This is a genomic window from Flavobacterium petrolei (assembly GCF_003314435.2).
Taxonomy (GTDB): Bacteria; Bacteroidota; Bacteroidia; order Flavobacteriales; family Flavobacteriaceae; genus Flavobacterium; species Flavobacterium petrolei.
In genome coordinates, this window is record NZ_QNVY02000003.1 from 57,672 (window position 1) to 519,044 (window position 461,373).

Sequence of the window (461,373 nt, forward strand, 5' to 3'; positions counted from 1 at the left end):
CAAATTTTGTTAGCCAAACGCTTGGGCAAAAAACGAATCATTGCTGAGACCGGAGCTGGTCAACATGGAGTTGCAACAGCTACAGTTTGTGCCTTAATGGGACTGGAATGCATCGTGTACATGGGTGAAGTCGACATCAAGCGTCAAGCGCCAAATGTGGCTCGTATGAAAATGTTGGGTGCCGAAGTTCGTCCGGCAATGTCAGGTTCAAAAACCTTAAAAGATGCCACTAACGAAGCCATTCGCGACTGGATTAACAATCCTGTTGACACCTATTATATCATTGGATCTGTGGTAGGACCGCATCCTTATCCGGATATGGTGGCGCGTTTTCAAAGTGTTATTTCTAAGGAAATCAAAGAACAATTACTGGAAAAAGAAGGTCGTGAAAACCCTGATTATGTGATTGCCTGCGTAGGTGGCGGAAGCAATGCTGCCGGGACCTACTATCATTTTCTGGACAATGAGGACGTAAATATTATTGCGGTCGAAGCAGCAGGTTTGGGAGTTGATTCCGGCGAAAGTGCCGCAACTTCTGCCTTAGGAAAAGTGGGCGTTATTCACGGAAGTAAAACCTTATTGATGCAAACAACGGATGGCCAAATCACCGAACCATATTCTATTTCAGCAGGACTGGATTATCCGGGAGTTGGTCCTATGCATGCCAATTTATTCACAACGGGAAGAGCGCAATTCATCTCCATTACAGATGAGCAAGCGATGCAATGGGGAATAAAATTATCTCAAATGGAAGGACTTATTCCTGCCATTGAAAGTGCGCATGCCTTTGCCGTTCTGGACGAAATGAAATTCAAACCTGAAGATGTGGTAGTCATCAATCTTTCCGGTCGCGGTGACAAAGATTTGAATACCTATATCGATTATTTTAAATTATAAAAAAAGCACAATTTGGGCGTTCCCAAAGGGTCGGGCTGTCCGCTATATCTTTTTCATGGCAGAAAAGCCATAAAAAGGATGCCGCTTCCATCCCTAACGCAGACAAATAACTAGAAAACATTATTTATGGAACAGCTATTCTCTTACGGTACATTGCAGTCAAAAGAAATTCAGATGCAGGTTTTTAATAAACTATTAAGTGGAACTGAGGACATGCTTTTAGGATACAAACTAAAAGATTTTCAAATAGAAGAAGAATTTGGAATGGAAGATTATTTTGTAGCTATTCCAAGTGAAAATCCTTCGGATGCAATAAATGGTATCGCTTTTACTGTAACCAACGAAGATCTCATAAAAGCAGATCAATTCGAATCTAATGCTTATAAAAGAATTCAAATAACATTGCAATCTGGACTTTCGGCCTGGATTTATATTGAAAGTTAATAATCCAGAAAAATAGTTCCGATTTAAACAACCTACTAGGTTTCTAAAACCAAATTTTGAATACAAAATAATACCCACAAGGTTTTGGAACCCTAGCGGGAATAAATAAAATTATATTAAAATGAACAGAATAAATCAAAAATTACAAGAGACTAAAAAGATACTTTCCATTTATTTTTCGGCGGGATATCCTAACCTCAACGATACCGTACAAATCATTCAGGATTTAGAAAAAAATGGTGTGGACATGATTGAAATCGGATTGCCGTTCAGTGATCCATTGGCCGATGGACCAACAATTCAAGCCAGTTCCACACAAGCATTGCATAACGGAATGACAACACAGGTGTTGTTTGACCAACTAAAAGACATTCGTAAAACGGTTGCTATTCCATTAGTGATTATGGGTTATTTCAACCCAATGTTACAATACGGAATAGAGAATTTCTGCCAGAAATGTGCGGAGATTGGCATCGATGGATTAATCATTCCTGATCTTCCCGTTGATGTGTATGCCGATGAATACAAAGCCACTTTCGAGAAATATGGTTTGAAAAATATATTTTTGATTACGCCACAAACATCCGTTGAACGCATCCATTTTATTGACAGCGTTTCTGATGGATTTATCTATATGGTAAGTTCAGCGAGCGTTACCGGTTCCCAAACTGGTTTTGGAAGCGCTCAGGAAGAATATTTCAAACGCATTGCCGACATGAATCTAAAGAATCCTCAGGTAATTGGTTTTGGAATCAACAACAAGGAAACCTTCAACCAAGCTACACAATTTGCCAAAGGAGCAATTATAGGAAGCGCTTTCATCCAGCACCTAACCGAAAACAGTACCGGAAAAATTGAAGAGTTTGTAAAAGCGATTCGATAAAATTTCCTTTATATACTATCAAACGGCGTTTAAAATTGATTTAAACGCCGTTTTTTTTATAAGATTATTTTTATATATTTGACTTAACTATAAAACGAAACAAACATTCACCAAACTACCCAATTTTGGGTGTATATACGAAGGTTTGTTTCGCCTATATAAAAGTTGTGCGTCAGCTTGGAGAACCGAAGGAGAACGAATAGAATTTTTCATATTAAACTTTATAAAATGATTAAAAAAACAACGTTATTAATTACATTACTTATCTCTGCTTATTCTTGTGGTAAAAAAGAAGAAAATACAATAACTCCAGAACCTAAATATGAATACGATACAAATTCAGAACAATATTCTGGACCACCTTCTGAAAATGTAACACCACAATATGAAAATACAGTTTCAGAACAAACGGAACCTACCAACATCGAAAAGTATTCACAACTAAAAAATAATGACGTAACAATTGAGTGTGAAACTACTGTTGAATTTGTAGATGGCAAATCAGACAACATTACCATTAAAATGCAAATACCACACGAAGAGCCTACTACAATCAATTTAAGAAACCCAGTGAAAGTAAAAAGCGAAAATTCTGAAATAATATCTAAAATGTACACAGATAATAATGACGAAAAAGTGATTTTTATTTGGCGAAAAGATATGAGCAAAATAAGCATAATGAATGGAGATAACGCTGTTATGTTTTTACGATGAAATTTTCAATATAATTAAATTAAAAAAAAATGGAAATAAAATCTGGAATGATTGTTTAGCTAAAAACGGGCAGTCCTGCAATGACCGTACATTCTTTAGCACGACCAGAAACTTGGATTTGCAGTTGGTTTGTAGGCACTAAAGTGAATCATAGTCAATTTAGAACAGACCAATTAACAGACAAAGACCCTAATCAGAAATAAACGTTAGATCTTTTAGTTCGTGAATTTCTGTATGTAATTCTGTATCTATAAAATACATACATATTGCTTTACCCTCTGAATTTAGCTCGCTAAAAGTCATTTTGTGAGAATGTTTAGTAGTTGAAATTATATTTCCTGTTTTTATATTTGAGTTCATAATAAATAATTTAAAAAAGGCTTCTCACTTAAAAGGAGGAGAAACGAAACCTAAATAAAGCCGCACGCACAACAGCTGTTTCAATATACTTGCGAATTTAGTGGAATTACGTGCTATCATCATAAACCCCGCTACGCAAAGTGTTCCCAGCTCCGCAAAGTGTTCTTCTAAAAAATAAATTTCTCGCGAATGCTGCGAATTCTATAATACAGATTGTCCAAAATATAAAGTTTGTTTTGTACTTTTAAAGCACACGCATTAACTGAAAAACTCAAATTACAATAATGAATTATCACTTTAGAAAAGCGGAACTATCTGAAATAGCTTCATTATAAGCCATTTTGCAATAAGTTATTAATTTAGAAAAGAAGACGATAGAATAAAGGGCAAAAAAGACGATAACGAAATATTTTTAATTAATTTTCACAAAATTAATCACAATAATTTTTGAATTTAATTTTACGAAAGCCAAAATGAGAGTTAAATTTTGAGTATGTATTGTATCAAATGAACTCTTTACTTAAGAAATGTATTTAATATTAAGAAAATAAATAATGAAGATTGAAAATAAAATATTTATAAGAACATTTTTGTTTACTGGATTTGGTTACGCAGTATTGATGGCAGGATTTGATTATTTAGACGGGGAATCATTTATACAATTTAAACACTTATTTCACTTTTTATTTTTTGGAATGTGTATGGGTCTATTGGCTCGATATAACTACAAAAAACAATTTAAAAAGGAAATAAACGAAAACGAAAATACAAAAACGGATCCTAAATTATAAAAAGTAAACTCCACTGGTACGCAAAGTGTTCATCTAAAAAAATAGGTAGTGTAAATCCATTTGGCAAATATGAAAAACGTCAGTATCATACTATTTAGGATTATATGTAATGTACTGTTTTAAAAGCTATCGATTGTTCCTTCAAAGCGTTGTATATTAAACTTAAATGCGTATTTTTAATAATCTGCTTTATTTAATTCTATTAGACAAAAACCTATGACTCTATTTACTCAGATTATTTGGCTTTTTATATTGGCTATACCGGTTGCTTGTGTTTCATGGACAGTTACCCACGAGAAATTGTTTCGAGAGCCGAGGGAATACTGTCTTAACAGAAGCCTTCATGATGACACTTTGTTAAAAAGAAAGTTTTTTTACCTTTTTACCTGCGAATACTGTTTTAGTCATTACATAACAATCCTATTTCTTTTTTTAACTAATTATAAACTTTTGCTGACTGACTGGAGAGGATATATCATAGCAGGCTTCTCTTTAGTATGGATAGCCAACAGTTACATGAGTATATATGCGCTTATTCGACAAAGTATTAAAAAGGAAATAACTGAAATTAAAGTGTTGGAAAAAGAGAAAAAAATTTAATCCCGTATCGTTAGTGCGAGTTCTCGCCCGTTGAGCTCGAGATAGCAATCGCAGCAAAGAAAATATTCCTTATTCTCCGCAAGTTATTCTTCTAAAAGTAAATATATCCTATAATGAGGAATGTCCAAAATTCAAAGTTTGTTTTGTACTTTTAAAGCACACTCATTAACTAAAAAACTTAAATTACAATAATGCATTATCACTTTAGAAAAGCGGAACTATCTGAAATAGCTCCGATATGGGAAATTTTACAACAAGCGATACAACGCAGAAAAGAAGATGGCAGTACCCAATGGCAGGACGGTTATCCAAATCCGGAAGTAATACAAAAAGATATTGAAAAAGGCAAAGGATTTGTTTTGGCAGACGGAGAAACTATCATCGGTTACAGTGCGGTACTCATCAATGACGAACCTGCTTACGCTACAATTGAAGGCAACTGGTTAACGAATGATGATTTTGTTGTCATGCACCGCGTAGCTATTTCTGAGAAACATTTGGGTAAAGGACTGGCTAAACTGATGCTAAAAAACATAGAAGATTTTGCATTAAGCAACAATATTTACAGTGTAAAAGCTGACACAAATTTTGATAATATTGCTATGATGAAAATTTTTGAAAACTTAGGTTATACCTATTGTGGCGAAGTTTATTTTAGAGGAAGCCCCAGGAAAGCATTCGAGAAAGTATTACACAAACAAGACTGATTGAAATTAAAAAACCGCAAATTCGCAAATAAAAACAGTTAGTAACTGTTTCAATAATTTGCGAATTTGCGGTGAGTTTTTTTTAAAAATCTTAAACTACAGCTTCTTCTTCAGGAGCAGTTTCAAATTCCATGTGGTCCTCGATTTCCATTGCTACTTCCGGCTTAGATGCTTTCAGCGCATTGAATCTTTCTAATTGTTCCAGTTCACCTTCTTCCCCACTGAAATAAGGAAAAACATCCATAATAGGAGATTCTGAAATTGCAGGAACGGTGTAGTCGCCCATCGTACCTTTCATCACGCTAATGGTGTTATCATAAGCCTCTTTTACATCATTGGCTTGCACTAATAAATACATATTAGTTTTGCGTTCTTTACCGCTTTCTTCATCATAGGCCAATAAAGATACTTTAGATCTGAACCAACGATCCGCATTTTCAAAAGGATGAATCTCAGCATAATTAGCGACTTTTATATTCGTGATTTTAAATTCTTCACTGATATACGCTGACATTTCTTCATTAATTCTGCTTTCAGCTTCCGTGTAAGATAACGCGTCTACCAAGTACGGTTCCGTTGTAATCTTCTGTCCGCCAGTTTCGTCTGTTTTTCTATATTTTACTTTGCATTCGTACCAAGTTGTGCTCATTTCTTTTTTTTTTTAAGGATGTCAAAGATAGATTTAAAAGAAAAAAAACAACAGTATTACTAAAATAGATATTCACAATTTTAGATGGAAGTCGGTATTGATTTTTATTTCAATTAAAAGAATTAATTCCTCAAATAAAAAAACAGCCTTTACAATAAGCAAAGGCTGTTTTTAAAAAATATTTCTTCAAAACTGAGTATTAGTCAATAAGTGTAACCAAATCCTCTTTGTTTTTTCTGACTTTTGCTAAGTTTGCTAACCAGTCATTTTCGGTATCTCTGTAGCCTAAAGGAAGAATTACACAACTTCTAAGACCTTTTGCTCTTAGATTCAAAATTTCGTCTAATGCATCTGGCTCAAAACCTTCAATTGGTGTGCTGTCTACTCCTTCGAAAGCGGCAGCTGCGATAGCCATTGAAAAAGCAATATAAGCCTGTCTTGCTGCGTGCTGAAAGTTAACTTCAGCATCTTTTTGAGGATACGTACTCAACAGCATCTGACGGTAATTTTCAAAACCTTCATTTTTAAAACCTCTGATATCATTGGTATGATCAAATACTTTATTGATACGATCCGCTGTGTACGTATCCCAAGCGGCAAATACTAATAAATGGGAACAGTCTGTAATCACGGATTGATTCCACCCTATTGCTCTGATTTTTTCTTTAATTTCTTGATTGGTTACCACCATTATTTCAAAAGGTTGCAAACCACTTGATGTAGGTGCTAGAATTGCTGCTTCGAGAATAATATCAATTTTTTCTTGAGCTACTTTTTCTCCATTCATCGCTTTAGCTGCATAACGCCATTTCAATTTATCTAATAATTCCATTGTACTATATTTATTAATTACTGTTTTTTTTTATATTAAAAATTTTTACACTTTTATACTATCCCATGCCGCTTGAAAACTTTCTTGCAATGTTTTTTCATCCAAAGGACACAATCCCCTATTTTTCATGTTCATCAAAAAAGCCATAGGATATATCGAATAAGCATACATCAGATAAGGTGAAATATCCTTCAGAATACCCTCTTCTTTTCCTTTCATCCATAAATCAAAAAGCGGCGTCAGGAATTGTAATCCTTCTTGTCTTGTTATTTCATCAATCATGGGCGTATTATCACATTGCGATAAAAAAGAGGCTTCTTCTTGATGGGTCAATTTATAATGCGCCATATTGAACCAAATTTTTTTAAAACTAAGTTCCACTGATTCCTGAAGATTGTAATCTAAAAAGGCCGCTTCAGCAAAAGATGATTTTACTGTTAGATACAATTTACTGACTAAATCTTGTTTACTTTGAAAAAACAGATAAATCGTGGCGGGAGAAACAGCTGCAATTTTTGCAATTTTTGCCATTGAAGCTCCTTGAATCCCTCCATTATTTACTAAAGTCAAAGTAGCTTTCAAGAGAGCAATCCGTTTATCAATACTTTTTTGAAGTTGCGCCATTTTTGATATTATTCTTAAATTCCTAATAAATAACAACTCTATTAAAAAATGCTTAAAAAAACATTTGTATTAAAGTCATATTGAAATACAAAGATACTATAAAAAAGAATGAACATTCATAAATCACAATTAATTATGTTTTGTTTACTCTTAAAAGTATGTTAGGAAAAGGAAAGCATTTCGACAAATAGCGTCTTCTTTCGTTATTTTTTTTTAAAATCGAGCCGAGGAAACCAATAAGGAGGACTATATTGAATAAATTATTTTCCTTACCAGTTTATAAAAAATTTATAACTTTGGTTAACAGCAAAAATTAAACTTTCATGAAAGCCTCAATTTTTATTAAAATTATGTTAAAAAAAAATTAAACACTTGTTTAAATTAAACACTTGTTTAGTTTTGTTTAACAAAAATTCAATTCCATTGAAAAGTAATTTTAACGATAAACAAATTCTAATCCTCGAAGTTGCAGAAACACTTTTTGCAGAGAAGGGATTTGACGGTACTTCCATCCGAAACATAGCAAAAGTGGCAAAAATTAATATTGCCATGGTTTCGTACTACTTTGGTTCCAAGGAACGATTACTGGAATCGCTTATTGTTTACAGAACTTCGGATCTTAAAAATCAATTGGATAATCTGCTAAATGAAGAACTGGAACCTATAGATAAAATCAACAAACTAATTGAACTGTACATCAACAGAATTAATAGTAACAGAGGAATCTATCGAATTTTACACTTTGAATTTACTTCTAAAAAGAGAGAACAAAATCTTCAGGCTTTTTCTGAATTAAAAAAAGGAAATCTAAAATCCCTTGAAGCTATTATCGAGGAAGGTCAGAAAAAAGGCATTTTCAGAAAAGATGTTATAATTCCGCTTATCACACCCACCATTCTGGGGACTTTCTTTCATTTTCACATGAATAAACCTTTCTTCGAGAATTTATTAAACCTGAAAACCGAAGATTTATACAACAATTATATCAAAACCAATTTGACAAAGCACATTCAACAAACTATAAAAGCACTTCTTATATATGAAAGTTAGTCAATTTATGCTCTTTGGGATTTTCTTTATTGGAATTTCAGCAGTAGAAGCACAAGAAAAAACAAGTTTAACATTGAACGAAGCCATTAATTTGGCTTGGACCAAAAGCAATGAAGTTACGCTGGCCAATACAAAAGTAAAGACCAAAAAATACGAATTGCAGGCTACAAAAAACAATCAATATCCAGATTTGAAACTTTCAGGTCAGTACCAAAGATTGGCAAATGCATCAATAGATTTTAAACTGGATCAAAACAATTCTGGTACTCCACAAGCGATTCCTATTGTCAATCAGTTAATGATTGGTCAGTTGAATGCCAGTGTTCCGGTATTTTCTGGTTTTAAAATTCAAAACAGCATCAAAGCGAATGAAAATTTGTATCAGGCTGAAATGGCTACATCATCCCAAACTAAAGAAGAAATTGCGTTGCGGGTGATTGATTATTATGCCAGTTTGTACAAAGCACAAAAAACAATTGAACTGTTGAAAGAAAATCAAAAAAGTGCCAAACAGCGCGTTAAAGATTTTATAGAGCTTGAAAAAAACGGAATTATTCCTAGAAATGATCTGTTGAAATCTAAATTACAAGCTTCGAAAATACAATTGTCACTGGATGAAACGAATAATAATTTAAAAATAATCAACTTTTATTTGGTTACACTTTTAAAATTAAATCCAGACACCAAACTGGAAATTCGGGAGGATGATTTTGCTGATTTCCAAATGACAAATATTCCAACCAATGAATTACCAGCTTTAGAAAATCGTAAGGATTTAGAAGCGATTCGGTTTCAGGGAAAAGCCAGCGAAGCAAATATCAAAATAGCAAAATCTTCCTATTATCCAGCCATTGCGATTATTGGTGGATATACCGCTTTAGACCTGAGCAATGTAATTACCGTACAAAATGCGATGAATATTGGAGTTGGAATTTCGTATGATTTGAGTGCTATTCTAAAAAACGGAACTTTGGTTAGACTTGCTGAAAATAAGTATTTTGAAGTTCAGAATTCTGAAGCAATATTAACGGATTACATTAAAATCCAAGTCCATAAAGCGATTGAAGATTACGATTTAGCATTGAAACAAAACACGGTTTATGAAGAAGCACAGGAACAGGCTACTGAAAATTTCCGAATTGTAAAAGATAAATATGACAATGGACTTTCAGACACAAATGACCTGCTTGAAGCTGATGTCGAACAGTTAAATTCAAAAATCAATAAAGCTTTGGCGAAAGCCAATACAATCCAAAAATACTACGAGTTACTCTCCGTAACTGGTCAATTATCTCAATCCTTCAATCTTGCTCATAAATAATCAACTACCATGGAAAAGAAAAAAACAAATAAAAAATTTATTATTATCCTAGTAGCTTTGGTTGTTTTAGGAGGAACTTATGGAACTTTTAAATACATCCATTCACAATCCCACGAGGAAACTGATGATGCGCAAATTGAAAAAAACATGAATCCAATTATTCCGAGAGTTTCTGGATATGTAGATAAAGTATACATCAAAGATAATGATTTTGTAAAAAAAGGCGATACGCTTTTTACTATTGACCGAAGAGACTACCAATTGAAAATTGAGGAAGCCAATGCAGCAATGATTGGCGCTGAAGGTAATTTTGAAGTGACTAAAGCTGATATTGGAAGTGCTTTAGCCAGCATTTCTGTTTCGGATGCAAATGTGTTGTCAGCGGGTGGAAATATAGAATCCGCAAAAATAAGATTGGGACGTATCACAAGTGATTACAATCGATATGAGAATTTATACAAAAGCCATTCTATCACAAAACAGCAGTACGAACAAGCTCTAGCGGCTAAACTGGAAGCTGAAAGTCAAGTTCGTGTTCTGCAACAACAAGAAAGAGCCAGTGCCTTTCAAAAATCAGTTATTGTGGCCAAATCTAAAGTTTCAGATAAACAAACCGAAGTGGCTGCTGCCAATATTAAAAGAGCCAAAGCATTGCTGGATGCCGCAAAATTGAATCTAACCTATACCGCGGTAACTGCTGCGATTGATGGTCAGGTATCCAAAATTGATATTCAGCCAGGACAATTGGTTCAGCCAGGACAATCTTTGTTTTACATTATCAACAATAAGGAAGCTTGGGTAATTGCTAATTTCAAAGAAACGCAATTGAACAAAATGGTAATTGGACAAAAAGTAACTGTAAAAGTAGATGCATATCCTAATTATGATTTTCAAGGTTCTGTCACTTCATTTTCACCTGCAACAGGATCTCGATTCTCATTGCTACCGCCAGATAACGCGACAGGAAACTTTGTAAAAACGATTCAAAGATTACCGGTAAAAATAAGTTTGAACGCAACAAACGATCCTGAAAAAATAAAATTATTGCGCCCGGGAATGAATGTAGATGTAGATGTACATTTAAAATAAATCTATTTTTCTAGATTTAAAAAATAAAAAAAAGCGACACTTTTAAGACAATTATAGTTTACACTTTAGCATAAATGGTACAAGCGGGAGAAGACGATTTAGTAGAATATGGCTACAGACGAGTTCTGATTACGATTACAGCAATACTTTGTACCCTGCTCGAAATCGTAGATACCACAATTGTCAATGTAGCACTGACAAACATGAGGGGAAGTCTGGGTGCTACGCTAAACGATGTTGCATGGGTAATTACAGCTTATGCTATTGCCAATGTGATTGTCATTCCTATGACCAGTTGGTTGTCACAACAATTTGGAAGACGTAATTATTTTGTTACTTCCATTATTATTTTTACGGTAGCTTCTTTTTTATGCGGAAATGCAGATAATATCTGGGAACTTGTAACTTTTAGATTTATTCAAGGATTGGGTGGTGGTGCTTTATTAGTGACAGCTCAAACCATTATAACCGAGAGTTATCCTATTGCAAAACGAGGTATGGCCCAAGCGATTTACGGAATGGGTGTCATTGTTGGACCTACTTTAGGTCCGCCCTTAGGAGGCTACCTTGTTGACAATTTTTCGTGGCCATATATTTTTTACATCAATATTCCACTTGGAATTATAGCCACTATTTTAGCATTGACTTTTGTAAGAAGTCCTAAATATGGCGAAAAGTTGAAATCTAATCAAGTCGATTGGTTGGGGATTTTTCTATTAACGGCATTTATTGGTTCTTTGCAATATGTATTAGAACACGGTCAACAAGACGATTGGTTCAATAATAAAACAATTATACTTTTAACAACCATTACCGTTTTTGGTTTAGTACTTTTTATTTGGAGAGAATTAACATATAAATACCCTATCGTCAACTTAGGTGTTTTAAAAGATGGGAATCTAAGAATTGGAACAGTTATGTGTTTTATTTTAGGATTTGGACTCTATGGTTCCACTTTAATCATCCCAATTTATACACAAACAATTTTAGGTTGGACTGCAACTGATGCGGGGCTGTTACTGATTCCAGGATCAATAACCACAGCTTTAATGATGCCAATTGTTGGAAATTTACTTCAAAAAGGTGTTCCCCAAAGTTACATGGTAGGTCTTGGTTTTTTAATTTTCTTTTTCTTTACTTATATGATGCACAACAGTATGACACCAAATACTGGTGTTGAACATTTGTATTGGGCGTTAATTTTAAGAGGAATTGGATTAGGACTCCTTTTTGTACCGATAACTACATTGTCCCTTTCTACATTAAAAGGAAAAGATATTGGCGAAGGCGCAGCTTTTACAGGTATGATGCGCCAATTAGGAGGTTCTTTTGGTATTGCAATCATTACAACATTTATCACCCGATTTAGCCAGGAACACAGAGTCAATTTAGTTTCACATTTAGGCACAACCAGATTAGAGGTTCAAGAGCGAGTTTTAATGCTTCAAAAAGGATTTATGTCGAAAGGATTTACTGCTAATGAATCGTTGAAAAAAGCGTATCAGGTCATTGACTATTCTGTCATGAAACAAAGTGCTGTTCTATCGTATATGGATATCTTCATGTATCTCGGAATTATGTTTCTGTGTTGTATTCCAATTATCTTTTTTATTAAAAAAGGGAAAAACAAAATCAACCCGGCTGATGCTATGCATTAGCAAAAAAGCGATTAATTCCGTCTATACCTACCTCGTAAAAACCAAACGATTGCCTTCTGATAAATTTGCATCAAATTGATAGCCATCATAATTAAATCCTTTTAAATCGTCTATCGTTTGAGCATCAGTATCAATAATATAACGAACCATCATTCCTCTGGCTTTTTTGGCAAAAAAACTAATTATTTTTAATTTCCCATTTTTATAATCTTTGAATTCCGGAGTAATTACAGGAACATTCAAAGCTTTAACATCAATTGCCGAAAAATATTCAGTACTCGCTAAATTGACAAATAACTCTCCATCTTCAAGTTCTTTATTTAAAGCCTTTGTAATTATTGGCTTCCAAAATTCATACAGATTTTTGCTGTCGCCAATGGGTAATTTTGTTCCCATTTCCAATCGGTATGCCTGAATCAAATCTAATGGTTTTAACAATCCGTACAAACCGGAAAGGATTCTTAAACGATCTTGTAAATCCGCTATTTTTTTTTCAGAAATCGAATAAGCGTCTAATCCAATGTAAACATCTCCGTCAAAAGTATAAATAGCAGGACGCGAATTTGAAGTCGTAAAAGGGGTTTTCCAATCTTGATTTCGCTTCCAGTTCAAATCAGCCAATTTATCGGAAATACTCATTAAATCAGATAAGTCCGCAGGTTTTTTTTCTTTCAAAACTTTATGAACTTGCTGCGATTCTTTTAAAAATAAAGGCTCCGAATGCAACGCAGTGGGCAAATTTTTATCAAAATCTAAAGACTTCGCTGGCGATATTACAATTTTCATACACAGTACTCTTTTGAGCGTTTTTTATTAATTTTCTCAAAAGTACTAATTGCAATTAAGAAATCACGAATCATTAAATTGATTTGTTTAATAGTTCAATAGATAATGAAAATTGTTTCCTAATTTAATTATTTTTGAAAAATAAAATACCAACGAAATAATTATGAATACAATTGAGATTAGAAAAGCAACAGGATCTGATTTGGAAACAATCCAAAAGATAAGCATCCAAACTTTCACTGAAACTTTTGCCGGTGTAAATACGACAGAAAATATTGCCGATTACATAAAAAACAGCTTGAATACGGAGCAACTAACGGCTGAATTAAACAATGTAAATTCTCAGTTTTATATCGCGTACTCAAATGATGAAGTTGTTGGCTATTTAAAAATAAACTTTGGTGACGCGCAAACAGAATCTATAAATGAAAATGCTTTAGAAGTGCAACGAATTTATGTTTTACAAAATTTTCATGGAAAAAATATCGGGCAGCTTTTACTAGACGAAGTAAAAAAAATTGCGAAAAATACTGATGTTGATTCTGTGTGGCTTGGTGTCTGGGAAGAAAATCACAGAGCACTTCGATTTTATACAAAAAATGGATTTGTTGTTTTTGACAAACATGTTTTTATAATGGGTAATGACGAGCAAACTGATTTATTGATGCGATTTGAAATTCATGAATAAAAATTAAATTATAACTTGTTTAGGCACTTCTAAAACGGCAATTGACTTATTTTTGTGCCAAACATTATCAAAATACTATGAAACAGGATGTAATTATTGTGGGAGCAGGACTGGCGGGATTAGCTGCTGCTGTTCATTTGCATCGTCAAGGGCGAAAAGTACTGCTGTTGGAAGCCAGTGAACGCGCGGGCGGGAGAATTAAAACCGATTCACATGAAGGTTTTCTTTTAGACAGAGGTTTTCAAGTGCTGTTGACGGCTTATCCTGAAACGCAAACATTACTGAATTATACGGATTTAAAACTAAAGAAAATGTTACCCGGAGCAACCGTTCTTTATGACGGAGGCAATTTTGAAATAGCAGATCCATTCCGAAGACCTTCGGCAGCATTTGCTACACTTTTTGCTCCCGTTGGTACTTTAAAAGATAAAATTAATACGCTCTGGTTAAAGAATAGATTACAAAAACTAACCATTGACGAAATTTTCGAACAACCAGAACAAACGACCAGCAAACAGTTGGCTGAGTATGGTTTTAGTACAAAAATGATTCAACGTTTTTATGCGCCTTTCCTCTCGGGAATCTTTTTGGAGAATGAATTGAAAACTTCGCGTCGAATGTTTGATTTTGTGATGAAAATGTTTTCAGATGGAGATGTGGCGGTTCCTGAACTAGGAATGGAAGAAATACCTAAACAGTTAGTTGCCATGCTTCCCGAAGGCAGTATTCAATGCAATACAAGAGTCACTGCTATTGAAGGCAAAACCGTAGTTACTGAAGATGGAACCGTTATGGAAGCCAACCAAATCCTTTTGGCTACGACTGCAAACAACCTTACCCAAAAATTCTTTCCGAAACAAAAAATGACCTCTCATCAGGTTACAAATATCTATTTTGAAGCCAATGAAGCGCCAACTGATAAAGCAGTTGTGATTTTAAATGCTTCAACTAAGAAAAAATGGGTGAATAATTTGACAGTGATTTCTAATGTTTCCGAAGCGTATGCGCCAAAAGGAAAAGCACTTATATCCGTTTCTTTCAATGGAATCCCAACGATTGATGACGCAACTTTGGCAGAAAACATGAAACAAGAATTAAAACAATGGTATGGCGAAAAAGTAAATTCATGGAAAATGCTGAAAGCCTATCGCATTGAATATGCTTTGCCAACTCAAGAAAGTGTGCGAAATACGATTGATGCTTCTGAAATAAAAATTTCAGATACACTATTTATTTGTGGAGACAACTTACTGAATGGATCTATCAATGCCGCTCTAAAAACGGGACGATTAGCTGCTGAAGCGATGAAAATATAGTTTGCTCTACATTATAAATCGATTATTGCCACAATTTCATAGATTTTAATTTGTCAAAAAAATTATAATCGGTGAATCTGTGGCTATTTTTTTTGCCTTTCTATAAATTAAATCGCTAATCTATCACCACTTTATAGCTAGGATCTTCAAGAATATTTACGTCAATTACGGTGTCAGCATTTTTTAATAAGGTCCTGCAATCTGCGCTTAAATGGCGCAAATGAACCGTTTTATTAACTTTCGCATACCGCTCAGTAATTTTATTTACAGCATCAATCGCACTCATATCGGTGATTTTACTTTCTTTAAAATCAATAACGACTTCGTTTGGATCATTAGAGACATCAAATTTTTCTGAGAAAGCCGTAGTGGAAGCAAAAAATAAAGGTCCGTAGATTTCATAATGCTTCACCCCTTTTTCATCGATATATTTCTTAGCCCGAATCCTTTTGGCACTTTCCCAAGCAAAAACTAAAGCAGAAATAATCACTCCAATTAAAACAGCTAAAGCCAAATTATGCAATACAATAGTTATCAACGCGACTAATACTCCAACAAAAATATCGTGTTTCGGCATTTTATTAATGATTCTAAAACTTGCCCATTCAAAAGTTCCGATTGCCACCATAATCATGACACCAACTAAAGCCGCCATAGGCAATTGTTCAATTATTGGGGCACCAAATAAAATAATAATAAGTATAGTCAGCGCAGCAACAATTCCGGACAGTCGTGCTCTGGAACCCGCCGAAAGATTAACTAATGTTTGTGCAATCATAGGGCAACCACCCATCCCGAAGAAAAAGCCATTCAAAATATTCGAACTCCCTTGCGCAATACATTCGCGATTTCCATTTCCTTTGGTTGAGGTGATTTCATCGACTAAATTTAAGGTCAACAATCCTTCTGTTAACCCAACGGAAGCCATGATTAAAGCATACGGAAATATAATTTGCAACGTTTCCAGATTTATCGGAATATTCGGAATGTGGAATGGTGGAAAACCACCACTTACTGAAGCAATATCGCGTACTGTTTTGGTTTCGATTCCAAAGAAAAATACCAATGCAAATACCACAATGATTGCCACTAATGAAGCCGGAATTGCTTTTGTTACTTTAGGAAGCAATACCACAATTCCTATTGTCAGTGCAACTAATCCCACCATAATGAACAATGGAGTTTCCGAAAGCCAAGTACTTTGACCGTTGACTACTGCTTTAAATTGATCCAACTGCGACATGAAAATAATAACCGCTAAACCATTTACAAAACCAAACATAACGGGTTGCGGCACCAATCTTATAAATTTTCCAAGTTTAAAAATACCTACTAAAATTTGTAAAACACCAGCCAAGGCAACGGCTGCAAGCACATATTCTAGTCCATTAGAATTCATTAATGCGATTAAAACAATCACAGTTGCTCCTGCTCCACCAGAAATCATTCCGGGTCTTCCACCGAAAACTGCCGTCATTAAACCAGCGATAAATGCAGCGTATAAACCCATCAGCGGAGGAAAACCCGCCACTATAGCAAAAGATAGGGATTCTGGAATCATGGTCATAGCAACCGTTAATCCCGCTAAAATTTCTATTCTGTAATTGACTTTTTGTGAGAAATCAAATAAATTAAATACTTTTTTCATGAATAATTATAATAAGAAACTTCCGATACAATTTTATTATTCAAAATTGCATCGAAAAAAAATTTCGATAAACTTTTTTGGGGAAAGTCCCTTGATTTAAAGACTCTAGATCAAGTCGGAGTACATTATAAAATTACTAGGATAACGTTTTTCACTAGAGCTGCAAAAATAAAACTTTTAACTCGTTTCCCCAAACAGAAAGTGAAATTGCGTAAATTTGGCAAAAATTATCGTTTTTTTTCATAAAACAAGCATTTTTAACTCCACATCATTCGATTCAAATTTAAAAAAGCTTTCAATCAATATCTTTAAAATGGAATACCGTTTTATGAAAATGACAAGCAGAACACTATCGACACAATTAAAAAAACCTATGAAATTACTACATACTTTATTCTTCGCACTTCTTTTAAATGTCAGTTACTCGCAATCGACGAATGACTATTTTGAAAAGATTAGAAATAATGAAGCTGATTTAACTGCTTTCTTTTCACAAATGCCAAAAGGCGGTGATTTACACCACCACTTTTCCGGTTCGATTTACGCGGAGCCATTATTACAACGTGCCATTGCTGATGATTTTTATCTCAATACCGAAACGATGGATGTTTTAAAAGAAAAACCATCAAACGGAAACTGGGAATTATTTTCGACCTTGAAAAACAACGGATCATTAGACGTTTACAAACAAAAAATAATGCAAAAATGGTCCGTAAAAGACTATAATCATGTGGATTATCCATCGGATAAATTGTTTTTTGAATCTTTTATGAAGTTTGAACCGGCCATAAAAGGGAATTTTGGACAGGGATTATTGGAATTAAAAAACAGAGCCATTTCAGAAAATGTCAGTTACATCGAAACCCAACTATCTACGATTCCAACTGCAATGAACACGGATGATTTGACGAAATTTAATTCCAGATTGCGAAAATTAGCTTTGGCAAAAGATGAAAAAGCAATTTTGAAAACATTGGATTCAGTGTACAATTCCTTACTAAAAAAAGATGCTGAATCCTACGCCAAAACATTCAATACTAGTTTTGTAGCAAAAATGCACAACGATTTAAAAATTGATGATAAGCAATTTACGATGCGCTATCAAAATTTTGTTTTGCGTTTCATGGAACCTGTTGATTTATTCAAAAATCTGGTAATTGCATTCATTTCGGCAGATCAAAGTCCGCTAATGGCTGGAGTTAATATAGTTTCACCAGAAGATGGCGAAACTTCGATGAAAGATTACTGGTTACACATGCTAATGTTTAAATATTGTAATTCCCGTTATCCAAATGTAAAATATACGATGCATGCCGGCGAGCTGACGCTTGGTTTAGTGCAACCCGAAGATTTGACTTGGCACATTGGCGCAGCCGTTTATACTGCAGGAGCTCATCGTATTGGTCACGGAGTTGATATGGCGTACGAGAAAGATTCGTATGATTTATTGCGTTATATGGCCAAGAAAACTATTCCTATCGAAATTAACTTAGTGAGTAACGAGTTTATTTTGAAAGTGAAAGAAAACCGTCATCCGCTGACTTTGTATAAACAATTTGGTGTTCCCATCGTAATCAGTACTGACGACGCAGGGATATTACGCACGAATATGACCGAACAATATGTTTTGTTAGCCAAAAGATACAAAGATGTTTCCTATACCGATATCAAGCAATATGTGTACAACAGTATCAATTACAGTTTTATAAAAGAAGCTTCCATTAAAAAGCAATTGCTAAAGGATTTAGATGCCAGATTCAAAACTTTCGAAGCTAATTTCCCTTTAAAATAAATGGTTCACTTCAATCTAGATTTATTTTTATAACACAAAAAATCCGCTACAAAAGCGGATTTTTTGGTGAAACAGAATTTACATTCTGATTATTTTGGATTTAAAATCAATTCAATTCTTTTGATGGCATCCTCATAATGGTACTTGGTTTCTGCATTTATAGCTCTAGTTTTAGCAACTGCCAAAGTCGTTCTTAAAGCATTTAATTCGCCTCTTACCAATCCTCTTAAATCAGATTGAGCCACATTGTAAAAATCAGATGGACGACCGGATTTAATTTCTTCTTTCATCAAAAATGCCATTCTTTCGATATATGCTCTTTGCAAATTTCTTCTGTAAATCGTCACATTTGTTGGTAAATTAGCCTCTTTCCAAATTCCTTTGCGCATATCTGCTAATAAATCCAAGGCTTTGTAATTTGCCGTTCCCATTATCTCTGCTTCCATTAGACGACCCAGGCGTTCAAAACTCAATACACTATTCAAATGTCTCGATTGTAGATTACGGAAGCGTTCGGTATACCCTGCATAATTTATGTTTTTTAATGTACTGACATTCACCAACCACGTTGGAGAAGCAAAAGCATTTTCTTGTAGCCACTGCATCGCTTCTTGTTGTTTTGCTTTAGGTACTATATCATAAATACTTCCTTTTTGATTTGGTTTTTTGATCGCTTCATAAACGCCGCCAACATTAGTGACTACATGACCTACATACCTACTCCAAACGCCCAACATTTCTTCGTACAACTCTTCTAAATCCTCATAATTATTAGTGACATCACTCGTCCATTCCGGTAAATGAGCCGCTACGTATTGCAAGTTTTTAAGTCCATACGAACCGGCTTTCATTGAATTATTTCCGATATCTTCTGTTTGTGAAGTCGGATCAAAACTGCTACTTTGCGATCCAAATTTATAAATAGGATTTCCAGCTTTTTCCATAATCCATTGGTCTAATGTGGGTACTTCTGCTTCTGGCGAAGTCATATTTGGAATGAATCTGTAACCCCAATTAGTGGCGTAATGATCGTAAAGTCCCATTTGGCGGATGAAACGCACATTTTTATCTCCAGGTTGCGCGATATAATTAAAACGGGCATAATCCATCAAACTCGCTGCTATACCGTTCTTTTGAGTAAAAGCACCGTCTCTGTAATTTTCAGTGTCATAGGCACAACTCGCACCCATATTATGAGGAAAACCAAGGGCATGTCCTACTTCATGCGCAATAACCATACGCATCATTTCTCCCATTTCTTCATCACTGGTGTTTAATGTTCTTGCCGAAGGATTTGCTGCTCCGGTTTCTAACAAATACCGATTTCTATAAGAACGCAAATGGTTGTGGTACCAAATCACATCACTTTCAATAATTTCTCCCGTTCTAGGATCAGAAACACTTGGTCCAACCGCATTACGCGTTGTACTCGCCACGTAACGAATCACCGAATACCGGATGTCTTCCGGACTAAAATCAGGATCTTGTTCCTTAGTTGGAGCATCCTTGGCGATAATCGCATTTTTAAAACCTGCAGTTTCAAAAGGCTTTTGCCAATCTTCAATTCCTTGCTTGATGTACTTGCGTAATTTTTCAGGCGTGGCAGGATCTAAATAATAAACAATCGGTTTTATCGGTTCTACCAGTTCACCTTTTGCGTAAGCGACAGGATCTTTGGGTTCTAATTTCCAACGGCGTATGTACGTTTTACTGTCGGATTTTAATTCGTTGCTTCCATAATCAATTTGATTCATCGTAAACCATCCCACTCGCGGATCAGCCAATCGGGGTTGCATGGGTTTTTCAGGTAATAAAATCATCGATTGATTCATCTGGATACTGATTGTTTCTGAATCTGCCTGAACCGGCGGTTTTGAAGCGTTATAGGTAAAATCCTGAATTACTTCAATATTCATGGGAAAACTTTTCATTGTATTGATAAAACTGCGGGATTCATCCAGTCCTTTTACTTTATACGTTTCTCTCATATCAGCCGATAAACCGCTAATTGATTTCACGTCGGTGGCATAAAATTTAGTCACATCGATTACTGTATTTGCCGAATCTTTGCTGAACGCTACAATATCAAAAGCAAATAAAGTAGGCTCATAATTATTGGATTTTACCGAAATACTGATCGGCAAACTGTCATTAGCAACTGCACTGAATGATTTTAATTTAATCAGGATTTTATCTTGAAAACGCTCCCAAATAATCAATTGTTCGTTGGTTTCGGAACCGGCATTTACATATCCGCCGCCTAAATTAGCTGGAAGTTTAGCCAATCGACTTACCAAAAGCATGTCTTTATTCAAGTATTTATTGGGGATTTCGAAGAAATATTTCTTATCCACTTTATGAACGATAAACAATCCATCGTCAGAAACGGCATCTTTAGTAATTATCTTGCTGTATTCCTTAATCGTGGCTTCCGGTTTCTTTTCCGGTGGCGGGACTACAGTGGCATTTTTATCTTTTTTTCTTTTGGATTGGGCAAATTGGGCGGTAGGTACAAGCATTGTCGCAGCAATTGCTGTTAAAATGAAAAATTTCTTCATTTAGTGGTTATTTAGTGGTTAATCAATACCAAAAATAATTTTTAGAGCCTACAAATTGAATAGTATTCATTGGTTTAACTTTTAATTAACAACCATTCAATCTAGTATTTTTCTTTTTATTATCGGTAATTTTGCACCATAAAATACAACCTGCCAGATTTGGTTTTAGTCTAAAACTATCAGCTTTACGTTAAACAAATCCTGAATCTCGAGCAAAATTTATTTACAAAACACGTATTGCTTTTACGAATCTACGAGTATAACCTGGCTTTTTTAGACTGGTAGTCACCACTTGCATTTCACGACCTGAGGTAGCATGAATAAAATCACTTTCCATTCCTTTTGGATTTGTTACGATGCCCAAATGGCCGATAACATTTCTGGTCGGACTCAAAAACAACAAAATATCTCCTTTTTTCACGTCGGCAATCGGGATTTCTTTACCGAAATTCTCAAATTGCGACGAGCTGCGAGGAACCTTAATTTTAAAATTATTATAGACATAGTACACAAATCCGGAGCAATCGAAACCATTTTTGCTACAGCCCGCTGTAACATAAGGTGTTCCTAGTAATTTCATTCCAAAATTGACAATCTTAGTTCCCAAGGAATCATCATTTTCAATCGGATCTACAAATGTATTAGTGACAGTATTTTCATTTCTTTGAGGAGACGATTTAACTGACCTAAATGCACCATAAGAAACGTTACCTACATCAAGTAGCGATAAACCTATGAATAATGTCAATTTCACGGTATTTATACTTTTAAATTTCATAGTAAAAATCAAATTAGCATCCTTTAAATTTTTATAATTGGAATCCCTGCCTTGTGTATTTCATAATTGAAACAGAACTTTATGGAATCCCATAAAGTTCACTTTTACAAATCTCAATGAATTATATCAATTGTAGTGAAATCGCATAAAAAAGTCCAAGTGCTACAAGACAAACAATAAACATACCAAGAAACATACAGTATAACAATCTTTGCGTGTCTTTTAGAACAAGCAATGCAAATTACTTTCCACAAAAAAGCCCCAATCCGGGGCTTTTCATATTTTTATTCTTCTTCGTCCGTACCATGGGATTTTGAATATCCTCTCCATTTCTCGATGCAATCCTTTAAATCCTGCGGAAGTTCCGTATCAAAACGCATCATCTCCCCGGTTGTAGGATGCACAAAGCCTAACGTTTTAGCGTGTAAAGCCTGTCTTGGCAATGCTTTGAAACAGTTGTCTATAAACTGCTTGTATTTAGTAAACGTAGTTCCTTTCAGAATCAAATGACCACCATAACGCTCGTCATTAAATAATGGATGTCCTATGTGTTTTAAATGCGCACGAATCTGATGTGTTCTTCCGGTTTCCAGTTGGCACGAAATCAATGTCACGTATCCAAAACGTTCCAACACTTTGTAATGCGTTACAGCAGGTTTTCCTATTTCGGGATCAGCAAAAACCGCCATTTGCATGCGATCTTTCAAGTGTCTTGCTAAGTTTCCTTCAATCGTTCCTTTATCAGCCACGACATTTCCCCAAACCAAAGCGACATACTCTCTTTCAGAAGTTTTCGCTTCAAATTGCTTGGCAAGATGCGTCATCGCCGCTTCCGTTTTGGCAATCACCAATAAACCCGAAGTGTCTTTATCAATTCTATGCACTAATCCGGGACGTTCGCTGCTGTTCATTGGCAAATTATCAAAATGATACGCCAAAGCATGCACTAAAGTTCCCGTGTAATTCCCGTGACCGGGATGCACCACCATTCCTGGCAATTTGTTTATCAACAATAAAGTATCGTCTTCATACACAATATCAAGCGGAATATTCTCCGGAATAATATGGTTTTCGTAAGGAGGGTGCGTAAGCATAACGCGCACCACATCATTGGCTTTTACCTTGTAATTGGACTTTACCGTGGCGTCGTTTACAAAAATATTTCCTTCGGTAGCTGCAGTTTGTATTTTGTTGCGAGTCGCATTTTGAATAAGGCTCATCAAGTATTTATCAATTCGCAAGGACGTTTGGCCTTTAGGAACTTCAAACCTGAAATGTTCAAATAACTCGTCTTCTAAATCTATTGTATCTATATTATTGTTCATCAACTGGTATTTCTTCTTCTATTGGTGCTGCAAGCGTATCTGCAGCCTTTTCCTCTTCTTCGTAACTCATTTTTCCGTCTCCTAAAACCAAATCAATTTTGGATGATTTCAAGACTCTGTCCCCTGCTTTCAGGTTTCTTCCTTTGAAACGCATTTCCAATACCATATCTTTTCCAAGATTTGGAACATATGTAACCGATCCTTCTTCAAGTCCTAAAGCTTTCAAAGTAGGCACCGCTTCACGATATGTTTTATTCACTAAATCAGGAATTCGAACAGATGAAAATCCTGAAGTATTTATTTTTATGTATATTTTTCTACCTACTTTTACCTTTGTACCCGGTGTTGGATCTTGCTCAACCACACTGTATTGCGGAAAATCACTTCTGTAATCTACGCTATCCAAAAGCACATAATCTAAATCCAACTCGTCCAGCTTTTCCTCCACTTGCTCTTCAGTCAATTTACTCAAATTTGGAACCGCAATTTCATTGCCATGATCAGTTGTAAAAGTCAACCAATGCATAAACAAATAGCCCAAAGCAGCAATAATGGCAATTGCAATTAATACTTGTACAAAAAATACACGGCTGGTAAGATACTTACGTAAACTCATAAATTTATTTTTATATGCGGCAAAGATAAAGCTATTTCGTTCCAAAAAAAATGATAATTTTGTTTAATGCTTTTTGGAGCTATTTCCCGCTATTCGTTGCAATCTTTTTATCCGCCGAAAAGGCTGTTAAAAAGGATTTTCACTACTATCGGGGCTAGAATCTAGTGATAAAAACACCTTATTATTTATTCGAACAACTAAGAACAAAACGATACAAAATGAAAAACATTGCCATCATCATGGGCGGATATTCCAGCGAGTATAAAATCTCACTCATCAGCGGAAACGTCGTATATCAATTTTTGGACAAAACGAAATACAACGGATTCCGAATCCATATTTTCAAAGAAAAATGGGTCTATGTTGATGCTAACGACTCCGAATTCCCTATTGATAAAAATGATTTTTCAGTAATTGTTGATGGCAAGAAAATCACTTTCGACTGCGTTTTCAATGCCATTCACGGAACTCCCGGAGAAGATGGATTGATGCAGGCGTATTTCGAATTATTGCATATTCCGCAAACTTCCTGCGATTATTATCAAGCGGCTTTAACATTCAACAAACGTGATTTATTATCGGTTTTAAAACCATACGGCATAAAAACCGCCACTTCCTATTACTTAAACAAAGGCGATGCTATCAATACTGAAGAAATTGTCGCTAAAGTTGGTTTGCCTTGTTTTGTAAAACCAAATAAAGCAGGTTCTAGTTTTGGAATTTCGAAAGTAAAAACTGCTGCCGAATTACCAATCGCAATTGAAGTTGCTTACAAAGAAGACAACGAAATCATCATCGAAAGTTTCCTTGACGGAACCGAAGTTTCTGTGGGAGTCATCAATTACAGAGGAACCGTAACCGTTTTACCAATCACTGAAATCGTTTCTGACAATGATTTCTTCGATTATGAAGCCAAATATTTGGGTAAATCACAAGAAATCACACCGGCAAGAATCTCAGATGAAATGACACAAAAAGTAAGCGAAATAGCCAAACGCGCTTACGAAGTCCTCAAAATGAAAGGTTTCTCCCGAAGCGAATTTATATTGGTAAACGGAGAACCACACATGTTGGAAATGAACACCATTCCAGGATTAACAACGGAAAGTTTGATTCCGCAACAAGCCAAAGCCGCTGGGATTTCATTGGAGGATTTGTTTACTAATGCGATAGAATTGGCATTAAATAACTAACTTTCAATTATGACAGAAATCTTTGAATGGAACCGATTATTATACAATGATTTACCAGAATCCTTTCTTTTAGAAGTTATTTTCCGTTCCACCATAATGTTCACCGTTTTACTATTGACATTAAAAGTCGCAGGAAAACGTGGCGTGAAACAATTATCGGTATTTGAAACGGTCATCATAATTGCTTTGGGATCAGCAGCAGGAGATCCTATGTTTTATGAAGAAGTTGGAATAATTCCACCCATAACCGTATTTCTGGTCATTATCCTTTTGTACCGACTAGTAACTTGGCTCACCGGAAAAAGTAAAAGATTTGAAGAGTTTATAGAAGGAAAAACCGAATGTATCATCAGCGAAGGGAAATTTTCAATTGCTACATTTAAAAAAGAAAGTCTGGCTCAAGATGAATTTTTTTCAGAACTTCGATTGAAATCGGTGGAACATTTAGGACAAGTCAAGAATGCATTTATGGAAACTAGCGGTGAAATCAGTATTTTCTATTACGAAGACCATGAGGTCCAACCAGGATTGCCAATTTTACCTTTTTTATTTAAACTAAAAAGTAAAACGATACCAACGGAAGGCATTTATTCCTGTACCTTTTGCGGCAATACGGAAAGCCACAAACAAGGAAATGCGCTGTGCAGCGTTTGTACAAAATCTGAATGGGTCGAAGCAATAGATACACTCCGAAAAACCTAATTCAACCCAAAGAAAATCAGTGCGATTTAATTATATCTTATAAAATGAGAAAAGCCATATTCCCGGGTTCATTTGACCCAATCACTTTAGGACATGAAGACATCATCAAGAGAAGTATTTCTTTATTTGATGAAATCGTAATTGCCATTGGAATCAATGCCGAAAAAAAATACATGTTTTCATTGGAAGACAGAAAACGTTTTATTGAAGAAACATTCAAAAACGAGCCTAAAGTTTCAGTAATAACCTATGAAGGTTTAACAATTGATTTGTGTCATAAAATAAAAGCAGATTTTATCCTTCGTGGTTTGCGCAATCCTGCCGATTTCGAATTTGAAAAAGCAATCGCCCACACCAATCGTCGATTATCAAAAATAGAAACCGTGTTTTTATTGACCGCAGCAAAAACATCTTATATAAGTTCCAGTATCGTTAGAGATGTAATCCGTAACGGAGGACAATATGAAATGCTGGTTCCTGATGCAGTTCGTGTGAAATAGTGGACAGTATTCAATGGTCAGTCGCAGCTTCTGGTTAACTCAACACTTAAACTACAATACAATAACTTGTGAAACGAGGTAATAAGTCGTAATTTCACCAAAAATAAAAGCCATTAAACATGAGTATAGAAAGAGAATTAAGTAAACGCAGCGGATCAAAATGTGAGCTTTGTGGTGCAACAGAAAACCTAAAAGTATACCAAGTTTTACCAACTAAAAAAGGTGGACTTGATGAAAGTATTATGGCTTGCAGCACTTGTATCGACCAAATCGAAAATCCGGATAACGTAGATTTAAATCATTGGAGATGTTTGAATGACAGCATGTGGAGCGAACATACTGCCGTACAAGTTGTGGCGTGGAGAATGTTAAGCCGTTTGCGTGGTTCTGGTTGGCCTCAAGAATTACTGGACCAAATGTATTTGGACGAAGATACTCTAGCTTGGGCACAAGCAACAGGAGAAGGCGAAGAAGATGAAACCAAAGTAATTCACCGTGATAGCAACGGCGTGATTCTTGAAATTGGAGATTCAGTCGTATTAATCAAAGATTTGAAAGTAAAAGGTTCAAGCATGGTAGCCAAACAAGGAACTGCAGTGCGTAACATCAGATTAGACCATGAAAACGCCGAATATATTGAAGGAAAAGTTGACGGTCAAACTATTGTAATTATTACACAATACGTTAAGAAAATATAATTCTTTTTTTAGTGAAAAGTGAGTGGTGAATCGTGAATTGTGAATAACTCAGATGTACACTGACTTCCAAAAGAATCATTTTTAATATAAAAAATCGTTAGCAGTAAAACTTTACTACTAACGATTTTTTTTTTTTAAACATTAGAAAAGGAATCAGTATTTTTATCACTTCTAACCACCTACTACTCTTCCTCTTTCTTAATAACTTTTCGGGCAACCTCGATTTTAAATTTCTTGCCTTTCATTTTTTCGTCTTTAATGGCGTGCAATAAATCTTTTATTTTATTGAATTTCACAGCAGCAAAAGAGATAAAATCTTTCACTTCGATTAATCCCAAATCGCCTTTTTCTAATTTCCCTTTTTGAGAAAAGAAACCAACGATATCTATTTTATTTAGTTTATTTTTCTTTCCGCCACTGATGTAAATCGTTTGAAATTCGGGTGGTTTTGGTAATGAAGTGGAGTTTTCTACTTTCAAAGCTTCCATGCCGTAATCAATGTAATCCATTTTTTTCTCACTTTCATGAGCAATAATATATGCCGTACCAGAAGCCAGCATACGCGCTGTACGTCCGTTTCTATGCGTAAATTCGTCTTCTTTGGATGGTAAATGATAATGAATTACGTGATTCATTTCGGGAATATCAAGTCCACGAGCGGCCAAATCAGTAGTGATTAGATAACTCACACTTCCGTTTCTAAACTGGATTAGCGCACGTTCTCTTTCGTCCTGATCCATTCCGCCATGATAATATGTGGCATAAATTCCTTTTTCGTTCAACGTATCGCTGATACGTTCTGCAGCATCGCGATGGTTGCAAAAAACAATAGCCGACTGTGATTTCAAAGAACAAATCAAGTTGAATAAACTCCCAATTTTGTCTTTTTCTTTCGAAACCACCATTTTCATCGAAAGATTCGTTTCTGCTACGTTTTCTGGAATAAAATCCAAAATCGTTGGGTTCACCACTCTTGTGTATCTTGGAATCTCAATATCGGAAGTGGCCGAAACCAAAACGCGTTTATTCAGTTTCGTTAATTTTCCAATGATAAATGACATTTGCTCATGGAAACCCAATTGTAAGGATTTATCAAATTCATCCAAAATCAGCGTTTGGATTTTATCCACACGGAAAGTTCCTCTGTCGATATGATCAGCAATTCTTCCCGGAGTTCCTATTAAAACCGCTGGAGGATTACTTAAATTCTTGATTTCAGTATCAATGGAATGTCCGCCGTAACATACATTTACTTTATAATCGGTTCCCATTTTTTTCCAAACTTGCTCAATCTGCAATCCTAATTCGCGTGATGGAACCAGAATTAAACATTGAACCGATTGAATTTCGGGTTGTAACATTTCCAAAATAGGCAATAAAAAAGCTAAAGTTTTCCCGGAACCTGTTGGCGAAAGCAATAAAACATTATTGTCATTCAGAATAGCATCTTGTGCTACTTCCTGCATTTCATTCAGGCTTTCAATGCCTAAATTCAAAAGTATATTGTTGGAATGGTGTTTCTTATTCATTTTTTCAATTTGGTGCAAAGGTAATTTTTAATTGTGAGTTATGAATTTTGAATTATCAAATTTCATTCTTTTTCAATCGGAAAATTCCTTTTATTACATTCATTTCTACAGTTATCTAAAAAAAGCTACATTTGAAATTCCATTTAAAAACCGAAATATGAGACTTTTCACATTCCTTTTTTTACTATTCTCCATCAGTACTTTTGCACAAAAAACGAATAAATACGATACTTTTTTCGAAAAAGGCAATGGAAACCAATCTGCTAGTTATCAAGAAACAATTGCTTATTACAAACTTTTGGCAGATGATTTTCCTACTATCGAAATGCAAAAAATGGGATTGACAGACAGTGGCGAACCCTTGCACATGGTTATTTTTAACCCTGAAAAACAATTTGACTTTGGAAACATCCAAAAAAACAAAGCAGTAATCCTACTCAATAATGGTATTCACGCAGGAGAACCGGATGGAATTGACGCTTCAATGCAATTGTTTAGAGATTTAGCTTTAGGCAAAATAAAAGCCCCTAAAAACACGGTTATTGTTTGTATTCCGGTATATAATATAGGCGGAGCTTTAAACAGAAATTCTACTTCAAGAGCCAATCAGGACGGACCAGAAATCTATGGCTTTCGTGGCAATGCGAGAAACTATGATCTGAATCGCGATTTCATCAAGTCCGATACCCGAAACACTAAAAGTTTTGTGGAAATTTTCCATAAAATAAATGCTGATGTTTTTATTGACAATCACGTTAGCAATGGTTCAGATTACCAATACAAACTCACGTACATTATGACGCAACATAACAAATTGGGAACCGTTTTAGGTGATTTTTTAAATACTGAAATGATGCCCGCTTTGGTCCAAGATTTACAAAAAAAGAATATCGAAAGTACACCTTATGTCAATGCTTTTCAGGACACACCGGATAAAGGTTTTGGGCAATTTTTTGAAAGCCCACGATTCGCTACGGGTTATACTTCATTGTTCAACACTATTGGATTTGTCGTGGAAACGCACATGCTTAAAAAATATGCTGATCGCGTAAAAGTGACCTACGAATACATGCGTTCTGCAATCGATTTTACAGATGCTAATTACAAAAAAATAAAACAACTGCGTTTGAAAAATGAAGAGCAGTACCAACCAAAGAAATCGTACACAATTAAGTGGGAAATTGACAGTACAAAAACGGTTCCTTTTTCGTTTTTAGGCTTTGAAGCCAGTTATAAGAAAAGTGACGTCACATCAGGAAATCGCTTGTTTTATGACCGTACAAAACCATTCAAAAAAGACATTCCGTACAGCAAGGAATTTAAATCCGTAAAAGAGATAATCATTCCGGAAGCGTATATCATTCCAAGGGGATTTTGGCCAATAATTGATTTATTAAAAAGTAATACGATTATCTATACCCAACTAAAAAAAGACACCATAATTGAAGTAGAAAGCTACAGAATTGCAGATTTCAAAACCACAAATTCTGCTTACGAAGGACATTATTTGCATCGAAACACTTCGGTAACTTCAAAAATGGAGAAAGTGGCTTTCGCCAAAGGAGATTACATAATTCCTACGCAACAAAAGGGAATCAAATTTTTATTGGAAACATTAGAACCAGAAGCAATCGATTCTTTCTTCAACTGGAACTTTTTCGATACGATGTTGCAACAAAAAGAAGGTTATTCCGATTATGTTTTTGAAGATTCAGCAACACAAATTTTGAAAGATAATCCAAAATTAAAAGCCGAATTTGATTTAAAAAAACAAAGCGATGTGAATTTCATCAATAATCCCGAAGCCCAACTCGACTGGATTTACAAACATTCGGTTTACTATGAAAAAGCACATTTACAATATCCCGTCTATCGCATTTTGAATTAAAAAATATTTTTACAAAGAATTGCCCCCAAATAGTTTTCATTTTTTGAGGGCATTTCATTTAGATAATCTTCTCTTCTTCGAACAATAATTTTATGTTTTCGTAGGAGTTTTTCAAAGCTTCCTTGATTTGTTCCGGATTCATCCACGCCACTTTATCGATTCCTTCATCTAATTGCCCTTGAGGCGTTCCTTCAAAATTAGATTGCATTTCGAACCAGTGCGTAATTTTTAGTTTATACTTACCATTTCGTCTAAAAACATGATACGTTTTTTGAAGTTTATGTGAAATTGACAAGCCATTTACACCAGTTTCCTCCTCAACCTCACGCATGGCAGTATTCTCAATTTCCTCTCCTTTTTCGATTCCACCCTTGGGTAAATCCCATTTTCCATTTCTAAAAATGAATAAAACCTCCCCTTTTTTATTGTAAACTAAGCCGCCTCCCGCTTTGCAAACGGGGATTTTAGCTTTTAAAGTCTTCATAATCAAGCTTTCGTCAGGATGATACAGATAGGCTTTATTAATTTTATTTTGAAAGATTTTAACTATAAGTTGTTCTATATCAATACTTTCTAATAGAAATAATTGAAAATCTGTCTCCTTAGAGATGTGATTTGTTAAAAAAAGTGGTTTGTCGTTAACAAAAACTTTATACATTTGTACTATGATTTTTAATAAAGATACAGCCGAAAAAACAGCCGAATTTCTTTTGCAAATAAATGCAATTAAATTGAATCCAAGAAATCCTTTTACATGGGCTTCTGGATGGAAATCGCCTATTTATTGTGACAACCGATTAATCCTCTCATTTCCAGCCGTAAGAAATTATGTCCGGGATGAATTTTCCAAGAATATTGAGAAACAATTTGGTAAACCAGATGTTATTGCCGGTGTTGCCACCGGAGCAATAGGAATTGGTATGCTGGTAGCGGAAAGTATGGGATTACCCTTTGTATATGTTCGCCCTGAACCAAAGAAACACGGGAGACAAAATCAAGTGGAAGGTTTTTTACAAAAAGGACAAAATGTAGTTGTTGTAGAAGATTTAATCAGCACAGGAAATAGCAGTTTACTTGCTGTAGAAGCCTTGCGCGAAGCTGGAGCCAATGTTAAAGGCATGGCCGCTATCTTTACGTATGGTTTTGATGTAGCGGAACAAAATTTTAAAAGCGCACATTTGGATTTATTTACGCTGAGTAATTATCAAAATTTATTGAATTTGGCTGTTGCCAAAAGATATATCACCGAGGACGAAGAACAGACTTTACGAGAATGGAACGTGAGTCCGTCCACGTGGACAATTGAAGTTTAAACAATTAATAAAAAATAAAAACAATGAACTTAGAAAGTCCTAAAGTTACAGTTCAAAAATCAGCTCAAGAATTATTTGATTTATTGAGTGATGTGAAAAATTTTGAAAAATTAATGCCAGAAAACATCGCTAAATTTGAAGTTATTGGTGACGATGCTTTCATTTTTGGACTAAAAGGGATGCCGGAAATAAAGTTAAAAATGAAAGAAAAAGTAGCTCCCTCTAAAATAGTTTTGGGTGCAGCAAGCGACAAACTTCCATTTACATTGGTAGCAAATATAGATGCTGTTTCTGAAACTTCAAGTGATGTAAAACTTGATTTTGAAGGTGATTTCAATCCTATGATGGCCATGATGATAAAAGGTCCAATTGGAAAATTTATCGAAACTTTAGCGAGTAACATGAACAAATTGTAAAAACTATTTTAAATAGTAACAAATAGATAATATTGCGAAGTCTTTTGGTGAAAACCAAGAGACTTTTTTTATACATAAAAGGCAACAAATGTCATTTTATCGTCTTTTTAGGTTCGTTATGGAAAAAAATTATATTACTCATTTAATGTTAGTAAATTACTGATTATTAAATAGTTAATTATAATTTAAAATCTAGTTGGCCCCATAACCAGAGATAAAAATCAAATGATCCATGCCAATTACTGATCCCCAATTAAAGAGCAACGATTGCGGAATTAGCGCAATTAAAACAATTTTCAACATTTATCAAAGGAAAATTTCTCGAAAATATATCGAGCAAAATGTTCCATTGGAAGAAAAAGGATCGCGGATTTCGGATATTAAAAATTTTTTGAATTCAAATGGCTTTAAAGCAAAGTTCAAATTATTTGACATTAATTACATTGCAGGAAATGAAGCTAACCTACAAGAGTTATTCCCATTTATTCTTCCTATAGAAAATAAAAATGGTTTGCATTATGTAGTTGTTAACGAGTTGAAAAATAAGCAACTCAAAATATACGATCCTAGCAAGGGCAGTCAATACTTTTTGTCCTTGCAAGAAATAAAACGAAAAGCACATTTCAACAAAAATCATTGGGATTTAACAGATACCGAAGAAAAAATAGTAACAATTTGCACCCAAGATTTAGCGGAATACCATATTAATTATAAAAATGCTTTACAAGAAAACGGTTACGCTTTACTGTTTAACAAACTTACCTATTTCAAATACCTAAAAGAAAATTTTGGCTTTAAAGACTCCGAAGCCGAAAGAAATTTTATAAAAGATTTATTGAAAAATCAGGAAATTTCTGCTATCCCCAATAGCTTCAAAATACTGGAATTTGAAAAGGGAAAAATAAAAAACAATTCACCACTTATCCTTGTTGTCAAAGAAGAAACACAGGAAATAGAACCACAACAGTCCATTCCAGAGGAAGACAGCCGCAGTTTATATTGGCAATTATTCAATCAATTAGGCGAATATAAAAATCTTTGGTACATCTATATTTTTGCTGCTTTATTTTCAGCTGCAACAGCACAAATTGCTGTTTTCACCAATCAGATTATGATTGACAATGTGTTGCCAACCTATAATTTGAACACGCTGGTTTTGTTTGCAATCGGGCTTGGGATCTATAAAATTTTTGACATTTTCACCACGGTTTATAAAAACTTTGTTGGAATTCATTTAGGCAATGCCTTGGATAAATATTTCTTATTCTCTTTCGATACTAAAATAAATCATTCGTCACTTTCCTACATTCATTCTTATAAAAAAGGGGATTTAATGGAGCGAGTCAGTGATTCATTGAAACTAAAAAGCTTTTTCATGAAGTTTTTTACTAACATCTTAGTGGATGTCAGCGTGTCAATTTATTCATTATGTATCCTATTTTTTATAGACAAAACACTGACTTTAATCGTTTTGGGTGTAATGATTTTGTTTTTTCTCTGGTTCAAATTCATAACTCCGTATTTGAAGCAAAATGAAAGATTGCGTTACATGCGGAAAGCCGATTTTCTTTCTAAAATGATGGAAAAAGTAGATGGAATACAAGTTATCAAAAGTTTCAGAATAGAGCGATTTCATTCAACTAAAATCTTTGTAAGTATCAATGAATACTTAAAAATCCAACTTAGAAACGGTTATATTGATTTACTGAATAAAATTGTTGTTGCCCTGATAGTCATTGTTTCCACGATTTTTATCATTTTATTTCTGACCAAATCCGCTATTGAAACTCAAATCATTACCCTTGGACAAATCGTGACTTTTATAGCACTTTCTTCGAAGATATTTTCGTCTTTGAAAGGCATTTTGGATGATAACTTGACGCTTCAGGAAAATGAAGTAATCCTGAAAAGGTATTTGGATTTTGATGAACAAACAAAAAAAGTCTGTAAAAAAGGAATTCAGGATTTCAGTATTGAAAAAATTGAATTTCAGAATTTGAATTACGGCTATCTACCCGATGAATTTGTACTGAAAGACATTAATTTAAAAATTCGAAAAGGTGAAAAAATTAAGATTGAAGGACAAAACGGTTCTGGAAAATCAACTTTCAGCAAAGTTTTAACGACACTTTATCATCCCAATTCCGGTTCTATTTTGATTAACGAAAGAGAGAAGAAATTTTATAATGATGATAAAATGCGGGACAAAATACTATTGGTAACCAATGAAGACACGTTGTTCAACGATACAATTCAAAACAATATCATTCTGGGAAAAGAAATTTCTGTCGAGGCAATTTTGGACATAGCTAAACAAATCAACTTTTATGATTTTATAGCTTCAAAAGACGACGGATTGGATTTTATCATCAACGAAAACGGGAAAAATCTTTCTACCGGACAACGAAAAAAAATCCTTTTGCTTCGCGCTTTATTTTCTCAAGCTGAACTCATTATATTGGACGAAGTGCTATCTGGAATGGATATAGAATCTAGGAATAAAATAGAAACAATGATTGATGAAGATCACACAAAAACTTACATCATCATCTCGCATGAACCTATAACCAATATCAATTTTTCTAAAAAATATAAAATAGCAAATGGAGAACTCTTTATATTACAACACGAAGTCAATCCGATTTATTAAAATTCTAAATCGGATTTTGGTGGCGTTTCTTGTCATTATAATCATTTTGATTTTTACTATAAAGATGAATGATACCGTAAGTTTTAAAGAAGGACAAATTTTTTCTGATACGCCACAACTAAAAATAAATGCTCCAAATGAAGCCAAAGTAATAAAAGTTTTGGTGAAAGAAGGTCAGGAAATAAAAAAAGGAGACACTATTTTCTTACTGGAAAATAAAAAAACCAAATCAGATTTTGAGATTTTAAATACTGGTGTCGCTGGAATGAAACACAAAATAAACATCATTTATAAATTGATTCAGAATACGAGGAATCGCAAAAATTCTTTGAAACAACTCCTAAATATACAAACTAATATTTACAAAACAGATCGCAGAAAAGCAGAACAAGAAATTAGTTCCCTCAATAATAAAATCAATTTATCCTCACAACAAAGTTCAATTTTAACGGATAAGTTTCAAACTGACTCAGTGCTTTATGCTAAAGGCGCCATTTCGAAATATGAATTGACCGAAACGAAAAACAGGAATCTGGATAACAAAAAAGGACAAATTGATATTACATCGACTTATGAAGTGAAAAATTATGATTTTGAGAATTTATCTAATAATTACCAGAAAACCAATAATGATTTGCTTCGGAATATAATTGATGTGGAAAATCAAATCCATAATTACCAGCAAGATATTGTGGAACTTGAAACGCTCATTAAAGATGGAAAATCAAACCTAATTTACATTACGGACGAGTTGGGAAAATTACATGTTGTATCTCCAATTGATGGCACTATTTCGAATCTTTTCAACTCCAGACAAAATCTTGAAATTGTAAATAAAGGTGAAATACTGACCATTATTGCACCTAAAAAAGAAGCGTTTTATGCCAAAGTAATTTTAGATGAAAAGGACCTTGCATACATCAAAAAAGGTCAGGAAATAAACCTAAAACTGGATGCTTACAACTATTACCGTTTTGGTGCGGTCAAAGGAAAAATTACTTACGTTTCCCCATCCGATGTGGATAAAACCTTTTATTGTTTGGCCACAATCAAAAAATACAACTCCAATATTAATCTCAAAGCAGGCTACAAACTCAAAGGAGAAGTAATTATTGAAAAAATGAAACTGTACCAATATATCATGAAAAAATTATTCAATAAAATTGATAATAATTTGAATTAACAGTTATGAAAATTAGCCTTTTCCCCATAGTGCTGATCTTGTTTTCCAATGCAATCTTTGGACAGGAACTGTTGTCTTTTAATTCTTGTCTCGCATTAGCCTTAGAAAACAATTTAGCTCTGAAAAATGCGCTTTTATCTAAAGAAATAAGCAACTACAAATATATATCCAGCTATGGAAAACTATTGCCATCTGTAAACGGAGCAGTTGAAAAGAAACAATCTTGGGGCAGGGAAATTGATCCGGACACTAATTTATTTGTCAATAAAAAAATCGAAAATTATTCAGGGGATATTGACGCTGAATATAATTTGTTCTCTGGTTTTTCCACAATCAATACTATAAAATCAGCGAAAAAGGATGTTCAAATCAATGAAGTAAATATTCAAAAAATTGAGAATGAAATCACGATTGATTTGGCACAAAAATTCATTACCATTTTATATTTACAAGAAATTATTTTGTCCAATCAACAACAAATAAAGGCGAGCGACAAACAACTGGAATTAGCAATTTTAAAGTTTGAATCGGGCGTTATAAGTGAAAGTGAGGTTTTCAAAATAAAATCTCAAAAAGCTACAGAAGAATTAAATCTGTTAACAAATCAGAATCATTTAACGGATAATTTTATCAGTTTAAAGCAATTGATGAACATCTCTTTGGGGAGCGAAATTATCTTAATAAAGCCCAATTTAGAATTCTATAAAAACCCTGAAATAAATGAAAATCAATATTTTTTGACTAATAATGCGGTAGCAATTCATCCATCCTATTTGATGCGTGTGCTAAATGAACAAAAGATGCGAACTGAAATTTCAATATCTAAATCAGCCTTATATCCTTCATTGAATATGCGTTTTTCAATAGGTTCAAATTACATTATCAAAGATCCTCAAGTTACATTTGATGAGCAATTTAACGCTAATTTATCCAAAGGACTTCGATTCAACTTAACTATTCCAATTTTCAATCAGCTTGAAAATTTTTCAAGAATTAAAACCAGTAAACTCAATTACAGCCAATCCAAAATAGAAACACAAATTGAACAGAATCGACTTTCGAAAGAAATTTTAAAAGCAATAACAGATACCAAAACATCCATTAAAAAAAATGAATCAGCAGCAATAGCATTTGAATTTTCAAAAAAAAGCTACGAAGCCGATATTTTAAAATTTGGATTAGGTAAAATAAATATCAACGAGTTAAACCTGACAAAGATGAATTTTAATAATTCTCAAGCCGAATTAATTCAATCCAAGTATGAATTGCTATTCAATAATGCGCTAATAAAATTTTATTTAGGCGAAAAATTTGTTTTATAAATGTTGGATTCTAGTACAACATCTGTATTTCCTTAATATCAAATTCTGAAATACTATCATCTTCCAAAAGAACCTGAAGTTTACCAATAGCCGAAACGCCTTGGATAATCCCCATAAAATTAGTCATGTGTTGATTTGAAAAAGGCATCGGTAAGCCCTTCTTATATAAATTATCAATGTATTTAGTCCATAAGATAGTCGGATGCTGTTTCCAGAACGAAGTATTTTTTTCAATTGCGCTGCCGATTGAAAAAAGAAGTGCTTCTTTATCGAATTCTTGGCCAATAATAACAGCTAGAGAAGATGCTTTTGGCAAATTTTCAAAATTAGTTTGATTCACATTGAGCCCTAAACCGACAATAGAAAGGATTGTTCCGTCACTTTTAATAGTATTTTCTATCAGAATGCCACCTATTTTTTTATTGTATGACATTATGTCGTTAGGCCATTTTATACTAAGATCTGGAATATTAATTGATTCTAAAACCTCAATTACAGCAAGCGAAACAACAATATTAAGATTGAATATCTGACAAATATCCGGTAGAAAATCCTTTACCAAAATACTCATTATTAAGTTTTTACTTGCCTCAGAGGCCCAAATGGCACCCATTTGCCCCTTACCTTTCGTTTGAGTCTCCGCAGTAACAACCGTAAAGTTTTCAAGCTCTTGTTTGTTCGATAGCCCTTTAAGGAACTCGTTTGTTGAATCTATGGCATCGAGTTTGATTACTTTCATATACGTTTATTTGTGAAACAGAATTTAATATTGTGTTAAGGTTCAAAAATAATCACAAAAAATGGTAACTTTACAAACTTATATAAAAATAATTCATGGCGAAAAAGACTATAAATAATGATGACCTATTGGCGAACATCATTAAGGGAATAGAAGAAGTAAAAGGAAATGACATTACCATCCTTGATTTAAGAGAAATAGACACGGCAGTATGCGACTATTTTGTCATTTGTAACGGTAATTCAAATACACAAGTTAACGCCATAGTAAACTCGATCCAAAAAACAGTTTCTAAAGAATTGAAAGACAAGCCTTGGCATGTTGAAGGTACTGACAACGCAGAATGGGTTTTGATGGACTATGTTAACATAGTAGTTCATGTATTTCAAAAACACATCCGCGAATACTACAACATCGAAAGTTTATGGGGCGATGCTAAAATAACAACCATAGAAAACAAATACTAAAGACATATATCCGTAGTAATGGCTAAAGAAAATAATCCAAATCCGAATAAGTTTAAAGTAAGCCCTTGGCTAATTTATGCTGCAATATTATTAATTTTCTTATTTATAAGTTTTATAACCAATGGTTCAAGTTTAAACGAACCGGGACAATTGACTTCTTCTAAGTTTAACGATTATTTAGAAAAAGGCCAAATTGAAAAAGTAATTGTTTACAATAAAACGGAAGCAGAAGTTTTTCTGAACGCTGCAGCAATGAAAGATGCTGTTCACAAGAAAGTTTCTAAAGATGTTTTTGACCGACCAAATAAAGGGCCACATTATACCTTTGACATTGGTAACGATCAAATATTTCAAAATAAACTGGAAAAGGCAGTTGCAGAAGGTAAATTGAAAGATTTCAATTTCTTACCAAAAAACAATTGGTCGGATATTTTAATTAGTTTATTACCTATCATTATCATTATTGCCGTTTGGATCTTTATCATGAGAAAAATGTCAGGTGGTGGCGCAGGTGGTGGCGGTCAGATTTTCAATATTGGAAAATCAAAAGCAAAACTATTTGACGAAAAAACGGATATCAAAACTACTTTTAAAGACGTAGCTGGTTTAGAAGGTGCGAAAGAAGAAATTCAAGAAATTGTTGAATTCCTTAAAAACCCTGAAAAATACACCAATCTTGGTGGTAAAATTCCAAAAGGAGCTTTACTGGTTGGTCCTCCTGGAACAGGTAAAACATTATTAGCAAAAGCCGTAGCCGGCGAAGCTCAAGTACCATTTTTCTCTTTATCAGGTTCTGATTTTGTGGAAATGTTTGTAGGTGTTGGAGCGTCACGTGTGCGTGATTTGTTCAAACAAGCAAAAGAAAAATCTCCTGCTATCATCTTTATTGATGAAATAGATGCAGTTGGTAGAGCAAGAGGAAAAAGTAATATGTCAGGCGGAAATGACGAGCGTGAAAATACATTGAACCAATTACTGACAGAAATGGACGGTTTTGGAACAAATTCTAACGTAATCGTTTTGGCTGCGACAAACAGAGCTGATGTATTGGATAAAGCATTAATGCGAGCTGGTCGTTTTGACAGACAAATTTTTGTAGACTTGCCGGACATTCGCGAAAGAGCTGAAATCTTTAAAGTTCACCTAGCTCCTTTGAAAAAAATTGAAGGATTAGATACCGAATTTTTAGCCAAACAAACTCCTGGTTTTTCAGGTGCTGATATTGCAAATGTATGTAATGAAGCTGCTTTGATTGCTGCGAGAAATAACAAAACTGCTGTTGACAAACAAGATTTCCTTGACGCTGTTGACAGAATTGTTGGTGGTCTTGAAAAGAAAAACAAAATTGTTACGCCTGATGAAAAGAAAGCAATTGCAATCCATGAAGCAGGTCACGCAACGGTAAGTTGGATGTTAGAACATGCTGCTCCGTTAATCAAAGTAACTATTGTTCCTAGAGGTCAAAGTTTAGGTGCTGCTTGGTATTTACCGGAAGAACGACTAATTGTTCGTCCAGACCAAATGCTTGATGAAATGTGTGCAACAATGGGTGGAAGAGCTGCTGAAAAAGTAACTTTCAACAGAATTTCAACTGGTGCGTTAAGTGATTTAGAAAAAGTGACCAAACAAGCTCGTGCTATGGTAACGATTTATGGACTGAATGATAAAATAGGAAATGTCACTTATTATGATTCAACAGGACAAAGTGAATACAACTTTTCTAAACCATATTCTGAAGAAACAGCTAGAGTTATTGATGAAGAAATTTCATTATTAATTGAAAGTCAGTATCAAAGAGCCATTCAAATATTAGAAGAAAACAAAGACAAACTGAATCAATTGGCAAATATTTTAATCGAAAAAGAGGTAATCTTCAAAGATGATTTAGAAGCTATTTTTGGAAAAAGAACTTTTGATAAAAATTTAGAAGAAGTAGTATCTTAGAAAAACACATCAATATTTAATTATTTTTAAAATCTTAATTCAAAAACTACTTTTGAATTAAGATTTTTTTATCTTTGGACGTTTTCAATTAACAAATTATAGCAGTTTACAGAAATATGAGTCTTTTTAGAAAAATTTTTGGTTCTAGTAATTCTACTTCTGAGGAAGATAAAGAAAGTGAATTTAGTAAATCCCATACTGAAAACGCTATCTCTATTGATGAACAATTTATCTTTAATTTTAAAAAAAATGGAGGCAAATTTTTATATTGTGAAAATGCTGATGAAGTAAAAGAGCAGTTTGAAAATATATTAGAAGAAAACGACTGGTTTGAAAGTGAAGTTTTATGTTACGACCCAACACTTTTTAGCATGCTTGAGGATAATAAACTTACGTATGACAAACCTGTAAATCCTAAATTCCTTCTCGCTAGTTGTGAAAATTTAATTGCAGATGAAGGTTCTATTTTATTTTCATCCAAACAAATCAAACAGCATAAACCAAACGAATTACCAGCAAACATTATTGTTTTAGCTAAAACAAGCCAAATCCTTGGTGCTAAAAGTGATGGATTAAGCGCCATTAAAAAGAAGTACGAAAGAGATTATCCTACCAACATTACTACAATAAAATATTTCGAGAAAGCCAAAGAAGAAGACTTTACACAATACGGAAGTTCAGCTAAAAATCTTTATTTATTGCTTTTAGAAGATCTTTAAAATGAACGAAACTCTAAAACGAGGTATATCTGGAGCGGTTTATATTATTCTATTACTTGCTTCTATTCTATATTCAACAGAAAGCTTTTTTATCCTTTTTGGTATATTCCTTATCATTACAGTTTATGAATTTTGTAATTTAGTTTCAATACACAAAGTTTTTCCAATTATTTTAGCCATAGTTATATATGCTCTTGTAACTTTAGTGAGTCACTACAATACACTTACTGCAAATACTTTAAATCAGATTTTAAACACTGATTATTTAATTGATATAAATATACAACAGTTGGATATCGTTTTATTAGTGATAGCTTTAGTTGTTTCTATAAAATGTATTCTTTTTTTGTTTTATGACAACATTCAAAAAATAAGCACTTCTTCCAAATATTTGTATTTATTAGGCTATATAATTTTGCCTTTTGTGTTTATTACTAAAATTTCATTTGGTATCAATGACTATAATCCTAAAATCATAATTGGATTATTTATCTTGATCTGGACAAATGATACTTTTGCTTACATTGTTGGTAAATCTATAGGAAGAACAAAATTATTCGAAAAAATTTCTCCTAAAAAAACAGTAGAAGGATTCTTAGGCGGAATACTTTTTGCCATTTTAGCGGGATATTTAATCTCAAAATATTACATCAAGGCCAATCCTGAATTTAGTGAGAGATCTATATTAATCTGGACTTCTATAGCTGTTATTGTAGGAATTGCAGGGACTATTGGAGACTTAATCGAATCCAAATTCAAGCGTATTGCAGGAGTAAAAGACAGCGGAAGCATAATGCCTGGCCATGGAGGTATACTAGATCGTTTAGATAGTGTTATATTTGTAGCACCAATTATATTTTTATTTTATCAAATTTTAAACTATGTTTCATAAAGAAGGAACCCAATCTATTTTATTAGGCACCATTTTCACAGCTGTTGTCCTTTTATTGTCTGACAATTTTATAGACACCAATTGGCTTAAAATGGCCATTCAAATAGCAGCGTTATTGCTTTTGATCATCATATTACAATTTTTCAGAAACCCAAAAAGAACTGTCGTACTTAATGACAATCAGATTCTGGCTCCTGTTGACGGTAAAGTTGTGGTTATAGAAGAAGTTTATGAAGGCGAATATTTCAAAGAAAAACGTTTGCAAATATCAATTTTCATGTCGCCAATAAACGTGCACGTTACGCGATATGGTTTAAGTGGACTAGTAAAATTCAGCAAATACCATCCTGGAAAATTCTTAGTGGCTTGGCACCCAAAAGCAAGTGAGGAAAACGAAAGAACAACTATTGTTATCGAAAACAAAACCTTTGGTGAAGTGTTATACCGACAAATTGCCGGTGCACTAGCCCGACGAATTGTAAATTATGCAGTAGAAGGAACTCAAGTAGTTCAGGGAACTGATGCTGGTTTCATAAAATTTGGTTCTAGAGTTGATATTTTTTTACCTCTTGGAACACCTATAAATGTCGTATTAAACCAAAAAGCAATTGGAGGAAAGACAGTAATTGCGACCAAAGCATAATGATTGAAAAAGATTTAAATACCCGATTTCTGGAAGCTGTAGAAATAGCCTCCGAAATGACACAAGCATCTTTACCACAAGATGTTCAATTGCGACTGTATGCGTTTTACAAACAAGCTACCTTGGGAACTTTAGATCTAAAACAAAATTCTTCTTACCATTTAAGAGATGCTTTTAAAACCAATGCTTGGATGCAAATCAGTCATCTGAGTCCGGATGAATCTAAAGAACAGTATATCGAATTAATTCATTCTCTGTTAAAAAAATAATCTAATCATGAAAAATTTATTTTTTTTAGGTCCTATTGTAATTCTCTTAATGACATTACAATCCTGCAATGACAAAAAATTAATTGAAGTAGTTGAAGTCCCTTTACCAACTGATATTCAAGAAAAAATAGCCATTGGCTCTCCTGATGACGTGAAAGCTGATGAAGGATCATTTCAAATGGACAAGTTGCCTTATGCTTATGATGCATTATCGCCTAGCATATCAGCCACAACTTTAGAAATGCATTATTCCAAGCACTATCTAACATACACAAATAATTTGAATAGAGCCATAGTAGGAACTCCTTTAGAGAATTTGACAATAGAAGAAGTATTAGCCAAATTAGATCCTAACGATGCTGTAATTCGTAATAATGCCGGTGGATTTTACAATCATTCCTTATATTGGAAATGCATGGCACCAAAATCTGGTGGTGAACCAAGTAATGCATTAGCCGAAGCTATTACAAGAGATTTTGGATCTTTCGATAACTTTACGTCACTATTTAAAGATGAAGCAACAAAACAATTTGGTTCCGGTTGGGCTTGGCTTATAGTTGATAGAACTGGAAAACTTCAAATAACAAGTACCGCAAATCAAGACAATCCTTTGATGCGTAATGCACTTATTCCCGGAACACCAGTATTAGCATTAGATGTTTGGGAACATGCTTATTATCTAGATTACCAATACCGAAGAAAAAATTATATTGATGCATTTTTCAATGTAATTAATTGGAGAAAAGTGGAAGAAAATTACGATGCTGCTGCAAAAAAATAGCGTTCGTTTCTAATCATAAAAAATGCTGATATAAATTTATATCAGCATTTTTTTTATCTTTTTATTAGTATAAAAAACTCTTTTTACAATTGATAAATGAATGATTCTGAAGGTGCGATTGTAATTTGAGCTTTGCCTTCACCATTCAAAACCTGAAGCTGAACAGCACTTTTATGATACAACTGATCCGTTGTAGTATAATTTCCATCTTTCAATTTCCATTTTTGAATGATATCTGAAGGAATTTTTAATTCGAAATTACTGGTCGTAAGCCAAGAAAAATTAGTGACAATTATTAGTTTTTGGGTATCAGACCAGCGTGTGAAAGCATAAATTCCAGGATCGTAACCTTGAGTTGTTTGGCGATTAAGTGTTTGAATTTCTTGGTATTTACCCATTAAAGCCGAACTATTTAACGAGAAATTCAATATTTTTTTATAAAAATCACGCAACTCCTTTTCATCCTTTGTCAACTGACCTCCATCAAATTTCCCGCCGTTCATCCAGCGTTGATGACTCGGAACTCCAATATAATCAAAAATTGATGTTCTGGAATGAGTACCAAATCCTGCATTTTCATTCCCAGCCTCACCTACTTCCTGACCAAAATAAACCATCGTAGGCGAAGTGCTTATGGTAGTCGAAACCACCATCAAAGGCTTTCCTTTTTGTGGCGTTCCAGCAAATTCTGGGCTTGCCAATCGCTGTTCGTCGTGATTGTCCAGAAAATGCAACATGTGATGCTCAATATCTCCCATTCCGTTTTGTATATCTGATAGTCCATCAGGCAGGGATCTTCCTTGAATGATATCTTTTAATTTATCATAGGTTTCTACTTTATCATACAAATAATCCATTTTACCAAGATGAATATAATTTCTGTATTCTTTAGGATTATACACTTCGGCTAATAAAAAAGCATTAGGATTATTTATCTTAATTGCCGAATTCATGTAGCTCCAAAATTCATACGGAACCATTTCGGCCATATCAAATCGAAAACCATCTACTCCTTTTGCAGTCCAATACAACGCAATGTCTTTGAATTTATCCCAAGAATCCGGAACATCTTTTCCTTTCCAAAATTTGAAATGTTCCTGATACGATTTTGAATCAAAACCAGCAGGAAGCTCCGGAAAATCTTTGGAGCCATCCGGACGAATACCATAATTTACTTTTATCGTTTCATACCAGTCATTACGGTCGGGTTTTGCCAAACGAGAACCATTACCAGTCCATTTTGCAGGGCTTTCTGCGAATTTACCATCAATTAATGGATTCTTTTCTCCATTTAATGGTTTGTCCGTGTCCGGGATTTCAAAATGTGTATTTGGAATATAATAGAAGTTATTATCTCTTTTGTATTCAACAGTTGTATCATCATCAGCACCAAAATCTCTAACACCTACCGGATTGCTCTTTCCTTCATATTTGCGCGCAATGTGATTGGGAACAATATCGATAATCACTTTTAATCCCGTTTTGTGAGTTCGCGCAATTAAGGCTTCAAATTCCTGCAAACGATTTTCAGGATTGACTGCCAAATCTGGATTTACATTGTAATAATCTTTTACGGCATATGGAGAACCAGCACGTCCTTTGACCACTTCCGGATCATCATTGGAAATACCAATAGCGGAATAATCCCGTATCACGGCATGATGCGGAACTCCGGTGTACCATATATAAGTAACTCCCAAATCCTTGATTTCCTGCAATGCTGTTTCCGTAAAATCATTGAACTTCCCTACTCCATTTTCCTCAATGGTTCCCCAAGGTTTATTGGTGGTATTTTTATTTCCAAACAATCGGGTAAAAACCTGATATACAACTTCTTTTTTATTATTGACTAACTGTTTCTGTTCTACGTTCATTTTTAAATCTTTCGTTTTACAAGCCGTTGCAAAAAACATCGCGCTTATCCCTGCAACAATAGTTATTTTTTTCATCATAAAAAATTATTTATACTGATTTCAATTCTTTTAATAGCAAAATGAATATCAATTTTTAAATTTAATATTTTTTAAATAAAAGAAGTCTATATCGTTTGAAATTAAATAATTCTGTTTTCAAAAAAGAACACTACAACGAAGGAGTTACGGCATTTGTTGATAACTTTAATAAGGAAAAGTCATAGCTTTGACTCCCCATTGACTAATTATAAATAAATCCTAATATGGATTAGGATTGTTTCCTTTTTCATAAATTTGACAAAAATTAAATCCATTGAAGAAATCACTGTTTTTCCTTTGTTATTGTTTGCTACTGTTTGTCACTAATTTGGTTTTGGCGCAAGCCCCCAAAAAAATTATTGTAGAAAACTCTGATTTTGCCGATGTAAATCAAGTAGAAGTTCCTGATGCTTTATTGCTTATGGGAAACGTACGTGTCAATCATGATGGCGTTGTAATGACATGTAACAAAGCCTATTATTTCCAAAAAGAAAACTACATAAAGGCTTTTGGAAATGTGCAAATGGTTCAAGGTGACACTTTATTTTTGAACAGTAAATATGCGGAATACAACGGAAATGTAAAAAAAGCGTATGCTTCCGGAGATGCCGTAATGAGTTCACCAGATGCAACTTTGACCACAGAAATAATTAATTTTGATCGAAACATTCAAGAAGTATTCTACGACACTCCGGGCACAATTACGAACAAAGACAATACGCTTAAAAGTAATTCAGGAAGATATTACGTTAAACAAAAAAAATTCCAGTTCCTGACTGCGGTTACCATCACAAATCCAACGTATGTAATTAAATCAAATCACTTGGATTATTTCAGTAATTCCGGGCATTCGTATCTTTTTGGGCCTTCAACAATTACCAGTAAAGCCAATTACATTTATACCGAAAAAGGTTTTTATGATACCAAAAAAAATCTGGCGCATTTCCTAAATAAATCCTACATCAGATACGATGATCGGGTCATTAAGGGCGACAGTTTGTATTATGATCGAAACCGTGAATTTGCATCGGCAACACGAAATGTAAAAATAACGGATTCCATCAATCGCGGAATCGTAAAGGGGCATTATGCCGAAGTGTATAAAAAACTGGATTCCATGTATGTGACTAAAAGAGCCGTTGCCGTGAATTTTGTCGAAAATGACTCAGTTTACATCCACGGAAAAAAATTAATGGTTACTGGAAAAGAAGGAAACCGAATTATAAGAGCGTTCAATAATGTTCGATTCTTCAAAACGGACATGAGTGGTAAATGTGATTCGATTCATTCGAGTTCTAAAACAGCTTTGACAAAAATGATTGGCAATCCGATACTTTGGAACGCAGAAAATCAAATTACTGGTGATGTTATGCATCTTATAGGAAATAATACAACAAAAAAACTAGATTCACTCAAAGTGCTCAATAATACATTCATCGTCTCCAAAGACACCATAGGAACTGGCTATAATCAAGTTAAGGGACAAGATCTCTATGGCAAGTTTGAGGAGGGAAAACTTCATTACGTTGATGTCGTAAAAAATGCCGAAGTAATTTATTACATGCGAAACGAAGCGCAAGAGCTCATAGGTATCAACAAAAACAAAAGCAGTAAAATCAACCTTATTATTGAAGATAATGAGGTCGAAACCATTACCTTTTTTCAACAAATAGATGGCGATATTTTTCCGGAAAAGGATTTACCAGAAAATGCCAGAAAACTGCGAGGACTAGTCTGGCGTGGCGATGAACGAATAAAATCGAAGGATGATATTTTTCCTCCCGAAGAAAATGAAGACAACGACAAAATAGCAAAAGCTACCAAGGTGTCTGAAGCCAAAGAGGATATTCCTATGAAAATCCGTAAAGAAACACTGAATTATGATAAGAAGAAAGTGAAAAAATAGTATTAGTGTTCATCCCGAAGTTTCGGGAACAGTTTTCATTCTCAAGCTACAGACAACAGCTTTCAGGATATCCGATTAAAAAATACTTTTAAAAAACTTCGTGAACTTTACGAAAAAAACTTCGTGAACTTTGCGGTTAAATTTCTAAAAAATTGAATACTGATTTCTTAAAATACCAAGCGCAAACCTCACCCTATCCATTGGGTATGGAAGTGTCACATGCTGTAGGTTCTTATATTTACGATACTAATTCTAAGAAATACTTGGATTTTGTAGCTGGAGTTTCGGCTTGCGCTTTGGGACACCAACACCCGAGAGTCAATCAAGCCATCAAAGATCAGTTAGACAAATACTCTCACGTCATGGTGTATGGCGAATATTCACAAAGTCCTGCAGTTCAATATTGCAAATTGTTAGCGTCACACCTGCCCGCTCCTTTAGACAAAACCTACCTGGTCAATTCAGGAACAGAAGCTATTGAAGGTGCCTTAAAACTCGCAAGAAGAACCACCGGAAGAAGTCAGTTGATTTCGTGTCATAATGCGTATCATGGCAATACTATGGGCTCTATGAGTGTCATGGGATTTGAAGAACGTAAACAAATTTTTCGTCCGTTGATTCCTGATGTTGATTTCATCACCTTTAACAACGAAGAAGATTTACAAAAAATAACGATTAAAACAGCAGGAATTATTCTGGAAACCATTCAGGGTGGCGCCGGATTTATTCAGCCACACAATGATTTCCTTAAAAAAGTGCGCGAGCGTTGCACCGAAGTTGGTGCGATGATGATACTGGATGAAATCCAACCGGGCTTCGGGAGAACTGGAAAACTTTTTGGATTTCAGAATTATGATGTAGTTCCTGATATCGTGGTTATGGGAAAAGGAATGGGCGGCGGCATGCCAGTGGGCGCTTTTACGGCTTCCTCTGCTATGATGAATTTGTTAAGCGATAATCCAAAATTAGGACATATCACCACTTTTGGAGGTCACCCTGTCATTGCGTCAGCCTGCTTAGCGACTTTGCAGGAAATAACTGAGACCAATCTCATGGCCGATGCTATGGATAAAGAAAAGCTATTCCGATCACTTTTGGTACATCCTTTGATAGAAGAAATAAGAGGAAAAGGATTGATGCTAGCCGCAATGACCAAAAGTGCCGATATAACAAACGAAGTGATTCTTAAATGTCAAGACAAAGGACTCATTTTATTCTGGTTACTGTTTGAAGGTTGCGCCATTAGAATAACACCTCCTCTAACCATTTCTGAAGAAGAAATACGAGAAGGTTGTAGTATCATACTTGAAGTAATGGATGAAATGATGAGTGAAGAATGATGATTAACGATTTTTGATTGCAGAAGTTGAACGATTGAATATATATTGAAATACCTATTCAAAACAATTAGAAAAATTGGGAGCTATTCCTGCTATCCATTATAATCTTTTACTTTTTAAAGAAAAAAGTAAAAGGATTTCCACTCTTATCACGGCTATGGCATCCGTTTAAACCAACGCTTTTTTTGTTAATTAAATTGTTCACAACAATTCTAACTTTCCCTCACAGTACACGCACGATTCCCTAAATTTATTTAGGCCAAATTAAAAACACACAGTATGCAATTAAGCAACGAAGAAGAAGACTATAACTTATCCCTGTCGAAATTTGAGTCCATGTTGAAAACCAACAAAGTACTCTTTTTCGACTCCGAAGAATTTGAAGAAATTATTCTTCATTATCTCGATATGGGTAAGGCCGCTTTGGCAAAAAAAGCACTAAAACTGGCATTGGAACAACACCCAAAATCTACCGGACTAAAACTAGTTCAGGTGGAAATGCTGGTTTATGATGACAAACTCGAATTAGCCGAAAAGCTCTTGAATGAGTTGTATGCCATTGAACCAACAAATGAAGAAATTTACATTCAAAAAGCCAATATCTGCTCTAAAAGAGACCAACACGAAAAGGCCGTTGAATTATTAAAAATAGCGTTAAAATACACCGATGATTTTGCTGATGTCTATAATTTAATAGGCATGGAATACCTCTTTATGGACAATCTTGAAATGGCAAAAGAAAGCTTTATCAAATGTTTAGAAGAAGATCTGGAAGACCAATCCGCATTGTACAACGTGGTGTATTGTTTTGAATTTTTAGACCAAAACCAAGAAGCAATCAGCTATTTAAAAAAATACATTGACAAAAACCCGTACAGTGAAATTGCCTGGCATCAACTGGGACGTTTGCATTATGGCGTTAAAGAATATGAAAATGCGATTCGCGCCTTTGATTATGCCACATTAATCGATGATGAATTCCTTGGTGCTTTCATGGAAAAAGCAAAAGCGTATGAGCGATTAAAAAAATATGATGAAGCCATTGAAAGCTACAGCAGAACCATCGAATTAGATGATGCAACTTCCTATGCGCTACTTCGAATGGGAAAATGTTATGAAAGACTAGGTAACAAAGCGCTGGCATTAAAATATTTCAATCAAACCGTTCATGAAGATCCACTTTTAGATAAAGGTTGGATTGCCATCACTGACTTTTACGTCCGTCAGAAAAATTACCAAAAAGCGCTATTTTTTGTCAATAAAGCATTAGCCATTGACAACCAAAACCGTTTGTACTGGAAACGTTTTGCTACTATCAACAAGCAAATGAATTTCTTTGAAGAAGCTGAATTTGGATATAGAAAAGCAGTCGAATTTGGTGATTACAGTTTAGATACTTGGTTATTTTGGGTAGATATTTTGCAATTTTTAGGTGAATTCGAAAGTGCTATTCAAACCTTGTTACAAGCCTCAGAATATTTTCCGGAAGAGAACGAAGTGGAATACCGTTTGGCAGGATTGTATTTTATGTTAACTGATAATACTAAAGCAAAATTCCATTTAAGTAATGCTTTACGATTGAATTTTGACAATTACATCCTTTTAGAAGATTTATTCCCGGTAGTTTGGACAAAAAAAATGGTGCAGAATTATATTGCAAAACATAAAAAACAATAATGGTTGATACGGTTATAAAACGCTTTGGATTATTGGGACGTAACATTAGTTATTCCTTTTCGAAAGGATATTTCACTGACAAATTTAGTAACGAAAATTTTGTAGGTTGCAGCTATGAAAATTTTGATATTCCAGAAATAACAGGCTTTCCAGAGGTAATTAAAAACACTGCGGATTTAAAAGGATTGAATGTTACTATTCCGTACAAGGAAACGATAATTCCATTTTTGGATAAATTATCAAAAAAAGCGGAAATAATTGGCGCTGTAAACACCATTAGAATTACCAAAAAAGGAAAATTAAAAGGCTACAATACCGATTACTATGGTTTCAAAAAATCATTAGAACCACTATTGCAACCACACCACAAAAAAGCTTTGATTTTAGGAACTGGAGGCGCTTCAAAAGGAGTCGCTTTTGCTCTGGACGAACTTAATATCCCCTATACTTTTGTTTCGAGAGAAGCCAAAGAAAATGGAATTGATTATGACCGAATCAATGCAACCACATTTGACAATTACCAAATCATTATTAATGCTACTCCGGTAGGAACAAGTCCTAATGTCGATGCGTTTCCATTAATTCCATACGAATTTTTCACAGACAAGCATATTGCTTATGATTTGATTTATAACCCTGCAGAAACCCAATTCCTAAAAAAAGCCAAACAACAGGGCGCACAAATCAAAAATGGTCTGGATATGCTTATTTTTCAAGCAGAGAAAGCCTGGAAGATTTGGAATAAATAATCTAAAAACGGAAATAACTTCATAGACCTATTTGTATGCTTCAGAAAACATTCTTTATTGAATGTTTTTTTTTGTTTGTAATACCATTATGATCTAGAGAAACATAAATTTGAAATCGCAAAACCCTAGCCCTGATGGAAGCGGCATCCTTTTTTGAGAGCCTTTTGGGCGAACAAAAAAGATACAGCGAACAGCAGGAAAACGCTCCAAAAAGAAATATTTTGTAACCTAAAATGACAATAAATAAGGGGTTTTATTTTGTATTTTCATACTGCTTTACTATCTTTCGTGTTGAATCTAATTAGAAACCTTACACATTGAAAAAATGTTAGAAGAAAAGAACGATAACCTGCTTGAGGCAGATGGAAATTTAGAGCACAAAGCTGTTGAATCTAATCAATCAGTACCTGAAAGTTTAGAAAGTGCGTCAATTGAGGAGCCTAGCGATTTTCCGGCAGAGGACAATGTTGTTATTCCAGCTGAAGATGAAGTTGCAAAAACAGAGCCAACTGCTGAGACAGAAAATCAATCGGCCACTGATGCAATAGCAGAATCAAACGCAGAAGAAAGTGAAGATGAAACGCTGAAAGAGCGCCATGAGATCCCGATGCAGGATTACGATACTTTGTCACTTGAATCACTGGTTGACGAGCTTAAAAGTTTGGTTTCTAATGAAAAAGCAATGTCGTTTAAGGATCATATTGAAGAAATTAAAAAAGCATTCTTAGCCAAATACAACCATCTTGTTGAGGAGAAAAAAGAGGAATTCCTTGCAGAAAATCAAGATCCAAATGAAGATTTTCAATACCATTCTCCATTAAAGACTCAATTTGACAAATATTACACTCAATTTAGAGATACTAAAAATACCCATTTCAAAAGTTTACAAACGAATCTGAAAACTAATTTAGAAAACCGTTTGGCAATTGTTGAGGAATTGAAGGAGTTGATTAATCCGCAGGCAAACATCAAAGACACTTTAAAGCATTTTAATGATTTAAGAGAACGATGGAAAAATGCAGGACCGATTCCGAAGGATAAATACAACCACGTTTGGAACAACTTCCATTTTCATGTGGAAAATTTCTACGACTATTTACACTTGGACCGAGAAGCGAGAGACTTGGATTTCAAACATAACTTAGAGCAAAAGCAAAAAATTGTGGCGCGTGTTGAAGAATTGGTGAAAGAAGCCGATATCAATAAAGCGTTTAGAGAATTACAGGATTTACACCGAATCTGGAAAGAAGATATTGGTCCCGTTTCCAGAGAACACCGCGATGAAATTTGGAATAAATTTAGCGATTTGACCAAACAAATGCACGATAAACGTGAGGTTTTATTCGAAAATCAAAGAGGAACAGAACTTGAGAATTTAGAAAAGAAAAAAGAAATAATTGCCAAAATTGAGGTTTTAGCTACGGAGAAAGTCAATGCTCATGCGCAATGGCTAGCTCAAATAGAAAAAGTTGAAGCCTTAAGAACATCTTTTTTCTCTGCAGGTAAAGTACCATCAGAAGTAAATGAGGAAACTTGGGCCGGTTTTAAAACTGCTGTTAGAAATTTTAATTCTTTCAAAAACTCTTTTTATAAAGACATTAAGAAAGATCAAAATGACAATTTAAATAAGAAAACAGCGCTTGTTGCCAAAGCTAGAGAATTACAAGAAAGCACTGATTTTGCCGCTACAACACCTATCATGAAACAAATTCAAGATGAGTGGAAACAGATAGGTCATGTGCCAAGAAAATATTCCGATAAGATCTGGAAAGAGTTTAAAGATGCCTGCAACCATTATTTTGACAAGTTAAAAGAGCAGAAAAACGAAGAAAACAGTGAAGAAGTAGAAGCTTTTGATAATAAAAAAGCCTACTTAGAAACGTTGAGAGAATTTCAGTTGACTGGAGACCATAAAACGGATTTAGACGCAATTAAATTACATATCGAAACTTGGAAAAGCTTTGGAAAAGTACCTTTCCCAAGAAGACATATTGAAGGGAAATTCAATAAAATCCTGGATGCACTTTTTGAAAAATTGAGTTTGAGTAAAAAAGATACTGATATGATGCGTTTCGCTAATAGAATGGATCATTTATCAGAAAGTCATGATACTCGCAAACTTGACAATGAAAAGATTTTTATCATGCGTAAAATTGACGAAGTACAGAACGAAATTTTCCAATTGGAAAATAACATTCAGTTCTTCACCAATACGAGAAATGCAAAAAAAGAAAATTCAATTGTATTAGAGGTCCGCAAAAACATCGCTATTCATAAAGAAAGTCTTGATGTTTGGAAAGAAAAACTAAAACAATTGAGAAATTTGAAAATAGAGTAATTTTTGATATTATTTTATAACTATAAGCCTCGGACAATATTAGTTCGGGGCTTTTTTATAAAAACGATTTTCTGCATTCAAATTTTATCTTTCATTTATTAGAAATAATTATAGTAATCAACAGCAAAATTTTATTTTTACAAAATGAATTGGTTTCGAAAAACACTTATTTTTATTGGACTTTTAATAGTTTTTTTATTTGCTTTTAGTGCAAATGAAGTTCCTGTTCAAACCATTAAAATAGAAAAGTCAAATTCTTCATTGTCTGCGAACAGCATTCATTCTTCAGATTTCATACAACCTCAAGTAAGTAACACATTTACTTCCTATCATAAAACTCCTGATTATACGATTGCAAAATATCTGGAAAATTTTCTGAATGTAATTCCGGATTTTAAAAGTAGTATATTCTTTATTCGTTTTGCGAAACAAGACATCAATCGATGTGAGATGGTTTCGCTGTTACTCTTTCCTTTCCATTTTTTTTGGTGATTTGAAACACTGATTTCGTAAATTGAAGATATAGTATCTTCCCTTTTGAATTGATTTCCTTTAGATTTCAGTTCAACTTATCATGTTTTACAAATAACTAAAAAATAAAAATGGATACTTCCGTAACTATAATTGGATTAATATTAACTTTAATAATTGCCATTCCTCTACTCTATTCCGTGAGGTCATCTTCAATTAACAAAGCAAAAATCAAAGCCATAAAAAATAAGTTCAGTCAAAACAATCACTTTACTTTTGAAATAACCGAAACACAAAACAAAAAAGTCTTGGCTTTAGACGAAAAAAACAAAGGGTTTCTTTTAATGGATTTTAGTGCTAAGGAAGAAGTTGTTTCTTTTGTAGATTTAAATACAATTCAATCCTGCAAACTGATTCCAACAACGGAGAATAACACTGCTACGATTTTAAAAATTGAATTTGAATTTCAATACAAAGATGGCAAAAAAACAGAGTTTATACCATTTTACAAAATTGAGAATGATCAAATTGGTCAAGTTTGTTTATACGAAGATCATCAATTAGCCAAAAAATGGACTAAAATAATTCAGGATTGCATTACTATTTAAACAACAAATTTCTTTAATAAGAGGCTTTTAAGCCTCTTATTTTTTTTCCAAAAGGTTTCTTCAATATGATAATTATCATTTTAATAGTTGAGTAGTCGTTCTACTTTTGAATAACAATAAATGATTTTGCCATGAAAAATTCCTTAATACAAAAATACAATGTTCTGGGGCCAAGATACACCAGTTATCCTACAGTTCCGTATTGGGATGAAACGGATTTTACGGATGAAATCTGGGCTAAAACATTAAAAAAATCCTTTCAAGCGAGTAATTCTTCAGAAGGTATTAGTTTGTATATCCATTTGCCTTTTTGCGAAAGCTTATGTACTTTTTGTGGCTGTAACAAGCGTATTACAAAAAATCACAGCGTAGAAAATCCGTATATAGTAGCAGTTTTAAAAGAATGGACCTTATATTGTAAAATTCTTGGCGAAAAGCCAACTATAAAAGAGATTCATTTGGGTGGTGGAACTCCCACATTTTTTTCTACCAAAAATTTAGAGGATTTAATAAATGGTATTTTTGTTCATGCCAAAAAAGCAAAAGATCATGAATTTAGTTTTGAAGGCCATCCGAATAACACTTCCCATGAGCATTTGCTAAAACTCTACGATTTAGGTTTTAGAAGAGTAAGTTTTGGCGTTCAGGATTATTCCGAGAAAGTACAAAAAGCAATTCACCGTTTACAGCCTTTTCATAATGTAGCAAAAGTTACTTTTTGGGCCAGAGAAATTGGATATACTTCCATAGGTCACGATATTATTTTTGGACTGCCTTTTCAGGAAATAGAGGATGTAATTGATACGATTGAGAAAACAAAATCATTACAACCCGACCGATTGGCATTTTACAGTTACGCGCACGTTCCTTGGATTAAGGGAAATGGACAACGCGGTTTTAACGACGAAGACATTCCAAAAGATGATAAAAAGAGAATACTTTATGAAACCGGTAAAAAATTATTGTATGAAAACGGGTATCATGAAATAGGAATGGATCATTTTGCGTTAGAGACTGACAGTTTATACGATGCTTTCCAAAACGGAACATTACACCGCAATTTCATGGGGTACAGTTCATCCAAAACACAATTAATGATTGGATTGGGCGTTTCTTCCATTAGTGACAGTTGGTACAGTTTTGCACAGAATGTAAAAAACTTGGAGGACTATTATCAAATTTTAGAATGGAACAAATTACCGGTTTTTAGAGGGCATTTATTGACCGATGAAGACCTCATCATCCGAAAACACATTCTGAATTTAATGTGCCAATTTGAAACTTCCTGGGAAAATAAAGAGGGTTATTTCAATGAAATTCCAGAGGTTATAATTAAGTTGAAAGAAATGGAAAATGACGGATTACTTATAATTAAAGACAATGGAATTGCCGTTACTGAAAAAGGAAAACCTTATGTTCGTAATATTTGTATGGCATTCGATCTACGCTTGAAAAGAAAAGCACCGGAAACCGAATTGTTTTCGATGACAATTTAATGTTTCTCAATCTTACAAAATAAAAAAGCACGCCTAGCAGCGTGCTTTTTCTATGCTAAACTATTAGAAAATTAGTGACAATTTGGATCGGCTTGAATAAATAAACTCATATTGGATGGCGAAATATAAGGAATTCCTAATCCCAATCCTCTCAAAATAAATAAGCAGCCAATACATACCGCTACATATGGAATCGCTTTTTGGATTCGGTTCCGAATAGGAATTGTGAGAAATGAATTGATATACACAACGCTGCTCATCATAGGAACGGTTCCTAATCCGAATAGAATCATATACAGAACACCCAAACTTTCACTTTGCATGGCGATAGCACCAAACAAAGCTACATAAACCATTCCGCAGGGTAAAAAACCATTCAGCAAACCAATCGTGAACAGGGATTTGTAACTTTTGTTTCTAAACTGACTTCCTAAAGCTGTTTTTATTTTTGAAATTAATTTAAAAACCGGTTTTGAAAAATTGTATTTTGCAAAAATTTTATCAGGCGTTAAAACTATAAGAATCATGGCTACACCAATAAATATGGATAAATTCTGTTGTAAACCGGCCAAGAAGAAACCTTTTCCAAGCAGTCCAAAAACAAAGCCTATTGTCGCATACGCCGTTAATCTTCCTAAATGATAAGTAATGATTTGAGTTGCTTTTTTAGTCTGATTCGTTCTGTCTACAGGCAACATCATAGCAATAGGGCCGCACATACCAATGCAGTGAAAACTACTTATTAAACCGAAAATAAAGGCAGTGTAAAGCATTTTTTTATTCTAATGTTAAAGTTAAAAGGGCTTAAAGCCAATTGATGTACTTTAAAACTTTTTACTGTAAGACTAATTAATATATATCGTTTCTTTAGTCAAATACGATTTTCCATCGTATTGCCATTCCATATTAATGTCCCATCGACCGCCTGCCAAACTTTTTTTAGGTATGAGCAAAGTAGTAGCATCAGATAGTGAAATTGGAATTTCAAAATCTAATTTTTTATTAGACGGCCTGTAAAGGGACACTTTACCTTTGATATTTTTTGGATCAAAAACTTTTGGAAATACTATTTCAATTCCATTCGAAACACTACTAATTGTTGGCTTTTGAGCCAAATCAGCTGCATTTTGTACACGAGCCATTTCATCTCCAAAATGCGCATCATGTTTATAATATTCTTCTACAACTAACTCATTATCGTATTTTGAATCGGATTGAACCGTAAAAACAAAATACAAAATGAAGGTTATAAACAAACCAAAAGCGATTACGATTCCTGTTCCCCAGCTTATTTTCATGATATTATATTTAATTTTTTGAACCTCAAATTGGATACAATTTAATCAAAACTACGTGGACTTAAAAAATTAGTGGTCGCCGTTTCAATTTTTTTGTTTCCATTATACACCTCAATCTTCAATTTTGTTTTATCACTATCCAATAAATTTTGGTTGATTTCAACAAATAAGGTTCCACCATTCATCCCTTGTTTGGGCACCTTTAATTCTTGTTTTCCAACCACTTTTAAAGTCCCATTTATTCCAACAAGTTTAAAATGAATATCGTCAAAGTCATTATTTGTTTTATTGATAATTTTAAAAGTATATATGTTACTGATATTTTCGCCTTTGTGCTGAAACAATTGTCCTGGCAATCTTAAAATACTAGCTTCAACATCCGAACGCAAGAACAATAATCCAATCAAAATTCCTGTTAGAATGAATAATACAGCTGAATACCCTTTCATTCTAGGCGTGAACTTGAACTTTATTTTTTTCTCAATTTCATCTTCAGAAGCGTATCTGATGAGTCCTTTGGGCAAACCAACGCTATCCATAATTGTATCGCATTCATCAATACAAGCGGTGCAATTAATGCATTCCATTTGTGTCCCGTTACGGATGTCAATTCCGGTTGGACAAACATTTACACATTGTTTACAATCGATGCAATCGCCTTTTCCAGTAGTCGCTCTGTCTTCTTGCTTGTTGAATTTAGCACGGCCTACTTCTTTTTCTCCACGAACAAAATCGTACGCAACATTTATAGATTTATCATCTAATAAAACGCCTTGCAATCTTCCGTAAGGACAAGCTATGATACAAACCTGTTCTCTAAACCAAGCAAAAATAAAATAGAAAACTCCTGTAAAGATGAATAAAGAAACCAAAGTACTAACATGGTTTTCAGGCCCTTCTTCAATCATTAAAAGTAACTTGTCGCTACTGATAAGATATGCCAGAAACACATTGGCAATGAAAAAAGAAATGATTAGGAAAATAGTCCATTTTATGCCTTTCTTTCTGATCTTCTCTGCATTCCATTCTTGTTTTTCCAAACGAATTTGGGCACCACGATCTCCTTCAATCCAATATTCTATTCTGCGGAAAACCATTTCTAAAAAGATGGTCTGCGGACAAATCCATCCGCAAAATATCCGTCCAAAAATCACCGTAAAAAGGATGACGAAAACTACCCCGATAATCATGAAGAGCACAAAAAGATAAAAATCCTGCGGCCAAAAAGGAAATCCGAAAATATTAAATCGGCGTTCCAATATATTGAACATCATAAATTGATTCCCATTTATCTTTATAAAAGGATTCGCAACAAGTACAATCAGTAAAAAATAACTCACCCATTTCCTGTAATCATAGAACTTTCCAGAAGGCTTTTTGGGGAAAATAAATTTTCTGTTTCCTTCTTCATCAATCGTTCCAATGGTATCTCTAAACGCTTCGTCTGGTAATTTTGACATTTTTTTTTATTTAAAACACAAGTTCAAAATAATTATTAAGCTAAATAAAAACGTGTGTTTCTAATAGTTATTTAACTGCAACAGTAACATTTTCTTCTACCCAAACCTCACCTTCCGGAGCTTTAGGATCTGGTGGGTTACTTCCTTTTAAGGATAAGATATAACTGGCAACTTTCTGCATTTCTTTAGGTTTCAATGTGCCTTTCCAAGAAATCATTCCTTTTCCGTCACGTCCTCCATTTACAAGTGTATGAAATACATTTTTTATTCCTCCCCCTAAAATCCATTTATCATCCGTAAGATTTGGACCAATTTGTCCTCCGGCATCGGCTCTGTGACAGGCCGCACAATTGGTTGTGAAAATTTCTTTTCCAGCTGCTAAATCTGCAGGATCTGTCAGTAAGGTCACTGTTTTTTCATCCATCATGTCCGGTGCAGTTTTCATGTATTCTGCAATGTCAATTTTGGCTTGTGCCACTTCTTTCTTAAGCTCCATTTCCTGATTATCAGCACCTAACACTTCAAATCGCACCATATAAACAACTCCAAAGATGATACAAGCATAAAATAGGTACACCCACCATGGCGGCAAATTGTTGTCTAATTCTTTGATACCGTCGTAATCGTGGTCCAATAACAACTGATCTTCATTATCCAACGACTCTGTTTTAGTCAATTTCGTCATCAATTTCTTATACCATTCACTATCCTTGAAACTTAAATTATTTGCTTCATTTAATTGGATTTTTTGTTCCTCGGTCAACAAGTGATACGTAATATTATCTACTGCACTAACGGTAATTTCTATTGCTATCAAAAGGAACAGAAACACGAATAAGAATACGGAAACCATTGGGAATTTTATAAAAGCAGGTCTGTCTCCTGAGTCAATAAAATATTCCATTGCCATAAATACAGCGAAGAAAATAACAGGTACCCTAACGTATGCTGGAATTAATTTTTTCATTTTCTAAATTTTAAAAAATTATACTATTTAGTTGTCTCTCAGTGGAATTTGACTTAATTCACTAATCGTTTCTTTTTTATAGGAGAACACCCATAAACCAAGGCCTACGAAAAAGACGAAAAAAATCAATAGGGATAAGATGGGATAAATCGCCACACCTTCAATCGTTTCCATATTATGTTTTATTTGTTCGAACATGACTTTTATTTTTTAGCAATATCTTTTACTTTAATATCGGTTCCCAGTCTTTGCATGTAAGCAATTAAGGCAACGATTTCTCTTTCGTTCATTGGAACAAATTTTTCTCCTCTGGCTTCGGCTTTTTTCTTGCTTTCGTCATAGCTTTTCACAAAGTCAGGATCATTTTTCAAGCTTTCTTCAATTGCAACAGCTTGTTTTCTTAAATCATCTAAACCGCTTGCAATTTGAGCTTCAGTATAAGGAACTCCAAGCGTTACCATAGCTTGCATTTTCTTTTGAGTCAAAGAAACATCCATCGGTTTATTATCAAAAAGCCATTTGTAACCTGGCATAATAGATCCTGCAGATATACTTTGTGGATTCCAGAAGTGGTTAAAATGCCAATTGTCATTGTATTTTGCTCCAACTCTTAATAAATCCGGGCCTGTACGTTTTGATCCCCAAAGGAATGGATGATCGTAAACGAATTCACCAGCTTTAGATTGTGGTCCATAACGTTCTACTTCACTACGGAACGGACGAACTGACTGAGAGTGACACCCTACACAACCTTCACGGATGTATAAATCACGTCCTTCTAATTCTAGTGGAGAATACGGTTTAACACTGGCAATGGTCGGAATATTAGATTTAACCATAATTGTAGGAACAATTTGGATAACACCTCCAATTAAAATAGCGACAGTTGCCAAAATAGTTAACTGGATAGGTTTTCTTTCTAACCAAGGGTGAAATTTTTCTCCTTTTACTCTACCCGCACTAATTTTTACTAACTCAGGAGCTTCCGCTAATTCGTCTTCAATTTTAGAACCTAATCGAACCGTTTGAATAATGTTATACACCAAAGTAAACATTCCGATTAAATAAAGGGTTCCACCAATAGCTCTCATCCAATACATTGGCATAATTTGAGTTACTGTTTCCAGAAAGTTACCATACGTTAAAGTTCCGTCCGGGTTAAATTGTTTCCACATAGATGCTTGTAAAAAGCCGGCAACATACATTGGAATAGTATATAATATGATTCCCAAAGTACCAATCCAAAAGTGAAAATTAGCTAATTTAAGAGAGTACAAACTACTTTTAGTCATTCTAGGAACCAACCAATAAATCATACCAAAGGCCATGAATCCGTTCCAAGCCAATGCACCTACGTGAACGTGAGCAATAATCCAATCCGTGTAATGCGCAATAGCATTTACGTTTTTCAAGGATAACATTGGGCCTTCAAAAGTTGCCATTCCGTAACCGGTAATTGCTACTACGAAGAATTTTAAAACAGGTTCCACACGTACTTTATCCCAAACCCCTCTCAAGGTTAATAATCCGTTTATCATTCCACCCCAAGATGGAGCAATCAACATAATAGAGAAAGCAACTCCTAAATTTTGCGCCCAGTTAGGCAAAGCAGAATATAATAAATGGTGCGGTCCTGCCCAGATGTAAATGAAAATCAACGACCAAAAGTGAACTATTGACAATCTATAAGAATATACCGGACGATTTGCCGCTTTTGGAACAAAATAATACATCAATCCTAAGAAAGGTGTAGTCAAGAAAAACGCAACCGCATTATGACCGTACCACCATTGCACCAAAGCATCTTGCACCCCTGCGTAAACAGAATAACTTTTCATTCCAGAAACCGGTAATGCCAAACTATTGAAAATATGCAAAACCGCAACCGTTACGAATGTCGCCAAGTAAAACCAGATGGCAACATATAAATGGCGCTCTCTACGTTTTAAAATTGTTCCAATCATATTGATACCAAAAACAACCCAGATCAATGCAATTGCGATATCTATTGGCCACTCCAGTTCGGCATATTCTTTAGAGGTACTGTATCCAAGTGGCAACGAAATAGCTGCCGCTACGATTATTAATTGCCATCCCCAGAAATTAAGATTACTCAAAAAATCGCTGAACATTCTGGCTTTCAACAAGCGCTGCAAGGAATAATAAATACCCGCAAACATTGCGTTCCCTACAAAGGCAAAAATAACCGCATTGGTGTGTAAAGGTCTTAATCGACCGTAACTCAACCACGAAATCCCATCGGTAATATTTGGAAAAAGAAACATAAAGGCCAATGTAAGTCCTACTAACATTCCTACTACTCCAAAAACAATGGTCGCGTAAATGAAGTTTTTTACAATTTTGTTATCATAATAAAACTGCTGCATTTCCATAAATAAAAAAATTAAATGATTGAAAAATTTAAAAAATTACTGGTGAATATCACAAAGTCTCCTGGCTTTCGATGTTTGACTTCTCAACTTTGGGCTGTATTAGCTCGTCGTCAAATAGCATTCTGACTGAGGGTGTATAATCATCGTCATATTGCCCAGTTTTTACTGCCCTTATAAAAGCAATAAAAAAACCAATGGCGACTATTATACTGATGGAGATTAATAAATAAATGACACTCATACCTTAATTTGTGTTAACAAAGTTACTTTTACGTTTCCAAGTAAAATATGACATTTATCATACTTATTACTTTTGTTAAATAAATGTGAAGAAAAAACTAAATCGTACTCCATTCTATTTGTTCCGAGCATAATAACTACTCATCACTGTTACAAAACTCACAATAGTTATTGTACTCAACGGCATGATAATAGCTGCAACCAAAGGCAATAAATTCCCGGTTATAGCAAATGATAATCCAACCACATTGTACAATAAGGAAAGTCCAAAACTCATTTTGATGGTCGTAATCGCATTCTTCGATAATTTCAAGAAATAATTCAATTTTTGAAATTCGCTGGCATCCAAAATAGCGTCACAAGCCGGTGAAAAAACATTGACATTTTCAGAAATCGAAATCCCAACATTGCTTTGGGCCAAAGCTCCGGCATCATTTAATCCATCGCCTACCATCATCACATTTTTGCCTTGTTCCTGTAAGTTTTTAATAAATTCTAATTTCTGTTCCGGTTTCTGATTGAAAATCAATTCCGTGCCTTTCGGCAAAAGTTGTTCAAGAATAGTGCGTTCGCCTTCGTTGTCCCCTGACAAAACTTTGATCTGATAGTTGCTTTTCAAATTTTCAAAAAGTTCTTCCAAACCTTCCCTGTATTGATTATTAAAAATGAATTTTCCGTAATAAACAGTATTGATCTTAATATGAACCGATGTTTGCTGAACGTTCTTTTCTTCGATTTTTTCTACAAAATCGGCAGAACCAATCTGGACTTGGTGACCAAAAATCTGTGCTTGAATTCCTTTTCCGGTGATTTCTTCAAAATGATCCACTTTTAATTTTTTGGCTTCATTTCCTGATTTACTTTGCAAAATTGGAATAGGCAAATAATCATATAGCATGCGGCTTAACGGATGATTCGAGGCGCGAAGTACATTCTTTACCAGCAATAAATTCTCATCGGAAAGAACGGTTCCTTCATAAGAAATATTCGATTTTTTATTGGTGGTAATCGTTCCTGTTTTATCAAAAACAATGGTATCTACCTTCGCCAATTGTTCAATAACCAAAGCATTTTTGAGATAGAATTTCTGTTTTCCTAATATTCGCAATACATTCCCAAAAGTGAATGGCGCCGTCAATGCCAAAGCACAAGGACAAGCAACGATAAGCACTGCCGTAAACACATTGAAGGCAGTATTGGCATCTATAAAGATCCAATAGCCAAATCCTGCAAAAGCAATCAGTAATAAAATAGGTGTAAAATAACGGCTAATGCTATCGGTAATCGTTTTGTGTTTTTGCTCTACATTTTTTTGGAACACATCATTGCTCCATAATTGCGTCAGATAACTTTGGGAAACAGAATGTAAAACTTCCATTTCAATTACTTTTCCTATTTGTTTTCCTCCTGCAAAAACTTTGTCTCCAGATTGTTTCGTAATAGGAATTGCTTCTCCGGTAACAAAACTATAATCGATTTCTGCCTTTTCAGAAATTAGAATCCCATCAACAGGAATCAGTTCTTGGTTTCTAATGAGTAATCGATCGCCTTTTTCAACTTCGTAAATTGCCACACTTTCCTCTGATAAATCCGAATTGATTTTGGTAATCGCTATTGGAAAATAGGACTTAAAATCCCTTTCGAAACTCAAAAAACTATAGGTTTTGATTTGGAACATTTTCCCTAAAAGCATAAAGAAAATCAATCCTGTTAAGCTGTCAAAAAAACCGGAACCGTAATCCATAACAATATCAAACGTACTTCGCACAAACATCACCACAATTCCTAAAGCAATAGGAATATCGATGTTAAGCATTTTAGTTTTGATACTTTTATACGCAGAAACATAATAACCACTTGCCGAGTAAAAGAAACTCGGTATCGCTAAAGCAAAAATCAACCAACGGAAGAAGCCACGGTATTGGTCTAACCAAAATTCTTTTACTTCAAAATATTCCGGAAACGAAAGCAACATAATGTTCCCAAAACAGAAGAAAGCAACGCCAAGTTTATAAGTCAAACTTCTATCTACATCATTACTTCCCGTTTCATAGTTTTCTAAACTAATATAGGGTTCATAACCAATGGAACTCAATAAATAAACAATCGTTTTGATAGAAACAACTTCTGGATTGAAGGTGATTCGGACTCTTTTTTCAGGAAAATTAACCTGCGAAGTGCTTATTCCTTTTTGAAGACGCTGTAGATTTTCCAGAATCCAAATACACGAGCTACAATGAATATGTGGAATACTAAGTGAAATAATTGCGGTTGAATTTTCTTGAAATTCCAATAATTTGGATACAATACTCTCATTGTCTAAAAAATCATATTTACCATTAATATCTTGCGGGGTTGCTCCAGGGGATTTTTCAAAATCATAATAACACGTCAAATCATTTATACTGAAAATTTCGTAAACCGTTTTACAACCGTTACAACAGAAATTTTTAGCATCAAAAATAATTTCGTCTTCTTTAATAATGTCTAAACCACAATGGAAACAGTTTTGTGTGTCCATAACTTTGCTCATTTTACCTGGAACAAAGGTCATTTATCGAATGAGTTAAAAATATGATATTTGTCATATTAAAGAGTTAGTTTTGTAATACAAATAAATCACATATACTATGAGCAAATGCGAACAATGTATCGTCAGAGAATTTAGCTCTTTAAAAGCCTTAACTAAAGACGAATTGATCAAACTTTCTGACTGCAAAACATCCCATATTATCAAAAAGGGAGAAGTTATTTTTGAGGAAGGTGAGAATGTAAATGGAATTTATTGTATCAAAGATGGTGTGTGCAAACTGACCAAATTGAGTGCAAACGGCAAAGACCATATTGTTAAATTAGTCACTAAAGGAGAATTACTGGGGCAACGCTCAATGATTAGTGATGAACCGGTCAACTTGAGCGCCGTAGCTCTTGAAGATATGCAGGTTTGTTTTATTCCAAAATCAGAAGTGATGGGATATTTCGATAAGAACAACCAGTTTTCAATGAATGTGATGAAAAGTATTTGTGGCGACCTAAAAGAAGCCGATGATCACATGGTGAATTTGGCGCAAAAAACAGTCAAAGAAAGATTAGCCGAAACGCTCCTTTATCTAAATGACACTTTTGGGAAAAACGAGGATAGCTCTTTAAAAGTACAACTTTCAAGAGACGAATTAGCCAGTATAATTGGCACTGCCACTGAAAGCTGCATTCGTTTGCTATCGGATTTTAAAAAATTAGGTTTGATTGAATTAACAGGTAAAAAAATTGTTTTAAAAGATATCAATGCGCTAAAAAAATTAGCAGAATAGGAACATTAATTTTGCTCTTTCTTATTCATTACAAAATAATACACCGGAATTCCAAGCGCCACAATACACAATCCTAATCCCGTATTGAATGTATCATAAACCAATAAAGTGAAGCAAATTGCCGATGTCACTATAATATAAATGGCTGGCACAACTGGATATCCAAAGGCTTTATAAGGCCTATCCGCATTGGGTTCTTTTTTTCTAAGAATGAAAACACCTAAAATAGTCAGGATATAAAACAACAACGATGCAAAAGTTGCGTACGTTAATAAATCACCGAATTTTCCCGAAATACAAAGCACACAAGCCCAAATACATTGCACCCATAGCGCTTTGGCTGGAACCTGATTTTTATTGAGTTCTGTAGCTTGTTTAAAAAACAAGCCGTCTTTTGCCATGGCAAAAAATAATCTTCCTCCCGAAAGAATCAAACCACTATTGCATCCAAAAGTGGAAACCATGATTAATGCAGCCATCACAAATACACCTACATTTCCCATAATCATACTTGCGGCCGCCGCTCCTACTCTATCATTACTGGCAAACATGATTCCGTTATTCGCAATATCAGTACCGTTTGGAGTTCCTTGCATTGGCAACAAAGCCAAATAAGCCAGATTTGCCAAAACATATATAACAGTCACAATCAAGGTTCCAAGAAACAAACTTCGAGGAATATTCTTCTTCGGTTCTTTAATTTCACCTGCAATAAAAGTCACGTTATTCCATGCATCACTAGAAAATAATGAGTTGATAATCGTTGCTCCTGCTGCACCCAAAATTGCCATTCCAACTAATTTTGTTACTGTAATTGTTCCGTCAGGATTTACAACCGTTTTACTGGCTTCCCACATATTTGCAAAATTATTAGACAAAACATCCGTTTGTAAACCAACATACAATCCTAAAATAATCAATGCAAAAAGTGCAATTAATTTAGCCGAAGTGAAAATCAATTGAACTGTTTTCCCGCTTTCAACTCCCTTGGTATTGATATAAGTTAGCAGAATTATACTAAAAATAGCCAATACTTTTTGGTAGGAAAAAACAAAACCAGTCCCAACCGTAAAAAGACTTTGATCTAAAACAGGAAAGAAAATAGCGGCATAATTTGCAAATGTAACCGCAATAGCCGCAATAACTCCGGTTTGAATTACTGTAAAAACAGTCCAGCCGTACAAGAAAGAAACTAATCTTCCGTAAGCGCGTTGTATATAAACGAATTGACCGCCTGCATTAGGCATCATTCCTGCCAATTCTCCATAACTCAACGCAGCAGCAACAGTGATTAACCCCGTTACCAACCAAATGACTAATAACCAGGCAGCAGAACCAATATCCCTTGCCATGGCAGATGTTACAATAAAAATCCCGGATCCTATCATGGAACCGGCAACTAAACTCGTGGCATCTATTAATCCTAAAGAACGTTTTAACTCGGTTTTATTTTCTGACATTTGATAATTTAATTATTTAAAACTGAACACTGAATACTGAACACTATAGTTTTTTTGCTTATTCCCAAAATTGAGTTTTTTGGAAATCATAGATTTCCAATTCCTATTTATTAGCAAGACGCTTCGCTTCTTCCCAAAATTGAGTCATTTGGAAATCATAGATTTCCAATTCCTATTTATTAGGAAGACGCTTCGCTTCTTCCCAAAAAACATCCATTTCAGCAAGTGTCATGTCCATTAGGGGTTTTCCTAATTCTCCCGCTTTGCTTTCTAAATATTGGAAGCGCTTGATGAATTTTTTGTTGGTTCGTTCCAAAGCATCTTCAGGATTTACATTCAGAAATCGAGCGTAGTTAATCATAGAAAATAAAACATCCCCAAATTCGGCTTCAATTTTATCTTGATCACCTGCTTCAACCTCAACTTGTAGTTCATCTAATTCTTCTTGTACTTTATCCCAAACCTGATGTGATTCTTCCCAATCGAATCCAACACCTTTTACTTTATCCTGAATTCGGCTTGCTTTTACTAATGCGGGCAAACTTCTTGGAACACCTTCGAGAACAGATTTTTTGCCTTCTTTCAGCTTTAGTTTTTCCCAATTTTGTTTCACTTCTTCCTCGTCTTTTACCACAACATCACTATAAATATGTGGATGACGGTGAATTAACTTTTCACAAATTTCATTACATACATCAGCCATGTCAAAATCGTTAGTTTCGCTCCCTATTTTGGCATAAAAAACAATATGTAATAACAAATCCCCTAATTCTTTTTTAACTTCGATCAAATCATTGTCTAAAATTGCATCCCCTAATTCATAAGTTTCTTCGATGGTAAGATGACGCAACGTTTGCATGGTTTGCTTTTTGTCCCAAGGGCATTTTTCTCGCAAATCATCCATAATATCTAATAATCTTTCGAAAGCTTGCAGTTGGTTTTGTCTTGAATCCATCAGAAATTGTTTTTGGTAAAAATAAAAAAATCCTGTTCAGAAAATAGCTGAACAGGATTAAATATTATTGTAGTGTAAAATTACTCTTTTTTAGCTTTTACTTTTTTAACAGGAGCTTTCACTTCAGCTTCTGGAGTTTCTTCTGCAACGGCAGCAACTTCTTCAGTAACAGCAGCAGCTTGAACTTCATCAGTAACTAATCCTTTTGCCTGAAGCATATTGTACCAGTTTAAAACTTTTTTGATATCAGAAGGATATACTCTTTCTTCATCATAATCTGGTAAAATTTCTTTGAAATAAGCCGTTAGTTTAGCATTGTCTTCTTTATGAGAAAGTGCTGGACCTTTACTTTCTTTATCAGCAATTTTTTGCATAATCTCAGCTAAAGGTTTTTCGCCTTCATACGTATAAATTGAAATTTCAGACAATAGACTCACATTACTTTTCAAGTTCACTGTGATTTTTTTTCCGTCTGCTAATGATTCTGCTACAAAGCCAGTTCTTGTTTGCACTTTCAATACATATAAACCTGGTTTCCCAGAAATGGCTAATATTTTTTCTAAATTCATGTTTTGTGTAATTATTATTAAGAATTTGACTTATTATTTTTTCATTTAAAACCAAAAATCGTACCAAGCGAAGCCTTAGATTTACTTTATCTTCCTTTTTTGGCAAAAAATTTCATGCGGTAGTCTTGGAATGTTTTTCCTTCTAAGATGTTTTTCAGTTTCTTTTGAATCAATCGTTTCTTTAATGATGAAATTTTATCGGTAAATAAAATTCCTTCAATATGATCGTATTCATGTTGGATTACTCTGGCGATTAATCCGTCAAAAACTTCTGTTTTCATAACAAAATCCTCTTCACAATATTCGATTGTTATGGTTGGATTTCTGTAAACATCCTCTCTAACGTCTGGAATACTTAGGCATCCTTCATTAAAATTCCACTCTTCTCCTTCTTCTTTTATCATTTTTGCATTGATAAAAGTTTTTTTGAATCCTTTTAATTCTTTTTGTTCCGCATCTTCTAATTCTTCATCATCGCTAAAAGGAGTGGTGTCGATTACAAATAAACGAAGTGCTAATCCTACTTGTGGCGCAGCAAGACCCACACCATAGGCATTATACATGGTCTCGTACATGTTGGCTATCGTTTCTTTCAAGTTTGGATGTTCTGGTGTAAGAACTTCTCCTGTTTTTCTTAAAACTGGATCGCCATATCCTATAATTGGTAAAATCATCGTGTAGTATTAAAATTTATCTTCTGAAATTGAAATAAGTTTCCTTTTCATTCAGTTTGCAAAAATAGTAAAAAAATAGACAATGAATAATCCTCCGTTAATTATTAGCTAAAATTTACAATTTAAAGCAAAAGAGATTCTAATATTGTTTGTATCATTCCTACAAATAGTACCTTTGTATCAATACAATTATATGATATACAAGATCCGAAAGTTTACCGACAGTACTTATTTTACCAATGCTATAAAAGTCACTATTGCAGCAGTCATTCCAGTGGTGATATTTTCGTTTTTGGGTAAATTTCAAATGGGTTTCGCTATGGCTCTTGGAGCTTTTTTCACCTATCCAAGTGATATTCCTAGCAGTCTCAAACATAAAATAAATGGTGTTCTGGTAACTGCTTTTCTGGTTGCGGGCATTAATTTGCTTGTTAATATTGTATTTCCATATTCTTGGATTTTCTATCCGTTTTTGGCAGTTTTAATTTTCCTCATATCAATGCTTTCTGTTTATGGGCAACGCGCTACCATGGTTTCTTTCTCTGGCCTTATCGCGGTTTCATTAGCATTTGCAAGCATCAATACCGGTTGGACAATGCTCCTTCATGCCGGATTAATTCTTGCCGGCGGTTTATTTTATTTGCTGGTTTCTCTCATTTTTCATTATATCAGACCGAATCGTTATGTCGAGTTACAAATTGCGGAATGCATCAAGCTTACCGCCAAATATTTGAAACTTCGAGGCGATTTGTGGACCTTGAATGCTGATAGAAAATCAATCATTGAAAAGCAATTGCATCTTCAAGTTGAGCTGAATACCATCCATCAAAATATTAGAGAAGTATTGATCAGCAGTCATACCACCTCCGGTTCTTCCAATCAAAATCGTAAAATGCTATTGGTTTTTATTTCCTTAGTAGAAATTCTGGAACTCGCGTTATCCACGGCTTTTGACCATGATAAATTGCATCAAAAATTCGATGATCATCCAAAGGTTTTACATACGTATCAAAATTTAGCTTACAATCTGGCGGCTAGCTTGAAGCAATTATCTAAAAGTGTCAAAAAAAGTACGAAATACATTTCTAAACATACTTTACTGGGCGATTTGAATGCCTTACAGCTTGCCATTGCAGATTATGAAAATGATTTAGGGAAAACTACTGCTTCCGAAGGTGTTTTTATGTTGACAACGATGTTGCAATACGCTGAAAAACAAGTCGAAAAAATAAAAATTGTTGAGCGTGCTTTTACAGTTACTTTTAATTCGCACGATTTTAAAGGAATCGATACTGATTTAGAAAAATTCCTCACTCCACAATATTATCCGTTGAGTACTTTGACCCAAAACCTGAGTTTCTCCTCTACTATTTTCAGGCATTCCTTGCGATTAACCATAACCTTAATGCTTGGTTTTATTATTGGAAAATTTCTACCGTTCCATAATGTTTATTGGATATTGCTGACCATAATTGTAATTATGAGACCGGGTTACGGCTTGACAAAAGAACGTTCTTTTCACCGAATAATTGGCACAGTGATTGGTGGATTAGTTGCTTTCGGGATTCTTTTCATCGTAAAAGACAACATCATAATCAGTGTTCTTTCTATTGTTTGTATGCTGTTGGGATTCTCTTTTACACAAATTAATTATAAGGTGAGCGCCATTTTTGTCACCATGTATGTTGTATTTATCTATGGAATAATTACACCTAATATTGGTGATTTAGTTCAATATCGAATCCTGGATACTGTTGTGGGTGCTGCTTTAGCCTTTTTGGCAAACCACTTTTTATGGCCTTCTTGGGAGTTTTTGAACATTCCCCTCTATTTAGAAAAAGCAATTAAGGCAAACCAAGATTATTTAAAAGAAATTTCTATTTTTTACAATAAAAAAGGGAATATTGCTACTTCCTATCGTCTCGCACGAAAAAATGCTTTTATCGAAATTGGGAATCTGATGGCTTCGTTTCAAAGAATGGTTCAAGAACCTAAATCAAAGCAAAAGCAAATGCCACAAGTATACAAACTGACTGTTTTAAATCATTCTTTACTGTCTTCTTTAGCTTCATTAGGGACTTATATTCAGTCCCACAAAACCACAACTGCTTCTGAGGCGTTTAATGTAGTCGTTGATACTGCCATTAAAAACTTAGACAATGCCATTGCAATCCTGAAAGAAAATAATGTAGCACTCAAAGAAAACCTTCCGCAAGAAGATTTAGCGTTGCGCTTTACAGAGCTGAAAAACATTCGGGAAAAGGAGTTAAAAGAAGGAATTCCTATCGATGAAGAGGCGTTTCAATTGAAAATGCAGGAAGCGCAATTGGTAATTGAACAATTAATCTGGTTAACTAATTTATCCGAAAATATTTTGAAAACTACAAAAACACTAAAAGATTCGTAATGAAAAAGGCGCTGAAATTAGATACAATCTAAAATTCAGCGCCTTTATTATTTTTATAAAATTCTAATTATTTAGCTTTAAAACCGTAGCTGTTTCTTTTCTGATTTCCTTTAATAAATCAGGATTATCGTTTAATTTCTGACCAAAAGAAGGAATCATCGTTTTTAATTTCTCTTGCCATTCCGGCGTTTCAAATTGATCTTTAAAACATCTTCCAATCAAATCAACCATAATAGAAACAGCGGTTGAAGCGCCCGGCGAAGCACCCAGTAAAACAGATAAAGTTCCATCGGCAGTGGTAATAACTTCGGTACCAAACTCCAGAATCCCGCCTTCTTTCTCATCTTTCTTAATCACTTGCACACGTTGCCCTGCTCGTTCAAGAACCCAATCTTTAGACCGTGCACCTGGGACATATTCTCTTAAAGCATTTATTCGGTCTTTAGGCGACTGACGTACTTGCTGAATTAAATATTTAGTAAGTGGTATATTCTTGATACCCGCGGCAACCATAGGAATGATATTATCCGTTTTTATAGATAAAGGCAAATCCGAATACGAACCATTTTTTAAAAACCGAGTTGAAAAACCTGCAAAAGGACCAAAAAGTAATGCTTTCTCTCCATTTATCATTCGGGAATCAATATGCGGAACAGACATTGGCGGAGCACCAACACTAGCTTTACCATATACTTTGGCTTGATGTTTTGCAATCACTTCCGGATTGGTACATTTTAGCCATTGCCCGCTCACCGGAAAACCTCCGTATCCCTTTCCTTCTGGAACATCTGCTTTTTCTAATAATGGCAAGGATCCACCACCAGCGCCTATAAAAACAAACTTAGTATATGCTTTTCTTTTTTGGCCTGTAGCCAAATCTGTTATTTTTATTCTCCAGGATTTATCTTCCCTTTGTTTTAATTTTTGAACTTCATGGTTGAAATGAATAGTAACGCCTTCTAATTTTGTCAAATAACCAAAAATACTTCGGGTTAATTCTCCAAAATTCACATCGGTTCCAATTGCCATTGAAGTAGCGGCAACTGTATCAGATTCCTTTCTACCTTCCATAACGAGAGGCATCCATTTTTTTAACTCAGAAAAATCCGTGCTGAAGACCATTTCTTCAAAAAGAGGGTTCGCCTGTAAAGCCTCAAATCTCTTTTTTAGGTACTCCACATTTTTTTCACCCCAAACAAAACTAAGGTGTGGAATGCTTTTTATAAAATTTTGTGGGGATGGAACTTTGTTTTCTTGAACGAGATACGCCCAAAATTGTCTCGAAACCTCAAACGATTCCGCAATACCGATTGCTTTTTTAGGATTGATGCTTCCATCTTCACTTTCAGGAGTATAATTAAGCTCGCAAAAGGCAGAATGTCCCGTTCCTGCATTATTCCATGCATCAGAACTTTCGGCGGCTGCAATATCTAAGCGTTCGTAAATTTCAATTTTGATATCCGGCTGCAACTCTTTTAGGATTAGACCAAGAGTGGCGCTCATAATTCCAGCTCCTATAAGAACTACTTCACTATTTGTACGTATGGTTGTATCAGGCATAACTAGATTTTAAAGTGCAAAGATAATTTATATAATTGCAAAAAAAAAGCATAAATTTTGACTCAAAAGTTACATTTATCAAACCTTTTCAGCCTAAACACTGGTTTTTTGTCTTGATTTTAAAATCTTTTTCGGGTCAAGTAGTCCTGAAGCATTATCGTAGCCGAAATTTCATCAATCAAAGCTTTATTTTGGCGTTGTTTCTTACTCATTCCGCTATCAATCATGGATTGAAAAGCCATTTTTGAAGTAAAGCGTTCGTCTACCCGAATGACTGTCATATCAGGAAAATGATTGGTGAAATGGGTTACAAAACCTTTTATTATGGAAGCACTTTCTGAAGGTTCACCATTCATTTGCTTGGGTTCACCTATAAGAACGGCTTCTACTTTCTCTTTGGAAAAATAGTCTTTCAAAAAAGCAATTGCGGTTGTAGATGGAATGGTTGTAAGTCCTGAAGCTATGATTTGCATTTCATCGGTAACGGCTATTCCAGTTCGTTTTTGACCGTAATCTATGGAGAGTATTCTTGGCATTTATATATTTTTTTCAAAGGTAACTATTTTAATTTTCCGATTCTCAGCAACAACAGAAAAGTCACTTTCTTATCATTTTTTTTTCAAATTTATTGGTTTAACAATTCAAAACTAAAGAATATTATCATTTCAAATTAAGGAATCAAACAAGAAGTTAAATCTGTAACATTTTCAACCCATTTTGCTTTTTTGCTTTTGGTTAAAAATCATATCTTTGTCAAAAATTATCAAAAAATGAATCCATTACAGCCCATTATAGAGCAAGCTTGGGAAAACCGTGCTTTGTTACAAGAAACTACAACTACTGATGCAATCAGAGCAGTTATTGAATTATTAGACACCGGGAAATTACGTGTTGCCGAACCAGTTGGTGAAGGTTGGCAAGTAAACGAATGGGTTAAGAAAGCGGTGGTTATGTACTTCCCTATTCAAAAAATGGAAACATGGGAATCTGGAATTTTTGAATACCATGACAAAATGTTATTGAAAAGAGGTTATGCCGAAAAAGGAATCCGTGTGGTTCCTAATGCTGTGGCCCGTTATGGCGCATACATTTCAAGCGGTGTTATTTTGATGCCAAGTTATGTTAATATTGGTGCTTATGTTGATGAAGGAACTATGGTAGACACATGGGCAACTGTAGGAAGCTGTGCTCAAATTGGTAAAAACGTACACTTAAGCGGTGGTGTTGGAATCGGTGGAGTTTTGGAACCTTTGCAAGCGGCTCCGGTAATTATTGAAGACGGTGCCTTCATAGGTTCACGTTGTATCGTAGTTGAAGGCGTTCATGTTGGTAAAGAAGCCGTTCTTGGCGCTAATGTTTGTTTGACTGCCTCTACAAAAATTATTGATGTTACAGGCGAAACTCCTATCGAAATAAAGGGATTTGTTCCTGCTCGTTCGGTAGTGATTCCTGGAAGTTATACAAAAACATTTCCTGCAGGTGATTTCCAAGTTCCTTGTGCATTAATTATCGGACAAAGAAAAGCCTCTACTGACTTAAAAACATCTTTAAATGATGCTTTACGCGAATATAACGTAGCGGTATAATTCCGTTTTGTTTTAAAATTTATATACAAAAAACCTATTGGATATTTCAATAATCATAGTCAATTACCGAGGTTGGAAAGCCTTAGACGAGTGTTTAGAATCTATTGATTCCATTAGTTCTAGAACATTTTCATTTGAGGTTATCATAGTGGATAATTTTTCTAATGACGGACAATTTCCTGTTTTTAAACAAAAATATTCCAAGTTTACTTTTATAGAAAATACTGGTAATAATGGTTTCTCAAATGGTTGCAACTTTGGTGCAGCCATTGCGACGGGAAACCATTTCCTTTTTTTAAATCCAGATACAAAACTTACCCTTGAAGCTTTAGAAACGCTTTTGCAAACTGCTGTTTCACACCCTGAAATTGGAATTTTGTCCTGTCTTCAAATAAATGAAAACAGCGTTTTTTACAAGCAGAACAATTTATTCCCCGCTTTAGGACGCTTTTTTGGAATCTCAAGAGCAATTTTTAGAAAACTAAATAAAGCCAAACTAGAAAAACGTTTCAACACTACAACAGATTTATTTTATCCGGATTGGGTTACAGGTGCAGTTATTTTCATAAGTAGAAACTGGTTTGACAAAATTAAAGGTTGGAACGAAGATTACTGGCTGTATTTTGAAGATGTTGACCTTTGCAAAAAAGTTTCTGACCTTGGAGGAAAAGTTGCCGTAACCAGAAAAGCTACAGTTTTCCATCAGCACGGCGGTGCATCCAGATTAAACGTCAAGACAAAAGCATTGACCAAAACCGAAGTGATTATTTCTAAACACGTTTATATCAGCAATCAATTCTCAACAGGAATTCAAATCTATTTACAAAGTTTATTAATTATAGGAGTACTTCTGGAGAAAACACTATTATCTGTTTTAAGTTTATTTTTGTTTTTTATTCCAAAATTAAAGGTGAATCGATTAATGCTTAAAAACTTATCCGTTTACTATTTTAATGCGCTTCAAAAACAAACTTGGATTAGTCCTCGTGCAATGAATTACTTGAAAACAAAAGCTTAATTCCCCTAATTTTCTCCAAATGAAAATACTTGTAATTCAACAAAAAATGATTGGTGATGTTTTAGTAAGCTCCATTTTATGCGACAATCTGCGAAAAGCATATCCAAAAGCGCAAATTGATTATATGGTTTACGAATCGACAATTGCTGTTTTACAAGGAAATACAAGTTTTGATAATCTTATACTTTTTCAGGAAAAACATCAAAAAAACAAATGGGAATATTATAAGTTACTGAAATCCATTCGAGCAGAAAAATATGACATCGTCATTGATGCCTATTCTAAATTAGAAAGTTGGCTTGTCGTTTTATTTTCTGGTGCCAAACAAAAAATATCGTATTGGAAAAAGGGCAGAGAATTTCTTTATACAGATACCGTGAAACGGAAAAAAACATCTAAAACAAATTTGGGTTTAATAATCGAACAACGATTAGCACTCTTAAATCCATTACATCTGCCTATAGAATTAGAAACTTTCCCACGTATTTATGTTAGGCAAGAAGAAAATGATTTTGCTACTGCACTTTTTGAATCGCACGGAATAGACCAATACAAAAAAACGATAATGGTGAGCATCATTGGAAGCAGTGCAGACAAAACTTATCCTCTGGAATACATGTCGCAATTAGTTGATTTTATCGCAGACAAAGGTGATGTAAATATCCTTTTTAATTATTTTCCAAAGCAGATTGAAGAAGCGAAAACTATCTATGATAAATGTAAAGAAACTACAAAACAGAAAATTTATTTTTCCGTTCTAGGTAAAAGTATCCGAGAGTTTATTGCTATTATGGACCAATGTGATATGATAATTGGTAATGATGGTGGCGCAATAAATATGGCAAAAGCTTTAGAGAAACCGTCTTTTATTATTTTTTCGCCTTGGATTGATAAAAAAGGCTGGGCCACATTTGAAGATGGAATTAACCATGTTTCACTTCATTTAAATGAATTCAAACCCGATTTATTTGAAAACAAAACCGCTAAAATCGTAAAGAAAGAAACCGTTACATTTTACAATCAATTTACTCCTGAATTAATTTATCCTTCCTTAAATACTTTTTTAGAAACGCATCTAAAATAAACTTTCAAAGTAAAAAATTGAATTTAATCCGAAAACTATATTTTTGTAGAAGATCCAAAAATTAATGATAAACAATCACAACACAAAAATTTCAATTTTAATAATCACATTAAACGAGGAAAATCAAATGAAGTCGCTTTTGGCTGATTTCGATTTTGCTGATGAAATTATTGTTGTGGATTCATTCAGTACGGATAAAACAGAAAGTATTTGCAAATCATTTGACAAAGTCACTTTCGTTCAAAATACATTCGAAAATTATTCATCGCAACGGAATTTTGCGATTTCTCAAGCAAAAAATGATTGGATTTTATTTCTGGACGCTGATGAAAGACTGACTCCTGCATTAAAAAATGAAATCATATCCACAGTAAATACTAATCAAACATATTCGGCTTTTCTTTTTTACAGAACTTTTATGTTCAAAGACAAAGTACTGCATTTCAGTGGAAACCAAAATGATAAGATATTTAGACTTTTCAATAAAAATCATGCAGCTTACACTAAAGAAAGGCTCGTACATGAAAAATTAAAAGTCAATGGAAAAATAGGTTTGCTAAAAAACAAACTCATTCATTACTCCTATTCCAATTTTCAAGCTTATAAATCAAAAACCATTCGCTACGGAAAATTTAAGGCCCAGGAGAAATTTTTAAAGAGACAAAAACCTTCTATTATATTGCATTTTTTTCATCCTGCCTATAATTTTTTATTCAATTATATTGTGCGATTAGGGTTTCTTGACGGAAAAAAAGGCTTGATTATTTGCTATTTAAACGCAAACTCCGTTTATACTCGATATCGAGAATTAGAACAACTTTGGAATACCGAAGAATCGCTATCGCCAAAACAATAATTTCTTTTTTCGAGCAATCTTTCTGTGAAATTTTGTCTGAAAATCATTGGTATAAAAACACATTTTGGCAAAAACTTCATCGTATTTTTTACCGTAAAGTTTAGCATATTCATCACTCATGATAGCCAGCATTTCTGTTTTTGGCGTAAGCCTGTTGAAATTTTTCATACGAGAATCAAAATCCATAACATCATGAAAATTCATTCGGTTTAAATCCACCAAAAAGAAGCAATAGTTTCCTTCGCTTCCTTTTTTTATCAAAGTATTTCCTGGAGAATGATCTAAAAACTCAATTCTTTTTTGATGCAAATCAAATGTAAATCGGGTAAACTGTCGCAAGATATTCTCGTGATCTGGATAATCCGGTTGCAGCACTAATTCTCTAAAAGTCAGTTCTGCCTGAAGGTGTTCACTGATGTAAAAACTTTTTTCTAACCCTGATAATTTGAAATTTTCAACATAAGCTAAAGGTTGTGGAGTTCCTATACCGTTTTCAAGCAATCTATTCGCATATTCATAAGAACGCCTTGCTTTAGATTTTCTGAAATATTTGTAAGCCACTTGATTGATAATATTAGGAATTTTAAACGATTTGATATTAATCGTCTTGTCTTCTAATTCAAATAGTTTAATCTTATTTCTTTGACCGTCACCAAATAGTATTCCTATTGTATCAAAATTATTTACAAAGTTCCTAATTTGTTTCTCTAAAGATTTAAAAGAAGGGTTAAAGATATATTTCATAAAAAGCAGAATTGAAAGACAAAAGTAAGTATTGAATTCAACACTTAAAATATTTAATGTAATTTTACCCGAATTTTTATCTCTATTTCTGATTAATCGTCATCATTAATTGAAAGAAAACAGGAGAGTTATACCAACTATTCCTCAAAAAAAGAGTGCTATTTTTTTAATAAATACGCGATACCAAATCGAAAAACCAACATTAAAATGAAAAAAAAATAATGACAGTTCTACACATATCTGCAGTAAAAAGTTGGGGTGGCGGCGAAAATCATATTGAAAACTTGTGTTTTGAATTGGCGCAATCAAATCCTGAAGTCACCAACATAGTTTTGTGTGTAAAAGATGAACTTTTTCATCAACGTTTATCAAAGACTAATATCATCACGGAAACTGCACCTTTGTCTATTAATATGGATCTTCGTTTTGTATTAAAAATAATTAAGCTGAATAGGAAATACAAACCTGATATTATTCACCTGCATGACCCATCCGCAATTGTTCTAGCAATTGTAGCTGATAAATTTGCCGGTTTACCACCTTTCGTATTCAGCAAAAAAACATCGTTTCCCATTAAAAATAAAAAGCTGACACTTTATAAATACAATTATTCTAAAATTAAGAAGTATTTATGTGTTTCGGAGGAAACAAAAAGAATCACGGAAGAATCCATCATTGATAAAGATAAATTAATTACGATTTATCACGGAACTAATATTGGAACTAAAAATTCTCAAACGCCATTTCTACTGAGAGAAAAATTTGCAGTCGATCCTTCTAAAAAAATAATCGGAATTATAGGCAATCACATCAGGGCCAAAAATTTTGAAACTCTGATTGAGACCGTAAATATAATTGTGAATGTGCAAAAAAGGACTGATTTTATTTTCATTCAAATAGGAAGTCATACAGATCGTACTGAGGATTTATTGCAAAGTGTAAAAAGCTTCAATTTAGAAAAAAACCTATTATTTCTTGGCTACATGCCAAGTGCTTCTAATTTCATTCCACAATTCGATGCGTTGTTGCTAACCTCACAAAGTGAAGGAATTCCGCAAGTGATTTATGAAAGTTTCTATCATGAAGTCCCTGTTATCAGTACAAACGTTGGTGGAATACCTGAAATTATCCAAGATGGAATTAATGGACTTTTAGCTCCAAAGCAAAGTCCTGAAATACTAGCCGAAAAAATTGAATACTTATTTAATAATGAGAATATGATAGCTAATTTTGTTGCTATTTCTAAAGAAAATCTGTTGAAGTATTATACGACATCGATTATGGCACAAAAAACGCTACAAGAATATAAAACTATTTTAAATGGAAAATATTAACGACGAAATTCACAGAGCCTACGAAGTCATAAAAGAAGGCGGAATCATCCTTTATCCTACGGACACCGTTTGGGGAATAGGTTGTGATGCCACAAATCCTGAGGCTGTCGCCAAAATATACAAACTCAAAAAAAGAGCCGAAACTCAAAGCATGATTGTTTTGATGAATGGCGAAAAAATGATGTACAATGTTTTTAAAGACATTCCTGAAGTAGCCTGGCAAATCATTGATTTATCCGAAAAACCTACAACCATAATCTTGGACAAACCAAGAAATGTAGCTCCAAATTTAGTTTCAGGAGACAACTCACTAGGAATTCGTATTGTAAAAGAGCCTTTTTGTTTTAAGTTGATGGAAAAAATGAAAAAACCATTGGTTTCAACATCTGCAAATATCTCCGGACAGCCTACTCCTATTGCCTTTAAAGATATTAGTCCAGAAATTATAAAAGGTGTAGACTATGTTGTAAATTTGCATCGCGAAAAAATAGCCGGAAAACCTTCGACAATCATAAAATTGACGAACGATTCTCAGGTGAAAGTGATTCGGAAATAGTTATTATTTACCGCTAATTCACTAATTCAATTTGAAAAATGGATGATTTAATTTACAAAGAAAAATGTTATAAAATTGTTGGACTTTTATATGAAGTCCACAAAAATCTTGGCAGAGGTTTCTCTGAAATTGTTTATAAAGATGCATTGGAATTTGAATTAAACGAAAGTAATATTCATTACGAAAGAGAGAAGGAATATACCGTTAAATATAAAAATTCAATTTTAAAACATAAATTTTACGCAGATTTTATTATTCATGACAAAATAATTCTTGAGATAAAAACTGTTGAATGTTTTAACAATAGCCATTACAATCAATGTTTAAATTATTTGAAAATTTCTGGAAACAAACTTGCAATTTTAGTTAATTTCAACCTTAACTCTTTAGAATACAAACGTATCGTTGATACCAAAAAATAATTAGCGAATTTGCTGTAATAAAAAATGAATTACAAAACAGCCTTACATAATAAAATTTTCGAAGTCATTTCTCAAGCTTCCCAAGAACTTAACGTTGACAGTTATGTGATTGGTGGCTTTGTCAGAGATTTACTTTTGAAAAGAGACTTTAAAAAAGACATAGATATAGTTGCCGTTGGCAGCGGAATCGAATTGGCTTTAAAAGTTTCTCAATTACTTCCTACTAAACCAAAAGTTCAAGTTTTCAAAACTTACGGAACAGCGATGTTGCGCTTTGAAGACACCGAAATTGAGTTTGTAGGCGCCAGAAAAGAATCCTATCATTTTGAAAGTAGGAATCCTGTCGTAGAAAACGGAACGTTAGAAGACGACCAAAACCGTCGTGATTTCACCATAAACGCCTTGGCTTTATCTTTAAATGTTGAAAATTTTGGAGAATTATCTGATCCTTTTAATGGTCTGGAAGATTTAAAAAACAAAATAATCAGAACACCCTTGGATCCAGATATTACTTTTTCTGATGATCCGTTGCGTATGTTGCGAGGCATTCGTTTTGCGAACCAGTTAGGCTTTGATATAGAAGAAAATTCGTTTCGATCCATCGCAAAGAACGCGGAACGCATCAAAATCATTTCCGGAGAACGCATTGTTGATGAATTAAATAAAATACTTTCGACAGATAAACCTTCAATCGGATTTTTACATTTGTTCAAAACAGGACTTTTAGATATTATTCTTCCCGAGTTAACAGCTTTGAATCAAGTTGAAGAAATAGAAGGTCACACCCACAAAAACAATTTCTACCATACACTGGAAGTTGTAGATAATATTTGTCCAAACACAGATGACGTTTGGCTGCGCTGGTCAGCATTGTTGCACGATATTGGAAAAGCGCCAACGAAACGTTTTAATAAAAAACAAGGTTGGACTTTTCACGGACATGAATTTCTAGGTGGAAAAATGGCCAAAAAGATATTTGAACGTTTGCACATGCCATTGAATCACAAAATGAAATTTGTCCAAAAAATGGTGATGATGAGTTCCCGTCCGATTGTATTATCACAAGATACAGTAACGGATTCTGCGGTGCGCCGTTTGGTTTTTGACGCAGGCGAAGATGTCGAGAATTTAATGACGTTGTGCGAAGCCGATATTACGACCAAGAACCCTAATAAATTTAAAAAATACCATAATAATTTCGAAATCGTCCGCAAGAAAATTGTTGAAGTAGAAGAGCGCGATCAGGTTCGTAATTTCCAACCTCCAATTTCTGGAGAGGAAATCATGAAGATTTTTGACCTAAAACCTTCTAAAGAAATCGGAATGCTGAAGGAAGCCATAAAAGAAGCCATTTTAGAAGGAGAAATTCCCAATGAATATCAGGCGGCATATGATTTCATGTTAAAAAGAGCCACAAAAATCGGATTAAAGATTAACGCTTGTTGAATTAACATTTAATTGCATTTCAAATACCTTTGTAAAAATTAATTTTGAACAATGAAAAAAGAGAATAATTACGTTATCATTTGGTTGTTATCAGGATGCTTATTATTGTTTATGATGGTTATAGTGGGAGGAATTACCCGATTAACAAATTCTGGTTTATCAATGACCGATTGGCATTTAGTAACCGATACTTTCCCTCCTTTAACAGAAGAAAAATGGTCACACGCTTTTGAAGAATATAAAAAATTTCCAGAATATCAAAAAATCAATATCCACAATGATTTTACGCTAAGTGATTACAAATTCATCTATTTCTGGGAGTGGTTTCACCGTTTTATTGGTAGAATAATTGGTCTGGCATTTATAGTCCCATTTGTTTATTTCTTGTTCAAGAAACGTCTTTCGACCGCAACCATCAAAAAATGTGTTGTTTTGCTTTTTATGGGCGGTTTTCAAGGATTTTTGGGCTGGTTCATGGTTCGTAGTGGTTTAATTGACAATCCCGATGTAAGTCATTTCAGATTGGCCTTGCACCTCACATTTGCTTTCATTACGTTTGCCTATACGCTTTGGGTTGCTTTGGATTTAATTTACCCAAACAGATCCAAAGTAATAGTTCCTTTGCGTAATCTTGCACGCGTTGCATTAGTATTTCTGGTTATCCAAATCATTTATGGTGGTTTTGTTGCAGGTTTAAATGCAGGTCTAATTCATAATCACTGGCCTTTAATGAGCGACGGACAATTCATTCACGATAGTGTTTTTATAGAGAAAAACACCTTATTTTTAAATCTAATTGAAGGAAAAAGTGGCGTTCAATTTGTTCATCGTACCATGGCTTATGTTGTAGTCGGGCTTATTTTGGCGTTGTATTTTACAAGTCGTAAACACTTGCTTACCGTGCTACAGAAAAGAGGAATCAAGACTTTGGTGATTATTGTATTTTTACAATTTACACTAGGTGTGTTTACTTTGCTATACGGTGTTCCGCTTTGGTTGGGATTGATACACCAAGTAATGGCTTTCATTTTACTGACAGCAATGACATTTTCTTTACACAGATTATCAAAATAAAATCATAATTCAAAACCAATATTGCCTGACTATATTGTCACATTTCTTTGCTTATTAACGTAAATGTCTAAACTTGCCGCTCAAGATAAATTTTTAGATTTATCAGATTATGGAAGAACTTTTGGAAAATTTCTCGCCAATCAATTAAAAAATACCCGTTTTACACCCATACATGTCACGCTACTTTTTGGTGTTTCCGGTCTGATAGCCATTTATTATATTCTTGAAGGATCGTACTTTTTAGCTGGTTTTTTCATCTTGCTGAAATCTGTAATCGACGCTGCCGATGGCGAACTGGCTCGTATAAAAAACACGCCTTCCTACACCGGAAGATACTTGGACAGCGTATTCGATATCATCCTGAATTTTCTATTTTTAATGACCATTTGTTATGTCTCAAAAACATCATTTTGGCTTACTGTTTTGGCCTTTATTGGTATTCAATTACAAGGTACTTTATACAATTATTACTATGTGATTTTAAGAAATAAGTCCGTTGGCGGAGATACCACAAGTAAAATTTTTGAATACAAATCACCAAGAGCTTTACCTGGAGAAACGCAAAAATCCGTCGACATTTTGTTTCGCATTTACACCGTCGTTTATGGCACGTTTGATAAGATAATTCACCTTCTGGATAAAGATGCTTACAAAGTAAAAACCTTTCCAAACTGGTTTATGACTTTGGTTTCTATTTACGGTTTAGGCTTTCAATTACTAATTATTGCAATCATGTTACCATCAGGTCTAATCGATTATATCATCCCTTTTTTCATTCTCTTCACAGTATTGATTTTTGTACTAATTTGCATTCGAAAGACGTTTTTTAAGGTGTAAATTAATCATAGAGAATATCTATATCGAAAACACAGATTTCACATTACCATTGCGTTATAATTATATACTTGTAGTTATAATTTAACATCTATTTCAATTTAATAAATTTCCTCAAAACGCATTAAACAACACTTTTTATAGGAATTATACAAGAGATTCACAGAATTATATAACAATCAAACAGCTAAAAATTATCAAATTTGTAAAGAACAAATAGTAATTTAAAACTTAGATATTATGCCAAATTCAAAAGAGATTGAAGGAAACTGGAATGAGTTGAAAGGAAAACTTAAACAGAAATTTGCCGATTTGACGGATGATGATTTGCTATACGAAGAAGGAAAAGAAGATGAAATGTGGGGTAAATTACAACAAAAATTAGGCAAGACAGAAAAAGAAATTAAATCATTATTTGATTAATTTCTAAATCTTAAAGGTATTTAAACTGTTTCAATTGTTAGAGTCAAAAATTTCCTTTTAGGATTTTTTGAGTCACATTTGAAACAGTTTTTTTTGTTTTAAAACTACCCAATCCACGTCTTAAAATCGGATACTTTTTCTCTGCTTACAATCACATCTTCTTCTTTAAAAGAGGGCAAAATAACTTTCAAACGAGAGTTGCTGTACAACACGATTTCCTTAATTGCTTTCAGCGGAATTATAAATTTTCTACTAATTCGAAAGAAATCTACAGGATCTAGTTCCTGTTCCAAAAGTTCCAAAGTACATTCGATTAAATAATTTCTATTGTCAAAAGTATGCAAATAGGTTCCTTTATTTTCGCTAAAAAAACATTCGATTTCATCTATTGAAATCACTTTCAAATGTTGGCCTATTTTTACCGTAAATCGTTTTTTATAATTTTTCTCAAACGGATTGGTCAACATCTTTTTAATCTGCTCAAAATCCATCCCGAAGTCTCGGGAGTTGGTTTCTTGTTTTGGTAAACGCGCCTTAAATTTAGAGACGGCAACCTCTAAATCATCCTCATCAATAGGTTTTAAAAGATAATCGATGCTGTTCAATTTGAAAGCACGAAGCGCATATTCATCATAAGCAGTCGTGAAAATTACAGCGCTCTTAATTTCAACTTTTTCAAAAATTTCAAATGACAACCCATCCGACAACTGAATGTCCAGAAAAATCAAATCCGGATGTTCATTTTTTGAAAACCAATCTAATGCTTCTTCCACGGAATGCAACATCACTCCTACTTCAATATCTAGTTTTTCCAGTTTTCTTTGCAGTAATCTGGCAGCTGGTTTTTCATCTTCTATAATTATTGTTTTCATTTTTTAAGTTAGAGGTTAGAAAATAGAGAATGGAAGTTAAAAGTTTTACTGAATACTAAAAAAACTGATTTCGAAGCTTCGGGATGAACATTTATCCTTATTCCCATTTTTCACTTTTTTCTTTCTCCATCAACTCCTTGATTTTTTTCTCTTCCCAGTTTCTTCCAAAAATCCAATTAGGCAAGAAAACAGAAAATCCGTGCGCAACAATTCCTATTCCCCAAAAGAATGCCGTAAAGAAATTCTCAATTTTGAAATAGCTTTCTCCCAGATCCAAATCTCTAATATTGATAAACACAATCAATATATTTACAGCTACATACACTATTAAATGCGTATAAAAACCTTTCAATCGCTTTACTTCCTGTTGAGCGGCAGCGTACTTATCTTCCGGCTGAAATTCTCCAAACCCAGAATTATAATTTCTTTTCATTTCGATGTTATTATGTGACATTTATTTTTTAAAAAAGTACTTCAATTGTAATAGAAAAATTGTGATTTTATGTCCAAGTATCTTTTCTCTTATTTTCTTTTTCCATAAACTCCTTAATTTTTTGTTCTTCCCAATCTTTACCAAAAAAAGGCATATAGTTAAAGACTTTCATACCATGAAAAATCACTCCAATTCCCCATCCTAACATTGGCCAAAAAAACCATAAATGCTCCGGAGATGTTACTAAATTTATGATTAGCAAAGCAATATTAAAGACAATATAGGCTGTCAAGTTCCCGTAGAAGCCTTTAATTTCTTCCACTTGTTTTTTCGCTTGAAAATAGCGATCTTCATTTTGATAAGTATTTTCCATGATTTTGTATTTAAATTTTTCTTACGTTTAAAATGTTTTAATTCCTATTTCCAAGTTTGTTTCTGCTGATCTTTACGCAAAATTTCTTGAATTTTTCTCTCTTCCCAATTGGAACTGTAACCAAAAACTTTGAAAGCATGCATCGTTAATCCAAATCCCCATCCGGCTGCAGAAAACCAAAACCATTGAAAATGTGGTGAAAAAGTTAAATTGATATAAATCAAAAACGGAATAACACAACAGTAAGAAATCAAGTTTGCGTAAAAACCTTTCAGCTCATCCACTCTTTTTTTGGCCCTGTAATATGCGGTATTTTCATTGGTGTTTAAGGTTGTTTCCATAACAGTTATTTGTTTTGTTAGAATAGGTATTTTAACCGTAAATGTTTGTTCATTTTGAGCAATCAGGACTTTTCTATTCGTGATGATTCCATATCTGTTGATTATGTTTTGCAAACCAACACCTTGACGCTCCTGCAAAACTTCTTTCTTTTGATAATCGTTTTGAACGGCCAGATAATCGCCTTCCACGTAAATCCGGATATGCAATGGTCTTTGCTCACTAACCACATTATGCTTCACCGTATTTTCCAATAAAAGCTGTAAAGAAAGCGGTACGACTTTGGCTTCAGCCGAAATTGTAGTTGTTGGTAATTCATAAAATAAGCTGTTTTCAAAACGCATTTTCAATAAATTCATATACGTTTTGGCGAAAGCCAGTTCTTCATCTACCGAAACCAATTCTTTATCTTTTTGTTCCAAAACATATCGGTAAATCTTGGATAATGAAGTCGTAAATCGTTGTGCATTTTCCGGATTTTCTTCAATCAGGGAACTCAGAACATTTAAACTATTAAAAAGGAAATGAGGATCAATTTGATTTTTTAAACTCTCGAATTTCGCGTTAGCTGTTCCTGCAATAATTTTCTGTTCTTTTACTTTGTTCTCATTATAAGCTTTGTAAAATGAAATAGTGTAAATGGATAATGTGACAAAAAAAGTGATGATTATTGACCCTAAATAACTTGAAGGTTTTTCGTTGGCCAAGAAATAATCAAAAGAATTTTTATTATACACCACTACTTCAAATACGTGCATTAAAAAAATCACTAATAATGAAACTAAAAACGAACCTATAAATCCCAGCGTTAGTCTTTTTACCGAAAATTTATCTTCAAAATAAGAGTCTAATTTCCAAAAAAGAAACATGTTTGCAGCGTATAAAGAAAAAGTATACATCATTGTGAATAAAAAATTTACTAACAATCTTTTACCAAAATAAATTTCACTTCCCATTATCACATTGACTAATTGAATCACAGCAAAAATAATAAGTGTCAATTTTATCGCTCTTTGAAGTTCTTTGTATATTCTGCTCATTTTATTTTGATATTTATTCTGATGCAATTCAGAAAAAGTTTCTGTCTTTTTTCTTCCAATTCTCCTATTTACAATTTTTCTGTGCTGCTAAAGCTCTATCTAATCCCCACTTTGGAGAAAAAGGTGTTTCCGGTTTAAAAGTAGCAAAAAGTCCAATAGCTTTTTCAATTTGGGCACACATCGGTTTAGTATCAGTTCCCCAAAATTGCGCACCACCAATTTCAAATTCGGCTTTACCAAAAACAACTCTTGGATTTTCTGGAGCAATTGCCTGTGCTTTTCCGTATAATTCCATCACCGTTCCGGATAATTTTTGTCCGTTTGTCATTGGGTCAAAAGCAATCCAAGCGGTATGAATCATCGCTTGCATCACCAATAATTCGGCATTATTTGGATTTTTATCCATTTCTATATCCAATGATTTTTGTGCTTTCGAAAGTAATAAATTCATTTGATCTTTGTCCTTTGTTCTGAAAGCAGTTGTCGTATTTACTAATGCCACGTAATAATTAGGCAACCAACTTGTTTTTTCTGCAGCAGCAATTCTTTCAAATAAATCCGAAGCTTCGGTGTTCTTTCCTTCGCCCCATAACTGGAACGCTTTTCCCATTCCTTGCTCAAATTGCCCTTGAGCAGATACTAAACTACAGATAAAAAATACGATTGTGGTGATAACTTTTGTCATGATTTCTTGGTTTTAAATGGTTATTTTTTTGATGATTGAAACGTTGTGTTATTTATACTTCAAAAGTATCTCGGTTTCTATTGGTTTAAAATTTAAAAATACTGAACTGTCAATTTTGATGGATGAATTGTGATTGGACTTGAATTTCAAATATTTTCATTGCTATTGAAATTGAAATTGTCATTTACAAATTCCTCAACTGATTGTCTTTTTTATCATTGCTGATGGTCCAAAAGAACCCTACGAAGAAAAAACGATCGGCTGTAGGAATAATTTCTTTTCTGTTGTAAAAGCCTGTATTGTCTGGATTGTTAGCATATTCGTATCCAAAGACATTCTGAGAACCTAAAACATTAGAAACTGAGAAGTATAAAATCTTTTGTTGACTCAATAAATACGCCCAATTAAAACTCAAACTGTTGTACGATTTAGTTTTTCCATTCATGAATTTTGTTTCATTTGGATTGTTGTAAGGACGCCCAGAACTGTATGAATTCGTGAAGCCTATCTGTGATTTCCAGTCATTTATCCAGTATTTAGTAACGATTGACAAACTGTGATCCGCAACAAAACTTGGCGTCACTTGAGAACTGAAATTTTTATAATCTCTCTCCGTATCGATGTACGAATAGGAAACCCAATATTCTAAGTTTTTGATTGATTTTCCGTCTCTCCAAAACAAATCCAAACCTTTCGCATAACCCGAACCGGAATTATCATAAACCGAATTATAAACTGCCATTTGAGTGTCGAATTTCACTAAATCGCGATAGTCTTTGTAATAGGTTTCTGCACGAAACGTTTTTCCGTTTTTATTATATTGAAAATTCAAAATGTAATGTGATGCCTTTTCACTTTCAAACTGATTGTTGCTAGAATACTTGATATATTCGGCATTTGGAGTTTGAGTAAAATCGCCATAAGCGAATGAAAACTGACTGTTTTTAGCCATTTTATACGCAAATGAAATTCGGGGTGAAATAGCAGTTTCGTCAAGCAAATCATTATTTGAAGCCCTTATTCCAACTTTTGCAGCCCATTTTTTAGAGAAGAAAATATCAGCTTCGGTATAAATAGCTGCTATGTTCGAATCATACCCATTGGTGAAAACCGAACCTGAATTTTCGTTGAAATCTTCATTGAATTGGGTCACAAAATAATCCGCTCCAAAGGATATTTTCACTCTTTCTGAAAAGCTTTTTCTTAATTTTAATTTTAAATGAGCAGCATTTTCATCATTCGCCACTTTATCTGAATCTAAATTTATTTTGTTGTTGCTGTAACCATAACTCAATCCAGAAGTAATTTGCCAATTGTTCCCAAAAACGCCTTTGTAAGACGAATTAAAATAGAAATTATTGTTATTCAAATTAACTCTGATTTTCTCCGCTGAATTGATACTTTCCTGATTAATATCAAATTTTGAAGAGTCAAAAGCAGCGTAAACTTTCAAAATCCCATTATTGAAGTTATAGCGATACACCGTTTCTCCTGACAACGATTGGAAAGGACTATTCCAATCCACGTTTTGAGGAATTGCTGCTTGATACGGTGCTAAATTCAAGTAATTCGCATTGACGCTCAACGAACTTTTTTTCCATTTTTGAGTATTTCCAATTCCTAAACCAACGGTCATTAATGATATTTCGGTTTTATTTTGGTCTGGCTCATCTTGGGTGTTCAATAACAACACACTAGATAATGCTTCGCCATATTCCGCGGAATAACCACCTGTAGAAAAAGACATTCCACTAAACAAAAAAGGAGAAAATCGGCCTCTTGTAGGTACGTTATTTGTACTTGCTCCATACGGTTGCGCTACCCGAATCCCATCTACAAAGGTTTGCGTTTCATTGGCCTCGCCACCACGAACAAATAATCTTCCGTCCTCGCCTACCGTTTGTGTTCCCGGCAACGTTTGCAAAGCCGCAATAATATTCCCCGCAGAACCAGCTGTAGTTACAATATCTAATGGTTTCAAAACAGAAACTCTGGCTTTGTCACCGGCTTCTAATGTTCCGGCCGTAATAACGACTGCATCAAGCGATGTCACACTTTCTCGTAATTTGATGGTTTTATTTTGGAAATTAGCCACATCAATCACTGTTTTAGAAGTTTCATAAATCAGGAAACTCACCACCAAAGTTTGATTTCCTTTTACAGTAGTCGTAAAACTAAAATTCCCTGTTTCATTACTGGAAGCGCCATCATAAGTTCCTTCTATAAAAACATTAGCGCCAGCGACAGGTTTTCCTTTTTCATCTACCACTTTCCCTGAAATTGTATTTTGTGAAAAAATAGTCAGGCTGAATAATAAAATAGCAAAAGTGAAAATCGATTTAAGGCTTCTTTTCGAATGATTTGATAGTTGAATAAATGTTGGTTTCATGTTGTTTAATTTTGATGAAGCAAATATCTACCGCAAAAATGACAACCAGAAAAAGTTTGTACTGAACTGTTGAAATTATAGGATGAGTTGCTTTAATCAATACATTTTGATTTTGAAATCATGCATTTTTTATTTTATTATGAAAACCTTAAATTTGTGTATATTCAAATTCTGAAAAAATGAAAAAATCAATCTTATTTCTTCTATTATTCTCTTTTAATTCAGTTATATTTTCTCAAGAAACGGAATCAGCATTTGATGAAAAACTGGCAAAATCGCTGAATGCAGATGATTACGGAATGAAGCAATATGTTTTTTGTTTATTAAAAACAGGAAGCAATACAACCGCAACTAAAGAAGAAACCAAAAAATTATTTGAGGGACACATGGCTAATATTAATCTATTAGCAAAAGAAGGGAAACTGGTTGTGGCAGGTCCTTTCATAAAAAACGAAAGAAATTACAGAGGTATTTATATTTTTAACGCCAGCAGTATTGAAGAAGCTAAATCATTTGTGGCGACAGATCCTGCGGTACAATCGAAACTTCTGGAAGCAGAATTAACGCTTTGGTATGGAAGTGCCGCTTTACAAGAAACACTGAAAATTCATGATAAAATAGCCAAAACTAAAATCTGAAAGCACAAATAAATAATTGAATTGCATAAATTAAAAAAACTATGATAACCGAAAAAGAAAAAATGATTGCTGGAGAATATTATTTGGCAGGCGATCCTGTTTTAGTAAAAGACAGACGAAAATCTAAAAATTTACTCCATCGATTAAATGTTACCGAGTATCGAGTAACCAAAAAAGCACGTGAAATTCTAAAAGAACTGATTCCTAATGCAGGAGTAAATCTTTATATTGAACCGCCATTTTTTTGCGATTACGGCTACAATATCAGTTGTGGCGAAAATGTTTATTTCAATGTAAACTGTGTCGTTTTGGATTGTGCCAAAGTAACTATAGGTTCCAATGTCTTTTTTGCTCCGGGCGTTCAATTGTACACCGCCACACATCCGCTGGATGCTGAACTGAGGAAAACGTTGGAGAATGCATTGCCAATAACCATTGGCGATGATTGCTGGATTGGCGGAAATTCCGTTATTTGTCCAGGAATCACTATTGGAAATGGTTGTGTTATTGGCGCAGGATCTGTAGTTACAAAAGACATTCCTGACAATTCATTGGCAGTAGGAAATCCTGCAAAAGTGATTCGGAAATTGAATGAATAATGAATATTGGAATTACAATTTCTCAAAAATAAATTTTCCTATCTTTGTTATAACAACTTAAACAAATCATAATGAAACATCTTAAAACATTTCTAGTCTTGGCACTTATCGTTGTCGCAAACTCAGTTTCGGCACAATCCACTTTTGAGAAGTGGCCTGCCATAAAAGAATTTCACGAAGTAATGTCGCAAACTTTCCATCCGGCAGAAGAAGGAAATTTGGCTCCAATAAAAGCACGTTCGGAAGAAATGATGAACAAAGCAGCGATGTTATTAAAATCAGATATTCCAACAGAATTTAGAACTGATGCTATTTTAGCTTCAGCGGAACGATTACAAATTAAAAGCAAAGCGCTTCACAAATTAGTAAAGTCTAATGGATCTGATGCCGCAATTGTAAAATCAATTACTGACTTACACGACACTTTCCATGAAATTGTGGGACTTTGTTCCGATGCAAAAAAATAAAAACCCAAAGCCTAATCATCCGATTAGGCTTTCTTCATTATAGTACAAATGCTACAACTTAATAAAATTCACCACATTGCCATTATTTGTTCTGATTATCAAAAATCAAAAACGTTCTACACGAGCGTTTTAGGATTAACAATAATACAGGAAATTTACCGTGAGGAAAGACAATCGTACAAACTTGATTTGGCACTTAACGGAGAATATGTGATTGAATTATTCTCATTTCCAAACCCGCCAAAACGTCCTTCCACACCTGAAGCGGCTGGAATGCGCCATTTAGCTTTTGAAGTCAATGACATTCAAAAAACGCGAGATTATTTAGTGAATAAAAATATAACTGCAGAAGCAATTCGTATAGATGAATTTACTCAAAAAAGCTTCTTCTTTATCGCAGATCCAGATAACCTACCGGTTGAATTTTATGAAAAATAAAATCTCTTCCAAAACGATAAAATGAATATAATTATCACTCTCTTTTTTTCATAATGAATACTAAATATAAAATAAAAAGGAGTTACCGCAAAACCAAGTACATACTATACAAAGAAACTTTGGTTGATTTCAAAGAACATTTCTGGGCTTTTCTCGGTTCCTTTATAGGCATAGGATTAATCGCTTTTTTACAATCTCACACATTACCACAATCTGATGTGATTTATTTAATAGGTTCCTTTGGAGCATCGAGCGTATTGGTTTATGGTGTCATCCAAAGTCCATTGGCACAGCCTAGAAATCTTATTGGAGGGCACTTAATTTCTGCAATCATAGGCGTTACAGTATATAAATTCGTCCCGGATATCGTTTGGTTAACCGCTCCACTTGCTGTTTCCCTCTCCATTGTTTTTATGCAAATGACTAAAACATTGCACCCGCCAGGAGGTGCAACCGCACTGATAGCGGTAACTGGCTCAAACGAAATAAAAAATCTAGGCTACTGGTATGTATTTTCTCCTGTTTTAACCGGTGTTCTTATTTTGCTAGCCGTAGCTTTGGTTTTTAATAACATGACATCAAACAGACAATATCCAACTCATAAAAAATACCATCAGTTCCGAAAAAGAGTCGCAAGTGTTTTTAAAATTAAACCAAACGACTAAAAACTTTAATTTCGGAGGTAAATATTTAGTTCTAAAACAAGATTTACTTTTTTCCTTTTCTTCGAAAATATTTCGATATTGATGTATTCCTTGTTTACGCATACGCAAAAATATTATCAACAAATCGAAAATGTGAAATCTAAATCTAAAATTATATTTTACCTTTGACCTTTCATAAAAACAAAGATTATGGTTTATAAATTTAGAGTGATTCTAGACGCGGAAGAAGATGTTTTTAGAGACATTGCAATACTTGAAGACGATACCTTAGAAGATTTGCACAATGCAATTTTCAATTCCTTCGGCTTTGACGGAATGGAAGTGGCCTCTTTTTATACTTGTGATGAAACTTGGAATCAAGAAGATGAGATTTCACTTTTTGATACCGGTGATGTTCCAGGCGAGCAAAAAATCATGAGCGATTACCAATTATCCGATATTTTAGACAAGCAAAACACCAAAATTTTATATGTCTATGATTTCATAAATATGTGGACATTCCTTGTAGAGCTTGCTGCTGTAGAAGATCAAGTTGTTGGGAATTTATATCCTGAAACTATTTTTTCTCATGGAGAAATGCCGGATGAAGCAATGGAAAAAAACTTTGAATCTGACAATGCCGATGACTACAACGCCGAATTTGAAGATGGCTTAGACGAAGATGATCTGGACATGTTTGAGGGCGATGACAGTTTTGAAGATTATGGGTTTGAGGAGAATTGGAATTAGTCCTCTCCCCAACCCTCTCCAAAGGAGAGGGAGACTAACCACATAAAAATAAAATGAATTTCCGTATCGATACCCAAGGACATTTTTTTTAATGGCTTTCTTTGTTAGGCATTACTCCAGACAATTATAAAAAAATTTAATAAATACAAAATCACGCCTCATCTCCCCTTCCTTCGGAGGGGGGGGCTGGGGGGAGGAAACCATAAAAAAATATGATCAACTTATATAACACGCACATCGAAAACTTATCCATTCATAGAGTGGGTAATAAAAGTAGAAACGAAGCCATTTTTTTATCGGAGCAACCGTTTAATCTGAATGATGAGATTGTGCCTTTGATGAAAGAATTTTTCTTTAAACCTTTTAGAGAGAAAGAAGAAAACTATTTTCAGTTTGCCCATGAAATTGATTTGGACTATAATGATATGTTCAAATTTGCAACGGAAGTTTTTGATAATCCAAGTACGATTCATGACGTTTCTAAAAAAATCACCTCACACTTATTTGAGCAGTCCAACCATCCGCACATCAAGAATGGTGAAGTTTACGTAACATATTTAACGAACGTGAGCATTGATAATAATGTGGTGGATGCTATAGGAATTTTCAAAAGTGAAATACAAGCGGATTTTTTGCAGTTTGAAGAAAAAGCAACGCACTTAGAAATGATTTTACAACAAGGTGTCAGTTTGAATAAGCTGGACAAAGGATGTATTATCTTTAATTATAAAAAAGAAGAAGGATACAAAATCCTAACTGTTGACAGTAACCGCTATGATGCCAGATATTGGTTGGAACATTTCTTATCTGTAGATGCTTTTGAGGATGAAAACTTTATCACTAAAAAGTATTTAAAATTCTGTCAGAACTTTGCTAAAGATGTTGTTTTTCCAGCCGAAGACAAGAAAGAAGAAGTGATGTTTATGAACCGTTCGGTAAATTATTTTGCCAAAAACGATCAGTTTGAAGAAACTAACTTTCTAAATGAAGTTTTAGACAATCCAGACTTAATTCCTGAGTTTAAAAACTACAAAGTTGACAAAGGTGAAAAATACAGCATTGAGGATGTAACATCTTTTCCTATTGCGAATGCAGCAGTTTCTGACGCTAGAAAATCAATCAAAAACGTTATTAACTTAGACACACACATCCAAATTAAAATGGATTTCATCAACCCTGAAAGTGCTGAAAAATATGTGGAAAAAGGATGGGATGAAGAGAAACAAATGTATTATTACTTAGTTTATTTCAATAAAGAAGAGAAAAGTTAGTTTGCAGTAATTAGTGTTCAATGATCAGTCACTGTTCAAAGAGCGATAATTAAAAATATATCAATCTCCAATTGCGAAAGTAGTTGGAGATTTTTTTTTAGAAATAAACGTAAAAACCAACCATTGAAATTTGGTTTATTTGTAAATTTACGACACCAAAAGCCAACAGAAAATGACGCCTAATTTTTTCAAAGAAAGCCCGTTCAAAACGTTGATTTCGTTTCATAAGCTCATAGAATCCTTGGAGGAAATTGCGATTACCAATGTAGATTATCGGGCGAATTATGCCAAAGCATTACTTAAAGAAATTGAGCCTTTTCCTGAATTTATAACAGGGATAGAAAATTTGGATTTGATTCACGAAAACGAAACTTTAATCCAATATTTACTGGCTGATTTATTCCCAACGGCTTTAACAAACAATGAAATTAAGGCAGTTACGATTCCATTTCAGAATTTTACTTTTAATTATACAGAACGCTTCAAAAAAATTGTAAATGAAGCAGGTGTATTATTTGACATGGCGATTCGGGACTTTGATGAACATCAATTTTACGTGATGAGCTGCACGCTGATTTTGAATGAATTTTATGGTCAGAAAATTGATTTCAACAAACCTTTATTTTACGATATTCCAAACAAAAAAGGAATTATGAATCAGTACCGTATTTTATACAATGCTGATTTTTTAGAAATAATTGCCACTGATAAAGCACCAAAATTATCGCAAGACGACATCGATATGTTAATGGATAATTATGACGACCTTGCTTTATGGAAAGAGAAATTTCCGGTTGAGAGCTGGATTCTAAAAGGTTTTGGAATCGCAATTCTCTTTGATGCAACCACCGAAAGCTCAATTTCCAAGTTAAAAAGTAATCTACTGAAACCGGAAAGAGAACAAATAGCATTACAGGAAAATTTCGAATCTATTTTTCGTTCCATTTTTAAAATAGCCGATTTAAGAGTTGGCGTAATTGTATACAATGCAGAGGAAGATAAATTTGTAAAACCAACGTTGAATGACACTAGTCTGACTAGTTTTATCCTGTCTACCGAAGAAGAAGTACCCTGCAAAAATGCATTGTTGGGTTGTTCATTTGAAAATTTATTGGAAAACAACAAAGCCATATCCATTTCTAATGTTGAAAAATTTGCTCACGAACCCGGAAACCAAATATTTGGTAGTCATTTATTAAACCAGAACATTCACAGTTGTATTTTTGCGCCCATTATAAAAAACGGAATGCTTCTAGGAGTAGTTGAGCTTGTTTCAGCCAGTCCGAGAGAGCTGAACAGCATTAATGCCAGCAAATTGGACTTGATTTTACCTTATTTGATTGATACGGTGGAACGATACAACAGGGATATGCAAAACCAAATTGAGGCAATAATCCAAAGAGAATATACGGCAATTCACCCGAGTGTTTATTGGAAATTCCGAAAAGAAGCACAGAAATATTTTCAAACGCAGACCAGAGATTACATTTTTAAAGAAATTGTTTTCAAAGAAGTTTATCCTTTGTATGGACAAATTGATATTAAAGGTTCTTCAAATCACCGAAATGAAACTGTGAAAGAGGATTTAAAAAACCAGTTGAATGCGCTTATCCAAATCTTTGACAATCAAAAAACAAAGACGAATTTAGTTTTATTGGAACAACGAAAGTTCGAACTCCAATCGCTACTAAAACAACTAGATTCGCCTTTGAAAGCAGATACGGAGCAACAAATTCAGCTTTATATTGAAAATGAAATCCATCCCATTTTAAGAAATACTAAAACGGATTCTGCCGGAGAAATTTTGGAAAAAAATTATTTTGAAAGTCTGGATGAAAAATCAGGAATGTTTTACCATTCCAGAAAGAAATTCGACAATGCCATGTCGATTATCAATAAAAAATTAGCGTCTATTCTTGATAAAAAACAAGCCGAAGCACAAAATATTTATCCTCATTATTACGAACGTTTCAAAACGGATGGCGTAGAACACAATCTTTATATTGGATCTTCGATTGCTCCATCAAAAGCTTTTGACACCATGTATCTTCATAATTTAAGGTTGTGGCAGTTGCAAACCTTATGTGAAATGGAATTGGAACACCACCAATTGAAATATTCCTTACCGTATGAACTCGATGTAACTTCTTTGATTTTAGTTTTTAGTTCGCCAATTTCCATCCGATTCAGAATGGACGAAAAACGTTTTGATGTGGATGGGACGTATAATGCCCGCTATGAAGTGGTAAAAAAACGCATTGACAAAGCCAATATCAAAGGAACCAAAGAACGAATTACCGAAAAAGAAAAAATCACGATTGTTTATTCGCACAACAACGAAGAAACCGAATATTTGAATTACATCAAGTTTTTACAATTCAAAAATGTTTTGGAACCTAATGTAGAACAATTTGAAGTGGAGGAATTACAAGGAGTTTCAGGACTTAGAGCCATTCGTGTAAAAGTCAGCAATAAAAATTCCGATGAAACTCAAAAAAACTTTTCATACCAAGATTTGTTGGATGAATTAAATTAAGCTTACACCATTTTGAAAGCAATTACAAAAGCAATTACGGATAAAACAATTCCGATCATAAAAAAATTATAAGCAATTCGTAACAAACGGTATTTTTTTTCGAGAACCACTCCTAAAAAATACAAATCTTTGATCATTGAATTATACAAGTATTCCTTGTCTTTCATCATCTCATTCATAGCCCATTGGTATTCTGCCAAATCCATTTTATAAAAATTTCCAAAAAAAAGTAAATTCACTTTTTTGTCTTCGATATCTTGACGCGTAAAAATCCCCTTAGTCACTTTTGGTCGTGTTGAAAGTATTGCAAAAACAATAGTAATCACACTGGACATCAGCATGATAAAAGTAGGAATCATAAGATGCGCATTCCTTGGGCTGTCTAATTTTGGGATCAAAGTGGAAAGCGCAATAGAAATTATAATAGCATTTACAGAAAGTAAAATGTTAGCTTTACTATCAGCAATACCGCTTAAACTGGTATGATTGTTCAACGTTACCCGAAACAAAGTATCAATAGCACGATCAGGCTTTTCCTCCTTTTCGCGTTTTTTTAATTCCTTGTCTAATTCTTTATTGGTATTCAATTCCATTTTGTTTCTTTTTTTCTGCAATCTTTTTATATTTTTATCCTTTAATGCTTGCCAATTTTCCAGAGCAAAATTAGTATAATATTGATGTTTATTCGATAAAAAATCTATGTTTTCAGCGACCCAATCGGCATCAGAATATGTTTTTTGGTTTAAATTCTCCCATTCAATTCGCAACGCATTACAGCTTGTTGCATATTCCTTAGTGGAAAGATGATAGTAATCCGCATCTTTAATTATTTTTTCAGAAGGCGTTTTTGGTAGATATCCATACGTTGTAGAACGAATTAAATCAGACACTTTCGCTATATAATCAGCTGATTGTTTGTATTCCGTTAAGAAGTTTGTCGCTATTGCAGCGCTACTTTCTTCATGATTGCAGCAACCGTTGATGTATCCTGTATCATGAAACCATGCAGCAACGAGCAAAATTTCTTTATCAGATGACACTATATTTTGAGAATCAGAGAGCTTATTAACAGCGGAAACTACATCAGTTGTATGCTTTAGATTATGATACGTATATAAGGAAGAAAGTTTATCTTTGAACAATTTTTCAACAAAGTCTTTGGCCTGTTCTACTAGATTCATGGACATATTTTTATACTACTAAATTATGAAATTATTTTCTGATAATTGTTTTATTACTTTTAATAAAGCAGGTTTTATATTATTCTTATCGGGATTAATGATACAATCATGTGCAACGCATCACGCACAATTTGGACAAAACATCAAAAAGCCAGTTACTCTGAACGCAACAGACAGTTCAAAAATTGCGCATACATTTTATTTAATTGGCGATGCCGGAAATACCAATGAAACAACCGCAAAACAAACACTGGCAGATCTGGAAAATAGATTAAAAAAAGCAACAGAAAACACGACTCTTTTATTTCTTGGAGACAATATTTATCCAAAAGGATTGCCTAATACTGAACTTACGAACGAACGCATTATTGCCGAAAGTAAACTGACAAATCAACTAAAATTATCTAAAAATTTCAAAGGCCAAACTATTTTCATTCCCGGAAATCATGATTGGTATAGCGGCATAAAAGGATTAGAACGTCAGGCTAAATTTGTAACCGAATACCTCAACGATAAAAAGTCATTCCTTCCCAGAAAAAGCTGTGGTATTGATGATTTAGAAATAAGTAAAAATCTAGTTTTAATTACTATTGACAGCCAATGGTTTCTGGAAGATTGGGATAATAGTCCCACTATAAACGATGATTGCACAATAAAAACCCGGGAAGCTTTTTTTGTCGAGTTTGAAAATCTTCTAATTAAAAACCAAGAAAAGACAGTCGTTTTAGCTTTGCATCATCCATTAATGAGTAATGGATCTCATGGAGGACAATTTTCAGTAGAGAAGCAACTTTTCCCATTGGAACAAAAAATTCCACTTCCGGTTTTAGGTTCTGTTGCTAATTTTTTACGAAAAACCTCCGGTGTAAGTCCGCAAGACATTCAAAACAAACAATACACCCTTTTTATTAAAAGAGTAAAAACACTATTGCAAAATCAAGACAATGTTATTGTGGTTTCAGGTCATGACCACAATTTGCAATACATTGAAAAAGACAATATCAAACAAATTATCAGTGGCGCAGGTTCTAAATCAGAAGCTGCAAGAGCAATTTTCCCCAATGATTTTTCGTATGGTCGAAATGGATACGCAACGTTAGCCGTTTTTGAAAATGGAGCTGCAAAAGTTTCTTTTTTTGGTAAGGAAGATAACAAAGAAAAACTTATTTACGAACAATTGGTCTTGGATGAAAAAGATGATTATAACACCCAAATTTTTCCCGCTACATTTCCAAAAACGACTACTTCAAGCATTTATACGAACAAACAAACTAAGAAATCAGGATTTTACAGATTCTTCTTTGGGAACCATTACCGAAAATATTACAGCCTGCCAATAGCAGCAACGACAACTACTATTGACACCCTTTTTGGCGGTCTGCAACCCAAACGTTCCGGTGGTGGACATCAGTCAAATTCATTACAACTCACAGATAAAAACGGCAAAGAATATGTGATGCGTGCCATGAAAAAAAGTACCACGCGTTTCCTGCAAGCAGTGGCATTCAAAAACCAATTTATTCAAGAAGAATTTGAGAACACGTATGCTGACGATTTGTTATCTGATTTTTATACAACCGCGCATCCTTACACTCCTTTTGCTGTGGGGAATTTAGCTGCAAAAATTGGTGTGGCGCATACTAACCCGAAACTGTATTATATTCCAAAACACAAAGCGTTGAAAAATTTCAATGCTAATTTTGGTGACGAATTGTACCTTGTTGAAGAACGACCAACGGACAGCCAGATAAACGTAAAAAGTTTTGGCGATCCTCTAGCCATTATCAGTACAGAAGATGTAATGAAGAACCTTCACAAAGACGAAAAATATTCTGTTGATGAAAGTGCCTACATCAGAGCAAGATTGTTTGACATGCTCATAGGAGATTGGGATAGACATGAAGATCAATGGCGCTGGGGCGAATATCAGGAAGGAAATAAAATTATTTACAAGCCAATTCCGCGTGACCGAGATCAAGCATTTACAAAGTATGATGGTGCTTTGCTGTTTGTTTTAATGAAAAACGTAGCATTGCGTCACATGAAACCTTTTAAGGAGAAAATGTCAAATGTCAAATTGATGAACCGTGAACCATACCCGTTAGATCTTGCCTTTATAAAAAGTGCCGATGAAAATGAATGGATCAAACAAGCAAAATACATTCAGGAAAACCTTTCAGATGCGGATATTGATGGTGCTTTTACAAATTTACCAAATGAAGTTCAAGACGAGACAATCAAAGACATAAAGCATAAACTCAAACTGAGAAGAAATGAATTGCATCAATCTGCTTCAATATATTATTCAGTATTACAACACACCGTTTTAATTGTTGGAACAGATAAAAAAGATAAATTCATCATTCAGAACAAAGAAAAAAATAAGCTTGAAATACAAGTGTATCGTGTGAAAAATGGGACAGACGAATTACAGTACACTAAAAATTTCACCGCTAAAAAAACAAAGAAAATATGGATTTATGGGTTAGATGATGATGATATTTTTGAAGTAAATGGTGCATCAAACTCGGGAATAAAAATTCGATTAATTGGAGGACAAAACGAAGATTCTTATACCGTAGAAAACGGAAAAAAAATAAAAATTCATGATTTTAAATCAAAAGACAATACGTATAATCTCGATTCTAAAAGTACAATTTTGTTATCTGATGACTATGAAACGAGTTTGTACGATTATAAAAAACCAAAATATAATTTCTTTTCAGCACTTCCAAATATTGGCTTTAATCCTGATGACGGTATCAAATTAGGAATTGTCAGTGGTTACCTTGTCAACGATTTTAAACAAAATCCATACACTCAGAAACACAGCTTGAAAGCCAATTATTTCTTTGCCACAAAAGGGTATGAACTGATTTACAATGCTAATTTTCCAAAATTATTTGGTAAGTGGGATTTAAATTTTGAAAGTCGATTTACCAGTCCAAATTTCACCATCAATTATTTTGGTTACGGAAATGAGACGGTGAATGAGGATGATACTTTTGGAATGGATTTCAATCGCGTTCGAATCAAAATGTTGAAAGTGATGCCTTCCATAAAAAGAGTAGGCAAATACGGCAGTTCCATCCAGTTTCAAACCAGTTTTGAAAGAATCACTGTAGAAGAAACCATGAACCGATTTGTTGACATTTCGGGAGATATAAGTCCCGCTGTTTTTGATGACCAACAATTTGCCGGAGCAACCTTAAAATACAGTTATGAAAATTATGATGTTCCCTCCTTTCCAACCATGGGAATGGGATTTTCTATTGCTGGGACATGGAAAATGAATTTGGACGACACCAAACGAAATTTCCCTGCCATAGAAAGTAAACTTAATTTTAACCATAAAATTGATGCTAACGGAAAATTAGTTTTGGCCACCATCCTGAGGGGAAAAATGGTATTGAATGATAATTTTGATTTTTTCCAAGGTGCGAATTTAGGTGGTGACTACGATTTGAGAGGATTTAGAAACGAACGTTTTTTAGGAAACCAATCTTTTTATCAAAGTAGTGATATACGCTGGAATTTAGGCAAAATAAAAAGAAGTATTATCCCGATGTCTTTCGGAGTTTTAGGAGGTTTTGATTACGGGAGAGTTTGGTTAAAAGGCGAAAATTCAGAGAAATGGCACCAATCTTTTGGCGGTGGATTGTGGCTTAACGGTCTGAATGCATTGACGGCACGTCTAACTTATTTTAAAAGTGCAGGTGAAGAAGCGCGAATAGCTTTTGGGTTAGGATTTGGATTTTAACATTTTTATGGAAACATCATAAACATTTCCTCCCAGACTTTTAGTTCTCTCATCGGCAATGAACAAGCGATCATTATCGGCGAAGCAGGCCGCTTCTTTTTGGGAAAAATGATTTAATTCTAATATTGTTTTTGTGCCCTTTAGAAAATTATCCCCTTGAAAATTTTCAAATAAAAAGAGTTTATCATGAGTTAGAACTGCAACTTTAGTCTCGTCAGGGCTAATCGTTGCACTTGTAATAGCACAAGAATTATACGCGTCACATGTTTTGAATTCCCCCACTAAAACCGCTTGCTGAAAACCGGGTGTATTTGGAATTTTATACAAAAAGGCGGTTCCATCAAATCCTTTGCTTCGGTTTTTAGTAAAGAGATAGAAATTATTTTTAAACTCAAAAAAACCTTCTACATCATAAAACATTTCAGATTTTTTAGGAGGAAAATCTTTTTGTTCCGGATAGGCAAAAGAGACTTTGTAAACCGGATTTGTACCTTTAGAAGTTAAAGCATTTTTATCGATTTTATAAATGCTTAAATCCTGTCTTTCATTATCATTATTACCAAAATCACCAATATATAAGTTTCCTTCAGCGTCTTTTGTAATATCCTCCCAATCGATATTCTCTGTATTTTCGATGGTAATAGTTCTCTCCATTTTGCCATTGGAATCTAATCCATAAATGGCATTGGCATTCCCGCGGTCTTCCAAAGTCCAAAGTAAATCCGTTTCAGGACTGTATATTATTCCTGAAACTTCTTTTAATTTATTTGGCAACGCATAGAGAGTTGTCAAGGATTTCGATTCTTGCTGACAAGCAAACAGAGTAAAAACAACGACAAAAGAGCAATATTTTTTCATGGTGTGAAAACGATAATTAATAGTAAATTTTGATACTGAAATGATTACTAAATACAATAACGAATTAAATTATATTCTTGAACACCTTATTTCCTTTGAAATTTCGAGTGATAAATTCGAATGCTGCAGCCATGATATTTCCCATCGATTTTGCCTTTTTAAAATTCAAATCATTGGTATAACGATACAACTCCATTTGCAATTGTTTCAAATGAGATTCAGGCGCAAGTTCATCCTCACCCATAATTTCTAACAACCTGTTTATTCTATTTTCGGCAGAAAGTATTCTTTTGGCTAGGACAGATCTTTCTTCATCTTTATATTGTTCGATAGAACTGTTTTGAAGTTTGTCTTTGACCAATTTTACCATTGGGTAATTTTCTTTAAAAAACTGCGGGCGGTAGACTTTAAAATTCCCCTCGTAACACTGCTGGTCAAAATCGATTGCACGAATTTTATAAACGACGTGATCAAAATCATGCGTGGGAACAATCACATAATTATAAGAACGCATATCTCCTAATAATCGAATCATGCAGCGTTCATTGAACTTTACAAATTCTTTGGCTATTTGTGATTTCTCGGTTTCTGTACAATCAGCTAGTAAGGTTTTGATAAACACATCGCCGGGAATTCCCATAATATGTTCTTCAATCAAAGTGTCTTTGTAAACTAAAAAGTTGATTTTATCAGGCGAAAGAATATGTTCCAGTTCTAAGCCATACACTCGGGAAGCATCGGCTTTCTTGATGTAAAAATGAGTGTAATTGTCATTAAGAATATTTCTTACTTTTATTCGGAATGGTTTCGAATTTCCAAAAGTGCAATAATCAATAGAATCCACATTTAAGAATTTGATAATCCCCAAATTTCCATCCGAGTGCAATAGCGAATAGATTTTTTTTAGATTCAAATCAATTTCTTCTCTTTCAAATTCATTGTAATACACTCTAATCCATAAGGTATCCTGTTCGTTTTTATCGTAAACCGTTACAGATCCTGAAAAGCGTAATAAATCATCGTAAAAAATAGAAACTTTAGATATCCGATCAAAACGCTCTAAATACTCCAGAAGGGAATTATTTATAGGATAAGATGGTTTTTTAAAAAGCATTATTGGCTCACTCATTGGAAAAAATTTAATACAAAATTACAATAAATAAACCTGCTGAATGGGAATAGTTTCTAATTATATACCCGTTTTAAATTGAATGATTTTGAAGAGAAAACAGGTCAAAAATTTAAAAAAAGAAGGTACATTACTCATAGAAATTAGTTTAGAATCCGAAAAAACTTACATGAAGAGTATCCTTTCAAATTTTCATCATTTAAAAGCTAGAAATAACATTAAATCTTATAGAAAAATATGCTGAACAATTTATTTCAAAATTGTAAAAAAAATACGAACATATTTTTTTTTAAATCTATAATACGTTATCTATAAATTATAGTTCCGACTTGGTAAAAAAAGTCTTTTTATGTTAAAAAAAACCGACACCGAAGATATTAGTTTTATATTTGAAAGCCCCCAATGCCTTAAAATATTTAAAACCTACTAATGACTGATAAACTTGAACTCTATTTCAAGGCTGCGCAATCAGCTAAGATTGGTATTTGGAAAATGAATTTAGAAACCAATCACATTTTCTGGGATATGGTTACCAAGTGTATTCTGGAAGTTTCTGATGATTTTGAGCCTGTTTACGGTAGCGGAATACATTTTTATACTCCTGGTCCAAATAGAGAGCGAATTACAATGCTTATTGAAAAAGCGATAAACGAAGGCATTTCATTTGAAGAAAAATTTGAAATAACGACAGCAAAAAATAATATTAAATATGTAGAATGCATTTGTCAAGTAGAATTTGTTGATGGAAAACCTTTCAATTTATTGGGTACTTTTCAAGACATCACAAATGAGCAAAATTTAATTAATGAGCTTCAATTAAATGTAGAAAAATTTTCATCTATATTCTCCAGTGCTAATGACGCTATTTTTATCATTGACACTTCTAACGGGGTTATTACCGATTGCAATCCAAGATCCGAAGAACTCACTGGATATCAAATTTCTGAATTAAAAGGCTTGCATAATTCCAGACTTTTTCCAGAGGAACACCGAAAGGAAGCACGGTATTTTCTTAGATATAATTTATACCGGAATCAATATAACGTAGATGAAACGTTCATCAAAACTAAATATGGAAAAGTAATTCCTGTCGAAATAGCCTCCGGAAAGAAATTTCAGATGGGTGACATCACGTATTTAGTATGTTATATCAGAGATACCAGCGAAAGAAAAAATGTTGAAAATAAATTGAATATGCTTTCGCTCGCTGCCTCCGAAACTACAGATACAATTGTTATTGCTAATGCAAAAGGAGTTGCTGTGTGGGCAAACCAAGCTTATCTGGATCTCACGGGTTTAGAAATAGAAGAAGTTATAGGACAAAAACCAGGCTATTTATCCAAAGGTCCTGAAACGGATGAACAAACTACTTTATTGATGAAAAAAGCAATCGAAAATAAAGAAAGTATAAAAATCACGATACTCAATTATACTAAAAAGAAAGAAAAATACTGGTTTGAGTTGAATATCACAACAGTGTTTGACAGTGAGAATAACTTCATCAATTTCATAGGTGTAGGCCGAAATGTTACTTCAAGAATTGAAAAAGAGTTAGAACTAAAAAAACTCCTAGAAGTAACAAGCAGTCAAAATAATAAATTATACAATTTCACACACATTGTTTCGCATAATATCCGTTCACATACCAGCAACCTTTCTATGGTTGTTGATGTGATTGAAAATACAGATGATGTTCACGAGAAACTTTCGTATTTTGACCTGTTCAAAGAAGGAACCGAAAAACTAGCGGAAAGTATTGAATATTTAAACGAAATTATAACCATTCAACAAAAAACAAATATTGAAAAGAAAGGAATTCGTTTAAAGCAAGAAATCGAAAAAACAAAAAAGTCATTACGTTTAGCGATAAAAGAAAGCAAAATACAAATCACTGACACCATTCCTGATGATTTGATTGTAACTGCAATTCCCGCTTACTTAGACAGTATTTTACTAAATTTGTTTACGAATGCCATAAAATACAAATCACCAAGACGAAATGCTACCTTAACAATAGGATTTGAAATTATTGAAAATTATATCGTAATAAATTTTAGAGACAATGGTCTAGGATTAAATTTAGAAAAAAACGGTCATAAACTTTTTGGAATGTATAAAACGTTCCATGGTAATGAAGACGCAAAAGGGATTGGTTTATTTATAACCAAAAACCAACTGGAAGCAATGGATGGCAAAATTGAAGTAGAAAGTGAAGAAGGTCAGGGTTCAAATTTTAAAATTTATCTAAATGAAAAATAAATTGACATATATCATTGATGATGATAAATTAACCGTAAAACTAATGAGTATTCTTATTTCTAAAAATGATTTTTGTGAGGAAATACAATCCTTTTATAATGCACAACATGCGATTGATAAATTAAAACAAAATGCGCTTGAAGACGGATTTTTACCCGATGCTATTCTGCTGGATCTGAATATGCCATTCATGGACGGATGGCAGTTTTTAGATGAATTTATTTTATTATCCCTAAAAAAAGAAATCTCTATTTTCATCATGACTTCTTCTATAGATCCTGCAGATATTGAGATGGCAAAAAAATATAGCGTGGTTAAACATTATATTATGAAACCCATAACAGCCGAAAAATTACATAAGCTCTGCCTCTTAATTGGAGAAATAAACTAATTCCGATTAAATAGTAACAAATTCCTTTCTTGTTCGTCCTATATAAAAATGTAAAAGATGAACCCATTGGAAACGATACTTTCTATCAAAAATCTCAGCAAACGTTATGGCGCACTTCAAGCACTAAAAAACGTTTCTTTCGATATTCATAAAGGCAACGTGTATGGAATTTTAGGGCCCAATGGGAGCGGAAAGTCAACAACTTTAGGTATTGCTCTGAATGTGGTCAATAAAACTTCTGGAGAATACAGCTGGTTTGGCGGTACAATGGAAACCCATGAAGCCTTAAAAAAAGTGGGGGCAATCATAGAAAGACCTAACTTTTATCCCTACATGACCGCTCAGGAAAACTTGGAACTGGTTTGCAAAATCAAAGGAATAAACTATGCTAAAGTCAACGAAAAATTGGAATTAGTAGGTTTAACAGATCGTCAGAACAGCAAATTCAGCACTTTTTCTCTGGGGATGAAACAACGCTTAGCCATAGCCTCTGCCCTATTGAATGATCCTGAAATTTTAATTCTCGACGAACCCACAAATGGTTTAGATCCTCAGGGAATTCATCAAATAAGAGATATTATCAAACAAATTGCAGCCAAAGGAACTACAATTTTACTGGCTTCTCATTTATTGGACGAAGTAGAAAAAGTGTGTACCCATGTTTTGGTTTTAAGAAAAGGCGAGATTTTATACACCGGATTAGTAGACGGAATGTCTGCAAACGAAGGTTTCTTTGAAATACATGCTGATGACATTGACAATTTAATAGTAGTGGTACAAACACATCCTGCCGTAAAAAAGGTTGTGAATGAAGAAGGAAAGGTTTTAGTTTATTTAAAAGATGATTTAGACGCAAAAGAATTAAACCGATTTCTTTTTGAAAAAAATATTGTATTAAATCACTTGGTTAAGCGAAAAAATAGCTTGGAAGAACAATTTTTGGAATTGACAAAAAATCAATAACAACGGTCTTACTAATCACAACCATTTAAAACTTAAATCACAATTTCATAATGAAACGACTTCTCTCAATAGAACTTCAAAAAATTTGGAAAAACAAAGCAAGCCGGGTTTTGACTTTGACCTATTTTATCCTTTTAACCTTCATTGCATTAATAGCCTCGATAAAATTTGACTTAGGTATTTTCAAATTTCATCTGGCAGAAATGGGAATATTCAATTTCCCTTTTATTTGGCATTTCAATACTTATATTGCGGCCGTTTTAAAATTGTTTTTAGCAATTGTAATCGTTTCCATGATGGCAAACGAATACAGTTATGGAACGCTGAAACAAAATTTAATTGATGGGATGAGCAAGAAGGAATTTATTCAATCTAAGTTTTTAACCGTCGTTTTATTTGCAACAGTATCTACCGTTTTTATTTTTATAATGTCACTTCTTCTAGGATTAAGCTTTTCTTCGTACACGGAAATTAGCATTGTATTCTCGGATTTAGAATACCTATTGGCCTATTTCATAAAATTAGTTGGATTTTTCTCTTTCTGTTTATTTTTAGGAATATTAGTCAAACGATCAGCATTTGCGCTGGGATTTCTATTGGTTTGGAATATTATCGAAGGGATTATCAAGGGAGTTTTGACTTTCAAAATTTTTCCTGAAAGTAAAACAGCAGCCTCAATTATGCAGTTTTTCCCTTTAGAATCAATGTCGAATTTAATTGTCGAACCCTTTTCCCGATTATCCGTGGTAAAAAACTTGGGAACACAAATTGGCTTAGATAATATTAAAAAATATGATGTAGAATTATCATCCATTATTATTGTTTTGTGCTGGACCGTGATTTTCATTTTCCTTTCCTACCGGTTATTAAAGAACAGAGATTTGTAGTATCTTTATGTTTCTATGACTGGTGTAAAAACAATATTATTTTATTTTTTCATTTGTTGCATTTCTATTAATGCAAAGGCGCAATCTATTTTAGTAAACGACACGTATACGGCTAGCCAACTTGTAGAAAATATTTTAGTAAATAGTTCCTGTGCTACCATTATAAACCCAGTAGCAACTGGGGATAATTATTCTGGAAGTCAAAAAAGTTATGCTTATTTTAATGCTGCCACGACTAATTTTCCGTTCAAAGAAGGAGTAGTTTTAAGCACATGGACCAGTCAAAATTCTGTAGGTCCATTTGTAACAAACAGAGGTGGCGGCGACTCGCGTTGGGTAGGTGATTCTGATTTAGAACAAGCATTAAATTTAAATCAAACATTTAATGCGACAGTTCTTGAATTTGATTTTGTGCCGTTGACTAATTTTATCAGCTTCAATTATATCTTTGCATCCAATGAATATCAATTGTATTTCCCTTGTGCTTTTTCAGACGGATTTGCTTTTTTAATTAAAGAAAAAGGAAGTAGTGCACCCTTTCAGAACATAGCGGTTTTGCCTAACAGTTCGATTCCGGTCTCCTCAACAAAAGTGCATCCCTTAATTTCTCCATACAATACTGGGAACGGATTAATATCAGGTTGCCCCCCTGAAAATGAAAACTATTTTGGCGGATATAATGGTAGTACCAGCCCCATTAATTATAGCGCCCAAACCGTGGTTTTAAATGCTCAAAGTACTGTTATTGCAGGCAAAACATATCATATAAAATTAGTCATTGCAGATGATGAAAATAGAGAATTTGACTCAGCTGTATTTCTTGAAGCAGGAAGTTTTTTACCAAAAATTAACTTAGGACCAGATCGACTACTGACAACGAATACTGCTATTTGCTTTGGCGAAAGCTTTACGATTGATCCTAAATTGCTATCAAATTACACGTACCGATGGTACAAAAACAATGTGCTTTTACCCGAAAATACACCAACTTATAACGCTACCAGCTCCGGTATTTATAAAGTAGAAGTTTTGCTTACCTCCAGTTGTATCGCTACTGAAGAAATAAAAATCGAATATATTCCGGAAATCGATTTAATGGACACTACTCTTTCACAATGTGACGATGATGCGGATGGGATTACCATTTTTGATTTGACTAAAGTAGATGCCATTGTAAAAAATAATATTCCAAATCTAAGTGCGGTGGTTTATTATAATTCTTTGGCTGATGCCAAAGCAAAATTGAATCCAATTACTAATGCCACTTCTTTCACAAATACTGGCACAAATCAATCCGTATTTGCAAGAGTGACCAATACATTGGGATGCGAAAGTTTTGCAACAGTACAACTAATTGTTTCTACTATTGTAATAGCTCCACAAAATCCTATTGCAACTTGTGATGCCGATGGTTCCGAAGATGGATTGGCTCAATTTGACTTAAATTCCCAAGTCACGCCTCAAGTTTTAGCAGGATTACCGCCAGGATTAGTAGTTAAATATTATTTGAATACCAATGATGCTGTTGTCGAACAAAATGTGTTACCGACTCTTTTTAAAAATACGATTCCAAATCAACAAACGATTTTTGCTAAAATTTTAAACGGTCCTGATTGCTATTCAATTACAGTCATTACTCTTGAAGTAAACTCTTTTGACCCGCCTAATTTTCAAGATGAATCTTTAATACTATGTGAAGGTACCCCAATCAACTTAACTGTTAATACTGGTTTCTCGAGCTATTTATGGAGTACACAAGCTACAACAAACAGCATAACAATTGATTCTCCTGGAACATATTTTGTTACCGTAACGAATAAAAATGGCTGTCAAAAAACAAAAAAATTCATTGTTTCTCTTTCTGGAATTGCAACAATTACCGGAGTAAAAGTAAATGATTTTGCCAGAAATGAAAATTCAATTACAATTGAATATACCGGAATTGGTGCCTATGAATTTTCAATTGACGGTGATTTTTTTCAGGATAATTCAACTTTTGAAGGCGTTGCTCCCGGCGAATATTTACTCTTCGCCAAAGATAAAAATGGTTGTGGTTTATCGCTCCCTTTTACAACTTATATTTTAGATTATCCACGTTATTTTACACCTAATAATGATGGATATAACGATGCTTGGAAAATTAAAAATTTGGAGACACTCCCAAAATCAACATTGTACATATTTGACCGTTATGGAAAGCTGCTGAAACAATTAACTGTTTCATCGAATGGTTGGAACGGAACTTTCAATGGTTCGGCGTTACCTGCTGATGATTATTGGTTTCATTTAAATTTGGAAAATGGCAGAACAATAAAAGGTCATTTTTCATTAAAAAGATAATATAAAATTTGCTATTTTTAGCAAATGAAAAAAACTTTACTATTCCTTTTTATTCTTTTTTCTATAAGTTGTTTCTCGCAGTTTAGCAAAACACATTATATCCCGCCATTGACCTGTTCTAACAATTTAGCAGGTGATCAGTATTTATATATTTCTACACCCAGCACCAACAATGTAAATTTCAAAATTATAGCAAGTGCAGGCAACATCATAACAGGTGTAGTCACAAATACTAGTCCATATATTTACTATATAGGACAAGGAGAAAATACGCAACTATTCACTCCAAAAACAAATATTGGCATTGTAACAAATAAAGGATTTATAGTAGAAGCTGAAGATTTAATTTATGTAAGTATTCGTGTTAATGCCGGATTTTCAGCTCAGAATAACTCATACAATCATGCGGGAGGATTGGTATCAAAAGGGAACAGTGCTTTAGGGAAAGAATTTAGATTAGGAGCAATGTTAAATCCTCTGTACGATCCGAGTCTGTTGAATTTTGCTTCAATACTATCAACAGAAAACAATACAAAAGTCACTATTTCAAACATTCCTATTGGATCTGTTCTATCTGACGGAACTATTGTCAATGGCCCTCTAATTGTTACATTAGGTAAAAATGAAAGTTATGTTTTAGCTTTGGAAAATTACAACACAACTGTTTCTAATAGTTCTAAAATGATTGGCGCTTTAGTCGAATCTGATAAACCCGTGGTTGTCAATTCAGGTTCTTTTGGAGGAAGCAACAGTTCGTTTCTTAACGCGCAAGGAAATATACCCGGTAGAGATGTAGGTTTTGACCAAATTGTTCCGACAGAAAAAACGGGAAAAGAATATATTTTTGTCAAAGGATTAGGAAGTGATGATTTAGAACAGGTTTTATTGATTGCAAATGTTGATAATACTAAAATTTTCATCAACGGATCAACAACTCCTCTTGCTCCTATTAATAGCGGACAATATACTGTAATCGATGGAAGCCAATTTATTGATGGAAACTTATATGTTTCTACCACCGAAAACGTATCTGCTTACCAAAGTATTGGAGGTGATTTTTCTCCTGCTAACCAAAATTTATTTTTTGTACCGCCATTAAATTGTGCAACACCCAATATTGTAGACAACATACCAGCCATTCAATCAATAGGAAGTACCTTTTATAATGGAGGATTGAACATTGTAACTGAGACAGGCGCTACGGTAACAATAAATAATAATCCTATCAATACAACTGCTGTTCCTGTAATAGGGAATGCCAATTATGTAAGATATTCCCTTTTTAATTTGACTGGAAATATTGCTGTAAAATCCACGAGACAAGTGTACGTATCTTACTTTGGAACAAATGGAGCTGCAACTTATGGTGGCTATTATTCCGGATTTGATACTAAACCAGAAATTGTTACTGATAAAATTACTGTATCTAATTTAGCTTGTATCCCAAATATTGTCCTAAAAATAAGCACGTTATCCTCTTACGATACGTTTCAGTGGTACTTTAACGACCAAATAATTGTTGGTGCAAATTCAAATTCATACACGCCCTTAATACCTGGATATTACCAAGTGAAAGGAAGTATTGTGGGTTGTCCAACTACAGTTCCTATTTTCTCAGATAAGATTCCGGTAAGCGACTGTCCATTAGATTCAGATAATGACGGAACAAATAACAACATTGATATTGATTTGGATAATGATGGAATAATTAATAATCGTGAAGCCAATATATCGCTGTTCAATCAGTCAAATCCTATTGCAAGTACACATTACAATGCAACAACATCAGGAAGCGGAACGGTTACCGGTAAACCATTGTACGGATTTGTATAACAAGTACCTGCTGGAATTACAAATTTCGCAACTTACACGTTAAATTTTACCAAAACAGAAAGTATCAGCATTAATTATAAAGCACAGGATAATCCAAACCAAATTACTGATATTTCTGAATATTTAAATGCAGAAGGCGATTTTATAATAAAAGTGCCGACAGATAAAACCATTACTTTGACAGATCCGCAAAATCAATTACTAGTGGATACTAACTATGATGGAATTTACGAAAGTGGTGTAACTGAATTTTCTTCCTTTGAAATCCGATTCCGATTAAAAAGTACTACTCCACTACTACCTGGTTTAGGAAGTTTTCAATTTTCATCTTATCTTACTAATTCAATATCATTCAGTCATATTAATCTTTCTGAAACCACCGCAAACAAAGCTATATTCATGATTAGCCATACAGAAACATTTGACTCGGATTCTGATGGATTTCCCGATTTATTAGATATTGATAGTGACAATGATGGTATTCCAGATACCATTGAGGCGCAAGGAAAAGGATTTAAAGTTTTTTCAGGAATAGACGGAAACAAAAATGGTTTGGACAATGCTTTCGAACCGGGGATAATTCCTATTGATACCGATGGTGATTTAATTGCAGATCATCTCGATTTAGACAGTGACAATGATGGTATTTATGATTTAGTTGAATCAGGTCATAATGCTGTCGATTCCAATCAAGATGGAATAATTGACGGCGGTTCTATTCTTTTTGGAGCGAACGGACTTTTAGACGTCCTTGAAACAGCTGCGGATAATGGCAAAATCAATTATACTATTTCTGATACTGATTCAGATGAAACGTCTAATTATATCGATTTGGATAGCGATAATGATGTTTGTTTTGATGTAATAGAAGCCGGTTTTACAGATGGTGATACTAATGGAATATTAGGCAACAACCCGACAACCGTGAATCAAAAAGGCAAAGTTACCAGCGGCATAGGCTACTCGACCCCAAATAACAATTATATAATTGCCGCACCAATAGTAATCACCTCTCAACCGGTTACAAATCCTACCTGTGAGTTAGAAAACACAACAATTACTGTTGCTGACAATGGCGGAAATACCTATCAATGGCAGTTATCAACTGATGGAACAATCTGGAATGACATCTTGAATACTGTAAACTATCAAAATACCACTACTAATACATTAGGATTGATAAATATTACTAATGCAATGAACGGTTACAAATACAGAGTAAAATTAGAAAAAACAGGAAATTCATGTGGCTTGATTTCTAATGAAACTGCTTTGAAAATTTATACTTTACCAGTCGTAAATAGGGTCACAATTGTACAATGTGATGATGATACAGATGGATTTTCAGCTTTTAATCTAACGGTAAAAAATAATGCGATTTCTACTAATTCAGCGTCAGAAACATTCACGTATTACACATCACTTGCTGCTGCTGAAAATGAAGATTCCACGGATTTAATTTCCAATCCTTCAGCATTTAGAAATACCACTGCCGGAAGTATGACTGTTTGGACGCGGGTTACAAATTCAAATGGCTGCTATAGCATCGCTGCAATTGATTTGACTGTATCTACTACACAAATTCCAGCTTCATTCAGCAGAACTTTCAGTAATTGCGATGATTTAGGTTTGAGTAATGATGATACAGATGGTATTGCTACTTTTGATTTTAGTAGCGTGACTTCAGAAATCATAGCCATTCTTCCACCCTCCGCAACACCTTATTCCATTCGATATTACAAAAATGAGCAAGATGCTTTATCTGAAAATGATGCAATAACAAATACTTCAAACTATAGAAATGAAGGATATTCAAATCAGCAAAAAATATGGGTTCGCGTCGAAAGTACGGCTGACAATGCCTGTTATGGTTTGAGTCCAAGAGTTACATTAACAGTAAATCCAAAACCAAATATTAATACGAATGAAGATTTAGAAGAAAATCAGTTGGTGTGTTCAAACCTTCCCACTTTTTTTGTAACATTAGACGCAGGTATTAAAGACGGTTCACCAACTTCTGATTATACTTATATCTGGACCAAAGAGAATGCTGTTTTAGAGACTGAAATTGGACCAACATTGGAGGTAAATCAAGAAGGTAATTATACTGTAGAAGTAATTTCGCTTGACGGCTGTAGCAGAATTAGAACCATAAAAGTAACAGCTTCCGATATTGCAAAAATTACGAATATTGCGATCACCGATTTATCGGATATAAACTCCATAACTATAAATGTTAGTGGACAAGGACAATACGAATACAGTCTTGATGCTCCTTCCGGACCTTTTCAAGATTCTAATTTCTTTGACAATATAGCCGCTGGAATTCATGAAATATACATTAATGACAAAAATGGTTGTGGAACGGTGAGCCAAACTATAGCCGTCATTGGAATCCCTAAATTTTTTACTCCAAATGGAGACGGCCAAAATGATTATTGGAATGTAAAAGGAGTAAACGCAAATTTTAATGCTAATTCTACCATCTATATTTATGACCGTTACGGCAAGTTGCTAAAACAAATTACGGCCTTCAGTCAAGGTTGGGACGGGACTTTTACAGGACAGCCTTTACCGTCTGATGATTATTGGTTCGCTATAAAATTAGAGGACGGAAGAGAGGCTAAAGGCCATTTTAGTTTGAAAAGATAGTGAAGTTTTAGGGCATTCCACCATAAAAGGAAAGGGCTACTCATTGCAACAATGAGTAACCCTTTCCTTTTATGGTGTCGGGCTATCCACGCTACTTCGGTAGCTAGTTCCTATCCCTCATGCAAATCTATGGTAATAAAGAAATCTAATATTAATAATTACAATTATCCTGTCAAAAAAAAAGCCATTCGAATCAACGAATGGCTTACAATTTTATAAAAAATAGAATTAGATTTTAAATCTTTTTCTATCAGTTTCTGTCAAATAGATTTTTCTCAAACGAATAGATTTTGGAGTTACCTCAACATATTCATCTTTTTGAATGTACTCTAAAGCTTCTTCTAATGAGAAAATAACTGGAGGAATAATTCTAGCTTTATCATCATTTCCAGAAGAACGAACGTTAGACTGTTTTTTCTCTTTGGTAACGTTAACACACATATCATCGCTACGAGAATTTTCTCCAATTACCTGACCTTCGTAAATTTCATCATTAGGATTAACGAAAAACCTACCACGATCTTGCAATTTATCGATAGAATAAGGAATAGCTTTTCCTTTTTCCATAGAAATTAAAGAACCTTTGTTACGTCCGGCTATTTCTCCTTTGTACGGTTCGTATCCTATAAAACGGTGTGCCATAATAGCTTCACCAGCTGTTGCAGTAAGCAATTGATTACGCAATCCAATAATTCCACGTGATGGGATATTAAATTTTACAATCATACGTTCCCCTTTAGTTTCCATGCTTAGCATTTCACCTTTACGCAAAGTAACGAACTCAACCGCTCTACCCGAAAGTGATTCTGGTAAATCGATTGTCAATTCTTCAATTGGCTCACATTTTTTACCATCAATTTCTTTGATGATAACTTGTGGTTGACCGATTTGCAATTCATAACCTTCTCTTCTCATTGTTTCAATAAGAACTGATAAGTGAAGTACACCACGACCAAAAACCATAAACTTATCAGCTGAATCAGTTTCACCCAATTTCATTGCTAAGTTTTTTTCTAACTCTTTTGTCAAACGGTCTCTAATATGACGAGAAGTTACAAATTTACCCTCTTTACCAAAGAAAGGAGAGTCATTAATTGTAAACAACATACTCATAGTAGGCTCGTCAATATCGATTGTTTTCAATGCTTCTGGGTTTTCAAAATCAGCGATAGTATCTCCAATTTCAAATCCTTCAACACCAATAATTGCACAAATATCTCCTGCAATAACTTGTTGTACTTTTTTACGACCAAGTCCTTCAAAAGTATGAAGTTCTTTAATTCTAGATTTCATTACTGTACCGTCTCTTTTTACTAATGAGATTGGCATACCTTCATTCAAAATACCTCTTTCAAGACGACCGATAGCGATACGACCTGTAAATGCTGAGAAATCTAATGATGTAATCAACATTTGTGGTGTTCCTTCAGAAACTTTAGGAGCTGGTACATTTTCAATAACCATATCCAATAATGCTTCCACATTATCCGTTACGTTTTCCCAATGGTCAGACATCCAGTTATTTTTAGCAGAACCGTAAACCGTTGGAAAATCCAATTGCCACTCTTCAGCACCTAATTCAAACATTAGGTCAAAAACTTTTTCATGCACTTCTTCAGGAGTACAGTTTTCTTTATCAACTTTATTGATTACAACGCAAGGTTTAAGACCTAAGTCAATAGCTTTTTGAAGAACAAAACGAGTTTGAGGCATTGGTCCTTCAAAAGCATCTACTAGTAGACAAACTCCATCAGCCATGTTCAATACACGCTCTACTTCACCACCAAAATCAGCGTGACCAGGAGTATCAATAATGTTGATTTTTGTTCCTTTGTATACTACAGAAACATTCTTTGAAGTAATAGTAATACCTCTTTCACGCTCTAAGTCGTTGTTATCAAGGATTAAGTCACCGGTATTTTCGTTATCACGAAATAACTGACAGTGATACATAATTTTATCAACCAAAGTTGTTTTACCGTGATCGACGTGGGCAATAATTGCAATGTTTCTAATAGATTCCATCTGTGATTTTTAATGGGTGCAAAAGTACACTTTTTTTTCGGTATAAAAATATATTTATTCAATACTTTACATATTCTTAATAGTTTATATCTTTTGGCAAATTAAAAATAATTAAAACTTTACAGTAACCAAAAAAATTAACCCGCATCAAAACATAGAAAAAAAAAGAGTGTGATATTCAAATTCTTACATTTAAATAACTGTGGTTATTTCTAAAAAAGAAAAACCTCTTATACTTTTAACATGTCAATTTACAATAAAAAAAATTAATTAAACAAACTCACAACCAATTTGTTAGACAAATATTAAAATAAACCCAAAAAATAAGTTTAAAATCTTATTTAATAATATCGCATTAATTATTTATATTTGATTAATGAAAAATCAATCCAATCAAATCGCCTTAATTTACATTATCCTTTTAATGTTCATTTCGATTATTTATTATAAATCTCTCCAAGATTACACTTATAATAGCAGTTATCAATCTTTATATTTTATTAAAGACATCTTGTTTGTTCTTTTTTCAGGAATGCTTCTGAAATTTATTTTAGCTCATAATAACTCAAAGAGCTATGCCATTTATCAAAAATTAAAAGATACAAATCAAAAAATCAAAGAATCAAATGACAAATATGATATTGTAGCAAAAGCCACAAGCGATACTATTTGGGATTGGAAAATTCAGGAAGACAACTTTAGTTGGAACCAGGGAATTAATAATATTTTTGGCTATACAGAAAACCAAATTGGAGACACTTCTAATTGGTGGTTTGACAAAATCCATCCAGAAGACAGCATAAAAATGTCAATTAAATTATATTCTTTTCTCGAACAAAAAACTGAAAAATGGCAGGATGAATATCGTTTTAAATGCGCTGACAATACCTATAAATATATATTGGATAAAGGTTTTCTTTTGAAGGATGAAAATGGAAAGCCAACAAGAATGATTGGCGCCATCCAAGATATAACCAAACAAAAAGAAGAAGAACAACGCCTTAAATTATTAGAAACCGTAATTACACAGTCAAAAGACTCTATAATCATCACAGAAGCATTTTCTACTGACAGAACCATTCCCAAAATCATTTACTCGAATCCTGCATTTTCTGTTATGTCCGGATATCTTTTTAATGAAATTATTGGCAAATCTCCTACTATTTTTATAGGCCCAAATTCTGATATGGAGGAATATCAGAAACTTCTTAAAGCTATAAATAATAAAGAAGAATGCCAGATAGAAACGATAAGCTACACTAAGAAAAACGAGCAATATCTCGTTCGATTCTCAATGATCCCTGTTTACAACTCTGAAAACGAACTTTCGCATTGGATTTCAATTCAAAGAGACATATCAAAAGAAAAGAAACAAGAAAAAGAAAAAGAAAAATTAATTATAGAATTAATTCAGAAAAATAAAGATCTAAAGCAATTTTCCTATATAACATCACACAACCTTAGAGCTCCATTATCTAATTTGACAGGCTTACTTAATTTAATAGAAGATATTCCGATTGAAAATTTAGAATTAAAAGAGATACTAAATGGTTTCAATAAATCAACTCACCTATTAAATGAAACCATAAATGATTTAGTCAAAGTTATCGTAATAAAAGAAAACTCTTCTTTACAAAAAGAAGCTATTCAACTGGAACATATTTTTGATAAAATCATCAATCAACTTAGTTTTCAAATTGAATTCTCGAAGCCTACTATAAACATCAATTTAAAAAAAGTTTCTATTTTAAATACAAACAAAGCTTATCTGGAAAGTATAATCCTAAATTTGATATCTAATTCTTTAAAATTCAAATCAGAAAATCGAAAACTTGAAATAAACATTACAGCAAGTAAAACTGGAAATACAGTAATCATAATCTTTTCAGATAATGGTATAGGAATCGATTTAAAAAGAAATCGCGATAAAGTTTTTGGCCTTTACCAACGTTTTCATAATTACCCAGATAGCAAAGGATTGGGCTTATATTTAGTAAAATCACAGGTAGAAACTATGGGAGGAACTATCGATATAGAAAGCGAAGTTAACAAAGGGACAACATTTACATTAACTTTTAGAAACTAATAAAATGCTTAATCAAATTTTATTCATCGACGACGACCCTATAACACTAATGTTATGCAAAAAAGTTATTACTAAGTCAAACTTTTGCAATGAAATTATCACTTCTCAAAATGGAGAAGAAGCACTTCTTTATTTCAACACTATCAAAACTTTAAACATAAAGAATCACCCTCAGTTAATTTTTTTAGATTTAAACATGCCTGTAATGGGAGGCTGGGAATTCTTAGATCATTTTAACAGTACTAAATATTCCGATTTCAATTCAATAAAGGTTGTTATTCTATCTTCAACAATAGACCCTGAGGACTTAGAAAAGGCAAAAAATTACCCTATGGTAATTGAATTTATATCAAAACCTATTACAAAAACAATGCTTGAATACTTAAAAAATAAATTAGAATTAAAATAAAAAAAATTAGACACAAAAAAAGCTCTCATAAATGAGAGCTTTTTTTGTGTCTAAAAAATTGTTTTTAATTACAATTTAGAAACAAGTTTCGTTAATTTAGATTTTAAATTAGAAGCTTTATTATCATGAATGATATTTTTCTTAGCTAATTTATCAATCATAGAAATTACACTTGATAATTTAGATGTAGCATCAGTTTTATCAGTTGCTATTCTTAATGCTTTAATGGCATTACGAGTAGTTTTGTGTTGGTATCTGTTTAATACTCTTCTCTTTTCGTTACTTCTAATTCTCTTTAGAGCTGATTTATGATTTGCCATTTTATTGCTTTTTTATCTTTTACTATTTTTTTGTAGTCCGTAAGGGAATCGAACCCCTGTTACCAAGACGAAATCTTGGCGTCCTAACCCCTAGACGAACGGACCATTATCCCCTAAGTTTTTATCAATCTAAAATATTGAAATTGTAGCCCGTAGCGGAATCGAACCGCTCTTACATGGATGAAAACCATGCGTCCTAACCGATAGACGAACGGGCCATTATCCCTTCTAAGTTCAGGAAAACTTTAACATGCAATAAAAATAGTAGCCCGTAGCGGAATCGAACCGCTCTTACATGGATGAAAACCATGCGTCCTAACCGATAGACGAACGGGCCCTGCTTCTCTAATGCGGATGCAAAAATACAACTATTTTTGAAACGTACAATAGTACATGCAAAAAAAATTATTTTTTTTTAATACGCCTTTGCAAATAGCACTCTACCAATAGAGCTTTCCCCAGTGAAAACACAGCTTCCCGCCTCTTCTACTCTATCCAAAGGAATACATCTTATGGTGGCTTTAGTCAACTCTTTGATCTTCTCTTCAGTGGCTGCTGTTCCATCCCAATGTGCTGATACAAAACCTCCTTTAGAATCAATAACCTCTTTAAACTCTTCAAAACTGTTTACTTCGGTAATATGCGTATTTCTATAATTTAATGCTTTTTCGAATAATTCTTTTTGAATTTTCTCTAGCAAATCGCTAATATAAGTTTCGATTCCATCTTTAGAAACAACTTCTTTAGTCAAGGTATCTCTTCTTGCCACCTCAAAAGTTCCATTTTCTAAATCTTTAGGACCAACAGCAATTCGTACCGGCACTCCTTTTAATTCCCATTCTGCAAATTTAAAACCTGGTTTTTGAGTAGTTCTGTTATCAAATTTCACAGAGACATTCATTTTTCGCAAAGCAGCAGTCAAAATATTTACCTCAGTGCTTATAGCTTCTAATTGCTCATCTGATTTATAAATAGGCACAATCACGACTTGAATAGGTGCTAAACTAGGAGGCAGCACTAATCCCTGGTCATCTGAATGCGTCATTACAAGCGCTCCCATCAAACGAGTTGAAACTCCCCAAGAAGTCCCCCAAACATATTCTTGCTTTCCTTCGGCATTTGCAAATTTCACATCAAAAGCCTTAGCGAAATTCTGTCCTAAGAAATGCGAGGTTCCCGCTTGCAATGCTTTTCCGTCTTGCATCAAAGCTTCGATACAATAGGTTTCTTCTGCTCCGGCAAAACGTTCCGTTTCAGTTTTTATTCCTTTTATCACCGGAATTGCCATAAAATTTTGGGCAAAATCAGCATATACATTCATCATTTTTTCTGATTCCTCCACAGCCTCCGCTTTAGTAGCGTGTGCAGTATGTCCTTCTTGCCATAAAAATTCTGCGGTACGCAAAAATAATCTGGTTCTCATTTCCCAACGTACCACATTAGCCCATTGATTAATCAACAAAGGTAAATCTCTGTATGATTGAACCCATCCTTTGTATGTAGACCAAATAATAGCTTCACTAGTAGGACGAACAATTAATTCTTCTTCTAATTTTGCATTAGGATCAACCATAAGCTTCCCAGGTCTATCAGGATCATTTTTTAAACGATAATGAGTGACAACGGCACATTCTTTTGCAAATCCTTCAGCATTTTTCTCCTCTGCCTCAAACATGCTTTTTGGAACAAATAAAGGAAAATAAGCATTTTGATGCCCTGTTTCTTTAAACATTCGATCCAATTCAGCTTGCATTTTTTCCCATATTGCATATCCGTAAGGTTTGATAACCATACATCCTCTAACTGCTGAATTTTCGGCTAAATCGGCTTTGACCACCAACTCATTATACCATTTTGAATAATCTTCTGCTCTTGTAGTTAAGTTCTTACTCATATTGAATAGTTTGGCACAAATTTTGCATTAATATTTTTAAATAAATAGTTCAGCAAAACTAACTATTTTTGTAATGTGCAACAATAAAAACTCCATATATATGAAAACTAGTACTCTTTCCTTCCCAAACCCAACAATATATTACTTCGTTGGATTTTTGAGCATCTTGTTGACATCTTGTGGCTCCTACCAAAACAGCTCTTACTATGATTCCGATGGAATTTATGGTAACGCCCCAAGAAGAGCTGTAGAAGTAGAGACGCAAAATGATCCAAATAATCAATATAAAGATTACTTTGGGTCTTTGCAAAACAACAATCAACCGGTAGAAATTTTTACAGATGTAGACAACTACAATGATTATAATATAGAAAACGACAGTCTAGACTACAACAACTATCCCGGATGGGGAAGTAATCCTCAAACCGTAAGCATAAACGTTTATGATAATGGATGGGGAATGAACAATTGGTACGGCAACAACTGGGGATGGAATGGCGGTTTCGGTTGGGGAATGAACAACTGGTACGGAAACAATTGGGGTTGGAACGGCGGTTTTGGCTGGGGGAATAACATTGGTTTCGGATGGAATAACTGGGGATGGAATAATTATTATGGTAACAATTGGGGATGGAATAACTGGGGATATTCCAATTATTACAACAATAGAGTATACACAAATAATGCAGGCAGAAGAGGATCGTATAACGCAAATACTGTAAATTCTAATCGCAATGCCTCCAATTACAACCGTAACATTAATTCATCAGTCAACAGGAGAGCTGTAAATTCCGATTATAGAAACAATAATACTAATTTTGGAAGAGGAACTTCTAATCGCATGAATCAGACCAGTCCAACTTTTTCACGAAATCAAGGACAATCACAAAATAATTCTTACAATAATCCAAGTAGAAGAGACAACACAAATGGTGTTCGCAATCAAAACAATACTCCTACAAGGTCTTACACTCCTGCTACCAGAAATGATAGCAATTCCAGATCATACAGTCCAAGCTCAAACAGCAGTTCAAGATCCAGTAATTCTGGTGGCGGTGGAGGCGGAAGATCGACTGGCGGTGGCGGAAGAGGCGGGAGAGGATAATCCGATTCGTTTTACTTACATAACACATTAAAACCTTCGAAATACATGAAAAAATATATTTTTTTATTAGCATTAGGCTTGACAGCAAGTGTTGCGCAATCACAAGAAATCTCTGATGCGATGCGTTATTCACAAGATAATTTGAACGGAACTGCCCGCTTTAGAGCAATGAGTGGTGCATTTGGTGCACTTGGTGGTGATTTGTCTTCTATTAATGTAAATCCTGCCGGTTCAGCTATTTTTAGTAATAACCAAATGGCGATTACTCTAAGTAATAACGACATTAAAAATAATTCGAATTACTTTGGGACTAACTCATCCGAGAAAACCAATTCTTTCGATTTGAACCAAGCCGGAGCTATTTTTGTGTTCAACAACAGAAATACGAATAGCAATTGGACAAAAGTTTCAATGGGTATAAATTATGAAAATACCAACAATTTTGATAATGGATTATTTTCAGCAGGAACCAATCCAAACAATTCTATAGATCAATATTTTTTGAGTTATGCTAATACTGGAAATAATGGAGCTCCCGTTCCGCAACAGTTTGTGAATAGAGAACAAGGAGAAAGCATTTCCACATTGTATTCCTTTCTAGGGCGTAATCTCCCAAACAGACAGTTTCCTAATTTAAACGGTTTTGCTGCACAGCAAGCAATGATAGCATTTTATAATCAAGGTTTTATAATCGATGCCGCTGATATAAATGACCCAAACAGTCTATACATAACAAATGTTCCTTCTGGTGGAAACTATTATCAGGAAAACTCTGTTTACAGCACAGGATACAACGGAAAACTTTCTTTTAATGCAGCAACCTCTTACAAAGACAAACTATACGTTGGATTAAACTTAAATTCGCATTTTACTGATTATCAAAAATCGTCCAGTTTTTACGAAGATAATAATGCGCCATTAACTAATAATTACACCGTTTCAAGATTGCAATTCAATAATGACTTAAACACATACGGAACTGGATTCTCGTTCCAAGTAGGAGCTATTGCAAAATTGACGAATGAAGTTCGTTTGGGATTAGCCTATGAATCTTCAACTTGGTATAAACTAACTGACGAGTTATCACAAAGTCTTATTGCCGTAAGTGCTAATACTGGCGGAGAATTAGCCCCTGACGAGGTAGACCCACAGTTTATAAATGTTTACGAAGCTTACACATTACAAACTCCAAGTAAGTTAACCGGAAGTTTCGCTTACGTTTTTGGAAAATCTGGATTAATAAGTGTTGATTATGCTCTTAAAGACTATAGCAACACTAAATTCAAACCTGAAAATGATTCGTATTTTAATGATTTAAATAGAGACATCAATTCAATATTAGATACAACTGGAGAATTAAGAATAGGCGCTGAATATAAAATAGAGGCTTTGAGCTTAAGAGCAGGATATCGTTATGAACAAAGTCCTTATAAAAATAGCGTAACAATAGGCGATTTGACTGGATATTCAGCTGGTTTAGGATATAGTTTTGGTTCAACCAAAGTAGATTTAGCATATTCTTATGCTAAAAGAAATTCTCAACAAGGATTTTTTAACCGAGGATTTACGGACGGAGCGAGTATCGATGCTATTAATAATACAGTGTCTTTATCCCTTTTATTTGAATTGTAATTTTACCAAAAAATAAAATTTAGAGTCCGTTTCGTGATTATGAAACGGATTTTTTTTAGCCCTGATAACAGTGAAAATCCTCCTGATTTTTTTCGGGAGATTACTTCACCGAGCAGTAATTTTTGTGGGAGTTCAGTGAACTTTGTTTGTAGCGTATAGCAGGAGCAGCTCCAAAAGAACATCGGCAGGAAGCCCAAACAATACCGAAAAGTATCGGGAAAGTTTGAATAAAAAATTGTAATTTTGCAAAATTCCCAAAATATCGGGATTATACTGTTATGAGAACTAAGTCTTTAAAGAAAAATAAAATTAACGTAATCACTCTTGGGTGTTCGAAAAATGTGTATGATAGTGAAGTGCTTATGGGCCAGCTTCGCGCCAGTGGCAAAGACGTACAACATGAAGCTCCAGAAGCCGAAGAAGGCAATATTATTGTTATAAACACCTGCGGATTCATTGACAATGCTAAAGCAGAATCAGTGAATATGATATTGGAATATGCTGACAAGAAAGAAAGAGGATTGGTCGACAAAGTGTTTGTTACCGGATGTCTTTCAGAACGTTACCGTCCAGATTTAGAAAAGGAAATTCCTAATGTAGACCAGTTTTTTGGAACTACTGAGTTACCACAATTATTAAAAGCATTAGGTGCAGATTATAAACATGAATTATTGGGAGAACGTTTGACTACTACCCCAAAAAATTATGCGTATTTAAAAATTTCTGAAGGTTGTGACAGACCGTGCAGCTTTTGCGCGATTCCATTGATGCGCGGAAAAAACGTTTCGCAAACCATTGAAAAATTGGTGAAAGAATCGGAAGGTTTAGCCAAAAATGGGGTGAAAGAATTAATTTTAATTGCTCAGGATTTGACCTATTATGGTTTAGATATTTACAAGAAAAGAGCTCTCGGAGAATTACTGGAAGCTTTGGTAAAAGTAGAAGGAATCGAATGGATTCGTTTACATTATGCCTTTCCTACCGGTTTCCCAATGGAAGTATTAGAAATAATGAAACGCGAGCCTAAAATTTGTAATTATATTGATATTCCGTTGCAACACATTTCAGATTCTATTTTGAAATCAATGCGTCGTGGAACCACTCAAGAAAAAACAACAAAATTATTAAAAGACTTCCGTGCGGCAGTTCCAGGAATGGCTATTCGTACTACGTTAATCGTAGGATATCCTGGAGAAACTCAAGAGGATTTCAACATATTAAAAGACTTTGTTCAGGAAATGAAGTTTGACAGAATGGGTTGTTTTGCTTATTCACATGAAGAAAATACGCATGCTTACTTACTTGAAGATGACGTTCCAGACACTGTAAAACAAGAGCGCGCTAATGAAATCATGGAATTACAATCCCAAATTTCTTGGGATTTGAACCAAGAAAAAGTTGGACAAACATTTAGATGCATCATCGACAGAAAAGAAGGTGGCCATTTTGTAGGAAGAACTGAATTTGACAGTCCTGATGTTGACAATGAAGTCCTTATTGACGCGACCAAACATTACGTAAAAACGGGTGAGTTTGTAATGATAAAAATCATTGAAGCAACAGAATTCGACTTGTACGGAGAACCAGCATAATTTTTGGGAACGATTTTTTATTCATTTTAAAACGCTATTTATGAGACTAATTCAATCTTTACTAATTTTCGCATTTGTACTATTATCGACGAATATTATTTCCGCACAATACGGGAATGGTGGATATGGAAATGGTTACGGAAATAATTACGGGAGTAATCGCCGAATGAATAGCGGAATGGATCAGTCCAGAGCTCAGGACAAACCAAAAGAAATTCCCGTTGAAGTTACCGTTGGAAAAATTATAGAAAAAATAAAACCGGAACTCACCCTAGATGCACTTCAGGAAATTGCGATCTCGAATATTCTGATGGAGAGCATAAAAACACAAGGCATGCTCATAAAAGCGGAAGTTAGCCAAGAAGATAAAATAAAAAACATTCAAGCGCTATCAGAAGTTACAGACAGAAAAATAATGGAATTGCTTAATAAAGACCAGAAGGAAAAATATACTGCAATGAATGAAGAAGCAAAAAATCCAAAAAAATCGAAAGCTAAAAAGAAAGCTAAACAATAATTTTTTTGTTAAACACAAAAATTAATTCCCAACATGAGAAAAATTTTTTACTATTTAATTTTTGCTGTTGTAATCACTTCATGCGCCACGAATCCTCACAAAAAGAGTGAGAAAATCTACGACTCTAAACTAAAAACGCTTAAAGAAACTATTTCTAAAAAGGAATCACAACCACTACCGATTATCCCTCGAGTAATAATAAATGTTGACACTTTATACACCAAACAATTGCACACGTATAAAGACACAATATTCAAAATGGGTTCAACACCACTAGAAAATGGAATTAATACGGAATGGATTGGAACTGTAAATTTTAATTTGAGAAAACCCAATTTCATTATTATCCACCATACCGCACAAGATTCATTACAACAAACTATAAAAACGTTTACAAAGATAGAGGCTCAAGTTAGTTCTCATTATGTCATTTCGGACGATGGTAAAGTGGTTCAAATGTTGAATGATTATCTTAGAGCTTGGCACGCAGGAAATGGTTCTTGGGGAAAAAATACTGATATTAATTCCACATCAATAGGAATCGAACTGGATAACAACGGAACTGAGCTGTTTTCTGAAGCGCAAATTAATAGTTTATTGGCGCTTTTGACTAAACTGAAAAAGGATTATAATATACCAGCACAAAATATCATTGGTCACGCGGATATTGCTCCAACCAGAAAAAAAGACCCTAGCGCATTATTTCCATGGAAAATTCTTGCGGAGAAAGGATTTGGAATTTGGCCTGATGAATATTTAGAAACAGCTCCTGCTGATTTTAATGTAGAACAAGGATTGCGAATCATAGGATATGACACAAAAAATTTACCAGCGGCAATTATGGCTTTCAAACTCCATTTTATTCAAACTGAAGTCAACGATCTTTTAGATGAAAAAACAATAAACACTATTTATTCTATTTATAAAAAACAATAATTATTAGTACAATCAAACTATAAAAACGGTTTTTTGAATCATTCAAAAAACCGTTTTCTTTTGCAATAATGTCACATCAAACGTAGTCAATACCCTATTGCAAATGGTTTCCGCAGCGAAAACTTAATAAAAAAAACTGCCAAAATACTTTAGAGTATCTTGGCAGCAAAAAAAAAAAAATATTATTGAGGAATTAGAAAGAATAGGTTGTTGCCAATAAAGCATAAGCGGTAACACCTTTTGGAGCAGCATCACTATTCGAAAAGATATCTTGAGATGCTGTGTCTACACGAAATTCAGGAATAATAGTTAGGTTTCCTACTTTATAATTTAATGATAAAGTATTCCCTACCACACTTGTTCCTGCTAGTACACCAAGACCCGCTGTAGCTTCTTTAGCATCCAAATATTCTAATCTGTAAGCCAAACTCAATGATTCTTTCAATGCTAAATTTGCGTATCCAACTAAAGAGAACCATTCACCATCTAAGGCACTATCAAAATCATTGTTAGTCATTGCGTACGTTCCATTAAATCCTAATGAAAAGGCATCACTCAGTTTTTTTGTTCCAACGAAGTCAAACTGCGTTTTATTTTCATCAGAAGATGGGTTGCTGCTACCTGAAGTCACATTAAAATAAGCACTTCCTGTATCTCCTAAAAAGGCAATTTGTCCAATGAAAGTTTTCTGAGAAGAACCAGCCTCTATAGCAGTTTTGAAATCAGTTGGGTTTGAAACTCCAGCCATAAAACTGACCTTTCCCGCTGTATACTGTGCTTTTACACCCGTATTAAAAAATGGTCCGTAAGTAAACGCATAGGACATACTGTAGTTTTTATTATCAACTGCGTCCAACAATTCATATCCAATGTGTGTTCCAAAACTTCCTGCAGTTACTTTGAATTTGTCTGAGAACTCATAGGTAAAATTCAATTGCTTAATCATAAAAGTAGTCGAATCGTCATTATACGTAAATTGAGCGGCTCTGCTACCAAAACCCAAATCAACAAAAACAGAAGCTTTCCCCATTTTATGAGAAGCTTCAATGGAAGCCATTCCCAATTCAAATGAATTATGAGAATTTGTAAAACTGGTTAAGCTATTATCTATTCCGGAAAAATCATATTTGTAATAAGCATCTGCTGATCCCGCAAAAGTAGTAGCAGGTGCCGGTGTTGTTTCTTGTGCAAATGTTAAAGTTGTAGTTAGCAATAATGCTATGGCTGCTAATTGGTTTTTCATCTTTAGTTGGATTTAGTTAGTAATCTAGTTGGTAATTTTTTGGCTTTGGTTAATACTATTTTGAAATTCAGGAACTCGGTATTTTAAGAAAAAAATGTTTTTTAACACCTTTTTAGACCTGAAATTTCCTTTTATCTGAGGCGAATTTATTAACTTTTATTTCACTAAAATTACTATTTACAACTTTTTTACCTTGATTTGAGAAGAATTATCAATAACGAAAAATGAACAAAAAAAAATGGATATTCCATATTTATAAAGAACTATTTTAAAAATTCAATAATCACAATTTTAGATAAACACCCTAATTTTTTATAAATAATTATTAAGCTTAATTAAAATACACATGTAAATATCAAATATTTAAATAAAATAAAACAACATACCCCTTAAAAATAGGGGTGTATTTTTTTTACTAATCAAAAACACGAAAACGATATTTATATAAAAACATTAGATTAAGATTTCATAAATTGATTCAATTGTACTAAAATTTAAACTCATTAAACCAATAATTAAACTGTGATTCCATCAGGTTAGATCCCGCTTATTTCTCTGTTTTTTTATGAAAATTTTAATAGCATAAAAAATCCTTTTTCATTAAATTTATGAGATGATTCGATTACTAATTAAGTTTTCCGTTTTGCTATTATTTGTCGCTTTTTCCTGCCTTTGGTTAAGCGATAAATTATCCATGCTTTCAAATGAAAATAATCAGGATTTATACGAACAAACCGAAAAAAATGCAGAAGAGAATACCTTAGAGAGTAAATCTAAAACCCTCTTTCTTGCTTCAATTGAAAGTATAAATTGTTTTGAATACGATTCTTTTGAGAGTAGAAAAATCAATTCTCTCGATTCGTTTCAAATCAAAGAGTTTGTTTTACAGAATCTGACTCCACCACCAGAACAAGCTTAAACCCATTTTTTTATTAAAACATTATTAATCTATGTTCCAATCCAAAAATAGAGGCATAGAAACTCCTAATTATACACACATGAAAAATTTATTTATAGCGTTCACATTTTTATTTACTACGTCTTTACTTGCTCAAACACATCAAATAGTCAAACATAATGGCGAAACGATGGATGTAAACTTTATTAAAAAAGAAAATAATATAGTGTATTACACTTTACCGCAAAGTGCTGAAGAAAAAACAATCAGTCAATATGCCGTGTCACAGCTGAATGAAAAATCAAAAAGTGCTTCTGCAATCCTATCTGAAAAAATTCAACTGAATGGAAAATCTGACTATAAAAAGGTTGTTGTGCTAGAGAAACATCAAACTGAAGGATTGACAGAATCTGGAATAATCACGAGCTTTTACGGTGGATTAAAAGGAGAATCACCTTTATCATTTTCAGATAGCGGTGAAAAACGATTGAAGGAGAATGCTGCACTAAAAGAATCTCCATTTATCGTAATTATTTCCAATAATCCGAAAGATTTAAAAGCTATATTATATACCTATTAGTAGAACAAAATAATAGCTACCTATTGGCAACTGCCATTAATATGTAGTTATTCAATAAAAAAATCGAGAACAGATTTGTTACAATTACAAATCCTGTTCTCGATTCTTTATTTATAAGACATCCTAAACACTTGTATTCTAGACCAAATCTGTATTGAAATAGTCTTGTTCCTGTTACCGATAATCGTTTATTCGATAACTAAGGATTTCATATTCATAAATTCTTTGATTCCTATTGCACCTAGTTCTCTTCCATAACCTGATTTTTTTATTCCTCCAAAAGGAACTCTGGAATCTGAACGTACCAAAGAATTTACGAATACATTTCCCGCTTCAATTTCCCGCGACAGTTGATACGCATTTTCACGGTCTTCGGTCCAGATTGCCGCGGCCAAACCATACCTGTGATTATTAGCAATAGCGACTGCGTCATTTGCATCTTTCGCTCTAATAATAGTAGCTAATGGTCCAAAAGTTTCTTCCTGGAACGCAACATTATTTGAATCCACAAAATCAATTAATGTGGGTTGGAAATTACAATTCTCCCGCTCTCCGCCTACAAGTAGTTTCGCTCCTTGTTGCAGTGATTTTGCCAATTGAGCTTCCAATTTTTCTGCTAAGTCCAATCGTGCTAATGGTCCCATTTGAATTCCTTGCTGTAAGGGATTTCCTTGTTGCAGCAATTGTACTTTTTGCATAAAAAGAGCAGCGAATTCATCCGCAACTTTTTCAGTAACGATAAAACGTTTGGCACAAATACAAGCTTGACCTGCGTTCAACATCCTGGATTGTGTAGCTACAGTTGCGGCTTTTTCAAGATCAGCATCATTCAAAACTATAAAAGCATCTGAACCGCCTAATTCCATAACCGATTTCTTGATATGCTTTCCTGCTAATGCAGCCACAGATGACCCTGCCAATTCACTTCCTGTCAAAGTGATACCACAAACACTATTCAAAGCGATGACACTTTCTACTTGAGGAATATCAATAGTAATTTCTTGGAAAACACCTTCGGGAAAACCAGCTTCTAAAAAAGCACTTTCTATTGCTTTGGCACAGCCTATAACATTTGGCGCATGCTTTAAAAGCGTCACATTGCCCGCCATAATTGCCGGAGCGGCATATCGTAACACTTGCCAGAAAGGATAATTCCAAGGCATAATGGCAAAAACAGCTCCCATCGGATCATAAACCGACATGCTTTTGAAAGAAGTATCGTAATATTCGTCTTTCAACATTTCCGCTGCATGCTCAGCATAAAAATCACAATTTCCTGCTGATTTTTCGACTTCTGCTATACTTTCAGAGATAATCTTACCCATTTCATTTGTAATCAGCAATCCAAATTTCTCCTTGTTTACACGGAGAATATTAGCTAGTTTAAGCATCTTGTCTGCTCTTTCTTGGAAAGAAGTTTTGCTCCAGTTTTTAAAAGCATTTTCTGATAATTGCAATTTTTGATTCAATTGCGCATTCGTTAATACTTCATGCTCTGCAATCACTTCTTGTGAAAATGGATTTATCGATTTAAATATCATGGTATTTATATTTTAAATTCTTTACGACTTAGGTATTAGAAATCCAGTAATCAATGAGGTAACAGTTAACTTTTTTAATTTAAAAGAAGAAACTAAAAAGATAAGCAAAAGTACGTAAATCAAGAATCTTAAGTACTTATTGTTTTAAATTTGATGAATTGATTTCCATAAAGATAATGTCCAACAATTCGAATATTTTTTCTTTATCCAATGGTTTCGTAATGTAGTCCATAAAACCAAATTGCATGATTCGCTCTCTGTCTTCAAAGGATGAATAAGCCGTTTGAGCAATAACGGGAAGTTCTGGTTTAAATACTTTTATCTGTGCAAATGCTTCAAAACCGTTTAAGACCGGCATTTTTATATCCATAAAAACTAAACTAATATCCGGATTTTCAGCACATATAGTAACAGCTTCCTGACCGTTAAATGCTCGTAAAACAGTGTGGTTTTTTGATTCAATAATTTTCTTTAACAACAAGAAATTGATATTATCATCTTCTGCTATCAAAATAATTTTATTCTCATAATTCCCAGAAAAAGATATTTTTTTTCTTGGCGTACTTTTTACTACAGTTTGATCATACTTTAAGGGTATAGTAAATGTAAAAATAGATCCAATCCCCATAGTCGATTTTACACTTATTTCTCCGCCCAACATTTCAACATATGCCTTAGTAATGGACAAACCAAGTCCTAATCCTTTCATTTCGGTACTCGCGTTATCTTCAATTCTTCTGAATCTGTCAAAGATAACTTTTGAGTAATCCTGGCTAATTCCTAAACCAGAATCTTGAATCGTAAAGACTACAACTTCTTTTTCTTTATTTATTTCATATCCAAAAGACACGAAACCTTTTTCGGTAAATTTTACTGCGTTTGTTACTAAATTTACAATAATCTGTTTCAGTTTTGTTTCATCAGTTAAGATGTTTTTTGGGTTTTTATCTGCACTTTCTACTACAAAAAACTCAATTTCTTTTTCTTTTGGAATCGTTATTTTAATAGACTTATGCAAATCGGCCATACATTTTTCTAATTCTAAGCCTTTGTAATTTGGCGTGATTTGCTTAGCATCAATTCTGGACATTTCAATTAAATCCTCAATTATTGAAACCAAACTACTTCCGCTATTTCTGATGATTTTCAAATATTCGGCTTTCTCATTTTCTGTCAGATTAGCATCCGTCAATAAATCACTAAAACCCATAATGGCATTCATAGGAGTTCTGATTTCATGCGATAAATTAGCTAAGAATGATGATTTTAACGTATCACTTTCCTCTGCTTTTTGCTTGGCGATTTCTAATTGCTGCCTTTGGTTATTATTTTCTTCAAAAAGATTTCCAATATAACCAAACTCCCCTTTGGATTTTCTTAAACTATTTATCGACTCAACATTTCCAGTTTCCAAGATATTCTTGATTAACTTTAAAGGATTGTAAACCCATTTTTTAGTGTAATAAATAAAAATAAGCATGTTTATTATCGAGGCCACAACAACTATAAAAAGAATTTCTTTTGTTTTGTTATAATTTAAATTAAAGGGTCTTTTAAAAAGGAATTTACTTACCACTTTATTTTTCCAATCTTTTAAATCCAAAAGTACAACAACAAAATCAACCTCGGGATTCACCACATAATCAGCAGCAATCAATTTAACTTTAGAGCTGCTGATATTACCTAATGAAGACGAAAAAGTTTCATCTAAAAGTCTGGCCATAAAGAAATAGCCTGATGGTTTTGTTTTACGTTTTTTTGGATCTCCCGAAGGATGAATTGTTGCGGCAAAAACCTCAACGATACCTTCAGGAATTTTCAAATAAAATTTTTTAAGTTTAGATTTATAAAGTACGGCCATCATCTCTTTTGGAATAAAATCAAAACTTTTAATCCTGCTTGATGTGGTCTTATTTATTAAATTCCGGTCCAAATCATAAATTCCTATATAATCCATTTCATAGGATTCAAATTCACTTGCTATAAAATGATTGTACCAGTTTTCATCCTTAGATTTTGTAAAATTGACTAGTGCATCCCAAAACGTAACATCGATAATTGTTGCTGTAGGTGTTTTAGAGTTAAGCCTAAATAACGATCTTATTTCTCTATCATATTGCTCATAGGTAGTTTTATAAAAGCGCTCTTCTTCCTTAAGGGTATAAATATAGAGTGACGTGTATAGTAAAAAAAAGAAAACAGTCGTTGAAGCAATCAACAACAATAATTTAAAATAAGTATTTAGGCTACACAATCTGTTCATAAAAATTAGTACAAGTCAAAAATAGATTCTAAAAACCTTACACATAATTTTGTAGGATATGTCACTTTTTTTTGCAGGCGCAAGATAAACTTTTTTATCATAAAAAAAGCCAACCGTTCAAACAAATGTAGTTTATCACCAGCACGATTAATTATTCAGATAAAATATTCCATAACGTAATTTGGCTATACTTTACTTCAAGATTTACTTAGTAGCGGGCATTGAAGTTTTTATCGCATTGTTTGTTTTTTAAACTTTGTTTCCTTTCAACCTCAATTCCAATTGATAATTATTCCAAAATCAAGAAAAAGCATTTCTCTTACCAACACTAAACTGAAGATTTAAAAGCACATGCAAACAAAATCATTAAATCGTTTCCTGCTTTTGGAAGTTCGTTTTAGCATCTCCGATTTAATTTAAAATTAGTAATTATTCGAAATTTAATTTATAAATTTAATCGTCCAAAAAAAACACATTTACCTTTAAATCAAATTGTTATATGTTTAATTATTGGTATTAATTCTATTTAATTTAAAAACAAAAATCATGAAAATACTTATTCTTTATGGTACTACAGAAGGGCAAACCCGCAAAATTGCACATTTCATGGAAGCTATATTACATAATGCGGGACATCAGATAACAATAGCTGATACAACCGCCGAAACACCGTCAACAAATGGATACGATGCAGTTTTAATTGGTTCTTCCATACACATGCACAAATACCAATCATCCGTCAAGCATTATATTAAAAAACATGTTGCTCATTTAAATCAAATGCCAAGTGCTTTTTTCTCAGTATCCCTTGCTGCGGCATCTGGTCTTGAGGATGAACAACGAGAAGTTCAAAAAATAACAACTCATTTTCTGGAACAAACCGGCTGGAAGCCTTTGATGACTTCCCAAGTTGCAGGCGCCTTGAAATACACTGAATATGATTATTTCAAACGTCTTATCATGAAATTGATTTCTAAAAAAGAAGGCGGCGCAACGGATACCTCACAGGATTATGAATATACTGATTGGGATGAAGTGACAAAATTTGTAAATGAATTTTCAAATAAAATATCTAACAAGTCATAATTTATATATTTTAGCTATTAAATAAACTTTTATTCAGTGTTAACAATAACATTATGAGAAAAAATCGCTACTCCCTTTTTTTAGTCCTAATATTGACAATTACTTATTCAGTATGTTTCGCTCAAGCAAAAGCTTCAAAAGAACCGGAATACAAATACGTTCCAGACAATCAGGAATTATACAACACTATAGTTGCCATGGACAGTACTTTTTTCTACGCATACAATACTTGTGATTTAAACAAACAAGCAGCCATTTATTCAGATAATATTGAATTTTACCATGATAAAGGAGGCTTAATGACTGTTAAGCAAGACTTAATCGAGGGTACTAGAAACAACATCTGTGGTAAAGTAACCCGGGAATTAGTAAAAGGAAGTATTGAGGTTTATCCCGTTAAAGATTTTGGTGCAATAGAAATGGGGCTTCATAAATTTCATAATAATACTGAGAAAGAAAACACACCATCTCATCCCAGTAAATTTATCATTTTTTGGAAAAACAATAATAATATCTGGACTATCACAAAAGTGGTTAGTTTGCATTAATAGGCATTGCAATACACAAAAAAACCACCTGCAGCAGGTGGTTTTTCAATTCTTATAAAATGCTACAAAGGAATATTTCCGTGTTTTCTATTAGGAGTAATGCTCTCTTTATTTTCGAGCATACTAAACGCTTTTATCAATTTGCGTCGGGTGTCTTGCGGTAAGATTACCTCATCTACAAAACCACGTTGTGCTGCAGTGTACGGATTCGCAAACAAATCAGCATATTCCGCTTCCTTTTCTAAGAGTTTTGCTTCATGATCTTCGGCTTCGCTAATTTCTTTTTTAAAGATAATTTCTGAGGCACCTTTGGCTCCCATCACTGCAATTTCGGCAGTTGGCCACGCAAAATTCATGTCGGCACCAATGTGTTTCGAGTTCATTACATCATACGCACCACCATAAGCTTTACGCGTAATTACAGTTACTCTCGGAACTGTTGCTTCGCTTAAAGCATATAACAATTTTGCACCGTGAACGATAATCCCATTCCACTCTTGATCGGTTCCCGGCAAAAATCCCGGTACATCCACCAAAACTAATAACGGAATATTAAAACAATCGCAAAAACGGGTAAATCTTGCCGCTTTTTTCGAACTGTTCACATCCAGACATCCAGCTAAAATCATCGGTTGGTTGGCTATAATTCCAATGCTTTTTCCTCCCAATCGAGCAAAACCCACAAGGATATTTTCGGCATAATTTTTATGAATTTCATAAAAGGAATCCTCGTCAATAATTCCACCAATCACCTCATGCATATCATAAGGTTTGTTGGGATTATCAGGAATAATAGTCGCTAATTTGGTACGAACTTCGTCATTCAGTTCATAAGGTAAATTATGTGCTTTTTCTTTGTTACTCTGTGGCAAATAGCTCAACAAGCGTTTCAAATCTTCCAGACACTCCACATCATTGGTAGAAGTAATATGCGCCACACCCGATTTAGTGGAATGCGAACTTGCACCACCCAATTCCTCCGAAGTCACGGTTTCATTGGTTACGGTTTTCACCACATTCGGACCCGTAACGAACATATAACTGGTATCTTCAACCATCATGGTAAAATCAGTCATGGCTGGAGAATACACGGCACCACCGGCACAGGGTCCCATAACAGCAGAGATTTGCGGAATCACACCGCTGGCTTGTACGTTTCTGTAAAAAATATCAGCATAACCACCCAAAGAACGAACACCTTCCTGAATACGTGCTCCACCAGAATCATTCAGTCCAATCATGGGCGCTCCCATTTTGACCGCCATATCCATAACTTTACAGATTTTCTCAGCATGAGTTTCGGATAACGAACCACCAAAAACCGTAAAATCCTGAGCGAAAATATAAACCAATCTACCATTTATGGTTCCGTATCCGGTAATGACTCCATCCCCGTAATACAGTTCTTTTTCCATTCCAAAATCAGATGTTCGGTGCGTCACCAACATCCCTATTTCTTCAAAAGAACCTTCGTCCATCAAATAATTGACACGTTCTCTTGCCGTCAGTTTTTTATTCGAATGTTGTTTTGCTATTCTGTTTTTACCTCCACCTAAATGAGCTTCGGCAATTTTATGATTTAATGTATCAATTTTGTCTTTCATACTATTCTTTTTTTAACCGCTAATCCGCTAATTTTTTTTTTAAAATCATTGTTTAATTTAGTAAGCGTACGATTTTTTGATCTTCAAAATATTGTTTCAAAGCGACCTTCGCAGCGATTTCGGCTTCTTGCGCTATTTGATTTTTTAACATTGCGGCACTGTAGTAATTCTTTACAAAATGCGTGTCAAATTTTCCGGAACGAAACGCCTCATGTTCAAAAACAAATTTCCCAAAAGGCAATGTTGTCTGCACGCCTTCCACATGATAATCTTCAATGGCCTTAATCATAATTTGAATCGCTTCCTCGCGAGTTTCTCCATATGTGATTAATTTGGCCAACATTGGATCATAATAAATAGGAATATCCATACCTTGCTCAAAACCGTTATCCACACGAATTCCTTCGCCAACAGGCAATTGATAGACATCCAAATGACCCACACTAGGCAAGAAATCATTCATAGGATCTTCGGCATACACACGCAATTCCATCGCGTGTCCTTTTATTTTCAAGTCTTCTTGTTTAATTGCTAATTCTTCACCTCTGGCCACTCTGATTTGGAGTTCGACCAAATCGGTACCGGTAATCCATTCCGTAACTGGATGTTCCACCTGCAAACGCGTATTCATTTCTAAGAAGTAGAAATTGTTATTTTCGTCCAATAAAAACTCTACAGTTCCAGCTCCTAAATAATCACAGGATTTAGCTACTAAAACGGCTGCTTCACCCATTTTTTTGCGTAATTCTGGTGTTAAAACCGAAGAAGGTGCTTCTTCTATTACTTTTTGATGACGACGCTGGATGCTGCATTCTCTTTCGAATAAATACAGTACATTACCGTGACTGTCTGCCATAACTTGGATTTCGATATGTCTTGGTGAACCCACATATTTTTCGATAAAAACGGAACCATCTCCGAAAGCAGCAATCGCTTCACTAATAGCGCGATCCATTTGAGATTCAAAATCAGCTTCGCTTTCTACCACACGCATTCCTTTTCCTCCACCACCTGCTGAAGCTTTAATCAGTATTGGAAAACCAACTTCCTTGGCAATGACTTTTGCTTTTTCAACATCCGTAATGGCTTCATCAAAACCGGGAACCATTGGAATATTGTATTGCTTAACGGCATCTTTCGCCGCTAATTTACTTCCCATGATTTTTATCGCTTTTGACTTTGGACCAATAAAAATGATGTTGTTTTTTTCGGCTTCTTCAGCAAAATCTGCATTTTCACTCAGGAAACCATAACCGGGATGAATAGCATCCACGTTTAAAGATTTAGCAACCTCTATGATTTTACTTCCTAACAAATACGATTGACTCGAAGGGGCGCCTCCAATCCAAACGGCTTCATCTGCAAATTTTACGTGCGGTGCATTTCTGTCGGCAGTTGAATACACTGCTACGGTTTTTATGCCCATTTTTTGTGCGGTTTTCATCACCCTGATAGCGATTTCCCCTCTATTGGCAACTAGTATTTTTTTCATATTTTAAATAGATAAAAGAAGTGAGACCGCTTCGCTAATAGAATCAAGATAAATTATATCTAACTATTTTCTTGGTTCTTTCTTCTTACTTCTTACTTTTTCTCGTTACTCGAATTCAATTAACAACTGTCCTTTATCAACAGCATCTCCCATCGCAACCGAAATCGATTTGATAATACCATCGCGCGGAGAAAGGAAACTATTTTCCATTTTCATCGCTCCCAGAATAATTAAATTATCGTTTTCTTTTACCTCCTGCCCCACCACAACACTGATTTCCAGAATCAATCCGGGCATAGGTGCTTTGATAAAATTGACTTGTTTGGCAAGTCCTGTTTCGAATCCCATTTCTTTGATTAAAATATCCAAAGGATTTGAAATAGCAACGGTATACGTGTTGTTGTTTACCTTGACGGTGTAGTTTTTTTGAAGAAAATCAGAAGCGATGATTTCCGCTTGAAAAGGAGTGTTTTCGTGTAAAACATGGAATTTATTCGTTTCCACACGCACTGCATCCAGTTGTGAAACACTTTCCTTTTCCAAATCAAAATGAAAAGTGTCGTTTACATTAACTTTATAACCAATACTCATTTGTTTCTATTTTAGAATCGTAAAAATAAGTAAAAGAAAACGTTTTCGTAAACCTAAAATTAAATTTTATGCTAAATAGATATAGTTATATGAAATAAATTTATAAGACTAATAATCCAAACTCTCTAAGACTTTTAATAGGTTTTGAGTACCAAAATAATTCAAAGTCTTCTAAATGCGATTCAAAATCAGCTTTAACTTCCTGAAAAGTGGAGATTTTAGCGTTAGAAACGGAGATTTTCAAAAGCATTTCTACCAACCATTCTCCTTCATTTTTATTAGTTTGAATATTGAAACTTTCTCTTTTATCATGAAAAGTCAAAGTCATCATCTCCCAGGAATTTCCTTTTTTGGATTTCGTGAAATGTTCCACAAATGGTTTTCCACCTAACCAAACGATTTTGGCTGTAGGCTTGATGTTGAAATCCTCGTCTTCTTGTAAAGCGTCAAAAATAAAATCAGGTGAAATTTTAGTCTTTGGAATTTTAAATTCGAACCAATCCTGCAGTTCATAATCAAAACATATTCCGTGCATGAAATTGAACAAGGATTTCTTGAGTCCAAAACTGAATTTATCATGATCGATTCCTGTTGAGTCGGTATAATTAATATCGTTATTAGCAAAAGTTCCAATTGCTTCGGTTTCTTTTATCACACCAAATCTCTCTGGATACAAGCCTACTGGACTGTGCGCAGTCATCGCAAACTGATGCCAAAATCCGGATTGCAAAACGCCTACCTCAAATAATTGACGCACCATTTCGAGACTGTCTATCGTTTCCTGAATGGTTTGTGTAGGATAACCGTACATCAAATACGCATGAATCATTACGCCTGCTTCGGTAAAATTTCGAGTAACTTTTGCAACTTGTTCCACTGTTACGCCTTTGTCAATTAGTTTCAATAAGCGATCCGAAGCCACTTCCAGTCCACCAGAAACGGCGATACAACCGGAAGCTTTTAGAAGCAAACACAAATCTTTTGTAAAACTTTTTTCGAATCGAATGTTCGTCCACCAAGTAACCGCTAATTTCCTTCGAAGGATTTCGAGAGCTAGAGCGCGCATCAAAGCCGGAGGTGCCGCTTCATCTACAAAATGAAATCCATTCTCGCCTGTTTTGGCAATCATTTCTTCCATTCGATCACACAATAAATTGGCAGCAACGGGTTCATACAATTTAATATAATCTAATGAAATATCACAAAATGTACATTTACCCCAATAGCAACCGTGCGCCATGGTGAGTTTGTTCCAGCGGCCATCACTCCACATTCGGTGCATAGGATTCACAATTTCGATAACCGAAATGTATTTATCCAAAAGCAAATCCGAATAATCGGGAGTTCCCACTTGCGATTGTTTATAATCGTGTTTTACGGAATTATTTTTATAAACTACTTCCGTGCCTTCCAGCAGAAAAGTTCGTTTATAGGAATTATAATCTTTATTTTCAATATTGGAAATTAATTCTTCAATTGGCATTTCGCCATCATCCAACGTAATAAAATCGAAAAACTCAAAAACGCGAGCATCCGAAAGCGAACGCAATTCGGTATTTGGAAAACCACCTCCCATTGAAATCTTAATGCTCGGATAATACTTTTTGACCCATTGCGCAGAACGAAAAGCAGAATATAAATTCCCCGGAAACGGAACTGAAATCAAAAATAATGTAGGTTGAATGGTTTCGATTCGTTCTTTTAAAATAGAAAGAAGAATGGTATCAATATACGTTGGCTCTTGTTGTAAGGCTTCGTACAATTCGTCAAAAGAATTAGCACTTCGTCCCAAACGTTCTGCATAGCGGCTAAAACCAAAATTAGAATCGACACATTCCACAATAAAATCAGAAATATCTTCGAGATACAAAGTCGCTAAATGCTTCGCTTTATCCTGTGTTCCCATAGTTCCAAAAGCCCAATCCAATTCTTCCAATTGTGCAAACCGAGACGCTTCCGGCAAGAAATATTCCTGACAAATTTGAAGCGCTAATGTTGGGTTTTTCCCTTGAAGGAAAGCAATAACAGGATCTATAGTTTTAAGGTATTCATCTTGCAAGGCGAGAATCCTCTTGGAATTATCTGAAATGGTATGATTTGGAACTTTAAACTTTAAACCTCCAACTTCAAACAAATTTTGCAAACCTTCTTTCGAAAACAATTTCAAAATCACTTCGATTCCCAAATCTGCTTGAACAGACTCAATGTTTTTGGTATTCAGAAACCCTTTGATATATGCAGTTGCAGGATACGGTGTATTCAGTTGGGTAAAAGGCGGCGTGATTACAAATAATTTGGTTTTCAAAAGAAATAAGTTTGATGCAAAAATAAGGGATAATTCTGTTCTTTTTAGGAAAAGATTTTTGAGATGCCATTTCTATTTTTAATGTTTGATCGTTGGATGGATTGTGTAGATATTTAATTAGATTTGTCAGGCTATAAATCTTACTTATGAAGCGAATTTTACTTTTTTTATTTTTCATATTTTCTTCCGCGATTTACTCTCAATACACTTTAATTCCTGATCAAAATTTCGAATGGTTTTTGATTCGTCAAGGTTATGACAGTGGTCCTTTTGATGGGAAAGTATTAACTTCAAATATAAATACAGTTACTAAATTGGACTTTTACACTGGAGGGCAAAATTTTATTGTTAGCCTTAAAGGAATAGAAGATTTCACGGAATTAACGGAATTATCTATTACTGATGGCAGCTTGTTTACGAGTTTAGATGTTTCAAAAAATTTAGCTTTAACAAAATTAATTTGTTCCTCCAATAGATTATCAAGTTTAGATATTTCCAAAAATATTGCTTTAATAGAATTAAACTGTAGCTTCAACAGCATAACTAGTTTAGATATTACAAAAAATACGAAACTAAAATACTTATCGGCTTCGAATAACCAATTAAATAGTTTAAACCTAACAAACTGCCCCTTATTAGAAACCATACAATTATACAAGAATTCATTAACAGAAATTAATGTCACTAATGCAATTAATTTAAATTTTCTCAGCTGTGGTGAGAATCAATTGACAAATTTAGACGTTACAAAAAACACTATGCTTTCTATTTTTTCCTGCGGGACAAATAAACTTTCAACCTTGGATATTTCGAATAACATACAACTAAAGTCATTTTCGTGCGAATACAATGATTTGATGAATTTAGATTTCACCACTAATACTAAACTAGAGTATTTTAGATGTATAAACAACAAATTACTTAATTTAGATTTCTCTCACAACCCTTTACTGTACGAAATACATTGCTCAAATAATCAATTAACTAACATCAATATTTTTCAAAACACCAACTTATATACATTAATTTGCAACTTTAATAATTTAACTAATTTAGATACTTCAAAAAATACTGCTTTAAACTTTTTAAATTGTGAATACAACCAAATAACAAGTTTAGATGTTTCAAAAAATAATAACTTAGGACTTCTTAGATGTAATAACAACCAACTAACAGTATTAGATTTGAGAAGTTCAGTTAGTTGGACTTGGTGGAATGATTATAATAGCTGGGTAAACAATCCCAACTTAAAGTGTATAAATGTGCCTGATGCATCCTTTTTTAATTATTTTTGGACTGGACGAAAAGATACAACAGCAAACTACATTGATGATATTCCGCCAAAATTTGAGTCTGCGAATCAAACAATTTGTTCTAAGCAAAATCCAACAATAAACGATATTACAGTCGATGGATACGGAGTTAAATGGTTCATTTCTGAAAGCAACTTAATTGAACTTCCATTAAACACTCTTTTAGTTGAAGGTAAAACTTATTATGCTATGAATACAGCAGGAAATTGCGAAGGTCCACAATCTTCTGTCACAATAAGTCTAAAAATAACTACTAGACCCATAGCAGTAACTCCGCAAAATTTATGCAAAATAGCAAACCCAACTTTAGCCAATTTAGAAATTTCAGGGAATAATATAACTTGGTACGACTCTCTTCTTGGAGGAAATCCTATCCCTATTACAACTTCTTTAATGACAGGTTTTTTATACTATGCATCGCAAAGTTCAAATGGTTGCGAAAGTGAAAGAGTACCTGTATTTGTCAATCTTTTAAATATTGTAAAACCTTCAAATTTTCCCCCACAAACCTTCTGTATCCAACAAAACGCGACTTTAAGCGAGATTTCAATTACGGGTCAAAATATAAAATGGTATGATGCTTTAACAAATGGAACTCTTTTATCAAACACAACTCCACTTGAAAACGGAATCACTTATTACGCCTCACAAACTATTAATGGCTGCGAAAGCGAAAGAATTCCTGTCTTAATAAATATTCAAAATACACCTGCACCAACAGGAAACACAAATCAAACGTTTTGTTCCAGTCAAAATCCAACTCTAGAAACTATTGTAATTTCAGGTAATCAGATAAAATGGTATACTTCAGCCGGAATTCTTTTGTCCAATTCAACTTCTTTGCAAGACGGCGTGACTTATTATGCTTCGCAAACAGAAAACAATTGCGAAAGCTCTAATAAATTAGCTGTTACTATTTCGCTAATAAACACTTTACCCGCAAATAATTATGCTGAATTATTTTGTGATGATTTGAATGACAGTTCCGAGAAATTGAATTTATCAGATTATGATTCTAAATTAATTTTAAATACTTCAGGATATAGTTTTTCTTATTATTCGACTTTTTTAGGTGCAGAAAATCAATTGATAAGTAATCAAATCAATAATTTTTCAAATTATACCTTAGCTTTGGGCGACAACAAAATCTACGTTCGTATCAAATCAAATACACCATGCTACGCTATAGTTGAATTAAAACTAACCCTTTTATCAAAACCAAAAATAACAATTCCAGATGTTGTTCCCATTTGTGAAAACAATACAATCACGATTAATGCCGGTTCAGGTTTCGATTCTTATTTATGGTCAAACGGGGCAACAACATCTTCGATACTTGTTACAAATCCAGGAAATTATTCCGTTACAGCTACTAATAACTACAGCCCTATATCTTGCTCGAGTACAAAGAATTTTGAAGTACGAAAATCAAATATTGCCGACATTACTTCGATAGATACACAGGACTGGACCGATAATCAAAACACAATAAGTATTTTTGTAACCGGTGCAGGCGATTTTGAATATTCAATTGATGGTACTCATTTTCAGGACAGCAATCAATTTTATGCATTATATAGTGGTGCTTATACAATACATGTCAGAGACAAAAATGGTTGCGGCACCGCTACAGATGAAGTCTTTTTATTAATGTACCCAAAATACTTCACACCAAACGGTGACGGTTTCAACGACACTTGGAATATTAAATTTTTAGACTTGGAAACCAACTTGTCGATAAAAATATTTGACCGTTACGGAAAATTAATCAAAGAATTAATCCAAAATAACGATTGGAGCGGAACCATGAATGGAAATGAACTTCCATCAGATGATTATTGGTTTATCGCAACCAGAGCAGATGGAAATGAATACAAAGGACATTTTAGTTTAAAACGATAACAAATTATCAAAATTTATGTTCTTTTTTGCTGACCATCAACAATGAAAATAAAGAAATACAAGCCGCTATGGTCAAATAAAACCCAACATAAGTCAAACTATACTGAGTTGCTAACCATATCGCAATCATAGGAGCAAAAGCAGCTCCAATAATTCCTGCCAAATTAAATGCCAAAGAAGTTCCTGAATAACGAACCGTTGTAGGAAACAATTCCGATAAAAAAGTCCCCAAAGGACCATAAGTAAATCCCATCAAAGCCATTCCAACACATAAAAATAAAGTCACAAGAACTGAACTGCCGGAATTCATGAAAAAAGAAAATGCAAAACCAAAAATAGCAATCGCGATTGTGGCGTAAATAAGCATTTTTCTTCTGCCGATACGATCCGCAATTAAAGCTGAAACAGGAATGAAAAGTGCAAAAAACAGTACCGAAAACAATTGCATCAATAGAAAATCTCTTTTGGAATAACCCAAATCAGAAGTTGCCCAGCTAAGTGTAAAAACCGTCATGAGATAAAAAACCAAGAAAGTAGTAATCGCCGCAAATGTTCCAAAAATCAGTTGATTTTTATAAAATTTTAGTAAAGTAAAAAATGGGATATTAACTTCTTCTTTCTCTTTTTTAGCGTTCTCGAAAGCAGGAGTTTCGGTGATTTTTAATCGGATATAAAAACCTACGACAACCAATAATGAACTCGCTATAAACGGAATCCTCCATCCATAATCAAGAAAATCTTCGGAAGTCATTGTATCGGTCAAAATCAAGAAAGTACCACCCGAAAGCAGCAAACCTATTGGTGCTCCAAGTTGCGGAAACATTCCGTACCAAGCTCGCTTATTAGATGGAGCATTTTCTATAGCCAGTAATACCGCTCCTCCCCATTCGCCACCTAAACCAACACCTTGACCAAAGCGACACAACATCAATAATAAAGGAGCTGCAATACCAATGCTGGCATAACTTGGTAAAAAACCAATACAAACTGTTGAAATCCCCATCGTTAATAACGCAATTACTAAGGTGGTTTTACGGCCAATTTTGTCTCCATAATGACCAAAGACCGCAGAACCTAAAGGTCTGGAAAGAAAAGCTATTGAAAATGTCGCAAGGGACAGTAAAACTGAATTAGTACTATCTGTTGAAGGAAAAAACAATTGAGGAAAAACTAAAACTGCAGCATTAGCATAAATATAAAAATCAAAAAATTCTATCGTGGTTCCAATTAAACTGCCAAAAAGAACATGTTTTAATGAGTTTTCATTCGATTGTTTTAAATTATCTTTCATATAATTGTTAATTTTTTTTGATAAAAATGATACTATTTTTCGAAAGTAACAAATATTATAGTTCCAATTATTATTGGTAAATTAGCAACATATAAAACTTCATTATGCCAACCGACTGTATCAGCTATCAGAATTCAGGATATTTCTCTTCTTTGATGAATGATTATTTAGAAAAAAAAACAAACTTACAATCCTTATACAACCGATTTCCAACACTTGAAAACTTTGAAGCACAAATTCAAGAAAAGCAGATAAACTTCAATGAGAACGGTACTAATAAAAGACAAATATTAGTTTCCACATTAGAAAAACAATATTCAAAAGTTGAAACTTCGGTTTTGACCAAACAAAATATTGAAGCTTTAAATACCCCAAATACATTTACTGTTACAACAGGACATCAGTTAAATTTGTTCAGCGGACCTTTATATTTTTTGTATAAAATCATTTCGACCATTAATTTGACAACCGAATTAAAAGAGAAATATCCAACGTGTAATTTTGTGCCCATTTACTGGATGGCGACCGAAGACCATGATTTTGAAGAAATCAATTATTTCAACTTTAAAGGCAAAAAATTCCGTTGGAATAAAGAAAGCACAGGTCCTGTTGGTCGCTTGTCTACTGAAGGTTTAGCTGAATTTCTTGAAGTATATACTTTGGAATTAGGCTCCAGTACAAATGCAGCTACGCTAAAAAAACTGTTTGAAGATTCCTATCTCAATCACGATAATTTAGCCGATGCTACCAGATTTCTGGCTAATGCGCTTTTTAGCGCATGTGGTTTGGTTATTTTGGATGCGGATAATGCTGACTTAAAACGCAACTTTATCCCTTTTATAAAGGAAGAATTGCTGCAACAATCCTCCCATAAATTAGTTTTGGAAACTGCAGAAAAATTAAAAGAATATACCGTTCAAGTGAATCCTCGTGAAATCAATTTGTTTTATATCGAAGATGATGTACGAGAACGCATCATCTTTGAAAATGATAGATACAAAGTAAATCATACAAAAATTGAGTTTTCTGAAACAGAAATTCTAACATTAATAGAAAATCATCCGGAAAAATTCAGTCCTAATGTGATTATGCGTCCATTATATCAGGAAGTGATTTTACCTAATCTTTGCTACATTGGCGGAGGCGGAGAAATTGCCTATTGGTTGGAGCTAAAATCTTTTTTTGCTGCTGCAAAAGTAACTTTTCCAATCCTATTGCTTAGGAATTCTGTACTATTGGCAACCGAAAAGCAAGCTAAAAAAGCAGACAAATTACAATTGAATTGGGCAGATTTATTTTCAAAACAGGCAAATTTAGTAACGACTAAAACCAAAGAATTATCAGATTTCCCAGTCGATTTAACGCATCTAAAAAAACAATTGCAAAAACAATTTCAGGAGCTTTATGATGTAGCGAACAAAACCGACGAGTCTTTCCTTGGAGCTGTAAAAGCGCAAGAAACCAAACAAATAAAAGGATTAGAAAATCTGGAGAAACGTTTGCTGAAAGCACAAAAAAGAAAACTGAGTGATATTTTGCAACGCATCAATGAGTTGCAAAACGAGTTATTCCCGAACCAAAGTCTACAGGAACGACAAACTAATTTTTCGGAATTTTATTTGGAATTTGGTGAAAATCTAATCCCAACATTAGTCAAACAGCTCAAACCATTGGACAATAAATTTGATATTATTGTACTTTAATCAGATAACCGTTATTTGAGTGCCGAATTTGTAAAAATATTCAATAAAAAAATACTATTTTTGCACAAAATTTAAAAAATAAAAGATGGCTACTAATAGAACATTTACAATGATTAAGCCTGATGCTGTTGCTAATGGACACATCGGAAACATACTTGCAATGATTACAAACGCAGGTTTCAAAATCGTTTCTTTGAAATTAACACAATTAACTGTTGCTGATGCACAAGCTTTTTACGAAGTTCACGCTGCAAGACCTTTCTACGGTGAATTAGTTGAATTCATGTCAAGAGGACCAATTGTTGCTGCTATTTTAGAAAAAGATAACGCTGTTGAAGATTTCAGAACTTTAATTGGTGCTACAAACCCAGCTGAAGCTGCTGAAGGAACTATCCGTAAAGCATACGCAACTTCTATTGGAGAAAATGCAGTTCACGGTTCTGATAGCGATGAAAATGCAGCTATCGAAGGTGCTTTCCATTTTGCTGGAAGAGAGCAGTTTTAATATTATTTAAAGTCTCAGTGGCCGTTTTCAGTCACAGAAATGCATAAAAAATCCTGTTTGTTTTACACAAACAGGATTTTTTTTATTCCATATTTATCTAAATAGTTCAGAGCTTTCTCCCGTGAAACTAGGATTTCTTTCTCCAAGATCAATTAGTTTCTCTTTCAAAATCGACTTTAACTGCTCAAAATTACTGTGATAAAAACTAGAAATACTACCTACTCTTTTTCCGTTCTTAAGAATAAAAATAGATTCATAAACACCCCCCTTTGCTGATTCTACTGTGGTTATAAACCCATCTAATGTTTTTAAATCATAGCCTACAGATCTTCCTGCTCCAAAATAACGTTTTACAATTATAGTATTACCATCAATTTCAACTTTATTTGCTCTGGTTCTAAAAACTGCCAGCCAAAAAAAGACGACAAATAATAAAAATAAAAATGGTAAAACCATACCCGCTACCGGAGATGTAGCTGCAAAATAAATACACAAAAGTGGCAATATCGTAATATTTAAAACTAAAAAAATTACTATAAATTTAAATTTAGATTGTACACGCATCTGAACACAAATTTAATTATCGGCTTGTAACAAGTCTATCGTAAAACTACATCTTTCACCACATCACGTCTTAATTCCTCATTAATCATCGCCACGATTTTAGACTTTCCGTGACTTAATTCTTCCCGCAAAACAGACGAAGTTAACTCAACATACAGTGTACTTCCTTTCAACACTACATTATTCGTATAACTGTTCACGCCGTTCCCCATAAGATTTTTCCAAGCGTCTTTCACATCAATTTGATCCATTCCGGGCTGCAGTTTATTCACTTGGATAATTTGTTTCAAAACATCCCCTATCGTACTTTGATTATTTAGTCGTTTTGCCATCGCCCAGTAAATTTATTGGTGTTGCTTTCTTGTAATGATATTCTGTTTTTTCCTTGTTCAACAGTACTAATTCTTCCGCTGATACAGCAATCAACTCCTCACTCCACTTCATATAAGGCGTAGAATAATCTAAAAATACTTTATCATCCGCAAACCGAACCGTTACTTTTTCATACGTATCATTCACAACAAATGTACCGTCTAATTGTGGCATCACTTTCTTCCGAATCCCTTTATTATTCTTTATTTCAAAATAATCATATACTTCATTCATCCCGTATTCCTTATCCTTAATGGAATCAAAAACAACCTTTTCTACTTCCCAATACCCGTTTATTTTCGAAATGTCTTCTGGGGTTATCTTTTGCTGACAAGCCAGAAAAAGAAATGCTATAAAAAGAATGCTAAATGTTTTTTTCATAATACTAATTATTTTTAGGAGCTGTTTCCTGCTTTTCGCTTCAATCTTTTTATCCGCAAAAAAAGCGGCTAAAAAGGATTTTCACTGCAATCAGGGCTAGAAAACTCGGGATAAATCACTTCTATTCTAACTACAAAGTTACTCTTATTAAATTCAAAGAAAACAAAAATAGCGGAAACACATTAAACTATTTTCTATATTTTTGGTCTTAAATGAATTAGAACTAAATTAGTAACCAGATGTCAAAAATAATATATAGTTTCCTCATCGTATTACTTTGTAGCTGCTGCAGTTCCGAGACTGCTGAACCAACTCCTACTCCCACTCCTGAATCACTCTATTTCCCGCCCTTAACTGGTTTAACTTGGGAAACAAAATCTATTGCAAGTTTAGATTGGAAACAATCCGCCGTGCAACCGCTATTGGATTATCTGGCACTCAAAAATTCAAAATCTTTCATCATTCTTGTCAATGGCAGAATCGTAATGGAAAATTATTTCAACGGCCATGACGCTACTGCTTTTTGGTATTGGGCAAGCGCTGGCAAAACGCTTACCTCAACTGTAACAGGAATTGCACAACAAGAAAACCTGATTAACATCAACAATAAAGTTTCGCAGTACATAGGAACCGGTTGGACCAGCTTGCCTTTAGCTAAAGAAAACTTGATTACAAACAAACACTTACTCAACATGACTTCAGGATTAGATGATAGCACGGATGATGTTGATCCAGCAAGTCTTAAATACAAAGCCGATGCAGGAACACGTTGGGCGTACCATAATGTATATGTAAAATTGCAGGATGTGATTGCTCAAGCCAGCGGTCAAACCTGGAATTCCTATTTCAATACCAAATTGAAAGATAAAATAGGAATGGATGGTGCATGGTTTCAATTAGGAAATAATTCCGTATATGGAAGCAATACTCGCTCCATGGCGCGTTTCGGCTTGTTAATCTACAACAAAGGAAAATGGGAAAGCAATACAATAGTAAATGAAAACTATTTCAATGAAGCAACAAACACTTCACAAAATATAAATCTAGGATACGGTTATTTATGGTGGCTGAATGGAAAATCAAGTTATCACTTACCACAAAGCCAATTGCAGTTCAATGGTAGTTTAATACCAACAGCTCCAGCCGATATGTATATGGCATTGGGTAAAAACGATCAAAAAATCTATGTTATTCCAAGCAAGAAAATGGTCGTTATCCGCATGGGAGATGTCGCAAATCCAGACAATCCAACGTTTGCCTTATCTGATTTTGATGAAGTATTGTGGCAAAAAATTAGTGCCCTCTATCAATAATCTATTTAGTTTTAATACGTTTCAAGAACCCTAAAACAAAGAAAACCAAGCCAATCAGTATCAAAAAATAATAAATGGTACTATTTGAATCCCGGACAACATTGGCTAATACAAAAGAAATAATGCTCATTAAATAAAAATAAATTGGAGCTATATTTTTTAAAGAAGAAAAATTCATCAACTAAATATTACTTAAAAAAACTATCTACAAACTCATACTTATTAAAAACCTGAAGATCTTCAATTCCTTCGCCTACACCAATGTATTTTACAGGAATTTGAAATTGATCAGAGATTCCAATCACAACACCACCTTTTGCAGTTCCGTCTAGCTTAGTAACAGCTAAACAAGTAACTTCAGTAGCCGCTGTAAATTGTTTCGCTTGTTCAAAAGCATTCTGACCGGTTGATCCGTCCAAAACCAATAACACATCATGTGGCGCATCACCAACGACTTTTTGCATCACTCGTTTTACTTTGGTCAATTCATTCATTAAATTAATTTTATTGTGCAAACGACCTGCGGTATCAATAATAACAATATCTGCATTTTGAGCCACTGCTGATTGCAATGTATCAAAAGCTACCGAAGCCGGATCACTTCCCATATCCTGACGAACAATAGGAACGCCTACTCTATCCGCCCAAATTTGCAACTGATCGATGGCTGCTGCTCGAAAAGTATCGGCTGCACCCAAAACAACATTATATCCTTGTTTTTTAAATTGATACGCTAATTTACCAATGGTAGTCGTTTTACCAACACCGTTTACCCCAACCACCATTAAAACATAAGGCTTCGTCTGAATTGGAATTAAAAATTCACTGGCTTCACCTGTATTAGTTTCTGATAATAAAGCAGCAATTTCTTCTCTGAGGATTTGATTGAGTTCTTCTATTCCAAGATATTTATCTGAAGCCACACGACTTTCTATTCGTTTAATAATTTTTAAGGTTGTATTCACACCAACATCGGAGGCCACTAAGATTTCCTCTAAATTATCCAGGACTTCATCATCCACTTTTGACTTTCCGGCAACCGCTTTGGTTAACTTCGAAAAGAAATTTGTTTTTGATTTTTCAAGACCTTTGTCTAATGTTTCTTTTTTTTCTGATGAAAATATTCTTTTGAAAAAACTCATTGTATAAATAGTATTAAGAATGAAGTATTTAAGCCCTAAGAACCAATACGTTTTCTAACGGTAAATATAGAAAATAAAAAAGCTACTTCCGAATGAAAGTAGCTTTTCTATGTAATATGAATGTTGATTATTTCTTTTTCAAGAATTCATCAACTGATTCCGGAGTCATAATAGATTCTACGAATGTATATGCACCTGTTTTTGGAGATTTCACCATTTTGATGGCTTTTGACAATCTCTTAGAAGCTGTTTGTAACGATGCTACGGTTTTCTTTGCCATGGTTCAAATGTTATTTAAATTTAAATAAAATTTTCAAATGTTAATCATTTGAGAGTTTTATTAAAACCTTTTATTATTATTTAATTTCTTTGTGAACAGTTACACGTTTCAAGATTGGATTAAATTTTTTAATCTCTAATCTATCTGGTGTATTTTTTTTGTTCTTTGTTGTAATGTATCTTGAAGTTCCTGCAACACCAGTAGTCTTGTGCTCAGTACATTCTAAAATTACCTGGATTCTATTACCTTTCTTTGCCATCTTGCTATTTTTTTATTTTGGAATGGATTATTTAATAAATCCTTCTGACTGCGCTTTTTTCAAAACTGCAGCGATTCCATTTTTATTAATTGTTTTTATCGTAGATGCAGCTACTCTTAGAGTAATCCATCTATCTTCTTCTGGAAGATAAAAACGCTTTTTAACTAAGTTTACAGAAAATTTTCTCTTAGTTTTGTTCATAGCGTGAGAAACGTTATTTCCTACCATCGCTCTTTTACCTGTAAGGTCACAAACTCTTGACATTATACTTATCTTTTATCGTTATTCAAAATCAGGGTGCAAAGAAAAGAAAAATAAACCTATTAACCAACATTATTATCGTACATTTTTTAAAATTTCTTTCTGCAACAGTTCTAAACTTTTAATTACAGCTCTATCTATCACTTTTTCACGGGGTTGCCCAAAATTAAATTCTTCAACAATAATTCTATCTGGCGTAGCCAAAGCAATAAAAACCGTTCCAATTTCCACATTTGAGTCTCCTTTTGATGGTCCTGCATTTCCTGTAGTTGCAATTGCGTAATCTGTTTTCATCATCTTTTTTACATTCAAAGCCATCTCTGAAACCACCTCTTTACTCACCACAGAATATTCATTTATAAGATTTTTAGAAACTCCCAAAACATCAATTTTAGCAGCAGTTGCGTAAGAAACAACACTTCCTTTAAAATATCCAGAAGCTCCTGATACGGATGTTAATATTGACGCAATTTTCCCTCCAGTACAACTCTCTGCAGTCGAAATGGTTTTATTTTGTTTTAAAAGCATTTTACCCACTACTACTTCGATGGTTTCATCATCATCAAAACCAACGATAATATCATGAATTATGGCATCCAGAGAATTTACATTTTCTTCGAGAGCAGCTTCTAATTTTTCTTTATCGATACCACGGGCAGAAAGGCGCAAACGAACTCTTCCCGGTGCAGGCAAATAAGCCAACTTAATAAATGCAGGAAGATTGTTTTCCCAATCTTCAATTCGTTCCGCCACCAGACTTTCGCCCTGTCCATACGTCAGAATTGTTTTATGGATAATGTAAGGGCGTTTGTATTCCCGAACCACTTTTGGAATGATTTCATTTTCTACCAAATATTTCATTTCATAAGGAACTCCCGGAAGCGAAATAAAAACGGTATTTTCCTTTTTCATCCACATTCCTGGCGCAGTACCCACCTGATTGTGAAGCACCGTACATTTTGACGGAACTAATGCCTGATCTTTATTAATTTGTGATGCCGTTCTCTTCATCACGCGCTCTATAAGCTCAATCACATGCTTCTCAACCACTTCATCAATCACTAACTCATCTTCAAAATAATCGCAGAAAGTCTTCTTGGTTACATCATCTTTTGTTGGCCCTAAACCACCAGTGATAATCACTAAATCTACTTTGTTTTGAAGTGCTGCAAACGTATCTAAAATGTGCTTTTTGTCATCACTTATCGAAATCATTTCGTTGATTTCCACACCAATTTTATCTAATGATTTGGCAATAAAACCAGAATTCGTATCGACAATTTGGCCTATTAAAATTTCGTCACCAATGGTAACTATGGTTGCTTTCATTTATTCTATGATGTTTTTTTTGAGATAGCAATCTAAAAAGAAAATGCATAAAATAGCATATTCCGTTTTTTTTGCGTGAGGGCTAAAAGTAAAAATACTCCCCTTTTTTCTGGAGATTACTTCAGCTACTAATTAAATTCATAAGAGTGTGAACTTCGTTTGTACGGATAGCCTGACCACGCTGTGACGATAGTAAAAGCGTGGTCACACCTTGGTATTACAAATCGAAATCTTTTTTTATTTCCTTGATAGCGTCATTAACTTGGTTTTTTACGCTCTTAAAAGTTTCTTTGATATCTTTCTTCTTGCCTTCTGCTTTAGTCCATGCTTCGATTTGAAGAATCTCCTCAAATGCCACATTTAAACCCATTAAATCAAGCGTAGGTTTTATCTTGTGCGCATACGCATAAGCGTGCTTGTGATCTTTCTTTTTTATTCCTTCTTTAATTTGTAGTAAATCATCTGGAACTTCGGTAACAAATAAAGTCAGAATTTCATTTACAAATTCCGGATCGTTGTCTGAAAGTGCGTACACTTTTGAAAGGTTGTAATTTATAGCCATTATTTTTTTATATTCTTAATAATTGTAGTCTTCCTAAAATTCGTTCTAAAATATCATTTAACTAAACATGTTGGACTCATTATTTCGTTTTTCACTAAAACAATAGTGCCAATTAAGCCATAAAAAATTAACAAAAAAACTTTTTATTAGACTTTTACAAACCTATATTCTATGGTTGTATTATTTTTAATTAGCTATAAGACATCTGCCATAACTATTATATATTTTATTATTTATGCCTAAAACCGCTATAATTTATAGTTTTTGTCGGTATCGTAGACATAATCCCATTAATCTAATTCCTGTTTTAAGCAAATATTTTACGATTAAACAGAAATTTTGAATCGAAAACTTTAGCACAACAAGAATCTACCTTCGACTATAGGTGCTTTCTTTTGATTAAAATTAATTAAAAAATAATCTAAAAAAATTGAAGCACAACGTTCTGATGTAAGATTGTGCGTATTATAACACCTTAGAAACAAATAATTAAAACTAATTTAATATTATTAATAGACCTGTTTTACTCTTTTAGATTTATCTGTTATATAAGAAACTAACCACGCAACTTTTCCTTCTCTTGCAAAGTATAATTTTTTATCATTAATATTTGGTAATGCCTCTAAACAAGCTTGAAGGATATTACTACCTGATATTAAATGTTTTTGTGAATACGTTTTTAGAACTGCCTCAACTTCCGTATCAGTTTTTGCCATCTCCTCAAATATTTTGAAGTTGTTTTTTAATAGTGCGTCGTAGTAAATTACGTTCTCTAATTTAAACTCGTTGAAATTCTTTTTCGCAGCCCCATTAACAAGAGTATAAAAAGCCCAAACAGCTCCTCCAGACATAAAGACCTTTTCTTTCTCCAAAACTAAAGGACTAGTCGCATACATTAGGTCTATTTGTTTTCTTAGCACCGGTAAAAAACCAAATGATTTTTCATTATATTCACCCAATGTTAAATCCTTTGTTTTTTTCAATACCGTTTCAGTTAAAGTAACGGTACCATAATTAAGACTTACCGGAAAAAATACAAAAACATTCCCGTTTCTAACATCAACATAACCTCCTTTTGTATTTCCTCCTCCTATGTCTAATACCATAGAATTTATATAATCAACAGGCGGTACACATCCTTTAAGTAACATTTTCGCTTCTGTTTGCGCATCTATAAAATCTAAATCTTTGTTAGTGGAAGTTTTTATCTTATCAATTAATTCATTAGTATTTTTAGCCATAGCCACACCAGATGATCCAACTATAAAAATATTCTCATCCAAAACATTAAACTCTTTTTTTATTTTCATGTAATTTGACAAAACAACTGCGGCAGCGTTATCTATATCTTCTTTCGCTAAATTACCATCGATAGCAATTCCCTTTGCAATCCCAATATTTTCAGTCCAAAATCCCTTAATAACATAGCTGCCTTTTTTGATATTATCTACATCTAAAACTGACATTTTTATTCCTTTACTTCCTATTTCAATTCCAGCAAACAATTGAGCATTGCTAGATAAACTAAACATGACAAAAGTCAATAACATAATTCCTTTTAAAAGAGTGTTTTTCATAATTTTATTTTTGTTTTAACTCATGTATTCCCACATGATTATGAAATATTTCGACAAAAGTAATTTATTTTTTGCAATAATTATTTTTTGAAAAAAAATAAATTAATAAATTTTTAACAAAATTAAAACAATATTTATACCTGATTAACTATATGTCAAATACTAAATTAAAATATTTTTTACTAGAGCTTTGAAACTGACTCTATTCTCACAAAAAAGAATTTAAATATTTATTTGATCCCTATTTCTTAGTTGCATTTTTTACTAACTGTTTTATTTAATAAGTTTGATTTTTGATACAAGATATACTTATAGTACTAATCCTAAGAAGATAATATTAATTCTTTTAATGCTTCCCCTAGATATTTCTAATACAAACAAATTCACCATTTGAATTACAAAATTTGACCCATACAAGCAATTGTATATCTATTTTAGAAAGCATCTGCTGCCTATTTTACTTGTATTCTAAATAGTTGATGCTCTTCTAAAAACCCTTCTAAAACGTCATCTGGTTTTACCGCAGCGACTCCTTCTGGAGTTCCGGTAAAAATAATATCGCCAATTTTTAACGTAAAAAACTGAGAAACATACGAAATAAGCTCATCAATTTTCCAAAGCATAAAACTAGAATTACTCATTTGTACCGTCTTATTATTGTTGGTCAATTTAAAACTAATATTTTCTAGTGAACTAAATTGATTTTTTGGCAAAAAATCACCTATCACCGCCGATCCGTCAAATGCTTTTGCTTTTTCCCATGGCAACCCTTTTGCTTTTAATTTATCCTGTACATCACGAGCGGTAAAATCGATTCCGACACTAATATCATCATAATATTTATGTGCAAATTTAGGCTCAATGTATTTACCCACTTTGCTTATCTTGACAATAATCTCGATTTCGTGGTGCACATCTTCCGAGAATTCCGGGATTACAAACGGGTGTTGTTTCAACAATACAGCCGAATCCGGTTTCATGAAAACCACGGGTTCCGTAGGCCTTTCATTATGCAATTCCTCTATGTGGTTGGTATAATTTCTACCGATGCAGATTATTTTCATTTCTTATTAATTAAAAAATTTAATGATTGAAAGATTCAAAAATTAGCTTAATTTATTATTTAGTTTTCGAAGTTTAATCGCCGTTAAAACTTTCTTGGTATACAATGGAAAATCAGCGTTTTGAATCCAACTGAAATAACCGGGCTCTGTTTCCAGAATTTTATCCACTTTTACTCCTTTGTGTTTTCCAAAAGTAAAAATTTCTTCATTGTCTTTGTCAAAAGCAATCATTCCTGCAAAATCAGCAATTTTTTTTCGGGTTGTAAATTCTGACAATGATTTCATGTCGTTTTCCAGTTCCGGATAACGGTCCAGTTGCGCTTTCAAAATTTCATAAGTCGCCATCGTATCAGCTTCTGCAGAATGTGCATTTTCAAGCGTTTTTCCGCAATAGAACTTATGTGCCGCACCTAATGTTCGTTCTTCCATTTTATGAAAAACAGTTTGCACATCTACTGAAACTCTGTTTTTCATGTCAAAATCTACTCCGGCACGTAGCATTTCTTCGGCCAATAACGGAATATCAAAACGATCTGAATTAAATCCAGCCAAATCACTGTCTTTAATCATATTGTAAACTTGCGCCGCCAATTCATTGAAAGTAGGTTCATTTGCTACTTTTTCATCGGTGATACCATGAACAGCAGTAGTTTGAGCGGGAATTGGAATCGTAGGATTCACTAACCAGGTTTTGCTTTCTTTATTTCCGTTTGGAAAAACTTTGAATATTGAGATTTCTACAATTCTATCTTTCCCGATGTCAATTCCTGTGGTTTCAAGATCGAAAAAGCAAATTGGTTTATTGAGTTTAAGTTCCATTTTTATATTTTGTGTGGATACAAATATAGAAATTTGGGTTTAATTTCGTTTAAAGTTCAACGTTTAAAGTTCCATAAAACCTCAAAAAAAGAAAACCCGATTGATTTTTAAAAATCAATCGGGTTTATATTGTAATTATGAACTTTTAAACATCCCTGTTTACATCAAAAGCTTCTAAATATTCAGCAACTCTTTTCACAAAACTACCTCCTAAAGCTCCATCTACAACTCTATGGTCATAACTGTGCGACAAGAACATTTTCTGACGAATCCCGATAAAATCTCCTTCCGGAGTTTCAATTACGGCCGGCATTTTACGGATTGCTCCAAGAGCAAGAATCCCAACTTGCGGCTGATTCAAAATCGGCGTTCCAAAAACACTTCCAAAGGTCCCCACATTCGTAACTGTGTAGGTTCCGCCTTGTGTGTCGTCCGGTTTTAGTTTCCCCGCTTTCGCGCGACCACCTAAATCGTTTACCGCTTTGGCCATTCCTACTAAATTCAATTGATCCGCGTTTTTAATAACGGGAACAATCAAATTTCCGTTTGGTAACGAAGCCGCCATTCCAAGATTGATATTTTTCTTCTTGATGATATAATCACCATCAACAGAAATGTTCATTCCAGGATAATCTTTCAGTGCTTTCGCAACTGCTTCCATGAAAATTGGCGTGTACGTCAATTTCTCACCTTCTCTTTTTTCGAAAGTATTTTTATTTTTCTCTCTCCATTTCACAATATTTGTCACATCGACTTCAATAAATGATTGTACGTGTGCCGAAGTTTGTACCGAAGCAACCATGTAACCCGCAATTAGCTTGCGCATTCTGTCCATTTCAATAATTTCATCACCTCCACTTACAGATACCGGAGCTGCTTTTTGTGCTACTGGAACTGCTACTGGTTTTTGAACTGCTGCCACCGGAGCCGCAACTACAGGTTGGCTTGCTCTATTTTTTACGTAGTCTAAAATATCATTTTTAGTTACTCTTCCTTCTTTTCCTGTTCCTGAAATTGATGCTAATTCAGCAACAGAAACCCCTTCTTCTTTGGCAATATTTTTAACCAATGGTGATAAGAATTTTTCAGAATCAGAGAAATCTACCGGAGCTGCAACACTTTCTTTGGCGGCATCCACTGTTTTTGTCACTTCAGCAATAACCTCAGGAGCAACCGCTTCTTTCACAATTGACACCAGTTCTCCACCTTCGGTTTCAATAATTGCAATCGTTTGACCAACCTGAACCAAATCGTCTTTACCGAACAATTGTTCCACTAAAATCCCCGAAACTTCACTTGGCACTTCACTGTCTACTTTATCAGTAGCAATTTCAAGTACAGCTTCGTCCGCTTCAATTTTGTCTCCAACTTCTTTTAACCAGTTTGTAATGGTTGCTTCAGCAACGCTTTCTCCCATTTTTGGAAGTTTTAATTCAAATCTTGCCATATTGTTAACCTAAAAGGTGATATTGATTTTCAGTTTGCGAAATTACTAAATATTTCAAATATAAATTACATTAAATGTAATTTTTTACTCTATTTCTATAATCTCACCTCTCTCGTTACTATTGTTACTTCCTATTAAAAAATTAGCGGTTTTAGGTAGAATTTTAAAGGTAATCCCTTTATTTCTTGACGATTCGAGAATTGCGATACATTCTTTAAAAGAAATGAATTCGTTATCTAAAATAATTTCCACTGCTTTTTTGTTTTTAACAGAAGACGAAATTACCATTTTTTCTGTTTTTAAATCGTGAAACCGAACTTTATTTTGCAAAACCAGATGCAGTTTTTCTACTAATTTTTCGTTAGCCGAATACAGCAGATATGCTTTTGGAACTGTTTTTATGATAGATTTTCCTTGAAACATTTTTACCAAAGAAAAAAATACAATTCCTGCTTTCATAAAAATCGAGAATAAAACGGATCCCGAACCATCGGGACTAAAATGCTTTTTGTAAAAGAAATTCATCGCTTCCTGAAAACGTTTCATATACATTTCATCCTTAATGGTACTTTCTCCTTTATAATGTATTATGGTCGTTTCATGAAAATAATAATTGGATTTTCCTTCTTTCAAAACCCGATACGACAAATCGACATCATCGGAATACATGAAACAATCTTCGTCAAATCCGCCAACTCCATGGTATAAATCTCTTCTCATGAACATAAAAGCGCCCACGAGAATGTCTACTTTTCCAGTTTCATTTTCACTTAAATGCTGCGCATAATATTTCCCGAATATTCTAAATTTAGGAACTAATTTATACAAACCCGTAACCTTTGTAAATGCGACCCATGGCGTTGGAACACCACGTTTGCTTTCTGGTAGAAAATTCCCGGCTCCATCAATGAGTTTACAACCCAAAATCCCAAAATCCGATTGTTTTTGGGCGAAAGCCAATACTTTTGTAAACGTATCTTCGGCAACAACGGTATCGGGATTCAGAATACAAATGTATTCGCCTTGAGCTTGAGCAACTCCTATATTATTACCTTTTGGAAAACCAAGATTTTCATTGTTTTGAATGAGTTTTACGTTTGGAAAACGTTGTTTCATCATTTCACAACTGTCGTCTTGCGAATTATTATCAATTACAATAATTTCTCCGTCAATGGTTTCTAAAGCATTTTGAACACTTAAAACACATTGCTCCAGAAAGAAACGGACATTATAATTGAGAATGATGACGGATAGTTGCATTCTTCAAAGATATATTTTAAGATGTAAAGACACAAAAACATATTTCCTTTTAGCGCCGATAAAGCCTATATCCTTTGAGAGGAACGAACAAAGATAAAGGCGTAAGCGGGAACGATACCTGTAAATAATCACAATCCCGACACTTCCAGACGCTCCAGATTCAGATTTTAATCGATAGAATCCATTACTTTTGAAAAACATTAACGCTTATATATATTTATTGCATTGAAAAAGATATTCTTATTAGTTCTCTTGTTTACCATTTGTACTTCGCATGCTCAAATTTCGGGTTGCACGGATCCGCTTTCTAAAAACTACAATTCTCTTGCAACTATTAATGACGGAAGCTGCGCCTATGTTTCGGTAAAAATAAGGCCAAAATATTCCATTAAGCTAAATGCGCTTTTAAAAGAAACGTCCAGCTTAATACATAGTGATTCGCTTTTATGGACTAGTAATGACAATACGGAAACGGTTCTTTATGGCATGAATACAAAAGGTGTCATTCAAAATAAAATGCAGCTTAAAAATGTCACCAATACCGACTGGGAGGAAATTTCGCAAGACAGCGACTTTATTTATATCGGTGATTTTGGGAACAATCTCACCGGAAACCGGAAAGATTTGCAGATTTTAAGAATTGAAAAAAAATCGCTTAACACAGAGAAACAAAAAATTGATACCCTTTCGTTTTCCTATTCCAATCAAAAGGATTTCAAAACCAACAAAGCGAATGCAACCAATTTTGATTGTGAGGCATTTATTGTTTCGGGGGAAAATATTTACTTGTTTACCAAACAATGGAAAGAGAGAAAAACCAGCGTATACCAGATTCCGAAGATTCCTGGCAAACATATTGCACAACTCAAAGAATCTTATGATGTGGATGGATTAGTAACCTCAGCAACGTTTCTACCCGAAAAAAAGCTACTCGTTTTGGCTGGCTACAGCAGATTTTTATCCCCTTTTGTGTATCTGTTTTACGATTACAATGGTTCGGATTTCTTTTCTGGGAATAAGAGAAAAATCAACATTTCCTTGCCTTTACATCAGGTAGAAGGCATCACTACCCAGGATGGACTTCACTATTATTTAACCAATGAAAATTTCTCCAGAAGACCACTTATTAATATCCCGCAACAGTTGCATCACTTTGATTTAAGTGCTTTTCTGGGCAATTATCTGAAACAATAATTGTTAATGAAACCTTAGATTCAACTAAACTATTGGCAAATCGGTATTTAATAGCTTACTTTTGCAAAAAATTTAGCCTTGTGAATTACCTTTCAGTAGAAAATATCTCGAAATCTTTTGGTGAACGTACGTTGTTTAAAGACATTTCGTTCGGAATTAATAAAGATCAAAAAATTGCCTTCATTGCCAAAAACGGTTCTGGAAAAACGACTATTATGAGTATCATCAATGGTTTGGAAGAATCAGATACTGGTCAAGTAGTCTTAAGAAAAGGCATAAAAATGGCGTTTCTTTCGCAAAACAATAATTTGCAGGAAGAATTAACGATTGAAGAAAGTATTTTCGCGTCGGATAATGAGACTTTGAAAGTGATTGAAGCCTACGAAAAAGCATTAGAAAATCCGGAAGATGAAGAAGCCTACCAAAAAGCTTTTGACGGAATGGATCAGCACAATGCTTGGGATTTTGAAACGCAGTACAAGCAAATTTTGTTCAAACTGAAGTTGGAAGATTTCAAACTGAAAGTAAAAAATCTTTCCGGTGGACAGAAAAAAAGATTGTCACTTGCTATCATTTTGATCAATCGTCCTGATTTATTGATTTTAGATGAACCTACGAATCACTTGGATTTAGAGATGATCGAATGGCTGGAAAGCTATTTTACCAAAGAAAATATTACGTTGTTTATGGTGACGCACGACCGTTTCTTTCTAGAGCGTGTTTGTAATGAAATCATCGAATTAGACAATGGAAAATTATACCAATACAAAGGAAATTACTCGTATTATTTAGAGAAAAAAGAAGAACGTATCGCATCTGAAAATTCAAGTGTGGATAAAGCGCAGAATCTTTTTGTAAAAGAATTGGAATGGATGCGTCGTCAGCCAAAAGCGAGAACAACCAAATCGAAATCGCGTCAAGATGATTTTTATGACATCAAGGAAAAAGCACAAAGTCGCCGTCGCGAAAATAAAGTAGAGCTTGAAATTAATATGGAACGCATGGGAAGCAAGATTATCGAGCTTCACAAAATCTCCAAAAAATTCAAGGATCATGTGATCATGGATAATTTCAGTTTTGACTTTCAACGTGGTGAACGCATTGGAATAATTGGAAAAAACGGAACAGGAAAATCGACTTTCTTGAATTTATTGACCGGAACTTTACCGCTTGATGGTGGAAAAGTAGTGATTGGTGAAACAATAAAAGTAGGTTATTACACCCAAAGCGGAATCAACCCAAAACCGGGTCAGCGTGTAATTGATGTAATTAAGGAATACGGAGAATTTATTCCGTTGATGAAAGGAAAATTGATTTCGGCTTCGCAATTGTTAGAGCGTTTCTTGTTTGATGCTAAAAAACAATATGATTTTGTGGACCGATTGAGTGGTGGAGAATTGAAACGTTTGTACTTGTGTACAGTTTTAATTCAGAATCCGAACTTCCTGATTCTGGATGAGCCGACGAATGATTTGGATATTGTAACACTGAATGTCCTAGAAAGCTTTCTTTTGGACTATCCTGGGTGTTTGGTAGTAGTTTCGCACGATAGGTATTTCATGGATAAAATTGTGGATCACTTATTCATTTTTAGAGGTGATGGTGTGGTGGAAGATTTCCCTGGAAACTATTCTGATTTCAGAGCTTACGAAGACAGTACTGATGTGGCTCAAAAAGAAGAAAACAAAGCCGAAAAGAAAGACTGGAAACAAAACAATCCAACTGGAAACCTGACGTTCAACGAACAAAAAGAATTCCAGAAAACAGAGAAAGAAATCAAGGATTTAGAGATTCAGAAAGTAGCTATCGAACAATTATTCTCAGATGGAAAAATTGGGGAAGCTGACATTGAAAAGAAAGCGAACGAATTGCGAAACATCATCAATAAAATTGAAGAGAAAGAGGAAAGATGGTTTGAGCTTTCTGCGAAGATAGAAGGATAGAATTAGCATTCAGTGTTCAGTTGCAGTTTGCAGCATTGAACATTAATACTATTCAGTTTATACACCCACAACAGAATTTTGATTTTGTTGTGGGTTTGTTTTATAAACTTATTACCTCTACCAGGGAATCGGGTTGTAATCTTTCAAAAACTTACCACACCAATGCTTTCCTGTATTGATTCCGTCAAACAACGGATCCATCACTCGTGCTGCACCATCTACAATATCTAATGGCGGCTGAAAATCTTCTTCTTCCTGTTTTCTTTTGGCTAATTCTGCCGGATCTTCGTCGGTTACCCAACCGGTATCGACCGCATTCATAAAAATCCCATCTTTTGCCAAGGTTCCAGAGGAAGTGTGTGTCAGCATATTCAACGCGGCTTTGGCCATATTGGTGTGCGGATGGCGATCTTCTTTAAAAAACCGATGAAACTTCCCTTCCATTGCTGATACATTGATGATGTGTTTTTTTCCGGTATTGTCTTTCTTCATCACTTCCGAAAGGCGGTTACACAACACAAAAGGTGCGACGGAATTCACCAACTGCACTTCAATCATTTCTGTGGTTTCTATTTGTCCCAATCGCAAGCGCCAACTGTTGGTTTTTCGTAAATCGACTTGTTGCAAATCGGCATCGAGTTCCCCTTCCGGGAAAACTTCATTCGCCACCAAAGCATTATCAAACGAATACGGAATCTGCGATAATTTGGCGGAAGCCCGCAACCCAATTCCAGGTTCTGGTCCGTGCCAAGTCACCGGCATATTTTGATTCGAGGAAGCGCCCGCTGTCAATACTTTTAATTCATCCAAACAATTGGTATGATCCAGCAATAATTCTTGCGCTTGTTTTGGCAAAGAAGCGATGGAACGCTCTTCATTTTCCATCAAATGCGTGTAAAACCCCGCAGGACGTCTCACGGTTTGCGCCGCATTATTAATTAAAATATCCAAACGCTCGTACTTTTGCTCTATGAAATTGCAAAAAATCTCTACACTGGGAATGTGTCGCAAATCCAATCCGTGAATTTTCAAACGATGTCCCCAATCCATAAAATCATCTTCCTTAGAAAAACGCAAAGCGGAATCCACCGGAAAACGAGTCGTTGCAATAACGGTTGCCCCACCACGCAATAGCATCAATGTAATGTGATAGCCAATTTTTAAGCGAGAACCTGTAATAACAGCAATTTGCCCATTGACATCTGCGGTTTGGAAACGTTTGGCATAATTAAAATCTCCACAAACCGTACACATCGTATCATAAAAATGGTGCATTTTAGTAAACTCAGTTTTACACACGTAACAGTTTCTGGGAGTTTCCAGTTCCAATTGTTCTTTGTTCACAAGATCATTGTACGCCAATAATTTTGGCGCCATAAAAATACTCGCTTCGCGCGCATGACGAATTCCTGTTTCCTTTCGGGCAGTTCGGTCGCGTTTTTCCATTTTGCGTTTAGCAGCCTCTTTTCCGTCTTTTTTTCTTCGGGAAAGTTCGTCACGGTCGGGTCTGGAAAACATTCCTGCCGCTTTGATTAAAGCCGTTCGTTGTTCTTTGGGAATATCAAATATTTGGTCGGTATCGGTATTCAATTGTGCCAAAATAGCGATGCATCGGTCAATTTCTTCCGAGCTTATCGCAGTTTTATGTTCTGTTTGTTCAATCATCATCGTAAAAAAGGGCTATTATTCTTGTGCAAATTCCAAGGGCGCAAATATAGCTTTTTTAAAGTCGGAAAGTTTCAAGGTAACACAGCCGAAAATCCAAGCGTGATGATGATCCTATTGCATTTTGACTTTCGGCTATTATCTTACTATCTTCGCGCCTACTTTGCAACTATCTTTATGTTATTCCAAATAAAATCATACTTACAATTCCTTTGGCACTCCAAAAACGAGCACGCAGTTCATTCTCCGTTTGTGTTTAGTTTACTGACGAAATGTTTCTACGACAAAAAATCAAAACCGGAATATGCTGTTTTAAGAAAGTACCGAAACTCGCTTTTAGCAAACTATAATACAATTGAAGTCACTGATTTTGGTGCGGGTTCTAAAGTGTTTAAATCGAATACCAGAAGTATCACTAAGATTGCAAAAATGGCAGGAATTTCCCCAAAACGTGCCGAATTATTATTCAGAATCACTCATTATTTTCAGCCAGACAGTATTTTAGAAATTGGAACTTCATTAGGATTAGCGACTGCTGCCCTTTCTTTAGGGTCCAAAAGCATCGGGAGTAAAGCTAAAATCACAACGCTGGAGGGTTGTCCCAACACAATGGCAATAGCAAAAAGTCAACTACAATTGTTCCAATTTGATAATGTACATCCAATCGTAACCGAATTCAGTAGTTTTCTGGATGACATCCAACTTCAAACTTTAAACTTCCAACTTGTTTATTTTGACGGCAATCACTCCAAGAAAGCAACGCTAGACTATTTCGAATTATTACTGCCTACGATTACTAACGAAACCGTTTGGATATTTGATGATATTCATTGGTCACCAGAAATGAAAGAAGTATGGCATATAATAAAAAAACATCCTAAAGTGACCGTAACTATTGATACGTTTCAATGGGGATTCGTATTTTTCAGAAGAGAGCAACCTAAAGAGCATTTTATAATTAGAATATAACGTAAAAAAAATGACAGCCATTGCTGACTGCCATTTTTAATATAGAATAACCAATTCTTTATTCTTTAGCTCTTTTCATTTCTCCTGATTTAGCTCCCATTCTGTTCAATGTATACATTGGTGCGAATTTTGTTTTTAAACCAGCAATTTTTCTGTTGTCTTCAGATGATAAACCTTCTTTTTCTACAGTATTTTTTCTACTGTCTAATGCTTCATACATCAATTTAATTTCATCCCAGTCTTCACGAGAATATTTATCTTTGTTATCTTCAACGGTATGAACAAATTGTTGGTATACATTATGAATATTAGCTGCATTTACCCAACTAAAGTTCATATCCTCGCCCATTTTTCCTTCACCAAATAAAGCATTTCTCATTTGTTGTTTTGTGTTTGGTGCAGTTGCAGCTACTTCTGCAGCAGCATTTTCAGCTTCAATCTTGGCTTTCAAAGCTTCGTATTTAGCTCTACTTGCATCAAGACGCGCTTGTGCTTCTGTATTGTCTTTCAGGTCCGCAATAGCTGCTTCAGCTTCACCACTTCTTAGTTGGTAAGATGCTTCTATTCCTTCCCAGTTTTCTCTAGCGTCTTCAGCTGTTACATTACCTAATGAATCTACGTACATTACGTAAGTATCCACTTTTTTCTCTGCTTGTGCTGCTTTTTCATCTTTACAAGATGTAAACCCAATAGCGATTACCGCTAATCCTAATGCTAATTTTGTATTTTTCATAATTTTGATTTGATTAATTATTACTAAACAAATGTAAATAACATTACACAATAATCAATATTTAACCAATAATTATATAACTTATTTAAATAATTGTGAAATAAAAAATATAAAAGTGTGAATTATACAAATTGAGATTAAAATTGTGTAAAAAAACAAATGCGTCTTTTATATATAAATAAATACAAATTTCGCGCTTACAAGAAGAACATTCTTAAAGCGTCAAAATTTCAATGTAGATAAAGTGTAACAAATTTAAAAAACGACTACTTATTAATAATTCAAAAGTTTTTGTACTTTTAAAATCTAATTTAATAGCTGCCTGCGCACAGTCGAAGGTCAAAAATCATATATTCTAATGGCAAACCCGCTAATCAAAATAACCAATATCAAACGAGATTTTGTACTTGGAAATGAAATCGTTTATGTTCTTAAAGGCATTGATTTAGAAATAAATAAAGGCGAATATGTAGCATTAATGGGACCTTCAGGATCTGGAAAATCAACTTTAATGAATTTATTAGGCTGCCTGGATACACCAACTTCCGGAAGTTACATTCTGAACGGAAAAGACGTCAGCCAGATGAAAGATGATGAATTAGCGGAAATTCGGAACAAAGAAATTGGATTCGTTTTCCAGACTTTCAACCTTTTACCCCGAACAACTGCGCTAGACAACGTGGCTTTACCCATGATTTATGCCGGTTTCTCAAAATCCGAAAGAAACAAACGCGCCACCGAAGTGCTGGAACAAGTAAATCTTGCCGATAGAATGGATCACCAGCCTAACCAACTTTCAGGAGGTCAACGCCAGCGTGTGGCTATTGCCCGCGCTTTGGTTAACAAACCGTCGATCATCCTTGCCGATGAACCAACCGGAAACTTGGACAGCAAAACTTCGCTTGAAATCATGAAACTTTTTGGAGACATCCACGCCAATGGAAACACTGTGATTCTGGTAACGCACGAGGAAGAAATTGCCGAATACGCGCACAGAGTAATCCGTCTGCGTGACGGACTGATTGAAAGCGACACTACAAAATAATTTTTTTTTCAGGAGCTTATTCCGGCTATCCGTTACAATCTTTTCTTACAAGCTTCCCGCCTACAAAAGGCTGAAAGTTTGTAAAAAAAGGATTTCCACTGTTATCCGGCCTAGGAAATCCAAATTACCATTGCGCTTATAATTCCAAAAAACACCTTTCCAAAAAATGAAAATCGCCATATTAACCTGCGAAAAACTTCCCGACCTAAATCCCGAAGACAAAAAAATAATTCCGGCATTAGCCGAACATAATATAGAAGCCACCGCGGCTATCTGGAGTGACAAAAGCATCAATTGGACTGATTTTGATTATTTAGTCTTTCGCAATACTTGGGACTATTTCGAGAAAGAAACCGAGTTTAAAATTTGGCTCGACCAAATAGAAAAACTGGGAATTAAAACGCTGAACCCTATTGAAATCATCAAGCAAAACATCCATAAGTTCTACTTGCGTGACATGGAGCAGCAAGGAATTACCATTTTGCCAACCGTTTTCATTGACAAAACAAACACTCTTAATCTGGCAGAACTGATTCCAGTACATTGGAAAAAAGCGGTTATAAAACCAGCATTTTCGGCAGGTTCCTATCTTACCGAAGTTTTTGAAAAATCCGAAATTCAAGCACTAAACGAAAAATATAAAAACATCGCGGCTGAGAAAGAGTTGCTTTTACAGGAATTTATGCCCGAAATTCAAACATTGGGAGAAACCTCTTTTATCTTTTTTAATAAAAAATTCTCGCACGCGGTCAATAAAAAACCCATTGATGGTGATTTCAGAGTACAATCACTTTTTGGAGGGAAATATACTTTGGTTCATCCAAGCACTGAAATGATTCAGAAAGCCCAAAAAGTAGTCGATACTTTTCAGGAAGAGCTTTTATACGCCCGTGTAGATGGAATTCTGATTGACAACGAACTTTATCTAATGGAAATTGAATGCATTGAACCCGATCTATATTTCAATTTGAGTGAAAACGCAATGCAGCGATTTGTTGCAGCAATAGTGGAATTAATAGCTTAATTTTATATACCTAAAACAGCATTGATTAACTTTTATGTTTGAATTCATGAGCAGTTAAACGAGTTTAATATCGTACTATTGAATGTATGCACTACCATTAGACATATAAGTCGTCTAAGCATTAAACCTTAAGTGAACTTATTAATATTTAAGTTACATAAGCTCAACTAAAATTAAACTTATATGACTTATATGGTAAAAAAATGCGACATTGTTTTATTCTTATTGCTTAGTTACATTTGCAGCTTGAATTCAATAATTATATTTTAGATTTATGATTTTATTCACAACAATAAATCTGCAATCTAAAATCGTTAATCAACAATCTAAAATCAAAATGAAAGTATATACAAAAACAGGAGACAAAGGAACAACGGCACTTTTTGGCGGAACCAGAGTCCCAAAAGACCATGCCCGCATAGAAAGTTACGGAACCGTTGACGAATTAAATTCTCATATTGGTTTGATTCGCGATCAGGAAATGAATGCACATTACAAAGAAATTCTTATCGAAATACAGGATCGTTTGTTTACTGTTGGCGCTATTTTAGCAACGCCGCCGGAAAAAGAAGTGATGAAAAACGGAGAACTTCGTTTAAAAAACCTAGGAATTATAGAATCAGACATTGAATTATTGGAAAATGAAATTGATGCTATGGAAGAAGCATTACCGCCAATGACTCATTTTGTACTTCCGGGCGGACATACTACCGTGTCATATTGTCATATTGCACGCTGTGTTTGTCGCAGAGCAGAGCGCTTAGCAGTACATTTAAACCATAATGAACCCGTTGCTGAAATCGCAATCAAGTACTTAAACCGACTTTCTGACTACCTTTTTGTGTTGGCACGAAAGTTGTCTCATGACTTGAAAGCTGCCGAAGTTCAATGGATTCCGAGGAAGTAGTTGGTAGTTTTCAGTCCCAGTTTTTAGTACGAAAACTTTAAACTTTAAACCTGAAACTTTAAACTAAATAAAACGTTCTTAACTTTAACTAAAAATAAATCATTTTTTACTTGTATTTTTCAGTAAAAAATTTATTTTTGCACAAAACTAAATCGACAACAGATGTATTGGACATTAGAATTAGCATCCTATTTAAGTGATGCCCCGTGGCCTGCTAACAAAGACGAACTTATTGACTACGCTATTAGAGCAGGAGCTCCATTAGAAGTAGTAGAAAACCTTCAATCTATCGAGGATGAAGGCGAGATATATGAATCAATGGAAGAAATATGGCCAGATTATCCTACGGACGAAGATTATCTTTGGAATGAGGATGAATATTAAAAGGTAAACCAATAAAAAAGTCTCAAAAGAGGCTTTTTTTTGGTTTAAATTTACAGAATTACACAATTAGAAATAAAAAAATATCATGAGTTTCATAAACAGTATTATTAAAGTCTTTGTTGGCGATAAGTCACAAAAAGATGTCAAAGCTTTACAACCTTATCTCAACAAAATAAAAACTTTCGAGGAACCACTCAAGGCATTATCACATGATGAACTTAGAGGGAGAACGAACTTTTTTAAAGACACAATAAAACAAGCTCGTTCAGAAAAAGATGCGAAAATCGCAGCACTGAAACAAGAGGTGGAAAGCATTGTAGATATTGATCAAAGAGAAGATATTTACGTAGCCATTGACGCTCTTGAAAAAGAGGCCTACGATATCTCCGAAAAAACATTAATGGAAATTCTTCCGGAAGCTTTTGCAGTGGTAAAAGAAACAGCAAGACGTTTCAAAGACAACACGCAAATAGTAGTAACGGCAACTCCAAAAGACCGTGAATTATCCGCAACAAAAAGCTACATTACTTTAGATGGTGATACTGCCATCTGGGCGAATTCATGGAGTGCCGCAGGGAAACAAATTACTTGGGACATGATTCACTATGACGTACAATTAATTGGCGGAATGGTTTTACATGAAGGAAAAGTAGCTGAAATGCAAACAGGTGAAGGAAAAACTTTAGTGGCAACTTTACCGCTTTACTTAAATGCATTGACTGGAAACGGTGTGCATTTGGTAACTGTAAATGATTATTTGGCAAAAAGGGATAGTACCTGGAAAGCACCTTTATTCGAATTTCACGGGATGACTGTGGAATGTATTGACAATTACCAACCAAGTTCAGAAGGAAGAAAAAAAGCATACGACGCCGATATCACTTACGGAACCAATAATGAATTTGGTTTTGATTATTTGAGAGATAATATGGCGCATTCGCCTGCCGATTTAGTACAAAGAAAACACAATTATGCTATTGTCGATGAGGTCGATTCTGTATTAATTGATGACGCCAGAACTCCATTGATTATTTCAGGTCCGGTTCCACAAGGAGATCGTCATGAATTCATGGAAATGAAACCAAAAATTGAAAACTTAGTAAGTTTACAACGTCAATTAGCAAACGGTTTCTTATCTGAAGCTAAAAAGTTAATTAAAGAAGGAAAAACTAAAGAAGGTGGTTTCCAATTGTTAAGAGCTTACAGAGCGTTACCAAAAAACAAAGCATTAATTAAATTTTTGAGTGAAGAAGGAATCAAACAATTGCTTCAGAAAACCGAAAATCAATACATGCAGGATAACAAAAGAGAAATGCACAAGATTGATGAGGCATTGTATTTTGTTATTGAAGAAAAAAACAATCAAGTTGAATTGTCAGATAATGGAATTCAATATCTTTCCGGAGATACTGATGCTGACTTTTTTGTACTTCCAGACATTGGAACTGAAATCGCCGCTATCGAAAAGAAAAAATTAGATAAAGACACTGAAGCTGAAGAAAAAGAAAAATTATTTCAGGATTTCGGTGTAAAAAGCGAGCGTATTCACACTTTGACGCAACTTTTGAAAGCCTACGCTTTATTCGAAAAAGATGTTGAATATGTAATCATGGATAACAAAATCATGATTGTAGATGAGCAAACCGGTCGTATCATGGACGGTCGTCGTTATTCTGACGGATTGCACCAAGCGATTGAAGCCAAAGAAAATGTAAAAATCGAAGCTGCCACTCAAACCTTTGCCACCGTTACATTACAGAATTATTTCAGAATGTACAACAAACTGGGAGGAATGACTGGAACAGCCTCTACGGAAGCAGGCGAGTTATGGCAAATATATAAATTAGACGTTGTAGAAATTCCTACGAACAGAGGAATGGCCAGATTAGACAAAGAGGATTTTATTTATAAAACGACTCGTGAAAAATTCAATGCCGTAATCGAAGACGTAACTGAATTATCTAAAGCAGGAAGACCAGTTCTTATTGGTACCACTTCTGTAGAGATTTCAGAATTATTAAGCCGAATGTTGAAAATGAGAGGCGTTGCACACAATGTCTTGAATGCAAAAATGCACAAACAAGAAGCACAAATTGTTGAAGAAGCCGGAAAACCTGGAGTGGTAACTATTGCAACCAACATGGCTGGTCGTGGTACCGATATTAAATTATCTGCCGAAGTGAAAGCTGCTGGTGGATTAGCAATTGTAGGAACGGAACGTCATGATTCGCGTCGTGTAGACCGACAGTTACGTGGTCGTGCAGGACGTCAAGGTGATCCTGGAAGTTCTCAGTTTTATGTTTCTCTTGAAGACAACCTAATGCGTTTGTTTGGTTCTGAAAGAGTGGCTAAAGTGATGGACAGAATGGGATTGCAGGAAGGCGAAGTGATTCAGCATTCTATGATGACTAAATCGATCGAACGTGCTCAGAAAAAAGTAGAAGAAAACAACTTTGGAGTTCGTAAGCGTTTATTGGAATATGATGATGTTATGAATGCACAACGTGAAGTAGTGTACAAACGTCGTCGTCATGCTTTGTTTGGAGAGCGATTGAAATTGGATATTGCCAACATGCTTTATGACACCTGCGAACTTATCATTGGAGAAAACAAAGCGACTAACAATTTCAAAAACTTTGAGTTTGAATTGATTCGTTATTTCTCTATCACATCGCCGGTTACCGAAAGTGAGTTCATGAAGTTGAGCGAAATGGAGTTAACAGGAAAAGTGTATAAAGCAACATTAGACTATTATACAGAGAAAACGGAAAGAAGCGCCAGAGAAGCTTTCCCAATCATAAAAAGTGTTTACGAAGATAAAAACAATCAATTTGAGCGCATCGTTGTTCCGTTTACAGATGGAATAAAATCGTTGAATGTGGTTACTGATTTGAAAACTGCTTACGAATCGCAAGGTGCACAATTAGTGGCTGATTTCGAGAAAAACATCACTTTAGCAATTGTAGATGAAGCTTGGAAAAAACACTTGCGTAAAATGGACGAATTGAAACAATCCGTTCAACTTGCCGTTCACGAACAAAAAGATCCATTACTTATTTACAAACTGGAAGCCTTCAACTTGTTTAGAGCCATGATTGACAATGTAAATAAAGAAGTGATTTCATTCTTGTTCAAAGGGGATTTACCGGCTCAGGAAAACCAACAAATTCAAGAAGCAAAAGAAGTTGCTCCGGTAGAAGATTACACGACTTCAAAAGATGAAATCGTAAGTAGCGAAGCTGCAAACCGTGAGGCTGGAGAAACGCAACAACGTCAAGTTACCGAAACTATCGTGAGAGATATGCCAAAAATCAATCGTAATGATAACGTAACGATTCAAAACGTGGCTAACGGACAAATACAAGAAATGAAATACAAAAAAGCCGAAAGCCTAATCGCTTCAGGACAATGGGTTATCGTGAACTAATAACCGTTTCAATTCCTTACTATTACATTCCCCAATTACGAAAGTAGTTGGGGAATTTTTTTGTGCCTTATTTTCAGAAGCTATTCCCGCCTTACGCTGCAAGCTATTTGGTTTCAAACCCTTTTTCTAGCCGCTCGCAGGAGCTTCTTTTAGTCGCTCTGCCACCACCAGAAAAAAGTGATTTTCAACCGGCATAGGCTTTCCACTGCTATCGGGGCTAGGGATTTTGCGGTAAACAACTCTGTTTACGGTTTCCCGTAAAAATCCTGAAAGCAAAGAATATATCTTTGAAAATAAATGAAGTACTATTTTATTTTATAAGTATTTTCAGCGATTTATTTATATATTTGAAAATAAATGAAAGATGACTTTTATTAGGTCTATCTTCCCAATTATATAGGTATAACACCGATAGTGTCATACCTATAAACAAGTTAGTAGCAAACCTACATCAAAAAGAAAGAAAATATTTACGTTTAAATTATATATATTTGATGTCTAATCAGAAAAATGATGAATTCAATAGAAAAGTCTAATGGTTTGCAGTTTCACTATTATTTTAAAGATAGTAGTCATTCGATAAATTCACTCTTAAGAAATGAATGCGAAAAAGAATTACTCTATATTTTTAAGGAAATATCGGAAACACTTGGACTTCAGCTTGAATTAGAAACCTTACCTGCGGAAGAAGGCGGATTTAAAGAAACCTGGAAGTTTCTTGGAAAAAATTCTGCTCAAATAAGTTTGGTAGTTGCAATTGCAGCAATAGTGATATCTCGATTCCCAATAGAAAATAAAGAGTTAACTTCACTTCAAATTGAAAATTTGAAATTAGATAATGAATTAAAAAGAAAAGAACTTGAAAAATTGAATCTCGAATTCTTGCAAGATGATGAAGAAATTAGCCAAGAAACTCTTATTGATTCAGTGGAAATTGTAAATAAGAATTATAAAGTTTCTTGGCGTAAATCAAATCTATATAAGAAATTAAATAATTATCAAAAAGTAGAATACATTGACGTTTTACGACTGCAGGATGAAAAGCCAGTCGGTACACCACGAAAAGTACACAAAAATGAATTTTCTAAATTCATTTTACGATCTGATGAACTTCCAAAACTTGAATTAGAAAATGTTAAAATCGATGTTATATCTCCTGCTATAAAGCGAGGTAAATTTAGATGGAAAGGTTTTTATGACAATAGTATTATAAACTTCCTTATGAATGATTATGATTTCAGCAATAAAGTTATAAATGGACAAATACACTTTTCAAATCGATACTCAATTGAAGTCGAAATGGATCAAGAAAGAAAAATTAATCAAGATGGTAATATAATAGTTACTAATTCGACTGTATCTAAAGTTAACGCATCTATTGAAGGAGAAACAAGAATTGAATACTAATTTGCTAAAAATCAGGACACTAACAGTCATTTTGAGCTAGCTGGAATTTATTGGAATTAACGTTTTGCATCAAGATTTCGTTAAACTGAAAACTTAGCGTTTACGAATTTACGGACATCACAAAGTGGGAAAACGTTAGTGGCAAATTCTGAAAACTAAGCGGACAAATTAGGAACTTTAAAATAATATTTTATGATAATCGTCGGAGTAATTTTAGTAGCGATTTTTATATTTATCTTTTTCTACATTAGAGATAAAAAATTATTAGAAACTGTTACGAAATCTCATCGAGGTACTAAAACTGAAAGAAAATTAGTTTTAAAACTTTTAAAAGCAGGATTTCCGGCACAAACTATTTTTCACGATTTATATCTTAAGAATAGAAACGAAAACTATTCTCAAATTGATTTGGTTCTTGCCACAAAAGTTGGAATAATTGTATTTGAAGTTAAAAAATATAGCGGATGGATTTTTGGAACTGGAAATCAGAATAAATGGACACAAGTTTTAGCTTACGGAAAAGACAAGTATTACTTTTATAATCCAATTCTTCAAAATAAAAAACATGTTGAAAATCTTAAAACAACGCTTACTGATTTTCAAAATATTCAATTTTTTTCAGTCGTAGTATTTTTTGGAGATTGCAAGTTTAGAGATGTTAGTTTTATTCCAAAAAATACTTTTTTAACGAAATCCCCGAGAGTAATGGATGTTGTGAAAAAGATTATCAAAGATAATGAACCTGCAAATTACAAAAGTAAGCGTGATGTTGTAAATATTTTATCGGCAGCAGTCGAGAATGGTAATAGCCATAAAATTACTGAAAAACATATTAAAAATATAAAAGACATGTTAGGTGAAGAACGGATTTTTCAATAAATATAGATTCCCCTGCTCCGCAAAGTATCCCTGAAAACACATAATTTTTCCCTAAATGCTGCGCAAATGTCTCTGACTTTGCGCAATTTTTATAAATGGAGATTGTAGCAAAAACGTCATAAAGTGGCTAACTTTCCAAGGTGTTTTTAGTAAAAAGAACCCCCGCATTCATTACAAATGGATCCTGTATCTTGTTTGAGTTATTTATGAAAAATAAGAAAAAGCAACTTTTTTTTGTAAGCAAAATCTATTATATTTACATGCAACGTTAGAACACTATTAACATTACCAAAAAAAACCATTATGAAAGAATACAAAGTAGAAAGTTTAATTTATTACTCTAAATTGACTTTAGATTCAAAGCACATTGCTAATAACTCTAAAAAAGAAATTCAGCAAAAACTAGATGAATATGCCGCAGAAGGATATAGGTTCACTACATCAACATCAACAAATTTTGGTTCTGCCATTTATATTCATTTGTATTTTGAAAAAGATATTTAATCAAAGTCAGAGAAAAATAATCCCCGCTTCGCAAAACACTTTTGAGAACACATAATTTTTTCCTAAATGCTGCGCAAATGTTTCTGACTTTGCGCAGTTTTAAGAATCTGTGTCCATAGCGAAACGCACTTAATGAAAAGAAAACACTAAATCCCCTTGCAATACAAAAGATCGTGTCCCTAAAAGTTTAAACTACTGCAAACTATTACACACAATAAAGGAGGTAGAACAGCAAATAGCCTCACCTCCTTTATTACGGTACTAAAAAAATACTTTTAAGTAATTTTATAAGAATTCCGTTTTTCGAGTCTCCTACATTTTTACCAATCGTTTTGCAATTAACAAAAGATCCTTTTCATTTATTTCCGGTGGATTTGCCAGAGTGAATAACTGTTGTCCAGGCCTACTCACAAATGCCGTTTGCCAGCCAGCCCAATTAGCCCCAGCAACATCCCAACCATGAGCTGCAATAAGCATACAGTCCTTAGATTCAAATCCCATTTTTCTTGCAGCCCAATTGTAAGCATCATAATGTGGTTTGAATTTACCCACGTCTTCAACACTTAATCGATCATCAAACAAATCATATATACCCGCATTTTTCAATTGGGATTCAACTGCTTTATTGGATGAATTGGTGAAGGAAACTAACGTATACCCCTCTTTTTTCAATAATATCAACGCTTCTTTTACTTCAGGATGCGCTGGTAAAGATAAGATTGGTTTAATTGCTTCGCCAGCTTGCTCATCAGTTATGACAACACCATTATTAAGGCCGACCATCTTAAGCGCTGCTCCTCCTATTTTGCCAAAATCATGATATTGATTTCCTACTGTGGTTACTAATGAATACTGCAACATTGTTGTAAACCAAAGCGATACTAAATCCGGTCTACCTCCTAAAGCATTTCCTATACTTTTTTTCATCGCATTCAGGTCTAATAACGTTTCATTAACATCAAAGAATAAGACCTTTGGACGCTGATATTTTTGCTCTTCCTTTACCCCGATTGAACTCCCTTTTGCAGTAAAAACAAGACTCGGAGCCACAATTCCTAATCCACCCAAAGCTATCGCCTTATTAATAAAATTCCGTCTGCTTTTTTTAAATTCTTTCATTCTTATTTATTTAAATTATATTTTAAAAACATACCTAATAGTATGTTTTTGATTAAAAAAATTATCTTAAAAGATCTATATAGCGCTCTACTGCTAAAAGATAATCCTCTAAAACAACATCATTATTGTACAATTTTCGAATTCCTCTAACGCCTTCAAATGCACTGATTAAAAAAACTGCGACAGAAGAAGTATTTACCTCACTAGCAATCAAGTTATTTGTCTTTGCTTTTTCTAATAGCTGAATTAGTGCCAATTTCCATTCTTCAATAATTTTTTTTAATGCCAATTGATACGCTACTTCACTATCCGAAATTTCATTGATGAGATTATTAATTGGACAACCAGATTGTTTCTCTTCAATTGAAAAATTTTTAATTCGCTCGCAAAAAACAGTTTTCAAAATCGAAAATGGATCTCCTACTTCTAGCAAAGGAAGAATCATATTGTCATAAACTCTACTCTGAATCCTATCACTTATAACCGCAAGACCTAACTCTTTTTTATCTTTAAAATGATGGTAAAAAGCGCCTTTCGTAAGTTTTGTCTCTTTCATCACCTTATCAACACTAATAGCGTGAAAGCCATTTTTATAAAACAATACAAATGCTTTATCGATAATTAATTGTCTGGTCAACTCCGATTTAATTTCTTGTTTCATACTACAAATTTACTAAAACATTACAATTGGTATGTTATTATCTAAAATAAATAACATTACTATAACATTATAAAAAACTATTTCACGTTTTCAGCAAAATACCGTTCTTCAATTCGCTTGATGTCTTTTATGGAATTTTTGGCCCAAGCCAAACGCTTTTCTAAGATTTCATTTTCGGACAAATGCCAATCAATGTTTGAATTGCGCAATCGATTCGTCAAGTTTTGAATAATGATTGCCGCGGAAACGGAGATATTCAGACTTTCAGTGAAACCTACCATCGGGATTTTAAGAAAACCATCGGCACGTTTCAAAATTTCTTCTGATAATCCGTCTCTTTCTGTTCCAAAAAACAAAGCACTGGGTTTTGAGATATCAAAATCTTCCATCAAACAATCATTCTCATGTGGCGTGGTAGCAATGATTTGGTAGCCTTTACTTTTTAACGTATCCAGACAATTCGTAATACTATCGAAGGTATTGATGTCGACCCATTTTTGGGCACCCATCGCAATTTCCTTATCGATACTTTTTCCGTAGCGTTGCTCGATTACGTTCAATTCCTGAATTCCAAAAATCTCGCAGCTGCGCATTACTGCACTCGTATTGTGCATTTGAAAAATATCTTCGACAGCAATCGTAAAATGCTTTGTTCTGTTTTCCAATACTTTCTGAAATTTTTCTTTTCGGTTATCAGTCAGTATATTTTCAAGAAAGGCGAGATACTCTAAATCAATCATTGGGGATTATTTTTTTGCAAAAATAGTAAAAAAGACTAGCTTTATAAGCTAAGAGCATATCCTATAAAAATAAACATATAAGACACATAAGTAATTGAATCGATATATTGTCTTATTTTAAAATATCAAAACCTCAATGATGACTAAAGTTGCTCTAAAAACTTATACGCCATTATTTCAAGCACATTGCTTAAGTTCATATAAACCTATTTTATTTACTTATTTGAACTTATATGACTTATATGTTTATTTTTTTCACAATGCTTTAAAATAAATTTTATGTTCTAAGAAACTTAAACCCTTAAAAAAATTCCATTAAATGAAAAAGAAATTAGTAGTCTTAACTGGAGCAGGAATCAGTGCCGAAAGTGGAATCAAAACTTTTCGTGACAGTGACGGACTTTGGGAAGGTCATAACGTCAATGATGTCGCCACGCCAGAAGGCTGGCATAAAAACCCCGCTTTGGTGCTGGATTTTTATAATCAAAGGCGAAAACAACTCAAAGAAGTAACACCTAATTTGGGTCATCAGATTCTGGCTGAATTAGAGAATGAATTTGAGGTGTATATAATTACTCAAAACGTAGATGACTTACACGAACGCGCTGGTAGCACTAATGTGTTGCATTTGCATGGCGAATTATTAAAAGTGAGAAGCACGAAAAATCCAAATTACATTCTGGATTGGCAGGACGATTTAAATTTTGGCGATTTCGATGACTCTAAAAATCAATTACGCCCGCATATTGTTTGGTTTGGCGAGGAAGTTCCTGCGCTTGATGAAGCCATAACACTTACTCAAAGTGCGGATTATTTTGCGGTGATTGGGACATCCTTACAGGTGTATCCTGCGGCAGGATTAATCGATTTTACGAGTCGGGAAACACCTATTTTTTATATTGATCCAAAGCCGATAAAAATCCCAAATCTAAGAAATCCATTAGAAGTCATTCCTGAAGTGGCTTCAAAAGGTGTTGCTTTTATGAAAGAAAAATTGCTCAATCAATTGCAATGACAATGGCAAAAAATCAATTATAATTGCAATAAAAATATAAACTTATACTCCATAACTTATAACTTATAACTATTTTTGTGCCTTTCGAACAAACAACTATACAATGACTACTTTAAACGAATTGAATGCTATATCGCCAATCGACGGAAGATATAGAAACAAGACTATTTCTCTGGCTCCATTTTTCTCTGAAGAAGCCTTAATCAAATACCGCGTATTGGTTGAAATTGAATATTTCATTGCTTTGTGCGAAGTGCCTTTGCCACAACTTACAACCGTAAACCCCGATGTATTTGAAAGTTTACGCAACATTTATAAAAACTTCTCAACTGAAGATGCGCTTTGGATCAAAGAGACCGAAAAAGTAACCAACCATGATGTAAAAGCGGTGGAATACTTCATCAAAGATGCTTTTGAAAAACTAGGCTTATCCCAATATAAAGAGTTTATCCACTTTGGATTGACATCTCAAGATATTAATAACACGGCGATTCCGCTTTCGACAAAAGAAGCTTTCGAGAAAGTATACATGCCTTCATTGATTACTTTGACTTCAAAATTGAAAGATTTAAGTATCGAATGGGCGGCTATTCCAATGCTTGCGCGTACGCATGGACAACCTGCTTCTCCAACGCGTTTGGGTAAAGAAATTGGTGTTTTTGTAGAGCGTCTAGAAGAGCAAATGCGTTTGTTGTTTAATGTTCCCTTTGCGGCTAAATTTGGTGGTGCAACCGGAAATTACAACGCGCATCACGTGGCGTATCCACAAATTGACTGGAGAAAATTCGGAGGAAAATTTGTAGAGGAAAACCTTGGTTTACACCACTCCTTCCCTACTACACAAATTGAACATTACGATCATTTCGCTGCATTTTTTGATGCATTAAAAAGAATAAATACCATCATCATTGATTTAGACCGAGATATTTGGACGTACGTTTCAATGGAATATTTCAAACAAAAAATCAAAGCGGGAGAAATAGGATCTTCGGCAATGCCACACAAAGTAAACCCTATTGATTTTGAAAACTCAGAAGGAAATTTAGGAATTGCCAATGCAATTTTTGAACATCTTTCGGCTAAATTACCTTTGTCAAGATTACAACGTGATTTAACAGATAGTACGGTTTTGAGAAATATTGGTGTACCAATGGGACATACGTTAATTGCTTTTGAAGCTACTTTGAAAGGATTGAACAAATTGTTATTGAACGAACCAAAATTTCACGAAGATTTAGAAAAAAACTGGGCCGTTGTTGCTGAAGCAATTCAAACCATTTTACGTCGTGAAGGATATCCTAATCCGTATGAAGCGTTGAAAGGATTGACCAGAACCAATGAAGCGATTGATAAAAACGCAATTCATGGTTTTATTGCAACCCTAGATGTTTCGGATGCAATCAAAGCGGAATTGATGCAAATCACTCCAAGCAATTTCTTAGGAATATAGTTTAACAAAATTATTTGATTTTATAAAATCCCGTTGAAAAGGAACACTAAATTCTTTTCAACGGGATTTTTGTTGCTAAAAAAATCATAAAAAGCTGTTTTAAGCATTAATTATACTTTCAAAATTAAAGTTTTTTTATATCTTACCAACATACACAAAACCTTAAAAAACAAATATACGCCTATGGATGCCGCAGAAACAGTAGCAAACGCCTCACACCATTTACAACCTTTAATCAGTGATTTAGGATTAATCCTAATGACCGCCGCGGTGGCCGTTTTGTTATTTAAAAAAATCAAACAACCTTTAGTTCTCGGTTATTTAATAGCTGGATTTTTGGCTGGAAACCATTTTGATTTTTTCCCTTCCATAAAAGACATTAAAAGCGTAGAAGTTTGGGCAGAAATTGGAGTAATCTTTTTATTGTTCAGTTTAGGACTGGAATTCAGTTTTAAAAAACTGATGAAAGTGGGCGGAACAGCATCAATTACCGCTATAACCCAAATTCTTGCAATGGTTTCCATCGGTTATTTAGTAGGTCAATGGATTGGCTGGAAACCTATGGACAGCATATTTTTAGGAGTAATCCTTTCTATTTCTTCTACTACTATTATCCTGAAAACCTTTGACGAACTCGGAGTAAAAACCCAAAAATTTGCTGGAATCGTTATTGGCTCGCTTATTGTCCAGGATTTAGTTGCCATTTTAATGATGGTTTTACTATCAACAATTGCTGTGAGCCAACAGTTTTCAGGAAGTGAATTGTTATTATCTGTTCTAAAATTGATCTTTTTCTTGACGATATGGTTTGTAGGTGGTATCTTTTTTATCCCAACATTACTTAAAAAAGCAAAGAATCTTTTGACGGACGAAATGCTGCTAATCATTTCACTTGCTTTGTGTTTGATGATGGTTATTTTAGCAGCCAATGTCGGTTTTTCTCCTGCTTTAGGCGCATTCATCATGGGTTCTATCATTGCCGAAACGACTCAGGCAGAACATATTGAACATTTAGTTAAACCCGTAAAAGATCTTTTTGGAGCTGTTTTTTTCGTCTCGGTTGGTATGTTGATTAACCCTGATACCTTATACGAATATGCTTTACCTGTCGCTATTTTGACTTTTGTGGTGATTTTGGGACAATCCATCAGTTCTACGATTGGTGCTTTACTTTCAGGACAGCCACTGAAACAATCGGTGCAAACCGGAATGAGTTTATCGCAAATTGGGGAATTCTCTTTTATCATTGCTACTCTAGGAATGACGTTGAATGTAACGAGTGATTTCCTATATCCTATTGTAGTAGCAGTATCAGCAGTAACAACTTTTACCACGCCTTTTATGGTGAAATTCTCCACTCCGTTTTCTGAATATCTCGAGAAAAAATTACCTCGAAAATGGATTAAAAAAATTGAACGCTACAGTGCCAATGCGCAATCTATAAAATTGGTTAGCAACTGGCAGATAGTCGTTCGCGCTTTTCTGACACAAGTAATTATTCATTCTGTCATTATAGTGGCTGTTATTTTACTTTCGTCTAAATTCATTTTACCTTTAGTAAAAGACTCACAATTTGGAAATATATTCGCTGCATTAATTACATTAGTGATAATATCTCCTTTTTTATGGGCACTTTCTTTACGACGCGTTGCTGTAAAAGAAGTGGCCATTTTAAGAGAGGAACGTAAATACCGTGGTCCCATTTTGATGATGATTTTGTTGCGAATGGTGTTGACTCTTTTCTATATTGGATTTTTATTGAATATCTTTTTCTCTCCAATAATTGCATTTATAGCTTTGATAGCAGCGGTTGTTATCTATTTTGTTTTTCCAAAAAAACTAAACGCGCAATACCATAAAATAGAAGACCACTTTCTAAAAAATCTTAATGCCCGAGAAATCAAAAAAGCCATTAGAAGCCGAAGCGATTTAACACCGTGGGACGGTCACATGACCACTTTTGATATTGCTCCAACATCCAATATTGCTGGAAAAACTTTAGAAGAGTTGCGTATTCGGGAGCAACTAGGTATTAATATCGCCTTTATCAAACGTGGAGAAATCATGATTAATATCCCTAATAAAAGCGAACGTTTATTTCCTGGGGATGAAATTTGCGTCATTGGAACAGACAACCAAGTCAAGGAATTTAAATCATATTTGCATCAAAATGAAATAGAAATCCCGGAAAAAGTTGTTGATACCGATATCATCTTAAAACAATTAGAACTTAAGGAAGAAGAATTTATTGGTAAAAATATCCGCGACTCATTATTACGAGAAAAAACAAATGGTTTGATTGTGGGAATTGAAAGAAGTGGAAAACGAATCTTGAATCCAGAGTCCAATATGATTTTAGAAAAAAATGATATTCTTTGGGTCGTAGGAAGTAAAAAATTACTAACCACGTTTTTCAAAAATTAGACACTAAATAAAGTTTCTAAAATTATAATTATAATTCCATTTTGATGGAATAATTGCTTACCAAATATCTTTATAATTAAATCCTGTCAGAATAAAAGTTACGATTTTGTTTTGAGAGGATTTTTTGTTTTTTAACAATAAAAATAAAAAATAGCTTCTGAAAAAATTATAGCATTACAATTAACCAATATTTTATATCTTTCAGTATGTTTTTAAATTCCATACAATTCTAAAAATCAAATAGATAATACGCATTAACTCAAAAAAGAAACAGCAAAAATAATTTTCATGTCAAAAAATAAAATCTTAATCTTATTTTCCCATCCGCTTTTTGAGAAATCACAAGCGAATAAAGCCTTAGTGGAAAATATTCCCATTTCAGAAAACATAACTTTTCATGATTTATATGAGGAATACCCGGATTTTGATATTGATGTAAAAAGGGAACAAACATTGTTGAGTCAGCATAATATTATTATCTGGCATCATCCCATGTACTGGTACAGCTGTCCGCCGTTGATGAAACAATGGATTGACATGGTACTGGAACACAACTGGGCTTATGGTAAAAAAGGTACTGCATTACAGGATAAAATTATTTTTCAGGTAATTACAACTGGTGGTGACAAAGAAAATTATTGCGAAACAGGCAGTGACAGATACACTGTTCTAGAATTATTAGAACCGTTTAACCAAACAGCAAAAGTGTGTAATATGAAGTATTTACCGCCTTTTGTGGTACATGGTACACACAACATGACTAAGGAGGATTATGAAAAAAACGGATTGGTTTACGGTTATTTTCTGGACTATTTAGAAAATAATGATTTAGATACGGATGAAATTTTGCAATACCATTATTTGAACGAGTGGTTTGCTACAATACTAACATAAGATGGATACCAATTTTTTATTACAGGCAATCATTTACTTGTCAGCAGCCGTAATTTGCGTTCCAATTGCTAAAAAATTAGGATTGAGTTCAATTTTGGGCTACTTATTGGCGGGAATCGTAATTGGCCCCTATGTCCTTGGTTTTATTGGACAGGAAGGCCAGGATATTATGCATTTCGCTGAATTTGGTGTGGTAATGATGCTGTTTTTGATAGGCTTAGAACTGGAACCCAACAAGTTTTGGAAAATGCGAAAATTTATTATTGGAATGGGTTCTGGTCAAGTCGCGGGCACCACGCTAATTCTTTTCCTGGGATCCCTTTTATTTATGGATTGGAAATGGGAAACCGCATTAGCAATAGCATTGGCATTAGCTTTATCTTCTACAGCTATTGTATTACAAACTTTAAAGGAAAAAGGATTGTCAAATACGTCTGTGGGACGTTCCTCTTTTGCTGTTTTACTTTTTCAGGATATCGCTGTTATCCCAATTTTAGCTTTTCTGCCGCTTTTGTCAACAGTAAATATAGAAACAACAAATGATGCACCACAATCCTTAATCACTGGCTTTTCCAGTTGGCTGCAAACATTAGTTGTTATAGGAAGTATTTCTACCATATATTTTGCGGGACGTTTTCTATTTGTTCCATTATTGCACATTATTGCAAGAACACGCTTGCAGGAACTGTTTACCGCTTCAGCATTATTATTAGTAGTTGGCGTTTCCTATTCCATGCAATTGGTTGGTTTAAGTCCTGCTTTGGGGGCTTTTATGGCAGGAGTCGTATTGGCTAACTCTGAATTTCGCCATGAATTAGAAGGCGATATCGCACCATTCAAAGGATTACTTTTAGGCTTATTTTTCCTTGGCGTAGGCGCATCGATAAATTTCCAATTGATTATTGAAAATCCACTTTTCATTTTTGCTTTTGGAGCCATCCTGACCCTTGTAAAATTCGCTGTTTTGTTTGTAATAAGTAGATTTCATAAAAAAAATACCGATCAAAATTTATTGTTTGCTTTTGGCTTAAGCCAAGCGGGAGAATTTGGCTTCGTAATTATGAGTTTTTGTATGCAGTTGAATATTGTCCCTAACATATTAGCCAATCAAATAATGGCAGTAATCGCAATGAGTATGGTTGCAACTCCTTTTTTACTTTTAATAAATGAGCGGTTAATTTATCCAAATTCAAGAACTAAAGAAAAAGGAACCGAAATCAAAAAAGATAACGATTTTATAGACGAGGATAGTCCCGTAATTATTGCTGGTTTTGGTCATTTTGGAAGTACAGTTGGACGTTTATTACGAGCCAATAAAGTAAAAACAACCATTCTGGATTATGATTCTGATCGAATTGATTTATTGCGGAAAATGGGTTTCAAAGTGTATTATGGTGATGCAACACGATTAGAGTTATTGAAAGCTGCTGGTTGTGAGAATGCAAAGCTTTTTATTGCTGCCATAGATAATCCAACGGTAAATTTACAAGTGATTGAAACCTTGAAAAAGCACTTTCCAAACTTAAAAATTCTAACTCGTGCCCGAAATAGAAACGATGCGTATGAATTAATCGATCATAAAGTCGAACATATTTACCGGGAAACTTTATATAGTGCGGTTAATATGGGTGTTGATGCATTAGTAGAATTAGGTCATCGAAAATATACTGCTACCAGACAAGGCCAACAATTTATAAAATACGATGAAATTACCACCCGAAAATTAGCCGAAAAACGACATGATAAAATGGCTTATATGATTACCATCAAAGAAGAAATTGAACTGCAGGAACAACTGCTGAAGAGCGATATTTATTCCCAAGTGGCAGCAACAAATCACAGTTGGGACAGCGGGCATTTGAAGAAAAACCTTTCGGAATCCTCAGACTAAAAACTTTTACAAAAGTAAAAAGGCATAATTAAAACCGATAACGGAATTAATTATGCCTTTTTTATTGTTTTAAAAAACTAAAAATTATCTTGAATAATTTGGAGCTTCTTTTGTAATCGTAACATTATGAGGGTGACTTTCATTGATTCCGCTGGCTGTTATGCGAACAAAACGCCCGGTTTCCTGTAAAGTTGGAACATCTTTTGAACCACAATATCCCATTCCGGCACGAAGACCACCAATGAATTGTTGCATACTTTCGTTCAATTCTCCTTTGTAAGGAACACGACCTACAATTCCTTCTGGAACCAGTTTTTTCACATCATCTTCAACATCTTGGAAATAACGGTCTTTTGAACCTTCCTGCATCGCTTCAACAGAACCCATTCCACGATACGATTTGAATTTTCTTCCTTCGAAAATGATAGTTTCACCAGGAGATTCCATTGTTCCTGCTAATAATGAACCTAGCATCACACAGTCAGCACCGGCAGCAATTGCTTTCGGGATATCACCTGTGTAGCGAATTCCACCATCAGCAATTACTGGAACTCCAGTTCCTTTGATAGCTGCAGCCACTTCAAGAACAGCAGAAAATTGAGGGAAACCAACACCAGCAACAATACGAGTCGTACAAATAGAACCTGGACCGATTCCCACTTTCACACCATCTGCTCCATTTTCAACTAAAAACTTAGCTGCTTCCGGAGTTGCAATATTACCTACAATTACATCTATTTGGGGAAATTTGCTTTTTACTTCTTTTAATACATTGACAACACCTTGCGTATGCCCGTGAGCGGTATCAATAATAATGGCATCAACACCAGCGTTCACCAAAGCTTCTGCTCTTTGAACGGCGTCACCTGTAACACCAATCGCTGCAGCAACGCGCAAACGACCGTAAACATCCTTATTGGCAATTGGTTTTTGGGTTAATTTAGTGATGTCTCTAAAAGTAATCAAACCCACTAATTTGTAAGCTGCGTTTACAACAGGTAATTTTTCGATTTTATGGCCTTGCAAAACTACTTCTGCTTGTTCCAGAGAAGTACCTTCAGCAACAGTAACCAAGTTTTCACTGGTCATTACCTCAACAATAGGTCTTGAACTATTTTTTTCGAAACGTAAATCTCTGTTGGTAACGATTCCTTTTAGTATTTGATTTTCATCTACAATTGGAATACCTCCAATACCAAATTCTTTCATGGCGTTTTTGGCATCAGCAACCGTAGAAGTTAATGGCAAAGTAACCGGATCGATAATCATTCCAGACTCTGCACGTTTTACTTTTCTAACTTTCGCAGCTTGTTGCTCGATAGTCATATTTTTATGCAAAACGCCTATTCCTCCTTCTTGAGCCATAGCAATTGCCATAGCACTTTCGGTTACGGTATCCATAGCAGCGGATACAATAGGAACATTTAGCGTTATATTTCTTGAAAATTTTGATTGAATACTCACTTCGCGAGGAAGCACATTTGAGTAGTTAGGAACTAATAGAACATCATCGTAAGTTAATCCTTCACCGATAATCTTAGAGTTGTGTGCGATCATTGCAATTGTAGTTGGAGTTTAATTGCGTGCAAATATAGATAATTTTAAGCAAAAAATTGCTATCATTTTCCAATAAATAATTAAATTGCAGTTCAAAGTCAATTCTTTGGTTCCAAATTACCCCTTGCTTTCCAACCCAGAAAATCCGTTTAATTTATTTTGCTATGACAGAAACCCAACAAGAATTAAAAGGACTTTCAAATGAGGCCGTTTTACTTTCGAGAACGAAAAATGGTTCAAACTCTATAGTGAATCAGGAAAAAAATCAGTTTTTGAAATCCCTGTTCGAAATGGTATTGGAACCTATGTTCCTATTATTACTAACTGCAACAAGCATTTATTTTATTACCGGTGATTACGGAAATGGAATTTTCATGGTTGTAGCAATTGTGTTGGTTTCTACCATTTCATTGTATCAGGAATCCAAAAGCAGAACGGCAATTGAAGCGTTAAAAAAATTATCCCAACCCAAAAGTAAAGTCATTCGCAATGGAGAAATCACTGAAATTCTAAGCGAGGAAATTGTTGTTGGCGACCTCATCCAAACCGAAGAAGGCACCTTTATTCCTGCCGATAGCGTTATTCTTCAATCCAATGATTTTTCAGTAAACGAATCTATTCTTACCGGGGAATCAATGGCTGTTTTTAAAAATGAAACTGCCGAAAATAACACCGTATTTCTTGGAACCATTGTAACTGGTGGTTTGGCAATTTGCGAAGTAACAGCTATTGGCAACAAAACCCAACTAGGAAAAATAGGAAAAAGTCTGGAGGCAATCGTTGAAGAAAAAACTCCGTTGCAAATCCAAATGGGGAATTTTGTCAAAAAAATGTCTCTTGTTGGCTTGGTGATTTTTGTTTTTGTCTGGGTTATCAATTATTACAATTCAAACAATGTTTTAGACAGTCTGTTGAAAGCGCTTACTTTGGCTATGAGCATTATTCCTGAGGAGATTCCAGTAGCATTCACCACATTTATGGCCTTGGGTTCTTGGCGATTAATGAAAATGGGAATCATCGTAAAACAGACAAAAACGGTTGAAACCTTAGGGAGTGCAAACGTAATTTGTACCGACAAAACGGGAACAATCACCGAGAACAAAATGAGTTTGGCGCAATGGTTTACGTTATCTGATAATACTATTAAAGGAAGTAGCAGTGATGAAACTAATAATAATAATAATAATAATAATAATGAGCATGATATAGAATTACTGAGTCTCGCCATGTGGGCCAGCGAACCCATTCCATTTGACGCGATGGAAATTGCATTACACGAAGCGTATTCGAAGTTAAAAATAGCAGATGAACGCCCTAATTTTAAATTAGTTCATGAATATCCATTGGATGGAAAACCACCGATGATGACTCATGTTTTCGAAAATAAAAATGGAACGAGATATATTGCCGCCAAAGGCGCTCCCGAAGCATTGATTGCTACTTCAAATGTAACTGAAAACGAAAAAAAACAAATTCTCTCTGCAATGACAAAAATGGCTTTGCAAGGATATCGCGTATTGGGTGTTGGTTTAGCTGAATTTTCAGGTACTGATTATCCTAAAAAGCAACAGGAATTCTCCTTTATTTTTAAAGGATTGGTGGCGTTTTACGATCCTCCAAAAGCAAATATAAAAGCAGTATTCGAAACTTTTTATAAAGCCGGAATTCAAGTCAAAATAGTTACGGGCGATAATGCAGAAACAACCGCTACAATTGCCAAACAAATTGGCTTCAGAAATGCGGATAAAACGCTAAATGGAGACGAACTAATGGCCATGGACGATGCTACACTTCGAGAAAAAGTAATGGAAACGTCCATTTTTACAAGAATGTTTCCCGAGGCCAAACTCAAAATTATAAAAGCATTAAAAGACAACAATCAAATTGTTGCCATGACTGGTGACGGTGTCAATGACGGACCTGCTTTAAAATCAGCGCACATAGGAATTGCCATGGGAAAAAAGGGAACCGAAATTGCCAAGGAAGCCGCCAACCTGATTCTTATTGACGATGATTTTTCTAAAATGATAGACGCCATTGCAATGGGCAGAAAAATATATAATAATCTAAAAAAAGCCATCCAATACATTATTTCCATCCACATTCCAATCATCATGATTGTCTTTATTCCATTGGCATTGGGCTGGATTTACCCCAATATTTTTTCCCCGGTTCATGTCATCTTTCTGGAGATAATCATGGGACCAACCTGCTCTATAATTTATGAAAATGAACCTATGGAACGTAATTTAATGCTGTTACAACCCAGACCTTTTACCAATACTTTTTTCAAACTTAAAGAAGTTACCATCAGTATAATTCAAGGACTTGTCATTACAGCGGGACTTTTGTTTGTTTACCAATATTGTGTAGCTACAAATTGTTCGGAAAGCGCAACGAGAACAGTAGTTTTTCTAACATTAATTTCATCTAACATTTTTCTGACGCTGACGAATCGTTCTTTCTATTACTCGATATTTACAACATTAAAATACAAAAATAATCTGGTTTTGATGATCATCAGCGTAACCATTCTAATTACAGCTTCGTTATTATTTGTACCATTATTTGCTGCTTTTTTCCAGTTCGAAAGGGTTTCGGGATTCCAAATAGGATTAAGTATTTTAGTGGGTCTTGTTTCGGTGCTTTGGATCGAAATTTACAAAGGATTTAAACGAAGAAAATTCCAATTTTAAACAGCAATTTATTTTTTAGTATTCTTAAAAATAACATTCAGTCCCAGTTGAAAAGAAAGACTATTTGCCTTGGTAACATCGCTGTATTCTAAAAGATTATCGGCAAGAACGTAGAAATTCACAGGTCCAAAATGACTGGATAATCCCAATCCTATATTCTTGTACGAATACGAATCCAATGTGTACGTGGCTTTCATTTGCAATGCCTTGAATATTTTTCTTCGGTAATACGTGGTAAATGCTACTAATGGCGTTCTTGGCGTAGACATCACAAATAACTGGGCACCAACCGCACTTTTATAAGTCGTTTCCGGATCATAATTAAGACAATTACAATCTTCTGGTCTTTCTTCATCAAAGGAATACTGAACCGAAGTATTGAATTTTGCCGGACGCCAAGTTGTGTAATCCGCGTACAAGGTATCCAAAGGAATGGCTTCTTTAAATTCTTGATATCCGCCTCCTGCGGAATTTCCGGAACTGAAATTTGGAATCACACCTTCGTATTTGTAAGTTCCTTTAAAGGTTAAACTCTCCACTTCTTTGCTGTGTTTAATGAAACCTACGTCAATAATACTGGCGGTAACTTGTATGTTTTTCTTTGGATAATAGGTAAAACCGGCATCAAATCCCAAACCTAAATTACCCCCGAGAAGAGCTCTTTTAGTAATATCTTTGGCTACATTTGGCTCATAATCTTGATCATCATATTGAGCAATACCAGAGGTGTTAAGCTGCAATTGAGAATAAATCATCTGTTCATAAACTCCTGTATCTGAAGAAATCGTGTAGATGTAACCGGAGTTGTTCGTAGAATTAGCATTGTAAATACTCGAATAAATTTTTCCACGTACTCCTAAAATAAACTTTTCGGTGATGTTTTTATGAAATCCGAGATGAAATACCGATAGCATTTCTGCTTTGGCACTCAAATCGCCCAAATTAAACACTTTACCCAAATAGTTTCTATTTCCGTCTAAAGCTAAAATGGCAATGTCTTTAGGAACATAACTCAGCATATCGAATTCCTGATACATTCCAAACGAAATATAGGAATCACTTTGTTCTCCAGCTATTTTGAAACCACCGTTAAAAATTTCTATTTGTTCGTTGATTGCTACTTTATCTTTTCGGGTGGAAGAAAATACTGCATTGCGTAATTTCACATTAAAATCTACTCCATTATCTGCAAATAAATCATAGGCCGAAAACCCGCTTGAGCCTACGTTTGCAGAAATCCCAGACAATAAAGGAACTCCAGCATACCAATTGTACTTGAAATCGGCACCCGGATTAGTCATCAAAGACTGAGGAACTGAAGTAAAATTATATAAAATTTGTTTGTTTTGTGAAAAGCAATCTATCGCCAGGAATAGAACAAAAATCAAGATTATTTTTCTCATTCTACTACTAAATAAGCGGTTACACCTGAACGCAATTTTAATCTACCTGAACTATTCTCATTCAATGTAGCACCCGGCAACATCGTCAATGTAAAAACAATTTTTGTAGTTCTTTTTAATAAGTCAAGTTGGGCATTTTCGAATATTTCAGTCTTGGTAACTTTATTTTCTGCGCCTGTGTATGCAGGAACAGAAAAATTAGTAGCATGAACCCGTTGATTATTATTGTCTAAAAATACTAAATCTACTGAATAAGCTCTATTTATGGTGTTTTCCATTTCAAAGAAAAACTCTACTTTTTTCAAATTATCTCTAAAAAAATCATCATTGAACACATCAACGGTTGGTGTATCAAAAATCACGCTTTGCTCTACTCCATTTGTAACAAATTCATTTGCCGGAACATCAAAATATACTAAATTAGCTACGAAAATAGGCTCCAATTTTAAATCATTCGCCTGATCATAATCTAAATCACTTGCACATGAAAAAGAAAATACTAGAAGAATTAATAGGCCTACAACTCTATTTAAAGCAGGTCGTTTCATAATTTTATAAGTTAAAGGTAATTTAGTGGATATTATTACTCAACGCATCAATACTACACTTAGTATCAACATTGTAAAGAGTTCAACTATATTTTTGTTTATTTTATTTCTAATGAAATTCCCCAAACAACTTAGATGCTTCATTGTAAGCGCTTTCAAAACTCATTGGACTCATATTTGTAAATTCCTTTTGTGCTGTAAAATAAGACAATAATTTCTCCGTAGGCATATTACCTGTTAAATTATCAGTCGCCATTGGACAGCCACCAAAACCTTGAATAGCACCATCGTATCGACGGCATCCTGCTTTGTACGCAGCATCAATTTTCTCAAACCATTTATCAGGTGTGGTATGAAGGTGCGCACCAAATTCAATTTCGGGATATTTTGGAATTAAATTCGAAAATAAATACGAGATTACATCAGGAGTCGAACTTCCCACCGTATCCGAAAGTGACAGGATTTTCACTCCCATAATGGCCAATCTTTCCGTCCACTCTCCTACTATTTCAACGCTCCAGGGATCACCATATGGATTACCAAAACCCATTGATAAATATGCCACCACTTCTTTGTTGCTTTTAGCTGCAATTTCCAGAATTTCCTGTAAGGTAATTAATGATTCGGCTATAGTTTTGTGGGTATTCCTCATTTGGAAATTCTCAGAAATCGAAAAAGGGAAACCCAAATATTGTATCTCAGGATGAACTGCTGCCAAAGTTGCCCCTTGTGTATTAGCAATAATCGCTAAAAGTTTACTACGGGTTTGAGACAAATCAAGTCGTGCCAAAACTTCAGCTGTATCCTGCATTTGCGGAATTGCTTTTGGAGAGACAAAACTTCCAAAATCAATACTGTCAAAACCTACCCGCAATAACGATTGAATATAAGCCACTTTCTTTTCCGTAGGAATAAAGGGTTTGATGCCTTGCATGGCATCTCGTGGACATTCTATAATTTTTATTGGCTCCATAGGAAGCCAAAGATACTAAAACTTGTAAAGTTGCAAAATTTCTAACTTGCTAAATTTTCACAAACAAAAACTGATCGAATTATATCGATTGTAACAGCTTAATTATTTCTATTAACCCACATTTTACACAAAAATTTAGAAACTTCTGTCCAAAAGCTGAAGTAACAGTTCAATTACAACTTGACAAACATTTAAAGAGCTATTTAATCTCAAGGCATGGTAAGCTTACAGTGCACTATGTTCAACAATTAACATAAAAGAGATAATCCGCTATTTTTATTGATTCTGTTTTTTTTCATAAAAAAAATTAAATTATCTACAATAAAACAACATTGAGACATTTTTTTAAACATAATACATTATAATTAACATTTTATTTAGATATTTGACCTAACTAATCTTAAATAATCCAAAAATGAAAATTAAATTCAAACATTTTTTGAGTTTACTAATTGTACTCTCCGTACAATTGACATTTGCTCAAGAAAGTACTATGTCAGGTAAAGTTACCGACATGGGCGGCCTTCCCGTTCCAGGTGCTAATATTGTAGTAAAAGGAACTACTATCAGCACACAAACAGGTTTTGATGGTGATTTCACCATTAATGCAAAAAAAGGACAAATTTTAATCGTCAGTTTTATAGGAATGAAAACGGTAGAAATTCCTGCATCTTCTGCAATGCTGATAAAGTTAAGTGATGCTTCCAATCAATTAGAAACTGTGGTTGTCGTGGGATACGGAACCCAAAGCAAAAAGAAACTAACGGATAATATTGCTCGTGTAACAGCAAAAGACATCCAACAAATTCCTGTATCGAATGTACAAAATGCTTTAGTTGGTAAATTAGCGGGGGTTCAAATCACGCAAACCAATGGTAAAGTTGATGGAGGAATAAACATTCGTGTACGTGGTGCTGCCAGTATTAGTGCGGGAACACAACCCCTATATGTTTTGGACGGAATTCCTTTGGTAACTACAAATGAATCCAGCAACGGCGCACCAACCAACCCGCTGCTAACTTTAAGCCCAAACGAAATTGAATCTATTGATGTACTAAAAGATGCGTCATCAGCGGCTATTTATGGAGCCAGAGGTGCTAATGGTGTGGTATTGATTACTACTAAACGAGGAAAAGAAGGTAAAGGAACGTTTTCTATCAACCTTTCTCAGGGAGTTAGTCAAGCTACTAATAAAAGAAAATGGTTGAATGCAGACCAATATATAGAATTGTTTACAGAAGCTTCTGTCAATGGACTCGGCGATGCAGCTGAAGCCGAAGATACTTTCGATTTCTTGGCTCAAGGTACAGATTGGAGAAACAGAGAAGTAGACACCGATTGGCAGGATACTGCATTTCAAGACGGATTCAATACCGATGCTGATTTTTCAGTTTCTGGAGGAGATGCTAATACTCGCTATTTCTTTTCTGGAGCTTACAACAATACTACAGGAATCATCAATAGTAATGCGTTAGAAAGAGTAACTGCACGTACAAATGTTTCGCATAAGGTTTCAGACCGATTCACTGCTGGTATGAATTTGAGCTTTTCCAGATCACAAATTGATCGAGTTCAGGATGACAACTCTTTCACAACACCACTACAGGCTGTAGCCCAATCACCATTATCTCCAGATCGATTAGAAGATGGTACAGCAAATCCAAACACGCTGTATGCTAATTATTTATTAGCTATTGATAATTCGTTTTGGAAAACAATAATGAGAAGAGTTACCGGAAAAGTGTATGGAGAATTTAAAATTATTCCTTCCTTAAAGGCTAATTCTGATTTTTCTTATGATCTTTTATCACAAACAGAGGATGCTTGGTATGGGAAAAACTCTCCTTTTATGGCTACTGATGGAGAAGCTTACGCCACTTCTGTAAATAACGAGACATACATTTACAGTAATTATTTGACCTTTGACAAAACGTTTGGTGAGAAACATGACATTAATGCCGTTGCGGGTATGGAGTTCAATAAATTCAATCGCAGATTTCAAAGTGTAACCAGTATTTATTTTCCAAATGACTCGTTCCAAACCGTAGATGGTGGAGCAGAAGTATCTGCAGGATCTGGAAACGAAACAGATTATACCTTTGTTTCTCAATTTGGCCGAATCACCTATTCATTCGCTGATAAATATATTTTCAAAGCAAGTATTCGTCGTGATGGCTCTTCTCGTTTTGGTAAAAATGAACGATTTGGAACTTTTCCAGCCTTCTCAGCTGGTTGGATTATTTCAGAAGAAGGCTTCTTAAAAGATAATGCTACTTTGACTTTCTTAAAACTTAAAGGAAGTTGGGGTAAATTAGGAAATGCCGAATTAGGAAATTTTGCTTCTCGCCAATTGTACGGTTCAAATCCTTATAACTTAAAATCAGGCCTTTCTTTCTCGCAAGCCGGAAATGACAACCTTACTTGGGAAAAATCTACGCAAATTGATTTTGGTGTTGAATTTGGCTTATTAAACCGAATCAGTGTTGAAGCAGATTATTACAAAAAAAACACCGATGGATTGTTGTTTAGCGTACCATTAGCTTTAAGTTCTGGTGCAACTTCCATTAATCAAAATATTGGTGAAGTTCAAAGTAGTGGTGTCGAATTTACTTTAAACACAAAAAATATTGATTCTGATAAACTAAAATGGAATACCAGCTTAAATATTACCACAAATCAATCTGAAGTAATATCGATGCCTAACAATAATAAAGACATCATCGGTACATTTACTATTAACAGAGTTGGAGAAAATATATCTTCCTTTTTCTTGGCAGAATATGCCGGAGTTGATCCTGCTAACGGTGACGCATTATATGTAAAAAACACTCTTCTTGCTGATGGATCTTTGGACAAATCAACTACAAATGATTATGCCGAGGCGTCAAGAGTTGTTTCAGGAAATCCATTCCCAACCTTGATGGCTGGTATGACTAACACTATTAATTATAAAGGGATTGATTTTTCTTTTACTTTCCAAGGAGAATGGGGCGCCAGTATTTATAACTCAGCTGGTAAATACCAATCTGTAGCTGCTGATTATTTTGACAACCAAACTGTTGATCAATTAAATCGTTGGCAAAATCCTGGAGATATCACTAATGTTCCACAAGCAAGATTATATGGTAGCAACGGAACTGGCGAATCTACACGATTTTTAGATAAATCTGATTTTGTACGTTTAAGAAACCTAACCATAGGATATTCACTTTCCGGGAATGCTATTAAAGAACTTGGAATGAGCAGCGTTCGTCTTTACGCAACGGGTGTCAACTTGCTTACATTCACAAACTATTCTGGTTATGACCCAGAAGCAAGAAGAGATGATACGGGTATTGGAGAAGAATTTTATTCTGCACCACCTGCGAGAACAATTGCTTTAGGAGTAAATATTAATTTTTAAAAATTAAAAAAATGAAATCAAATAAATTAATCTTATTTATTCTTTTCGCTACTTTTTTTGCAAGTTGTGATAATGAATTAGAAATTGATCCGAAACAAAATGAGGATGCAACAGTAACATTAAGTACTGAAACTGGTATCACTAACATATTAACAGGTGCGTATGCTATTGCGGCTGACGGCGATGTTTACGGAGGTCGCATATTGACTTCTGCAGATTTACTGGCTCAAACCGGCATAACAGCAACCACTGATTTTAGATGGAGAGGAACTTTTGGTGAATGCCGACAACTGTATTCTAAAAGTATTCTTGTTAACAATGCTTTTGTTCAGCAAATCTATGCCCGAAATTATCAAATAATTAATGCGGCAAATATTGTTATCGAAAATATAGACAAAGTCCAAGATCCTGAAAAACAAGCGACAATGGTTGCCGAAGCTAATTTCCTAAGGTCAATGGCATACTTTGATTTGGTTCGTTTCTTCGCAAAACCTTACGAAGCAGGTCAGGCAAATACACAATTAGGTGTGGTTATACAACCAAATGCCATCTATGATTTTACTATTGATTTAGCAAAAGAAAGAAGTAGTGTTGACGAAGTGTATGCGGTAATAATTGCAGGTTTGAATCTAGCTTATAATGACCTTCCGGAAGACAATAGTTTTTATGCAGACAAATACGCCGCCAAAGCTTTATTAGCAAGAGTTTATCTTCAACAAGGTAATTATCCTGCTGCCAGAGATGCGGCTCATGATGTAATTGAAAATAGCGGCCGCACATTATCCACAAAATATGCAAACGCTTTCAACCATGATGTGAACCAAAGTGAGGATATTTTTGCAATCCAGATCACAAAACAAACTGGAGAAAATGAAATGACCAATTTATATGCTTCTGAAAATAACGGTGGTCGTGGTGGCGATATCGAAATCAGATCTACTTATTTAGCTAAATTTACAGATCCTGCTGATGAAAGACGCAACTTTAATTACATCAACCCGGACAATGGCAGAAGATTGACTTCTAAATATACCAATCAATTTGGCGATGTTCCGTTAATTCGTTTGGCTGAAATGTATCTCATCAGAGCGGAAGCTAATTTTAGAGCCACAACTTTTGTAGGAAACACGCCGGTAGCAGATATCAATTTATTGAGAACACGCGCAAATGCAACAAATTTCCTGACTGTAACCTTAGCTACTATTTTAAGAGAACGCCAGTTGGAATTAGCAATGGAAGGTTTTGCTATCCATGATTTAAAAAGAACAAAAGCTTCAATTGATGTTTTTGCTGATGGAACAGAATTGATTCCATATAATGACAACTCTTTGGTATTCCCTATTCCTTTAAGAGAAATGGATACCAACAGTAAAATCAGTCAAAATCCTGGATACGGAGGATAATCCAATTCCATTTTATTAGATAAAAAAAGCCCGAAATCAATTAAGATTTCGGGCTTTTTTATACATTCTAAAAAATTATTCAGTAGGAATAATAAGCTCCGCGGTAATCGCTTCTAAAACTTGAAAAGCAGTTTCTGCCATTTTATTTCCTTTGGTATCCAATAAAGGATTAATCTCAACAAACTCGATACAAACTACCTTTTTGGTTTGGATAATTTGATTGATGATTGCAATAATTTCATATTGGTCAAAACCTTTTGGAACCGGAGTTCCCGTTCCATAAGAAATCATATCACAATCCATGGAATCCACATCAAAAGAAACATACAAAACTTCACAATGCGACAATTTTGACAATGCTTCAGTAACACATTTCTGCAAACCTCGGTAACGCACTTCGTCCACCTTATAATTTTTGATCTGCAATTTTTCAATTTGCTTATCTTCCTCTTCTTCGGTATCCCGAACACCAAAATAAATCAGATTTTCGGCTAAAACTTTCGGTCCTTTATAGCCAATATTTTTCATGTCTTCCCAATGCTGTTGCGTTTCAGCTGGGACTTCGTTATTCTGACAACTCAAATTATCATCACCAAGGGCAGCCGATAACGGCATTCCGTGAATGTTTCCTGAAGGCGAAGTGTAAGGCGAATGCAAATCAGCATGCGCATCAATCCAAAATACACCAATATTTTGCTCTGGATACGCGGCTTTGATCCCACTTAAAGTTCCTAATGCCGAAGAATGATCTCCTGACAATACTATTGGAAAATAATTCCCTTCTATATTTTTTTTGACTGCATTACAAACTCGGGTGCATTGCTCCACAACGTGCTCAATCCTTTTGGCCGAGGAACTGCGATTTTTATCATAAATCGATTCGTTATGCGTTTTTACATCTTCGAACTCAAATTGATTAAAATAATCGCTGTTTTTATTAATTGCAGCAATTTCTATGGCATCAATTCCTAAGTCTGATCCTCTTGTTCCGGCTCCTATATCAGATCGATTCTTTATTAATTTTATTATTTTTCCCATTATCTGAAATCATTTAATGCTCTTTCGATAATAGCCAAACATTCGTGTATTTGAGCTTCCGTAATTACCAATGGCGGTGCAAATCGAATTTTGTTGCCATGTGTTGGCTTTGCCAATAATCCATAATCTCTGAACTTCATACAAATATCCCAAGCCAAATCAGATTCTTCATCACTATTGACAACTATAGCATTCAATAATCCTTTTCCTCTCACCAATGTAATTAGTGGATTTCTGGAAGCAATCTCATTCAGTCCCGTTCTTAAAACCTCTCCTAAGTAAGCTGCATTTTGTGCCAAATTTTCATCTTTTACTACTTCAAGTGCAGCAATAGCAACGGCAGCGGCAATTGGATTTCCTCCAAAAGTAGAACCGTGTTGTCCCGGTTTGATAACATTCATAATGTGATCATTCGCTAAAACTGCCGAAACAGGATACACGCCACCAGAAATTGCTTTTCCAAGAATTAAGATATCTGGTTTTACTTCTGGTTTGTTTTCACATCCTTTTTTACAATCGCAATTTCCACAAGTGGCCAATAATCTTCCCGTGCGCGCAATTCCTGTTTGCACTTCATCCGCAATAAATAAAACATTATGTGCTTCACAAAGTGCTTTCGTTTTTGCTAAATATCCTTCGGAAGGAACATAAACTCCTGCTTCACCTTGAATAGGTTCCACTAAAAATCCAGCAATATTTTTGGTTGATTTTAAAACGCTTTCCAATGCTTCGACATCATCGTATGGAATTTTAATAAATCCAGCTGTGAATGGTCCGAAGCTTTTACGGGCAGTTTCATCGTTCGAAAATGAAATGATTGTTGTAGTTCTTCCGTGAAAATTATTTTCACAAACAATAATTTGCGCTTGATTTTCAGGAATTCCTTTAACCTCATAAGCCCATTTTCTGCATAACTTCAAAGCCGTTTCTACTGCTTCTGCACCAGTATTCATGGGCAACACTTTATCAAAATCAAAATACTTGGTCACATATTCCTCAAAAGGTCCTAATTGATCATTGTGAAAAGCACGCGAAGTCAGCGTCAATGTTTGAGCTTGTTTGATCATGGCACCCACAATTTTTGGATGACAATGTCCTTGATTTACGGCAGAATATGCCGATAAAAAATCATAATATTTTTTTCCGTCCACATCCCAGACATAAACGCCTTCACCTCTTTCTAAAACTACAGGTAAAGGATGGTAATTGTGTGCACCATATTGATTCTCTTTTGCTATCAACGCTTCAGATTTTGAAGAAAGGTTTTGTTCTGTATGTGTCATGATATTTCGGATTTATTATTTTAAAGCACAAAATTACTATTTTTTTTTAATTTACCAATAAAAATAAATATTTTGACTTTTAAAAAGAGTTTATTTAAAATATTTATTTAATTTAGATAAAAAATAAGTCATTTTTAAATAAACGTTTCGATTTGCAGATGCATTTCGAAATAAATAAAAATAAGTACTTTTATACAAACATAAAAGCATCATTTATAATTAAACCAACATGGATATAGTAGACGAATTCGATATTAATATTATTAAAGAATTAGAGAAAGATGGAAGAATGGCATATTCAGCCATTGCAGCAAACTTAAAAATATCAAATACAATGGTGCATCAGCGCATCAACAGATTAATAGAACAAGGAATCCTTACTGGAATAAAACCTGTAATCAATGAAAAAAAGGTAGGATATGACTGGGGATCTTTTACAGGAATTACGCTGAATAAAGATCAGGATTCAGATAGGATTATTGAAGAACTGAAAAAAATACCTGAAATAACAGAGTGTTATTACATTACCGGATCGTTTACCCTTTACATAAAAATTATTGCCAAAGACCACGAACACATGCGAAAAGTACTTTATGAAAAAATTGATACTATTCCCGGTATTGCCAAAACAGATTCTATAATTGAATTGGGTTGTGCTTTCAAAAGAAATGTTTCTCTTTAATCTTTATTTAAATATTAAACAAACTTCTAAAAAATAACCCATGATAAAGACGAACCATTCCCCACTCTATTTCAAATTATTTATTGGCTTACTTGCATTCCTATTTTGCGGCAGTTTACAATCGCAAAAAACGAAAGGAAAATTATTCATCATTGGTGGCGGACATCGATCTGATGCATTGATGACGCAATTAGTAACACTGGCGGATTTAGGAAAAAAAGATTATGTGGTTGTGTTACCAATGTCAACCGAAGAACCGGATAGTGCTTACATTTATTTCAAAAAGCAATTCGAAAAACTGACTCCAAATCCAATTGTTATGTTGAATTTCGACAAAACAACCGCTTTTAATAAAGTGCTGAACGATTCCTTGCAAAACGCAAAACTAATTTTCATTAGCGGAGGCGATCAATCCCGGTTTATGAATGTCGTGAAAAACACTCCTACATTTACAGCAATTCACCACGCTTACAAAAACGGAAGCACAATTGCTGGCACCAGCGCCGGAGCGGCAGTAATGTGTGAGCACATGATTACGGGAAATCAGAAATTAGAATCCAAATACACGGAGACTTTCAACAATATCAGATACGATAATCTGGAGACAACTATCGGTTTGGGACTTGTAAAAAACGTGATTATCGACCAGCATTTTCTCAAAAGAAGCCGCTACAACCGTTTACTCTCTGCTTTGATTGAATTTCCAACTCACATAGGAATTGGCATCGACGAAAGTACTGCGCTGATTGTTCGCAATAAAGAAATAGAAATTGTTGGCGAAAGCGAAGTTATTGTGGTCAAAAAACCGAAAGGAATAACCAGATCTAAAAAAGAGAATTTAGTAAGTATCAAAAGCTTAGAAATGGCTGTGTATCATGAAGGTCAAAAATTTAAAATTCAATAAAAATGAAATATTTTAAGAATCATTTTCCGCTAATAATGGTAGTTTTTTGTTTTAGTTTCTCGATGTTTTCGCAAAAAATATCAAATCAAGAAATAGAAAGACTAAAAAAAATATCGCAACAAGTCACCATCATCAGGGACAATTGGGGAATTGCACACGTATATGGAAAAACCGATGCGGATGCCGTTTTTGGAATGTTATATGCGCAATGTGAAGACGATTTCAAACGAGTAGAAATGAATTACATTGAAAAACTCGGGCGACTCTCGGAAATCAAAGGACAGTCCGTTTTGTATAATGATTTAGAAATTAAACTTTTGATGGACACCGAAGAAGCTAAAGCCGATTATAAAAAAGCGGCGCCTTGGTTGAAAAAATTATTAAACAGTTATGCGGACGGAATCAACTTTTACCTGCACAATCACCCCGAAGTAAAGCCCGCTTTATTGAGTCATTTTGAACCGTGGTTTCCGTTGCTTTGGACCGATGGAAGCATTGGAGCCATAAGCACCGCTGATCTTTCAACTGGAGAGTTAAAGGCTTTTTACTCCGGAAATACCGATAAAGTGTCCTACATAGAACGCGAAAAAGATGTGCAAACCGGCTCTAACGGATTTGCAATTGCTCCTTCAGAAACGGCATCGGGAAACTCCATTTTATACATTAATCCACATACTTCTTTTTATTATAGGCCAGAAATACAAATGAGCAGCGAGGAAGGATTGAACGCTTATGGAGCAGTGACTTGGGGACAATTTTTCATTTACCAAGGATTTAATGAGAATTGCGGCTGGATGCATACCTCCTCAAATGTGGATGTAGCGGATATGTATGCTGAGAAAATCGTGACCAAAAACAACCAATTATTTTACGAATACGATAATAAGTTGGTTCCGATTATTGAAAAAAAAATAACTCTCAAATATCTGGAAAACGGGAAATTGATTCCTAAAACATTCAACACCTATCATACCAATCACGGTCCGATTATGGCCAAAAGAGACGGAAAATGGATCAGCTTAAAATCTAATAATCGTTCGATGAAAAGTTTGGAGCAAAGTTGGATACGAACAAAATCAAAAAGCTTTGCAGACTACAAAACAGCAATGGATTTGAAAGCAAATACCTCAAATAATACCGTTTATGCTGATAAAGAAGGAAATATTGCGTATTGGCATGGAAATTTTGTTCCTATTAGGGACAAGAAACTGAATTGGTCAAAAGTGATTGACGGCACAACACCAGCAACACAATGGAAAGGATTACACGACGTTTCAGAAACGGTACATTCTTATAATCCAATAAACGGTTGGTTGCAAAACTGCAATTCTACTCCTTACACCGTGGCGGGTGACAATAGTCCAAAAGAAGAAAATTACGTGCCCTACATGGCACCGGACGGTGAAAGTTTCAGAGGATTAAATGCCGTTCGGTTATTGAGCAGAGGCGATAAATACACGCTCGACGAAGTAATTGCAGTCGGTTATGACACGAAACTGACAGCTTTCGAATTTTTAATTCCAGCGTTAATTTCTAGTTTTGAGAAAAATATCAGCGTTGAAGATCCGCTTTACGCAGAACTTTTAGAGCCAATAACGCTACTAAAAAATTGGGATTATTATGCCAAAGAAAATTCCGTAGCTACAACTCTTGCTGTGGAATGGGCTTATAAATTAGATCCAATTATTCAAAAAGTATATATTGAGGAAGGAGAATTGGACCAAGTGGAAAACACGATGAATTTTGCAAAGAATGCTTTTCCGGATCAACTGATTCCACAATTGCAAATGGTCATCACCGAATTGAAAATTAAATTTGGAACCTGGCAAATTCCTTGGGGAGAAATCAATCGTTTCCAAAGAGCTTCCGGTGATATTAATCTGATTTATAACGATGCTCTTGAAAGTTTGCCCATAAGTTACGGACCAGCGCTTTGGGGAAGTCTACCCGCTTATAAAAGCAATTACCAAAAAGATACTAAAAAACGCTATGGATTTAATGGAAATAGTTTTGTGTGCGCGGTCGAATTTGGACCAAAAATAAAAGCCAAATCATTACTTGCAGGCGGAAATAGCGGTGATCCAAAATCGAAACATTTTTACGATCAGGCAGAAATGTATCGAAAAGGGCAATTCAAAGACGTTTTGTTCTACAAAGATGACGTTCAAAAAAATGCCGAAAAAACGTATCATCCCGGGGAATAATCATTATAAGAATTAAAAATACTGTCATAAGATAAAAAAATATAAGTCTTACTTTTAGGGCGAATTAATTGTGACATTTGTAAGAAATAAAAACAATCATTATGAAAAATATTTTCTTTGCATTATTAGGATTTCTGTTGTTTTCCAATGGCGCTTTTGCACAATTGAAAGCAGTAAAATACACAGACGGAAATCAAAAATTAAACGGGCTATCGATTGCTCCAAAAAAGGGAAGCAAAACTAAACCGGGAATCTTGATTCTTCCTGCTTGGAAAGGTATTGATACCCATTCCAAACAATCAGCAGAAAAACTGTCAAAAATGGGTTATTATGCATTTGTAGCTGATATTTATGGTGAAGGGAATTACCCAACAAATACGCAAGAAGCCGGAAAACAAGCTGGTCTTTACAAAACCAATATTGCTGATTATCAAAGACGCATTCAATTAGCTTGGGATCAATTAGTGAAAGCCGGCGCAAATCCTGACAATATTGTAGTAATTGGATATTGTTTTGGAGGAACAGGAGCACTTGAAGCTGCAAGAGCAGGAATGAAAATCCAAGGAGCAGTCTCTTTTCACGGTGGTTTAGGACGTGACGCCTCGAGAGTAAATAATCCAATCACTGCAAAAATTTTAGTTTTACACGGCGCTGATGACACGTATGTACCAGCAACTGAAGTAGCTGCTTTCCAACAAGAAATGAGAGATACAAAAGCAGATTGGGAAATGATTTATTATGCTGATTCTGTTCATGCTTTTACAGATCCAGAAGCTGGAAACGATAATTCAAAAGGTGCTGCTTACAACGAGAAAGCTGCAAAACGTTCTTGGGAGCGTATGAATGCTTTCTTAAAAGAAGTTTTGAAATAATCTAAAAATATAATTTTTTCAAAAACAGTATAAGTTCCATTTTTTTGTTAGTTTTATAAATTAAAATTCAACAAAAATTCAAGAATTTATACTGTTTTTTTTATGTCAAAAAGTAAAATCAGAAACGACAAAACCTGCCTCAATTGCAGGTATGTGGTAGAAAATAGATTTTGTCCTAATTGCGGACAAGAAAACACCGATACTCGAAAAACGTTTCACCACCTCTTTATCCATTTTTTTGAGGATTTAACACATTATGAAAACGCTTTTTGGCGCACCATAAAAAATCTTTTGTTCAAACCAGCAGCCCTTACAAAAGAATATCTGTCTGGAAAACGATTGTCTTATTTGGCTCCGGTCAGATTGTACATTTTTATAAGCTTTATTACTTTTCTATTGATTGCCATTTTTCCTAATGCCAACAATTCTTCCGATAAAACTCTTGAAAATAAATCTATTATTACTACTAAAAGCAAGGCATTTCAGAATACCATAACCAAAAATGATTCGGCTAAAACGAACCAAACGGATTCAAATGAAGATCAAGATGGAGTTCAAGATTTTGAATACGACTCAACAGAACAATTGGACTCTATCCATGTATTACAAGATTTTGGATACGACTCCTTAGAACAACTAGACTCCATCCAAAAACATGCACCAGAGTCTCAAAAATTATCCGATTTTAGTTATTGGATGAATAAAAAATTCCAAATAGTTAAAGAAAATAATACACAAAGCGAAATTATTGAAAAATTCATAAGCTCATTTACCCATAATTTACCCAAAGTTCTATTTGTATTCATGCCTATTTTTGCTCTTTTCCTCTGGCTTTTCCACAATAAGAAACGCTGGTACTACTTTGATCATGGTATTTTTACCTTACATTACTTTTCCTTTTTGTTATTGCTATTATTGTTATTGTTTCTAATTAACAAAGGACTGACACCATTTTCAGAATCTAGTCTCGTTTCTTTCATACAAATAGTAATTAATTTTATTGGGATTGGATGGATGATTTATTATTTCTATCCGGCACATCATCGTTTTTATGGTGAAACACGCATAATATCTTTTATAAAAAGTAGCCTGTTATTTTTTATAAACTTTATCCTCATCATAATTATTTTATCAATTTTTGCTATTTACACCTTTATTAATTTACATTAAAAAAATGAAAAAAATCCCTTTATTAGGTTTAATGGTTCTTTTGACCGTAAACTGCACTACTCAAAAAACGAGTGTTACTCTTGCCAACCCAACGAAATACATGAATACAATTACTGCTGATGAACTAAAAACGCACCTTTATATTGTTGCTTCAGACGAAATGGAAGGCCGTGAAACTGGTTCAGAAGGCCAAAAAAAAGCAGGTGTTTACCTTATCGATCAATACAAGAAAAACGAAATCAGCTTCCCAACTGGTGCTTCAGACTTTTACCAAAAAATTCCGGCAGCTTTCCTGAATGCAAAGCGAAATGAAAACTTAGCGGATTCTGAAAACGTTTGGGCGTACATTGAAGGATCTGAGAAACCAAATGAAGTCTTAGTGATTTCTGCCCATTACGATCACGTAGGGACAAAAAACGGTGAAATTTATAACGGTGCCGATGATGATGGTTCCGGAACTGTTGCATTATTAGAAATTGCTCAGGCATTCCAAATCGCTAAAAAAGCAGGCCATGGCCCAAAACGTTCTATCCTGTTTCTTCATGTAACCGGCGAGGAACACGGATTGCATGGTTCCAGATATTATTCTGAAAATCCTTTGTTCCCGTTAGCGAACACTATTACTGATATTAATATAGATATGATAGGCCGTCGTGATGAAGCTCATGCAGCAAGTAATAATTACGTATATGTGATTGGCGCAAACCGGTTATCAACTGATTTAGATAACATTTGTAACATTGCAAACGCTAAATACACCCAATTAGAGCTGGATTATAAATACAACGACCCAAAAGATCCAAACCATTTCTATGAGCGTTCGGATCATTACAACTTTGCTAAACACGGTATTCCATCTGTTTTTCTTTTCAACGGAGTGCATGCTGATTACCACAAACCAACAGACAGTCCTGATAAAATTGAATATGATGCGTTGACCAAAAGAGCACAATTTGCATTTGTAACCGCGTGGGAACTGGCAAACCGCACCGAAAGACCTATTGTCGATAAAAAATAGATTTCCTCTTTGGGCACATCCACGCTTTCACTAGCGTTGCAGCGTGGTCGGGCTATACGTTGCAATCTTTATTGTCTCATTAAAAAAACGAGACAATAAAGGATTTCCACTCCTATCCCTTGTGCAAACCACATAAAAAAAGAGCTTTGAATCACTTCAAAGCTCTTTTTTTATTCTTCAATTATTAAACGCTTTCGTCAAATTGTATTTTATCCACACTATCAATTTTATACAAAGGCTTTTCAAGAGGTAAGGTAAAGTAAAAAGAGGTGCCTTTACCTTCTTCACTTTCAACCCATATTTCTCCATCATTTCTTTCTAAAAATCCTTTCACCAATAACAACCCAATTCCGGCACCTTTGTTATCTTTCCTAGCTTTAGAAAGTGTGCTCATTTGCGGGGTAAAAAGTGTTTCTTGAACATCCTTAGACATTCCAATTCCACAATCCTTAATCTGAATTATGAGCATTTCCGATTCAATATTTGCTAAAACCGAAATTTCACCTTCGGGCAAAGAATGCTTTATAGCATTAGAAAGTATATTTTGAAAAACCGATAATAACATTTTTCCATCAGCAAAAACAGTGGTATCGGGTTTAATTTCATTGTGGAACGTTATCGCATTCAAAGAAGCCATTTCATGCAAGGACTCAAAAACTTTTTCTACATAATCATACAGCACAATTTTTGTGGGAGAAAACACCTCAGATGCATATTTGATCCTAGCCCATTCCACTAAATTATCAAGCATGTTCAACTCATCGACAGCTGTTTTCTGAAGTAAATCAAGCATTTCTTTTATCTTACTGGATTCTAATCTGTCCAGATTTTTTTTCAAATATTCCGCCGTTCCGATAATTCCCGATAAAGGACTTCTTAAATCGTGAGAAACTATGGCAAGAACATTTTCTTTGTGTGTATTAAGATCTTCCAGTTCTTTAACATATTTTTTTATAGCATCCTCTGATTTTTTTCTTTCCGTCAGATCTCTTAATATTTTAACGTATCCTAACATCTGCCCTTCACTACCAATAAGCGGAAAGACCAAACCATAAGCGTAAAACCCACTCCTGTCTTTACAAATATGCCATCTATTGTCCGTAGCTCTCCCCCCTTTTAATGCAGCTTGAATTTCTGATTGCGGAATACCATTTTGTATATCTTCTTCGGTAAAAATAACATCGAAGTGCTGTCCTATAATTTCGTCAGTTTCATATCCAAATATTTTTGTCGAACCTGAACTCCAACTGTTAATTATGAATTCATTGTCAAGAGTGAAAATCGAATAATCTTGTAAACTATCTATTATTTGGCTATAAAACTCAGCGGTTGGAATGTAATTACTTTTAAGAATTTTAGAATTGATTTTCTCGTTTTTCATTAAATTGTATAAATAATATTTAAAATTTTGAAAGCTTATTTTCGATTGATTTAACCCTGCAATGTGTCCAAAGATACATAAAAGAAAATACGATTTCTGTAAAACAAAGAATATAACCCCTAACAGGAGAATGTATGTTCTAAAAGCTATTACCTTAATTTATTTGATTGTAAAATCCTATATAACTTCTATCATTGCACTATAATACTATTCCCTATTTACAATATTCAAGCCAATAAAAATAGAATCACAATCTGACGAGACTTTATTCCACAAAAAAAGCCTCGAATTTCTTCGAAGCTTTTGCTTTCTGGGTGGGAGACGGGGCTCGAACCCGCGACCCTCGGTACCACAAACCGATGCTCTAACCAACTGAGCTACAACCACCATTTGCTTAGCGGTGGCAAATATACGACATAAGTTTACTTCTGCAAATATTTTTTTCAAAAAATTACTTGAATTTTACATCAAATCTCCTAAGCTATTGACTGCCAAATATCTTTCTACAGTAAAACCTTCCGCATGATCGACCCCAGTGAGTCTTCCTAAATCTCTAGAACGGTAATTCAGGCTCTCTAAGAAGTTTTTACTCGTTATTGGCGATTCCGGTTCGTTTGAATTGGCATCATAAAACTGCGAACCGTACGCCAAAATAGATTCGATTTTTTTATCGGTGAAACCCGTAATATCGACAACAAAATCCGGTTCTATATTTTTCCATTGTATGTAATGATACACTAATTTAGGTCTCCAAGCCGTTTGTTTCTCTCCTTCCAACGTAGTTTCTATCTTCATTAATCCAGATAAGAAACAAGCATCCGAAACCAGTTTGCTTCCCTTTGCATGATCAATATGACGGTCATCAATCGCATTACACAAAACAATCTCCGGTTGGTACTTGCGAATCATTTTTATGATTTCTAATTGGTGCTTTTCATCATTGACAAAAAAACCATCGCGCATTTCTAAATTTTCACGTACTGAAACTCCTAAAATTTTTGCAGCAGCATTCGCTTCCTGATCCCTGATTTCCGCTGAACCGCGAGTTCCTAATTCACCACGGGTCAAATCTATAATTCCCACCGTTTTTCCTAAAGAAATTTCTTTTAAAATGGTTCCAGCACAACCCAATTCCACATCATCAGGATGCGCACCAAAAGCAAGTATATCTAATTTCATCTAAAATTCGTTTAATGTTTTTTTTTTAATGTTTAAAGTTGCGAATACTACTTCAAACCCAATATTTCCTTCATAGTCATGGATTTATTGACACTTTCCCCCCATTCTTTTTCAGGAATACTATCCTTTGTAATACCACAACCCATATATAAATGCGCTTGATTATCTTTGATTTGCATGCATCGCAAATTCACATATAAATCTGATTTTATTTCTCCTTTATTAAATCCTTCTTTGTTTAATTCGCCTAAAAAACCAGTATAATATTCCCGGTCATAGCCTTCATGTTCCAAAATAAAATTTTTAGCAACCTCTTTTGGTAATCCACACACAGCGGGTGTTGGATGCAAAATAGAAACAACTTCTTTCAAACTTGAATTGTCATTAATAACCCCTTCAATATCGGTTTTAATATGTGCTAAAGTTCCCGCTTGCGCAGTATAAGGGCTAGAAACAGACACTTCTGAAGTCAATTTCTTTAGATTATCCAAAATAAAATCGGTAACAAATTGCTGCTCTTCCATTTCTTTTTCCTCCCAGACAACTTGTTTATCACCTTGAAGCTTTTGAGTTCCAGCTAATGACATTGTGTAAAAAGTATTCGTATCGGCCTTTAATAATCGTTCTGGTGTGGCGCCCATCCATAAACCTATTTTTGGATGAAACCAGCAATAGCAAAAAGCAGTTGGATAATTTTGAATTAATTTTTCGAAAATTGAAACTAAATCAAAATTTGACAAACCAACGATTTCTTTCCGGGACAAAACCACTTTTTTAAAAGTCCCTTTTGCAATAGCATCAATTGCTTTTTGGACCAGGTTTTCAAAATTTTCTTTCGCAGGAATATCTTCAGAATCTTCTAAATCCGAATCATCATTTTCCTGAGAAGAAGTTATCAAGGCTTCCCATTTTATCGATTGATTTCTAGGAATCAGAATCATCTGGTTGTCTTCAAAAGGTGCGAAAACAAATCCACTCTCTTCAAAATTCTCAGCAAAATACAAGTGATCATTATTCTGAAAAAAACCTATTAACTTGATGTTGTTTGGTTTTCGGTATAATACAAAAGGTAGATTTTGAGCTTTTTGTTGCTTTACTTTTATAAAAAAATCGATCATATATAATGTATTAAATATAAATTCCTCTAAACCTAAAGGCGTTATAATTTGCTTAACCGTGTCGAAACCATTTTAGTCACTTTTGCCTGAAACTGTTTCTTTGGCTTTAGCTACAATTAAATCCAATTATTTATTTTCGCTTTTTCTTTTTGGCAAAACCATATTCGTAAGCTTGCAAAGCGAAATTAGACTATTGTTTTCATCCGTAATCCTTATTTCCCAAAGATGAATACTTCGGCCCTTATGAACAATCTTAGCGGTTGCCGTTACAATTCCGTCCCGTTTTGCTTTCAAGTGATTGGCTGAGATTTCAATTCCGCGCACCTCGCTTAGTTCTGAATTTACATAAATCATAGAGGCGGCGCTGCCCACACTTTCTGCTAAAGCCACCGATGCACCGCCATGCAATAATCCCATTGGTTGATGCACGGAAGGATTCACAGGCATTGTAGCAACCAGAAAATCTTCTCCTGCATCTGTATATTCAATATTCAACGTTTCCATTAAGGTATTTTTAGAAACGTGATTGCAATAATGAAGTATTTTTTCTTTGTCGAATGTCATGTTTTTATCTTTAAAAATGTAAAAATAATTAAAAGATAACTCACATAACAGTAATTACAATTGTTATTCTGATTTCGAAAATAGATTTTTCCTATTTTTACAAAAAATATAACCAAATGCGTCCCAAAATAGTACTGTTTTTTATTGGAATCATAATGACTATCTGTTCCTGCCGTTCTGATTTTGAGACTGTAGCAAGTACTGGTGATTTAGAATTTTCCAAGGACACGATTTATCTTGACACTGTTTTCTCCAACATTGGTTCCAGCACGTATCGACTTAAAGTATACAATAAAAGCAAAAATGACATTACGATTCCAAGCATTAAATTAGGGAAAGGTTTGAGTTCTAAATACCGAATATCCGTTGACGGAATGCAGGGAACAGACGGGAAAATTTTCAACAACGTCGATCTTTTAGCCAAGGACAGTTTGTATATTTTCATAGAAACCACTGCCAATATTGCTGATGCTAATCCAACCGTTTTTTTGTACACCGATCAAATTCAGTTTGACAGTGGCGACAATCTTCAAAATGTGGAATTGGTAACACTAATACAAGACGCTGTTTTCCTGTATCCAAAACGTTTTGCTGACGGAACCACTGAAACACTTCCAATAGGAAACGAAAAAATTGATGGCTTTTATCTGGATGAAAATGACCCCGTAAATGGAAATGAATTGCAATTTACCAATGACAAACCGTATGTAATTTATGGCTACGCAACTGTTCCTTCGAATAAAACGGCCACTTTTGAGGCTGGAACCCGAGTTCATTTCCATGCGAATTCAGGACTTATCGTAGCCAATAATGCCTCTATAAATATTAATGGAACTCCCTCAACAACAGATAAACTAGAAAACGAAGTCATTTTTGAAGGCGACCGTTTAGAACCTGATTTTTCAGATGTGCCGGGACAATGGGGCGCCATTTGGCTGACTGATGGTAGCACAAATAATACCTTGAATCACCTCACTATTAAAAACGCAACGATTGGATTGTTAGTTCAAAACAATGATGGCACGACCGTTTCTGTCAAAAACACCCAAATCTACAATAGCAGCAACTACGGAATTTTGGCGCAGACTGCAAAAATAAATGGAGAAAATGTAGTCATTAATAATGCTGGATTAGCCAGTTTAGCCTGTACCTATGGCGGAAATTACAAGTTTACCCATTCAACTTTCAATAATAATTGGAACAGCTCGCAACAGGTGGCTGTTTTAGTAAGCAATTATATTTTAGGAGCAATTCCGGAAGCGAAAGATTTGACCGCAGCCACGTTTAACAATTGCATTATCTATGGTTCTTATTCAAACGAAATGACTTTGACCAAAAAAATAGGAGCCACTTTTGAATACCAATTCAACAATTGCCTGATTAAATTTGATACCGTATCCAACCAATTCGCAACGAATCCTGATTATCAATTTAATGCGGATACAGCACATTACAACGCGATACTTTTGAACAAGGATCCAAAATTCTTCAATATATCACAGAACAAATTTAATATCGATGAAACTTCAGCCGCTTTCGCAAAAGGGAATTCGGCGTATCTGATTCCACTTGATATTATAGGAAAAACGAGAACTTTACCGCCAGATTTAGGTGCGTTCCAAAACAAAGCTTTTCCAAAATAAACCGCTCTGAATTAGCGCATTCTAACTATTTAAAAATTAAAAAGGACCTTTCTCGAATTAAACATTTAGTAACCTCCAATATCAATTTAAATAGTAGTTTTGTCAAAAATTTCAATCCATAAATCAAATTAATTTTAAACCAAGTAATCCAATTAAAGTATGAAACAAATCTACTCATTACTCTTTTTATTTCTTTCCATAGCAGGTTTTGCGCAAGCGCCAGATGGCTATTATGCAAATGCCACAGGAACAGGCTACACCTTGAAAACTCAATTGTACAACATCATTAAAGACCATACGGTACAAACGTATGCAGGCTTGTATGTTACTTATGAAACGTCAGATATTGATAATTTCTTTGAAAACGACGGTTCGGTTTTAGATATGTATTCAGAAAATCCAGCAGGAACGGATCCATACACTTATAGTATTGCAACTACGCAGCGATGCGGAAGTAGTGGTTACGCCAAAGAGGGAGATTGTTACAATAGAGAACACATCATACCCCAATCTGTATTTAACGAAGTATCACCAATGGTTTCTGATGCGCATTTTATTACGCCTACTGACGGAGAAGTGAACGGAATCCGATCTAACTACCCGCATTCTGTAGTAGCAATCGCTACACAAACTACTCAAAACGGAAGTAAACTTGGAGCCAGCACAACTGCTGGTTATACAGGTCCAGTTTTTGAACCAATAGATGAGTTCAAAGGTGATATTGCCAGAATGTATTTCTATTTTGCCACGCGTTATGAAAACACTGTTGCCGGATACAATTACCCGATGTTCAATAATTCTAAGGGAAAAGTATTTACCACAGCATTTTTAAATCAATTGCTGGCTTGGCACAATCAAGATCCAGTAAGTGCCAGAGAAATTGCCCGTAACAACGCCATTTATGCACGTCAAAACAATAGGAATCCTTACATTGACAATCCAAGTTATGTAGCAACAGTTTGGACTACAGAGCCTGCCGATACAGAAGCTCCAACCGCAGCAACAAATTTGACAGTAACTACTACTACATCAAACTCGGCTACTTTAACATGGACAGCAGCTTCGGATAATGTGGGAGTAACAAACTACGATTTGTACCTTGATGGTACTTTAAAATCCACTCATACCGGACTTACTGCGACTGTTTCTGGTTTATTAGCTTCTACTAGCTACAACTTTTATTTAATTACAAGAGATGATGAAAGAAACTCATCTTCAGCAAGTGCAACAGTAATTGGAACAACTACAGCCGCACCAGCAGGTGGATCGGGAGCTACAGAGTTATTCTTTTCAGAATATGTTGAAGGAAGCAGTTTAAACAAAGCATTAGAAATTGCTAACTTCACCGGAGCCGCAGTTAACTTGACAGGTTATTCTATAAGAAAACAATCAAATGGTGCTGGAGCCTGGAGTGCTGGTTTAAATTTAACTGGGACTTTAAATTCCGGCGCTGTGTTTGTGTTAGTAGATCCAGGAATAGCTACAACTTGTTACACAGTAGCGAATGCAAATTTATCATCAGCTCAAGAAGCATATAATGGAAATGATCCTATGGGATTATTTAAAAATGGAGTGTTAATCGATATCATAGGAACATTTGATGGAGGATCAACCAACTTTGCCGCTGATGTAACATTAAGAAGAAAATCGAGTATTAAAGGTCCAAACACTACTTTTAATAAAACTGCTGAGTGGGATTCATTCGCTAATAATACTTGTGATGGAATTGGAACTCATTCATTGGCAACCCTTTCTAACGTTGATTTTGATGCTAATGAATTTAACATCTATCCAAATCCATCCAATGGAAATGTTAAAATAAATTTTGAAAATTCGAATGAAAAATATTCTGTTCAAGTATTTTCAATATTGGGACAAAAAGTTTTTGAAAAAGAATATATCAATAGTTCTTCAGCTGCTGTAAACAATCTTCAAAAAGGAGTTTACTTAGTTAAAATAACAAATGATAACAAATCGGTTACTAAAAAACTTATTGTAAACTAGTTTACAAACAAAGTATTTATTCAAAGCGGCATCTATTGCCGCTTTTTTTGTTTTCAATTTTTCAAAAAAAAAAAAAATACTTATTAATACCATTTTAAGATAGCTTCCTCAATTTTACTTCTATTTTTTTTCAAAGTAAGACTAAAACTACTTTCACTACAACATTCATTTTTATGTTAAGAAAATCATAATTATCTTCACAATTTCTTAACATAAACGATATTAAAAGTTATAAATTTGCATCAGTTCAGTATTTTTAAAATTTAAAAATAAAGTTTTAAAAATCTGAAATTAACCCCAATAACCAAAACAAATTTAAATTATGAAGAAAATCTACTCTGCCTTATTATTGTTATTCGTCACAGTCGGTATCGCCCAAATCCCGAATACTTATTATACCACCGCCACAGGAACTGGCTACACATTAAAAACACAACTTTATAACATTATTAAAGGCCACACTGATAAAGGATATGCGGGATTGTACACAACTTACCAAACATCTGACCGTGATTACTACTATGAAAATGATGCTACAATATTAGACATGTATTCCGAAAAACCCACAGGAACTGATCCTTACACCTATTCTGCAGGAACAACACAAAGATGCGGAACCTATAGCGTAGAAGGCGATTGCTACAACAGAGAACACATTATTCCACAATCAACTTTCAATTCTGCCGCACCAATGGTTTCGGATGCGCATTTCATAACCCCAACTGATGGAAAAGTAAATGGTCAGCGTTCTAATTATCCACATGGACCTGTGACTACAGCAACTTGGACCTCCTTAAACGGAAGTAAACTTGGATCAAGTACAACTTCTGGTTATTCCGGTCCTATTTTCGAACCTATCAATGAATTCAAAGGTGATATTGCACGCATGTACTTTTATTTTGCAACACGTTACGAGAATACTGTAGCTGGTTATTCCTATGCAATGTTTAATGGCACAAGTAATCAGGTTTTCACTACAGCTTTTTTAAACTTATTGATCACATGGCACAATCAAGACCCTGTGAGTTCCAGAGAAATTGCTCGTAACAATGCCATTTACGCCATCCAAAACAATAGAAATCCTTATATTGATCACCCTGAATACGTTCAGGCAATATGGAATCCAACTGCTGATGCACAAGCTCCTACAGCTCCCGCAAATTTAGTGTCATCCGCAAAAACAACTACTTCAATTTCGCTTAGTTGGACAGCTTCAACTGACAATACTGCCGTAACTGGCTATAATGTATACATGGATAATGTATTAAAAACAACAGTAACTGGACTTACCACTACTATTACGGGATTAACAGCCGCAACAGCTTACTCTTTTAACGTGAAAGCTAAAGATGCCGCAGGGAATATTTCAGCATCTAGTAACATCCTAAGCGTAACTACTGCAGCAAATGGTGCAACTGCAACGGATTTATTATTTTCTGAATATATTGAAGGTTCTTCGAATAATAAAGCGTTAGAAATTTCAAATGCAACTGGTGCAGCAATCAACTTATCGATTTATAGCATCAAAAAACAAACTAATGGAGCCGGTGCTTGGAGTACAGGATTACCGCTGACGGGAACTTTAAATAATGGTAGTAAATTCACTATCGTAAATAGCCTAATGGCATCCAGTTGTTACCCAATAAGTTCTGCAAATATTTCTACATCAGCAACTGAGATGGCTTTTAACGGAAATGATGCTGTAGGGTTATTCAAAAATGGCGTTTTAATTGACATCATTGGAACTTTTAATGGCGGAACGGCAAACTTTGCAGCTGATGAAACAATCCGAAGAAAAGCTACTATTACTTCTCCAACGACCACTTTCAATAAAACGGCCCAGTGGGATTCATACACATCAGATACGTGTAACAATTTAGGAAGCCGTATGGTTGCAAAAGCGTCGAAAACAGAAACTGTTTTAGATATCAATGCAATTGTTATTTATCCAAATCCATCCCAGGGAACTTTCTCTGTCAATAATTCGAATAAAATGTATTCTATCGAAATTTATTCTATCATTGGTCAGAAAATTTACAGCGAAGAAAACAGCACCAAATCAGAAATTACGCTGCCAAACATTGCTAAAGGAACGTACTTGGTTCGCGTTAGCATCGATTCGGATTCGGTCATAAAGAAATTAATAATCAACTAATTCTAAAAGCGGCAAATTTGCCGCTTTTTTTATAGCCAAAATTTAATCTTAATTGTCTAAATTTGCACCGCAATACAACAAACTACATAACAATGATCCATTTCTTTGAAAACCAAAGCAAAACTGTTTTTGCCGTACACACGCAAAACGAAATTTCGGCTCAAGACATTTCAAAACTAAACTGGCTTTTTGCCGATTCAAATAAAATAGAAAAATCCGTACTGACGGATTTTTTTGTTGGTCCTCGCGCCACTATGATAACGCCTTGGAGCACTAATGCTGTGGAAATCACCCAAAACATGGGAATATCTGGCATCATTAGAATTGAAGAATTTCATAAAGCTACTGCTGATTTTTCGGATTTTGATCCGATGCTTTCGCAAAAATACACCGAGCTAAACCAAGATATTTTTACTATCAACGTACTTCCCGAAGCTATTTTGGACATCGATGATATTGCTGCTTACAACAAACAAGAAGGATTGTCTTTAAGTCCTGATGAAGTGGAATATTTAGATAATCTAGCGATTAAATTAGGACGAAAACTAACTGATTCTGAGATTTTTGGTTTCTCACAAGCCAATTCAGAACACTGTCGTCACAAGATTTTCAACGGAAAATTCATCATTGACGGAGAAGAAAAAGAATCTTCTTTGTTCAAATTAATCAAAAAAACATCTCAAGAAAACCCGAACGATATCGTTTCTGCTTATAAAGACAACGTTGCTTTTGTAAAAGGACCACGGGTACAACAATTTGCGCCAAAAAGTGCGGACAAACCTGATTTTTATGAAGTAAAAGAATTTGATTCGGTTATTTCATTAAAAGCAGAAACACATAATTTCCCAACAACAGTAGAGCCTTTCAATGGTGCTGCAACGGGTTCTGGTGGAGAAATTCGGGACCGTTTAGCAGGTGGACAAGGTTCTTTACCAATGGCTGGAACGGCAGTTTACATGACTTCATATTCTCGTTTAGCCGAAAACAGACCTTGGGAAAACGGTATGACCGAAAGAAAATGGTTGTATCAAACCCCAATGGATATTTTGATTAAAGCATCAAACGGAGCTTCTGATTTTGGAAATAAATTTGGACAACCGTTGATTACAGGTTCTATCCTGACTTTCGAACACGAAGAAGACGCACGCAAACTAGGTTTCGACAAAGTGATTATGCAAGCGGGTGGAATTGGGTATGGAAAATTAGACCAAGCGATTAAGAAAAAACCACAAACAGGTGATAAAATTGTTATCCTTGGTGGTGAAAATTACAGAATTGGAATGGGTGGAGCTGCAGTTTCTTCAGCTGACACAGGCGCTTTTAGTTCAGGAATTGAATTGAATGCGATTCAACGTTCGAACCCGGAAATGCAAAAACGTGCTGCCAATGCCATTCGTGGTTTGGTAGAAAGTGATATTAATCCAATTGTATCGATTCACGATCACGGAGCCGGAGGACATTTAAACTGTCTTTCGGAATTAGTGGAAGAAACAGGCGGATTAATTGATTTAGACAAATTGCCTGTGGGAGATCCTACCCTTTCGGCAAAAGAAATAATTGGTAACGAATCTCAAGAAAGAATGGGATTGGTTATCGCCAAAGAAAACATCGATTTATTACAAAAAATCGCTGACCGTGAGCGTTCCCCAATGTATCAAGTAGGAGACGTAACCGGAGATCACCGTTTTACTTTCGAATCAAAATCAACTGGTGCTAAACCAATGGATTTTGCGTTGGAAGACTTTTTTGGAAGTTCTCCAAAAGTAGTGATGACGGACAAAACAATTGAGAGAAACTATACTGATGTAACATACGACGAGAAAAACATTTCAACCTACTTAGAGCAAGTACTTCAACTGGAAGCGGTTGCTTGTAAAGACTGGTTGACCAATAAAGTAGACCGTTGTGTGGGTGGTAAAGTTGCCAAACAACAATGTGCTGGTCCGTTGCAATTACCATTGAATAATTGTGGCGTAATGGCGTTAGATTACCAGGGAATACAAGGAATTGCCACTGCGATTGGGCACTCACCTATAGCTTCATTAATTGATCCGGTGGCAGGAACAAGAACTGCTATTGCTGAATCTTTATCAAACATCGTTTGGGCACCAATAAAAGACGGATTAAAAGGAATTTCACTTTCGGCAAACTGGATGTGGGCGTGTAAAAACGAAGGCGAAGACGCTCGTTTATACGCTGCAGTTGAAGCGTGTTCCGATTTTGCAATCGAATTGGGAATCAACATTCCAACCGGAAAAGATTCACTTTCCATGAAACAAAAATATCCAAATGAAGAAGTAATTGCACCGGGAACGGTAATTATTTCAGCAGGTGGAAATTGTACCGATATTAGAAAAGTAGTAGAACCCGTTTTACAAAGAGACGGTGGTTCTATTTATTACATCAATTTATCCCAAGATGATTTCAAATTAGGCGGTTCTTCGTTTGCACAAACATTGAATACTATTGGAAAAGAAGTACCAACGATTAAAGACGCTGCATTTTTCAAAAGAGCCTTTAATACCATTCAAGAATTAATTTTAGATAACAATATCCTTGCAGGACACGATATAGGAAGTGGTGGTTTGATCACGACTTTATTAGAAATGTGTTTTGCAGATGTGAATTTGGGAGCAAAAATAGATTTCTCTCCCGAAGCTTCGGGATTTGAAGAAAAAGATTTGATAAAAATCCTCTTCTCTGAAAACATTGGAATTGTTATTCAAGCGAAATCAGATACCGAAGTGGAATCTAAATTAAACGCAAATAATGTTTCTTTCTATAAAATAGGAACTGCTACGAATGAAGCAACTTTAGACCTTGGACTTTCGACTTTTGATATAAAAGAATACAGAGACATTTGGTTCAAGACTTCGTTTTTATTAGACCAAAAACAATCGAAGAACGGAACGGCTCAAGCGCGTTTTGAAAATTATAAAAACCAAGCTTTAAATTATACTTTTCCTGCACATTTTACAGGAAAAAAACCAGTTATCGACGCTTCTCAAGCAAGACCTAAAGCAGCTATTATCCGTGAAAAAGGAAGTAACTCGGAGCGTGAAATGGCAAATGCAATGTACTTAGCCGGTTTTGATGTAAAAGACGTTCACATGACCGATTTGATTTCAGGACGTGAAACTTTAGAAGACATTCAGTTCATAGGCGCTGTTGGTGGATTCTCGAATTCAGATGTTTTAGGTTCTGCCAAAGGTTGGGCTGGAGCATTTTTATACAATGAAAAAGCAAAAACAGCTTTAGATAATTTCTTCAAAAGAGAGGATACATTGTCTGTTGGAATTTGTAATGGTTGTCAGTTATTTATGGAATTAGAAGTGATTAATCCGGAGCATGAAGTTCACGGAAAAATGCTGCACAACGAAAGTCATAAACACGAAAGTATTTTTACATCGGTTACGGTACAAGAAAACAATTCAGTGATGCTTTCTTCATTAGCAGGAAGTACACTTGGAGTTTGGGTTTCACACGGAGAGGGGAAATTCAACTTACCCATGGGTGAAGAAAATTATAATATTGTTGGAAAATATGGCTTCGATAGCTATCCTGCAAATCCAAACGGTTCAGATTACAATACAGCAATGCTATGTGATACAACAGGAAGACATTTAGTAATGATGCCGCACATTGAGCGTTCTACATTTCAATGGAACTGGGCACATTATCCAAAAGATAGAAACGATGAAGTTTCACCTTGGCATGAAGCTTTTGTCAATGCCAGAAAATGGATGGATAAAAAATAATTTATTATATAAATTTAAAAAAGCGTTCTTGAAAAAGAGCGCTTTTTTTATGACAAAAAATTGAAAAATTTTAAAAACAAAAGGGAAAAAATTAATAGACACAAAATCTATAATGCAACCTAACCTTTAGCCTCAACCAAATGGCGTTCAAAATAACTATCGGTTCTTGCAAAATATATCGTACCGATAATAAATTTTTGTGTTTTATTTAAAATCTTCTATTTACTTTATTGCGAACAAATATTTTAAGGAATCCAACTCATTTTTGAACTTGTCTCAACAATCTAAAATATTTGTTAGCAATATAGTTTTCTCTAGTAAAATTATTTACTTCAATTGAAGCAATTACAATAATCCTAAATTTATTTTTTTAGAATAGAGCCTGTAAAACCCTGTTGATTAAACAGACCGTCTAATGATTAAATTTCTAAAAAGGAACGTCGCTGTCATCATCAGGATCATTCAAATTACTTCCAAAAGCATCATTAGCAGATGGTAAATTTTTAGTAATAAAAGGATTATCATCTTGATTCATGCTGGATGGCAAATCATCATAGCCACCGCTGTAATCTTCCAAATTATCAAATTTTCCTAAATGTCCAATAAATTTCAAACGAACGTTTTCAATACTACCGTTACGGTGTTTTGCAATCATTATTTCTGCCTGACCCGCAGTAGGCGATGCTTCATCATCATCCCATTCGTCAATTTTGTAATATTCGGGACGGTATAAAAAAGATACAATATCGGCATCTTGCTCAATCGCTCCCGATTCACGTAAATCAGATAATAAAGGTCTTTTGCTGGATCCACGCGTTTCTACCGCACGCGACAATTGCGAAAGTGCAATTACAGGAACGTTCAATTCCTTGGCTAAAGCTTTTAAGTTTCGAGAAATCGTAGAAATCTCCTGCTCTCTATTTCCGCCTCCTTTTCCGTTTCCTCCGGCCGTCATCAATTGCAAATAATCGACAATTATGATTCGGATTCCATGTTGCGAAACCAAACGTCTGGCTTTGGCCCGTAAATCAAAAATCGATAACGAAGGCGTATCATCAATAAATAATGGTGCTTTTTCTAAATTCTTCACTTTAGTACTCAACTGTTCCCATTCGTGTTTTTCTAATTTTCCAGTACGCAATTTCTCCGATGACAAACCTGTTTCCGAAGAAATCAAACGGGTAATCAACTGAACGGATGCCATCTCCAGAGAAAATAAGGCAACTGGCATTCCGAAATCAATTGCCATATTTCGAGCCATCGATAATACGAATGCGGTCTTACCCATTGCAGGTCTTGCCGCTATAATAATTAAATCACTCGGCTGCCAACCAGAAGTAATCTTGTCTAACTTGTCAAAACCAGTGGCAACACCACTCAATCCTTCTTGACCGGCGATTTCCTCAATTCGTTTTTTGGCTTGCAATACTAAACTTTGTGCCGTTTCGGAACTTCGTTTGATATTTCCTTGTGTAACCTCGTATAATTTAGATTCGGCTCTGTCTAATAAATCAAAAACATCTGTTGTTTCGTCGTAAGAATCTTCGATAATTTCTGTCGAAATCCGAATCAAACTGCGTTGAATAAATTTTTGAAGAATAATTCTGGAGTGAAATTCAATGTGTGCCGAAGACGATATCTTTTGCGTAAGCTGAATTAAATAAAAATCACCCCCTGCCAACTCTAACTTTGCATTTTTTTTCAGTTGAGCAGAAACGGTTAATAAGTCAATCGGCTGCGTTTCTGTAAACAGTTGCACGATAGCCTCAAAAATATGTTTGTGTGCTTCTTTGTAAAAAGCATCGGGCTGTAAAATATCAATTACATCATCAACTCCTTTTTTATCAATCATCATGGCACCTAATACAGCTTCCTCTAAGTCGAGAACCTGCGGTTGCAATTTTCCTTTTTCAAGGCTTATAATAGTAGTTTTATCAACCTTCACAGGATTAATATTTCTGAAGTTTTCCATAGAACGAAAGTAGCAAAAATTAAAAAAAAATCGACATTGAGTTGTTACAAATAAATGTTCATAACTAACTATTTTTTGTTTATAACCCAAAAAAAATCCGTCTCGTTCTAGGTTTTAGCACGAGACGGATTAAATATCAAATTGTAAGATTTTACTCTTTATATTCGCCCATTTTGCTGTATTTCTCCATCCTCTGGGCAATTAATTGTTCTGTTGATAAGTCTTTCAACTCATTAAAACCCTTCATAATATATTGCTCTACGGTTTTGAAAGCAGTTTCTCTGTCGTAGTGTGCTCCACCTAACGGTTCTGGAATAATATCATCTACTAATTTTTGCTTTTTCATGTCAGCCGATGTCAACTTCAAGGCTTCAGCAGCCTGTTCTTTATATTCCCAGCTTTTCCATAAAATAGAAGAACATGATTCTGGCGAAATAACGGAATACCAAGTGTTTTCCATCATATATACTTTGTCCCCCACTCCTATTCCTAATGCGCCACCTGAAGCTCCTTCACCAACAATAACGGTGATAATAGGCACTTTTAAGCGAATCATTTCAAATATGTTTCTGGCAATAGCTTCTCCTTGTCCGCGTTCCTCTGCTTCTAATCCTGGATAAGCGCCCGGAGTATCAATCAAAGTCAAAACTGGAATACCAAATTTCTCTGCCATTTTCATCAATCGCAACGCTTTTCTATATCCTTCCGGATTGGCCATTCCAAAATTACGGAACTGACGCGTCTTAGTATTGAATCCTTTTTGTTGACCCACAATCATAAAGGATTGTCCATCAATTTTTCCTAAACCACCAATCATGGCTTTGTCATCTTTAAAACCTCTGTCTCCAAAAAGTTCCAGAAAAGTATCACCGCACAAAGCGCGAACGTGATCCATTGTATACGGACGACTTGGATGTCTGGAAAGCTGAACACGTTGCCAAGCAGTCAGATTCTTATAAATATTCCTTTTAGTCTCTTCTAGTTTCTTGTTGATTTGTTTGCAAGTATTCGTTACATCAACATCTGATTCCTGACCAATAACGAGACATTTGTCTAACTGTTCTTCTAGTTCTTTTATTGGAAGCTCAAAATCTAAATATTCCATAGGATTTTTGCGTTTTTGTTTTTATTTCGAACCGCAAATATAAAATTTTAAATCGTTCGAAAAGGTAAATATTCTATTTATATGTAAAAGTTTGCTTCAATAAAGCAGGAAGTTCTTATTCTGTATTACCCTTTTGATAGTGTTTAATTGCACCATTTAGGATTACTGTGATTACTATTATCAGTGCACCAATGTAAAATTCAAAACTCATTTTCTCTTTTCCGCCAAGGATGAAATACGCCAAAATAATTCCGTAAACTGGTTCTAAGTTAGTAGTCAGCATTACCGTATACGGCGTTAGTTTTTGCATTACTTTCACCGATGCCGTAAAAGCATACGCAGTACAAACCGTGGCTAAAATCAGGATCAAAATCCAATTATTAGCGGTCAATACGAAAAAGTCCAATGTAAATTTTCCTTGAAATAAAAAGTAAATGGTGATAAATATAACACCTGCCAAGAATTCATAAAACGAGATAACTGAAGGATCGTGATCCGCAATCAGCTTTCCGTTCATCAGCGTAAACAAAACACCTAATATAATGGATGCTAAAGCGTACAACATTCCGTCAAGGTAATTGATTTCGACTTTCATAATCAGTGCCAATCCAGCGATTATGATGAGTCCAAAAAAGACTTCGTACCACAAAACCTTTCGACCATAAAAAAGCGGCTCTAAAATAGATGCGAAAAAAGCACCCAATGAAAAAACCGACAGTGTTATCGACACATTAGAAACATGAATCGCTTTGAAAAAAAAGATCCAATGTAATGCAATCAATAACCCGACGAAAATCAATTTAAGGAACGATTTTAAGGGAATTCGAAACGATTTTTTCTTAAAAACCAAAAACAGCGCTATAAAGACAGCTGCAAAAAACATGCGATACCAAACCAAAGCATCTGCTGTTATGGTGATTAAAGCGCCCAAAATGGCGGTAAAACCCCAAATAAAAACAATCAAATGGAGGTTTAAATAACTTTTTAAATTATCGTTTTGCATTTCGTAATAAATAAATGGCTAAAATTCCAAAAGCAATATTGGGCAACCAAACCGCTAACATTGGTGGAATACTCGATTTTTCGGCTAATACACCAAAGATTTTATCAAAAAACACAAAGGCAAAAGCCAGTGCAATTCCAATGGCCAGATTCGTCCCCATTCCACCTCTACGCTTCATCGAAGAAACGGCTACGGCAATAATAGTCAGAATAAATGCCGATACCGGAACGCTATATTTTTTATACAAAACCACTAAATACACGTTGATATTAGAGGAACCTCTTTCTCTTTCTTTTTCGATGAAAGCATTCAATTTTCCTAAGCTCAACGTTTCCGCAATATAAACTACAGGTGTTAAATCCTCTAAATCAAAAGTAAAAACAGCATTTTTTTCCGGCAGCTTTTCAATTTTATCATTCAGTTCACCTACCGTTCTTTTCGTGTAATCATACATCGTGTAGGTGCTGTCCTTTGGATTCCATTTGATTCTGCTGGCCGTTATTTTATGAACTAATTTCTCGTTTTTAAATTTCTCCAAGGAGAAATTAAAAGCAATTTTAGATTCCGTATTGAAACTGTTTACATAAATGAATTCATTGTCATTGATCTGGCGATACACATCCGTATTATCACCACGCATCGCTTCTTTTCCGCCTCCTTTCAAATACGTGTACCTGAAATTATTAAAACCTTCACTGGCCGCCGGAACGACAAAGAAACCCATTAACAATACAAAAACTGAAACGATGGAAGCACCTATAATATAGGGTCTTAAAAATCGTGTAAATGAAATCCCCGAACTTAAAATGGCAATAATCTCCGTATCATTCGCCAGTTTTGACGTGAACCAAATTACCGATAAAAACAAAAATATCGGAAAAAGGGAATTGGCAAAATAAACCGTAAAGTTGTAATAATAAAGAGCAATCTCTAAAAACGGAACTTTATTTTCCAGCATTTTATTGATCTTCTCAGATACATCAACAACGATTCCTATGGGGATAAACAACAACAGCATCACCGCAAATGTGGCTAAATATCTTTTTAGGATGTATTTGTCTATTATTGTAAGCATGTTTTTGTTTAAGGTTTAAAGTTTAAGGTTTAAAGTCAGCGCTGGAACGTTAAACTTTAAACCTTAAACATTTTTTTTACAAACGTTGGCTCATATTTTTCACCATCATTTCTTTCCAAGGTCTGAAATCGCCCGCTAAGATATGTTTTCTGGCTTCACGAACCAACCACATATAAAAACCAAGATTGTGTATCGTGGCAATTTGTTTTCCTAGGTATTCATTAGCAGCAAAAAGGTGGCGCAAATACGCTTTTGTGTATTCCGTATCCACGTAAGTGATTGCCATTTCGTCAATTGGAGAAAAATCAGCTTCCCACTTTTTATTTTTGATATTTATGGTACCATTTGCAGTAAACAACATTCCGTTTCTGGCGTTACGCGTAGGCATCACACAGTCAAACATGTCAATTCCAAGGGCAATATTTTCCAAAATATTGATCGGAGTTCCCACGCCCATCAAGTAACGCGGTTTGTCTTCCGGTAAAATTTCGCAAACCACTTCGGTCATCGCGTACATTTCCTCCGCAGGTTCCCCTACTGAAAGTCCACCAATGGCATTTCCTACTTGATTTGAATTCGCAATATATTCCGCTGATTGCTGACGTAAATCTTTATAGCAACTTCCCTGAACAATTGGGAAAAAAGCTTGATCGTAACCGTATTTTACAGGCTGCGTGTCTAAATGATTGATACAACGGTCTAACCAGCGATGCGTCATTTTCATCGAACGTTTCGCGTAATTGTAATCACAAGGATACGGCGTACACTCATCAAAAGCCATGATAATATCGGCACCAATGGTACGTTGAATTTCCATCACATTCTCTGGTGTAAAAAAGTGGTACGAACCGTCAATATGCGATTTGAACTTCACTCCTTCTTCCTTAATTTTTCTGTTGGCCGAGAGTGAATACACTTGGTAGCCACCAGAATCCGTCAAAATATTACGGTCCCAATTCATGAATTTATGCAAACCACCAGCTTTCTCCAGGATTTCCGTTTGTGGTCGCAAATATAAGTGGTAGGTATTTCCCAGGATAATATCCGGGTTAATGTCTTCTTTCAGTTCCCGTTGATGCACTCCTTTTACCGAAGCTACGGTACCCACAGGCATAAAAATTGGAGTTTCAATCACCCCGTGATCAGTAGTAATACTTCCCGCTCTGGCTTTCGACTGCGGATCTTTTTTTAATAAATCAAACTTCATAGTAACGTATTTCACCCGATTGTTCGGCTGGCAAAGATAGGTTAATTTGAAATCTACATCAAAAAAATGTTTTCCATCATATAAAGTATAAAAGTGTCCCAAAAGGTATAGGGATAACAACTAAAATACACCTGCTTTTTAAGAGAAAAATGAGGCAATTATAGTATTCAAAAATACGTGTCGCATTTAGTACTTGGTTTTGGGCGTGCCCTAAAAAGGTCGGGCTATCCGTTACAAACAAAGTTCACTGAACTCCGCTAAAAATTAAAAACATTGTGAAGTAATCTTTTATTCCGCTGCGCTTCATAAAAGGATTTCCACTGCAAACGAAGTTCACTGAACTCCTATGAAAAATATCAAAAAAGTGAAGTAATCCCTCACGCGAAATTTGGTTTAACAACAACTAAAATCTTCTCATTAATATTCAAAAAGCCTCTAACTAATTAAAAAAACTTTTGATAATTTGTAAGAAAATTTTAATATATTTGAAAATAAATAAAGCGAAACAAACCTTCACAAATCTACCCATATTAGGGTGTATACAGGAAGGTTTGTTTCGCCTATATACAAGTTATGGCTCAGTTTAAAGAACCGAAAAACAGAAAGTAATATGATAGACAATTTCACTAAAAAGAACTTAACAGAATTAAGTGAATTTCAAAGAATAAGAAATAATGTTTATGTTGAATGGTTAAAAAATATATTAACTATTGCCACAGCTATTTTAGCTGTTTTAATCTCATTAAAATCTGAAAAGTCAAATACTTTTACTGAAAGTTTCTTTTATTTATCTACCATATTCTTATCTGGTATTGGAATCCTTTTCGGTGTAATTGTTTTATATTCTTACGTAGAACTTGAAAATCTTTCTGTAAAAAAGAAGAGGGAACAAGTATTACTACTGTTGGACAAAAAAGAAATCGATAGCGTTGAAACAGTAGAATTACCGAAGTTCTATAAGGTCTTTGAATATATTTGTAATATTTCATTATTTTTATCTTTGATTTCATTATTGATTTATGGATTTATAAATGAGATTTAGTTAAAAGAAAACCGAAGCCATAACAGCTGTCTGCGGCTGCTGTGGGATTTGGTGGAATTACCGTTTCGCATCAACTTTCTGCAAAGCCGAAAATTGAAAGGTTACGAATTCCCAGCCATCTCAAAGTGGCGAAGCGTTGGGGGTAATGTTGCCCAAAAAACGAAAAAGTAATAAACAACAATAGAATTGAAAAACATAAATTTTGACTTTTTAAAACCAACAATTATATTCTCTATTATTGGAATTTTTATTCCTGGCTTTACTGCAATGGGATTAATCGGAACGCAAATGATATTAAATTCATTTGGAATAGAATGCACAGTAGTGTGGAAAATAATTTGGACTTCAACAATAATACTTGGAATTGTTTCACCTGTTATTTTTGTAAAATATATTAGAAATATTACGGACGAAAAATTAAAGACTTTGAAAACGAAATTGACAATATTTAATTTAGTCGAATATGTTTGTATTCAGTCAAGTATTGGGAGTTTATTTTCGAATAGTAACACATTATGTTATGGAAGTGGAGGACAAAACGGCCTAGAATTAGTATTTACTGCTTGGTTAGCATTGCCAATATTAATTGTAATGAGTATTGTTTTTAACCGAATAATTAGCCGAAATGAAAACACAGCAGATTAATAAACACTACCGCCAACTGCCATTTTGAGCTAACTGGAATTTAGTGGAATTATCGTTTCGCATCAAGTTTTCGTTAAGCCGAAAACTCAAAAGTTACGAATTTCCAGCCCTTTCAAAGTGGCGAAGCGAACGTTGGAGGCAATTTTAACACTCTGCGGTTGTAACAAACTATTTTTTTTAAAGACTTGTTAAAGAAAAAGACAGTATGGAAACGAACCGAAGACTTTGGCTGAAAAAAATTGGAATTGGAGTAGCTGGTATTGGACTTTCAAACTTCAATTCATTTGCTTCTCCGCTAGTATCAGAAAATTTAATTAATAGTTTTGAAAATGATGCTAACTTAATTTTTTTACGCTCAAATGAAAACCCCTATGGTCCATCTCCGTTAGCAAGGAAAGCATTTGTAGACAATGCGAATATAAGTAACCGATACAATTGGGATGTTGCGACACAACTGATTGCTGATCTTGCAAAAAAAAATAGTGTTCAAGACGACAACATATTGTTGGGAGCTGGTTCAACTGAAATTTTAGATTTGGTTGCGAAATTTGTATCACTAGACAAAGGACACGAACCGAAGGTGACTGGCAACGCAAATTATGTAATCGCAGACCCAAGCTATGATTATTGGACAGTTACATTAGATAATTTAGGTTTAACGAAAAATAAAATACCGCTTACAACCGACAAGAAAATTAATTTGCAAGCTATGTTGGCAGCTGTAAACCAAGATACAAAACTTGTTTATATCTGTAATCCAAACAACCCAACAGGAACAATTTGTGAAAGAGAAGCATTGGTAGAATTTGTAACCACGATTTCACAAAATACAATTGTATTAATTGATGAGGCATATTTGGACTTTACTAAACAGCAATCCCTTAGTAATCTCGTAAATGACCGCAAAAATATTATTATCGCCAAAACATTTTCCAAAATGTATGGTTTGGCTGGAGCACGGATTGGGTATGCAATTGCGAACAAAACAATAATTGATAATTTGGCAAATTTGCAATCTAATACAAATAATAGTGTTAGTGTATTATCAAAACTTGCTGCTATAGCTTCGTTGAAAGATGACAAATTTGTTTCAAATTGCTACTTGCTAAATGAAAATGTAAGACAATATACTATTGACGAACTCAAAAAATTAAATTGTGAGTGCATTTCTTCTAATACAAATTTCATCTATTTTTCACTTGCAAAATACAACAAGGATTATTTCAAGCAATTAGAAAACAATAATATTGAAGGCGGAAGAATATATGAAGAGCAAGGTAAATGGACTAGGATTACAGTGGGTAAAATGGACGAAATGAAAAAATTTATTAAAGCAATACAATAAAAAACTGCCTCCAACTGCACTGATATACCAAAATCGTTAGCGCAGTTTTGCAAGGTTCCCACAGCAGTATGCAAATAACAAAAACAACAAAAAACCGCTACAAAGTATAAAGCTACAACAACCAGAGATGCTTATTTATTAGAATAACTACAGTGGGCTATCTACCTGTTTGTAATACTATTTGCGACTTATTTTATTTCATAAACAAACAATTCGTTTTTTATTAAAGAATTTTAATTGTAGTTTAAATCATATATATTTACTGACTGATTAGCTAAATAGAGTTCGTTTAAAGGTTTTTAGACGAACTGACTTCTAGCTGCTATTAAAGAACCGACCACAAACAAAAGAAATTTCACAGAAAAAATATGAATTGTAAAACTTACAACAAAGAATTAACCTCAAAGTATTGTCCAGACTGTGGACAACCATCCGAACTGAAAAGAATTGACGGACATTACATAATACACGAAATTGAGCACGTTTTACATTTTGAACGTGGAATCTTATATACAATCAGAGAACTGATACTAAATCCAGGACAAAACATTAGAAATTATTTTACGCATAATAGAACTCGACTTGTGAAGCCAATTATTTTTATAATTGTAACCTCTTTGATTTATACACTTTTAAACCACTTTTTCCACATTGAAGACGAATACGTAAAATATCACGAAGCTAAAAAGTCTACTACAGGCTCAATCGTAAAATGGATGCAAGACCATTATGGCTATGCAAACATTATGATGGGGGTCTTCATTGCTTTATGGGTAAAACTATTTTTTAAAAAGTACAACTATAACTTTTACGAAATTTTGATAATGCTTTGCTTTGTTATGGGAATGGGAATGTTGATTTTTTCCGTTTTTGTACTCATAGAAGGTCTGACACATTTTCACGTTATGACAATTGCGGGTGTAATAGGTATTGCATATTGTACTTGGGCAATCGGACATTTTTTTGACAAGAAAAAAGCAGGTAATTATGTAAAAGCACTCACAGCTTATATTTTAGGAATGATTACGTTTTGGGTTTTGCCAGTTATTTTTGGAACATTGATAGATATATTAAGCAAACATTAGAAACTATGAACAATAAAAAAGGAATACCATTTCCCCTATTAATTATCGCAATCGTATTGGGTTGGACAATTGTTAAACAATTTGATTTTGAAAACTTGAAATTTGAAAAACCTGCAATGGCAGTAATTTACATTTTGACCTTTGTAATGACCGTTTACATGATTTTTAAGAATAATAATCAAGATGTAGAAAAATAGCATCTGCCAACAGCTAGAGTTTCGTTGCGTGCCAAGCATGAGCAATGAAACTCCGGTTGAAAAGCTTGTCCATTTTTTTGCGAGAACCAGTCACTGGCAGGAACTATGGAGTTATCGTAAAGTTTTGAAAGTCAATTTAAAACGAATCCGCCAGCATGGGAATTTTTTTATACACAAGCACCGTCCTACAAAAAAGTAATGACCCATTGGATTATGACGGCAAAACAGGAAAAAACCAGAATAGTAAGGCTTGAAATAACGAAACAAATTAGTGAGCAACAAAAACGAATGCTATAAAAAGTAAAACCCTAGATAATTTCACCACCAAAATGTTTCAATTCAATCGCAATTATTTTATACTTACAATTTTACTTTTTCTGACAGAAGTTGCCCTTGCCATGTACGTTCATGATGACTTTATAAGACCTTATTCCGGAGATTTTTTAGTGGTTATTTTACTCTATTGTTTTGTGAAATCCTTTGTAAAAGTTTCGGTTTTGGTAGCTGCAAGTCTTGTGTTGGTTTTTTCATTCGCTATCGAAATCGCGCAGTATTTCAATATGGTGGAAAAACTAGGATTTCAACATTCTAAGATTACAAGAATTGTGCTCGGGAATTCATTTGCCTGGATGGATTTGCTTGCCTATGTTCTTGGAATTTTGACCGTAATTAGAATTGAAACACTCCGTTTAAAACGAAAGAATAAAATCCATAAGCAGATGAACTTTCGCTAAAATACGGTATTTCATAAAGCAAATTCTTGTGAAAAAATCTTATGTTTGTCTGAACACAATTCTAAAAAATTTAAAAATATGATCCGAAAGTTATTTTCCTCAAGTTCATGGTCCGCTAATGCAACAGATTGGGCTTCGCTTATTTTACGACTAACATTTGGTTTATTGATGTTGAGTCATGGTATTCCAAAGCTGATGAAGTTTATGGATGGCAACATGGAATTTGGTGATCCAATAGGTATCGGTGTTCCGGCATCATTAGCTTTGACCGTCTTTGCCGAAGTATTATGCTCCGCATTACTAGTACTTGGATTGTGGACCAGACTGGCGTTGATTCCGCTTATCATAACCATGGTAGTTGCCGTATTTATTGTTCACATCAGTGATGATTTAGGAACAATGGAACCTGCATTACTATATTTACTATCCTATTGCGCGCTTTTTTTATTGGGAAGTGGTAAATATTCAGTTGATGCGATTTTGAAAAAATAAGCTTACTTAAATTCTTCTTGCTCAAAACCGTTGGAGATAATTAATTTTTTAAACACATAGAAAAATAGAATTTAAAATTATGGAAGGCGTTTCACTTTTTTAGAGAAAACCAAAGCAATGTGAACCCAAGACCCGAGCGATAGCGAACAGGCGAAGCAATTGGGCTAGCTCAGTCTTATTTTCTATGTTTCTATGTGTTTCAATTTTTTTATTAAATTCTAAAGGATAATTAAGTTTTACTTATTATGCAGCTTCATAAAAGCAATAATTTCATCAAAGCGATTGCTCCAAGGCGAGAAATACTGAAGCACCATTGGAACGTGCTTTTTATTCAACCGTATTGGTGTCACATCGGGTTGGAAAGGTTGCAAAGCAGTTACAAAACGACTGTTGGCAATTTTAATAGAATTATATGTTTTGTCTCCAACATAAATTAAAAAAGGTGGCGTGTTTTTATTTAAAAAATAAATGGGCGAAGCATCTTTCCATTGCTCCGCATTTGAGGTCCAAGTTGCCAAATAATCATCTTTTTCAGTTGGTGGATTTCCTTCTAAATAATTTTTCATATCCAATCCTGCCGCATCATTCAGAATTATTCCAGCAATAGTTGAAGAATCAATTCCATATTTCGGATTCATGACGGCCAAAGCACCAAGATGGCCCCCTGCCGAATGACCCGTGATGTAAATCGAATTGGGATCACCATTGTACTGGCTGATATTCTTTTTTGTCCATTGAATTACAGACACAATTTGCCGTGCCATATCATCATAAGAAGCCTCAGGGCTCAACGTATAATTCGGGATAACTGTAATCACGCCTTTGCTGGCAAAATTTCGTCCCAACAAATCGTACGTCCCTTTCCGACCGCTGTTCCAATTGCCTCCGTGAACAAAAATTAAAACTGGTACTTGCGTTGCACTTGATTTTCGGGGAACAAAAACATTCAATTGTGGCGGTTTTGCGGTATTTTTTTCGGTAGAATTAAGATACGAAATATCAGTATTTTTTTTTGAACCGCAGTTGACCAAAAGAAAACCATTCAGTAAGACGATAATGAAGAAGGAGAAACGCATATTCATTTTTTTACGAATATAAGATTTAAAAAAAATACGAAAGTTAATTTAGCTTTAAAAAGTGGTTTTCTTGAGTAAAACGTTTTTCATATCCTTTAATACACCTATATTTACTATGAAACTTTCGTTTATTAATGCTGCTAAAGTTTTTCTTAATCAAATATTCAGCGTATCTTCTTCAACCTTTATTTTCAAAAAAATTAAACACAAATGAACACTACAAATACACAAAATCTCCAAAAAATGACTTTAGCTCAAAACATAAGCCGTTATATTTTAGGACTATTTCTTACCACTGCTGGAATTAGCCATCTCACTTGGAGTCGAACAGAATTTTTAGCGCAAGTACCACCATGGATTCCTGTAAACGCTGATTTAGTAGTTCTGCTGTCTGGAGTAGTTGAAATTGTTTTGGGTTTATCCCTAATTCTGTTATTTAAGTATCGCATCCAGGTTGGATGGATTGTCGCTGCTTTTTTTGTCCTTGTCTTTCCGGGAAATATTGCACAACTGGTCGAACATAGAAATGCTTTCGGACTCAATACAGAACTAGCCAGATGGCTCAGACTTCCACTTCAACCACTTCTTATTATAGTAGCCTTATGGTCAACTGGCGCTTGGCATTCATGGAGGAAAAATAAAAATTGAACAAGATAGGCTGCCCTTCCGGACAGCCTATCTACATTTATCTAAGATAGATTAGTTGAATTGTGAAGCCACATATTCAATTAAACTTTCATCGCTCATTTTATTAGAAGTACTTTCTTTCGTCTGTACATTTTTGTATTGTGGAGTTTCGCTCAAATATTTAATAAATTGTTCTTGAGCAACACCAGGTCCAGTGATGTGTAATTCATCCACATTTTGCATGTGCGCAGTAATGTTTTTGAATAACTTGTGAAGTGAATCTCTTTCAGCATTATTTGCCGCGTTTTCACTTGAATTTCCTCCTTGACCTTCTTCTTTTTCGTGTCCTAAAACTACGAAATCTCCAGAATCTACATTTTCTCTACCTACGATTGTTGCGTGATGTGAATCCATCCACACTCCGAATTGTTTTTTACTTTTGTCTGACATTATGCTCTATTTATTTTTATTAATATTTGTATTATTAAATTGTCAAAAAGCATGCAGTGACAGTTCAAATACTTATTCTATTAAAATTAGCGTATTTTTTTAACAAAAAGGGAATTAGTTCTGAATTTACTTTTTAATTAACACTATTCATTTGTTATAATTTAAAAATAAATCGATTCTTGGCTTTAATAAAAAAGCTGCTGTATTCCTAGTTCATTATAGGTAAGTCATGGAATAATCTGACGCTAATCATTAGTCATTTTGAGTTTTTCTGTATTAACCTGCTTCGCGTCTTTATGTTGAATTACTTTGCCAAGAATCTATTGTTTGTACCTTTACTTTCGAAAAATATAAAAACTAAATCCTAATAAGATGTACGAATTACTTCAAAAGTATATCAGTAACCGAACACAAATCAATGATGAACAAATGGATTTCATCTGTTCCTTTTTTAAACCAATGCAAACCAAGCGCAATGAAATTTTAGTGCGTTATGAGGAAATATGCCAACAGTATTATTTTGTAAACAAAGGCTGTATCAGAATTTTCACCATTAATAAAGAAGGAATTGAAACATCACGATTTTTTGCTTTTGAAGGCGGTTTTGGAACAGCCTTACCTAGTTTTATTGATCAACAGCCCGCTTACGAATACGTGCAAACGATAGAAAAATCAGAATTATTGGTAATTTCCAGAACGGACTTTTATTATCTTGTAACAACAATACCAGAATTTGGACTGATTTACAGAGCGATTCTGGAGTTAGGTTTTATAACGGCTCAAAAACGCATTTACGGTTTTCAGGGATTTGATGCCTTAGAAAAAGTAAAATGGATTATTGAAAACCAACCTCATTTTTTATTGCGTGTTTCAAATAAAATGGCCGCATCCTATTTAGGAATTTCTCCCTCAACCTTAAGCCGAATAAAATCCAAACTCTAAAAACGTTGACATAGGACAAGCTTTTTCATGCGACTCATTTTTAATTTTGTAAAAAAATTAATCATGAAAATCAACTCTTGTTTATTAGTACTACTCATTCCATTACTTTCATTGGCACAAATCAGCACTAAAAAAAGTACCGATTTCACCAATTTAAATGCCAAAAAGGAAGGAAATTATACGACACAATCCGTTCAACTAACGCTCAAAACTGCATTTCAAATAACAGAACAAGCCCGCGAAGCCGCAAAAAGCTTGAAAAAAAATGTCACCATCGCAGTATTAGATGCTTCGGGTCAAATTATAATCCTTACTCGTGGCGACGAAGTGGGAACGCACAATACGGAAGCGGCCAGAAGAAAAGCGTACACCGCATTATCAACAAAAACCCCTACGCTTTTATTATCAAGAAATGCCAGATTAAATCCAGATACTCAAAATTTAGCCACACTGCCTGAACTTCTATTATTAGGCGGTGGTTATCCGCTTTGGCACAACGGAAAAGTCATAGGTGGCATTGGTGTTGCCGGAGGAGGAAGTCCTGAAAACGATGATTTAATCGCTAAATCAGGTGCAATTGCAACCGCACAAATCACAACTCATTAATTTAAAACACAAACAAAAATGAAAAATTTACTATTTAGTTTACTTTTTACGGCTGTAGCAACAACAAGCTATTCGCAGAATAATACCTACCAATTGTCCAGCCATATTTTAGACGTTTCCAGCGGAACGGCTGCAATTGGTGTCCCGGTTGTATTAGAAAAATACGATGAAACCACTAAAATATGGTCATATGTGGATGAAAAAACAACGGATAAAAATGGTAGAATTATCGATTTTCTGAATTATAAAGAAACAAAAAAAGGAATTTATAAACTTAGATTCTTGGTAGCAGACTATTTTAAAAGCAAAAAGACAGACAGTTTTTATCCGTTTATTGAGGTTGTTTTCCAAATTAAAGATGCCAATCATTATCACGTTCCCATTACGCTTTCCAGTTATGGATATGCAACGTATCGTGGCAATTAGTTTCGCTTGATTATTTTTGTAAGTTCCAAAAAAAGTAAAACGATTCCCGAAATGCTTTCCGAATTTTGTTGTTAAATAAATACGATTCATAACTTACGTAGTCGTAATTTTGTAGTACTAGATTTTGCACCAAAGGGGAATAATCGTTAAAAAATAATAAAATGGAAGTAGCAAAAATAATTAAAGAGAAACTGGGAACCATTGTCGATGTGCGTTCCTACGATGAATTTATGGGTGGTCATGTTGCGGGATCCATCAATATTCCGTTGAATGAAATTCCGCATAGAATGCAGGAAATACAGGAACTTAAAGTACCATTAGTACTTTGTTGTGCCTCTGGAAATAGAAGTGGACAGGCACAAGTTTTTCTGACCGCGCACGGAATCGAATGCTATAATGGCGGTTCGTGGCTCGATGTGAATTACCTTCAATCCCAAATCGTGTAACATGATAAACATACTCAAAAAAATATTTGGGCTTGGCGCCAAAGTGGATTATCAGGAATTAATTCAGAACGGAGCTATTGTCGTTGATGTGCGCAGCAAAGCGGAATATTTAGCAGGCCATATTAAGGATTCCATTAATATTCCTGTGGATACACTGCGTAATAATCTGTTCAAAGTGAAAGATAAAAACCAACCTATTATTACGTGTTGCGCCTCTGGAATGCGCAGTGCTTCGGCAAAAAGTATTTTGAAAGCTAATGGCTATACTGCAGTATACAATGGTGGCGGATGGAGCAGTCTTAAAAATAAAATAGGACGCTGAAAGATTTTTTGACAACGGTAAATAATACAATTCGTATTTACAATTAGTTAATTAACAGTTGATTAGATTATAATTTGTTTAATTTTATTCCACTTAAAAAAATTAAGTGAATGAGTTAGATAGAAAAATAGTATCTATTATTTCTAAACAATTTAATCTTAAAAACTACTATTATGAGAACTGCAATTAGTAAAAACGAAGGTGTTAAAGGTGCTATGCAAACAAAAAGCAATGTCGCACATGGATTAAGAGATTTATTTGAAAATGGATTGAAAGACATCTATTGGTCTGAAAAAGTTTTGACTAAAACCTTACCAAATATGGTAAAAAATGCTTCAACACCAGAATTAGTAAACTCATTAAAAAGCCAATTAAATGAATCGAAAGAACAAGTTTCTCGCTTAGAGAAAATTTTTCAAGAGAATGGTATGAAACCAACTGCAAAAAAATGTGATGCTATGGAAGGTATTCTAAAAGAAGCCGATGGTCTAATTAAAGAAACTGATATAGGTGCAGTACGAGATGCAGGAATTATTGCTGCGGAACAAAAAGTGAAACATTACGAAATAGCAACGTATGGTACTTTGCACGCTTTTGCTAAAACATTAGGAGAAAACAAAGCTGCCAATTTGCTGGCAATGACACTAGATGAAAAGAAAAAAACAGATGCAACATTAAGTGGAATTGCAATGTCAACCATCAACAATCAAGCTCACAAAGCAGCTGCGATTACAAACATAAAAGCATAATTTTGATTCTAAAAACAGCTAATAACTGTTTTTTCTATTACCTAAAAAGCCCGCAAATGCGGGCTTTTCTGTGAATTAAAATCTGACTTGAATAAAATGTAATCTGTTTTTATAGCTAATAAAAATTTAAATTATTCAGCCATTGCTGGATAATCAGTGTATCCTTTTACGGTATCGGTGTAAAAAGTAGTTTGATCTGGCGTGTTCAATGGCGCATCAGTTTCATAACGAGCCACTAAATCTGGATTCGCAATAAATGGAACTCCATAAGCAACAAGATCAGCGTACCCTTCTTCAATAACTTTGATACCTGTTTCTTTGTTAAAACTTTTATTGATGATTAAAGTTCCTTTGTAAAATGGTCTGAAATGTTTGGCCACTTCAGTAACCGCAAAAGGTACCTCAGTTACATCAGTAAAAGGCTCTGTTAAATGGATGTAAGCCAAACCGTAATTATTCAGTTTATTGATAATGTACTCATAAGTTGGAATTGTTTCTTCATCCAACATCATTCCCTGCGCATTGTGCAACGAAGGATTCAATCGAACACCAACTTTAGCATAATCAATAACTCCCTCTAAAGCATCTAGAATATCAAATAAGATTCGGGATTTGTTTTCAATTGAACCACCGTATTCATCAGAACGATGATTAGAATACCCATTAAAAAACTGTTGCAACAAATATCCGTTGGCTGCGTGCAATTCGATTCCATCAAAACCAGCTGAGATCGCATTTTTAGCTCCGTTTTTGAAATCTAAAACGGTTTGTTTGATGTCTTCAATCGTCATTTCTTTTGGAATAACTGTATCTACAAAACCATCATTAGTGTACGCTTTTGCAAAAGGATTCAAGGCTGAAGGTGCGTGTGGCAATTCACCATTATGTAAATCCGGATGCGACAATCGACCTGTGTGCCACAATTGTGCGAATATAGTTCCTCCTTTTTCATGTACTGCTTTTGTAACGAGTTTCCATCCTTCGGTTTGTGCTGCACTGTAAATTCCGGGTACATTGATAAAACCAACTGCTTTTGTACTCACAAAAGTTCCTTCGGAAACAATTAAACCTGCTGTAGCTCTTTGCCCATAATATTCCGCAGTAAGTGCTGTAGGAACATTTCCTTCATTATTAGAACGGCTTCGCGTCATTGGTGCCATCACCATTCGGTTTTTTAAAGTACTGCTTCCTAATGTATAGGGTTGAAATAAAATTGATTTACTCATTTGATTTTTTTAAATTAGTATTAGTTTATATGGTACTGGCTTGCAAACCAATACTTGTAAATAGTGTCAAAATAGTCTTTACGGCTTCCTTATCGTTTCCATTCAAAAAAAGGGAATTGTTAAAATCAACCGCTGATTCGAAACTCTGAATAACTTTAGAAAAAGGAAATAAATGTTGTAATTTGTCAAGAGTACTTTCGAAATTAATCGTGTTCTTTTTGTTTTCCAAAAAAAGTACAATCTTGCCGGTAGCCACATTTCTGATTTTTTCGATCAGATTACCATCAGTTGCAGCAGCATTTGAAAGTATAATAACATCCGCTTCCCAACTGGCATTAGTTGGACAAATCATCATCTCCGCATTTGCATTTGGATATTCTGAAAGTATTTGGGAATAAACAGTATTCAATACAACAGCATCATGATCAAACAGCAAAACGGGATTGGTTTTGGCAATTTGCTTCGCTAGAAAAATACTGTTGGTTTCTGAAACACCAAGAACTGCAAATGTTCTTCTATTTGACATGGACTTTTATTTACTTGGCAAATTTAGGGCGGTATCGGTATAATTTCCGTTGATGTAAAACAAGAAATTCTATTGATCTACATCAATTAAAAGGAACTACGAGTATTAATTTGTTTGCGCACCCGACTCAATGTTTCCGGTTTCAGTCCAAGGTAAGAAGCGATCATGTGTTGGGGTACACGTTGAACAATTCCGGGATAAGCCAGTCCCAAATTGGTGTATTTCTCTTCGGCGGTTTCTGTTAAAGCCGAATTTATTCTGGCTTGGTTTGCGATGTAGGCATTTTGCAAAAGCAAGCGTTGGTATCTTTCGAACATGGGGATTTTATCCATCAATGCTTCTCTTGCTTCAGTGGTCAGCAGTAGCAATTCAGAATCCTCAAGCGCTTCAATGGTATAAATAGAGTTACTATTGGTTAGAAAACTGGACAAATCTGTAATCCACCAGCCTTCAATCGCAAATTGTACAATGTGTTCATTCCCTTTTTCATCCATGGAAAAAGAGCGAAGAATTCCTTTTTCAATAAATGCATTGTAGATACAAATGTCTCCTTCCTGCAACAAGGTTTGTTTTTTACGTAACTTCTTTGGGATAAAAAACGTTTTACATAACTCCATTTCTTCTGGGGTTAATGTCACTTTCTCCTGAATGCTTTTGAATAATTGTTGAAACATGTTTGCAAGATACTAAATAGTGTTAAAAGTGAGAAATAGTGTTGGTGCCAAAAAATAGAATCCTTAATAACTATTGATAAATCTAAAAATGGAACCTTCTATTAATCAAATTATCTGATTATATTTGCGCAGTCTAATTTTAACACACAAATGAAACCGAACACACAACAATTAAACGATTTAACAATCCAAGTCAGAAGAGATATTCTTCGAATGGTACACGCAGTAAACTCAGGTCACCCAGGTGGTTCTTTAGGTTGTGCTGAATTTCTGGTAGTTTTATACCAAAATATCATGGAACGCAAAGAAGGTTTTGATATGGACGGAATTGGAGAAGATCTTTTCTTCCTTTCAAATGGGCATATTTCACCTGTATTTTACAGCGTTTTAGCAAGAAGCGGTTATTTTCCAGTATCAGAACTGGCAACTTTCCGTTTGATCAATTCAAGATTGCAAGGACACCCAACTACACATGACGGTTTACCGGGAGTGCGTATTGCGTCTGGTTCTCTTGGACAAGGATTATCTGTAGGGATTGGTGCGGCACAAGCTAAAAAATTGAATGGTGACAACCATATTATTTATACGCTTCACGGTGACGGTGAATTGCAAGAAGGTCAAAACTGGGAAGCCATCATGTATGCTTCTGCAAAAAAAGTGGACAATCTTATTGCTACAATCGATTTAAATGGAAAACAAATTGACGGTTCTACTGACGAAGTTTTAGCTATGGGAAGTATCCGCGCTAAATTTGAAGCTTTTGATTGGGATGTTTTAGAAATTGAAAAAGGAAATGATATCGAAGCTATCATTACTGGTATGAATGATGCTAAATCAAGAACCGGAAAAGGAAAACCAGTTTGTGTATTGTTGCATACTGAAATGGGTAACGGTGTAGATTTTATGATGTACAGTCATGCTTGGCACGGTAAAGCGCCTAATGATACGCAACTTGAAATTGCTTTAGGTCAAAATTATACTGAGGGAGAAAGCGACTACTAAATAATTATGAGTTATAAATTATGAATTAAGGGGTTTTCCTAATCATTCAATTTTTAAATCATTCAATTAAAGAAAATGAAAAAATATACAAATACAGGAAGTAAAGATACTCGTTCAGGTTTTGGAGCGGGAATGACTGAATTAGGTCAAAAAAATGAAAATGTTGTGGCACTTTGTGCGGATTTAATAGGTTCCTTAAAATTTGACGATTTCAAGAAAAATCATCCGGAGCGTTTTTTCCAAATTGGAATTGCGGAAGCGAACATGATTGGAATTGCAGCAGGTTTAACCGTTGGAGGAAAAATTCCGTTCACAGGAACTTTCGCTAACTTTTCTACGGGAAGAGTCTACGATCAAATTCGCCAATCGGTTGCTTATTCAGAGAAAAATGTAAAAATTTGTGCTTCACACGCTGGATTAACTTTAGGTGAAGACGGTGCAACACACCAGATTCTTGAAGACATAGGGTTAATGAAAATGTTACCTGGGATGACTGTAATCAACACTTGTGATTACAATCAAACTAAAGCGGCTACATTAGCAATTGCAGATCATCATGGTCCTGTTTATTTGCGTTTTGGTCGTCCAGTTGTACCTAACTTTATGCCAGCTGACGAACCTTTCGAAATAGGAAAAGCAATTGTTTTAACTGAAGGTTCGGATGTAACTATTGTAGCTACCGGACATTTAGTTTGGGAAGCTTTAATCGCAGCTGAAGCATTAGAAGCACAAGGGATTTCTGCTGAAGTAATCAATATTCATACCATCAAACCATTGGATGAAGAAGCGATTTTGAAATCATTAGAAAAAACAAAATGTATCGTTACTGCTGAAGAGCATAACATTCTTGGTGGTCTTGGTGAAAGCGTTTCTAGAGTTTTAGCCTTGAACAGTCCATTACCGCAAGAATTTGTGGCGGTGAATGACAGCTTTGGAGAATCTGGAACACCAGAACAATTAATGGATAAATACAAATTGAACAACCAAGCAATTGTTGAAGCAGTTGAAAGAGTAATGAAAAGAAAATAATCTATTCATTAAATAGCAAAAAAAATCCAGTTCATTTGTGAACTGGATTTTTTTTGAATTGTATTTTTTAGTTACATTTTACTAAATGCCTTTTGACTCTGTCAGGATTAGTAGTATTACCGTCACAGCTAGGGATAGACTCAAAAGGGATTAAAACACCATTAGTACCTGTGATTTCTGTTCTGGTACTTACGCCGTCTCCATCATCATCCGTATCTAAAAAGTTCGGGATTCCATCGCCATCCGTATCATCCAAATTTGTTGTGGGAGTTGTTGGGTAGTTTGTCTTGTTTCTGTAATCATAAACGTAGCCATCTCCGTCAAGATCCTCTTGAAAATTCATAATTCCATCACCATCTGAGTCAAGTCTGTTAATTTCATACAATTTAAAACTAAATATTAATGACGCATATGCCGGAATACTATTACTTCCTAAGCTATAATATCCTAGTCCGGATGGAATAAACATGACTCCCGCCCCAAAATCATTATATGCAACAGTACCATCAGCATTAGATGAATAGTTTCCGGTTTTAAATTCTGGAAAAGTTTCTCCCCAACCATTAATTGTAGTCGTTAGATTAAAAAACTGTTGTGGATTTTTTGATTCTTCAAAAAAAGTAGTCGTTAACGTTTCCACTTCGGCAACTTTTTGTCGGGAAAGGTAATCCCCTTTATATGCCGCCAACACACCATCAACATTAGAAGGTGATTTTCCGGTTCCTTCTCTTAAAACCAAATAATATAATTTATAAGTAATATCATGAAGTTTTACATCTTTACTCAAAAGTTTTGGAAAAGTAGCACTATTCAAATAAGAATAAATGGACGGTTCTGTTCCGCCTGCAGCAATCTTGGTAAACGTAACATCCTGATCGTCTTGAAAACCAGCGTGGTTGACAACCGTAATATGATATGCTTTTAAATACTCTTCAATATCTGTTAAATCAGTTGCATATTGCACTGCATAATCTCTTGGCGGGGTAATTTCCGCAGCATCATCCTTTGAGCATGAAAATAAAGAGACAGTTGTAATTAATAGAATAAAATAATACTTAAATTTGTTCATTATAGCTAATTTTTTAAGTGCGCAAGATACAATTTTGATTGATTTTTGTAAACTATTTAACTCCGATTTTAGAAAATTTATGAGAATAGATAAATATTTATGGTGCATGCGGTATTATAAAACGCGAAACATGGTTACCGAAGCCTGTAAAAAGAATCATGTCACGGTAAACGGCTTGGTTGCCAAACCATCAAAGGAAGTTTTTCCTACTGATAAAATCACTTTTAGAAAAGACCAAATCACCCAAATCATTACGGTTTTAGACATTCCTGAAAATCGTGTCGGGGCAAAATTGGTGGATATCTATAGACGAAACGACACTCCGGCTGAAGCATATCAACATTTGGAACTTTTAAAGTTATCAAAAGAACATTATCGAAAAAATGGAACCGGTAGACCAACCAAAAAAGACAGAAGAGACATTGACGAATTTCTCCCCTCCCCGACCCTCCCCGAAGAAGAGGGAGACGAGCCTTCATAAATTAAGTGAAATATCTAATAGCCTTTGCAAAACCCAGTTTCCGCCCGGAAGGTATGATGGGAAGACAAGTGTTGACAAATAAAAATTAAGTAAAACATCGAATAACCTTTGCCAGACCTGGCTCCCTCCCCTTCGGGGAGGGCTGGGGAGGGGAAAAAACCTTTAAACAATGAGCAAAAATATCATTTTAACAAATCAGGAAATAGAACATAAAATAAAAAGAATTGCCTACCAAATCTATGAAACCTTTGTAGATGAGGAAGAAATTGTAATCGCGGGCATTGCTGCTAACGGTTTTACATTTGCAAAAAAAATAGCATTGGCTCTGGAAACAATATCGCCTATTAAAGTTTCACTCTGCGAAGTGCAAATCAACAAACAAAATCCACAACTTCCCATTCACACTTCCCTATCAAAAGAACAGTATACCAATAAAGGTTTGATTCTTGTTGATGACGTATTAAATTCAGGCACTACATTAATCTATGCCGTAAGACACTTCATAGACGTTCCGTTGAAAAAATTCAAAACGGCCGTACTTGTAGATAGAAACCACAAGAAGTACCCCGTAAAAGCCGATTTCAAAGGAATTTCTCTTTCTACGTCATTATTGGAGCACGTGCAAGTTATTTTTGATGAAAATAATGATAGTTATGCATACTTAAGCTAAAAGAGCTATAATATCCAGAACGGTCTGATCAATGGTTTTATCATCGACCACAACTTTATGTTGTGTTTGGTTGTAATAAAAACTTCTTTCAAAGAGATGCATTGCAATAAACTCTTTCATCTCCGCATCACTTTTGTTGGCGATGAGGGGTCTTTTGCTTTTATTTGCAGACAATCTGCTAAATAAAGTCTCAATTGACGCTTTAAGATATATGGAAACAACATTATCTGCTTTTAACAGCTCATGATTATTGGCATAGCAAGGCGTTCCTCCGCCCAAACCTATAATTAATTGCTCCGGCGAATTCAATAATTCGATAAAAACTTCGTGCTCTACCTTTCTAAAATAAATTTCTCCATGCTTTTCAAAAATAGCATTTATGGACAAATTCACCTTTTCTTCTATCTTTTTATCCAAATCTACAAAAGGGATACCGATATTTTTTGACAACTTATTTGCAATAGTGGACTTCCCGCATCCCATATAGCCTAATAATATAATTTTTCTCATGAAATAAAACCTTATAAATTAAGGCGTTAAGATTTATTGTTTAAAAAAGACAAATTTATAATAAAATTGCTTGGAAAACTCCAAAATAAGTCCTTATATTTGCACCCGCATTCAAGGGAAGAATATGACTCGATAGCTCAGTTGGTAGAGCACATCACTTTTAATGATGGGGTCCTGGGTTCGAGCCCCAGTCGGGTCACAATTTTAGTGATCAACACATAATTTTCTTGAAAGCATTGACTCGATAGCTCAGTTGGTAGAGCACATCACTTTTAATGATGGGGTCCTGGGTTCGAGCCCCAGTCGGGTCACAAAAGGTCGAGTAATTTATTACTTGGCCTTTTTTATTTTAAGGCCACGTGGAGAAACGGTAGACTTGCCAGCTTGAGGGGCTGGTGCTCGCAAGGGCGTGTGGGTTCAAATCCCACCGTGGTCACAAAACAAAATGCTTCTGAAGAATCAAGTTTACTTGACAGTTTCAGAAGCATTTTTATTTAACAAAAAATCACTTTATAGAAATAAGAAGAATCTATCCGCTTAGTTTTGAAAAAAAAATCCTAGAGTATTTAAAAAAAACATAACCATCAAAATTCCCACAGATAAGCTTCCTATAAACAAGAAGAAAGTGCCAATGTATAAATGTAATGTATTGTATTTTTTTACAATAGTTTCATGATCACGTTTTGCTTGTACTGTTTTTTTCATTTTCTGATTTGATTATTCTGATAAGAAATATCATATAAATTTAACGCAAAACTACAGGAAATAAAAAGCTCTGACAATACCCACTTTTAGTGATTTATTTATAAAAAGCGAATTATTTTTAAGCTGGATTCAAGTTACAATTGCACTTTTTGGTTAAACATATTATTTCATGCACAAAATAAGAAGAACGCATGCACCGATTTCACAAAAGCAATTCAGTTGGGAAATCAAAATGCAGTTAAAAACAAAAAAATGTTTTGTAATTAATTTCAAAAAAAAAATTGAACGTAACAAAAAAAAAAGCGTCTTGAACTTAATCAAGACGATTCACCTTATTAGACTAACTAATTTACTTACTCATTAATTGCTGCAACGGTTTCAGTTGTTCCAAATCAATATTAGATTGCTGTAATACACTCATCATTGTCATCACACTGGTGGGGTTCATATCTTTTCCTAAAATGCGGACTACTGCAAAACCATTTTCTTTTTTATTGGCAAAAAAAACAAATTCCTCGATGTGTTCATCCGTTCCTACAAAGCTTACCGAAGCACCTTCCTTTCCAGAGCCAAATTTCATCAATTGCTGGTATTTTTTGTCCTTCAAAATCAAATCAACTTTAGCGCGTTCCGTTTCAAACTCCGATTTGTTTTTATCATTTAAATTAAAAGCTAAAACATTCATCTTGTCAAAAGATTTCAAAGCATCATTCTGAGCCACTGATAATTTTGTTTTATCCACATTCAAAATACTGGGAGAAACATCGAGCGCAATAAAATTTTTGTTCTCTGTATTTTCTACAAAATACTTTTGCAAAGTCGGCTCCGAATTGCAGCTGATCAGGAACAAACTAAACAGCAGTAAAATTCCATATCCTGTTCTCATCTTACTTTTTACCTTTAGTTGCTTTCTTCAAGTCATCACCGCCGGGAATTCTCATCTTATCGGTAAGAATCGAAATTTCATTCAAATCGAAATTACCGGTCAACGACATCAAAACAGTATCATCATTTTTTGCACCTTCAATAAACATTAACAACTCTCTGATTTGAGAATCTGTTGCACCAGATTTTACCAAAATTTTAATGTTTCTGCCATTTTCATTCACGCGCATCAACTCTTCTAGCCCGGCTGTTTTTATATACTTCTCAGCAGTAGCCTTCATTTCGCCTTCTACCCGTGTACTTTTGGTAGTGAATACTTTTAAATTATCGAGCTTTTTTATCAAGGCTAAGTATTGTTGGGTTTCTTTATCTGAAGCATCCACTTTTACTTTACTCATTAAGTCAAACATTTTTTTATTGACTATAATTGACGTAACGTCATCTTGTCCGTCAAATTTATCAAATGCCGCTTGCGCAAAAATTGGACTCGCAATAAAAACTAACATTACGGTGATTAATAACTTTTTAGCTGTACTTAAACGGCTGTTCTTTTGAATCTGATTTGCTGGTGTGCAAAAACTCGGATTGGGATTGATTGATTTCATTTTTTTTAATTTATTTAGCATTATTTTAATTGATTGTAGCGTCTACGCTGTGATTATCATTACCTAAAAGCAGTTAAATACCTCTAGATTTATTTTTAGTTTTTCGGAATACTTTATTTTTTGCGATTTGATATTCTTCAATATACTTTACACTTTCTATGCCAACATTTACATTTTTTGACAATAGTGAAAGTGCTTTCTGAGTTTCTTTAAAAGCTACTTCAGGATCATCATACGTTCCTAAATCTTTACTGTTAGTCACAGGTTCCGAATAATAAAAAACATACGTTACAATTCCCATCAAAACTAAAACCGAAGCTGCAATGGAGACCCAAGCAAAATTTCGTTTTTGATTCCTATTTTCATCCTTTTGAATTTCTAACAACGGAATTTCTTGTTCAAACTGTTGTTCTTTTGCAACAGCAAAATGGTTAAATAATGCGGTATACTTTTTTAAATGTGGAGCAACCAGCTGCATCGAAAAATACTCCTGTAATTCTTTCTCTTCCGCAATTGAAGTTTCACCCTCAAAGTATTTTTCAAGTAACGCTTCTACTTTATATAATTCCATAATTATGTGTTTTTGTCATGTATTCTCGTATCGTTTTTCGGGCTCTGGAAAGCGTCACTCTTATGGCACTTTCATTCATATCAAGCATTTTAGCGATTTCTTCGAACTCATATTGTTCAATATCACGAAGCTGAATGATGATTCGTTGTTGCTCCGGCAATTGACTGATACTTCTTTCAACCCAATTCAAACTATCGTAATCTTCCAGTTTTTTATCTAATGCGGGTGCAGAATCCGTATAATTGGTATGAACAATTTTTAGATTTCCGGATCTTTTGGATTTCAATTGGTCTAAACAATAATTCTTTGTCATCGTCATCGCAAAAGCTTCAATACTGCTGTAACCTGCCAAAGTTCCATTTTTGCTCCATAATTTCACCAAAACTTCTTGAGTGGCATCTTCGGCTTCCTCAGTACTAACCAGCAATCGCTTGGCCAACCTGAAGACTTTGTCTTTGAATGGAGTTACCATCAGCACAAACTCATTTTGGTTCATAAAAAAATTGGTTTTTAACTGGTTATATAAGTAAGACGATTCAAAATTATTTTTGCAACATAAAAACATAAAATAAAACTAAAGTTAGTATTTTTACGTTTCTATAGTATCAAACCAAATTTATGAGAACCTACATCAAACTTACGCTTTTATTATTTATTACTGCTTTTACTCTACAAAGCTGCCAGGATAACGATGATATTGCACCGCCGGCAAGTCTAGAAATCCAAGATTTTATCTGGAAAGGAATGAATCAATATTATTTGTGGCAAGCGGATGTCCCTAACTTATCTGACGACCGTTTTGCAGATCAAACAGCTTTAAACTCTTTTTTAAGAGGTTATCCAGTTCCTGAGGAATTATTTGATGCATTAAGAGTGAGTTCCTCAATAGACAGATTCAGTTGGATTGTAGATGATTATTTAGAACTAGAAGGAAGCCTTCAAGGTACTACTAAAAATAATGGTGTCGATTTTGGTTTAAGTTACAAACCTGGAAGTACAACCGAAATATTTGGTTACGTTAGATATATTATTGAAAATTCCGATGCTGCTACAAAAAACATCAAACGTGGTGATTTTTTCACTGCTGTCAATGGAACGCAACTGACCGTTAGTAATTATCAATCCTTACTTTTTGGTTCAAATGAAAATTACACACTAAATCTTGCAGATTTTAACGGAAATGCAATTGTTGGGAACGGAAAATCAGTTTCTCTTACAAAAACAGTATTAACTGAAAATCCAATTTTAGTCAATAAAGTAATTACTTCAGGTGCCCACAAAATTGGATATCTTATGTATAATGGCTTTTACGCTAATTTTGACACACAATTAAATGATGCTTTTGGTCAATTAAAAACACAAGGAATTACCGAATTAGTTTTAGATTTAAGATACAATGGTGGTGGTTCTGTGCAAACTGCAACACGATTAGCAAGTATGATTACCGGACAATTTACAGGGAAAGTCTTTGCTAAACAACAATGGAATAAAAAAATTAATGATTATTTCGAAGCTGAAAATCCGGATGCTTTGTACAACTATTTTACAGATAAGATAGGAAGCACAGCAATCAACAGTTTGAACCTGACTAAAGTTTATATTCTTACTAGTGCAAGCTCAGCATCAGCAAGTGAATTAGTAATCAATGGATTAGAACCACATATCAACGTAATCCAAATTGGAGATGTAACGGTGGGAAAAAATGTTGGATCAGTTACTCTTTATGATTCCCCTACTTTTGGTTCAGAAAACAGAAATCCTAAGCACAAATATGCCATGCAGCCAATTGTATTGAAAATTGTCAATTCCGTTGGTTTTGGAGATTATTTTAACGGATTGCAACCTGATTTTCTACAAAAAGAGACCATAAGTACCTATGGCATTCTTGGCGACGCTGCAGAACCTCTATTAAGCACAGCAATTGCAAAAATTACTGGAACTGGTAGAATGACTAAACAAAGCTTAGGAAAAGAATTTGAATTTTTTACTGATGCAAAAGCAGCAAAAGGAATCCAAAATCAAATGTACATAGAGAAAGCACCGGAAGGACTTTTGAAAGCATTGGAATAATAACAATAACTCTTACAAACAAAAAAAGGCTTTCATAACTGAAAGCCTTTTTTTATTAATGGAAATTCCGAATTACAATTTGATATTCATACCCAATTTAAAATTCCTTCCTAAAGTATTATACCCAACGTTTTCAACAAAATCAGCGTTCAAAATATTGCTAACCGCTCCAAAAACGGACAATCTATTTTTCACCAATTCATAACGAACGGACGAATTTACTAACTGATACGAGTCTAAAACAATATTCTGTGTAGCAAAAGTAGCTCCGTCAAAAAAAGCATCATTTCTGCTGTCTACATATTGATAATCTACATTAAAAAACAATCTTTCATTGATTTGAAAATCCAAAGCTGAATTCAACTTATGTTTCGGAATTAAGCGATCCAACGCTTTATCTACTTGAGTAAACGTATAATTTGAATTCCATTTGATTTTTTCGCTCAAAGCAAAAGATAATTCGGTTTCTACTCCTTTTGCTTTATTCATTCCGTCTATATTTATGTAGTTCGAATCGAAAGTTACAGGATTGAAATAAAATCCAATGAAATTAGTTTGCTCACGGTAAAAAGCAACAGCATTCAGTTTGATTTTTTTATCTAAAAAATGCGTCTCAAAACCTGCTTCCACAGTTCTATTTTTCTCCGGTGTCAAATCCGCATTTCCATATTCAGAATACAATTGGTACAAACTTGGCGTTACAAAAGCGGTGCTGTAAGAAGCCAAAATCTTCAATGGAACCGATTTAAAATCATAAGAAGGATTCACATTATAAACCAATTGATTTCCATATTGACTGTGAATATTCAATCGCGCACCAGCATTCAGATTCAATCCAAAATCCGTGGAAAGAACTCCAGTAATGTAAGGATCAATCATATTGAATTTAGTAGCTTCCTTCAAAATTCCACCAAAAGGAGTGATACTGTTCATATCATGAAACTGATATTGCGCTCCGGCAACAAGAAAAAACGATTCTGAAAATTCGTATTTATTAAAACCATCAACGTTGACACTTCGGGATTCATACTCTGAAAACCCTGGTTTATTGGAATAAAAATCGAAATCGTTGTACGTTCGAACAATTTTGTTAAAGCTGGAATTCAAAACAAATTCCCCTTTAGAATATTTGTATTTTGGCAAAAAGCCAAAACGAAATTGTTCTGATTCAGTTGAATTTAAATTGGTATCATTTGCACCGGTATTATCAAACGATGCATCATAATCGGAACTTATTTTATCATAATTACCAAAGAAATCTAATGTCAATTTATCCGTTGCTTTATACCCTAACTTCGCCAGATAATTTATTCTGGAAAAACGATCTTCTTCATAATTATCCGTAGAATTAACAGGAGCAATCTGTGACATTCCACTTATTTCAGTACTGTTCAACGACGCAAAATAATTCACTTTATTCGCATTTCCGTTGACCGAAAAACCTTGATTATAATTCTGAGCGCTAGTTTTGTCAGTATTTGCGGTATTATTGGTTCCCACATTTACGTATGCATTCCCTTCAATAGCTTTCTTACCTGATTTTTTCAAAGTAATATTAATTACTCCTGTTCCGGCACCTGAACCATACAACGTACTCGATGCACCTTTCATAATTTCAACGCTTTCTACCTGCTCCACCGGAAGCAAACGCAAATCATACTCAAAACTAATTCCTGAAGCATCATTCATCGGAATTCCATCAATAAGAATCAACACTTGATTGTTTTTTCCACCTCGAATGTAGTACCCTAAATTTTTTCCGGCAGCGCTTTGGTTCCCGTTAATTTCTACACCTGCAACAGAACTTAAGACATTTGCAAGGCTTTGTCCGGCTTTGTTTTTCAAATCCTCAGCAGTAATTTTAGTGATTACTTTTCCTGATTTTTCTTTTGCCAAAGCAAATTTGGAGTCGGAAACTACCACTTCTTTCAATTCATCCTGAGAGGAAATAGTTTCATTTTGTTGCGCAAAAGCACAGCTTGTCATTAGTACGCATAACGCACTAATACGAACGATTTTTTTGTTCATTTTAATTAAACATTTAGTAACAGCAATTTTCTGTTACATGACTAAAAATGGGGAGAAAAGCATAGAATTACCCATACCCAAACCTTTTTTCCCGAAAGTTTGATACTCGATGTAATAGGCAGGTCTCCTGGCTTGCGTCTTGTTGTTTACCTTCCCATTCGCGTTGACAAACAGTGGTTTTGTAGATAACAACAAGCTTGATAGCTTACAGTTGCGGGTACAGCGTGAGATTTTTGAATTTGGATTTATGAAAATTGATAACAGATTTTAAATCTGAAATCAAAAATCGTTAATCAACAATTTTCAATCACTCTCTTCCCTTTTAATGCTGGTTTGAAAAAACAAAACAACAACCTCGTTACGGGTGCAAATATAGCTTTATGATTGGAATAAAAAATAAAATTTGATTTTTAAAACGGATTAAATATACCTTTGCAGTTCTCGAAAAACATGTTATGAAATCTTTTTTATTACCATTTACGCTCTTTTTATTTGTAATTTCCATTGGTGGATGTAAACAAAATGACAAAACTCGTACTGCCAGAATTACAGCCTCTACTAATGAAATTCAATATGCCGAAGGATTAGAAATTTATAAATACCAAGGGTATTCTGTCGTAAAAGTTACCCGACCTTGGCCTGAAGCCAAAGAAAGTTTCACTTATGTTTTACAAGAAAAAAACAGCATTATTCCCGACAGTTTGAAGCAGTTTTCCATCATTCCCGTGCCAATACAATCCATTGTTGTTACCTCAACCACGCATATTCCGGCTCTTGAAATGTTAGGTGTAGAAAACACTTTAGTTGGTTTCCCAAACACTGATTACATTTCGTCTGAGAAAACCAGAAAACGCATTGATTCCGGAAATATTAGAGAAGTAGGAACGAACGAAACTCTAAATACCGAGGTTCTAATTGATATGGCTCCAAATGTCATTGTCAGTTTTGGTTTGAATGATAGTAATCCAACGCTTGATAATCTTCAAAAAAGTGGTTTGAAAGTACTTTTGAATGGCGATTGGGCTGAACAATCCCCACTTGGAAAAGCGGAATGGATTAAGTTTTTTGGAGCCTTATATGGATTGGATTCCAAAGCAAATACCATCTTCTCTGAAATCGAAAAAGAATACACGAACACTTTGGCTTTAGCCAAAAAAGCAACATCAAAACCTACTGTTCTAAGCGGCGCCATGTTTCAAGATCAATGGTACGTGCCGCAAGGAGAGAGTTGGGCTTCGCTGTTTCTAAAAGATGCACAATCTAATTATTTATGGGCTGACACGAAGGGAACAGGTAGTTTACCTTTACCATTTGAAAAAATTCTAGAGAAAGCGCAAAATGCTGAATATTGGATTGCTCCCGGAGATTTTTCTTCGTTGAAACAAATGAGTGACAGCAATCCGCATTACAGTGAATTTGCCTCTTTTAAAAATAAAAAAGTATATTCGTACGGTATCAATAAAGGAGCTAAAGGTGGGATTTTATATTTTGAATGGTCTCCTACCCGACCTGATTGGGTTTTGAAAGATTTAATTACAATTTTTCATCCTGAATTGTTGCCCAATCATAAACTTTTTTTCTTTCAGAAATTAGAATAAATTGACTAAAACTAACCGAAATACAGTGCTTTTCATCATCCTAACCTTTGGGATGCTATTTTTATTTGTCATAAATATCAGTTTAGGTTCTGTTGCCATTCCTGTGAAAGAAGTGTTTAGGAGTCTAACTGGGGGAATTGCAAGTAAAGAAACCTGGGAATACATCCTTATCAACTATCGCTTACCGAAAGCTATTGCTGCTATTCTTGTTGGAATGGGGTTATCCATAAGCGGCTTATTAATGCAAACACTGTTTAGAAATCCGCTGGCAGGACCTTATGTATTAGGTTTGAGTTCTGGAGCCAGTTTAGGTGTTGCAACCGTTATTTTAGGCGCAGCGCTGTTACCGCCTTTTTTAGCAACACTTTTACTTTCTTCTTACGGAATTATTTTGGCCTCCAGTTTAGGAAGCTTCACCGTTTTGCTGGCTGTTTTAGCCGTTTCCCATCGATTACGGGACACTATGGCCATCTTAATTGTAGGCCTTATGTTTGGGAGTTTAACCAGTGCCATTGTTGGTACGCTGACGTATTTCAGCACCGCGGAACAGTTACAGAAATTCACATTCTGGTCACTCGGAAATCTTGGTAATTTATCATGGACCTCCATTTCTCTTTTAACCATCTGCGTAGCAATTGGATTATTGCTCAGTTTATTTAGCATCAAGCCGTTGAACTCATTACTTCTGGGTGAAAATTATGCCAAAAGTTTGGGGTTAAATTATAAAAAATCACGACTGATTATCATTTTTGCCACCAGTATTTTAGCTGGAAGCATCACTGCTTTTGCAGGTCCAATTGCTTTTATTGGATTAGCGGTTCCTCATATTGCAAAGCTAGTTTTTCAGACGAGCAATCACACAATTTTATTTTGGAGTACTATACTTTTTGGGGCGATTATCATGCTCATTTGCGACAGTATTTCGCAACTTCCGGGCAGTGATTTGACGTTACCAATCAATGCCGTAACTTCTATTTTTGGAGCTCCGATTGTAATTTGGTTATTAATTAGGAAACGCAAAATGATGGGATAATGGAAAATAAAATCATCTTACAGGGTTCACAAATCAGCATTGGTTATTCTCATAAAAAAGAAAAAACCATTGTTGCTTCCAACATTGATATTTGTTTAGAAAAAGGAAAACTTATTGCTTTAATCGGTGCCAACGGTATTGGTAAATCGACGCTTTTGCGAACCATAACAGGCATTCAAAAACCAATTTCAGGAACTGTTTTACTCAATGGCCAAAACATTCAAGAAATAGACGCTTTGACATTGGCACAAAATCTAAGTGTGGTTCTCACCGAAAAATTGCCTCCAAGCAACTTGACTGTTTTTGAACTCATTGCTTTGGGAAGACAACCGTACACGAACTGGATTGGAAAATTAACTGCTGAAGATATCGCAAAAGTTAATGAAGCGATAGACTTGACTCAAATTAGTCATCTAGCTGCTAAAAGACATTACGAAATTAGCGACGGACAATTACAAATAGTCTTAATTGCACGAGCTTTGGCGCAAGACACACCGTTAATTATTTTGGATGAACCCACAACTCACTTGGATTTGCTGCATAAAGTTGTATTGTTTAAACTATTAAAAAAACTCACTCAGGAAACTCAAAAATGCATTTTATTCTCCACTCACGATATCGACATGGCGATACAATTGAGTGATGAAATGATCATTATGACTCCCGAAAACATAGTTCAGGATCAACCGTGTAATTTGATTCTAAAAGGAACTTTTAATACGCTTTTTAAAGACGATCATATTATTTTTGATGCGTCCAAAGGGAAATTTGTAATTTCTTAAAGTTTCAATCCTATTTGTCGTTTTGCTTCGCCAATGACAAACGCTACCGAATTAGCGATATTAAAACTTCTTATCAACGGTGACATTGGAATGGTAAGATGATTGGGAAATTCATTTAAAACGACTTCGCTCAAACCCTTACTTTCTTTTCCAAAAACCAACCAATCTCCATCTTGAAAATCAGTCTCCAGATATGATTTTTTGGCATGGGAACTCATTAGAAAAACACGGGATAAATCAGGAATTTGAGACTTCCACTCCGATACATTTTGATATTCGGTCACATCAAGATGCACCCAATAATCCAAACCGGAACGTTTCAGGTTTTTATCATTAATGACAAATCCAAAAGGATGAATCAAGTGCAAACGACTTTCCGTACCCACGCACAATCGGCCAATATTTCCAGTATTATTTGGTATTTCGGGTTCTACTAAAACGATATTTAACATTTTATACTTTATTAAAAGATTGAAAAATTAAAAGATTAAAAAATTCATATAATCCTTTAAATTTCTATTTGAAAATTTTCTACTTCAATTACTTCTCCAGCCTGTAAATCATTGAGATGTACATTTCCTATTCGAACACGAACCAAGCGCAACGTAGGAAAACCAACAGCAGCGGTCATTTTTCGGACTTGACGAAACTTCCCTTCATTCACCGTAATCGAAGCCCAAGAGGTTGGACCGTGACGTTCATCCCGAATTTTTTTACCTCTGGCACCAAAAGCTGGAATTTCGTGTATTAAAGAAGATTTACAGGGTTTTGTGATATACTTGGTTCCGTTAAAACCTATTTCAACTCCTTTTTGCAATTCATCAATCGCATTCTGATGGATAATGCCATCGACTTGAACATAATATTCTTTATCGACTTTTTTACTTCTAATGATTTCGCTCATCATTCCATCTGTGGTCAACAACAATAATCCTTCGGAATCTTCGTCAAGGCGGCCTATCGCCATCGTTCCTTTGGGAAAATCATGCAATTCACCAAGTAATTTCTTTTTTCGTTTCAGCTCATAAATGAACTGACTTAAATAACCGTAAGGCTTGTGGATGATGAAGTGCGAATGGGACATTGTATTTGTTTTAAAGATGGCAAAGATAGTTTTGTTTTCGCTGGATTTAAAACTGTCAAACCATACATTTATTAGTGTAAACCAAAAGCTATGTTAAAAATTCGATTATTCAACATTAATGGCGTAATATTATGGGAGTTATTAGTAATAATTTTAAAATTACAGCATATGGAAAACAATGATTTAGGTTCAAAAAAGACAAATAACAAGCAAAATACAAACGAAGGATTTAGCGGTCAGAATCTAGCCCAAAATACGAATCCTGAAGTATCACATTTAAAATCAGAAGTAGAAACTGATGCTCATGGAGATCAAAAAATTGTCAAAAGAGCACGTAATATTGATGGAACTTTAGAACAAAATGAGGACAGCACTCCTAAAAATTTAAGTTCTGATACGGCGAATGTTCCTGAAGAACAGGCGAAAAAGATGGTAGAAAACAAAGATCATAACTCGGATATTACTCCAAATCGATATCCTAACGAACATCCTGATAATAAGGAAGACCGAGGGAACATAAAACTGGATGAATAAGAATTCAATCTATTTAAAAGGCCAATATGAAAACTAATTCATATTGGCCTTTTTTTTTATTTACAGATCACCAAAACACACAAATTAAAAGAACAATTAATACCTAAAGCCTCCAAATTTATAAATACTAAAACTTCCATTACTATTTTGCTTTCTAAAAGGAAACCAAAAAACTTTTGTTTATTTTTACAACCTTACAAAAACAAATTCTATGTCAAATATGCTTCCGTTTTTATTGATTTTTATCGTTGCACTCGCTATTGGTATTTTTATTGGCAAACTCATTTTCTCTGCTAGATTCCAATCCGAAAAAATTAGTTTAGAAGAAAAACTTATTGCATTTTCCTCCCAGTTCAATCAGCTGAAAGAGCAGATTATTGCTGATAAAACAACTTTCGAAAAGCAATTAGAAAACGTCAACATTGAAAAAGAAAATATTAGAAGCGAAAAAGACAGCTTAGCAATCCAACTTTCAAAAAAGGAAGTTGATTTTGAGAATCTTTGGGAACGCAACAAAGAGCAAAAAGAAGAAGTTGAGAAACTACAGGAAAAATTCACTAAAGAATTTGAGAATCTCGCCAACAAAATATTAGACGAAAAATCCAATAAATTTACAGAACAGAACAAGGAGAATATGAAAAACATCCTGACTCCATTGCAGGATAAAATTCATTTGTTCGAAAAGAAAGTTGAAGATACTCACAAAGAAAGCATTGATTATCATGCGGCTTTGCGCCAACAAATTCTGGGTTTACGAGAAATGAATATTCAGATGAGCAAGGAAACTATCAACCTGACCAAGGCTTTGAAAGGCGACAGTAAGATGCAAGGAAATTGGGGAGAACTAGTTTTAGAACGCGTTCTTGAAAAATCTGGATTAGAGAAAGGTCGTGAATACGAAGTTCAACAAGCGTTCACAACAGAAGATGGAAATCGCGTTTTTCCAGACGTTGTTATCAATCTGCCTGATGGAAAAAAGATGATTGTCGATTCTAAAGTCTCTCTGACAGCTTACGAGAAATACATTAATGAGGAAGATGATATTTTAAAAATAAACTATTTAAAAGAACATGTCAATTCCATCAAACGCCATGTTGAGCAATTAGGAAGTAAAAATTATCATGATTTGTACCAAATAGAAAGTCCTGATTTTGTACTGTTATTTATCCCTATAGAACCCGCTTTTGCAATGGCACTTAATGAAGATACAAGTTTGTACAACAAAGCATTCGAAAAAAACATTGTCATTGTTACACCTGCGACTTTATTAGCTACTTTGCGAACGATTGACAGCATGTGGACCAACCAAAAACAACAAGAAAACGCACTCGAAATTGCGCGTCAAGCCGGCGCTTTGTATGATAAATTTGAAGGTTTTGTGGCAGATTTAATCAAAATCGGTAAAAAAATTGACGAAAGCAAAACAGAATACAGCGGCGCAATGAATAAACTCGTGGAAGGAAAAGGAAACCTGATTGTAAGTGTCGAAAAATTGAAAAAAATGGGAGCTAAAGCCAAGAAAGCACTCCCAGAAAGCATATTAAATCGAGCAGAAAAAGATGAAAATCAACTTTTAAATTAAACAGAAAATGAGAAAATTTTTAATGGTTATCACTGCCATAGTCGTCTTATCTATTGTAGCTTATTTTACTTTTTTATACAACGCCACATACAGCGAAGGAGTTCGTTCGGGCGAACTAATAAAGGTGAGTAATAAAGGAGTAGCTTTCAAAACATGGGAAGGCGAAATAAGCCAAGGCATTTCAGGAGCACAAATCTTTTCTTTTTCGGTACTAGATAGCGAAGAAAAAGTAATTGCTGACCTGCAAGAATTCGAAGGGCAATACGTGCAGGTAAATTATGTGGAACGTTACCGCACCTTTCCATGGTGGGGTGATACGCGCTATTTTATAACCGATGTCAAAAAAGTAAATTCTCCATTTAAAATAAAGTAGATGAATCGCACTTTTAAAACCGTAGCTTCCTCAGACATTAGTATTTCCGAGTTAATGTTGCCTTCCAATACGAATTTCAGTGGTAAAATACATGGTGGATATATCTTATCTTTACTGGATCAAATCGCGTTTGCTTGTGCCTCAAAATTTTCCGGAAACTATTGTGTAACTGCCTCCGTAGACACCGTAAATTTCTTAAAACCTATCGAAGTCGGGGAATTGGTAACAATGAAAGCCAGTGTAAACTTCGTAGGAAACAGTTCAATGATTGTGGGTATCCGAGTGGAAGCCGAGAATATTCAGACTGGAAAAATCAAACATTGCAACTCTTCTTATTTCACAATGGTCGCCAAAGATAGTGAAGGCAAAAGCACTTTAGTACCTGGTTTAATTCTCTCTAACATGAATGATGTGCGCCGCTATTTTAACTGTATCAAGCAAGTTTCACTGAAAAAAGAACAAAACATGCATGAAGAAGTATTTGATTACACTTCGGAAGAATCATTAGAAAGTTTAAAAAAGTATAATGTAAAGTTAGAACTATAAACGCAACGAAATTTATGATTAGAGGAAAACAGTACTACACTTTTTTATAAGTATAATTTCATTGTAATTTCTGATTTAAAAAATCCTTTACAATTAACTAAACCCCAAAATTTTTCATTAAGTAGTTACTTCGGTTTCCACTATTTTTTTGTAACTTTAAGTAATTTAATTCATAAATCATTATGAAAAAAATTACGCAAATAGTACTAATCATTATTGCGAGTGCAACTTCTGCTCAAGAAAAAATGATGTCTTACGTAGGGATTACAAATTTTGAGGCTTCAATTCCTTTTTTTGAAGAAGTAAAAGCAATAAATGAAAAAACCACCTGTATTTTGATAACCAAAACAGGCCAAATCGCTTGTTGGATCAACATCAAAGATTTTCAATTTAAAAGAGATTTAATGCAAGAGCATTTCAATAAAAATTACATGGAAAGCAACCGTTTTCCAAAAGCTGTTTTTAAAGGTACAATTGAAAAATTTGATTTAAAAAACCTTAACTCAGAATCAAGTCAATACCTAATCACGGGCAAAATAACCATACGAGGGAAAACTAAAAAAATAGTGATCAACGGAACTCTGAAAAAAGTAGATAAAGGAATTGAACTATATTCCACCTTTCCTTTAAACACAGATGATTTTAATATAGAAATTCCTTTTATTGTCCGTAGTAAAATATCAAAAAACGTAAACACTCAAATTATTTGTGTCTTAGAATAATTCTATTTTGTTAAACAATTTCTTATTGCTTCTTCCAAATTGTTAAATTTAAATTTAAAACCGGTTTGTTCCATTTTATCTGAGGAAACTCTCCTTCCGGTCAGTACGATTTTAGCCATTTCACCCATAACTAATTTTAATACAAAAGCAGGCACATTGGGCAACCAAATAGAATAACCAAAAACACGAGCCAATGTTTTTGAAAAAACGGTGTTGGTAGTATTATCACAAATAGCTGCATTATAAGGTCCTTCCATACTTGTATCTGAAATAGCTTGCAAATATATAGCACACAAATCATCCACATGAATCCAAGGCATATATTGCTTCCCAGAGCCTAATGCTGAACCCAATCTATATTTGAACAAAGAAATCAGCTTCTTCAAAAAACCGTCATTTTTACCTAATACCAATCCAGTTCGGATTTTCACTGTTCGGATATTCAAATTCTCAATGAAGTCAATAGAATCTTCCCATTTTTGACACGTATATCCCAAGAAATCATTTGCCGGTTTCATATCTTCCGTACAAATTTCTTCCCCGTTTACAGCACCATAAATCCCCACCGCCGAAGCAGAAATAAAAGCATCTAGTTTTTTATAATGCTTCTTTAAAACGGAATATAATAATTGAGTGGATTTTTCCCGACTATCAATTATGGCTGCTTTTCTCTTCGCAGTCCATCTTTTCTCTGCTATATTTTCACCTGCCAAATGAATAATATAATCTGCTTTCAAAATTGCTTCATCATCAATAGTCTGCTTTGCAACATCCCATTTATAATAGAAAACATCTCCTTTATTCTGTTTTTCACTTCTACTTAAGATGGAAACAGAATATCCTTTGGCTAACAACAAAGTAGTCAAATTTCTTCCGATAAATCCCGAACCGCCGCTTATTAAAACATTCTTTTTCATAATAGTGTAAAGCTAATCATTTATAACGATATAAAATTATATTAAATTTTGTTTAACTTTATTAATATATAGTTAAACATTCACTACCTTTATACTCTAATTTGAAACACATCAAAAATGGCTACTAAAAAAACCCCAATAACAAAAGACAAAATAGTTTCTATGTATATGAATTATGTACTAGATCATAGTGAAAAACCAAAATCAGTATATCATTTTACAAAAATCAATAATTTTACGGAAACTGAATTTTATGCATTTTTTGGAACTATAGAAAGTATTGAAAAAGAAATTTTCAAAATGTTTGTAGAAAAAACTATCGATTTGCTAAACAAAAACAAGGAATACGAGATGTATGACATGAAAAGCAAAATGTTAAGTTTTTACTTTACTTTCTTCGAAATATTAACTGCTAACAGAAGTTACGTTGTACTTGTATTGCAAGAGCACAATAATCAGTTGAAAAAATTGATGCAGCTTTCCGGACTAAGAAACAGTTTCAAAAATTTCCTTACTGAAATCATTTCAGATGAATTTAGAACACAACAAGAAAAACTTCAAAATTTTCAAGAGAAAACATTTCAGGAAACGTCTTGGATTCAACTTTTATTGACACTGAAATTCTGGCTGGATGATTCGTCACCTTCTTTTGAGAAAACAGATATTTACATTGAAAAATCAGTAAAAGTGACTTTTGAATTAATGAATATTGCTCCTATAGACAGCTTAATCGATTTTGGAAAATTTATTTTCAAAGAAAAAATATACAATAAGTAATGAAAACGATAGACTACATCCCTACTTCAAAAATTGAAAGGGCTACAAAACTGGTACAAACCGGTGCAAAAGTTGGCGTGAACTACTTGAAATATTACGGTGAAAAAATGGTCAATTCTGATTTGACCCGTGATAAATTAAACGAAGACAATGCCGAAGATATTTATGACGGATTGAAAAGTTTGAAAGGAAGTGCGTTGAAAGTTGCTCAAATGCTAAGCATGGACAAAAGCTTTTTGCCACAAGCTTACGTTGAAAAATTCTCGTTGTCTCAGTTCTCAGTACCGCCACTTTCGGCTCCATTGGTACTGAAAACGTTCAAGACAAATTTTGGAAAAACACCATACGAAATTTTTGATGAGTTCAATGCTGAATCAAGGAATGCTGCAAGCATTGGACAAGTGCATATTGCGGTAAAAGACGGCAAAAAACTAGCTGTAAAAATTCAATACCCTGGAGTTGCCAACAGTATTTCATCAGATTTAGCGATGGTTAAACCAATTGCGGTGAGAATGTTTAACCTTCAAGGAAAAGATTCTGATAAGTATTTTAAGGAAGTTGAAGACAAATTAGTTGAAGAAACTAATTATTTACTAGAATTAAAACAAAGCCAAGAAGTAGTTGCTGCCTGTAAAAAAATTCAAAATTTAGTATTTCCAAATTACTATCCTGAATTCTCATCAGAAAAAATCATCACGATGGATTGGATGACAGGAAAGCATCTTTCAGAATTTACTAAGCTAAATACCAACCAGGAAGTGGCCGCTAAAATTGGGCAAGCTTTATGGGATTTCTACATGTACCAAATTCATGTTTTGAAAAAAGTACACGCTGATCCACATCCTGGAAATTTCTTGGTGAATGAAGAAAATCAATTAGTGGCACTGGATTTTGGTTGTATGAAACAAATTCCAAATGATTTTTATACTCCTTATTTTGAATTGATTGATAAAAAGGTCATCAACGATACAAAATTGTTTAATGCAAAATTGTTTGAGTTAGAAATTTTACGTGTTGATGATTCGAAAGAAGAGGTAGCCTATTTCACCGAATTATTTCATGATTTATTGTCTTTGTTTACAAAACCATTTCAGGCAGAAACATTCGATTTTTCTGATGAGACTTTTTTTGAAAGTATCGCAGCATTAGGCGAACGCTTTTCAAAAGATACCAATCTTAGAAAAATGAATGGTAATCGAGGTTCAAAGCATTTCATTTATATGAACAGAACATTCTTTGGACTATACAATTTAATGTTTGATTTAAAAGCGAAAATTGTTGTGAATGAATATCAAAAATACAAGTAGTGAAGAAGGAAAATCTGCCTTCAAAAATGTGTTTGGTTTGCAACCGACCTTTTAGCTGGCGGAAAAAATGGGAAAAAGTATGGGACGAAGTCAAATATTGTAGCGAAAAATGCAAAAGAAACAAAAAGGGTTAGTTTGGTTTAGAAACGATTTGAGAGTGCATGATAATGAATCTTTGACAAATGCTATTGATGAAAATGAAACCGTAATCGCGGTGTATTTTTTTGATCCAAGGCATTTTGAGGATACTAATTTTGGATTTAAAAAAACAGAAAAGTTTCGGGCAAAGTTTCTGATTGAATCGTTAACGGCCTTGAAACAAAATTTGGAAAAATTGAATATTCCGCTTTTGGTTTATCACCAAAAACCTGAAGGTGCGATTCCCGAAATAATTACTGAAAATGAAATTGATTCGATTTACTTCCAAGAAGAATGGACGAGTGAGGAAATAAAAGTTTTAGAGAATGTAAAATCGAAAGTTTCAGATTCAGTAGCGTTCAAAAGCACGTACAATCAGTTCTTATTTCATCCTGAAGACATTCCGTTTGACATTACATCGATTCCAAATGTTTTTACACAATTTAGAAATCAGTGTGAAAAATCAACAAAAATTCGTTCTGAATTTACGGCTAAACAGCTGCTGAAAGAGAATTTAATTACAAACGAAACTGTAATTCCCAGCATGGAAAAATTAGGTTTTACTGATTTTAAAATGGATTCTAGAACGGCGTTTCCTTTTCGCGGTGGTGAAGATGAGGCAATAAAACGATTGCAAAATTATTTTTGGGAAACCAAAAAACTAAGTGTTTATAAATTGACCCGCAATGGATTAATCGGTACTGATTTTAGTTCGAAATTCTCACCTTGGTTGGCAAACGGTTCCATTTCGGCAAAGACTATTTATTGGGAAATTATAAAATACGAACAACAAATCGGGCAAAATGAATCCACCTATTGGTTAATTTTTGAACTGATTTGGAGAGATTATTTTAAATATATAGCGTTGAAAAACGGCAATTCCATTTTTAAAATCGGAGGGATTTTAGACAAAAAATACGTTTGGAAAACCAACCAATCAGCCATAAATCATTGGATAAAAGGTGCTACAGACGAACCATTTGTAAATGCCAATATGATTGAATTGCAAAAAACAGGATGGATGAGCAATCGCGGCAGACAAAACGTAGCGTCATTTTTTGCAAAAGAATTACTAATAGACTGGCGCATTGGAGCTGCCTATTTTGAAGCGATGCTAATTGATTACGATGTACACAGCAATTATGGGAATTGGATGTACGTTTCAGGAGTTGGTAACGATCCTAGAGACCGAAAATTCAATATTAAATTACAAGCGTCCAATTACGATGGACAATCAAAATTTCAGAAATTATGGTTGCAACAACAATTATTTTAAAAAGATAAATGAATACAAATAAAAAACATATTAATGTAGTTTGGTTCAAAAGGGATCTTCGTTTACAGGATAATGAGGCGATTTTTAATGCAACAAAAACTGGCATACCCACATTGTTGCTTTATGTATTCGAAAAATCTTTAGAAAATGATTCACATTATAGTCCAAGACACTGGAATTTCATCAAGCAATCGCTTGTAGATATCAACAAACAACTGGAACAATCGAACACACATGTGTTAGCGGTATCTTCAGAGGTACTTCAAGTTTTCAATATTCTTGAAGAAACGTACAAAATTGAAACCGTATACTCACATCAGGAAACTGGCTTAAAAATCACTTACGAAAGAGATAAAACTTTCAAACGCTTTTGCAAAAACAATCAAATTAATTGGATTGAAAATACCAACAACGGAATTTTCAGAGCCTTACGTAGCAGAACGAATTGGGTTTCAAAATGGGAAGACTACATGAATCAACCCCAATTTATTTTTGATGATAAACCAGAAAATTTTCTAAATACGGAAGCAATATTGGAACTCGAAAAAGCTTTAGAAAAAACCAATTTAGAAACTGTTCCGGATGCTATTTTCCAAAAAGGTGGGAGCAACATGGCCCAGAAATATTTGCAAACATTTTTTGATGAACGATACCACAATTATAACTCACATATTTCGAAACCTTTATTAGCTCGAAAAAGCTGTAGCAGGTTATCACCCTATATTGCTTGGGGAAATTTATCTTCGAGACAAGTATTGCAAAAAGCGGCTACGTTCCTATTGACCTGCAATAACAAAAAGCAAATTGATTCCTTTATATCTCGACTGACTTGGCAAGCACATTTTATCCAAAAATTTGAAATGGAAGAAGTCATGGAGTTTGAAAGTGTTAATAAGGGATTCCATTCGTTGAAAAAGAAAGTCAATGAAAATTATATTGAAGCTTGGAAAACGGGACAAACCGGATTTCCATTGATTGATGCATGCATGCGCTGTTTGAATGAAACTGGCTATTTAAATTTTAGAATGCGTGCCATGTTAGTTTCATTTTTCACCCATAATCTATGGCAACCTTGGCAAGAAGCGACGCAGCATTTATCACAAATGTTTCTTGATTTTGAACCCGGAATACATTTTCCGCAGTTGCAAATGCAGGCTGGAGAAACCGGAATCAATATGTTACGTATATATAATCCAATAAAGAATAGTTATGAACACGATCCTGACGGAGAATTCATAAAAAAATGGGTGCCAGAACTGCGCGATTTGCCACGAGCTTTTGTACATGAACCCTATAAAATGACCTATTTAGACCAAAAATTTAACGATTTTGAAGTTGGAGTTAATTATCCAAAACCCATTGTAAACATGGAAAGAACGAGAAAATTCGCGAGTGATTTTTTATGGAAAATGAAGAAAAATCCTCTGGTAAAAGAAGAAAGTTCGCGGATATTAAAACTTCATACTATGGCAGATATTGGCGATAGCGAATAATTTTCAACAACAATTTCAAAAAAAATCAATAGCAATTTCAAAAAAATAAAATCTCGTGACTGAAAAAAAAGAACTTACTGATTTAGACAAAGACCGAATCATAGAAATGGCTTGGGAAGACCGTACCACTTTTGATGCGATTTTAATGCAATTTGGATTAAAAGAACAAGAAGTGATTGACCTGATGCGTACCGAAATGAAACCGTCGAGTTTTAAAATGTGGCGCGAAAGAGTGCAAGGCCGAAAAACAAAACATGAAAAATTAAGGGATTTTCGAGAAGGCCGTTTTAAATGTACGATGCAAAGACAAATTAACAACAACAAGATATCCAAACGATAATTTTTCGATAATTAAGAAACAAATCCAAAATAAATTTTAAATAACTGATTGAATAATATATATGAAAAACATAGTAATCATTGGTGGTAGTAAAGGAATTGGTAGTGCCATTTTGTTGCAACAATTAGAGACAAACTTGGTTTACAACATCAGCAGAAATGCACCTGAAATCACGCATCCCAACCTGAAACATTACTCATTAGATGTTCTAAAAGATACACTTCCAGAAATAGAAGCTGTAGATACCTTGATTTATTGCCCAGGTTCTATTAATTTGAAACCGATTGGAAGTTTGAGCATCGACGATTTCAGAAATGATTTTGAAATTAATGTCATTGGCGCTGTAAAAGCCATTCAAAAATATTTACCTGTTTTAAAAAAGGGAACTAATCCATCGATTGTTTTGTTTAGTACGGTGGCTGCAAAATTAGGAATGCCTTTTCATGCGAGTATTGCTACTGCAAAAGCGGGAATTGAAGGATTAGTAAAATCTTTGGGAGCAGAACTAGCTTCAGTAGTACGGATTAATGCCATTGCTCCTACAATTACCGAAACAACACTTGCAGCAGGTATTTTGAGAAATGACAGAATGAAAGAAAATATGGTGGAACGCCACCCGATGAAAGGATATTTGAAACCGGAAGAAGTTGCGAATATGGCCAACTTCCTAATTTCGGAAAACGCCAAGTCAATTTCAGGTCAAGTTTTTGAAATGGATTACGGAATCGTGACTTTTAAAATCTAAAAAATAATTAGCCAAACTTAAAATAGAAATACAGCATACCATGATAAAAGAAATGAAAAGTTACGAAAAAATCGAACAATACGATACTGAAATAACAGAAGCATTAGCAGATAATTATAAAGTAATCATTGAAAATTTAGGCGAAGATGTGACTCGCGAAGGGTTAGAAAAAACGCCTGAACGTGTGGCAAAAGCGATGCAATATTTAACCCACGGTTACGGACTAGATCCATTAGAAATCCTAAAATCGGCAATGTTTACTGAAGATCACCAGCAAATGATTGTGGTAAAAGACATCGAAGTATATTCTATGTGTGAACACCACATGTTACCGTTTTTTGGAAAAGCACATGTCGCTTATATTCCAAATGGTAAAATTGTAGGACTAAGTAAAATTCCAAGAGTAGTTGATGCGTTTGCCCGAAGAATGCAAGTGCAGGAACGATTGACAGACCAAATCAAAAATTGTATTCAGGACGCTCTGAATCCACTTGGAGTAGCGGTTGTAATTGAAGCGCAGCACATGTGCATGCAAATGCGAGGAATTCAAAAACAAAACTCAGTTACAACAACTTCTTCTTTTACAGGAGCTTTCGAGAAAGACAAAACCAGAAAAGAATTTATTAGCTTAGTTTCCAATAAATTAAGTTAATTTTAATTACTAAAACATAAAACCATGAAAATTCTCTTAACAGGCGCAACAGGTTATATCGGGAAGCGACTTTTGCCATTATTGGTAGAACAAGGGCACGATATAATCTGTTGTGTAAGAGACAAAAACAGGTTTTATTGTCCAGTTGAATTTCAAAAAAATGTTACGGTAATTGAAGTTGATTTTCTGAATCAGGAAACATTGACCGCTATCCCTGAAGATATTGATGCAGCTTATTATCTTATTCACTCCATGTCAGGATCAGCCTCTAATTTTGATGAATTAGAAAGTGAATCTGCACTGAATTTTGTGCAACGATTGAATGAAACCAAAGCCAAACAAGTCATTTATTTGAGCGGCATTGTCAATGACAAATCATTATCCAAACATTTATCTTCCAGAAAAAAGGTAGAAGAAATTTTAAATACAGGAACTTTTGCCGCAACTACTTTGAGAGCGGGAATTATTGTGGGTTCTGGAAGTGCATCGTTTGAAATCATTCGGGATTTAGTGAATAAATTGCCCATAATGATTACTCCAAAATGGCTTAATACAAAATGCCAGCCGATTGCAATTCCGGATGTTCTAGATTTTTTATCCAAATCATTACTGAATCCACTTACCTACAATCAGAGTTTTGACATTGGCGGACCCGATATTTTAACGTACAAAGAAATGCTTTTGGGTTTTGCAGAAGCAAAAAAATTAAAGAGATGGATTTTCACTGTCCCAATAATGACACCAAAATTATCTTCCTATTGGCTCTATTTTGTAACCTCAACATCGTATAGACTCGCGTCAGCTCTGGTCAGCAGCATGAAAGTCGAAGTAGTTTGCAGTGATAACCGAATCAATGAGTTACTGCATGTTACGCCGATGTCCTACAAACAAGCACTTTCTCGCGCATTAATAAAAGTAGACGAAGATAAAGTAGCTTCGAGTTGGAAAGATTCCTTGGTCAGCGGACGTTTTAGCAGCAACATGTCGGAATATTTGAAGGTTCCAAAAAAGGATTGCTACATCGACCGTCGCAAAATGGAAATCATAGATCGTAATTTCACCATCAACAGGATTTGGTCCATCGGTGGTGACACAGGTTGGTATTATGGTGATTGGTTGTGGAATTTACGCGGTTTTATTGATAAATTATACGGTGGCGTAGGTTCTCGAAGAGGAAGAACAAACCGACACGATATCCATTCTGGGGATGCTTTAGACTTTTGGCGTGTTTTGTATGCCAATAAAGAAGAGGGGAAATTAATTTTATTTGCCGAAATGAAACTCCCAGGAGAAGCTTGGCTCGAATTTAAAATAATAGGAAATACGTTGTATCAAGCGGCTACTTTCAGACCAAGAGGGATTTGGGGAAAATTATACTGGTATTCCGTTTTGCCCTTTCATGGATTTATCTTTAAAGGAATGCTGCAGAAATTGATTAAATAATTTTCTTTTTAACCTGTAAGTCATTTAAGTTTTTAGATAATGCTCAAAAATTTAAATGCCTTATATGTTAAATCTTTTTATTTCAAGATTCCGGATTTGTAAGTCGCAATCGCTCTATCTCTTGCCATGGCGTGTTCTACCATAGGTTTTCCGTAACCTAAATCGAATTCTTTAATCCATTTTCGGATGTAGATTCCTTTCTCATCGAATTTTTTCTGTTGAATCTCTGGATTGAAAACACGGAAATAAGGTGCGGCATCACAACCGGTTCCTGCAGCCCATTGCCAGTTACCAACATTGGCAGACATATCGTAATCCAGTAGTTTTTCGGCAAAATAGGCTTCACCCCATTGCCACTGAATCATTAAATGTTTAATTAGAAAACTGGCGACCACCATACGAACTCTGTTGTGCATGTAACCCGTTTCATTAAGTTGACGCATTCCTGCATCGACCATTGGATAACCAGTTGTTCCCGAACACCAACGTTTGAAATCTTCTTCATTATTGCGCCACTCAATTCCATCATAAGCCGATTTAAAGTTTTGAGTAACGACTTTTGGAAAACTGAATAAGATTTGCATAAAGAATTCTCTCCAAATCAATTCACTCAAAAAGACATCATTTTTATGAAAAGCCCAATTAACTAATTTCCGTACGCTTACAGTTCCAAAACGCAAATGTGGCGACAGATAAGAAGTTTTATCCAAGGCTGGAAAATCCCTAATATCTCGATAATTTGAAATGAATTTTAAGTTGTGTGGCTTAACTTTTATGGGACTTTCTTCGAAACCTATTTGTTCCAAAGTGGGAAAATCAAAACTATTTTTATGGAAATTAGAAAAATGGGATTCCGTATCATATTCCTGAACCGGCGCCATTGATTTGTATTTTTCCAGCCATTTATTTTTAAAAGGAGTGTATACCGTATATGGCAATCCATCAGCTTTTGTGATTTCTTTTTCCTCGAAAATAACTTGATCTTTAAAAGAATAAGCAATGGTTTTATTTGTTTCTAAAAGTTCACATATTGCTGTATCACGTTGTATTGCATACGGTTCGTAATCTTTGTTGAAAAAAACTTCTTTGACGTCATATTCTTGTAAAAGTGATTGCCAAACATCAAAAGTTTTTCCTTTTTTGACCAAAAGTGAACTTCCAATTTCCTGTAATTGCGTATTTATTTTTGAAAGTGAATCATGGATAAAACCTACTCGGGCATCATTTTTTGGTAAACTGTCCAAAATGGAATCATCAAAAATAAACAATGGAACTACCGAATATTTAGACTGTAAGGCTTGAAATAAACCTACGTTATCTTCCAGACGCAAATCCCGTCTGAACCAAAAAATAGAAATTTCTTGCTTGCTCATTACTTTGCATTAAACATTTCGTCCACCTTTTTTACACGGTATTCAAAAATGGATTTCAATTTATTTTTAACGACCAATGTATTCATGATTCGACCCAGAAAACCAAGCGGTAATCCGTAATGCACGACATCAGTCATTTTAGTTCCGTTTGGGGTTGCTTCAAAAAAATGTTTGTGGTGCCAAAAACTGTATGGACCAAAACGTTGTTCATCTATGAAATAACTATTTTCTTTTACTTGTGTTATTACAGTCATCCATGACAAAGTGATTCCAAAAAGTGGCGTTACTTTATACTGAATAATTTGTCCCGGATACATGGATTTTTGATCAAAATCTGTAATTTGAAAACCCATTCCTTCCGGTGTGATTTTCTGAAGATTTTTCGGATTTGAAAAAAATGTCCAACATTCTTCTACACTAGCATTTACATGCTGAACGGTTTCTTGTTTGTATATTTTCATGGTTGTGTTTTAAAGATAAATGCCTTCGTGGAACACTGCGTTCGCGTGAGGGATAATAGTGGAGCTCTTTTTATAATTGGTCTCGTTTTTTTAAACGAGACCAATTATAAAAAAGCGGGAACGATTAGCCCGACCCCGCTGTAACGCTAGTGAAAGCTGGGTCACGCCCAAATTTAACTTTATATTTTGTAGTACTTGAAAGGTACAAAAAGCATTCCGAAACACTCTCCGTGTTCTTTACCCAAATGTTTGTGATGTACTTTGTGCGCTTTTCGCAAGCCTATTAAATACTTGTTATTGGTGTTTTTGAACCACTTGAAACGTTGATGGATGAGGACGTCATGAATCATGAAATAACACATACCGTAAAACATAATTCCAAGTCCGATGAAGAATTTATAGTTCAAACCACCTTCGACACCATAATAAAAAAGTAAAATGCTTGGAACGGCAAAAATCACAAAAAAGATATCATTTCGTTCGAAAACATTTGCATATTTTGGCTGGTGATGATCGGCGTGAAAGTACCACATTGATCCGTGCATTACATACTTATGCGTAAGCCAAGTGACGCATTCCATTATTAAAAAAGTACCTAGAAAAATCAAAAAAAATATCATTTTATTCTGTATTTAAGTATAACAATTTATTAAAAAAAGCTGTAATTTAAACTAATTTCAATTTATAAGACACAAAAGACTTTGCCAATAAACCAGCTTTGGTATAGTTAGAAACTCGGATTCTTGCGTTTCCTATTTCGTGACAAGGCGTGTTTTCTAATTTTTTTAATAGTTTTTTGTAGTACACAAAAGCTGTGTATACACCGAACTTAGCTTCGATAGGAAGTTTCACAATTCCTTCGTAAGCGACTCTGAAATCTTCTTCGATCTCATTGATGATAGCAGTTTTTGCATTTTCATCGAACGAATTCAAATCGACACCAGGAAAATAATTGCGATTCAAAACCAAATTATCGTCCTTTAAATCCCGAAGAAAATTCACTTTCTGGAACGCAGAACCCAATCGCATTGCTTCGTCTTTCAGTTGCTCGTATCGTTTATTGTCACCGGCTACAAAAACCTTAAGACACATTAAACCTACAACATCCGCAGAACCGTAAATGTAATCATCGTACTCTGCTTTGCTGTGATAATCTGATTTTATCAAATCTAATTTCATACTTTTTAAGAAAGCCTGAATAAGATCATCAGATATGTTGTTTTGCTTTACTGTTTGCTGGAAAGAATTCAATATGGGATTTAAACTTATTCCTCTATCAAAGGCTTTGTAGTATTCATCCTCAAACTCTGTGATCAAACTTTCTTTGTCAAAACCATGGAAACTATCCACGATTTCATCTGCAAAACGGACGAAACCATAGATACTATATATGGCATCCCTAATACTTGGCGAAAGCATGTATACCGCCAAAGAGAAAGAGGTGCTATAGTTTTTTGTAACTAACTTGCTACATTTAAAAGATACATCATCAAATAATTGCTTCATACTATTGTTCTGAAAATTGCTTATTAATTAATTCCGACACTAATTTTCCAGAAATTAATGCTGGCGGAACTCCTGGTCCCGGAACGGTCAATTGACCGGTGAAATATAAATTCTTAACTTTTTTACTTTTTAATTTTGGTCTCAAAAATGCCGTTTGCAATAATGTATTTGCCATACCGTAAGCATTCCCTTTGTATGAATTATACTCCGACACAAAATCATTTTTACAGAATGATTGCTTAAATATAATATTATTTTTGACGCTTTGCTGTGTTAAAGTTTCAAAACGATCTATTATTTTATCAAAATATTCTTCTCTTAATTCCTCTGTATCATTGATTCCTGGTGCTAAAGGTACAAGAAAAAAGCCAGATTCCATTCCTTCCGGAGCGGCGGTTTTATCCGTTACCGAAGGGAAATTCGCATAGAACAATGGCTCTTTTGGCCACTGGGGTTCATCGTAAATATCCTTGGCATGTTGGTAAAAATCAACATCAAAAAATAATGCATGATGCGAAATATTTTCTATTTTTTTGTTGAAACCAACATAAAATAATAATGACGAAGGTGCGAAAACCCTACTGTCCCAATATTTCTCAGAGTACGCTCTGTGTTCCTGATCCAATAACGTCTCCGTGTGATGATAATCAGCACCACTCAAAATCAAATCTGAATCAATAATTTCGCCGTTTACCTGAATAGCTATTGCCGTTTTATTTTCAACAATAATTTTTTCGATATTAGCATTCGTTTGAAACTTTACTCCTAGTTCTATCGCTAAACTTTCCATGCCTCGCACCACATCAAACATTCCTGTTTTGGGATGCCAAGTTCCCAAGCCAAAGTCGGCGTAATTCATAAAACTGTAAAACGAAGGCGTGTCTGATGGCTTTGCGCCAAGAAACAATACTGGAAATTCCAATATTTGGATTAGCCTTTCATTTTTAAATTTTTTGCGAACATCTCTACTGATGTTGCTAAAAAATTGTCCTACTTTCATGGCTGTTTCCACAGTTATTAATTCGAGTGGAGAAACTCCTGGACGGTATACTAACTCTTTGATGGCAATATCATAATTACTCTTGGCCTCAGCCATAAAGTCACTTAGCAGTTTACCGCTACCTTTTTCAATAGCTTCAAAAGCAACTGTAATGTCCGCTAAATTGTCCGCTATCGTTATGAAATCATCTATCCCATAATACACTCGATAAGCAGGAGACAATTTGATGAGTTCATAATAATCCGTAGTCTTCTTTCCAAAGTCAGCAAAGAAACGTTCGAAAACATCTGGCATCCAGTACCAGCTCGGCCCCATATCAAAGGTAAATCCTTCTCGCTTTAGTTGTCGTGCGCGTCCGCCTATGGCGTCATTTTTTTCGTAGATTGTAACGTCATGTCCACTTTGAGCTAAATAAGCAGATGCAGCTAACGCAGAGAACCCAGAACCTATAATTGTAATTTTTTTTATTTTCTTCATTTGTTTAGCAAATATATAAATTGTTTAAACAAAAAACAATTAAATCCAGTCGACTAATTCATTGATCGAACTAAATATTGTTATTCGTTCTGGAAGTTCTTCTTTTTTAATAAACTCAACCATTCTACCGAGGTACCATAATTCAGTAGTATCATCCAATAACTCTTCAGACATTTTTTGGATATAACTGTCCAATATATCTCTTTCGGGCTGAACTGTTAAGTACGACACAAAAACAATGGAATCAAAATGCTTTTTCAAATCTTTTAGATTTTCAATTGGCATACTTTCCCCTAAATAAATGGTTTTGTATCCATGCAATAAAATTTCATAATTGAGATACATTAAGCCCAATTCGTGAATTTCATTCATTGGCAGAGACAAAACAAAAACTTTATCCAGTTTGGTTTGTTTTAAAATTTGAAGCTTTTCAGTATTTATTAATAGTTTTTGTTTAATTAAGTAGCTGATAAAATGTTCGTGAGCAGGTGTTATAGTATCAGATTGCCACAATAATCCCAATTCATTCATCAAGGGAATGAAAACTTGATGAAAGACTTCTTTGAATGATTTTTCCGCGATTAACCAATTGTATGTATTAAAGAAAAGCTCTTGGTCAAAGTTCATCATCGCCATTTTGAACTCACTAATAGCGTGGCTTTTGGCTGTTTTGCTCGAAATTATTTCTCGCACTAAAGACGGTATTTTTTCTTGCGGATATGTTGCTATTTTTGAGATTTTATATCCGTAATCGTGTAACAATGTGATATTTAACAGCTTTTGCAAACTAGCTAAATCGTACAAACGAATGTTAGTATCCGTACGCATAGGTTGGAGAATATCATATCTTTTCTCCCAAATTCGTATCGTATGCGCTTTGATCCCTGAGAGGTTTTCAAGATCTTTTATACTAAACACACTTTTTATATTGTTCATCGTTTATCAAAATTTAATAAACAAATGTAAAATAAATTTTATTATAAACGTTTATAATCAGCCTTAAACTTTTTTTAATTATACAATTACTTCTTATTCAGTTACACACAAAATCAGTTCAAACGACTCTTATACAAATGTTAAATACTGATTTCATGTCCCGTGTATATTTAGTAATTACTCTGTAAAAAACTAAATGACAATATTTTAAGACCAATAAATTGAAACATACTTTAGTCTTTAAATCGTTATATTATTAATTAACGTTTGTTTTATGTTTAAATAATAATCATCCACAATTAGAGATTACGTTGTAATAAAATTATTCTAAAACAATAATTTATAGAAGTAATGACAACCAAAAGTTATACTAGTTACTCACAAAAAAACAGATAAATAACAGTTTGCACTGTTACTTATCTGTTACCCTATTTGTAAAACAGAATGTTTAAATTATTTTTTAATGATTTTTCTGCTGGTAAACCCCTCTTCATTATAAATCGTTATAAAATAAATACCACTGGAATACGCACTCAAATCCATTGTTATATTTTCGGAATCTGTTTTAATTTCATGCTGTAAAACACCCAAAATATTGAACATTTTAACTCCAGTCATCGGTTTACTTGCTTGGATTTGAAGTGTACTTGAAACTGGATTTGGATAAATAGAAAGTGTGGAAGAAGCTAAAAAAGAACGGTTTGCTAAAGTATCATTATTAGTAGCTACCCAACTTGACGCTAAATTGTTATCTAAAGTAGTGCTTATCAAATCCAGATAAGTACCACCGCCATCAGGTGTTGTTGGCCAAGGCGCCGCATCAAAATATTCAACTGAGTCTATTATATTTCCATCGGCATCAGCCAAAACAATTTTCTGAGATTTATTAGATAAGTTTCGGACAAACTGACCAAAAGGAACTATTCCGTATTTACTTTGAAAAGCTGTATTATTACTGGTCAAAAAGATCGTTTCATTTCCTCCAATAGTTGAATTGAACGGAAACTGATACGTCAATCCTAATTGTCTAAAATATACGCCGGAAAGATTTACGGATCGATCACTAATGTTTTGCAAGGCTATAAACTCTAAATCATTACTGACTGGAAAAGTGGTGGACGTTTTAGGATTGTAATTGATTTTAGTTATAACCAAAGGTGGTAACGAAACAGTAGCACAGTTTGTAAAAGATCCTATATTATTTGTAATCCAAGTGGTTCTGTCAACAATAAAAGTTCTAATTCGGTTTACATCAACATCATGATCATCTAGTGTCCCCCATCTTTGTTGCTCTCGCGGAATCGCTTCGCTGATGTAACTTAAGGCGTTATCCATATAAGTAATCAATACATCTTTGTTCAATGGCTTGCCAGGCGCTTTTACTTCATTCCATCGCTTAGCGAGATTGCAATTAAATGATCCATTATCAAATAAATAGCTCCAAAATGGCGGCCCAATTCTGTTCCCGTTATTAAATTGCCATTTATCTACGTGACTGCTGTTTGTAAATGTACTTCCAAAACTTTGGTTAAAATCCCAAACTGGACCTGCTCGCAATTTTCCACCACGGTCTTTATGGAAAAAAGTGCTGGATTGATACACATCTGCGTTTGAACACAATTCATTTACTAACATAAAATCGACAAAAGAAGGCACATCAATAATCGTTCTATATCCGTCTTCTAAATCATCATCGTAGGCATGATCTTGCATTCTGTTGAACTCAGCTTCAATATATTGAGTTTGTTCAGGTGTCGCATTTTCAGGTTTAGGTAAATCATGTACAAATTTAGTTTCATCCATCCAGAACGCTACAGGATCGCCACCTGTGGTTTTATCCGCTTTGGTTATATATCCGCCAGTGATATTGGGTAACGCATTATCAGTCGCTTCAATCTTTAAAACGTTAACCCTATTTTCATTGGATTTTATTTTTTCCTGAAAAACATATAATCCTTTATAATCCCCGTTAATCACAACCTCACAGTATTCCGTTTTAGAGGCATAATTCCCTAATTCTCTCGACATGTAATAGGCTAAATAGTCTCTAACTAAGGAAGGATCAAAACCTAATCCGTTCAAAATCCAGTCATTTTCACTTGGCATCCCAAAAATACTTACGTTATTATTAGAAGTATTATCTGCTTTTAAAGTGGTTAAACTATACTGTTTTTTAGGCAGCGTTTGCGTGGAAGAACCTCTAATTTCGATACCAATTCTGCCGGTGTAGTTTAAAAACCCTGCCGTGTTCTGATCCGTCAGGTAATTTCTGGTTCCGTCAGGTCTCTTAATGATCTTCATGCTTGCTAAAATTTTTGGATCATCAACAATCTCGAGAGGCAAACCTGTGTTCGGGTCATTATCGGTGGTGATAATAACAATAGGGAGATTACTATCCGTAAAAGTTTGCGCTGTAACGGAATAAGAAGTAATCATAACAATTAACAAAATAAATTTTGAAATTGTAGTAAGCTGGGTGATGTACAATTTTTTCATGATTTGATTTCTTGTTAAATTAAAGCATAAATTTAATAAAAAAAAGAACATAAAATACTGATAATCAATTATTTATAAGATAATTAATTACTAATGTATCATCAAAATTTTTGATTTAGATATATGACCGAGAGCGACTTACGTTTTCCACTTTTTCAATGAAAAAGAATTGAAATGCGAATTTCCTTTTTTGGGGTTCAGGAAAATAAATAGTACGGAACGAGTAAAAAAATAATGCGTATTCTGCGACAATATTAAAAAAAGGAATAGTCCCTATATACCAAACTAATAGTGACTTTCTAATTTTACAGTTAAAATTTTCAAATTGTAAAACAGTATAAATTTAGTCTATATTATTGAAAATCAGTATATTTACATAAATTATTTTTTAATGTTTTATAAAAACGACCGTTATGTACAAGCAGCTATTAAAAGATAGAACGGAAGCGGGCTTTTTACTGTCCGAGAAATTAAAAAAATACCAAAATACAAATAGCGTAATTCTTGCCGTTCCCCGAGGCGGAGTTCCTGTGGGATTTGTAATTTCGAAAACCTTACACCTGCCTTTAGATATTGTACTCTCTAAAAAGATTGGACATCCTAATAACAAGGAATTTGCAATAGGAGCTGTTTCCATGGATTCCATGATTCTTGACGAGCATCCTGAAGTCCCAAAAAAGTACATAGACCATGAAATTAACAAACTCCGGCAACTCCTCAAAGAGAAATACGAACTCTATAGTGGCAACCGAAAACCAATTGATATTGAGAATAAAAATGTGATTCTGGTAGATGACGGCATTGCGACAGGAAATACCTTGCTTGCCAGTATTGCCATGCTCCGAAAAAAAAATCCTGCAAAAATAATTGTTGCCGTTCCTGTACTTCCCTCTGATACCGTGCCGCTATTTGAGAAAAATGCCGATGAATTTATTTATTTGATTGCGTCCTCTTATTTCCGGGGAGTAGGAAGTCTATATGAAGAATTCTATCAGGTGGATGACGAGGAAGTAATTAAGATGCTGAGTATTATCAATACAACTGAATAATCAATTATAAAGCTTTAAAATACCTAAAATTAGAAATCATGGAAAAATTAGATTTAGATATTCCGTTAGCGTCAGTTACGTTGAAAGGAGATTTGATTGTACCCGAAAATGCTACTGGAATAGTTATTTTTTCGCACGGAAGCGGCAGCAGCAGATTCAGTTCCCGAAATAAAATGGTAGCAGAACTCATTCAGCAACACCACATAGGCACGTTCCTTTTTGACTTGCTTACGGAGGAAGAAGATGAAACAAATGAAAATCGATTCAATATTGATTTGCTCAGTGACCGATTGATAGCAACAACACAATGGTTGATGGACCAGGAAAGTACCAAAGCACTGCCAATAGGATATTTTGGTGCAAGTACTGGAGTTGCATCAGCATTGCGGGCTGCTGCGCATTTTAAGGAAAAAATAAAAGCAGTGGTTTCCCGTGGCGGTCGCCCTGATTTAGCAATATCCGATTTGCCACACGTAACCGCTCCTACGCTGCTGATTGTAGGCAGTCTAGACACTCCAGTCATCAGCATGAATAAAATGGCTTATAACACATTAGAAGCTCCAAAAGAAATGAAAATCGTTGAGGCGGCAACACATCTCTTTGAAGAACCCGGAAAATTGCAGGAAGTCGCGGATTTAGCCATCGATTGGTATAAAAAGTATTTGACGAAATAGCAAAGTAACATTCGCTAACTAAATTAGGTCTTAGATTTCAGGTCTGATTTAGTCCCTTAGAATTAAAAAAGTTAATTGATTAATCACATTAAAACTAGAATCATGGCAACAGTAAACACCTACATCACCTTTAATGGTTTTTGCGAAGAAGCTTTTCTTTTTTACAAATCCGTTTTTGGTGGGGAATTCTCTTATTTTGGAAGATTTAAAGACATGCCAATATCCGAAGGCCAAACCTGTCCTCCGGGAGAAGCCGAGAAAATCATGCACGTTTCGCTTCCTATAAGTAAAGAAACGGCGATTATGGGAAGCGACAGTTTCGAATCCTTTGGAAATGAAACTATTTACGGAAATAACTTTTCGCTTTCCCTCAATACCGAAAGCAAGGAAGAAGCAGACAAGTTCTTCAATGCACTTTCAGCCGGTGGAAAAATTATCATGCCGATGGAAAACACTTTTTGGAATGCCTATTTTGGAACCTTGGTTGATAAATTTGGCGTCAATTGGATGGTGAATTTTGATTTGGTGGAAGAAAAATAGAATAGCACCAACAAATAAATATTTTATTAAATAGTGAGACACGAATTCCACAAATTTCAAAAAAATTAATTGATGAAAATACGTGAAATTCGTGTCTGTATTTTTTAAAATTATTTCTAGAACCTATAACGGTATTTTTATTTGAAGTAAGATAATAACTTGGATTATTTTATATCAAAAACACTTTTTGAATTTTTAAATATTTATCAAAAAATAAGTACTAAATTTAAATATTAATTTTAAAATTTTAAACAATAATTAATATTACAAATCAACATTTTTAAACACATTCAATTTATCCAAATTCAAGATTGTCTTTGAATTATCAGTACTTCGAGTATACATGGGTTCAAATTTTGCTCCGTAAACTACCTCATCAAAAGTATAAGAGGTCCTAGCGGCAACCGTGTTACTAAACATATCATCAAAGGTTTTAATAAAAACGAGAATCTCCCCATTTGTATTTTTAAAATCCGTGTTTGTAAATTTATAAAGTGGACTATTTTCTGTAATAGGATGAACTAGGGTCCAACTCAAAGTCAAGGCATTTATTCGATCCAATTCCAGTTCTAAAGCGTAAAATTTATTAGTCATTCTTCCATTTTCCTCGATGCTCATTCCTAGTGTCATTTTAGCTTCAGCATCTGTAAAATTCGTATTTTTAAAAGGCGTAATCCTAATCATTAAGGCTGTATTTTCAGCATAAGGGGCGATTATAGCATTATGAGAAAACTTTAAAAAAGCTGTCGGTTTACTAAATCGACCAAAAAATAAACCTGTGGCAATTGCAAAACTCAGTAAACCTATTAATGCTTCCCCTGCAGAAAGCGCACTCGTAAGAAAACCTGAGGGACTTATATGACCATAACCAACCGTTGTGAAGGTTTGGGCACTGAAAAAATAAGCCTGTCCGAATTTGACCCATTCACTATCTGCATTTGAAATTCCATTGAGATGTTCAATTCCAATACCATAATAAATTGAGGCAAATATAAAATTGATTGTTACATAGAAAGTGAGAATGACCAAGATAAATCTCCATCCTGGCATATCAATCATAGTGTGATACCAGCTAATCCGCTGCAAAACATGCATTCCACGTTTCTCTACATTAGCTTTTCCATCCTTATTTACGAAACGACCGCCATAACTGCTGGCGTTAGTTCCAAAACCGGTATTCTTGTCGGCTTTCGCTTTAGCATTAATAGTATTCAAGAGAAGAATTTTTTATTAATTATTTAACGGTAAAACTAGTTAAAATCAACTCAAAAAAAAAAAGATGCTTTTTCTAATAATTTAAATTTTAAAATTACAATACCTATCAAAAATGCCTTTTAGAAATACTCTTTTCGAGCTTTTAACGATAAATTTGGAGTGAATTGGCTAGTAAATTTCAATTTGGTGGAAGAAAATTAATTTCAATTGCATTTTGCCATAGTCACAAAACGTACAATAAAAAATGAAATTTCCCTCCTGCAAAACAATCGCTTTTTTTCTTAAATTAGTTGAATTAAAAAAATGCTATGAAAAAACTAACCAAAGAAGATATCAGTCAGGAAGTATTTGACTTGTACGATGACTATGCACACAATAAACTTGATAGAAGACAATTTGTCGAGAAACTATCCTTGTTTGCGGTAGGAACGCTGACACTGCCTTCGCTCCTAAGTTTTATGACACCCAATTACGTGGATTCTATATTAATAAAACCGGAAGATCCAAGGCTGAAATCAGCATTCATCACCTATGATTCTCCCAAAGGCGGGGGAAAAATCAAAGGGCTTTTATCTCAACCCGCTGGAACCAAAAAGAAACTACCGGGAATCATCGTTGTACATGAAAACCGCGGACTGAATCCTTATATTGAAGATGTAGGACGAAGAGCTGCCGTGGAAGGATTTATTACTTTGGCACCGGATGCTTTATCGCCACTGGGCGGCTATCCCGGAAATGATGATGCCGGACGAGAATTACAAAAAAAACGTACCCGCGAAGAAATGCTCGAAGACTTCATTGCAGCCTACGAATACCTAAAATCCCACAAAGATTGCAATGGTCACATTGGTGTAGTAGGATTTTGTTTTGGCGGTTGGATTGCCAATATGATGGCGGTAAAAATCCCAGATTTGTGTGCCGCAGTTCCGTATTATGGCGGACAACCCACTGCAGCCGAAGCCGAGAAAATAAAAACACCTATCCTAGCGCAATATGCCAGTTTAGACACCCGCGTAAATGAAGGCTGGCCAGCTTTTGAAGCCATCCTTAAGAAGAACAAAGTAGAGCATATTGCTTATTTCTATGAAGGCGTGAATCATGGTTTTCATAACAATACGACGCCGAGATACGATGAAAAAGCCGCCACTTTATCTTGGACACGAACCATTGATTTTTTTAAGGAAAAATTGAAGAACTAATTTCATTTTTTAAAAGTCCCTTGATTGGGGCTTTATTTATTTTTTAAGAAAATACTGCTAAAATTAAATATAACCCAAGATTTTATTATATTTGAAAATAAATAAATTCTGACGTTTATCAGACAAAGCCACCCAATATTAGGGAGATAAGTCTGATTTTGTCAGACCTATATACTAGTTACCAGCTATTTTACAGAATCGCATATGAAAGAAAATTGGCTTTTTATTAAAACTGCAGATCATTATGGAAACTCTGAGATTATTCAGATTGATGGAGATATCATTGATTATTTTGTCGTTGAAAAAATTGACGAAATCTGTCTAATAAAAAACGGAAACAGAAATGAAAAGCTAAGCGAAACAGAGCATAAATTTATAAATCAAAATCGAATTAGATTTTTCAGAAATGGAAAAATTTACAAAGTTTTAAGCGATGAAAAGTCTATAACTGAAGATTGTATATTCGAAAATGATTACGAAAAACTAAACGCAACAGAAACTGAATTAACAGAAAGTGAAATTCAGAATTTAAAGTTTGTGTTTAATTGGAATGGAGAAAAAAAGAATCTTAGGTTCAATGAAGTTTTGGACTCGCCAGTTATACAAGGAATAAACAAACGTTTGAATAAAGAAGGAAGTAGAATTGTACTTGAAAAACTAAATGAAACGCTATTTGTTTCACTTTATATAGACAATTCTCTTGATAAACTAATTCCGATAAAATATGTTGACAGACAAAAGATGATTTTATATGGTTTCCCAAAAGAACCTTATGAAATTAATTGTCCAATAATAGAATAAAAAAAACAGCTGGTAACACACGCTACAAACGATTTGGGCAATTGGCTTAATTTAAAAATGGTCTTGTATTTGAAAGATTTGGCAAATCCGAAAATTAGGCTTTATTTAAGCCCAAACCGCTTGTAGCGCGAGAACGTTAAAAACCAAAATTAAATAAAATTATGCCATTAAAAAAAGTACTTATGGCTATTCGCCATTTTTAATATCTAAACAAAAAAAGCCTACGCTGGGCAAATATCTCTTCCTTTGAATCACAATGGCGCTCATTTGTATCTAATGCCAATTTTAACTTATAGCACAATTGTAGTAACACGGTCAATTCAACACTATGCGAAAAATAACTATTTCTATTTTAATTATTTTGACAATTATAGTTATTGTTTTTCTTTTTTTAAGACATGAGGAACTTAGTAGTTACAAGGAAAAAGGAAATAAGATGGTAAGACAAATCTATAAATTTGAAAAAATTAATCATACATTACCAAATTCTATATCAGATTTTCAAGTTGATACAGAAATGGGTGAAGGTCCGTACTATGAAAAATTAAATGACTCAATATTTATTGTATACTACAATATAGGTTTTGATGATAAAATCACATTTACTTCTAACAAAAAAATATGGGAATAAAAAGATAAAATAAATTATACCTAAAATTTTAAATTATCACCTTTCATAGCTAGAAAAATATTTAAACAAAAGATTTAAACACACACGTCAGCGCAAATATAACTCAATCGTTGGCGCAGTTTTTCAAACTGTGCCAGTAACAACGAGCCACTAACTATAAAAAATATCCCACAAAAAAAGCCCCAAACGGGGCTTTTTACATATAGTAATTTCAAGTTTTTTATTTACTCAAATACATTTTTCTTCTTGAGTACAATTCGTAGAATTGATCGTCTTTTAAGTCATCAATAAACAAGATGCTTTCTCCTGTTGATTTCATTTCTGGCCCTAAAGCTTTGTTCACATTATGGAACTTGCTGAAAGAGAAAACCGGTTGTTTGATGGCATATCCTTTCAACTGCGGGTTGAAAGTGAAGTCGGTTACTTTATTGTGACCTAACATTACTTTAGTCGCATAATTTACATAAGGTTCTCCGTAGGCTTTTGCAATAAATGGAACCGTACGAGATGCTCTAGGATTCGCTTCAATAATGTAAACGATATCATCTTTTATCGCAAACTGAATATTGATTAAACCAACAGTTCTTAAAGCCAACGCAATATTTTTGGTATGGTCTTTAATTTGTTGCATCACAAATTCGCCTAAGTTAAACGGTGGCAAAGTTGCGTTACTGTCTCCAGAGTGTACTCCGCAAGGTTCGATGTGCTCCATAATCCCTATGATGTACACATTTTCTCCGTCGCAAATTGCATCCGCTTCGGCTTCGATCGCACCATCTAAATAATGGTCTAAAAGCAATTTATTTCCTGGAATCGTTTTTAATAAATTCACAACATGCTCTTCTAGTTCTTGCTTGTTGATTACAATTTTCATTCCCTGACCACCCAACACATAAGATGGACGAATCAATAATGGAAAGTCCAAAACATCCGCTAAAGCCGAAGCTTCGTCAGCCGTTTCAGCAATTCCAAATTGTGGGAAAGGAATTTTCAAGTCGGTTAACAATTCAGAGAAACGTCCTCTGTCTTCGGCTAAATCCAAAGCGTCAAAGCTCGTTCCTATAATTTTAATACCGTATTTAGATAATTTCTCCGCTAATTTCAGCGCCGTTTGTCCACCCAATTGCACGATTACACCTTCTGGTTTCTCGTGTTGGATAATATCGTAAATATGTTCCCAGAAAACTGGTTCGAAATACAATTTATCGGCTGTATCAAAATCAGTCGAAACCGTTTCTGGATTACAGTTGATCATGATGGTTTCATAACCGCATTCTTTGGCGGCAAGCACCCCGTGAACACAAGAATAATCAAATTCGATTCCTTGTCCAATTCTATTTGGGCCTGAACCAAGAACGATTATTTTCTTTTTATCTGTAACAACACTTTCGTTGTCAACATAACGTGTTCCGTCAGCTTTTTCTATTTCGGCTTCAAAAGTGGAGTAATAGTACGGCGTTTTTGCTTTGAACTCCGCAGCACAAGTATCAACTAGTTTGAACACACGATTGATATTCATTTCTGTACGCAACGTATGTACTTGACTTTCCAGACAACCCATCATGTGCGCGATTTGTCTGTCGGCAAAACCTTTTTGTTTCGCTTCAAGTAACAATTCTCTTGGCAAAGATTCTACTTTATAGTTAGAAATTTCTTTTTCTAAAGTATACAGTTCTTCGTATTGTTTCAAGAACCACATATCGATTTTAGTGATTTCATGAATACGGCTCAATGGAATTCCCATCGCGATAGCATCATAAATCACAAAAACACGATCCCAACTCGCAAAAGTCAGTTTCTCGATAATTTGTTCATAGTTCGTGTATCCTTTTCCGTCAGCTCCTAAACCATTTCTTTTGATTTCCAATGATTGAGTTGCTTTGTGCAAGGCTTCTTGGAACGAACGTCCAATTCCCATTACTTCACCAACGGATTTCATTTGAAGTCCCAACGTTCTGTCAGCACCTTCAAATTTATCAAAGTTCCAACGTGGAATTTTCACAATCACATAATCCAAAGTTGGTTCGAACAAAGCCGAAGTCGATTTGGTAATTTGATTTTGCAATTCATCTAAGTTGTAACCCAAAGCCAGTTTGGAAGCAATTTTTGCAATAGGATAACCCGTTGCTTTTGATGCCAAAGCGGAAGAACGAGATACACGAGGATTGATTTCAATCGCCACAATATCTTCTTTATCGTCCGGCGAAACGGCAAACTGCACGTTACAACCTCCGGCAAAGTTTCCGATGCTTCTCATCATCAAAATCGCATAATCACGCATTTTTTGAAAAGTCGTGTCAGACAAAGTCATTGCTGGCGCAACTGTGATGGAATCTCCGGTGTGAATTCCCATTGGATCCATATTTTCGATAGAACAGATAATAACAACATTGTCGTTTTTATCTCTCAAAAGTTCCAATTCATATTCTTTCCAACCCATTAAAGCCTTATCAATTAAAACTTCGTGAATTGGTGATGCTTCTAAACCTCTGGTTAAAAGTTCATCAAAATCTTCTTTTTTATAAACAATTGCTGCTCCGGTTCCACCTAAAGTAAATGAAGGACGGATTACTAATGGAAAACCAAATTCCTGAGCAATTTCTTTTCCTCTAAGATAAGAAGTACATATTTCAGCAGGAGCAGATGGAACTCCAATTTTTTTCAAAAGTTGTTTGAACTGCTCTCTGTCTTCGGTAATATTAATCGCGTTTACATCAACCCCGATTAATTTCACTCCGAAATCTGCCCAAATCCCTTTTTCATCGGCTTCCAGACACAAGTTCAAAGCGGTTTGTCCTCCCATTGTCGGCAAAACAGCATCAATTTGAGGATGCGCTTTTAGGATTTCAATGATAGATTTAGTTGTCAGTGGTTTTAAATAGATATGATCGGCCATTGAAGGATCGGTCATAATTGTTGCCGGATTGGAGTTTATCAAAATAACTTCAATTCCTTCTTCACGAATAGAACGGGCAGATTGTGATCCTGCATAATCAAATTCGCACGCTTGACCAATAACAATAGGACCTGAACCTATTATTAAAACTGATTTTATAGATGTATCTTTTGGCATTGTATAGTAGTATTGTGTTGTGTAGTTGTTATTTTCAAAAGATTAAAGTTACTGAACTCAAACCTTTTACCTGTAAATCTTTAACTTTTTTTAACGAATAGGTATAAAAAAAGGCGATACTAAAAAAAGTAACGCCTTATTTATGTTTATACAAACATTATTTTTTGTGTCTTGGTTCACAAGAAACAGTCAATTTATGTCTTCCTTTAGCTCTTCTTCTAGCAAGAACTTTTCTTCCATTCGCAGAAGCCATTCTGTCCATAAATCCGTGCTTATTTCTTCTTTTTCTTTTCGATGGTTGAAACGTTCTTTTGCTCATTGCTTTGTATCTTTAAAATCTTATTTATATGTCTTCCTATTTTCGAATAACTGTTATTCTAAAACCGAGTGCAAATATACAAAGACTTTTTTTTCTCACAAGTAGTTTTGTAAAAATATTTTCAATTCATTTTACTATATTTGTGATCTTAAAATAAACCCACTATGTTTCACAGAAATATTAAACTTATTATCGCCGGACTTATTATCGCTACTGGCATTTGGCAATTTACAGAAAGTAATATCGGTAACGGAATCTTCCTTCTAATATTGAGCGCAATTCCTATTTTCCTTTACTTCAAAAATGAATTCATCTTGTTGGCCTTCTTAAAACTTAGAAAACAAGATTTTGAAGGAGCTAAAAAATGGTTGGCTTACATCAAAAATCCAGAGACGGCTTTGGTACAGAAACAACAAGGATACTTTAATTACCTTCACGGAATCATGCTTTCGCAAACCAATATCAATCAAGCAGAAAAATATTTCAAGAAAGCGATTGAACTTGGATTATCAATGGATATGGATTTGGCTGTAGCCAAATTAAACTTAGCTGGAGTTGCCATGACACGTCGTCGTAAACTTGAAGCCACTTCCCTATTGAACGAAGCTAAAAAATTAGACAAACAGAATATGTTGAAAGATCAGATTGTGATGATGAAAGAACAAATGAAGAAAATATAGTTTTCTCCAAGAATAGCTCCAACAACTTAAAAAACCATTTGTATCCTCAAATGGTTTTTTTTTATTCCTAAAATGCTAATTAACGGATATTTAAGTGGTTTACCTATTATATTATTTAGAAGCATTTTTTTTTCTTAAATTTAGTTTTCAAAAAAAAAAAAAATGGCGAGAAAAATACTCTTACTATCCTTTTTACTTTCTTTTTTAAGTAATTACTCCCAAGATAGTATTGCCTATTTTTCTGAAGCCTTACGATTAAATATCAATTCTTATAATGCTGCAAGTAACCGCGCTTTTGAAAACAAAGATTTTAATGAAGGCAAACGATTATTTGACTCACTCGTACAATACAAGCTTATAGGCACTCGATTTGATGATTTTACGGTTAAGGGGTACAATTCTAAAGACGTAATCTTAAACAACATCAACAAGCCTATTTTATTAGTAACTTATACTTCATGGTGCATCTTAAATAAAGGAGATGCTCCAGCATTAAATGAATTGGCAAAAAAATATCCTGAGAACTTACAAATTATCATTCTTTTTTGGGATAAAAAACAGAACCTAAAAAAAATAGCCACTCAGTTTAGCAACGCAATCAAAATATGCTATGCTAACGAGTCCTACGCTAATGATTTCCGAATCATCGCAACATTAAAACACACGTTAGGAATTCCTACTGTATTTTTTATTGATGAAGACAAAAAGGTAGTTAACATCAACCGTATTAAAAACCATTACAAACCAAAAATTTCATTTTACACAGCTTTGACCATTAGTTATGATCTTTTTGACCAAATGATCAATCCTTATTTAAATAAAATAACTTCCAATTCCGCCATAGTCAACAACAACGATTAATAGCCCTTCAATGGAATTTCGATTTGGTATTTTTTACCAGTATCATTCAGCAATTTAGTTTCCCTCAGCCAAGGATTATGGATCTTCAAAATTTTATAATTAATTCCCTGCCTTTTTGCAAAATCAGCTAAATCCGTAATCGAGCTGTCAATTTCAATTTTCTTGGTTGGTAAGATTCCATATAACTCTTCTGGAGCAATCGTAAATCCATATTTTACGGGATTTTCCATAATCTCTTTTAAAGCTAAAATTCTGAAAACATAGCGAGACGTTTCTTCAGTAAGTAATAAATCATAGTAATTAGATACTTTCTGAATTCCAATTTGCTTATTCACACCTGTCATTCCTCCGTTGTAGGATGCTGCCGCTAAAGTCCAGCTTCCAAATTTTCCTTTGGCACTCAAAAAATAACTGCAGGCTGCTTCCGTAGATTTTTCAAGATCATAGCGCTGATCCACATTTTCAGTCACTTCCATTCCTCGTTCCTTAGCTGTTTCCGGCATAAATTGCCATATTCCTCTTGCTCCTGCTGGCGAAACTACATTCACCAATCCGCTTTCTATAACGGCCAGATATTTAAAATCATCCGGAATACCATTCTTTTTTAAAATAGGTTCAATCACCGGAAAAGCACGATTCGCTCTTTTTATAGCCAAAATGGTGGAGGCGTGCAAATTCACATTTACCAATAATTCCCTATCAAACCGTTCCTTGACATCAGCTATTTTCAACGGAGTTTCTTCGCCTGCAAAATCAAGTTTTACAGGAAAACTATAACTAATTTCTGCTTTTACATCTTTCCCTTTTGCGTCATTTGTTGTTGCAAAAATGAATATTCCACTTGCAAAAATTACGGTTACGAGTAATATTATTTTATTAATAGGTTTCATCTTTTCCTTTTTTATCGCTTTTGTTTCGTTACAAAAGCGTCTTTGATTGTTTTTTTACTCCCAATATAATAGAAGGCAAATTTTCATTCAACCACTTGTATTTATTCAAAATCATAATATGCGTTCCGCCTTTTACGGTAATACAATTCTTGATATATTTTATTGGAAAAACATCATCAGCATCACCATGAATATGAATTACATTTTCATCACTAACCGTTCTATCCCATAAAATCACTTGTTCCACAGCCCAGTTCAAATACCGAATATCCCGAACAGAAAGAAATTTTTCATATAACTTAAGGCGCTGATTTACTTTTTCTCCAAAAGAAAATTTAGCCAGACTTTCGATATTTGCAAATAAACTCATCGGAATCAGTTTATAAGCTTTAGTGGTTTTAGCGATTTTCAATCTTCGTGGAAATTCAGAATTGCATCTCACACTCGAAATAATAATGACTTTGCGCGCCTCTACATATTTCGCCATTTCCTGAACTAAAATCCCTCCAAAAGAAACACCAATCAAAACCGGATTCTTATGGATTACTTTTGCACTAATTCTCTTGGCATAATCCGTCAAAGATTCGTGATCTAGCGGAATCTCCCATTCTAATAAATGGATTTCGAACGTGTCTTCAGGAAGTACAATTCGCTCAAAAATGGCAGCACTTGACGCCAAACCTGGCATTAGATAAACTGGAATTTTACTCATAATTGTTTTAACGATTTTATAACAAAATTCGGAATTTTTATGGCGAATTTTGTATAAAATTAATTTTTTTATTGGAATTCGTCCAACTAACCATCTTATATTATCAATAATTTATGACTACACAACTATTTACATCAAATACAAGAGGAACCGCAGATTTTGGTTGGCTTAAAGCCAATTTCTCCTTTTCTTTCGGAAATTATTTCAATCCGGAGCGTTTGCAATTTGGAATGTTACGTGTTTTAAACGACGACACCATTGCAGGTGGATCAGGCTTTGGCACTCATGGACATGCCAATATGGAAATCATTACGATTCCTCTCGAAGGCGGTTTAAAACACCAGGACAGTATGGGAAATGAAGGCGTAATTGGTTTTGGTGAAGTCCAAGTAATGAGTGCCGGATCCGGAGTAGAACATTCTGAAATGAATGCGAGTCAGAAAGAAGAGGCAAAAACACTACAACTATGGGTTTTTCCTGACACAGAAAACGTCACACCAAGATACGACCAGAAATCGTTTGATATTGAAAATCAAATCAATACCTTTGTAAATATTGTTTCGCCAAACGATCAAAATGATGGCAATGCACTTTGGGTTTACCAGAAAACCTTTTTCCATTTAGGAATATTTGACAGCAATACCAGCGCTACTTACAAAGTACGAATTCCTAAAAATGGTGTTTATTTATTTTTGATTGAAGGCGAAATAGAAGTTAACAACCAAGTTTTGAAGGCAAGAGATGCCATGGGAATTACAGATTTTGATGCATTTGACATCAAGATCAATACCAAATCAAAAATACTTTTGGTAGAGGTACCAATGAATCAGAGTTAATTATTATGGATGCAGCAAGCACTATGGAAATCAAAGACAACACTTTTTCTAGACAATTTGAAACTATAGTAGATCAGGGATTAGTTTCTGTTGAATATTCTTTTCAGGAGAAGAAAATATTTTTAACAAAAATAAATGTTCCTGAATCTTTTGAAGATGAAGAATTTATTTCAAATTTCTTGAAAAATATTATGGAGATTGCTATTGAAAGAAAATTCAAAGTGGTTCCTATTCTTCCAAAAATAGTGGTGTTTTTCAAAAAAAATCCTATTTACAAAGAGTTACTTCCTCCGGGAATTAGACTGTAACAAAAAAAAATCAGCTGTATTTTAGGATACAGCCGATTTTGATTTGTAAAAAGTTTAAGAATATTATTTCTCTATTTCTCTCATGCTATCCATTTTCTTGTTGGCTAAGAAACCGGTAATATCTTCAAAATGTTCCACCACTCTTTTATTTCCAAATTCAAAAACTTTAGTCGCTAATCCGTCTAAGAAATCTCTATCGTGTGAAACCAAGATTAAAGTTCCATCAAAATCGCGCAACGCATCTTTGATAATATCTTTGGTTTTCATATCCAAGTGATTTGAAGGTTCATCCAGAATCAATAAATTCACGGGTTCCAACAATAATTTAATCATTGCCAAACGCGTTTTTTCCCCACCCGAAAGCACTTTCACTTTTTTGGTCACATCATCACCCTGAAACATGAAAGCACCAAGAATATCTTTGATTTTAGTTCTTACATCACCCACGGCAATATCATCTATTGTTTCAAAAATAGTGGCATTTTCATCTAATAATGAAGCTTGATTTTGGGCAAAATAACCAATTTGTGCGTTATGACCAATTTCTAAACTACCACCATTGATTTCAATTTCTTTCATAATGGCTTTGATCATAGTCGATTTTCCTTCCCCATTTTTACCAACGAAAGCTACTTTTTCTCCTCTTTCAATTACCATATTTGCATTCGAAAAAACTACATGATCTCCATACGATTTTGACAAATCCTTAACAATCACCGGATATTGTCCGGAACGCGCTGCTGGTGGAAATTTTAATTTCAATGCCGAAGTATCCACCTCGTCAACCTGAACAATAACCAATTTCTCTAACATTTTAACACGAGATTGAACAGCATCCGTCTTAGAAAATGTTCCTTTAAACCGGTCGATAAAAGTCCTGTTATCTGCAATCATGCGTTGCTGCTCGTCATATGCTTTTTGCTGATGCACACGTCTGTCTTTTCTCAGTTCCAAATAATGAGAATATTTGGCTTTATAATCATAAATACGTCCCATTGTAACTTCGATAGTACGGTTCGTAATATTATCCACAAAAGCCCTATCGTGAGAAATTACCACAACCGCTTTGGCCGAGTTAATCAGGAAATCTTCTAACCACTGAATACTTTCAATATCCATGTGGTTGGTAGGCTCATCCAGCAAAATTAAGTCTGGTTTTTGCAAAAGGATTTTGGCAAGTTCGATTCGCATTCTCCATCCACCAGAAAATTCAGTAGTTTGACGGCTAAAATCTTCGCGGACAAATCCCAAACCAATTAGAATTTTCTCTACTTCGGCTTCGTAATTTACTTCTTCAATCGCATAGAATTTTTCGCTTAAATCCGAAACTCTTTCGATTAATTTCATGTACGCATCACTTTCATAATCAGTACGAATCGTCAATTGCTCATTGATTTCATCAATTTCCGCTTTCATCGCAAAAACTTCCCCAAAAGCTTTCGAAGTTTCCTCCATTACGGTTGCACCATCTGTAGTCAATAAATGCTGAGGCAAATAGGCCACAACTGCATCTTTTGGTGCCGAAATATTCCCTGTTGAAGGTTTGCTTTGACCTGCAATAATTTTAAGCAGCGTTGATTTTCCTGCTCCATTTTTACCCATAAGGGCAATTTTATCGTTTTCATTTATGGCAAAAGAAACATCACTAAAAAGTGTCGTACCACCAAATTGTACGGAAATATCGTTAACTGTAATCATTGTAATGTTGATTTGTAGATTTGGTTATTCATTTATTCTAAAAGTTGAAAACCAAGTTGTTTTTAAAAAGTGCAAAGATAGATTAATTAAGTAATTTGTTTACTATAAAATAAAAGCTTCCAGAAAGAGAATAAAAATTCAATTTCTGAAAGCTTTGAAAAAGAAATAAACGAACTATACTTCTCTATTTTTATTGATTTCGTCCCAAATTGGCGCATTCATAACACCAATATTCTTTGGATGAAAAACAGGATTTTGACCCTCTTTCTTTTGTTTTTCATAATCTTTTAATGCTGCAAAAGCTGGTTTCTGTAACAGCAGAATTGCAATAATATTACACCAAGCCATAATCCCTACACCAATATCACCAATATTCCATATTAATTTTGCTTCATTGACACAGCCATACATAACAACCACTATCATAACAATTTTTAATACTCGGTTAAAAACAGGAGAATTCATTTTTCTGGTCAAGTACGAAATATTAGTTTCAGCAATATAGTAATAAGCCAAAATAGTCGTAAAAGCAAAGAAGAATAAAACAATTGCCACAAATAAAGAGCCAAAACCAGGAAAAACACTATTCATAGCACTTTGTGTAAATCCTGTTCCAGCAGTAACGTTCTGTGCTCCTTCGTATAAAAATTCAGTTGCGCCATTTGCACCTAAAACTGGGTTTTCGACATTATATTTACCTGTAATTAATAACATAAAACCTGTTGCACTACAAACCAATAGCGTATCAATATAGACTGAAAAAGACTGGACTAAACCTTGTTTAACCGGATGCGAAACATTTGCTGCAGCAGCAATATGTGGTGCAGTTCCCTGTCCCGCTTCATTAGAATAAAGTCCTCTTTTTACACCCCATTGAATCGCTAGTCCAATAACTGCCCCAAAGCCTGCTTCCTGACTAAAAGCACTGTTAAAAATTAAAGAAATAATGCCTGGCAACGCTCCAAGATTCATACCTATTATAACTAATACAATCAAAAGATAGCCAATAGCCATGATTGGAACTACCACTTCAGTCACTTTTGCGATTCGTTTTACTCCGCCAAAAATAATCGCTCCAAAGACAGCTGCAACTATAACAGCGGTAATTCTGGAGTCAAGATTAAAAGCATTGTTCAAACCGTCAGCCACCGAATTCGACTGAATTCCGGGTAATAAAATACCTGCTGAAATAACGGAAACTATGGCAAACAAGATGGCAAACCACTTTACGCCCAAACCTTTTTCGATATAAAAAGCGGGACCTCCTCGAAACTGTCCCAAATGTTTTTCTTTATAAATCTGCGCAAGAGTAGCCTCTACAAAAGCAGTACTTGCTCCCAGAAAAGCAACAACCCACATCCAAAATAAAGCACCAGGACCTCCAAAAGTGATAGCTGTAGCCACTCCCGCAATATTTCCAGTACCAACCCTACCTGCCAGAGACATTGATAACGCTTGAAAAGAGGAAACTCCTGACTCTGAACTTTTACCATCAAACAATAAACGAAACATTTCCTTGATATGACGCAATTGAAGAAAACGAGTTCGTATTGAAAAATAAAGCCCTGTTCCTAAACACAAAATTATTAGAGGCACACTCCAAACTATTTCATTTACCATCACGACAATCTCTTCCATATTTTTAATTTAAATTAATAATCCCAACATTTAATTTTTATAAAACTATACCATTAAGCCAAAGAAAACTAACTAACGGCCATCTAAAACCTTACCAAATACTTAAATACCTTAAAAACAAAAGATTGAAAAAAACACTATTTTTACTCAAAAGAAGAATTTTCCCTATCCTTTTTCTTATTCCGAAAAAGAATTCTACTTCTATTAAATTGAAAAAAAAATGCTCTATTCGATTGAATGGAGCATTTTCCTGTCTTTAAGAAATATAATATCAATAGCAAAAGTTATTAATCTTTTCTCCACTTTTTTGTTTCCTCGAAAACATGTTCCAAAATTGCAGCTTCTCTTTCATCGAATTCCACATTTCGACGGCTCATTACAAGTCTTGCCGTTTCAAATGCTTTTTTGGTAATATAAGTAGTAAAACCAGAAGCGCCGCCCCAAGAAAAACTTGGCACAAAATTGCGAGGAAAACCGCTGCCAAAAATATTAGCACTCACTCCTACTACTGTCCCTGTATTGAACATAGTATTAATACCGCACTTACTGTGATCACCCATCATCAAACCGCAAAACTGAAGACCCGTTTTAGCAAAACCTTCCGTTTCATAACTCCACAATTTCACTTCTTCGTAATTGTTTTTCAAATTCGAATTGTTACTGTCGGCGCCAATATTACACCATTCGCCAAGAACTGAATTTCCTAAAAATCCGTCGTGACCTTTATTAGAATAACCAAACAATACCGAATTATTGACTTCGCCCCCAATTCTGGAAAAAGGACCTACTGTTGTCGCTCCATATATTTTAGACGCCATTTTTACTTGTGCATTTTCGCACAAGGCAAAAGGGCCTCTGATAACAGATCCTTCCATAATTTCAGAATCCTTACCTATATATATAGGACCTGTAGAAGCATTTAAAGTCACAAACTCTAACGTTGCTCCTTCTTCAATAAATATATTTTCAGGTGCAATTACATTCACACTTTTTGGAATAGGTTGAGATCTTCGGTCTTCGGTTAAGATTTCGAAATCTTCCCGAATGGCAGCATCATTTTTAGAGAAAATATCCCAAGTGTTTTGAACTGTTAAACAATCATCCGTATATTCAATAATTTCATAGGAATCAAAATCTACTGCTTCTTGTTCTTCGGTAGTATAAAAAGCGATGACTTCATCGCCTCTAAAAATTGCCTGATTGGGTTCCAAATTACTAACCATTTCGACTAAAATAGCGTTAGGCAGAAAAGAAGCATTAATCATTACGTTCTCTTCTAATTCTACCATTGGATATTTTTCTGACAAATACTCCTCTGTCAAAGTAGTTGTAGTAGAACCCAAATGCATTTCCCATTTTTGACGAATGGTCATAATCCCAATAAGAATATCCGCAATAGGACGTGTAAAAGTAAAAGGCAATAAGGCATTTCTGGATGGTCCGTCAAAAAGTATGTAATTCATAAAATTGTTTATTTGTTGATTCAGTTAGTTATTGAATAAAAATTAGTTCAAAAAACTTCCCTTTTTATAATATTGACTTCAAAGTTACAAAGTTTTCAAATAAATAAAATAAAAAAGCCTCCCAAAAAGGAAGGCTTTACTATATTTGAAAACAAGTTAAAATTATTTAACGTGTTTAGCGTATTTAGTTTTGAATTTATCAATACGACCTGCAGTATCGATAAGTTTAGATTTACCTGTGTAAAAAGGGTGAGAAGTTCTAGAGATCTCCATTTTTACAACTGGGTATTCAACACCATCAACTGTTAATGTTTCTCTTGTATCTGCAGTAGATTTAGTGATAAAAACTTCGTCATTTGACATGTCTTTAAATGCAACTAATCTGTAATTTTCTGGGTGAATTCCTTTTTTCATCTTGTTAATCTTTTTTATTTGTTAATTATAATTTGTCTTGAAGCTTTTCTTCTAACAGAAAAGGTATAAACTCCTTATAACTTTTTGTTTTACAATATTATTTTGAGTTTGCAAATTTACAATTTTTTTCCAATAAACAAATCTTTGCATCACTTTTTTTATATAATCGTAAAAAGCGATTTTTAGCTCCGAATATATTGGGAATTGTTATATTTGTGGATTAATTCTAAAACAACAACAATGATAAACGAAATTATTAAAAAGAATGGAATAACCTTTGGAGTAACAATTGGAATTGTTTCTGCATTAATTACTTCAACAATTTACGCTATTGATTTAAATTTGTTTACTTCTTGGTGGATTGGAGTCCTAAGTATTTTGGTTTACCTTACATTGGGAATTGTTTTACTTTCGAAAACAAAAAAAGAGCTGAACAATGTTTTCTCTTTCAAGGATGCTTTTACGACTTACTTCATCGCTACACTAATAGGTATTTTAATTTCAACTCTTTTTAATGTTCTTTTATTCAATTTTATTGATCCTTCTGCTAAAGAGACTTTAAGTGAATTAATGATTAAATACACTGTCAATATGATGCAAAAATTTGGCACACCAGCATCAGCAATTAATGAAGCTATCGCAAAATTAAAAGAAAACAATCCTTACTCTACATTGGAACTATTAAAAGGATCCGTTTTTAGTATTGTTTTTAGTTCAATTTTCGGATTAATTTTGGCAGCATTCTTTAAAAGTAAATCTACACAAGAATAAAAATTAATGAATTTATCAATACTCATACCGCTTCTTAATGAAGAGGAATCGCTTAATGAACTATATAATTGGATCATCAAAGTGATGCATTCTCATAATTATTCATACGAAATCATTTTTCTGGATGATGGAAGTACGGATAATTCATGGACTATCATCGAAGGATTTGCGAATGAAAACCCTCATGTAAAAGGGGTTCGTTTCATGAAAAATTTTGGGAAATCACAAGCACTGCATGCTGGTTTTGCCAAAGCGCAAGGCGATGTCATTATTACTATGGATGCTGACTTGCAAGACAGCCCAGAGGAAATTCCGGGTTTATACGACATGATTACCAACGGAAAATATGATTTAGTTTCCGGATGGAAAAAGAAACGCTACGACTCCGTGGTGGCAAAAAACTTGCCTTCTAAATTGTTCAATTGGGCGGCTAGAAAAACATCGGGAGTGGAATTGAACGATTTCAATTGCGGATTGAAAGCCTACAAAAATATTGTGGTGAAAAACATTGAAGTATCAGGTGAAATGCACCGGTACATTCCAGTTTTGGCCAAAAATGCTGGTTTTGGAAAAATTGGCGAAAAAGTGGTACAACATCAAGCCAGAAAATATGGTGAAACTAAATTTGGGATGGAACGCTTTATTAATGGTTTTCTGGATTTAATAACTATTTGGTTTTTATCAAGATTTGGAAAAAGACCCATGCATTTATTTGGCGCCATGGGATCATTAATGTTTATTATCGGTTTTACGCTTGCCGGATATATTGGTATTTCAAAATTGTACCACATGTATAATGACATGCGTTATAGTCTGGTTACCAATAATCCTTGGTTTTATATTGCGCTTACCACAATGGTTTTGGGAACACAATTATTTTTGGCCGGATTTCTTGGCGAAATAATTTTGAGAACAAAAAACAATGAAGAGCGTTATAAAGTATCCAGTGAGGTTAATTTTTTATAAATTTATGTAAACGAAAAAGTTCTCGTTTACACAATACCTAGCCCTGATAAAAGCGGCATCCCACGCTTTTTTTGCGTGGATATAGCGTATAGCAGGATATAGCTCCTAAAAAAAAAAATTGGATTTAAATTTCATTTACGAATTTAGAAACTAAAAAAATATATAATGGAAATCAAACAAAATATTTTGGACGCAGTAAATGAATGGCTTACGCCAACATTTGACACCGCAACACAAGAAGCGATAAAGGAAATGATGACTACATCTCCGAAAGAACTGGAAGAGAGTTTTTATAAAAATCTTGAATTTGGAACCGGTGGAATGCGCGGTGTTATGGGCGTGGGAAACAATCGCATCAATAAATATACGCTAGGAAAAAGTACTCAAGGACTTTCTGACTACTTGCATACTGCTTTTCCTAACCAACCTTTGAAAGCCGTTATTGCTTACGATTGTCGTCATAATAGCGATACTTTGGCTAAATTAGTGGCGGATGTTTTCACGGCTAACGGAATTGAAGTGTATTTGTTTTCGGAATTGCGACCTACTCCAGAATTGTCATTTGCAGTAAAACATTTGGGTTGTCAGTGCGGAATTGTTCTTACAGCCTCACATAATCCACCGGAATATAACGGCTACAAAGTATACTGGCAAGATGGTGGACAAATTGTACCGCCGGAAGATAAAGGAATTATCACTGTTATTGAGAATTTAAATTACAATCAAATCAAGTTCACTGCTAATGAAGATTTGATACATTATATAGATACGGAAGTTGATGAAGCTTTTATCAAATCGACTATCGAGAATGCAAGTTTTGGAACTTCGGCTGAAGCCAAAGAAAATTTGAACATTGTTTTCACTTCCTTACACGGAACTTCTATTACTTTAGTTCCTGATACTTTTGCGCAAGCGGGATACACGAACGTACATATCGTGGAAGAACAAAGAGTGCCAAATGGTGATTTCCCAACTGTAAAATCTCCAAACCCAGAAGAGCCGGAAGCATTGACAATGGCGTTGGCATTGGCAGATAAAACCCATGCTGATATTGTAGTGGGAACAGACCCAGATTGCGATAGATTAGGTGTAGCGGTTCGAAATAACGAAGGACAAATGACCTTGCTGAACGGAAACCAAACGATGATTTTGATGACCGCATTTCTATTGGAACAATGGAAAAAAGTAGATAAAATCAATGGCAAACAATTTGTGGGTTCTACAATCGTTTCTACTCCTATGATGATGGAATTAGCAACAAATTACGGCGTGGAATGCAAAGTGGGATTGACTGGTTTCAAATGGATCGCCAAGATGATTAAAGATTTTCCTGAGTTAGAATTCATTGGTGGTGGAGAAGAAAGTTTTGGATACATGGTAGGCGATGCTGTACGCGATAAAGATGCTGTTGCAGCTACTTTATTGATTTGCGAATTGGCAGCTCAAGCCAAAGCCAAAGGAAGCACGGTCTACAAAGAATTACTAAAACTTTATGTTGATAATGGTTTTTACAAAGAACACTTAGTTTCATTGACTAAAAAAGGCATGGACGGTCTACAGGAAATCAATCAGATGATGATTGACATGAGGGAAAATCCAATGAAAGAAATCAACGGACAACGTGTAATTATGCTGGAAGATTATCAATCCTCAATCGCTAAAAACTTATTGGATGGAACCGAATCACCAATGGTCATTCCAAAATCGAATGTATTGATTTATTACACCGAAGACGGCTCTAAAATTTGCGCCAGACCAAGTGGAACGGAACCAAAAATAAAATTTTATATCAGTGTAAATACGGAATTGGAATCAGTAGAAGATTTCAATGAAGTAGAAAGTATTTTGGACCATAAAATAAAAAACATTATTACTTCAATGCAATTGAATTAATTAAAAACAAAATTGATTTTTCAGACAGACCCGATAAGTAGAGAACTTATCGGGTCTTGATGATAAAAAAAACAACTTAAATGGACTCAAATTTCAAAAAAATTATTCCTTTCACAAAACCATATCGTTCTCATATGGTTTGGAATGTGATATTCAATATTTTTTACGCACTATTTAGTACTTTGTCTTTTATTGCATTAATCCCTATGATGGATGTCCTTTTTGGCACAAGTGAAAAAATCAACAAGAAACCTGCTTTAGAATCTATTTTTGATATTATCAAATTCTCTAAAGAATACTTATACTATAACATCACACAACTAACAGACGAGCATGGTCCTGAATTTGCGCTGCTGCTAGTTATAGGTATAGTAAGCATCACTTTCCTGTTAAAAAATCTGTTTAATTACCTTGCATCCAATCATTTGATGCATCTTAAAAACGGCGTATTGAAGGATTTAAGAAATTCAATGTACCACAAAATCATCAACCTACCTGTTTCCTACTATTCTGAAAAAAGAAAAGGAGATATTATGGCTCGAATGTTGGGCGATGTAAATGAAGTTCAAAATTCTTTTTTTTCTATCCTAGAATTGATAGTAAAGGAACCAATGACAATTATATTCACCCTAATTGGAATGATTGCAATCAGTTTCAAATTGACCTTGTTTGTCTTTATTTTCATCCCTCTATCAGGACTATTGATATCAAAAATTGGTAAGTCATTGCGCAGCAAATCCGAAAGAGTACAATATGAAAATGGTTATCTAATTTCAATTGTGGAAGAATCGTTATCTGGACTAAAAGTTGTTAAGAGTTACAATGCGGAATCAAATTTTAAAGAAAAATTTAATGATTCAGTTACCAGAGTTTTAAAATTATCTAACAGTATCGGAAAAAAGAACAACTTAGCTACGCCATTAAGTGAGTTCTTAGGAATTATTACAATTTGTGTATTGCTTTGGTTTGGTGGAAAAATGGTACTTGTAGACACACTTCCTGATGGAAAAGCACTACTTGATGGAGCTAAGTTCCTAGCTTACATGGGCCTTGCCTATAATATTCTAACTCCGGCAAAATCCATTTCTAAAGCCTCTTATTCCGTAAAAAATGGATTGGCAGCAGCTCAACGTGTTTTTGAAGTTCTAGAAGTAAAAAATGAAATTACAGACAGCGAAAATGCGGTTAAAAAATCAACTTTTGAAGACAGTATAACTATTAAGAATATTAATTTTAGATACGAAGAAGAGAATGTTTTAAAAGACTTTTCACTTCAAGTTAAAAAAGGACAAACTGTTGCTCTTGTCGGACAATCCGGTAGTGGGAAAAGTACCATTGCTAATTTATTGACTCGTTTTTATGATGTGAATGAAGGAACAATTGCTATCGATGGAATTGATATCAAAGACATGAACCTACATTCCCTTCGTGATTTAATGGGATTAGTTACCCAAGACAGTATTTTGTTTAACGATACGATTAAAGCTAATATCTCTCTTGGGAAATTAGACGCAACTGATGATGAAATTATCGAAGCGTTGAAAATTGCCAATGCCTATGAATTTGTAAAAGACTTACCGTTAGGAATTCATACTAATATTGGCGACAGCGGAAACAAACTTTCCGGTGGACAGAAACAACGTTTATCTATTGCCCGAGCCGTTTTGAAAAATCCTCCAATTATGATCTTGGATGAAGCCACGTCGGCATTGGATACTGAAAGTGAAAAATTCGTTCAAGTAGCACTGGAAAACATGATGCAAAACCGAACTTCAATTGTTATTGCACACCGTCTTTCTACCATTCAAAAAGCAGATTTGATTGTTGTGATGCAAAAAGGAAAAATAGTGGAGCAAGGAAAACACGAGGAACTGATTGCAATGAATGGTACATATAACAAATTAGTCACCATGCAGTCTTTCGAGTAAGTTGCCTTAAAATACACTTCAGGCACTTAAATTTACAGTTCAGTAAAAAATTAAAAAAAGGTTACGTAACATCTAATACATTTACGTAACCTTTTTAATTTAATACTGAAATTTATGCTTTTCAAAATTATCTTAACACTTCACATTCTTTCCGGTTTTACCGGATTGCTATTAGGAACGTTGCTTTTAATTCGGAAAAAAGGAGATGTCATTCATAAAAAACTTGGTAAAGTATTTACTTTAGCCATGGTTTCAACTGGTTTGTGCGCTTTCTACCTTTCGTATGTGCATCCTAACTTATTCCTTTTTATAGTAGGCGTATTCACAATTTACTTGTCTATTTCAGGCTATCGAATGATTCATTTAAAAAAGGCTCATCTGGGTCAAAAACCTAAAATAGGCGATACAATCCTGACTATTCTCATGCTTATTTCCAGTATGATTTTCTTTTATATTGGAATTAAATATGTGTTAGCAAAACAATTATTTGGAATCGTCTATTTCTTATTTGGGTTAACTAGTCTGCGATTATGCGCTGTCGAATACAAAGCCTACACCGGAAAAATTACCGACAAATTATATGGATTAAAAAATCATATCGGTAGAATGACCGGAGCCTATATTGCCGCTTTTACGGCATTCCTTGTGATTAATAATACCTTTTTACCTCCAGTTTTAGCATGGAGTTTACCGGGAATTGTTGGCGGCATCTTCATCGGTCGAACATTACGAAAATTGAGAACTCAAAAATCAAATCAATAAACATGAAAGAAAACACTCTACTAGTACTATTGCTTTTACTTTCATCTTTAAGTAAAGCCCAATCTGTCAAAATTGACACAATCCCTTTTACAACTAAATCTTCATTATTAGTTTTTAAGGGGCTAATAAATGGCATCGAAACTGACTTTGCATTTGACACAGGCGCATCGCTTGGTGTGGTCACATCAGCAAAAGCTAATAGCGCTAATATCAAAATTACTGGAAAAAAGAATATTACTGACAGTAACGAAGATGTAAACTCCATGAAAGAAGGAACAATTGAAACAGTAACAATTGGTTCTTTTAAAATTAAAAATGTAAAAAGCATAGTGTATGACATGCCCTTTTTATCTTGTAATAATTATTATTTATTAGGTGCAAATGCTATCAACAAGCTGAACTGGAAAATTGATTTTGAGAAAAATCTTTTATACGTCTCAAAATCAAATTTTGAATATTCTAGCGAAATGCTTGAGATGCCCATTACTTACAAAAATAACCGCCATTTCACTACTTTTACCATCAATGAAACCGAATTCAAAAATTGCTTAGTCGACTTAGGATATAACGATTTTTTTGAAGTTTCTGAAAAAGAACCAATTTTTAAAAAACTAAAACAAGAAAATCAAGATGCAATAATTTCTGGTTCCCGATTGACAATGAGTCTTTCCAATATAAAAATTAACCGATACGAAGCTTTGAGTTTTGATAATTTGATTCTGGGCAACAGAAGATTTGACGATTTAAAAATAGAAATTCGAGCAAATATTGAAAATAAAATCGGACTCAAATTCTTCTCGCAATTATCCTCTATTTTGATCCTAAACAATGACAATTCAAAATATTATTTGAAACTTTCAAACCAACCTATTTCTTTACAAATGAGTTTTGATGCCGATTGTTATCTGAAAAACGGCAAATTAATAATCATGGGTAAAAACAACAATTCCGAAAGTTCAGCAAAAGATTTAGAAGCAGAAGAAGAAGTGAAATCAATAAATGGTTTAGAGGCAACTGATTTTAAAGATGAGTGTAATTTTATATTGTGGAGAATTGAAAATCTTAAAAAAGACAATTATCAAATAGAAAAGTTGAATGGGCAAAAAATCATAATAAAAAAACAAGTGCTTAAATCCTAATTATAAAATAAAATGGTCAACTTTACATATCGTATCTAACGTTAGAGCAACATTTTTTTAAAAATACTTTAAATGTACATCAACAATCCAAACATAAAACTACCTGAAGACCCAAATACTGTTGTTTGGAAATATCTTGATTTATCTAAGTTTTTGGATTTATTGATGTCTGAAAAATTATTCATGTCGCGATCCGATAAATTTGAAGATCAATATGAAGGTACTTTTAGCGAACCCACTTTTGAGGAAATAAAAAAACTGTCAATAGACAATCCTGACTTTTTAAACTATTATAAAACACATCGGGAAAAAGTAGCAATTAGCAGCTGGCACATCAATGAATACGAATCATTTGCCATGTGGCAGATTTTCACGCAAAACAGTGAAGGGTTGGCAATTCAATCCACAATTGGGCGTTTGCAAGAATCCTTGAATCCGGAAACTAATTTCAATCAATACATTGGGGAAGTAAATTACATCGATTACAAAAAAGAGCACATTCCGTTTGACGATATGTTTTTTCCTTTTTTATTCAAACGAAAAAGTTTTCAATATGAAGGCGAAGTACGCATCATCACAGACATTGGCGAAAGCGAAATCAAAATCAATGAAGGCTTGAAAATCAATGTAGACATCAATCAGTTAATCGAAAAAATATACATTCATCCTAAATCCGAAAACTGGTATAAAAATCTGGTCATTCAGTTAGTAAAACAACTTGGTTTTAATTTCACCATTGAAAAATCAGACTTGGAAAGTGATATTTTAATTTAAAATCAATGCTGCTAAACTGGCTCGTAACCAATTATTTTCCATTCCTTTTTTGACAGATCGATATAGTAATAATTCACAACATCTTTCTTATCAAACTCTCCATTTTTATTAGTATCCTCAACCGTTCTGTAGTACAAACGATTATTGGTTCCTATCAATTTCCAGTCGATTAATTCCTGAAAATCAGAAGATATTTTAGTGAATTTTTTACCGCTGATTTCAGACAAATACAATGCTTTGATATCACTTGTATCTAATTTTCCATCTTTATTCGTATCCATATCCACCATCGTGTACACCATAATCTGGTTATTGGTTTTATCAGCAACCGACTTCAAATACGTAGCTGTCATAATCAAAACAGGTTTGTCTGTCAATTTTCTGATAGAGTCAGAATCAACTTTTTGAAATTTCAAATTCTGCAAAAAACCAGTAATTTCAAATTCGCCATAATTAGATATGGTAAAACTCAAATCATTCACGCTGGAAGAACCATATCTCGATTTTATACCTTTCTCACGAATGCTTAAATCGGCAACAGGATGAATCAAGTAATCCGTTCCTTCCATTTGCAGCGGTAAATCGGCAATTTGTATTTGAGTAGAATCAGCTTTGGCCAGTTCTTTTGCTCTATTTGTTCCATCGTAAGTAACTTTTGGTTTTTCAACTTCTTCCTTACAACTCGTCAAAAACAAAATTGCTATTCCTATCAATGTAATATGTAGTTTTTTCATAATCCTGTACTTTAAAATTCAAATGTAATCATTTTTAAAAATGGTAACGGCATTCGATACTTGATTTTAACGAATTAAAATTGGGCTAAACTTTACTGATTCGTAACGATTACAACTTAGCGGTCAATTTCACATTAAAAACTCTGGTGGTCATATAATTGGGAATTGCATATTGATTTTTAGAATATACATCGCGAACCCAAGTGTTGGTTATGGCATTTTGATTATCAAAAAGATTAAAAATTTCTAATCCTATCGCTAACTCTTTAAAGTCTTTAAACAAACCTGAATTCTTTCTTACGGTTGTGTTGTCTATAAAAACTTTAGAGAAACCTACATCCACACGGCGGTAATCATTCAATCTGTTTTGGTACAAATAAGGATCTGCGTACGATGGCGAACCTCCCGGTAATCCAGTATTGTATACTAAATTCAAGTATAATTTTAAACTTGGAATATTAGGCATATAGTCTTGAAATAAAAGCCCAAATTTTAATCGTTGATCCGTAGGTCTGGCTATATATCCCTTATCATTGCTGTTTTCTTCTGTTTTCAAATAACCAAAACTAAACCACGATTCAGTTCCAGGAACAAACTCGCCGTTCAAGCGAACATCCAATCCTTGCGCATAGGCTGTTGCATTATTATTGGCTGCATACCGAATGCGAACGTTGTCAATCGTATATGTATTTGCATTCGTCAGCGATTTGTAATACAACTCCGAAACCAACTTGAAAGGACGATCCCACATTTTAAAACTATAATCATTCCCAAAAACAACATGCACTGATTGCTGCGCTTTGGTATTAGGTTGTACTATTCCATCACTATCTCGCAATTCCCTATAAAATGGCGGTTGATGGTACAATCCTCCCGAAAGTCTAAAAACCATATCTTTCTCCCAATCTGGTTTTATGGCAAATTGTGCTCTGGGACTGAAAGTAATTTGGGATTTGCCAGCTATATCAGAACCTGTAACTTCCCAATTGTGCAAACGTATTCCGGCATTATACCAAACTTCACTCGAACCAATATTCGATTTTAAACTCCATTGACCATAACCCGAAAATCTATTGATGGAGTTAAAATTTGTCGCTCGAATATTTTGATACGGAACAAGCGGTCCGGTGTAAGGTGAATACGGCTGATCATTTTTTGGCAAATCAATAATGGGTGGATTCAATGAAAAACCAGCCGAATCAATTACCTCCCACTCTATTATTCTGTCACGAATGGATTCTCGTGTATATTTTACTCCCCATTCAAATTGGTTTTCTTTCCAATCATGAAATCCTTTTATCTCTGTATTTACAATCAGGGCATCCAAATCGTTTCTGGCATGACTTAGTTGCGAACCAATTCCTCTTGTAAAAGCAACTTCTCCAAAAGTTTCTGACCCAATACTGGAATCCACTTCGCCTAAACGGTATTGTGCGAAAATATCAAAATATTCTTGTTCTAAAGTATGAAAAACAGAACCAATAAATTTCAATGTAAAATTATCCGAAACATTGAATGTTGTTTTCAATGCTCCAAAATACGTATCGTATTTATCCTTTTCCTGACCTTCATAAAAGACAGTAAGTGCCATAGGATTATCTATGGTTCCAAAATTAGTCTGCCTAGTTAATGGCTGATATTGGTATTTATTTTGAGAAATATTTCCCAGAAAACTCCATTGCCATTTAGCCGAAGCTTGATAATTTATATTGGTTTGAACATCCGCAAACGAAGGTGTAAAATTTGTTTGCGTTTCTTGACTGTTCACCAAAAGACTGTTGTTACGATATCGAACTCCCGTAACCGCAGACCATTTTTTATTTTTAGAAACTGCATCAACAGAAACGCTTCCGCCAAGGAAACTCCCTTCTAGGCTTGCGCCAAATTTAATCGGTTTTCGATACGTAATATCTAAAACAGATGATAATTTATCTCCAAACTTCGCTTGAAAACCTCCGGCCGAGAAATCAACATTTTGCACCAAATCTGTATTGGTAAAACTCAACCCTTCTTGTTGTCCCGAGCGAATCAGGAACGGACGATAGACTTCAATTTCATTTACATAAACCAAATTCTCGTCATAATTTCCTCCACGCACTGCGTACTGTGTACTCAACTCATTATTAGAATTTACGCCCGGCAAGGCTTTTAAAATGTTTTCGATTCCGGCATTGGCTCCAGGAATTTTCCGAATCATCTCAGGTTCAATTGCTGTAATACCCTGAATCTGTTTTCGGTTGTTAGAGGTCACAATAACTTCTCCCATTTGTTCTTCCTGATCGCTCATTACTGGATTGAACTCCTTTTGTTCATTGGTATTCAAAGAAAAAATTACAGTTATTTTTTTTAAAGAAACATGCGTAAAAACAAGTGTCACTTGTTGGTTTGCAGGAATTTTTAAATTGTAAAAACCATTTTCGTTGGTACGCGTAACGCCACTCGAATAAGAAACATTGACGTTTTCTACCGGTTGATTGTTTTTGTCTAAAATAACACCTTTTATTCTAGCCGTTTGAGCGGATAAAGTTAGGCTCAAAAAAACAAATAAGAATACAGGTAATAATTGATTCGCACTCAAAGTGTGTGATTTTTAATTTTTTTGACTTCTAAAAAAAAGAGTTTCAAAGGTAGTTGAATTTCCTACATTATCCGTAACAACAATTTTTAAATCATTGGCTCCATCAACCGCAATTCCGTCACTGAAATAATGAGTCAATTTTCTAGTCTTGTTATCGTATTCAAATAAAACCCACTTCCCGTTTAAGTAGCCATTGTATGACTTAATCCCAGATAACTCATCGTTAATAGAGAACTGAATGGTTTTTTGTTCACTAATCCATTTTCCTTCAACAGGAGCGGCTATGCTTATTTTTGGAGCAACCGCATCTGAAACCAAAGCATATTTCCCCAAGATTTTAACCTTAGTATTAAAAACATTCTCTTTTCTGTAGGTTGGATTGTAATTTATTTTTTTTCCTTCAATTCTGCCAATAAACATTTTTTCTTTTTGCAGTTCAGTGGATTTTGTGTCTTCAATGGAAACCGTAAAATTAGTATGCGCAGGAACCGTGTCGTCATGCAAAAACAAGGTGTCATTTTTTACATCAAAATTCAAATCAAAATCTTCGTAAAAAGTTCCCGCAGGAAAGAAAACCGACATGTTTCCTAAAGCAAAATTGCTGTCTTTGTTCGCTCGTACGAAATAATTGGATTGCACAGGCTCCTTGCTAATTATGGTAGGTAAGATATCGTACTTAATAGGAATTGATATTGTTTTTTTATTTCCAAAAAAATCCGAAACTTCAATGCGATAGAGCGAGGCTAAATTGGGTGTTACTTGCAAAACCCCTTTGTTTTCATCGGCTTGAATAAAACTTAAATTAAAGGGCGTTTTCATGAATAATTTCTGAACGCGCTGTTGCATTTTCTTATATCTTGAATAATCAATCAATGCATTAATGTACCGCATGTCATCAAAGGAATACGTGTTGAATTCATAACCGAAATTTGGTTTCCCATTATAAAAAGACTGCACTTTAAACACCCCGTTATTATTAAACGAAACATCATCAGTGTCATAAGCGGAGATACCAAAACCAATTGAACCATTTGCGACAACTTTGTCTGACAAATAGGTACCGTCTTTTTGCAAAGAAACATTTAGTAATAAAGGACGTTTAGAATGATTGACCGTAGTTTTTGCATCCAAAGGATACACATAAACTCCTGAAACAATTGGTTTCTTTGTATCTTTTAAAAATTTATTAAATCCAAAAAGCATCGGATTGATTATGAATTCTGTTTTAGAATCCCGAAATTCAAAATGCAAATGCGGTCCTTCTGAGGCTCCTGTATTGCCTGAAAAAGCAATAATTTCTCCCTTTTTTACTACCATTTCATCGGGCTTAAAAAACATTTCAATTTCAAATGATTGCTCCTTATAATGTGTTTTCTTGATGTAATTTTCTATTTCACCATTGGCCATTTTTAAATGTCCGTAAACTGATGTATACCCATTTGGATGATTGATGTAAATTGTTTTTCCGTTACCAAAAGTTGATATCTTTATTCTTGACACATAACCATCGGCTACGGCATACACCTTTAATCCTTCTTTTTGTTGCGTTCTCAAATCGAAACCTGCATGAAAATGATTGGGTCTCAACTCGCCAAAATTCCCGGATAATTGCATCGGAATGTCTAATGGAGGTCTAAAATAATCTTTTGGATAATCAACTTGAGCAAAAACAGCGGTGCAAAAAAATAATATATACAGCGAGAATTTCATGATTTACATTTTTGCTAAGATAAAAAAAGTATTCAAAACAGCACTAAAAAAAACCGATCGTAACCATTTGTACAACTGATATTTAATTAATTTAATGGAAAAAAAATAATAAAATATTGCAAAATTAAAAAGGAATACTAACTTTGTATGATTATGTAATGAATAGGATATATAATGAGTGCAATTGCAGAAATTATTGATACTCTTGAAAATAAAGTCGAAAAACTTTTTATTAAAATGAAAGGTTTAGAGAAAAACAATCAAGATTTGAAAAACGAATTAACAAAAACTGCATCCACAATACAAAGTCAGTCACAAGAGATTGAAGCGCTAAAAACGCAGTATGAAACACTCAAAGTAGCAAATACATTACTAGGCAGTGACGATAATAAAAGAGATACGAAGCTTAAAATAAATTCATTAATTCGCGAAATTGATTACTGTATAGCACAACTATCAGATTAATAAAAGATATGGACGAAAAGCTTAAAATTAAAATATCAATAGCAGACAGAGTTTACCCATTAACGGTTGATTTTGCTCAGGAAGAAGGCCTTAGAAGCGCTTCTAAAAAAATTGATAAAATGATTAAGCAATTTGAAGAAAATTACGCTGTTCGTGACAAACAAGATGTTTTGGCAATGTGTGCCTTACAATTTGCCTCACAAACAGAACAAAAACAAATTGATAACACTATTGATGGCGAAGCAACCATTGAAAGAATTAAAAAAATCAATGCGATTTTAGATCAATATCTCGACAAATAAACGTTCTTTACAAAAACTAAGATACTGCCTACATTAGTTCTTATTTGGTAAACTCAACACTAACATTTTAGAATGAGCAAATCATCGTTACTATAGCAAGCCAATTCAGTTTGGAAGCTTGAACAACGAGTTAGCTCAAAACTTGTCTTTTCGAGTTTATTCAATCCCACTAATGTAGGCTTTTTTATATATAAATTTTAACAAACATGGACAACATATTAACGATTATTATCACAGGAATTATAGGTATTGTAGCGGGTTTTGGTATCGCAAAATTGATAGAAAAAAGCAACATCTCCAACCTGATTAAAAATTCTAAGAAAGAAGCAGCATCAATATTGAAAGATGCAAATCTGGAAGCTGAAAACATAAAGAAAGATAAAATTCTTCAAGCAAAAGAGAAATTTATAGAATTAAAATCAGAGCATGAACAAGTTATTTTAACACGTGATAAAAAAGTGGCCGAAATTGAAAAAAGAGTTCGTGATAAAGAATCTCAAATTTCAAATGAATTGTCAAAAGCGAAAAAAGTAAATGATGATTTTGAATCAAAAACTATAGAATATACTACAAAAATTGAGAATTTAGACAAGAAACAAGCTGAAGTTGAAAAACTTCATAAAAGTCAATTGCAGCAATTAGAGGTTATATCAGGTTTATCTGCCGAGGAAGCTAAAAATCAATTGGTAGAAGGATTGAAAGCAGAAGCTAAAAGCAAAGCAATGTCTCATATTCAAGACACTATTGAAGAAGCTAAATTAACCGCACAACAAGAAGCTAAAAAAATCATCATCAATACCATCCAAAGAGTTGGTACAGAAGAAGCCGTTGAAAACTGTGTATCGGTATTCAACATTGAATCTGACGACGTAAAAGGTAGAATCATTGGTCGTGAAGGAAGAAATATACGCGCATTAGAAGCAGCTACCGGAGTAGAAATCATTGTTGATGACACACCAGAAGCTATTATCCTTTCTTGTTTTGACCCTGTGCGTAGAGAAATTGCACGTTTGGCATTACACAAATTAGTAACGGACGGAAGAATTCACCCAGCTCGTATTGAGGAAGTTGTTGCAAAAACTGCGAAACAAATTGACGATGAAATTATAGAAGTTGGTAAACGTACCGTTATCGACTTAGGAATTCACGGATTACATCCAGAATTGATTAAAGTGGTTGGACGTATGAAATACCGCTCTTCTTATGGACAAAATTTATTGCAACACTCCCGTGAAGTTTCTAAACTTTGTGGAATCATGGCCGCTGAACTTGGTTTAAACGTAAAACTGGCTAAAAGAGCTGGTTTGTTACACGATATTGGTAAAGTTCCAGATGCTGAAAGTGATTTACCACACGCTTTATTAGGAATGCAATGGGCTGAGAAATACGGTGAAAAAGAAGAGGTTTGTAACGCTATTGGAGCTCACCACGATGAGATTGAAATGAAATCATTATTGTCTCCAATTATTCAGGTTTGTGATGCTATTTCAGGTGCAAGACCAGGAGCGAGAAGACAAGTATTGGATTCTTACATTCAACGTTTAAAAGATCTTGAAGAAGTAGCTTACGGATTCAGCGGTGTGAAAAATGCTTATGCCATTCAAGCCGGTAGAGAACTTCGTGTAATTGTGGAAAGCGAAAAAGTTTCTGACGAAAATGCAGCGAACTTATCTTTTGATATTTCACAAAAAATTCAAACAGAAATGACGTATCCAGGACAAGTTAAAGTTACTGTAATTCGTGAAACAAGAGCTGTGAATATTGCTAAATAATTTATTGTATCTGACATATAAAAAAAACTTCTCATCACTGAGAAGTTTTTTTTTGGAATATTATAAACGAAGAATCTACTTAAAAAAACTTTGCTTATTTATTAAATAACGTAATTAAGCCTGCAAACTATCGTTAAAAACAATCTTAAAAGTTGTCCCTACTCCTACTTCACTTTCGACTGAAACAGTTCCTTTCATCGATTCTATTTGATTCTTTGTAATGTACAAACCTAAACCTCTAGCCCCTTCGTGCTTGTGAAATGTTTTATACATACCAAAAAGAGAATCTCCATATTTTTTTAAATCGATGCCTAAACCATTATCAGAAATTGACAACGTTTTTTTACCATTTTCCAATGAGAAAGAATATTTTATCTCAACAGGTTTATTATAATTAGAATATTTTATAGCATTTGTTGTAAAATTCAATAAAACACTTTCTAGGTACGCTGGATTAAAATCGACAAATATACCCTCAGGAATATCATTTATAATAGTAACTTGATTATAATTTTTTAAATTCTTGATCAAGTCCAAAGTCTTCTTCAAGTATAAATTCAAGTTCAATGATTTTATCGGAATGTTCGAATTACTTTGTAATAGCACCAATTGGGTCAAATTAGCTATTGTTTCATTTAAATCATTAGAGACAGTACGTAAATGAGATAACATTTCTGTACTACTCTCCAAATCCTCCTCGGAATCTATAATATCTAAAATTGATTTAATATTGCCGGCTTGCGTATTTAGATTATGGGATACAATATGTGAAAAATTCAATAGTCGACTATTTTGTTGACTAAACAATTCCATTGTTCTTACTAATTCTAATTCTTTTTCTTTTTGTGAAGAAATATCAGTATGCGTGCCTATAGCTCGCAATGGTTTACCATCTTCATCACGCTGAATTACTTTTCCTCTGTCTAAAATCCATTTATAATTTCCGCTTGAGGTTAAAACACGATGGTAATTTTCATAAAAAGGTATTTTATTTTCAAAATGATCCTGAATTTCAGAGTAATATTTTTCCAAATCATCAGGATGTACAATTTCATCCCAACGTTCCGGCTTATCAAAAATATCTAAAGATTCCTGCTCGAGGATTTTCATCGATTGTGAGGAATAAAAAACTTTATTGGTTGTTAAATCCCAGTCCCAAACTCCAGCCGTAGAAGCTTCAAGAGCAAATTTAAAACGCTCTTCAGAAATTTTAAGCTTAATTTCCTGATCTTTCAAGTCAGTTACATCCGAGATTCTTCCGTAAAAAGCAATATTCCCATCAGGATATAATTCTGGTTTTGATGAGACTTTAAGCCAACGCAGTCCCTTTTCAGGTAATAAAACCCGAAACTCGAAATCCCATCTTGTAATATTTCTTTTTGCATTTACCAATGACTGAAAAAACGTCAATCGATCAGCTTCAAATATCCTGTCATACACAAGGAATTTGTCACTGTCTACAAAATGATTTGAAGACAACTCAAAAAAATCGTTTACCGATTTACTCACTAAAGGAAATAAATAGGTATTGTCAGGAGCAATCACAAATTCAAAAATTAAATCTGGAATCTCATTAAATAATTTACTGTAAAAATTATTTACCTCTTGGCAATTTCCGTTTTGGGGAAAATCAAAAACCATATTACTTTTTATAAGATTTTAATTGACCACAATTTAGATTATATTTTTTATTTAACAGACAAATTAACTGTAAAAATCGCTCCTTTTTAATGACATTACAAGCCGAATTTTAAGAAATTTAATTTACAGGTTATCCCGTAAACTCTTTCTTACCTTAACAAGGTACGAATTGAAATTACTAACAAAATGTTATTTTCTGGGATGAAAAGTATTTACAACTTGCGCAAGGAACTTTCTGTCAAGATGCACATATATTTCTGTTGTTGTTATCGATTCATGTCCAAGCATCAGTTGAATAGAGCGCAAATCAGCCCCATTTTCTAGAAGATGTGTCGCAAAAGAATGACGCAAAGTATGCGGACTGATGGTTTTATAAAGATTTATTTCAAGCGCTAAGTTTTTTATAATTGTAAAAATCATCGCTCTGGTCAATTGCTTCCCTCTTCTGTTTAAAAACAAAGTATCCTCAAATCCTTTTTGAATAGTAAGGTGCGTTCTAATAGTATCTCGGTAAATTTGAATAAATTTTTGCGTCAAATCACTTATAGGTACAAAACGTTGTTTATTGCCTTTTCCGGTAATCTTAATAAAACCTTCCTCAAAGAATAAATCGGAAATTTTTAATGTTACTAATTCAGATACCCGTAAGCCACATCCATAAAGCGTTTCGAGCATCGCACGATTGCGCTCTCCTTCATTCGTGGTCAAATCAATAGCTGCGATAAGATTATCAATTTCTTCGACAGATAAAGTATCAGGAAGTTTCCTGCCCGTTTTGGGTGTTTCAATCAGTTCCAAAGGATTGTCCGTACGATAATCTTCAAAAATTAAATAACTGAAAAAACTTTTCAAACCTGAAATTATTCTGGCTTGCGAACGAGGATTTACTTCTTTGGAAACACCATAAATAAACTGTTGCACCGTTTCCTCACTAATTTTAATTGGAGAAACTTCGATTTCACTTATGACTAAAAAAAGGCGTAAACGTTCGATATCAAAAGAATAGTTTTCTATTGTATTCTTTGACAAACCGCGTTCAATTTTGAGATACGATTGATAACTCTTTATATAACTGTCCCAATTCATGGCTACAAAGTAACTCTTTTTTAAGCATAAAAAAACCACTACTAATAGTGGTTTTGATATAGTAGAAGGAAATAATTATTTTCCCCATTTGCCCCCACCTACATAAAATCCTAAATGGATTCCCAGGTATGAATTAGCTACAGTACCTTGATTATTTCCATTGATATCTTGTAAATTCGATTCAGGCACTAAATTATATTCTAATCCCATTCTGAATTTTCCCCACTCAAAACCACCACGAACTAATCCTCCCATTTTACCGGTTGCATCTACATTTACATCATTACTATTATTTGTATCATCCAATTCTACATTTGCAATACTATAATAACCCGCACCAGCACCGATATAAGGAACAAAAGATTTCCCAGCACCGTTGAAATAATAATCATAAGTAGCAACATACGAACCATTAGCCGCAACTTTTGCACTAGTAGTAGCACCAGAATCATTTATGTCACGAACAATAGCTGCAATTCCTATTCGTAAACCAACATTCATGTTGTCTTTAATATTATATTTTGGTTCTAATGAGAACAAAGCTCCGCCGCCGCCATTAGTAGGAACAACTCCTAAATCTAAACCTACCCTAAACCCACCTTCTTTTTGAGCATAACTCGAAACACAAAAAAAAGCAATACATGCCGACAAGATAATTTTTTTCATTTTTTATTAATTGATTGTTTATAGAAAGCATAAAATTATATTATATTTAAAGTAATATACTTCTTATAATTTTAAGTTATTAACATATTTATTAAAAATTAAAACTTCAATATTTCACACTAAATGGTGAATTTATCTAAGCTTATGATTCATTTTTCTAACCTTTAAAAATAACTATCAAAAAAAACTCCTAAAAAACGTGAGAAATTTAAAATTAGAATTAAAACACAAAATACTGTTTTACAACCATTTGAAACTTCAAATTTTTATTTGAAATTCAAAACTGAATCTAAAAGAAGAAAAATCGTAATTTAGCGATGTTTTGGATTAGTTCTTGGTATTAGAAATAAAAAAACTAACAATAATTGTTCTATAAAACAGTTTTAAGTAAGAGACAGTATTCAATAAATAGTAATAAATTTAAAAAACAAATTATGAAAAAAATAATTTTAGTAGCGGTAGTACTTCTTGCAGCATCCGTGGACATGCAAGCACAATTAGTCAAGTTTGGGTTTAAAGGTGGTTTAAATTACGCCAATCAGACCGGAAGTAACATTACGGTAAATAGTGATAACTACAACACTGATGCTATTACCAGTTATCACGCTGGTTTAGTGGCTGAGCTTAAATTAACAGATGGTTTTTCTATACAACCTGAATTATTATATTCGACTCAAGGAGCGACTTATAAAAATGCTGTTGATGAGTTCAAAAACGAATTGGGTTATTTATCCATTCCTGTTTTAGCAAAAATACATTTTAACAAGACTGTTAGTTTAGATCTTGGACCTCAAGCTTCTTTCTTATTAAGCGAAAGAAACGAATTTGACGTAAAAAATGCAGAAACTTTTGAGTTTGGAGTAGCTGGAGGTTTGACTTTAAATGTAACAAAAAACATTTTTCTTCAAGGACGCTATGTTTTAGGATTAACTGAAGCTTCAAAGGAGGCAGAGGTTAAGAACTCTGTACTTCAGATTTCAGCCGGATTTACTTTCTAAAAATAATAAAAAATTAAAATTATTAAAACCGTTCTATAAATTGGAACGGTTTTTTTATTTTTACCAAAACAGGAATTATGAAATGAGCATATCGAATATGTAATAAAAACCAGATAAGTCATATGCGAATTCCATATTCAAATAAAAACAAATATTAACTACGTATGAAAATCAGTATCATCAACGGACCAAACCTCAACCTTCTAGGCAAACGTGAACCAGAAATTTATGGAAGTCAAACTTTTGAAGAATATTTCACCACTTTACAAATTAAATACCCTACTATTGAATTCTCTTATTTTCAGAGCAATATTGAAGGTGAATTAATTGATAAAATTCAGGAATTTGGTTTTTCATTTGATGGTATTATTTTGAATGCAGGAGCTTACACACATACTTCCATAGGAATTGGTGATGCTGTCAAAGCCGTTACTACTCCAGTTGTTGAAGTCCATATTTCGAATACTTTTTCGCGTGAAGGCTTTAGACATCAATCCTATATTTCAGGAAATGCCAAAGGAGTTATTCTCGGTTTTGGTTTAAAAAGTTACGAGTTAGCAATTCAGTCCTTTTTATAGTCTTAAATTATAATTGCCTCCTAAAGAAATCTTTAACAAATAATTAATAGGCTCTTTTTAAACTTCTTCTATTTTTGTGAAAGAAAAAACTTTCATGAAAAAACACTACTTACTTTTGCTTTTCTTAGTTTCATTTGTCAGCAATGCACAAATAAAAGGAACTGTTTCGGACGAAAAAGGAAATCCCTTGCCTTTTGTTACTATTTTTCAGGAAGACACCTATAACGGAACCACTTCAAACGAACAAGGAAATTACGAGTTCAACTTAAATAAAAAAGGAAAGCAATCCGTTGTTTTTCAGTTTTTAGGTTTTAAAACTCAAAAAGTTGCCATACAAACCAATAAATTGCCTTATTTGTTGAATATCATAATGATTGAAGAAAGTTTTTCGTTGAACGAAGTAATTATCAACAAAAAAAACAATCCGGCATTAGCGATAATAAAAAGTGCTATTGCCAGCAGAAAACGAAACACAGAAAAAACAAATCGATTCAACGCTGACTTTTATTCCAGAGGTATTTTTAAACTAAAAAATGCTCCGAAAAAAATATTAGGGCAAAAAATTGGAGACTTAGATGGTGCTTTGGATTCTACTGGAACCGGAATTATTTCATTGTCTGAAACCTTTTCGAAAATAGCATTTGAAAAACCCAACAACTTAAAAGAGGTCGTTACTGCATCAAAAGTAAGTGGCAGCAACAATGGCTACAGCTACAATACAGCCAGATCTTCGTTCTACGATTTCTATGATAATACTATTGATTTTGGTGTCCAAATGATTTCTCCAATAGCGAATAATGCTTTTAACTACTATAATTACAAATTAGAAAGCACGTTTAATGACGAGAATACCAATATGATTAACAAAATAAAAGTGACTGCAAAGCGTGATAGCGAACCGGTTTTTGAAGGATACATTTATATCGTGGAAGATTCCTGGGCAATTTACGCCGTTGATCTGGATATAAAAGGCTACCGAATGAAAGAAGAATTTCTTGATGTGATGACCTTAAAACAAAATTTCGGCTACAACAATAGCAATAAAATTTGGGCCAAAAATACCCAAAGCCTCGAAATCACAGCAGGCGCTTTTGGCATAAAATTTACCGGAAAATATAATTATGTATACAGTAATTATGAATTCATAGATGCTTTTGCTCCAAAAACATTTACAAATGAAATCACGCGCATCGAAATAAATGCCAATAAAAAAGACAGTTTATTTTGGAATACCAACAGACCCATTCCGTTAACAATGGAAGAAAGCACGGACTATATTAGAAAAGACAGTATTTACAAAGTCCGAAATTCTGAAAAATACTTAGACTCAGTTGATGCAAAAGAAAATAAATTCAAACTATTAAAGCTGCTGACGGGCTACACGTATAAGAATAGTACTGAAAAACATAGCTTTAGTTACGAGGGATTATTAAATCTTGGTTCTCTAAGTTTCAATACGGTTCAAGGATATAATTTTGATTCGGGGTTTCGATACACCAACTGGAAAAATCAGGAAAGTAAAGGAATATATACTTCCATAAGTACAAAACTCAATTACGGTTTTGCTGAAGATCGTTTGCGTGTCACCGGACAATTTATCCATCGATTTAACAATCAGAATTATGCCACTTTATATATGACAGGAGGCAGTTCCGTAAAGCAATTTAACCCGAATGAACCAATCAGCAAAGTTATAAATACGATAAGTTCCTTGGCCTTCAAGAATAATTTCATGAAGTTGTATAACTTGGAATCAGCGGCAATTGGCTACAGCCAAGATATTGCAAATGGAGTGAATCTAAATGGAAAGATAGAATACCAGCAACGCAAACCGTTATTCAATAACACTGACTTTTCTTTGTTTAGCAAAGACGATTTATACACGTCGAATAATCCGTTGGCACCGAATGATTTTACCAGTCCGGCATTTGAAAAACACCATTTAACTAAAGTGAATTTACAGGCAAAAATCAATTTTGGAAACAAATATTCCTCTCGTCCCGATGGGAAATTTAACATCCGAAATGAAAAATATCCAACTCTATATTTAGTCTATGAAAAAGCAGTTGCTGCTAACGAAAAGAAGTATGAGTTCGACCACTTCAACACACGATTAACGTATGATTTGACATTAGGAAATAAAGGAGTTTTAGGGATGAATCTAAAAGCAGGAAAATTTCTGAATGCGGATAATATTGCTTTTATAGATTACAAGCATTTTAATGGCAATCAAACCCACATAGGACAAACAGCGCGTTATTTAAATGTTTTTAATTTGCTTCCATATTATTCTAACAGTACGAATGACAGCTATTTTGAAGCACATACTGAATACAACGACAAAGGTTATATCATGAATAAAATACCATTGTTGAACAAACTAAAATCAACTTTAATATTGGGAGCTCATGCACTGTCTACGCCCAATAACAAACCTTATACTGAAGTCACAGTTGGGTTGGACAATTTAGGTTTTGGTAAATTTAAAATGCTTCGTGTTGATTATGTACGTTCCTACCAAAATGGTTTTCAAGGTGACGGAGTAGTTTTTGGGCTAAAGTTTTTGAATATATTAGAATAAAAAAAGAATCTATTTGTCAGTTGCAGTACAGTCGGAAAATATTACGGCATCTTGACTGCGCTCGATGTGACAAAAAAATAACAAGTTAAAAAAGGCACCAGAAAATAATTCTGGTGCCTTTTTAATTTTATTGGATAAAACTCTAATCATTTGGTTCCACATGAATCAATACATGTCCCAACTCCGGAATTTCTTCCCGCAAAGTATCTTTTAGTTTATGAGCGAGATCGTGTCCTTCTTTCACCGTAATATTGGAATCAACCGTTGCATGTAAATCCACGTGATATTGCATACCGGCTTTTCGAATGAAACACTTTTCGGTATCGATAATTCCATCCACCTGAATAGAAATTATTCTGATTTGTTCTATCAAATCATCGTATAAATGCTCGTCCATTATTTCGCCCAAAGCGGGTCTAAAAATAAGGTAACTGTTATAAAGTATGAATCCCGAAGCAAAAAGTGCTGCCCAATCATCAGCAGATTCATATCCATTCCCTAAAATCAAAGCAATCGAAATCCCAAGAAATGCTGCCACAGAAGTTATTGCATCGCTGCGATGGTGCCAAGCATCAGCTCTTAGAGAGGAACTATTGGTTTCAATGCTTCTTTTCATTACGATTCGAAAAGAATATTCTTTCCAAATGATGATTGCAGCCAGAACGATTAATGTCCATGGTTTTGGCAATTGATGCGGCGTTCCAATATTGATAATACTTTCATAGGCAATAATCGTAGCCGAAGTAATCAAAAAACCAACAACTAGAAAGGTAATCAAAGGTTCTGCCCTACCATGACCGTAAGGATGATTCTTATCCGCTGGCCTATTTGAATATTTGATTCCAAATAATACTAGAAAAGAAGAAAAAATATCAGTGGTCGATTCAATTGCGTCTGCAATTAGTGCATACGAATTTCCAAAAAAACCAGCTAAGCCTTTTATTATTGCCAGACAAGTATTTCCTATGATACTAAAATAAGTCGCCTTGATTGCTGTTTGTTCGCTTGACATGTATTTTATTTATAGGTTGAAGTAAAAGTAAAATCGTTTAAGTAAACCGAATTGAATTTATATTCAAATTCTTTCTGGTTTACTTAAACGATATTTTTTATAATTTATGTTATTTACGCGCGTACAATATTTGCTCCAATAGCTCTCAATCGTTCGTCAATGCGTTCGTATCCTCTGTCGATTTGTTCAATGTTTTGAATTGTACTCGTTCCTTTTGCAGAAAGCGCAGCAATCAATAAGGAAATTCCGGCACGAATATCTGGTGATGACATTGTGGTTGCTTTGAGTTGTGATTTGAAATCATGTCCCATTACAACGGCGCGGTGCGGATCACATAACATGATTTTTGCTCCCATGTCAATTAACTTGTCAACAAAAAATAATCTGCTTTCAAACATTTTTTGGTGAATCAAAACATCGCCTTTTGCTTGAGTGGCAACCACTAAAACAATACTTAATAAATCCGGAGTAAATCCAGGCCAAGGCGCATCAGCAATTGTCAAAATAGAACCGTCAATATCCGTTTTTACTTCATACCCATCTACGTGAGCAGGAATGTAAATATCATCTCCTCTGCGTTCCAATGTGATTCCAAGTTTTCTAAATGTGTTGGGGATTAATCCAAGGTTGTCCCAGCTCACATCCTTTATTGTTATTTCTGATTTTGTCATTGCAGCAAGACCAATCCAACTTCCAATTTCAATCATATCAGGGAGAATTCTATGCTCGCAACCACCTAAACTTTCAACTCCTTCGATGGTCAATAAATTAGACCCAACTCCTGTTATTTTAGCTCCCATGGAGTTCAACATCTTACACAATTGTTGCAAGTAAGGCTCACAAGCAGCGTTATAAACTGTTGTTTTCCCTTTGGACAAAACAGCAGCCATCACAATATTAGCAGTTCCAGTAACGGATGCTTCGTCTAATAACATATCGGCACCTTTCAATCCTTTTGGTGCTTCTACGCCATAGAAATGATCTTCTCTGTTGTAACGGAATTTAGCGCCCAGATTGATGAATCCTTCAAAGTGAGTATCCAATCTTCTGCGTCCAATTTTATCACCACCTGGTTTTGGAATATATCCTTTTCCAAATCGTGCCAAAAGTGGTCCAACAATCATAATAGAACCTCTTAGAGAACCGCCTTCTTTCTTGAATGCTTCGGTTTCCAGATACTGTATATTCACCTCATCGGCTTGAAAAGTATACGATCCTGATCCTGTTTTTTGGATTTTTACACCTAAATTTCCTAAAAGCGTAATTAGTTTATTGATATCTATAATATCGGGAATATTATTAATAATCACTTTTTCAGGCGTTAAAAGAACGGCACATAAAATTTGTAACGCTTCATTTTTAGCTCCTTGTGGCGTGATTTCTCCTTTTAGACTAATGCCTCCTTCTATTTTGAAAATTCCCATTTTTTACAGTTATGAGTTATAAATTATTAGATATAAGTTAAAAATTGACGAGCTAAAAGTTATTAAAATTCATAACTGAGAACTCCTAGTTGATAACTGATTTACAAAGGTTTTCTATTTTGGTTTTTGTGAACTGGATTTGGTTTTCCCGTTTTTATATTCTTATTGCTGAGAATTTTTGGTTGACCAACCGGCAAGATTTTATTTGAAACCCGTTTGTTGGTTCGCAATAAATCTGTGGTATTCAATAATTCCTCTGTACTTTGAATCAAATTCAATTTTCCATCGGACAATTCATATAAATGTTCGAAAATCACATCATCTTTCACCGTGTCTTTATTCCAACTCAAGTATGATTTTTTCATGTGATTGGCAATGACTTTCACTAGAGCACTTTTCATTTCGCCATCTTCCCATTTATTGGCCACATCAATCATATATTTGATGTTGTTGCCGTAAAATCTGTATTTTGGAAAATTTTGTGGGTATTTTAAAACATCCGGTTTCAGTTGTAACACTTCACGCGATGGAATTGGATACGGTGAATCAGCCACTAATTTAAAATCAGACATTATGAAAAGCTGATCCCACAATTTGTGTTGAAAATCAGGAACATCACGCAAATGTGGATTCAAACTTCCCATCACCTGAATAATGTATTTTGCCGCTTTGTTGCGTTCTACATCATCTTCAATTTTAGTTGCCTGATCAATCAATTTCTGCAAATGACGGCCGTATTCCGGAATAATCAAATGCGATCTCTCAGCATTATATTCCAAATGATGCACGACATCGTTCGAGTTTTCTTTAATATATTTTGAATTCATATTCGAATGTATCTGTTTTGATTCCAATGCTTTTTTTCGAAAATTAGAATCATTCGAACGCAGCAAATCAAAAATTTTATGTTGTAATTAAAGGGAAATAATACCTTCTATTGTAGAAACTTCCAGGTATTTATCTACTATTTCTTGTGAATCTTTTACAGTAACATCAACAGATATACTGGTAAATTTTCCTGTCTTGGATTTTGTAGTTTTGATAACTGCTCCCATACAGTCAAATGCCAACTGCACTCGTTCTATATTATTACTTTCTGTTGGTACAATAAATTTAAATAAGTATTCTGCTGGCCATGTATTGCTCATATCCAACTCCACTTTTAATCTATCATAAAATTCTTCAGTCTTCTTATCCATTTTCTATTTAAAAATAAAGGCAAATATACGGTTTCAAACGTAAATTATGAATTTTGAATTATGATTTTTTGTCTAATCGCATTTTAACCGCAATGATTTTTTCAAATCCCGATAAGTTTAAGTAAATTTGCCCCTTATTTTTTAAAAGTGCAAAAAGAAATCATAGTTATCATTGGCGGTCCAGGAACAGGTAAAACCACTATTATCGACGGATTGGTCGCTAAAGGACATTGTTGTTATCCCGAAATTTCCCGGGAGGTGACTTTGGAAGCAAAAAAACAAGGAATCGAGCAATTGTTCCTTGAAAAACCTTTGTTATTCAGCGAATTACTTCTTGAAGGAAGAAAGAAACAATTTCAAAATGCTTCAAAAGAGCCGCATGAAGTTGTATTTATCGACAGAGGGATTCCGGATGTTTTGGCTTACATGCATTACATTGGCGATAGTTATCCTGCTACTTTTGATGCCGCTTGCCGTGAACATACCTATTCAAAAATCTTCATTCTTCCGCCTTGGGAAGAAATTTATATCAGCGATCACGAACGTTACGAAAACTTCGAACAAGCGAAACTCATCTACAATCATCTTACGGAAACCTATCAAAGTTACGGTTACGAACTTATAGAAGTTCCAAAAGACACGATGGATAACAGAATTCTTTTTATCTTAGATGAAATTTCTAAATAGTCTGCAGGTTTAGGATTTAAGCTTTAGACTATTTTTCAATGAAATGAAATCTATACTTTATGCAAGAAGCAGTTGCTATTCTTCAAAAATATTGGAAGCACGACAAATTCAGGTCGCTGCAAAAGGAAATCATCGATTCCGTTTTAAGCGGACATGACACTTTTGCATTGATGCCAACCGGCGGCGGAAAATCAGTTTGTTTCCAAATTCCGGCTATGATGAACAAAGGCATTTGCCTCGTCGTCTCGCCATTGGTAGCGCTGATGAAAGATCAAGTCGCTAATTTGCAAAAGCGAAACATCAAAGCCATAGCATTGACAGGTGGAATTCGATCCGAGGAAATGATCGATTTACTGGACAATTGCCAATTCGGAAATTACAAATTCCTTTACTTATCACCTGAACGTCTTCAATCCGATTGGATTTTGGAACGAATAAAAAATCTCCCCATCAATTTAATCACCATAGATGAAGCGCACTGCGTCTCACAATGGGGACATGATTTCCGTCCAGCATATTTAAAAATTTCAGAATTAAAAAAGCATTTTCCAACAGTACCATTTTTAGCATTGACTGCCACTGCAACGCCAAGAGTCAAAGAAGATATTATCAATGAGTTGGGATTACACAAACCACAAGTTTTCGAAAAATCATTCGCCAGAGAAAATATTGCTTATATGATTTTTGAGGTCGAGGATAAACTTTTTAGAATAGAACAAATTCTAAAGAAAAACCCACAACCTTCCATAATATATGTACGAAACAGAAAATCGTGTCTTGATATTTCCTCACAGTTAAATTCATTAGGATTTAAAGCTACGTATTATCACGGCGGACTTTCGTCCAAAGAAAAAGACAAAAACATGCAATCCTGGATGAACGAAGAGGTACAGGTTATTGTGGCTACCAATGCTTTTGGAATGGGAATTGACAAAGCCAATGTAAAAACGGTCATCCACATTCAGCTGCCAGAAAACATGGAAAATTATTATCAGGAAGCAGGACGTGCAGGAAGAAATGGAGAAAGAGCCTTTGCTGTTTTATTGACCAGTCCTTCTGATATCATTCAGGCTCAAAGCCAATTTATCAATATTCTTCCAGATAAAAAGTTTTTGAATCTCATGTATGTCAAGCTCTGCAACTATTTTCAAATCGCTTACGGAGAAGGAATCAATGAACAGTTCAACTTCAATTTACATCATTTTTGTTTAAAATATGAATTCCCAACACTGAAAACGTACAACGCCATGCAATTCCTGGACCGACAAGGAATCATTAGTCTGTCCCAAGAATTTTCAGAAAAAATAACCCTGCAGTTTCTGATACCTTCCAAAGAAGTGATTCGGTATATGAGTTTAAATCCAAACGACGAGGAAATTATTTTAGCCATTTTGCGAACCTACCCGGGAATTTACGAAATGCAAACTGCATTCAACCTGCAACTGATTGCCAAAAAATCAAATCATAAGGAAACTGAAATCCAGGCTGTTTTACATAAATTAAAAGAAAAAGAAATCATAGATTACCATTCGAAAAATAATGATGCCACATTAATTTTCAATGAAGTTCGGGAAGATGACAGAACCATCAATCGGGTTTCGAAACATTTAGAGAATCAAAATCAATTAAAAAAAGAGCAGCTTCAATCCGTAATCCACTACATCAGTGAGAAAAAAGTGTGCAAAAACAAGTTGATTCTACATTATTTTGGAGAAAAAACAACCAAAGATTGCGGCATTTGTTCGTTTTGCATTACCAAGAAAATAAAGAAGAAAGATGTATCGCTCCTTTCTACAGCAATAATTGCTTTATTACAAGCCGAAGATCTAAATTCGAGAGACATTCAAAATAAAACTAAAAATAGTCCGGACGAAGTTATTGGAGTACTTCAGGATTTATTAGAAAACAACACAATTTTGGTTAAACCAAATAACAAATATACTTTACGATCATAATGGAAAAATTACGAATTGTTTTTATGGGTACGCCCGAATTTGCAGTGGGAATATTAGACACAATTATCAAAAACAACTATGAGGTTGTAGGTGTCATAACTGCTGCGGACAAACCAGCAGGCCGAGGACAAAAATTAAAGTATTCTGCAGTAAAGGAATACGCGCTGGCTCATAATCTTACTTTATTGCAGCCTTTAAACTTAAAAGACGAAACTTTTTTGGCTGAATTAAAAGCGCTGAATGCTAATTTACAAATTGTAGTTGCGTTTAGAATGTTACCAAAAGTAGTTTGGGAAATGCCATCTTTGGGAACTTTTAATCTTCATGCTTCACTCCTGCCGAATTATCGCGGAGCCGCACCGATAAATTGGGCAATAATCAATGGAGAAACTAAAACGGGTGTCACCACTTTTTTTATCGATGATAAAATCGATACTGGAGCGATGATTTTAAGTTCGGAAATTCCTATTGATGAAACCGAAAATGCAGGACATTTACATGACCGACTAATGGAATTAGGAAGCAAGACCGTTATTGACACTTTGGAAATGATCGAAACAGAAAATGTATCTACAGAAATCCAAAAAGACACCAACGATATCAAAACAGCCTACAAACTCAACAAAGAGAATTGCAAAATTGACTGGACAAAATCAGCTCAAGAGATAAACAATTTGATTCGAGGTTTGAGTCCTTATCCAGCGGCTTGGTGTTTCTTTGAAGACAAGAATGAAGAATGGAATGTCAAAATATACGAAGCCAAAATAATTTCAGAGGAACACAATCATCCGATTGGAAGTTTAATTTGTACCAAAAAAGAAATGAAAATTGCAGTAAAAAATGGTTTCATCCAAATACTTAATTTGCAGTTTCCGGGCAAAAAGAAAATGAGTGCACCAGAATTATTGAATGGGATTGCATTTTCAGCGGAGGCGAAAGTCCATTAACACCAACAATAACGGGTGTTTCTTAACTTTAATCAGAAATAACCATTGATTTATCAACAAAAAAAATAAGTTATCAACAAAACGGCGTAAATTAACATGAAACGCTTGCAAGGAACGTATTTCCTACTAAATTTGTGTATTAACAATTTTTAATAACCAACAATTAATAACTATTTATTATGAACAAATCAGAATTAATCGATGCTATCGCTGCTGATGCAGGAATCACAAAAGCTGCTGCAAAATTAGCTTTAGAGTCATTTTTAGGGAACGTAGGAGGTACTTTGAAAAAAGGTGGAAGAGTATCTTTAGTAGGTTTCGGATCATGGTCTGTTTCTGCTAGAGCTGCAAGAGACGGTAGAAATCCTCAAACAGGAAAAACTATCCAAATTGCTGCTAAAAATGTAGTAAAATTCAAAGCAGGTGCAGAATTAGAAGGTGCGGTAAACTAATTTAGTTAACCTATATAATCAAAACCTTCCTTCTGGAAGGTTTTTTTATGCGTTTCAACGATTTTATTTGGCACTCTTATAATAAAAAACTTAAATTTAATAAAAAATCCAATCCGATGATTACAGATAAATTAAAAAAAGGATATTTGCTTATAGCAGAGCCTACGATAATTGGGGATTTATCATTCAATAGATCGGTAATTTTATTAGCTGACTATAACGAAGAAGGATCCGTTGGTTTTATAATTAATAAACCTTTGAAATATACCATCCACGACTTGATACCGGATGTAGATGCTCGATTTAAGATCTATAATGGTGGTCCTGTGGAACAAGACAACCTTTATTTTATCCATAATATCCCAGAGCTGATTCCCAATAGCATTGAGATATCCAATGGAATTTATTGGGGTGGTGATTTTGAATCTACCAAAGAACTCATCAATAAAGGAGAAATAAGCAAAGATAACATCCGATTCTTTTTAGGATACACTGGTTGGCACGAAAATCAACTAGAAAGTGAAATGAAAAGTCATTCTTGGATTATTACTGCCAATAGCTATGAAAACAAAATAATTGGTAAATCAGCAACTCATTTCTGGAAAGAGCAAATCATGGAGTTGGGCGGAGAATACCTAATATGGTCTAATGCTCCTGAAAACCCCTACTTAAACTAAGTATTACTTATCATTTCGTTAAGCTTATCCAATAGTTGAACGGATATGTTCGTGGTAAAAGTTTTTTTACGATACTGGGTTATCGGTTGAATTCCTTTGATAACATTGGTCACAAATAACTCATCTGCTTTTTGAAGGTCAAACGGAGAAATTACGTCTTCTACGACCTCTAAATTTTCTATTTTTTTAGCTAAACTTAAAATTTGCTTTCTCATAACCCCGTTCAAGCATCCTTCAGAAACTGGCGGAGTAATCAATTTATTACCCAATAGCATGAAGATATTCCCTTGTAACGCTTCAACCACATTCTTGCTGTCATTTAGCAATAAGCAATTATCTAAGCCATTTTCACTCGCAAAAATACTTCCTGTTATATTTATGATTTTATTAGTCGTTTTAATAGACGACAACAATTGTTTTGTGACATAAAAGTCTTTGTACAAATCTACTTCATAAGCTTTCTTTTCGAATGAATACATGGTGTTTTCGAGTGCTCCAGCATGAATTAAAAAAGAGACCGTATTACTTTGTGGCAAATAATAACCGCCATCATTCCTGTAAACTGTAATTCGGGCTCGTGAGGAGTCTGCTAATGCGGATTTATTAACCAAAGAAAGGATTTGTTCCTCGAGGTATTCCATTGTGAAATTCATGGGAATTTCCATTCGGACTACACGCATAGAAGACATTAACCTAAAATAATGGTCTTCCAGGAAAAGAATTTTATTGTTTATTATTTTAACTGTTTCAAAAACTCCGTCTCCATAGAGAAAAGCACGATTTTGAGTCAATATATTAGCATCCTGAGACACTATAGTTCCATTAAAATTAATCATAAAAAAGCCCTAAATTTTATTCAGGGCAAATATAAGTCATAAAATATGATTTTACTATACAGATCCAATTAGATGTTTCAAGTCAGAGATTTGGTTTTCCCATAACAACGTGGCCTCATCGACTTCATCTTTATCAGCAAAGTCTACTACCATTAAAGAGACATCTTTAGTGAGTTCATCGACTAAAATGTGTAATTCAAAAAAGTACTCGGTATCTTTACTGTTTTCGTCAACCCACTTAAATTTCACTTTCTCACCTGTTTTCTTAGAGGCAAGCCTTGCTTTTTCTTCGGAGTCATTCCAAATAAAAGTAAAAAACTCACCACGAGAATTGACATTATCGGCAAACCACTCCGATAAACCTGATGGTGTCGATATGTATTGATACAACAATTGAGGCGAAGAATTGATGGGGAATTCGATTTCGTAACGTACTTTTTGATCCATGAGCTACATTTAATTTTTCGGAAATATATAGAATATAACTACATAAAAAAAGTGTTTTTAAAAATATTTTTTTTTCTTCAAAATATACTTGCAAGCTGTATTATTATTTTTATATTTGCACCCGCATTCAGGGAGGATTATCCACCCTCAATCATGGCGAGATAGCTCAGTTGGTTAGAGCGCAGGATTCATAACCCTGAGGTCCCGAGTTCAAATCTCGGTCTCGCTACCAAGACAAACCCTTAAACAGTAACTGTTTAAGGGTTTTTTATTATAATTATGTTTTAAAAATACCGACTGTAAAACGCTCAAGTGAGGAAAGGGAGTGAGGAAAGGGAGTGAGGAATTATAAAAATTGAGCTGCGAATTCCATTAAATATTAAGAAGAAAAGGTAATGATAAAATGTAATTTTTCATTAAAATCATTTGAAGCTTGAAGTAATAATTTTATTTACAAGCTCTCCAATTTAAAAATCTTATAGATTTTTCATTAATCTACTCGTCATACTGCTTTTGAAATGTAAAAATCTTCCGTGGATTACTCTCTGCATATTTGTAAATTAACCCCATAATATATTGATTGCTTTTGTAAAGGGTAACATAATCCTTTATTTCTGCAAGATCGGTGATTGCAACATCTGAAGTAATATATCCCATTCCATAAAAGTGACCATTTTCCACCAAGATACAACTGCGCTCATCCATGGTTCTACCTTTATCAATTATAGCAAAACTGTTTCTGCTACTCAGTAAAAATTGGATAGCATTTTCAACTTTTTCATTGTGAAGATCTACATCCGGTAAGTTTATAAAATCATCTTCTGGTATAGTTGAATTATTTTCGATGGTGCAATAGTGACAAAATCTAGTATCCAAGTCAAATTGTTGAGCCAAACTCTGTAATACGCTTATACCTTCATATTGTCGACTAAAATGTTCTATCGAAGACTGAAACTTCATTAGTTTTCCAACTGCTAGATATTTATACCCATTTCTGGCTTCATATTGGTAAAGACCATATTTTGGTTCAAAGCGTTTGAGCGCACGATTGTATGCTGGCCATAATTTTTTGATTTCTGTGCATTCCAATATTAATGCCATTAATTCCGTAGCGCAAACCTCAAATGAAATACTATGAATTTCTCGTAAAAAATTTTGTCTTTGTGAGCTTACAGTATTGCCCGTGAAATGTGAGGCTACCCGCTTTTTAATATTAATCGCTTTTCCAACATAAATAACGGTTCTCACTGCGTTATAAAAATAATACACACCCGCTTTTTCAGGTAATTGAATAAAATCATCTGGCGGTAAATTCGGGGGCAAGCGTTGATCTTGTGCTGTTTTTTTGATCATTTTGTCAATTTCACCTTCTAGATCGCAGGCTAATAATCTGGAAAACAATATAGCCGTTGCATCCGCATCACCTCCGGCGCGATGCCTGTTCTCTAGCGGAATATCCAATGATTTGCATAGTCTTCCCAAACTATATGACGCAATGCCGGGTATAATTTTTCTTGCAGCCCGAACGGTGCATAATTTTTTTGCTGACCATTTAAAACCCGCTTCATTCAATTGATGGTGAACAAAGGAGTAATCGAAATTAACATTGTGCGCTACAAAAACACGATCAGTCAGCAATTGAAGTACTTTTTCTGAAATATCATCAAAAATAGGCGCATCTTTTACTAACTCGTTATTAATACCCGTTAATGCAAAAATAGGCAACGGAATATCTTTTTGTGGATTAACTAGGGTTTCGTATCGTTCGATCACTTCCTCACCGTTATGTATGACTATTGCAATTTCAGTAATTCGGCTTCCACGAGCATTTCCACCAGTGGTTTCGATATCTACTATGGCATATTCCTTCTTTTTCATTGTTGTATATTTTTAAAATAATTCTCTTTTGCTTTAGCACTTTAGAGACTCATTTTATGTCTAGGTAAATTAATTTCATGTTCTTGTGGATAAGGTGCTCGCTGGGTGCTGCTGACATCTTCCCTAATTTGTTGTTGTGTTTTATACTGATCCTTAGCATCCATGTAACGAGGATCTGGAACAAAGGGCATTTTAGCCATTTTCAATATTGTAACTGTTGCAAAATGATAATCAACTTCTACAACGCCTAATAATAAATAACATCCTCCCCCCAGAAAAGGATATTTAAGCAGATTATCCGGAAAATGAACTGTATCAAAATATGTGCCTTCATTATCAATCCATGTACCGAAATACATAGTCCCTCGTTTTGTAGGAACTTGTTTTCTCGAAATAAGATAAGCCAACATCTTAACTTGCTTTTTGTGATGAATTAGTAAATTTTTGGCCATTACATCTCCTCGATATTTCGTTTCAAGTAAGTCAAAAACGGTACACGAAACTGGAAAGCTCAACAGTTCAATTTCATCAAAAGCATCTTCATGAATAGAACGTTCTAAATTGGGAAGTTTAAACTCTTTGACCGGCTCTTGCAGCAACATCAGATTCTTATTTTCGGGTTTTAAATTATTAAGCAACAAACTTGCGGTGACTAGAAGTTGGTTTTTATTTTTTCCCGTAAAAGCAAATGCACCTATGAATATCAATATTTTGATACTTTCTAAACCCATTGGAATCCTATTGATAAAATCCTCGAAAGATATAAAATCTCCATTTTTCTCTCGATCGGATTCGATAAATAAAGCCATTTTACTATCCAAACTAAGTACATGCATGAAACCAAGATACACATCCGTTCCGTACACATTCGTTTCATAATTGCTTTTATTAACGCATGGATTATGAATAGTGGCACCTGCCATTCTAGCTTCGTGAACGTAAACTTCTGTTCTGTAAAATCCACCTTGATTGTTAATTACTGCAACCATAAATTCTATGGGATAATAGACTTTCAAATATAAACTTTGGTAACTTTCCACTGCGTATGATGCAGAGTGTGCTTTACAAAAAGAATATCCTGCAAACGATTCTATCTGACGGTAAATTTCTTCACTCAATGCAGCAGGATGACCATTTTGAGCACAGGAAATAAAAAAATCATCTTTTACTTTTTTCAATGCTTCCAGTGATCGTCCTTTTCCGGACATAGCGCGTCTCAAAATATCTCCGTCGGCTGCTGGTAATCCACCATAATGCAATGCTATTTTGATGACATCTTCTTGGTACACCATAATGCCATACGTCTCCCCTAACTGCTCTTTAAATACCTCATGAAAATATTCAAACTGACTAGGATTGTTGTGACGAAAAATATATTCTTTCATCATTCCTGATTTGGCTACACCAGGACGAATAATCGAAGAAGCAGCAACTAAAGTTTTATAATTATCGCATTTAAGTCTTCGTAACAATCCTCTCATGGCCGGACTTTCAATATAAAAACAACCAATAGTGTTTCCCTGCGATAAATAACTATTGGCTACTTTTTCGTTTTTAGATATCGAAGTATCTCTGATATTTATCCGAATCCCTTTGTTTTTCTCAATAAGTTTGACACTATCATCAATGTGACCGATACCCCTTTGACTTAAAATATCGAATTTTTCAAAACCAATATCTTCCGCAACATGCATATCAAAAAGGACAATTGGAAAACCTTTAGGCGGCATTTCCAGTGGTGTGTAATTGGTTATAGGTTCCTCAGAAATCAAAATACCACAAGAATGCATGCTCCGTTGATTGGGATATTTTTCTAACATCATGCCGTAATTTTGAACAAATGTCACAATACTATTCTTCTCATGAAGTTTCATGGGATTTTTTGCCAACAGGTCTAATTCTTCTTTGGGCAATCCAAATACTTTTCCAACTTCCCTAAAAATAGATCGGTATTTAAACTCAACATTCGTCCCACAAAAAGCAACATGATCTTTCCCATATCGATTAAAGACATATTCCAAAATAACATCTCGTTCTTTCCAACTCCAATCGATATCAAAATCAGGTGGACTTTTTCTGTTTACATTTAGAAACCGCTCAAAGTATAGATCCAGTTCTAACGGACATATATCAGTAATTCCAAGACAATAAGCAATTATACTGTTTGCTCCACTACCTCGCCCAATGTGCATGAATCCCCTGCTGTTACTGTACCGAATAATGTCCCAAGTTATCAAAAAGTATCCGCTAAATTCTAACTGATCAATAACTTTAAGTTCCTTGGTTACGCGTGCCTGTGCTTGAATATTATTTTTTCCATATCGCCATAAAAGTCCCTGCTGAGCCAGTGAGGTTAATAAAGCAATATCGCTCTGACGATTATTGGTGTAAAATTTTTTATTTCTCGGTATTTTAAAATCAAATGAAAAATTGCATTGATGAATTAATTGTTCCGTATTTTGGATAATTTCGGGATATTCCGAATAGAATGATACAAGGGAATCTAATGGTTGCAAAACTTCCGATGTTTTACAATAATCCGCATCCGTTAGTTTTGATAAAAGAACATTTAAATCTACTGCTCTTAGTATTTTATGCAGGTTAAATTCTTTTTTGGTTCTGAAAGTTACCGGTTGCAACACCACCATTTTGCTTATTTTACTTTTAAGTTCCAAAGAAAAAAGCTTGGAAACTTCCTCTGGGCGAATGCCTATAAATTCATTATCACGAAGAGTCTCTGGTGCATTTTCTAAAGTATAAATAATAAAAACGGAAGCAAATTCTGGAGCAAAAACAGGCAATATTTCACCACTAAAATTATAAGAAGTAAGAAACCGATTCATTTCCGCAAGTCCATCCGCATTTTTAGCTAAACCTATGTACCGCATTGCACCTTCAGCACGAAATTCGATACCCACTAAAGGTTTGATTCCTGCAGCGTCACAGCCTTTTATAAAATCATAAATTCCAGTTACCGTATTGATATCAGTCAACGCCATCGCTTTGACACCACAAGTAACTGCTTGACTAATCAGGTCAACAAGTGGAATAGTGCCGTAACGCAAGGAATGAAAAGAATGACAGTTGAGATACATGAGGTACTTTCTATTTAGAATTTTCTATTTTTCGTTTTAAAATTTCATCTTTGGTATTGGGTTTAAATGATGCTCCCGCACAACGCATCACCGCATCAAAACCATAACGAGATTTAATTTTATCCATAGCAGCATAAAGGGATAACATTTCCTCCGTATCTTCAAAAAGATTGATTTGGTACGTTCCCCTCACCAGCCCACTGAAACGAATTCCAATCAAACGCAATCTCATGCGTCTCTGAAACAATTTGTCAAATAACTCCACAACATTTGTAGTGAGAATATGATCTGCAGAGGTATACGCAATCTTGCATTGCTTGGTTTCCGTATCAAAATTAGCATAGCGAATTTTAACCACTACAGTTGAAGTCAACCATTCTTCCGATCGCAGTTGAAACGCAAGTTTTTCAACCATACCGGTCAGTATAGTTTTCAATTTGACCATATCAATAGTATCCTGAGAGAAAGTGTGTTCCGTAGAAATTGATTTTCGCTCTGAGTACGGTTCTACAGGATTAGTATCGACTCCATTGGCCTTTTTCCAAATATCAATACCGTTTTTCCCAATCATTTGTTGAAGCACTTCTACAGGCATTTCAGAAAGGGTCTGTATGGTTCTAATGCCTATTCTGGACAAAAGCCGAAAAGTAACATCACCAACCATTGGGATTTTTTGAATCGATAATGGATTTAAAAATGGCTTTACCATGTGCTCTGGTATTTCCAAATTCATTTTCTGTTTTCCTTCTCCCGTACCAATTTTTGAAACTGTTTTATTAACTGATAATGCAAAAGTCAATGGCAATCCAGTTTCTTTTGTTATTCTATTTGCCAGTTCGGTCGTCCACTTGTAACTACCATAAAATTTATCCATACCCGTAATATCAAGATAAAACTCATCGATACTCGCTTTCTCCACTACGGGTGCTTTTTCCTGGATAATTTCAGTTATCGTATGAGAATATTTCGAATATAATTCCATATCGCCTTTCATCACTTTAGCTTGTGGACACAGTTTAAGTGCCATGTTGATAGGCATCGCAGAACGCACGCCAAAACGACGCGCTTCATAGGAACATGAAGCTACAACACCTCGATCACCACCACCAATAATCAAAGGAATTCCTTCTAATTGTGAGTTCGTAATTCTTTCGCAGGAAACAAAAAATGTATTCATATCCAGATGTACAATTGCCCTTGTCATTTTCTTTGTTTTGTAAGCTACAAAATTAGTACAGATACTAACTTTTTTACCTATCTTTGATGTTATAAATTATAACAAAATAGTTATGTCCTTATTTTCAGACAATATCAGAGCATTACGAGTGAAGAGTAAAATTTCTCAGGAAAAATTAGCCGAGCATTTGCAAATTACCCGAGGACGGTATGTAAAATACGAGGATGGTACCTCTGAAGCACCGTATGAAATATTGAAAAAGATTGCCTACCATTTTCATATCAGTATTGATTTATTACTGTCAGTAGACATTCGTAAAATAGAGATTCAAGATCTAATTAATTTAGAAAACAACCGAATTATTTTACCTATTCAAGTTGAACCAAATGGTGATAATAGTATCGAAATTGTTACTCAAAAAGTTAAAGCGGGTTATTTGACTGGATACTCTGATCCGGAATATATAGAGAGTTTGCAACAAATTTCATTGCCTTTTTTAGGAACAGGCAAGCACCGTGGGTTTCCTGTTGAAGGTGATTCAATGCCACCTCATGAAGAAGGTTCAATAATTGTGGGACGCTACGTCGAAAATATTGGACAAGTTCAAGATGGTAAAACCTATATCCTGATCACTAAAAATCATGGTATGGTGTATAAGCGTTTAAATAAAAACAAAAAAAACACTTTGGTTTTAGAATCTGACAATCGGTTTTATCCTAATTATGAAGTAAAGTTTTCTGAAATTTTAGAAATATGGGAATTCCAATGCAATATCGGTCGAACTGATACTAAACAGCCTCTAACTGAAATTGAAAGTTTAAAAGAAATTCTTTTGGAATTAAAAAGAGAGGTTTCAGAAATTAAAGAAAATACTATTAATTAAAATATTAATGTTAACCGGGTAAGAATCCGTACACGATTACTTAATTTTCACATCATATAACAGCATATAATTAGATATTTATTTGGTAAAAATATTAAATTAATTTTTGGAGTGATATTTTAGTGTTGACGTCACTATCATTGCTGATAGTTTCTGGATCTTTATGTTTTCGTGCAGTTTTTTACCATTGAAGAATGATCCCTTGTATCTATTGTATAATTTTCATAAGATCCCTATTAGGCATGGTCTCAGCCAATGATAATTATTTACTTTAAAAACAAATTCTAATTAAAGAACTTTTTAGTGTTGATTTTCTTTTCTTTTACTCTGATAACAAATTCGGGGACCACTATAATTTCTCCAGCTTTTAATGTAACTTCATGGCTGCTTTTTTCACAAAATGTATTGGCAGGTAACGATTTTTCATCGATTGTAATGACATATTTTGCAGTCGGAAGGAATGATATGAACTTACCGTCATCATTTGTGTATATTTTTTGTATCAGCTGGTTGTCTTTCGTAATGCTAAAAGAGATCCCATAACCACGCTGTTCAAAACTTACCGAAGTTGTAGCATTATAAGCAAAGGAAACTTTTCCTTCTATTTTCCCACTTTGGTGCAGCGGAATAGCCAGGTTTAACAAGCGGCGGTCTACTTCAAAAGCAGTGTCATCGTAATACCAACTATCTTGTACTAACTGCTTCAAAAAATAGGCTCCGTAAGGCACTTGTTTATATGAAGCTACTCCATCGTCATTTGTTTGCAAAGCAACTTTATTAATGTTAATTATGTAATTGGGAGCAACCTTTTCATTGGCATCAAACTGATTATTATTGTTAGTATCATAAAAAACTTGTGCTTTGATAACACCTTTTTTATCTGGATTCAACAGTGTCTTTTGTAAATTTAGCGTAACACCAACTTCAAGAGTCAAGGTATTATTGACCACTGCTCCATTAGAATAATTGTACCATGCGGAGTTAAAAAAAGTACTGAACACTTTTCCGGTATATTTGGCATTGAGAAATGCTGAGGGTGTTTTGCCATACACAATATCTTTTATATAGGAAATTCCACTGCTCAAATTCAATTTGTCTTTTACAAAGTTATTGTTATAAAATAATGATAACGTGAACTTCTCATAGTTTACATTCGGACCAGCAATACTAGAAAAAGCATATTCAGATAAATAGTAACTCCCCGATTGGTAGTTCGAATTAACATTGAAATTTCTAAAACTATAATTCGCATTTACTTTCATCTGAAACTGATTCTCCGTGCGCAGGGGATATTTAACAACTCCGGTTTCAAATCCTAAAATAGCTGCCTGTCGGGATGGACTGTTAATCCACGAAAATTGTTGGATAATGCGATGTGCATGAATTTTTTGTGACACATTAAGATCTGTACTTCCAAAAAGACGATTGTAACTATTGGAACTTTCCTCTTGGTATTGATAGAACAGACTAAAGCTAAAATCTCTAAATTTAGGAAATCGGTTTCCTAGTTCTATTCTATTATTTGTCGATTCTTGTGCTGCTTCAAACAAATAAAATTTGGGCGAAAAATTAGAGAAAATTACATTTGCATGTATATTATTATCTTTAATGGTGGTCGCAATATTCTGCTGAAATTGCATACTTCCTCTTCGGTTTCCTGGATAATAATCGGAACTGAAATAATAATTTCCGTTCATATTAAAGTTTTTAATTTTTCCAGTATAACTAGATTCACCAGCAAAAGTAGGCTTGATGAAATCTTTTTCTTCATAGACACTCATTGCACCGTTTACTTTTGCATTAAATCTCCATTCTGGAGTAAAATCATAATTAATTTCAGTTCCTAGAATATTATGTTTTGCTTTTTCAAACGGGTCGTATCGGAATACGTATATCCCCGAAGCATTTCGGGAGCTGTTATTTGATCGTAGTGTCCCTTTGGCAAACAAGCCAAAACCATTTTTGAGCCAATTATCTTTTTCTATTAAATTAAAATTCTGATCCACAAAACCCAATTCAATTTTTTCGTTTTTTGTAAAAGTATGACTGTATTCCACTCCCCTGCCCACTAGCGTCATTTCAAGAAGCCGACTTATATTCCCAATGGTATAAATATTATTTTTCTGACTAAACACCAAATTTGTGTTGGTTATTAACGGAATTTCCTGACTGCTTGACAAACTTACAATTCCTCGCATAAACAGATAACCTGATGGAATATTTACGCCTCCAGAGCCATTTATCTGATAAAAGCTATTTCCCTGACCGAAATTTCTGTAGCTGCCAGTAATTTGGTTTTGGGTTTCTTCCAATAAATCGACAAATAAGGAGCCATTATACTGTTGTTCACTAGCAATATTCTGAACATCTACTGTAACATTACCAAAAAAATCTTTACTCGGATTTCTAAAACCGGAGATGCGTATCGAAAAATTGGATTGTTTAGCCAATTCTTTAGACGGAAGGTAGGTAAATGTAAAAATAGAATCTTTTTTTATTGCAATATTCGCCTTTTGTTCTAAGAATAAGTTCGCATTTGTTGGGTCTGGAAATTTACAAACTACAGTAATATTTTGTGCAACATTTCCTTTATTACTCACCTTTACCTTGACCACCATTGGTTCATTACTTGACGATCGGTAAATCGAGCTTTCCAGAGGTATGATGGTAAGTGTATCATTGACCTCGATTGTATAATTGGTACTTTGCTGTGCAAGCAATTTTCCGGATAGATCTAGTAATTTACATTCAATCAGCGACGCTCCCGCAACAGCCTCTTCTCCAATTACAAATTTAATAGGAATGTGGCGCGCTTCATTGGGCAGTAATTCAATTTCCACATCTTGATTCCCCAGGATTCTAAATCCTTTTGGTGTGATGAAACTGATTGTACCATTTATTTTATTTACAGTAGTATTTTTAATAACCACCACTAAACTTACCAAGGACTCTTTTTGAGTAGAAGAATCCTTTTGTAGTTCCATAGTGACCGCGCTCTGAACATTTTGCGCATGCAAAGGATTTAACACTACAAACAACAGTAATAAGAGCAAAAAAAAATTTAAAGTACAACAACGCATTTTTTAAAGATTATTGAGGAGTAATCTCATATTGTAACGTCGTGGTATAATCATCCGGTTTGGCATTAATCAAACGGCTATCCTGCGCCATTGTAAAATATTTGATATCATATTTGAAAGACGATTTACTGGCACTGTTAGTCTGTACTAATGTTTGATTGGCAGCACTAAGAACAATCGGAAAAATACGTTGGTTGGTAGTAGCTGCTGTGGCTAATGTTAGGTGAATGACATCAACAGGAATTGAATTCCCCCTAGCCGATTGTAAGTTGGTTTGCAGCGATCGCACCTTGATTTGAAAGTTGCTGCTACTGGTTACCAAAAGCCCATCTGTATACGTAACACTACTTCCATTATTGTAATCTTGCATGGTTTTAAATTCTAAAACTCCATTGGCAGCATTCATATTTACTTTTAAAGTAAGTTGATCTGCAGGTGGCGGAGCATCAGTAATATTTCCAATTTGGAACTGAAAATCATGACTTATTTTACCAATTACAGCGTTATTTTGGTCGTATGCCGTAAACTCTACAGGCACACTAAACCGTGTCCAAGCAGGTATATTTCCAAGATAAGCCCCCCCTTGAATGGTAATTCCATATTTTAATTGAAGATTGTAATACCCATTTTCTCTCTGCGGTCTGTTAAACAAAGCGGCATTCGAATTAGGTATTAAAAAAGTTTCACTATTCTCTTGCAAAAAAACATTTGGAGGAGCACCAATTTGTGAAAATGTTGGAACAGGATTTGGTTCAGACTTTCCAGATGTTGTTATGGTTTGAAAAGAAATTTTATTTGATGGTATCGAAAATTTTCCATCTTCAGAAACAATGTTTTTTTTCAGTCGGGCAGAAAGTTTCCAATTTGGCATATTCAGGTTTCCATTTGCACTAAATGTAACCGTATAAGCATCAGGATTGCTGTTCCCGTTATACGAATTAATCTGTAAATAAGAATTTACCCAAGAGTTAAAGGTCACTTGAGATACGCAAAATAGAGGTATAAAAAATAATGTTATCAGAATACTATATCTATTCATAATTAAAATTTAGTTCTGCCATTTCTAATAGGGAGGAATCTCCATAATCAATTATAACCGATGCATTATAAGATCCCTTTTCTAAGAGTTCCGTAACAGGAATACTCAATTTACGTAAATTATCAGGGAGTGTATAAAAAATGATATCATTTACGGCCACTTTTTTACCCGTTTTAGTATTAATAATTTCCGTTGAGATTTTACCGTCTACCCAAATTTGAGATTGATTTTTAAATTTTAAATTGATGCTGTTTGCAGACTGATCAAATTTTAAATCTTCTATTTCAATTTTCTTAGTAAGATTATTTGAAAAGGTGTGAAAAATTTTGATTCCAGAGCGAATACTCACCTTAATATTTGCTCCTTTACTATCAAAATCATCCACAGGATTCATTTGACTTACATACAAAATAGCGGTGTGCGTAGGTAAACTATCTGTAGCTATCTTTATTGGTGTAATCGTTACTTCCAGATCTTTTCTTTCTCCTGGAGCTAAGGTAAAATAATTGTCATTATTTTTAACAGAAACCCAGCTTGCACAAGAATTTTTCAAAGTATTCGAAGGATACATCATGTTTTCACCTTTTTCATCATACTCCCAATCACCAAGGCTCACAGCAAGATCCAAAGTGTTCTTTTGACTTACATTAGTTACCGTAACTTTTTGTGTACTACTGGTTCCCGGATTTGACTCAAAATAAATTCTAGGCGGCGATACAGAAATACCTGTTTGTGCATGTACTTCAAAAATTAAAAAACAAAACAGTAAAACAAGTCTATTCATTTTAAGTATTTTTTAAAAAGTATTGGATAAATTAACTACAACAAAGTTAACTAAATAAAAAAGTGCCACAATTTCTTGTGACACTTTTTTATATATTCTCACCAAAAGGTCTTATTGACTTATAATAGTATAGGTAAGTGTAGTAGCGTAAACTGTTGGAATTTGTCCTGCAATATAATTGTTGATATACGCATCAGCACCTGCACCTTTGTATTCGATATTGATTTTCTTATTTACGCCTCCAGTAGTTGAACTCATTAAAGTCGTATCCACATTTGACAAGTTGAATGCAGGAACATAAGTTGCAGCATCCTGTTTAGCACTTCCCGCAGATGGTGTCAATTTAATTGTGTTCACTAAAATACTTTTAGTTCCGTTTGTCATTGTTGCATCAGCAGCTTTTACTTTTACCTGAAATCCTCCTGTACTGTAAACAGTCAAGTGATCCGCATTTACCGAAGCTACACCATTTGCATAATCATCTTTAGTAACATATTCTAAATTAACAGTATTTTGAGCCGGGTTAACAACTAATGTTTGAATAGGTTTCAATTTTACATTTAAAGTTACAGTTTGAGCATTTACTGTTACGAATGCTAGTAGTAAAAAAGAAGATAGAATAATTTTTTTCATTGGGGTTTTATTAAATTATATTTGATTAATTCCTTATTTTGAGAGTGCAAATGTATACTGAAATTAAAGATATAAAATGAAAAAACTGAGGTTTTCGATGACATACAATTATATCCGATTAACTACATAATAATGTGTTATATCGTACATTTTTTTAAGAAACAAGTCGTTTTTAAACCGGAATTGGAATACTTTTTTCGTGTTTAAAATTTAAATCTGATTGTTTTAAGGTCCATACCAAACAACCGGAGTGACCTATTTAACTGATGGAAAACCTAATGCCCAGCGAATTTTAAGTGGTCCGCTACTTTTAATAAAAAATTGATTTACAATGCTATAAAATAATCTATTCGGGTGGTTTTATCCCATTTTACGTAAACTACATTATTTATACGTGCTTTATCGCATCAGTATCTTTCCTTGCAATTTGAAAGTCGAGATAACCTTATATTCTTCCAACTACTCTTTCATTGTTTTTAAACCTCTTTAAACAACCCTCGTGCTATTACTATTTTCATTATCTCATTGGTCCCGGCATAGATACGTGCCACCCGATTATCAGCGTACATTCTGGCAATTGGATAATCCCAAATATACCCGTAACCACCAAAAAGTTGCAAACATTCATCGACCACATTATTGCACATTTCAGTCGCCGAATATTTAATCATCGAAGCAGTTTCAGTAGTCAGTTTATGTTCTACCAACAGTTCGATACAGCGATCCATAAAAACCTGATGAATTTGCATTTTTGTCGCACATTCGGCCAAAGTAAATTGCGTATTTTGGAATCCGGATATTGGTGTGTCAAAAGCAGTTCTTTCCATTGTGTAGGCGATCGTGTTTTCGATGGCTCCCTCGGCACAGCCCACAGCGTTAATGGCTACCGTTAATCTTTCACGCGGCAATTCCTTCATCATAATTTTGAAACCCATTTTCTCGGCTCCCAATAAATGTTCCTTTGGTACCTTTACATTATCAAAAAACAACTCTGCAGTATCTTGGGATTTCATTCCAATTTTCTTAAATGGAATTCCTTTATAGAAACCTTCCATTGCGGATTCCATAATAAGAAGCGAAACGCCTTCGTCAGTAGTGTTTGCGTTGGTTCTTACAGCCACAATTGCCATATCACACATAAACCCGTTAGTGATAAAAGTCTTTTGTCCATTTACCAGATAATGATCTCCTTTATCTTCAGCAGTCGTGCGAAGGGCTTTCAAATCACTTCCGCAGTTGGGCTCCGTCATTCCAATGGCAGTAATAATTTCTCCCTTGGCCATTGCTGGTAAATACTTTTTCTTTTGTGCTTCCGTTCCATAATGTAATATGTAAGGTGCAACAATATCAGAATGCAATGAAAAACCAGGGCCACTAATACCCTTTTTTGCAAGCGCTTCAATTAACAAAGAATTGAAAGTAAAATCCAATCCACCACCTCCATACATTTCTGGTATATCCATACACAAAAGACCCAATTCTCCGGATCGAGTCCAGATCGCTCGACTTACCATACCCTCTCTCTCCCATTGGTCAACTTGATCCAAGATTTCATTTGAAATAAATTCTTGGATCATCGCTTGCATCATTTTATGTTCTTCGGATGCGTAAATATTACGTTCAATCAAAATACTGTGCAGCATACTTTCTTATTGTTTATAGTTTACAATTATTTAAAAAATAAATCAACCACTTCATTTTCAATACTTTTATACTAATGTAAAAATATTTTTCTATTTAAGTAACGCTTTTTCTAATTATAAAAGGATCAATAAGAAAATCAAAGATTGACTCCCAATTACTATAAAACAGCACAATGATTAAAGCAATTCAACCTCTTTTTCTATCAATTCGTCACCTAAAGTCTTTTCAAGTATTTTAATGCACAAATTGGAAAAATATTTACGATTAATGAAAAAGAGGAATCGCTCAACTCCGCTTTTGAGCTGATGATTGGAGGACCTGTATATTTAACGTTGTTATCAAAATTCAATACAACATTTAACAACACCGATTTAACCTCAAAAACCACCTGGAATAATTATGACGACGCTATTTTAAAAACAATAGAAATGTTTAGTAAAAGATAAACTACCACAAAATCGTGAAAGCACCCTAATTTTTCAGACGTCAAAATGGGCACTCAAATCTTATTGACAAAAAAAAACGAAATAGAAGGTATATACGTCTATTATTAAACTTAGCGGGAACTGCCAAATCAAAAAAGAAAATGAATTTTCTCATTTCAATACGGTACATGTAGCCCCCGATTACGGTAATTATTGAAATCATAATACACTGCAAAACAATCATGCCGGGAAAGAACCTTTGACACTTTGGTCAAAGATTCATAACCCTGAGGTCCCGAGTTCAAATCTCGGTCTCGCTACCAAAGCAAAAACCCTAACATCAATACGTTAGGTTTTTTTATTGACAGACTGTTTCATAAATACAGCCTTTAAAACGCTCAAGTAAGGAAATAGAGTGAGGAATTTCATCAATTGGCATATATGTTTTATCTAACAGCAAACACAGACGGTATAAATGAAATGTAGTTTTTCATTTATACCGTTTCTATTTTAGCCAAATATTTTGACTTCTCAAACCTCTGTATTTCCCGCTAGGAATCTGACAAAGTATTAGAATATTCGATTTGTGGGTTGTTCGATTGTAAATCTTCAATATTTTTGAAAATAAATCTGTTACAAAAATTTTAAACTGCTGCCAATTTAAAATAAAAAGTACTGCCCAGACCCAACTCACTTTTTACTCCAATAATTCCGTTTTGTGCTTCTATAAATTCTTTGCTTATAGCTAAACCCAATCCCGTTCCTGACTTATGACTTCCTGGTACCTGAAAATATTTATCAAAAACTTTAGTTTTATAACGACTATCAATTCCTTTTCCAGTATCAATTACTCGAAAAACAACCTGATTGTTTTCATTTTTAAGTTTTACAATTATGGTACTGTTTTCTGTTGAATACGTAATTGCATTGGTTAAAAAATTAATCAAAACCCAAGCAGTTTTCTCGCTGTCTGCCTTTATATCTGGTAAATTTTGTTCCGTCTCAATAACTAGCACAATTTGCTTTTGTTCTGCTTGCACTTTTACAGCTTCGGTAGCGTAGTTCATAATTTCATAGGGATTACTCTTTTCCATATTCAGCTTTATATTCCCGGTTTCTAACTGGGACAATTCTAATAGTTCTCCCGTAATTTTTAATAACCGCTGACTGTCGTCTTTTATACTTTCTATTAATTGCTTTTGATCTTCATTAATGTTGCCTGTTTCTGCTTTTTCGAGCAATTGTAAACTTAATTTTATGGATGAAATTGGGGTTTTCAATTCGTGCGAAACGGTAGCAATAAAATTGGTTTTAGCAAAATCCAGTTCTTTAAAAACAGTAATATTTCTTAAGATAATAACATTCCCAATGTCAATAATTTGATCTTCTCCTGTTGGTTTAATGGTAATGTTTATGGTTTCTTTTTCGAAATAACTTTCTTTGCCATCAGCAAAAATTTTCATGGGAAGCGATTTCTGTTTTTCATCAGACAGATCTTTAATTACCAACGATTTCATCAAATCATTGGTCAAAGCAAGAGTTGTTATGAGTTTACCCATAACGTCCTCTGCTTTTAAACCAATTATTTTCAAAGCCTCATCATTTGCAAATAAAATCAAACCCTGATTGTCTAACCCGATAATTGGGTCGTGCATATTGTTGATTAAAGTTTCTAGTCTTTTCTTTTCAAATGACAGTTTATACAAATTACTATTGTTATACTCCTGCAGTTTTTCTGCCATGATATTGAATGATTTTGCCAAATCTCCAAATTCATTGTGGTTCATAAAATGCACTCGTTGCGAATAGTTTTTATTGGCTATTTCTTTGATACTGTCCGTGAGTTCTTTTATTGGATTGGCAATATTGTTGGGCAAATTCACCAAAAGATTAAAAGCAATCAAAAAGCAAAGTGTTCCTGTTACTGCAATCCAAAAATTAGCGGTCTCTGCTGTGTGTTTTGCAATATCACTTTTTTCTTTTATTGCATTCATATTCAATTTCATAATCTTGAAAATGTCTTGACGGATTTGGCTTTTTAAGGTTTCATCGGTTCTATTTTTCTTCAAAAAATCGAAATTTTTCTGCAAATTATAGGTCGCTTTATCTTCGCCAGCCTCCGTAATATTGGCAATTTGTTTGGTAATATTGGTTTCAAAAATAGCAATTGCCTTTTCTTCATTCCCATTAATTTCATCTAACGAAAGAAGCATGTTTCGCGAATATTCTAGCGTGTTGTAATTGGCTTTTAAAATATTGTCTGTGTCTTTTTTTATCGAAAAAATATAAAATGCCGCTACTAATGAAAGTATGATTATCATTAGAAAAAGCAGGCCAACGCCCAGGTTTAATTTGGTTTTAATTTTCATTTTAAGATAGAATTATAAGATCAATATTAGATGACGTTAGGTTGTTCAACAATTTATTAAAAACAGTTGTCGATAAAATTACTTTAAATAAACTCAAATGCGGTTTCCCGATGCAAACGGTGGTGATTTGTTTTTGCGCGACCACCTCTAAAATAGCATCTGTTATATGAGTATTCTGAACTTTAATTACTTCGGCACCAAGTTGTGTAGCCAATTTAAAATTATTAATAAGGTGACGTTGCTTGTCTAATGCAATTTTGTCGCTGCTTTCTTTTGGAGTTTCCACATACAAAACATACCATTTACAGTTGTAATAGCTAGCTAAACGAGCTGCTTTTCTAATTACAATTTTAGCCGTTTTATCGTTACTGCTAATGCAAGCCAATAATTTTTCATGTTTTACTGCAATGTTTTTGGGCACTTCACTTTCCACTTTTCGATTGACTTGACTCGCTACTTCCTTCAAGGCCAATTCCCGCAATTGTAAAATTTGATCAGATTTAAAAAAATTATTCAGCGCCGTAAGAATTTTATCTGCGGTATAGATTTTACCGTCTTTCAAACGGGCAATCAACTCATCTGAAGTCAAATCAATATTGACCACCTCATCCGCCAATTTCAAAACACTGTCTGGAATGCGTTCCTGAACATCAATATTTGTAATGTTTTTTACATCTGCATTTAAACTTTCTAAGTGCTGAATATTCACTGCCGAAATCACATTTATGCCTGCTTCTAAAATCTCCAAAACATCCTGCCACCTTTTTTCGTTTTTGCTTCCTTCAATATTCGTATGCGCTAATTCATCTACAATAACCACTTCTGGACGCAAATTGATAATGGCTTGTAAATCCATTTCTTCAAGCAATTTCCCTTTGTAAAAAAGGGTTCGCCTAGGAATTACCGGTAAACCCTCTAATAGTTCGTGTGTTTCTTTCCGATTGTGCGTTTCTATAAACCCAATCTTTACATCGATACCATTTTTTAACAGCGTATGTGCTTCCTGTAACATCCTAAAAGTTTTGCCCACACCGGCACTCATACCGATGTAGACTTTAAACTTTCCTTTGCGTGATTTCTGAATTAAATCAAGAAAGTGTTTGACATTCTTTTCTTTTTCGTTGTCCAATTTGGTTTTTGGGATTTTATTTTTTTAAAAAAAATTAAAAAGAAATAGCCAATGCTGTCGTTAAAAATACATTTTGATTGCTTGGCGAATTATCTTTCAAAAAAACATCGTCTTTACTATTTAAAGTTCTTGCCTCTATTCTAAACATCAAATTATCAGTAATTAAATAATCAAAGTTTGTAGAGAAACCGTATGTTTTAAATCCGTTTGGTGTTGCTGTTGCTATTATTACTCCTTTTTCATCTGCGTAATACTCTGCTCTTGCTGCCAATTGGATTTTAGTTGTTGGTTTGTATTGCGCTATTAAAATCGGTGAAAACCAAACATCATACTCGTCACTTTCTGTTACTTTTTGTTGTGCTCCAATATCAAAACCAGCTGTTAAACTTGTCTTTTCGGATACTTTAAATTGTCCGTAAAAATTATTAAAATAACGCCATTTTCTGTCATTATCCGGTTGTTCATTCCCCACATACGTACTCCAATTCAACGTTGTTTTTGCAGTAGGTTTATAGGTTACTTGTGTTCCAAAAGCCGGTGTTTGATTGCCATCAATTTTCTGGATGCGTTGCCATCCGTTTAAATACATGGCCGCCAAATACCATTTTTCATTTTTTGAAGTATATCCAATTTTCACACCCGCTTCATAATACGGCGAATTATCAGCCAAAATACTTCTAGTCAAAGTGGCGCAATCTTTACCAATAGCGCTTTCAAAACCAATATGTGACGGCATAATTCCCGCATCAATCCACAGATTATGTTTCGTCGAAATTTTCACGCCCACATTCGCTTCATACACATTTTTTAGTAAATCTTGTTCTGCTGCCAAATTGTATTGGGCATACGTTCCGGCCATTAAGGCAAAATTCCCGCGAACATTCTCTTTAGCATAATTTATCTTCGCCAATCCTAAATTCAAATTGAGTTCGTTATGCTTGTTATGACTGTAAATAAATCCGGGTCTTACATGATTGTCTGGTTCTCCAAAATCATAACTGTAATACGTTTCTATGTAACCCGAAAACGTGAAAGGACTTTTTTCTTTCGTTACTTCCTGAGCATTAATTGTTGTAAAACCAAAAGCTATTAAAGCGGTAACTATTATATTTTTCATTTTTTTGTCATTGCGAGGAACGAAGCAATCTCACACCCTCATTATTTATTATTTGAAGCTAATCCCGCTATCATTCCAATCTTTTGTCTCGCAAAAAAACGAGACAAAAGGATTTTCCCTTCTATCGGGGCTAGGGCATCTCGTTTTTAAAGACCTTATTTTTTTAATTTGCCATTGACTTTAGTATTGAAATCAATCCTATTTCAATTCATCCAAAGCGATATTCAATTCTAGAACATTCACTGTTGCAGTTCCCATAATAGCTGGTAAATTTATTTTACTATCTACCAAAGCTTTTACTTTTTCCTCTGATAAGTTTCTCGCTCCCGCCACCCTTTTTACCTGAATCAAAGCTCCTTGCGGTGAAATATTAGGATCTAAACCACTTCCAGAAGCCGTCACCATATCCGAAGGAATCTCTGATTTTTTCAAATAAGGATGCACGATTAAAAAAGTGTCGATTCTTTTTTGCACCAATGCTAAATAATCAGGATTACTTGGTCCTTTATTGCTTCCTCCACTTCCTGCAGCGTTATAATCCACAGCCGAAGGCCTTCCCCAAAAGTAGTTGGATTTGTCGAATTTTTGTCCAATTTTTTGATAACCCACCACTTTTCCGTTTACGGTAATTGTTTCTCCTTTTCCTTTATTGGGAGCCAATTGTGCTATCCCAAAAATTGCCATTGGGTAAATAACCGCTAACAACACCACCATAAATAAGGTGAATTTTAATATTGAAAATATATTTTTCATTTTTTTATTTTTTTTTATTCATCCCGACCTTCTCTACACAATCGACAGCAAACTGGTGAAGCAAAGGAGAGGGAGAATTTATAGAAGTTTTTACTCTTAATTTCGTTTATTAATTCTTAAAATTCATTTTTCACCATCCTTTTATGGAATTTCGGCTCCCTCTCCTTTGGAGAGGGCTGGGGTGAGGATTACATAAATAATGCTACAACCAAATCAATTATTTTAATTCCAATAAATGGGATGATCAAACCACCAAGACCATAAATCAATAGGTTTCGCTTTAAAATAGCACTCGCCCCGATCGGTTTATAATCAACTCCTTTTAGCGCAAGCGGAATCAATATCGGAATAATAATCGCATTGAAAATAACCGCTGATAAAATCGCACTTTCTGGACTGTGTAATCCCATAATATTTAATCCTTCAAGAGCAGGAATTGCCGTGATGAAAAGCGCAGGAACAATGGCAAAATATTTGGCCACATCATTCGCAATAGAGAAAGTAGTAAGCGTTCCTCTGGTCATCAATAATTGTTTTCCTATTTCTATAATTTCGATTAACTTGGTGGGGTCATTGTCCAGATCGACCATGTTTCCGGCTTCTTTTGCTGCTTGAGTTCCGCTGTTCATGGCCACACCAACATTGGCTTGTGCCAAAGCAGGTGCATCATTAGTTCCATCACCCATCATCGCTACGAGCTTGCCTTGTTCTTGTTCGTTTTTGATGTAATTCATTTTATCTTCCGGTTTGGCTTCGGCAATAAAATCATCTACACCAGCAGCTTCGGCAATAAATTTGGCTGTCAACGGGTTATCTCCTGTAACCATTACCGTTTTTACTCCCATTTTTCTCAAACGGTCAAAACGTTCTTTCATTCCCGTTTTAATAATGTCCTGCAATTCAATAACCCCTTGAACTTGACCATTTTTAACTACCACCAATGGCGTTCCTCCTTTTGATGAGATAGCAATCACTGCTTGTGCAATATCCTCCGGGAAAATTGTTCCCGCTTTCATTGCAATATTTTTTGCAGCATCCTGAGCTCCTTTTCTAATATCGGTTCCGTCTTTTAAAATAACACCGCTGGTTCTCGTTTCGGCGGTAAACTTGATTAAAGTAGCTCCTTCAATAGATAGTTTATTTGCCACTTCAATTCCTGCCAGTTCCACAATACTTTTGCCTTCGGGCGTGTCATCAGCCAGTGAACTCAAAACTGCTGACTTTATAAAATCATCTTCCGAAATCCCCTTTGCAGGATAAAAACGAGTTGCTTTTCTGTTTCCAATAGTGATTGTTCCTGTTTTATCCAAAAGCAATACATCAATATCTCCTGCAGTTTCCACCGCTTTCCCTGATTTGGTAATAACGTTAGCTCGCAAAGCCCTGTCCATTCCTGCAATCCCAATCGCAGATAACAAACCACCAATCGTTGTTGGAATCAAACAAACAAAAAGAGAGATGAAGGCAGCAATGGTTATCGGTGCATTCGCATAATCTGCAAAAGGTTTCAAGGTCACACAAACAATCACGAAGATTAAAGTAAACGCTGACAACAAAATAGTTAACGCAATTTCATTAGGCGTTTTTTGGCGGCTTGCTCCTTCTACCAAAGCAATCATTTTATCCAGAAAACTCTCCCCTGGTTCATTAGTCACAATCACTTTGATTTTGTCTGATAATACTTTTGTTCCTCCAGTTACCGATGATTTATCACCACCCGCTTCTCGAATTACAGGAGCGCTTTCTCCGGTAATAGCACTTTCATCTATAGTGGCCAATCCTTCAATAATTTCACCATCAGTCGCAATTAAATCTCCTGATTCACAAACAAAAACATCGCCTTTCTTCAATTCAGAAGAACTGATATTCTTAATTTCACCATTGGCTAAAACTTGTCTTGCCGGTGTTTCTTCCCGTGTTTTTCTTAAACTATCCGCTTGTGCTTTTCCTCTTGCTTCGGCAATAGCCTCGGCAAAATTGGCAAACAAAAGCGTTGCTAACAAAATTAAAAAAACTATGAAATTATAAGTAAAACCGCCTTGGTCTTGTGCGCCAAATAAAATGGCAATACACACAGCAAGCATAATGGCAGTTCCAATTTCAACGGTGAACATGACCGGATTCTTGAACATTATTTTCGGGTTTAGCTTAACAAAAGACTGTACTAGCGCCTCTTTTACTTGCTTACTTTCGAATAATGAATTGGATTTATTGTTATTCATTTTTATTATTATTTTAATGTAAAATATTCTGCCAATGGTCCTAAAGCCAATGCTGGGAAGAAAGATAAGGCTGCAATAATGGCGATTACGGCAAAAACCATAACTCCAAAAATGGTCGTGTCTGTTTTTAAAGTTCCAGCACTTTCAGGAATATATTTTTTATTTGCCAACAATCCTGCGATAGCTAAAGGCCCAATGATAGGAAGGAAACGACTCAATAACAACACAATTCCTGTGGTGATATTCCAAAAAGGATTATTGTCGCCCAAACCTTCAAATCCAGAACCGTTGTTGGCTGCGCTCGAAGTATATTCGTATAACATTTCCGAAAATCCGTGATGTCCAAGATTGTTCAACCAGCCGGTGGCGTTTCCGCTAAACCAGTAGCCCATTGCAGTATCATTTGCAGCAAAATAAGATGCTAATGCCGTTCCTGACAATATTAATAAAGGGTGAAGAATGGCAATGAAAGCAGCAATTTTGACTTCACGGGCTTCAATTTTCTTTCCTAAAAATTCTGGTGTTCGTCCCACCATTAATCCCGAAATAAAGACTGCGAGAATGATAAAAATATAGAAGTTCAAAAATCCTACTCCACAACCACCATAAAAGGCATTGACCATCATCGCCAACAATTGCATCGAACCAGAAACCGGCATCGAACTGTCGTGCATATTATTCACCGAGCCTGTAGAAATTACGGTGGTGGCAATGCTCCAAAATCCAGAAATGGCGGGTCCAAAACGAACTTCTTTGCCTTCCATCGCTCCGGTTGCTTGTGTAATTCCCATTTTTTCGATAGCTGGGTTTCCGTTGAGTTCACTGATAACGGTTGGTATTACTAAAAGTAAAAACCCAATAGTCATTACTCCAAAAACGACATAAGACAACCTTCTTTTCTTGAGATAAAATCCTAAAGCAAAAATCATCGCAAACGGAATGATTAATTGTGCCCATAGTTCAACCGCATTGGTAAAATAAGTAGGATTCTCTAATGGATGAGCCGAATTGGCTCCAAAAAATCCCCCGCCATTAGTTCCGATATGTTTAATACCGATAAATGCTGCAGCTGGTCCACGGGAAACTGCTACTGAATCACCTTGTAAAGTGGTAATTGTGTCTTTTCCTTCAAAAGTCATTGGTGTTCCACTAAATAACAAAGCGATGGCTACAATAGCAGATAAAGGCAGTAAAATTCTAGTACAGCTTTTGATAAAATAATTATAGAAATTGCCCAATTTATCTGTGGTTCTTTCTTTCATTGCATTAAAAACCATTGCTGCGGCTGCCATTCCAACACCGGCAGATATAAATTGCAGAAACATTAAAACCAGCTGTGACAAATAAGAAACGCCGCTTTCACCGGGGTAATGCTGCAAATTACAATTCACCACAAACGAAATAGCGGTATTAAATGCCAAATCAGGAGTCATATTTGGATTATTATCTGGATTTAAAGGCATTGAACCTTGAAATAACAAAACAAAAAAGCAAAGAAAGAACCAAACCATATTCACGCTTAACAGTGCTTTTAAATGCTGCTTCCAGTTCATTTCTTCCGTGGCATTGATTCCGCTGATTTTGAAAATAAATTTTTCAATTGGATTGAAAATCGGGTCAAGCAATGTTGTATCGCCGGAATAAATTTTGGCAATATACCTTCCTAAAGGAATAGCCAAAACTATCGAAACAATAAAAATACTGATGACACCAAATAATTCTGTGTTCATAAAAAATTAGTTTATTGAGTTAAAATTTTTCGGGTTTGATTAATACATAAACCAAATAGCCAAAAACAGCAAGTGCAATTATAAATAGTGCTATCATGGTTTAGATTTTTTCAAAAAATTCGACTGCTTTAAAACAAATCGCAAATAACAAAACGGCTAGTGCGAGTAAAAGGATTGTGATTATCATAATTGTAGTTTATTGATTTATTAAAGATTTAGATAATCGATCAAATAATTCAATCGATTAAACTTGTTATACTCCCGAGGCATTAATTTGTTTGATGTATTCTGCCTTCAAGGATTTTGGAAAAAGATTCGAAATATTGCAATGACGCAATTCCATGAAAGAGGAAACTGAAAAAACATATACATTCGAAATGGCAATCTTAGTTTCGTTGCTTCCTGTTGTCAATAATCGTTCAGCAAGTGCCAAACATTTTTTTGCTTTGGAAATATTTCCAGTAATAATTGCAGTCTTGGTGATTTCAGCAAAGCGTTCTGCTTGTTTGTAAATCGTGGTGACTTGATTTTTCATAAGTATTTAATATTTGTTGTTTAAAGGAATATGGTATCGCCATTCTTCGGTTTTATTTCTAATTTGAATCATAGCGATTTCATAAGAATGATTTTTATGTTCTTCATCGCTTATGCCAAAATACATTCCAAAAAGTAACCATAGACATCAAAGCATTGTCAATTACGGATTTGTGGTTTTCATGCCAAAAAAAAGCATAAAAAAAGCCTATCAAAATGATAGGCTTTTCTCAAAATAATATGATTTTAATGAATGTTGTATTCGTCTAATTTACGGTAAAGTGTTGCAATACTAATCTCCAGCAAGCGTGCGGTCTCTGCTTTATTTCCTTTGGTGTAATTCAAAACTTTTTGAATGTGGAGTTTTTCAATACTTTGCATCGAAAAAGCAGACATTATTTTAGTGCTTTTCTCTATTGGATGTTGCATTTCATAGGGTAAGAGATCAGTAGTAAGCGTTTCTCCGTTTACCAAAATTACGGCTCGTTCAATGATATTTTTTAATTCCCTAATATTTCCGGGCCAGTTATAGGTTTCAAGTTTATGAAGAAATTCAGCATCAATAGTCAATGTCTTTTTATTAGTTTTAGCCGAAAATTGAGACACAAAACTATGAGCCAATGGCGGAATATCTTTTATTCTTTCTCTTAAGGGCGGAATTTTAATTTCGAAAATATTCAATCTAAAATACAAATCCAAACGAAAACGGTGTTCTTCACTTTCGGTTTTTAAATTGCGATTCGTTGCGGCAATTAACCTAAAATTTGATTTTCTGGGTGTCGTATCTCCTATTTGTATGTATTCATTGGTTTCTAAAACCCGTAATAATTTAGCCTGCAATTCTATAGGCATTTCACCAATTTCGTCCAAAAATAAGGTTCCTCCATTGGCTTCTTCAATAAATCCTTTTTTATCTTTTAAGGCACCTGTAAAAGCCCCTTGTTTGTGTCCGAATAACTCACTTTCCAGGATTTCCTTGCTGAAAGTACTACAATTCAATGCAACAAAGGATTTCCCTACTCGGTTGCTGTTTTCATGAATGGCTTGTGCAAAAACTTCTTTTCCGGTGCCGGTTTCGCCAGTTAAAAGTACAGTAGAATCTGTTTTGGATACTCTTTTGGCCAAATCAATTACCTGTTCCAATCCTTTTGATTTTCCGATAATAGAATCAAATGAATATTTATCGGAAATTCTTTTTTGTAATTGTTGGACTTTCTTTTGCAACTGCACTTTTTCTAATGCCTTATATAACAACGGAATAATTTTGTCATTATCATCCCCTTTGACTATGTAATCAAAAGCCCCGTTTTTCATGGCTTGAACACCATCGGAAATTTTGCCATAAGCAGTTAATAAAATGACTTCTGTCAAAGGAAAAGCACTTTTTATTTTTTGTACAAAATCAACGCCGTTGCCATCTGGAAGTTTGACATCGCAAAGAACTACATCAATTTCCTTAATTTCCATTTTTTTGAAACCCGATTTTAAATCCGATGCTTCAAAAACTTCAAATCCTTCTGATTTTATTATTCTAGCGAGCAGTCCGCGAAGTTTTTCTTCGTCGTCTATGATAAGGATGTTTTTCAAAACTGACTTTATATAAATTTAATAAACAAAATTACATCTTTGCCTCTTTAGAGAGGTTATATCTACTACTAAATTTTCATTAGCTCAACCTTAAATTTTAATCTCAACAGCAAAAAATCTATACAATTGTAAAATTTTCATACCGTATAAGGGCAAATAAATAAGGTGCTTTGATGAAAATATCAAATTTATAAAACTAAGGCACGAGTTCAAATTACAGTTTTCGCTTCAAAAATTTATGTTCAAAAAATATCGTATGAATATTCTGGGAGTGAGAAAAGGGCGCGAGAAATCCTTTTAGTTGAAAGAGCTGATAAAATCATAAATAAACTTTTTTTCATAGAGTTGTAGCTAATTTTGTCCTCAGTATCAGTAGAATTTTCAAACTAAATCCTTTTTCATTTTCTTTAAAAAGGCATCAATAGCTGTGAAGTTCTTTCAATCAAAATTATGAGACTGTGAATTTTGCAACTAATAAAAGTAATTGTGTACGGAATAGATTTTACTAATTTCTAAATTTGTTCTGTGTTGACTGAAAATGTACCTATCGGTTTTAGAAATGGGAATAAAATAGCAATACTTATTCACTGATGTACCAACAGTACTACTTTATACTACTAAATTTGTACAGAAGTTTTTATATAAAGAAGAACATTTCAAATTATTGTAAAAACGGAAAATCCATTACTAACTATTTTAAATACTATCAACTTTCTAATATGAAAAAAAAAATAATACTATTGGTATTTTTAGTACTGCCTTTTTTATGTAATGCACAAGAATACATCGATCTGTTTTCTATCAATTATGGGAAATCGCAAAAAACAACTTTTGAAAATTCATCCATTAACACGGACATAACTACATTTCAAACGAATCTTATTTTACCAATTGTTTTAAATGAAAAATATATTGCTGTTACCGGTGTAAATTTCAGCAGCTATAACTTACAATTATTACCTAATTCTGAAAACAATCATTTATACTCTACAAATTTAAGAGCGGGTTTGAGTGTAAAACATTCCGAACATTGGAGTGGAATATATCTTTTTTTGCCAAAAGTCGCATCTGATTATATCAATCTAAGCAGTGAAGACATTTACCTGGGCGGATTAGCTTTATTGAAATATAAAAGAAATGAGAGTTTTGGTTATGGTTTAGGACTTTACGGCAGTAGTGAAGCTTACGGTATGTCCGTTGTTCCCATTGTTACTTTCTATTATCATAGTCCAAATAAACGTTTTGAAATAAATGCCTTTATGCCAAATGATGCAGATATCAATTATAATTTAACTGATAAAACAAGAGTAGGCGTAGATTTTCTGGGTCATGGAAACAGTTACAAACTAACCACTGATAACGTTCGTGCTAACTATGTCGAAAATAATTCGATAGATTTTTCTACTTATGTACAACGAAGTGTTTTGGATAAAAAAATTCTTTTACGTCTAAAAATGGGTTATTCTTTAAACCAGTTTAGAGTGTATCCAATAGATCAAAAACTTGATTTACAAATTCTAGCGTTAAAATTTGGGGATAACCGAACTCCTATTTTAGATAACAAATCAAATACGCTCCTTTTGAAACTGGAAGCTATTTATCGTTTTGATTTGAGCAACGTTAAAAAATAAATGCAATCTCTGAGACTTCGGTTTACAAAATATGGGTTTGTTTTATTAGGTATGTTTTTTATATGTACCGTTATTTTAGACCGGAACAAACATTATACTGGAAATATGATATTCACTTTAAATCCTTTCTGGAGCGCATTATCAAAAGTAAGAGTTCCGTCTATGGCCTTTACACGCGTTTCTACATTTAGGAGTCCATTTTTTAAATTTATTTTTTCCTGTGAAACCCCGATGCCGTTATCCGTGTATTCTATCTGAATTTTTTTATCGATATTTTTAAAAGTAATTACCACCAAACTACATTGACTATGCTTTTTCATATTGACTAACAATTCCTGAAGAGTGCGATATATTGTAATTTTTTTATTGGTTTCCAAAGCTGTATTTTGCAATACATCCAGACCATTCAGCAATATATTGACAGTATCATTACTGTAATTTGACATCATTGCTTTCAGATTGGGAACAAAATTAGGTCCAATATCAATAGAACTATTTTCTCTGGAAATATTTCGAGTTCTGGAATAAATGCTATCCAAATCATTGAGTAAGGTTTCTTTATTGTTTTCTGTAGATAAATCTTGCGTTTCCGCAAACGTCATTGTTTGGTATAGATCATTTGCCAATTCATCATGCAGTTTTTTGGAAATGCGTGTTTCAGTGTTGTACGATATTCTGATTTTTTCTCTTTTGCTTTTAGTTCTCAAAAAATTAATGATAAAAACAGAAAGGAAAACCACCAGCAATACTACAAAATACAAGAGCAGTGTACTATTTTTTTGTCGTTCTAATTGTAATGTGGTTTGTGCTTTTTGGGCAGATAACTTTAGATTATCCGCTCTGTTTTGGTCGCTGTCATATTTGATTTTAGCAAATTGATTTTTAGCATTGTTTCGGACTTTAACAATGCTGTCATTTAACTGTATATACGCTAACGCATACTTGTTATTCCCCCGATCAAAATTATTTTTAACCAAAAAAGATAATGATTCCAGTCTCTCATCAACACTTCCAATAGCCATTGAAGTTTGATACGCTCCCAATACATATTCATTCGCCTTTTTAGAATCTTTATTTAAAAAATATTCTGAAAGATGCAAATAGCTTCCAAGAATCCCATAGGTGTCATTACTCTTCTTCCTCATAGATAGCGCTTCGTTCATTAACCGCAATCCTTCTTGATCACGACTAACCTTAAAATAGGAATAACCAAGATTGTCTAAAACTCTCGCTTTGGTTACATTTACTGTATCTAAAACTTTAGACTTTATTACTGCTTCCAATATTTTAATGGATGTATTGAATTCCCTTTTCTCAATATTAACGGATGCTATGTTATTTTCAATGGAAATTTTAGGCAAAGTATCCTTGGTAATACTTTTAGCTTTTTCATAATAGTATAAGGCATCATCATAATTATAAAGTTCTTTTGAAGAAATCCCTAATTGATTATATGCGGCTGATTGATAGAGTAGATTGCCTTGTGTGTACGGTAGGGCTTCAACCAGATTTTTTTCACTACCGGAATAATCACCATAAATTTGCTGAATAATAGCCATTTGAAGTAAATTATAAGCAATTTTCAAACTATCATTTTCTACCTCATATAATAACTTGGAACGGTTATAAAAATAAAAAGCACTATCAAACTTTTGATTTGCATAATTTGCCATACCTAAGTCCAATAATCTTCTCGCCTGTAAACTATTTTGTGAAAGCGTGTCTTCAGCCTTAGACTGTGCAGTAGTCTTGACTTTTTCTTTGCAGGAATAGAGAATAAATAGTAGTAAAAAAAGAAAAATCGGGGAACGATACATGACAGCAAGTTTCCCCGAAATTAGTAATTTATACTTTACAAATTTAAAATTATTTATTGATTAATTTTTTTTGGGCGAGGGTGGAACTACAATTGGGTCATCACCAGGCCCTTCTGTCAAATAATAATTTGGCAAAGCAGAAATACTATCCCCTTCTTTTGAAAACAACATCTTATGCTGTTTTGGCACAAGTACTACTTTTTGGTTTTTACTGCTATTTTCTAGTTCTTCAACATCTACTGAACAAGAAGTAAAAACACAACCAAATAGAGCAAATACAGTAATAGTAATAATAAATTTTTTCATTTTTCTTTTAGAATAAAAATTAGACATGAGTATGGCTGTTCGAATTATAATTTCGAATATCATAAAGGCCATTCCATTGTATTTTGGTTCGGGAAGTGAAGTGAGCAGAGACAGTGCGGTATGAATTTTACTTCCCAGAAAATTATTCCGAACTGTTTTTGCATCACTGTAATAAGAACTAGTTTTGTACATTTGCCCCTAGTGCATCTCAAGGCAGTAACTAATTATGAAGCAAAGAAATATAGTTTTTGAGAGGGTGTTTATATGAAATTCCTAAGATTCCTATAGATTCCTATAGTTCCCAAAAAGTCCCTTTAATTCCGATCAATTCTGATTTTGGCTTATGAAAAAAAATACTTTAGAGGATTATAAAGAGGCTATTAAAGCCAAATATGAAGAGGAGAAATCAGGAGGTTATGCTAGTTTTTTAATTAATCCGTCGCGTGCTAAACTCAGAGACTTGTGTAGTATTCTTTTTACCGAAAGTAGCACCTCAGATGATTTGAGAATCTTTCGTAATTTTTTTGGATTTGATTTTAAAGAAGGTAATAGCACCGAAATAAAAAAGCAAACGGATAAGTTTCGACCTTTAGAAACTTTCTTTAAAGGAGAGACCGATTTAACGGATATATCTGGGATAGATTTAGCTGCAATTTTGGTACGCTTTAATAAAAGACCGATACACCGATTTTTGAAGCTAATGAATAACACTGCCGTTCAGGAAGAGAAAACTACCTATTCTATTGTAGATAAAAATGTAAATTTCACGTTTGAAGAAGAGGAAAAAAAACGGACGGTGGTTATGATTGAGGATAATCCGACAAAAAAAACGTTTATTCCGAGATTAACATTACAGCAGTTACAGCACAAGACAATTTCAGTGCAACAATTTTTTAAAACACTATTACTATTGATGGTTTCCCTAGCTTCATTTTATGGAATTAAGGAGTTGTTCTTTCCTGCAAAGGAATGTATGCAGTGGTATAGCGACCATTATGAGCTTGTGGATTGCAGCAGTTCCGTCCAAGGAATTAGCTCAAGAAATGAAATTAAACCTATTGTCAAGGAAGAATTACAATTGAAAAAAATAAAGGTTACCCAACAAACACCCTTTTTTCAAAAAAACAAAGCGATCGTTTGGTATTGTAAAAAAAACGATACGATAGAATATTTCACCGCTTCGGGTTTTCATCCTGAAAATGGAAAACCATTAAAACCTATTTCACAATATATTATTGATAAATATATCAAGGTTGATTTTTAAACACATTTAGCTGACATATGTTTTTAAGTACTGACTAAAAATTAATGTGGTATTTAATGAAGATTAATATTCCTTTGGCACAGATTTCGCAGATTAGCCTAGCGCAATTCATCTTGTAGGTTTAATTTTTTTTTATGCTTCCAATCTTTGGCAAAAACTCTCTTTAATAATTGCGACACTAGATCTTTCATACTAATAAAACTAAACCACGATGACTTAAGTCCGTAGAATGGGTTTGCGCACTTAAAGTCTGCACGGTTGCAATTCTAATTATCTGCGACGTGATTCACAAATTAGCACAGATTTAATAGTGGAAGTTCGTGAAATTCGTGTCCTTTTTTTTACATGATAAAAGCCTGCTACACTACAGCAAATAGTAGGCGCTATTGTTTGGACCAATAAACCGAGACAATAATGGCAATAAACCGGATTTGTGAATCACTCAGATACAATGCCGAACTCCATAAATCTTACTCACTCTTGGCTTATTATACTTTATGGGTAGATATGGTAGAAATCCGTTAACAACTATTTATGGCTAAAAACTAACAACGAATTTTATTCTTGCGTAGCTTTGTATAATCGAATGATCACAATAATGCCGCATTTTTATTGAGAGCTAGCGTACCTATCAAAGAAATAGTAGTACTTGTTTGCTAAACCGGGCTACATCTTCGGGTCGGTTTTTCTGCTCCAATATTATCTTTGCGACAAGCATCACCTAAACTAAATTTAATGGAATCTGATACTTTTATTTTCTGCCTCGAAGCAGTTTCCGATGCAGAAACTACTACGACAACTGAAGTGGTCAAAAACTTAGAGCAACTAGCCTTTGAACGAGGCATTACCAGTATTTATAAAACCTGTGACACTATCGAAGGTTTAGAAGAAAGTTTAAATGCGCTACTCTACGACGACCATAACTTTAAAAATTATGAAATAATCTACTTAGTCATGCAAGGCGAAGGAAACTCAATATGCCTTAATGAATATTACTATAGTTTAGAAGAAGTAGCGGAACTCTTTGAAGGGAAAATGAAAGGGAAAATAGTGCATTTTGCAAATGCAAAAGTTTTAGACTTGAACGCCGAAGAAGCACAATATTTTTTAGATATTACGGGAGCACGCGCGATTTCAGGTTACGGAACGACTTTCAACACAGTAACCAGCAGTGCATTAGATAAAGCTTTTTTTGGCTTATTTGAAGAAGAAGATGACATCATCGAAATCGTAGAAGAATTACATCAAAAACAGTATGCCCTGTGCAAGTTACTTGATTTCCGATTGTATTATTAAAGGAAAAACCACCGCTACTTTACGTTAAAATTAATAGCATTTGATAGAAATCCAACGTAATAGTATATATTGTATTGCTCCTAAATGCTATCAAAATGAAAGATCTAAAAAAATATAGTAATAAAACAAAAGCCGCTTTTGTTTTACTCGTTATTATGTTTATAATCCTGCTCAGCAATTTTAATACCCTGCAAAATTCAAAAAAAACAAATGAAGATATCAACACCATTTATAAAGATCGATTAGTTGTAGCTCGGTATATCTTTCAGTATGCTAATACACTTTATTTCATCAAAATAAATGCAGCAGAAAAGAACATAACTGATTTTCAAAAAAGGGAAGAAATTTTAGCAGTTATAAAAAAGATTCAAAACATAGACAAATTATACCTTGAAACTGTTTTGACTCCAAAAGAGAAAACATATTTCATGACCTTTGTCTCTTCTTGTTCTGCTATAAATTCAGCAACGCAAAACCAAAATTGGAATCAAGTACGTTACAACAGCAATCAAGCTTTACAAACGCTGGAACAATTATCCAAAATACAAAGTACAGAAGGCAGGTCAAAATTGACACACTCCACTGCTCTACATAACGATAACAACAGTATGGGCCAACTTCAGATTGCTTTACTCGTTATTTTAGGCGGCATTACATTGTACTTATTACTGTCCAAGAAAAATAAAATAAACATCAAAATCCCTGAATCACATAGTCTGAATTAATTACTCCCTAAGATTTAAAGTCAGTTTCAAAAAAATTGTCAGCTTCGAAATGGATTTTTTTTAAATTAAAAAAACCGCTCTACTGGAAACGGATTTAGAAAACTTGAGTTTTTTTATTTAGCATAAAGGAATTTATTTTGAAAAACCGTTCAATTGCTTTGTTATGATGCATTATAATTTAATAATTACTAAACTATTTAGTTGTAATTATAATTACGCCATTAGGTGCTTGAGCACCATAAATTGATGCCGCATCCTCTTTTAAAACGCTCACATTTCTGACATTGTAAGGAAAAAGAATCCACGAATACTTTAGCATTGGAAATAGGTTTATTGCTGTAATTCATAACTTTCCCTGTTAACTTATTTTGCGCACTACTAAAATCTACAAATAGTAATATAATAAACATTAACGATTTAGAAATCTTCTTAATGGTTTTTTAAAAAATTTATTAAATGTACGGAAATATTACTCTGAAAGGATTTTCTGTGGAAAACAGCAGTCGTATAATTTACTGGAATAACGATTTTTTGAACGAATGACAATTAAATCGCTATACCTCTAAAATTTAAGTAAGTATTAATTAGATTTTTTAAAATATATTTGAATTAATATTTACATTTGGATTAATATCCAAAGAAAAAAAACAATTAAATAATATAAAATGAAAAAAATAGTAACATTTGTAGCAATAGCATTCCTTACCATAAGCGTTAATGCACAGGAAGTAAAAGCTGTCGCTAAAGAAAAAGCAAAAAAAGAATCTTGTTGTGCAAAAAAAGACGCTAAGTCAAAAGGAATGACTGCAGCTGAAGTTGAAAAATGCAAAACAAAATGTAAAGCTGAAGGAAAAAAATGTGATGCCTCTATGGCTAAAACAAGTGGTAAAAAATGCTAATCTAAAAAGATTCTTATTATACTCAACAGAAAACGCCTCTAAAATTCAGAGGCGTTTTCTGTTTATTTAAATTGTCAGTTAACTGATCTTTATTTGATTCGTACACTCCATTCAAAATCCATTTCGGAGACTTGTATTCCCTTTTCATCTGTTCCTATGGATTTCATCCAAAAGGTTTGCCCTTCTCCGGTGGCAATAGTTTCTTGAATCGCTTTTTCAATTATATGGCCGTCATTGCAGGTAAAAGTGATTCTTCCTGTCGCTTTCTTGGTAAAATTTCCTTTATTATTGGCTACCAACATCGAGATTTTCCTGCCACTTTTTGCAATTTGAAACATCACCAAAGCTCCCGTAGAAAGCTCAGCTGCCATGGCTTGTACTGCAAAATACATGGAGTTAAATGGATTTTGGTTGATCCAACGGTGTTTCACAGAAACTACACATTGGTTCTCATCTATTGTTTTTACGCGTACCCCACATATAAATGCAGATGGTAATTTGAACAATAAAAATTTATTAAGTTTTGATGCTGTAAGTTTCATTTTTACTAGGTTTTTTGCTAAAATACAAAAAAATAGTATGCATACATATAAAATTAATTTGTTAATTTTATGTTAATATTTGGTACTATGCGAAACAAGATACTGTCTTTTAGACATATATTTGTATAAGAAATTACTAGGTAGCCTATTTAGTAACTATTCTGAAAAGTTTTAATCATCATCAAAATCAAAAAAAATGGAAACAACTACTGAAAAAAATATTGCAACATTTACACATTTGAGTTCCTTAACTCAATACTTCATTCCTTTTGGAAATTATATTTTCCCAATAGTGCTTTGGAGTACTAAAAAAGAGGAATCTGAATTTGTGGATCACCACGGAAAACAAGTCCTGAATTTTCAATTAAGTTTGCTTTTATATTCTTTACTGCTGATTATGATTGCCATTCCTTCGTTTCTTATTTCAGTATTTAGAGACACTTCGCTTGAAACATTAGTACATCATCATGACATTACGCTTTCAAATTTCAACTTTGAAAATAATATTGGAATGTTAACAGTTGGATTAATTTGTGTTTTGCTTTTTGGACTTTTGAAAGTGGCTGAATTCTTTTTGATTATTTACGCTTCAATCAAAACATCAAATGGAGAAAGATATAAATATCCAATAACGATTCCGTTCATTAAATAAGGAAGCAATAAGGTTAAAAAAAATAGACGTAATAGGTAAAGCGAACGAACTAGCCCTGACTGAAACGACATCCTTTACTTGCTTTCTTTAAGCAAGTAAAGATAAAGTGGAAAGCAGGAATAAGCTTCAAAAAATAAAAAGAGTATCAGGCAATACGAGATTGCTTCGTTTCTCGCAATGACAAATCATCAATCAAAAAATGAACTGTTTAATCAACACAAAATCAAAAAAAAGAAATTATGAACATTGAAAACACAAAAGCCCAGATGCGAAAAGGTGTTCTCGAGTTTTGCATCCTATCTGTTTTAAAAGAAAAAGATGCCTACACATCGGAAATACTGGACACTTTGAAAAACGCAAAATTATTAGTCGTAGAGGGAACCATTTATCCGCTGTTAACGCGACTAAAAAACGACGGATTACTCAACTACCGTTGGGAAGAATCCACGTCAGGACCGCCAAGAAAATATTACGGTCTGACCGAAATTGGACAAACTTTTTTAAACGAATTGAATGGTACCTGGACTGAATTATCCGATGCCGTAAACCTAATAACCAACCAAAAACAATAGTCATGAACAAAACTGTAAATATAAACCTAGGCGGAATGTTCTTTCACATAGATGAAGATGCATACCAAAAAATGACACGCTATTTTGACGCGATAAAACGTTCTTTATCCAATTCATCAGGACATGATGAGATCATCAAAGATATTGAAATGCGTGTTTCGGAATTATTAAACGAAAAACAAAAATCAGACAAATATGTTATTAGTTTGAAAGATGTAGACGAAGTGATTGCCGTGATGGGACAACCGGAAGATTACATCATTGAAGATGAATTGAAAGGAGCAAATACCTACAACAGCAGCACAACCAGAAGAACAAAAAAACTATACCGTGACCGAGAAAAAGGTATGATTGGTGGTGTTTCGGCTGGATTAGGACATTACTTTGGGATTGATGCCGTGTGGATCAGAATCGTACTTATCCTATTGGTTTTTGCTGGATTTGGAACTGGAATCGTAGCCTATATCATTCTTTGGATTGTGACTCCGGAAGCAATCACAACAACTGAAAAACTGGAAATGACTGGGGAACCGGTTACGATTTCAAACATTGAAAAAAAAGTTAGAGAAGAGTTTGAAAATGTTTCTGACAAGATAAAAAATGCAGATTATGATAAATACGGTAACCAAATAAAAACAGGTGCCGGTAAAATAGGAAATTCTTTTGGTGATTTTATCATGACTATTTTCAAGATTTTCGCTAAATTCTTAGGAGTAATTTTAATCATTTCCGGAATAACAGTCCTATTTTTTCTATTAATTGGTATTTTTACCTTAGGTTCCGGAGCATTCATTGATTTCCCTTGGCAAGGTTTTATTGAAGCAGGCAATTTTACAGATTATCCTGTGTGGGCTTTTGGACTTTTGATGTTCTTTGCTGTTGGAATTCCTTTCTTTTTCCTGACCTTACTGGGTTTCAAATTACTAGCGCCAAACATGAAATCTATTGGGAACATTGCAAAATACACGTTGCTTGCACTTTGGTTAATTGCAGTTTCATTAGCGATATCAATTGGAATAAAACAAGCCAGCGCATTTGCAGTTGATGGACGAGTAGTTAAGAAAGAAACAATCAATTTGAATCCTAATGATACGCTTTTCATCAAATTCAAACACAATGATTATTTTGCTAAAAATGTGGAAGACCGCAATGATTTCATGGTAACGCAAGATTCTACTGGAACTGATATCATTTATTCAAATGAAGTTAGTTTTAAAATCGAAAAAACAGATGAAAAACTACCTTACCTTCAAATTGAAAAAGAAGCGAGCGGAAAATCATTATCAGAAGCAAAAAACAGAGCCGAACAAATTAAATACAGTTACAAAATAATTGGCAACCAATTGATTTTAGACAACTATTTACTAACGGAATTAAAAAACAAATACAGAGACCAAGAGATTGAAATAACGTTATTTGTACCAGAAGGACTATTGTTAAAAGTTGATTCTAGTGTTCAAAATTACGATAGATCAGACGACGAATATTTTAATTTACATTACAGTTCAGACAATTACATTTACAAAGTAGAAAATTCTCAAATAAAATGTTTAAATTGTCCCGCAGATGAAAACGAGTATAATGATGTGGATACTGATACTGAAAATGACAGTATCGAAACGTCAGTTACCATTAATGAAGACGGAGTTTCCGTAACGAATGACACTTTGATTAATTCAAAAAAGAATCTTAAAGAATTAAAAATAAATAAAGACGGTATCATCATTAAAACCAACTAATCATGTTAAAAGTCATCACATTAATTACCAAATTCATTCTGGTTGCCTTAACAGCTTTGTTATTCGCTTCATGCAACCACTCCATTAATTTGAATTCAATAGAAGGAAGCGGAAATGTCACCACCGAGAAAAGAAATGTTGAAGATGATTTCAAAAGCATAGAAGTCAACAATTCCATTGACCTTGTCATAGAACAATCAGACAAAATGGAAATAGTGGTTGAAGCTGATGATAATTTACAAAAACACATTACTACTAAAGTAGAAAATGGGACACTTGTTATTTCATTTGATAAAAATTCTTTTTCCAATGCTGGATCTAAAAAAGTAACCGTAAAAATGCCTATAATTGATGAATTAGAAGCTACGAGCAGTGCCACAATAACGAGCAAGAATACACTGAAAGGCGAAAATATCCGTTTGAATACTTCGAGTGGAGCAAGTATTGATTTAAGCATCGAATCAGATAACATTACTTGCGATACCAGTAGCGGAAGTACTATCACGATAAATGGAAAAGCGCTTGAGATGAAAACCACCGCATCAAGTGGCAGCGAAATTAATGCTGATAAATTATTAGCCAATGAGGTAACTGCCGATGTATCCAGTGGAGCTTCCATAAGTGTACATCCCATTGTAAAATTAGTTGCACAAGCATCTAGCGGAGGAAATATCTCTTACGCTGTACAACCAAAATCGATTCAAAAAGAAACCAGTTCTGGGGGCAGCATAAGCCGACAATAGTAAATACTTCAAGTAAATATAATAGAAATCATCCATCACAAGTGGATGATTTTTTTTTATATTTGTGTAGACTCAAACCAACTTAACATGAAAAAATACACACTTATACTCCTGCTCCTTTTATCAACCACATTGACATTGGCACAGAAAAAGGAAAAGATCAAAGGTTCAAAAACGGTCACGATTGAGCAACGGGAAGTAGGAAATTTTGAATCACTCACAGTTGAAGACAATCTCGAAGTATATTTAGAAAGAGGCGAAAAAACGGAACTAAAAATAGAGGCCGATGACAACCTCCATGATATTATTTCTTTGGATTTAAGTGATAATACCTTGCGCGTTTATACTACAAAGCAAGCCATCAATTATAAAAAAATCATTGTCAGAGTTACGTATACCAAAGATTTGAATCTCATTACCTCAAAAGATGAATCGACCGTTAATGCAATACAAGAACTTTTACTGAACACCATTACACTAAAAGCTCATGATGCTTCCAATTTATTTTTGAATGTAAACACCAAAGATTTCTTACTTCAGGCAGACGATAAATCAAAAACAGAACTCAATTTAAAATCCGAAAATGCGACCATTGAATTAAGCAAAAATTCATCTTTGAAAGCCTTAGTTAACGCTACTGATTTGAAAGTAGATATGTACCAAAAAGCAGATGCTACAGTAGAAGGAAGTGCTATAAATTCGATGATACGATTGGACAATAACGCCTCATTTACCGGAAACAAGTTTACCACAAAAAATGCGGATATCACTACTGAAAGTTATTCTAGCTGCAGTTTATTTACGGAAACATCCGTGATTATTGATGCTGCTAATAAATCCGAAATCCAATTGGTGGGTTCCCCAAAAATTGAAATACGAAAATTTGCTGATGAAGCAAAATTGATTAAAAAGTTGAAATAATCTTTCTCCAACCTTTTCCAAAGGAGAAGGAGAAAAACTAGATTGATGTTATATATTCTAACAACAAAAAGTCCCACTTGCTATGGCAAATGGGACTTTTTAAATATTAATTTTTCCAGCTATTATTATTCTTTAGAAGCTAAATATCTTTCAGCATCAAGAGCCGCCATACATCCTGTTCCAGCTGCAGTAATCGCTTGACGATATACATGATCCGCAGCATCACCCGCTACAAAAACGCCTTCAACATTTGTTTTTGAAGTTCCTGGAGTATTGATAATATATCCGGTTTCATCTAATGTGATAAAATCCTTGAAAATATCAGTATTTGGTTTGTGACCAATCGCTACGAAGAAACCGGTTGCAGGAATATCAAAAACCTCGTTAGTTGTTTTATTTAAAGCCTTAACACCAGTAACTACTTGCTCATCTCCTAGTACTTCAACAGTATCGTGATTCATTAGTATAGTAATGTTCTCCGTTTTACGAACGCGCTCTTCCATGATTTTAGAAGCTCTGAATTTTTCGCTGCGCACTAACATCGTTACTTTTTTACAAAGTTTAGACAAATAGTGTGCCTCTTCACAAGCTGAATCCCCCGCTCCCACTATTACTACTTCTTGATTTCTATAGAAAAAACCGTCACAGACAGCACATGCCGAAACTCCGCCACCCATTTTCAAATAGTGTTGTTCAGATGGCATCCCTAAATATTTAGCCGATGCTCCTGTAGAAATAATCACTGTTTCACAATGCAATTCTATCGTATCATTAATCCAAACTTTATGAATATCGCCTGAGAAATCCACTCTTGTAGCCCAACCATCGCGCACATCAGTACCAAAACGTTGCGCTTGTGCTTGTAACCCAACCATCATTTCTGGACCTGTAATTCCTTCAGGGTTTCCAGGCCAGTTTTCTACTTCATTTGTTGTTGTTAGCTGTCCACCAGGCTGCATTCCTTGGTACAAAACAGGATTCATGTTTGCTCTGGCAGCATAAATTGCGGCAGTATAACCTGCTGGACCAGAACCTATAATAAGACATTTAATTTTTTCGATTGTAGCTGACATATTGGTGTTTCTTTTGAATTTAACAGTGCAAAAATAGGATATTATTGCTGTAATACTGAACAAGAAGTATCAGTTTTAATTATTCTGGAATAAAAAAATCCCTTCTGTGAGAACAGAAAGGATCAATTTGTCGGGGTGGCAGGATTCGAACCTGCGGCCTCCTGCTCCCAAAGCAGGCGCGATAACCGAGCTACGCTACACCCCGAAAGCGGGTGCAAATATAGAACTATTTTCGGCTTATGCAAAACTATTTAAGAAATAAGAAATAAATTTATTTGTGTAATAAAATGATTGCATAAAAATCATTTCCTATGACCTGGATAAAAGTGAAAAGCTACGCAGAATTCCTCCCATTTCTCTGTAATAATCTGAGCTAAAATAACTAGTTTCTTTTGAATAGCCTTAAAAGATAAACTATAGCTAATGAGCAAACTAGCGGGATCATAACACACAGCTAAAATTGCTTCATAAAATCTAAAACGCTCTAAAATAAGAATCTGTCAAAAGGCAAGGAATCAAGCTTTAACGAATGTTAACAAAATAGATTTTCAAAAACCATAAATAATTGTATTTTTACGGTTCAAAATTTAGAAAAATAAATGGGCAAAATCATCGCGATTGCTAATCAAAAAGGAGGAGTTGGAAAGACTACAACATCAGTTAATCTTGCTGCTTCATTAGGAGTTTTAGAAAAGAAAGTATTACTTATAGATGCTGATCCACAAGCAAATGCGTCATCAGGCTTAGGAATTGACGTTGAATCTGTCGAAATAGGAACCTACCAAATCCTTGAGCATAGTCATACGCCACAAGAGGCCATCATAAAATGTTCTGCACCAAATGTTGATGTTATTCCATCGCATATTGATCTTGTTGCTATTGAAATCGAATTAGTCGACAAAGAAAACAGGGAATATATGCTTAAAAAAGCATTGGAAAGTATCAAAGATGACTACGATTACATCATTATTGATTGTGCACCATCTTTGGGTTTACTTACGCTAAATGCTTTAACTGCTTCCGATTCAGTGATTATTCCTATTCAATGCGAATATTTTGCACTGGAAGGTTTAGGAAAATTATTGAATACCATAAAAAGTATCCAAAAAATTCATAATCCGGATTTAGACATTGAAGGATTATTATTAACCATGTTTGACTCCCGTTTGCGTTTATCAAATCAAGTGGTTGAAGAAGTTCAGAAACATTTTAACGACATGGTTTTTGATACTATTATTCAGAGAAATGTAAAATTAAGTGAAGCACCTAGTTTTGGCGAAAGCATAATAAACTATGACGCAACAAGTAAAGGCGCTATCAATTATCTACATCTTGCTCAAGAAATTATAAAGAAAAATAGCTAAACTAGTTATGGCACAAGCAATAAAAAAACAAGCCTTAGGAAGAGGATTATCGGCATTATTAAAAGATCCGGAAAACGACATCAAATCAGTCAATGATAAAAATGCAGATAAAGTTGTAGGAAATATTATTGAGTTAGAAATTGAGGCGATTGAAATAAATCCGTTTCAGCCGAGAAGTAATTTCAATGAGGAATCATTACGAGAATTAGCTACTTCTATCAAAGAATTAGGCGTGATTCAACCCATTACCGTTCGTAAACTGGACTTCAATAAGTACCAATTGATTTCAGGGGAACGTCGTCTTCGTGCGTCGACTCTTGTAGGATTGACAACTGTTCCTGCTTACATTCGTATCGCAAACGACAATGAATCACTGGTTATGGCCTTGGTTGAAAACATCCAGCGTCATGATTTAGATCCTATTGAAATTGCGCTTTCGTACCAACGATTGATTGACGAAATTCAGCTAACTCAGGAACAAATGAGCGATCGCGTGGGTAAGAAACGCTCTACGATTGCTAATTATTTAAGACTTTTGAAACTAGATCCGATAATCCAAACTGGAATTCGTGATGGTTTCATCAGCATGGGTCATGGTCGTGCAATCATCAACATCGAAGATCAAGACATTCAAACTGATATTTACCAAAAAATTGTCAGCCAAAATCTGTCGGTTCGTGATACCGAAGCTTTGGTAAAAAAATATCAGGAAAGTTTAAAACCTAAACCTGCCGGGAATCCAAAAACAGCCTCATTTGAAATCGCTGAAGCTCAAAAAAGTACTTTTACAAATTATTTTGGTACCAAAGTAGAAGTAAAAGTAGCAGGAAACGGTAAAGGAAAAATCACAATTCCATTTCATTCTGAAGAAGACTTCAACAGAATTATTAAACTAATAAACGAATAGTGAATAAAATCATTATCATCGCTCTATTCCTTTTTCTTGTAGGAAACACTGCTGTTTTTTCACAAACGAAAACAGAAGCGGTGTTGGTTGCCAAAGACACTTTAAAATCAAATGACATTGATCCGTTGACTCCTGCAAAAGCGGCTTTTTTTTCAGCTGTTTTACCGGGTTTGGGCCAAGCCTACAATAAAAAATACTGGAAAATACCACTTGTATACGGAGCTTTGGGAACGAGTATTTATTTTTATGTTGACAATAATAAAAAATACCATCAATACAGAGACGCTTACAAAAGCAGACTAGAAGGTTATGTTACAGACGATTTAGCTTTTCTGGACAACAATCGATTAATTGCCGGACAGAAATTTTACCAACGTAACCGCGATTTATCTGCTTTGGTTACGCTGGCTTTTTATGCGCTAAATATTATTGATGCTAATGTTGATGCCGCTTTAATCCAATTTAATGTTGATGAAAACTTGTCGGTAAGACCCGTTCTTTATCCTAATGATGTAACATTAAAGACAAATGTAGGACTAACTTTTAATTACAGTTTTTAGAACCCCATAATTAGTTTAAAAACGGAATTAAACAACAAGAACAACTCGTCATGTCATTACTTAATAAAATCGGGAAGAAATATTTTTTTATAGGAACTACACTTTTATTAATAATCACTTTAATAAATTATTCTGAAAATAAGACATTCGATCCCATCCGAATGAATCCCTTCTTTTCCGGATTTATTGCCGGAGTTTTATTAGCACTATTAGCTGCAGGACTATTAAATTATTCAAAATTTAAAAAATAAACAAATGAAAATTGCACTTTTAGGATACGGAAAAATGGGCCAGGTAATTGAAAGAATTGCACTGGAAAGAGGCCATGAAATCGTTTTGAAAAAAGATGAAAACAACACTTTTGATGGCCTTTCAAATGCTGATGTGGCAATTGATTTTAGTGTTCCAACAGCAGCTGTCAGTAATATTTCAAATTGTTTCCAAGCGAACGTTCCCGTAATTTCCGGAACAACAGGATGGCTGGAGAATTATGATGAAGTAGCAGCACTTTGCCATGAAAAAAAGGGAGCATTTATCTCGAGTTCTAACTTTAGTTTAGGTGTTAATATATTTTTTGAAGTAAACGAATATTTGGCTAAAATCATGTCAAAATTCGATAGTTATAACGTTTCAATGGAAGAAATCCATCACACACAGAAACTGGATGCACCAAGCGGTACAGCAATTTCTCTGGCAAAAGGTATCATTGAAAATAGCTCGTATAACAATTGGACCTTAGAAAAACCTGAAGCTGACCAAACGAGCGATAGCGAACTGGCGAAGCAAATTCATATCGAAGCAAAGCGAATTGGTACAATTCCGGGAACACACACTGTAACATATAATTCCTCCGTAGACGCAATCGAAATTAAACATACCGCACACAATCGCGAAGGATTTGCACTTGGTGCTGTAATAGCAGCAGAATGGATTGTGGGAAAACAAGGTATTTTCACCATGAAAGATGTTTTAGAATTAAAATAAAATTATTCGCCTGTTTAAGAAAATTGCTAACGAAACAACCTTAAACTTTAAACTTTAAACTTTAAATAAAAAACTATGTCAGTATATCAATGGTTTGTATTTTTTCTGCTTGTACAAATAGTTCACTTTTTAGGAACCTGGAAATTATATGAAGCTGCCGGAAGAAAAAAATGGGAAGCTGCAGTACCCGTTTACAATGCAATTGTTTTAATGAAAATCATAGGCCGTCCTAGTTGGTGGACTATCTTGCTATTTATGCCAATTATCAATTTGATCATTTTTCCGGTTGTTTGGGTAGAAACGCTAAGAAGCTTTGGAAAAAGATCCGGATTAGATACTTTTTTGGTATTAATAACCTTGGGATTGTACCTGTATTATATCAATTACACACAAAAATTAAATTACATTTCGGATAGAAGTTTAAATCCGCAAAACAAAGCTGCTGACACCGTTAGTTCTTTACTTTTTGCTATTGTTGTAGCTACAATCGTGCACACTTATTTTATTCAACCATACACGATTCCAACTTCATCATTGGAAAAATCATTATTAGTAGGTGACTTTTTATTTGTAAGCAAAATGAATTATGGCGCAAGAGTTCCCATGACAACTGTAGCTTTGCCAATGGTTCACGATTCTATTCCTTTGACAAAAAGTAAATCATACCTGACTTGGCCTCAATTGCCTTACATGAGAATGCCTGGAATTCAAAATATTGACCGTACAGATATCGTCGTTTTTAACTGGCCGGTCGATACTGTTTATAGATTTTTTGACACTTCAAAAAGACGTGCTTACAAACCCGTTGACAAGAAATCAAACTATGTAAAAAGATGTGTGGGAATTCCGGGTGATAATTTATCCTTAAAAGATGGTATCGTATACATTGATGGTAAAATATTGCAATTACCTGAACGAGCGAAACCACAATTCTCTTATAAAGTGGCTTTGGATGGAAAAACACCAATCGATTTTGAATCTTTATTTAAAGATTTAGACGTGACGGATCCTGCTGGTTTTATGGATCAGACAAAAAGAGATACACTTTTCATGAGCGCCTTAACAGAAGTCGGAGCGGAACGATTAAAAAACACACCCGGAATTACGGCTGTCATCAGACAAATTTCCCGAGAAAATGACAATGGTGTTTTCCCACATATCAACAAATGGAATCGTGATAATTACGGTCCCGTTTACATTCCGGAAAATGGAAAAACAGTTGCATTAACTACCGAAACCTTGCCTTTTTATAAAGCCATTATTACCGATTATGAGAATAATGATTTAAAAGCAAACGGTTCCGAAATTAGAATAAACGGCGAAATTGCTACTACTTATACATTCAAGCAAAATTATTACTTTATGATGGGTGACAACCGTCACAACTCAGAAGACAGTCGCTATTGGGGATTTGTTCCTGAAAATCATATCGTAGGAAAACCTATTTTTATCTGGTTGAGTATCGATCCAAACGGCAAAGGAATAAACAAAATTCGTTGGAACAGAGTTTTCACAACCGTTAATGGTGAAGGTCAACCTCAGTCTTATTTTAAATTATTCCTTCTTGGATTAGTACTTTTCTTTGTAGGAGAATATTTTTGGAAAAAAAGAAAAGCGAGTAAAGTTTAAATAAAAAAAGTTTAAATAAAAAAAGTTTAAATAAAAAAAGTTTAAAGTTTAAGGTTTAAAGTCAGACGACTGCCTTGAACTTTAAACTTTAAAATAACAAATTATCATATGGAAATTCTCCTCCATCCCACCTATTTCCCATCAATCAGCCATTTTGTGGCTATGGCTCAATCAGAAAATATTACATTTGAAATAGAAGATAATTTCCAGAAACAGACGAACCGCAATCGTACATATATATACAGTCCAAACGGAATTCAGTTATTGAATATTCCTGTAAAACATTCGAAAGAAAGCCATCAAAAAACGAAAGATATTAGAATAGAAAGTGATTTTGACTGGCAAAAACAACATTTCAAATCATTAGAAGCAGCTTATAGAAATTCGCCTTTTTTCGAATTTTTTGAAGATGATATCCGACCTCTTTTTGAAAAAAAATATGACTTTTTGTTGGATCTAAATTTTGAAGCGTTGGCTATTTTGTCCAAATGCCTTCGCATGAAAATTACCTTTAAAACTACAACTGAATATTTTCATGATGCAGACACAGCTGTAATTACAAATTTCAGAGCTTTGGTAAACGGAAAAAAAGACCTTTCGACATTTGAAAATTACACACAAGTTTTTGATGACAAATATGGATTTATCAACAACCTTAGTGTATTGGATTTACTTTTCAATGAGGGGAAATATGCTGCTGAATATTTAAAAAACCAAAAACTAATTATCAAATAGTTTTTTTAAAGTCGGTTCTTACTCTAACGATAATCTTGCCATTATAGGAAAATGATCTGAGTTTACAAAACTTGGAAAATGCTCAAAACTCTTCACCTTCATTTTTTCATCGGCAAAAATGTAATCTATACGCGCTGGATAATACCTGAACTTATAAGTTTCTCCAAAACCAGTTCCCGCTTCTTCGAAACTATCTTTCATCTTACCTTTTATACTTCTATAGACATAAGAAAAAGCACTATTATTCATGTCTCCGCAAATAATAGTTGGGTAAATGCATTTCATTTTGTGTTCTTTGAACAACTCTGCTTGTTGCTGTTGCTGCTTGAACGCCTTACTTATTCTGATAAAAAGCATCTGAGATTTTTGTTGATTGATAGCATCAATATTCTCATCTATCTCGTTCACATCAGGAGAAATCTTGATAGACTGCAAATGCATATTATAAACTCTGATGATATCTTTCCCTTTTTTGATATCTGCAAAGACCACGTTATTACTGGAATTAGGAAAAATTATATTTCCCTGATCGATAATTGGAAATTTAGAAAAAATGGCCTGACCGGTTTTGATTTGGTTTCCATCAGTAAAAATATACCGATGCGGATACACTTTCAAATCAATATCGGCAGAAGGAGAATACTCTTGCATGCATAAAATATCCGGATTTTTGTCATTGATGAAGGCTAAAATATCCGAAGGAACATCATCTCTGTCAATCCACTTGAATACATTCAACAACCGAACATTATAACTCATGACAGTAAAATCTTTTTCTTCTTTAGAAAATTTAGGAGAAGAAAACTTGTAAAACTTATTTATAAAAGTGATTCCTATCAACAAAACCAAACCCGATACAATCAATTGTTTTTTGAACTGAAATGCCCAATAAATAAAAAACAGCGCATTGAAAACAAAAAAAAGTGGCATAAAAAGTGTCAAAACAGACAAAAGCGGAAATGATTTTGGTGCCAAAAAAGGCAAAACATAAGCAATGAAAGTGACAAGAGTTAAAATAATATTCAAAAAAAACATCCCTTTATTAAACCATGACAAATTTTTCATTTTCTCAATTTTTTATTAGTACAAATAGCTGACAACCGATTTGAAAATTATTTTCCCACTTTGAACAAAAATTCCTTTTCTTCTTTTGTCAAACTATCGTAACCAGACTGACTAATTTTATCTAAAATTTCATCAATTTGTTGTTGTGATTTATCTTTTGTAACTATTTTCGAAACGGTTTTCTCTACTGGCTTGCTATAATTTTTGTGCACTTTTTTGAAAGGTGTCGAAGTATTTTTCTTGAACAAATTGGAAAAAAAAGTAATTACACGAGAAACACCAACACTTAAATCCGTTCCATTTTGTAGCAATTTAATAAAAATAAAACCAAAAAAAGCACCTGAAAGATGAGAAATGTGTCCGCCCATGTTTTCGGAACGCAGCTGCATTAAATCAATAATAATAATTACGGCAGTTACATGCCACAACTTGACATTTCCGATAATCAATAAACGAAGGTCCATCAAAGGATAATAAGTTGTAGTAGCGACTAAAATCGCCATAATTGCCGCAGAAGCCCCTACAATTGGCGCATTAATATTTAAAATATAAAAAACCAAAATATAACATATTCCAGCAAAAATAGCACTCAACATATACAGCCCTACTAATTGCTTCGATGTGAAAAAAGTCATAAATAATCTGCCTGAAAAGTTTAAAACAATCATATTAAAAACGATGTGCATGATGCCGCTGTGAAAAAAAGCATACGAAAGCAACGACCATGGTTTCCAGAGTAACAGCGCCGCATCAGAGGATAAACTCACATAATGAAGATAATCAATATTGACACCCAACAAAGATAAAAGCGCAAAAAATAACCACGGAAAAACAAACAAAGCAGCATTCCAAAAGATTAGCTGAGTCACTATTCCTCCCATCTTATATTGTAATTTCAGGTCGTCAATAATATTCATAATGTAATTGGGATTTAAAAACTGATAGTGAATTCGTACTATTTAAATGAAATTACAATTTTAATTCCAACGGTTTTTATTAAACTGATTTTTCTTCCAGTACCACATAATAATAAAACCAAACAAAGCACCACCAACGTGAGCAAAATGAGCAATTCCGCCGCCTCCAAAAATTGATTTTCCGGAAATACCTAAATACAAATCGACCAAGACTAAACCCGGAACAAAATATTTTGCTTTTATTGGCACCGGAATAAACATCAAAGCCAGTTCAGCATTAGGAAACATAAACGCAAAGGCTACGATTGTTCCATAAATTGCTCCCGATGCACCAACAGCCGTTCCCATATAAGCACTAGTGAAATTTTGAAAATCAGAAACGGATAAGATTTCCTGCCATCTTGTATTTATTTTCCCTTCATTCAATAGCTGTAAAACCTCTTGTTTAGGAAAGCCATTTGCAATAAGTGTGTTCAAACTTTCTTGAAAGTAGTAATAATTTACACCTGTGTGCAACAATGCAGCGCCTAACCCACAGGAAATATAGAAAAACAAAAACTTTTTGCTTCCCCAAATTTGTTCTAAAGCAGATCCAAAAGAATACAAAGCAAACATATTGAAGAATATATGCATAAAACCTCCATGCATGAACATATGCGTCACCGGTTGCCACAACTGGAAACTAGGATTTTCAGGAAAATACAACGCCAATATTTTGTAGGCCGCATCGCCAATTATTAAAGTTCCTACAAAAAACAATACGTTAATAATAATTAATTGTTTTACAGTTTCAGTTACGTTTCTCATATTGCAAATTTTTTATCTAAATCTTCCACACGCATGGTGATGAAAGTGGGTTTATGAAATGGAGAAACATTGGGGTCTTTACAGGCAAAAAGCCCGTTGACCAAGTTTTCCTGTTCTTTTTCTGTGAGGTGTGTTCCAGTTTTCACGGCTAAACTTTTGGCCATTGATTTGGCAATTGTATCGTTCTGACTGAAACTGCTTTCCGGAATTCCGTCCTGCAAATCGCTTAATAATTGTTCTAAAACCAGTGAAACTTCGCTCTCCGTTACGTTAACTGGTATTCCTGAAATAACAATATGATCCGTATTATTTTCTTCAAAAATAAACCCTGTGTTTCGTAATGAAAATTGCAATTCAGCAATAAGTTCCATTTCGCTTGATGAATAAAACAAGTTCAAAGGAAATAACAATTGCTGACTTGAAGCTTGATGAACAGTCATATTAACCAAAAACTGTTCATACAAAACACGTTGATGCGCCCGTTGCTGATCCACAATTACCATTCCTGATTTTATGGAAGAAACAATGTATTTCTTATGAATTTGATACGTTTTATGAACAGAATGCTCAACTTCTTCATCATTAAACAAAGACGAAGTTACTTCTTCATTCTCAAATGTCATCTGTCCTATTTCATCCGTATCTTGTTTTAAACCAACATAAAGACTTTCCCAATTAGCAGTTGGTTCCGGTTTTCTGTAACTGGAAAATTGCTTGCTAGGTTTTTCTTCGGAAAACGGATTGAAGCTTCCATCAACCTGAATTGTAGGCGTTTCACCGGTTAAATCTTTGTAATGATACGGCGTATCTAAATTAGAATCGCGATCAAAATCCAACACTGGCGCTACATTAAACTGACCCAAACTATGTTTTATAGAAGCTCTCAAAATAGCATACAATGCATGCTCGTCATCGAACTTAATTTCCGTTTTAGTGGGATGAATGTTGATATCAATGGTATTTGGCGGCACCGTTAAATATAAAAAATAACTGGGCTGAGCACCGTCTTTCAAGATTCCGTCATAGGCGGCCATAACAGCATGATGCAAATAACCACTTTTTATAAATCGGTCATTGACAAAGAAAAACTGTTCACCACGATTTTTTTTGGCAAATTCAGGTTTGCTTACAAATCCTTGAATTGTCACTATCTCTGTTTCCTCTTGAACTGGCACCAATTTTTCATTGGTTTTACCCGAAAAAATATTTACAATTCGCTGGCGTAAAGTTGATGGAGGCAAGTTGAACATTTCACTGCCGTTGTGGTAAAATGTAAAATGAATATTGGAGTGAGCCAAAGCCACACGCTGAAACTCATCAATCACATGACGGTATTCGACGGTATCCGACTTCAAGAAATTGCGTCGCGCTGGAATATTAAAGAATAGATTCTTGACTGCAAATGAAGTTCCTTTTGGCAAAACAGCTACCTCTTGCGAGACAAATTTACTGCCTTCAACGATGATATGCGTCCCCAACTCTTCTTGGTCTTGCTTGGTTTTCATTTCTACATGCGCAATCGCTGCTATCGAAGCTAATGCTTCACCACGAAACCCTTTTGTGTGCAACGAAAATAGATCTTCAGCTTGACGGATTTTAGAAGTAGCATGACGTTCAAAACACAAACGTGCATCCGTAACGCTCATTCCTAAACCATTGTCAATTACTTGTACCAAGGCTTTTCCTGCATCTTTAATAATTAATTTGATATCTGTTGCCCTAGCATCTACTGCGTTCTCAAGCAACTCTTTGACAACCGAAGCCGGTCTTTGAACAACTTCTCCAGCAGCAATTTGATTGGCAACATGATCAGGAAGTAATTGAATTATACTCGACATTAAAAAATTCAAATTTAAAATTAGCCCTTCGTCTGTGCTCAGGGTGACAATAGTTTATTATAAAACCAAGAACTACAAATTTAATGAATTTCAGCTCGGAATGGAAGCTTATTTAATCATAAAAAAAACAAAAAACCTATACTATTTTTGAGATAATATAGGTTTAATAACTTGTATTTTGATTGTTTATTCCTTCAGTTCTAAAGGCGCACCTTCTTCCAATTGTATTGCACCTGCAGACAATAAATGTTGATCATCTATTTGATGTGACAATGATGATTGTTGACGTATATAAGCCATTTTTATCGCCGCAATAGCAGCTTCGGTTCCTTTGTTTCCATGAATTCCTCCACTTCTATCTATGGATTGCTGCATCGTGTTGTCCGTAAGAACACAAAATATAACCGGAACATCCGTTTGAACATTCAAATCTTTTATTCCTTGCGTTACTCCCTCGCACACAAAATCAAAATGTTTCGTTTGACCTTGGATGACGCAACCGATAACGATTACGGCATCAACATTTTGAGTTTGCAACATCTTTTTAGCACCATAAACAAGCTCAAAACTTCCTGGAACATTCCAACGAATAATTTGCCCAGCCGGAACTTCGTTTTCTAACAGTGTTTTGAACGCACCATCAAAAAGACCTTCGGTGATGGTTTCGTTCCACTCTGCAACTACAATTCCAAAACGAAATTTCTTCGCATTGGGAACCGTGTTTTTGTCGTATTCGGATAAATTTTTATTTTCGGTAGCCATTTGATTTTAAAATTTTGATTTTAGAATTTTGATTTCAGATATTAAAGATAGCATTTTGAAAACAAAATTCTACAATCTTAAATCACCAATCTTATATCATTTTTTACTATTGTGCCAATCCTATCAAAACATCAACTGAAGCACCTTCTGGAGTAGCTTCATAATTTTCTTTAATATCTGTAAAATATTTCAATGCATCCGCTTTATTACCTAAAGCAAGAGCAGTTTTTCCTGCTTTCAATAAGAAACGTGGCGTAGTGAAATCATTTTTATTAGCAGTAGCAGCTTTTACATAATTCTCTAAAGCCTCTTTTGGTTGATTTTTTTGAGAATAAGCATCGCCAATTGCTCCTTTTGCCAAAGCACTTAGAACAATATCATCTGATTTGAACTTGTTTAAATAATCAATCGCTTCTGTATATTTTCCGGTGTTCAAATACGCAATTCCAGCATAATAGTTTGCTAAATTTCCGGCATCAGTACCAGAATATTCATCAGCTATTTTCAAGAATCCAAATTTCCCTTCTGAACCATTCAAAGATAACTTATATAATGAGTCACTTGCAACTCCATCAGTAGCTTTTTGAAAATTTTGTTGTGCAACGAACATTTCATTAGCAGCTTCATCTTCTTTTGGCGCAGCAATAAATCGCTGATACGCTAAATAACCAATTGTAACTAAAGCAGCAACGGCAACTAATCCAATAATAACTTTTTGATTTTTAGCAACAAAATCCTCCGTTATTGTAGCCGTTTCGTCTAATTTTGAAAAAACCTCAGCTGTTGTACTGTCTTTTTCATCAATGATTACTGCTTCAACTCCTTCTTCTTTTACTTCTTTTTCTTTTGGTGCTTTATATCCTCTTTTATTGTAAGTAGCCATTTAAATTTAATTTAGTGAGTCGCAAAAATAAAATTTTTATTCAAACCCACACAAAAAATATGCTTTTATATTTAAAAAAAATATCCTACCAGATTCTTTGTTTCGAAAGACAAAATAATTCTGATAGAAAAAACAGAAAAGAGGGTTTTATCGATATTTTTCAATAATTTGCACCCACTTTGAAAAACCTGTTTAAAAACAGCAAAGTTCTCAATACCAGCAAGCCTTACCCATGTATTTAAAAAAAATTTCACTTTTCAATTATAAGAATTTCTCCGAAGCCAATTTCGATTTTGACACTAAAATAAATTGTTTTGTAGGCAAAAACGGAATTGGTAAAACAAATGTGCTGGATGCTATTTATCATTTGTCGTACGGAAAAAGCTATTTCAATCCATTAGCAGTTCAAAATATCAAACATGGCGAAGAATTTTTTGTGATTGACGCTGAATTTGAAAAAAACGAAAGAACGGAACAAATTGTCTGCAGTCTTAAAAAAGGCCAGAAAAAAATATTGAAACGCAATGGCAAAGCGTACGATAAATTCTCAGATCACATTGGGTTTATTCCTTTGGTAATTATCTCTCCTGCCGATAGAGATTTGATTGTGGAAGGAAGCGAAACCAGACGAAAATTCATGGACAGTGTAATCTCGCAACTGGACTCCCATTATTTGCAGCAACTCATTCAATACCAGAAAGTGATGAGCCAGCGCAATGCTTTATTGAAATATTTTGCGTTAAATCATGTTTTCGAAACTGACACGCTGTCTATATATAATGAGCAATTGACCGGTTTTGGACAATATATTTTCGAAAAAAGGAAAGAATTTATAGAACAATTCATTCCTATTTTCAATACCCATCATCAAGCTATAACAGGTTCGCAAGAAACAGTTCAACTCGTATATCAAAGTCATTTATTTGAAAAAGATTTATTGACCCTTTTGCAGGAAAACATCAATAAAGATCGTGCTTTGCACTATACTAGCGTGGGAATTCACAAAGACGATTTGGCCTTTGAAATTGATGAACATCCAATAAAGAAATTTGGCTCGCAAGGCCAACAAAAATCGTATTTGATAGCTTTGAAACTAGCGCAGTTTGAGTTTCTAAAAAAACAAAGCGGTGTCAAACCAATTCTATTATTTGATGATATTTTTGACAAATTAGACGAAAGTCGTGTGGCGAAAATAATTGAAATGGTCAATAGCGATACTTTTGGACAGCTTTTCATTTCAGATACCCATCCGGAACGTACCGAAGTGATTGTAAAATCGACGCATCAGAGCTATAAAATTTTTAACTTATAACTTTTATTTAGTACTTTATCAGGTCTGAAAATTGAAAAATTACCTAATTTAGCGTATTCAAATTTAAATAAAAAAACAATGAAATTTCAACCAATATTCCTCATAATCATATCATTTGTGATCTTTTCCTGTAACGGACAAACTTCAAAAAAAAGCCAAACAATCGATGCGAAAGCTTTTAGCGAAAAAATCGCTGCTACTCCAAATCCACAAATTCTGGATGTCCGAACACCAGAAGAATTTTCCGCCGATCATCTTGACAAGGCTGTAAATGTAAATTGGTTAGGAGACAATTTTGTTGCCGGTGCTGAAAAAATGGATAAAACAAAACCCGTTTTTGTGTATTGCAAAAGCAGCGGACGAAGCCAGAGTGCCGTTGAAAAACTGGAAGAACTTGGTTTTACAAATATTTATCAATTGCAAGGCGGAATATTAAAATGGGATGCTGCAGGATTGTCTAAACCGGATAACAAAATCACAGGAATGACCATGCAGGAATACAACAAATTAGTCAACTCTGACAAAAAAGTATTGATTGACTTTTATGCGGAATGGTGTGCACCCTGCAAAAAAATGAAACCGTATCTTTTGCAAATGGAGAAAGAATTAGCAGATAAAGTAACTATTATTCGTCTTGATGCTGACAAAAATAAAACCTTGATGACCGAAATGAAAATTAATGAGCTCCCTACTTTATTGCTTTATGAAAATGCAGCAGTACAATGGAAACATTCCGGTTTTATAAGCGAAGAGGAATTAAGAAAACAAATACAATAACTCAAGATGCTTTCAAAAGACACATTGCAATTTCTGGATGATTTAAAAGCTAATAATAATAGGGATTGGTTTCTGGAAAACAAAAAAAGATACGAAGCATTCAAGAAAGATTACCAACAATTAGTTGCTGATTTACTGGACGCCATGAAACCGCTGGATCCATCGCTGGAAATGCTGGAAGTCAAAAATTGTACGTTCAGAATCAATCGTGACATTCGGTTTTCTAAGGATAAAACGCCTTACAAATCACACTTAGGAATCTGGCTTTCGTCTGGTGCCAAAGGGCTTAATCGATCTGGCTATTACATTCACCTTGAAAAAGGAGCCAGTTTTATAGCCGGCGGACTGTATTGTCCAGAGTCTGAAGATTTAAAAAAAATGCGTAAAGAAATAGCGTTTTTTTATGAGGATTTAGAAGCTATTCTTGCTGAAAAAGATTTCAAAAGTGAATTTGAAGATTTTGATCGCAATGAAAAAGACACTTTAAAAAATCCACCCCGAGGTTACGATAAAGAACATCCGGCGATAGAATTATTAAAATTAAAAAGCTTTGAAGCCTCTCAAAAAATTGATTTCAGCGCAGCATCCAAAAAAGATTTTGTTGCCGTTATGAGCCAAAAACTAATTGCGCTAAAACCGTTGAACGATTACATCAATCGCGCTTTAACGTCGGAGTAATTGTAATGAAAAAAAGGAAAATACTTTTTCTTGGCGAATCCTACAGAGCCGATGCCATCACTTGGATGAACGGACTCAAGGAATTTGGTGATTTTGAAATCATTACTTGGGAATTAAAAACGCCTAGTACTGGTTTTAAAAACAGAATTTTAAGGGTTTTAGAATTTGAATTAGCCATTTTTAAAATCAGGAAACTAATAAAAGTTCAAAAACCGGACATGGTTATTGCGGAAAGAACCACCAGTTATGGTTTTCTTGCTGCATTATCCGGCGTAAAACCAATAGCAATAGCACAACAAGGCAGAACCGATTTATGGCCTGAGAAATCTATTTCCCTTCCGCTAAAAAAAATCATTCAAAAGTATGCTTTTCAAAAAGCCGATTTAATTCATGCTTGGGGTCCCGTGATGACTATTTCTATGATGGAGGCAAAAGTTGACATGAGCAAGGTTTTAGTACTACCAAAGGGAATTGATTTAGTACACTTTGGAAATCAAAACACGGCCAATCCAGAAAAAATTTGCGCCATCGTAACGCGTTCTTTACTAACGGAATACCGACATGATATTATTCTAAAATCATTTGCCATTTTAAACCAAAAAGGTATCGATTTCGTACTTACAATTATTGGTGACGGAACACAACTTGCTGCATTAAAAGAATTAGCAAAAAAATTAAACATCGAAAATAAAGTCAATTTTACCGGACGAATTCAAAACACCGTTTTACCAAAACTGTTGCAAGAATCTAACATTTACATCAGTATGCCAATAACAGAAGGCGTTTCGGCATCTTTATTTGAAGCGATGGCTACAAACTGTTATCCAATAGTAAGTGATATTGCAGGAAATAAAAGCTGGATCAAGCATCGCAAAAACGGTCAATTAATTCCTGTTGACGACTATAAAAAGCTTACCGAAGAATTAATCTGGGCGTTTGAAAATAAAGAATATAGAGAAAAAGCAGTTTCTGAGAACAGAAAATTTGTTGTAAAAAATGCAAATTATACTACTAATATGAAAATTATTGTCAATAAATACCACGAGTTAATCGATGGATTAAATGTAAAATAAGCTGTTTCTGAATTAATAGATTCTGTCTGATTGTCAAAAATCACCAACAACTACATTTTAATTCTTACTTTTGGTGCAGGATTCAACAACACAAAACGCACTTTCTTTTATGGAAATATTACCTAATTTCTCTTTAAAAAAATACAATACATTTGGCATTGAAGCCAAAGCAAAACAGTTTGTCGCCGTACATTCTGTGCAGAATTTGAAAACTATTTTACAAGAAAATAAAACGCAGCAAAAATTTATTTTAGGTGGAGGCAGCAACATGCTTTTGACAAAAAACATTGATGCGCTTGTCATTCATATCGATTTGAAAGGCAAAAAAATCCTTGAAGAAAATGAAAATTTTGTTTGGGTCGAAAGTCAGGCAGGCGAAAGCTGGCATGAATTTGTGCTTTGGACCATCAATCAAAATTTTGGTGGTTTAGAAAACATGTCGCTCATTCCGGGAAATGTGGGAACCACGCCGGTCCAAAACATAGGAGCCTATGGCACCGAAATCAAAGATACTTTTGTTTCCTGCGAAGCAATGACGATAGAAAGTCAGGAAATGAAAACCTTTACAAAGGAAGAATGTCATTTTGGATACCGAGAAAGCGTTTTTAAAAACGAAGCAAAAAACCAATATATCATTACTTCGGTTGTCTTTAAATTGACGAAAACAAATCATAAAATCAATACTTCTTACGGAGATATTTCATCTGAATTAGCCAAAAATAACATCACAAATCCAACTTTAAAGGACGTCAGCAATGCCGTAATTACCATTCGACAAAGTAAATTACCCGACCCAAAAGAACTAGGAAACAGTGGAAGTTTTTTTAAAAATCCAATTCTATTGAAATCAGATTTCGAAAAAATTCATCAGCAATTTCCTGAAATGAAATATTTCGATATTTCAGAAACCGAAGTAAAAGTCCCTGCAGGGTGGCTAATTGAACAAGCCGGTTTCAAAGGAAAACGTTTTGGTGATGCCGGAATTCATAAAAATCAAGCTTTAGTTTTAGTGAATTATGGCAATGCTACAGGTCAAGAAATTTTGAATGTTTCTAAGGATATTCAGGAGACAATCTTTAAAACGTTTGGCATTCGTATTGAAGCGGAAGTAAATGTTATTTAATAAAAAAAAGAGTGTTTGACTCCTTAGATTATCGAATAACAAATTGATTAATTTTATGTTTACTCTAATATTAAAAGACCTAACTTATTAAAGTATGTACACACCAGAAATCTATAAAAACGAGAATCAAGAAGAAATCAAAAAATTTCTGCAAGAGAACAGCTTTGGTATTCTAATTAATCAAACCAACGGAAAATTGTGCGCTACACATATTCCGTTAGAGCTGGAAACCAATGAAGAAGGCAACGAAATTTTGTACGGGCACATTTCTAAAGAAAATCCACAATGGAATGGTTTTATAGACAACGACCAAGTTTTAGCAGTATTTACAGGACCACATTCCTATATTTCTTCTTCTTGGTACGATCATGAAAATGTACCTACTTGGAACTATATTGCCGTTCATGTGTATGGGAAAATCAAAATTATTGAAGGAGAAGCTGTCATCGAATCCTTAAAAAAACTAGTTGATAAGTACGAACAAAATTCTAAAAACCCGGTTCGTGTAGCAGATTTATCGAAGAAAACAATGATGCAAACTCGTGGTATCGTTGCGTTTGAAATTGAAATTACTGAAATCCAAGCCACGAGAAAATTGTCACAAAACAGAGATGAAAAAAACCATCAAAACATCATTTCTGAGTTAGAAAAAACAGAAGATTTCCAAGCCATTGCTGTTGCAAATGAAATGAAGAACTGTCCTCGATAAATTATTGCGAAATTCACAGATAGTATTTAACAATTCACAATTCTATTCATACCTTTGCACTCTACCGAAATTTCGGGATTAAAAACTCATTAAACTCAGATGCTTATACTAATTCTTTACTTTTTTATTTTTATTGTTTCGGTTCAAATTTTGTATTATCTGGGTGTTTTTGGAAAATTTGCTTTTGCTAAAGTGCAAAAATTCACACCAAAAAGAATCCCGATTTCGGTGATTGTTTGTGCCAAAAACGAAGAGGAAAATATTGTTAATTTTATTCCTCTGCTTGCAGAACAAAACTATCCTGATTTTGAAATTGTTCTGATAGATGATGCATCAAGTGACGCTACTTTGGATATTTTTGAAGGTTTTGAAAAACAATATTCTAATGTTCGTTTGGTAAAAGTAGAGAACAACGAAGCTTTTTGGGGAAACAAAAAATATGCTCTGACATTAGGAATAAAAGCCGCGAAAAAAGAGTATTTATTATTTACTGATGCAGATTGCTACCCAACTTCGAAAGAGTGGATTACCGCAATGAGTTCTCAATTTACGATGCAGAAAACAATAGTTTTAGGTTATGGTAAATATGAAAAAATCCCAAATTCGTTTCTGAATAAAATAATTCGTTTTGAAACTTTATTGACTGCAATTCAATATTTTTCATGGGCAAAAATTGGACATCCTTACATGGGTGTCGGAAGGAATTTAGCCTATAAAAAGGAAGAGTTTTTTAATGTAAATGGATTCATCGAACACATGCAAATTCGATCTGGTGATGATGATTTATTTGTAAACCAAGCAGCAAAAGCTAAAAATACAACCATTGCTTATAGTCCGGAAAGTTTTACGGTTTCTAAACCCAAAACATCTTTCAAAGACTGGTGGATTCAAAAAAGAAGACATGTTGCTACGGCAAATTATTACAAACCTTTTGACAAATTGCAGTTAGGAGCATTCTACTGCTCGCAATTGTTATTTGTTTTATTGCCTATTGTACTCCTTTCTTTTCAATTCCAATGGATTTTAGTGCTATGCTTAATAGTGCTTCGATATATTATAACTTGGATCATCGTTGGATTTTCAGCAGGTAAATTAAAAGAAAAAGATGTTGTATATTGGTATCCTATACTTGAATTGGTCTTGCTCTTTACACAAATGAATATCTTTATAACAAATACATTCTCAAAACCGGTACATTGGAAATAAACAAACAAATAGAAAAAGCGAAACAAGGCGATCAGGTTGCCTTTACTTTTCTATTGAATCATTACTGGAATGAAGTGTACGGTTTTATGCTGAAACGTACCGAAAACGAAACCAATGCTGAGGACATTACCATTGAAACGTTCTCGAAAGCATTTGATAAAATCGCCACTTATAACTCGGAATTTCAATTTAATACTTGGCTTATTGCTATTGCAAAAAACGTACACATCGATTTATTACGAAAAAAGAAATCAAGTCTTTTTGTCGAAATTACCGATGAACAAGACCAACAAGCCTACAATATTGCCGACACCACTCCATCCGCGGAAGACGAATTGATTACGGAACAAAATTTATCTCAGTTACTGCAATTCATCAAAGAATTGAAACCCCATTATCAGGAAGTGATTCAGCTGCGTTATTTTCAGGAAATGAGTTACCAGGAAATTGCCAATAAAATTGACGAACCTTTGAGTAATGTGAAAATTAAATTGCTTCGCGCCAAAAAACTTCTGGCGGAAATCATTCAGAATAAAAGGTAATATTATTTTAAAAAATCAGCATCGATTCTTAATTATCTAAAAGCAAAAAAGTGATCTAAATTAATTTTAGACCACTTCGTTAAATCAAAGCAATTATATTTCTAAAAAATCATCTAACAATTCTTTCCGGATAATCCGTAATAATACCGCTTACTTTAAGTTGTTGTAAATTTTTAATATCTGCAGGTTCATTGACGGTCCAAGGATATATTTTAAAATTATTCGCTTTCATTATCGCAACATTCTCTGCCGTTAAGGTTTTAAAATAGGGATTAATTGCCTGTGCTTTGAGTTCTTTTCCTGTTTTAATAACAGTCTCAATAGGATCTTTATAGGTAAGCAAACCAATAGCTACTTCAGAACTCAAAGACCTCATTTTTTGCAATTCCCCTATTCGAAAACTGGATATAAAAAAATCTTTATTTCTCCACCCTTTTTTCTTGTATTCTTCTATAATTCTATACGTATCCGTTGCGGTGTTAGTTCCTTTCAACTCAATATTAAGAACTGCTTTTTTATCTATTGTCTCAATCACTTCTTGTAAAGTTGGGATTTGATGTTTCCCGGCAACCAAAACTTTTCTCAATTCTTCGAAAGTATATTCTTCGATTTTTCCTTTTGCGTTCGTTATGCGATCCAAATCATCATCATGAAAAACTACCAATTCACCCGTTTTAATTTTAAAAACATCGATTTCTAACATATCAGCTTTTAATTCCATTCCCTTTTTTATGGATGCCAATGTGTTTTCGGTTTCGTGTCCCATCGCACCTCTGTGCCCACAAACCACAAATTTATTCGAACCGCAATTCGATAATAATAAGGCTGCTGTTGAAGCCAATAATAGTGCAGTAAATTTCATAATGTTCATTTAAGTTTTGTAGTAAAAATAGATGAACCGCAAGAATCAAACATTAAGAAAGGATTAAATTAAGACTATTTTACCTAAAGAAATTCGATCCTTCTTGGTCATATTTGGTTAACAATATCTTAAAAAAAGTCGTTTTAATACTCGGTTTTTAAGGTTTCATTAACACAAAAGTATTCTACAGTTATTGTTAAAATAACAGCCTTTTTTCGATTAGTCAATTCCTTTGTGAGCACTAAAAAACAAAAAAATAGTATTCATGAAACAACTCCAATTATTTTTATTAACGATGGTACTGACTGTTTTTGTTGGCACTACAAATTTTGCCCAAACAACTCAAGCCTCTATTTCAGGTATTGTTTTAGGCAATAATTCAGAGCCTCTTAAAGATGCAACAGTTCAAATCCGAAATGAATCAACAGGATTTAAAACCAATTCATTATCTAATTTCAAAGGTGTTTTTACCTTCAAAGAACTTCCTTTAGGCGGACCGTATACCATCAGCGTTAAAGCCTTAGGTTTTGGAGAACAACAGCGTTCCGGTTACACATTAAATCAAGGGGATTTAATAAATATCGAAATTCTGATGCAGGACGACATTCAAAACTTAGAAGTAGTTGAAGTTGTAGGACGAGGTTTGAAAAACAAAACCGGAAATTTAGGGGCAGCTACAGCTGTAACGGCACAACTAATTAACGCGTTACCGGTCAACGGAAGAAATTTTACTAGCTTAATGGATTTGTCTCCTTTAACCAGAGGCGGAAATATTTCAGGACAACTAGCTTCCTCTACAAATTACACATTGGATGGAATGAACGCCAAAAATCCAACTTCCGCAGGATCTACAACCAGTCGAAGCGGTGCACCGTACTCGATTTCCATTGAAGCCGTGAGAGAATTCAAGGTTGTTACCAACCAATATGACGTAAGTTACGGTCGAAGCGGTGGAGGAACAGTAAGTGCGGTGACTAAATCAGGAACAAATGAATTTACAGGAAGCATGTTTGCTTATAATCGTGCAGACTGGCTGTCAAGTCCGTACGATATTAGAGGAAACAGACGCCAAAATGATTTTTCTACGTCCCAATATGGTTTCACTCTTGGCGGACCAATCATTAAAGATAAATTACATTTTTTTATAGCTTGGGACCACCAACAAGATTCGCGTCCCTTGATCATCGCTGATGTTCAATCCCCAGAGGACGAATTGCGTTTCAATGTTACAAGAGCGACATTAGATAATTTTGTGACCATAGCCCGCAATAAATATGGTGTTTCAGACTCGCCACAATACGGAACATTTGATAAAAAAAGGAATTCGGATGCTGCTTTCGCTCGTATAGACTGGCAAATTAACAGTAATAATTTATTGACTGTCCGTAATAATTTTACTTACGACAACAATAAACTAGGACTACAAGATAATACGACCATCAATCTATATGAATCATTTGGTGATGATTTAAATATTGACAACAGTATTTTAGCTTCTTTGCGAACAAAAGTCAATGCAAAAGTTACAAATGAACTGAAAGTACAACATTTATACACTTTTCAGGACAGTAATCCGGGCGATCAATTGCCTTCTTACAATATCCCACGTGCTATTGTAGAAAATGTGGCTTCAACTATTAATGGAGCAGTGAGAACCACAAACATCCAAATTGGTGGACATCGATTTGCGCAGGAAAAATTCACCAATAATGTTTTTCAAATTGTTGATAACATCTACTATAACACGGACAAAGTGAAATACACTTTTGGTTTTGATTTAATGCAAACCAATGCAAAATCATTATATGGCAGCGAGGTAAATGGTCGTTTTCATTTTAACAGTGTTGCAAATTTCAACAATCAAACACCCTACCGTTACTACAGAGAAGTACCTTTAGTAGCTGATCCTACTGTGATTTCAAACATTTTAAACGCTGGAATTTATGGTCAGTTGCAAACTAAAATTGGTATGGGATTGGACCTGACTGTAGGTTTGCGATTTGATTATGCTAAATATCCAACAGCCAACTTTAATCAATTAGTTTTTGATGAATTGGCTATTCGTACGGATAATAAACTTCGGTCAGCAATTCTTCAACCAAGAGTGCAATTGTCTTGGGATGTAAATGAGAACCACAAAGATTATATTCGCTTTGGAGCTGGAATTTTTGCTTCTGATTTAAATAATTATGCGGTCATCAATAACTTATATTTTGATGGAAATCACACTGCGACTGTTGATGTGAGATCTCCAAATGTTCCGTTGCCAAATTTCATTGATTATCGAAATAATTATGCTAGTATTCCAACTTTGGATGCGTTCCAATTACCTACTATCAATTTCACTGGAACGGATGCTAAAGTTCCAGTTGTCTATAAAGCAAATGCATCTTACTCGCATTTTTTCACTGATAAATTGAAAGCAGGGATTGCAGGTTATGCTACTTTAGGACGCAATAACTATGTTTATGTAGACCGCAATATGGTTGCGAATCCATTTTTCACTTTGGCAAATGAAGGCAATCGTGGCGTTTACGTTCCAGCAAGTTCAATGCCTGCAAATGGTGCTGGAGACTGGATGCAAGGGCGTATCAGCAATAAATTAGGCCGTGTTTTAGAATTAAACAGCGAAGGTAAAGTCAATCAATTTGCAATGGTGGTAGATGCTACGTATCGCTATTTTAAAGATGGTGAAATATCTGCCAGTTATACCTTGAATGATACCAAAGACAATACTTCATTTAACGGAAACGTAGCCAATACAGCAACTTTAGTTTTACCGGTAGAAGATGATCCAAGAGACTTGAGCAAAATGAGTTATTCTGATAATCATTTCCGTCATAAAGTGGTGTTTTATGGAACGTTGCCAACTTTTTATGGTTTCAGTGTTGGTGTTCGTTATTCTGGTATTGGCGGTACACGCTACAGTTTATTGTCAGGAGGAAATACAAATGCCGATTTTGTCACTTCATCCAATGATTTAGCGTATATATTTGACATTAATAATCCTGCAGTTCCCCAAAATATAAAAACAGGATTACAAACCATACTTGATAATCCGGCTGCCAGCCAAAGTTTGAAAGACTATATCACTAAATACTCTGGTAAAATTGCCGAGAGAAACGGCGGAATAAATGACTTTTATGGTCTTGTTGATGTCAGAATCAGCAAAAAGATTGCGCTAGACAAAAAACAATTCGTGGAATTTACAGCAGATGTATTTAATGTTGCCAATTTATTAAACAAAGAATGGGGTGTAAATAAATCGTTGGGAAGTCAGTCTTTATATGCTTTAGGAACACCCGCATCAGGAACAACAGCTGCAGTTCCTGGATTTGACAGCACCAGACAACAATTTAATTACAGAGTAAATAATGCAGGACTTCCTTCGCTTTCAGGAAATCCATTTCAAATACAAATTGGATTTAAATATGCTTTCTAAATCCAATTTATAAAACATTTACACATTTGCAAAGCGCATTCATTAACTTGGATGCGCTTTTTTTATTGATAATATCACCTAAAATCAACATAGCTAATAATTATTTACTCTTTTAGTTAAATAAATAAACATAAAATCAATTTAATGAAAAATAAATACTAAGTTTATATACTACAATTCCTATTTTATATGTTGTGAAATAAAAACATCTTTTGCTTATGATTTAATTACTACTTAACCTTTAAATCCATAAATTATGTCAAAATTAAGCATTTACGAAACCGGTTGGATCAACCTAGTTTTTCAAGACAGAAACAAAGAATATGGAGCGTATCAGTTGCGACAAGAAGCCACTAAAACTTCTTTAAGAGCACTGTTTATGGGAATACTTCTATTAGCCTCGCTTTTTAGTCTACCAACATTAATTAGTCATTTTAGTCCGAACAATGATGTTACAGCCATAATACCTGATTTTTCTAAAACAGTAGTTCAATTATCGGATATTGTACCAAACCAGATTTTGGAAACCCAAAAACAAGTTTTGCCCGAAATCAAAAAACAAAATCCAGAAACAGCTGTTGAAAGTGCCCAACTTGTTAACCCTATAATTACACAAGCGTCACAAGCTGATCAAGACATTGCTAAAAACACCGATAATACCAGTGTGACAAACACAATTACAGAGGGAACAGGAACCGTAGGAATTAATCCAACCTCTACATCGGGAGTTGGAACGGAGACTGCAATACCAATTGTGGATTCAGGAAATACTATTGTCAATAGCTTATCATTAGATAAACTACCTGAATTTCCTGGCGGAATTAATAAATTCTATAGTTATGTTGGTAACAATTTTGAAAAACAAGAAATTGATGGCAGCGGTTCGATTCGAGTGTATGTTTCTTTCGTAATTGAAAGGGACGGCAGCATGACTGACATTCAGGTAAAAAAAGATCCTGGTTATGGTTTGGGGAAAGAAGCTGTTCGCGTATTGAAATCCTTGAAAACAAAATGGTCGCCGGGAATGATTGCCGGAAAACCAGTGCGAACTGCGTATAACCTTCCCATTAATGTACAGATGAATTAATCTCAAAACAAAAGCAGAATCAAACGATTCTGCTTTTGTTTTATTCCATTAGATTAGATATAATTCGTTCCAAAATTATATGGAACAACATGTACTTCATTTTTTGGTAACCCTCACCGCAATTCTTCTATTTTTAGCTTTTCCTTCTTCGGTATCATTTGAAGCAACCGGAAATTGTTGTCCATATCCTTCTGATTCCAAACGCTCTTTGGCAATACCCATTTTTATCATCTCATCTTTAACTGATTTTGCTCGATCGCCAGAAAGCTTCAAATTGAAAGTTGGATCTCCAACATTATCGGTATAACCTCCTATTTTGAGTTCAACCGCTGGATAGGCTTTTAGAATTTCGGCCATATTTTTCAGTTGTTCTTGTGATTCCGGTCGCAAAGTTGCTTTTCCGGTATCAAACAACAAACGGTCAAAATTGAACCAAGTTGTTTTGTCCACGACTTTCGTTTTGTCCGTCAACCATGTATTCAATCTGTTTTCGATTCCAAATTCAGGTACATTTAATTCAATTCCGTTTGGCAATTTAAACCTAAAAAAATTCCCTAGAGCATTTTGAGTTTCATTTACTGCTGCATCCATTTTCTTGGCTACCGTGTCTACCGTTTCTGTAGGGACAACTGGTGTTACTTCTTTCCTATTACAACCTTTACTGAAAAAAAATAATGCAAAAAGCCCTGCTCCCACTAGCAATAATGGAATTAACCATTTTGCGGAGGAAGTTTCTGCTTTTCTAACGTCATGGATTTTCCCTCTGCTATCATTGTGAATTGTGCTTCCAACACCGAAATTCAAGCCTGACGGAGCTGCGGAAAGAATGTTCTCTTTTTGCGAAGACAATAAACTCTTTAAACTGTTTAATGTCATTCCTGATTTTGCAAAATAACTCAACACTAAAGGAGCTGCCATTCCTAGTAAAGAAGCTGCGGAAGACTCTTTTATGGATGAAGTCCGTGCAATAACTTCTGAGGTATCTGACTGCTTATTCTTGAACAACAAAGCCATTAATTTAGAACCCGTATTTAAGGCAGTCGTATTTTCATACCCTACCAATAAAGAAGGAAGATTTGACAAAACATCGCCAGAATGTACACTTGTATCATTTATTAAATTCATAACGCTTTGCATTGTACTAGAATCATTTGATTTATAGACTAATCCAATCAACAATGTTGGTATAGCAGCTGAAACACCTTTATAAACACCACTTTCTGATTCGTTTAACATTGTACTGGCTTTCGAAATAACATCTGGGGTAACATATCCTTTCAGAATATCTACTAAATTTGTTTCCATGATTATATAATTTAAGATTCCTATCAAATTTAACAAAATTTTTAATTAAATACCTCATTTTCAATTAATTAGTTTATACATACATTCGTAAAAATAAATTATTTGTATTCATGGAAACATGAATACAGCTGTATCTCTCAACATAAACCTCTTGAAAAGAGGTCTTTTTTTATACAAATCACTTTTTTGGTTTAACCAAATCATAAAATAATCAAACAAAACTAATACAGTCGAAATCTTCAAGCAACTTTCATTATCTTTGCACTTCGAAAAATTGATATATGGAAACTGTTTTAGAAAATACTTTACCTGTAGGAAAACCGAAATGGCTTAAGGTAAAACTCCCAATAGGCCAAAAATACACTGAGCTGCGCGGCTTGGTTGATAAATATAGTTTGAACACGATTTGTACGTCCGGAAGCTGCCCAAATATGGGTGAATGCTGGGGCGAAGGAACGGCTACATTCATGATTTTAGGAAATGTATGTACGCGTTCTTGCGGTTTTTGTGGTGTAAAAACCGGACGACCAGAAACGGTAGATTGGGATGAGCCTGAAAAAGTGGCACGTTCTATCAAAATCATGAACATCAAACATGCCGTAATTACAAGCGTTGACAGAGATGACTTGAAAGATGGTGGTTCTATTATTTGGATCGAAACCGTGAAAGCCATTCGTAGAATGAACCCAAATACGACTCTTGAAACGTTGATTCCAGATTTTCAAGGAATTGAAAGAAACATCGACCGTATCGTAGAAGCCAATCCGGAAGTGGTTTCGCACAATGTAGAAACGGTACGCAGATTAACGCGCGAAGTACGAATTCAGGCAAAATACGACCGAAGTCTGGAAGTATTGCGCTACCTGAAAGAAAAAGGAATCAATAGAACAAAGTCGGGAATTATGCTTGGTCTTGGAGAACAAGAAGAGGAAGTGTACCAAACGATGCGTGATTTGCGTGAAGCCAATGTTGATATTGTTACGATAGGTCAATACTTACAACCAAGTAAAAAACATTTACCGGTAAAAGAATTCATAACACCGGAACAATTTGCGAAATACGAGCAATTTGGTTTGGAATTAGGTTTCCGCCACGTAGAAAGTGGGCCATTAGTTCGTTCCTCTTACAAAGCACAAAAACATATTCTTTAAAAAAATATTTCAGGTTTAAAGTTTCAAGTTAAGCAACTTTAAACCTGAAACTTTAAACAAAAAAATATTGAAAACAAGAATTGCCATAAATGGTTTTGGAAGAATCGGTAGGAATTTATTCCGATTACTTTTAAACCATCCCTCCATACAAGTGGTTGCCATAAATGATATTGCTGATAAAAAAACAATGGCACATTTAGTAAAATACGATAGTATTCACGGTGTTTTACCATTTGCAGTCAGCGATGATGAGAAAGGAATTCTGGTAGATGAAAAACATTTTTTATTTTTTCATGAAAAAAATATTTCAAATCTGGATTGGAAAAGTCTGGACATTGATTACGTTGTGGAATCTACCGGGAAATACAAGACTTTTGAAGAATTGAATTCTCATATTATTGCTGGCGCCAAAAAAGTGATTCTTTCTGCACCAGCAGAAGTCGACACTATAAAAACGGTAGTACTTGGCGTAAATGATTTTATATTGGATGGCTCGGAAACTATTATTTCGAATGCTAGTTGCACGACGAATAATGCAGCCCCAATGATTAAAGTAATCAATGAACTTTGTGGTATAGAACAAGCCTATATTACGACTATTCACTCCTACACCACAGACCAAAGTTTGCATGATCAACCGCATAAAGATTTGCGCAGAGCTCGCGGGGCAAGTCAATCTATTGTTCCTACAACAACAGGTGCAGCAAAAGCATTGACAAAAATATTTCCACAGTTCGAAGGTAAAATTGGTGGTTGTGGTATACGAGTGCCCGTTCCTGATGGTTCTTTGACTGATATTACTTTCAATGTAAAACGTGCGGTGACCATTGATGAGATTAACGCAGCTTTCAAAATTGCCGCACAAACAAATTTAAAAGGGATTTTGGATTATACCGAAGACCCTATTGTTTCCGTTGATGTGATTGGCAATAAAAATTCATGTATATTTGATGCACAACTCACTTCAGTTATCGATAAAATGGTAAAAGTGGTAGGTTGGTATGATAATGAGATAGGATATTCCTCAAGAATAATTGATTTAATTCTTTTGACCAATATGAAAAACAACCAATAAAAAATCAGTTACAAATGAAATATTTTTTCGTTTTTGTACTTTTTTTTACTGTAATCTTGTATTCTCAACCAAGTGAGAAAACAGACAGTACTGCGTATTACAGCAGTTTGAGCAACTCTAATATCCAAAATAACAATTATAAGGACGCATTATTATATACCCAAAAAGCGATACTTTTCGCAGAAAAAAATAAAAATATTCAAGATCAGGCAGTTCAGCACTTTAATCTTGGAAAACTGTACCACGATTTAAAAAAAAATGATGATGCCATTAAATCATTGCGAAAAAGTTCTGATTTATATACAGACTTAAACCCGAGTCACAATGAAGCGGGCACATACTACTACATGGGTTTATGTTACATGGCAAAACAAAATTTTGATAGATCCGCAATGTACTTCCATGAGGCCAAAACCATTCAAACTCTATTAAAATTTCCAGATACAGCTGAATTACTTACCCTGCAAAGAGGAATAATTTATAAATCTAAAAATAAATTAGATTTAGCATTATCGGTTTTTAAGACAATAATTGCAAAGCCTGACAATCCTAATTTATCAAATACTAAAGCGGAAGCTTTATATCAAACAGGAAGCATTGAAGCCCTAAAAAATAGGAATAATTTAGCTTTGAACTATCTTAATAAAGCATTAGACCTAAACAGTAAAGCCGATAATCTGGAACAAAAATCTAATATTTTACTTGCCTTAAGCAACGTTTACGAAAAAATGCTGGATAAGAATAATGCCTATTCCTATTTAAAACAACATCTCAATTTAAAAGAACGAATTGCAATTTTAAATAACGAGAGACTAGGCATTGATGATTACACCAAATTCAAAGAATCCGAACGTTTAAAGGAAATTATACAAACCGATAATCAAAACAAAGAGCAAGAAAAAGCAAGCAAGTTTTCAAAACTGATTAGTATACTTGCTATTGCGTTGATTTCTATTTTATCACTATTAAGTTTATCTTTATACAAAAATAATATCATCCGTAATCAGTCTAATTTGTTACTGAGAGAAAAAAATAAAGAATTAGAAATTGCAAAAGATAAAGCCGAAAAAGCATCTAGAGCAAGATCCGAATTCCTTTCGACAGTTAGTCACGAACTCCGAACGCCACTAAATGCCATCAACGGAATTACTCATTTACTACTAGAAGAAAATCCTAAGAAAACCCAAATGGATTATTTGTCTTCGTTAAAATTTTCTGGAGATTATTTGACGAAATTCATCAATGAAATTTTAGAAATAAATAAAATTGAGTCTCATAACATCGAAATAGAATATACCAGTTTTAACGTAAAACAGCTTTTGACTGACATTCAAAATTCGTTGAAGGAACTGGCTTTTGTCAACAACAATAACTTTATACTTGAAATTGACCCTGCGATTCCTGATTACTTAATTGGAGATCCAACTAAACTCTCACAGATCATATTAAATTTGATCAATAATGCGCTAAAGTTTACTAAAAATGGTAATGTCAGTATCATTGCAAGACTCGAAAATTTAGACCATCCAACGGCGACATTATATTTTGAAGTAACAGATACTGGAATCGGAATACCAGAAGACAAATTAATAAGCGTTTTTGACAGTTTTTCTCAAGGATCCATTGAAGTCAATAGAAAATACGGCGGTACGGGTCTGGGATTAACGATTGTAAAAAAATTAACTCAAATTCTTGGCGGACAAATAGAACTTTCAAGTATCGTGGGCCAAGGCTCCACCTTCTCATTTGCATTAGCGTTTAAAATTAGCGAACAACTCCTAACGGCAGAACCAACGCCAAAAATTGACTACGATTCTAAGTTATTGAACAAAAAAATACTGTTGGTGGAGGATAACAAAATCAATCAAATGATTACCAAAAAAATGCTTCTGAATAAACAAATAATTTGTGAGGTTATTGATAATGGTGAAGATGCTATTGATTTAGTACGCAAAAATAAATTTGATTTGGTTCTTATGGACGTGCATTTACCCGGCATCAACGGAACTATTGCTACAAAAACGATTCGGAAATTTGATAGTAGCACTCCGATAATTGCGCTTACCGCAATATCACTGCATGAAAATCGTGAGATGCTATTATCATTTGGCATGAACGATGTAATTACTAAACCGTTCATACCAGAAGAATTTTACACTACCATTGCTGAATATATTTAGATTTAATAATTCAGAATCAATTCCTTTATTAGGCTTCTCACTTTTGGTTCCGCCTCTTTAGCTGCTTCCAAAACTTCGTCATGCGAGATTGTTCCAATACTTTCTTCGTTACCCATATCGGTAATTACCGAAATTCCAAAAGTTTCCATATCCATGTGACGCGCTACAATTACTTCGGGAACGGTTGACATTCCCACACAATCAGCGCCCAGAATTTTTACCATTTTGTATTCAGCCAACGTTTCAAAAGTTGGACCTTGCAAGCCCAAATAAATTCCTTCATGAACGGTAATGTTTAGTCCTTTGGCTAATTCAGTTGCTTTGGCAATCATATTTCTCGAATATGGTTCGCTCATATTTACAAAGCGTGGTCCAAAACGTTCATCATTTTTACCTCGCAAAGGATGCTCAGGCGTCATATTTATATGATCCGTAATCATAACAATAGAACCTACTTTATAACTTGGATTTACACCACCTGATGCATTTGAAACTACCAATTTTTCAACACCTAAAAACTTCATAACTCTTACCGGGAAAGTAACTTCTGTCATTGAATAGCCTTCATAAAAATGAAAACGTCCTTGCATAGCAACAACTTTCTTGTCTCCTATTGTTCCAAAAACCAATGCGCCTTTGTGTCCTTGCACTGTTGATACCGGGAAATTTGGGATTTCATTGTACGGCAACGTATATGCTACTTTCATTTCATCCGTAAAACTCCCTAATCCTGAACCTAAGATTACACCGTATTCTGGAGTAAAATCAATTCTTTCCTTAATATAACTAACTGTTTCTTGAACTTGTTCCCACATAATCTAAAATTGTTTTATTAAAATTTTCACTCCGTTCCGACGCCTCGGAATCGGGACCCGAAACGAAAGAACTTTGTATTGGTAAATAAAAAAGTTGTTCGCTTGGCAAACTTCCTTTTAACCGTACATAATCTTTTTCGGTAGTGATAATAATATTGTTTTGAGCTAAATTTTTAATTTCTAAAATGTCTTTATCGGTAAAATTATGATGGTCTGGAAAAGACAAACAGACATCATTAGAGTTTTGCAAATAGGAAAAAAACGGTTCCGGTTTTGCAATTCCTGCTACCAATACTTTAGCAGCATGTTGAATTTCATCAACCTTTATCTTTCGGTTTTCTCCATAAATACAATCATCGTATGCTATAAAAGTAAAGTATAATTCTTGGCTTTTCAAAAGTTTCAGTCTCTTTTTAATGTCATCCTGTTCCTCAAATGAAAGATTAAAAGGACATTTGGTTACAATAATCACGTTCGCTCTATTTGCTCCGCTCCTGCTTTCGCGTAAATTTCCGGTTGGCAACATCCAATCATCCGAATACAAATCGCTGTAGGATGTCAATAAAATATAAAAACCCGCTTTTACTTTTCGATGTTGAAAAGCATCATCAAGCAAGATAATTTCTGGTTTTTCTGTTTGCGAAAGCAATTGTTCTATCCCGTTCTTTCTATCGGCATCAACTGCCACTTGTATCGATGGAAATTTTTGAAAAAATTGAAATGGTTCATCACCAATAGTTGCGGCATTTGAATTGGCTTCCGCCAAAATAAAACCTTTAGACTGTCTTTTATACCCTCTACTTAATGTGGCAATTTTATATTTATCCGAAAGCAACCGAATCAAATATTCGATTTGTGGTGTTTTTCCGGTTCCACCAACGCTAAGATTCCCGACAGCAATAATAGGCAAAGCAAAAGAGTACGATTTTAAAATACCTTTATCGAAAAGAAAATTACGAATACTTGTTATCAAACCATATAATATGGCAAACGGAAACAGTAATTTTCGAAGTAAATTCATTTTACGAAAGTAGAATAAATTATCTTTGATTTAAAATTTTGTTTCTTTTGTTTCATGTTTAAAGTTGATCAACATTAAACTTTAAACCTAAGACTTTAAACTAAAAAAAAACATGAAAATCAAAGAAATAATTTCCGTACTCGAAGAAATGGCTCCACTCGCTTATGCTGAAGATTTTGACAATGTCGGATTGTTGGTTGGAAACCAAGACGAAGAAGCAACCGGAATATTGGTTTGTCACGATGCTTTAGAAAATATAATTGACGAAGCGATTGCGAAAAATTGCAATCTAGTGGTTTGTTTTCATCCCATTTTATTTTCTGGTTTGAAAAAAATTACGGGAAAAAACTACGTGGAACGAGCCGTCATTAAAGCCATAAAAAATGACATTGCAATTTACGCCGTTCACACCGCTTTGGACAACCATCAGGAAGGCGTGAATAAAATATTCAGTGATGCATTGGGATTGATAAATACAAAAATCCTTATTCCGAAGCAAAACTTCATTCGAAAATTAGTGACTTTTACCATTCCTGAAAATGCAGAAGAAGTGCGAAATGCACTATTTGATGCTGGCGCGGGAACCATTGGCAATTATGAAAACTGCAGTTTTAATTCGAAAGGAATTGGAACGTACATGGGAAATGAACACAGCAATCCGCAAATAGGAGAGCGATTTGAGTTTGTGCAAGGGGACGAAATCAAAGTCGAAGTAACTTTCGAAAAACATTTGGAAAACAAAATCCTGAAAGCCTTATTCAAAAGCCATGCGTACGAAGAAGTGGCTTATGAAATTTATGAGTTGCAAAACCAACATCAAAATATTGGTTTGGGAATGATTGGCGAATTGAAAAATCCCATGAATGAAAAAGAGTTTTTGCTTTTTGCCAAAGAAAAAATGCAATGTGGCGGAATTCGACATTCGAACTTTATTGGAAAGGAAATTAAAAAAGTAGCTGTTCTTGGCGGAGCTGGAAGTTTTGCAATAAAAAATGCGATTCAGGCGGGAGCTGATGCTTATTTGACTGCTGATTTGAAATATCATCAGTTTTATGAAGCCGAAAACAAGTTGCTTTTGGCCGATATTGGACATTTTGAAAGCGAACGCTATACAAAAAATTATATTGTAGAGTATCTTCGGAAAAAAATCCTTAATTTTGCAGTTATTTTATCAGAAGAAAATTCAAATCCAGTTAAGTACTTATAGAATATGGCGAATACGAAAGAATTAAGTGTTGAGGACAAGTTAAGAGCAATTTACGATTTACAACTTATTGACTCTAGAATTGACGAAATCAGAAACGTAAGAGGAGAACTTCCTTTAGAAGTAGAAGATTTAGAAGATGAAGTGGCTGGTTTAAGCACACGTTCAGAAAAATTGAAAGGGGAACTTGAAGTTATCGAGGATCTAATCAAATCAAAAAAGAATGCAATTGATGAGCACAAAGAAGCTATCAAAAAATATACTAAGCAACAAGAAACTGTTCGTAACAACAGAGAGTTTAATTCGTTGACTAAAGAGATTGAATTTCAAGAATTAGAAATTCAATTGTCAGAAAAACAAATTAAAGAAATGAAAGCTTCTATCGAACACAAGAAAGAAGTAATTTCAAGTTCTAAAGAAAGATTAGAAGCAAAATCAAATCACTTAAAGCACAAAAAATCAGAGTTAGACGCTATCATGGCTGAAACTGCTAAAGAAGAAGCATTCTTATCTGAGAAATCAGCAGAATTCCAAGCTTTAATTGAAGAAAGATTATTGAAAGCTTATACAAGAATCAGAAGTAGCGTTCGTAATGGTTTAGCTGTAGTTTCTATCGAAAGAGGAGCTTCTGCAGGATCATTCTTCACTATTCCACCACAGACACAAGTAGAAATTGCTTCTAGAAAGAAAATCATAACTGATGAACACTCTGGAAGAATATTAGTCGACAGTTCATTAGCCGACGAAGAAAAAGAGAAAATGGAACAATTGTTTTCTAAATTCTAATTACATTTAAGTCCCGATACACATCGGGACTTTTTTTTATGAAAAAAACAGCATTTTTTATATTCACTAAATCTATTGGTTTATACATTAACCTTTTGAGTTTTGTATTTCCAAAAAAAGCATCGCAACTGGCGTATGCTTTTTTTAGTGAACCCCGAGAAGGGAAATTATCTAAAGACAAACTTCCGGTAATTCTGCAAGAAGCACAGTCCGAAATGTTCCAACTTCAAGAAGATTCCTTTCACACCTATACTTGGAAAGGAAATGAGACCGTAATACTTTTGGTTCACGGCTGGGAAAGCAATGCTTCTCGCTGGGAAAATTTACTCCCCTATCTAAAAAAATCAGGAAGCACCATCATTGCCATTGACGGTCCGGCTCACGGGTTATCCAGCGGAAAAGAATTCAATATTCCCCAATACGCTGAATTCATTCATATTACCGTTGAAAAATTTAAACCACAATATCTTATCGGTCATTCTATAGGTGGAAAAACGTGTTTGTATTATCAATCCGTTTATCAAAATGATGCTTTAAAAAAAATGGTGATATTGGGAGCACCAAGCGATTTCAAAATTATCTTAAACAATTATATTACATTATTAAGCCTGAATAGTAAAATTTCAAAGTCATTGGAGGCGCATTATCTTAATAATTTCAAATTGAGCTTGGAACAGTTTTCCGGTAAAATATTTGCTTCAAAATTAAATATAAAAGGATTAATCGCCCATGACATTGACGACACCGTAGTTTTATTCGAAGAAGGAAAAAAAATTGCAGGAGCTTGGAAAAATGTGGTCTTCATTGAGACTAAAGGCTTAGGTCATAGCATGCACGACGATGAGTTGTATAATAAAGTTTCTCGTTTTTTATTTGAAGAAAAATAGACTTCTTAGATGATATGAACTTCTGTATTAAATCTAATAAGACTAAATACAATCCATCAAACTTACCTTTCTAACAATCCAAAAATTTAAGAAGTCTAAAATCTAACAAACAAATTCATTACTTTTGCAGTATGGAAGAAAATTTAAAACGCCTCAATAAATTCATAGGAGAAACTGGTTATTGTTCCCGCCGCGAAGCAGATAAAATCATTGAAGAAGGTCGTGTGACCATCAATGGAGTCGTTCCGGAATTGGGCACAAAAGTTTCACCGAATGACGAAGTGCGTATTGACGGTAAACTAATCCGTGAGCAAAATGAGAAACCTGTTTATCTTGCTTTCTATAAACCCGTAGGAATCGAATGTACGACTAACCTTGATGTTCGCAATAATATTGTTGATTATATCAATTATCCGAAACGCATTTTCCCTATCGGACGATTGGACAAAGCCAGTGAAGGATTGATTTTTATGACCAATGACGGTGATATCGTTAATAAAATATTAAGAGCCCGAAACAATCACGAAAAAGAATATACGGTAACCGTAAACAAACCTATAACCGATCGTTTTATCGAAAGAATGGGCAATGGAGTACCAATTTTAGACACTGTGACTCGAAAATGTAAGGTAGAACAAATTAGCAAATTCACTTTCAAAATTATCTTGACACAAGGTTTAAACCGTCAGATCCGTAGAATGACCGAATATTTAGGCTATGATGTAACGGCGCTTAAACGCATCCGAATTATCAATATTTCACTTGATGTCCCTGTAGGTCGTTACCGTGATTTGACTGATGCAGAAATTAAAGAATTAAACGAATTGATTGAACCTTCGAGCAAAACAGAAGAAGCTAGTTTACCCAAAACCGAAGCGCCAAAAAGAAGAACTGAATTCATCAAAAGAGATGATCCCAGATTTAAAGGACGAGGCGATTATTAAAAATATTAAAATCCCATTCATTCCTGAATGGGATTTTGCTTTTATTTACTCGGTAAAAATTCATAATACAAAGCTTTTGATAAAAAGGTCCTTGATTGCATTCGACTGATGTCCTTCTCTCTTGAAATTTCAATGTACTGTCCATCTAGTTTATTTTGTAAAAAATAGTCTTTACGCACTTCGTCATTAAAGTTTAATCGGGATAAAAAGGTAGGTTCTACTCCTTTATTTACAGCAATATTATAATTGGTAATCAGATTTCCCCAGTTGACAAAACTACATAAAAGAATTGTTCCATAGAAATACCAAATCATTTGATTGAAAAGAAAAGCATTCGTTTTTTGCTTGGTAATTTTTACAAAAGAAATAACCAATCCAATAATTGATAAAATCAAGAAAGCATAAACACCCAATCTTTTATAAGTCAATCCAAAAAAAGAAACATATTCTGAGTTTTTAATAATTGTACTAATGATTAAAACTCCATTTAACAGAATCCAAATCTTTGCTAATTTTTTAAGGTTTTTAGCTTTTTCATCAAAATTAAACCCTCCTTTAAAATAGAATAAAATAACTCCAACAGCCATTATAATTGAAAAAATAACGGCATTTACTCTTTCGTGTGTATCAGAACTTAAGTTAGATTTTTTTACAACCTCAAAAAACTGTTCGTAATTATAAGTCGCAATGAAAACCAAAAGAAGCACATTCAAAAGAAACAACGTAATCTCTCCACTTCTTCTTTCAAAATCAATATCCAGAAATGAAAATGAATTTTGATTTTGTGTTTTGGCGTCTTCCTTAAAATCATTGTCCAGTAAATCATTCTTTTCATAAAAAACCTCAGGAATCCAATAATTCCAGAAAGTGAACGAAATAAAAAATCCTAAAGCGGTCAGTACAAATACTTGCCACGCATCGATATCTAAATAATAATCCGTAAACAAAGAGGAAAAATGATCGCTCCCAAAAGAATATACAATTAAAAACAATCCAAGAAAAACAACTGGAATAACAAAATAAGCAATCACTTTTTTAGCAAAACCGCTATTAACTTTTCGCTTCGGAAGATATTGACTAAACATCAATATGCGACCTAACGAAGCGATTCCGTTCATTAATACTAAAGGAAGAGCTTGTAACAATTTAAGTTTAGGTTCCTGGGTTTTGAATTGTAAAAAGATAATCGACAAAACCATGGCAAAAAAAGATGGAAAATCTCCGTACCAAGCAAATGCAAAGCATGACAGAACCGATGTAACAACTAAAATCAGATGTGCCCTACTGGTAATTTTCTCTTGAAAGAAATAACATATTAAAGCGGTTTGCATCATCCCGAAAATGGCCCAATTGAGACCCAAATCTTCCTTGTAAAAAAGCAGAGTAAAAACCAAACTGCTGACTAAAATAAAATGTAGTTTTTTCATAATTAATAATTTAAAAGTACTTTGTATTTCAAAGTGTAGAGTTAAAAAAAAGGGTTATTTAGATTTGATTAATTTTTCCAGACTATTCAAGTGTGAAATAAAAGCAGTTCTGCCAATATTGGTAACTCGATACGACGTTTTTGGTTTTTTACCAACAAATTCTTTTTTTACTTCTATGTATCCAGATTTTTCTAACGCCGAAGAATGACTTGCTAAATTTCCATCAGTGATATTCAATAAAGATTTCATTTCAGTAAAATCAATCCAGTCGTTTACCATCAGAACAGACATAATGCCTAATCTAACCCTACTTTCGAAATCTTTATTTAATTTGTCAATGATTCCCATTTCTATTTGTATTTTTTGAACACAATTATTCCGTAAAGAATATGCAAAATTCCAAATCCAATTGCCCAAAAAACAAGACCAAAACCAAGATAAAAAAGCGAAATACATCCTAGAACAATCTCACAAGCGCCTAAATATCTAATGTCAGAAAAAGTATATTTCCCCGCATTAATAAGTGCTAAGCCATAAAACAATAGAGTAACAGGAGCAATAAGAGCAAATAATTGATGGTATAAAAGTGCTACACAAAATACGCCTCCAACCAGTAAAGGAATCGCTAGATTCAATACCATTTTTTTTGTAGTATTAGTCCAAATCGGCAAATCAAACTTTTTACTTTTTCTCAAAGTAAAAAATATCCCTGCCCCTAATGCAAGTATCAAAATTGCCAAAGCAACGAAAACTAATTCGATAAGTAAATCATAGCTATACAACTTTTGCTTACCATCAAAATATTCAATACCCTTATTTTTAAATAATTGATACGCATAAACTGACCCGGCTAATGCGAAAAAGCCCGCAAATATTCCTGAAAGGCCACTTAACGAAATGAATCTGGAAGAGCGCTCCATCATGGAACGAATATGCGATAAATCTTCTTGAATTTTTTGACTCATAAATAAAGTACTTTGAAATACAAAGTTATTTATTATTTTTATAAATCAAAATAGAAACGCATTTAATTTTGATAAAAAATTATTATCAAATGAAAATATCTTCTTTTAAAAGAAAAAGACTCGTTTTTTCAAAATCTATTTTTTGCCTGCTTCCCAACCTCTTTGAATCTCACCAATAGTAGAATCCCAGTCGTAGATTGTTTGTATGATAAAAAGTGTAGCAAATCCTAAGAAAAATATTTTAATGTCTCTGTTTGAAATTTTCATTTTTATAGTATTTAATTATTTGCTTAAATATATAAAATTAATTGAATCAAAAACCGAAAAAAGTAAGATTATTATTAATTAAAAATCAAAACCATCTTTTTCTTTTGAATAAAAACACACCAAAAGCAGATAACAAAACAGATACGGAAATGACAATCCATATTCCATAACGATTATCTTCTAAATCATTAGGAACGTTCATTCCATACAAACTGGCAATCAATGTTGGAATCATCAGAATAATCGAAATCGAAGTCATCTGCTTCATAATCGTATTCATATTATTCGAAATCACAGAAGCATACGCATCCATAGTTCCTGTTAAGATGTCACTGTAAATATTAGTGGTTTCCTGCGCCTGACGCAGTTCAATCTCAACATCTTCCAGCAAATCCAAGTCAAAATGCTCTTTTTGGGATTTTATATTCTTGATTCGGTGCAACAAAATATCGTTCCCTTTCAAGGAAGTCATAAAGAATACTAAACATTTTTCTATTTGAAGTAACGCCTGCAACTCTTCATTTTTAATTGACTTTTCTAAATTATCTTCGGCTAATTTTATTTTTTGGTTGACTTGCTTTAAGTATTTCAAAAACCAAACACTGGATGACAATAATAACTTCAACACTAAATCGAAGTTGTCTTTAATGTTGATATTCTTGCGCTTGGTATAGGTTACAAAATCGGTAAGCATTTCCGTTTTATGAAAACTAATGGTAATACAAACTTCTCCTTTAAAAACAACCCCGACAGGAATCGTATGAAAAGGCAACTTCACATCGTTACTCTTAACAGGAATTCGCATGATGATCAAAGTCCAACCATTTTCAATTTCTATCCTTGGTCTTTCGTCAATATCTTCAATGTCGTTATAAAATGCTTCGGGAATTTGTAATTCTTCGAGTAAATATTTTTTTTCTGCTTCAGTAGGACATTCAATATTGATCCAGCAGTTTGGAGTCCAATCAGCAGTGGCAATTAATCCGTTATTGTTTTTGTAAAAAGCTCTCATTTCAAAATTCTATAGGTTTATGTATAGCCTCTTGAAAAAGTCAAGTGCTATATTAGTTCAACATTTCCGAATAATAATCGTCCATTTTAAAGGTCTTTTTTAAGTGGTGCAAAAGTATTCTTTTAAATTCCATTTTAGCATCAATTACCAGAATTTTATGCATTTACTAAGATAAAAAAAGCCTTAAACGTATGTTTAAGGCTTTCAATCAAAACTATTTTGTCTTTATTTATTTCTTTTCATTTCCCTTGCCAAAAGCGTGTTTTTCAACAACATTGCGATGGTCATAGGTCCTACTCCACCGGGAACCGGAGTAATAAATGATGATTTTTTACTTACATTCTCAAAATCAACATCACCGGTGATCACATATCCTTTTTCGTTATTTTCATCAGGAACACGAGTAATACCTACGTCAATAACAACAACTCCCTCTTTTACCATATTTGCTTTCAGGTAATTTGGAACACCCAAAGCCGTAATAATGATATCGGCTTGAATGGTAATTTCCTCAATGTTTTTAGTGTAACTGTGCGTCAAAGTAACTGTTGAATTTCCAGGAAAACCTTTTCTACCCATCAAAATACTCATTGGCCTTCCCACAATATGACTACGCCCAATAACTACGGTATGTTTACCTTTGGTTTCTACTCCATATCTTTCTAACAATTCCAGAATTCCAAAAGGTGTCGCAGGAATAAAAGTAGTCATGTCTAAAGCCATTTTTCCAAAATTCTCCGGATGAAATCCATCGACATCTTTGCTTGGGTCTACCGCCATCAATACTTTTTGCTCATCAATTTGTTCCGGAAGCGGCAATTGAACGATAAATCCATCAATGGCATCATTATCATTCAATTCCTTAATCTTCTTTAGCAATTCAACTTCAGTAGTTGTACTTGGCATTTTTACTAAAGTAGATTCAAAACCTACTCTTTCACAGGCTTTTACTTTACTTCCTACATAAGTCAAACTAGCACCATCATTTCCAACAATCAGGGCTGCTAAATGAGGAACTTTCTCCCCATTATCTTTCATTTTTTGTACTTCTACAGCGATTTCACTTTTAATATCCTCCGCTGTTTTTTTTCCGTCTAGTAGTTGCATTGTTATTGGGTTTAATATATTAAAGCCGAAAGTCTTAAAATCATTACAACTTTAAGACTTTCGGCTTTTTACTCATTTTATTTCATTCCTGGCATTCCGCCTTTCATACCGCCCATCATTTTCATTAGGTTTTTCCCTCCTGGACCCTGCATCATTTTCATCATCTTGCTCATTTGGTCGAACTGCTTCATTAACTGATTCACCTGTTCAATTTTGGTTCCGGAACCTTTTGCAATTCTTGCTTTTCTTTTTACGTCAATCAAAGCCGGCTTACTTCTTTCAATTGGCGTCATCGAATGAATAATGGCTTCAATATGTTTAAAAGCATCGTCTTCAATCTCCACATCTTTCATGGCTTTTGAAGCACCTGGTATCATTCCAACCAAATCTTTCATATTACCCATTTTCTTTACTTGCTGAATTTGAGAAAGGAAATCATCAAAACCGAATTCGTTTTTGGCAATTTTCTTTTGGATTTTTCGTGCTTCTTCTTCGTCAAATTGCTCTTGCGCTCTTTCTACCAAAGACACAACGTCTCCCATCCCCAATATTCTTTCGGCCATACGAATTGGATAGAACACGTCAATGGCGTCCATCTTTTCTCCTGTACCTACAAATTTAATTGGTTTATTAACAACCGATTTAATCGAAATTGCTGCTCCACCACGTGTATCACCATCTAATTTGGTTAAAATAACCCCATCAAAATTTAATCTTTCATTGAAGGTTTTTGCTGTGTTTACAGCGTCTTGACCGGTCATTGCATCCACAACAAATAAGGTTTCTTGCGGCTGAATGGCTTTATGAACGCGTTCTATTTCGTTCATCATTTCCTCGTCAACAGCTAAACGACCTGCTGTATCGACGATTACTACATTGAATCCATTTGCTTTCGCATGTTTGATTGCGTTTTGAGCAATTTCTACCGGATTTTTATTTTCAGGTTCTGAATACACCTCAACTCCAATCGAATCTCCAACTACATATAATTGTTGAATCGCAGCAGGACGGTAAATATCACAGGCTACCAAAAGTGGTTTCTTGTTCTTTTTTGTAAGAAGATAATTCGCTAGTTTTCCAGAAAAAGTTGTTTTTCCAGATCCTTGTAAACCAGCCATCAAAATAACTGTTGGATTTCCCGAAAGATTGATTCCGGCAACATCGCCACCCATTAATTCAGTCAGTTCATCTTTGACTAACTTCACCAATAATTGTCCTGGCTGAAGCGTTGTCAATACATCCTGTCCGATTGCTTTTTCTTTTACTTTAGTGGTAAAATCTTTTGCAATTTTAAAATTGACATCGGCGTCAAGCAAGGCACGTCGTACTTCTTTCAAAGTTTCGGCTACGTTTACTTCAGTAATTTTTCCGTGTCCTTTTAATATATGAAAGGCTTTGTCTAGTTTATCGCTTAAATTATCGAACATAGTATTTATTTATTTTGAAATGCAAATTTAAGCATTTGATTTTGAAGTTGTATTCATAATATTATAAAAAAAACAGCCTTTTTAGACTGTTTTGAAGTTGTATTTGCTGATTTAACTTAAAATAAACTAATTCTTTTCAAATGTCAAATAATTCATTTCAGCATTACCATTCTTTAAAGCTCTTAATCGTATTTGTGTAGCAGTGATTTCAACAACATCCCATTCCTCAGATAATGCGACAAAAGCTAAAGGATTTGAAAACGAAATAGCAAAATCGCTATCATTATTTGGATTATCATCCGCGATATCTGATTTTGTGATTGTCCATTTTCCGCTGTAATCTACATTGGAATTATCTGCTATTAAAATATTATTTGACCCAAAAGTAAAATTATAGCCTGAAAAAAAACTCGATTTATTTGTTTTAGTATCCAAAAAATAAGTGACTTTCCAAGTTCCTTGATTCAAAGTCGCCAGTATACTTTCCGGACTTTTAGCTACAGTATTTAATACTATTGCGTCATCATCGCAACATGTACCTGCAATGTTTAGCAAAAAAACACAAAGCACAAACGGGAAAAGCACTATTTTTTTCATAATACATTAGTAATTTCGTTTAAAATTACTAAAAATATTATATTTTTCGTATTAAAATCAACTTTATTTACATTCTTTCAGGAACACTAATTCCCAACAATTTAAATGAAGCTGCAATTGTATCTGCCACTTTTTTAGACAATTGAACACGGAAGATTTTCTTTTCTAAATCTTCTTCGCCCAGAATAGGAACTGCCTGATAGAATGAATTATATTCACGAACTAAATCATAAGTGAAATTTGCCAACAAAGCAGGACTGTGATGCTGCGCCGCATTTTGAATCACTTCAGGAAACAACTCTAATTGTTTTACTAGTTCTTTTTCTTTTTCGTGCAGCGTTGTCATTTTTGATTTATTCGAAAAGTCAAAATTTGCTTTACGAATAATCGATTGAATTCTGGCGTACGTATATTGAATAAACGGCCCTGTATTTCCTGCAAAATCTACCGATTCTTCCGGATTGAAAAGGATTCGTTTTTTAGGATCTACTTTCAAAATATAATATTTCAAAGCGCCTAAACCAATCGTGCTGTATAATTTTGCTTTTTCATCAGCAGAATAAGAATCTAATTTCCCTAAATCTTCGGCTATTTTCTGTGCGGTATCTGTCATTTCCTGCATTAAATCATCAGCATCTACAACTGTTCCTTCACGGCTTTTCATTTTACCGGAAGGTAAATCTACCATTCCGTACGACAAATGGAATAAATTTTTAGACCATTCAAAACCTAATTTTTTCAAGATAAGAAACAACACTTTAAAGTGATAATCCTGCTCATTTCCTACAGTATAAACCATTCCGCCAACATCTGGATAATCTTTCACACGCTGAATCGCCGTTCCAATATCTTGCGTCATGTAAACCGCAGTACCGTCTGAACGCAATACAATTTTACGATCTAAACCTTCTTCCGTCAAATCTATCCAAACCGAACCGTCAGGATCTTTTTCGAAAACACCTCTATCCAAACCAATCTGAACAACATCTTTCCCTAATAAATAGGTATTACTTTCATAATAAAAACAATCGAAATCAACACCAAGATTTTTATAGGTTTTAGCAAAACCATCGTAAACCCATTGATTCATGGTTTTCCACAGCGAAATAACCGCTTCATCCCCAGCTTCCCATTTCAGCAACATTTCCTGTGCTTGCAGAATGATTGGCGCTTGTTTTTTTGCTTCTTCTTCTGTTTTGCCCGCGCTCATTAATTGCGCTATTTCTTCTTTATACGCTTTATCAAAAGCAACGTAGTAATTTCCAACTAATTTATCTCCTTTTAAACCTGTTGATTCCGGCGTTTGTCCGTTCCCGAATTTTTGCCAAGCCAACATCGATTTACAAATATGAATTCCTCTATCATTAATGATTTGAGTTTTATACACTTTCTTACCCGAAGCTTTGATGATTTCGGCTACTGAATATCCTAAAAGATTATTACGTACGTGACCTAAATGCAAGGGTTTATTGGTATTTGGCGAAGAATATTCCACCATTACCGCTTTATCTTCTGGATTTGGAGTAACGAAACCAAATTTAACATCATCTTTTATATCTCCGAAGAAATCCAAATAATATTCATCTGAAATAACAATATTCAAAAATCCAGAAACCACATTAAACCGACTTACCTCAGCTACATTTTCAACTAAATAGTTCCCTATTTTATTTCCTAATTCTACTGGATTACTTTTCACCACTTTCAACAAGGGGAAAATAACCATGGTAATATCGCCTTCAAATTCCTTGCGTGTAGTTTGAAATTCAACTTTATCAATTGTAACGTCGAATAAAGCTTTTACAGCTTTTTCAATAGAGGGCGTAAGAATCTGTTGTAATGTCATTTCGTGTATTGGTTTTAAGGGGGCAAAGATAGTCATATTGCAGTAATTTGAAAATTGGAAAACAAGATAATTTGCACCTAAAAATGAAGCTTTTAACCTAGTGTAAGGTATAAATCACTATTTTTTTGAAAAAATGATGTAACAAAATCCTTGTTTAGAAGTCTATTAAGTAAATTTTACAATTTCGTATTTGTTAAAAAATGTTAAATATTATTAAAAAAGGTATTATGCTTAACATAGTATTATATAAAATAATACATTTGCTTCATCAATCAATTAAATCAAATCAATCATGAAACTTAAATTAATCTTAATCTGTTTTATCGGAACGTTGTTTTCGATGCAGGCACAAACTTCCGTCAAACCGACGATTCTGGAAAACACAGGAATTATTTCTGGAAAGATCACTGACAAAAAAACCAATGAACCTTTACCGTACGTGAATATTGTAGTAAAAGAAAACAACAAAGTTATTACTGGTGAAATCACATCTGATAAAGGAACTTTTCAAATAAAAAATTTAGCCTTAAAAGATTACATCGTTGAAATCCAGTTTATGGGATATAAGACCATTACTAAAGCGATTTCTCTCACAAACGAACAGAAAAACGCAAATCTGAACACGATTGCTATCGAAGAAGATGCCATTGAATTAAAGGGCGTAAATATAATTGCTGAACGCTCCACAATTGAACAAAAAATTGACAGAAAAGTAATCAATGTAGGGAAAGATCTGACCACCGCAGGCGCAACAGCATCCGAAATCATGAATAATATTCCTTCTGTAAATATAGATCAAGATGGGAAATTATCATTACGCGGTAACGAAAACGTACGTGTTCTGGTAGATGGACGTCCAAGTAATATTGATGCGTCTCAGTTGTTGAAACAAATCCCATCAACTTCCATTAAAAAAATTGAATTAATCACCAATCCAAGTGCCAAATACAATCCGGAAGGAATGTCTGGCATCATCAACATTGTTTTACATAAAAATGCCAATGACGGATTTAATGCCAGTATCAATACGGGTCTAACTTTTGCACAAACACCAAAGATTAGCAATTCCCTTAACATGAACTATAGAACCGGTAAAGTGAACTTTTTCTCCACTTATGGGAATAATTTTGGCAAAAGATTCAATGAAGGGCGAATTTCAAGACTTGACGACAACTCCAATCAAATGTTCGATATTGTAAATGACAACAAATCTCATTTGTTCAAAATTGGAATGGATTATTACATCAATGACAAAAACACTATTTCTGCCTACACGAATCAAAACATATTTGTTGGAGATGGTATAGTGGATGTGAACATTCTAAATCCTAATCCCTCACAAAATGTACTGCTAAATTCTAAATACTTTTCAGATAATACGGACGGTACTTACAATGTAGCTTTCAAGCATCTAACAAAAAAAGAGGGTGAAACACTGGATTTAGAAATAAATCACAGCATCTATTCTGAAAATCAAGATGCTAGTTTTCTAACTACTTTCAACAATCCCAATATTCCAAGCAGTTCTTATACCGATAATTTGGGTGATAAAAGACAAAATTCAACCGTCAATTTGGACTATGTGAATCCGTTGAATGACAAGACTAATCTAGAGTTGGGTGCTGAAAGCAGAATTGTACGAACAGAAAACAATTACAGGACTAACAATAGTTCTTTATCAAATTCTGATTACAGTTATGATTTAGACATCTATTCTGCTTACGCTACATTTGGACAAAAATTTAAAAAAATAGGATATCAATTAGGCGCCCGTTTTGAAAGTTACAAGGTAAACGCAATGTTAAACGGTGCTACCGCTTACAAAGATGATTATTTCACGGTCTATCCTTCAGCTTCGATGACGTATTCTCCTACGGAAAAAAATCAGTTCCAAATCAGTTTAAGCCGACGTGTAGACAGACCTAGTTTAGACCAAACCAAACCTATCAGAGAATTCAGCACACCTAGAATAACCTCCATTGGAAATCCTGAATTAGACCCACAATTCACCACATCTATTGAATTAAATTATACTAAAACAATTGCTAAAGGATCATTCAGTACTGGTCTTTTTGTAAGAAGTATTTATAATGAAATCAACAGAATTATCTATCCAGATCCTCAAAATCAGGACCAACAAATTATGAGTTTTGACAACTTTGACAATAATACAGCTTATGGTTTTGAAGCTTCTTTAAATTACAAAATCAATAGTTGGTGGGACATCCAGCCAGCAATAGATTTTTCTAGTATTAACCAGAAAGGATTGGTTTCAGTACTTAATTCAACCACCAATACATTTGATTTGGTTTCCAAAGAAGTAACTGCATCAGCTTTCAACGCCCGTTTCAATAGTAATTTCAAAGCTACTAAAAGCCTTCGTTTCCTTTTATTTGGATTTTATCGTTCTGGAGTTGATGGTGTACAATTTAACGGTAAAGAAATGTATAAAATTGATACCGGTGGACGTTATTCATTTTTAAAAGAAAAAGCCACCTTAAGTGTTCGTTTCAATGATATTTTTAATACGATGAAAGCCGGTTTTGACGGACAAAATCCATATCCGCAAGTCGGTCAATTTACTTGGGAAAGCCAATCCGTTTATCTTGGTTTCAACTACATCTTTGGCGCAGGGAAAAACAAAAACTTGCAGCGTAAACAAAGAGATAACAACACCAAACAAGATGGTGGAGGATTGTTTTAAACAAAAAATAAAATGCCTGAATAAAAATTAGTTTTAATAGTTAGTTACCAAAGAAAAACCCGGAGTATGCCAACTCCGGGTTTTTTGATTTTAAAATATTTTTTAAATCTAGAGAATTATTTTACCATTTAATAATTGCACTTCCCCAAGTAAAACCACTTCCAAATGCTGCTAATACAACAGTATCACCCGATTTTATTTTACCTTGTTCCCATGCTTCAGTCAAAGCAATTGGAATAGAAGCTGCAGTAGTATTACCGTATTTCTGAATGTTATTATAGACCTGATCATCTGTCAAGTTGAATTTCTTTTGGATAAACTGTGAAATTCTCAAATTAGCCTGATGCGGAATCAACATATCAATATCCGAAACCTGCAAATTATTTGCTTGTAATCCTTCATTAATTACTTCACTGAAACGAACTACAGCATTTTTAAATACGAATTGTCCGTTCATGTACGGGAAATAACTTTCATCATCCGGATCATTATCTGCTAAAATATCAGTTACCCAACGACCTCCCATTCCTGGAGCTTTTACAATTAGTTCTTCGGCATGTTGCCCTTCAGAATGTAAGTGCGTGGATAAAATCCCTTTTGTTAAATCTTCTTCTCTGCTCAAAACAGCTGCTCCTGCTCCATCACCAAAAATTACCGAAACACCGCGTCCACGGGTCGTCATGTCCAATCCGGTAGAATGAACCTCAGATCCAATAACCAATATGTTTTTATACATTCCAGTTTTTATGTACTGATCTGCTACTGACAAAGCGTAAATAAATCCAGAACATTGATTTCTTACATCCAATGCGCCAACTGTTCTTAAACCCAAATCACGTTGCACTAAAACTCCTGGTCCAGGGAAATAAAAATCAGGACTCAAAGTGGCAAAAACCACAAAATCGATATCCTCCTTAGCAACACCAGAACGCTCAATCGCAATCTTAGCCGCTTTTACGCCCATAGAAGTCGTTGTATCTTCTCCTTTTATAATGTGTCTTCGTTCTTGAATTCCTGTTCTTTCTTGAATCCACTCGTCATTGGTATCTATAATTTTGGACAAATCGTCATTGGTCACTATGTTTTCGGGAACGTAATAACCCAATCCTGCTATTTTTGAATGATACATATACTATTGTTATTTTATTAAAATACGAGTGCAAATTTAAAACATACTTGAAAATATGAGCTCACAAATTACTACTTTTTTAACAATTTACAAGTTTTATGCCTTTTGTAAACCTTTATAGCCATCATCAGTCATAAAATTATGACAGAACACAAATAAAAAAAAAGCTCAAGAAAGCAAACTGAAACCAATGCAAAAGTTAAAAAGAGTTTATTGTTTCCAAATGTAACAACATTGAATTATTTTAGACCAATCATTGACACTGCTAACGCTAATTTAAAATCATTCAAATTATGAAGTTAAAAATTCCATTTTTTCTATTTCTTGGACTAAGCTTAACCACTTATGCACAAGAGAACTTAACCTATCAAAAACCATCTCAATCCATTTTGGAATTGGCTGATTATGAAAGAGCGCCTTCGGTATCGATGGATACTAAAAAAGAATACATGCTGTTGACATATAGAAACACCTATAAATCATTGGACGATTTAAACCAAGATGAATTGCGTTTGGGCGGATTGCGAATTAATCCAATTACAAATATTTCAAGTACAGTTACGTACGTGAACAACTTGAAATTACGTAAAATAAACGATAAGAATGAAGTGCAGGTTGCAGGTTTGCCTACAAATCCTCGCATCAGTACTATCGCTTGGTCACCAAATGATAAAAAAATCTCATTTTCCCACACCACAGCTTCTGGTGTTGAACTTTGGGTTATCGATGTTGCTTCGGCGAAAGCCACAAAATTAACAGAGGCCACGGTAAATGCGAATATTGGAAGTCCGTTCAGCTGGATGAACGACAACGAAACCATTTTGGTAAAAATGTTACCAAAAAATAGAGCAGCGCTTTTGGATGCCAAAAAAGATTTGCCAACCGGTCCTATAATTTCGAATGCCGATGGTGTAAAATCTCAAAACAGAACTTATCCAGACATGTTGAAAAACAAAAATGATGAAATCAATTTTGAGAACATCATGACTTCTGAATTGTACAAAGTAAACTTGAACGGAACGGCTACTTTGTTCAAAAAAGCTGACATGTATGCTGGAGAAAGCTTCTCTCCTGATGGAAATTATTTGATGCTGACTACCATCCAAAAACCATTTTCATATATTGTTCCATTGAGTCGTTTCCCATCAAAATCTGTAGTTTATGACAAAGCCGGAAACGAAGTAAAAGTGGTAAATGAAGTGCCGCTTACTGAAATTATCCCTAAAGGTTTTATGGCCGTTCGAAAAGGAAAAAGAAACATGAGCTGGAGAGCAGATAAACCTGCAACATTAGCGTATGCTGAAGCTTTAGACGGCGGAGACCCTGCAAACAAAGTAGAATTCAGAGATGAAGTTTTTCTTTGGAACACACCATTTAATGCAGCAGCTACTTCATTGGTAAAAACACCTCAACGTTACGATCGCATGATTTGGGGGAATGACAATGTTGCTATAATTTCTGACGAATGGTACGACACACGAAATACCAAAACATATATTATCAATCCTTCGAATCCAAGTCAGGCTCCAAAAGTAATTTTCGATAGAAATTCACAAGATGTATATTCTGATCCGGGAAATTTTGAAACCAGAAAAAACCAATACAACAGGTATGTTTTGGCTATCGAAAATGACAATGCGTATCTACTTGGCGATGGTTTTACTAAAAACGGTCAATTTCCATTTATCAGTGAATTTAATTTGAAAACATTACAAGCTAAACGTTTGTACACCTCAGCTTACACAGATAAAAAAGAAGATATTTTGGAGATTGAAGATTTCAAGAAAGGAACTGTTTTAGTACAAATCCAGTCTAAAAATGAATATCCGAATTATTACCTTCGAAACATCAAACAAAAAAATAAACTAACGCCAATTACCGCATTCAAAAATCCTTTTGAAAGTATCAAAAACGTGAGTAAGGAAGTGATTAAATACAAACGTAAAGATGGTGTTGAATTATCTGGAACCTTGTATTTACCTGTTGGTTATGACAAGGTTAAAAAAGAGAAAATGCCATTATTGATTTGGGCCTATCCAGCTGAATACAAAGACAAAAATTCAGCGGGACAAAGTACACAAAATCCGAATGAATTCACGTTTCCTAGTTATGGCTCGTTCGTATATTGGGTAACCAAAGGCTATGTCGTTCTTGATGACGCTGCTTTTCCTATCATTGGCGAAGGAACAACGGAACCAAATGATAATTTTATAACGCAATTAGTTGACAATGCAGAAGCAGCGATTAATGCTGTGGATGCTCTAGGATACATCAACAGAAAAAAAGTAGCCGTTGGTGGTCACTCGTATGGTGCTTTTATGACTGCTAATTTGTTGACACATTCTAACCTTTTTGCTTGCGGAATCGCCCGAAGTGGTGCGTACAACAGAACGTTGACTCCTTTTGGCTTCCAAAGTGAGCAACGCAATTACTGGGAAACTCCTGAAGTGTATAATACAATGTCCCCATTCATGAATGCGGACAAAATGAAAACGCCAATGCTTTTAGTACATGGTGAAGCCGATAATAACCCGGGAACATTTACTTTGCAAACTGAACGCTATTTTCAAGCTTTGAAAGGTCTAGGCGCTCCTGCAAGAATGGTGATTCTTCCAAAAGAAGCACATGGTTATGTAGCAAAAGAGAATATTTTGCATTTGCTTTGGGAACAAGATCAATTCTTAGAAAAATATTTGAAAAATTAATTCCAACTTGACCTAAAAGTAAAACCCCGAAATCATATTGATTTCGGGGTTTTCTATTTTTACGATAACATCAAGAACACTTCCTGATTGAGCTCTAATTCCGAGTCATGTTCAAAGAAAATCGCTCTTCTTTCAAAAGCTGCTTTGACTAAATAATGACTTCCTTTAAAATAGCACTGTTTCACAACTGCTTTCATCAGGGCATTGTCTACCACTTTCAATTGATGCGGATATAATAAAAGTAATGCATCTTCATCGTCTTCAAGTGCTATTAATTGAGATAATTTCAATTCATTTACTTCCCCAAAAAGAGAAGCAATGTATTTATTCGCCGGGTTTTCATACAAGGATTTGGAATCACCTTTAGCCACTACTTTTCCATTTTGAACCACAATGGTTTCATCAGAAAAAGACAACGCATCGGTACTGTCATGTGTGGCAATAATACAAGTAACCCCTTTGTCTTTTAAATATCGAAACAAATTACGGCGCAATGAATTCTTTCGGAAAGAATCAATTTGGCTAAACGGTTCATCGAGCAAAATAATTTCGGGCTCCAGAGCCAAAACTCTTGCCAAAGCTACTCGTTGCTGTTGTCCGCCACTCAAGAATTTCGCTTTTACTTTTGCGAAAGCAGTCATTTCGACCATATCTAATAATTCCTGAACTCGGGCTTTCTTCTCCTCAGGATACATATTCGACAAAAACTTGCCTACATTTTCTTCCACAGTTATGTACGGCATCAAATCGAAATCTTGCGCTAAATATTTAATGTAATCTTCTCCTGGAACCAAATTGTATTTGGGGCCCAAAATAGGATTTTCATTATAGGTTATCGCTCCGCTATCCAAGTTATATAATCCGTATATCAATTTAAGTAACGTACTTTTTCCGCAACCGCTTTCGCCAATGATAGCAGTGTTTTGACCTTTGGCAATTGTGAAACTAACATTTTCAATGACGGGTTCATCAATGTAAGTAAAGGATATGTCTTTTATCTCTAGCATCATCTGTATTTAAGAGTGCAAATTTACAATGTTTAATTCAAATTTAGATACAAAAAAAGGCTGCTTCTTAACGAAACAGCCTTTGTTTTTATAGTATTTTTTGCTTAGTTTTTCACTTCAGCTTCTGCATCTTTAATCATTTTTTCATTTGCAGTAATAGCAAATTCAACACGACGGTTTTGACTTCTACCATCAACTGTTTCATTAGAAGCAATTGGATCAGCAATTCCTAAACCAGTAACTTGAAATCTACTTGAAGAAACGCCTTTGCTAGCTAAATAATTTCTAACTGAGGCTGCTCTTTCTCCTGAAAGTTTTAAGTTATAATCCGCTGGACCAGTACTATCTGTGTACCCGTAAATAGTAATATCAGTATCCGGATATTCTGCAAAAACTGGAACTAATTTATCTAAATTAGCTTTTGCACCAGCAGTCAAAGAAGATTTGTTAGTATCAAAACGCACTGCATTTTCATTCAAAACTAATTTAATTCCTTCTCCTACACGAACTACTTCAGCTCCCGGAAGAACAGCATCAATTTCTCTTGCTTGTTTGTCCATTTTGTTACCAATAACTCCACCGGCAACTCCACCAACTACTCCACCTAGGACCGCTCCCATGGCGCCTTTTCCACCTTTACCAAGGTTGTTTCCAAGAACTCCACCAAGAACTGCTCCGGCAACTGCACCAATACCAGCACCTTTTTGTGTGTTGTTTGTGTTTTTTATTGCCTCACAACTTGTGAACATAGAACCTATAACCATTATTGTTGCTATTGCAACTATCGAAATCTTTTTCATATCTGTATCTTTTACTTATTAATTAACTTTTTGAAACTGATACACAACATCAGTCATTTTTCCTGCTACATCAATTTTATCAATCAATTGAAAAGAAGATTCTGTTTGATTGGCTACGTATAAAATATAACCTTCTTTCACTTTTCTAGCTTTTTCTCCAGCATTAAGAACTTTAAGAACAAACTGCCCATCATTATTGATAAACCATGTAATTGGTGAGCTGAATGCCGTACAATTTGCTTTTGTCAAAGCCATAGTTCCTTTATTATTATTAGAAACAAATTTCCAATTACTTCCTACAAAACATTCTGAATCTGCAATTTGAAAAGAATTTACTTTTACATATTGTGAACCTGGATACGTTACTGAACTTATTACCCAATTTCCTTTCATGGCAACCTGAGATTTTCTATCCGTATTTGTACTTGTCGCTGACGTTGACTTACATGCAAACATCAAAACCGCTAATGTGCATAATAAAATAACTTTTTTCATTTTCTTAAAATTTAATGAATTAATACTTACACAAATATACGAAGCATTTAAATACAGTTGTTTCAGAATTAAATTATTTTATATCATAATTAACGCTTGCGACAATTTGTCACTTTCATTATAATTGGTATTACATTTGAAAGAATTATAACCATCAAAATAAACTAAAAAATTCATAATATGACAACAGGTAAAATTAATGTTTCGGTAGAAAACATCTTTCCCTTAATCAAGAAATTCTTATACAGCGATCACGAAATTTTCTTACGTGAATTGATTTCGAACGGAACAGATGCAACACTTAAATTAAAGCATTTAACCAGTATTGGTGAAGCCAAAGTAGAATACGGAAACCCGATTATCGAGGTAAAAATCGACAAGGAAGGTAAAAAACTACACATCATCGATCAAGGTCTGGGGATGACTGCTGATGAAGTAGAAAAATACATCAACCAAGTAGCATTTTCTGGAGCTGAGGAATTTTTGGACAAATACAAAGATTCTGCAAAAGATTCTGGAATTATTGGACATTTTGGTCTTGGTTTTTATTCTGCTTTTATGGTTGCCGAAAAAGTGGAAATCATCACTAAATCGTTCAAAGATGAACCTGCTGCACACTGGACTTGCGACGGAAGCCCGGAATTCACATTAGAGCCAGCTGACAAAACTTCTCGTGGAACAGAAATCATTTTGCATATCGCCGAAGATTCTTTGGAATTCTTGGAAGAATACAAAATCAAGGAACTGTTGAACAAGTACAATAAGTTCATGCCTATTCCAATTAAATTTGGAACCAAAACAGAAAAAATAGAGCAAAAAAAGGGTGAAGAAGTTGCTGAAGAAGATAAAGACAAAACTTTCACAGAAGTTGAAGTAGACAACATCATCAACAACCCAAATCCGGCTTGGACCAAACAACCAACGGAATTATCTGCGGAAGATTACAAGAATTTCTACCATGAATTGTACCCAATGCAATTTGAAGAACCGTTATTCCACATTCATTTAAATGTAGATTATCCGTTCAACTTAACCGGTATTTTGTATTTCCCAAAATTAGGTTCTGACTTACAAATCCAGAAAGACAAAATCCAATTGTACCAAAATCAAGTGTACGTAACGGATAATGTAGAAGGAATTGTACCTGAGTTTTTAATGATGCTGAAAGGTGTTGTGGATTCACCGGATATTCCATTGAACGTGTCTCGTTCTGGATTACAAGCTGATGCTGCTGTGAAGAAAATTTCTAATTACATCACGCGTAAAGTTGCGGATAAATTAAAATCGTTATTCACTGAAAACCGTGAAGATTTTGAACAAAAATGGAACGACATCAAAATCGTTTTAGAGTACGGAATGCTTTCTGAAGATAAATTCTACGAAAAAGCAGGCGCGTTTGTTTTGTACCCAACAGTCGATGGTAAATATTTTACTTTAGAAGAATTAAAAGAAAATCTTGCTGCTAATCAAACGGACAAAGACGGAAAATTAGTTGTTTTGTACGCTGGAAACAAAGAAGCGCAACACTCTTATATCGAAATTGCAAAAGATAAAGGATATGAAGTTTTATTGCTGGATTCTCCAATTATCTCGCATTTAATCCAAAAAATTGAAGGCGATAACAGCAACATGACTTTTGTACGTGTCGATTCTGATCATATTGATAATTTAATCAAGAAAGAGGAAACGACTATTTCTAAATTATCTGAGGAAGAACAAACCAACTTGAAAACGGTTTTAGAAGCTATCGTTCCTAAACAAACTTATTCGGTTCAACTGGAAGCTTTAGACAGTAATGCTTCGCCATTCATCATCACGCAACCTGAATTTATGCGAAGAATGAAAGAAATGAGCCAGTCAGGCGGTGGTGGAATGTTCGGAATGGGAAATATGCCGGAAATGTATAATTTAGTGGTAAATACTAACTCTGAATTGGCAACAAGCATCTTGAACAACAAAGACAAAGACACTCAGGAAAGTTTGGTAAAACAAGCACTTGACTTAGCGAAGTTATCACAAAACCTATTAAAAGGAGAAGCATTAACGGCTTTCGTAAAAAGAAGTTTTGAGATGATTAAATAAGCAGAAAACCCATTTTATGAAGTAAAATGATGTGAATCGCTTATTCCGAACTTGCTTCGGAATATCCAACATACTAAAAGCTGTCCAATCATGGGCAGCTTTTTTTTTTGGAGCAGAACGATTATTTTCCAGAAATACTTTCGTCCCGCTATGCGCTACAATCTTTGCTTTTTGCTCCCGCCACAGCAAAGGATTTTCACTTCTATCGGGGCTATTTAGGATGTTTTCGATTTCAAAACAATATTCATCAAAATCCCTCAAACCGGTTCACTTATCAAATAATCCTTTTAACTATTTGTAAAGAATTATTTATATATTTGAATTAAAATAAAGTATGGTATTTGTCATACATATCTACCCAAAAGGGAGTGGCTTTGTATGATTCTATCATACATATATACAAGTTGGGTGAGATTTTAAAGCAGAAACGGTGAAAAACGGAAAAAGAAAACTATGAATGTTTACAAAAAAGTTATTTTAATATTTTCTTTATTTTCTCTAATATCCTGCGAAAAATTATTTGTTTCCTCTATTATAAATAATTCAAAAAATGAAATTATTGTTAAAGTAAAAATTGATAATGAAGCAGTTGACAAAAAACGAAAAGAATATTTAGAACAGGGTTTTTTATTTGATGAGGAAAATCCAAAAGATTATGAAATTAAAATTAAGTCTTCAGAATCATATGATTTTGCTGGAGGTATGCACGTCGAACCTGATTTTTACGACATCAAAGAAATGGAAATTTATTCAGGAGACACTTTAATTCTAAAATGTCGAAATGACCAAATGAAAAAACTCTTTTCGTCCGAAAGTTCACCAGGTCATTTAGATTTAATAATTAAATAAAATTGGTCTGAAATCTTTGAAAATAATTAATATTGAAGTTTGAAAAACGAAACTGACCAAATGAATCCGAATAATAGAAACCGATTAAAGCAAACAGAAATAAAAAAACCTCACCCAACCGCCATTTTGAGCTAGCTGGAGTTTAGTGGAATTATCGTTTCGCATCAAGTTTTCGTTAAGCCGAAAATTGAGCAGTTACGAACTTCCAGCCATCTCAAAGTGGCATAACGTTAGAGGCAATTTTAAAACAAAATCACATATAAATGGAAGAATTCGAAAAAATTATTTATTTAGTGAAAGAAATTTCTCGAGAAAATGGTGAAATTCAAATCGTTGAAATACTAGATAATTCCGAATTGGATTTTGGTCAACATTGGAGTCAAAAAAACTCTTCAATTGCACATAGTTTGGATATTAACGTTTCTCCAGTTGTATTCACTAAAAGATATAAGGATATTCAGAATATAGAAAGAAAATTAGAAATTCTCATAAATAATATTTCGCAGATTTATTTAGAAAATGTAACTATTCTTCCAAATTATAATCGTTTAGAAATTCTTAACTCTGAGATATCTTCAATAATAACAGTTTGGGAAGACATAAATCAGCTTCAAAAAAAATTAATTGAAGATATGAAAATTAGTAATCAAGAAATAGATTACCAAAATATAGGCAATAGTTCTCGAAATTTAATGGATAAACTTGCAAGATTAGTATTTGATCCTAGTATTCATAAATCTGAAAAGCCGAATGTTGATTTAAGTAATGGAAAGTTTAAAAATCAATTCCATACTTACATATCATTTTCACTAAAAGGTGATTCGAACAAGGAATTAAAAAAGTTTGCTGAAAGTTCAATTGAGTTTACGGAAAAAGCTATTGATTTAATGAATCAAACAACACATAAATTAGATGTTAAGAAACATTTCGCGGAAGTTTGTGTGATAAGTACAATTAGCGTTATAAGTCTTATTAAAGCTATAAATGAACTATAAAAACTGCCTCTAACAGCGGTTTTGCTGGATTTGGGTATTCGGCTTAATATAAAGTTGGTCTTGTACCTGAATTAAAAGTGATAAACCGAAAGAAAAATCTTAACTTATTCCCAAACCCAGCAAAGCCTCGGGGACGTTATCTGTCATATTTTACAATAAAAATTAAAAGTAATGAAAAAAAATATATTTATAATCTTTACATTTTTTGTTTCGAATTTTTGTTTCTCGCAACAATATGATGGAGTAATAATTGAAAAGAGAAAAATCGATAAAAACAATTTAATTTATAAAATTGGAAAATCTTTCTTTTATTCAATAGAAATTAAAAAAAATGATATCGAATATTTTCTTGATAAAGGTTTTGACGATAGTTTAACGATTAATAAAAGTAAAAAAAATGGAATTAATGAAATAAAACTAGTAGTAATAAAACCAAAAATATTTCAAAGAACAAACAAAAACCAAACAGAAATTAAATATAATTTTGAGCCAAATCCAATATCTATTACATGTACGGGAATTGTCGAAAATGACAATAATGTATGGATCCACCCACCAAGATTAGGTTTCTTGAAAGTATTGGAAACTTGTCCATTTCCATACATAAAACTAAACCAAAAAGTTGGCTATGAATGGAATGATGAAATGAGTATTGCAGAATATTGGTCAAATAAAAATTCAGGGATTTGGACTGGTAGATTACTATTAAAGTATAATTACAAAATTATTGGCGAAGAAAAAATAACAACAAATATTGGAGAATTAGAATGTAAAGTTATTTCAGCATCTGCTAATTCTACAATTGGAAAAAGTACTCTTGTAGCCTATTTTAACGATAAATACGGTTTTGTAAAATTAAAATATAAACTATTTACAGGAACTGAAATAAAGATCAATTTGAAAAAAATTTCGGAATAAATACGCCAGATAACAGCGGTATGCAAAACTGCGCTAACGATTGTCCGTAGGTAAGAGTGTTCTGATTTAACATTTTGAAAAATATAGTTATCGGTTTCATTAGAATAAACCAATCTCGATAATTGACATTTCTTAAGCTCTAACGATAAACAAGTAAAAAGAAAGAATGAATAATTTTAAAGAAGAAATTTTATCCAAAATTTGCTACACCAACCTTGTTTATGAAAGAATTAATAAAAAACTGAACATAGAACTTTCAAAAGACAAAATTGAAGAAATGATTTTTGCAATTATTAAGGAAACAGATGAAACCGAGTATCAAAAAATAGGTAAAAATATTTACATCATAAACTACGAAAAAAATGTAAAACTGACCATTAATGCAAACACAAACAGAATAATTACAGCAGACAAATTGAACAACAAATCCTGATAAGCAGTTTTGTAAACTGTGCCCAAAAAAGTCAGCAACAAATCTAAAAAACTAAGTTAACCTGAGAGTAAGAGTTTACTCTTAGTAGCAATACCATACTCGATACCGCGCATTTCCAATCCGTGCATACGTACTGTCAAGACAAAGTAAATCTGCAATTCAAGAAGAGGATAATAAAATATATTGTAATTGATTAATAGGAAGGGAATGCTTTGCAAATCGTCGCTTTCAGAACAATCGCTTTTTAAACAAAAAACCAAATCTACAAGTAAAACTTGCAGGTTTGGTTTTTTTGTAAAACAATATCAATGGTCTAAAATACTTTTTTAATTAAAAGCAATTAGTCGGAATCTTAATTCCACAAAGCAACTATTTAAAGGTGACACAATACAATTGAGAAATAAATGGGCATTCCAAAAGTAATATTAAAAGGAAACGTTACTGCTAAAGCCATGGGCAAAAAGATACCTGGATTGGCTTTTGGCACTGCTATTTTCATCGCTGCTGGAACTGCAATGTAAGAAGCGCTTGCCGCCAGTACTGCAAAAATAAAACGGTTCCCAACATCATCTGTAATAAATTGACTCAAAAAAGCGACGATACAACCGTTGATCAGCGGAAAAACAACTGCAAAGAAAATGCTGAACCAGCCACTCTTGAAAAAATCATTTAATTTTCGGCCACTTACAATTCCCATATCCAATAAAAACAAAGCTAAAAACCCTTTGAAAATATCAGTCGTAAAAGGCTTAATTCCTAAGGCTTGTTGTTCGCTCGCTAAAAACCCAATAACCAAGCTTCCTAAAATCAAAAGCACACTTCCATTAGTGAACGAATGTTTAATAATAGAACTCATCTTGGTTTTTTGAACGTCTTCTTTACTAAACAAACGAATTAAGATTACCCCTATAATAATCGCCGGAGCTTCCATAAGCGCCATTACTGCAACCATGTGACCACTGAAAGTATAGTTTTGAATTTCTAAAAAAGAAACGGCTGTCACAAAAGTCACCGCACTCACGGATCCATAAGCTGCAGCAATAGCCCCAGAATTCTCGATACTAAACTTCCTCTTCAAAATAAAAAAAGTATACAGTGGAATTAATCCTGCAATCAAAACCCCAAAGAGTATCGACCAAATTATATCAATGGTAAAATGACTGTGAGCCAACTCCTGTCCGCCTTTGAAACCAATTGAAAAAAGAAGGTATAGCGATATAAATTTAGAAGTGTTTTCCGGAATTTCTAAGTCACTTTTTACATAGACGGCTACAATTCCCAAAACAAAAAATAATAAGGCTGGATTGGTTAAATTCTCGAACAATAAACTGAAATTCATATTTGATTATATTTAATTTTATTTTTTTTTAAATTATCTGATTTTTTCAAACCGCAATCTTTTGCCTTTTATATCGGTCATAACACTTCCTTTCTCGTACACTAAATTTCCATTTACAAAAGTAGCATTGATGCTGCTTTTAAAAACTTGCCCTAAAAAAGGAGACCACTCGCATTTATACAACAGAGAATTAGTCGTTATTTCCTGTTCATTATTTAAATCGACTAATACCAAATCTGCAAAATAGCCCTCCCGAATATAGCCCCGTTCTTTGATTCGATATATTTCCGCTACATTATGGCTCATTTTCTCCACTACTTTCTCCAAAGGAATCTCTCCCCGATGAAATAATTCTAAGATTGCTAAAAGGGCGTGTTGTACCAAAGGTCCGCCGGAATGTGCCTGAAAATAATTACCTGCTTTTTCCGCAATAGTATGTGGAGCATGATCCGTAGCAATAATATCAATGGAATTATTTAGTAGTAATTGCATTAAACCTTTTCGATCCTGCTCTGTTTTTATAGAAGGATTCCATTTAATCTTGGAACCCAATCTTTCATAATCGGCATCAGAGAACCAAAGATGATGCACACAGGCTTCCGCCGTGATTCTTTTTTCTCTTATCGATGTATGATTATCGAATAATTTGGCTTCTGCCAAAGTTGAGATATGAAATAAATGTAAGCGTGTATTGTATTTTTCAGCAATTTTCAATACCCGTTCAGTAGCACTTAAGCAAGCTTGCGTATCCCGGATTAGCGAATGATAAAAAAAAGGAATATCATCCCCATATTGAAGTTGAAACTTCTGTGTATTCGCTTTTATAATTGCGTCATCTTCGCTATGCAAGGCGACAAGCGTATCCGTTCTTGAAAAAAGCTGTTCTAAAAAGTCTGGATAATTAGCTAAAATACCGTCATCATTATTAAAGTAAAGACCATCATCCGTGATCCCACATACATTTTCAGTATCTGTTTTTAAAGCTTCCTCTAAATTATTTTTAGAAATCCCCATGAAAAAAGAATAATTAGCTACTGATTTCTCAGCTGCCATCCGGTACTTTTCTTCTAATAATTCCTGAGTAAGCGTATTTGGAATCGTGTTTGGCATATCCATAAAGGAGGTGATACCACCAGCCACAGCTGCTACAGATTCCGTGAGAAGAGAACCTTTATGGGTTAATCCAGGATCTCTAAAATGAACTTGGTCATCAATCACGCCAGGCAATAGGTAAAGTCCGGTTGCGTCAATCTCCGTGTATTTTTTTTGGGGGTCTAACACCCCAGGAGGTGCTATTCTTTGAATCCTTTCATGAGATATGAGTACATCTAATTTAAGTATCTGTCCCTCGTTTACAACTTTTGCATTTCTTATTATGACATCCATATTTTATTTTTGAGTGGCTCTTTTTAATCGGTCATTTATTGTTTTACCCAAGCCAAAATCTGGAAATCGTTCGGCAATAATGCAATCGAGATTGCAATGATCCAATCGATGCAAGGCAGCATACAGTTGTGAAGCTGCTTCTGCTAAATTTCCTGTCGGGGATAAAACTTCTTGTTGTACAATTTTGGGATCATTTACCTTGTTTTGGAATACGACAACTCCAATTTTTTGATCTGAAAACGGTATCAGCTTCTTCTTGACATCGGCTGTTAAAAAAGTCGTCGTTAAGGGTGCATAATGCTTAGAAAGCATACCTGGTGCCACTGGAGCGATATCATCATGGGTAATCATTTTCACTGGCCCAACAACTGCTTCAATATCCTCTACAGCCAAAGAACCCAGGCGGTACAAAATAGGCTCCCCATTTTCAAATCCTATGATAGTTGACTCTATTCCTCTTTGACAAGCTCCCCCATCTAAAACCATCGGCAATACCTCTTCAAAATAGTCCGCGACATGTGTTGCCGTAGTGGGACTGATAGAGCCAAAAGGATTGGCACTTGGAGCCGCTAAAGGATAGGCTAACTGATTCAGCAGGGCTAAGATTACTGGATGATTTGGAACTCTCACCGCCACTGTATCTTTACCACCAGTAACTAAATCCGGAATGGCAATTTGCTTTTTTAAAACTAAAGTTAAAGGTCCTGGCCAGAAAGCTTTCGCTAACAAGGCAGCTTTTTCAGGAATGTCTCTCGCTATTTCAGAAAGCGCAGCTGCGGATTTTATATGAACAATCAAAGGATTAAAAAATGGTCTTTGTTTCATCGTAAAAATACTCTCGATGGCTTTTGGACTATAGATATTCCCTGCTAATCCATAAACCGTTTCAGTAGGAATACCAATGATTTGATCTTGATCTAACAGCGCTACGGCCTTTTGAATCGAATTACTAATTGTACTCATATATTAAGGGTTACAGGAATCGCAAAATCCTGGTTCTTCGGTTGTTTTTTGATGGGGATACATTTTTTCGGAGCTAAAAGAACACTTCTTGCAGCTATAAATAAAACTCAATGTGGAACGAGTGGGTGCTGAACACCAAGAACAAGGCAAGCCCTGTTTCGCATCAGTCACACAAAAACCAGGTGTTTTACAACTTGGGCATTCGCTTTTTATCACGTCTACTAATTTTTGTGCAGCAATTTTGATTACACCCATTCGTGTGGGATTATACATCGCACGCATATCCGTTTCTGCATAGACACTTCCATGAGCAGACATCAAAAGCTGGAACGAATCCTCCAAATGACTGTTTGTCGTAATTCCTTTAACTAGTCCTGTGATGTCATCTGGCTTGGTTCTCAATAGTATGGCATGAGACGGGAATTGTACTTTATTTGCAAAATCCAAGAGCATTTCTGTATTGAGGATGTTTTCTCCGTAAAAATTAGTATTCAGACTCAGTTCGCGGACAACTATTTCCAAATCATTTTTTTTATCGATAAAAATTAAAAATTCGTCATCTGCTTGTGCAAAAAAAATAGAAGGATGCGAACCAAAAGAACCTTCACTGGCAATGCCCAGATCACAATCAAATTGTTCCATAGCCTCAAGACACTTTGCTCTTACGGTTTCCAATGCTGTATCTTTCCGATCTATTTCTCCGGAAAAAGTTCCAAAAATATCCGAGTCATAATTTTCAGGAACAAAGCACTGTACACTTAGTCCTTCTTCCAGAATCGGAACGATCACTTGTTCTTTTTTATGCTTCGTTGCAATCAATAATCGTCTGCCTTCAAACATTGCTTAATCCTTATTTTTTGCTTTAAGCACTACTTGAATAACACCTTCAATTTGCAAATCCATATCATTTACTGCCGCTTCCTTTATAAGCTCCTTAATGTACGCTGATGCATCTAAAAGTGTCTCTTGCCTTATTTTTGAATGCGGATTCTCTTTATTGAACCGAATCTGATTGCTAAATATTTCTAAATTATGATAGTTAATCTTACTGTTTATCAAAGAAAACAGTACTTTTCCTGCTTCTGATGGTGAAAACTCCCCTTCAACCAACTTAAATTGATATTCTTTTTTCATAGCGCTTTATAATAAAATTTTATTTTTTTGTAATGTATAGGTCGTGAAAAATATTCCTAAACCTAAAAACAGTGTAAAAAACAAGTTGTTAGGTTCTAGGATTGTCAATAGTATTCCAACAATTAGCCAAATCACCGCAAGGAGTAAACTAATTTTTATTTTTTTATTTTTCATAGGGATTAGTTTTTGTTATTTTATTTAAGCATATTCGGAATAACCGATCTTATTAAATTCTTCTCTGAATCAATTCAGAAGACTTTTTTAAATAAACTTTTTCACTAAATCCGATTGGCACCCGCTGCTTTGATAATTTTCAGAGTAGCATCCATGATTTCAGGACCTATTACGTCTCTTTTTGCGATTGTTATTCTTTGCATCTGTTTATGGTTTATTTTTTGACAAAGGTATATGGGGCTATTCATAAATTTTTATTTATATTTGTAATGATATACATAAAAAATATTTATGAACTATACACTCCATCAATTACAGGTATTCTTAAAAATAGCACAAAACGAGAGCATTACTAAGGCTGCGGCAGAACTTCATCTTACGCAACCCGCAGTTTCCATTCAATTAAGAAATCTTCAAGATCAATTTGACGTTCCATTAACGGAAGTAATCGGAAGAAAGCTTTATGTGACCGATTTTGGAAAAGAAATTGCCATGGCAGCTGAAAAGATTCTTAATGAAGTTCATGCCATCAATTATAAAACAATGGCATTTAAGGGGCAACTTACCGGAAAATTGAAAATTTCCGTCGTATCCACAGGCAAGTATGTTATACCCTATTTTTTATCTGATTTTCTAAAAATGAATCAAGGTGTAGAATTAAGTTTGGATGTAACCAATAAAATTAAAGTACTGAAAAATTTAGAAAGAAATGAAGTAGATTTCTCTTTAGTGTCAGTATTACCTGATTCGCTGCAAATTGAAAAAGTGGAATTAATGCCTAATTCGCTGTACCTTATTGCCAATAGTGATCAAAAAATAGCAACAGGAATCCAAGATAAAAGTATTATCGAAACCCTATCAATAATCTACCGGGAAGAAGGATCAGGGACAAGATTCGTAATGGAAAAATTTATTGAAAATAATCAGTTGACGGTTCCAAAAAAAATGGTTCTCACTAGTAACGAAGCTATAAAACAAGCTGTATTGGCCGGACTTGGATGTTCTATTATGCCTTTAATTGGAATCAAAAATGAACTCAACAATCGTGATTTACAAATAATCCCTGTAAAAGGTTTGCCAATTCAATCCAACTGGAATTTAATATGGTTAAAAGGCAAGAAGTTTTCACCGGTCGCTGCTGCCTATTTAAAATTCATACAAGAAGAAAAAACAAGAATTATCGAGCAAAAATTTAATTGGATCAATGTAATAAAGGATGTTAATCACGCATAGAACAAAATGATTTTGCACATGAGAACTTTGACATTTTTTTTAGTTTTTTAAATTTGCATTTCTGTCTCAAAATCGATTTTGACTACCGAGATCTTGTTAAGACCAAAAAATAGGCACCAATCTCGCTCATCAATAGCAGCTCAATTCATTTAAACTTTTTATGATAATTCATTTCCATTGTAATAAATTGTATCGGCTACCGTTTTGTAAGCTTTGAGATAATCAATCGCCTCAATTTCAGCAGTTGTAATTTCTGAATTATCCGAATAATGATTTGTTTCGTAATGATTTAAAACTCCTTTTAGTTCCAATGCTTTAATTTGTAACTGAGCTTTTTGTCTAAATCGAGACAATTCCTTCTCTACAATTACTAATTTTTCCTTTGATATTTTTAGCTTCCCTTTTTTGTATTGTGACAAGTTATAAATTTCAAGTAAATCCATTTCTTCAACTTGCTGGATTAAAATTTTCAAATTGAAAGGGTTTTCAACTAATGGTAAAATAATCCTTATCGATCTAATAATTCTCTTCACAACGGTAGGATCTTCTTTACCCCATTGAAAAATCTGATCGTAGCAAAAGTCAATAAATTCCTCAAAATTAAATTCATTTACCTGTATTTTTTTGGAGCCCAAAGTCCTGGAATCCGTTGAAGGAAATTCTCTTAAGGATAATTCTTTTGCTATTTCCCCTATTTGATCAATACAATTCAAACAAGTCGTTGGATCGTTCACCGCAGGAGAAATTGCTTTTATCGCAATATCTACCAATTTTCTCACACCAAAATTTACATCTTGCGTATGACTTCTGAACAACTTAACTTTAAATGTTGTGCTGACAATAGCTCCTATTTCTTTCTTCAAACGAAGTATCTGATTCATTTGGAGTTCCTCGCTAAAAACTAATACCATAAGCGTAGTGGTATCTTTCATGATAAATTCCCCTACAATAGGTTTTTGATAGGCGTTTTCAAAAAATACACCCACATCAGAACTACTGATATGTTCCGTTATTTTTTCCAGTTTTTTATAGTTTACGCTGTCCAAATAACCGGTTTCAAAAGGACTTACGATTTTTACTTGAAATTTATCCGGGTTAATTTTGGAACGTTTGTAAAGGAGGTTCTTTCCTATACTCCAATTTTCCTGATACAAATCATTGATTTCTTCAACCATTTCCGTTTTGATTCCATTTGTAATACTGGAAACATTCATGTTTATACTTAAATAGCTAATCATATTAGGGTAAGACCATACTAGACAATAAAAAGCAAGCAGAGAGCCTGAAGTAAGTGTTAAAAGAAAAGAAGTTTGATAAAAAACGGAAGCTAATTGCGGTAATACACACAACGAAATAGTACCCACAAACAATCCGATAAATTGTTGCATCTTGATGTTATTTGACAAAAAATGTCTCAAGATTCGGGGTGAAAACTGAGAGGATGCCAACTGCATCACAACAAAAATAACAGAGAAAGTAGTTAATGAAATTCCAATAAGAATGGAGATTAAAATAGTAGAAACAGGAATCAGCCGATTGTAAATTTCCATTTCATTGATTTTGAATTTCATTCCAAAATAAACATAATAGTCAATCGTCAGTAAAACAGACCCAATAATAAAAGCATAAATACCGCTGGTAAATGTGCCCATATGTTTTATACGATGTTCTAAAATACTTTTGACCCGTTGTCTTAATTTTTGTATCATAATTTAAATTTCAATAGATAAATATAGCCGAAATATGTCTTTATCCGAATGATTTAGCTTGCTTTATACATCAAACAGAAAAGTAGTTGAAAAAGTAAACTTAGCAAAAACTTATCAGAACTCATAAAAAGGGGAAATATTGGCGGCTTTCGTAAAGAGAGGTTTTCAGATTATTTGATTAAATTTTAAACCATAAAAAACCTGCAAGCGTAAACTTGCAGGTTCTTTTGTTTAAAATTGTCCAAAAATAAAAACAATATAGTTATTGATTCAAGATATTTCCTTCTTCTTTTTTCTCTTTATTCAATAAATTAGGATCCTCTTTTGCCAATTTGTTTTTGGTTGGAATTTTATAATTTACACTAAAGCCAAAACGACGTGTATCGTTTTTATTTGCTAATAACAAAGGCGTACCCACAGAACTGAACACAAATCGGTTCGAATTAAGGATATCATCCGCACTTATGGAAACCGATAATTGGTCCTTAAAAAACTTTTTAGAAAACGTTAAATCAAGCGTATTATTAAAAGGCTTCTCAGCAATGAAATAAAAATAATTCCCCTTAGACATGATGTAATTAAAGTTAGCTACAAACTTGATGTCTTTTGGCAACAGAATTTGAGACATCAAATTAAACATCCAGAAACCATTGGTCTTAATTTCGGGAATTTGATGAAACTGATATGCGGTATACACATATAAAAAGTTCATTTTATCCGGATTAATATTCATTTTTAAGGTTTCTTTAAGTCCTTTTGTAAACAACATATATGGAATTGGCATTCCCACATTAAAGTTATGAATTTTTATTTGAGGGACATTTACATTGGTATTAACCACGACATCATCCGTAAGCAATACTCTATTGATTACCTGATTTTGAGCAGAACTAACATTATATCCGATAAAAGCATAATCAAAAGCACTCAATTTTGCTTCGTAATTATCAAAAATTGTAGGCTGCAAATTCGGGTTTCCAGAGTAATCAATATTTGGATTCTGATAATTGGTGTTGTTTGGATTTAAAGCAGTAGTGCTTGGCAAACTTATTTTCTTGTTGTAATTCACATTAAAATAAACAGAATTACTGAAATTATATTGGGCACTTGCATTTGGAAAAAAACGGAATTGTTTAAACGGAATTAAATCAGCGGTATTGGTTTTACCGGTGATATTGTAATCCTCAGCTCTACCGCCCACAATAAAATTGAACTTATCAAATTTAGTTTGTAACTCACCGTAAGCTGCTGCTGTTTTTCGTTGATAATCCAAGTTCACAATTTCCATGTTTTGGGTTTCAAAAAGAAGCGCTTCATACAAACCACCAAAGCTTATTTTCCCTTCATCAGAAAATGCAATTGGTTGTGAGTAATCAACTTTAGCATTGTACAACCGCTGCGTCGAAGCATTATCTAATAGTGTAGCATTATTAGTTCTAGAATTCAGTGTGAAATCATTTTGATTGCTGTTGTAATTGAATTTGAAATCTAATTTTTTAGATTTATCCTCAAACTTTTTTTGGAAAGTAATAACAAAATCATGACGCAAAGCATCCGTAAAGGAATCATCATTAGTACTGAAACCGGGACCGTTTCCTAATGTATTGCTATTATTGTTGCTGTAGTTCACATCGTAATTAAATAACAATCGGTCGTTGCCAATATCAAACGTAAGTGCAGATTTTGCAAAATTAGTACGTCCGAAACGATCTGCCTCAGTTGTGGAAAGTAACGAAGTTGTGTTATTTTCATTTTTAGTAAGTGAAGTCCACACAGCGGATTCTCTGTAATTTTGTCCAACATTCAATTGCCATCCAAAATATTTATTCTTAGCGCTCAGCAACAGACTATTATTGATTCTCCATCGCAAATGATCGTAACTCGTAAAATTAGTACTGTTGGTATACGTAGCGCTTAAATAATTTTTAGCGTTTTTATTCGTGATGATATTCATAATGGCACCACCCGAAGTAGCAGGAAACTCAGCTCCTGGTTGCGTGATGATTTCAATTTTTTCAATGGCATTCGCAGGCATTCCTTCCAGAAAAGAATTTAATTCATTTGAGGTAATATTAAGCGGTCTTCCGTCCATAAAAACATCCAACTGTTTGCCTTGATACATCATCCCGGCCACATCTGAAGCGATAAGTCCCGGCAGTTTTTTTATTCCTTCTAATACAGATCCGGAATTCAAACTGGGCTGACTGGAAAAATCAAATATAGTTCTATCCGCTTTTTGCTCAACTGCTTTTTTAGTTTTTACAATCGCAACTTCATTCAATTCAACAGCCTTTTTGGGCTCTTCTTGGGCTGAGAGTGTGAATATTGCTCCTAAAAAAAACATACTTAAAAAATAATTTTTTTTCATCGTTTCTATTTGTGTTACTCCTTTAGTAGCACTATAATTCTAAATGTTACCAAAAAATGAACTGATTTTGGAAAATTGTTATATTTCACAAGACTAAAAGATCGATTTTAACACAGAATAACGAACTTTGCAACTCTTTACTAAAATAAAATTCCAAAACTAAATCCAAAATGATTTTACAAATAGAAACTCCTGCATTACTTTTTGGCGCAACCTCGTTGATTTTATTGGCGTATACCAATCGCTTTTTGACCATTGCCACAATCGTAAGAGGTTTAAAAAAAACCTACAAGGAAAAACAAAATGACATGATTTTATTGGAAATCAAAAACCTTAACTTACGATTGACTTTGATTCGCAACATGCAAATGGCGGGCGTTTTAAGTCTGTTTTTATCTGTTTTTGCCATGCTGTTATTGTTCTTGGAACAGCAAACAGCCGGAATTTATCTTTTTGGTCTGAGTTTATTAGGATTATTAATTTCATTGGGATTGTCGTTCTGGGAAATCAGTATTTCAGTAAATGCATTGCGATTGCATTTGAGTGATTTAGTCGAGAAAGAAGCGAAATGAAACCTACATTCATCTAAAACACCTTAGTTCATACTTTAACCACCTCACTGCGAAGCGAAACCAAAAGAGAATAACAGTCTCAAATATTAAGTACCAATTTATACCTCATAACTAGGAACTAAACCCTATCTTTGCCCGCTTTTTAAAATTGAAAAAAAATGATAAAGAATAATGTATTAAAAGGGGTTTTCCTGGTAGGCCTTGGTGCAACGAGTTATGGGATGCTGGCTACTTTTGTAAAAATAGCCTACGGTGAAGGTTTCACTACACCCGAAGTTACCATTGCGCAATTTGTATACGGAATCACGGGAATGCTGCTGATTAATATGTTCCAAAAAGCTAAAAAAGGAAATGACGTTGTAAAAGCCTCCAAAAAAAACATTACGCAACTAATGTTGGCGGGAACTTCGCTGGGAATGACGAGTATTTTTTATTATTTAGCCGTTAAATACATTCCCGTTTCTATTGCTATCGTTTTATTGATGCAAACCGTTTGGATGGGTGTTTTATTCGAAATGATTTTAGAAAAGAAATTACCTTCCACTCAAAAAATCATATCGGTAATCATCGTATTATTTGGAACGGCGCTTGCCACAAATTTGATTCAAAGCAAAATAGAATTAGACTGGCGCGGAATCGTTTTGGGACTATTGGCTGCAACTTCCTTTACCACAACCATGTTTACAGCTAATCGAGTAGCCACACATGTTTCGTCAGCGCAACGCAGTTTATTCATGCTCCTTGGTGGTGCAGTAATTGTAACCGGTTTTGCAATTGCTACACAAACAACTCCTTTCAATTTTGAGATTTTCATGAAATGGGGAATAATTCTGGCTCTTTTTGGAACTATAATTCCACCTTTATTATTCAACGCTGGTTTCCCTCTTACCGGAATTGGACTTGGAAGTATTGTTTCGGCACTGGAACTTCCCGTATCAGTACTGATGGCGTATTTTCTTTTAAGCGAAAAAGTAATTCTGCTTCAATGGGTTGGAATTATTTTAATCATCTTAGCAATTGTGATTATGAATGTGAATTTTAAGAAAAAAGCTTAATTTCTATTTAAAACATTTGTGCTAATTTCATTTAAATTTTTATAAATTCGTGATAAATAACTTTATTATGAATTTACCTTGGCATTTATATGTGATGGCTTTTGTTTACTTTATTGCAGGATTAAACCATTTCAGAAACCCGAGATTGTACCTGAAAATCATTCCGCCTTATTTCCCAAATCCAAAATTATTAAACCAAATTAGCGGTTTAGCCGAAATAATTTTAGGGATATCATTGTGTATTCCGGTGCTTTCAAGCTACGCTGCATGGGGAGTTATTGCTTTATTAATTGCTGTTTTCCCAACGCATTTGTACATGTATTTCGATGAAAAAGCAAGAATGGGTTTACCAAAATGGGTTTTGCTTTTGCGAATGCCTTTACAATTAGTTCTTATTTTCTGGGCGTACCAATACACATAATCCAGTGAAATCACTTTTCGAATCCACATCAGAACCTATATTCCTTGACTTGCCGGACGCTGAAATTATCTATTACCCTCAGTTTTATGACAAAGAGCAAGCGGATATTATTTTTGCCGAATTAGTAAAAGATATTCCTTGGCAACAAGATGAAATTAGAGTTTATGGTAAAATTCATCCGCAACCCCGTTTGACGGCTTTGTTTGGAAACGAAGGAAAACCCTATTCGTATTCGAATATAACTATGCAACCATATCCTTGGAATTCGCTTTTGCAAAAACTAAAAACGGAAATCGAAAAGGTTTCGGATACCATTTTCACAACCGTTTTACTCAATCAGTATCGCGACGGAAAAGACAGCAACGGCTGGCACGCCGATAACGAAAAAGAATTGGGAACAAATCCGGTGATTGCCTCGTTGAGTTTTGGCGCCGAACGTACGTTTCAATTGAAACATAATTTGGACAAAGACCTTAAAAAAAATATCATTTTACAACATGGAAGTTTGCTGCTGATGAAAGGAACCACGCAGCATTTCTGGAAACACCAAATCCCGAAAACAGCAAAACCCATTAACCCAAGAATAAACCTTACTTTTCGCGTTATCAAATAGATATTTTCCAAAAATGTATTAAATTTGAAATAAATACTCCAATTATGAATGATATTATTGCTTATTTTTCTACCATTCCATCTTCACACCGAAGCTTAATTCTTGTGAGCGGAATTACATTTTTTTGGTTACTTGAAAATGCTTTTCCGCTTTTCAACTTTACCTACAAAAAATGGCAGCATGCGGGAATAAATATATTTATGACCTTTACTACTATTGTAGTCAATTTTTGTCTCGCATTTATTTTATTAAAAACTGCCGATTGGACTATTGCCAATAATTTTGGAATTCTACAATGGCTGCCTGAAATGTCTTTATGGATTTACGCTTTCATCGGATTACTTTTATTGGACTTAATTGGCGCGTATCTGGTGCATTTAGTGGAGCATAAAACCAAATTCTTATGGCGTTTCCATTTGATCCATCATACGGATACTTGGATTGACACCACAACTGCAAACCGACATCATCCTGGCGAAAGTGTGATTCGGTTTACCTTTACGGCATTAGGTGTTTTAATTATTGGAAGTCCCATGTGGCTGGTTTTTCTGTATCAAACCTTATCGGTTGTGGCCACACAATTCAATCATGCTAACATTTCACTTCCGAAAAAAGTGGACACTATTCTGAGTTATTTTATCGTTTCTCCGGATATGCACAAAGTACACCATCATCATGTTTTGCCCTACACGGATAGTAATTACGGAAATATATTTTCGATTTGGGACCGACTTTTTGGAACTTTTATGACACTTCCAAAAGAAGAAATCATCTACGGAATCGACACTTACCCGCATCCGGAAGACCACAATGAATTAAAAAGTTTATTAAAAATACCCTTTCAAAAACCACCATTGAAAGAAATTAGGTGAAAAGAATAAAAAAAATGGCCTTTTGAGAAAATCTAATTATTTTTTTTCTTAATATTGGTATCAAATTAGAAATGTAATTTATTAATCATTAACAACTTATTTGAATTAATTTTCACGTGATGAAAAAGAGTAACCGAAAAGAATTGAACTGGGAGCAAACAGAAAAACTTGTTACAATGGCTTTAGAAGAAAAAAATCCTTTTGAAATCATAAAAAAAGAATTTGGTCTGGCAGAAAAAGAGATTCTTGAGATAATGAAAAAGAAGATGCCGGCAGAAAAATTTGAAATGTGGAAAAAGAAAGCTACTGCAAATAAACCAAAACCAAAACCCGTTAAAATTGATGATTTTGATGAAGATTTGGATGGCAAATATTACATAAAAAACAAACTAGACTAAACTATGAAACTCCTGATATCCGGGAGTTTTTTCTTTTTAAAAATATTCGATTTACACCTCAAATTATGGTTTCAATAACATCAAATGAAGATGAATTTATTTTTGATATTCAAGGAAGTCACAAATTTTGGGCTTTCGAAAATAAGATTAGGGTACCAAAAGACAAAATAATTCGCGCATATCAAAGCAAAGATGAATTCACGTTTTGGATTGGATGGAAAATGCCGGGTACCCAATTACCTTGGGTTATTACTGCCGGAACCTATATAAAAAAGGGCAAACGTAATTTTTGGGATGTTTGCAATAAAAAAAATGCGATTATTGTCGAACTCAAAGATTCCTACTACCATAAACTAATTATTGAAGTTGAAAATCCGGAATTAACGCTGAACTTATTAAATATAAAATGAAAAAATCTCTCCTGCTCCTACTACTATTGTTTTCTATATTCAGTTTTTCTCAAACAGAATCAGCAACTAAATCTTTTAATGAAGAAGAAATCGCTATAAATGCATTGATAACTGGTTCGCTGTATACCCCATTAAAACAAAATAAAAAGACAAATCTTGTGCTACTTATTGCAGGTTCAGGTCCAACGGATAGAGATGGAAATCAAAAAGGATTAACCAATAATTCCTTAAAATATTTATCCGAAGAATTAGTAAAAAATGATATTGCCGTTTTTAGTTATGATAAAAGAATCTTTGCTCAAATGAAAAGTGGAACCGTAAATGAGGCAACGCTTACTTTTGATGATTTTATTACCGATGCGACATCAGTTTTATTGTTTTTTAAAAATCAAAAAAAGTATAATAAAATTATAATTGTCGGACACAGTGAAGGTTCATTAATAGGAATGATTGCCGCAAAAGACAAAGCTGATGGTTTTATTTCTTTGGCTGGAGCCGGAAGAACTATTGATGCCGTTTTAGTTGAACAAATCACAAAACAAGCGCCTTTTCTAAAAGAAGAAACACAAAAAAATCTTGATATCCTGAAAAGCGGAAAAACTTTCGAATTAAAAAATCCGATGTTAGCTTCCATTTTTAGAGAAAGCATTCAACCCTACATGATTTCGTGGATAAAATACAATCCGCAAATGGAACTTGCAAAATTACAAATGCCAATCGTAATAATCAACGGAACCAAGGATATACAAGTTTCAGTTCAAGAAGCAGAACTACTAAAAAAAGCAAAGCCGGGGGCTGAACTCGTTTTGATTGAAAATATGAATCATGTTTTTAAAGAAATCAAAGGTGATGACGCTGAAAACATGAAATCATATACTAATCCTGATTTACCAATAGCTCCAAAATTAACAAGCACAATAACAGCCTTTGTAAAATCATTGTAAACTGTAACATTTTTACAATTAGGAAGACTAACAGATAAAAAATAACAACAAATGAAAAGAATTATTTTTGCATTAGCATTTGCTTCAGTTCTTTGGAGCTGTAAAACTGGAACCTCAGCTGTCACTGCTGTAGCAAAAGAACAAGTAGAAGTTGCCATTAATTTAAATGATATTAAAGAGGATAAAGTGATGGTTACCATTACCTCGCCAAAGATCACCACCGAAGAAGTAACGTACAGCGTGCCTAAAATTGTTCCTGGAACGTATTCTATTGATGATTACGGGAAATACATCGATGACTTCAAAGCATTTGACAGCAAAGGAAACGTACTTTCTACCACAAAAACCGATGATAATACGTGGAATATTAAGAACGCAAAATCATTGGTAAAAATCACTTATCTGGTTAATGATACTTTCGATACTGAAAAAGGTGGCGGTTTTGGTCAAAACGATATTTTTTCTCCTGCGGGAACAAATATTGATGCGGGTAAAAACTTCATGCTGAACATGCATGGATTTGTGGGTTATTTCCAAGACAAAAAAGATCTTCCTTATACGGTAAGCATCTCACATCCTGAAACGCTTTGGGGCGCAACCTCAATGACGGACCAAGACACAAGCACTACAAATGACGTGTTTACTACTCCTAGATACGCTGAACTAGTTGAGAACCCAATTATGTATGCAAAACCGGACTACACTACTTTCGCAGTAGATGGAATGGAAATCCTTATTGGTGTATATTCTCCAACCGGAAAAGTAACTGCAGAAAGCATTACTCCAGAAATGAAAACGATGATGATCGCGCAAAAAACGTTTTTAGGAAAAATCAATGCTACTAAAAAATACACTGTTTTACTGTATTTATCGAGCATGACGCCTACTGACGCAAAAGGATTTGGAGCTTTGGAACATCCTACAGCTACAACAGTTGTTTTACCGGAAATGATGCCTAAATCAGAATTGGTAAAATCAATGAAAGATGTCGTATCACATGAATTTTTTCATATTGTAACGCCACTAACGATTCATTCTAAAGAGATTCATTATTTTGATTACAACACGCCTAAAATGTCAGAACATTTATGGATGTATGAAGGGGTAACAGAATATTTTGCAAATCTTTTCCAAATAAACCAAGGGTTAATTACGGAAGAAGAGTTTTATACACGTATGGCAGAAAAAATTGAGCATGCAAATGCTATGAATGACACTATGCCTTTCACCACAATGAGCGCAAATGTATTGACAGAACCGTACAAAGCACAATACTTAAATGTATATGAAAAAGGAGCACTTATTGGAATGTGTCTCGACATCATCATCAGAGAAAAAAGCAATGGAGAAAGAGGAATTCTTGATTTGATGCAAAAATTATCTAAGGAATATGGTGCATCAAAACCATTTAATGATAATGAGCTTTTCGCTAAAATCACTTCATTTACCTATCCTGAAGTAGGCGCTTTTTTGACAACTTATGTATCTGGCGCAACTCCAATTCCGTATGAAACATATTTAGCTAAAGTAGGAGTTGCAAAATCTACAGAAAAAGTACCTGGAAATGTATTCCTAAAAGGACAATCTCCTTACATTACTGTGAATCAAGCCACCAAAGAAATTTTTGTTATTCCAAATATCGAGTTAAATGTTTTTTATACCAATTTGGAATTAAAAGGTGGAGATATCTTAGTTTCTATCAATGACAAACCGTATTCATTAGACAATATCTATGAAATGATTACTGAAAGTCAGAGCTGGAAAGAGAATGATGCTATTGCCGTAAAAATAAAACGTGATGGTAAAGAACAAGTAATCAAAGGAAAAGTTAAACTTCCTTACGAAGAAAAAGAAGGATTAAGAGCAACTGATGCGACAAAAAAAGCGTTGAAAGAAGCTTGGTTTAAAGCATAAATCCTAAAATAATTTTGAGAAATCCCAAACTAGAAATGGTTTGGGATAATTATCTAAAAGCTTTTATAAACGGCACTTAAATTACCAACGTTACACAAATCTTACGCAAACTACATTAGTTAAAGAAATCCAAAAATATTTTAAACCACTAATTTGTGGTACGTGAATTTTCGAGACGACGGCAAACAGTTTCTATCCAGATTAAATTATAATCAGTTAAAGGATCATAAAAAGAAGCAAATTTATTTTGAAGAGTTGTCCAATTAATACTAAAAAATTGCGTTCCGTTTGGAATCCAAACATAAAAGAAAAGCAGATAGATAAAAGTGAATTGACAGTTACAGAAGAGTTTGATATTGCTCTAAAATAAAAGAAGACCGTTTAAAAAATAATTTCTATCTTAATCTAAGGTCTAAAGTTAACCGTTTAAAAAACGCAATCAAGTCTTTAAATTTTAGTACTGTTTAAATAGTAAGTTTAAAAACAAGACATTACAAAATTATACTAAACATAACAGTTGATTTGTTGCAAATCAGTGATAATTCATACAACCAATATTTAGTATACATCATTACAACTATTTTTACAAATGACTGATTTTAAGAAGGATACAAACAACGAAATATTCCAGAATGCAGTTTTGTCTCTGCGTTTGCGGTTTCCTGTGGCTGAAATTTCACGGTATACTAAAGAAAGCAAAGGTAATATTAGTAACTTTTTAAACGATAAAAAACCCGTTCCAGACACCTTTCTTAAAACCTTTGCCGAAGCGTTTAAAATTGATTTAAAAGAGTTTGGATATACTAACGGATTAATTAAAGCAGAGACAAAAAATCCCCCACCAGAAAGTGAAGGATTCTTTAAAGAAGACTACAATCGTTTAATTAATGAAAACGATTTTCTGAAAGAAACAATAAGGGATTTATTGAAAATCTTAGTAGCCAAACTATAACTTTTAATAACAGATTAATGAGGTCATTTCTAAACCGTAGTAAATAAATCATAATAATTAGTAGGTAAACTTGTTAGATTTATTATAATTTTTACAGCATTTAATAGTTCTAATTTTCTAATTATAAACTATTTACTTCAAACATTATTTTATAAAAATTTAACATTATGACAATAGAAGATTTAGATAATCGAATGTTACAGCTATACGATGAGTTAAGAAATAGAGGCGTGTTAAAGTATAAACGTGCCTTTTGTGCTGCATGTGGTTTACCAGAGCAAAACCTTTCTAATATTAGAAATAAAGTAAACCACTTTAATCTTATTCATGTGGCTAATATTTGCAAGTTCTACAATTTAAATGCAAATTGGATCATTGACACCTCTGAAAAGGAACTATTTAGGAGAACGACCGTTACACAAATATTACACAAACTGCAATTAAAAGACGAAATTTAAGAACCAATCACTTCGTGAAGACTGAGATTAATTTTTTTAAAGTACCGTTATAGCTTAAAAATGGTTTGGGATTTTTTTTTGTAAAATTTGGATGCGTTACCAAAATCTTTCCAACAATTTTCTTTATTTTGCGCCAAAATACAAACAACAATTAAATCGCAATCGTTCCAATAAAATTGTAATAAGAATGGCGATTCCCTATTCAAAACAAACTTTAACTTCACATGAAAAAATCAATTATTGCATTCGTTACACTTACCCTGATAGCCTCTTGTAACAAGAATGAATCTAAAGGCAATGTTCACATTACCGGAAATATTAAAGGATTAAAAAAAGGAACTCTTTATATTCAAAGAGTTGTTGACACAAGTTTAGTAGCCATTGACACTATAAATATTGATGGAAGTGCTGCTTTCGAAAGCAATCTTGACCTACAATCTCCCGAGATGCTTTATTTGTTCTTAGACAGAGGCGTGAGTAATTCTTTGGATAATAATATCCCGTTCTTTGCAGAACCAGGCAACATCACAATTGAAACTAGTTTAGAAAGTTATTTGTCCGATGCCAAAATCACAGGATCAAAAAATCAAGAGATATTCGAAGAATATAAAAAAATAAATACTCGTTTCACTGATGAAAATCTTTCGCTGATTGAAAAAAAATTCAATGCCATCAAAAACCAAAACACAAAAGCTATAGATAGTCTGGCTGCAAAACAGGATTCTAATATCAAAAGAAAGTATTTATTCGCTACTAATTTTGCCTTGAACAACAGGGATTACGAAGTATCGCCTTTTATTGCACTATCTGAGATTTACGATATCAATGTAAAATATTTAGATACCATTCAGAAATCAATGTCTCCAAAAGTAGCAAAATCACTTTACGGAAAAAAATTAACAGCATATATCGCAACAATCAAAAAACAGCAGTAATTATATGAGAAAACGAAAGTTTCAAAAACTCCAAGTTTTTCTCTAAATGTTACACCAATTTAAAACTAAAATTAAAAAACCATCTTGCTAGGCAAGATGGTTTTTTGCATATATAATTAGGAGTAGATTCAAATTCTCTATAAAAGTGTTTTAGAATCCACAAACAGATTAAACAGTACTGGAAGCAATTCCTGCAACAATCATTCCTACAAACATTAAAAGGTAAAGAGAGAAAACAACCACAGTCATGATTCCAATGTATTTGTAATGTGATTTTAGATATTCTAAGGAAGTTGTCAAGGTATCGGAATCGTTGTTTTTGAAGGCCGCTTTAGCATTTGACGCAAATTTATTCAAGTAATACACCGGAAAGAAATAAAGCAATGCAATTAGAAAGTACACCACTGCCATCACAATCCCAAAAGAAGATCCCATCGCGCCCATGGCAGGATTCATTTTGCCCATAGCGGAGAATAATGTCCCGGCGAATAAAGCAGCAAAAATAATAAAGCCAATTCCTATGTAGCCAAGTATGGATAAAAAATAGGCCCACTTTGCCGTTTCTTTTAAAAAGTCTTTAGCTGACTCATTAAGTTTCATCTCGAAACTTTCAATAACTGAATGCTCTTCCATAATGTATTAGTTTTAGGTTAGATTTCAAATTTAACAAAAAAATTAGCACATTACATAAAAATACAATTAAATTGTTATTTTGTCTAAAACAAAAAACCACCTAACAAAAGTTAGATGGTTTTATTAAGAGCCGGCGGAGGGACTCGAACCCACGACCTGCTGATTACAAATCAGCTGCTCTAGCCAACTGAGCTACGCTGGCGACTCATTACGGGTGCAAATATAAGACTGAATTTCTTTTTTCCAAAACAAATTCAAACTTTTTTTGCGTTTTTTTTGACTACAATTCGTTGATTTTAGCAATCAATTGATTAGCAGTTTGTTCCAATTCAACGTTGATTTGTTTGAAGTGCGCTTTTTTATCTTCTACCTTTTTTGCGTTCACTTTTGTGATCAAAGCGTCAAAAGCAGCGATAGCTTCGTCGATTAAAGCATTAGTTTCTGTTGTTGGTTTTCCTGTAGTAGAAATTTCGAACAAGTAAACTGCTTCAATAATATCTCCTAAAACGTAGTTGATGTCTTTTTTTAAATTCTTAACGTTTGCCATTTTTATTTTTTTAAAATTTGAATTTTAATTTGCGTCTGCAAAAGTACACATAATCTTTCTATTACCGACTATGAAATGTAAATTTCTAAAATCGATGCTTTTCCATTGAGAATGAATGCATTCATTGCCGCAGGAATCAAAACAGTATCTCCTTTTATATATTGCGTTTTTGAGTTGTTGTATTCTATTTCAAAGGATCCCTCAACACACATATAAACAGTAAAGCTTTCTATTGATTTAGAAACTGAAATTGCTCCGTCCAAAGGAATATAGTTAGTGGTAAAATAAGGACAATCTACCACAGTATTGGATTGATTGCTTTTATTGGTATATGATTTTTTAGTTTCTACCTTATTGTAATTAATTGCCTCCAAAGCCAAATCAACATGCAACTCTCTGGTATTCCCATTAGCATCTACACGGTCAAAATCATACAATCGATAGGTAATATCTGAAGTTTGTTGAATCTCAGCCACCACAAGCCCCGCACCAATAGCGTGAACAGTTCCGGTTTCTAAAAAGAAAACATCTCCTGATTGTACTTGTACATCATCCAGAATAGAAAGTAAGGTTTTATTTTTTAGGTTTTCTAAATACGCATCAGCATTTGAATTTTCTTTAAAACCTACAATTATACGTGCATTATCATCTGCTTGCATGATGTACCACATTTCGGTTTTCCCAAAAGAATTATGGCGTTTTTTTGCCAATTCATCATTTGGATGAACTTGTATGGACAAATCCTCTCGTGCATCTAAATATTTAAAAAGTAATGGAAATTGCTTTTCAAAACGAGCATGAACAGCAGTTCCCAAAATTTCATCAGGGAACAAATTGATTAATTCAGTCAATGATTTTCCCTTCCATTCTCCGTTTGCAACAATACTTACGTCACCTTCTACGGTAGACAGCTCCCAGCTTTCTCCTGTGATATTAGAAGTAATTGGCTTATGAAGTAGCGTTTTTAGTTTTTCGCCACCCCATATTCTCTCTTTTAAAATGGGCTCAAATTGTAAAGGATAAAGTTTCATTCAGGTAATTTTTTTTTAAGTCGTAAGGTATAAAAAATCCATATTGTTTAAGCCAAAATAGACCTCCATTTACAGAAACCGGTAAATAACGAAAAAACAAAGCATAAATAGACATCCGTCAGAATCGGTTTCCGGTAGCTTTCTGCAATAAATCACACTAATTTTTTAATGGCTTCTAGCGCTTTGGGAATATGTTTTGTTGCCAGCATACTGTCAAAAATCATTTGGACCACGCCATTTTTATCAGTTACATAGGTCACTCTTCCCGGAAGCAATCCGAACATTCCGGTGGGAACACCAAAAAGCTTTCTGATTTTTTTATCTGAATCCGACAAAAGAATAAAAGGGAGCTTGAATTGCTTAGCAAATTTTTGATGTGAGCCAACACTATCACTGCTAATTCCTATTACTTCCGCACCAAGATCCTTAAAATCCTCGTACTGATCTCTAAAACTACAAGCTTGGGCGGTACAACCCGGTGTATTGTCTTTTGGATAAAAATAAATAACAAGCGGTTTATGTCCTACTACAGTTGCACTGTCAAAATCAATTCCATTAGTATCTTTAGCTCTGAAATTGGGAATTGTATCCCCTACTTTTAGTTCCATTATTCTCCTCTATAGGTTACAAAATTACGAGGTGTTTCATAAAGAACCACTTCTAATTCAAATTCAGGCTTGATTCTTTTTCTGATTTTATTCCAAATAACCACCACAATATTTTCGGCGGTAGGATTCAAATCCTGAAATTCCGGAACATCTAAATTCAGATTTTTATGATCAAACTGATTTTCAACATCTTCTTTAATAATGTCACTTAGAAATTTCACATCCATTACATATCCTGTTTCAGGATCTATTGCTCCGGTAACACTAACAATCAATTCGTAATTATGCCCATGGAAATTAGGATTATTGCACTTACCAAAAATCGCATCGTTTTGCTCAAACGACCAATCTTTTCTGTATAATCTGTGAGCCGCATTAAAATGGGCTTTCCGTGAAATGGTAACTTTCATAAAGTTTATGAATTATATGTTATTTGGGGACAAAGGGCTTTTGTGTTCTTCCAGAAAATGATAAAATTCATCAAAAATAATTTTGAACCAAACCGTATATAATGCCGGCTGAAGGACCATATCCATTTTCACGTCTTCAATTTTCATCCATTTCCAATCCTCGACTTCCTCCGGATTGATAACTGGTTCCTCGTTATAATAGCCAATCATCACATGATCAAGTTCATGCTCTGTCAGACCATTATCAAAAGGGGCTTTATAAATAAAATGGAAAAGTTCTTTCAGTTCCGTTTTAAAACCCATTTCTTCAAATAATCTTCGGCTTCCAGCCTGAACATTTGTCTCTCCCTCACGCTGATGACTGCAACATGTATTGGTCCACAACAAAGGGGAATGGTATTTTTGATGTGCCCGTTGTTGTAACATGATTTCGTTTTTGCTGTTTAAGACAAAAACCGAAAAAGCACGATGCAGGACCGCTTTTTCATGTGCTTCAAGCTTAGGCATCAATCCTATTTGCTCATCCTTCTCATTAACTAATATTACGTTTTCTTCTAACATATCGATGTATTTCAGGTCAAAAATACAAAAAAAGAAATGGTATCTGAAGGGTTTTTGAAATTGTGAAAAGTTTAACGAGTGTTGAATATCCTAAAATTCTAATTTTATATTGCTAAAAATACACTGCTTATTTACAGATTATTATACTTTAAACTTTTAAAACTATAAACAATAATTTTTCGTATATACAGAAAAGTCATCACGGAATAAAAATAAAATTCAATTGCAAAGTAAGCGTCATTTTATAATTTAAAACCGCTTTACATTTGTGATTTAAATACAAAAAAAATGAAAACAAGAAATCAGTTACTAAGCGTGTTATTTTTAATACCGCTGTTCATGTTCACAGCTTGTGCGCAAACAACAAAAAAACAAGGAAACACAAAAAAAACAATCGCAATGGAAAATACTATTAAAAAACCCGGAAATCCCTATTATTCCAACACGGATACAACAAAACTCAACGTAAGCGATGCCGAATGGAAAAAAGTACTGCCGGAAGATGTATATGAGGTGACCCGTAATGCAGATACGGAAAGACCTTTTACAGGAAAATATTGGAATACTGACGACAAGGGAACTTATTATTGTGCCGCCTGCGGCAATAAACTATTTCGTTCAGGCGCTAAATTTTCAAGCAATTGTGGCTGGCCAAGTTTCTTTGAACAAGACAATAAAAACAGTGTGGTTTATAAAACAGATAATTCTCTTGGAATGGAAAGAATCGAAGCACTTTGTGGAAGATGTGACGGTCACTTAGGACATCTTTTTGATGACGGGCCAGAACCAACAAAAAAAAGATATTGTATGAATTCAATTGCACTTGATTTTATCCCTGATAACAAATAATATGAAGAGACTATTTTTAGTGTGCCTTTTGGCAACAACCAGTTTGTTTGCCCAAAGTAAAGCACCCAAACAATCCAATCTTGAATCCATCACTTTAGCCGGCGGTTGTTACTGGTGTGTGGAAGCAGTTTATGAAAATTTAAACGGAGTTCAATCAGCAATATCAGGTTATGCAGGCGGTAAAAATGTGAATCCGACCTATGAAGATGTATCCACGGGAAGGTCCGGTTATGCCGAAGTGGTCCAGATTACTTATGACAAAAACGTAACGAATCTAGATGAAATTTTCAAAGTCTTTTTTACGGTTCATGATCCAACTACGCTAAACCGTCAAGGTGCCGATGTAGGAACACAATACCGTTCTGCCATTTTTTATAAAAATGAAGTTCAAAAGAAAGCTGCACAAACAGTTATCAATGACCTGAAAAAAGCTAAGATTTATGACAGCTCAATAGTGACCACAATAGAACCCCTGACCAAATTTTACAAGGCAGAATCCTATCATCAGAATTACTTTGAGAATAACAAAACTCAGCCTTATTGCCAGATGGTAATTCAACCCAAAATGGAAAAGTTTGAAAAACTATTTAAGACCAAATTAAAGAAGCAAAAATAAATTCGTAAGCTGCCGCCTTGTTGTAATAAACAAGGCGGTTTTTTTTTATATTCTACTCAAATAAAGATACTTTACGCCACTATTTAAAATTCCCTTCTAGCAAAATAATTTTGCTATATTTGTTTCAAACCAACTTTATTAAATACCAAAACAGACTAAATTTCAATTAAAATAAAGCTGTTACCCAACCAAAATTCAAACTATAACTAATGAAAAAAACTATTCTTTATGCTGGCTTATTTACGTATTCCATTTTTGCTACAGCACAAAATTCCGAGCTAAAAATCAAAGTAGCTCAAAAAGCAGCGACATTAGAACCCAAAGTTATTACTTGGAGAAGAGATTTTCACCAAAATCCAGAATTAGGAAACAGGGAATTTAAAACTGCCGAAAAAATAGCCGCACACCTGCGTTCTCTGGGTATTGAGGTTCAAACAGGAGTAGGTAAAACTGGAGTTGTGGGTATTCTAAGAGGAGGAAAACCAGGTCCGGTTGTTGCTCTCAGAGCTGATATCGATGCATTACCTGTAAAAGAACGAACAGACATTCCTTTTGCTTCCAAAGCAGAAGGGGAATATAATGGTCAAGTAGTTCCTGTTATGCATGCTTGTGGGCACGATACACACATTGCAATTTTAATGGGAACAGCCGAAATTTTAGCATCTATAAAAAATGATTTAAAAGGAACCGTTAAATTCATTTTTCAACCTGCTGAAGAAGGACCGCCTGAAGGCGAAGAAGGAGGAGCACCATTGATGATCAAAGAAGGCGTCCTTGCGAATCCCAATGTAGATGTTATTTTCGGATTGCATATTAATGCTCAAACAGAAGTTGGCAAAATAAAGTATCGCCCAAAAGGTACAATGGCAGCATCAGATTGGTTTAAAATAAAGATAATGGGCAAACAAACGCATGGCGCTTATCCATGGCTTGGAATTGACTCCATTGTTACCGCTTCTCAGATTATAATGGGATTGCAAACCATTGTTAGCCGAAATGTAAATATAACAGAATCAGCAGCAGTTATAAGTGTTGGACAAATAAATGCAGGAGTACGAAGCAATGTCATTCCAGAGGAACTTACAATGAATGGTACCATACGTTCTCTGGACAGCAAAGTACAGCAGATGGTTCATTTAAGAATAAAACAAGTTGCAACGGCAATAGCCGAAAGTGCCGGAGCCACTGCAGATGTAACCATAACCAACAAAACTGCTATTACCTACAACGACCCATCATTGACCGAAAAAATGATTCCAACATTAGAAGCTGTTGCTGGCAAAGAGAATGTTCTACTGACTCCTGCTGTTACAGGTGCCGAAGATTTTTCGTTTTATCAGGAAAAAATACCGGGTCTTTATTTCTTTTTGGGTGGCGCGCCTAAAGGCAAACCAATATCAGAAACTGCTCCGCATCACACTCCCGACTTTTATATTGACGAGGGTGGTTTTGTATTAGGAATGAAAGCGATGTCCGAATTAACAATAGACTACATGGAAATGAATGCAAAAAAATAAAACCTTAAAACTTAAAATTTTAAAAATTTTAAAAAAAACAACCGAAAAGAGATTTTCGGTTTTTTTACGCCTTTAAGTGAAGATAAAATTACAAACAACTGATTTACATAAACTTAAATATATTTTTCACCATTTTTTTGTAAATTTACTTCAATAACTTGAACTGTTTCCATACAAAGGATTTTAAAAACCGTATAAGGAATTTATAGAAAATCAAATCAATTATTAGCCTGTAAAATGAAAGAACTTGTAACATATTTTAAAACCAGAAAAAGTGCTTTGAACCTCATTTTGGAAAAAGCACCCGAATCATATACTGTCGAAAATTTTCATGAACTCCGAGTTGAAATCAAGAAAATGAAAGCATTATTTGAGTTGACTGCCTTTTGTAACAGGAATTTTAAACCAAGAAAAACCTTTAAACCTTACAGCGTTATTTTCAAACAAGCCGGAAGAGTAAGAGAACATCAACTGCAACAAACCATTCTTGAGGAACAACCCTGTTTTAATTTACTAAAAAAATATCCGAATCAACTAAAAAAGCTTGAGACCAAAGAAATACAAAAATTTTTCTTGCTGGCAAATAAACGCTTGACCAAAAAGTTAAAAGAAAAATACCCCATAATTATCGATTTTTTAGCAAAAACAGGCAAAAAAAAAGTAAATCGCTACCGGAATAGAATGAGAAAGGTGATAAAAAAACTAATTCGTAAAGATATTTTTAAAAAGAATGAAATGCATCATTTTCGGAAAAGATTAAAAGTGTACCAATACAATGAGAAAATCTTCCCTATTGACCCATCAAGAAAACTGATTTCAACTCAAACGGTATTGTCGGATATGCTCGGAGAATGGCACGATTACGAAGTTGCTATCCTCCATTTGAAAAAAACAATCCCATTTTATAAGACAAATTCAAAAGAAAGAAAGCATCTTAAAACTATCAAGGCGGTGGTAAGTTTAAAAAGAGAATTGTTATTTCATAAAATAAATGCAACTTTACCTTGCAATGCTTTGGTGTAATAAATAGAATTCAAAAAACTATCCACTAAGCTAATCCTGCAGTGTTTTCATAAATAATATCAAAATCAATAATAGCATGCGCCAAAACGGAATTAAACGCTGGAGCATTTAGAACAGTTATGCTTGAAATTGATGAACCACTGCGGAATAAGATTAATAATACGTCCTTATATTAGCACTTATTCTGCTACTAAACTTTCTAGATATGCCAAGAATCTGGATATTATACCCCTACTATTTTCGCTTGTTAAATTTTTTTTTTCAACTTTTTCAAATTCGTTAAAAGTAGAAATAAAGAAGGTAACGAAACATAAAATTACCACTACTGTCATGATAATTAATTCTACATTTTCCATATTATTTTTTGAGTTTAAGGTTTAAAAATATTAGAAACCCTAAAATTGTTGGGGGCCATAAACCAATAAAAATAGCACGCTGAGGATCTTTTAATACAATGTAAAAATATTCAGAAGTAAAAATCAACGCCACAACCAGTACTAAAATTAAAATTTCAGATTTTTTAAATTTTTCAAACATATTTATACTTTTATGATTTCTTATTAAATCTACTTCCTAAAAGATAGATTCGGTAGTAAAATTAAAGTGCTTTAAAAATAAATCAATTATTATTTTACTAATAACTATTGATTGTAATCGAAATAAACAAAGAAGATAATGTATAAAAATTAGGATTAAAGAAAAACACAAATAAACATGACCATCAGTATACAAAATTATCGTATTGTATTATGGA

General features: G+C 34.2%; 417 protein-coding genes, 10 tRNA genes, 2 pseudogenes and 1 riboswitch (2 of these 430 running past the window's edge). Of the genes and pseudogenes, 239 read left to right on the top strand and 190 right to left on the bottom strand.

Annotation, left to right across the window (positions count from 1 at the left end):
• From trpB to DR871_RS09715, 6 genes and pseudogenes are all read left to right on the top strand, one after another.
• Positions 1-897, top strand: partial view of a tryptophan synthase subunit beta gene (gene trpB / locus DR871_RS09680; RefSeq protein WP_113666108.1) — the 3' portion only. 285 nt of this gene lie to the left of the window's left edge; 897 of the gene's 1,182 nt are visible here — the last part of the coding sequence; the start codon falls outside the window, past its left edge; it ends in the stop codon at positions 895-897.
• 126 nt (positions 898-1,023) lie between these two features.
• Positions 1,024-1,341, top strand: coding sequence for a gamma-glutamylcyclotransferase family protein (locus DR871_RS09685; RefSeq protein ID WP_113666109.1), 318 nt, complete (start codon positions 1,024-1,026; stop codon positions 1,339-1,341).
• A gap of 121 nt (positions 1,342-1,462) precedes the next feature.
• Positions 1,463-2,224: a tryptophan synthase subunit alpha gene (trpA, locus tag DR871_RS09690; RefSeq protein WP_113666110.1), complete on the top strand. Its 762-nt coding sequence runs from the start codon at positions 1,463-1,465 to the stop codon at positions 2,222-2,224.
• Positions 2,225-2,452: 228 nt separating this feature from the next.
• The gene (locus tag DR871_RS09695; protein ID WP_113666111.1) at positions 2,453-2,938 is read left to right on the top strand and encodes a hypothetical protein; all 486 of its coding nucleotides are present in this window, start codon (positions 2,453-2,455) and stop codon (positions 2,936-2,938) included.
• Between the two features lie 71 nt (positions 2,939-3,009).
• A pseudogene (locus DR871_RS16625) lies at positions 3,010-3,141 on the top strand (hypothetical protein); the annotation flags it as partial.
• Positions 3,142-4,880: 1,739 nt separating this feature from the next.
• The gene (locus DR871_RS09715) at positions 4,881-5,396 is read left to right on the top strand and encodes a GNAT family N-acetyltransferase (RefSeq protein ID WP_113666115.1); all 516 of its coding nucleotides are present in this window, start codon (positions 4,881-4,883) and stop codon (positions 5,394-5,396) included.
• A gap of 91 nt (positions 5,397-5,487) precedes the next feature.
• On the opposite strand, the gene DR871_RS09720 is transcribed toward DR871_RS09715, so the two are convergent.
• From DR871_RS09720 to DR871_RS09730, 3 genes are all read right to left on the bottom strand, one after another.
• Entirely contained in the window at positions 5,488-6,045 is a 558-nt protein-coding gene (locus DR871_RS09720) for a DUF4494 domain-containing protein (RefSeq protein WP_113666116.1), read from the bottom strand.
• A 199-nt stretch (positions 6,046-6,244) separates the two neighbouring features.
• Positions 6,245-6,877, bottom strand: a complete 633-nt coding sequence (locus DR871_RS09725) for a nitroreductase family protein (RefSeq protein ID WP_113666117.1) — start codon at positions 6,875-6,877, stop codon at positions 6,245-6,247.
• Positions 6,878-6,922: 45 nt separating this feature from the next.
• A complete protein-coding gene (locus DR871_RS09730) occupies positions 6,923-7,501 on the bottom strand; it encodes a TetR/AcrR family transcriptional regulator (protein WP_113666118.1) in 579 nt (192 codons plus the stop codon).
• 423 nt (positions 7,502-7,924) lie between these two features.
• On the opposite strand from DR871_RS09730, the gene DR871_RS09735 reads away from it, so the two are divergent.
• From DR871_RS09735 to DR871_RS09750, 4 genes are all read left to right on the top strand, one after another.
• Positions 7,925-8,551: a TetR/AcrR family transcriptional regulator gene (locus DR871_RS09735; RefSeq protein WP_394345635.1), complete on the top strand. Its 627-nt coding sequence runs from the start codon at positions 7,925-7,927 to the stop codon at positions 8,549-8,551.
• A complete protein-coding gene (locus tag DR871_RS09740; protein WP_113666119.1) occupies positions 8,541-9,872 on the top strand; it encodes a TolC family protein in 1,332 nt (443 codons plus the stop codon). Before DR871_RS09735 ends, DR871_RS09740 begins: the two co-directional genes overlap by 11 nt.
• A gap of 9 nt (positions 9,873-9,881) precedes the next feature.
• Positions 9,882-10,961, top strand: a complete 1,080-nt coding sequence (locus DR871_RS09745) for an HlyD family secretion protein (protein WP_113666120.1) — start codon at positions 9,882-9,884, stop codon at positions 10,959-10,961.
• Between the two features lie 74 nt (positions 10,962-11,035).
• On the top strand, positions 11,036-12,619 hold the full coding sequence (locus DR871_RS09750) for an MDR family MFS transporter (protein ID WP_113666121.1): 1,584 nt from the start codon (positions 11,036-11,038) through the stop codon (positions 12,617-12,619).
• A 27-nt stretch (positions 12,620-12,646) separates the two neighbouring features.
• Here DR871_RS09750 and yaaA read toward each other — a convergent pair whose 3' ends face one another.
• Complete coding sequence (gene yaaA, locus DR871_RS09755; protein ID WP_113666122.1) at positions 12,647-13,405, bottom strand: peroxide stress protein YaaA; 759 nt, start codon at positions 13,403-13,405, stop codon at positions 12,647-12,649.
• Between the two features lie 163 nt (positions 13,406-13,568).
• Between yaaA and DR871_RS09760 the strand changes: the two genes are divergently transcribed.
• Together DR871_RS09760 and DR871_RS09765 are read left to right on the top strand one after the other, a co-directional pair.
• Positions 13,569-14,093, top strand: coding sequence for a GNAT family N-acetyltransferase (locus DR871_RS09760; protein ID WP_113666123.1), 525 nt, complete (start codon positions 13,569-13,571; stop codon positions 14,091-14,093).
• A 41-nt stretch (positions 14,094-14,134) separates the two neighbouring features.
• The gene (locus DR871_RS09765; protein WP_262707886.1) at positions 14,135-15,409 is read left to right on the top strand and encodes an NAD(P)/FAD-dependent oxidoreductase; all 1,275 of its coding nucleotides are present in this window, start codon (positions 14,135-14,137) and stop codon (positions 15,407-15,409) included.
• A gap of 115 nt (positions 15,410-15,524) precedes the next feature.
• Here DR871_RS09765 and DR871_RS09770 read toward each other — a convergent pair whose 3' ends face one another.
• Positions 15,525-17,057 carry a SulP family inorganic anion transporter gene (locus DR871_RS09770; RefSeq protein ID WP_113666125.1) on the bottom strand — a complete coding sequence of 511 codons (1,533 nt, stop codon included), beginning with the start codon at positions 17,055-17,057 and terminating at the stop codon, positions 15,525-15,527.
• Positions 17,058-17,430: 373 nt separating this feature from the next.
• Here DR871_RS09770 and DR871_RS09775 point away from each other — a divergent pair, with 373 nt between their 5' ends.
• On the top strand, positions 17,431-18,849 hold the full coding sequence (locus DR871_RS09775) for an amidohydrolase family protein (RefSeq protein WP_113666483.1): 1,419 nt from the start codon (positions 17,431-17,433) through the stop codon (positions 18,847-18,849).
• Between the two features lie 89 nt (positions 18,850-18,938).
• Here DR871_RS09775 and DR871_RS09780 read toward each other — a convergent pair whose 3' ends face one another.
• The 4 genes from DR871_RS09780 to DR871_RS09795 all read right to left on the bottom strand — a co-directional run bounded on the left by DR871_RS09780 (position 18,939) and on the right by DR871_RS09795 (position 24,126).
• Entirely contained in the window at positions 18,939-21,407 is a 2,469-nt protein-coding gene (locus DR871_RS09780; RefSeq protein ID WP_113666126.1) for a zinc-dependent metalloprotease, read from the bottom strand.
• Between the two features lie 223 nt (positions 21,408-21,630).
• Positions 21,631-22,185, bottom strand: coding sequence for a C40 family peptidase (locus tag DR871_RS09785; protein WP_113666127.1), 555 nt, complete (start codon positions 22,183-22,185; stop codon positions 21,631-21,633).
• 284 nt (positions 22,186-22,469) lie between these two features.
• The gene (locus DR871_RS09790) at positions 22,470-23,510 is read right to left on the bottom strand and encodes an RluA family pseudouridine synthase (protein ID WP_113666128.1); all 1,041 of its coding nucleotides are present in this window, start codon (positions 23,508-23,510) and stop codon (positions 22,470-22,472) included.
• On the bottom strand, positions 23,500-24,126 hold the full coding sequence (locus DR871_RS09795; RefSeq protein WP_113666129.1) for a PASTA domain-containing protein: 627 nt from the start codon (positions 24,124-24,126) through the stop codon (positions 23,500-23,502). The genes DR871_RS09790 and DR871_RS09795 overlap by 11 nt, the downstream gene beginning before the upstream one ends.
• Before the next feature lie 218 nt (positions 24,127-24,344).
• On the opposite strand from DR871_RS09795, the gene DR871_RS09800 reads away from it, so the two are divergent.
• The 4 genes from DR871_RS09800 (at position 24,345) to DR871_RS09815 (ending at position 27,219) form a co-directional block, all read left to right on the top strand.
• Positions 24,345-25,319, top strand: coding sequence for a D-alanine--D-alanine ligase (locus DR871_RS09800; RefSeq protein ID WP_113666130.1), 975 nt, complete (start codon positions 24,345-24,347; stop codon positions 25,317-25,319).
• A gap of 9 nt (positions 25,320-25,328) precedes the next feature.
• Positions 25,329-26,021, top strand: coding sequence for a DUF421 domain-containing protein (locus tag DR871_RS09805; protein ID WP_113666131.1), 693 nt, complete (start codon positions 25,329-25,331; stop codon positions 26,019-26,021).
• A gap of 44 nt (positions 26,022-26,065) precedes the next feature.
• Positions 26,066-26,521 (top strand): pantetheine-phosphate adenylyltransferase, encoded by a 456-nt coding sequence (gene coaD / locus DR871_RS09810; RefSeq protein ID WP_113666132.1) that lies wholly within the window; start codon positions 26,066-26,068, stop codon positions 26,519-26,521.
• A gap of 119 nt (positions 26,522-26,640) precedes the next feature.
• Positions 26,641-27,219, top strand: coding sequence for a PhnA domain-containing protein (locus DR871_RS09815; protein WP_113666133.1), 579 nt, complete (start codon positions 26,641-26,643; stop codon positions 27,217-27,219).
• 182 nt (positions 27,220-27,401) lie between these two features.
• Here DR871_RS09815 and DR871_RS09820 read toward each other — a convergent pair whose 3' ends face one another.
• Positions 27,402-28,748 carry a DEAD/DEAH box helicase gene (locus DR871_RS09820; protein WP_113666134.1) on the bottom strand — a complete coding sequence of 449 codons (1,347 nt, stop codon included), beginning with the start codon at positions 28,746-28,748 and terminating at the stop codon, positions 27,402-27,404.
• A gap of 157 nt (positions 28,749-28,905) precedes the next feature.
• On the opposite strand from DR871_RS09820, the gene DR871_RS09825 reads away from it, so the two are divergent.
• Entirely contained in the window at positions 28,906-30,636 is a 1,731-nt protein-coding gene (locus DR871_RS09825) for a M14 family metallopeptidase (protein ID WP_113666484.1), read from the top strand.
• Positions 30,637-30,694: 58 nt separating this feature from the next.
• Here DR871_RS09825 and DR871_RS09830 read toward each other — a convergent pair whose 3' ends face one another.
• On the bottom strand, positions 30,695-31,294 hold the full coding sequence (locus tag DR871_RS09830; protein ID WP_113666135.1) for an NUDIX hydrolase: 600 nt from the start codon (positions 31,292-31,294) through the stop codon (positions 30,695-30,697).
• 7 nt (positions 31,295-31,301) lie between these two features.
• Here DR871_RS09830 and pyrE point away from each other — a divergent pair, with 7 nt between their 5' ends.
• From pyrE to DR871_RS09855, 5 genes are all read left to right on the top strand, one after another.
• Positions 31,302-31,949 carry an orotate phosphoribosyltransferase gene (pyrE, locus tag DR871_RS09835; RefSeq protein ID WP_113634257.1) on the top strand — a complete coding sequence of 216 codons (648 nt, stop codon included), beginning with the start codon at positions 31,302-31,304 and terminating at the stop codon, positions 31,947-31,949.
• A 23-nt stretch (positions 31,950-31,972) separates the two neighbouring features.
• Positions 31,973-32,365 carry an SRPBCC family protein gene (locus DR871_RS09840; RefSeq protein WP_113634258.1) on the top strand — a complete coding sequence of 131 codons (393 nt, stop codon included), beginning with the start codon at positions 31,973-31,975 and terminating at the stop codon, positions 32,363-32,365.
• A gap of 232 nt (positions 32,366-32,597) precedes the next feature.
• On the top strand, positions 32,598-35,015 hold the full coding sequence (locus tag DR871_RS09845) for an ATP-binding cassette domain-containing protein (RefSeq protein WP_113666136.1): 2,418 nt from the start codon (positions 32,598-32,600) through the stop codon (positions 35,013-35,015).
• A 64-nt stretch (positions 35,016-35,079) separates the two neighbouring features.
• A complete protein-coding gene (locus tag DR871_RS09850) occupies positions 35,080-36,198 on the top strand; it encodes an HlyD family efflux transporter periplasmic adaptor subunit (RefSeq protein ID WP_165355325.1) in 1,119 nt (372 codons plus the stop codon).
• Positions 36,199-36,203: 5 nt separating this feature from the next.
• On the top strand, positions 36,204-37,520 hold the full coding sequence (locus DR871_RS09855) for a TolC family protein (RefSeq protein WP_113666138.1): 1,317 nt from the start codon (positions 36,204-36,206) through the stop codon (positions 37,518-37,520).
• Between the two features lie 10 nt (positions 37,521-37,530).
• Here DR871_RS09855 and DR871_RS09860 read toward each other — a convergent pair whose 3' ends face one another.
• A complete protein-coding gene (locus DR871_RS09860; protein WP_113666139.1) occupies positions 37,531-38,259 on the bottom strand; it encodes a biotin--[acetyl-CoA-carboxylase] ligase in 729 nt (242 codons plus the stop codon).
• A 95-nt stretch (positions 38,260-38,354) separates the two neighbouring features.
• On the opposite strand from DR871_RS09860, the gene rsfS reads away from it, so the two are divergent.
• From rsfS to DR871_RS09895, 7 genes are all read left to right on the top strand, one after another.
• Positions 38,355-38,726 carry a ribosome silencing factor gene (rsfS, locus tag DR871_RS09865; protein WP_113634263.1) on the top strand — a complete coding sequence of 124 codons (372 nt, stop codon included), beginning with the start codon at positions 38,355-38,357 and terminating at the stop codon, positions 38,724-38,726.
• A gap of 18 nt (positions 38,727-38,744) precedes the next feature.
• The gene (ftsH, locus tag DR871_RS09870; RefSeq protein WP_113666140.1) at positions 38,745-40,670 is read left to right on the top strand and encodes an ATP-dependent zinc metalloprotease FtsH; all 1,926 of its coding nucleotides are present in this window, start codon (positions 38,745-38,747) and stop codon (positions 40,668-40,670) included.
• A 116-nt stretch (positions 40,671-40,786) separates the two neighbouring features.
• Positions 40,787-41,389 (top strand): lactate utilization protein B/C, encoded by a 603-nt coding sequence (locus DR871_RS09875; RefSeq protein WP_113666141.1) that lies wholly within the window; start codon positions 40,787-40,789, stop codon positions 41,387-41,389.
• A 1-nt stretch (position 41,390) separates the two neighbouring features.
• A complete protein-coding gene (locus DR871_RS09880) occupies positions 41,391-42,281 on the top strand; it encodes a phosphatidate cytidylyltransferase (protein WP_113666142.1) in 891 nt (296 codons plus the stop codon).
• Positions 42,271-42,924, top strand: a complete 654-nt coding sequence (locus DR871_RS09885) for a phosphatidylserine decarboxylase family protein (RefSeq protein ID WP_113666143.1) — start codon at positions 42,271-42,273, stop codon at positions 42,922-42,924. Before DR871_RS09880 ends, DR871_RS09885 begins: the two co-directional genes overlap by 11 nt.
• Positions 42,924-43,193, top strand: coding sequence for an acyl-CoA-binding protein (locus DR871_RS09890; RefSeq protein ID WP_113666144.1), 270 nt, complete (start codon positions 42,924-42,926; stop codon positions 43,191-43,193). The genes DR871_RS09885 and DR871_RS09890 overlap by 1 nt, the downstream gene beginning before the upstream one ends.
• Positions 43,194-43,200: 7 nt before the next feature.
• Positions 43,201-43,974, top strand: coding sequence for a superoxide dismutase (locus DR871_RS09895; RefSeq protein WP_113666145.1), 774 nt, complete (start codon positions 43,201-43,203; stop codon positions 43,972-43,974).
• 83 nt (positions 43,975-44,057) lie between these two features.
• Here DR871_RS09895 and DR871_RS09900 read toward each other — a convergent pair whose 3' ends face one another.
• The gene (locus DR871_RS09900; protein WP_113666146.1) at positions 44,058-45,926 is read right to left on the bottom strand and encodes an alpha-amylase family protein; all 1,869 of its coding nucleotides are present in this window, start codon (positions 45,924-45,926) and stop codon (positions 44,058-44,060) included.
• Between the two features lie 274 nt (positions 45,927-46,200).
• Here DR871_RS09900 and DR871_RS09905 point away from each other — a divergent pair, with 274 nt between their 5' ends.
• The 8 genes from DR871_RS09905 to hemN all read left to right on the top strand — a co-directional run bounded on the left by DR871_RS09905 (position 46,201) and on the right by hemN (position 56,511).
• Complete coding sequence (locus DR871_RS09905) at positions 46,201-47,832, top strand: OstA-like protein (protein ID WP_113666147.1); 1,632 nt, start codon at positions 46,201-46,203, stop codon at positions 47,830-47,832.
• Between the two features lie 152 nt (positions 47,833-47,984).
• Positions 47,985-49,172, top strand: coding sequence for an aspartate aminotransferase family protein (locus DR871_RS09910; RefSeq protein ID WP_113666148.1), 1,188 nt, complete (start codon positions 47,985-47,987; stop codon positions 49,170-49,172).
• A 279-nt stretch (positions 49,173-49,451) separates the two neighbouring features.
• Positions 49,452-50,849, top strand: a complete 1,398-nt coding sequence (locus tag DR871_RS09915) for a tetratricopeptide repeat protein (protein ID WP_113666149.1) — start codon at positions 49,452-49,454, stop codon at positions 50,847-50,849.
• Complete coding sequence (locus tag DR871_RS09920) at positions 50,849-51,598, top strand: shikimate dehydrogenase family protein (protein WP_113666150.1); 750 nt, start codon at positions 50,849-50,851, stop codon at positions 51,596-51,598. Before DR871_RS09915 ends, DR871_RS09920 begins: the two co-directional genes overlap by 1 nt.
• 325 nt (positions 51,599-51,923) lie before the next feature.
• Complete coding sequence (locus DR871_RS09925; protein WP_113666151.1) at positions 51,924-53,936, top strand: DUF349 domain-containing protein; 2,013 nt, start codon at positions 51,924-51,926, stop codon at positions 53,934-53,936.
• Between the two features lie 144 nt (positions 53,937-54,080).
• Positions 54,081-54,428: a hypothetical protein gene (locus DR871_RS09930; protein WP_113666152.1), complete on the top strand. Its 348-nt coding sequence runs from the start codon at positions 54,081-54,083 to the stop codon at positions 54,426-54,428.
• Positions 54,429-54,538: 110 nt separating this feature from the next.
• The gene (locus tag DR871_RS09935) at positions 54,539-55,015 is read left to right on the top strand and encodes a hypothetical protein (RefSeq protein ID WP_113666153.1); all 477 of its coding nucleotides are present in this window, start codon (positions 54,539-54,541) and stop codon (positions 55,013-55,015) included.
• Between the two features lie 131 nt (positions 55,016-55,146).
• A complete protein-coding gene (hemN, locus tag DR871_RS09940) occupies positions 55,147-56,511 on the top strand; it encodes an oxygen-independent coproporphyrinogen III oxidase (RefSeq protein WP_113666154.1) in 1,365 nt (454 codons plus the stop codon).
• A gap of 71 nt (positions 56,512-56,582) precedes the next feature.
• Here hemN and DR871_RS09945 read toward each other — a convergent pair whose 3' ends face one another.
• The 8 genes from DR871_RS09945 to DR871_RS09980 form a co-directional block, all read right to left on the bottom strand.
• On the bottom strand, positions 56,583-57,284 hold the full coding sequence (locus DR871_RS09945; RefSeq protein WP_113666155.1) for a sulfite exporter TauE/SafE family protein: 702 nt from the start codon (positions 57,282-57,284) through the stop codon (positions 56,583-56,585).
• Between the two features lie 72 nt (positions 57,285-57,356).
• A complete protein-coding gene (locus DR871_RS09950; protein ID WP_113666156.1) occupies positions 57,357-57,809 on the bottom strand; it encodes a FixH family protein in 453 nt (150 codons plus the stop codon).
• A gap of 41 nt (positions 57,810-57,850) precedes the next feature.
• The gene (ccoG, locus tag DR871_RS09955; RefSeq protein ID WP_113666157.1) at positions 57,851-59,269 is read right to left on the bottom strand and encodes a cytochrome c oxidase accessory protein CcoG; all 1,419 of its coding nucleotides are present in this window, start codon (positions 59,267-59,269) and stop codon (positions 57,851-57,853) included.
• A gap of 67 nt (positions 59,270-59,336) precedes the next feature.
• Positions 59,337-60,236 carry a cbb3-type cytochrome c oxidase N-terminal domain-containing protein gene (locus DR871_RS09960; protein ID WP_113666158.1) on the bottom strand — a complete coding sequence of 300 codons (900 nt, stop codon included), beginning with the start codon at positions 60,234-60,236 and terminating at the stop codon, positions 59,337-59,339.
• A 27-nt stretch (positions 60,237-60,263) separates the two neighbouring features.
• Positions 60,264-60,434, bottom strand: a complete 171-nt coding sequence (locus DR871_RS09965) for a CcoQ/FixQ family Cbb3-type cytochrome c oxidase assembly chaperone (RefSeq protein ID WP_113634284.1) — start codon at positions 60,432-60,434, stop codon at positions 60,264-60,266.
• Between the two features lie 5 nt (positions 60,435-60,439).
• The gene (ccoN, locus tag DR871_RS09970) at positions 60,440-62,629 is read right to left on the bottom strand and encodes a cytochrome-c oxidase, cbb3-type subunit I (RefSeq protein WP_113666159.1); all 2,190 of its coding nucleotides are present in this window, start codon (positions 62,627-62,629) and stop codon (positions 60,440-60,442) included.
• 49 nt (positions 62,630-62,678) lie between these two features.
• Positions 62,679-62,870 (bottom strand): cbb3-type cytochrome oxidase assembly protein CcoS, encoded by a 192-nt coding sequence (gene ccoS / locus DR871_RS09975; RefSeq protein WP_113634286.1) that lies wholly within the window; start codon positions 62,868-62,870, stop codon positions 62,679-62,681.
• A 114-nt stretch (positions 62,871-62,984) separates the two neighbouring features.
• Positions 62,985-65,390 carry a heavy metal translocating P-type ATPase gene (locus DR871_RS09980; RefSeq protein ID WP_113666485.1) on the bottom strand — a complete coding sequence of 802 codons (2,406 nt, stop codon included), beginning with the start codon at positions 65,388-65,390 and terminating at the stop codon, positions 62,985-62,987.
• A gap of 109 nt (positions 65,391-65,499) precedes the next feature.
• Here DR871_RS09980 and DR871_RS09985 point away from each other — a divergent pair, with 109 nt between their 5' ends.
• Positions 65,500-66,180 (top strand): Crp/Fnr family transcriptional regulator, encoded by a 681-nt coding sequence (locus tag DR871_RS09985; RefSeq protein ID WP_113666160.1) that lies wholly within the window; start codon positions 65,500-65,502, stop codon positions 66,178-66,180.
• Positions 66,181-66,185: 5 nt separating this feature from the next.
• Here the strand turns inward: DR871_RS09985 and DR871_RS09990 are convergent, their stop codons facing one another.
• The 4 genes from DR871_RS09990 to def form a co-directional block, all read right to left on the bottom strand.
• Positions 66,186-67,640, bottom strand: a complete 1,455-nt coding sequence (locus DR871_RS09990) for an APC family permease (protein ID WP_113666161.1) — start codon at positions 67,638-67,640, stop codon at positions 66,186-66,188.
• A 172-nt stretch (positions 67,641-67,812) separates the two neighbouring features.
• The gene (gene mazG, locus DR871_RS09995; RefSeq protein WP_113666162.1) at positions 67,813-68,595 is read right to left on the bottom strand and encodes a nucleoside triphosphate pyrophosphohydrolase; all 783 of its coding nucleotides are present in this window, start codon (positions 68,593-68,595) and stop codon (positions 67,813-67,815) included.
• Between the two features lie 80 nt (positions 68,596-68,675).
• A complete protein-coding gene (locus tag DR871_RS10000) occupies positions 68,676-69,164 on the bottom strand; it encodes a DUF5606 family protein (RefSeq protein ID WP_113666163.1) in 489 nt (162 codons plus the stop codon).
• 86 nt (positions 69,165-69,250) lie between these two features.
• Positions 69,251-69,838 (bottom strand): peptide deformylase, encoded by a 588-nt coding sequence (def, locus tag DR871_RS10005; RefSeq protein WP_113666164.1) that lies wholly within the window; start codon positions 69,836-69,838, stop codon positions 69,251-69,253.
• Between the two features lie 193 nt (positions 69,839-70,031).
• On the opposite strand from def, the gene DR871_RS10010 reads away from it, so the two are divergent.
• The gene (locus tag DR871_RS10010) at positions 70,032-72,245 is read left to right on the top strand and encodes an FUSC family protein (RefSeq protein ID WP_113666165.1); all 2,214 of its coding nucleotides are present in this window, start codon (positions 70,032-70,034) and stop codon (positions 72,243-72,245) included.
• Between the two features lie 63 nt (positions 72,246-72,308).
• Here DR871_RS10010 and DR871_RS10015 read toward each other — a convergent pair whose 3' ends face one another.
• Both DR871_RS10015 and ruvX read right to left on the bottom strand, forming a co-directional pair.
• The gene (locus DR871_RS10015) at positions 72,309-73,805 is read right to left on the bottom strand and encodes a malate:quinone oxidoreductase (RefSeq protein WP_113666166.1); all 1,497 of its coding nucleotides are present in this window, start codon (positions 73,803-73,805) and stop codon (positions 72,309-72,311) included.
• A gap of 119 nt (positions 73,806-73,924) precedes the next feature.
• Positions 73,925-74,341 carry a Holliday junction resolvase RuvX gene (gene ruvX / locus DR871_RS10020; RefSeq protein ID WP_113666167.1) on the bottom strand — a complete coding sequence of 139 codons (417 nt, stop codon included), beginning with the start codon at positions 74,339-74,341 and terminating at the stop codon, positions 73,925-73,927.
• A 234-nt stretch (positions 74,342-74,575) separates the two neighbouring features.
• Between ruvX and DR871_RS10025 the strand changes: the two genes are divergently transcribed.
• From DR871_RS10025 to DR871_RS10040, 4 genes are all read left to right on the top strand, one after another.
• Positions 74,576-75,391, top strand: a complete 816-nt coding sequence (locus DR871_RS10025) for a 2,3,4,5-tetrahydropyridine-2,6-dicarboxylate N-succinyltransferase (RefSeq protein ID WP_113666168.1) — start codon at positions 74,576-74,578, stop codon at positions 75,389-75,391.
• A gap of 37 nt (positions 75,392-75,428) precedes the next feature.
• On the top strand, positions 75,429-76,409 hold the full coding sequence (locus DR871_RS10030) for a glycosyltransferase family 2 protein (RefSeq protein ID WP_113666169.1): 981 nt from the start codon (positions 75,429-75,431) through the stop codon (positions 76,407-76,409).
• A 19-nt stretch (positions 76,410-76,428) separates the two neighbouring features.
• Positions 76,429-77,493 carry a glycosyltransferase family 9 protein gene (locus tag DR871_RS10035; protein ID WP_242497096.1) on the top strand — a complete coding sequence of 355 codons (1,065 nt, stop codon included), beginning with the start codon at positions 76,429-76,431 and terminating at the stop codon, positions 77,491-77,493.
• 64 nt (positions 77,494-77,557) lie between these two features.
• The gene (locus DR871_RS10040; protein ID WP_113666170.1) at positions 77,558-78,349 is read left to right on the top strand and encodes a glycosyltransferase family 2 protein; all 792 of its coding nucleotides are present in this window, start codon (positions 77,558-77,560) and stop codon (positions 78,347-78,349) included.
• Here the strand turns inward: DR871_RS10040 and DR871_RS10045 are convergent.
• On the bottom strand, positions 78,332-79,093 hold the full coding sequence (locus tag DR871_RS10045; protein ID WP_113666171.1) for a lipopolysaccharide kinase InaA family protein: 762 nt from the start codon (positions 79,091-79,093) through the stop codon (positions 78,332-78,334). The genes DR871_RS10040 and DR871_RS10045 overlap by 18 nt on opposite strands.
• Positions 79,094-79,314: 221 nt before the next feature.
• On the opposite strand from DR871_RS10045, the gene DR871_RS10050 reads away from it, so the two are divergent.
• The 7 genes from DR871_RS10050 to DR871_RS10080 all read left to right on the top strand — a co-directional run bounded on the left by DR871_RS10050 (position 79,315) and on the right by DR871_RS10080 (position 85,182).
• Positions 79,315-80,427: a glycosyltransferase gene (locus DR871_RS10050; protein WP_113666172.1), complete on the top strand. Its 1,113-nt coding sequence runs from the start codon at positions 79,315-79,317 to the stop codon at positions 80,425-80,427.
• Positions 80,414-80,983 (top strand): L-threonylcarbamoyladenylate synthase, encoded by a 570-nt coding sequence (locus tag DR871_RS10055; RefSeq protein ID WP_113634302.1) that lies wholly within the window; start codon positions 80,414-80,416, stop codon positions 80,981-80,983. The genes DR871_RS10050 and DR871_RS10055 overlap by 14 nt, the downstream gene beginning before the upstream one ends.
• A gap of 38 nt (positions 80,984-81,021) precedes the next feature.
• Positions 81,022-81,405: a GxxExxY protein gene (locus tag DR871_RS10060; protein ID WP_113666173.1), complete on the top strand. Its 384-nt coding sequence runs from the start codon at positions 81,022-81,024 to the stop codon at positions 81,403-81,405.
• Between the two features lie 24 nt (positions 81,406-81,429).
• The gene (locus tag DR871_RS10065) at positions 81,430-82,851 is read left to right on the top strand and encodes a CCA tRNA nucleotidyltransferase (protein WP_113666174.1); all 1,422 of its coding nucleotides are present in this window, start codon (positions 81,430-81,432) and stop codon (positions 82,849-82,851) included.
• A gap of 51 nt (positions 82,852-82,902) precedes the next feature.
• Entirely contained in the window at positions 82,903-83,925 is a 1,023-nt protein-coding gene (locus DR871_RS10070; protein ID WP_113666175.1) for a COX15/CtaA family protein, read from the top strand.
• Positions 83,926-83,988: 63 nt separating this feature from the next.
• The gene (locus DR871_RS10075; protein ID WP_113666176.1) at positions 83,989-84,762 is read left to right on the top strand and encodes a CDP-alcohol phosphatidyltransferase family protein; all 774 of its coding nucleotides are present in this window, start codon (positions 83,989-83,991) and stop codon (positions 84,760-84,762) included.
• A gap of 237 nt (positions 84,763-84,999) precedes the next feature.
• Positions 85,000-85,182: a CsbD family protein gene (locus DR871_RS10080; RefSeq protein WP_091258074.1), complete on the top strand. Its 183-nt coding sequence runs from the start codon at positions 85,000-85,002 to the stop codon at positions 85,180-85,182.
• Positions 85,183-85,286: 104 nt separating this feature from the next.
• Here the strand turns inward: DR871_RS10080 and DR871_RS10085 are convergent, their stop codons facing one another.
• From DR871_RS10085 to DR871_RS10110, 6 genes are all read right to left on the bottom strand, one after another.
• A complete protein-coding gene (locus DR871_RS10085; RefSeq protein WP_113666177.1) occupies positions 85,287-86,054 on the bottom strand; it encodes a LytR/AlgR family response regulator transcription factor in 768 nt (255 codons plus the stop codon).
• Between the two features lie 97 nt (positions 86,055-86,151).
• Positions 86,152-86,508 carry a 2TM domain-containing protein gene (locus tag DR871_RS10090; RefSeq protein WP_242497097.1) on the bottom strand — a complete coding sequence of 119 codons (357 nt, stop codon included), beginning with the start codon at positions 86,506-86,508 and terminating at the stop codon, positions 86,152-86,154.
• A gap of 46 nt (positions 86,509-86,554) precedes the next feature.
• Positions 86,555-86,860: a 2TM domain-containing protein gene (locus DR871_RS10095; protein WP_113666178.1), complete on the bottom strand. Its 306-nt coding sequence runs from the start codon at positions 86,858-86,860 to the stop codon at positions 86,555-86,557.
• A gap of 44 nt (positions 86,861-86,904) precedes the next feature.
• On the bottom strand, positions 86,905-88,239 hold the full coding sequence (locus DR871_RS10100; protein ID WP_113666179.1) for a histidine kinase: 1,335 nt from the start codon (positions 88,237-88,239) through the stop codon (positions 86,905-86,907).
• A 64-nt stretch (positions 88,240-88,303) separates the two neighbouring features.
• A complete protein-coding gene (locus DR871_RS10105; protein WP_113666180.1) occupies positions 88,304-88,924 on the bottom strand; it encodes a hypothetical protein in 621 nt (206 codons plus the stop codon).
• Positions 88,925-89,108: 184 nt separating this feature from the next.
• Positions 89,109-91,313 carry a TonB-dependent receptor gene (locus DR871_RS10110; protein WP_113666181.1) on the bottom strand — a complete coding sequence of 735 codons (2,205 nt, stop codon included), beginning with the start codon at positions 91,311-91,313 and terminating at the stop codon, positions 89,109-89,111.
• A 179-nt stretch (positions 91,314-91,492) separates the two neighbouring features.
• Between DR871_RS10110 and DR871_RS10115 the strand changes: the two genes are divergently transcribed.
• From DR871_RS10115 to DR871_RS10150, 8 genes are all read left to right on the top strand, one after another.
• Positions 91,493-91,951, top strand: coding sequence for a YciI family protein (locus DR871_RS10115; protein WP_113666182.1), 459 nt, complete (start codon positions 91,493-91,495; stop codon positions 91,949-91,951).
• 41 nt (positions 91,952-91,992) lie between these two features.
• Entirely contained in the window at positions 91,993-92,550 is a 558-nt protein-coding gene (locus tag DR871_RS10120; RefSeq protein ID WP_113666183.1) for a sugar O-acetyltransferase, read from the top strand.
• A gap of 71 nt (positions 92,551-92,621) precedes the next feature.
• Positions 92,622-93,017 carry a hypothetical protein gene (locus DR871_RS10125; RefSeq protein WP_113666184.1) on the top strand — a complete coding sequence of 132 codons (396 nt, stop codon included), beginning with the start codon at positions 92,622-92,624 and terminating at the stop codon, positions 93,015-93,017.
• 48 nt (positions 93,018-93,065) lie between these two features.
• Positions 93,066-93,455 (top strand): SMU1112c/YaeR family gloxylase I-like metalloprotein, encoded by a 390-nt coding sequence (gene gloA2 / locus DR871_RS10130; RefSeq protein ID WP_113666185.1) that lies wholly within the window; start codon positions 93,066-93,068, stop codon positions 93,453-93,455.
• A gap of 53 nt (positions 93,456-93,508) precedes the next feature.
• Entirely contained in the window at positions 93,509-94,120 is a 612-nt protein-coding gene (locus tag DR871_RS10135; RefSeq protein ID WP_113666186.1) for an HPP family protein, read from the top strand.
• Positions 94,121-94,309: 189 nt separating this feature from the next.
• Positions 94,310-94,849: an IS1096 element passenger TnpR family protein gene (locus DR871_RS10140; RefSeq protein ID WP_113666187.1), complete on the top strand. Its 540-nt coding sequence runs from the start codon at positions 94,310-94,312 to the stop codon at positions 94,847-94,849.
• 212 nt (positions 94,850-95,061) lie between these two features.
• Positions 95,062-96,120: a nucleoid-associated protein gene (locus DR871_RS10145; RefSeq protein WP_113666188.1), complete on the top strand. Its 1,059-nt coding sequence runs from the start codon at positions 95,062-95,064 to the stop codon at positions 96,118-96,120.
• Between the two features lie 172 nt (positions 96,121-96,292).
• The gene (locus tag DR871_RS10150) at positions 96,293-98,656 is read left to right on the top strand and encodes a GAF domain-containing protein (protein ID WP_113666189.1); all 2,364 of its coding nucleotides are present in this window, start codon (positions 96,293-96,295) and stop codon (positions 98,654-98,656) included.
• Positions 98,657-98,658: 2 nt separating this feature from the next.
• Here DR871_RS10150 and DR871_RS10155 read toward each other — a convergent pair whose 3' ends face one another.
• The gene (locus DR871_RS10155; RefSeq protein WP_113666190.1) at positions 98,659-99,837 is read right to left on the bottom strand and encodes a Pycsar system effector family protein; all 1,179 of its coding nucleotides are present in this window, start codon (positions 99,835-99,837) and stop codon (positions 98,659-98,661) included.
• A gap of 25 nt (positions 99,838-99,862) precedes the next feature.
• Between DR871_RS10155 and DR871_RS10160 the strand changes: the two genes are divergently transcribed.
• Positions 99,863-103,597, top strand: coding sequence for a metallophosphoesterase (locus DR871_RS10160; protein WP_113666191.1), 3,735 nt, complete (start codon positions 99,863-99,865; stop codon positions 103,595-103,597).
• On the opposite strand, the gene DR871_RS10165 is transcribed toward DR871_RS10160, so the two are convergent.
• Positions 103,580-104,455, bottom strand: coding sequence for an SdiA-regulated domain-containing protein (locus DR871_RS10165; RefSeq protein ID WP_113666192.1), 876 nt, complete (start codon positions 104,453-104,455; stop codon positions 103,580-103,582). The genes DR871_RS10160 and DR871_RS10165 overlap by 18 nt on opposite strands.
• 64 nt (positions 104,456-104,519) lie before the next feature.
• Positions 104,520-105,584, bottom strand: coding sequence for a hypothetical protein (locus tag DR871_RS10170; RefSeq protein ID WP_113666193.1), 1,065 nt, complete (start codon positions 105,582-105,584; stop codon positions 104,520-104,522).
• A 429-nt stretch (positions 105,585-106,013) separates the two neighbouring features.
• On the opposite strand from DR871_RS10170, the gene DR871_RS10175 reads away from it, so the two are divergent.
• The 7 genes from DR871_RS10175 to DR871_RS16550 all read left to right on the top strand — a co-directional run bounded on the left by DR871_RS10175 (position 106,014) and on the right by DR871_RS16550 (position 116,909).
• The gene (locus DR871_RS10175) at positions 106,014-107,843 is read left to right on the top strand and encodes a sensor histidine kinase (RefSeq protein WP_113666194.1); all 1,830 of its coding nucleotides are present in this window, start codon (positions 106,014-106,016) and stop codon (positions 107,841-107,843) included.
• Positions 107,833-108,234 (top strand): response regulator, encoded by a 402-nt coding sequence (locus tag DR871_RS10180; RefSeq protein ID WP_113666195.1) that lies wholly within the window; start codon positions 107,833-107,835, stop codon positions 108,232-108,234. Before DR871_RS10175 ends, DR871_RS10180 begins: the two co-directional genes overlap by 11 nt.
• 66 nt (positions 108,235-108,300) lie before the next feature.
• Complete coding sequence (locus DR871_RS10185) at positions 108,301-109,197, top strand: ABC transporter ATP-binding protein (RefSeq protein WP_113666488.1); 897 nt, start codon at positions 108,301-108,303, stop codon at positions 109,195-109,197.
• Between the two features lie 50 nt (positions 109,198-109,247).
• Positions 109,248-110,084, top strand: a complete 837-nt coding sequence (locus tag DR871_RS10190; protein WP_113666196.1) for an ABC transporter permease — start codon at positions 109,248-109,250, stop codon at positions 110,082-110,084.
• Between the two features lie 15 nt (positions 110,085-110,099).
• The gene (locus DR871_RS10195; protein ID WP_113666197.1) at positions 110,100-112,424 is read left to right on the top strand and encodes a T9SS type B sorting domain-containing protein; all 2,325 of its coding nucleotides are present in this window, start codon (positions 110,100-110,102) and stop codon (positions 112,422-112,424) included.
• Between the two features lie 24 nt (positions 112,425-112,448).
• Complete coding sequence (locus DR871_RS16545) at positions 112,449-114,257, top strand: IgGFc-binding protein (protein ID WP_242497098.1); 1,809 nt, start codon at positions 112,449-112,451, stop codon at positions 114,255-114,257.
• Between the two features lie 153 nt (positions 114,258-114,410).
• The gene (locus DR871_RS16550; protein ID WP_242497099.1) at positions 114,411-116,909 is read left to right on the top strand and encodes a T9SS type B sorting domain-containing protein; all 2,499 of its coding nucleotides are present in this window, start codon (positions 114,411-114,413) and stop codon (positions 116,907-116,909) included.
• Between the two features lie 228 nt (positions 116,910-117,137).
• Here DR871_RS16550 and typA read toward each other — a convergent pair whose 3' ends face one another.
• Entirely contained in the window at positions 117,138-118,934 is a 1,797-nt protein-coding gene (gene typA, locus DR871_RS10205) for a translational GTPase TypA (protein WP_113666198.1), read from the bottom strand.
• 376 nt (positions 118,935-119,310) lie between these two features.
• On the opposite strand from typA, the gene DR871_RS10210 reads away from it, so the two are divergent.
• Complete coding sequence (locus DR871_RS10210; protein WP_113666199.1) at positions 119,311-121,020, top strand: PAS domain-containing sensor histidine kinase; 1,710 nt, start codon at positions 119,311-119,313, stop codon at positions 121,018-121,020.
• Between the two features lie 4 nt (positions 121,021-121,024).
• Positions 121,025-121,429, top strand: coding sequence for a response regulator (locus tag DR871_RS10215; protein ID WP_113666200.1), 405 nt, complete (start codon positions 121,025-121,027; stop codon positions 121,427-121,429).
• Between the two features lie 68 nt (positions 121,430-121,497).
• On the opposite strand, the gene rpsT is transcribed toward DR871_RS10215, so the two are convergent.
• The 5 genes from rpsT to proS form a co-directional block, all read right to left on the bottom strand.
• Positions 121,498-121,749, bottom strand: coding sequence for a 30S ribosomal protein S20 (gene rpsT, locus DR871_RS10220; protein ID WP_113666201.1), 252 nt, complete (start codon positions 121,747-121,749; stop codon positions 121,498-121,500).
• Positions 121,750-121,782: 33 nt separating this feature from the next.
• A tRNA-Glu gene (locus tag DR871_RS10225) sits at positions 121,783-121,854 on the bottom strand.
• Positions 121,855-121,895: 41 nt separating this feature from the next.
• Positions 121,896-121,967: transfer RNA gene (locus DR871_RS10230), tRNA-Glu, on the bottom strand.
• 47 nt (positions 121,968-122,014) lie between these two features.
• Positions 122,015-122,086: transfer RNA gene (locus tag DR871_RS10235), tRNA-Glu, on the bottom strand.
• A 78-nt stretch (positions 122,087-122,164) separates the two neighbouring features.
• Positions 122,165-123,643: a proline--tRNA ligase gene (gene proS, locus DR871_RS10240; protein ID WP_113666202.1), complete on the bottom strand. Its 1,479-nt coding sequence runs from the start codon at positions 123,641-123,643 to the stop codon at positions 122,165-122,167.
• Between the two features lie 100 nt (positions 123,644-123,743).
• On the opposite strand from proS, the gene DR871_RS10245 reads away from it, so the two are divergent.
• From DR871_RS10245 to DR871_RS10265, 5 genes are all read left to right on the top strand, one after another.
• On the top strand, positions 123,744-124,748 hold the full coding sequence (locus DR871_RS10245; protein ID WP_113666203.1) for a hypothetical protein: 1,005 nt from the start codon (positions 123,744-123,746) through the stop codon (positions 124,746-124,748).
• A 45-nt stretch (positions 124,749-124,793) separates the two neighbouring features.
• Entirely contained in the window at positions 124,794-126,380 is a 1,587-nt protein-coding gene (locus DR871_RS10250; RefSeq protein WP_113666204.1) for an OmpP1/FadL family transporter, read from the top strand.
• Positions 126,381-126,658: 278 nt separating this feature from the next.
• Positions 126,659-127,972, top strand: coding sequence for a 30S ribosomal protein S12 methylthiotransferase RimO (gene rimO / locus DR871_RS10255; protein WP_113666205.1), 1,314 nt, complete (start codon positions 126,659-126,661; stop codon positions 127,970-127,972).
• A 40-nt stretch (positions 127,973-128,012) separates the two neighbouring features.
• Positions 128,013-128,489 (top strand): hypothetical protein, encoded by a 477-nt coding sequence (locus DR871_RS10260; protein ID WP_113666206.1) that lies wholly within the window; start codon positions 128,013-128,015, stop codon positions 128,487-128,489.
• 33 nt (positions 128,490-128,522) lie between these two features.
• Positions 128,523-129,425, top strand: a complete 903-nt coding sequence (locus tag DR871_RS10265) for an N-acetylmuramoyl-L-alanine amidase (RefSeq protein ID WP_113666207.1) — start codon at positions 128,523-128,525, stop codon at positions 129,423-129,425.
• Between the two features lie 193 nt (positions 129,426-129,618).
• Here the strand turns inward: DR871_RS10265 and DR871_RS10270 are convergent, their stop codons facing one another.
• Positions 129,619-130,668 (bottom strand): outer membrane beta-barrel protein, encoded by a 1,050-nt coding sequence (locus DR871_RS10270; protein ID WP_113666208.1) that lies wholly within the window; start codon positions 130,666-130,668, stop codon positions 129,619-129,621.
• 613 nt (positions 130,669-131,281) lie between these two features.
• Here DR871_RS10270 and DR871_RS10275 point away from each other — a divergent pair.
• Together DR871_RS10275 and DR871_RS10280 are read left to right on the top strand one after the other, a co-directional pair.
• Positions 131,282-131,587, top strand: coding sequence for a hypothetical protein (locus DR871_RS10275; RefSeq protein WP_129752538.1), 306 nt, complete (start codon positions 131,282-131,284; stop codon positions 131,585-131,587).
• A gap of 79 nt (positions 131,588-131,666) precedes the next feature.
• Positions 131,667-132,146 (top strand): hypothetical protein, encoded by a 480-nt coding sequence (locus DR871_RS10280; protein WP_129752539.1) that lies wholly within the window; start codon positions 131,667-131,669, stop codon positions 132,144-132,146.
• Between the two features lie 188 nt (positions 132,147-132,334).
• On the opposite strand, the gene DR871_RS10285 is transcribed toward DR871_RS10280, so the two are convergent.
• Complete coding sequence (locus tag DR871_RS10285) at positions 132,335-133,687, bottom strand: NAD-dependent succinate-semialdehyde dehydrogenase (protein ID WP_113666211.1); 1,353 nt, start codon at positions 133,685-133,687, stop codon at positions 132,335-132,337.
• Between the two features lie 136 nt (positions 133,688-133,823).
• Positions 133,824-135,905 (bottom strand): ATP-binding protein, encoded by a 2,082-nt coding sequence (locus tag DR871_RS10290; RefSeq protein ID WP_165355326.1) that lies wholly within the window; start codon positions 135,903-135,905, stop codon positions 133,824-133,826.
• 591 nt (positions 135,906-136,496) lie between these two features.
• On the opposite strand from DR871_RS10290, the gene hemG reads away from it, so the two are divergent.
• Positions 136,497-137,036: a menaquinone-dependent protoporphyrinogen IX dehydrogenase gene (hemG, locus tag DR871_RS10295; RefSeq protein ID WP_113666213.1), complete on the top strand. Its 540-nt coding sequence runs from the start codon at positions 136,497-136,499 to the stop codon at positions 137,034-137,036.
• Positions 137,037-137,089: 53 nt separating this feature from the next.
• Positions 137,090-137,584, top strand: coding sequence for a nuclear transport factor 2 family protein (locus tag DR871_RS10300; RefSeq protein ID WP_113666214.1), 495 nt, complete (start codon positions 137,090-137,092; stop codon positions 137,582-137,584).
• A 62-nt stretch (positions 137,585-137,646) separates the two neighbouring features.
• Here DR871_RS10300 and DR871_RS10305 read toward each other — a convergent pair whose 3' ends face one another.
• From DR871_RS10305 to DR871_RS10320, 4 genes are all read right to left on the bottom strand, one after another.
• Positions 137,647-139,188 (bottom strand): acyl-CoA carboxylase subunit beta, encoded by a 1,542-nt coding sequence (locus DR871_RS10305; protein WP_113666215.1) that lies wholly within the window; start codon positions 139,186-139,188, stop codon positions 137,647-137,649.
• Between the two features lie 52 nt (positions 139,189-139,240).
• Positions 139,241-140,680 carry an acetyl-CoA carboxylase biotin carboxylase subunit gene (gene accC / locus DR871_RS10310; protein WP_113666216.1) on the bottom strand — a complete coding sequence of 480 codons (1,440 nt, stop codon included), beginning with the start codon at positions 140,678-140,680 and terminating at the stop codon, positions 139,241-139,243.
• Positions 140,681-140,785: 105 nt separating this feature from the next.
• Positions 140,786-141,271, bottom strand: coding sequence for an acetyl-CoA carboxylase biotin carboxyl carrier protein subunit (locus tag DR871_RS10315; RefSeq protein ID WP_113666217.1), 486 nt, complete (start codon positions 141,269-141,271; stop codon positions 140,786-140,788).
• 100 nt (positions 141,272-141,371) lie between these two features.
• A complete protein-coding gene (locus DR871_RS10320) occupies positions 141,372-143,576 on the bottom strand; it encodes a B12-binding domain-containing radical SAM protein (protein ID WP_113666218.1) in 2,205 nt (734 codons plus the stop codon).
• 146 nt (positions 143,577-143,722) lie between these two features.
• On the opposite strand from DR871_RS10320, the gene DR871_RS10325 reads away from it, so the two are divergent.
• Positions 143,723-146,791: a T9SS type B sorting domain-containing protein gene (locus tag DR871_RS10325; protein WP_113666219.1), complete on the top strand. Its 3,069-nt coding sequence runs from the start codon at positions 143,723-143,725 to the stop codon at positions 146,789-146,791.
• Between the two features lie 7 nt (positions 146,792-146,798).
• Here the strand turns inward: DR871_RS10325 and DR871_RS10330 are convergent, their stop codons facing one another.
• On the bottom strand, positions 146,799-148,082 hold the full coding sequence (locus DR871_RS10330) for an MFS transporter (protein WP_113666220.1): 1,284 nt from the start codon (positions 148,080-148,082) through the stop codon (positions 146,799-146,801).
• 104 nt (positions 148,083-148,186) lie between these two features.
• Between DR871_RS10330 and bshC the strand changes: the two genes are divergently transcribed.
• Both bshC and DR871_RS10340 read left to right on the top strand, forming a co-directional pair.
• Positions 148,187-149,785 (top strand): bacillithiol biosynthesis cysteine-adding enzyme BshC, encoded by a 1,599-nt coding sequence (bshC, locus tag DR871_RS10335; protein ID WP_113666221.1) that lies wholly within the window; start codon positions 148,187-148,189, stop codon positions 149,783-149,785.
• Positions 149,786-149,870: 85 nt separating this feature from the next.
• On the top strand, positions 149,871-150,290 hold the full coding sequence (locus DR871_RS10340; RefSeq protein WP_113634352.1) for a nucleoside-diphosphate kinase: 420 nt from the start codon (positions 149,871-149,873) through the stop codon (positions 150,288-150,290).
• A gap of 93 nt (positions 150,291-150,383) precedes the next feature.
• Here DR871_RS10340 and DR871_RS10345 read toward each other — a convergent pair whose 3' ends face one another.
• The 3 genes from DR871_RS10345 to DR871_RS10355 are packed head-to-tail and all read right to left on the bottom strand — an operon-like array spanning position 150,384 to position 151,607.
• The gene (locus DR871_RS10345; RefSeq protein ID WP_113666222.1) at positions 150,384-150,854 is read right to left on the bottom strand and encodes a hypothetical protein; all 471 of its coding nucleotides are present in this window, start codon (positions 150,852-150,854) and stop codon (positions 150,384-150,386) included.
• A 35-nt stretch (positions 150,855-150,889) separates the two neighbouring features.
• A complete protein-coding gene (locus DR871_RS10350; RefSeq protein ID WP_073355171.1) occupies positions 150,890-151,186 on the bottom strand; it encodes a DUF721 domain-containing protein in 297 nt (98 codons plus the stop codon).
• Positions 151,167-151,607 carry a hypothetical protein gene (locus tag DR871_RS10355; RefSeq protein WP_113666223.1) on the bottom strand — a complete coding sequence of 147 codons (441 nt, stop codon included), beginning with the start codon at positions 151,605-151,607 and terminating at the stop codon, positions 151,167-151,169. The genes DR871_RS10350 and DR871_RS10355 overlap by 20 nt, the downstream gene beginning before the upstream one ends.
• A 239-nt stretch (positions 151,608-151,846) precedes the next feature.
• On the opposite strand from DR871_RS10355, the gene DR871_RS10360 reads away from it, so the two are divergent.
• Complete coding sequence (locus tag DR871_RS10360; protein ID WP_113666224.1) at positions 151,847-152,920, top strand: serine hydrolase domain-containing protein; 1,074 nt, start codon at positions 151,847-151,849, stop codon at positions 152,918-152,920.
• Between the two features lie 188 nt (positions 152,921-153,108).
• Here the strand turns inward: DR871_RS10360 and ftsY are convergent, their stop codons facing one another.
• The 11 genes from ftsY to DR871_RS10415 all read right to left on the bottom strand — a co-directional run bounded on the left by ftsY (position 153,109) and on the right by DR871_RS10415 (position 162,920).
• Complete coding sequence (gene ftsY, locus DR871_RS10365) at positions 153,109-154,062, bottom strand: signal recognition particle-docking protein FtsY (RefSeq protein ID WP_113666225.1); 954 nt, start codon at positions 154,060-154,062, stop codon at positions 153,109-153,111.
• Positions 154,063-154,189: 127 nt separating this feature from the next.
• Complete coding sequence (locus DR871_RS10370; protein ID WP_072987107.1) at positions 154,190-154,342, bottom strand: DUF4295 domain-containing protein; 153 nt, start codon at positions 154,340-154,342, stop codon at positions 154,190-154,192.
• A gap of 76 nt (positions 154,343-154,418) precedes the next feature.
• Positions 154,419-154,601 carry a 50S ribosomal protein L33 gene (rpmG, locus tag DR871_RS10375; protein ID WP_007805817.1) on the bottom strand — a complete coding sequence of 61 codons (183 nt, stop codon included), beginning with the start codon at positions 154,599-154,601 and terminating at the stop codon, positions 154,419-154,421.
• A 27-nt stretch (positions 154,602-154,628) separates the two neighbouring features.
• On the bottom strand, positions 154,629-154,865 hold the full coding sequence (gene rpmB / locus DR871_RS10380) for a 50S ribosomal protein L28 (RefSeq protein WP_024980263.1): 237 nt from the start codon (positions 154,863-154,865) through the stop codon (positions 154,629-154,631).
• A 72-nt stretch (positions 154,866-154,937) separates the two neighbouring features.
• A complete protein-coding gene (locus DR871_RS10385; RefSeq protein ID WP_113666226.1) occupies positions 154,938-156,191 on the bottom strand; it encodes a CinA family nicotinamide mononucleotide deamidase-related protein in 1,254 nt (417 codons plus the stop codon).
• 217 nt (positions 156,192-156,408) lie between these two features.
• Positions 156,409-156,753, bottom strand: coding sequence for an Hpt domain-containing protein (locus DR871_RS10390; protein WP_113666227.1), 345 nt, complete (start codon positions 156,751-156,753; stop codon positions 156,409-156,411).
• A gap of 509 nt (positions 156,754-157,262) precedes the next feature.
• Complete coding sequence (locus DR871_RS10395; RefSeq protein WP_165355327.1) at positions 157,263-158,330, bottom strand: Ppx/GppA phosphatase family protein; 1,068 nt, start codon at positions 158,328-158,330, stop codon at positions 157,263-157,265.
• A 452-nt stretch (positions 158,331-158,782) separates the two neighbouring features.
• Positions 158,783-159,394 carry a fumarylacetoacetate hydrolase family protein gene (locus DR871_RS10400; protein ID WP_113666229.1) on the bottom strand — a complete coding sequence of 204 codons (612 nt, stop codon included), beginning with the start codon at positions 159,392-159,394 and terminating at the stop codon, positions 158,783-158,785.
• Between the two features lie 42 nt (positions 159,395-159,436).
• Positions 159,437-160,213, bottom strand: a complete 777-nt coding sequence (locus tag DR871_RS10405; RefSeq protein ID WP_113666230.1) for a 3'-5' exonuclease — start codon at positions 160,211-160,213, stop codon at positions 159,437-159,439.
• Positions 160,214-160,358: 145 nt separating this feature from the next.
• Positions 160,359-161,660, bottom strand: coding sequence for a dihydrolipoamide acetyltransferase family protein (locus tag DR871_RS10410; RefSeq protein ID WP_113666231.1), 1,302 nt, complete (start codon positions 161,658-161,660; stop codon positions 160,359-160,361).
• Positions 161,661-161,744: 84 nt separating this feature from the next.
• Entirely contained in the window at positions 161,745-162,920 is a 1,176-nt protein-coding gene (locus tag DR871_RS10415; RefSeq protein ID WP_113666232.1) for a glycosyltransferase family 2 protein, read from the bottom strand.
• Positions 162,921-163,145: 225 nt separating this feature from the next.
• Here DR871_RS10415 and DR871_RS10420 point away from each other — a divergent pair, with 225 nt between their 5' ends.
• Together DR871_RS10420 and DR871_RS10425 are read left to right on the top strand one after the other, a co-directional pair.
• Positions 163,146-164,114: a T9SS C-terminal target domain-containing protein gene (locus DR871_RS10420; protein ID WP_242497100.1), complete on the top strand. Its 969-nt coding sequence runs from the start codon at positions 163,146-163,148 to the stop codon at positions 164,112-164,114.
• An 80-nt stretch (positions 164,115-164,194) separates the two neighbouring features.
• Positions 164,195-166,057, top strand: coding sequence for an ABC-F family ATP-binding cassette domain-containing protein (locus DR871_RS10425; protein WP_113666233.1), 1,863 nt, complete (start codon positions 164,195-164,197; stop codon positions 166,055-166,057).
• 117 nt (positions 166,058-166,174) lie between these two features.
• Here the strand turns inward: DR871_RS10425 and DR871_RS10430 are convergent, their stop codons facing one another.
• The gene (locus tag DR871_RS10430; protein ID WP_394345636.1) at positions 166,175-167,722 is read right to left on the bottom strand and encodes an SDR family NAD(P)-dependent oxidoreductase; all 1,548 of its coding nucleotides are present in this window, start codon (positions 167,720-167,722) and stop codon (positions 166,175-166,177) included.
• Between the two features lie 177 nt (positions 167,723-167,899).
• Between DR871_RS10430 and DR871_RS10435 the strand changes: the two genes are divergently transcribed.
• Positions 167,900-168,691, top strand: a complete 792-nt coding sequence (locus tag DR871_RS10435) for an O-methyltransferase (protein ID WP_113666235.1) — start codon at positions 167,900-167,902, stop codon at positions 168,689-168,691.
• 58 nt (positions 168,692-168,749) lie between these two features.
• Here DR871_RS10435 and DR871_RS10440 read toward each other — a convergent pair whose 3' ends face one another.
• Positions 168,750-169,424, bottom strand: a complete 675-nt coding sequence (locus tag DR871_RS10440) for a DUF6565 domain-containing protein (protein ID WP_113666236.1) — start codon at positions 169,422-169,424, stop codon at positions 168,750-168,752.
• Positions 169,425-169,782: 358 nt separating this feature from the next.
• Here DR871_RS10440 and DR871_RS10445 point away from each other — a divergent pair, with 358 nt between their 5' ends.
• The 8 genes from DR871_RS10445 to DR871_RS10480 all read left to right on the top strand — a co-directional run bounded on the left by DR871_RS10445 (position 169,783) and on the right by DR871_RS10480 (position 179,001).
• Positions 169,783-170,469, top strand: a complete 687-nt coding sequence (locus DR871_RS10445; protein ID WP_113666237.1) for an ABC transporter ATP-binding protein — start codon at positions 169,783-169,785, stop codon at positions 170,467-170,469.
• A 166-nt stretch (positions 170,470-170,635) separates the two neighbouring features.
• Positions 170,636-171,493, top strand: coding sequence for an ATP-grasp domain-containing protein (locus DR871_RS10450; RefSeq protein ID WP_113666238.1), 858 nt, complete (start codon positions 170,636-170,638; stop codon positions 171,491-171,493).
• A 337-nt stretch (positions 171,494-171,830) separates the two neighbouring features.
• Entirely contained in the window at positions 171,831-172,400 is a 570-nt protein-coding gene (locus DR871_RS10455) for a cob(I)yrinic acid a,c-diamide adenosyltransferase (protein WP_113666490.1), read from the top strand.
• A 162-nt stretch (positions 172,401-172,562) separates the two neighbouring features.
• The gene (locus DR871_RS10460) at positions 172,563-172,784 is read left to right on the top strand and encodes a DUF2795 domain-containing protein (RefSeq protein ID WP_007138072.1); all 222 of its coding nucleotides are present in this window, start codon (positions 172,563-172,565) and stop codon (positions 172,782-172,784) included.
• A gap of 85 nt (positions 172,785-172,869) precedes the next feature.
• The gene (secA, locus tag DR871_RS10465) at positions 172,870-176,211 is read left to right on the top strand and encodes a preprotein translocase subunit SecA (RefSeq protein ID WP_113666239.1); all 3,342 of its coding nucleotides are present in this window, start codon (positions 172,870-172,872) and stop codon (positions 176,209-176,211) included.
• A 510-nt stretch (positions 176,212-176,721) separates the two neighbouring features.
• Complete coding sequence (locus DR871_RS10470; protein ID WP_129752540.1) at positions 176,722-177,618, top strand: hypothetical protein; 897 nt, start codon at positions 176,722-176,724, stop codon at positions 177,616-177,618.
• Between the two features lie 192 nt (positions 177,619-177,810).
• Positions 177,811-178,497 carry a nuclease-related domain-containing protein gene (locus DR871_RS10475; protein ID WP_113666241.1) on the top strand — a complete coding sequence of 229 codons (687 nt, stop codon included), beginning with the start codon at positions 177,811-177,813 and terminating at the stop codon, positions 178,495-178,497.
• Positions 178,498-178,800: 303 nt separating this feature from the next.
• Positions 178,801-179,001, top strand: a complete 201-nt coding sequence (locus tag DR871_RS10480) for a DUF4177 domain-containing protein (RefSeq protein WP_113666242.1) — start codon at positions 178,801-178,803, stop codon at positions 178,999-179,001.
• Positions 179,002-179,313: 312 nt separating this feature from the next.
• On the opposite strand, the gene DR871_RS10485 is transcribed toward DR871_RS10480, so the two are convergent.
• The 3 genes from DR871_RS10485 to DR871_RS10495 form a co-directional block, all read right to left on the bottom strand.
• Positions 179,314-180,120: a haloacid dehalogenase type II gene (locus DR871_RS10485; protein WP_113666243.1), complete on the bottom strand. Its 807-nt coding sequence runs from the start codon at positions 180,118-180,120 to the stop codon at positions 179,314-179,316.
• Positions 180,121-180,181: 61 nt separating this feature from the next.
• Positions 180,182-180,781 carry a TetR/AcrR family transcriptional regulator gene (locus DR871_RS10490; RefSeq protein WP_113666244.1) on the bottom strand — a complete coding sequence of 200 codons (600 nt, stop codon included), beginning with the start codon at positions 180,779-180,781 and terminating at the stop codon, positions 180,182-180,184.
• Between the two features lie 77 nt (positions 180,782-180,858).
• Positions 180,859-181,521, bottom strand: a complete 663-nt coding sequence (locus tag DR871_RS10495) for a TrmH family RNA methyltransferase (protein WP_113666245.1) — start codon at positions 181,519-181,521, stop codon at positions 180,859-180,861.
• 319 nt (positions 181,522-181,840) lie between these two features.
• On the opposite strand from DR871_RS10495, the gene DR871_RS10500 reads away from it, so the two are divergent.
• The 5 genes from DR871_RS10500 (at position 181,841) to DR871_RS10520 (ending at position 189,195) form a co-directional block, all read left to right on the top strand.
• Positions 181,841-182,536, top strand: coding sequence for an SIR2 family NAD-dependent protein deacylase (locus tag DR871_RS10500; protein WP_113666246.1), 696 nt, complete (start codon positions 181,841-181,843; stop codon positions 182,534-182,536).
• A gap of 103 nt (positions 182,537-182,639) precedes the next feature.
• Positions 182,640-183,986: an adenylosuccinate lyase gene (gene purB / locus DR871_RS10505; RefSeq protein ID WP_113666247.1), complete on the top strand. Its 1,347-nt coding sequence runs from the start codon at positions 182,640-182,642 to the stop codon at positions 183,984-183,986.
• 183 nt (positions 183,987-184,169) lie between these two features.
• Complete coding sequence (locus DR871_RS10510) at positions 184,170-186,410, top strand: cation:proton antiporter (RefSeq protein WP_113666248.1); 2,241 nt, start codon at positions 184,170-184,172, stop codon at positions 186,408-186,410.
• Positions 186,411-186,698: 288 nt separating this feature from the next.
• A complete protein-coding gene (locus DR871_RS10515; RefSeq protein ID WP_113666249.1) occupies positions 186,699-187,304 on the top strand; it encodes an NAD(P)H-dependent oxidoreductase in 606 nt (201 codons plus the stop codon).
• Between the two features lies 1 nt (position 187,305).
• Positions 187,306-189,195 carry a monovalent cation:proton antiporter-2 (CPA2) family protein gene (locus DR871_RS10520; protein WP_113666250.1) on the top strand — a complete coding sequence of 630 codons (1,890 nt, stop codon included), beginning with the start codon at positions 187,306-187,308 and terminating at the stop codon, positions 189,193-189,195.
• An 84-nt stretch (positions 189,196-189,279) separates the two neighbouring features.
• Here the strand turns inward: DR871_RS10520 and guaB are convergent, their stop codons facing one another.
• The gene (gene guaB, locus DR871_RS10525) at positions 189,280-190,752 is read right to left on the bottom strand and encodes an IMP dehydrogenase (RefSeq protein ID WP_091166690.1); all 1,473 of its coding nucleotides are present in this window, start codon (positions 190,750-190,752) and stop codon (positions 189,280-189,282) included.
• 164 nt (positions 190,753-190,916) lie between these two features.
• Between guaB and DR871_RS10530 the strand changes: the two genes are divergently transcribed.
• Positions 190,917-193,448, top strand: coding sequence for a cation-translocating P-type ATPase (locus tag DR871_RS10530; RefSeq protein WP_113666251.1), 2,532 nt, complete (start codon positions 190,917-190,919; stop codon positions 193,446-193,448).
• A gap of 8 nt (positions 193,449-193,456) precedes the next feature.
• Here DR871_RS10530 and DR871_RS10535 read toward each other — a convergent pair whose 3' ends face one another.
• From DR871_RS10535 to DR871_RS10545, 3 genes are all read right to left on the bottom strand, one after another.
• Positions 193,457-194,851, bottom strand: a complete 1,395-nt coding sequence (locus DR871_RS10535) for a DUF5723 family protein (RefSeq protein ID WP_113666252.1) — start codon at positions 194,849-194,851, stop codon at positions 193,457-193,459.
• Positions 194,848-195,399 (bottom strand): hypothetical protein, encoded by a 552-nt coding sequence (locus DR871_RS10540; RefSeq protein WP_113666253.1) that lies wholly within the window; start codon positions 195,397-195,399, stop codon positions 194,848-194,850. The genes DR871_RS10535 and DR871_RS10540 overlap by 4 nt, the downstream gene beginning before the upstream one ends.
• A gap of 109 nt (positions 195,400-195,508) precedes the next feature.
• Positions 195,509-196,372 carry a hydroxymethylglutaryl-CoA lyase gene (locus tag DR871_RS10545; RefSeq protein WP_113666254.1) on the bottom strand — a complete coding sequence of 288 codons (864 nt, stop codon included), beginning with the start codon at positions 196,370-196,372 and terminating at the stop codon, positions 195,509-195,511.
• 415 nt (positions 196,373-196,787) lie between these two features.
• Between DR871_RS10545 and DR871_RS10550 the strand changes: the two genes are divergently transcribed.
• Entirely contained in the window at positions 196,788-199,775 is a 2,988-nt protein-coding gene (locus DR871_RS10550) for a SusC/RagA family TonB-linked outer membrane protein (RefSeq protein ID WP_113666255.1), read from the top strand.
• Positions 199,776-199,786: 11 nt separating this feature from the next.
• Positions 199,787-201,178 carry a RagB/SusD family nutrient uptake outer membrane protein gene (locus DR871_RS10555; RefSeq protein ID WP_113666256.1) on the top strand — a complete coding sequence of 464 codons (1,392 nt, stop codon included), beginning with the start codon at positions 199,787-199,789 and terminating at the stop codon, positions 201,176-201,178.
• 75 nt (positions 201,179-201,253) lie between these two features.
• On the opposite strand, the gene DR871_RS10560 is transcribed toward DR871_RS10555, so the two are convergent.
• Together DR871_RS10560 and rocD are read right to left on the bottom strand one after the other, a co-directional pair.
• Positions 201,254-202,216, bottom strand: a complete 963-nt coding sequence (locus DR871_RS10560) for an arginase (RefSeq protein WP_113666257.1) — start codon at positions 202,214-202,216, stop codon at positions 201,254-201,256.
• Positions 202,216-203,499, bottom strand: coding sequence for an ornithine--oxo-acid transaminase (rocD, locus tag DR871_RS10565; RefSeq protein ID WP_113666258.1), 1,284 nt, complete (start codon positions 203,497-203,499; stop codon positions 202,216-202,218). Before rocD ends, DR871_RS10560 begins: the two co-directional genes overlap by 1 nt.
• A 229-nt stretch (positions 203,500-203,728) precedes the next feature.
• Here rocD and DR871_RS10570 point away from each other — a divergent pair, with 229 nt between their 5' ends.
• From DR871_RS10570 to DR871_RS10595, 6 genes are all read left to right on the top strand, one after another.
• Entirely contained in the window at positions 203,729-204,181 is a 453-nt protein-coding gene (locus DR871_RS10570; protein WP_113666259.1) for an Lrp/AsnC family transcriptional regulator, read from the top strand.
• 40 nt (positions 204,182-204,221) lie between these two features.
• Complete coding sequence (locus DR871_RS10575; RefSeq protein WP_113666260.1) at positions 204,222-205,085, top strand: cyanophycinase; 864 nt, start codon at positions 204,222-204,224, stop codon at positions 205,083-205,085.
• Positions 205,086-205,087: 2 nt separating this feature from the next.
• Positions 205,088-207,289 carry a penicillin acylase family protein gene (locus DR871_RS10580; protein ID WP_242497101.1) on the top strand — a complete coding sequence of 734 codons (2,202 nt, stop codon included), beginning with the start codon at positions 205,088-205,090 and terminating at the stop codon, positions 207,287-207,289.
• A 101-nt stretch (positions 207,290-207,390) separates the two neighbouring features.
• Positions 207,391-208,161: a dienelactone hydrolase family protein gene (locus DR871_RS10585; RefSeq protein ID WP_113666261.1), complete on the top strand. Its 771-nt coding sequence runs from the start codon at positions 207,391-207,393 to the stop codon at positions 208,159-208,161.
• 102 nt (positions 208,162-208,263) lie between these two features.
• Positions 208,264-209,331: a DUF3667 domain-containing protein gene (locus DR871_RS10590; RefSeq protein WP_113666262.1), complete on the top strand. Its 1,068-nt coding sequence runs from the start codon at positions 208,264-208,266 to the stop codon at positions 209,329-209,331.
• 4 nt (positions 209,332-209,335) lie between these two features.
• Entirely contained in the window at positions 209,336-210,349 is a 1,014-nt protein-coding gene (locus DR871_RS10595; protein WP_113666492.1) for a M28 family metallopeptidase, read from the top strand.
• A 184-nt stretch (positions 210,350-210,533) separates the two neighbouring features.
• Here DR871_RS10595 and DR871_RS10600 read toward each other — a convergent pair whose 3' ends face one another.
• The 5 genes from DR871_RS10600 to DR871_RS10620 all read right to left on the bottom strand — a co-directional run bounded on the left by DR871_RS10600 (position 210,534) and on the right by DR871_RS10620 (position 214,591).
• Complete coding sequence (locus tag DR871_RS10600; protein ID WP_113666263.1) at positions 210,534-211,730, bottom strand: PAS domain-containing sensor histidine kinase; 1,197 nt, start codon at positions 211,728-211,730, stop codon at positions 210,534-210,536.
• Positions 211,731-212,042: 312 nt separating this feature from the next.
• Positions 212,043-212,118, bottom strand: a tRNA-His gene (locus DR871_RS10605).
• A 74-nt stretch (positions 212,119-212,192) separates the two neighbouring features.
• Positions 212,193-212,909, bottom strand: a complete 717-nt coding sequence (bshB1, locus tag DR871_RS10610) for a bacillithiol biosynthesis deacetylase BshB1 (protein ID WP_113666264.1) — start codon at positions 212,907-212,909, stop codon at positions 212,193-212,195.
• 47 nt (positions 212,910-212,956) lie between these two features.
• Positions 212,957-214,027 (bottom strand): isochorismate synthase, encoded by a 1,071-nt coding sequence (locus DR871_RS10615; RefSeq protein ID WP_113666265.1) that lies wholly within the window; start codon positions 214,025-214,027, stop codon positions 212,957-212,959.
• Between the two features lie 126 nt (positions 214,028-214,153).
• Positions 214,154-214,591, bottom strand: a complete 438-nt coding sequence (locus DR871_RS10620) for a PaaI family thioesterase (protein WP_113666266.1) — start codon at positions 214,589-214,591, stop codon at positions 214,154-214,156.
• Positions 214,592-214,707: 116 nt separating this feature from the next.
• Here DR871_RS10620 and DR871_RS10625 point away from each other — a divergent pair, with 116 nt between their 5' ends.
• The 4 genes from DR871_RS10625 to purL all read left to right on the top strand — a co-directional run bounded on the left by DR871_RS10625 (position 214,708) and on the right by purL (position 224,151).
• Positions 214,708-216,234 (top strand): hypothetical protein, encoded by a 1,527-nt coding sequence (locus tag DR871_RS10625; protein WP_113666267.1) that lies wholly within the window; start codon positions 214,708-214,710, stop codon positions 216,232-216,234.
• A 159-nt stretch (positions 216,235-216,393) separates the two neighbouring features.
• Entirely contained in the window at positions 216,394-218,238 is a 1,845-nt protein-coding gene (locus DR871_RS10630) for an endonuclease (RefSeq protein WP_113666268.1), read from the top strand.
• Positions 218,239-218,560: 322 nt separating this feature from the next.
• The gene (locus tag DR871_RS10635) at positions 218,561-220,393 is read left to right on the top strand and encodes an endonuclease (protein WP_113666269.1); all 1,833 of its coding nucleotides are present in this window, start codon (positions 218,561-218,563) and stop codon (positions 220,391-220,393) included.
• A gap of 92 nt (positions 220,394-220,485) precedes the next feature.
• Positions 220,486-224,151 carry a phosphoribosylformylglycinamidine synthase gene (purL, locus tag DR871_RS10640; RefSeq protein WP_113666270.1) on the top strand — a complete coding sequence of 1,222 codons (3,666 nt, stop codon included), beginning with the start codon at positions 220,486-220,488 and terminating at the stop codon, positions 224,149-224,151.
• A 427-nt stretch (positions 224,152-224,578) separates the two neighbouring features.
• On the opposite strand, the gene dnaB is transcribed toward purL, so the two are convergent.
• The 5 genes from dnaB to tgt form a co-directional block, all read right to left on the bottom strand.
• Positions 224,579-226,123, bottom strand: a complete 1,545-nt coding sequence (gene dnaB / locus DR871_RS10645) for a replicative DNA helicase (RefSeq protein ID WP_073350996.1) — start codon at positions 226,121-226,123, stop codon at positions 224,579-224,581.
• Between the two features lie 151 nt (positions 226,124-226,274).
• Positions 226,275-227,228 carry an acetyl-CoA carboxylase carboxyltransferase subunit alpha gene (locus tag DR871_RS10650; RefSeq protein ID WP_113666271.1) on the bottom strand — a complete coding sequence of 318 codons (954 nt, stop codon included), beginning with the start codon at positions 227,226-227,228 and terminating at the stop codon, positions 226,275-226,277.
• Positions 227,229-227,343: 115 nt separating this feature from the next.
• Positions 227,344-228,231 carry a DMT family transporter gene (locus tag DR871_RS10655; RefSeq protein WP_113666272.1) on the bottom strand — a complete coding sequence of 296 codons (888 nt, stop codon included), beginning with the start codon at positions 228,229-228,231 and terminating at the stop codon, positions 227,344-227,346.
• Complete coding sequence (locus DR871_RS10660) at positions 228,218-229,306, bottom strand: LptF/LptG family permease (protein ID WP_113666273.1); 1,089 nt, start codon at positions 229,304-229,306, stop codon at positions 228,218-228,220. The genes DR871_RS10655 and DR871_RS10660 overlap by 14 nt, the downstream gene beginning before the upstream one ends.
• Positions 229,307-229,382: 76 nt before the next feature.
• Positions 229,383-230,513, bottom strand: a complete 1,131-nt coding sequence (gene tgt / locus DR871_RS10665; protein ID WP_091171344.1) for a tRNA guanosine(34) transglycosylase Tgt — start codon at positions 230,511-230,513, stop codon at positions 229,383-229,385.
• A gap of 610 nt (positions 230,514-231,123) precedes the next feature.
• Here tgt and DR871_RS10670 point away from each other — a divergent pair.
• The 8 genes and pseudogenes from DR871_RS10670 (at position 231,124) to DR871_RS10705 (ending at position 236,053) form a co-directional block, all read left to right on the top strand.
• Positions 231,124-231,555, top strand: coding sequence for a hypothetical protein (locus tag DR871_RS10670; RefSeq protein WP_113666274.1), 432 nt, complete (start codon positions 231,124-231,126; stop codon positions 231,553-231,555).
• A gap of 186 nt (positions 231,556-231,741) precedes the next feature.
• Positions 231,742-232,200, top strand: a complete 459-nt coding sequence (locus DR871_RS10675) for a hypothetical protein (protein WP_113666275.1) — start codon at positions 231,742-231,744, stop codon at positions 232,198-232,200.
• 205 nt (positions 232,201-232,405) lie between these two features.
• Positions 232,406-233,545, top strand: coding sequence for a pyridoxal phosphate-dependent aminotransferase (locus DR871_RS10680; protein ID WP_113666276.1), 1,140 nt, complete (start codon positions 232,406-232,408; stop codon positions 233,543-233,545).
• Between the two features lie 368 nt (positions 233,546-233,913).
• Positions 233,914-234,630 carry a DUF3667 domain-containing protein gene (locus tag DR871_RS10685; protein ID WP_113666277.1) on the top strand — a complete coding sequence of 239 codons (717 nt, stop codon included), beginning with the start codon at positions 233,914-233,916 and terminating at the stop codon, positions 234,628-234,630.
• Positions 234,631-234,635: 5 nt separating this feature from the next.
• Positions 234,636-234,827 (top strand): hypothetical protein, encoded by a 192-nt coding sequence (locus DR871_RS10690; RefSeq protein WP_113666278.1) that lies wholly within the window; start codon positions 234,636-234,638, stop codon positions 234,825-234,827.
• 135 nt (positions 234,828-234,962) lie between these two features.
• A pseudogene (locus DR871_RS10695) lies at positions 234,963-235,124 on the top strand (YdeI/OmpD-associated family protein); the annotation flags it as partial.
• A gap of 32 nt (positions 235,125-235,156) precedes the next feature.
• Positions 235,157-235,561, top strand: coding sequence for a ribosomal maturation YjgA family protein (locus DR871_RS10700; protein ID WP_113666279.1), 405 nt, complete (start codon positions 235,157-235,159; stop codon positions 235,559-235,561).
• A 78-nt stretch (positions 235,562-235,639) separates the two neighbouring features.
• Complete coding sequence (locus DR871_RS10705) at positions 235,640-236,053, top strand: DoxX family protein (protein ID WP_113666280.1); 414 nt, start codon at positions 235,640-235,642, stop codon at positions 236,051-236,053.
• Positions 236,054-236,289: 236 nt separating this feature from the next.
• Here DR871_RS10705 and DR871_RS10710 read toward each other — a convergent pair whose 3' ends face one another.
• Positions 236,290-237,129, bottom strand: coding sequence for an alpha/beta hydrolase (locus DR871_RS10710; protein ID WP_113666493.1), 840 nt, complete (start codon positions 237,127-237,129; stop codon positions 236,290-236,292).
• A 210-nt stretch (positions 237,130-237,339) separates the two neighbouring features.
• On the opposite strand from DR871_RS10710, the gene DR871_RS10715 reads away from it, so the two are divergent.
• On the top strand, positions 237,340-237,777 hold the full coding sequence (locus tag DR871_RS10715) for a DoxX family protein (RefSeq protein ID WP_113666281.1): 438 nt from the start codon (positions 237,340-237,342) through the stop codon (positions 237,775-237,777).
• Between the two features lie 51 nt (positions 237,778-237,828).
• Here DR871_RS10715 and DR871_RS10720 read toward each other — a convergent pair whose 3' ends face one another.
• A complete protein-coding gene (locus DR871_RS10720) occupies positions 237,829-238,206 on the bottom strand; it encodes a hypothetical protein (protein ID WP_113666282.1) in 378 nt (125 codons plus the stop codon).
• Between the two features lie 372 nt (positions 238,207-238,578).
• Between DR871_RS10720 and DR871_RS10725 the strand changes: the two genes are divergently transcribed.
• From DR871_RS10725 to DR871_RS10750, 6 genes are all read left to right on the top strand, one after another.
• Complete coding sequence (locus tag DR871_RS10725) at positions 238,579-239,148, top strand: Crp/Fnr family transcriptional regulator (RefSeq protein WP_113666283.1); 570 nt, start codon at positions 238,579-238,581, stop codon at positions 239,146-239,148.
• 63 nt (positions 239,149-239,211) lie between these two features.
• The gene (locus DR871_RS10730; RefSeq protein WP_113666284.1) at positions 239,212-239,754 is read left to right on the top strand and encodes a heme-binding protein; all 543 of its coding nucleotides are present in this window, start codon (positions 239,212-239,214) and stop codon (positions 239,752-239,754) included.
• 18 nt (positions 239,755-239,772) lie between these two features.
• Positions 239,773-240,180, top strand: coding sequence for a hydroxyisourate hydrolase (gene uraH, locus DR871_RS10735; RefSeq protein ID WP_113666285.1), 408 nt, complete (start codon positions 239,773-239,775; stop codon positions 240,178-240,180).
• Between the two features lie 161 nt (positions 240,181-240,341).
• The gene (locus DR871_RS10740) at positions 240,342-240,626 is read left to right on the top strand and encodes a rhodanese-like domain-containing protein (protein WP_113666286.1); all 285 of its coding nucleotides are present in this window, start codon (positions 240,342-240,344) and stop codon (positions 240,624-240,626) included.
• Position 240,627: 1 nt separating this feature from the next.
• Positions 240,628-240,948, top strand: a complete 321-nt coding sequence (locus DR871_RS10745) for a rhodanese-like domain-containing protein (protein ID WP_113666287.1) — start codon at positions 240,628-240,630, stop codon at positions 240,946-240,948.
• A gap of 173 nt (positions 240,949-241,121) precedes the next feature.
• Entirely contained in the window at positions 241,122-241,697 is a 576-nt protein-coding gene (locus tag DR871_RS10750) for a YciE/YciF ferroxidase family protein (RefSeq protein ID WP_113666288.1), read from the top strand.
• Positions 241,698-241,828: 131 nt separating this feature from the next.
• Here DR871_RS10750 and DR871_RS10755 read toward each other — a convergent pair whose 3' ends face one another.
• From DR871_RS10755 to DR871_RS10765, 3 genes are all read right to left on the bottom strand, one after another.
• Positions 241,829-242,923, bottom strand: coding sequence for an alkene reductase (locus tag DR871_RS10755; protein WP_113666289.1), 1,095 nt, complete (start codon positions 242,921-242,923; stop codon positions 241,829-241,831).
• 25 nt (positions 242,924-242,948) lie between these two features.
• Positions 242,949-243,449, bottom strand: coding sequence for a hypothetical protein (locus tag DR871_RS10760; RefSeq protein WP_113666290.1), 501 nt, complete (start codon positions 243,447-243,449; stop codon positions 242,949-242,951).
• An 86-nt stretch (positions 243,450-243,535) separates the two neighbouring features.
• Positions 243,536-244,123, bottom strand: coding sequence for a Crp/Fnr family transcriptional regulator (locus DR871_RS10765; RefSeq protein WP_113666291.1), 588 nt, complete (start codon positions 244,121-244,123; stop codon positions 243,536-243,538).
• Between the two features lie 150 nt (positions 244,124-244,273).
• Between DR871_RS10765 and DR871_RS10770 the strand changes: the two genes are divergently transcribed.
• Together DR871_RS10770 and DR871_RS10775 are read left to right on the top strand one after the other, a co-directional pair.
• Positions 244,274-245,125, top strand: a complete 852-nt coding sequence (locus DR871_RS10770) for a transketolase (RefSeq protein WP_113666292.1) — start codon at positions 244,274-244,276, stop codon at positions 245,123-245,125.
• Positions 245,126-245,200: 75 nt separating this feature from the next.
• Positions 245,201-246,154 carry a transketolase family protein gene (locus DR871_RS10775; protein WP_113666293.1) on the top strand — a complete coding sequence of 318 codons (954 nt, stop codon included), beginning with the start codon at positions 245,201-245,203 and terminating at the stop codon, positions 246,152-246,154.
• Positions 246,155-246,221: 67 nt separating this feature from the next.
• On the opposite strand, the gene DR871_RS10780 is transcribed toward DR871_RS10775, so the two are convergent.
• Positions 246,222-247,223 carry an FKBP-type peptidyl-prolyl cis-trans isomerase gene (locus DR871_RS10780; protein WP_113666494.1) on the bottom strand — a complete coding sequence of 334 codons (1,002 nt, stop codon included), beginning with the start codon at positions 247,221-247,223 and terminating at the stop codon, positions 246,222-246,224.
• A gap of 79 nt (positions 247,224-247,302) precedes the next feature.
• Here DR871_RS10780 and DR871_RS10785 point away from each other — a divergent pair, with 79 nt between their 5' ends.
• Positions 247,303-247,704, top strand: a complete 402-nt coding sequence (locus tag DR871_RS10785; RefSeq protein WP_113666294.1) for an RNA-binding S4 domain-containing protein — start codon at positions 247,303-247,305, stop codon at positions 247,702-247,704.
• A gap of 169 nt (positions 247,705-247,873) precedes the next feature.
• Entirely contained in the window at positions 247,874-248,374 is a 501-nt protein-coding gene (locus DR871_RS10790) for a phosphoribosyltransferase family protein (protein ID WP_113666295.1), read from the top strand.
• Here DR871_RS10790 and DR871_RS10795 read toward each other — a convergent pair.
• Positions 248,366-248,884, bottom strand: coding sequence for a shikimate kinase (locus tag DR871_RS10795; protein WP_113666296.1), 519 nt, complete (start codon positions 248,882-248,884; stop codon positions 248,366-248,368). The two genes, DR871_RS10790 and DR871_RS10795, sit on opposite strands and share 9 nt — an antisense overlap.
• Before the next feature lie 126 nt (positions 248,885-249,010).
• On the opposite strand from DR871_RS10795, the gene DR871_RS10800 reads away from it, so the two are divergent.
• The 3 genes from DR871_RS10800 to DR871_RS10810 all read left to right on the top strand — a co-directional run bounded on the left by DR871_RS10800 (position 249,011) and on the right by DR871_RS10810 (position 249,320).
• Positions 249,011-249,083, top strand: a tRNA-Lys gene (locus DR871_RS10800).
• 39 nt (positions 249,084-249,122) lie between these two features.
• Positions 249,123-249,195: transfer RNA gene (locus DR871_RS10805), tRNA-Lys, on the top strand.
• A 42-nt stretch (positions 249,196-249,237) separates the two neighbouring features.
• Positions 249,238-249,320, top strand: a tRNA-Leu gene (locus DR871_RS10810).
• A gap of 618 nt (positions 249,321-249,938) precedes the next feature.
• Here DR871_RS10810 and DR871_RS10815 read toward each other — a convergent pair.
• From DR871_RS10815 to DR871_RS10830, 4 genes are all read right to left on the bottom strand, one after another.
• A complete protein-coding gene (locus DR871_RS10815) occupies positions 249,939-250,475 on the bottom strand; it encodes a DUF4252 domain-containing protein (RefSeq protein WP_113666298.1) in 537 nt (178 codons plus the stop codon).
• 1 nt (position 250,476) lies between these two features.
• The gene (locus tag DR871_RS10820) at positions 250,477-250,980 is read right to left on the bottom strand and encodes a DUF4252 domain-containing protein (protein WP_241258615.1); all 504 of its coding nucleotides are present in this window, start codon (positions 250,978-250,980) and stop codon (positions 250,477-250,479) included.
• Positions 250,981-251,152: 172 nt separating this feature from the next.
• Positions 251,153-251,650 carry a hypothetical protein gene (locus DR871_RS10825; RefSeq protein WP_113666299.1) on the bottom strand — a complete coding sequence of 166 codons (498 nt, stop codon included), beginning with the start codon at positions 251,648-251,650 and terminating at the stop codon, positions 251,153-251,155.
• Positions 251,637-252,146, bottom strand: a complete 510-nt coding sequence (locus DR871_RS10830) for an RNA polymerase sigma factor (protein ID WP_113666496.1) — start codon at positions 252,144-252,146, stop codon at positions 251,637-251,639. Before DR871_RS10830 ends, DR871_RS10825 begins: the two co-directional genes overlap by 14 nt.
• A gap of 122 nt (positions 252,147-252,268) precedes the next feature.
• Between DR871_RS10830 and DR871_RS10835 the strand changes: the two genes are divergently transcribed.
• Entirely contained in the window at positions 252,269-253,720 is a 1,452-nt protein-coding gene (locus DR871_RS10835; RefSeq protein WP_113666300.1) for a S41 family peptidase, read from the top strand.
• A gap of 72 nt (positions 253,721-253,792) precedes the next feature.
• Here the strand turns inward: DR871_RS10835 and DR871_RS10840 are convergent, their stop codons facing one another.
• A complete protein-coding gene (locus DR871_RS10840; RefSeq protein WP_242497102.1) occupies positions 253,793-255,748 on the bottom strand; it encodes a TonB-dependent receptor plug domain-containing protein in 1,956 nt (651 codons plus the stop codon).
• 100 nt (positions 255,749-255,848) lie between these two features.
• A riboswitch (cobalamin riboswitch) is annotated at positions 255,849-256,121 on the bottom strand.
• 82 nt (positions 256,122-256,203) lie between these two features.
• Here DR871_RS10840 and DR871_RS10845 point away from each other — a divergent pair.
• From DR871_RS10845 to DR871_RS10855, 3 genes are read left to right on the top strand one after another with little or no spacing between them, the layout of a single operon-like run.
• Positions 256,204-257,346 carry an ABC transporter substrate-binding protein gene (locus tag DR871_RS10845; RefSeq protein ID WP_113666302.1) on the top strand — a complete coding sequence of 381 codons (1,143 nt, stop codon included), beginning with the start codon at positions 256,204-256,206 and terminating at the stop codon, positions 257,344-257,346.
• 1 nt (position 257,347) lies between these two features.
• A complete protein-coding gene (locus DR871_RS10850) occupies positions 257,348-258,379 on the top strand; it encodes an iron ABC transporter permease (protein WP_242497103.1) in 1,032 nt (343 codons plus the stop codon).
• Positions 258,379-259,161 (top strand): ABC transporter ATP-binding protein, encoded by a 783-nt coding sequence (locus DR871_RS10855; protein WP_113666304.1) that lies wholly within the window; start codon positions 258,379-258,381, stop codon positions 259,159-259,161. The genes DR871_RS10850 and DR871_RS10855 overlap by 1 nt, the downstream gene beginning before the upstream one ends.
• On the opposite strand, the gene DR871_RS10860 is transcribed toward DR871_RS10855, so the two are convergent.
• A complete protein-coding gene (locus DR871_RS10860) occupies positions 259,158-259,613 on the bottom strand; it encodes a tRNA (cytidine(34)-2'-O)-methyltransferase (RefSeq protein ID WP_113666305.1) in 456 nt (151 codons plus the stop codon). The two genes, DR871_RS10855 and DR871_RS10860, sit on opposite strands and share 4 nt — an antisense overlap.
• Positions 259,614-259,669: 56 nt before the next feature.
• On the bottom strand, positions 259,670-260,245 hold the full coding sequence (locus DR871_RS10865; RefSeq protein ID WP_113666306.1) for a pseudouridine synthase: 576 nt from the start codon (positions 260,243-260,245) through the stop codon (positions 259,670-259,672).
• 168 nt (positions 260,246-260,413) lie between these two features.
• On the opposite strand from DR871_RS10865, the gene DR871_RS10870 reads away from it, so the two are divergent.
• The 5 genes from DR871_RS10870 to DR871_RS10890 all read left to right on the top strand — a co-directional run bounded on the left by DR871_RS10870 (position 260,414) and on the right by DR871_RS10890 (position 264,002).
• Entirely contained in the window at positions 260,414-260,779 is a 366-nt protein-coding gene (locus DR871_RS10870; protein ID WP_113666497.1) for a hypothetical protein, read from the top strand.
• 211 nt (positions 260,780-260,990) lie between these two features.
• Complete coding sequence (rmuC, locus tag DR871_RS10875; RefSeq protein WP_113666307.1) at positions 260,991-262,361, top strand: DNA recombination protein RmuC; 1,371 nt, start codon at positions 260,991-260,993, stop codon at positions 262,359-262,361.
• A 7-nt stretch (positions 262,362-262,368) separates the two neighbouring features.
• The gene (locus tag DR871_RS10880) at positions 262,369-262,734 is read left to right on the top strand and encodes a 6-phosphogluconate dehydrogenase (RefSeq protein WP_113666308.1); all 366 of its coding nucleotides are present in this window, start codon (positions 262,369-262,371) and stop codon (positions 262,732-262,734) included.
• Positions 262,735-263,280 carry an acyl-CoA thioesterase gene (locus DR871_RS10885; RefSeq protein WP_113666309.1) on the top strand — a complete coding sequence of 182 codons (546 nt, stop codon included), beginning with the start codon at positions 262,735-262,737 and terminating at the stop codon, positions 263,278-263,280.
• 182 nt (positions 263,281-263,462) lie between these two features.
• Positions 263,463-264,002, top strand: a complete 540-nt coding sequence (locus DR871_RS10890) for a YceI family protein (protein WP_113666310.1) — start codon at positions 263,463-263,465, stop codon at positions 264,000-264,002.
• 2 nt (positions 264,003-264,004) lie between these two features.
• Here the strand turns inward: DR871_RS10890 and DR871_RS10895 are convergent, their stop codons facing one another.
• A complete protein-coding gene (locus tag DR871_RS10895) occupies positions 264,005-264,919 on the bottom strand; it encodes a TIGR01777 family oxidoreductase (RefSeq protein ID WP_113666311.1) in 915 nt (304 codons plus the stop codon).
• Between the two features lie 117 nt (positions 264,920-265,036).
• Between DR871_RS10895 and DR871_RS10900 the strand changes: the two genes are divergently transcribed.
• From DR871_RS10900 to DR871_RS10940, 9 genes are all read left to right on the top strand, one after another.
• On the top strand, positions 265,037-265,696 hold the full coding sequence (locus DR871_RS10900; protein WP_113666312.1) for a TetR family transcriptional regulator C-terminal domain-containing protein: 660 nt from the start codon (positions 265,037-265,039) through the stop codon (positions 265,694-265,696).
• Complete coding sequence (locus DR871_RS10905) at positions 265,696-267,003, top strand: ABC1 kinase family protein (RefSeq protein WP_113666313.1); 1,308 nt, start codon at positions 265,696-265,698, stop codon at positions 267,001-267,003. The genes DR871_RS10900 and DR871_RS10905 overlap by 1 nt, the downstream gene beginning before the upstream one ends.
• Complete coding sequence (locus tag DR871_RS10910; protein ID WP_082014130.1) at positions 267,003-267,137, top strand: DUF2256 domain-containing protein; 135 nt, start codon at positions 267,003-267,005, stop codon at positions 267,135-267,137. Before DR871_RS10905 ends, DR871_RS10910 begins: the two co-directional genes overlap by 1 nt.
• On the top strand, positions 267,113-268,417 hold the full coding sequence (locus DR871_RS10915) for a DASH family cryptochrome (protein ID WP_113666314.1): 1,305 nt from the start codon (positions 267,113-267,115) through the stop codon (positions 268,415-268,417). The genes DR871_RS10910 and DR871_RS10915 overlap by 25 nt, the downstream gene beginning before the upstream one ends.
• A gap of 8 nt (positions 268,418-268,425) precedes the next feature.
• Positions 268,426-269,910, top strand: a complete 1,485-nt coding sequence (locus DR871_RS10920; RefSeq protein WP_113666315.1) for a cryptochrome/deoxyribodipyrimidine photo-lyase family protein — start codon at positions 268,426-268,428, stop codon at positions 269,908-269,910.
• Positions 269,911-269,965: 55 nt separating this feature from the next.
• The gene (locus DR871_RS10925) at positions 269,966-270,250 is read left to right on the top strand and encodes a TIGR03643 family protein (protein ID WP_113666316.1); all 285 of its coding nucleotides are present in this window, start codon (positions 269,966-269,968) and stop codon (positions 270,248-270,250) included.
• 61 nt (positions 270,251-270,311) lie between these two features.
• Entirely contained in the window at positions 270,312-270,995 is a 684-nt protein-coding gene (locus DR871_RS10930; RefSeq protein WP_113666317.1) for an SDR family NAD(P)-dependent oxidoreductase, read from the top strand.
• A gap of 40 nt (positions 270,996-271,035) precedes the next feature.
• On the top strand, positions 271,036-271,647 hold the full coding sequence (folE, locus tag DR871_RS10935) for a GTP cyclohydrolase I FolE (RefSeq protein WP_241258514.1): 612 nt from the start codon (positions 271,036-271,038) through the stop codon (positions 271,645-271,647).
• A gap of 24 nt (positions 271,648-271,671) precedes the next feature.
• Positions 271,672-273,090 (top strand): SDR family oxidoreductase, encoded by a 1,419-nt coding sequence (locus DR871_RS10940; protein WP_113666318.1) that lies wholly within the window; start codon positions 271,672-271,674, stop codon positions 273,088-273,090.
• A gap of 77 nt (positions 273,091-273,167) precedes the next feature.
• On the opposite strand, the gene DR871_RS10945 is transcribed toward DR871_RS10940, so the two are convergent.
• The 7 genes from DR871_RS10945 to DR871_RS10975 all read right to left on the bottom strand — a co-directional run bounded on the left by DR871_RS10945 (position 273,168) and on the right by DR871_RS10975 (position 281,339).
• Positions 273,168-274,463, bottom strand: coding sequence for a cryptochrome/photolyase family protein (locus DR871_RS10945; RefSeq protein WP_113666319.1), 1,296 nt, complete (start codon positions 274,461-274,463; stop codon positions 273,168-273,170).
• On the bottom strand, positions 274,463-274,924 hold the full coding sequence (locus tag DR871_RS10950; protein ID WP_113666320.1) for an SRPBCC family protein: 462 nt from the start codon (positions 274,922-274,924) through the stop codon (positions 274,463-274,465). Before DR871_RS10950 ends, DR871_RS10945 begins: the two co-directional genes overlap by 1 nt.
• Before the next feature lie 179 nt (positions 274,925-275,103).
• Positions 275,104-275,544 carry a sterol desaturase family protein gene (locus DR871_RS10955; RefSeq protein WP_113666321.1) on the bottom strand — a complete coding sequence of 147 codons (441 nt, stop codon included), beginning with the start codon at positions 275,542-275,544 and terminating at the stop codon, positions 275,104-275,106.
• A gap of 46 nt (positions 275,545-275,590) precedes the next feature.
• Positions 275,591-276,430 (bottom strand): phytoene/squalene synthase family protein, encoded by an 840-nt coding sequence (locus tag DR871_RS10960; RefSeq protein ID WP_113633488.1) that lies wholly within the window; start codon positions 276,428-276,430, stop codon positions 275,591-275,593.
• Position 276,431: 1 nt separating this feature from the next.
• Positions 276,432-277,907, bottom strand: coding sequence for a phytoene desaturase family protein (locus tag DR871_RS10965; RefSeq protein WP_113666322.1), 1,476 nt, complete (start codon positions 277,905-277,907; stop codon positions 276,432-276,434).
• 39 nt (positions 277,908-277,946) lie between these two features.
• Positions 277,947-278,843, bottom strand: coding sequence for a MerR family transcriptional regulator (locus tag DR871_RS10970; protein WP_113666323.1), 897 nt, complete (start codon positions 278,841-278,843; stop codon positions 277,947-277,949).
• Positions 278,844-279,296: 453 nt separating this feature from the next.
• Entirely contained in the window at positions 279,297-281,339 is a 2,043-nt protein-coding gene (locus DR871_RS10975) for a CotH kinase family protein (protein WP_165355328.1), read from the bottom strand.
• Between the two features lie 413 nt (positions 281,340-281,752).
• On the opposite strand from DR871_RS10975, the gene DR871_RS10980 reads away from it, so the two are divergent.
• The 3 genes from DR871_RS10980 (at position 281,753) to DR871_RS10990 (ending at position 283,602) form a co-directional block, all read left to right on the top strand.
• Positions 281,753-282,388, top strand: coding sequence for a phosphoribosyltransferase (locus tag DR871_RS10980; protein WP_113666325.1), 636 nt, complete (start codon positions 281,753-281,755; stop codon positions 282,386-282,388).
• Between the two features lie 38 nt (positions 282,389-282,426).
• A complete protein-coding gene (locus tag DR871_RS10985) occupies positions 282,427-283,062 on the top strand; it encodes a dienelactone hydrolase family protein (RefSeq protein WP_113666326.1) in 636 nt (211 codons plus the stop codon).
• A 102-nt stretch (positions 283,063-283,164) separates the two neighbouring features.
• Positions 283,165-283,602, top strand: a complete 438-nt coding sequence (locus DR871_RS10990; RefSeq protein WP_113666327.1) for a VOC family protein — start codon at positions 283,165-283,167, stop codon at positions 283,600-283,602.
• 264 nt (positions 283,603-283,866) lie between these two features.
• On the opposite strand, the gene DR871_RS10995 is transcribed toward DR871_RS10990, so the two are convergent.
• Complete coding sequence (locus tag DR871_RS10995) at positions 283,867-284,826, bottom strand: ion channel (protein WP_113666328.1); 960 nt, start codon at positions 284,824-284,826, stop codon at positions 283,867-283,869.
• A gap of 299 nt (positions 284,827-285,125) precedes the next feature.
• On the opposite strand from DR871_RS10995, the gene DR871_RS11000 reads away from it, so the two are divergent.
• The 3 genes from DR871_RS11000 (at position 285,126) to DR871_RS11010 (ending at position 287,448) form a co-directional block, all read left to right on the top strand.
• Positions 285,126-286,016 (top strand): dienelactone hydrolase family protein, encoded by an 891-nt coding sequence (locus tag DR871_RS11000; protein WP_113666329.1) that lies wholly within the window; start codon positions 285,126-285,128, stop codon positions 286,014-286,016.
• Positions 286,017-286,220: 204 nt separating this feature from the next.
• On the top strand, positions 286,221-286,817 hold the full coding sequence (locus tag DR871_RS11005) for a hypothetical protein (protein ID WP_113666330.1): 597 nt from the start codon (positions 286,221-286,223) through the stop codon (positions 286,815-286,817).
• A gap of 328 nt (positions 286,818-287,145) precedes the next feature.
• Entirely contained in the window at positions 287,146-287,448 is a 303-nt protein-coding gene (locus tag DR871_RS11010; RefSeq protein ID WP_113666331.1) for a hypothetical protein, read from the top strand.
• Between the two features lie 220 nt (positions 287,449-287,668).
• Here DR871_RS11010 and carB read toward each other — a convergent pair whose 3' ends face one another.
• Positions 287,669-290,521: a carbamoyl-phosphate synthase large subunit gene (gene carB / locus DR871_RS11015; RefSeq protein ID WP_113666332.1), complete on the bottom strand. Its 2,853-nt coding sequence runs from the start codon at positions 290,519-290,521 to the stop codon at positions 287,669-287,671.
• Positions 290,522-290,678: 157 nt separating this feature from the next.
• Positions 290,679-290,840, bottom strand: a complete 162-nt coding sequence (rpmH, locus tag DR871_RS11020; protein ID WP_007136275.1) for a 50S ribosomal protein L34 — start codon at positions 290,838-290,840, stop codon at positions 290,679-290,681.
• A 164-nt stretch (positions 290,841-291,004) separates the two neighbouring features.
• Here rpmH and DR871_RS11025 point away from each other — a divergent pair, with 164 nt between their 5' ends.
• Both DR871_RS11025 and DR871_RS11030 read left to right on the top strand, forming a co-directional pair.
• On the top strand, positions 291,005-291,520 hold the full coding sequence (locus DR871_RS11025) for a DUF2892 domain-containing protein (protein WP_113666333.1): 516 nt from the start codon (positions 291,005-291,007) through the stop codon (positions 291,518-291,520).
• Between the two features lie 162 nt (positions 291,521-291,682).
• A complete protein-coding gene (locus DR871_RS11030; protein ID WP_113666334.1) occupies positions 291,683-292,381 on the top strand; it encodes a TlpA family protein disulfide reductase in 699 nt (232 codons plus the stop codon).
• Here DR871_RS11030 and DR871_RS11035 read toward each other — a convergent pair.
• Both DR871_RS11035 and DR871_RS11040 read right to left on the bottom strand, forming a co-directional pair.
• The gene (locus DR871_RS11035; RefSeq protein WP_113666335.1) at positions 292,378-293,271 is read right to left on the bottom strand and encodes a lytic transglycosylase domain-containing protein; all 894 of its coding nucleotides are present in this window, start codon (positions 293,269-293,271) and stop codon (positions 292,378-292,380) included. The genes DR871_RS11030 and DR871_RS11035 overlap by 4 nt on opposite strands.
• Positions 293,272-293,299: 28 nt before the next feature.
• Positions 293,300-293,983, bottom strand: coding sequence for an alpha/beta hydrolase (locus tag DR871_RS11040; protein ID WP_113666336.1), 684 nt, complete (start codon positions 293,981-293,983; stop codon positions 293,300-293,302).
• Between the two features lie 113 nt (positions 293,984-294,096).
• On the opposite strand from DR871_RS11040, the gene DR871_RS11045 reads away from it, so the two are divergent.
• Positions 294,097-294,819 (top strand): pirin family protein, encoded by a 723-nt coding sequence (locus DR871_RS11045; protein WP_113666337.1) that lies wholly within the window; start codon positions 294,097-294,099, stop codon positions 294,817-294,819.
• Positions 294,820-294,842: 23 nt separating this feature from the next.
• The gene (locus DR871_RS11050; RefSeq protein ID WP_113666498.1) at positions 294,843-295,127 is read left to right on the top strand and encodes a GNAT family N-acetyltransferase; all 285 of its coding nucleotides are present in this window, start codon (positions 294,843-294,845) and stop codon (positions 295,125-295,127) included.
• A gap of 63 nt (positions 295,128-295,190) precedes the next feature.
• Here the strand turns inward: DR871_RS11050 and DR871_RS11055 are convergent, their stop codons facing one another.
• The 4 genes from DR871_RS11055 to DR871_RS11070 all read right to left on the bottom strand — a co-directional run bounded on the left by DR871_RS11055 (position 295,191) and on the right by DR871_RS11070 (position 300,340).
• The gene (locus DR871_RS11055) at positions 295,191-296,825 is read right to left on the bottom strand and encodes an ABC-F family ATP-binding cassette domain-containing protein (protein WP_113666338.1); all 1,635 of its coding nucleotides are present in this window, start codon (positions 296,823-296,825) and stop codon (positions 295,191-295,193) included.
• Between the two features lie 174 nt (positions 296,826-296,999).
• The gene (locus DR871_RS11060; protein ID WP_113666339.1) at positions 297,000-298,463 is read right to left on the bottom strand and encodes an alanine/glycine:cation symporter family protein; all 1,464 of its coding nucleotides are present in this window, start codon (positions 298,461-298,463) and stop codon (positions 297,000-297,002) included.
• Positions 298,464-298,750: 287 nt separating this feature from the next.
• Positions 298,751-299,926 (bottom strand): GlmU family protein, encoded by a 1,176-nt coding sequence (locus DR871_RS11065; protein WP_113666340.1) that lies wholly within the window; start codon positions 299,924-299,926, stop codon positions 298,751-298,753.
• 162 nt (positions 299,927-300,088) lie between these two features.
• Positions 300,089-300,340, bottom strand: a complete 252-nt coding sequence (locus DR871_RS11070) for a type B 50S ribosomal protein L31 (RefSeq protein WP_039109118.1) — start codon at positions 300,338-300,340, stop codon at positions 300,089-300,091.
• A 240-nt stretch (positions 300,341-300,580) separates the two neighbouring features.
• On the opposite strand from DR871_RS11070, the gene DR871_RS11075 reads away from it, so the two are divergent.
• The 7 genes from DR871_RS11075 (at position 300,581) to DR871_RS11105 (ending at position 308,573) form a co-directional block, all read left to right on the top strand.
• Positions 300,581-301,111, top strand: coding sequence for a DUF4199 domain-containing protein (locus tag DR871_RS11075; protein WP_091171555.1), 531 nt, complete (start codon positions 300,581-300,583; stop codon positions 301,109-301,111).
• Between the two features lie 6 nt (positions 301,112-301,117).
• Positions 301,118-302,077, top strand: coding sequence for a glycosyltransferase family 2 protein (locus DR871_RS11080; protein ID WP_113666341.1), 960 nt, complete (start codon positions 301,118-301,120; stop codon positions 302,075-302,077).
• Positions 302,078-302,242: 165 nt separating this feature from the next.
• Entirely contained in the window at positions 302,243-303,970 is a 1,728-nt protein-coding gene (locus DR871_RS11085; protein WP_113666342.1) for a phospho-sugar mutase, read from the top strand.
• A gap of 80 nt (positions 303,971-304,050) precedes the next feature.
• Positions 304,051-305,898 carry an ABC transporter ATP-binding protein gene (locus DR871_RS11090; RefSeq protein ID WP_113666343.1) on the top strand — a complete coding sequence of 616 codons (1,848 nt, stop codon included), beginning with the start codon at positions 304,051-304,053 and terminating at the stop codon, positions 305,896-305,898.
• 114 nt (positions 305,899-306,012) lie between these two features.
• On the top strand, positions 306,013-306,660 hold the full coding sequence (locus DR871_RS11095) for a hypothetical protein (protein WP_113666344.1): 648 nt from the start codon (positions 306,013-306,015) through the stop codon (positions 306,658-306,660).
• Between the two features lie 2 nt (positions 306,661-306,662).
• Positions 306,663-307,799 carry a retropepsin-like aspartic protease gene (locus tag DR871_RS11100; protein ID WP_165355329.1) on the top strand — a complete coding sequence of 379 codons (1,137 nt, stop codon included), beginning with the start codon at positions 306,663-306,665 and terminating at the stop codon, positions 307,797-307,799.
• A gap of 72 nt (positions 307,800-307,871) precedes the next feature.
• Positions 307,872-308,573 carry a DUF2971 domain-containing protein gene (locus DR871_RS11105; RefSeq protein ID WP_113666346.1) on the top strand — a complete coding sequence of 234 codons (702 nt, stop codon included), beginning with the start codon at positions 307,872-307,874 and terminating at the stop codon, positions 308,571-308,573.
• 11 nt (positions 308,574-308,584) lie between these two features.
• Here the strand turns inward: DR871_RS11105 and DR871_RS11110 are convergent, their stop codons facing one another.
• The 3 genes from DR871_RS11110 to DR871_RS11120 all read right to left on the bottom strand — a co-directional run bounded on the left by DR871_RS11110 (position 308,585) and on the right by DR871_RS11120 (position 313,595).
• A complete protein-coding gene (locus DR871_RS11110; RefSeq protein WP_113666347.1) occupies positions 308,585-309,307 on the bottom strand; it encodes a hypothetical protein in 723 nt (240 codons plus the stop codon).
• A gap of 109 nt (positions 309,308-309,416) precedes the next feature.
• The gene (locus DR871_RS11115) at positions 309,417-311,885 is read right to left on the bottom strand and encodes a TonB-dependent receptor (RefSeq protein WP_113666348.1); all 2,469 of its coding nucleotides are present in this window, start codon (positions 311,883-311,885) and stop codon (positions 309,417-309,419) included.
• A gap of 12 nt (positions 311,886-311,897) precedes the next feature.
• Positions 311,898-313,595: a M23 family metallopeptidase gene (locus DR871_RS11120; RefSeq protein ID WP_113666349.1), complete on the bottom strand. Its 1,698-nt coding sequence runs from the start codon at positions 313,593-313,595 to the stop codon at positions 311,898-311,900.
• 174 nt (positions 313,596-313,769) lie between these two features.
• Here DR871_RS11120 and DR871_RS11125 point away from each other — a divergent pair, with 174 nt between their 5' ends.
• The 3 genes from DR871_RS11125 (at position 313,770) to rny (ending at position 316,134) form a co-directional block, all read left to right on the top strand.
• Positions 313,770-314,060 (top strand): hypothetical protein, encoded by a 291-nt coding sequence (locus DR871_RS11125; RefSeq protein ID WP_113666350.1) that lies wholly within the window; start codon positions 313,770-313,772, stop codon positions 314,058-314,060.
• 8 nt (positions 314,061-314,068) lie between these two features.
• Complete coding sequence (locus tag DR871_RS11130; RefSeq protein ID WP_113666351.1) at positions 314,069-314,362, top strand: cell division protein ZapA; 294 nt, start codon at positions 314,069-314,071, stop codon at positions 314,360-314,362.
• Between the two features lie 206 nt (positions 314,363-314,568).
• Positions 314,569-316,134, top strand: a complete 1,566-nt coding sequence (rny, locus tag DR871_RS11140; protein WP_113666352.1) for a ribonuclease Y — start codon at positions 314,569-314,571, stop codon at positions 316,132-316,134.
• Between the two features lie 114 nt (positions 316,135-316,248).
• On the opposite strand, the gene DR871_RS11145 is transcribed toward rny, so the two are convergent.
• The 3 genes from DR871_RS11145 to DR871_RS11155 form a co-directional block, all read right to left on the bottom strand.
• A complete protein-coding gene (locus tag DR871_RS11145) occupies positions 316,249-317,775 on the bottom strand; it encodes a sensor histidine kinase (protein WP_113666353.1) in 1,527 nt (508 codons plus the stop codon).
• A 189-nt stretch (positions 317,776-317,964) separates the two neighbouring features.
• Complete coding sequence (gene xerD, locus DR871_RS11150) at positions 317,965-318,861, bottom strand: site-specific tyrosine recombinase XerD (RefSeq protein ID WP_113666354.1); 897 nt, start codon at positions 318,859-318,861, stop codon at positions 317,965-317,967.
• 75 nt (positions 318,862-318,936) lie between these two features.
• Positions 318,937-319,527, bottom strand: a complete 591-nt coding sequence (locus DR871_RS11155) for a hypothetical protein (protein WP_113666355.1) — start codon at positions 319,525-319,527, stop codon at positions 318,937-318,939.
• A gap of 434 nt (positions 319,528-319,961) precedes the next feature.
• Here DR871_RS11155 and DR871_RS11160 point away from each other — a divergent pair, with 434 nt between their 5' ends.
• From DR871_RS11160 to DR871_RS11170, 3 genes are all read left to right on the top strand, one after another.
• Complete coding sequence (locus DR871_RS11160) at positions 319,962-320,525, top strand: porin family protein (RefSeq protein ID WP_113666356.1); 564 nt, start codon at positions 319,962-319,964, stop codon at positions 320,523-320,525.
• Positions 320,526-320,689: 164 nt separating this feature from the next.
• On the top strand, positions 320,690-321,103 hold the full coding sequence (gene aroQ / locus DR871_RS11165; RefSeq protein ID WP_113666357.1) for a type II 3-dehydroquinate dehydratase: 414 nt from the start codon (positions 320,690-320,692) through the stop codon (positions 321,101-321,103).
• 94 nt (positions 321,104-321,197) lie between these two features.
• Entirely contained in the window at positions 321,198-323,684 is a 2,487-nt protein-coding gene (locus tag DR871_RS11170) for a DUF5686 and carboxypeptidase regulatory-like domain-containing protein (RefSeq protein ID WP_113666358.1), read from the top strand.
• 142 nt (positions 323,685-323,826) lie between these two features.
• Here DR871_RS11170 and DR871_RS11175 read toward each other — a convergent pair whose 3' ends face one another.
• The 4 genes from DR871_RS11175 to DR871_RS11190 all read right to left on the bottom strand — a co-directional run bounded on the left by DR871_RS11175 (position 323,827) and on the right by DR871_RS11190 (position 327,319).
• On the bottom strand, positions 323,827-324,696 hold the full coding sequence (locus DR871_RS11175) for a cation diffusion facilitator family transporter (protein WP_113666359.1): 870 nt from the start codon (positions 324,694-324,696) through the stop codon (positions 323,827-323,829).
• A gap of 113 nt (positions 324,697-324,809) precedes the next feature.
• Entirely contained in the window at positions 324,810-326,120 is a 1,311-nt protein-coding gene (gene murA / locus DR871_RS11180) for a UDP-N-acetylglucosamine 1-carboxyvinyltransferase (RefSeq protein ID WP_113666360.1), read from the bottom strand.
• A 101-nt stretch (positions 326,121-326,221) separates the two neighbouring features.
• Positions 326,222-326,947, bottom strand: a complete 726-nt coding sequence (locus tag DR871_RS11185; RefSeq protein ID WP_091171614.1) for a DUF4290 domain-containing protein — start codon at positions 326,945-326,947, stop codon at positions 326,222-326,224.
• Between the two features lie 87 nt (positions 326,948-327,034).
• Positions 327,035-327,319 carry a DUF493 family protein gene (locus DR871_RS11190; RefSeq protein ID WP_113666361.1) on the bottom strand — a complete coding sequence of 95 codons (285 nt, stop codon included), beginning with the start codon at positions 327,317-327,319 and terminating at the stop codon, positions 327,035-327,037.
• A gap of 147 nt (positions 327,320-327,466) precedes the next feature.
• Here DR871_RS11190 and DR871_RS11195 point away from each other — a divergent pair, with 147 nt between their 5' ends.
• From DR871_RS11195 to DR871_RS11215, 5 genes are all read left to right on the top strand, one after another.
• Positions 327,467-328,006, top strand: coding sequence for an AAA family ATPase (locus DR871_RS11195; RefSeq protein ID WP_091171620.1), 540 nt, complete (start codon positions 327,467-327,469; stop codon positions 328,004-328,006).
• A gap of 59 nt (positions 328,007-328,065) precedes the next feature.
• Positions 328,066-329,961 carry a RecQ family ATP-dependent DNA helicase gene (locus DR871_RS11200; RefSeq protein WP_113666362.1) on the top strand — a complete coding sequence of 632 codons (1,896 nt, stop codon included), beginning with the start codon at positions 328,066-328,068 and terminating at the stop codon, positions 329,959-329,961.
• Positions 329,961-330,908, top strand: a complete 948-nt coding sequence (gene fmt / locus DR871_RS11205; RefSeq protein WP_113666363.1) for a methionyl-tRNA formyltransferase — start codon at positions 329,961-329,963, stop codon at positions 330,906-330,908. The genes DR871_RS11200 and fmt overlap by 1 nt, the downstream gene beginning before the upstream one ends.
• Positions 330,909-331,087: 179 nt before the next feature.
• Positions 331,088-331,360: an HU family DNA-binding protein gene (locus DR871_RS11210; protein ID WP_073017033.1), complete on the top strand. Its 273-nt coding sequence runs from the start codon at positions 331,088-331,090 to the stop codon at positions 331,358-331,360.
• 116 nt (positions 331,361-331,476) lie between these two features.
• A complete protein-coding gene (locus DR871_RS11215; RefSeq protein ID WP_113666499.1) occupies positions 331,477-332,037 on the top strand; it encodes a YqgE/AlgH family protein in 561 nt (186 codons plus the stop codon).
• Here DR871_RS11215 and DR871_RS11220 read toward each other — a convergent pair.
• Both DR871_RS11220 and DR871_RS11225 read right to left on the bottom strand, forming a co-directional pair.
• Positions 332,034-332,873 (bottom strand): aminotransferase class IV, encoded by an 840-nt coding sequence (locus DR871_RS11220; RefSeq protein WP_113666364.1) that lies wholly within the window; start codon positions 332,871-332,873, stop codon positions 332,034-332,036. The two genes, DR871_RS11215 and DR871_RS11220, sit on opposite strands and share 4 nt — an antisense overlap.
• A gap of 54 nt (positions 332,874-332,927) precedes the next feature.
• Complete coding sequence (locus tag DR871_RS11225) at positions 332,928-333,320, bottom strand: START-like domain-containing protein (protein ID WP_066077711.1); 393 nt, start codon at positions 333,318-333,320, stop codon at positions 332,928-332,930.
• Positions 333,321-333,475: 155 nt separating this feature from the next.
• Between DR871_RS11225 and DR871_RS11230 the strand changes: the two genes are divergently transcribed.
• A tRNA-Met gene (locus DR871_RS11230) sits at positions 333,476-333,552 on the top strand.
• Positions 333,553-333,815: 263 nt separating this feature from the next.
• Here DR871_RS11230 and DR871_RS11235 read toward each other — a convergent pair.
• From DR871_RS11235 to dinB, 3 genes are read right to left on the bottom strand one after another with little or no spacing between them, the layout of a single operon-like run.
• A complete protein-coding gene (locus DR871_RS11235; RefSeq protein ID WP_113666365.1) occupies positions 333,816-335,198 on the bottom strand; it encodes an exonuclease domain-containing protein in 1,383 nt (460 codons plus the stop codon).
• A gap of 41 nt (positions 335,199-335,239) precedes the next feature.
• Positions 335,240-338,293: a DNA polymerase III subunit alpha gene (locus DR871_RS11240; RefSeq protein WP_113666366.1), complete on the bottom strand. Its 3,054-nt coding sequence runs from the start codon at positions 338,291-338,293 to the stop codon at positions 335,240-335,242.
• A 10-nt stretch (positions 338,294-338,303) separates the two neighbouring features.
• Complete coding sequence (gene dinB / locus DR871_RS11245) at positions 338,304-339,497, bottom strand: DNA polymerase IV (RefSeq protein ID WP_113666367.1); 1,194 nt, start codon at positions 339,495-339,497, stop codon at positions 338,304-338,306.
• A gap of 85 nt (positions 339,498-339,582) precedes the next feature.
• Here dinB and DR871_RS11250 point away from each other — a divergent pair, with 85 nt between their 5' ends.
• Positions 339,583-340,353, top strand: a complete 771-nt coding sequence (locus tag DR871_RS11250; protein ID WP_113666368.1) for an XRE family transcriptional regulator — start codon at positions 339,583-339,585, stop codon at positions 340,351-340,353.
• 284 nt (positions 340,354-340,637) lie between these two features.
• On the opposite strand, the gene DR871_RS11255 is transcribed toward DR871_RS11250, so the two are convergent.
• From DR871_RS11255 to DR871_RS11325, 14 genes are all read right to left on the bottom strand, one after another.
• Positions 340,638-343,337 (bottom strand): COG1470 family protein, encoded by a 2,700-nt coding sequence (locus DR871_RS11255; RefSeq protein ID WP_129752541.1) that lies wholly within the window; start codon positions 343,335-343,337, stop codon positions 340,638-340,640.
• Positions 343,338-343,443: 106 nt separating this feature from the next.
• The gene (locus DR871_RS11260) at positions 343,444-344,472 is read right to left on the bottom strand and encodes a hypothetical protein (RefSeq protein ID WP_113666370.1); all 1,029 of its coding nucleotides are present in this window, start codon (positions 344,470-344,472) and stop codon (positions 343,444-343,446) included.
• The gene (locus DR871_RS11265; protein ID WP_113666371.1) at positions 344,465-345,256 is read right to left on the bottom strand and encodes a fimbrial biogenesis chaperone; all 792 of its coding nucleotides are present in this window, start codon (positions 345,254-345,256) and stop codon (positions 344,465-344,467) included. Before DR871_RS11265 ends, DR871_RS11260 begins: the two co-directional genes overlap by 8 nt.
• Positions 345,257-345,367: 111 nt before the next feature.
• Positions 345,368-345,889, bottom strand: coding sequence for a hypothetical protein (locus DR871_RS11270; RefSeq protein WP_113666372.1), 522 nt, complete (start codon positions 345,887-345,889; stop codon positions 345,368-345,370).
• 476 nt (positions 345,890-346,365) lie between these two features.
• Positions 346,366-347,532 (bottom strand): acyl-CoA dehydrogenase family protein, encoded by a 1,167-nt coding sequence (locus tag DR871_RS11275; protein ID WP_113666373.1) that lies wholly within the window; start codon positions 347,530-347,532, stop codon positions 346,366-346,368.
• 1,070 nt (positions 347,533-348,602) lie between these two features.
• Positions 348,603-350,327: a HAMP domain-containing sensor histidine kinase gene (locus DR871_RS11285; protein WP_113666374.1), complete on the bottom strand. Its 1,725-nt coding sequence runs from the start codon at positions 350,325-350,327 to the stop codon at positions 348,603-348,605.
• A gap of 1 nt (position 350,328) precedes the next feature.
• Complete coding sequence (locus DR871_RS11290) at positions 350,329-351,456, bottom strand: sensor protein KdpD (RefSeq protein ID WP_113666375.1); 1,128 nt, start codon at positions 351,454-351,456, stop codon at positions 350,329-350,331.
• A gap of 34 nt (positions 351,457-351,490) precedes the next feature.
• Entirely contained in the window at positions 351,491-352,573 is a 1,083-nt protein-coding gene (locus DR871_RS11295; protein ID WP_113666376.1) for a porin, read from the bottom strand.
• A 198-nt stretch (positions 352,574-352,771) separates the two neighbouring features.
• Entirely contained in the window at positions 352,772-353,326 is a 555-nt protein-coding gene (locus DR871_RS11300) for a K(+)-transporting ATPase subunit C (protein ID WP_113666377.1), read from the bottom strand.
• Between the two features lie 188 nt (positions 353,327-353,514).
• Positions 353,515-355,548, bottom strand: a complete 2,034-nt coding sequence (gene kdpB, locus DR871_RS11305; RefSeq protein WP_113666378.1) for a potassium-transporting ATPase subunit KdpB — start codon at positions 355,546-355,548, stop codon at positions 353,515-353,517.
• 8 nt (positions 355,549-355,556) lie between these two features.
• Positions 355,557-357,278 carry a potassium-transporting ATPase subunit KdpA gene (gene kdpA, locus DR871_RS11310; protein WP_113666379.1) on the bottom strand — a complete coding sequence of 574 codons (1,722 nt, stop codon included), beginning with the start codon at positions 357,276-357,278 and terminating at the stop codon, positions 355,557-355,559.
• 19 nt (positions 357,279-357,297) lie between these two features.
• Entirely contained in the window at positions 357,298-357,375 is a 78-nt protein-coding gene (kdpF, locus tag DR871_RS11315) for a K(+)-transporting ATPase subunit F (protein ID WP_081912528.1), read from the bottom strand.
• A gap of 156 nt (positions 357,376-357,531) precedes the next feature.
• On the bottom strand, positions 357,532-357,813 hold the full coding sequence (locus DR871_RS11320) for a DUF7674 family protein (RefSeq protein WP_113666380.1): 282 nt from the start codon (positions 357,811-357,813) through the stop codon (positions 357,532-357,534).
• Positions 357,814-358,058: 245 nt separating this feature from the next.
• A complete protein-coding gene (locus DR871_RS11325; protein ID WP_113666381.1) occupies positions 358,059-359,399 on the bottom strand; it encodes a sigma-54-dependent transcriptional regulator in 1,341 nt (446 codons plus the stop codon).
• Positions 359,400-360,118: 719 nt separating this feature from the next.
• Between DR871_RS11325 and DR871_RS11330 the strand changes: the two genes are divergently transcribed.
• Entirely contained in the window at positions 360,119-361,030 is a 912-nt protein-coding gene (locus tag DR871_RS11330) for a DUF6268 family outer membrane beta-barrel protein (protein ID WP_113666382.1), read from the top strand.
• A gap of 92 nt (positions 361,031-361,122) precedes the next feature.
• On the opposite strand, the gene DR871_RS11335 is transcribed toward DR871_RS11330, so the two are convergent.
• Complete coding sequence (locus tag DR871_RS11335; protein ID WP_113666383.1) at positions 361,123-362,847, bottom strand: tetratricopeptide repeat-containing sensor histidine kinase; 1,725 nt, start codon at positions 362,845-362,847, stop codon at positions 361,123-361,125.
• A gap of 60 nt (positions 362,848-362,907) precedes the next feature.
• Positions 362,908-363,345, bottom strand: a complete 438-nt coding sequence (locus DR871_RS11340) for a hypothetical protein (RefSeq protein WP_113666384.1) — start codon at positions 363,343-363,345, stop codon at positions 362,908-362,910.
• A gap of 151 nt (positions 363,346-363,496) precedes the next feature.
• Between DR871_RS11340 and DR871_RS11345 the strand changes: the two genes are divergently transcribed.
• From DR871_RS11345 to DR871_RS11355, 3 genes are all read left to right on the top strand, one after another.
• Positions 363,497-364,417 carry a hypothetical protein gene (locus DR871_RS11345; protein WP_113666385.1) on the top strand — a complete coding sequence of 307 codons (921 nt, stop codon included), beginning with the start codon at positions 363,497-363,499 and terminating at the stop codon, positions 364,415-364,417.
• 735 nt (positions 364,418-365,152) lie between these two features.
• A complete protein-coding gene (locus DR871_RS11350) occupies positions 365,153-365,713 on the top strand; it encodes a DUF6642 family protein (RefSeq protein ID WP_113666386.1) in 561 nt (186 codons plus the stop codon).
• A gap of 95 nt (positions 365,714-365,808) precedes the next feature.
• Complete coding sequence (locus tag DR871_RS11355; protein ID WP_113666387.1) at positions 365,809-366,438, top strand: MCP four helix bundle domain-containing protein; 630 nt, start codon at positions 365,809-365,811, stop codon at positions 366,436-366,438.
• Between the two features lie 193 nt (positions 366,439-366,631).
• Here DR871_RS11355 and DR871_RS16630 read toward each other — a convergent pair whose 3' ends face one another.
• Entirely contained in the window at positions 366,632-366,757 is a 126-nt protein-coding gene (locus DR871_RS16630) for a hypothetical protein (protein WP_262707888.1), read from the bottom strand.
• A 346-nt stretch (positions 366,758-367,103) separates the two neighbouring features.
• On the opposite strand from DR871_RS16630, the gene DR871_RS11360 reads away from it, so the two are divergent.
• Positions 367,104-367,337: a hypothetical protein gene (locus DR871_RS11360; protein ID WP_113666388.1), complete on the top strand. Its 234-nt coding sequence runs from the start codon at positions 367,104-367,106 to the stop codon at positions 367,335-367,337.
• A gap of 89 nt (positions 367,338-367,426) precedes the next feature.
• Here the strand turns inward: DR871_RS11360 and DR871_RS11365 are convergent, their stop codons facing one another.
• On the bottom strand, positions 367,427-367,879 hold the full coding sequence (locus DR871_RS11365) for a DUF4442 domain-containing protein (RefSeq protein ID WP_113666389.1): 453 nt from the start codon (positions 367,877-367,879) through the stop codon (positions 367,427-367,429).
• 196 nt (positions 367,880-368,075) lie between these two features.
• Here DR871_RS11365 and DR871_RS11370 point away from each other — a divergent pair, with 196 nt between their 5' ends.
• From DR871_RS11370 to DR871_RS11390, 5 genes are all read left to right on the top strand, one after another.
• Positions 368,076-368,531 carry a DUF4870 domain-containing protein gene (locus DR871_RS11370; RefSeq protein ID WP_113666390.1) on the top strand — a complete coding sequence of 152 codons (456 nt, stop codon included), beginning with the start codon at positions 368,076-368,078 and terminating at the stop codon, positions 368,529-368,531.
• A gap of 239 nt (positions 368,532-368,770) precedes the next feature.
• On the top strand, positions 368,771-369,103 hold the full coding sequence (locus DR871_RS11375) for a PadR family transcriptional regulator (RefSeq protein WP_091205948.1): 333 nt from the start codon (positions 368,771-368,773) through the stop codon (positions 369,101-369,103).
• Between the two features lie 2 nt (positions 369,104-369,105).
• Positions 369,106-370,842 carry a PspC domain-containing protein gene (locus DR871_RS11380; protein ID WP_113666391.1) on the top strand — a complete coding sequence of 579 codons (1,737 nt, stop codon included), beginning with the start codon at positions 369,106-369,108 and terminating at the stop codon, positions 370,840-370,842.
• 2 nt (positions 370,843-370,844) lie between these two features.
• Positions 370,845-371,585: a head GIN domain-containing protein gene (locus DR871_RS11385; protein WP_113666392.1), complete on the top strand. Its 741-nt coding sequence runs from the start codon at positions 370,845-370,847 to the stop codon at positions 371,583-371,585.
• Between the two features lie 87 nt (positions 371,586-371,672).
• Positions 371,673-372,506, top strand: coding sequence for a GIN domain-containing protein (locus DR871_RS11390; RefSeq protein ID WP_113666393.1), 834 nt, complete (start codon positions 371,673-371,675; stop codon positions 372,504-372,506).
• 125 nt (positions 372,507-372,631) lie between these two features.
• Here the strand turns inward: DR871_RS11390 and trxB are convergent, their stop codons facing one another.
• On the bottom strand, positions 372,632-373,579 hold the full coding sequence (trxB, locus tag DR871_RS11395; RefSeq protein WP_113666394.1) for a thioredoxin-disulfide reductase: 948 nt from the start codon (positions 373,577-373,579) through the stop codon (positions 372,632-372,634).
• 130 nt (positions 373,580-373,709) lie between these two features.
• Positions 373,710-373,784, bottom strand: a tRNA-Pro gene (locus DR871_RS11400).
• Positions 373,785-374,178: 394 nt separating this feature from the next.
• On the opposite strand from DR871_RS11400, the gene DR871_RS11405 reads away from it, so the two are divergent.
• The 6 genes from DR871_RS11405 to DR871_RS11430 all read left to right on the top strand — a co-directional run bounded on the left by DR871_RS11405 (position 374,179) and on the right by DR871_RS11430 (position 379,758).
• Positions 374,179-374,943, top strand: coding sequence for a ParA family protein (locus DR871_RS11405; protein WP_113666395.1), 765 nt, complete (start codon positions 374,179-374,181; stop codon positions 374,941-374,943).
• A gap of 7 nt (positions 374,944-374,950) precedes the next feature.
• A complete protein-coding gene (locus DR871_RS11410; protein WP_113666396.1) occupies positions 374,951-375,850 on the top strand; it encodes a ParB/RepB/Spo0J family partition protein in 900 nt (299 codons plus the stop codon).
• The gene (locus DR871_RS11415; RefSeq protein WP_113666397.1) at positions 375,850-376,410 is read left to right on the top strand and encodes a DUF5683 domain-containing protein; all 561 of its coding nucleotides are present in this window, start codon (positions 375,850-375,852) and stop codon (positions 376,408-376,410) included. The genes DR871_RS11410 and DR871_RS11415 overlap by 1 nt, the downstream gene beginning before the upstream one ends.
• 255 nt (positions 376,411-376,665) lie before the next feature.
• On the top strand, positions 376,666-377,394 hold the full coding sequence (dapB, locus tag DR871_RS11420; RefSeq protein ID WP_113666399.1) for a 4-hydroxy-tetrahydrodipicolinate reductase: 729 nt from the start codon (positions 376,666-376,668) through the stop codon (positions 377,392-377,394).
• Positions 377,395-377,469: 75 nt separating this feature from the next.
• A complete protein-coding gene (gene lepB, locus DR871_RS11425) occupies positions 377,470-379,023 on the top strand; it encodes a signal peptidase I (protein ID WP_113666400.1) in 1,554 nt (517 codons plus the stop codon).
• Between the two features lie 108 nt (positions 379,024-379,131).
• Entirely contained in the window at positions 379,132-379,758 is a 627-nt protein-coding gene (locus DR871_RS11430) for a WbqC family protein (protein ID WP_113666401.1), read from the top strand.
• 18 nt (positions 379,759-379,776) lie between these two features.
• On the opposite strand, the gene DR871_RS11435 is transcribed toward DR871_RS11430, so the two are convergent.
• The 6 genes from DR871_RS11435 to DR871_RS11460 all read right to left on the bottom strand — a co-directional run bounded on the left by DR871_RS11435 (position 379,777) and on the right by DR871_RS11460 (position 386,030).
• Entirely contained in the window at positions 379,777-380,823 is a 1,047-nt protein-coding gene (locus tag DR871_RS11435; protein ID WP_113666402.1) for an endonuclease/exonuclease/phosphatase family protein, read from the bottom strand.
• Positions 380,824-380,870: 47 nt separating this feature from the next.
• Positions 380,871-381,740 carry a rhomboid family intramembrane serine protease gene (locus DR871_RS11440; protein ID WP_113666403.1) on the bottom strand — a complete coding sequence of 290 codons (870 nt, stop codon included), beginning with the start codon at positions 381,738-381,740 and terminating at the stop codon, positions 380,871-380,873.
• 60 nt (positions 381,741-381,800) lie between these two features.
• Positions 381,801-382,547: a rhomboid family intramembrane serine protease gene (locus DR871_RS11445; protein ID WP_113666404.1), complete on the bottom strand. Its 747-nt coding sequence runs from the start codon at positions 382,545-382,547 to the stop codon at positions 381,801-381,803.
• Positions 382,544-384,385: a DNA mismatch repair endonuclease MutL gene (gene mutL, locus DR871_RS11450; protein ID WP_113666405.1), complete on the bottom strand. Its 1,842-nt coding sequence runs from the start codon at positions 384,383-384,385 to the stop codon at positions 382,544-382,546. Before mutL ends, DR871_RS11445 begins: the two co-directional genes overlap by 4 nt.
• 186 nt (positions 384,386-384,571) lie before the next feature.
• Positions 384,572-385,147 carry a 6,7-dimethyl-8-ribityllumazine synthase gene (ribH, locus tag DR871_RS11455; RefSeq protein WP_113666406.1) on the bottom strand — a complete coding sequence of 192 codons (576 nt, stop codon included), beginning with the start codon at positions 385,145-385,147 and terminating at the stop codon, positions 384,572-384,574.
• Positions 385,148-385,253: 106 nt separating this feature from the next.
• Entirely contained in the window at positions 385,254-386,030 is a 777-nt protein-coding gene (locus DR871_RS11460) for a tetratricopeptide repeat protein (RefSeq protein ID WP_113666407.1), read from the bottom strand.
• Positions 386,031-386,262: 232 nt separating this feature from the next.
• Here DR871_RS11460 and recF point away from each other — a divergent pair, with 232 nt between their 5' ends.
• From recF to DR871_RS11500, 8 genes are all read left to right on the top strand, one after another.
• Positions 386,263-387,342, top strand: coding sequence for a DNA replication/repair protein RecF (gene recF, locus DR871_RS11465; RefSeq protein WP_113666409.1), 1,080 nt, complete (start codon positions 386,263-386,265; stop codon positions 387,340-387,342).
• Between the two features lie 78 nt (positions 387,343-387,420).
• Positions 387,421-388,119 carry a thioredoxin domain-containing protein gene (locus DR871_RS11470; RefSeq protein ID WP_113666410.1) on the top strand — a complete coding sequence of 233 codons (699 nt, stop codon included), beginning with the start codon at positions 387,421-387,423 and terminating at the stop codon, positions 388,117-388,119.
• Positions 388,120-388,125: 6 nt separating this feature from the next.
• A complete protein-coding gene (locus DR871_RS11475; RefSeq protein ID WP_113666411.1) occupies positions 388,126-388,797 on the top strand; it encodes a DUF2461 domain-containing protein in 672 nt (223 codons plus the stop codon).
• 5 nt (positions 388,798-388,802) lie between these two features.
• On the top strand, positions 388,803-389,870 hold the full coding sequence (locus tag DR871_RS11480) for a glycosyltransferase (protein ID WP_113666412.1): 1,068 nt from the start codon (positions 388,803-388,805) through the stop codon (positions 389,868-389,870).
• Between the two features lie 109 nt (positions 389,871-389,979).
• On the top strand, positions 389,980-390,993 hold the full coding sequence (gene murB, locus DR871_RS11485; RefSeq protein ID WP_113666500.1) for a UDP-N-acetylmuramate dehydrogenase: 1,014 nt from the start codon (positions 389,980-389,982) through the stop codon (positions 390,991-390,993).
• Between the two features lie 94 nt (positions 390,994-391,087).
• Entirely contained in the window at positions 391,088-391,702 is a 615-nt protein-coding gene (locus DR871_RS11490; protein ID WP_113666413.1) for an FMN-binding negative transcriptional regulator, read from the top strand.
• 99 nt (positions 391,703-391,801) lie between these two features.
• Positions 391,802-392,908 carry a glycosyltransferase gene (locus DR871_RS11495; RefSeq protein WP_113666414.1) on the top strand — a complete coding sequence of 369 codons (1,107 nt, stop codon included), beginning with the start codon at positions 391,802-391,804 and terminating at the stop codon, positions 392,906-392,908.
• Positions 392,899-393,450 carry an RNA polymerase sigma factor gene (locus DR871_RS11500; protein ID WP_113666415.1) on the top strand — a complete coding sequence of 184 codons (552 nt, stop codon included), beginning with the start codon at positions 392,899-392,901 and terminating at the stop codon, positions 393,448-393,450. Before DR871_RS11495 ends, DR871_RS11500 begins: the two co-directional genes overlap by 10 nt.
• A gap of 109 nt (positions 393,451-393,559) precedes the next feature.
• Here DR871_RS11500 and DR871_RS11505 read toward each other — a convergent pair whose 3' ends face one another.
• Positions 393,560-394,312, bottom strand: coding sequence for a glycerophosphodiester phosphodiesterase (locus tag DR871_RS11505; RefSeq protein ID WP_113666416.1), 753 nt, complete (start codon positions 394,310-394,312; stop codon positions 393,560-393,562).
• A gap of 265 nt (positions 394,313-394,577) precedes the next feature.
• Between DR871_RS11505 and DR871_RS11510 the strand changes: the two genes are divergently transcribed.
• Together DR871_RS11510 and DR871_RS11515 are read left to right on the top strand one after the other, a co-directional pair.
• On the top strand, positions 394,578-397,754 hold the full coding sequence (locus DR871_RS11510; protein WP_113666417.1) for a TonB-dependent receptor: 3,177 nt from the start codon (positions 394,578-394,580) through the stop codon (positions 397,752-397,754).
• Between the two features lie 256 nt (positions 397,755-398,010).
• Positions 398,011-398,841, top strand: a complete 831-nt coding sequence (locus DR871_RS11515; RefSeq protein WP_113666418.1) for an energy transducer TonB — start codon at positions 398,011-398,013, stop codon at positions 398,839-398,841.
• 96 nt (positions 398,842-398,937) lie between these two features.
• On the opposite strand, the gene DR871_RS11520 is transcribed toward DR871_RS11515, so the two are convergent.
• Complete coding sequence (locus tag DR871_RS11520) at positions 398,938-400,146, bottom strand: DUF937 domain-containing protein (protein ID WP_165355330.1); 1,209 nt, start codon at positions 400,144-400,146, stop codon at positions 398,938-398,940.
• Positions 400,147-400,427: 281 nt separating this feature from the next.
• Here DR871_RS11520 and lipA point away from each other — a divergent pair, with 281 nt between their 5' ends.
• From lipA to DR871_RS11535, 3 genes are all read left to right on the top strand, one after another.
• Positions 400,428-401,297, top strand: a complete 870-nt coding sequence (gene lipA, locus DR871_RS11525) for a lipoyl synthase (RefSeq protein ID WP_091171698.1) — start codon at positions 400,428-400,430, stop codon at positions 401,295-401,297.
• Between the two features lie 67 nt (positions 401,298-401,364).
• Positions 401,365-402,372, top strand: coding sequence for a type I glyceraldehyde-3-phosphate dehydrogenase (gap, locus tag DR871_RS11530; RefSeq protein WP_113666419.1), 1,008 nt, complete (start codon positions 401,365-401,367; stop codon positions 402,370-402,372).
• 14 nt (positions 402,373-402,386) lie between these two features.
• Entirely contained in the window at positions 402,387-404,552 is a 2,166-nt protein-coding gene (locus DR871_RS11535) for a tetratricopeptide repeat-containing hybrid sensor histidine kinase/response regulator (RefSeq protein ID WP_113666420.1), read from the top strand.
• Positions 404,553-404,554: 2 nt separating this feature from the next.
• Here DR871_RS11535 and DR871_RS11540 read toward each other — a convergent pair whose 3' ends face one another.
• Together DR871_RS11540 and lpxK are read right to left on the bottom strand one after the other, a co-directional pair.
• The gene (locus DR871_RS11540) at positions 404,555-405,367 is read right to left on the bottom strand and encodes a purine-nucleoside phosphorylase (protein WP_113666421.1); all 813 of its coding nucleotides are present in this window, start codon (positions 405,365-405,367) and stop codon (positions 404,555-404,557) included.
• On the bottom strand, positions 405,339-406,388 hold the full coding sequence (gene lpxK, locus DR871_RS11545) for a tetraacyldisaccharide 4'-kinase (RefSeq protein WP_113666422.1): 1,050 nt from the start codon (positions 406,386-406,388) through the stop codon (positions 405,339-405,341). Before lpxK ends, DR871_RS11540 begins: the two co-directional genes overlap by 29 nt.
• Before the next feature lie 112 nt (positions 406,389-406,500).
• Here lpxK and DR871_RS11550 point away from each other — a divergent pair, with 112 nt between their 5' ends.
• From DR871_RS11550 to rluF, 4 genes are all read left to right on the top strand, one after another.
• A complete protein-coding gene (locus DR871_RS11550; RefSeq protein ID WP_113666423.1) occupies positions 406,501-407,595 on the top strand; it encodes a Nif3-like dinuclear metal center hexameric protein in 1,095 nt (364 codons plus the stop codon).
• Between the two features lie 3 nt (positions 407,596-407,598).
• Complete coding sequence (locus DR871_RS11555) at positions 407,599-408,378, top strand: zinc ribbon domain-containing protein (RefSeq protein WP_091171710.1); 780 nt, start codon at positions 407,599-407,601, stop codon at positions 408,376-408,378.
• Positions 408,379-408,416: 38 nt separating this feature from the next.
• Positions 408,417-409,265 carry an alpha/beta fold hydrolase gene (locus tag DR871_RS11560; RefSeq protein WP_113666424.1) on the top strand — a complete coding sequence of 283 codons (849 nt, stop codon included), beginning with the start codon at positions 408,417-408,419 and terminating at the stop codon, positions 409,263-409,265.
• A gap of 131 nt (positions 409,266-409,396) precedes the next feature.
• The gene (gene rluF / locus DR871_RS11565; protein ID WP_091171715.1) at positions 409,397-410,209 is read left to right on the top strand and encodes a 23S rRNA pseudouridine(2604) synthase RluF; all 813 of its coding nucleotides are present in this window, start codon (positions 409,397-409,399) and stop codon (positions 410,207-410,209) included.
• Between the two features lie 41 nt (positions 410,210-410,250).
• On the opposite strand, the gene DR871_RS11570 is transcribed toward rluF, so the two are convergent.
• The 9 genes from DR871_RS11570 to argS form a co-directional block, all read right to left on the bottom strand.
• Entirely contained in the window at positions 410,251-411,636 is a 1,386-nt protein-coding gene (locus tag DR871_RS11570; protein WP_113666425.1) for a DUF4153 domain-containing protein, read from the bottom strand.
• A gap of 54 nt (positions 411,637-411,690) precedes the next feature.
• Positions 411,691-411,984, bottom strand: a complete 294-nt coding sequence (locus tag DR871_RS11575) for a winged helix-turn-helix domain-containing protein (protein ID WP_113666426.1) — start codon at positions 411,982-411,984, stop codon at positions 411,691-411,693.
• 2 nt (positions 411,985-411,986) lie between these two features.
• Positions 411,987-412,601, bottom strand: coding sequence for a hypothetical protein (locus tag DR871_RS11580; protein WP_113666427.1), 615 nt, complete (start codon positions 412,599-412,601; stop codon positions 411,987-411,989).
• A gap of 135 nt (positions 412,602-412,736) precedes the next feature.
• Positions 412,737-412,868 (bottom strand): hypothetical protein, encoded by a 132-nt coding sequence (locus DR871_RS16635; RefSeq protein WP_262510251.1) that lies wholly within the window; start codon positions 412,866-412,868, stop codon positions 412,737-412,739.
• Positions 412,869-412,953: 85 nt separating this feature from the next.
• A complete protein-coding gene (locus tag DR871_RS11585) occupies positions 412,954-413,880 on the bottom strand; it encodes a magnesium transporter CorA family protein (protein ID WP_113666428.1) in 927 nt (308 codons plus the stop codon).
• A 225-nt stretch (positions 413,881-414,105) separates the two neighbouring features.
• Entirely contained in the window at positions 414,106-414,987 is an 882-nt protein-coding gene (locus DR871_RS11590; RefSeq protein ID WP_113666429.1) for a bifunctional 5,10-methylenetetrahydrofolate dehydrogenase/5,10-methenyltetrahydrofolate cyclohydrolase, read from the bottom strand.
• Positions 414,988-415,064: 77 nt separating this feature from the next.
• The gene (ffh, locus tag DR871_RS11595; RefSeq protein ID WP_113666430.1) at positions 415,065-416,414 is read right to left on the bottom strand and encodes a signal recognition particle protein; all 1,350 of its coding nucleotides are present in this window, start codon (positions 416,412-416,414) and stop codon (positions 415,065-415,067) included.
• Positions 416,415-416,540: 126 nt separating this feature from the next.
• Positions 416,541-417,011 carry a hypothetical protein gene (locus DR871_RS11600; protein WP_113666431.1) on the bottom strand — a complete coding sequence of 157 codons (471 nt, stop codon included), beginning with the start codon at positions 417,009-417,011 and terminating at the stop codon, positions 416,541-416,543.
• A gap of 67 nt (positions 417,012-417,078) precedes the next feature.
• On the bottom strand, positions 417,079-418,857 hold the full coding sequence (gene argS / locus DR871_RS11605) for an arginine--tRNA ligase (RefSeq protein ID WP_113666432.1): 1,779 nt from the start codon (positions 418,855-418,857) through the stop codon (positions 417,079-417,081).
• Between the two features lie 292 nt (positions 418,858-419,149).
• Here argS and DR871_RS11610 point away from each other — a divergent pair, with 292 nt between their 5' ends.
• Complete coding sequence (locus DR871_RS11610; RefSeq protein ID WP_113666433.1) at positions 419,150-421,561, top strand: TonB-dependent receptor domain-containing protein; 2,412 nt, start codon at positions 419,150-419,152, stop codon at positions 421,559-421,561.
• A gap of 121 nt (positions 421,562-421,682) precedes the next feature.
• Here DR871_RS11610 and DR871_RS11615 read toward each other — a convergent pair whose 3' ends face one another.
• Entirely contained in the window at positions 421,683-422,690 is a 1,008-nt protein-coding gene (locus DR871_RS11615; protein WP_113666434.1) for a 3-oxoacyl-ACP synthase III family protein, read from the bottom strand.
• 293 nt (positions 422,691-422,983) lie between these two features.
• Between DR871_RS11615 and DR871_RS11620 the strand changes: the two genes are divergently transcribed.
• On the top strand, positions 422,984-425,395 hold the full coding sequence (locus DR871_RS11620; protein ID WP_113666435.1) for a S9 family peptidase: 2,412 nt from the start codon (positions 422,984-422,986) through the stop codon (positions 425,393-425,395).
• A 59-nt stretch (positions 425,396-425,454) separates the two neighbouring features.
• Here DR871_RS11620 and DR871_RS11625 read toward each other — a convergent pair whose 3' ends face one another.
• The 3 genes from DR871_RS11625 to DR871_RS11635 form a co-directional block, all read right to left on the bottom strand.
• Positions 425,455-426,402, bottom strand: coding sequence for an ABC transporter ATP-binding protein (locus DR871_RS11625; RefSeq protein WP_113666436.1), 948 nt, complete (start codon positions 426,400-426,402; stop codon positions 425,455-425,457).
• Between the two features lie 104 nt (positions 426,403-426,506).
• A complete protein-coding gene (locus tag DR871_RS11630) occupies positions 426,507-427,202 on the bottom strand; it encodes an OmpA family protein (RefSeq protein ID WP_113666437.1) in 696 nt (231 codons plus the stop codon).
• 18 nt (positions 427,203-427,220) lie between these two features.
• On the bottom strand, positions 427,221-427,697 hold the full coding sequence (locus DR871_RS11635) for a lipocalin family protein (protein WP_113666438.1): 477 nt from the start codon (positions 427,695-427,697) through the stop codon (positions 427,221-427,223).
• 180 nt (positions 427,698-427,877) lie between these two features.
• Here DR871_RS11635 and htpG point away from each other — a divergent pair, with 180 nt between their 5' ends.
• From htpG to DR871_RS11660, 5 genes are all read left to right on the top strand, one after another.
• Positions 427,878-429,779, top strand: coding sequence for a molecular chaperone HtpG (gene htpG / locus DR871_RS11640; RefSeq protein WP_113666439.1), 1,902 nt, complete (start codon positions 427,878-427,880; stop codon positions 429,777-429,779).
• Positions 429,780-430,232: 453 nt separating this feature from the next.
• Entirely contained in the window at positions 430,233-430,628 is a 396-nt protein-coding gene (locus DR871_RS11645; RefSeq protein WP_113666440.1) for a hypothetical protein, read from the top strand.
• A gap of 263 nt (positions 430,629-430,891) precedes the next feature.
• The gene (locus DR871_RS11650) at positions 430,892-431,623 is read left to right on the top strand and encodes a hypothetical protein (RefSeq protein WP_113666441.1); all 732 of its coding nucleotides are present in this window, start codon (positions 430,892-430,894) and stop codon (positions 431,621-431,623) included.
• A gap of 171 nt (positions 431,624-431,794) precedes the next feature.
• Positions 431,795-432,541, top strand: coding sequence for a hypothetical protein (locus DR871_RS11655; RefSeq protein ID WP_113666442.1), 747 nt, complete (start codon positions 431,795-431,797; stop codon positions 432,539-432,541).
• Between the two features lie 166 nt (positions 432,542-432,707).
• Positions 432,708-432,974: a DUF3781 domain-containing protein gene (locus tag DR871_RS11660; RefSeq protein ID WP_113666443.1), complete on the top strand. Its 267-nt coding sequence runs from the start codon at positions 432,708-432,710 to the stop codon at positions 432,972-432,974.
• Between the two features lie 373 nt (positions 432,975-433,347).
• Here the strand turns inward: DR871_RS11660 and DR871_RS11665 are convergent, their stop codons facing one another.
• From DR871_RS11665 to DR871_RS11685, 5 genes are read right to left on the bottom strand one after another with little or no spacing between them, the layout of a single operon-like run.
• The gene (locus DR871_RS11665) at positions 433,348-434,313 is read right to left on the bottom strand and encodes a sodium-dependent bicarbonate transport family permease (protein WP_113666444.1); all 966 of its coding nucleotides are present in this window, start codon (positions 434,311-434,313) and stop codon (positions 433,348-433,350) included.
• Positions 434,314-434,346: 33 nt separating this feature from the next.
• On the bottom strand, positions 434,347-435,699 hold the full coding sequence (locus tag DR871_RS11670; protein ID WP_113666445.1) for a dihydroorotase: 1,353 nt from the start codon (positions 435,697-435,699) through the stop codon (positions 434,347-434,349).
• A gap of 3 nt (positions 435,700-435,702) precedes the next feature.
• Positions 435,703-436,662 carry an L-threonylcarbamoyladenylate synthase gene (locus DR871_RS11675; protein WP_113666446.1) on the bottom strand — a complete coding sequence of 320 codons (960 nt, stop codon included), beginning with the start codon at positions 436,660-436,662 and terminating at the stop codon, positions 435,703-435,705.
• 3 nt (positions 436,663-436,665) lie between these two features.
• Complete coding sequence (locus DR871_RS11680) at positions 436,666-437,502, bottom strand: DUF6671 family protein (protein ID WP_113666447.1); 837 nt, start codon at positions 437,500-437,502, stop codon at positions 436,666-436,668.
• A gap of 3 nt (positions 437,503-437,505) precedes the next feature.
• Positions 437,506-437,796, bottom strand: coding sequence for a hypothetical protein (locus DR871_RS11685; RefSeq protein WP_113666448.1), 291 nt, complete (start codon positions 437,794-437,796; stop codon positions 437,506-437,508).
• A gap of 465 nt (positions 437,797-438,261) precedes the next feature.
• Here DR871_RS11685 and DR871_RS11690 point away from each other — a divergent pair, with 465 nt between their 5' ends.
• On the top strand, positions 438,262-439,203 hold the full coding sequence (locus tag DR871_RS11690; protein ID WP_113666449.1) for a LysR family transcriptional regulator: 942 nt from the start codon (positions 438,262-438,264) through the stop codon (positions 439,201-439,203).
• A gap of 158 nt (positions 439,204-439,361) precedes the next feature.
• Here the strand turns inward: DR871_RS11690 and DR871_RS11695 are convergent, their stop codons facing one another.
• Together DR871_RS11695 and DR871_RS11700 are read right to left on the bottom strand one after the other, a co-directional pair.
• A complete protein-coding gene (locus tag DR871_RS11695) occupies positions 439,362-440,912 on the bottom strand; it encodes a DUF2254 family protein (protein WP_113666450.1) in 1,551 nt (516 codons plus the stop codon).
• Positions 440,913-441,174: 262 nt separating this feature from the next.
• Positions 441,175-443,280, bottom strand: coding sequence for a TonB-dependent receptor domain-containing protein (locus DR871_RS11700; RefSeq protein ID WP_113666451.1), 2,106 nt, complete (start codon positions 443,278-443,280; stop codon positions 441,175-441,177).
• A gap of 170 nt (positions 443,281-443,450) precedes the next feature.
• Here DR871_RS11700 and DR871_RS11705 point away from each other — a divergent pair, with 170 nt between their 5' ends.
• The 12 genes from DR871_RS11705 to DR871_RS11760 all read left to right on the top strand — a co-directional run bounded on the left by DR871_RS11705 (position 443,451) and on the right by DR871_RS11760 (position 452,824).
• Positions 443,451-443,852, top strand: coding sequence for a DUF2721 domain-containing protein (locus DR871_RS11705; protein ID WP_113666452.1), 402 nt, complete (start codon positions 443,451-443,453; stop codon positions 443,850-443,852).
• Positions 443,853-444,010: 158 nt separating this feature from the next.
• Complete coding sequence (locus DR871_RS11710) at positions 444,011-444,907, top strand: EamA family transporter (protein ID WP_113666453.1); 897 nt, start codon at positions 444,011-444,013, stop codon at positions 444,905-444,907.
• 67 nt (positions 444,908-444,974) lie between these two features.
• Positions 444,975-445,328, top strand: a complete 354-nt coding sequence (locus DR871_RS11715; RefSeq protein WP_113666454.1) for a DoxX family protein — start codon at positions 444,975-444,977, stop codon at positions 445,326-445,328.
• A 4-nt stretch (positions 445,329-445,332) separates the two neighbouring features.
• The gene (locus DR871_RS11720; RefSeq protein ID WP_113666455.1) at positions 445,333-445,941 is read left to right on the top strand and encodes an alpha-ketoglutarate-dependent dioxygenase AlkB family protein; all 609 of its coding nucleotides are present in this window, start codon (positions 445,333-445,335) and stop codon (positions 445,939-445,941) included.
• A gap of 44 nt (positions 445,942-445,985) precedes the next feature.
• Positions 445,986-446,813, top strand: coding sequence for a sterol desaturase family protein (locus DR871_RS11725; protein WP_113666456.1), 828 nt, complete (start codon positions 445,986-445,988; stop codon positions 446,811-446,813).
• A gap of 119 nt (positions 446,814-446,932) precedes the next feature.
• On the top strand, positions 446,933-447,211 hold the full coding sequence (locus DR871_RS11730; RefSeq protein ID WP_066081282.1) for a DUF2805 domain-containing protein: 279 nt from the start codon (positions 446,933-446,935) through the stop codon (positions 447,209-447,211).
• Positions 447,212-447,276: 65 nt separating this feature from the next.
• Entirely contained in the window at positions 447,277-447,621 is a 345-nt protein-coding gene (locus DR871_RS11735; RefSeq protein ID WP_113666457.1) for a hypothetical protein, read from the top strand.
• Entirely contained in the window at positions 447,618-448,565 is a 948-nt protein-coding gene (locus tag DR871_RS11740; RefSeq protein ID WP_113666458.1) for an alpha/beta hydrolase, read from the top strand. The genes DR871_RS11735 and DR871_RS11740 overlap by 4 nt, the downstream gene beginning before the upstream one ends.
• Before the next feature lie 51 nt (positions 448,566-448,616).
• Positions 448,617-450,479 (top strand): M61 family metallopeptidase, encoded by a 1,863-nt coding sequence (locus DR871_RS11745; protein ID WP_113666459.1) that lies wholly within the window; start codon positions 448,617-448,619, stop codon positions 450,477-450,479.
• A 589-nt stretch (positions 450,480-451,068) separates the two neighbouring features.
• Positions 451,069-451,431, top strand: a complete 363-nt coding sequence (locus DR871_RS11750; RefSeq protein WP_113666460.1) for a hypothetical protein — start codon at positions 451,069-451,071, stop codon at positions 451,429-451,431.
• 167 nt (positions 451,432-451,598) lie between these two features.
• The gene (locus DR871_RS11755) at positions 451,599-451,889 is read left to right on the top strand and encodes a hypothetical protein (RefSeq protein WP_113666461.1); all 291 of its coding nucleotides are present in this window, start codon (positions 451,599-451,601) and stop codon (positions 451,887-451,889) included.
• A gap of 224 nt (positions 451,890-452,113) precedes the next feature.
• On the top strand, positions 452,114-452,824 hold the full coding sequence (locus DR871_RS11760; RefSeq protein WP_113666462.1) for a DUF4369 domain-containing protein: 711 nt from the start codon (positions 452,114-452,116) through the stop codon (positions 452,822-452,824).
• A 168-nt stretch (positions 452,825-452,992) separates the two neighbouring features.
• On the opposite strand, the gene DR871_RS11765 is transcribed toward DR871_RS11760, so the two are convergent.
• From DR871_RS11765 to idi, 7 genes are all read right to left on the bottom strand, one after another.
• Positions 452,993-453,457: a hypothetical protein gene (locus tag DR871_RS11765; protein ID WP_113666463.1), complete on the bottom strand. Its 465-nt coding sequence runs from the start codon at positions 453,455-453,457 to the stop codon at positions 452,993-452,995.
• Between the two features lie 128 nt (positions 453,458-453,585).
• Positions 453,586-453,659, bottom strand: a tRNA-Thr gene (locus DR871_RS11770).
• A gap of 78 nt (positions 453,660-453,737) precedes the next feature.
• Entirely contained in the window at positions 453,738-454,004 is a 267-nt protein-coding gene (locus DR871_RS11775) for a hypothetical protein (protein ID WP_073209770.1), read from the bottom strand.
• A gap of 68 nt (positions 454,005-454,072) precedes the next feature.
• Complete coding sequence (locus DR871_RS11780) at positions 454,073-455,035, bottom strand: type I phosphomannose isomerase catalytic subunit (protein WP_113666464.1); 963 nt, start codon at positions 455,033-455,035, stop codon at positions 454,073-454,075.
• Positions 455,036-455,187: 152 nt separating this feature from the next.
• Positions 455,188-455,643: a peroxiredoxin gene (locus DR871_RS11785; protein ID WP_113666465.1), complete on the bottom strand. Its 456-nt coding sequence runs from the start codon at positions 455,641-455,643 to the stop codon at positions 455,188-455,190.
• The gene (locus DR871_RS11790) at positions 455,643-456,053 is read right to left on the bottom strand and encodes a 6-pyruvoyl trahydropterin synthase family protein (protein WP_113635284.1); all 411 of its coding nucleotides are present in this window, start codon (positions 456,051-456,053) and stop codon (positions 455,643-455,645) included. The genes DR871_RS11785 and DR871_RS11790 overlap by 1 nt, the downstream gene beginning before the upstream one ends.
• Before the next feature lie 12 nt (positions 456,054-456,065).
• Positions 456,066-456,614, bottom strand: coding sequence for an isopentenyl-diphosphate Delta-isomerase (idi, locus tag DR871_RS11795; RefSeq protein ID WP_113666466.1), 549 nt, complete (start codon positions 456,612-456,614; stop codon positions 456,066-456,068).
• Between the two features lie 288 nt (positions 456,615-456,902).
• On the opposite strand from idi, the gene msrB reads away from it, so the two are divergent.
• From msrB to DR871_RS11815, 4 genes are all read left to right on the top strand, one after another.
• Entirely contained in the window at positions 456,903-457,463 is a 561-nt protein-coding gene (gene msrB / locus DR871_RS11800; protein WP_113666467.1) for a peptide-methionine (R)-S-oxide reductase MsrB, read from the top strand.
• 1 nt (position 457,464) lies between these two features.
• Entirely contained in the window at positions 457,465-458,079 is a 615-nt protein-coding gene (gene msrA / locus DR871_RS11805; RefSeq protein WP_113666468.1) for a peptide-methionine (S)-S-oxide reductase MsrA, read from the top strand.
• Positions 458,080-458,288: 209 nt separating this feature from the next.
• Positions 458,289-459,596, top strand: coding sequence for an amidohydrolase (locus DR871_RS11810; protein WP_113666469.1), 1,308 nt, complete (start codon positions 458,289-458,291; stop codon positions 459,594-459,596).
• Positions 459,597-459,833: 237 nt separating this feature from the next.
• On the top strand, positions 459,834-460,619 hold the full coding sequence (locus DR871_RS11815) for a CHAD domain-containing protein (protein WP_113666470.1): 786 nt from the start codon (positions 459,834-459,836) through the stop codon (positions 460,617-460,619).
• 357 nt (positions 460,620-460,976) lie between these two features.
• On the opposite strand, the gene DR871_RS11820 is transcribed toward DR871_RS11815, so the two are convergent.
• Positions 460,977-461,156, bottom strand: a complete 180-nt coding sequence (locus DR871_RS11820; protein WP_113666471.1) for a hypothetical protein — start codon at positions 461,154-461,156, stop codon at positions 460,977-460,979.
• Between the two features lie 177 nt (positions 461,157-461,333).
• Between DR871_RS11820 and DR871_RS16425 the strand changes: the two genes are divergently transcribed.
• Positions 461,334-461,373, top strand: partial view of a hypothetical protein gene (locus DR871_RS16425; RefSeq protein WP_165355331.1) — the beginning only. It continues 110 nt past the right edge of the window; only the first 40 of its 150 coding nucleotides appear in the window; it begins with the start codon at positions 461,334-461,336; the stop codon falls past the right edge of the window.

Coding starts and splice junctions, on each gene's coding strand:
- DR871_RS09685 (WP_113666109.1), top strand. CDS start 1,024: ATGGAACAGCTATTCTCTTACGGTACATTGCAGTCAAAAGAAATTCAG.
- trpA (WP_113666110.1), top strand. CDS start 1,463: ATGAACAGAATAAATCAAAAATTACAAGAGACTAAAAAGATACTTTCC.
- DR871_RS09695 (WP_113666111.1), top strand. CDS start 2,453: ATGATTAAAAAAACAACGTTATTAATTACATTACTTATCTCTGCTTAT.
- DR871_RS09715 (WP_113666115.1), top strand. CDS start 4,881: ATGCATTATCACTTTAGAAAAGCGGAACTATCTGAAATAGCTCCGATA.
- DR871_RS09720 (WP_113666116.1), bottom strand. CDS start 6,045: ATGAGCACAACTTGGTACGAATGCAAAGTAAAATATAGAAAAACAGAC.
- DR871_RS09725 (WP_113666117.1), bottom strand. CDS start 6,877: ATGGAATTATTAGATAAATTGAAATGGCGTTATGCAGCTAAAGCGATG.
- DR871_RS09730 (WP_113666118.1), bottom strand. CDS start 7,501: ATGGCGCAACTTCAAAAAAGTATTGATAAACGGATTGCTCTCTTGAAA.
- DR871_RS09740 (WP_113666119.1), top strand. CDS start 8,541: ATGAAAGTTAGTCAATTTATGCTCTTTGGGATTTTCTTTATTGGAATT.
- DR871_RS09745 (WP_113666120.1), top strand. CDS start 9,882: ATGGAAAAGAAAAAAACAAATAAAAAATTTATTATTATCCTAGTAGCT.
- DR871_RS09750 (WP_113666121.1), top strand. CDS start 11,036: ATGGTACAAGCGGGAGAAGACGATTTAGTAGAATATGGCTACAGACGA.
- yaaA (WP_113666122.1), bottom strand. CDS start 13,405: ATGAAAATTGTAATATCGCCAGCGAAGTCTTTAGATTTTGATAAAAAT.
- DR871_RS09760 (WP_113666123.1), top strand. CDS start 13,569: ATGAATACAATTGAGATTAGAAAAGCAACAGGATCTGATTTGGAAACA.
- DR871_RS09770 (WP_113666125.1), bottom strand. CDS start 17,057: ATGAAAAAAGTATTTAATTTATTTGATTTCTCACAAAAAGTCAATTAC.
- DR871_RS09775 (WP_113666483.1), top strand. CDS start 17,431: ATGAAATTACTACATACTTTATTCTTCGCACTTCTTTTAAATGTCAGT.
- DR871_RS09780 (WP_113666126.1), bottom strand. CDS start 21,407: ATGAAGAAATTTTTCATTTTAACAGCAATTGCTGCGACAATGCTTGTA.
- DR871_RS09785 (WP_113666127.1), bottom strand. CDS start 22,185: ATGAAATTTAAAAGTATAAATACCGTGAAATTGACATTATTCATAGGT.
- DR871_RS09790 (WP_113666128.1), bottom strand. CDS start 23,510: ATGAACAATAATATAGATACAATAGATTTAGAAGACGAGTTATTTGAA.
- DR871_RS09795 (WP_113666129.1), bottom strand. CDS start 24,126: ATGAGTTTACGTAAGTATCTTACCAGCCGTGTATTTTTTGTACAAGTA.
- DR871_RS09800 (WP_113666130.1), top strand. CDS start 24,345: ATGAAAAACATTGCCATCATCATGGGCGGATATTCCAGCGAGTATAAA.
- DR871_RS09805 (WP_113666131.1), top strand. CDS start 25,329: ATGACAGAAATCTTTGAATGGAACCGATTATTATACAATGATTTACCA.
- coaD (WP_113666132.1), top strand. CDS start 26,066: ATGAGAAAAGCCATATTCCCGGGTTCATTTGACCCAATCACTTTAGGA.
- DR871_RS09815 (WP_113666133.1), top strand. CDS start 26,641: ATGAGTATAGAAAGAGAATTAAGTAAACGCAGCGGATCAAAATGTGAG.
- DR871_RS09820 (WP_113666134.1), bottom strand. CDS start 28,748: ATGAATAAGAAACACCATTCCAACAATATACTTTTGAATTTAGGCATT.
- DR871_RS09825 (WP_113666484.1), top strand. CDS start 28,906: ATGAGACTTTTCACATTCCTTTTTTTACTATTCTCCATCAGTACTTTT.
- DR871_RS09830 (WP_113666135.1), bottom strand. CDS start 31,294: ATGTATAAAGTTTTTGTTAACGACAAACCACTTTTTTTAACAAATCAC.
- pyrE (WP_113634257.1), top strand. CDS start 31,302: ATGATTTTTAATAAAGATACAGCCGAAAAAACAGCCGAATTTCTTTTG.
- DR871_RS09840 (WP_113634258.1), top strand. CDS start 31,973: ATGAACTTAGAAAGTCCTAAAGTTACAGTTCAAAAATCAGCTCAAGAA.
- DR871_RS09845 (WP_113666136.1), top strand. CDS start 32,598: ATGCCAATTACTGATCCCCAATTAAAGAGCAACGATTGCGGAATTAGC.
- DR871_RS09850 (WP_165355325.1), top strand. CDS start 35,080: ATGAATGATACCGTAAGTTTTAAAGAAGGACAAATTTTTTCTGATACG.
- DR871_RS09855 (WP_113666138.1), top strand. CDS start 36,204: ATGAAAATTAGCCTTTTCCCCATAGTGCTGATCTTGTTTTCCAATGCA.
- DR871_RS09860 (WP_113666139.1), bottom strand. CDS start 38,259: ATGAAAGTAATCAAACTCGATGCCATAGATTCAACAAACGAGTTCCTT.
- rsfS (WP_113634263.1), top strand. CDS start 38,355: ATGGCGAAAAAGACTATAAATAATGATGACCTATTGGCGAACATCATT.
- ftsH (WP_113666140.1), top strand. CDS start 38,745: ATGGCTAAAGAAAATAATCCAAATCCGAATAAGTTTAAAGTAAGCCCT.
- DR871_RS09875 (WP_113666141.1), top strand. CDS start 40,787: ATGAGTCTTTTTAGAAAAATTTTTGGTTCTAGTAATTCTACTTCTGAG.
- DR871_RS09880 (WP_113666142.1), top strand. CDS start 41,391: ATGAACGAAACTCTAAAACGAGGTATATCTGGAGCGGTTTATATTATT.
- DR871_RS09885 (WP_113666143.1), top strand. CDS start 42,271: ATGTTTCATAAAGAAGGAACCCAATCTATTTTATTAGGCACCATTTTC.
- DR871_RS09890 (WP_113666144.1), top strand. CDS start 42,924: ATGATTGAAAAAGATTTAAATACCCGATTTCTGGAAGCTGTAGAAATA.
- DR871_RS09895 (WP_113666145.1), top strand. CDS start 43,201: ATGAAAAATTTATTTTTTTTAGGTCCTATTGTAATTCTCTTAATGACA.
- DR871_RS09900 (WP_113666146.1), bottom strand. CDS start 45,926: ATGATGAAAAAAATAACTATTGTTGCAGGGATAAGCGCGATGTTTTTT.
- DR871_RS09915 (WP_113666149.1), top strand. CDS start 49,452: ATGCAATTAAGCAACGAAGAAGAAGACTATAACTTATCCCTGTCGAAA.
- DR871_RS09920 (WP_113666150.1), top strand. CDS start 50,849: ATGGTTGATACGGTTATAAAACGCTTTGGATTATTGGGACGTAACATT.
- DR871_RS09925 (WP_113666151.1), top strand. CDS start 51,924: ATGTTAGAAGAAAAGAACGATAACCTGCTTGAGGCAGATGGAAATTTA.
- DR871_RS09930 (WP_113666152.1), top strand. CDS start 54,081: ATGAATTGGTTTCGAAAAACACTTATTTTTATTGGACTTTTAATAGTT.
- DR871_RS09935 (WP_113666153.1), top strand. CDS start 54,539: ATGGATACTTCCGTAACTATAATTGGATTAATATTAACTTTAATAATT.
- hemN (WP_113666154.1), top strand. CDS start 55,147: ATGAAAAATTCCTTAATACAAAAATACAATGTTCTGGGGCCAAGATAC.
- DR871_RS09945 (WP_113666155.1), bottom strand. CDS start 57,284: ATGCTTTACACTGCCTTTATTTTCGGTTTAATAAGTAGTTTTCACTGC.
- DR871_RS09950 (WP_113666156.1), bottom strand. CDS start 57,809: ATGAAAATAAGCTGGGGAACAGGAATCGTAATCGCTTTTGGTTTGTTT.
- ccoG (WP_113666157.1), bottom strand. CDS start 59,269: ATGTCAAAATTACCAGACGAAGCGTTTAGAGATACCATTGGAACGATT.
- DR871_RS09960 (WP_113666158.1), bottom strand. CDS start 60,236: ATGAAAAAATTAATTCCAGCATACGTTAGGGTACCTGTTATTTTCTTC.
- DR871_RS09965 (WP_113634284.1), bottom strand. CDS start 60,434: ATGTTCGAACAAATAAAACATAATATGGAAACGATTGAAGGTGTGGCG.
- ccoN (WP_113666159.1), bottom strand. CDS start 62,629: ATGGAAATGCAGCAGTTTTATTATGATAACAAAATTGTAAAAAACTTC.
- ccoS (WP_113634286.1), bottom strand. CDS start 62,870: ATGAGTGTCATTTATTTATTAATCTCCATCAGTATAATAGTCGCCATT.
- DR871_RS09980 (WP_113666485.1), bottom strand. CDS start 65,390: ATGGACACACAAAACTGTTTCCATTGTGGTTTAGACATTATTAAAGAA.
- DR871_RS09985 (WP_113666160.1), top strand. CDS start 65,500: ATGAGCAAATGCGAACAATGTATCGTCAGAGAATTTAGCTCTTTAAAA.
- DR871_RS09990 (WP_113666161.1), bottom strand. CDS start 67,640: ATGTCAGAAAATAAAACCGAGTTAAAACGTTCTTTAGGATTAATAGAT.
- mazG (WP_113666162.1), bottom strand. CDS start 68,595: ATGGATTCAAGACAAAACCAACTGCAAGCTTTCGAAAGATTATTAGAT.
- DR871_RS10000 (WP_113666163.1), bottom strand. CDS start 69,164: ATGAATTTAGAAAAAATATTAGCCATTTCTGGGAAACCAGGTTTATAT.
- def (WP_113666164.1), bottom strand. CDS start 69,838: ATGATTTTACCAATTATAGGATATGGCGATCCAGTTTTAAGAAAAACA.
- DR871_RS10010 (WP_113666165.1), top strand. CDS start 70,032: ATGATATACAAGATCCGAAAGTTTACCGACAGTACTTATTTTACCAAT.
- DR871_RS10015 (WP_113666166.1), bottom strand. CDS start 73,805: ATGCCTGATACAACCATACGTACAAATAGTGAAGTAGTTCTTATAGGA.
- ruvX (WP_113666167.1), bottom strand. CDS start 74,341: ATGCCAAGAATACTCTCCATAGATTACGGTCAAAAACGAACTGGAATA.
- DR871_RS10025 (WP_113666168.1), top strand. CDS start 74,576: ATGAATCCATTACAGCCCATTATAGAGCAAGCTTGGGAAAACCGTGCT.
- DR871_RS10035 (WP_242497096.1), top strand. CDS start 76,429: ATGAAAATACTTGTAATTCAACAAAAAATGATTGGTGATGTTTTAGTA.
- DR871_RS10040 (WP_113666170.1), top strand. CDS start 77,558: ATGATAAACAATCACAACACAAAAATTTCAATTTTAATAATCACATTA.
- DR871_RS10045 (WP_113666171.1), bottom strand. CDS start 79,093: ATGAAATATATCTTTAACCCTTCTTTTAAATCTTTAGAGAAACAAATT.
- DR871_RS10050 (WP_113666172.1), top strand. CDS start 79,315: ATGACAGTTCTACACATATCTGCAGTAAAAAGTTGGGGTGGCGGCGAA.
- DR871_RS10055 (WP_113634302.1), top strand. CDS start 80,414: ATGGAAAATATTAACGACGAAATTCACAGAGCCTACGAAGTCATAAAA.
- DR871_RS10060 (WP_113666173.1), top strand. CDS start 81,022: ATGGATGATTTAATTTACAAAGAAAAATGTTATAAAATTGTTGGACTT.
- DR871_RS10065 (WP_113666174.1), top strand. CDS start 81,430: ATGAATTACAAAACAGCCTTACATAATAAAATTTTCGAAGTCATTTCT.
- DR871_RS10070 (WP_113666175.1), top strand. CDS start 82,903: ATGAAAAAAGAGAATAATTACGTTATCATTTGGTTGTTATCAGGATGC.
- DR871_RS10075 (WP_113666176.1), top strand. CDS start 83,989: ATGTCTAAACTTGCCGCTCAAGATAAATTTTTAGATTTATCAGATTAT.
- DR871_RS10080 (WP_091258074.1), top strand. CDS start 85,000: ATGCCAAATTCAAAAGAGATTGAAGGAAACTGGAATGAGTTGAAAGGA.
- DR871_RS10085 (WP_113666177.1), bottom strand. CDS start 86,054: ATGAAAACAATAATTATAGAAGATGAAAAACCAGCTGCCAGATTACTG.
- DR871_RS10090 (WP_242497097.1), bottom strand. CDS start 86,508: ATGTCACATAATAACATCGAAATGAAAAGAAATTATAATTCTGGGTTT.
- DR871_RS10095 (WP_113666178.1), bottom strand. CDS start 86,860: ATGGAAAATACTTATCAAAATGAAGATCGCTATTTTCAAGCGAAAAAA.
- DR871_RS10100 (WP_113666179.1), bottom strand. CDS start 88,239: ATGAGCAGAATATACAAAGAACTTCAAAGAGCGATAAAATTGACACTT.
- DR871_RS10105 (WP_113666180.1), bottom strand. CDS start 88,924: ATGACAAAAGTTATCACCACAATCGTATTTTTTATCTGTAGTTTAGTA.
- DR871_RS10110 (WP_113666181.1), bottom strand. CDS start 91,313: ATGAAACCAACATTTATTCAACTATCAAATCATTCGAAAAGAAGCCTT.
- DR871_RS10115 (WP_113666182.1), top strand. CDS start 91,493: ATGAAAAAATCAATCTTATTTCTTCTATTATTCTCTTTTAATTCAGTT.
- DR871_RS10120 (WP_113666183.1), top strand. CDS start 91,993: ATGATAACCGAAAAAGAAAAAATGATTGCTGGAGAATATTATTTGGCA.
- DR871_RS10125 (WP_113666184.1), top strand. CDS start 92,622: ATGAAACATCTTAAAACATTTCTAGTCTTGGCACTTATCGTTGTCGCA.
- gloA2 (WP_113666185.1), top strand. CDS start 93,066: ATGCTACAACTTAATAAAATTCACCACATTGCCATTATTTGTTCTGAT.
- DR871_RS10135 (WP_113666186.1), top strand. CDS start 93,509: ATGAATACTAAATATAAAATAAAAAGGAGTTACCGCAAAACCAAGTAC.
- DR871_RS10140 (WP_113666187.1), top strand. CDS start 94,310: ATGGTTTATAAATTTAGAGTGATTCTAGACGCGGAAGAAGATGTTTTT.
- DR871_RS10145 (WP_113666188.1), top strand. CDS start 95,062: ATGATCAACTTATATAACACGCACATCGAAAACTTATCCATTCATAGA.
- DR871_RS10150 (WP_113666189.1), top strand. CDS start 96,293: ATGACGCCTAATTTTTTCAAAGAAAGCCCGTTCAAAACGTTGATTTCG.
- DR871_RS10155 (WP_113666190.1), bottom strand. CDS start 99,837: ATGAATCTAGTAGAACAGGCCAAAGACTTTGTTGAAAAATTGTTCAAA.
- DR871_RS10160 (WP_113666191.1), top strand. CDS start 99,863: ATGAAATTATTTTCTGATAATTGTTTTATTACTTTTAATAAAGCAGGT.
- DR871_RS10165 (WP_113666192.1), bottom strand. CDS start 104,455: ATGAAAAAATATTGCTCTTTTGTCGTTGTTTTTACTCTGTTTGCTTGT.
- DR871_RS10170 (WP_113666193.1), bottom strand. CDS start 105,584: ATGAGTGAGCCAATAATGCTTTTTAAAAAACCATCTTATCCTATAAAT.
- DR871_RS10175 (WP_113666194.1), top strand. CDS start 106,014: ATGACTGATAAACTTGAACTCTATTTCAAGGCTGCGCAATCAGCTAAG.
- DR871_RS10180 (WP_113666195.1), top strand. CDS start 107,833: ATGAAAAATAAATTGACATATATCATTGATGATGATAAATTAACCGTA.
- DR871_RS10190 (WP_113666196.1), top strand. CDS start 109,248: ATGAAACGACTTCTCTCAATAGAACTTCAAAAAATTTGGAAAAACAAA.
- DR871_RS10195 (WP_113666197.1), top strand. CDS start 110,100: ATGACTGGTGTAAAAACAATATTATTTTATTTTTTCATTTGTTGCATT.
- DR871_RS16545 (WP_242497098.1), top strand. CDS start 112,449: ATGAAAAAAACTTTACTATTCCTTTTTATTCTTTTTTCTATAAGTTGT.
- typA (WP_113666198.1), bottom strand. CDS start 118,934: ATGGAATCTATTAGAAACATTGCAATTATTGCCCACGTCGATCACGGT.
- DR871_RS10210 (WP_113666199.1), top strand. CDS start 119,311: ATGAAAAATCAATCCAATCAAATCGCCTTAATTTACATTATCCTTTTA.
- DR871_RS10215 (WP_113666200.1), top strand. CDS start 121,025: ATGCTTAATCAAATTTTATTCATCGACGACGACCCTATAACACTAATG.
- rpsT (WP_113666201.1), bottom strand. CDS start 121,749: ATGGCAAATCATAAATCAGCTCTAAAGAGAATTAGAAGTAACGAAAAG.
- proS (WP_113666202.1), bottom strand. CDS start 123,643: ATGAGTAAGAACTTAACTACAAGAGCAGAAGATTATTCAAAATGGTAT.
- DR871_RS10245 (WP_113666203.1), top strand. CDS start 123,744: ATGAAAACTAGTACTCTTTCCTTCCCAAACCCAACAATATATTACTTC.
- DR871_RS10250 (WP_113666204.1), top strand. CDS start 124,794: ATGAAAAAATATATTTTTTTATTAGCATTAGGCTTGACAGCAAGTGTT.
- rimO (WP_113666205.1), top strand. CDS start 126,659: ATGAGAACTAAGTCTTTAAAGAAAAATAAAATTAACGTAATCACTCTT.
- DR871_RS10260 (WP_113666206.1), top strand. CDS start 128,013: ATGAGACTAATTCAATCTTTACTAATTTTCGCATTTGTACTATTATCG.
- DR871_RS10265 (WP_113666207.1), top strand. CDS start 128,523: ATGAGAAAAATTTTTTACTATTTAATTTTTGCTGTTGTAATCACTTCA.
- DR871_RS10270 (WP_113666208.1), bottom strand. CDS start 130,668: ATGAAAAACCAATTAGCAGCCATAGCATTATTGCTAACTACAACTTTA.
- DR871_RS10275 (WP_129752538.1), top strand. CDS start 131,282: ATGATTCGATTACTAATTAAGTTTTCCGTTTTGCTATTATTTGTCGCT.
- DR871_RS10280 (WP_129752539.1), top strand. CDS start 131,667: ATGAAAAATTTATTTATAGCGTTCACATTTTTATTTACTACGTCTTTA.
- DR871_RS10285 (WP_113666211.1), bottom strand. CDS start 133,687: ATGATATTTAAATCGATAAATCCATTTTCACAAGAAGTGATTGCAGAG.
- hemG (WP_113666213.1), top strand. CDS start 136,497: ATGAAAATACTTATTCTTTATGGTACTACAGAAGGGCAAACCCGCAAA.
- DR871_RS10300 (WP_113666214.1), top strand. CDS start 137,090: ATGAGAAAAAATCGCTACTCCCTTTTTTTAGTCCTAATATTGACAATT.
- DR871_RS10305 (WP_113666215.1), bottom strand. CDS start 139,188: ATGAAAGACAAAATTGATACATTAAATCATAAAATTGCCGAAGCTCAT.
- accC (WP_113666216.1), bottom strand. CDS start 140,680: ATGAAAAAAATACTAGTTGCCAATAGAGGGGAAATCGCTATCAGGGTG.
- DR871_RS10315 (WP_113666217.1), bottom strand. CDS start 141,271: ATGAGTATTGGTTATAAAGTTAATGTAAACGACACTTTTCATTTTGAT.
- DR871_RS10325 (WP_113666219.1), top strand. CDS start 143,723: ATGAAGCGAATTTTACTTTTTTTATTTTTCATATTTTCTTCCGCGATT.
- DR871_RS10330 (WP_113666220.1), bottom strand. CDS start 148,082: ATGAAAGATAATTTAAAACAATCGAATGAAAACTCATTAAAACATGTT.
- bshC (WP_113666221.1), top strand. CDS start 148,187: ATGCCAACCGACTGTATCAGCTATCAGAATTCAGGATATTTCTCTTCT.
- DR871_RS10340 (WP_113634352.1), top strand. CDS start 149,871: ATGGCTACTAATAGAACATTTACAATGATTAAGCCTGATGCTGTTGCT.
- DR871_RS10345 (WP_113666222.1), bottom strand. CDS start 150,854: ATGCGTGTACAATCTAAATTTAAATTTATAGTAATTTTTTTAGTTTTA.
- DR871_RS10350 (WP_073355171.1), bottom strand. CDS start 151,186: ATGGCAAAACGACTAAATAATCAAAGTACGATAGGGGATGTTTTGAAA.
- DR871_RS10355 (WP_113666223.1), bottom strand. CDS start 151,607: ATGAAAAAAACATTTAGCATTCTTTTTATAGCATTTCTTTTTCTGGCT.
- DR871_RS10360 (WP_113666224.1), top strand. CDS start 151,847: ATGTCAAAAATAATATATAGTTTCCTCATCGTATTACTTTGTAGCTGC.
- ftsY (WP_113666225.1), bottom strand. CDS start 154,062: ATGAGTTTTTTCAAAAGAATATTTTCATCAGAAAAAAAAGAAACATTA.
- DR871_RS10370 (WP_072987107.1), bottom strand. CDS start 154,342: ATGGCAAAGAAAACCGTAGCATCGTTACAAACAGCTTCTAAGAGATTG.
- rpmG (WP_007805817.1), bottom strand. CDS start 154,601: ATGGCAAAGAAAGGTAATAGAATCCAGGTAATTTTAGAATGTACTGAG.
- rpmB (WP_024980263.1), bottom strand. CDS start 154,865: ATGTCAAGAGTTTGTGACCTTACAGGTAAAAGAGCGATGGTAGGAAAT.
- DR871_RS10385 (WP_113666226.1), bottom strand. CDS start 156,191: ATGAAAGCAACCATAGTTACCATTGGTGACGAAATTTTAATAGGCCAA.
- DR871_RS10390 (WP_113666227.1), bottom strand. CDS start 156,753: ATGGCTATAAATTACAACCTTTCAAAAGTGTACGCACTTTCAGACAAC.
- DR871_RS10395 (WP_165355327.1), bottom strand. CDS start 158,330: ATGAAAAACACTCTTTTAAAAGGAATTATGTTATTGACTTTTGTCATG.
- DR871_RS10400 (WP_113666229.1), bottom strand. CDS start 159,394: ATGAAAATAATCTGCATCGGTAGAAATTATACCAACCACATAGAGGAA.
- DR871_RS10405 (WP_113666230.1), bottom strand. CDS start 160,213: ATGGAACTTAAACTCAATAAACCAATTTGCTTTTTCGATCTTGAAACC.
- DR871_RS10410 (WP_113666231.1), bottom strand. CDS start 161,660: ATGGCAAGATTTGAATTAAAACTTCCAAAAATGGGAGAAAGCGTTGCT.
- DR871_RS10415 (WP_113666232.1), bottom strand. CDS start 162,920: ATGCAACTATCCGTCATCATTCTCAATTATAATGTCCGTTTCTTTCTG.
- DR871_RS10430 (WP_394345636.1), bottom strand. CDS start 167,722: ATGATTGAACAAACAGAACATAAAACTGCGATAAGCTCGGAAGAAATT.
- DR871_RS10435 (WP_113666235.1), top strand. CDS start 167,900: ATGTTATTCCAAATAAAATCATACTTACAATTCCTTTGGCACTCCAAA.
- DR871_RS10440 (WP_113666236.1), bottom strand. CDS start 169,424: ATGAAAAATACAAAATTAGCATTAGGATTAGCGGTAATCGCTATTGGG.
- DR871_RS10445 (WP_113666237.1), top strand. CDS start 169,783: ATGGCAAACCCGCTAATCAAAATAACCAATATCAAACGAGATTTTGTA.
- DR871_RS10450 (WP_113666238.1), top strand. CDS start 170,636: ATGAAAATCGCCATATTAACCTGCGAAAAACTTCCCGACCTAAATCCC.
- DR871_RS10455 (WP_113666490.1), top strand. CDS start 171,831: ATGAAAGTATATACAAAAACAGGAGACAAAGGAACAACGGCACTTTTT.
- DR871_RS10460 (WP_007138072.1), top strand. CDS start 172,563: ATGTATTGGACATTAGAATTAGCATCCTATTTAAGTGATGCCCCGTGG.
- secA (WP_113666239.1), top strand. CDS start 172,870: ATGAGTTTCATAAACAGTATTATTAAAGTCTTTGTTGGCGATAAGTCA.
- DR871_RS10470 (WP_129752540.1), top strand. CDS start 176,722: ATGATGAATTCAATAGAAAAGTCTAATGGTTTGCAGTTTCACTATTAT.
- DR871_RS10475 (WP_113666241.1), top strand. CDS start 177,811: ATGATAATCGTCGGAGTAATTTTAGTAGCGATTTTTATATTTATCTTT.
- DR871_RS10480 (WP_113666242.1), top strand. CDS start 178,801: ATGAAAGAATACAAAGTAGAAAGTTTAATTTATTACTCTAAATTGACT.
- DR871_RS10485 (WP_113666243.1), bottom strand. CDS start 180,120: ATGAAAGAATTTAAAAAAAGCAGACGGAATTTTATTAATAAGGCGATA.
- DR871_RS10490 (WP_113666244.1), bottom strand. CDS start 180,781: ATGAAACAAGAAATTAAATCGGAGTTGACCAGACAATTAATTATCGAT.
- DR871_RS10495 (WP_113666245.1), bottom strand. CDS start 181,521: ATGATTGATTTAGAGTATCTCGCCTTTCTTGAAAATATACTGACTGAT.
- DR871_RS10500 (WP_113666246.1), top strand. CDS start 181,841: ATGAAAAAGAAATTAGTAGTCTTAACTGGAGCAGGAATCAGTGCCGAA.
- purB (WP_113666247.1), top strand. CDS start 182,640: ATGACTACTTTAAACGAATTGAATGCTATATCGCCAATCGACGGAAGA.
- DR871_RS10510 (WP_113666248.1), top strand. CDS start 184,170: ATGGATGCCGCAGAAACAGTAGCAAACGCCTCACACCATTTACAACCT.
- DR871_RS10515 (WP_113666249.1), top strand. CDS start 186,699: ATGTCAAAAAATAAAATCTTAATCTTATTTTCCCATCCGCTTTTTGAG.
- DR871_RS10520 (WP_113666250.1), top strand. CDS start 187,306: ATGGATACCAATTTTTTATTACAGGCAATCATTTACTTGTCAGCAGCC.
- guaB (WP_091166690.1), bottom strand. CDS start 190,752: ATGATCGCACACAACTCTAAGATTATCGGTGAAGGATTAACTTACGAT.
- DR871_RS10530 (WP_113666251.1), top strand. CDS start 190,917: ATGACAGAAACCCAACAAGAATTAAAAGGACTTTCAAATGAGGCCGTT.
- DR871_RS10535 (WP_113666252.1), bottom strand. CDS start 194,851: ATGAGAAAAATAATCTTGATTTTTGTTCTATTCCTGGCGATAGATTGC.
- DR871_RS10540 (WP_113666253.1), bottom strand. CDS start 195,399: ATGAAACGACCTGCTTTAAATAGAGTTGTAGGCCTATTAATTCTTCTA.
- DR871_RS10545 (WP_113666254.1), bottom strand. CDS start 196,372: ATGGAGCCAATAAAAATTATAGAATGTCCACGAGATGCCATGCAAGGC.
- DR871_RS10550 (WP_113666255.1), top strand. CDS start 196,788: ATGAAAATTAAATTCAAACATTTTTTGAGTTTACTAATTGTACTCTCC.
- DR871_RS10555 (WP_113666256.1), top strand. CDS start 199,787: ATGAAATCAAATAAATTAATCTTATTTATTCTTTTCGCTACTTTTTTT.
- DR871_RS10560 (WP_113666257.1), bottom strand. CDS start 202,216: ATGGGAAAAATAATAAAATTAATAAAGAATCGATCTGATATAGGAGCC.
- rocD (WP_113666258.1), bottom strand. CDS start 203,499: ATGACACATACAGAACAAAACCTTTCTTCAAAATCTGAAGCGTTGATA.
- DR871_RS10570 (WP_113666259.1), top strand. CDS start 203,729: ATGGATATAGTAGACGAATTCGATATTAATATTATTAAAGAATTAGAG.
- DR871_RS10575 (WP_113666260.1), top strand. CDS start 204,222: ATGATAAAGACGAACCATTCCCCACTCTATTTCAAATTATTTATTGGC.
- DR871_RS10580 (WP_242497101.1), top strand. CDS start 205,088: ATGAAATATTTTAAGAATCATTTTCCGCTAATAATGGTAGTTTTTTGT.
- DR871_RS10585 (WP_113666261.1), top strand. CDS start 207,391: ATGAAAAATATTTTCTTTGCATTATTAGGATTTCTGTTGTTTTCCAAT.
- DR871_RS10590 (WP_113666262.1), top strand. CDS start 208,264: ATGTCAAAAAGTAAAATCAGAAACGACAAAACCTGCCTCAATTGCAGG.
- DR871_RS10595 (WP_113666492.1), top strand. CDS start 209,336: ATGAAAAAAATCCCTTTATTAGGTTTAATGGTTCTTTTGACCGTAAAC.
- DR871_RS10600 (WP_113666263.1), bottom strand. CDS start 211,730: ATGAAAAACGAGAAAATCAATTCTAAAATTCTTAAAAGTAATTACATT.
- bshB1 (WP_113666264.1), bottom strand. CDS start 212,909: ATGAAATTAGATATACTTGCTTTTGGTGCGCATCCTGATGATGTGGAA.
- DR871_RS10615 (WP_113666265.1), bottom strand. CDS start 214,027: ATGATCGATTTTTTTATAAAAGTAAAGCAACAAAAAGCTCAAAATCTA.
- DR871_RS10620 (WP_113666266.1), bottom strand. CDS start 214,591: ATGACATTCGACAAAGAAAAAATACTTCATTATTGCAATCACGTTTCT.
- DR871_RS10625 (WP_113666267.1), top strand. CDS start 214,708: ATGCGTCCCAAAATAGTACTGTTTTTTATTGGAATCATAATGACTATC.
- DR871_RS10630 (WP_113666268.1), top strand. CDS start 216,394: ATGAAACAAATCTACTCATTACTCTTTTTATTTCTTTCCATAGCAGGT.
- DR871_RS10635 (WP_113666269.1), top strand. CDS start 218,561: ATGAAGAAAATCTACTCTGCCTTATTATTGTTATTCGTCACAGTCGGT.
- purL (WP_113666270.1), top strand. CDS start 220,486: ATGATCCATTTCTTTGAAAACCAAAGCAAAACTGTTTTTGCCGTACAC.
- dnaB (WP_073350996.1), bottom strand. CDS start 226,123: ATGGAAAACTTCAGAAATATTAATCCTGTGAAGGTTGATAAAACTACT.
- DR871_RS10650 (WP_113666271.1), bottom strand. CDS start 227,228: ATGGAATATTTAGATTTTGAGCTTCCAATAAAAGAACTAGAAGAACAG.
- DR871_RS10655 (WP_113666272.1), bottom strand. CDS start 228,231: ATGCAAAACGATAATTTAAAAAGTTATTTAAACCTCCATTTGATTGTT.
- DR871_RS10660 (WP_113666273.1), bottom strand. CDS start 229,306: ATGCTTACAATAATAGACAAATACATCCTAAAAAGATATTTAGCCACA.
- tgt (WP_091171344.1), bottom strand. CDS start 230,513: ATGAAGTTTGATTTATTAAAAAAAGATCCGCAGTCGAAAGCCAGAGCG.
- DR871_RS10670 (WP_113666274.1), top strand. CDS start 231,124: ATGATAGACAATTTCACTAAAAAGAACTTAACAGAATTAAGTGAATTT.
- DR871_RS10680 (WP_113666276.1), top strand. CDS start 232,406: ATGGAAACGAACCGAAGACTTTGGCTGAAAAAAATTGGAATTGGAGTA.
- DR871_RS10685 (WP_113666277.1), top strand. CDS start 233,914: ATGAATTGTAAAACTTACAACAAAGAATTAACCTCAAAGTATTGTCCA.
- DR871_RS10690 (WP_113666278.1), top strand. CDS start 234,636: ATGAACAATAAAAAAGGAATACCATTTCCCCTATTAATTATCGCAATC.
- DR871_RS10700 (WP_113666279.1), top strand. CDS start 235,157: ATGTTTCAATTCAATCGCAATTATTTTATACTTACAATTTTACTTTTT.
- DR871_RS10705 (WP_113666280.1), top strand. CDS start 235,640: ATGATCCGAAAGTTATTTTCCTCAAGTTCATGGTCCGCTAATGCAACA.
- DR871_RS10710 (WP_113666493.1), bottom strand. CDS start 237,129: ATGCGTTTCTCCTTCTTCATTATCGTCTTACTGAATGGTTTTCTTTTG.
- DR871_RS10715 (WP_113666281.1), top strand. CDS start 237,340: ATGAACACTACAAATACACAAAATCTCCAAAAAATGACTTTAGCTCAA.
- DR871_RS10720 (WP_113666282.1), bottom strand. CDS start 238,206: ATGTCAGACAAAAGTAAAAAACAATTCGGAGTGTGGATGGATTCACAT.
- DR871_RS10725 (WP_113666283.1), top strand. CDS start 238,579: ATGTACGAATTACTTCAAAAGTATATCAGTAACCGAACACAAATCAAT.
- DR871_RS10730 (WP_113666284.1), top strand. CDS start 239,212: ATGAAAATCAACTCTTGTTTATTAGTACTACTCATTCCATTACTTTCA.
- uraH (WP_113666285.1), top strand. CDS start 239,773: ATGAAAAATTTACTATTTAGTTTACTTTTTACGGCTGTAGCAACAACA.
- DR871_RS10740 (WP_113666286.1), top strand. CDS start 240,342: ATGGAAGTAGCAAAAATAATTAAAGAGAAACTGGGAACCATTGTCGAT.
- DR871_RS10745 (WP_113666287.1), top strand. CDS start 240,628: ATGATAAACATACTCAAAAAAATATTTGGGCTTGGCGCCAAAGTGGAT.
- DR871_RS10750 (WP_113666288.1), top strand. CDS start 241,122: ATGAGAACTGCAATTAGTAAAAACGAAGGTGTTAAAGGTGCTATGCAA.
- DR871_RS10755 (WP_113666289.1), bottom strand. CDS start 242,923: ATGAGTAAATCAATTTTATTTCAACCCTATACATTAGGAAGCAGTACT.
- DR871_RS10760 (WP_113666290.1), bottom strand. CDS start 243,449: ATGTCAAATAGAAGAACATTTGCAGTTCTTGGTGTTTCAGAAACCAAC.
- DR871_RS10765 (WP_113666291.1), bottom strand. CDS start 244,123: ATGTTTCAACAATTATTCAAAAGCATTCAGGAGAAAGTGACATTAACC.
- DR871_RS10770 (WP_113666292.1), top strand. CDS start 244,274: ATGAAACCGAACACACAACAATTAAACGATTTAACAATCCAAGTCAGA.
- DR871_RS10775 (WP_113666293.1), top strand. CDS start 245,201: ATGAAAAAATATACAAATACAGGAAGTAAAGATACTCGTTCAGGTTTT.
- DR871_RS10780 (WP_113666494.1), bottom strand. CDS start 247,223: ATGAACAAATTTAAGTATTATTTTATTCTATTAATTACAACTGTCTCT.
- DR871_RS10785 (WP_113666294.1), top strand. CDS start 247,303: ATGAGAATAGATAAATATTTATGGTGCATGCGGTATTATAAAACGCGA.
- DR871_RS10790 (WP_113666295.1), top strand. CDS start 247,874: ATGAGCAAAAATATCATTTTAACAAATCAGGAAATAGAACATAAAATA.
- DR871_RS10795 (WP_113666296.1), bottom strand. CDS start 248,884: ATGAGAAAAATTATATTATTAGGCTATATGGGATGCGGGAAGTCCACT.
- DR871_RS10815 (WP_113666298.1), bottom strand. CDS start 250,475: ATGAGAACAGGATATGGAATTTTACTGCTGTTTAGTTTGTTCCTGATC.
- DR871_RS10820 (WP_241258615.1), bottom strand. CDS start 250,980: ATGTTAGTTTTTATTGCGAGTCCAATTTTTGCGCAAGCGGCATTTGAT.
- DR871_RS10825 (WP_113666299.1), bottom strand. CDS start 251,650: ATGGAATTATATAAAGTAGAAGCGTTACTTGAAAAATACTTTGAGGGT.
- DR871_RS10830 (WP_113666496.1), bottom strand. CDS start 252,146: ATGAACCAAAATGAGTTTGTGCTGATGGTAACTCCATTCAAAGACAAA.
- DR871_RS10835 (WP_113666300.1), top strand. CDS start 252,269: ATGAGAACCTACATCAAACTTACGCTTTTATTATTTATTACTGCTTTT.
- DR871_RS10840 (WP_242497102.1), bottom strand. CDS start 255,748: ATGAACAAAAAAATCGTTCGTATTAGTGCGTTATGCGTACTAATGACA.
- DR871_RS10845 (WP_113666302.1), top strand. CDS start 256,204: ATGAAATCTTTTTTATTACCATTTACGCTCTTTTTATTTGTAATTTCC.
- DR871_RS10855 (WP_113666304.1), top strand. CDS start 258,379: ATGGAAAATAAAATCATCTTACAGGGTTCACAAATCAGCATTGGTTAT.
- DR871_RS10860 (WP_113666305.1), bottom strand. CDS start 259,613: ATGTTAAATATCGTTTTAGTAGAACCCGAAATACCAAATAATACTGGA.
- DR871_RS10865 (WP_113666306.1), bottom strand. CDS start 260,245: ATGTCCCATTCGCACTTCATCATCCACAAGCCTTACGGTTATTTAAGT.
- DR871_RS10870 (WP_113666497.1), top strand. CDS start 260,414: ATGGAAAACAATGATTTAGGTTCAAAAAAGACAAATAACAAGCAAAAT.
- rmuC (WP_113666307.1), top strand. CDS start 260,991: ATGTCAAATATGCTTCCGTTTTTATTGATTTTTATCGTTGCACTCGCT.
- DR871_RS10880 (WP_113666308.1), top strand. CDS start 262,369: ATGAGAAAATTTTTAATGGTTATCACTGCCATAGTCGTCTTATCTATT.
- DR871_RS10885 (WP_113666309.1), top strand. CDS start 262,735: ATGAATCGCACTTTTAAAACCGTAGCTTCCTCAGACATTAGTATTTCC.
- DR871_RS10890 (WP_113666310.1), top strand. CDS start 263,463: ATGAAAAAAATTACGCAAATAGTACTAATCATTATTGCGAGTGCAACT.
- DR871_RS10895 (WP_113666311.1), bottom strand. CDS start 264,919: ATGAAAAAGAATGTTTTAATAAGCGGCGGTTCGGGATTTATCGGAAGA.
- DR871_RS10900 (WP_113666312.1), top strand. CDS start 265,037: ATGGCTACTAAAAAAACCCCAATAACAAAAGACAAAATAGTTTCTATG.
- DR871_RS10905 (WP_113666313.1), top strand. CDS start 265,696: ATGAAAACGATAGACTACATCCCTACTTCAAAAATTGAAAGGGCTACA.
- DR871_RS10915 (WP_113666314.1), top strand. CDS start 267,113: ATGCAAAAGAAACAAAAAGGGTTAGTTTGGTTTAGAAACGATTTGAGA.
- DR871_RS10920 (WP_113666315.1), top strand. CDS start 268,426: ATGAATACAAATAAAAAACATATTAATGTAGTTTGGTTCAAAAGGGAT.
- DR871_RS10930 (WP_113666317.1), top strand. CDS start 270,312: ATGAAAAACATAGTAATCATTGGTGGTAGTAAAGGAATTGGTAGTGCC.
- folE (WP_241258514.1), top strand. CDS start 271,036: ATGATAAAAGAAATGAAAAGTTACGAAAAAATCGAACAATACGATACT.
- DR871_RS10940 (WP_113666318.1), top strand. CDS start 271,672: ATGAAAATTCTCTTAACAGGCGCAACAGGTTATATCGGGAAGCGACTT.
- DR871_RS10945 (WP_113666319.1), bottom strand. CDS start 274,463: ATGAGCAAGCAAGAAATTTCTATTTTTTGGTTCAGACGGGATTTGCGT.
- DR871_RS10950 (WP_113666320.1), bottom strand. CDS start 274,924: ATGAAAATATACAAACAAGAAACCGTTCAGCATGTAAATGCTAGTGTA.
- DR871_RS10955 (WP_113666321.1), bottom strand. CDS start 275,544: ATGATATTTTTTTTGATTTTTCTAGGTACTTTTTTAATAATGGAATGC.
- DR871_RS10960 (WP_113633488.1), bottom strand. CDS start 276,430: ATGAAGCAATTATTTGATGATGTATCTTTTAAATGTAGCAAGTTAGTT.
- DR871_RS10965 (WP_113666322.1), bottom strand. CDS start 277,907: ATGAAGAAAATAAAAAAAATTACAATTATAGGTTCTGGGTTCTCTGCG.
- DR871_RS10970 (WP_113666323.1), bottom strand. CDS start 278,843: ATGAACAATATAAAAAGTGTGTTTAGTATAAAAGATCTTGAAAACCTC.
- DR871_RS10975 (WP_165355328.1), bottom strand. CDS start 281,339: ATGAAAAAATTGTACATCACCCAGCTTACTACAATTTCAAAATTTATT.
- DR871_RS10980 (WP_113666325.1), top strand. CDS start 281,753: ATGTACAAGCAGCTATTAAAAGATAGAACGGAAGCGGGCTTTTTACTG.
- DR871_RS10985 (WP_113666326.1), top strand. CDS start 282,427: ATGGAAAAATTAGATTTAGATATTCCGTTAGCGTCAGTTACGTTGAAA.
- DR871_RS10990 (WP_113666327.1), top strand. CDS start 283,165: ATGGCAACAGTAAACACCTACATCACCTTTAATGGTTTTTGCGAAGAA.
- DR871_RS11000 (WP_113666329.1), top strand. CDS start 285,126: ATGAAAAAACTAACCAAAGAAGATATCAGTCAGGAAGTATTTGACTTG.
- DR871_RS11005 (WP_113666330.1), top strand. CDS start 286,221: ATGAAAGAAAATTGGCTTTTTATTAAAACTGCAGATCATTATGGAAAC.
- DR871_RS11010 (WP_113666331.1), top strand. CDS start 287,146: ATGCGAAAAATAACTATTTCTATTTTAATTATTTTGACAATTATAGTT.
- carB (WP_113666332.1), bottom strand. CDS start 290,521: ATGCCAAAAGATACATCTATAAAATCAGTTTTAATAATAGGTTCAGGT.
- rpmH (WP_007136275.1), bottom strand. CDS start 290,840: ATGAGCAAAAGAACGTTTCAACCATCGAAAAGAAAAAGAAGAAATAAG.
- DR871_RS11025 (WP_113666333.1), top strand. CDS start 291,005: ATGTTTCACAGAAATATTAAACTTATTATCGCCGGACTTATTATCGCT.
- DR871_RS11030 (WP_113666334.1), top strand. CDS start 291,683: ATGGCGAGAAAAATACTCTTACTATCCTTTTTACTTTCTTTTTTAAGT.
- DR871_RS11035 (WP_113666335.1), bottom strand. CDS start 293,271: ATGAAACCTATTAATAAAATAATATTACTCGTAACCGTAATTTTTGCA.
- DR871_RS11040 (WP_113666336.1), bottom strand. CDS start 293,983: ATGAGTAAAATTCCAGTTTATCTAATGCCAGGTTTGGCGTCAAGTGCT.
- DR871_RS11045 (WP_113666337.1), top strand. CDS start 294,097: ATGACTACACAACTATTTACATCAAATACAAGAGGAACCGCAGATTTT.
- DR871_RS11050 (WP_113666498.1), top strand. CDS start 294,843: ATGGAAATCAAAGACAACACTTTTTCTAGACAATTTGAAACTATAGTA.
- DR871_RS11055 (WP_113666338.1), bottom strand. CDS start 296,825: ATGATTACAGTTAACGATATTTCCGTACAATTTGGTGGTACGACACTT.
- DR871_RS11060 (WP_113666339.1), bottom strand. CDS start 298,463: ATGGAAGAGATTGTCGTGATGGTAAATGAAATAGTTTGGAGTGTGCCT.
- DR871_RS11065 (WP_113666340.1), bottom strand. CDS start 299,926: ATGAATTACATACTTTTTGACGGACCATCCAGAAATGCCTTATTGCCT.
- DR871_RS11070 (WP_039109118.1), bottom strand. CDS start 300,340: ATGAAAAAAGGAATTCACCCAGAAAATTACAGATTAGTTGCATTTAAA.
- DR871_RS11075 (WP_091171555.1), top strand. CDS start 300,581: ATGATAAACGAAATTATTAAAAAGAATGGAATAACCTTTGGAGTAACA.
- DR871_RS11080 (WP_113666341.1), top strand. CDS start 301,118: ATGAATTTATCAATACTCATACCGCTTCTTAATGAAGAGGAATCGCTT.
- DR871_RS11085 (WP_113666342.1), top strand. CDS start 302,243: ATGGAAATCAAACAAAATATTTTGGACGCAGTAAATGAATGGCTTACG.
- DR871_RS11090 (WP_113666343.1), top strand. CDS start 304,051: ATGGACTCAAATTTCAAAAAAATTATTCCTTTCACAAAACCATATCGT.
- DR871_RS11095 (WP_113666344.1), top strand. CDS start 306,013: ATGCTTTTCAAAATTATCTTAACACTTCACATTCTTTCCGGTTTTACC.
- DR871_RS11100 (WP_165355329.1), top strand. CDS start 306,663: ATGAAAGAAAACACTCTACTAGTACTATTGCTTTTACTTTCATCTTTA.
- DR871_RS11105 (WP_113666346.1), top strand. CDS start 307,872: ATGTACATCAACAATCCAAACATAAAACTACCTGAAGACCCAAATACT.
- DR871_RS11110 (WP_113666347.1), bottom strand. CDS start 309,307: ATGAAAAAACTACATATTACATTGATAGGAATAGCAATTTTGTTTTTG.
- DR871_RS11120 (WP_113666349.1), bottom strand. CDS start 313,595: ATGAAATTCTCGCTGTATATATTATTTTTTTGCACCGCTGTTTTTGCT.
- DR871_RS11125 (WP_113666350.1), top strand. CDS start 313,770: ATGAGTGCAATTGCAGAAATTATTGATACTCTTGAAAATAAAGTCGAA.
- DR871_RS11130 (WP_113666351.1), top strand. CDS start 314,069: ATGGACGAAAAGCTTAAAATTAAAATATCAATAGCAGACAGAGTTTAC.
- rny (WP_113666352.1), top strand. CDS start 314,569: ATGGACAACATATTAACGATTATTATCACAGGAATTATAGGTATTGTA.
- DR871_RS11145 (WP_113666353.1), bottom strand. CDS start 317,775: ATGGTTTTTGATTTTCCCCAAAACGGAAATTGCCAAGAGGTAAATAAT.
- xerD (WP_113666354.1), bottom strand. CDS start 318,861: ATGAATTGGGACAGTTATATAAAGAGTTATCAATCGTATCTCAAAATT.
- DR871_RS11155 (WP_113666355.1), bottom strand. CDS start 319,527: ATGAAAAAAATTATCTTGTCGGCATGTATTGCTTTTTTTTGTGTTTCG.
- DR871_RS11160 (WP_113666356.1), top strand. CDS start 319,962: ATGAAAAAAATAATTTTAGTAGCGGTAGTACTTCTTGCAGCATCCGTG.
- aroQ (WP_113666357.1), top strand. CDS start 320,690: ATGAAAATCAGTATCATCAACGGACCAAACCTCAACCTTCTAGGCAAA.
- DR871_RS11170 (WP_113666358.1), top strand. CDS start 321,198: ATGAAAAAACACTACTTACTTTTGCTTTTCTTAGTTTCATTTGTCAGC.
- DR871_RS11175 (WP_113666359.1), bottom strand. CDS start 324,696: ATGTCAAGCGAACAAACAGCAATCAAGGCGACTTATTTTAGTATCATA.
- murA (WP_113666360.1), bottom strand. CDS start 326,120: ATGGGAATTTTCAAAATAGAAGGAGGCATTAGTCTAAAAGGAGAAATC.
- DR871_RS11185 (WP_091171614.1), bottom strand. CDS start 326,947: ATGAATTCAAAATATATTAAAGAAAACTCGAACGATGTCGTGCATCAT.
- DR871_RS11190 (WP_113666361.1), bottom strand. CDS start 327,319: ATGGATAAGAAGACTGAAGAATTTTATGATAGATTAAAAGTGGAGTTG.
- DR871_RS11200 (WP_113666362.1), top strand. CDS start 328,066: ATGCAAGAAGCAGTTGCTATTCTTCAAAAATATTGGAAGCACGACAAA.
- fmt (WP_113666363.1), top strand. CDS start 329,961: ATGGAAAAATTACGAATTGTTTTTATGGGTACGCCCGAATTTGCAGTG.
- DR871_RS11210 (WP_073017033.1), top strand. CDS start 331,088: ATGAACAAATCAGAATTAATCGATGCTATCGCTGCTGATGCAGGAATC.
- DR871_RS11215 (WP_113666499.1), top strand. CDS start 331,477: ATGATTACAGATAAATTAAAAAAAGGATATTTGCTTATAGCAGAGCCT.
- DR871_RS11220 (WP_113666364.1), bottom strand. CDS start 332,873: ATGATTAATTTTAATGGAACTATAGTGTCTCAGGATGCTAATATATTG.
- DR871_RS11225 (WP_066077711.1), bottom strand. CDS start 333,320: ATGGATCAAAAAGTACGTTACGAAATCGAATTCCCCATCAATTCTTCG.
- DR871_RS11235 (WP_113666365.1), bottom strand. CDS start 335,198: ATGAAAAAGAAGGAATATGCCATAGTAGATATCGAAACCACTGGTGGA.
- DR871_RS11240 (WP_113666366.1), bottom strand. CDS start 338,293: ATGTATCTCAACTGTCATTCTTTTCATTCCTTGCGTTACGGCACTATT.
- dinB (WP_113666367.1), bottom strand. CDS start 339,497: ATGACAAGGGCAATTGTACATCTGGATATGAATACATTTTTTGTTTCC.
- DR871_RS11250 (WP_113666368.1), top strand. CDS start 339,583: ATGTCCTTATTTTCAGACAATATCAGAGCATTACGAGTGAAGAGTAAA.
- DR871_RS11255 (WP_129752541.1), bottom strand. CDS start 343,337: ATGGAACTACAAAAGGATTCTTCTACTCAAAAAGAGTCCTTGGTAAGT.
- DR871_RS11260 (WP_113666370.1), bottom strand. CDS start 344,472: ATGAATAGATATAGTATTCTGATAACATTATTTTTTATACCTCTATTT.
- DR871_RS11265 (WP_113666371.1), bottom strand. CDS start 345,256: ATGAATAGACTTGTTTTACTGTTTTGTTTTTTAATTTTTGAAGTACAT.
- DR871_RS11270 (WP_113666372.1), bottom strand. CDS start 345,889: ATGAAAAAAATTATTCTATCTTCTTTTTTACTACTAGCATTCGTAACA.
- DR871_RS11275 (WP_113666373.1), bottom strand. CDS start 347,532: ATGCTGCACAGTATTTTGATTGAACGTAATATTTACGCATCCGAAGAA.
- DR871_RS11285 (WP_113666374.1), bottom strand. CDS start 350,327: ATGAAAATTAAAACCAAATTAAACCTGGGCGTTGGCCTGCTTTTTCTA.
- DR871_RS11295 (WP_113666376.1), bottom strand. CDS start 352,573: ATGAAAAATATAATAGTTACCGCTTTAATAGCTTTTGGTTTTACAACA.
- DR871_RS11300 (WP_113666377.1), bottom strand. CDS start 353,326: ATGAAAAATATATTTTCAATATTAAAATTCACCTTATTTATGGTGGTG.
- kdpB (WP_113666378.1), bottom strand. CDS start 355,548: ATGAATAACAATAAATCCAATTCATTATTCGAAAGTAAGCAAGTAAAA.
- kdpA (WP_113666379.1), bottom strand. CDS start 357,278: ATGAACACAGAATTATTTGGTGTCATCAGTATTTTTATTGTTTCGATA.
- kdpF (WP_081912528.1), bottom strand. CDS start 357,375: ATGATAGCACTATTTATAATTGCACTTGCTGTTTTTGGCTATTTGGTT.
- DR871_RS11320 (WP_113666380.1), bottom strand. CDS start 357,813: ATGAAAAATCAAGTCACCACGATTTACAAACAAGCAGAACGCTTTGCT.
- DR871_RS11330 (WP_113666382.1), top strand. CDS start 360,119: ATGAAAAAAAAAATAATACTATTGGTATTTTTAGTACTGCCTTTTTTA.
- DR871_RS11335 (WP_113666383.1), bottom strand. CDS start 362,847: ATGTATCGTTCCCCGATTTTTCTTTTTTTACTACTATTTATTCTCTAT.
- DR871_RS11340 (WP_113666384.1), bottom strand. CDS start 363,345: ATGTACAAAACTAGTTCTTATTACAGTGATGCAAAAACAGTTCGGAAT.
- DR871_RS11345 (WP_113666385.1), top strand. CDS start 363,497: ATGAAAAAAAATACTTTAGAGGATTATAAAGAGGCTATTAAAGCCAAA.
- DR871_RS11350 (WP_113666386.1), top strand. CDS start 365,153: ATGGAATCTGATACTTTTATTTTCTGCCTCGAAGCAGTTTCCGATGCA.
- DR871_RS11355 (WP_113666387.1), top strand. CDS start 365,809: ATGAAAGATCTAAAAAAATATAGTAATAAAACAAAAGCCGCTTTTGTT.
- DR871_RS16630 (WP_262707888.1), bottom strand. CDS start 366,757: ATGCTAAAGTATTCGTGGATTCTTTTTCCTTACAATGTCAGAAATGTG.
- DR871_RS11360 (WP_113666388.1), top strand. CDS start 367,104: ATGAAAAAAATAGTAACATTTGTAGCAATAGCATTCCTTACCATAAGC.
- DR871_RS11365 (WP_113666389.1), bottom strand. CDS start 367,879: ATGAAACTTACAGCATCAAAACTTAATAAATTTTTATTGTTCAAATTA.
- DR871_RS11370 (WP_113666390.1), top strand. CDS start 368,076: ATGGAAACAACTACTGAAAAAAATATTGCAACATTTACACATTTGAGT.
- DR871_RS11375 (WP_091205948.1), top strand. CDS start 368,771: ATGAACATTGAAAACACAAAAGCCCAGATGCGAAAAGGTGTTCTCGAG.
- DR871_RS11380 (WP_113666391.1), top strand. CDS start 369,106: ATGAACAAAACTGTAAATATAAACCTAGGCGGAATGTTCTTTCACATA.
- DR871_RS11385 (WP_113666392.1), top strand. CDS start 370,845: ATGTTAAAAGTCATCACATTAATTACCAAATTCATTCTGGTTGCCTTA.
- DR871_RS11390 (WP_113666393.1), top strand. CDS start 371,673: ATGAAAAAATACACACTTATACTCCTGCTCCTTTTATCAACCACATTG.
- trxB (WP_113666394.1), bottom strand. CDS start 373,579: ATGTCAGCTACAATCGAAAAAATTAAATGTCTTATTATAGGTTCTGGT.
- DR871_RS11405 (WP_113666395.1), top strand. CDS start 374,179: ATGGGCAAAATCATCGCGATTGCTAATCAAAAAGGAGGAGTTGGAAAG.
- DR871_RS11410 (WP_113666396.1), top strand. CDS start 374,951: ATGGCACAAGCAATAAAAAAACAAGCCTTAGGAAGAGGATTATCGGCA.
- dapB (WP_113666399.1), top strand. CDS start 376,666: ATGAAAATTGCACTTTTAGGATACGGAAAAATGGGCCAGGTAATTGAA.
- lepB (WP_113666400.1), top strand. CDS start 377,470: ATGTCAGTATATCAATGGTTTGTATTTTTTCTGCTTGTACAAATAGTT.
- DR871_RS11430 (WP_113666401.1), top strand. CDS start 379,132: ATGGAAATTCTCCTCCATCCCACCTATTTCCCATCAATCAGCCATTTT.
- DR871_RS11435 (WP_113666402.1), bottom strand. CDS start 380,823: ATGAAAAATTTGTCATGGTTTAATAAAGGGATGTTTTTTTTGAATATT.
- DR871_RS11440 (WP_113666403.1), bottom strand. CDS start 381,740: ATGAATATTATTGACGACCTGAAATTACAATATAAGATGGGAGGAATA.
- DR871_RS11445 (WP_113666404.1), bottom strand. CDS start 382,547: ATGAGAAACGTAACTGAAACTGTAAAACAATTAATTATTATTAACGTA.
- mutL (WP_113666405.1), bottom strand. CDS start 384,385: ATGTCGAGTATAATTCAATTACTTCCTGATCATGTTGCCAATCAAATT.
- ribH (WP_113666406.1), bottom strand. CDS start 385,147: ATGGCTACCGAAAATAAAAATTTATCCGAATACGACAAAAACACGGTT.
- DR871_RS11460 (WP_113666407.1), bottom strand. CDS start 386,030: ATGGCTACTTACAATAAAAGAGGATATAAAGCACCAAAAGAAAAAGAA.
- recF (WP_113666409.1), top strand. CDS start 386,263: ATGTATTTAAAAAAAATTTCACTTTTCAATTATAAGAATTTCTCCGAA.
- DR871_RS11470 (WP_113666410.1), top strand. CDS start 387,421: ATGAAATTTCAACCAATATTCCTCATAATCATATCATTTGTGATCTTT.
- DR871_RS11475 (WP_113666411.1), top strand. CDS start 388,126: ATGCTTTCAAAAGACACATTGCAATTTCTGGATGATTTAAAAGCTAAT.
- DR871_RS11480 (WP_113666412.1), top strand. CDS start 388,803: ATGAAAAAAAGGAAAATACTTTTTCTTGGCGAATCCTACAGAGCCGAT.
- murB (WP_113666500.1), top strand. CDS start 389,980: ATGGAAATATTACCTAATTTCTCTTTAAAAAAATACAATACATTTGGC.
- DR871_RS11490 (WP_113666413.1), top strand. CDS start 391,088: ATGTACACACCAGAAATCTATAAAAACGAGAATCAAGAAGAAATCAAA.
- DR871_RS11495 (WP_113666414.1), top strand. CDS start 391,802: ATGCTTATACTAATTCTTTACTTTTTTATTTTTATTGTTTCGGTTCAA.
- DR871_RS11505 (WP_113666416.1), bottom strand. CDS start 394,312: ATGAAATTTACTGCACTATTATTGGCTTCAACAGCAGCCTTATTATTA.
- DR871_RS11510 (WP_113666417.1), top strand. CDS start 394,578: ATGAAACAACTCCAATTATTTTTATTAACGATGGTACTGACTGTTTTT.
- DR871_RS11515 (WP_113666418.1), top strand. CDS start 398,011: ATGTCAAAATTAAGCATTTACGAAACCGGTTGGATCAACCTAGTTTTT.
- DR871_RS11520 (WP_165355330.1), bottom strand. CDS start 400,146: ATGGAAACAAATTTAGTAGATATTCTGAAAGGATATGTTACCCCAGAT.
- lipA (WP_091171698.1), top strand. CDS start 400,428: ATGGAAACTGTTTTAGAAAATACTTTACCTGTAGGAAAACCGAAATGG.
- DR871_RS11535 (WP_113666420.1), top strand. CDS start 402,387: ATGAAATATTTTTTCGTTTTTGTACTTTTTTTTACTGTAATCTTGTAT.
- DR871_RS11540 (WP_113666421.1), bottom strand. CDS start 405,367: ATGTGGGAACAAGTTCAAGAAACAGTTAGTTATATTAAGGAAAGAATT.
- lpxK (WP_113666422.1), bottom strand. CDS start 406,388: ATGAATTTACTTCGAAAATTACTGTTTCCGTTTGCCATATTATATGGT.
- DR871_RS11550 (WP_113666423.1), top strand. CDS start 406,501: ATGAAAATCAAAGAAATAATTTCCGTACTCGAAGAAATGGCTCCACTC.
- DR871_RS11555 (WP_091171710.1), top strand. CDS start 407,599: ATGGCGAATACGAAAGAATTAAGTGTTGAGGACAAGTTAAGAGCAATT.
- DR871_RS11560 (WP_113666424.1), top strand. CDS start 408,417: ATGAAAAAAACAGCATTTTTTATATTCACTAAATCTATTGGTTTATAC.
- rluF (WP_091171715.1), top strand. CDS start 409,397: ATGGAAGAAAATTTAAAACGCCTCAATAAATTCATAGGAGAAACTGGT.
- DR871_RS11570 (WP_113666425.1), bottom strand. CDS start 411,636: ATGAAAAAACTACATTTTATTTTAGTCAGCAGTTTGGTTTTTACTCTG.
- DR871_RS11575 (WP_113666426.1), bottom strand. CDS start 411,984: ATGGGAATCATTGACAAATTAAATAAAGATTTCGAAAGTAGGGTTAGA.
- DR871_RS11580 (WP_113666427.1), bottom strand. CDS start 412,601: ATGAGTCAAAAAATTCAAGAAGATTTATCGCATATTCGTTCCATGATG.
- DR871_RS16635 (WP_262510251.1), bottom strand. CDS start 412,868: ATGAAAATTTCAAACAGAGACATTAAAATATTTTTCTTAGGATTTGCT.
- DR871_RS11585 (WP_113666428.1), bottom strand. CDS start 413,880: ATGAGAGCTTTTTACAAAAACAATAACGGATTAATTGCCACTGCTGAT.
- DR871_RS11590 (WP_113666429.1), bottom strand. CDS start 414,987: ATGCAACTACTAGACGGAAAAAAAACAGCGGAGGATATTAAAAGTGAA.
- ffh (WP_113666430.1), bottom strand. CDS start 416,414: ATGTTCGATAATTTAAGCGATAAACTAGACAAAGCCTTTCATATATTA.
- DR871_RS11600 (WP_113666431.1), bottom strand. CDS start 417,011: ATGAAAAAAATAGTGCTTTTCCCGTTTGTGCTTTGTGTTTTTTTGCTA.
- argS (WP_113666432.1), bottom strand. CDS start 418,857: ATGACATTACAACAGATTCTTACGCCCTCTATTGAAAAAGCTGTAAAA.
- DR871_RS11610 (WP_113666433.1), top strand. CDS start 419,150: ATGAAACTTAAATTAATCTTAATCTGTTTTATCGGAACGTTGTTTTCG.
- DR871_RS11615 (WP_113666434.1), bottom strand. CDS start 422,690: ATGTATCATTCAAAAATAGCAGGATTGGGTTATTACGTTCCCGAAAAC.
- DR871_RS11620 (WP_113666435.1), top strand. CDS start 422,984: ATGAAGTTAAAAATTCCATTTTTTCTATTTCTTGGACTAAGCTTAACC.
- DR871_RS11625 (WP_113666436.1), bottom strand. CDS start 426,402: ATGCTAGAGATAAAAGACATATCCTTTACTTACATTGATGAACCCGTC.
- DR871_RS11630 (WP_113666437.1), bottom strand. CDS start 427,202: ATGAAAAAGATTTCGATAGTTGCAATAGCAACAATAATGGTTATAGGT.
- DR871_RS11635 (WP_113666438.1), bottom strand. CDS start 427,697: ATGAAAAAAGTTATTTTATTATGCACATTAGCGGTTTTGATGTTTGCA.
- htpG (WP_113666439.1), top strand. CDS start 427,878: ATGACAACAGGTAAAATTAATGTTTCGGTAGAAAACATCTTTCCCTTA.
- DR871_RS11645 (WP_113666440.1), top strand. CDS start 430,233: ATGAATGTTTACAAAAAAGTTATTTTAATATTTTCTTTATTTTCTCTA.
- DR871_RS11650 (WP_113666441.1), top strand. CDS start 430,892: ATGGAAGAATTCGAAAAAATTATTTATTTAGTGAAAGAAATTTCTCGA.
- DR871_RS11655 (WP_113666442.1), top strand. CDS start 431,795: ATGAAAAAAAATATATTTATAATCTTTACATTTTTTGTTTCGAATTTT.
- DR871_RS11660 (WP_113666443.1), top strand. CDS start 432,708: ATGAATAATTTTAAAGAAGAAATTTTATCCAAAATTTGCTACACCAAC.
- DR871_RS11665 (WP_113666444.1), bottom strand. CDS start 434,313: ATGAATTTCAGTTTATTGTTCGAGAATTTAACCAATCCAGCCTTATTA.
- DR871_RS11670 (WP_113666445.1), bottom strand. CDS start 435,699: ATGGATGTCATAATAAGAAATGCAAAAGTTGTAAACGAGGGACAGATA.
- DR871_RS11675 (WP_113666446.1), bottom strand. CDS start 436,662: ATGAGTACAATTAGTAATTCGATTCAAAAGGCCGTAGCGCTGTTAGAT.
- DR871_RS11680 (WP_113666447.1), bottom strand. CDS start 437,502: ATGTTTGAAGGCAGACGATTATTGATTGCAACGAAGCATAAAAAAGAA.
- DR871_RS11685 (WP_113666448.1), bottom strand. CDS start 437,796: ATGAAAAAAGAATATCAATTTAAGTTGGTTGAAGGGGAGTTTTCACCA.
- DR871_RS11690 (WP_113666449.1), top strand. CDS start 438,262: ATGAACTATACACTCCATCAATTACAGGTATTCTTAAAAATAGCACAA.
- DR871_RS11695 (WP_113666450.1), bottom strand. CDS start 440,912: ATGATACAAAAATTAAGACAACGGGTCAAAAGTATTTTAGAACATCGT.
- DR871_RS11700 (WP_113666451.1), bottom strand. CDS start 443,280: ATGAAAAAAAATTATTTTTTAAGTATGTTTTTTTTAGGAGCAATATTC.
- DR871_RS11705 (WP_113666452.1), top strand. CDS start 443,451: ATGATTTTACAAATAGAAACTCCTGCATTACTTTTTGGCGCAACCTCG.
- DR871_RS11710 (WP_113666453.1), top strand. CDS start 444,011: ATGATAAAGAATAATGTATTAAAAGGGGTTTTCCTGGTAGGCCTTGGT.
- DR871_RS11715 (WP_113666454.1), top strand. CDS start 444,975: ATGAATTTACCTTGGCATTTATATGTGATGGCTTTTGTTTACTTTATT.
- DR871_RS11725 (WP_113666456.1), top strand. CDS start 445,986: ATGAATGATATTATTGCTTATTTTTCTACCATTCCATCTTCACACCGA.
- DR871_RS11730 (WP_066081282.1), top strand. CDS start 446,933: ATGAAAAAGAGTAACCGAAAAGAATTGAACTGGGAGCAAACAGAAAAA.
- DR871_RS11735 (WP_113666457.1), top strand. CDS start 447,277: ATGGTTTCAATAACATCAAATGAAGATGAATTTATTTTTGATATTCAA.
- DR871_RS11740 (WP_113666458.1), top strand. CDS start 447,618: ATGAAAAAATCTCTCCTGCTCCTACTACTATTGTTTTCTATATTCAGT.
- DR871_RS11745 (WP_113666459.1), top strand. CDS start 448,617: ATGAAAAGAATTATTTTTGCATTAGCATTTGCTTCAGTTCTTTGGAGC.
- DR871_RS11750 (WP_113666460.1), top strand. CDS start 451,069: ATGACTGATTTTAAGAAGGATACAAACAACGAAATATTCCAGAATGCA.
- DR871_RS11755 (WP_113666461.1), top strand. CDS start 451,599: ATGACAATAGAAGATTTAGATAATCGAATGTTACAGCTATACGATGAG.
- DR871_RS11760 (WP_113666462.1), top strand. CDS start 452,114: ATGAAAAAATCAATTATTGCATTCGTTACACTTACCCTGATAGCCTCT.
- DR871_RS11765 (WP_113666463.1), bottom strand. CDS start 453,457: ATGGAAGAGCATTCAGTTATTGAAAGTTTCGAGATGAAACTTAATGAG.
- DR871_RS11775 (WP_073209770.1), bottom strand. CDS start 454,004: ATGGCAAACGTTAAGAATTTAAAAAAAGACATCAACTACGTTTTAGGA.
- DR871_RS11780 (WP_113666464.1), bottom strand. CDS start 455,035: ATGAAACTTTATCCTTTACAATTTGAGCCCATTTTAAAAGAGAGAATA.
- DR871_RS11785 (WP_113666465.1), bottom strand. CDS start 455,643: ATGGAACTAAAAGTAGGGGATACAATTCCCAATTTCAGAGCTAAAGAT.
- DR871_RS11790 (WP_113635284.1), bottom strand. CDS start 456,053: ATGAAAGTTACCATTTCACGGAAAGCCCATTTTAATGCGGCTCACAGA.
- idi (WP_113666466.1), bottom strand. CDS start 456,614: ATGTTAGAAGAAAACGTAATATTAGTTAATGAGAAGGATGAGCAAATA.
- msrB (WP_113666467.1), top strand. CDS start 456,903: ATGAAAACAAGAAATCAGTTACTAAGCGTGTTATTTTTAATACCGCTG.
- msrA (WP_113666468.1), top strand. CDS start 457,465: ATGAAGAGACTATTTTTAGTGTGCCTTTTGGCAACAACCAGTTTGTTT.
- DR871_RS11810 (WP_113666469.1), top strand. CDS start 458,289: ATGAAAAAAACTATTCTTTATGCTGGCTTATTTACGTATTCCATTTTT.
- DR871_RS11815 (WP_113666470.1), top strand. CDS start 459,834: ATGAAAGAACTTGTAACATATTTTAAAACCAGAAAAAGTGCTTTGAAC.
- DR871_RS11820 (WP_113666471.1), bottom strand. CDS start 461,156: ATGTTTGAAAAATTTAAAAAATCTGAAATTTTAATTTTAGTACTGGTT.